This window comes from Chryseobacterium sp. MYb264, assembly GCF_035974275.1.
Lineage (GTDB): Bacteria > Bacteroidota > Bacteroidia > Flavobacteriales > Weeksellaceae > Chryseobacterium.
In genome coordinates, this window is sequence record NZ_CP142422.1 from 692,056 (window position 1) to 1,153,428 (window position 461,373).

General features: G+C 35.4%; 410 protein-coding genes, 4 tRNA genes, 1 other RNA gene and 1 riboswitch (1 of these 416 only partly in view). Of the genes, 157 read left to right on the forward strand and 258 right to left on the reverse strand.

Features of this window, described 5'->3' with window-relative positions; genetic code table 11:
- The 5 genes from VUJ46_RS03040 to VUJ46_RS03060 form a co-directional block, all read left to right on the forward strand.
- Positions 1 to 504 carry the final stretch of an MFS transporter gene (locus tag VUJ46_RS03040; protein WP_326983537.1) on the forward strand. It extends 663 nt beyond the left edge of the window, so only the last 504 of its 1,167 coding nucleotides appear in the window; its start codon lies off the left edge, out of view; it ends in the stop codon at positions 502 to 504.
- A gap of 74 nt (positions 505 to 578) precedes the next feature.
- Complete coding sequence (locus VUJ46_RS03045; RefSeq protein ID WP_326983538.1) at positions 579 to 1,160, forward strand: 5'-methylthioadenosine/S-adenosylhomocysteine nucleosidase family protein; 582 nt, start codon at positions 579 to 581, stop codon at positions 1,158 to 1,160.
- Between the two features lie 89 nt (positions 1,161 to 1,249).
- The gene (locus tag VUJ46_RS03050) at positions 1,250 to 2,041 is read left to right on the forward strand and encodes a helix-turn-helix domain-containing protein (RefSeq protein WP_326983539.1); all 792 of its coding nucleotides are present in this window, start codon (positions 1,250 to 1,252) and stop codon (positions 2,039 to 2,041) included.
- 273 nt (positions 2,042 to 2,314) lie between these two features.
- Positions 2,315 to 3,322, forward strand: coding sequence for a S41 family peptidase (locus tag VUJ46_RS03055; RefSeq protein ID WP_326983540.1), 1,008 nt, complete (start codon positions 2,315 to 2,317; stop codon positions 3,320 to 3,322).
- Between the two features lie 11 nt (positions 3,323 to 3,333).
- Entirely contained in the window at positions 3,334 to 3,855 is a 522-nt protein-coding gene (locus tag VUJ46_RS03060) for a GNAT family N-acetyltransferase (RefSeq protein WP_326983541.1), read from the forward strand.
- Positions 3,856 to 3,858: 3 nt separating this feature from the next.
- On the opposite strand, the gene pdeM is transcribed toward VUJ46_RS03060, so the two are convergent.
- The 4 genes from pdeM to VUJ46_RS03080 form a co-directional block, all read right to left on the reverse strand.
- Entirely contained in the window at positions 3,859 to 4,503 is a 645-nt protein-coding gene (gene pdeM, locus VUJ46_RS03065) for a ligase-associated DNA damage response endonuclease PdeM (protein WP_326983542.1), read from the reverse strand.
- Positions 4,504 to 4,562: 59 nt separating this feature from the next.
- Positions 4,563 to 7,010 carry a ligase-associated DNA damage response DEXH box helicase gene (locus tag VUJ46_RS03070; protein ID WP_326983543.1) on the reverse strand — a complete coding sequence of 816 codons (2,448 nt, stop codon included), beginning with the start codon at positions 7,008 to 7,010 and terminating at the stop codon, positions 4,563 to 4,565.
- A gap of 109 nt (positions 7,011 to 7,119) precedes the next feature.
- Positions 7,120 to 8,700 (reverse strand): ATP-dependent DNA ligase, encoded by a 1,581-nt coding sequence (locus VUJ46_RS03075; RefSeq protein ID WP_326983544.1) that lies wholly within the window; start codon positions 8,698 to 8,700, stop codon positions 7,120 to 7,122.
- Positions 8,701 to 8,779: 79 nt separating this feature from the next.
- Positions 8,780 to 9,805 carry a ligase-associated DNA damage response exonuclease gene (locus tag VUJ46_RS03080; RefSeq protein ID WP_326983545.1) on the reverse strand — a complete coding sequence of 342 codons (1,026 nt, stop codon included), beginning with the start codon at positions 9,803 to 9,805 and terminating at the stop codon, positions 8,780 to 8,782.
- A gap of 98 nt (positions 9,806 to 9,903) precedes the next feature.
- Here VUJ46_RS03080 and VUJ46_RS03085 point away from each other — a divergent pair, with 98 nt between their 5' ends.
- From VUJ46_RS03085 to VUJ46_RS03095, 3 genes are all read left to right on the forward strand, one after another.
- Positions 9,904 to 10,500, forward strand: coding sequence for a Crp/Fnr family transcriptional regulator (locus tag VUJ46_RS03085; RefSeq protein WP_326983546.1), 597 nt, complete (start codon positions 9,904 to 9,906; stop codon positions 10,498 to 10,500).
- Between the two features lie 90 nt (positions 10,501 to 10,590).
- On the forward strand, positions 10,591 to 11,235 hold the full coding sequence (locus VUJ46_RS03090; protein ID WP_326983547.1) for an NADPH-dependent F420 reductase: 645 nt from the start codon (positions 10,591 to 10,593) through the stop codon (positions 11,233 to 11,235).
- A gap of 1 nt (position 11,236) precedes the next feature.
- Complete coding sequence (locus tag VUJ46_RS03095) at positions 11,237 to 11,938, forward strand: family 16 glycoside hydrolase (protein WP_326983548.1); 702 nt, start codon at positions 11,237 to 11,239, stop codon at positions 11,936 to 11,938.
- 60 nt (positions 11,939 to 11,998) lie between these two features.
- On the opposite strand, the gene VUJ46_RS03100 is transcribed toward VUJ46_RS03095, so the two are convergent.
- The 16 genes from VUJ46_RS03100 to VUJ46_RS03175 form a co-directional block, all read right to left on the reverse strand.
- Positions 11,999 to 12,358, reverse strand: a complete 360-nt coding sequence (locus VUJ46_RS03100; RefSeq protein ID WP_326983549.1) for a rhodanese-like domain-containing protein — start codon at positions 12,356 to 12,358, stop codon at positions 11,999 to 12,001.
- Entirely contained in the window at positions 12,355 to 12,657 is a 303-nt protein-coding gene (locus VUJ46_RS03105) for a DUF3817 domain-containing protein (protein WP_326983550.1), read from the reverse strand. The genes VUJ46_RS03100 and VUJ46_RS03105 overlap by 4 nt, the downstream gene beginning before the upstream one ends.
- A 2-nt stretch (positions 12,658 to 12,659) precedes the next feature.
- Positions 12,660 to 13,121 carry a hypothetical protein gene (locus VUJ46_RS03110; protein ID WP_326983551.1) on the reverse strand — a complete coding sequence of 154 codons (462 nt, stop codon included), beginning with the start codon at positions 13,119 to 13,121 and terminating at the stop codon, positions 12,660 to 12,662.
- A 67-nt stretch (positions 13,122 to 13,188) separates the two neighbouring features.
- Positions 13,189 to 13,779 (reverse strand): TetR/AcrR family transcriptional regulator, encoded by a 591-nt coding sequence (locus VUJ46_RS03115; protein WP_326983552.1) that lies wholly within the window; start codon positions 13,777 to 13,779, stop codon positions 13,189 to 13,191.
- A 90-nt stretch (positions 13,780 to 13,869) separates the two neighbouring features.
- On the reverse strand, positions 13,870 to 14,943 hold the full coding sequence (locus VUJ46_RS03120; protein ID WP_326983553.1) for an SDR family oxidoreductase: 1,074 nt from the start codon (positions 14,941 to 14,943) through the stop codon (positions 13,870 to 13,872).
- An 88-nt stretch (positions 14,944 to 15,031) separates the two neighbouring features.
- Positions 15,032 to 15,610 carry a Crp/Fnr family transcriptional regulator gene (locus VUJ46_RS03125; RefSeq protein WP_326983554.1) on the reverse strand — a complete coding sequence of 193 codons (579 nt, stop codon included), beginning with the start codon at positions 15,608 to 15,610 and terminating at the stop codon, positions 15,032 to 15,034.
- Positions 15,611 to 15,730: 120 nt separating this feature from the next.
- Entirely contained in the window at positions 15,731 to 16,114 is a 384-nt protein-coding gene (locus VUJ46_RS03130) for a DoxX family protein (protein WP_326983555.1), read from the reverse strand.
- 12 nt (positions 16,115 to 16,126) lie between these two features.
- Positions 16,127 to 16,714 carry a cupin domain-containing protein gene (locus tag VUJ46_RS03135; RefSeq protein ID WP_326983556.1) on the reverse strand — a complete coding sequence of 196 codons (588 nt, stop codon included), beginning with the start codon at positions 16,712 to 16,714 and terminating at the stop codon, positions 16,127 to 16,129.
- 1 nt (position 16,715) lies between these two features.
- Complete coding sequence (locus tag VUJ46_RS03140) at positions 16,716 to 17,474, reverse strand: alpha/beta hydrolase (RefSeq protein WP_326983557.1); 759 nt, start codon at positions 17,472 to 17,474, stop codon at positions 16,716 to 16,718.
- Between the two features lies 1 nt (position 17,475).
- On the reverse strand, positions 17,476 to 17,760 hold the full coding sequence (locus tag VUJ46_RS03145) for a putative quinol monooxygenase (protein WP_326983558.1): 285 nt from the start codon (positions 17,758 to 17,760) through the stop codon (positions 17,476 to 17,478).
- Between the two features lie 4 nt (positions 17,761 to 17,764).
- A complete protein-coding gene (locus tag VUJ46_RS03150; RefSeq protein WP_326983559.1) occupies positions 17,765 to 18,628 on the reverse strand; it encodes an NAD(P)-dependent oxidoreductase in 864 nt (287 codons plus the stop codon).
- Positions 18,629 to 18,842: 214 nt separating this feature from the next.
- A complete protein-coding gene (locus VUJ46_RS03155) occupies positions 18,843 to 19,895 on the reverse strand; it encodes an aldo/keto reductase (RefSeq protein ID WP_326983560.1) in 1,053 nt (350 codons plus the stop codon).
- 54 nt (positions 19,896 to 19,949) lie between these two features.
- Positions 19,950 to 20,240 carry a DUF3861 domain-containing protein gene (locus VUJ46_RS03160; RefSeq protein WP_326983561.1) on the reverse strand — a complete coding sequence of 97 codons (291 nt, stop codon included), beginning with the start codon at positions 20,238 to 20,240 and terminating at the stop codon, positions 19,950 to 19,952.
- Positions 20,241 to 20,255: 15 nt separating this feature from the next.
- Complete coding sequence (locus VUJ46_RS03165; RefSeq protein WP_326983562.1) at positions 20,256 to 21,242, reverse strand: aldo/keto reductase; 987 nt, start codon at positions 21,240 to 21,242, stop codon at positions 20,256 to 20,258.
- 22 nt (positions 21,243 to 21,264) lie between these two features.
- Positions 21,265 to 22,371 carry an L-dopachrome tautomerase-related protein gene (locus tag VUJ46_RS03170; protein WP_326983563.1) on the reverse strand — a complete coding sequence of 369 codons (1,107 nt, stop codon included), beginning with the start codon at positions 22,369 to 22,371 and terminating at the stop codon, positions 21,265 to 21,267.
- 3 nt (positions 22,372 to 22,374) lie between these two features.
- Positions 22,375 to 23,751: an amidohydrolase family protein gene (locus tag VUJ46_RS03175; RefSeq protein ID WP_326983564.1), complete on the reverse strand. Its 1,377-nt coding sequence runs from the start codon at positions 23,749 to 23,751 to the stop codon at positions 22,375 to 22,377.
- A 157-nt stretch (positions 23,752 to 23,908) separates the two neighbouring features.
- On the opposite strand from VUJ46_RS03175, the gene VUJ46_RS03180 reads away from it, so the two are divergent.
- From VUJ46_RS03180 to VUJ46_RS03200, 5 genes are all read left to right on the forward strand, one after another.
- Complete coding sequence (locus tag VUJ46_RS03180; protein ID WP_326983565.1) at positions 23,909 to 24,751, forward strand: AraC family transcriptional regulator; 843 nt, start codon at positions 23,909 to 23,911, stop codon at positions 24,749 to 24,751.
- Between the two features lie 94 nt (positions 24,752 to 24,845).
- Positions 24,846 to 25,472, forward strand: coding sequence for a chloramphenicol acetyltransferase (locus tag VUJ46_RS03185; RefSeq protein ID WP_326983566.1), 627 nt, complete (start codon positions 24,846 to 24,848; stop codon positions 25,470 to 25,472).
- Between the two features lie 129 nt (positions 25,473 to 25,601).
- On the forward strand, positions 25,602 to 28,022 hold the full coding sequence (locus VUJ46_RS03190; RefSeq protein WP_326983567.1) for a tellurite resistance TerB C-terminal domain-containing protein: 2,421 nt from the start codon (positions 25,602 to 25,604) through the stop codon (positions 28,020 to 28,022).
- Positions 28,015 to 29,331 carry an ATP-binding protein gene (locus VUJ46_RS03195; protein ID WP_326983568.1) on the forward strand — a complete coding sequence of 439 codons (1,317 nt, stop codon included), beginning with the start codon at positions 28,015 to 28,017 and terminating at the stop codon, positions 29,329 to 29,331. Before VUJ46_RS03190 ends, VUJ46_RS03195 begins: the two co-directional genes overlap by 8 nt.
- Entirely contained in the window at positions 29,328 to 31,469 is a 2,142-nt protein-coding gene (locus VUJ46_RS03200) for a DEAD/DEAH box helicase (protein WP_326983569.1), read from the forward strand. The genes VUJ46_RS03195 and VUJ46_RS03200 overlap by 4 nt, the downstream gene beginning before the upstream one ends.
- A 54-nt stretch (positions 31,470 to 31,523) precedes the next feature.
- Here VUJ46_RS03200 and VUJ46_RS03205 read toward each other — a convergent pair whose 3' ends face one another.
- Complete coding sequence (locus tag VUJ46_RS03205; protein ID WP_326983570.1) at positions 31,524 to 32,273, reverse strand: NUDIX hydrolase; 750 nt, start codon at positions 32,271 to 32,273, stop codon at positions 31,524 to 31,526.
- Between the two features lie 577 nt (positions 32,274 to 32,850).
- Between VUJ46_RS03205 and VUJ46_RS03210 the strand changes: the two genes are divergently transcribed.
- The 9 genes from VUJ46_RS03210 (at position 32,851) to VUJ46_RS03250 (ending at position 47,469) form a co-directional block, all read left to right on the forward strand.
- Positions 32,851 to 35,112, forward strand: a complete 2,262-nt coding sequence (locus VUJ46_RS03210) for a TonB-dependent receptor (RefSeq protein WP_326983571.1) — start codon at positions 32,851 to 32,853, stop codon at positions 35,110 to 35,112.
- Positions 35,113 to 35,122: 10 nt separating this feature from the next.
- Positions 35,123 to 37,414: a glycoside hydrolase family 3 protein gene (locus tag VUJ46_RS03215; protein ID WP_326983572.1), complete on the forward strand. Its 2,292-nt coding sequence runs from the start codon at positions 35,123 to 35,125 to the stop codon at positions 37,412 to 37,414.
- 308 nt (positions 37,415 to 37,722) lie between these two features.
- Complete coding sequence (locus VUJ46_RS03220) at positions 37,723 to 39,321, forward strand: DUF1593 domain-containing protein (protein ID WP_326983573.1); 1,599 nt, start codon at positions 37,723 to 37,725, stop codon at positions 39,319 to 39,321.
- Positions 39,322 to 39,420: 99 nt separating this feature from the next.
- Positions 39,421 to 40,587, forward strand: coding sequence for an esterase (locus tag VUJ46_RS03225; protein ID WP_326983574.1), 1,167 nt, complete (start codon positions 39,421 to 39,423; stop codon positions 40,585 to 40,587).
- 13 nt (positions 40,588 to 40,600) lie between these two features.
- Positions 40,601 to 42,073: a glycoside hydrolase family 30 protein gene (locus VUJ46_RS03230; protein ID WP_326983575.1), complete on the forward strand. Its 1,473-nt coding sequence runs from the start codon at positions 40,601 to 40,603 to the stop codon at positions 42,071 to 42,073.
- A gap of 2 nt (positions 42,074 to 42,075) precedes the next feature.
- Positions 42,076 to 42,954: an alpha/beta hydrolase gene (locus tag VUJ46_RS03235; protein WP_326983576.1), complete on the forward strand. Its 879-nt coding sequence runs from the start codon at positions 42,076 to 42,078 to the stop codon at positions 42,952 to 42,954.
- A gap of 344 nt (positions 42,955 to 43,298) precedes the next feature.
- Positions 43,299 to 44,327: a nucleoside hydrolase gene (locus tag VUJ46_RS03240; RefSeq protein WP_326983577.1), complete on the forward strand. Its 1,029-nt coding sequence runs from the start codon at positions 43,299 to 43,301 to the stop codon at positions 44,325 to 44,327.
- Between the two features lie 3 nt (positions 44,328 to 44,330).
- Positions 44,331 to 46,787 carry a glycoside hydrolase family 3 N-terminal domain-containing protein gene (locus tag VUJ46_RS03245; protein WP_326983578.1) on the forward strand — a complete coding sequence of 819 codons (2,457 nt, stop codon included), beginning with the start codon at positions 44,331 to 44,333 and terminating at the stop codon, positions 46,785 to 46,787.
- A 124-nt stretch (positions 46,788 to 46,911) separates the two neighbouring features.
- Positions 46,912 to 47,469: a DsbA family oxidoreductase gene (locus tag VUJ46_RS03250; protein ID WP_326983579.1), complete on the forward strand. Its 558-nt coding sequence runs from the start codon at positions 46,912 to 46,914 to the stop codon at positions 47,467 to 47,469.
- Positions 47,470 to 47,608: 139 nt separating this feature from the next.
- On the opposite strand, the gene VUJ46_RS03255 is transcribed toward VUJ46_RS03250, so the two are convergent.
- A complete protein-coding gene (locus VUJ46_RS03255; protein ID WP_326983580.1) occupies positions 47,609 to 48,052 on the reverse strand; it encodes a PCC domain-containing protein in 444 nt (147 codons plus the stop codon).
- Between the two features lie 1,009 nt (positions 48,053 to 49,061).
- On the opposite strand from VUJ46_RS03255, the gene VUJ46_RS03260 reads away from it, so the two are divergent.
- On the forward strand, positions 49,062 to 49,403 hold the full coding sequence (locus VUJ46_RS03260; protein ID WP_326983581.1) for a helix-turn-helix transcriptional regulator: 342 nt from the start codon (positions 49,062 to 49,064) through the stop codon (positions 49,401 to 49,403).
- 3 nt (positions 49,404 to 49,406) lie between these two features.
- Here VUJ46_RS03260 and VUJ46_RS03265 read toward each other — a convergent pair whose 3' ends face one another.
- The 7 genes from VUJ46_RS03265 to VUJ46_RS03295 all read right to left on the reverse strand — a co-directional run bounded on the left by VUJ46_RS03265 (position 49,407) and on the right by VUJ46_RS03295 (position 61,576).
- Complete coding sequence (locus VUJ46_RS03265; RefSeq protein WP_326983582.1) at positions 49,407 to 50,138, reverse strand: MBL fold metallo-hydrolase; 732 nt, start codon at positions 50,136 to 50,138, stop codon at positions 49,407 to 49,409.
- A gap of 684 nt (positions 50,139 to 50,822) precedes the next feature.
- A complete protein-coding gene (locus tag VUJ46_RS03270) occupies positions 50,823 to 52,163 on the reverse strand; it encodes an MATE family efflux transporter (protein ID WP_326983583.1) in 1,341 nt (446 codons plus the stop codon).
- Entirely contained in the window at positions 52,139 to 53,452 is a 1,314-nt protein-coding gene (locus VUJ46_RS03275; protein WP_326983584.1) for a lysine N(6)-hydroxylase/L-ornithine N(5)-oxygenase family protein, read from the reverse strand. Before VUJ46_RS03275 ends, VUJ46_RS03270 begins: the two co-directional genes overlap by 25 nt.
- An 87-nt stretch (positions 53,453 to 53,539) precedes the next feature.
- A complete protein-coding gene (locus tag VUJ46_RS03280; RefSeq protein WP_326983585.1) occupies positions 53,540 to 55,975 on the reverse strand; it encodes a GNAT family N-acetyltransferase in 2,436 nt (811 codons plus the stop codon).
- On the reverse strand, positions 55,953 to 57,470 hold the full coding sequence (locus tag VUJ46_RS03285) for a pyridoxal phosphate-dependent decarboxylase family protein (RefSeq protein ID WP_326983586.1): 1,518 nt from the start codon (positions 57,468 to 57,470) through the stop codon (positions 55,953 to 55,955). The genes VUJ46_RS03280 and VUJ46_RS03285 overlap by 23 nt, the downstream gene beginning before the upstream one ends.
- 96 nt (positions 57,471 to 57,566) lie before the next feature.
- On the reverse strand, positions 57,567 to 59,801 hold the full coding sequence (locus VUJ46_RS03290; RefSeq protein WP_326983587.1) for a TonB-dependent receptor: 2,235 nt from the start codon (positions 59,799 to 59,801) through the stop codon (positions 57,567 to 57,569).
- Between the two features lie 293 nt (positions 59,802 to 60,094).
- On the reverse strand, positions 60,095 to 61,576 hold the full coding sequence (locus tag VUJ46_RS03295) for an aminotransferase-like domain-containing protein (protein WP_326983588.1): 1,482 nt from the start codon (positions 61,574 to 61,576) through the stop codon (positions 60,095 to 60,097).
- A gap of 65 nt (positions 61,577 to 61,641) precedes the next feature.
- On the opposite strand from VUJ46_RS03295, the gene VUJ46_RS03300 reads away from it, so the two are divergent.
- The 5 genes from VUJ46_RS03300 to bioA are packed head-to-tail and all read left to right on the forward strand — an operon-like array spanning position 61,642 to position 66,368.
- On the forward strand, positions 61,642 to 62,265 hold the full coding sequence (locus VUJ46_RS03300) for a hypothetical protein (protein ID WP_326983589.1): 624 nt from the start codon (positions 61,642 to 61,644) through the stop codon (positions 62,263 to 62,265).
- A complete protein-coding gene (locus VUJ46_RS03305) occupies positions 62,258 to 63,367 on the forward strand; it encodes an aminotransferase class I/II-fold pyridoxal phosphate-dependent enzyme (RefSeq protein ID WP_326983590.1) in 1,110 nt (369 codons plus the stop codon). The genes VUJ46_RS03300 and VUJ46_RS03305 overlap by 8 nt, the downstream gene beginning before the upstream one ends.
- Before the next feature lie 60 nt (positions 63,368 to 63,427).
- Positions 63,428 to 64,066 carry a dethiobiotin synthase gene (gene bioD, locus VUJ46_RS03310; protein WP_326983591.1) on the forward strand — a complete coding sequence of 213 codons (639 nt, stop codon included), beginning with the start codon at positions 63,428 to 63,430 and terminating at the stop codon, positions 64,064 to 64,066.
- A complete protein-coding gene (bioB, locus tag VUJ46_RS03315; RefSeq protein ID WP_326983592.1) occupies positions 64,063 to 65,079 on the forward strand; it encodes a biotin synthase BioB in 1,017 nt (338 codons plus the stop codon). The genes bioD and bioB overlap by 4 nt, the downstream gene beginning before the upstream one ends.
- 11 nt (positions 65,080 to 65,090) lie before the next feature.
- Entirely contained in the window at positions 65,091 to 66,368 is a 1,278-nt protein-coding gene (gene bioA / locus VUJ46_RS03320; RefSeq protein ID WP_326983593.1) for an adenosylmethionine--8-amino-7-oxononanoate transaminase, read from the forward strand.
- 160 nt (positions 66,369 to 66,528) lie between these two features.
- Here bioA and VUJ46_RS03325 read toward each other — a convergent pair whose 3' ends face one another.
- Positions 66,529 to 67,734, reverse strand: a complete 1,206-nt coding sequence (locus VUJ46_RS03325; protein WP_326983594.1) for a CynX/NimT family MFS transporter — start codon at positions 67,732 to 67,734, stop codon at positions 66,529 to 66,531.
- Positions 67,735 to 67,812: 78 nt separating this feature from the next.
- Between VUJ46_RS03325 and VUJ46_RS03330 the strand changes: the two genes are divergently transcribed.
- The 6 genes from VUJ46_RS03330 to VUJ46_RS03355 all read left to right on the forward strand — a co-directional run bounded on the left by VUJ46_RS03330 (position 67,813) and on the right by VUJ46_RS03355 (position 75,311).
- A complete protein-coding gene (locus VUJ46_RS03330; protein WP_326983595.1) occupies positions 67,813 to 68,589 on the forward strand; it encodes an AraC family transcriptional regulator in 777 nt (258 codons plus the stop codon).
- A 134-nt stretch (positions 68,590 to 68,723) separates the two neighbouring features.
- A complete protein-coding gene (locus VUJ46_RS03335) occupies positions 68,724 to 69,197 on the forward strand; it encodes a TlpA family protein disulfide reductase (RefSeq protein ID WP_326983596.1) in 474 nt (157 codons plus the stop codon).
- A gap of 100 nt (positions 69,198 to 69,297) precedes the next feature.
- Entirely contained in the window at positions 69,298 to 69,630 is a 333-nt protein-coding gene (locus VUJ46_RS03340; RefSeq protein ID WP_326983597.1) for a hypothetical protein, read from the forward strand.
- A gap of 81 nt (positions 69,631 to 69,711) precedes the next feature.
- Positions 69,712 to 72,852 (forward strand): efflux RND transporter permease subunit, encoded by a 3,141-nt coding sequence (locus tag VUJ46_RS03345; RefSeq protein ID WP_326983598.1) that lies wholly within the window; start codon positions 69,712 to 69,714, stop codon positions 72,850 to 72,852.
- Between the two features lie 91 nt (positions 72,853 to 72,943).
- Positions 72,944 to 74,152 carry a TolC family protein gene (locus tag VUJ46_RS03350; RefSeq protein WP_326983599.1) on the forward strand — a complete coding sequence of 403 codons (1,209 nt, stop codon included), beginning with the start codon at positions 72,944 to 72,946 and terminating at the stop codon, positions 74,150 to 74,152.
- A gap of 7 nt (positions 74,153 to 74,159) precedes the next feature.
- Positions 74,160 to 75,311, forward strand: coding sequence for an efflux RND transporter periplasmic adaptor subunit (locus VUJ46_RS03355; RefSeq protein WP_326983600.1), 1,152 nt, complete (start codon positions 74,160 to 74,162; stop codon positions 75,309 to 75,311).
- A 580-nt stretch (positions 75,312 to 75,891) separates the two neighbouring features.
- Here the strand turns inward: VUJ46_RS03355 and VUJ46_RS03360 are convergent.
- A complete protein-coding gene (locus tag VUJ46_RS03360; RefSeq protein WP_326983601.1) occupies positions 75,892 to 76,143 on the reverse strand; it encodes a hypothetical protein in 252 nt (83 codons plus the stop codon).
- A gap of 660 nt (positions 76,144 to 76,803) precedes the next feature.
- Between VUJ46_RS03360 and VUJ46_RS03365 the strand changes: the two genes are divergently transcribed.
- Positions 76,804 to 77,259: a GNAT family N-acetyltransferase gene (locus tag VUJ46_RS03365; protein ID WP_326983602.1), complete on the forward strand. Its 456-nt coding sequence runs from the start codon at positions 76,804 to 76,806 to the stop codon at positions 77,257 to 77,259.
- Here VUJ46_RS03365 and VUJ46_RS03370 read toward each other — a convergent pair.
- Complete coding sequence (locus VUJ46_RS03370; RefSeq protein ID WP_326983603.1) at positions 77,251 to 78,108, reverse strand: LysR family transcriptional regulator; 858 nt, start codon at positions 78,106 to 78,108, stop codon at positions 77,251 to 77,253. The two genes, VUJ46_RS03365 and VUJ46_RS03370, sit on opposite strands and share 9 nt — an antisense overlap.
- A gap of 527 nt (positions 78,109 to 78,635) precedes the next feature.
- Between VUJ46_RS03370 and VUJ46_RS03375 the strand changes: the two genes are divergently transcribed.
- Positions 78,636 to 79,343, forward strand: a complete 708-nt coding sequence (locus tag VUJ46_RS03375; RefSeq protein ID WP_326983604.1) for a hypothetical protein — start codon at positions 78,636 to 78,638, stop codon at positions 79,341 to 79,343.
- A 256-nt stretch (positions 79,344 to 79,599) separates the two neighbouring features.
- Here the strand turns inward: VUJ46_RS03375 and VUJ46_RS03380 are convergent, their stop codons facing one another.
- The 7 genes from VUJ46_RS03380 to VUJ46_RS03410 form a co-directional block, all read right to left on the reverse strand.
- A complete protein-coding gene (locus VUJ46_RS03380) occupies positions 79,600 to 81,039 on the reverse strand; it encodes a glycoside hydrolase family 30 protein (protein ID WP_326983605.1) in 1,440 nt (479 codons plus the stop codon).
- A 63-nt stretch (positions 81,040 to 81,102) separates the two neighbouring features.
- Complete coding sequence (locus tag VUJ46_RS03385; RefSeq protein WP_326983606.1) at positions 81,103 to 81,906, reverse strand: glycoside hydrolase family 16 protein; 804 nt, start codon at positions 81,904 to 81,906, stop codon at positions 81,103 to 81,105.
- A gap of 352 nt (positions 81,907 to 82,258) precedes the next feature.
- Positions 82,259 to 84,481 carry a beta-glucosidase BglX gene (gene bglX / locus VUJ46_RS03390; protein ID WP_326983607.1) on the reverse strand — a complete coding sequence of 741 codons (2,223 nt, stop codon included), beginning with the start codon at positions 84,479 to 84,481 and terminating at the stop codon, positions 82,259 to 82,261.
- A gap of 157 nt (positions 84,482 to 84,638) precedes the next feature.
- Positions 84,639 to 86,093, reverse strand: a complete 1,455-nt coding sequence (locus VUJ46_RS03395) for a glycoside hydrolase family 30 protein (protein ID WP_326983608.1) — start codon at positions 86,091 to 86,093, stop codon at positions 84,639 to 84,641.
- 20 nt (positions 86,094 to 86,113) lie between these two features.
- Positions 86,114 to 86,980 (reverse strand): hypothetical protein, encoded by an 867-nt coding sequence (locus VUJ46_RS03400; protein WP_326983609.1) that lies wholly within the window; start codon positions 86,978 to 86,980, stop codon positions 86,114 to 86,116.
- Between the two features lie 17 nt (positions 86,981 to 86,997).
- On the reverse strand, positions 86,998 to 88,548 hold the full coding sequence (locus VUJ46_RS03405) for a RagB/SusD family nutrient uptake outer membrane protein (protein WP_326983610.1): 1,551 nt from the start codon (positions 88,546 to 88,548) through the stop codon (positions 86,998 to 87,000).
- An 11-nt stretch (positions 88,549 to 88,559) separates the two neighbouring features.
- Entirely contained in the window at positions 88,560 to 91,469 is a 2,910-nt protein-coding gene (locus VUJ46_RS03410; protein WP_326983611.1) for a SusC/RagA family TonB-linked outer membrane protein, read from the reverse strand.
- A gap of 177 nt (positions 91,470 to 91,646) precedes the next feature.
- Between VUJ46_RS03410 and VUJ46_RS03415 the strand changes: the two genes are divergently transcribed.
- From VUJ46_RS03415 to VUJ46_RS03425, 3 genes are all read left to right on the forward strand, one after another.
- Complete coding sequence (locus VUJ46_RS03415) at positions 91,647 to 92,834, forward strand: MFS transporter (protein WP_326983612.1); 1,188 nt, start codon at positions 91,647 to 91,649, stop codon at positions 92,832 to 92,834.
- A 23-nt stretch (positions 92,835 to 92,857) separates the two neighbouring features.
- Entirely contained in the window at positions 92,858 to 93,649 is a 792-nt protein-coding gene (locus VUJ46_RS03420; protein ID WP_326983613.1) for an NUDIX hydrolase, read from the forward strand.
- A gap of 117 nt (positions 93,650 to 93,766) precedes the next feature.
- On the forward strand, positions 93,767 to 94,945 hold the full coding sequence (locus tag VUJ46_RS03425) for an acyl-CoA dehydrogenase family protein (protein WP_326983614.1): 1,179 nt from the start codon (positions 93,767 to 93,769) through the stop codon (positions 94,943 to 94,945).
- A 164-nt stretch (positions 94,946 to 95,109) separates the two neighbouring features.
- Here the strand turns inward: VUJ46_RS03425 and VUJ46_RS03430 are convergent, their stop codons facing one another.
- The 5 genes from VUJ46_RS03430 to VUJ46_RS03450 form a co-directional block, all read right to left on the reverse strand.
- The gene (locus VUJ46_RS03430; protein WP_326983615.1) at positions 95,110 to 97,809 is read right to left on the reverse strand and encodes a PD-(D/E)XK nuclease family protein; all 2,700 of its coding nucleotides are present in this window, start codon (positions 97,807 to 97,809) and stop codon (positions 95,110 to 95,112) included.
- The gene (locus tag VUJ46_RS03435) at positions 97,806 to 98,336 is read right to left on the reverse strand and encodes a DUF922 domain-containing protein (protein ID WP_326983616.1); all 531 of its coding nucleotides are present in this window, start codon (positions 98,334 to 98,336) and stop codon (positions 97,806 to 97,808) included. The genes VUJ46_RS03430 and VUJ46_RS03435 overlap by 4 nt, the downstream gene beginning before the upstream one ends.
- 2 nt (positions 98,337 to 98,338) lie before the next feature.
- Positions 98,339 to 98,755, reverse strand: coding sequence for a hypothetical protein (locus tag VUJ46_RS03440; RefSeq protein ID WP_326983617.1), 417 nt, complete (start codon positions 98,753 to 98,755; stop codon positions 98,339 to 98,341).
- Positions 98,756 to 98,819: 64 nt separating this feature from the next.
- Positions 98,820 to 99,455 carry a 16S rRNA (guanine(527)-N(7))-methyltransferase RsmG gene (gene rsmG, locus VUJ46_RS03445; RefSeq protein ID WP_326983618.1) on the reverse strand — a complete coding sequence of 212 codons (636 nt, stop codon included), beginning with the start codon at positions 99,453 to 99,455 and terminating at the stop codon, positions 98,820 to 98,822.
- A gap of 96 nt (positions 99,456 to 99,551) precedes the next feature.
- A complete protein-coding gene (locus VUJ46_RS03450; RefSeq protein ID WP_326983619.1) occupies positions 99,552 to 100,382 on the reverse strand; it encodes a GLPGLI family protein in 831 nt (276 codons plus the stop codon).
- Between the two features lie 139 nt (positions 100,383 to 100,521).
- Between VUJ46_RS03450 and VUJ46_RS03455 the strand changes: the two genes are divergently transcribed.
- Together VUJ46_RS03455 and VUJ46_RS03460 are read left to right on the forward strand one after the other, a co-directional pair.
- The gene (locus tag VUJ46_RS03455; RefSeq protein ID WP_326983620.1) at positions 100,522 to 101,715 is read left to right on the forward strand and encodes a pyridoxal phosphate-dependent aminotransferase; all 1,194 of its coding nucleotides are present in this window, start codon (positions 100,522 to 100,524) and stop codon (positions 101,713 to 101,715) included.
- A gap of 33 nt (positions 101,716 to 101,748) precedes the next feature.
- Complete coding sequence (locus VUJ46_RS03460; RefSeq protein WP_326983621.1) at positions 101,749 to 104,688, forward strand: M16 family metallopeptidase; 2,940 nt, start codon at positions 101,749 to 101,751, stop codon at positions 104,686 to 104,688.
- Positions 104,689 to 104,919: 231 nt separating this feature from the next.
- Here VUJ46_RS03460 and VUJ46_RS03465 read toward each other — a convergent pair whose 3' ends face one another.
- Positions 104,920 to 106,368, reverse strand: coding sequence for an IS1182 family transposase (locus VUJ46_RS03465; RefSeq protein ID WP_326980898.1), 1,449 nt, complete (start codon positions 106,366 to 106,368; stop codon positions 104,920 to 104,922).
- A 550-nt stretch (positions 106,369 to 106,918) separates the two neighbouring features.
- On the opposite strand from VUJ46_RS03465, the gene VUJ46_RS03470 reads away from it, so the two are divergent.
- From VUJ46_RS03470 to VUJ46_RS03480, 3 genes are all read left to right on the forward strand, one after another.
- Positions 106,919 to 107,551 carry a peroxiredoxin gene (locus VUJ46_RS03470; protein ID WP_225686235.1) on the forward strand — a complete coding sequence of 211 codons (633 nt, stop codon included), beginning with the start codon at positions 106,919 to 106,921 and terminating at the stop codon, positions 107,549 to 107,551.
- 122 nt (positions 107,552 to 107,673) lie between these two features.
- On the forward strand, positions 107,674 to 107,979 hold the full coding sequence (locus tag VUJ46_RS03475) for a thioredoxin family protein (RefSeq protein WP_047402181.1): 306 nt from the start codon (positions 107,674 to 107,676) through the stop codon (positions 107,977 to 107,979).
- Between the two features lies 1 nt (position 107,980).
- Positions 107,981 to 108,229, forward strand: coding sequence for a DUF6952 family protein (locus VUJ46_RS03480; protein ID WP_072959348.1), 249 nt, complete (start codon positions 107,981 to 107,983; stop codon positions 108,227 to 108,229).
- A 155-nt stretch (positions 108,230 to 108,384) separates the two neighbouring features.
- Here VUJ46_RS03480 and VUJ46_RS03485 read toward each other — a convergent pair whose 3' ends face one another.
- From VUJ46_RS03485 to VUJ46_RS03495, 3 genes are read right to left on the reverse strand one after another with little or no spacing between them, the layout of a single operon-like run.
- The gene (locus tag VUJ46_RS03485; RefSeq protein ID WP_326983622.1) at positions 108,385 to 109,071 is read right to left on the reverse strand and encodes a Bax inhibitor-1/YccA family protein; all 687 of its coding nucleotides are present in this window, start codon (positions 109,069 to 109,071) and stop codon (positions 108,385 to 108,387) included.
- Between the two features lie 17 nt (positions 109,072 to 109,088).
- Entirely contained in the window at positions 109,089 to 109,550 is a 462-nt protein-coding gene (locus tag VUJ46_RS03490) for a peptidylprolyl isomerase (protein WP_326983623.1), read from the reverse strand.
- A gap of 46 nt (positions 109,551 to 109,596) precedes the next feature.
- Positions 109,597 to 110,631, reverse strand: coding sequence for an acyl-CoA reductase (locus tag VUJ46_RS03495; protein WP_326983624.1), 1,035 nt, complete (start codon positions 110,629 to 110,631; stop codon positions 109,597 to 109,599).
- Positions 110,632 to 110,690: 59 nt separating this feature from the next.
- Here VUJ46_RS03495 and VUJ46_RS03500 point away from each other — a divergent pair, with 59 nt between their 5' ends.
- From VUJ46_RS03500 to VUJ46_RS03525, 6 genes are all read left to right on the forward strand, one after another.
- Positions 110,691 to 111,041: a 4Fe-4S binding protein gene (locus VUJ46_RS03500; RefSeq protein WP_074228974.1), complete on the forward strand. Its 351-nt coding sequence runs from the start codon at positions 110,691 to 110,693 to the stop codon at positions 111,039 to 111,041.
- A gap of 126 nt (positions 111,042 to 111,167) precedes the next feature.
- The gene (gene serC / locus VUJ46_RS03505) at positions 111,168 to 112,232 is read left to right on the forward strand and encodes a 3-phosphoserine/phosphohydroxythreonine transaminase (RefSeq protein WP_326983625.1); all 1,065 of its coding nucleotides are present in this window, start codon (positions 111,168 to 111,170) and stop codon (positions 112,230 to 112,232) included.
- A gap of 124 nt (positions 112,233 to 112,356) precedes the next feature.
- The gene (locus VUJ46_RS03510; RefSeq protein ID WP_326983626.1) at positions 112,357 to 113,319 is read left to right on the forward strand and encodes a D-2-hydroxyacid dehydrogenase; all 963 of its coding nucleotides are present in this window, start codon (positions 112,357 to 112,359) and stop codon (positions 113,317 to 113,319) included.
- 3 nt (positions 113,320 to 113,322) lie between these two features.
- On the forward strand, positions 113,323 to 114,567 hold the full coding sequence (locus tag VUJ46_RS03515) for a DUF1015 domain-containing protein (RefSeq protein WP_326983627.1): 1,245 nt from the start codon (positions 113,323 to 113,325) through the stop codon (positions 114,565 to 114,567).
- Between the two features lie 55 nt (positions 114,568 to 114,622).
- On the forward strand, positions 114,623 to 116,029 hold the full coding sequence (locus VUJ46_RS03520; protein ID WP_326983628.1) for a M28 family peptidase: 1,407 nt from the start codon (positions 114,623 to 114,625) through the stop codon (positions 116,027 to 116,029).
- 1 nt (position 116,030) lies between these two features.
- Complete coding sequence (locus tag VUJ46_RS03525) at positions 116,031 to 117,389, forward strand: M28 family peptidase (protein ID WP_326983629.1); 1,359 nt, start codon at positions 116,031 to 116,033, stop codon at positions 117,387 to 117,389.
- Between the two features lie 38 nt (positions 117,390 to 117,427).
- Here VUJ46_RS03525 and VUJ46_RS03530 read toward each other — a convergent pair whose 3' ends face one another.
- Positions 117,428 to 117,934 (reverse strand): hypothetical protein, encoded by a 507-nt coding sequence (locus VUJ46_RS03530; RefSeq protein ID WP_326983630.1) that lies wholly within the window; start codon positions 117,932 to 117,934, stop codon positions 117,428 to 117,430.
- A 371-nt stretch (positions 117,935 to 118,305) separates the two neighbouring features.
- On the opposite strand from VUJ46_RS03530, the gene VUJ46_RS03535 reads away from it, so the two are divergent.
- The 3 genes from VUJ46_RS03535 to VUJ46_RS03545 all read left to right on the forward strand — a co-directional run bounded on the left by VUJ46_RS03535 (position 118,306) and on the right by VUJ46_RS03545 (position 122,440).
- Positions 118,306 to 118,986: a LexA family transcriptional regulator gene (locus tag VUJ46_RS03535; RefSeq protein WP_326983631.1), complete on the forward strand. Its 681-nt coding sequence runs from the start codon at positions 118,306 to 118,308 to the stop codon at positions 118,984 to 118,986.
- A 262-nt stretch (positions 118,987 to 119,248) separates the two neighbouring features.
- Positions 119,249 to 120,508, forward strand: coding sequence for an NAD(P)/FAD-dependent oxidoreductase (locus tag VUJ46_RS03540; RefSeq protein WP_326983632.1), 1,260 nt, complete (start codon positions 119,249 to 119,251; stop codon positions 120,506 to 120,508).
- Positions 120,509 to 120,595: 87 nt separating this feature from the next.
- On the forward strand, positions 120,596 to 122,440 hold the full coding sequence (locus VUJ46_RS03545) for a chloride channel protein (RefSeq protein WP_326983633.1): 1,845 nt from the start codon (positions 120,596 to 120,598) through the stop codon (positions 122,438 to 122,440).
- Between the two features lie 294 nt (positions 122,441 to 122,734).
- Here VUJ46_RS03545 and VUJ46_RS03550 read toward each other — a convergent pair whose 3' ends face one another.
- From VUJ46_RS03550 to VUJ46_RS03590, 9 genes are all read right to left on the reverse strand, one after another.
- Positions 122,735 to 123,679 (reverse strand): aldo/keto reductase, encoded by a 945-nt coding sequence (locus VUJ46_RS03550; protein ID WP_326983634.1) that lies wholly within the window; start codon positions 123,677 to 123,679, stop codon positions 122,735 to 122,737.
- Between the two features lie 161 nt (positions 123,680 to 123,840).
- Entirely contained in the window at positions 123,841 to 124,290 is a 450-nt protein-coding gene (locus VUJ46_RS03555) for an anti-sigma factor (protein WP_326983635.1), read from the reverse strand.
- 123 nt (positions 124,291 to 124,413) lie between these two features.
- Complete coding sequence (locus VUJ46_RS03560) at positions 124,414 to 125,451, reverse strand: peptidylprolyl isomerase (RefSeq protein ID WP_326983636.1); 1,038 nt, start codon at positions 125,449 to 125,451, stop codon at positions 124,414 to 124,416.
- A gap of 82 nt (positions 125,452 to 125,533) precedes the next feature.
- Entirely contained in the window at positions 125,534 to 126,046 is a 513-nt protein-coding gene (locus VUJ46_RS03565; RefSeq protein ID WP_326983637.1) for an FKBP-type peptidyl-prolyl cis-trans isomerase, read from the reverse strand.
- 253 nt (positions 126,047 to 126,299) lie between these two features.
- On the reverse strand, positions 126,300 to 127,136 hold the full coding sequence (locus VUJ46_RS03570) for a sugar phosphate isomerase/epimerase family protein (RefSeq protein ID WP_326983638.1): 837 nt from the start codon (positions 127,134 to 127,136) through the stop codon (positions 126,300 to 126,302).
- 25 nt (positions 127,137 to 127,161) lie between these two features.
- Positions 127,162 to 128,565: a carbohydrate porin gene (locus VUJ46_RS03575; RefSeq protein WP_326983639.1), complete on the reverse strand. Its 1,404-nt coding sequence runs from the start codon at positions 128,563 to 128,565 to the stop codon at positions 127,162 to 127,164.
- Between the two features lie 3 nt (positions 128,566 to 128,568).
- On the reverse strand, positions 128,569 to 129,813 hold the full coding sequence (locus tag VUJ46_RS03580; RefSeq protein ID WP_326983640.1) for a sugar MFS transporter: 1,245 nt from the start codon (positions 129,811 to 129,813) through the stop codon (positions 128,569 to 128,571).
- Between the two features lie 26 nt (positions 129,814 to 129,839).
- Positions 129,840 to 130,742, reverse strand: coding sequence for a carbohydrate kinase family protein (locus VUJ46_RS03585; RefSeq protein WP_326983641.1), 903 nt, complete (start codon positions 130,740 to 130,742; stop codon positions 129,840 to 129,842).
- A gap of 32 nt (positions 130,743 to 130,774) precedes the next feature.
- Positions 130,775 to 131,776 carry a LacI family DNA-binding transcriptional regulator gene (locus VUJ46_RS03590; RefSeq protein ID WP_326983642.1) on the reverse strand — a complete coding sequence of 334 codons (1,002 nt, stop codon included), beginning with the start codon at positions 131,774 to 131,776 and terminating at the stop codon, positions 130,775 to 130,777.
- 1,012 nt (positions 131,777 to 132,788) lie between these two features.
- On the opposite strand from VUJ46_RS03590, the gene VUJ46_RS03595 reads away from it, so the two are divergent.
- From VUJ46_RS03595 to VUJ46_RS03605, 3 genes are all read left to right on the forward strand, one after another.
- Positions 132,789 to 133,352, forward strand: a complete 564-nt coding sequence (locus tag VUJ46_RS03595) for a Crp/Fnr family transcriptional regulator (RefSeq protein WP_326983643.1) — start codon at positions 132,789 to 132,791, stop codon at positions 133,350 to 133,352.
- 200 nt (positions 133,353 to 133,552) lie between these two features.
- Positions 133,553 to 133,879, forward strand: a complete 327-nt coding sequence (locus VUJ46_RS03600; protein ID WP_326983644.1) for a DMT family transporter — start codon at positions 133,553 to 133,555, stop codon at positions 133,877 to 133,879.
- Between the two features lie 46 nt (positions 133,880 to 133,925).
- A complete protein-coding gene (locus VUJ46_RS03605; RefSeq protein ID WP_326983645.1) occupies positions 133,926 to 134,642 on the forward strand; it encodes a T9SS type A sorting domain-containing protein in 717 nt (238 codons plus the stop codon).
- A 57-nt stretch (positions 134,643 to 134,699) separates the two neighbouring features.
- Here VUJ46_RS03605 and VUJ46_RS03610 read toward each other — a convergent pair whose 3' ends face one another.
- The 5 genes from VUJ46_RS03610 to gpmI all read right to left on the reverse strand — a co-directional run bounded on the left by VUJ46_RS03610 (position 134,700) and on the right by gpmI (position 139,570).
- Positions 134,700 to 135,467 (reverse strand): class I SAM-dependent methyltransferase, encoded by a 768-nt coding sequence (locus VUJ46_RS03610; RefSeq protein WP_326983646.1) that lies wholly within the window; start codon positions 135,465 to 135,467, stop codon positions 134,700 to 134,702.
- Positions 135,467 to 136,276: a type I methionyl aminopeptidase gene (map, locus tag VUJ46_RS03615; protein ID WP_326983647.1), complete on the reverse strand. Its 810-nt coding sequence runs from the start codon at positions 136,274 to 136,276 to the stop codon at positions 135,467 to 135,469. The genes VUJ46_RS03610 and map overlap by 1 nt, the downstream gene beginning before the upstream one ends.
- 103 nt (positions 136,277 to 136,379) lie before the next feature.
- Positions 136,380 to 136,811, reverse strand: a complete 432-nt coding sequence (locus tag VUJ46_RS03620) for a BT0820 family HAD-type phosphatase (protein WP_326983648.1) — start codon at positions 136,809 to 136,811, stop codon at positions 136,380 to 136,382.
- Between the two features lie 91 nt (positions 136,812 to 136,902).
- Positions 136,903 to 137,883 (reverse strand): acyl-ACP desaturase, encoded by a 981-nt coding sequence (locus tag VUJ46_RS03625; protein ID WP_326983649.1) that lies wholly within the window; start codon positions 137,881 to 137,883, stop codon positions 136,903 to 136,905.
- Positions 137,884 to 138,028: 145 nt separating this feature from the next.
- On the reverse strand, positions 138,029 to 139,570 hold the full coding sequence (gene gpmI, locus VUJ46_RS03630; protein WP_326983650.1) for a 2,3-bisphosphoglycerate-independent phosphoglycerate mutase: 1,542 nt from the start codon (positions 139,568 to 139,570) through the stop codon (positions 138,029 to 138,031).
- Positions 139,571 to 140,126: 556 nt separating this feature from the next.
- Between gpmI and VUJ46_RS03635 the strand changes: the two genes are divergently transcribed.
- The gene (locus tag VUJ46_RS03635) at positions 140,127 to 140,450 is read left to right on the forward strand and encodes a translation initiation factor (RefSeq protein ID WP_267403179.1); all 324 of its coding nucleotides are present in this window, start codon (positions 140,127 to 140,129) and stop codon (positions 140,448 to 140,450) included.
- Between the two features lie 112 nt (positions 140,451 to 140,562).
- Here the strand turns inward: VUJ46_RS03635 and VUJ46_RS03640 are convergent, their stop codons facing one another.
- From VUJ46_RS03640 to VUJ46_RS03650, 3 genes are all read right to left on the reverse strand, one after another.
- On the reverse strand, positions 140,563 to 141,462 hold the full coding sequence (locus VUJ46_RS03640) for a leucine-rich repeat domain-containing protein (protein WP_326983651.1): 900 nt from the start codon (positions 141,460 to 141,462) through the stop codon (positions 140,563 to 140,565).
- Between the two features lie 57 nt (positions 141,463 to 141,519).
- The gene (locus VUJ46_RS03645; protein ID WP_326983652.1) at positions 141,520 to 143,676 is read right to left on the reverse strand and encodes an alkaline phosphatase PhoX; all 2,157 of its coding nucleotides are present in this window, start codon (positions 143,674 to 143,676) and stop codon (positions 141,520 to 141,522) included.
- 237 nt (positions 143,677 to 143,913) lie between these two features.
- A complete protein-coding gene (locus tag VUJ46_RS03650) occupies positions 143,914 to 145,740 on the reverse strand; it encodes a cytochrome-c peroxidase (protein WP_326983653.1) in 1,827 nt (608 codons plus the stop codon).
- 74 nt (positions 145,741 to 145,814) lie between these two features.
- Here VUJ46_RS03650 and VUJ46_RS03655 point away from each other — a divergent pair, with 74 nt between their 5' ends.
- The 3 genes from VUJ46_RS03655 to VUJ46_RS03665 all read left to right on the forward strand — a co-directional run bounded on the left by VUJ46_RS03655 (position 145,815) and on the right by VUJ46_RS03665 (position 147,888).
- Positions 145,815 to 146,336: a DUF3592 domain-containing protein gene (locus tag VUJ46_RS03655; protein ID WP_326983654.1), complete on the forward strand. Its 522-nt coding sequence runs from the start codon at positions 145,815 to 145,817 to the stop codon at positions 146,334 to 146,336.
- A 215-nt stretch (positions 146,337 to 146,551) separates the two neighbouring features.
- Positions 146,552 to 147,010, forward strand: coding sequence for a hypothetical protein (locus tag VUJ46_RS03660; RefSeq protein WP_326983655.1), 459 nt, complete (start codon positions 146,552 to 146,554; stop codon positions 147,008 to 147,010).
- 23 nt (positions 147,011 to 147,033) lie between these two features.
- A complete protein-coding gene (locus tag VUJ46_RS03665; RefSeq protein WP_326983656.1) occupies positions 147,034 to 147,888 on the forward strand; it encodes a nucleoside phosphorylase in 855 nt (284 codons plus the stop codon).
- 364 nt (positions 147,889 to 148,252) lie between these two features.
- On the opposite strand, the gene VUJ46_RS03670 is transcribed toward VUJ46_RS03665, so the two are convergent.
- The gene (locus tag VUJ46_RS03670) at positions 148,253 to 148,822 is read right to left on the reverse strand and encodes a hypothetical protein (RefSeq protein WP_442784950.1); all 570 of its coding nucleotides are present in this window, start codon (positions 148,820 to 148,822) and stop codon (positions 148,253 to 148,255) included.
- Positions 148,813 to 149,628, reverse strand: a complete 816-nt coding sequence (locus tag VUJ46_RS03675) for a hypothetical protein (protein ID WP_326983658.1) — start codon at positions 149,626 to 149,628, stop codon at positions 148,813 to 148,815. Before VUJ46_RS03675 ends, VUJ46_RS03670 begins: the two co-directional genes overlap by 10 nt.
- A gap of 567 nt (positions 149,629 to 150,195) precedes the next feature.
- On the opposite strand from VUJ46_RS03675, the gene VUJ46_RS03680 reads away from it, so the two are divergent.
- From VUJ46_RS03680 to VUJ46_RS03695, 4 genes are all read left to right on the forward strand, one after another.
- A complete protein-coding gene (locus VUJ46_RS03680) occupies positions 150,196 to 150,495 on the forward strand; it encodes a hypothetical protein (protein ID WP_326983659.1) in 300 nt (99 codons plus the stop codon).
- 121 nt (positions 150,496 to 150,616) lie between these two features.
- Positions 150,617 to 151,426, forward strand: a complete 810-nt coding sequence (locus VUJ46_RS03685; RefSeq protein ID WP_265427764.1) for an enoyl-ACP reductase FabI — start codon at positions 150,617 to 150,619, stop codon at positions 151,424 to 151,426.
- A 1,141-nt stretch (positions 151,427 to 152,567) separates the two neighbouring features.
- Positions 152,568 to 153,434 carry a DMT family transporter gene (locus VUJ46_RS03690; protein ID WP_326983660.1) on the forward strand — a complete coding sequence of 289 codons (867 nt, stop codon included), beginning with the start codon at positions 152,568 to 152,570 and terminating at the stop codon, positions 153,432 to 153,434.
- Positions 153,435 to 153,529: 95 nt separating this feature from the next.
- Positions 153,530 to 154,084: a DUF4256 domain-containing protein gene (locus VUJ46_RS03695; RefSeq protein ID WP_326985071.1), complete on the forward strand. Its 555-nt coding sequence runs from the start codon at positions 153,530 to 153,532 to the stop codon at positions 154,082 to 154,084.
- Between the two features lie 354 nt (positions 154,085 to 154,438).
- Here VUJ46_RS03695 and VUJ46_RS03700 read toward each other — a convergent pair whose 3' ends face one another.
- Positions 154,439 to 155,401, reverse strand: a complete 963-nt coding sequence (locus VUJ46_RS03700) for a hypothetical protein (RefSeq protein WP_326983661.1) — start codon at positions 155,399 to 155,401, stop codon at positions 154,439 to 154,441.
- A gap of 261 nt (positions 155,402 to 155,662) precedes the next feature.
- Between VUJ46_RS03700 and VUJ46_RS03705 the strand changes: the two genes are divergently transcribed.
- Entirely contained in the window at positions 155,663 to 156,166 is a 504-nt protein-coding gene (locus VUJ46_RS03705) for a hypothetical protein (protein ID WP_326983662.1), read from the forward strand.
- 93 nt (positions 156,167 to 156,259) lie between these two features.
- Complete coding sequence (locus VUJ46_RS03710) at positions 156,260 to 156,580, forward strand: hypothetical protein (protein WP_326983663.1); 321 nt, start codon at positions 156,260 to 156,262, stop codon at positions 156,578 to 156,580.
- Between the two features lie 48 nt (positions 156,581 to 156,628).
- Here the strand turns inward: VUJ46_RS03710 and VUJ46_RS03715 are convergent, their stop codons facing one another.
- Complete coding sequence (locus tag VUJ46_RS03715; protein WP_326983664.1) at positions 156,629 to 157,660, reverse strand: threonine aldolase family protein; 1,032 nt, start codon at positions 157,658 to 157,660, stop codon at positions 156,629 to 156,631.
- A gap of 85 nt (positions 157,661 to 157,745) precedes the next feature.
- Between VUJ46_RS03715 and VUJ46_RS03720 the strand changes: the two genes are divergently transcribed.
- On the forward strand, positions 157,746 to 158,399 hold the full coding sequence (locus tag VUJ46_RS03720; RefSeq protein ID WP_326983665.1) for a metal-dependent transcriptional regulator: 654 nt from the start codon (positions 157,746 to 157,748) through the stop codon (positions 158,397 to 158,399).
- 6 nt (positions 158,400 to 158,405) lie between these two features.
- Here VUJ46_RS03720 and VUJ46_RS03725 read toward each other — a convergent pair whose 3' ends face one another.
- Entirely contained in the window at positions 158,406 to 159,323 is a 918-nt protein-coding gene (locus VUJ46_RS03725) for a DMT family transporter (protein ID WP_326983666.1), read from the reverse strand.
- Between the two features lie 104 nt (positions 159,324 to 159,427).
- Between VUJ46_RS03725 and VUJ46_RS03730 the strand changes: the two genes are divergently transcribed.
- Positions 159,428 to 159,910 carry an Lrp/AsnC family transcriptional regulator gene (locus VUJ46_RS03730; protein ID WP_326983667.1) on the forward strand — a complete coding sequence of 161 codons (483 nt, stop codon included), beginning with the start codon at positions 159,428 to 159,430 and terminating at the stop codon, positions 159,908 to 159,910.
- A gap of 46 nt (positions 159,911 to 159,956) precedes the next feature.
- Here the strand turns inward: VUJ46_RS03730 and VUJ46_RS03735 are convergent, their stop codons facing one another.
- From VUJ46_RS03735 to VUJ46_RS03750, 4 genes are all read right to left on the reverse strand, one after another.
- Positions 159,957 to 161,135, reverse strand: coding sequence for an aminotransferase class V-fold PLP-dependent enzyme (locus tag VUJ46_RS03735; protein WP_326983668.1), 1,179 nt, complete (start codon positions 161,133 to 161,135; stop codon positions 159,957 to 159,959).
- A gap of 87 nt (positions 161,136 to 161,222) precedes the next feature.
- Complete coding sequence (locus VUJ46_RS03740) at positions 161,223 to 162,362, reverse strand: hypothetical protein (RefSeq protein ID WP_326983669.1); 1,140 nt, start codon at positions 162,360 to 162,362, stop codon at positions 161,223 to 161,225.
- A gap of 24 nt (positions 162,363 to 162,386) precedes the next feature.
- Positions 162,387 to 163,286 carry a TssN family type VI secretion system protein gene (locus VUJ46_RS03745; protein WP_326983670.1) on the reverse strand — a complete coding sequence of 300 codons (900 nt, stop codon included), beginning with the start codon at positions 163,284 to 163,286 and terminating at the stop codon, positions 162,387 to 162,389.
- A 54-nt stretch (positions 163,287 to 163,340) separates the two neighbouring features.
- Positions 163,341 to 164,282 carry a type VI secretion system baseplate subunit TssG gene (locus VUJ46_RS03750; RefSeq protein ID WP_326983671.1) on the reverse strand — a complete coding sequence of 314 codons (942 nt, stop codon included), beginning with the start codon at positions 164,280 to 164,282 and terminating at the stop codon, positions 163,341 to 163,343.
- A 282-nt stretch (positions 164,283 to 164,564) separates the two neighbouring features.
- Here VUJ46_RS03750 and VUJ46_RS03755 point away from each other — a divergent pair, with 282 nt between their 5' ends.
- From VUJ46_RS03755 to VUJ46_RS03770, 4 genes are all read left to right on the forward strand, one after another.
- Positions 164,565 to 165,356 carry a S1/P1 nuclease gene (locus VUJ46_RS03755; RefSeq protein ID WP_326983672.1) on the forward strand — a complete coding sequence of 264 codons (792 nt, stop codon included), beginning with the start codon at positions 164,565 to 164,567 and terminating at the stop codon, positions 165,354 to 165,356.
- A gap of 522 nt (positions 165,357 to 165,878) precedes the next feature.
- Positions 165,879 to 166,745, forward strand: coding sequence for a sigma-70 family RNA polymerase sigma factor (locus VUJ46_RS03760; RefSeq protein ID WP_027385416.1), 867 nt, complete (start codon positions 165,879 to 165,881; stop codon positions 166,743 to 166,745).
- Between the two features lie 736 nt (positions 166,746 to 167,481).
- Entirely contained in the window at positions 167,482 to 168,078 is a 597-nt protein-coding gene (locus tag VUJ46_RS03765; protein ID WP_326983673.1) for a hypothetical protein, read from the forward strand.
- Positions 168,079 to 168,154: 76 nt separating this feature from the next.
- On the forward strand, positions 168,155 to 169,273 hold the full coding sequence (locus VUJ46_RS03770) for an FAD-dependent monooxygenase (RefSeq protein WP_326983674.1): 1,119 nt from the start codon (positions 168,155 to 168,157) through the stop codon (positions 169,271 to 169,273).
- A gap of 148 nt (positions 169,274 to 169,421) precedes the next feature.
- On the opposite strand, the gene VUJ46_RS03775 is transcribed toward VUJ46_RS03770, so the two are convergent.
- The 9 genes from VUJ46_RS03775 to VUJ46_RS03815 form a co-directional block, all read right to left on the reverse strand.
- A complete protein-coding gene (locus VUJ46_RS03775) occupies positions 169,422 to 172,175 on the reverse strand; it encodes a multicopper oxidase domain-containing protein (protein ID WP_326983675.1) in 2,754 nt (917 codons plus the stop codon).
- Positions 172,176 to 172,395: 220 nt separating this feature from the next.
- A complete protein-coding gene (locus VUJ46_RS03780) occupies positions 172,396 to 172,869 on the reverse strand; it encodes a DUF3347 domain-containing protein (RefSeq protein WP_326983676.1) in 474 nt (157 codons plus the stop codon).
- Positions 172,870 to 172,978: 109 nt separating this feature from the next.
- Positions 172,979 to 173,356, reverse strand: coding sequence for an HYC_CC_PP family protein (locus VUJ46_RS03785; protein ID WP_326983677.1), 378 nt, complete (start codon positions 173,354 to 173,356; stop codon positions 172,979 to 172,981).
- 200 nt (positions 173,357 to 173,556) lie between these two features.
- Positions 173,557 to 175,779 (reverse strand): TonB-dependent receptor plug domain-containing protein, encoded by a 2,223-nt coding sequence (locus VUJ46_RS03790; RefSeq protein ID WP_326983678.1) that lies wholly within the window; start codon positions 175,777 to 175,779, stop codon positions 173,557 to 173,559.
- Between the two features lie 272 nt (positions 175,780 to 176,051).
- A complete protein-coding gene (gene kdsA, locus VUJ46_RS03795) occupies positions 176,052 to 176,861 on the reverse strand; it encodes a 3-deoxy-8-phosphooctulonate synthase (protein ID WP_267402983.1) in 810 nt (269 codons plus the stop codon).
- An 839-nt stretch (positions 176,862 to 177,700) separates the two neighbouring features.
- Positions 177,701 to 178,114 carry an acyl-CoA thioesterase gene (locus VUJ46_RS03800; protein WP_326983679.1) on the reverse strand — a complete coding sequence of 138 codons (414 nt, stop codon included), beginning with the start codon at positions 178,112 to 178,114 and terminating at the stop codon, positions 177,701 to 177,703.
- 91 nt (positions 178,115 to 178,205) lie between these two features.
- Positions 178,206 to 178,733, reverse strand: coding sequence for a DUF1697 domain-containing protein (locus VUJ46_RS03805; RefSeq protein WP_326983680.1), 528 nt, complete (start codon positions 178,731 to 178,733; stop codon positions 178,206 to 178,208).
- Positions 178,734 to 178,744: 11 nt separating this feature from the next.
- Positions 178,745 to 180,094, reverse strand: coding sequence for a hypothetical protein (locus VUJ46_RS03810; RefSeq protein ID WP_326983681.1), 1,350 nt, complete (start codon positions 180,092 to 180,094; stop codon positions 178,745 to 178,747).
- 18 nt (positions 180,095 to 180,112) lie between these two features.
- Positions 180,113 to 183,598 carry a glycosyltransferase family 117 protein gene (locus VUJ46_RS03815; protein ID WP_326983682.1) on the reverse strand — a complete coding sequence of 1,162 codons (3,486 nt, stop codon included), beginning with the start codon at positions 183,596 to 183,598 and terminating at the stop codon, positions 180,113 to 180,115.
- A 222-nt stretch (positions 183,599 to 183,820) separates the two neighbouring features.
- Here VUJ46_RS03815 and VUJ46_RS03820 point away from each other — a divergent pair, with 222 nt between their 5' ends.
- The 4 genes from VUJ46_RS03820 (at position 183,821) to VUJ46_RS03835 (ending at position 189,655) form a co-directional block, all read left to right on the forward strand.
- On the forward strand, positions 183,821 to 184,858 hold the full coding sequence (locus VUJ46_RS03820) for a PLP-dependent cysteine synthase family protein (protein WP_326983683.1): 1,038 nt from the start codon (positions 183,821 to 183,823) through the stop codon (positions 184,856 to 184,858).
- 80 nt (positions 184,859 to 184,938) lie between these two features.
- The gene (locus VUJ46_RS03825; protein ID WP_267403253.1) at positions 184,939 to 186,210 is read left to right on the forward strand and encodes an aminotransferase class I/II-fold pyridoxal phosphate-dependent enzyme; all 1,272 of its coding nucleotides are present in this window, start codon (positions 184,939 to 184,941) and stop codon (positions 186,208 to 186,210) included.
- 81 nt (positions 186,211 to 186,291) lie between these two features.
- A complete protein-coding gene (locus VUJ46_RS03830; protein ID WP_326983684.1) occupies positions 186,292 to 187,179 on the forward strand; it encodes a DMT family transporter in 888 nt (295 codons plus the stop codon).
- Positions 187,180 to 187,459: 280 nt separating this feature from the next.
- Complete coding sequence (locus VUJ46_RS03835; protein WP_326983685.1) at positions 187,460 to 189,655, forward strand: B12-binding domain-containing radical SAM protein; 2,196 nt, start codon at positions 187,460 to 187,462, stop codon at positions 189,653 to 189,655.
- Positions 189,656 to 189,831: 176 nt separating this feature from the next.
- On the opposite strand, the gene VUJ46_RS03840 is transcribed toward VUJ46_RS03835, so the two are convergent.
- From VUJ46_RS03840 to atpD, 3 genes are all read right to left on the reverse strand, one after another.
- Positions 189,832 to 190,653, reverse strand: coding sequence for a hypothetical protein (locus tag VUJ46_RS03840; protein ID WP_326983686.1), 822 nt, complete (start codon positions 190,651 to 190,653; stop codon positions 189,832 to 189,834).
- An 80-nt stretch (positions 190,654 to 190,733) separates the two neighbouring features.
- On the reverse strand, positions 190,734 to 191,021 hold the full coding sequence (locus VUJ46_RS03845; protein ID WP_267402971.1) for a FoF1 ATP synthase subunit delta/epsilon: 288 nt from the start codon (positions 191,019 to 191,021) through the stop codon (positions 190,734 to 190,736).
- Positions 191,022 to 191,077: 56 nt separating this feature from the next.
- The gene (gene atpD / locus VUJ46_RS03850) at positions 191,078 to 192,586 is read right to left on the reverse strand and encodes a F0F1 ATP synthase subunit beta (RefSeq protein ID WP_326983687.1); all 1,509 of its coding nucleotides are present in this window, start codon (positions 192,584 to 192,586) and stop codon (positions 191,078 to 191,080) included.
- 516 nt (positions 192,587 to 193,102) lie between these two features.
- On the opposite strand from atpD, the gene VUJ46_RS03855 reads away from it, so the two are divergent.
- Positions 193,103 to 194,023 carry a bifunctional riboflavin kinase/FAD synthetase gene (locus VUJ46_RS03855; protein WP_326983688.1) on the forward strand — a complete coding sequence of 307 codons (921 nt, stop codon included), beginning with the start codon at positions 193,103 to 193,105 and terminating at the stop codon, positions 194,021 to 194,023.
- Between the two features lie 73 nt (positions 194,024 to 194,096).
- Here the strand turns inward: VUJ46_RS03855 and VUJ46_RS03860 are convergent, their stop codons facing one another.
- The gene (locus VUJ46_RS03860) at positions 194,097 to 194,600 is read right to left on the reverse strand and encodes a hypothetical protein (RefSeq protein WP_326983689.1); all 504 of its coding nucleotides are present in this window, start codon (positions 194,598 to 194,600) and stop codon (positions 194,097 to 194,099) included.
- A 62-nt stretch (positions 194,601 to 194,662) separates the two neighbouring features.
- Complete coding sequence (locus tag VUJ46_RS03865; protein WP_326983690.1) at positions 194,663 to 195,019, reverse strand: MmcQ/YjbR family DNA-binding protein; 357 nt, start codon at positions 195,017 to 195,019, stop codon at positions 194,663 to 194,665.
- Between the two features lie 105 nt (positions 195,020 to 195,124).
- Here VUJ46_RS03865 and VUJ46_RS03870 point away from each other — a divergent pair, with 105 nt between their 5' ends.
- Positions 195,125 to 195,787, forward strand: a complete 663-nt coding sequence (locus tag VUJ46_RS03870; RefSeq protein ID WP_326983691.1) for an NAD(P)H-binding protein — start codon at positions 195,125 to 195,127, stop codon at positions 195,785 to 195,787.
- Between the two features lie 101 nt (positions 195,788 to 195,888).
- Here VUJ46_RS03870 and VUJ46_RS03875 read toward each other — a convergent pair whose 3' ends face one another.
- The 14 genes from VUJ46_RS03875 to VUJ46_RS03940 all read right to left on the reverse strand — a co-directional run bounded on the left by VUJ46_RS03875 (position 195,889) and on the right by VUJ46_RS03940 (position 211,913).
- Entirely contained in the window at positions 195,889 to 196,464 is a 576-nt protein-coding gene (locus VUJ46_RS03875; RefSeq protein ID WP_326983692.1) for a glutathione peroxidase, read from the reverse strand.
- A 42-nt stretch (positions 196,465 to 196,506) separates the two neighbouring features.
- Entirely contained in the window at positions 196,507 to 197,169 is a 663-nt protein-coding gene (locus VUJ46_RS03880) for a histidine kinase (protein WP_326983693.1), read from the reverse strand.
- Between the two features lie 127 nt (positions 197,170 to 197,296).
- A complete protein-coding gene (gene kdsB, locus VUJ46_RS03885) occupies positions 197,297 to 198,019 on the reverse strand; it encodes a 3-deoxy-manno-octulosonate cytidylyltransferase (protein WP_326983694.1) in 723 nt (240 codons plus the stop codon).
- A 450-nt stretch (positions 198,020 to 198,469) separates the two neighbouring features.
- Positions 198,470 to 199,918: an IS1182 family transposase gene (locus tag VUJ46_RS03890; protein ID WP_326980898.1), complete on the reverse strand. Its 1,449-nt coding sequence runs from the start codon at positions 199,916 to 199,918 to the stop codon at positions 198,470 to 198,472.
- A gap of 128 nt (positions 199,919 to 200,046) precedes the next feature.
- The gene (locus tag VUJ46_RS03895) at positions 200,047 to 202,881 is read right to left on the reverse strand and encodes a VIT domain-containing protein (RefSeq protein ID WP_326983695.1); all 2,835 of its coding nucleotides are present in this window, start codon (positions 202,879 to 202,881) and stop codon (positions 200,047 to 200,049) included.
- A gap of 305 nt (positions 202,882 to 203,186) precedes the next feature.
- Entirely contained in the window at positions 203,187 to 204,467 is a 1,281-nt protein-coding gene (locus VUJ46_RS03900; RefSeq protein ID WP_326983696.1) for a S1 family peptidase, read from the reverse strand.
- A gap of 98 nt (positions 204,468 to 204,565) precedes the next feature.
- On the reverse strand, positions 204,566 to 205,819 hold the full coding sequence (locus VUJ46_RS03905; RefSeq protein ID WP_326983697.1) for a pyridoxal phosphate-dependent aminotransferase: 1,254 nt from the start codon (positions 205,817 to 205,819) through the stop codon (positions 204,566 to 204,568).
- A 206-nt stretch (positions 205,820 to 206,025) separates the two neighbouring features.
- Positions 206,026 to 207,741, reverse strand: coding sequence for a phospho-sugar mutase (locus VUJ46_RS03910; RefSeq protein ID WP_326983698.1), 1,716 nt, complete (start codon positions 207,739 to 207,741; stop codon positions 206,026 to 206,028).
- Between the two features lie 132 nt (positions 207,742 to 207,873).
- Positions 207,874 to 208,485, reverse strand: a complete 612-nt coding sequence (locus tag VUJ46_RS03915) for a hypothetical protein (RefSeq protein WP_326983699.1) — start codon at positions 208,483 to 208,485, stop codon at positions 207,874 to 207,876.
- A 3-nt stretch (positions 208,486 to 208,488) separates the two neighbouring features.
- Complete coding sequence (locus tag VUJ46_RS03920) at positions 208,489 to 209,193, reverse strand: GIN domain-containing protein (RefSeq protein ID WP_326983700.1); 705 nt, start codon at positions 209,191 to 209,193, stop codon at positions 208,489 to 208,491.
- 7 nt (positions 209,194 to 209,200) lie between these two features.
- Complete coding sequence (locus VUJ46_RS03925) at positions 209,201 to 209,932, reverse strand: DUF3667 domain-containing protein (RefSeq protein ID WP_326983701.1); 732 nt, start codon at positions 209,930 to 209,932, stop codon at positions 209,201 to 209,203.
- 22 nt (positions 209,933 to 209,954) lie between these two features.
- Positions 209,955 to 210,347 carry a rhomboid family intramembrane serine protease gene (locus VUJ46_RS03930; RefSeq protein ID WP_326983702.1) on the reverse strand — a complete coding sequence of 131 codons (393 nt, stop codon included), beginning with the start codon at positions 210,345 to 210,347 and terminating at the stop codon, positions 209,955 to 209,957.
- Between the two features lies 1 nt (position 210,348).
- Positions 210,349 to 211,299, reverse strand: a complete 951-nt coding sequence (locus VUJ46_RS03935; protein ID WP_326983703.1) for a glycosyltransferase family 2 protein — start codon at positions 211,297 to 211,299, stop codon at positions 210,349 to 210,351.
- A 17-nt stretch (positions 211,300 to 211,316) separates the two neighbouring features.
- Complete coding sequence (locus tag VUJ46_RS03940; protein ID WP_326983704.1) at positions 211,317 to 211,913, reverse strand: DUF4199 domain-containing protein; 597 nt, start codon at positions 211,911 to 211,913, stop codon at positions 211,317 to 211,319.
- Positions 211,914 to 212,044: 131 nt separating this feature from the next.
- Between VUJ46_RS03940 and ffs the strand changes: the two genes are divergently transcribed.
- Positions 212,045 to 212,142, forward strand: an RNA gene (ffs, locus tag VUJ46_RS03945) — signal recognition particle sRNA small type.
- 105 nt (positions 212,143 to 212,247) lie between these two features.
- On the opposite strand, the gene VUJ46_RS03950 is transcribed toward ffs, so the two are convergent.
- The 5 genes from VUJ46_RS03950 to gyrA all read right to left on the reverse strand — a co-directional run bounded on the left by VUJ46_RS03950 (position 212,248) and on the right by gyrA (position 219,173).
- Entirely contained in the window at positions 212,248 to 212,934 is a 687-nt protein-coding gene (locus tag VUJ46_RS03950) for a metal-dependent hydrolase (RefSeq protein ID WP_326983705.1), read from the reverse strand.
- A 347-nt stretch (positions 212,935 to 213,281) separates the two neighbouring features.
- A complete protein-coding gene (menA, locus tag VUJ46_RS03955) occupies positions 213,282 to 214,211 on the reverse strand; it encodes a 1,4-dihydroxy-2-naphthoate octaprenyltransferase (protein ID WP_326983706.1) in 930 nt (309 codons plus the stop codon).
- Between the two features lie 75 nt (positions 214,212 to 214,286).
- Positions 214,287 to 215,123, reverse strand: a complete 837-nt coding sequence (locus tag VUJ46_RS03960) for a 1,4-dihydroxy-2-naphthoyl-CoA synthase (protein ID WP_326983707.1) — start codon at positions 215,121 to 215,123, stop codon at positions 214,287 to 214,289.
- Positions 215,124 to 215,508: 385 nt separating this feature from the next.
- Positions 215,509 to 216,543 carry a tetratricopeptide repeat protein gene (locus tag VUJ46_RS03965; RefSeq protein WP_326983708.1) on the reverse strand — a complete coding sequence of 345 codons (1,035 nt, stop codon included), beginning with the start codon at positions 216,541 to 216,543 and terminating at the stop codon, positions 215,509 to 215,511.
- 29 nt (positions 216,544 to 216,572) lie between these two features.
- Positions 216,573 to 219,173: a DNA gyrase subunit A gene (gene gyrA, locus VUJ46_RS03970; RefSeq protein ID WP_326983709.1), complete on the reverse strand. Its 2,601-nt coding sequence runs from the start codon at positions 219,171 to 219,173 to the stop codon at positions 216,573 to 216,575.
- Positions 219,174 to 219,321: 148 nt separating this feature from the next.
- Between gyrA and VUJ46_RS03975 the strand changes: the two genes are divergently transcribed.
- Entirely contained in the window at positions 219,322 to 219,636 is a 315-nt protein-coding gene (locus tag VUJ46_RS03975; RefSeq protein WP_326983710.1) for a DUF4286 family protein, read from the forward strand.
- 88 nt (positions 219,637 to 219,724) lie between these two features.
- Here VUJ46_RS03975 and VUJ46_RS03980 read toward each other — a convergent pair whose 3' ends face one another.
- The 3 genes from VUJ46_RS03980 to VUJ46_RS03990 all read right to left on the reverse strand — a co-directional run bounded on the left by VUJ46_RS03980 (position 219,725) and on the right by VUJ46_RS03990 (position 221,262).
- The gene (locus VUJ46_RS03980) at positions 219,725 to 219,916 is read right to left on the reverse strand and encodes a hypothetical protein (RefSeq protein ID WP_326983711.1); all 192 of its coding nucleotides are present in this window, start codon (positions 219,914 to 219,916) and stop codon (positions 219,725 to 219,727) included.
- A gap of 332 nt (positions 219,917 to 220,248) precedes the next feature.
- Positions 220,249 to 220,743: a GNAT family N-acetyltransferase gene (locus VUJ46_RS03985; RefSeq protein WP_326983712.1), complete on the reverse strand. Its 495-nt coding sequence runs from the start codon at positions 220,741 to 220,743 to the stop codon at positions 220,249 to 220,251.
- 3 nt (positions 220,744 to 220,746) lie between these two features.
- A complete protein-coding gene (locus VUJ46_RS03990) occupies positions 220,747 to 221,262 on the reverse strand; it encodes a DUF421 domain-containing protein (protein ID WP_326983713.1) in 516 nt (171 codons plus the stop codon).
- Between the two features lie 129 nt (positions 221,263 to 221,391).
- On the opposite strand from VUJ46_RS03990, the gene VUJ46_RS03995 reads away from it, so the two are divergent.
- Positions 221,392 to 221,952 (forward strand): hypothetical protein, encoded by a 561-nt coding sequence (locus tag VUJ46_RS03995; RefSeq protein WP_326983714.1) that lies wholly within the window; start codon positions 221,392 to 221,394, stop codon positions 221,950 to 221,952.
- 35 nt (positions 221,953 to 221,987) lie between these two features.
- Here VUJ46_RS03995 and VUJ46_RS22965 read toward each other — a convergent pair whose 3' ends face one another.
- From VUJ46_RS22965 to VUJ46_RS04030, 8 genes are all read right to left on the reverse strand, one after another.
- Positions 221,988 to 222,122 (reverse strand): bacteriocin-like protein, encoded by a 135-nt coding sequence (locus VUJ46_RS22965; protein ID WP_267402945.1) that lies wholly within the window; start codon positions 222,120 to 222,122, stop codon positions 221,988 to 221,990.
- 197 nt (positions 222,123 to 222,319) lie between these two features.
- Entirely contained in the window at positions 222,320 to 222,724 is a 405-nt protein-coding gene (locus VUJ46_RS04000; RefSeq protein ID WP_326983715.1) for a hypothetical protein, read from the reverse strand.
- Positions 222,725 to 222,990: 266 nt separating this feature from the next.
- A complete protein-coding gene (locus VUJ46_RS04005) occupies positions 222,991 to 223,590 on the reverse strand; it encodes a hypothetical protein (protein ID WP_326983716.1) in 600 nt (199 codons plus the stop codon).
- 12 nt (positions 223,591 to 223,602) lie between these two features.
- The gene (uvrA, locus tag VUJ46_RS04010) at positions 223,603 to 226,434 is read right to left on the reverse strand and encodes an excinuclease ABC subunit UvrA (RefSeq protein ID WP_326983717.1); all 2,832 of its coding nucleotides are present in this window, start codon (positions 226,432 to 226,434) and stop codon (positions 223,603 to 223,605) included.
- A 358-nt stretch (positions 226,435 to 226,792) separates the two neighbouring features.
- Positions 226,793 to 227,719, reverse strand: a complete 927-nt coding sequence (locus VUJ46_RS04015) for a DUF3829 domain-containing protein (RefSeq protein WP_326983718.1) — start codon at positions 227,717 to 227,719, stop codon at positions 226,793 to 226,795.
- 32 nt (positions 227,720 to 227,751) lie between these two features.
- Positions 227,752 to 229,626, reverse strand: a complete 1,875-nt coding sequence (locus VUJ46_RS04020; RefSeq protein ID WP_326983719.1) for a type VI secretion system baseplate subunit TssF — start codon at positions 229,624 to 229,626, stop codon at positions 227,752 to 227,754.
- 24 nt (positions 229,627 to 229,650) lie between these two features.
- Entirely contained in the window at positions 229,651 to 230,091 is a 441-nt protein-coding gene (locus tag VUJ46_RS04025; RefSeq protein WP_326983720.1) for a GPW/gp25 family protein, read from the reverse strand.
- A 431-nt stretch (positions 230,092 to 230,522) separates the two neighbouring features.
- Positions 230,523 to 231,938 carry an APC family permease gene (locus tag VUJ46_RS04030; protein WP_326983721.1) on the reverse strand — a complete coding sequence of 472 codons (1,416 nt, stop codon included), beginning with the start codon at positions 231,936 to 231,938 and terminating at the stop codon, positions 230,523 to 230,525.
- Positions 231,939 to 232,461: 523 nt separating this feature from the next.
- Here VUJ46_RS04030 and VUJ46_RS04035 point away from each other — a divergent pair.
- Complete coding sequence (locus VUJ46_RS04035) at positions 232,462 to 232,971, forward strand: DUF4920 domain-containing protein (RefSeq protein WP_326983722.1); 510 nt, start codon at positions 232,462 to 232,464, stop codon at positions 232,969 to 232,971.
- Positions 232,972 to 233,025: 54 nt separating this feature from the next.
- On the opposite strand, the gene VUJ46_RS04040 is transcribed toward VUJ46_RS04035, so the two are convergent.
- The gene (locus VUJ46_RS04040; RefSeq protein ID WP_326983723.1) at positions 233,026 to 234,135 is read right to left on the reverse strand and encodes a M14 family zinc carboxypeptidase; all 1,110 of its coding nucleotides are present in this window, start codon (positions 234,133 to 234,135) and stop codon (positions 233,026 to 233,028) included.
- 804 nt (positions 234,136 to 234,939) lie between these two features.
- Between VUJ46_RS04040 and VUJ46_RS04045 the strand changes: the two genes are divergently transcribed.
- Positions 234,940 to 235,488, forward strand: coding sequence for a helix-turn-helix transcriptional regulator (locus VUJ46_RS04045; RefSeq protein ID WP_326983724.1), 549 nt, complete (start codon positions 234,940 to 234,942; stop codon positions 235,486 to 235,488).
- 1,808 nt (positions 235,489 to 237,296) lie between these two features.
- Here the strand turns inward: VUJ46_RS04045 and VUJ46_RS04050 are convergent.
- The 30 genes from VUJ46_RS04050 to atpB form a co-directional block, all read right to left on the reverse strand.
- Positions 237,297 to 238,469, reverse strand: coding sequence for a proline dehydrogenase family protein (locus VUJ46_RS04050; RefSeq protein ID WP_326983725.1), 1,173 nt, complete (start codon positions 238,467 to 238,469; stop codon positions 237,297 to 237,299).
- Between the two features lie 65 nt (positions 238,470 to 238,534).
- Complete coding sequence (locus VUJ46_RS04055) at positions 238,535 to 239,464, reverse strand: UbiA family prenyltransferase (RefSeq protein WP_326983726.1); 930 nt, start codon at positions 239,462 to 239,464, stop codon at positions 238,535 to 238,537.
- Between the two features lie 10 nt (positions 239,465 to 239,474).
- Complete coding sequence (locus tag VUJ46_RS04060; protein ID WP_326983727.1) at positions 239,475 to 240,401, reverse strand: mevalonate kinase family protein; 927 nt, start codon at positions 240,399 to 240,401, stop codon at positions 239,475 to 239,477.
- Between the two features lie 169 nt (positions 240,402 to 240,570).
- The gene (locus tag VUJ46_RS04065) at positions 240,571 to 242,061 is read right to left on the reverse strand and encodes an MFS transporter (protein WP_326983728.1); all 1,491 of its coding nucleotides are present in this window, start codon (positions 242,059 to 242,061) and stop codon (positions 240,571 to 240,573) included.
- Between the two features lie 1,030 nt (positions 242,062 to 243,091).
- Positions 243,092 to 244,270 (reverse strand): acetyl-CoA C-acyltransferase, encoded by a 1,179-nt coding sequence (locus VUJ46_RS04070; RefSeq protein WP_326983729.1) that lies wholly within the window; start codon positions 244,268 to 244,270, stop codon positions 243,092 to 243,094.
- A 56-nt stretch (positions 244,271 to 244,326) separates the two neighbouring features.
- Entirely contained in the window at positions 244,327 to 244,782 is a 456-nt protein-coding gene (locus VUJ46_RS04075; RefSeq protein ID WP_326983730.1) for a hypothetical protein, read from the reverse strand.
- A gap of 12 nt (positions 244,783 to 244,794) precedes the next feature.
- On the reverse strand, positions 244,795 to 245,178 hold the full coding sequence (locus VUJ46_RS04080) for a hypothetical protein (protein WP_326983731.1): 384 nt from the start codon (positions 245,176 to 245,178) through the stop codon (positions 244,795 to 244,797).
- A 301-nt stretch (positions 245,179 to 245,479) separates the two neighbouring features.
- On the reverse strand, positions 245,480 to 246,760 hold the full coding sequence (locus tag VUJ46_RS04085) for an MFS transporter (RefSeq protein WP_326983732.1): 1,281 nt from the start codon (positions 246,758 to 246,760) through the stop codon (positions 245,480 to 245,482).
- Between the two features lie 21 nt (positions 246,761 to 246,781).
- Positions 246,782 to 247,381 (reverse strand): bifunctional nuclease family protein, encoded by a 600-nt coding sequence (locus VUJ46_RS04090; RefSeq protein WP_326983733.1) that lies wholly within the window; start codon positions 247,379 to 247,381, stop codon positions 246,782 to 246,784.
- Positions 247,382 to 247,569: 188 nt separating this feature from the next.
- Positions 247,570 to 248,517: an electron transfer flavoprotein subunit alpha/FixB family protein gene (locus tag VUJ46_RS04095; protein WP_326983734.1), complete on the reverse strand. Its 948-nt coding sequence runs from the start codon at positions 248,515 to 248,517 to the stop codon at positions 247,570 to 247,572.
- Positions 248,518 to 248,639: 122 nt separating this feature from the next.
- Complete coding sequence (locus tag VUJ46_RS04100; RefSeq protein WP_326983735.1) at positions 248,640 to 249,386, reverse strand: electron transfer flavoprotein subunit beta/FixA family protein; 747 nt, start codon at positions 249,384 to 249,386, stop codon at positions 248,640 to 248,642.
- A gap of 189 nt (positions 249,387 to 249,575) precedes the next feature.
- On the reverse strand, positions 249,576 to 250,283 hold the full coding sequence (locus VUJ46_RS04105) for an SDR family oxidoreductase (protein ID WP_326983736.1): 708 nt from the start codon (positions 250,281 to 250,283) through the stop codon (positions 249,576 to 249,578).
- A gap of 99 nt (positions 250,284 to 250,382) precedes the next feature.
- The gene (locus VUJ46_RS04110) at positions 250,383 to 250,613 is read right to left on the reverse strand and encodes a T9SS type A sorting domain-containing protein (protein ID WP_326985072.1); all 231 of its coding nucleotides are present in this window, start codon (positions 250,611 to 250,613) and stop codon (positions 250,383 to 250,385) included.
- 643 nt (positions 250,614 to 251,256) lie between these two features.
- A complete protein-coding gene (locus VUJ46_RS04115; protein ID WP_326983737.1) occupies positions 251,257 to 251,454 on the reverse strand; it encodes a T9SS type A sorting domain-containing protein in 198 nt (65 codons plus the stop codon).
- 137 nt (positions 251,455 to 251,591) lie between these two features.
- On the reverse strand, positions 251,592 to 252,971 hold the full coding sequence (locus tag VUJ46_RS04120) for a dipeptidase (protein WP_326983738.1): 1,380 nt from the start codon (positions 252,969 to 252,971) through the stop codon (positions 251,592 to 251,594).
- Positions 252,972 to 253,587: 616 nt separating this feature from the next.
- The gene (locus VUJ46_RS04125; protein WP_326983739.1) at positions 253,588 to 253,716 is read right to left on the reverse strand and encodes a hypothetical protein; all 129 of its coding nucleotides are present in this window, start codon (positions 253,714 to 253,716) and stop codon (positions 253,588 to 253,590) included.
- A gap of 256 nt (positions 253,717 to 253,972) precedes the next feature.
- Positions 253,973 to 254,251, reverse strand: a complete 279-nt coding sequence (locus VUJ46_RS04130) for a hypothetical protein (protein WP_326983740.1) — start codon at positions 254,249 to 254,251, stop codon at positions 253,973 to 253,975.
- 129 nt (positions 254,252 to 254,380) lie between these two features.
- Positions 254,381 to 255,529: a class I SAM-dependent methyltransferase gene (locus VUJ46_RS04135; protein WP_326983741.1), complete on the reverse strand. Its 1,149-nt coding sequence runs from the start codon at positions 255,527 to 255,529 to the stop codon at positions 254,381 to 254,383.
- A 53-nt stretch (positions 255,530 to 255,582) separates the two neighbouring features.
- Positions 255,583 to 255,966 carry a GxxExxY protein gene (locus tag VUJ46_RS04140; protein WP_326983742.1) on the reverse strand — a complete coding sequence of 128 codons (384 nt, stop codon included), beginning with the start codon at positions 255,964 to 255,966 and terminating at the stop codon, positions 255,583 to 255,585.
- A gap of 90 nt (positions 255,967 to 256,056) precedes the next feature.
- The gene (locus VUJ46_RS04145; protein WP_326983743.1) at positions 256,057 to 257,208 is read right to left on the reverse strand and encodes a methylmalonyl-CoA mutase family protein; all 1,152 of its coding nucleotides are present in this window, start codon (positions 257,206 to 257,208) and stop codon (positions 256,057 to 256,059) included.
- Positions 257,209 to 257,306: 98 nt separating this feature from the next.
- Positions 257,307 to 257,663, reverse strand: a complete 357-nt coding sequence (locus tag VUJ46_RS04150) for an FtsB family cell division protein (protein ID WP_326983744.1) — start codon at positions 257,661 to 257,663, stop codon at positions 257,307 to 257,309.
- Position 257,664: 1 nt separating this feature from the next.
- Positions 257,665 to 258,279: a uridine kinase gene (gene udk / locus VUJ46_RS04155; protein WP_326983745.1), complete on the reverse strand. Its 615-nt coding sequence runs from the start codon at positions 258,277 to 258,279 to the stop codon at positions 257,665 to 257,667.
- A gap of 507 nt (positions 258,280 to 258,786) precedes the next feature.
- Entirely contained in the window at positions 258,787 to 259,092 is a 306-nt protein-coding gene (locus VUJ46_RS04160) for an ATP-dependent Clp protease adaptor ClpS (RefSeq protein ID WP_326983746.1), read from the reverse strand.
- A gap of 14 nt (positions 259,093 to 259,106) precedes the next feature.
- Complete coding sequence (locus tag VUJ46_RS04165; RefSeq protein ID WP_326983747.1) at positions 259,107 to 260,465, reverse strand: hemolysin family protein; 1,359 nt, start codon at positions 260,463 to 260,465, stop codon at positions 259,107 to 259,109.
- Between the two features lie 105 nt (positions 260,466 to 260,570).
- Positions 260,571 to 261,440, reverse strand: coding sequence for an ATP synthase F1 subunit gamma (gene atpG / locus VUJ46_RS04170; protein ID WP_326983748.1), 870 nt, complete (start codon positions 261,438 to 261,440; stop codon positions 260,571 to 260,573).
- Positions 261,441 to 261,516: 76 nt separating this feature from the next.
- Positions 261,517 to 263,094, reverse strand: coding sequence for a F0F1 ATP synthase subunit alpha (gene atpA / locus VUJ46_RS04175; RefSeq protein WP_326983749.1), 1,578 nt, complete (start codon positions 263,092 to 263,094; stop codon positions 261,517 to 261,519).
- Between the two features lie 18 nt (positions 263,095 to 263,112).
- The gene (gene atpH, locus VUJ46_RS04180; RefSeq protein WP_267402907.1) at positions 263,113 to 263,652 is read right to left on the reverse strand and encodes an ATP synthase F1 subunit delta; all 540 of its coding nucleotides are present in this window, start codon (positions 263,650 to 263,652) and stop codon (positions 263,113 to 263,115) included.
- A gap of 2 nt (positions 263,653 to 263,654) precedes the next feature.
- Positions 263,655 to 264,149: a F0F1 ATP synthase subunit B gene (locus VUJ46_RS04185; RefSeq protein ID WP_267402906.1), complete on the reverse strand. Its 495-nt coding sequence runs from the start codon at positions 264,147 to 264,149 to the stop codon at positions 263,655 to 263,657.
- An 86-nt stretch (positions 264,150 to 264,235) separates the two neighbouring features.
- The gene (atpE, locus tag VUJ46_RS04190) at positions 264,236 to 264,445 is read right to left on the reverse strand and encodes an ATP synthase F0 subunit C (RefSeq protein ID WP_034675836.1); all 210 of its coding nucleotides are present in this window, start codon (positions 264,443 to 264,445) and stop codon (positions 264,236 to 264,238) included.
- A 55-nt stretch (positions 264,446 to 264,500) separates the two neighbouring features.
- Positions 264,501 to 265,580 carry a F0F1 ATP synthase subunit A gene (atpB, locus tag VUJ46_RS04195; protein ID WP_326983750.1) on the reverse strand — a complete coding sequence of 360 codons (1,080 nt, stop codon included), beginning with the start codon at positions 265,578 to 265,580 and terminating at the stop codon, positions 264,501 to 264,503.
- Positions 265,581 to 266,300: 720 nt separating this feature from the next.
- Here atpB and VUJ46_RS04200 point away from each other — a divergent pair.
- From VUJ46_RS04200 to VUJ46_RS04210, 3 genes are all read left to right on the forward strand, one after another.
- Positions 266,301 to 268,130, forward strand: a complete 1,830-nt coding sequence (locus VUJ46_RS04200) for a hypothetical protein (protein ID WP_326983751.1) — start codon at positions 266,301 to 266,303, stop codon at positions 268,128 to 268,130.
- Positions 268,131 to 268,215: 85 nt separating this feature from the next.
- The gene (gene ffh, locus VUJ46_RS04205) at positions 268,216 to 269,577 is read left to right on the forward strand and encodes a signal recognition particle protein (protein WP_326983752.1); all 1,362 of its coding nucleotides are present in this window, start codon (positions 268,216 to 268,218) and stop codon (positions 269,575 to 269,577) included.
- Positions 269,578 to 269,625: 48 nt separating this feature from the next.
- Positions 269,626 to 269,895, forward strand: a complete 270-nt coding sequence (locus VUJ46_RS04210) for a TM2 domain-containing protein (RefSeq protein WP_326983753.1) — start codon at positions 269,626 to 269,628, stop codon at positions 269,893 to 269,895.
- 83 nt (positions 269,896 to 269,978) lie between these two features.
- Here VUJ46_RS04210 and VUJ46_RS04215 read toward each other — a convergent pair whose 3' ends face one another.
- From VUJ46_RS04215 to VUJ46_RS04235, 5 genes are all read right to left on the reverse strand, one after another.
- A complete protein-coding gene (locus VUJ46_RS04215; RefSeq protein ID WP_326983754.1) occupies positions 269,979 to 270,611 on the reverse strand; it encodes an OmpW family outer membrane protein in 633 nt (210 codons plus the stop codon).
- Positions 270,612 to 270,647: 36 nt separating this feature from the next.
- Positions 270,648 to 271,328, reverse strand: a complete 681-nt coding sequence (locus VUJ46_RS04220) for an outer membrane beta-barrel protein (RefSeq protein WP_326983755.1) — start codon at positions 271,326 to 271,328, stop codon at positions 270,648 to 270,650.
- A gap of 281 nt (positions 271,329 to 271,609) precedes the next feature.
- Positions 271,610 to 272,218: an outer membrane protein gene (locus VUJ46_RS04225; protein ID WP_326983756.1), complete on the reverse strand. Its 609-nt coding sequence runs from the start codon at positions 272,216 to 272,218 to the stop codon at positions 271,610 to 271,612.
- A 373-nt stretch (positions 272,219 to 272,591) separates the two neighbouring features.
- Complete coding sequence (locus tag VUJ46_RS04230; protein WP_326983757.1) at positions 272,592 to 272,759, reverse strand: hypothetical protein; 168 nt, start codon at positions 272,757 to 272,759, stop codon at positions 272,592 to 272,594.
- Between the two features lie 186 nt (positions 272,760 to 272,945).
- Complete coding sequence (locus VUJ46_RS04235; protein WP_326983758.1) at positions 272,946 to 273,905, reverse strand: PhoH family protein; 960 nt, start codon at positions 273,903 to 273,905, stop codon at positions 272,946 to 272,948.
- A 132-nt stretch (positions 273,906 to 274,037) separates the two neighbouring features.
- Here VUJ46_RS04235 and VUJ46_RS04240 point away from each other — a divergent pair, with 132 nt between their 5' ends.
- The 7 genes from VUJ46_RS04240 (at position 274,038) to rplI (ending at position 280,054) form a co-directional block, all read left to right on the forward strand.
- Positions 274,038 to 274,865: an SAM hydrolase/SAM-dependent halogenase family protein gene (locus VUJ46_RS04240; protein ID WP_326983759.1), complete on the forward strand. Its 828-nt coding sequence runs from the start codon at positions 274,038 to 274,040 to the stop codon at positions 274,863 to 274,865.
- 63 nt (positions 274,866 to 274,928) lie between these two features.
- On the forward strand, positions 274,929 to 276,218 hold the full coding sequence (locus tag VUJ46_RS04245) for a dihydrolipoamide acetyltransferase family protein (RefSeq protein WP_326983760.1): 1,290 nt from the start codon (positions 274,929 to 274,931) through the stop codon (positions 276,216 to 276,218).
- A gap of 248 nt (positions 276,219 to 276,466) precedes the next feature.
- Positions 276,467 to 276,721: a serine hydrolase domain-containing protein gene (locus VUJ46_RS04250; protein WP_326983761.1), complete on the forward strand. Its 255-nt coding sequence runs from the start codon at positions 276,467 to 276,469 to the stop codon at positions 276,719 to 276,721.
- 453 nt (positions 276,722 to 277,174) lie between these two features.
- Positions 277,175 to 278,533 carry a chloride channel protein gene (locus VUJ46_RS04255; protein ID WP_326983762.1) on the forward strand — a complete coding sequence of 453 codons (1,359 nt, stop codon included), beginning with the start codon at positions 277,175 to 277,177 and terminating at the stop codon, positions 278,531 to 278,533.
- A 160-nt stretch (positions 278,534 to 278,693) separates the two neighbouring features.
- Entirely contained in the window at positions 278,694 to 279,035 is a 342-nt protein-coding gene (gene rpsF, locus VUJ46_RS04260) for a 30S ribosomal protein S6 (protein ID WP_267402893.1), read from the forward strand.
- 32 nt (positions 279,036 to 279,067) lie between these two features.
- Positions 279,068 to 279,370: a 30S ribosomal protein S18 gene (gene rpsR, locus VUJ46_RS04265; RefSeq protein WP_027385529.1), complete on the forward strand. Its 303-nt coding sequence runs from the start codon at positions 279,068 to 279,070 to the stop codon at positions 279,368 to 279,370.
- Between the two features lie 165 nt (positions 279,371 to 279,535).
- The gene (gene rplI, locus VUJ46_RS04270; protein WP_326983763.1) at positions 279,536 to 280,054 is read left to right on the forward strand and encodes a 50S ribosomal protein L9; all 519 of its coding nucleotides are present in this window, start codon (positions 279,536 to 279,538) and stop codon (positions 280,052 to 280,054) included.
- Between the two features lie 848 nt (positions 280,055 to 280,902).
- Here rplI and VUJ46_RS04275 read toward each other — a convergent pair.
- On the reverse strand, positions 280,903 to 281,703 hold the full coding sequence (locus VUJ46_RS04275; protein ID WP_326983764.1) for an AraC family transcriptional regulator: 801 nt from the start codon (positions 281,701 to 281,703) through the stop codon (positions 280,903 to 280,905).
- Between the two features lie 138 nt (positions 281,704 to 281,841).
- Here VUJ46_RS04275 and VUJ46_RS04280 point away from each other — a divergent pair, with 138 nt between their 5' ends.
- The 3 genes from VUJ46_RS04280 to VUJ46_RS04290 all read left to right on the forward strand — a co-directional run bounded on the left by VUJ46_RS04280 (position 281,842) and on the right by VUJ46_RS04290 (position 286,331).
- Positions 281,842 to 283,179 carry a TolC family protein gene (locus VUJ46_RS04280; protein ID WP_326983765.1) on the forward strand — a complete coding sequence of 446 codons (1,338 nt, stop codon included), beginning with the start codon at positions 281,842 to 281,844 and terminating at the stop codon, positions 283,177 to 283,179.
- A 5-nt stretch (positions 283,180 to 283,184) separates the two neighbouring features.
- Positions 283,185 to 284,231: an HlyD family secretion protein gene (locus VUJ46_RS04285; RefSeq protein WP_326983766.1), complete on the forward strand. Its 1,047-nt coding sequence runs from the start codon at positions 283,185 to 283,187 to the stop codon at positions 284,229 to 284,231.
- A 537-nt stretch (positions 284,232 to 284,768) separates the two neighbouring features.
- Positions 284,769 to 286,331, forward strand: a complete 1,563-nt coding sequence (locus VUJ46_RS04290) for a hypothetical protein (protein ID WP_326983767.1) — start codon at positions 284,769 to 284,771, stop codon at positions 286,329 to 286,331.
- 425 nt (positions 286,332 to 286,756) lie between these two features.
- Here the strand turns inward: VUJ46_RS04290 and VUJ46_RS04295 are convergent, their stop codons facing one another.
- From VUJ46_RS04295 to VUJ46_RS04305, 3 genes are read right to left on the reverse strand one after another with little or no spacing between them, the layout of a single operon-like run.
- The gene (locus tag VUJ46_RS04295) at positions 286,757 to 287,212 is read right to left on the reverse strand and encodes a hypothetical protein (RefSeq protein ID WP_326983768.1); all 456 of its coding nucleotides are present in this window, start codon (positions 287,210 to 287,212) and stop codon (positions 286,757 to 286,759) included.
- Positions 287,213 to 287,225: 13 nt separating this feature from the next.
- Positions 287,226 to 290,630, reverse strand: coding sequence for a DUF6443 domain-containing protein (locus VUJ46_RS04300; protein ID WP_326983769.1), 3,405 nt, complete (start codon positions 290,628 to 290,630; stop codon positions 287,226 to 287,228).
- Positions 290,631 to 290,636: 6 nt separating this feature from the next.
- Positions 290,637 to 290,960 carry a hypothetical protein gene (locus tag VUJ46_RS04305; protein WP_326983770.1) on the reverse strand — a complete coding sequence of 108 codons (324 nt, stop codon included), beginning with the start codon at positions 290,958 to 290,960 and terminating at the stop codon, positions 290,637 to 290,639.
- Between the two features lie 644 nt (positions 290,961 to 291,604).
- Between VUJ46_RS04305 and VUJ46_RS04310 the strand changes: the two genes are divergently transcribed.
- Both VUJ46_RS04310 and VUJ46_RS22970 read left to right on the forward strand, forming a co-directional pair.
- Positions 291,605 to 292,984, forward strand: coding sequence for an aldehyde dehydrogenase (locus tag VUJ46_RS04310; protein WP_326985073.1), 1,380 nt, complete (start codon positions 291,605 to 291,607; stop codon positions 292,982 to 292,984).
- Positions 292,985 to 293,057: 73 nt separating this feature from the next.
- The gene (locus VUJ46_RS22970; protein WP_442784942.1) at positions 293,058 to 293,243 is read left to right on the forward strand and encodes a bacteriocin-like protein; all 186 of its coding nucleotides are present in this window, start codon (positions 293,058 to 293,060) and stop codon (positions 293,241 to 293,243) included.
- Positions 293,244 to 293,282: 39 nt separating this feature from the next.
- Here VUJ46_RS22970 and VUJ46_RS04315 read toward each other — a convergent pair whose 3' ends face one another.
- Positions 293,283 to 293,852, reverse strand: coding sequence for a thioredoxin family protein (locus VUJ46_RS04315; protein WP_326983771.1), 570 nt, complete (start codon positions 293,850 to 293,852; stop codon positions 293,283 to 293,285).
- 79 nt (positions 293,853 to 293,931) lie between these two features.
- Between VUJ46_RS04315 and VUJ46_RS04320 the strand changes: the two genes are divergently transcribed.
- The 3 genes from VUJ46_RS04320 (at position 293,932) to VUJ46_RS04330 (ending at position 296,436) form a co-directional block, all read left to right on the forward strand.
- Positions 293,932 to 294,816: a lysophospholipid acyltransferase family protein gene (locus tag VUJ46_RS04320; RefSeq protein ID WP_326983772.1), complete on the forward strand. Its 885-nt coding sequence runs from the start codon at positions 293,932 to 293,934 to the stop codon at positions 294,814 to 294,816.
- A gap of 7 nt (positions 294,817 to 294,823) precedes the next feature.
- Entirely contained in the window at positions 294,824 to 295,801 is a 978-nt protein-coding gene (locus VUJ46_RS04325) for a glycosyltransferase family 2 protein (protein ID WP_326983773.1), read from the forward strand.
- 80 nt (positions 295,802 to 295,881) lie between these two features.
- Positions 295,882 to 296,436, forward strand: a complete 555-nt coding sequence (locus tag VUJ46_RS04330) for a 3'-5' exonuclease (protein ID WP_326983774.1) — start codon at positions 295,882 to 295,884, stop codon at positions 296,434 to 296,436.
- 48 nt (positions 296,437 to 296,484) lie between these two features.
- Here VUJ46_RS04330 and apaG read toward each other — a convergent pair whose 3' ends face one another.
- The 8 genes from apaG to glgB all read right to left on the reverse strand — a co-directional run bounded on the left by apaG (position 296,485) and on the right by glgB (position 307,553).
- Complete coding sequence (apaG, locus tag VUJ46_RS04335) at positions 296,485 to 296,874, reverse strand: Co2+/Mg2+ efflux protein ApaG (protein ID WP_326983775.1); 390 nt, start codon at positions 296,872 to 296,874, stop codon at positions 296,485 to 296,487.
- 82 nt (positions 296,875 to 296,956) lie between these two features.
- The gene (gene odhB / locus VUJ46_RS04340; RefSeq protein ID WP_326983776.1) at positions 296,957 to 298,204 is read right to left on the reverse strand and encodes a 2-oxoglutarate dehydrogenase complex dihydrolipoyllysine-residue succinyltransferase; all 1,248 of its coding nucleotides are present in this window, start codon (positions 298,202 to 298,204) and stop codon (positions 296,957 to 296,959) included.
- 36 nt (positions 298,205 to 298,240) lie between these two features.
- Complete coding sequence (locus tag VUJ46_RS04345; RefSeq protein WP_326983777.1) at positions 298,241 to 301,051, reverse strand: 2-oxoglutarate dehydrogenase E1 component; 2,811 nt, start codon at positions 301,049 to 301,051, stop codon at positions 298,241 to 298,243.
- 124 nt (positions 301,052 to 301,175) lie between these two features.
- A complete protein-coding gene (locus tag VUJ46_RS04350; RefSeq protein ID WP_326983778.1) occupies positions 301,176 to 302,216 on the reverse strand; it encodes an SRPBCC domain-containing protein in 1,041 nt (346 codons plus the stop codon).
- 159 nt (positions 302,217 to 302,375) lie between these two features.
- Complete coding sequence (locus VUJ46_RS04355; RefSeq protein WP_326983779.1) at positions 302,376 to 303,644, reverse strand: glucose-1-phosphate adenylyltransferase; 1,269 nt, start codon at positions 303,642 to 303,644, stop codon at positions 302,376 to 302,378.
- A gap of 14 nt (positions 303,645 to 303,658) precedes the next feature.
- The gene (locus tag VUJ46_RS04360) at positions 303,659 to 304,186 is read right to left on the reverse strand and encodes an FEKKY domain-containing protein (RefSeq protein WP_326983780.1); all 528 of its coding nucleotides are present in this window, start codon (positions 304,184 to 304,186) and stop codon (positions 303,659 to 303,661) included.
- A gap of 4 nt (positions 304,187 to 304,190) precedes the next feature.
- Positions 304,191 to 305,597: a glycogen synthase gene (locus VUJ46_RS04365; RefSeq protein ID WP_326983781.1), complete on the reverse strand. Its 1,407-nt coding sequence runs from the start codon at positions 305,595 to 305,597 to the stop codon at positions 304,191 to 304,193.
- Between the two features lie 9 nt (positions 305,598 to 305,606).
- Complete coding sequence (gene glgB / locus VUJ46_RS04370; protein WP_326983782.1) at positions 305,607 to 307,553, reverse strand: 1,4-alpha-glucan branching protein GlgB; 1,947 nt, start codon at positions 307,551 to 307,553, stop codon at positions 305,607 to 305,609.
- Positions 307,554 to 307,770: 217 nt separating this feature from the next.
- Here glgB and VUJ46_RS04375 point away from each other — a divergent pair, with 217 nt between their 5' ends.
- The 10 genes from VUJ46_RS04375 (at position 307,771) to VUJ46_RS04420 (ending at position 317,871) form a co-directional block, all read left to right on the forward strand.
- Entirely contained in the window at positions 307,771 to 308,892 is a 1,122-nt protein-coding gene (locus VUJ46_RS04375) for an alpha/beta hydrolase (RefSeq protein WP_326983783.1), read from the forward strand.
- A 4-nt stretch (positions 308,893 to 308,896) separates the two neighbouring features.
- On the forward strand, positions 308,897 to 310,312 hold the full coding sequence (locus VUJ46_RS04380; RefSeq protein WP_326983784.1) for a M17 family metallopeptidase: 1,416 nt from the start codon (positions 308,897 to 308,899) through the stop codon (positions 310,310 to 310,312).
- 141 nt (positions 310,313 to 310,453) lie between these two features.
- Entirely contained in the window at positions 310,454 to 311,665 is a 1,212-nt protein-coding gene (locus VUJ46_RS04385; RefSeq protein ID WP_326983785.1) for an ATP-grasp domain-containing protein, read from the forward strand.
- Between the two features lie 33 nt (positions 311,666 to 311,698).
- Entirely contained in the window at positions 311,699 to 312,412 is a 714-nt protein-coding gene (locus VUJ46_RS04390; RefSeq protein WP_326983786.1) for an alpha/beta hydrolase-fold protein, read from the forward strand.
- Positions 312,413 to 312,463: 51 nt separating this feature from the next.
- On the forward strand, positions 312,464 to 313,417 hold the full coding sequence (locus VUJ46_RS04395; protein ID WP_326983787.1) for an ATP-grasp domain-containing protein: 954 nt from the start codon (positions 312,464 to 312,466) through the stop codon (positions 313,415 to 313,417).
- A 176-nt stretch (positions 313,418 to 313,593) separates the two neighbouring features.
- Positions 313,594 to 314,712, forward strand: a complete 1,119-nt coding sequence (locus tag VUJ46_RS04400) for a carboxylate-amine ligase (protein ID WP_326983788.1) — start codon at positions 313,594 to 313,596, stop codon at positions 314,710 to 314,712.
- Positions 314,713 to 314,746: 34 nt separating this feature from the next.
- Positions 314,747 to 315,580 (forward strand): type 1 glutamine amidotransferase, encoded by an 834-nt coding sequence (locus VUJ46_RS04405; RefSeq protein ID WP_326983789.1) that lies wholly within the window; start codon positions 314,747 to 314,749, stop codon positions 315,578 to 315,580.
- A 136-nt stretch (positions 315,581 to 315,716) separates the two neighbouring features.
- Positions 315,717 to 316,898: a hypothetical protein gene (locus tag VUJ46_RS04410; RefSeq protein ID WP_326983790.1), complete on the forward strand. Its 1,182-nt coding sequence runs from the start codon at positions 315,717 to 315,719 to the stop codon at positions 316,896 to 316,898.
- Positions 316,899 to 317,180: 282 nt separating this feature from the next.
- On the forward strand, positions 317,181 to 317,492 hold the full coding sequence (locus tag VUJ46_RS04415; RefSeq protein ID WP_326983791.1) for a hypothetical protein: 312 nt from the start codon (positions 317,181 to 317,183) through the stop codon (positions 317,490 to 317,492).
- Positions 317,493 to 317,634: 142 nt separating this feature from the next.
- Entirely contained in the window at positions 317,635 to 317,871 is a 237-nt protein-coding gene (locus tag VUJ46_RS04420; protein ID WP_326983792.1) for a YtxH domain-containing protein, read from the forward strand.
- A gap of 55 nt (positions 317,872 to 317,926) precedes the next feature.
- Here VUJ46_RS04420 and VUJ46_RS04425 read toward each other — a convergent pair whose 3' ends face one another.
- The 6 genes from VUJ46_RS04425 to pnuC all read right to left on the reverse strand — a co-directional run bounded on the left by VUJ46_RS04425 (position 317,927) and on the right by pnuC (position 323,234).
- On the reverse strand, positions 317,927 to 318,724 hold the full coding sequence (locus VUJ46_RS04425; RefSeq protein ID WP_326983793.1) for a class I SAM-dependent methyltransferase: 798 nt from the start codon (positions 318,722 to 318,724) through the stop codon (positions 317,927 to 317,929).
- Between the two features lie 96 nt (positions 318,725 to 318,820).
- A complete protein-coding gene (gene hisS / locus VUJ46_RS04430) occupies positions 318,821 to 320,188 on the reverse strand; it encodes a histidine--tRNA ligase (protein WP_326983794.1) in 1,368 nt (455 codons plus the stop codon).
- A 181-nt stretch (positions 320,189 to 320,369) separates the two neighbouring features.
- Positions 320,370 to 320,822, reverse strand: coding sequence for an HRDC domain-containing protein (locus VUJ46_RS04435; RefSeq protein ID WP_326983795.1), 453 nt, complete (start codon positions 320,820 to 320,822; stop codon positions 320,370 to 320,372).
- 23 nt (positions 320,823 to 320,845) lie between these two features.
- Entirely contained in the window at positions 320,846 to 321,178 is a 333-nt protein-coding gene (locus tag VUJ46_RS04440; RefSeq protein WP_326983796.1) for a single-stranded DNA-binding protein, read from the reverse strand.
- A gap of 414 nt (positions 321,179 to 321,592) precedes the next feature.
- Entirely contained in the window at positions 321,593 to 322,648 is a 1,056-nt protein-coding gene (locus VUJ46_RS04445) for a hypothetical protein (protein ID WP_326983797.1), read from the reverse strand.
- The gene (gene pnuC, locus VUJ46_RS04450) at positions 322,635 to 323,234 is read right to left on the reverse strand and encodes a nicotinamide riboside transporter PnuC (protein WP_326983798.1); all 600 of its coding nucleotides are present in this window, start codon (positions 323,232 to 323,234) and stop codon (positions 322,635 to 322,637) included. The genes VUJ46_RS04445 and pnuC overlap by 14 nt, the downstream gene beginning before the upstream one ends.
- Before the next feature lie 481 nt (positions 323,235 to 323,715).
- Here pnuC and VUJ46_RS04455 point away from each other — a divergent pair, with 481 nt between their 5' ends.
- From VUJ46_RS04455 to VUJ46_RS04495, 9 genes are all read left to right on the forward strand, one after another.
- A complete protein-coding gene (locus tag VUJ46_RS04455; RefSeq protein WP_326983799.1) occupies positions 323,716 to 324,318 on the forward strand; it encodes an HPP family protein in 603 nt (200 codons plus the stop codon).
- A 6-nt stretch (positions 324,319 to 324,324) separates the two neighbouring features.
- Positions 324,325 to 324,669: a hypothetical protein gene (locus VUJ46_RS04460; protein ID WP_326983800.1), complete on the forward strand. Its 345-nt coding sequence runs from the start codon at positions 324,325 to 324,327 to the stop codon at positions 324,667 to 324,669.
- A 26-nt stretch (positions 324,670 to 324,695) separates the two neighbouring features.
- Positions 324,696 to 325,607 (forward strand): TIGR01777 family oxidoreductase, encoded by a 912-nt coding sequence (locus VUJ46_RS04465; protein WP_326983801.1) that lies wholly within the window; start codon positions 324,696 to 324,698, stop codon positions 325,605 to 325,607.
- Positions 325,608 to 325,630: 23 nt separating this feature from the next.
- Positions 325,631 to 326,212: a GDP-mannose pyrophosphatase NudK gene (gene nudK, locus VUJ46_RS04470; RefSeq protein WP_326983802.1), complete on the forward strand. Its 582-nt coding sequence runs from the start codon at positions 325,631 to 325,633 to the stop codon at positions 326,210 to 326,212.
- A gap of 105 nt (positions 326,213 to 326,317) precedes the next feature.
- Complete coding sequence (locus VUJ46_RS04475) at positions 326,318 to 326,902, forward strand: hypothetical protein (protein WP_326983803.1); 585 nt, start codon at positions 326,318 to 326,320, stop codon at positions 326,900 to 326,902.
- A gap of 75 nt (positions 326,903 to 326,977) precedes the next feature.
- The gene (locus VUJ46_RS04480; protein WP_326983804.1) at positions 326,978 to 327,544 is read left to right on the forward strand and encodes a hypothetical protein; all 567 of its coding nucleotides are present in this window, start codon (positions 326,978 to 326,980) and stop codon (positions 327,542 to 327,544) included.
- 31 nt (positions 327,545 to 327,575) lie between these two features.
- Positions 327,576 to 328,262, forward strand: coding sequence for a hypothetical protein (locus tag VUJ46_RS04485; protein ID WP_326983805.1), 687 nt, complete (start codon positions 327,576 to 327,578; stop codon positions 328,260 to 328,262).
- Positions 328,263 to 328,264: 2 nt separating this feature from the next.
- On the forward strand, positions 328,265 to 329,323 hold the full coding sequence (locus VUJ46_RS04490) for an ATP-grasp domain-containing protein (protein WP_326983806.1): 1,059 nt from the start codon (positions 328,265 to 328,267) through the stop codon (positions 329,321 to 329,323).
- A 115-nt stretch (positions 329,324 to 329,438) separates the two neighbouring features.
- Entirely contained in the window at positions 329,439 to 329,819 is a 381-nt protein-coding gene (locus VUJ46_RS04495; protein WP_326983807.1) for a VOC family protein, read from the forward strand.
- A gap of 123 nt (positions 329,820 to 329,942) precedes the next feature.
- Here VUJ46_RS04495 and VUJ46_RS04500 read toward each other — a convergent pair whose 3' ends face one another.
- Positions 329,943 to 330,404, reverse strand: a complete 462-nt coding sequence (locus VUJ46_RS04500) for an Lrp/AsnC family transcriptional regulator (protein WP_326983808.1) — start codon at positions 330,402 to 330,404, stop codon at positions 329,943 to 329,945.
- Between the two features lie 153 nt (positions 330,405 to 330,557).
- Positions 330,558 to 330,743: riboswitch (cobalamin riboswitch) on the forward strand.
- Between the two features lie 340 nt (positions 330,744 to 331,083).
- Here VUJ46_RS04500 and metE point away from each other — a divergent pair.
- Complete coding sequence (gene metE / locus VUJ46_RS04505; RefSeq protein WP_326983809.1) at positions 331,084 to 333,399, forward strand: 5-methyltetrahydropteroyltriglutamate--homocysteine S-methyltransferase; 2,316 nt, start codon at positions 331,084 to 331,086, stop codon at positions 333,397 to 333,399.
- A 60-nt stretch (positions 333,400 to 333,459) separates the two neighbouring features.
- Here metE and VUJ46_RS04510 read toward each other — a convergent pair whose 3' ends face one another.
- The 4 genes from VUJ46_RS04510 to VUJ46_RS04525 form a co-directional block, all read right to left on the reverse strand.
- Positions 333,460 to 334,509, reverse strand: coding sequence for an HpaII family restriction endonuclease (locus VUJ46_RS04510; protein ID WP_326985074.1), 1,050 nt, complete (start codon positions 334,507 to 334,509; stop codon positions 333,460 to 333,462).
- Between the two features lie 29 nt (positions 334,510 to 334,538).
- Positions 334,539 to 335,309, reverse strand: a complete 771-nt coding sequence (locus tag VUJ46_RS04515; RefSeq protein WP_326983810.1) for an HNH endonuclease — start codon at positions 335,307 to 335,309, stop codon at positions 334,539 to 334,541.
- A complete protein-coding gene (locus VUJ46_RS04520; RefSeq protein WP_326983811.1) occupies positions 335,296 to 335,511 on the reverse strand; it encodes a hypothetical protein in 216 nt (71 codons plus the stop codon). The genes VUJ46_RS04515 and VUJ46_RS04520 overlap by 14 nt, the downstream gene beginning before the upstream one ends.
- A gap of 86 nt (positions 335,512 to 335,597) precedes the next feature.
- Positions 335,598 to 335,981, reverse strand: coding sequence for a very short patch repair endonuclease (locus tag VUJ46_RS04525; protein WP_326983812.1), 384 nt, complete (start codon positions 335,979 to 335,981; stop codon positions 335,598 to 335,600).
- 258 nt (positions 335,982 to 336,239) lie between these two features.
- Between VUJ46_RS04525 and VUJ46_RS04530 the strand changes: the two genes are divergently transcribed.
- A complete protein-coding gene (locus tag VUJ46_RS04530; protein WP_326983813.1) occupies positions 336,240 to 336,686 on the forward strand; it encodes a KTSC domain-containing protein in 447 nt (148 codons plus the stop codon).
- A gap of 391 nt (positions 336,687 to 337,077) precedes the next feature.
- On the opposite strand, the gene VUJ46_RS04535 is transcribed toward VUJ46_RS04530, so the two are convergent.
- The 4 genes from VUJ46_RS04535 to VUJ46_RS04550 form a co-directional block, all read right to left on the reverse strand.
- Positions 337,078 to 340,266: an efflux RND transporter permease subunit gene (locus VUJ46_RS04535; RefSeq protein WP_326983814.1), complete on the reverse strand. Its 3,189-nt coding sequence runs from the start codon at positions 340,264 to 340,266 to the stop codon at positions 337,078 to 337,080.
- A 6-nt stretch (positions 340,267 to 340,272) separates the two neighbouring features.
- Complete coding sequence (locus VUJ46_RS04540; RefSeq protein WP_326983815.1) at positions 340,273 to 341,334, reverse strand: efflux RND transporter periplasmic adaptor subunit; 1,062 nt, start codon at positions 341,332 to 341,334, stop codon at positions 340,273 to 340,275.
- Between the two features lie 9 nt (positions 341,335 to 341,343).
- Positions 341,344 to 342,696, reverse strand: a complete 1,353-nt coding sequence (locus VUJ46_RS04545) for a TolC family protein (protein WP_326983816.1) — start codon at positions 342,694 to 342,696, stop codon at positions 341,344 to 341,346.
- 100 nt (positions 342,697 to 342,796) lie between these two features.
- Positions 342,797 to 343,390 (reverse strand): TetR/AcrR family transcriptional regulator, encoded by a 594-nt coding sequence (locus tag VUJ46_RS04550; RefSeq protein ID WP_326983817.1) that lies wholly within the window; start codon positions 343,388 to 343,390, stop codon positions 342,797 to 342,799.
- Between the two features lie 182 nt (positions 343,391 to 343,572).
- Here VUJ46_RS04550 and VUJ46_RS04555 point away from each other — a divergent pair, with 182 nt between their 5' ends.
- Positions 343,573 to 347,490 carry a DUF7948 domain-containing protein gene (locus VUJ46_RS04555; RefSeq protein ID WP_326983818.1) on the forward strand — a complete coding sequence of 1,306 codons (3,918 nt, stop codon included), beginning with the start codon at positions 343,573 to 343,575 and terminating at the stop codon, positions 347,488 to 347,490.
- A gap of 36 nt (positions 347,491 to 347,526) precedes the next feature.
- On the opposite strand, the gene VUJ46_RS04560 is transcribed toward VUJ46_RS04555, so the two are convergent.
- The 12 genes from VUJ46_RS04560 to recQ form a co-directional block, all read right to left on the reverse strand.
- Complete coding sequence (locus VUJ46_RS04560; RefSeq protein WP_326983819.1) at positions 347,527 to 348,351, reverse strand: CvfB family protein; 825 nt, start codon at positions 348,349 to 348,351, stop codon at positions 347,527 to 347,529.
- 47 nt (positions 348,352 to 348,398) lie between these two features.
- The gene (locus VUJ46_RS04565; protein WP_326983820.1) at positions 348,399 to 348,884 is read right to left on the reverse strand and encodes a hypothetical protein; all 486 of its coding nucleotides are present in this window, start codon (positions 348,882 to 348,884) and stop codon (positions 348,399 to 348,401) included.
- A 48-nt stretch (positions 348,885 to 348,932) separates the two neighbouring features.
- Positions 348,933 to 350,060: a cytochrome-c peroxidase gene (locus VUJ46_RS04570; protein WP_326983821.1), complete on the reverse strand. Its 1,128-nt coding sequence runs from the start codon at positions 350,058 to 350,060 to the stop codon at positions 348,933 to 348,935.
- Positions 350,061 to 350,066: 6 nt separating this feature from the next.
- Positions 350,067 to 351,620, reverse strand: coding sequence for a DUF6850 family outer membrane beta-barrel protein (locus VUJ46_RS04575; RefSeq protein WP_326983822.1), 1,554 nt, complete (start codon positions 351,618 to 351,620; stop codon positions 350,067 to 350,069).
- A gap of 6 nt (positions 351,621 to 351,626) precedes the next feature.
- A complete protein-coding gene (locus tag VUJ46_RS04580; protein ID WP_326983823.1) occupies positions 351,627 to 352,994 on the reverse strand; it encodes a DUF4876 domain-containing protein in 1,368 nt (455 codons plus the stop codon).
- A gap of 23 nt (positions 352,995 to 353,017) precedes the next feature.
- Complete coding sequence (locus VUJ46_RS04585) at positions 353,018 to 355,744, reverse strand: TonB-dependent receptor (protein WP_326983824.1); 2,727 nt, start codon at positions 355,742 to 355,744, stop codon at positions 353,018 to 353,020.
- A gap of 813 nt (positions 355,745 to 356,557) precedes the next feature.
- Positions 356,558 to 357,961, reverse strand: coding sequence for a dihydrolipoyl dehydrogenase (gene lpdA, locus VUJ46_RS04590; protein ID WP_326983825.1), 1,404 nt, complete (start codon positions 357,959 to 357,961; stop codon positions 356,558 to 356,560).
- 132 nt (positions 357,962 to 358,093) lie between these two features.
- Positions 358,094 to 358,777 (reverse strand): hypothetical protein, encoded by a 684-nt coding sequence (locus tag VUJ46_RS04595; RefSeq protein ID WP_326983826.1) that lies wholly within the window; start codon positions 358,775 to 358,777, stop codon positions 358,094 to 358,096.
- The gene (locus VUJ46_RS04600) at positions 358,722 to 359,078 is read right to left on the reverse strand and encodes a hypothetical protein (RefSeq protein WP_326983827.1); all 357 of its coding nucleotides are present in this window, start codon (positions 359,076 to 359,078) and stop codon (positions 358,722 to 358,724) included. The genes VUJ46_RS04595 and VUJ46_RS04600 overlap by 56 nt, the downstream gene beginning before the upstream one ends.
- A gap of 21 nt (positions 359,079 to 359,099) precedes the next feature.
- The gene (locus VUJ46_RS04605; RefSeq protein WP_326983828.1) at positions 359,100 to 359,450 is read right to left on the reverse strand and encodes a hypothetical protein; all 351 of its coding nucleotides are present in this window, start codon (positions 359,448 to 359,450) and stop codon (positions 359,100 to 359,102) included.
- Positions 359,451 to 359,513: 63 nt separating this feature from the next.
- The gene (locus VUJ46_RS04610; protein WP_326983829.1) at positions 359,514 to 360,596 is read right to left on the reverse strand and encodes a glycosyltransferase; all 1,083 of its coding nucleotides are present in this window, start codon (positions 360,594 to 360,596) and stop codon (positions 359,514 to 359,516) included.
- Positions 360,597 to 360,781: 185 nt separating this feature from the next.
- Entirely contained in the window at positions 360,782 to 362,986 is a 2,205-nt protein-coding gene (gene recQ, locus VUJ46_RS04615; RefSeq protein WP_326983830.1) for a DNA helicase RecQ, read from the reverse strand.
- Positions 362,987 to 363,143: 157 nt separating this feature from the next.
- Between recQ and VUJ46_RS04620 the strand changes: the two genes are divergently transcribed.
- The 4 genes from VUJ46_RS04620 (at position 363,144) to VUJ46_RS04635 (ending at position 369,245) form a co-directional block, all read left to right on the forward strand.
- Positions 363,144 to 364,103: a KpsF/GutQ family sugar-phosphate isomerase gene (locus tag VUJ46_RS04620; protein ID WP_326983831.1), complete on the forward strand. Its 960-nt coding sequence runs from the start codon at positions 363,144 to 363,146 to the stop codon at positions 364,101 to 364,103.
- Positions 364,104 to 364,316: 213 nt separating this feature from the next.
- Positions 364,317 to 365,144 (forward strand): twin-arginine translocase subunit TatC, encoded by an 828-nt coding sequence (gene tatC / locus VUJ46_RS04625; protein WP_326983832.1) that lies wholly within the window; start codon positions 364,317 to 364,319, stop codon positions 365,142 to 365,144.
- A gap of 312 nt (positions 365,145 to 365,456) precedes the next feature.
- Positions 365,457 to 367,085, forward strand: a complete 1,629-nt coding sequence (locus VUJ46_RS04630) for a M1 family metallopeptidase (protein ID WP_326983833.1) — start codon at positions 365,457 to 365,459, stop codon at positions 367,083 to 367,085.
- Between the two features lie 303 nt (positions 367,086 to 367,388).
- Entirely contained in the window at positions 367,389 to 369,245 is a 1,857-nt protein-coding gene (locus VUJ46_RS04635) for a M61 family metallopeptidase (RefSeq protein WP_326983834.1), read from the forward strand.
- A 171-nt stretch (positions 369,246 to 369,416) separates the two neighbouring features.
- Here the strand turns inward: VUJ46_RS04635 and VUJ46_RS04640 are convergent, their stop codons facing one another.
- The 3 genes from VUJ46_RS04640 to pepE all read right to left on the reverse strand — a co-directional run bounded on the left by VUJ46_RS04640 (position 369,417) and on the right by pepE (position 372,830).
- Positions 369,417 to 370,583, reverse strand: coding sequence for a sensor histidine kinase (locus VUJ46_RS04640; protein ID WP_326983835.1), 1,167 nt, complete (start codon positions 370,581 to 370,583; stop codon positions 369,417 to 369,419).
- Between the two features lie 6 nt (positions 370,584 to 370,589).
- Positions 370,590 to 371,963 carry a D-alanyl-D-alanine carboxypeptidase/D-alanyl-D-alanine endopeptidase gene (dacB, locus tag VUJ46_RS04645; protein ID WP_326983836.1) on the reverse strand — a complete coding sequence of 458 codons (1,374 nt, stop codon included), beginning with the start codon at positions 371,961 to 371,963 and terminating at the stop codon, positions 370,590 to 370,592.
- Positions 371,964 to 372,137: 174 nt separating this feature from the next.
- Positions 372,138 to 372,830: a dipeptidase PepE gene (gene pepE, locus VUJ46_RS04650; RefSeq protein WP_326983837.1), complete on the reverse strand. Its 693-nt coding sequence runs from the start codon at positions 372,828 to 372,830 to the stop codon at positions 372,138 to 372,140.
- Positions 372,831 to 373,028: 198 nt separating this feature from the next.
- On the opposite strand from pepE, the gene VUJ46_RS04655 reads away from it, so the two are divergent.
- On the forward strand, positions 373,029 to 373,562 hold the full coding sequence (locus tag VUJ46_RS04655) for a tetratricopeptide repeat protein (protein WP_326983838.1): 534 nt from the start codon (positions 373,029 to 373,031) through the stop codon (positions 373,560 to 373,562).
- Between the two features lie 35 nt (positions 373,563 to 373,597).
- Here VUJ46_RS04655 and VUJ46_RS04660 read toward each other — a convergent pair whose 3' ends face one another.
- Positions 373,598 to 374,098 (reverse strand): YdeI/OmpD-associated family protein, encoded by a 501-nt coding sequence (locus VUJ46_RS04660; RefSeq protein WP_326983839.1) that lies wholly within the window; start codon positions 374,096 to 374,098, stop codon positions 373,598 to 373,600.
- Positions 374,099 to 374,349: 251 nt separating this feature from the next.
- Here VUJ46_RS04660 and fsa point away from each other — a divergent pair, with 251 nt between their 5' ends.
- The gene (gene fsa / locus VUJ46_RS04665) at positions 374,350 to 375,003 is read left to right on the forward strand and encodes a fructose-6-phosphate aldolase (RefSeq protein WP_326983840.1); all 654 of its coding nucleotides are present in this window, start codon (positions 374,350 to 374,352) and stop codon (positions 375,001 to 375,003) included.
- A gap of 201 nt (positions 375,004 to 375,204) precedes the next feature.
- Here the strand turns inward: fsa and VUJ46_RS04670 are convergent, their stop codons facing one another.
- The 10 genes from VUJ46_RS04670 to VUJ46_RS04715 form a co-directional block, all read right to left on the reverse strand.
- Complete coding sequence (locus VUJ46_RS04670) at positions 375,205 to 376,071, reverse strand: GLPGLI family protein (RefSeq protein WP_326983841.1); 867 nt, start codon at positions 376,069 to 376,071, stop codon at positions 375,205 to 375,207.
- A 23-nt stretch (positions 376,072 to 376,094) separates the two neighbouring features.
- Positions 376,095 to 376,652, reverse strand: a complete 558-nt coding sequence (locus VUJ46_RS04675; protein ID WP_326983842.1) for a sugar O-acetyltransferase — start codon at positions 376,650 to 376,652, stop codon at positions 376,095 to 376,097.
- 109 nt (positions 376,653 to 376,761) lie between these two features.
- A complete protein-coding gene (locus tag VUJ46_RS04680) occupies positions 376,762 to 377,661 on the reverse strand; it encodes a GLPGLI family protein (RefSeq protein ID WP_326983843.1) in 900 nt (299 codons plus the stop codon).
- Positions 377,662 to 377,742: 81 nt separating this feature from the next.
- Positions 377,743 to 379,563 carry a M56 family metallopeptidase gene (locus VUJ46_RS04685; RefSeq protein ID WP_326983844.1) on the reverse strand — a complete coding sequence of 607 codons (1,821 nt, stop codon included), beginning with the start codon at positions 379,561 to 379,563 and terminating at the stop codon, positions 377,743 to 377,745.
- Between the two features lie 3 nt (positions 379,564 to 379,566).
- Complete coding sequence (locus VUJ46_RS04690) at positions 379,567 to 379,932, reverse strand: BlaI/MecI/CopY family transcriptional regulator (protein WP_326983845.1); 366 nt, start codon at positions 379,930 to 379,932, stop codon at positions 379,567 to 379,569.
- A gap of 438 nt (positions 379,933 to 380,370) precedes the next feature.
- Entirely contained in the window at positions 380,371 to 381,291 is a 921-nt protein-coding gene (locus tag VUJ46_RS04695) for a helix-turn-helix domain-containing protein (protein ID WP_326983846.1), read from the reverse strand.
- A gap of 66 nt (positions 381,292 to 381,357) precedes the next feature.
- Complete coding sequence (locus VUJ46_RS04700) at positions 381,358 to 382,185, reverse strand: SDR family NAD(P)-dependent oxidoreductase (RefSeq protein WP_326983847.1); 828 nt, start codon at positions 382,183 to 382,185, stop codon at positions 381,358 to 381,360.
- Between the two features lie 263 nt (positions 382,186 to 382,448).
- A complete protein-coding gene (locus VUJ46_RS04705) occupies positions 382,449 to 383,042 on the reverse strand; it encodes an HD domain-containing protein (RefSeq protein WP_326983848.1) in 594 nt (197 codons plus the stop codon).
- 45 nt (positions 383,043 to 383,087) lie between these two features.
- Positions 383,088 to 383,477 (reverse strand): RidA family protein, encoded by a 390-nt coding sequence (locus VUJ46_RS04710; protein WP_326983849.1) that lies wholly within the window; start codon positions 383,475 to 383,477, stop codon positions 383,088 to 383,090.
- 75 nt (positions 383,478 to 383,552) lie between these two features.
- Positions 383,553 to 384,125, reverse strand: a complete 573-nt coding sequence (locus VUJ46_RS04715) for a Crp/Fnr family transcriptional regulator (protein ID WP_326983850.1) — start codon at positions 384,123 to 384,125, stop codon at positions 383,553 to 383,555.
- A gap of 170 nt (positions 384,126 to 384,295) precedes the next feature.
- On the opposite strand from VUJ46_RS04715, the gene VUJ46_RS04720 reads away from it, so the two are divergent.
- Positions 384,296 to 385,381, forward strand: coding sequence for an NADH:flavin oxidoreductase (locus VUJ46_RS04720; RefSeq protein ID WP_326983851.1), 1,086 nt, complete (start codon positions 384,296 to 384,298; stop codon positions 385,379 to 385,381).
- Between the two features lie 347 nt (positions 385,382 to 385,728).
- Here the strand turns inward: VUJ46_RS04720 and VUJ46_RS04725 are convergent, their stop codons facing one another.
- Positions 385,729 to 387,177: an IS1182 family transposase gene (locus VUJ46_RS04725; protein ID WP_326980898.1), complete on the reverse strand. Its 1,449-nt coding sequence runs from the start codon at positions 387,175 to 387,177 to the stop codon at positions 385,729 to 385,731.
- A gap of 382 nt (positions 387,178 to 387,559) precedes the next feature.
- On the opposite strand from VUJ46_RS04725, the gene VUJ46_RS04730 reads away from it, so the two are divergent.
- From VUJ46_RS04730 to VUJ46_RS04750, 5 genes are all read left to right on the forward strand, one after another.
- Positions 387,560 to 387,925, forward strand: coding sequence for a DsrE family protein (locus VUJ46_RS04730; RefSeq protein ID WP_326983852.1), 366 nt, complete (start codon positions 387,560 to 387,562; stop codon positions 387,923 to 387,925).
- Positions 387,926 to 388,011: 86 nt separating this feature from the next.
- On the forward strand, positions 388,012 to 388,899 hold the full coding sequence (locus VUJ46_RS04735) for a helix-turn-helix domain-containing protein (RefSeq protein WP_326983853.1): 888 nt from the start codon (positions 388,012 to 388,014) through the stop codon (positions 388,897 to 388,899).
- A 39-nt stretch (positions 388,900 to 388,938) separates the two neighbouring features.
- Positions 388,939 to 389,409, forward strand: a complete 471-nt coding sequence (locus tag VUJ46_RS04740; RefSeq protein ID WP_326983854.1) for a nucleoside deaminase — start codon at positions 388,939 to 388,941, stop codon at positions 389,407 to 389,409.
- Positions 389,410 to 389,623: 214 nt separating this feature from the next.
- Positions 389,624 to 390,202 (forward strand): hypothetical protein, encoded by a 579-nt coding sequence (locus tag VUJ46_RS04745; protein WP_326983855.1) that lies wholly within the window; start codon positions 389,624 to 389,626, stop codon positions 390,200 to 390,202.
- Positions 390,203 to 390,313: 111 nt separating this feature from the next.
- Positions 390,314 to 390,514, forward strand: a complete 201-nt coding sequence (locus tag VUJ46_RS04750; protein WP_326983856.1) for a DUF2945 domain-containing protein — start codon at positions 390,314 to 390,316, stop codon at positions 390,512 to 390,514.
- Positions 390,515 to 390,563: 49 nt separating this feature from the next.
- On the opposite strand, the gene VUJ46_RS04755 is transcribed toward VUJ46_RS04750, so the two are convergent.
- Positions 390,564 to 390,974 (reverse strand): hypothetical protein, encoded by a 411-nt coding sequence (locus VUJ46_RS04755; RefSeq protein ID WP_326983857.1) that lies wholly within the window; start codon positions 390,972 to 390,974, stop codon positions 390,564 to 390,566.
- Between the two features lie 204 nt (positions 390,975 to 391,178).
- Here VUJ46_RS04755 and VUJ46_RS04760 point away from each other — a divergent pair, with 204 nt between their 5' ends.
- Both VUJ46_RS04760 and VUJ46_RS04765 read left to right on the forward strand, forming a co-directional pair.
- Positions 391,179 to 391,445, forward strand: a complete 267-nt coding sequence (locus tag VUJ46_RS04760; protein WP_326983858.1) for a hypothetical protein — start codon at positions 391,179 to 391,181, stop codon at positions 391,443 to 391,445.
- Positions 391,446 to 391,456: 11 nt separating this feature from the next.
- A complete protein-coding gene (locus tag VUJ46_RS04765) occupies positions 391,457 to 392,260 on the forward strand; it encodes a GLPGLI family protein (RefSeq protein WP_326983859.1) in 804 nt (267 codons plus the stop codon).
- A 77-nt stretch (positions 392,261 to 392,337) separates the two neighbouring features.
- Here the strand turns inward: VUJ46_RS04765 and VUJ46_RS04770 are convergent.
- The 4 genes from VUJ46_RS04770 to VUJ46_RS04785 all read right to left on the reverse strand — a co-directional run bounded on the left by VUJ46_RS04770 (position 392,338) and on the right by VUJ46_RS04785 (position 392,744).
- A tRNA-Met gene (locus tag VUJ46_RS04770) sits at positions 392,338 to 392,410 on the reverse strand.
- A gap of 38 nt (positions 392,411 to 392,448) precedes the next feature.
- Positions 392,449 to 392,521 (reverse strand) — tRNA-Met (locus VUJ46_RS04775).
- A gap of 39 nt (positions 392,522 to 392,560) precedes the next feature.
- A tRNA-Met gene (locus tag VUJ46_RS04780) sits at positions 392,561 to 392,633 on the reverse strand.
- 38 nt (positions 392,634 to 392,671) lie between these two features.
- Positions 392,672 to 392,744: transfer RNA gene (locus VUJ46_RS04785), tRNA-Met, on the reverse strand.
- A gap of 101 nt (positions 392,745 to 392,845) precedes the next feature.
- Here VUJ46_RS04785 and VUJ46_RS04790 point away from each other — a divergent pair.
- From VUJ46_RS04790 to prmC, 3 genes are all read left to right on the forward strand, one after another.
- Entirely contained in the window at positions 392,846 to 393,457 is a 612-nt protein-coding gene (locus VUJ46_RS04790) for an L-threonylcarbamoyladenylate synthase (protein ID WP_326983860.1), read from the forward strand.
- A 103-nt stretch (positions 393,458 to 393,560) separates the two neighbouring features.
- Positions 393,561 to 394,319, forward strand: a complete 759-nt coding sequence (yaaA, locus tag VUJ46_RS04795) for a peroxide stress protein YaaA (RefSeq protein ID WP_326983861.1) — start codon at positions 393,561 to 393,563, stop codon at positions 394,317 to 394,319.
- Complete coding sequence (gene prmC / locus VUJ46_RS04800; protein ID WP_326983862.1) at positions 394,319 to 395,167, forward strand: peptide chain release factor N(5)-glutamine methyltransferase; 849 nt, start codon at positions 394,319 to 394,321, stop codon at positions 395,165 to 395,167. Before yaaA ends, prmC begins: the two co-directional genes overlap by 1 nt.
- A gap of 164 nt (positions 395,168 to 395,331) precedes the next feature.
- On the opposite strand, the gene rhaM is transcribed toward prmC, so the two are convergent.
- Positions 395,332 to 395,649: an L-rhamnose mutarotase gene (gene rhaM, locus VUJ46_RS04805; protein WP_326983863.1), complete on the reverse strand. Its 318-nt coding sequence runs from the start codon at positions 395,647 to 395,649 to the stop codon at positions 395,332 to 395,334.
- A gap of 316 nt (positions 395,650 to 395,965) precedes the next feature.
- On the opposite strand from rhaM, the gene VUJ46_RS04810 reads away from it, so the two are divergent.
- Complete coding sequence (locus tag VUJ46_RS04810) at positions 395,966 to 398,467, forward strand: pectate lyase family protein (protein WP_326983864.1); 2,502 nt, start codon at positions 395,966 to 395,968, stop codon at positions 398,465 to 398,467.
- Between the two features lie 123 nt (positions 398,468 to 398,590).
- On the opposite strand, the gene VUJ46_RS04815 is transcribed toward VUJ46_RS04810, so the two are convergent.
- From VUJ46_RS04815 to VUJ46_RS04830, 4 genes are all read right to left on the reverse strand, one after another.
- Entirely contained in the window at positions 398,591 to 399,244 is a 654-nt protein-coding gene (locus VUJ46_RS04815; RefSeq protein ID WP_326983865.1) for a rhomboid family intramembrane serine protease, read from the reverse strand.
- An 8-nt stretch (positions 399,245 to 399,252) separates the two neighbouring features.
- On the reverse strand, positions 399,253 to 401,835 hold the full coding sequence (locus tag VUJ46_RS04820) for a DNA gyrase/topoisomerase IV subunit A (RefSeq protein ID WP_326983866.1): 2,583 nt from the start codon (positions 401,833 to 401,835) through the stop codon (positions 399,253 to 399,255).
- Between the two features lie 10 nt (positions 401,836 to 401,845).
- A complete protein-coding gene (locus tag VUJ46_RS04825; protein WP_326983867.1) occupies positions 401,846 to 402,322 on the reverse strand; it encodes a hypothetical protein in 477 nt (158 codons plus the stop codon).
- 91 nt (positions 402,323 to 402,413) lie between these two features.
- Positions 402,414 to 404,297: a DNA topoisomerase IV subunit B gene (locus VUJ46_RS04830; RefSeq protein WP_326983868.1), complete on the reverse strand. Its 1,884-nt coding sequence runs from the start codon at positions 404,295 to 404,297 to the stop codon at positions 402,414 to 402,416.
- Positions 404,298 to 404,576: 279 nt separating this feature from the next.
- Between VUJ46_RS04830 and VUJ46_RS04835 the strand changes: the two genes are divergently transcribed.
- Positions 404,577 to 405,725, forward strand: coding sequence for a methionine aminotransferase (locus tag VUJ46_RS04835; protein ID WP_326983869.1), 1,149 nt, complete (start codon positions 404,577 to 404,579; stop codon positions 405,723 to 405,725).
- Positions 405,726 to 405,775: 50 nt separating this feature from the next.
- On the opposite strand, the gene VUJ46_RS04840 is transcribed toward VUJ46_RS04835, so the two are convergent.
- Positions 405,776 to 406,540 (reverse strand): SDR family NAD(P)-dependent oxidoreductase, encoded by a 765-nt coding sequence (locus VUJ46_RS04840; RefSeq protein ID WP_326983870.1) that lies wholly within the window; start codon positions 406,538 to 406,540, stop codon positions 405,776 to 405,778.
- Positions 406,541 to 406,627: 87 nt separating this feature from the next.
- A complete protein-coding gene (locus VUJ46_RS04845) occupies positions 406,628 to 407,566 on the reverse strand; it encodes a helix-turn-helix domain-containing protein (RefSeq protein WP_326983871.1) in 939 nt (312 codons plus the stop codon).
- Positions 407,567 to 407,724: 158 nt separating this feature from the next.
- Here VUJ46_RS04845 and VUJ46_RS04850 point away from each other — a divergent pair, with 158 nt between their 5' ends.
- Positions 407,725 to 407,919 (forward strand): hypothetical protein, encoded by a 195-nt coding sequence (locus VUJ46_RS04850; RefSeq protein ID WP_326983872.1) that lies wholly within the window; start codon positions 407,725 to 407,727, stop codon positions 407,917 to 407,919.
- Between the two features lie 226 nt (positions 407,920 to 408,145).
- Entirely contained in the window at positions 408,146 to 408,292 is a 147-nt protein-coding gene (locus tag VUJ46_RS04855) for a hypothetical protein (protein WP_326983873.1), read from the forward strand.
- 7 nt (positions 408,293 to 408,299) lie between these two features.
- Here VUJ46_RS04855 and VUJ46_RS04860 read toward each other — a convergent pair whose 3' ends face one another.
- A complete protein-coding gene (locus VUJ46_RS04860; protein ID WP_326981209.1) occupies positions 408,300 to 409,640 on the reverse strand; it encodes an IS5 family transposase in 1,341 nt (446 codons plus the stop codon).
- A gap of 195 nt (positions 409,641 to 409,835) precedes the next feature.
- Between VUJ46_RS04860 and VUJ46_RS04865 the strand changes: the two genes are divergently transcribed.
- Entirely contained in the window at positions 409,836 to 410,003 is a 168-nt protein-coding gene (locus VUJ46_RS04865; protein WP_326983874.1) for a hypothetical protein, read from the forward strand.
- 119 nt (positions 410,004 to 410,122) lie between these two features.
- Here the strand turns inward: VUJ46_RS04865 and ychF are convergent, their stop codons facing one another.
- From ychF to VUJ46_RS04880, 3 genes are all read right to left on the reverse strand, one after another.
- A complete protein-coding gene (gene ychF, locus VUJ46_RS04870; RefSeq protein ID WP_326983875.1) occupies positions 410,123 to 411,214 on the reverse strand; it encodes a redox-regulated ATPase YchF in 1,092 nt (363 codons plus the stop codon).
- Positions 411,215 to 411,431: 217 nt separating this feature from the next.
- Positions 411,432 to 411,968: a hypothetical protein gene (locus VUJ46_RS04875; RefSeq protein ID WP_326983876.1), complete on the reverse strand. Its 537-nt coding sequence runs from the start codon at positions 411,966 to 411,968 to the stop codon at positions 411,432 to 411,434.
- Positions 411,969 to 412,104: 136 nt separating this feature from the next.
- Entirely contained in the window at positions 412,105 to 412,656 is a 552-nt protein-coding gene (locus tag VUJ46_RS04880) for a ferritin (protein WP_326983877.1), read from the reverse strand.
- Between the two features lie 557 nt (positions 412,657 to 413,213).
- Here VUJ46_RS04880 and VUJ46_RS04885 point away from each other — a divergent pair.
- Positions 413,214 to 413,384 (forward strand): bacteriocin-like protein, encoded by a 171-nt coding sequence (locus tag VUJ46_RS04885; RefSeq protein ID WP_326983878.1) that lies wholly within the window; start codon positions 413,214 to 413,216, stop codon positions 413,382 to 413,384.
- A gap of 128 nt (positions 413,385 to 413,512) precedes the next feature.
- Here VUJ46_RS04885 and VUJ46_RS04890 read toward each other — a convergent pair whose 3' ends face one another.
- The 11 genes from VUJ46_RS04890 to VUJ46_RS04940 form a co-directional block, all read right to left on the reverse strand.
- On the reverse strand, positions 413,513 to 415,123 hold the full coding sequence (locus VUJ46_RS04890) for a glycoside hydrolase family 10 protein (protein ID WP_326983879.1): 1,611 nt from the start codon (positions 415,121 to 415,123) through the stop codon (positions 413,513 to 413,515).
- Positions 415,124 to 416,310: 1,187 nt separating this feature from the next.
- The gene (locus VUJ46_RS04895) at positions 416,311 to 416,595 is read right to left on the reverse strand and encodes a bacteriocin-like protein (RefSeq protein ID WP_326983880.1); all 285 of its coding nucleotides are present in this window, start codon (positions 416,593 to 416,595) and stop codon (positions 416,311 to 416,313) included.
- A gap of 203 nt (positions 416,596 to 416,798) precedes the next feature.
- On the reverse strand, positions 416,799 to 417,083 hold the full coding sequence (locus VUJ46_RS04900; protein ID WP_326983881.1) for a bacteriocin-like protein: 285 nt from the start codon (positions 417,081 to 417,083) through the stop codon (positions 416,799 to 416,801).
- Positions 417,084 to 417,386: 303 nt separating this feature from the next.
- Complete coding sequence (locus VUJ46_RS04905) at positions 417,387 to 418,802, reverse strand: TolC family protein (RefSeq protein ID WP_326983882.1); 1,416 nt, start codon at positions 418,800 to 418,802, stop codon at positions 417,387 to 417,389.
- A gap of 33 nt (positions 418,803 to 418,835) precedes the next feature.
- On the reverse strand, positions 418,836 to 421,946 hold the full coding sequence (locus VUJ46_RS04910) for an efflux RND transporter permease subunit (RefSeq protein ID WP_326983883.1): 3,111 nt from the start codon (positions 421,944 to 421,946) through the stop codon (positions 418,836 to 418,838).
- A gap of 29 nt (positions 421,947 to 421,975) precedes the next feature.
- The gene (locus VUJ46_RS04915) at positions 421,976 to 423,088 is read right to left on the reverse strand and encodes an efflux RND transporter periplasmic adaptor subunit (RefSeq protein WP_326983884.1); all 1,113 of its coding nucleotides are present in this window, start codon (positions 423,086 to 423,088) and stop codon (positions 421,976 to 421,978) included.
- Positions 423,089 to 423,521: 433 nt separating this feature from the next.
- Complete coding sequence (locus VUJ46_RS04920; protein WP_326983885.1) at positions 423,522 to 423,854, reverse strand: DMT family transporter; 333 nt, start codon at positions 423,852 to 423,854, stop codon at positions 423,522 to 423,524.
- Positions 423,855 to 423,864: 10 nt separating this feature from the next.
- Positions 423,865 to 424,629 (reverse strand): LytR/AlgR family response regulator transcription factor, encoded by a 765-nt coding sequence (locus VUJ46_RS04925; RefSeq protein ID WP_326983886.1) that lies wholly within the window; start codon positions 424,627 to 424,629, stop codon positions 423,865 to 423,867.
- Positions 424,616 to 425,710: a sensor histidine kinase gene (locus tag VUJ46_RS04930; protein WP_326983887.1), complete on the reverse strand. Its 1,095-nt coding sequence runs from the start codon at positions 425,708 to 425,710 to the stop codon at positions 424,616 to 424,618. The genes VUJ46_RS04925 and VUJ46_RS04930 overlap by 14 nt, the downstream gene beginning before the upstream one ends.
- A 946-nt stretch (positions 425,711 to 426,656) precedes the next feature.
- The gene (locus VUJ46_RS04935) at positions 426,657 to 427,406 is read right to left on the reverse strand and encodes a DeoR/GlpR family DNA-binding transcription regulator (protein WP_326983888.1); all 750 of its coding nucleotides are present in this window, start codon (positions 427,404 to 427,406) and stop codon (positions 426,657 to 426,659) included.
- A complete protein-coding gene (locus tag VUJ46_RS04940) occupies positions 427,400 to 428,584 on the reverse strand; it encodes an MFS transporter (protein ID WP_326983889.1) in 1,185 nt (394 codons plus the stop codon). Before VUJ46_RS04940 ends, VUJ46_RS04935 begins: the two co-directional genes overlap by 7 nt.
- 79 nt (positions 428,585 to 428,663) lie before the next feature.
- On the opposite strand from VUJ46_RS04940, the gene VUJ46_RS04945 reads away from it, so the two are divergent.
- A complete protein-coding gene (locus VUJ46_RS04945) occupies positions 428,664 to 429,062 on the forward strand; it encodes a VOC family protein (RefSeq protein ID WP_326983890.1) in 399 nt (132 codons plus the stop codon).
- Between the two features lie 41 nt (positions 429,063 to 429,103).
- On the opposite strand, the gene VUJ46_RS04950 is transcribed toward VUJ46_RS04945, so the two are convergent.
- From VUJ46_RS04950 to VUJ46_RS04970, 5 genes are all read right to left on the reverse strand, one after another.
- A complete protein-coding gene (locus VUJ46_RS04950) occupies positions 429,104 to 429,580 on the reverse strand; it encodes a PA2169 family four-helix-bundle protein (protein ID WP_326983891.1) in 477 nt (158 codons plus the stop codon).
- Positions 429,581 to 429,625: 45 nt separating this feature from the next.
- On the reverse strand, positions 429,626 to 430,750 hold the full coding sequence (locus tag VUJ46_RS04955; RefSeq protein WP_326983892.1) for an FAD-dependent oxidoreductase: 1,125 nt from the start codon (positions 430,748 to 430,750) through the stop codon (positions 429,626 to 429,628).
- A gap of 43 nt (positions 430,751 to 430,793) precedes the next feature.
- Positions 430,794 to 431,600, reverse strand: coding sequence for an AraC family transcriptional regulator (locus VUJ46_RS04960; protein ID WP_326983893.1), 807 nt, complete (start codon positions 431,598 to 431,600; stop codon positions 430,794 to 430,796).
- 120 nt (positions 431,601 to 431,720) lie between these two features.
- A complete protein-coding gene (locus tag VUJ46_RS04965; protein ID WP_326983894.1) occupies positions 431,721 to 432,533 on the reverse strand; it encodes an alpha/beta hydrolase in 813 nt (270 codons plus the stop codon).
- Between the two features lie 107 nt (positions 432,534 to 432,640).
- A complete protein-coding gene (locus VUJ46_RS04970; protein WP_326983895.1) occupies positions 432,641 to 433,213 on the reverse strand; it encodes a Crp/Fnr family transcriptional regulator in 573 nt (190 codons plus the stop codon).
- A gap of 120 nt (positions 433,214 to 433,333) precedes the next feature.
- On the opposite strand from VUJ46_RS04970, the gene VUJ46_RS04975 reads away from it, so the two are divergent.
- Together VUJ46_RS04975 and VUJ46_RS04980 are read left to right on the forward strand one after the other, a co-directional pair.
- Positions 433,334 to 434,131, forward strand: coding sequence for a Cof-type HAD-IIB family hydrolase (locus VUJ46_RS04975; RefSeq protein WP_326983896.1), 798 nt, complete (start codon positions 433,334 to 433,336; stop codon positions 434,129 to 434,131).
- 127 nt (positions 434,132 to 434,258) lie between these two features.
- Positions 434,259 to 434,429 carry a lmo0937 family membrane protein gene (locus VUJ46_RS04980; RefSeq protein WP_267403083.1) on the forward strand — a complete coding sequence of 57 codons (171 nt, stop codon included), beginning with the start codon at positions 434,259 to 434,261 and terminating at the stop codon, positions 434,427 to 434,429.
- Between the two features lie 108 nt (positions 434,430 to 434,537).
- Here the strand turns inward: VUJ46_RS04980 and VUJ46_RS04985 are convergent, their stop codons facing one another.
- Entirely contained in the window at positions 434,538 to 435,110 is a 573-nt protein-coding gene (locus VUJ46_RS04985; RefSeq protein ID WP_326983897.1) for an OmpH family outer membrane protein, read from the reverse strand.
- A gap of 160 nt (positions 435,111 to 435,270) precedes the next feature.
- Complete coding sequence (locus tag VUJ46_RS04990) at positions 435,271 to 438,459, reverse strand: TonB-dependent receptor (protein WP_326983898.1); 3,189 nt, start codon at positions 438,457 to 438,459, stop codon at positions 435,271 to 435,273.
- Positions 438,460 to 439,110: 651 nt separating this feature from the next.
- Between VUJ46_RS04990 and VUJ46_RS04995 the strand changes: the two genes are divergently transcribed.
- Positions 439,111 to 439,497: a hypothetical protein gene (locus VUJ46_RS04995; RefSeq protein ID WP_326983899.1), complete on the forward strand. Its 387-nt coding sequence runs from the start codon at positions 439,111 to 439,113 to the stop codon at positions 439,495 to 439,497.
- A gap of 16 nt (positions 439,498 to 439,513) precedes the next feature.
- Here the strand turns inward: VUJ46_RS04995 and VUJ46_RS05000 are convergent, their stop codons facing one another.
- Entirely contained in the window at positions 439,514 to 440,323 is an 810-nt protein-coding gene (locus VUJ46_RS05000) for an anti-sigma factor (protein ID WP_326983900.1), read from the reverse strand.
- A 1-nt stretch (position 440,324) separates the two neighbouring features.
- On the reverse strand, positions 440,325 to 440,894 hold the full coding sequence (locus VUJ46_RS05005) for an RNA polymerase sigma factor (protein ID WP_326983901.1): 570 nt from the start codon (positions 440,892 to 440,894) through the stop codon (positions 440,325 to 440,327).
- Positions 440,895 to 441,171: 277 nt separating this feature from the next.
- Between VUJ46_RS05005 and VUJ46_RS05010 the strand changes: the two genes are divergently transcribed.
- The 3 genes from VUJ46_RS05010 to VUJ46_RS05020 all read left to right on the forward strand — a co-directional run bounded on the left by VUJ46_RS05010 (position 441,172) and on the right by VUJ46_RS05020 (position 443,373).
- Positions 441,172 to 441,741 (forward strand): fasciclin domain-containing protein, encoded by a 570-nt coding sequence (locus VUJ46_RS05010; protein ID WP_326983902.1) that lies wholly within the window; start codon positions 441,172 to 441,174, stop codon positions 441,739 to 441,741.
- 80 nt (positions 441,742 to 441,821) lie between these two features.
- Positions 441,822 to 442,535, forward strand: coding sequence for a ferritin-like domain-containing protein (locus VUJ46_RS05015; protein WP_326983903.1), 714 nt, complete (start codon positions 441,822 to 441,824; stop codon positions 442,533 to 442,535).
- A gap of 25 nt (positions 442,536 to 442,560) precedes the next feature.
- Positions 442,561 to 443,373 (forward strand): ferritin-like domain-containing protein, encoded by an 813-nt coding sequence (locus tag VUJ46_RS05020; RefSeq protein ID WP_326983904.1) that lies wholly within the window; start codon positions 442,561 to 442,563, stop codon positions 443,371 to 443,373.
- A 448-nt stretch (positions 443,374 to 443,821) separates the two neighbouring features.
- Here VUJ46_RS05020 and VUJ46_RS05025 read toward each other — a convergent pair whose 3' ends face one another.
- Positions 443,822 to 444,811, reverse strand: a complete 990-nt coding sequence (locus tag VUJ46_RS05025) for an aldo/keto reductase (RefSeq protein ID WP_326983905.1) — start codon at positions 444,809 to 444,811, stop codon at positions 443,822 to 443,824.
- Between the two features lie 559 nt (positions 444,812 to 445,370).
- Here VUJ46_RS05025 and VUJ46_RS05030 point away from each other — a divergent pair.
- The 3 genes from VUJ46_RS05030 (at position 445,371) to VUJ46_RS05040 (ending at position 450,133) form a co-directional block, all read left to right on the forward strand.
- Positions 445,371 to 446,024 carry a porin family protein gene (locus VUJ46_RS05030; protein WP_326983906.1) on the forward strand — a complete coding sequence of 218 codons (654 nt, stop codon included), beginning with the start codon at positions 445,371 to 445,373 and terminating at the stop codon, positions 446,022 to 446,024.
- A 1,043-nt stretch (positions 446,025 to 447,067) separates the two neighbouring features.
- Complete coding sequence (locus VUJ46_RS05035) at positions 447,068 to 447,625, forward strand: porin family protein (protein ID WP_326983907.1); 558 nt, start codon at positions 447,068 to 447,070, stop codon at positions 447,623 to 447,625.
- Between the two features lie 1,779 nt (positions 447,626 to 449,404).
- Positions 449,405 to 450,133 carry a porin family protein gene (locus VUJ46_RS05040; protein WP_326983908.1) on the forward strand — a complete coding sequence of 243 codons (729 nt, stop codon included), beginning with the start codon at positions 449,405 to 449,407 and terminating at the stop codon, positions 450,131 to 450,133.
- A 236-nt stretch (positions 450,134 to 450,369) separates the two neighbouring features.
- Here the strand turns inward: VUJ46_RS05040 and purF are convergent, their stop codons facing one another.
- The 5 genes from purF to VUJ46_RS05065 form a co-directional block, all read right to left on the reverse strand.
- Positions 450,370 to 451,869: an amidophosphoribosyltransferase gene (gene purF / locus VUJ46_RS05045; RefSeq protein WP_326983909.1), complete on the reverse strand. Its 1,500-nt coding sequence runs from the start codon at positions 451,867 to 451,869 to the stop codon at positions 450,370 to 450,372.
- Between the two features lie 134 nt (positions 451,870 to 452,003).
- A complete protein-coding gene (purC, locus tag VUJ46_RS05050; RefSeq protein WP_326983910.1) occupies positions 452,004 to 452,723 on the reverse strand; it encodes a phosphoribosylaminoimidazolesuccinocarboxamide synthase in 720 nt (239 codons plus the stop codon).
- Between the two features lie 51 nt (positions 452,724 to 452,774).
- The gene (locus VUJ46_RS05055) at positions 452,775 to 453,047 is read right to left on the reverse strand and encodes a DUF3307 domain-containing protein (protein WP_326983911.1); all 273 of its coding nucleotides are present in this window, start codon (positions 453,045 to 453,047) and stop codon (positions 452,775 to 452,777) included.
- A gap of 2 nt (positions 453,048 to 453,049) precedes the next feature.
- Positions 453,050 to 453,655: a SatD family protein gene (locus VUJ46_RS05060; RefSeq protein ID WP_326983912.1), complete on the reverse strand. Its 606-nt coding sequence runs from the start codon at positions 453,653 to 453,655 to the stop codon at positions 453,050 to 453,052.
- A gap of 298 nt (positions 453,656 to 453,953) precedes the next feature.
- Positions 453,954 to 454,487, reverse strand: coding sequence for a type 1 glutamine amidotransferase domain-containing protein (locus VUJ46_RS05065; RefSeq protein ID WP_326983913.1), 534 nt, complete (start codon positions 454,485 to 454,487; stop codon positions 453,954 to 453,956).
- A gap of 389 nt (positions 454,488 to 454,876) precedes the next feature.
- Here VUJ46_RS05065 and VUJ46_RS05070 point away from each other — a divergent pair, with 389 nt between their 5' ends.
- Positions 454,877 to 455,767 carry a cyclin family protein gene (locus tag VUJ46_RS05070; protein WP_326983914.1) on the forward strand — a complete coding sequence of 297 codons (891 nt, stop codon included), beginning with the start codon at positions 454,877 to 454,879 and terminating at the stop codon, positions 455,765 to 455,767.
- 319 nt (positions 455,768 to 456,086) lie between these two features.
- On the opposite strand, the gene VUJ46_RS05075 is transcribed toward VUJ46_RS05070, so the two are convergent.
- From VUJ46_RS05075 to VUJ46_RS05100, 6 genes are all read right to left on the reverse strand, one after another.
- The gene (locus VUJ46_RS05075; RefSeq protein WP_326983915.1) at positions 456,087 to 456,551 is read right to left on the reverse strand and encodes a hypothetical protein; all 465 of its coding nucleotides are present in this window, start codon (positions 456,549 to 456,551) and stop codon (positions 456,087 to 456,089) included.
- 278 nt (positions 456,552 to 456,829) lie between these two features.
- A complete protein-coding gene (locus VUJ46_RS05080) occupies positions 456,830 to 457,312 on the reverse strand; it encodes a hypothetical protein (RefSeq protein WP_326983916.1) in 483 nt (160 codons plus the stop codon).
- Positions 457,313 to 457,680: 368 nt separating this feature from the next.
- A complete protein-coding gene (locus tag VUJ46_RS05085) occupies positions 457,681 to 458,118 on the reverse strand; it encodes a hypothetical protein (RefSeq protein WP_326983917.1) in 438 nt (145 codons plus the stop codon).
- Entirely contained in the window at positions 458,108 to 459,985 is a 1,878-nt protein-coding gene (locus VUJ46_RS05090; RefSeq protein WP_326983918.1) for an RHS repeat-associated core domain-containing protein, read from the reverse strand. The genes VUJ46_RS05085 and VUJ46_RS05090 overlap by 11 nt, the downstream gene beginning before the upstream one ends.
- Positions 459,986 to 460,295: 310 nt before the next feature.
- Positions 460,296 to 460,997, reverse strand: a complete 702-nt coding sequence (locus VUJ46_RS05095) for a hypothetical protein (protein ID WP_326983919.1) — start codon at positions 460,995 to 460,997, stop codon at positions 460,296 to 460,298.
- 152 nt (positions 460,998 to 461,149) lie between these two features.
- Entirely contained in the window at positions 461,150 to 461,368 is a 219-nt protein-coding gene (locus VUJ46_RS05100) for a hypothetical protein (protein WP_326983920.1), read from the reverse strand.
- Between the last annotated feature and the right edge of the window lie 5 nt (positions 461,369 to 461,373).

Genomic DNA, 461,373 nt, shown 5'->3' on the forward strand with positions numbered 1-461,373 from the left:
TTTGCTGATTATCTGAATAAAGCAAAAGGAATGAATGAAACTATGGTAAGTTATATGTTGTTCGTATTCGGGATTATCGGTGTTTTATCAACCTGGATGGCCGGAAAAATGCTTAATAAAAATGTAACGAAAACAACTGCATTTTTTCTTTCCGGAACATTGATAATTCCTGTTTTATTGTACTTTTCAAATGGAAATTTATTGTCAACTATTGTGGTGATAGGGATTTGGGGCTTCATGTACTCGCCAAGTTTTCTGAATGCTTCAACCTATATGATCTCATCAGCTCCCGATTCTTTAGAATTTGCGAACAGTTTAGCAACCTCATTCGGGAATCTTGGGGTAACGCTCGGAACGACTTTGGGCGGTTGGATGATCGTAACGAAAGGAGTGGAATATAATCCGTGGATTGGTTTTGTATTTGGTATAATGGCTTTTCTGATGATGATTTTAAGGAGTTTTTACGAGAAAAAAGACAGCAGATTATTGATTTGCAAAGAATAAAATTGATGATGAAATGATTATCTTTGAAAGCAAATATCAGCAGCCATGTTGATGAGAAATGTAATGTTAATCATATGATAATTATAAACGAAGGACAACAGTTTGAAATTTCAGAAACACTTTTTGTTTTTGCCCTGGATTCAGAAGCCGGAAAGGTTTTTAATGATAAAAATAAATTAATTACAGGCATCGGAAAAGTAAATGCCGCGATGGAATTAACGAAAGAAATTCATCGAAAAAAGCCAAAATTAATTATTAATCTGGGGTCGGCAGGAAGTAAAAATTTTCATAAAGGAGACGTAGTTTGCTGTACAAAATTCATTCAGCGGGATATGGATGTAAGAGGTTTGGGATTCAGTTTATATGAAACTCCGCTTTCAGGAATTCCTCCCGTTTTAGAATATGGTTTGCAAAAAGAAAACCTGCCCGAAGGTATTTGTGGAAGTGGTGACAGTTTTGAAATGAATCATTCGGAAACGGCTTATAATATTGTTGATATGGAAGCTTATCCATTGGCTTTAATTGCGATGAAAGAAGAGATTCCGTTTCTGTGCCTGAAATACATTTCGGATGATGCAGGAAGTGATGCAGCGGACGATTGGGCGGTTCAGGTTCATCTTGCTTCGGAAGCTTTTAATAAAATTTTATTTTCATAAACTTATAAAATCTGGAGAATTTTCTTCAGATTTTGTTTTTATTATTGTTTTCCCGCGATTTAAACATTTAGCAAAATTTAATTTTTAAAATGAAAGTCAATTTCTACAAGCCTCACAATCATATCCTTGCAAAATATATTGAAGGATATTATTTTATGCTTAAGGATGATACCGATAGCTTGGATTATCTTACTTTTCCGGATAATTATTTCATCATTTCTGCTTGTCAGAATGTGTCTTTTTCTCGTGAAAATAATAGAATAGGAATTGACCGGTCAAAAGAAGAAAATGTTGTAATTGACTTTGTTTCGCGTTGCAATTCACCTGTGGAAGTTCATTATACGAAATCGATTAATGAAGTCACAATTTACTTTAAACCATTAGGAATTTATCATTTTTTTAATTCCTATGAATGTAAGCTCTTACAAAACGAAATTATTTCCTCTGAATTTAAAGATTTCATGAAAATTATTTTAAGCGAAACAGATCAGAACATTCAAATTGAAGAACTGGAAAATTATTGGCTTTCAAAATTCAATGAAAAAGATTTAAATAAAATTGAAGAAATTTTTCAGGATTTTGATTCTGATTTAAAAATTGAAGAAATAGCAGAAAAACATTTGATTTCAAGACAATATTTAAATAAAATTTGTACAAAATATTTGGGAAAACCAGCTTCAGAGTTTAGAAAAATACAGCGTTTCAGAAATTCTGTAATTCAGAATAAAAACGTGAAAAATTTAACTGAGCTTTCTTATGAAAATTTGTTCTATGATCAATCCCATTTCATTAAAGATTTTAAGGATTTAACAAAAATTCAACCTAAAAAATTTTTCGAAAATGTAAATACTGAACAGAAAAACATTTGGTTTTTTATATAAAATTTGTTTTACATTTTTATGACGCAAAGTTTTACTTTATAGATGTAAATATTTGAGTGAGCAAAGAGTAATCAACAAATTGATTTATTGAAGCGTTTTTTTAAGCTTCGCGAAGCAAATTTTATTTGCCTTTGCCATTTGAAAATAAGCTGTATCTAACAAAATCTTTGCGTTAAATAATATACATATCAAGAAAAAAAACTTGAGTTTCCATTTTTACAATTTTAACGATTTCATTTGAAATAATTTTGCTTAAAAATAAATGTCATTTCAATGAAAAAAATAAGCTTTCTGATTCTGATAGTTTTCTATTCATCAACATTTGCGCAAACGGATCGAACAGAAGTATTAACAGAAATTTCAGCAAAAATCAAACAAAATTATATTAATGAAGATGTTTTACAAAGTGTAGATTCATTATTTCAAAGTGAAATTAAATCTAAAGATTTCAATGCTTTACATGAAAAGGAATTTACAATAACACTGACTCAAAAATTAAGAACGGTAGCGAAAGACAAACATTTTTTCATTAAATATTTAGAAAAATATACACCTCAAAAAAAGATCAACGAAAAAGAGCAACAAAAACAAGATAACTTCCATAACAGCCTTGAAAATTTCGGTTTTGAAAAAGCAGAACGACTGGAAGGAAACATCGGATACATTAATTATAAAGGATTTGCAGAATTAAATTCAAGCAAAAAAGCTGCAGAAGCTGCTATGAATTTTGTGTCAAATACCAATTCGTTAATCATCGATTTAAGAGAAAATGGAGGCGGAGATAATGACATGTTGGTTTATTTCTGTAGTTATTTTTTTAAAGATAAAACCAATTTATATCAAACCTTTTTCCGAAATTCAGGGAAAACAGTTAACAATAAAATACAATCAAAAGTTTTAGGTAAAAAGTATCTTGATAAAAATATTTACTTCTTAACAAGCGAAAAAACATTCTCTGCTGGGGAAGCTTTGGCGTATTTTTTACAGGAAAGAAAAATGGCAAAAGTGATTGGCGAAAAAACGGGTGGAGCGGCAAATCCTGTTGATCCCTTTTTTATACAAAATAAATATCTTTTGTTGGTTCCGACAGGGAAAATTACTTCCATTTACTCAGGGAAAAACTGGGAGCATATCGGGGTTATTCCTGATCAAGAAGTAAAAGTTGAAAATGCTCTGAAAGTCGCTTACACATTAGCTTTAAAGGAAATTTTAAAAAATAAAACAAAAACAGAACTTTCTGAAACAGAAATAAAAAATCTTATCACTAAATTAGAAGAATAATTCAAGAAATAATGACGTCGATTACAATAAAAAAAGCTTCCATAGAAGATTTGGAAACCATTCAAAATATAGGAAGAGAGACCTTTTACGAGACTTTTGCGGAACATAATTCCGAAGAACAAATTCAACAATACCTTACCGAAAGTTTTGCTTCGGAAAAAGTTATTAATGAGTTAAACGATCCTGATTCTCAATTTTTTATTGCGTATGAAGCAGAAGATCCGATAGGATATTTAAAAGTTAATTCGGGAAAAGCACAAACCGAACTTCAGGATGAAACTTCTTTAGAAATTGAAAGAATTTATGTAAAAAGCTCACATCACGGAAAAAAAATTGGTCAGCTTTTATACGATAAAGCTTTAGAAATTGCTTTGCAGGAAAAGAAAAAATATCTTTGGTTAGGTGTTTGGGAAGAAAATTTGAGAGCGGTTAATTTTTATAAAAAGAACGGATTTATAGAATTTGCTCAACATATTTTCAGACTTGGAAATGATGAACAAACTGATCTGATGATGAAAAAAGTCTTAGCATAAATCTCAAATTTCATAAATCTCAGCATCGGTAAAAACATAAAATCTTCCTTTTTTAGGGAGATTTTTCGTATCCAATCCGGTAAATTCACTGAAAGCAGGAAGTAATAACTGGTCATCTGTAATAACAAAACAAGGTAATTTTATTTTTTTAACGGGAGAATTAATAACAAATCCAGGATGAATATGACCCGTAATTTGAAATTTTGGTTGATTTTTTTCAAAATCATGGATGAAAATAAAATCATCTATTTCTAGCGTTTCATCTTTAAAATTTAAACATAATTTTGATTCTAATTTTTTGGAAATTTTATCATGATTTCCTTCAATTAAATAAAATCGTAAATCAGGATATTGATTTCTCCAAATACAAAAATCATCAACATCTGAATTGTCACCGGCATGAAGTAGATCGCCGACAACAATAAATTTTTCAGGTTGAAAGTATTCTATTAAAATAGATAATCGTTCCAAATCATTTTTCATAATTTGATTGGCTAAAGCGATTCCGTTTTTACGAAAATGAGCTGTCTTGCCAATGTGTAAATCAGACAAAATCAATGCTTTTTCTTTTTTCCAAAAAACTGCACGCTGATTGGTTAATGTGAAAATTTCGTTTTGGATTTTTATATTTTTCGTTGATATATTCATTTAACTTAAAAACATTTAGATTTTAAAATTGACAATTAATTTATTGACCATTCATAAGCTTATTTCACTTTTTTCGCTTGCTGAATGAGTTTCTGGATTCTCGCGTCCAATCCTTCACTGGAAAGCGTTTGCCGCAAACTATCCACTTTAATAGGAAAGCTTAACGGGGTGAAAGTATTGGCAAATTTCAAAATAATTTTTGATTTTTCGATTCGCTTAAAGGCTTCAACTAAACGTTGCTCCTGCAATTGTGCATTGAAAACCTCAGTGTAAGACTGCCGAACAAGAAAATGATTAGGATCGTAATCCTCCAAAACTTTAAAAATCAATCCTGCAGAACTTTGCAGAGATTTATTCGAACGTTGTTTTCCTGCATAATTCTGAATCACCATTCCAGAAATTACCGCAATGTCGCGGAATTTTCGGCGAGCCATTTCCGCAGAATTAATACTCGAAATAACATCGGTCATCAGATTTTCTCTGGTTAAAATTTTATGCAGATTTTCTTCATTTAACGGAATTTCTTTATCGCTGAATAATTCAAAACCATAGTCATTCATCGCCATAGAAAAGGAAATAGGAGCCAGTTTTGAAATTCGGTAAGCAATTAAAGCGGACATTACTTCATGCACTAATCGACCTTCAAACGGATACATAAATAAATGATACCCTTCGCGGTTTTTAATCAGTTCCACCAAAAATTCATCTTCTTTTGGAATATGTGAACGTTCTTCTTGATTTATCAGTAATGGATGTAAGAATTTCAGTTCCTTTTCCGAAGCTTTTGGATTTAAGGCTCCTGATAATTTTTCTCTTAAAAAATGTCCCAAATTGGAACTCAATGGTAATCTTCCACCAAGATAGCTTGGTGCAAATGCTTTTCCTTTTGCCGCGCGAACATACACCGTCATATCTTTGATCATGGCGACTTCCAATACTCTTCCGGCTAATATAAATTTTTCTTCTTTTTTTAATTTTGAAATAAAATATTCCTCAACCATTCCGATATAGCCTCCTGAAATAAATTTCACTTTCAGCATCGCATCACTTACAATGACACCCATATTCATGCGGTGAAGCATGGCAATTTTTCTTGAAGTAACTTTATACAAACCGTCTTCCATAATGACGATTTTATGGAATTCTTCATAACTTTTTAGAACACTTCCACCAATGGTAAGAAAATCGAGAATATTTTTCCATTCTTGATCGGTCATTTCCTGAAAAGCATATACTTTTTTAATTCTTTCATGCAATTCATCAGGATAAAATCCATCACCAATCGCTAAAGTCATTAAAAATTGAACCAAAACATCAAAACACAAAACTTGTGGCTCGCGCGGTTCTATTACTTTTTGTTTTACCGCTTCCTTCAGAGCTGCTACTTCAATAAGTTCCAGAGAATGAGTGGGAACGCAATAGATTTTCGAAGTTTCAAAAGGGGAGTGACCACTTCTTCCGGCACGTTGCAAAAATCTCGCAACACCTTTTGCAGAACCGATTTGAATAATCGTATCCACAGGTTTAAAATCAATTCCCAAATCCAGAGACGAAGTAGAAACTACCGCTTTTAATTTTCCAGAACTTAAATTTTCTTCAATCCAGATTCGTAAATGAGCATCGATCGAACTGTGATGAATAGCGATTTGTCCCGCAAAATCAGGGTAAGCATTCAACAATAATTGATACCACATCTCGCTCTGACTACGGGTATTTGTAAAAACAATCGTAGATTTAGACTCTAAAATAATTGGAACTACTTTATCTGCTAACTTTTGTCCAAGATGCCCAGCCCACGGTAAAATTTCAACTTCATCTGGAAAAACAGGAAGAATTTCTATCTTTTTCTGTTCTTTGGCTGTAATTTTTGTTTTCTTAATGTCATAAGGGATTAAAACTTCCATAGCTTCATCAAGATTTCCAATGGTTGCTGTAATTCCCCAGATCTTAAGTTTAGGAACATATTTCGTCAGTTGAGAAATTCCCAATTCTACCATGACACCGCGTTTTGAGCCTAATAATTCATGCCATTCGTCTACCGCAATGCATTTCATTTCTTTGAAAAAACGTTCATGATTTTTTTGTCCCAAAAGCAAATGCAGACTTTCAGGAGTAACCACCAAAATTTCGGGCATATTTCTAACCTGTTGCTGACGAACTTTCGGGTCGGTATCGCCATTTCGAACTCCAACCATCCAATCCAGACCAATTTCATCAATGGCTTCCTGCATCGCTTTTGCAATATCTTTTGAAAGGGAACGAAGCGGAGTAATCCAAATCATTTTCAAGCCCTTTTTATACTTTTCGGGATTGTTTAAAAAATTCGTTAATAAAGCTAAAAAAACGGAAAATGTTTTTCCAAAACCTGTCGGTGCAACGACCATTCCACTGTAGCCATTTTCAAATTTTTGCCAGGTATCCAACTGGAATTTAAAAGGAGAATTACCTTTATCAGCCATCCATTGTTGAATGACCTTGAATCCGTTGGTATTTTCAAAATTGCTCAAATAATTGGTTTTATAATTTAAGAGTCTTCGACTTCGCTCAGACTGACATCTCTAAAAATTAATCATTTAGTATTAGAATTGTTACATTGGGCGCAGTCCAAACGTATATTTATTTTATCAATTTCTTAATCTCTTCAATATCATCAATTTCATCCACTGTTTTGTCTTTTCGCCATCGTTCAATCCTTGGAAAACGTAGTGCCACACCGCTTTTATGTCGGTTACTGAAACCAATTCCTTCAAATGCAATTTCAAAAACAAGTTCGGCTTTTACAGTTCGAACGGGACCGAATTTTTCGATCGCATTTTTATTGACAAACTTGCTGACTTCCATAATTTCTTTATCCGTTAATCCGGAATATGCCTTCGCAATCGTGACTAATTTATCTTCACTTTTCACAGCAAAAGTGTAATCGGTATAATATGCACTTCTTCTTCCGCTTCCTTTCTGAGCGTAAATAAGAACGGCATCAATGGTTAACGGATTGATTTTCCATTTCCACCAATCGCCTTTTTTTCTTCCGGAATGATAAGGAGAATTTTTCTGTTTTAGCATCAAACCTTCACTGTTGATCTCTCTTGAATTTTCTCGGATTGGGTTTAATTTTTCCCATTGATCAAACTCGATGGCTTGAGAAATTTTTATGTTTTCTGGATTTTCATTTAACAATAATTCTTCCAACATCGCTCGTCTTGCAGAAATCGGTTTGTCGCGTAAATCGTTGTTTTCAAGTTCCAATAAATCATAAGCAAACACTTCAATCGGAATTTCGGAAAGCATTTTTTTAGTTAAAGTTTTCCTGTTTAACCTTTTTTGTAATTCGTTAAAATTTAAAACTTTACCATCCTTTACCGCAAGTATTTCTCCATCTAAAACAAAGTTACCTTTCATGTGCTGTACCACTTCTTTAATCTCAGGAAATTGTTCTGTAATGAGTTCTTCACCTCTCGACCAAATGAAAACTTCATCGTTTCTGCGAATAATCTGTCCGCGAATGCCATCCCATTTATATTCAATCAGCCATTCCTCAGGACTTCCAAGTTCCTGCAATTCTTTTTCTAAAGGATAGGCTAAACAGAAAGGATAAGGTTTTGAATTGTCGGGGTTAATTTTTTCAGCCGAAATCAACTCTTTGAATGAAATTTCATCAGGCTGCCATTTTCCCATTAAACTGTGTGTTAAAGCACTTGATTCTTGTTCTGAGAACTTAGTTAAAGCATTAATCAATGTTTTATCGGAAACTCCAATCCTGAAGCTTCCGCCTAATAATTTGTTGAAAATCAGTCGTTCTGTATAATCTAAACCATTCCAGGAATTCAGAACAAATTCTTTTTTCTCAATATCTGTTTTATTTTTTAAATCAATAATAGCATTCATCCATTCGGATAAGGATTGCTCAATTTTTTTCGTCGGAGTAGGCAAAATCAACGAAAGAGTTTCACCGAGATCTCCAACCGAAGAATAGCTTTCCTGAAACAGCCAAAACGGTAAATGCGTAATTTCCAAAGCCCATTCTTTCATATAATTTGTATTTACGTTTCGTTTCGGTCTTTTTCCCGTAAACAAAGCGATAAACCATACTTTATCTTCATCTGGTGCACGTTCCAGATAATCAATAATCGCATCAATTTTGGCATTGGTTTTATTGGTGCTTTCCAAAGCGTTGATTAAATCTGCAAAATGTTTCATCTGGAAATTTTTATATTTTCCAGGGTCAGCTGCAACGCCACAAATATTTTTGTGATAAAGTGTATTTTGTATAAGCGTTTCATACCTCTGGATTTTCTATGGTTTCTTTTTCCGTTACTTCCTCGTCATCATCGCCATAAAGCGTTTCTACCACATCAGATTTTATTCCGATTTCGTTTAAATATTTAGAAAAAACTTCTGTTTGTCCGTGCGTTACATGAACAATTTCAGCTTCAGTGGCTTTTATGGCTTGTAATAATCCTTTCCAGTCGGCATGATCACTCATCGGAAAACCCGCGTCGGCACTTCGCCATCTTCTGGCACCGCGAACCTGCATCCAGCCTGAGCAAAGGGCAGTTGCCGCGTTGGGAATTTTTTTAATTACATTAGAATCCAGCAAAGAAGGGGGAATAATCACGATTTCATCTTGTAAATGTTTTACACTTTCTCTAAAATCAGGAATTTCATAATCGGGAAGTTTAATTCCAACGTTTTCAAACGCTTCATTCAGTTTTCCGATGGAGTAGTGAACATGAATTTTTCCTAACCCTTCAACGGCTTTCATAATTCTTTGAGCCTTTCCTAAAGAGTAGCCGATAAACACAGACGTTTTTTGATTTTCTTTATTTCTTAAAACCCAGTTTTGAAGTCTTTTATTAAGATCATCCACTTCCAGCCAATTGTAAATCGGAAGTCCGAAAGTACTTTCCGTGACAAATTCATTGCATTTCACCAATTCAAAAGGGGTACTTAAGCCGTCGTTCTGAACTTTATAATCTCCGGAAACAACGCTCACATATCCTTTATATTCCATTCGAATTTGCGCAGAACCAATGATATGACCTGCAGGATGAAGCGAAACTTTTACGCCATTAATATTGATAACTTCACCATATTCCACGCTTTGACATTCAATATCTTCACTGATTCTTTTATGCAAAATAGGTTTGGTAAAATGGTGACAGAGGTATTTTTTCATTCCCCAGCGTGCGTGATCGGCGTGACCATGCGTGATCACCGCCAAATCAACAGGCCGCCAGGGATCGATGTAGAATTTCCCTTGCGGACAATAGATACCTTTGTTTGTAAATGTAATAAGTTTCAAGTGATGTGGTGTTATAGATACTTTTATTATTCAAAAACCTAACCAATTCTATAACTTATAGTAAATTTGTTCATTCAACATCAGAAATAATAGAAAAAATGTCGCAATCTTCCGCAGAACCTTTGCTTACTTACTTTAATGAGCTTATTCCTTTGAAAAGTGAAGAAAAAAAGCTGGTGTCTGAACTTTTTAAACCAAGATTATACAGAAAAAGACAATATGTTTTGCAGGAAGGAGATGTTTGTCATCATTTTAACTTTGTGGTAAGTAGCTGTTTACGAATGTATAAAGTGGATGAAAAGGGAAATACTCATATTATTCAGTTTGCTTCTGAAAATTGGTGGATGATCGATATCGGAAGCTTTCATCATAAAAAACCTTCGGCGCTTAATATCGATGCGTTAGAAAATACGACCGTTTTACAGATCAGTTATGAAGATTTAATTTCATTGTATATTAATTATCCAAAATTTGATAAAATTTTCAGAGTGCTGATTGAGAATAGCTTTGTAACGCTTCAAAACCGCCTGCTTCAGAATATCAGTTCTACGGCGGAAGAGCGCTATCTTTCTTTTCTTGAAACCTATCCGCATCTTTCCAATCGATTGCCGCAGACTCAAATTGCTTCATTTTTAGGGTTGACTCCTGAGTTTTTGAGTAAGCTTAAAAGCAAGCTTCTCCGATCAAAATCTTAATCTGGATTAAGACTATTTCTTAATGTAGTTCATTGTTATCAAGCCGCTTTTCTTCTGAAATTTGCCTTATAATTTTAAAAGAAAAATAAAATGACAACATTAAAAACAGCCGTTATCGGTTTAGGAAATATCGGGCAGGCTATCGCAGGAAATTTAGCAAAATCAACAAGAGATTTTATTGTCGCCGACAGAAATTTTGATAGAGCAAAAGAACTTTCTGAAAAATGGGGAAATCATGTTCAAGCTGATGATATTGCTCATGCCGTGAAAAACGCAGATCTTATTATTCCGGCGATTCCGTTTGGAGCTATCGAAGAATTTTTAAAGCAATATGCTTCCGATCTTGAAGGGAAAATCATCATCGATCCGTCCAACGCCATTGCTCCGGATGAAAACGGAGGTTTTAAAAAGATCATCGGAGCAGAAGAATCTGCGGGCGAAATCAATGCTCAGTTTTTACCTGAAAATGCAAAATTGGTAAAAGCTTTGGGAACTTTAGGAGTTGCTTCTTTGGCTGAAAAAGCCTATCAAAATCCGAAGCAGACCCTTTTTTATGCTTCTGATGATGCAGATATTGATGGTGAAATCGAAGAATTGATCCGTGATAATGGGTTTGATGCTCTGAAAATTGGTGGTTTAAATGAATCAGCTAGAATTGAAGTGTTTGGAGATATCCACGAATTCGGAGCATTGGGAAAAACGGTAACCTTGGATGAAGCTCAGCAAAAACTGTAAGATGTTGAAAAGAATTTTAATTTTATTGGCAGTCTCTTTTTCTATTGCGAATTTATCTTCACAAACCATTCGTTTTGATAATCAGGAATTTGAAACGGTAAATGTAAACGCGTCTATTGTTAATTTCAATGGAGAAAAAGTATTAAAAGCTGAAAGAGATTTGGATAAAGTTCCGTTTGACATCAATCGATTAGAAGAAACTGTAGACGAACCTACATTTCTGAAGCTGAAAAATGTAAATCTTAAAAACGGAATCATTGAAATGAAAGTGTTGGCTCAAATACAAAATCCTTCGCCATTCGAGGCTTCGCGCGGATTTATAGGAATTGCTTACAGAATTAATGAAGATAATTCGCAATTTAAATCCATTTATCTTCGTCCCAAAAACGGGCGTTCAGACAATCAGATCCAAAGAAATCATTCGATTCAATATTTCTCTTATCCGAATTTTAAGTTTGAAAAATTACGTGATCCAAAATATTCCGGGCAGTATGAAACGTATGCAGATATGGGTTTGAATGAATGGATTACGATGAAAATTGAAGTCAAAGATCAACGGGCAACGCTGTATCTGAATGACCAAAAATATCCGTCTTTTATCGTAGACCGAATGTTGGGAACTCTTAAAAACGGAAGCATTGGTTTGAGAGTTGACATTGGAACGATTGGCTATTTTAAGGACATAAAAATTACAAAGTATTGAAAAATAGTTTGTATAATTTCTAATTTGTTGTTATTCCGAAAGAAAAGTCTTTCGGAATTTTTATTTTAAATCTAAACTCTTCTGCAAATCGCTCCATGCTCCACCATTATGAACATGCTTAAAGCCTTTTTCCTTTAAAATATGCTCAACTTTTACACTTCGAAGACCGTGGGAACAAACGGTAATATAGGTTTTGTTTCGGTCAAGTTCCGTATATCGCTCACGAATGGTTCCCAAAGAAATATTGATGGAACCATTGATATGATCCGTTTCATACTCTTTTTCCGTTCGCACATCTAGAATAACAGCTCCTTTTTTTATCAAAGTATCTAAACCTTCATCAAGCGTTTGGTATCTGTATATTCTGTAAATGATATAGATGGTAAGTACAATTCCGCAAAAAATCAATGTATTTTTCATAATTTGCTTAAAATTTTTTTGTCAATATAAAAAGTTCCAAACGGAATAATACACGCCAAAAGTACTTTCCAGGTCGTTTCTTTAAACTTCCATTGTTGCTCGATCCCAACACTTAATGTATTGAATAAAAAAAGCAGAAATAAGGTTCCGTGGATCGGCCCCATCATTTTAACGAGCGAAGGATTTTCGAATCCATATTTCAACGGAACTGCGATGAATACTAAGGTTAATAATGAAATTCCTTCCAGAATGGCAATTATTCTTAATCTTCCGATTTTTGTTTTAAATAAATCTGTCATAATTATCTGAAATAAGGTCTGTTAGCAAGAGGTGAAAAAGGCCACGGAATAGCCATGAAAATAATGATGAGTGCTATTGTAAAATAAATCAGCATTATTTTAAACTTCTCTTTATCAGTTGATTTTCTTTTGGAAATTGCCGATCCGATGGTGATTAAAACAATAGAAAAAAGCATGAAGAAAATATGAATCAATCCGAAAAACAACAGATCTAAAGATTGTTTTGCTTCACCGAAATTCTTCCAAAAATATTTAATGATCGGACTTTGAGAATATAAGAGTATTCCCAAAACGAGTTGGATGTGAGCAATAGTTGCCGTCCAATGTCTTACGGAATCATCAGTTTCTGAAAACTCCTTGTCTGCAAAATATCCTTTACACGCTCTAAAAATAGCATATAAAATACTCAGCAACACGAGCCAGCGAAAAGTAGAATGAAGAAAAGTAATGCTTTGGTACATCATCAAATTTTTAAGATATAGCAAAGGTAAAGTAAAAACATACTAATTAGTATGTTTTTTGATAAAAAAATTATTGCAAAGTTTTAAAATAAGATTTAAGTTGCTGTAAATAAATTAGATAAATTGATTTGTTGCTTTCTAATTTTCCTAAATTTCGTATTCCCCAATAACCCGAAAGTACAAATACAGCAATTCCTTTTGCATTTAAGCCTTCTTTTATTTTACCATTTTCCATTCCTTTTTCAATCGATTGAATCATTGTATTTTCCCATTGCTGAGACAATTCATTCAATGCTTTTGTAAACTCAACATTCCAAGGAGCCATTTCCTGAGTAAAATTAGAAGCCGGACAACCGTATTCAACTTTTAAAAATTCATTATCAATCAGCAAATGATACATCATCTGATAAATGTTTTCTAAAGGATTTTCGTCATTTTGTAAAGGTTGAATAAAATTATTCGTAAAATTGGGAATCATCAGCTCGTTAATAATCGCCAGACCCATGTCATCTTTCGTTTTGAAATGATAATAAAAAGCTCCTTTTGTCACCTGAGTGGTCGCAATAATCTCATCGACACTGGTCGTCTGATAACCTTTGGTATAGATCAGTTCAAATGCTTTCTGAAGAATATTGAGTCGGGTAGCTTCGGACTTTTTCATGATGATATTAATAGGTATTTTTTACAAAGGAACGATATTTTAGATAAAGAAAAAAGGAGCTGTGTCAACAACTCCTTTATGGTGAAAATTCTACGGAATTAGCTTTTCCACTTTTAATTTTTCAAACAGATCGATGAAAGATCTTGCTGTATTTTGATATTCTGTAAAGCCTAAAGTTCTGCTGTTTGCCATATCAGTCATTACTTCTAAAGGTCTTCCCAAATCAAGATCGGTATGCCATGCCGAAGATAATTTATTTAGGTTTTCTTCTTTTAAATGATGTTTTTTCGCTATTTCCTTCCAAATTTCAGCATAATTTTCCATTTCTTTTTCTAAAGGTTTAATAGAATCTTCAAAACCTACTGCTTCAATTTCAAACCAGTCTGCCAATCTTTTCCAAAGCCATTTCCAACGGAAAACATCACCATTTGCAATATTAAAAGCCTGATTTTTTGCTGAATCAGTTGATGAAGCCCAAACTAATTGTTTAGCTAAAATGCGTGCATCCGTCACATCTGAAATTCCGTTCCATTGTTCGGAAGATCCGGGCCAGATGAATTTTTTTCCGGTTTCTTTACAGATGCTTGCATACACTGCTAAAGTCGTTCCCATGTTCATCAGATTTCCGACTGCATACCCGATTACGGTGTGCGGTCTGTGGATGCTCCATGTAAATCCGTCTCTTTCTGAGGCTTTATACACTTCATCTTCCTGAGCGTAATAGAAATTGGGAAGTGGCAAGCGTGGATGCTCTTCTCTCACAGGAGTTTCCGGCAAAGTTCCTTCTTTTGCATAGGCTTCAAACGGTCCTAAATAATGTTTTAAACCCGTCACCAATGCGACATGCTGTACAGATTTTTTTGATGAAAGAACATCTAATAAATTTCTTACCAAAGCACTGTTTATACGAATATTTTCCTCTTCCGTATCATTACGCATCCAAGTAGTGAAGTAAATATGGGTAGGCGAGATATTTTCCAATGCTTTTTCAAGACTTTCAACATTCAGAAGATCGGCTTGTATGGGAATCAAACCTTCAGTAGAATGATTGGTATTTCTTGATAATCCGTAGGTTGTCCAACCTTGAGCGATCAGTTCCTGAGCGAGATTACTCCCTGTAATTCCTGTAGCACCCACCACAAGTGCACTATTTTTATTTTCCATAACTGTAAAATTATTTCACAAAATTATGGGAGATAAAGATCAAAAAAATTGATCTGTGTCAGAGGTTTTTATTGATCCAGATCAAGTATTATTTAAAAGAAATCTTTTTGCGAATTCGGCTTACCGTTTCGGGAGCCAAACCAAGATAGGACGCAATAAGATTATGAGGAATTCTTTGAATGATATCAGCATTTTTCTGTGCAAACTGCGTATATTTTTCTTCTGCAGTAAATGAATTGGAAACAATTAACCGATAGTCTTTTGTAACAAGACTGTTTTGGTATAAAATTCTAAAATAACGATCCATTAAAGGAATTTTTACCATCAGATTTTCATAATCTTCACGAGTGATCATCAGTAATTCTGTTTCTTCAATCGCATCGATGTTCAGGACTGCTTTTTCCTGATTAATAAAACTGTTAAAATCTGAGATCCACCAACCTTCAAAAGCAAACATATTGATATGTTCGCTTCCTTTTTCGTCCAAAATATAAGATTTTAACAATCCTTTACTGACAAAAGAAAGGTATTTGCAAACTTCACCTTCCTGAAGTAAATATTGTTTTTTGCGAAGCTTTTTATAAGTGAAAAATTGCTGGAGTTCACTTTTATCCTTTTCAGTGATCTCAATTTTATTTTTAATATGGGAAAGAAGAATCTCTAGCATGGGAATGATTTTATCAATCTGAAAGTCTTTTCAATAGTAAACACCTTCTAAAGTACAAATATCTTTTATAAATAAATGAAAAAAAAGAAAACCAGGTTTTCCATTTACGTGGAACCTGATTTACGGTTCTTCCGTTCTGAATTTTTCATAAAATATAAACAACGCGAAAAAATAGAATGCATGGAGCAGCTGAGCTTCTATGGCAGCCCAGTTTTCAATGGTACAGCTTCCGAATATTAAAATACTCATAAGGATCAGTGAGGCATATATACTGTTTCTGAATTGCCACCCAATGAGTAAAATAATTCCCAAAGCGATTTCAATAAATGGCAGAGCATAGCTGAACGGGATAATAATAAGCTGTGGAATCATTGACTTCCCCATAGTGGTTACCATCCAGTCGCTGAAAACAGAAAGCTTGGGTATTCTTACCAGGCCATGTCCCAATAGTGAAATAGCTATAGGAAGTCTCAGCAGGAAAAATGCGGTTTTAAAATCTTTCATAGTATTTCGTTTTTATTTCCAAATTTGGATTAAGCCTTTTTTTGTACCTAAGAGAGGATCTGATGAAGGAATTTTTACTTTTTCAATGGTGTGCACGGAGGTTGTGTATTTTGACTTGTCCTCACGTACCAGGTCTGGTTCCATACCATCAGGATAGGCGCCAACCACGGTAAAGTCATCTGAATGGGAGAGGCATTGATGCCCCACACCGGCAGGAATAATTATAATATCCCCTGCTGAAATTTTCATTTTTTTTCCTTTCGGACCACCGGTCATGATCTCGGCAGAACCTTGAAAAATACCCAAAACTTCATGTGTATTGCTATGGTAATGGTGAAAAGGATAAATTCCGTATCGCCATGAATTGTACCAGTTATTGGCTTTAAATTTACTTTCAAGCCATTCCGCTCCAGAATTTCCTCTTTCTGAAAAAGCATTTCTATACACCAAAAGAGGATATTTGCTGTTCGGAATGACTCCGTCGTTCTCAAAAAAATAAGTTTCGGGGATAAGATCTGAAATCAGCATTGCATTTATTTTTGTGAACGGAAAAAATGCCAAAGCCCATGCTGAAGTTTTTACAAATGTTTTCCTGTTCATATTACAAATTTTTTATCGTAAAACTGATGAAATCCTGAACTTCTTCCGGAGAAATAGAATGGGACATTCCTGTATACGTATGCAGTTCAGATTCAAAATGATGTTGGTCAAGCCAATTTTTGGAGTGTACTGCTTCGGTATATGGAATTCGGTCATCTAAATTTCCATGTCCTATAAAGATTTTAAGTGAGGATGCTTTGTCCTTTTCATGCTCTTTCTGCAGTGAGCTGAAGATTGTTCCGCTCAACACGCCGATGCCTTTACATAAAGAAGGATCCTTTAGCCCCAGATGATAACTCATATTTGCCCCCTGACTAAAACCTCCGATAAAAGTCCTTGAAGCTGAAACTTTATATTGGTTCTGAAGATCTTTCACCAAAGTTTCCACTTTTTGAATACTTGAGCTCAGTTCATCTGTTTTTGCACCAAAACCACCATCCTTATCCTTTTCACCAGTATACCACTGATAATTCTGCTGCCCGATTTTATAAGGAGCCTGCGGTGTAACCACAATATAATTTTCTGGGAAATATTGGGCTATGGGCTGCAAATCATCTTCATTGGCACCGTAGCCATGCAGTAAAATAACCAAGACAGGTTTCTCACCGCCTTGGGCTTCACGGACTTTGTAAAGTAAAGTTTCAGACTGAGAATTTCGTGCATGCTCTGTAGTTGGGTTCAAATTTTTATCAGTTTCCTTTGCTTCACAGGAAGTTAAAAAGGATAAACAAAATCCAATGTTGACAATTTTTCTGATCATCTTATACTTTTTTCAATAAAGAGACTTCCATAGGGCTATCAAGTAAATCATCAGATTTTCCTTTCCAGTTGATGAAATGATCTGTGGCAAGATGAGCATCTAAATGCGCATTGCTTTCCCAGATTTCCGTGAAAAAGAATAATGCCGGATTGGAATGATCCTGCAAAAGATCATACTGGATGCACCCATTTTCCTTACGGGTTGGTTCAATTAAAGCTTCCAAAGCATTTTTTGTTTCTTCAATTTTATCTTTTTTAGCAATACTTTTCGCGATTACGTGTAGCATTTTTTTATTTTTTTAGATAATTAATAATTCCGATCACGTCGTCTTTTCCAAATCCCTCGTTATGAGCGGACTGATACGTTTCAATTAAAGTTTGAGACAAAGGATAATCTGCACCTGCATCTTTAGCCAGTAAGATATCTTTCAGCATCAGATCTAGGGCAAAAGCGGGTTCGTAATTATTTTCCACTAACAAAGGGGTTTTTACCTTCGTGGCACCGCTTCCGCTGGCACTTTCATTGATGATTTCAAGCATATCCTGACGCTCAATGCCTAGTTTGTCTGAAAACAGAATGGTTTCCGCCAAACCCTGATAAAGAGTTGAAATGAAATAATTAACCGATAGTTTGGCGGCAATTCCTTTTCCGTTTTCACCTAAATGTTTAATGTTTTTTCCCAGTTTCTGAAGGAACGGTTCGGCGCGCTGAACATCTTTTTCTTCGCCACCAACCATAATAATTAACGTTCCATCTGCTGCAGGCTTTGTGCTTCCAGCAACTGGTGCATCAATGAATGAACCTTCTTTTATTTTTATTGCCGACGAAATTTCGTTACTTTTTTCGGGGGAAATCGTACTCATGTCGATGAATAGTTTTCCGGTGATATCCAAGGCTAGAACCTCTTCATACACTGCTTTTACGGCTGCATCGTTTGTAAGCATCGTGAAAATGATATCATTGTTTTTTACCAGCTCCGAAACATTCTCAAAGACTGTTGACTTTTCTTTAAATTCTTCAGCTTTTTCAATTGTTCTATTGTAAACGGATAATGAAAATCCGGCTTTTTCTAAATTTTTTGCCATCGGATGTCCCATATTTCCGAGACCGATGAATCCTATTTTTTCTGTACTCATTGTTTTTATTTTGTTCATTAAAATTCGTGAAAGAATATTTAAATATCAAATTAATGACCAATATTTTTATGTTTGACTGATTTGCAGCCCGGCTTGAACGGAGCTCTTTTTGTGTAGCGAAGCGGAACAAAAAAGCGGGAGTGGAAGACGGATAAAGCTGCCCTAAAGTATATTAACTACAAAAGAGACGAAAAAAACGTTAGAAATTTTTGTCTCTTTTGCGGTTAGAAAATTATTTCAGATGACTGTAAAAATCCGGTGTCGGATTCAGACTTTTATTCTGCCACTGATGCCAATACGGATAAATAGGAGGGACTTCACTGGCTTTATCCAGTTTTTCAACCTGCTCTCGCGTAAGATTCCAGCCTACTGATTCCAGATTTTGCTTTAACTGCTCCTCATTTCTCGCTCCGATAATGATACTGGAAACGGTAGGACGCTGCAACAGCCAGTTCAAAGCCACCTGAGCAACATTTTTACCGACTTCGGCTGCCACTTCTTCCAATGCATCGATGGTGTTGTAGAAAATCTCTTCCTGAACCACGGCTTCAGGAACAGGGCTGCCGCCTTGCGCGATTCTGCCTTCCTGAGGAATTGGTTTATTCCTGCCGTATTTACCGCTCAAACGCCCTGAAGAAAGGGGAGACCACACGATAGCTCCAACGTTTTGATCTAATCCTAAAGGCATCAGTTCCCATTCATACTCGCGGTTGGCTAAGGAATAATAAACTTGATGCGCAATGTATTTGCTCCAGCCATATTTTTCTGAAATCCCGATCGATTTCATTAAATTCCAGCCTGAAAAATTGGATGCGGCAATATAGCGTACTTTCCCGCTGGTAACGAGTTCGTCCAAAACTTTCAAGGTTTCATCAACAGGCGTGTTGCCATCGAAGCCGTGCATATGATAAATATCGATATAATCGGTACCCAGACGTTTTAAACTTCCTTCTACCTGCTTTAAGATATGAAGCCGGGAAGAACCCTGATTGTTGGCGCCGTCACCAAAAGTAAACGTTGATTTAGTCGATAAAAGCAGCTGATCGCGGGAAATTCCTTCAATAGCCTTTCCTAAGACTTCCTCCGATTTGCCATCTGAATAAATATCGGCAGTATCAAACAGATTGACGCCTGCTTCCAGGCAGATATTCACGAGCTTCTTAGCTTCTTCCACCTGAGTATTTCCCCAAGCTTTAAAGAAATCGCCTTCCCCGCCGAATGTGGCAGTTCCAAAGCTTAATACAGGAACTTTTAATCCTGATTTTCCTAAAAATCTATATTCCATTTCTTATTTTTTTTAATTGAATTGTTTTCAGTATGAACTCTTGTTTAGTTGAGTTTACTGACTTTTAAGCTTTTTCATGAATTCCATAATGGCCGGACGAAGCTCCTCAAACAAAGGATGCTGCTTATTCTTCAGCATCACTTCGGTGAACAGTTTTAAACCTAAAGCAAATTCCTGTGCTGTTTGCTCGTCTTCAAATATCTTTTTCGAGTTGATGAGCTCGAAGATCTGGAAGAGATTATCATGATTGTCGAAATCAAATTCTACTATTTTATCACCTTCAGACCCATCTTTTAGGGTTAACTCTTTAAGTGTAAGCTGGTAAGTATTGTTTCTTTTTTCCATTATTTTCAAATGAGATTATTTAAACTGATTGACCAACTCATTAATTGCCGTTAATTCCTCTTTGCTTAAATCGATATCAATGGCTTTCGCATTCTGAACGGCCTGTTCTGCATTTCTTGCTCCTGCTAAAGCGATGGTAATTCCTGCTCTTTCGATCGTCCAACGAATAACCAATTGTCCTAAACTCGCGTTATGTTCTTCAGCAATAGGTTTAATTTTATCTAAAAGCTGATTGGTTTTTTCAATGAATTCCGGTTGGAAATGCTTGTGTCCGGCTCTGTGATCACCTTCCTGAAATTGGTAGCCGCTATGAATTTTACCTGTAAGCAAACCTCTTTCCAACGGACTGTAGGCTAAAATAGATTTTCCGTTTTCAATACAATAAGGTACGGTTTCCTCTTCAATTCCGCGATTGACCATACTGAACGGAATCTGATTGGATACCAAATTCAGCGTTTTTTCAGCTTCGGCCATTTGCTGGGCATTATAATTACAAACCCCTGCATGACGGACTTTCCCCTGCTCAATTAATCTTGAAACCGCTTCAAAAGTTTCATCAATAGGCGTTGTGGAATCCGGCCAGTGAATCTGGTATAAATCGATATAATCTGTTCCCAGTCTCTTCAGACTCTGTTCGCATTCGTAGATAATGCTGTCTTTTCCTGCAAATTTATAGACATCGATCGCATTTCCGCTGTTGTCTTTGCTGTGCATGGCAAAATCTCCTTTTGCCAGATCCCAACGCATTCCAAACTTTGTTAAGATCTGAACTTTATCACGGGAAATCCCTTTAATGCCTTCTCCAACGATCTCTTCACTGGTTCCCTGTCCATAAATAGGAGCGGTATCGATAGAAGTTACGCCGACATCATAAGATGCTTTGATGGCCTCGATGGCCTCATTTCGGTCTGTGCTTCCCCACATCCATCCTCCGGCAGCCCAGGCTCCAAAAGTGATCGCAGAAACTTTTAATTCGCTATTTCCTAATTTTCTGTATTCCATTTTTATAATTTAAATATCTGTTTTATTCGCTTTTTATTTTCACCACTAAATAGGGTGGCTTTCTAAGATCTTTTCCGTTGTTAAACCCCGGGAGACGATTCCATTGACCTAATGTGACATAAACGTACCCGTTTCTGTAGGCCAACCCGTCCGGCCACACATAATTTTCCTGATCATGAGAGAGTAATTCATATTTTCCGTCTGCTTTTCTTTTGACAATCGACTGTTGCTCAAATGCTCCGAAATAAATACTCCCGTTTTCATCTTCAGCCAATCCATCGCAGGCAGGCCTTTCGCCTTCGAACTTTACCGCCTTTTCAATCTCCTGTTCAGAAGTATTAAAGTTACTGATAACTTCGGTAGAAATGCTGTATAATTTTCTTCCTGTAATGGCAGTCCAGTATAATTTTTTCTGATCCGGACTTAACGCAATTCCATCTGCGCCACCACTGGGAAAAGTTTGTTTTTTAAAATCATAAACGAGGGGTTTTCCTTCAAGAAATCCCATAAATCCGGGCTCGGGAGAAGTTGTAGGATGATTTAACAAGATTTCTCTCGATTTTCCGGTAGCTACATCCAATATCACCAGAGAATAGCGCTCTCCAAATCCGGAATTGGCAATATATACTGTTCCCTTCTCACCATGAGAAAGATCCACACGAAGATCGTTATAATGAGAGTCATCCGATAAAACAGGCTTCGGAATAATGACCGAATGCAGAATTTTTTTAGTCTTGATGTCAATGGCGACAACTTTAGCAGCCCCCAAAGGAATTTCTTTAATTCCCGATCTTTTACCATCGTCCAAAACCCATAGAATATCATTTTTATCCATATAGATTCCATGTGGAGAAACCAGCCAATCCTGATAAGGTTTTGTACTTGGATACACAAAATCTTTATTGGGGAAAGGAATTAACTTGTTATCCACTAATTCTGCTAACGCAAATTCTTTGTGATTGTCTGCGTGGCGGGGAAATCCTAAGAAAACTCTGTTTTTTGAACTCACAGCGATTCCGGAAGGATCGGGATTGGGAGGGTATATTTTAGAGATCACTTCAGCCTTAGACTGTGCATATACACTCATGAAGCTGGCTACAAAAACTAAACTGACAAGAATTTTCTTCATGATTTACTTATTTAAGACGCTTTTGGAAACTTCTTTTCCGGCTTTATACACTGAAACTATTTTTCGGGTGTCCTGAATATTTTTCGCAGGATTTCCTTCAACAATCATAAAATCTGCTGTTTTTCCTTGTTCAATAGTTCCAAAATTGTTATCTATTTTTAATGCTTTTGCTGAATTTTTTGTCGCAACCGTTAATGCCTGTAAGGGAGTCAATCCCGCTTCAGTCATCAGCTGTAATTCTAAATGTTCTGAAAAACCCTGTGCACGAAGTGGCATGGCTCCGCTGTCTGTACCCATTGCCACTAAAATTCCGGCATCGTAAACTTTTTTAAGATTTTGTTTTGCCGTTTCAAACGCTTTCCTATTTGTTGTATAGGAAGGTGAATTTTTTAAATCATTTTTATATTTTTCAGAAGTTATCATTTCATAAACTCCCGGTTCCAGTGATTTTTTGAAAAATTCTTCATCAATCCATTCCGGTTTTTCAGCATAGGCAAATGAGTACTTATCCAAAGAAAGTGTAGGAATATATACGACGCCTTTAGCTTTCATTTGTGCTAAAGTTGTCGGATCAATCACTTCACTTCTGATGCTGTGACCAATTATATCAATCCCGTCAGCAAGCAGTTTCTTAAGGTCTGCAAGATAATACACGTGAGCCGCCACTCTCAAATTTCTTTTGTGAGCCTCTGTAATAATCGCTTTGTAAATCTCAGGACTTACTTTTGCTTTAAATTTTCCGTTAAAATCATCAACCCAAATTTTAACTAATTCAGCATTGATTTTTTTCAGACTGTCTAACTCTGCTGGAATTTCTTTTACTGAAGTTGGACGATAGACTTTATCCATTGCAAAATCAAGCGGTGGTGCACCATTGGGAGCACCAAAACCATATCCGGCAGAATGTATTCTCGCACCGTCAATTTCGCCATTCACTGATTTATCTCTCAAACCGCTTTCGAACAGAAAAGGGCGATCAGTTCCCATCGACATCACATTCAGTATTCCATAATCCTGATATTTTTTAAGTTGGGAAAGAATATTTTCTTCGGTATAATTTTCAGGTTTTGTGGTAGTTCCTTTCAATGTTCCGATATGAGAATGTGCAGAAATAAGCGCAGGAATAATTGTTTTTCCTTTCAAGTCAATAACCTGAGCTTCTTTATCGGAAATATCATTACCAATTTGAGCAATTTTTCCGTCTTTAATCAAAACTTTTGTGTTTTCAACAGGATTTCCGCCGTTTCCGTCGATTAAGCGAACATTTTCAAGTAGCAATGTTTCGTTTGAAGCTGTAGAATTTTCTTTATTTTTTTGATTACACGATAGAAGCAAAAGACTTCCCAATACAATTCCTGAAATTTTTTTTAGAACCTTCATAGTTAAAATTTTGTCGATTAATTTAAAATGCAAGAGGAATAAGGATAAAACGACCTTGAAGATCATTTCCCCAAATTCTTCAAGATCTATACAAATTTTGTTAAAAAAAATGATTTTTAGGTTGTAAAAATCGTTTAACAAATTGTAATTTTAAGACATGAAAAGAAAACAGTTTGAACCTTTAGAAATTGATACATTTGAAGTTGCTGTTTATCCGTTTCCCAAACACAGCCATACCTATTATGAAATGATATATATTTTCAAAGGTTGTGGCGATCACCATATTAACGGAATTATCATTCCCTATAAAGCAGGAGATTTTTATCTTATTTCTCCAGATGATGAACATTTTTTTTGCATCAAAAAACTGACCAGGTTTTGTTTTATAAAATTTAATGACAGTTATTTTGATCAGAATAAACATCTTTCACCGGATAATCTTGCGACGGCTTCTCCCACAGATATTATGCGAAATCCTTTGTTGAAAGAAGAAAAACTCATCTTTGATGAACCTTGTAAAACCATTTTAAAAAAGACAATTGAAAATATTATTGATTACAATACATTCAATAAAGTTTCCGATTCGCCGATTATGTTTTTTCAGGTTTTGTCGTTATTTGGTTTAATTCGTGAAGCTTCTGCGAAATTTTTACATGTTAAAGTTGATCACGGAGCACCTAAAAAAGATGATTTGATTTCCTATATTCATCAAAATATTTATAAACCTGAACTTATCAGAATTTCTGCAATTGCCAAGCATTTTAATATTTCTGACACCTATTTCGGAGCCTATTTTAAACGAAATTTTGAAATTTCTTACCGAAAATATATCACAGATTATAAGTTAAAATTAATTGAAAGAAGAATCCAATCCGGTCAAATGACGATGAAGCAAATCGCTTTTGAGTTTGGTTTTACTGATGAAAGTCATTTAACCAACTATTTTAAAAAATTAATGAAAGTAAATCCTTCTGATTATAAATTTCAACAGGCATTATAGTTTTGATTAAAATTAAAACCTTACGTTTAAATTTCATATTCCAAAAGTTTTTAAAACGGTAAATCTTACGGAAATTTGCAAAAAATTAAATTTAATGAAGGTAATAGATTTAGAAAACTGGAACAGAAAGGAGCATTTTGAATTTTTCTCTAAAATGAAAAGTCCTTATTTCGGTTTTACAACGGAGGTGGACTGCACAATAGCGTATGAAAAAGCAAAAGAAAGCGGTAAGTCGTTTTTTGCCTATTATCTTCACAAATCAATGATCGCGATAAATTCTGTGGAAGAATTGAGATTGAGAATGGTTGACGATCAAATTATTTTGTTTGATGAAGTGCATTGCGGAAGTACGATTGGAAGGGAAGACGGCACTTTTGGCTTTTCTTTTTTTCATTATTCGGAAAATTTTGAAACTTTTAATGAAGGATTACAAAATCAGATAAAAATTGTGCAAAATTCAACAGGTTTGGGAATTAGCAATGATGTTTTACCTATTAATCATATCAGACACACGACCATTCCCTGGAGTTCGTTTACCACAGTTTTACATCCAACTAATTTTGATCCTAAAGAATGTATTCCGAAAATTGCATTTGGGAAATTCACGGTTAAAGATGGTAAAAAGATGATGCCGGTTTCCATTGAAGCACATCACGGTTTGGCAGATGGATTACATTTGGCGAAATATTTTGAAGCTTTTCAGAGAGAATTAGATAAATAATTCAATTTACGGGAAGCCGTAACGAATATTTTTTGTTAATGAATAAATTTGAGTAATTATATTGTTATATTAGATCTTTGAATTGATTTCAAATAGAACTAATAACCCATTACTCAATTTTATTTTAAGATGACTACTTTCGAAAATTCGGATTTACAGATCGTTACTACTAAAGCAAGGGCAGATAAGGCCATTAATTCTTTAAAAGGTCTTTTGTTAGGGATTATTTCAGATGATATTATTGATGCTAAAGAAATGCGTGAGCTCAGATTATGGGCTCAGGAGCATTATGATCTGGTCAATAGAAATCCGTTTCGTGAATTTATGCTTTTAATCGAAAATACGGCTTCAAATGAAATCCCTACAAAAGAAGCGGTAGAAGATTTATATTGGCTTTGTCAGAAATATGAGCATGATAGCATTTATTATAACGGGATTACCTCTGATTTACAACTTTTACAGGGTATTTTCCATGGAATTCTGGCGGACGGTATTTTAAGTGACGAAGAAATTTTTAAACTTGATGCGTGGCTTTCTGAGAATAAACATCTAAGTTCATATTATCCCTACGATGAAATACGAAGCTTGGTTTCGTCCGTTGTAGAAGACGGAATTATTACAGAAGAAGAAAGGGCAGTTCTCACTGCTTTTATTAAACAGTTTGTTGAAATAAAGAACAAGGAAGTTGCCGATAAAATTGAAAGAGATACAATTAATATCAATATTTCAGGTATTTGTGCTCAAAATCGAGAAATTATTTTTACAAATAAAACGTTCTGTATCACTGGTATTTTAAACAGAGGTTCACGAACAGAACTTCAGAAAGCCATACAGGATCAGGGAGGAATTTCTGTAAATTCTATTTCAAAAAAGACCGATTATTTGATCATAGGCTCGACTAATAATGCTTGTTGGACCTATTCCTGTTATGGGAGAAAAGTTGAAAAAGCTTTAGAATTAAGAAAATCGGGACACACGATTATCTTGATCCATGAGTCTGATATTTTTAATAATCTTGACGGAAATCATGATATAAAAAATTCATTTCAACAGAAAAATGACATTCCGGTACAGAGCAGCTTGTCCGTAACGATGCATAATGATTCAGTTACTGATGTATCAGGTCATGAAGATATTGCCATTAATTTTTGTTCTGATTTTTCAAAAAATGAATCTGTTTCAGCAGATAATAAGGAGAGTAATATAGTACCTCTCCAAGAGGCTAAAATCGGAAAGAGATATTCCCGGAAATTAAATCTCAATGAAAATCAGGAGGAGCTTCTGAACCAACTTTCGTTTGATAATAATGCCTTTAATGAAATTGATTATTGTAAAGTTCAAATTTTAAAGCAATTTTTAAGGTCTATAGAATTTCTGAATACTCATTGTATTCCGGTCAATAAATCGTATTCTTCGGTTATTGATGAATTATCTGAAATTATTATCTATCTGCAGTACAATTATAAACCGGAAAGTCTTAATTATAAATATACTTACGATTCTATTCGGGCTGAAATTTTAAATCATATCATAAAATTATGCGAAAATAACGTCCGCGAATTTTATGGCATTAAAAGAAAAATCAGCGAAGATTTCACATATAGTCATCCCGATATTCTTATTAAATACAATAAAAAAATAATTTCAAAACTTCAGGATTTTTTAGTAGACCATCAACATCAGATTTTAGATGCAGATTACAAAACAAATATTATTCTGAATGAAAACAATACCAATCGCTGGAAAACGAAATTTGAAATCATTAAAGAAGATTATTCCAATTCTTTAGCTTTTGAACGTGAAATTTTCAGGCTAACGGATGTGAATATTAAAAATCCTTCTGTTGATAATATCTTTTTTGAAGCATCAAAATTTATTGCTGGATATGATAAAACCTGTGCATTGCGACTTTATATTCATTATTTGGATAAAGATTTAAATTCTCAAACATTTGATAAAAAACAGCTTACTAAAACGATTCAGAAAAGTTTGTTTTCAACCTCTGAGCAATTTAATGATTTCGAAAAAATAGTAAGTGATTTTGTTGTTAGTAGAGATATCGAAACAGCCATCGGGAAAGTTAATTTATTATATACGCCCAAAAGAAAAAAAATATTTATTGACACAAACGCCGTTGAAAATGTTCAGCGGCTGGATTCAGAAATTGCTAAGAAACTAGGAGATATTCTTAATGAAGAGTATGAAGACGAAAATACTTCTGCTAAGACAGAAGAAGCTTTACATAAAGAAGAGTTAACCATTAGCATAACAAATAAAGATTCTGAACCCGAAATTTCAAAATATCTTGAAGAATTAAATTTTACAGAAATTCAATGTGAAATTTTAACGAGGTTCGAAAAACACAGTTTTACCATTTTTCAAAATGATCTTAAAGATTTTATTCAATCTAAAAATCTTTTCATGGGTTCAGCAATAGATTCAATAAACGAGGTTTGTTACGAAATTCTTGACGATGTTTTGATTGAAGAAGAAGATGAATATTTTACCATTAATACAGATTATTATAAAAAACTTTTAAACAATGATTGACAATATTAAACCTAAGGAAGCCACATCTATTATCAATTCTCTTGTGAGCGGAGTTGTTCCTAAAATTGGTGTTCAGCATATCACCGTAGGCCGGTCGGAAGAAGTAAATGCTTCTATTTCAGCTTTGGAAGATGTGAAAAACGGGCATAGTTTAGTGAAATTCTGGATCGGAGATTTCGGAAGCGGAAAATCATTTATGCTTCATTTATTAAATACGGTGGCTTTAAAACAAAAATTTGTTGTTGCGAACGCAGATTTCACACCGGACAACAGATTGTATTCAAACGACGGAAAGGCGGTGATTCTGTATACTGCAATCATGGATAATATCGCAATCCAGACCAAACCGGAAGGTGGTGCTTTGCAGACTTTGCTCGAAAAATGGATTGAACAGGTGATTGCAAAAACTGCAGAAGCGAATACTATTTCGCTGGCTGATATCAGGAATGAACAGTATTTGGAAATTATTCAAAACTCAATCATGAAAACAGTTAATGAAATCACAGAAGTTGGCGGATTTGACTTTGGTTCTGTGATTGTAAAATATTATGAGGGATATATTAAAAATGATGAGTTATTACGGAGAAATGCTCTGAAATGGCTAAAAGGAGAATATACTACAAAAACAGAAGCAAGGCAGGATCTGGGAGTTCGTGAGATCATTAACGATTCAAATTATTATGATATGCTGAAGAATTTCTGTAAGTTTTTCGTGAGTATGGGATATAGCGGTTTCATGATCAATCTGGATGAAGCAATCAATCTTTATAAGATTTCAACGGCTGCGGCACGCGAAAAAAACTATGAAAAAATACTTTCTATTTATAATGACTGTTTTCAGGGGAAAATTTCAAATCTCTTTATCAATTTTGCAGGAACAGAAGAGTTTTTAGAGAACGAAAGAAGAGGATTATTCAGTTATCAGGCTCTAAAATCGAGATTGGAAACAAATAAATTTGAAACACTTGAAATCAGAGATTTTGCCCAACCGGTCATCAAATTAACGCCTTTAAATCATAATGAGATCTTTGTCTTACTTAAAAAACTGAAATTTATTTTTGATTGTAATTATAAAACGGATCTTGATATTTCAGATGAAGAAATCTCGTCTTTCATGGAGGAAATCTTTAATAAACCGGGAGCTTCAGAGTTTTTAACTCCTAGGGAAGTGATTCGTGACTTCCTGAATATTCTAAATATTATCAGACAGAATCCGGATGTTGATAAAAAAAGACTGTTCGGCGAAATTGAAATTGAGGATGAAAGACCGAATGATGCTGCCTTCATTAATACGATTGAAGAAATATGATACAGCAGTCATTTGATATGCTCTCACCACCGATCAGGAAATATATTTATGAGAAGGGTTGGGGGAGTTTAAGACCCATTCAGGATGCGGCGATAAAAAGAATTATCCCCACAGACAATAACTACGTTTTAATATCAAGAACAGCTTCAGGCAAAACTGAGGCTGCTTTCTTGCCTATTTTATCAAAAGTGAATTTTAAAGAGCAAGGGGTAAAAGTTCTTTATATTTCACCTTTAATTGCATTGATTAATGATCAGTTTTTAAGGGTTGAAAAGCTTTGTGAATATTTAGATGTTCCGGTTACCAAATGGCACGGAGAAGCTTCGAAAGGAGCAAAAGACAGACTAGTAAAAAATCCTGAAGGCATTGTTCTCATTACTCCCGAATCCATAGAGGCGATGTTCGTGAACAAACCCTATTATATTCGCCATCTGTTCTCAAATTTAGAATATATTGTTATTGACGAAATTCATTCTTTTTTAGGTTCGGATCGTGGAATTCAATTACAATCTTTATTAAACCGTTTACAGAGAATCAATAATAAAAAATTCAGTATTGTGGGTTTATCTGCTACAGTAAGTGATGTAAACCAATATGTTGAGCTAAAAGAGTTTTTAGGGAATTCTGAAAATACTAAAATTATTCGTGATACTACACCCAAGCCAATCAATGCTGTTTTTAAGTATTTCGAGACGAGTACAAGTGAATTACCTTCTCTGTTATTAGACGATATATACAGCCGAACTAGAGACCGTAAAACCTTAATTTTTCCTAATGCCAGAGGTCGCGTGGAAGAAGTTGCTGTAAAGCTTAAAAAAACAGCGAATAGACTGGGCGGGCATACGAATTATTTTTCGCATCATTCGTCCGTTGATAAGGAAGTTCGCGAATATGTGGAACTTTTTGCTAAAAACAGTACTGGTCAAAACTTCTGCATTTCCTGTACTTCCACTTTAGAGCTGGGAATTGATATAGGAAACGTAGACGAAGTAGTTCAGATTGATGCAACGCACAGTATTGCTTCGTTAATTCAAAGAGTGGGGCGAAGTGGTCGGCGTGAGGGGAAATCCAGCAATCTTTTTCTGTATGCAACAGATCCTTGGAGTCTGCTACAATCGTTGGCATGCTGGCTATTATATAAAGAGCAATATATTGAGCCTATTTCTGTGAATAAAAAACCATATGATATTTTGGTTCATCAGATTTTATCAGTTGTTAAAGGGAGTTCCGGTATATCATTGAGTGAGCTTACAGAGCAATTTACTTCAAATTCTACATTTTCAGATATTGAATATGAAGTGATAATTGAAATTATCAACCATCTGACTGCAATTGATTTCTTAGAAAAACTAGGAAATGAATATATTGTTGGAATTGAAGGCGAAAAACTGGTAAATACCAAAGATTTTTATATTCTTTTCAAAACAGAAATACTATTTAAAGTTTCTAATCAAGGGGTGAAAATAGGCGAGTTGCCTTTGTCTCCTAAAATTGATATTGATGAAAATATTTACCTTTCTGCTAAAATATGGAAAATTAAAAATATTGACTTTGATACAAAAAAGATTGAAGTAATTCCTGCTTATGATGGGGATAAGCCTCTTTTTGATAGTGAGGGTGGTTTAGTTTCTTCTAAAATAAAAGAGAAGATGCTTGAGATTCTGACTTCTGATGAAAAATATGATTTATTGGACAGCAATGGACAATTATGTATTTCTGATTTACAAAGTGATTTCGTTGGTTTCAGTATAGTAGATAGTATGACAGACAGGCCTTTACGGTCAAGTAATGAGAATCTATTTTTTTATCCTTTTATCGGTTCTAAAATTGTTGAGACATTAAAATTTGTATTTGAGAAAGCAAATATCTCTTTTGATTATTATCCACTTAATGATGAATTTAAAATGAAAATGTTGAGTTCTGAATTTATTGCACGAGTTAAAAATATTGATTTTAAAATCCTAGATACTAATGAATATTTGCATCAGTTAATAAAAACGAGTCCTGAAATTCTTGATTTTTCAAAATGGGGGAAATTCCTTCCCATACAATATCAGATAGAACTACTCAAAAACAATTATTACGATTTTGAAGGCTGTCAGCATTTTCTTCAAAATTTAAATTTTATTGAAAATTAATTATAATTAGAAGATTGCTTTATCGGCTGGGATAAAGCAATTTTTATATTTAAACTACCAGTTGCTCAATCCGTTCTCAAGTGCTTTAGCATAATTATCTTCATCAAATGAATACAGATCCGGAGCTTTATGCGCGCCACCGGTTCTTCTTTCATCCAGCTTTTTTAAAATTCCTAGATTTTTAATTTTTCTATAAAAATTTCCTCTGTTAAGCTCTTTTCCGAGAATAACTTCGTATAATTTTTGCAGCTCAGAAAGGGTAAATTTTTCGGGTAATAAATTAAATCCGATAGGTTTATGCGAGATTTTCTCTCTTAAAGTTAATAGAGCTTTTTCGATGATTTCACGGTGATCCATTGCCAATTCGATGTTGGGCAACTCACTTAAATAGATCCATTCACAGCTTTCACTGAATTCATCACGAATCAGATTAAAGCGATCAGGATTGTAAAGAGCATAAAATCCAATGGTTACAAATCTTTGTTTATGGAAAAGAGTTTCATCAAAATCTTCGAAATAAAATTCACTTCTATTTTTCTTCCCGAACACCGCAAATTGCTCAAGATATACTTCCGTCACTCCGGCGCGGTCTTTTAGAATTCTCATAACGGCATCATCGAGGTCTTCATCCTTTCTGACATATCCGCCAGGCAGAAACCACTGCTTTCTGTAATTCATTTTCAGCAGTAAAACTTTTAGTTCGTTTTGATCAAAACCAAAAATAACAGGATCGGCTGACAGGTGAGGAATAAAAATTTCCTTTGCCTCAATTGATTTTTTTAAAAATTGCTCTTTAGAATCCATTATTAGAAATCAAAAATGTGTATTTACAAATTTAGTGATAAAAAAATGGAGTAAAGACGAAAAAGAAGGTCTTGAGGTACTTTTTGGGGAAATTTTAACGTGATATTAATCATTGTTTCAATAAGAATCAATGGTTATTTTTTTTAATTTGCAAAAAATATAAATCTGTAATACAGTTTGTTATATTAAATATTAAGAAAATTTAATATTTTTTTTGGTGAATTCATTGAAACAATGTAGTATTGTATTGCTTCGCATGGAAGCAATGAAAACGAACACTTTTTTGAACGAAATTTATTCGAAATGACTCTTTCCAAAGAGTAGGTTTTAGTTGAAAATGGAGATGAACCATTTAATTAAAATAAAAAATAGGGTTTGAAAATGAGATGAAACGTTTCGCCCATTTAAACCTCGTTCCGATATGCTGATGAATAGCCGGTTTTGGAAAGCAACCCAATCCGGTGTTGATGAAAAATAAAGTCCATCCAATATGTTTTGGATGCAGGATATTCCTGTGTCTTTATGTAAAAATTGCTAAACAACAACGTAAGAAGAAATTATACTAACTAACTGTACGATGAGAAAATCAACTTTAAAAATTTCAGCATTGGGGCTGATGTTTTCCTTTGCCGTAGCTTTTGGGCAGGAGACGGACAGCCTTGCGGTGAAAAGCGCTTTGAAAGAGGCTTCTAAAACCGAAGAAGGCGTAAAGACCGTTACCACTTCCTCCAAAGAAGATAACAACAGGAATGTGATGCTTAATGCGGCTAACAACACCAGCCCAAGGGACGTAAACATCGGTTTACCGGCAACGGTTGGAGGAATTACCATCCTTGAAAATGATTTGCCTGCCGTTTACTTTTTCTGGCCGGAACTTCCCAACAAAACATGGAGACAAAGTGTAGGTTTAGAGAGAACCGGACTTTTAAAAATGGATCAATTGGCCAATACCATGGGGGATCTTGGTTTCGCGGTGAATTCTTATTCTCAAACGGGAACGAAAGAACTTAAAGTAAAAGGAAAGTTTACGACGAGTACTTTTGGATGGCTACAGGGTGATGTGAATGTTTCAGGACCGATTTCTAAAAACGGATGGACATATACTGCCGGAGCTTTTGTTAACTATGATCCGAGTACTTTCAAACTAGGTTTTGCCAGAAATGTGGATGAAACAAAGATCTTCAGAGTGGGTGCTACGAAATATTTTAAAGATAATAAAGGTCAGATCTCATTTTTGTACAAATATTCAGATTCTTATAACGTAGGAAATTACGCGGTTTTCCAATATGGTGAAAACGGTAAAGTGACGGAGCTTGATAATTTTAAGATTGGTAGAGATTCTTACGTGGTGAATGACGGACAGATCAGAATGAAAGATATTCTGACCGGACGTGACTTCTGGGCAAGCATGAGCGGCAGTGATAACAGTTCAAAGGCTCATAATATTGATATTTTAGGTAATTATCTGTTGAATAACGGCTGGAATTTCAAATTCTCCACAAGAGCTCACTTTGCGGATGTGAAGATGGCGAATATTATCCCTTTGAGTATTTTCAATGCAGATTCTTCGGCGGGTTATACGCTGGCTTCTAATGGCCAGGCTTACTCTGGTCCTGTGGGAACGCAATTGGCGATGTATACTCCTAAAACACCGATTACGAATATTGCAGGGCGTTTCTCTTTAAACAAGCAAATCGGAGATCACAATGTGACCGTTGGGATCTTGGAACAGTATTATAATATTGATAAATTCACGTCCAACAGATCGTTCTTCTTCCAGACGGTGGGGGCACAGCCGGAAAGATTAATCGGTCCTTCAACCGATTCCAATGGTTTCTACAATTATAATGTTGGCGGAGAATTCCACAGCGGAACTGAAAATAAATTATCAGTATATGCTGCAGATGACTGGAAAGTATCTGATAATTTTAACCTAAGCTATGGGCTTCATTTAAGAAATCATATGATCGATGGTGAATTTTCTATGACGCCGAGATCGCCTAATTTTGTTTTTGCAGCGAATGATTTCCAAAACATTAAAGAAAGTTGGTTTCATGTGGGAGGAAGTGTAAATGCTACTTATAATATCAGCAAAAATTTCGGTGTTTTGGCAAATTTCCTTTATACAGAAGAAAACAGAAGATTAGAGAGTTATTCTCAGCCATTTACTCCTGATATGAAGAAAATCAGAAGTCCTTTGGGAGCGATCGGAGTTTTCTGGAATACAGATTATATCCAATTGATTTCTCAGGCTACCTGGTTAACGAAAAACGGATATTTAGGAAGATACAACCTTGTAAACCCGAACAACAGCACTCAGGTTGAAGTGGCGAGTGTAGATTACAGCATCCAGACTTTGGGCTGGACAACCGATTTCGTTTTGAAGCCTTTCAAAGGATTTAACTTCCATTATTTAATTACATTCCAAAATCCGGTGTATAAAGATTTCGCATTCAGTGCTTTTGGCGAAAATTATAATTATGCTGATAAAAATGTATTGGGTGTTTCTAAAGTTTTAATGGAAATCGATCCTAGTTATACCATTGATAAATGGAGATTCTGGGCAAGTTTCAGATATTTCTCAAAACAATACGCGAATCTTACCAACGCCTTGTATTTCGCACCAAGATGGGAAACTTTTGGTGGGGTAAGCTATACAGTTAATAAAAATATCAATGTGGGAGCAACTGTAATTAACTTCTTAAACCAAAGAGGAGCCAGCGGAACCATCAACGGTGCTGAATTGATTACTGATGCAACGCCTTTCTATGGGAAGTTGTTGACGGGAACGTACATTATGCCATTGACAGGTCAGTTCTCAGTAAGCTTTAATTTCTAAAATATAAACAATGAAAAGAACAGTTTTAAATGTAGCCGCTTTATTTTTTGGAATAACAGCATTTTCGCAAAACATTCAGACGGTAACCAATTCAAAAGGTCCTGCATTGGGATATTCCGCAGAGTCTGGGGTAAAAATCCTTACGGTTGGCGGAAATAAGTTTAAAGATCTCAACAGAAACGGAAAGCTTGATAAGTATGAAGACTGGAGACTTCCGGTTGATGAAAGAGCGAAAGATTTAGCTTCAAAAATGAGCATTGAACAGATCGCAGGTTTGATGCTGTATAGTGGCCATCAATCGGTTCCTGCTCCTGCAGATGGTTTCAGAGCAGGAAAATATAACGGAATGTTATACAAAGAAAGCGGTGCAAAAGCTTCTGATTTAACAGATCAGCAAAAGAAATTTCTAAAAGACGATAATCTTCGCCACGTTTTGGTAACAACGGTTGAATCTCCGGAAGTTGCAGCACAGTGGAGCAATAATATTCAGGCATATATCGAAGGCTTAGGATTGGGAATCCCCGCCAATAACAGTACAGACCCGAGACATTCGGCAACGGTGACTGCAGAATTCAATGAAGGCGCGGGTGGACAAATTTCTCTTTGGCCAGATGGTTTGGCAATGGGTGCCACTTTCGACCCCGAATTGGTTAGAAAATTCGGAAATATCGCAGCTCAGGAATATCGTGCGTTAGGAATTTCAACAGCTTTATCGCCTCAAATCGATTTAGGAACAGAACCTCGTTGGTACAGAATTGCTTATGTTTTCTCTGAAAGTCCGGAATTGACGGCTGATTTAGGAAGAGGATATATTGACGGATTCCAAACAACAGTTGGCAATAAAAACGGTTGGGGAAACAAAAGTGTAAATGCTATGGTAAAACACTGGCCTGGAGGCGGACCTGAAGAAGGCGGTCGCGACGGTCACTGGGCGATGGGGAAATATGCGGTTTATCCTGGAAATAACTTCCAGAATCACGTGAAACCTTTTACAGAAGGCGCTTTCAAATTAGCTGGAGGAACCAAAGAAGCTTCTGCGGTAATGCCTTACTATACGATCAGCTTTAATCAGGACACGAAAAACGGAGAAAATGTTGGAAATGGATATAGTAAATATTTAATAACTGATTTACTTCGTGGAAAATATAAATACGACGGGGTCGTTTGTACTGATTGGCTAATTACTGCTGATGAACCAAAATCTCCTGGCGGATTTGCCGGAAAACCTTGGGGCGCAGAAAAATTATCCATCGCTGAACGTCATTACAAAGTTTTGGAAGCTGGCGTTGACCAGTTCGGAGGAAATAATGATAAAGGACCCGTTTTGGAAGCCTATCAGATGGGGGTAAAAGAGCATGGAGAAAAAGCATACCGCGCCAAATTTGAGCAGTCTGCTGTTCGTTTGTTAAGAAATTTCTTCAGAACCGGATTGTTTGAAAATCCTTATGTAAATGTTGAAGAAACCAAGAAAATCGTCGGAAATCCTGAATTCATGAAAGCAGGTTACGAAGCTCAGGTAAAATCTATCGTGATGCTGAAAAACAAAGCGAATGTTCTTCCGATTAAAGAAAGAAAAACGGTGTATATTCCAAAGAGATATTCTCCCGCAACATTCAACTGGTGGGGAATTTACACGGCTCCGTCTCTGGAATACCCAGTTGATATTGAGAAAATTAAAAAACATTATAACGTAACAGAAGATCCTGCAAAAGCTGATTTTGCATTGGTTTTTGTAAAAAGTCCGCACAGTGAGGAAGGCGGTTACAGCGATATCGATGCTAAAGAAGGCGGAAATGGGTATTTGCCAATTTCTCTTCAGTACCAGACATACACAGCGACAGAAGCTCGTGACAAAAGTATTGCAGCGGGCGACCCGGTTGTTGCGCCAAATGTACACGACAGAACATTCAAAAATAAAACGTCAACGGTTACCAATTTCACAGATTTGTTGACGATTGAAAATACGTACAAAGCAATGAACGGAAAACCTGTCATTGTTTCTATAACAGCCTCAAAACCGATGATTTTTAACGAATTTGAAGGTCATGCAGATGCAATTTTGATGAATTTCAATGTATCCAATCAGGCGGTGGTAGACATCGTAACCGGAAAATATGAGCCTTCAGGTTTGCTTCCTTTACAAATGCCTGCGAATATGGTAACGGTTGAAAAACAGAAAGAAGACGTGCCTTACGATATGGAAACGCACAAAGATTCCGAAGGTCACAACTACGATTTCGGATACGGAATGAACTGGTCTGGTGTAATCAAAGATGCAAGAACAGAGAAATATAAAAAGTAATTGAAAAGATTCTGAGTCTGTAGTTTACGGGCTCAGAATTTTATTTTTTGAATTAAAACTGATTTTTAACCACAAAAGTTACAAAAGCTTTAAGTCTAAAATAATAATTCTAAAAGTTCACAAAATCGAAAATCAAAGATTGTCAAAACTAATGTATTCTAAGATTTTCAGCTTTTTAAACTTAAAGCGTGTGTCAAAACAAAAACTTTTGTGCCTTTTGACTACGTTGAAATATCATTCATCGCCTGAAAGGAGATAATCTTCGATTTGTGGTTAAGATTTACAGTTGTCAAACTAAAAGAAAAACAATGAAAATTAATTTCAAACCTTATAAAAAAGTTCAGAAGTTAGCTGTTGGTTTCCTGATAATGGGTTCTTTTTTTGGACAGGCTCAAACGGCTTCTCATCCTGAAAGACCGAGAATTATCATCACAGCCGACCCGGAATTGGATGATAGCAATTCGATGATTCGTTTTTTGTTGTACAGTTCAGATTTGGATATTGATGGATTGATTTATGCAAGCAGCGCATTTCACTGGAAAGGCGATGGAAAAGGTACAAAATGGTTTGTTCCGAGCAGAGAATATTCAAGATTTGGAACCGGAATTTGCCCTTGTGAATCATGGCGTTGGGGCGAAGATGAAAAATTCATTCACGATGCGGTAGATGCTTATGCTAAATCGTATTCCAATTTAAAAGTTCACAATCCGAATTATCCTTCTCCTGAAGTTTTACAATCAAAAATAAAATATGGAAATATTGAATTTGATGGTGATATTTCTAAAGATTCAGAAGGTTCAAATTTAATTAAAGCTGCGATTCTCGATAACAAGCCAGGAAAATTATACGTCACAGCCTGGGGCGGATTAAGTACAATTGCAAGAGCTTTAAAATCGATTCAGGAAGAGTTTGAAAATACGACAGATTGGGAGAAAATTCAAACTAAAGTGGCCAGAAAACTAGTCATTTTACCTTCAGGTGACCAAGACGATACGTATGCCTCTTACATCAAACCGAATTGGCCAAAACTGGATTACAGAGAATTTGTAGACGGTCCAAATTATGGCTACACGGCTCCTCTGAAAGCAAGTCCGGAAAATGTAAAATACTTCTCCGCCGATTGGATGAAAAAAAATATCTCCAATAAAGGTGCTTTTGGCGAATTGTACAGAGTTTGGGGCGACGGAAAGCAGATGGTGAAAAATGACATTGTAGATTTCTTCGGATTTTCAGGTGTAACCGCCGAAGAACTGAAAAAGCAAGGTTACAAAGTCTGGATGCCATTACAGCCAAAAGGTTCTTTCTTAAGCGAAGGCGACAATTTTACCTTTATGAATATGCTCGGAAACGGATTGCGTTCTTACGAATCTGGTTCTTACGGAGGTTGGGGCGGAATTGAACCTGCTTCTAAAGCCAATTCCAATATGTTTTTCGATAATGCAGCCGACGGAAATAACAGTGCAGAAGCAATGGCAAATTCGATGGCTTCAAAAGAAAAATCGGATAAAGAATTGGCTTTCCCTAACTTTTTATCACAGGCTATGAATGATTTTGCGGCAAGATTAACTTGGTCTATTACACCTACTTTTTCCAAAGTGAATCACGAACCGGTTGTGAAAATTTCAGGTCCGATAAACATTCGTTCTTCCGCAGGTGAAAAAGTTCCTTTATATGGTTCTGTAATCGACCCAGACGGAAATAAAGTTACTGTAAAATGGTGGCAATTCAAACAAGCCGGAACGTATAATGGCGACATTGAGATTTCAAAATCTGACAGCTTAAATCCTGAAATTTTGGTTCCTAAAACAGCAAAAAGTGGACAAACTATGCATTTGATTTTAGAAGCGACAGACAACGGAACTCCTGCATTGACGAGATATCAGCGTGTTATCATCACAGTCAGATAATTTAAAATGATTCATAATTGATAGTAATGAATGTCTTAAAACAGGACATTTTTCGTCTGGTTTTTTAAGATTAAAAATAATCACAGAAAAAGATTAAGAATGAAAATCAAATACACAATCTATTCATTAATGCTTGGTCCATTAATGTTTGCTCAGGAAAGTCTTGATTTCAGCGGAAAGAAAAATTTAATATCTCCGGAAATCAATGGAAAAAAGATTACATTTCGTTTGCTGGCACCGAATGCGAACAGCGTAAAACTTCAGGGAAACTGGTTTCCGTCACAGGGAATGGAAGCGGGTTCTGCTGATTTGCAGAAAGATAAAGACGGTGTTTGGTCGTTTACCAAAAATGATTTCAACCCAGATTTATATACTTATTCATTCATCGTTGATGGTGTAAAAGCCAACGACCCGAACAATTCTTATCAGGTTCGAGATGTTTCGTCGGTGATGAGTATGTTTTTGGTAGACGGAAAGCAGTCGGAAAATTATAAAGTTCAGAATGTTCCCCACGGAACAGTTTCCAAAAGATGGTATAAGTCAATCGGAATGCAGGAAGACCGAAGGATAACAGTTTACACTCCTCCTGGTTATGAAAATTCCAAAGAGAAATTTCCGGTTTTGTACCTATTGCACGGAATGGGTGGCGACGAAGATGCATGGATGACTTTAGGAAGAGCATCGCAGATTTTGGACAACCTGATTGCTCAGGGAAAGGCAAAACCGATGATTGTCGTAATGCCAAACGGTCACACCAGTAATTCCGCGGCTCCGGGTGAATCTTCGAAAGGTTTTTATAAAATCGATATGAGAACGCCGGATATTTTCTCAGGCGATATGGAAACGTATTTCAAAGAAATTATGGATTTCACAGAGTCCAATTACCGAACAAAAGCCGATGCCAAAAACCGTGCGGTTGCCGGACTTTCAATGGGCGGTTTCCATTCGTTGTACATCTCTGCCAATCAGCCGAAAACCTTCGATTATGTTGGCCTTTTTTCTCCCGCAATTCTCCCGCCAGATGAAAAGAAAAGTCCGATTTACCAAAATTTAGATTCAAAACTGAAAACTCAGCAGACCAATAGCTATAAATTATATTGGATTGCCATAGGAAAGACCGATTTTTTATATAAAAATGTAACAGAATACCGTCAGAAACTCGATAAAATGAATTTCAAGTATCAGTATATAGAATCTGAAGGCGGGCATACCTGGAGCAACTGGAGAACGTATTTAAATGATTTTGTACCGCAATTATTCAAATAAAATTTAAATCAAAATGAAAAAATTACTATTTGGAATCCTAACCACGGTAAGTCTTACTGCAACAGCACAAAATATGCAGGTTTCAGAATGGATAAGTTCTACAGAAACAAAACCTTGGCAGACAAAAAAACTGAATAAAGAGAAATCTTCTCAAAAAGCAGTCGAAGTTTTTACCAACAAATCTTTACAGAAAATAGAAGGTTTCGGTTCTTGTTTCAATGAGTTGGGGTGGACTTCATTAAATCAACTCAATTCTGTTGATAAAGAAACAATTTTCAAAGAGCTTTTCACAAAGGAAGGAGCGAACTTTACCATTTCCAGAATGCCGATTGGAGCAAATGATTTCTCAAGAGATTGGTATTCCTACGATGAAACAGATGGAGATTTTGAAATGAAAAATTTCTCTATTAAAAACGATTATGAAACGCTAATTCCTTTCATTAAATCTGCTCAGAAATATAATTCTTCATTGAAATTATGGGCTTCACCTTGGAGTCCGCCAACTTGGATGAAGTATAATAAGCATTATGCACTCAACAAAGCGCCATCTGTCATGCAGCAGGTTGATAACGGAATTAATGATAATCAACTCGTAAAAGAAGGAACGGACAATTTTATTCAGGAAGACCGATATTTTAAGGCATATGCTTTATACTTTAAAAAGTTTGTAGAGGCCTATAAAAAGGAAAATATTAAGATTTCTATGGTTATGCCTCAGAATGAATTCAATTCTGCTCAATGGTATCCGAGTAATACCTGGACGCCAAAGGGATTATCAAAATTCATCTCGTTTTTAGGTCCTGAAATGAAAAAATCCGGAGTGGATATTTTCTTCGGAACTTTAGAAAGAGGAAATCCTGCGTTATTTTCTGAAGTTTATAAAAACCCTGAATCCGGAAAATATATTAAAGGACTAGGTGTACAATGGGCAGGGAAAGAAGCAGTATCACAGATTCATAAAGAATATCCAAACCTTACGATTTATCAAAGCGAACACGAATGTGGAAATGGTAAAAACGACTGGGCGTATGCAGAATACAGCTGGGATCTGATGAAACACTATTTCCTTAACGGCACTTCTTCTTATTTATACTGGAATACTTCGCTTCTGAAAGGTGGGGTTAGCCGTTGGGGATGGACACAGAATTCTTTGGTAACGGTTGATTCTCAAAACAAAACCTATCACTGGAATCCTGAGTTTTATCTGATGAAGCATTTCAGCCATTATGTTCAGCCGGGAGCTGTTTTGCTGGAAACTTCAAGTGCTTCTGTTGAAAAACACAGAAATGATGTTTTAGGTTGGTGGGAAGGAAATTTGAGCAGTAACGCAGATAATATTTTAGCCTTTAAAAATCCGGATAATTCTATTGCCATTATTACTTACAATGATGAAGCCATCTCAAAACAGCTTCATCTGAAAGTCAACAATCTGGATTTAAATCCTATTCTGGAAGCTAAATCATTCAATACAATTTTAATTAAATAAAAATGAAAAAAGTCATCATAGCAGGTTTATTCCTTTTTGGTTTAAACAGCATCAACGCTCAGAAATCAATTCCATTATATCAGGGAAAAGCGCCTGGAACAGAAAACTGGACACAGAAAGAAGCACAGCAATTTAATGAACTGTTCAAAACAGAGGTTGTTTTCAATGTCGCTCAGCCTTCTATGTTGTTATTTGAAGCTGATAAAAAGAAAGCCAACGGAACGGTAATCGTTGTGGCTCCCGGCGGTGGTTTTCAAAGCTTATCCATCAACCGTGAAGGAATTGATATGGCGAAAAAACTGGCAGAAAACGGAATTACAGCAGTTGTTTTAAAATATAGATTATTGGAAACACAATCGAATGACCCGGCTAAGGAAATGATGGAAAACCTTAAAGACAGAAAAGCTTTTGATGCGAAAACAGCACCGATAAAAGTAATGGCGGGTGACGATATTAAAACGGCAATTTCTTACATCAGAACCCACGCCAAAGAATTGAATATCAATCCTGAAAAATTAGGAGTGATCGGATTTTCTGCGGGAGCAAGTGTAATCCTTGAAAGTGTTCTTCACAGCAAAGATGCGTCTACATTACCCAATTTTGCAGCATCCATTTACGGCGGACCAAGTCAGGAAATTTTAGATACCGAAATTCCGAAATCTCCGCTTCCGTTATTTATTTGCGCGGCAAGTGACGACCAATTGAAATTGGCTCCAAAATCAGTTCTACTGTACAACAAATGGTTGGAAGCAGGACAGCCAACCGAGCTTCATATCTATGAAAAAGGGGGGCACGGTTTCGGAATGGGAAAACAGAATCTTCCTGTTGACAAGTGGTCGGATGTCTATCTGGATTGGTTAAGATTCCACAAATTTTTATAAATATTTAAATCAAAAATATTAACCACAAATCGAAGATTCGAGGAAGTCAAAAGTCACAAAAGCGTCTAGTTTTTAAAAAGATTAATAAAATCAATTGTATAGGTTAAATCAACAGGTCGCTCCGATAGAGCTTTGCTTTGGTGCTAGATTTTTCTATTAACAGTAAGCCCTGATGGGGCTAAATGTAACTCCATTAGGAGTCAACAGATAATAGAAAGTAATTTTTATTTGTAATTAAAGCTCCAGAGGAGCGATCTGTTAATTGTATTTTAATTTTTATCGGACAACTATTTAAAATTAATGTGACAAAAACTTTTGTGCCTTTTGTGGTTAAAAAATAAACAATGAAATCAATTTTTAATATAGTTTCTTTTTTTACGGCAATGGCTGTGTCCGCACAGTCTACTGCCGTGATTTCGGAAATGGATAAATATGTAAAACCACGTTATCGCGTCATCGTCGACAATGATTTCGGTGGCGATCCGGATGGACTTTTTCAGTTGGTTCATCAGATCTTATCACCTTCCACGGAAATTCGTGGGATTATCGGTTCGCATTTAAAGCCCGGAGATCCGTTTGATTCATCAAAAATTACCGCTGAAAATGCAGTGAAAAAAGTGAACGAAACATTGGAAGTGATGAATCTTAAAAATAAGTTTAATGTTTTTCAAGGTTCAAATGATCAGTTGAAAGATCTCAAAACTCCAAATATTTCCGAAGGTGCAAAAGCAATCGTTGCCGAAGCAATGAAAGCTGATGAAAAAAATCCTCTGTTTATAGTTTGTGGTGCCAGTTTAACAGAAGTGGCAAGCGCTTATATGATGGAACCCAAAATTGCCGACAAAATCGTTGTGGTTTGGATTGGCGGTCCCGAATATTCAGATTTAGCAACACCGCCGCCTGGTTATACGCCTTTGGAATATAATTTAGGAATCGATATAAAAGCAGCTCAGGTGGTTTTTAATCAATCTAATTTAAATATTTGGCAGGTTCCGAGAAATGCGTATCGACAGACTTTGATGTCTTATGCTGAATTACTGAGTAAAGTGAAACCTGAAGGAAAAACGGGAGCTTATTTAACGCAAAAAATTGAAGATTTGATGCTTAAAACGCAAAAATTCAATTTACTGGTGGGCGAAACCTATATTATGGGCGACAGTCCGTTGGTTTTATTAACGGCGCTTCAGTCTTCTTTTGAAGCAGACCCATCATCAAGCAGTTATGTCTTAAAAAATGCTCCGAAAATTAATGATAATGGAGCTTACGAATACAATTCCAACGGTAGAAATATAAGAGTGTACACCCATCTTGATACCAGATTGATGTTCGAAGATTTCTATGCCAAATTAAAAATGTTTAATTCTAAAAAATAAAATATGAAGAAGAATGTATCCACATTAATCAAGCTTTCTCAGAAGGCAAAATATTCAGGTTTATTCTTGGCTTTGTTGGCGGCATCGCCATTGGCAAAAGCTCAGAATACACCCACGCTGAATGTTGACGGAAAAACGTTTAAAGATTTAAACAAAAACGGAAAATTAGACACTTGGGAAGATACGCGTCTTTCGGTTGATAAAAGAATTGATGCGATCATCAAGCAAATGACCAACGCTGAAAAGGTTGATTTACTGATCGGAACAGGGATGCCGGGAATCGAAGTCCTGACAGGACCTGTTGGTGATTCAAAACAAGGATTGGTTCCGGGAGCAGCTGGAGGAACGGCCAATTTTGAGCGATTCGGAATTCCTGCGACAGTCGTGGCGGATGGGCCTGCAGGTCTGAGAATTGCACCAACGAGAGAAAATGATACCAAAACGTATTATGCAACGGCATTTCCGGTAGGAACAGCTTTGGCTTCAACTTGGAACAAAACATTGTTAGAACAGGTTGGAAAAGCCATGGGAAATGAGGTGAAAGAATATGGAGTAGACGTTTTATTGGCTCCTGCTTTGAACATCAATAGAAATCCTTTAAACGGAAGAAATTTTGAATATTATTCGGAAGATCCTTTAATCTCAGGAAAAACTGCTGCGGCAATTGTGAACGGAATCCAGTCGCAGGGTGTGGGAACTTCAATCAAGCATTTTGCTGCGAATAATGAAGAAACCAATCGTCTGACGATCAATGCGCATGTTTCTGAGCGGGCAATGAGAGAATTGTATTTGAGAAATTTTGAAATTACAGTAAAAGAATCCCAGCCTTGGACGGTGATGTCTTCTTACAATAAATTAAATGGCGTTTATACTTCAGATTCTAAAGATCTGTTAACTCAGGTTTTAAGAAAAGAATGGGGGTTCAAAGGAATTGTAATGACCGACTGGTTCGGAGGTTTTCCTGGATTTGAATCAATCAGAGACGGTGGAATTTCCGATGTTGTAAAACAGATGAATGCCGGAAATGATCTTTTGATGCCGGGAATTCCTGCTCAGAAAAAAGTGTTGTTAGCAGCATTAGATTCAGGGAAATTATCTCAGGAAGTGGCTAATTTGAATGTAAAGAGAATTTTAGAATATATCTTCAAAACACCGACTTTTGCCCAATATAAATACAGCGATCAGCCTGATTTGGCCCAACACGCGCAGGTAACGAGAAATGCAGCGGCTGAAGGGATGATTTTGCTTAAAAATGATGGGAATGCATTGCCTTTTGCAAACAAACAAAAAGAAGTTTCGCTATTTGGGGTAACATCTTATGCATGGATCACAGGAGGGACTGGAAGCGGAAGTGTGAACAATAAGCACACTGTATCTCTTTTAGAAGGTCTGAATGCGGCCGGATACAAGCTGGACAAAGAACTGGTGGATCTTTATAAACCTCACGCCGAAAAAGAAGCTGCTGCAGAATTAGTTGAAAGAAAGAAAAAAGGAATTTTAGGGCTGCCGGGAAGATTATCCGAAATGAAAATGGATGACGCCTTCTATGCTAAAAAGGCTGAAACTTCTGAAATAGCCTTTGTGACATTAGGAAGAAATTCCGGAGAAGGAGGAGATAGAGTAGTGAATGAAGATTTTGATCTGGCCGCGGAAGAAATCGAAATGCTGGATAAGATCTCGAAAGCTTTCCACACGAAAGGTAAAAAAGTGGTGGTGATTCTGAACATCGGTGGTGTTATTGAAACCGCATCATGGAAAGATAAAGTGGATGCTGTTTTACTAGCTTGGCAACCGGGACAGGAAGGCGGGCACTCCGTTGCAGACGTGGTTTCAGGAAAGATCAATCCTTCAGGAAAACTGACGATGACTTTCCCGGTGAAATATTCAGATACACCTTCAGCAAAGAATTTCCCAGGAGTTCCTGTGGAAAATCCAAAAGAGGTAACGTATGAAGAAGGAGTTTATGTGGGATACCGTTATTTTGATACATTTAATGTAAAACCATCTTATGAATTCGGTTTTGGTAAATCCTACACGAATTTTGATTATTCCAATATAAAGATCAGTTCACCAACATTCAATAACAAAATTGAGGTAAGCATTGATGTGAAAAATACAGGAAAAGTAGCCGGAAAGGAAGTTGTTCAGCTGTATTTATCGGCTCCTCATGAGTCTATTGACAAACCAAATGCTGAATTGAAAGCCTACGCCAAAACAAAAGAATTGCATCCAAACGAAAGTCAGACGATTACTTTAAGTTTAAGTCCGAAAGATCTCGCTTCATTTGTTACCGCAAAATCTGCGTGGATCGCTGAGTCCGGGAAATATAAAGTTTCAGTCGGAGCATCTTCACAGGATATTAAACAAACCACATCCTTTGCTCTTCCAAAAGAGCTGGTAGTGGAAAAAGTACAGCATGTTTTTCCTGCGGATAAACAGTTTACAGATTTAAAACCGTAAATAATTGAATCATGAGAGGTTGCTTAGGCAGCCTCTTTTTTTATGATACAGATAGTTTTCACCTATCATTTTATGTTCATTATATAAAGAGAAAGGATTAATTTTGAATCGTAAAATTTAAACAATGAAAATAGAAATTTGGTCGGATGTGATGTGTCCGTTTTGCTATATCGGGAAACATAATTTTGAACAGGCGCTTGAAAAACTACCTTTTAAAGATAAGGTTGAAGTAGAGTGGAAGAGCTTTCAGCTGGATCCTACATTGGAATCGGGGAAGGCCATCAGTACAGCCCAGTATTTTAAAGAAAAAAAAGGCTTTCAGGAATCTCAGTCGCAACAGATGATGAGTCATGTCGCAGAAGCCGGAAGGGCGGCGGGATTGGAGTTTAACTTTGCTAAGGCGTTAATCACCAACACCTTTTCTGCACATAAAATTCTTCATTTAGCTAAGAAATACGGTAAAGGCAATGAAATGGAAGAACTTTTGTTCAAAGCGCACTTTACAGATGGCAAAGATGTTTCGGATGCCGGTGTTTTAGCTTCTTTAGCTTCAGAATTGGGAGTAAATGAGGAAGAAACCCAAAAAGTACTGAACTCAGATGAATTTGATTATGAGGTGAGTCAGGATATTGTAGAAGCCAAAAACAATGGAATCAGCAGTGTGTTCCTTTCTTTGTATTGAACGGAAAATATGCCGTTTCAGGCGCACAACCCGTGAATGTTTTTGAAGATGCCCTGACACAAACCTACAAGGAAACTGTATCTCCTTTCACGAATTTATCAGAGGGAGGTAACTCTTGCGATGAAAATGGCTGTGAGATTTAAGAAAGGAAAAAATCATCTTCTTTTCTTCTGAAGTAAAGGATTCTGGATGATAAAGGGTGAAGAAGAAATTCACCCTTATTTATGACTTCAGCATCGTTAAGGTGCCCTGTCCATGATGAATTGTTTTCATCTTCAATAATTACATTCAAATCGAAAACGGGTCCGGCTAAAGTACTTTGAATATTTCCCGAAATGCTGGCCTCGGATTTTTGAGTGTCCATTTTTATATTAAAGTATTTTTGTGAGCCTGGAGTTTTAAAACGTATGAGAGGTCCTTTAATCATCACCACACCAAATATTTGTGCCGTTTCTATTTGCTGGCTGACTACAAAATCGGTTAATGCTTCCCTAAGGTTGGCGTGATCTTTAATGCTGATCAGGTAACTGCTTTCAATTTTTCTCGCTGACCAAAAATTACCGCTAAGGTACTCTGTATCCATTCTTAAAAAAATTTATTATACAAGTACAAGTGGCATCAATAAAGCCTGCCGCTATACAGCATTCTTTGTGCCATCTCGTTCGGATTATGATGGATAAAGTCCAAAACCTGGGGATTTGGCAAAAAGTGTAGATCGTTTGAAAATTAAAATAGGAGTTTGATTTTTATTTCCCAGAGGATAATGTTGATTTAATGTCAGGTATTTAAAGGGGGCGTTATTGTAAAAACCTTGGTAAAGTATTCTGAGTTTAATCTCAAATTAATGGTCTTAGATTACTGCCAGAACGACAAAAGGGAAAGTAAACAGAATTTGAAAATTCAGCAAAATTAATCCCTATCTGGTAATTCGTGACTCTAAGAAAGTATTTCATCGGTGAAAATCTATGCGATCTGCGTGAAAATAATATATTTTAAATCTCGAAATGTCACCCCGGCTTTTGTATCTGATCCATTATGAGTAATTGCTGATATTAATAACCAAGCCTAAAAGATGTAATGCAACACTTGTCTGTTATTATATTGTTAGGATTTTAGTCTTTTAAAAGCGATAGAAAAATATACCACAAATGTATCATGTTGTGAAATATTTTACGTCATTAATGCCTTTTTGTGGTTAAGTTTTAACAATTGTTGAAAGCTTGATTGTAATCATGAAAAGGGTAGATTCTAAACCTCTACATTTGAAAAATCAATCAGAATAAATAAGCTGTGGTAAAAAGCGAGGAAAAAATGAAAAATAATACCCTAATAGCACAAAACGTGGTATGTATGTGGTATTTTAATTTTGTGAAATTTTAATCATTTTTTCTTTCTTTGCTCTTACCAAAAAATTATGACATGAAGGTTATGTTTATAATTTTAATCAAAATTAGTGTTTTAATGAAAAATATACATTAATATACAATGGACAGGTTGTTTTTTTGAAAGTTAAAGTTTTAATAAAAAAAGAGTGGATTAATACCGGTGCTTGTTAAGAGTATCGGAAATGAATAGAGATGAGAAAAAATAATATGAAAAACGAAAAATCTGAAACAAATTTTGAAGATCTAAATCAAAAAATTTTGGCACAGGACGAAATTACAGTATTGGCCAAGGAAAATTCGCCACGTCTTTTGAATAAGTTTAGGTTAGTTTATCCTGATTTTTTTAACAAAATATTCGCTATACAGCCAAATCTGAAGAATTCTGAGCTAATTTTTTGTATTTATCTTAAACTCAATTTATCAACAAAAGAGATTGCCACCTATACTTTTGTAACCCCGAAGGCGATCCAGAATCGAAAAAACCGTCTCCGGAAGAAACTGAATATTGCTTCTGACACCGATATCTATAAGTGGTTCAATCAACTTTAAATACTACAATTGTATCACGGTCTTCTCAAGGTCGTGATACAAAAGTACTTTCCAGTGCTCCTTCTGCCCTTGAGCCTGCCATTGTTGTCTCAAACGCATTGCTTTTTTTCCGTCGAAATCGCTTTTATAGGCAACATGATACTTAAGATAGGATTCCTGTGGAAGATTGTCTGCCCCATAAAATACGGTATAATTATTTTCTTTAATCCAGAATACCTGCATAAAAGGCGTATGCCCTCCGACTACCTGATAGGAAACAGCCCTGCTGATATTCCCATCATCGCTATGCATCCAGACGATATTGGGCAACTGAACCATTTTTTCCAATGTATCAAAATCAAATGAATAATTTCCTGGATTTGATCTGGCAAAATCAAGCTCTCTTTTTTGAATGAAAATTTCGGCGTTGGGGAAATTAGGCTCGAAGCCTGATTCCGTTTTGTTGATAATGCCCTCAATATGATCTTTGTGCAAATGAGAAAGTAAGATCTTAGTGATCTGATGCGGATAAATATTTTCTTTTTCAAGAGTCTGAAGAATGATGGGTTGCCCCTTTTCATTTTTCCAGCCAATGCCTCCGTCCAAAAGGATATAATCTTCTTCTGTAATAATTAAGAAAGGTTGTACAGACATTTTAATTCCGCTTAGCTGATTCCAATTTTCATTGGTAAGCAATGTAAATTCTTTAGTATTATTGGTGAAAAAATCACCTTCTTTTAATGGAATTACTTTCATAGTATACTCTGAAATACTTTATAACAGCAAAGGTCTTTAATTTTTTTATATTTAAAAAACGCTTTTTTTCGATACTAATTATCGCTGAAACCGATTGAAATTAACAGATGAACGCTATCTCATATTCCCATAGCGCTTCATACAAATGCTTCTTCATAATAGATTGGCAGTTACAAAAGTTGGAGAGAAATGGTTCCAGGCATATTTCTGGCAACGGATGAAAGAATATGTCTACGTCCCGTCGATCGTATTTCACAGATCACATTCATCTTTAGATACTGAGTAATACTGTTTTCTTTTTGAATTTACCTTAAGAGGTTAAATATGAGTAGCGTCGGGTAAAACCCGATGAATACGTATTCAATGATGTTATAACCCCGCAGGGGTTGATTAATGTAAAGGAAATTTCAAAGATAAAATGGTATAAACAGGTTTGAAATGTAAAAATAAAAAAGCCCCTATAAAGATAGAGGCCTAAAAAAACACAAATGATGAAAAAAAATTATTTCGTGCTTCAAATATAATGAATTTATCATTATTCTAATAATTTTTTTATAAAAAATATATTTTAACTAAAAAAATATTCACTTCCTGTGAAATATTCTGATGTTTTTCCTATTGCCTTTGCTTTGGCAGGAATGGGTTTTTTATTGCAGAATTCTGCTTAATATATCACTGCAGAGGTCAGGTAACAGATAGCTTTTTAAAATAGGGCTTTATGAGCAAAATAAGAGTGGCTAAAGCGGCTGTAATCTCAATTAATGCACTTCCCCAGTAGATGCTTTTAACTCCAAAATAATAGGGGAGGATTATCATTAAAGGAATATACAGGACGAATTGCCTCAGAATCACTAAAAAACCTGCTTTTTTAGCGTGGTTTATCGCTGGATAATAGGAGAGAGCCAAAACGGTGACCGGCAATACAGGAAGCACTGAGAAGAATAATCTGAAATCATGGATTTGTCCGGATCCGGCAATATGACCAGGCAGCATTATTCCCAGTAATTCTTTGGGAAATAATAAGGTAACAAAGAAAAAAGGAAATAAAACCGCAATACCCGCCAGGATATATGTCCTTAGAAATGCTTTGGCTCTTACTCGATTTCCGGCTCCGAAATTAATTCCTACAACAGGTTGTAAACCCCGCATAAGCCCAAAAAGAGGAGTCAAAAGAAATAAAAAAAACCGATTTAAAACGGTGAAAAATGACAGGTCACTTTCTGTTCCGTATCGAACAATAGCATTAAGGATGATGATGCTCTGGACTACTCCTATTACGGATAATATCATTTCGGGAAGTCCCAAGCCAATCATTTTTTTTCCGATCTCAGTATGATACATCATGGATCTCCAGTTTGTTTTAAATGAACTTTTTCCTCTTGCGTAATACAAGAGACCGAGGAGTGAATAGATTATCATCCCGCAATTGGTTGCCCAGGCTGCCCCTGCAACCCCCATGTCTAAAGTCGAAATAAAAACAGGCTTCAGGATGATGTCAATAATAAGACCTGCAGCGATCATTGCAGCGGCAGTTTTCATTTTTCCTTCTGCACGAATCAGCATATTAATTGCCAAACCGTAAATCCAGAATATTGTTCCTACTAGTGTTGCTCGGAAATACGCAACGGCTATGGTTTGCAGATCTCCCTTGCCACCCATCACGGCCAGAAGCTGATGAGCGAAAATATAGGCCGGAACGGCACAAATTAGAGAGAACAAAATACATAGAATATTAAAACTACCGAATAACCGGTAGAGTTTGGCCTTTTCGTTTTTTCCGATCCACAGGCTGACAGCTGCTCCGGCTCCCGTACCTACCAACCTTCCGAAGCCCAATATAATCTGAGAGAGAGGATATGCCATTCCCACTGCTGCCAGAGCTTTTGTATTGATCAGATAGCCCACAAAAATAGCATCCAAAAAATTATTGATGCCATAGAGAACAATCGCTGCGACCGCAGGCCACGAAGTTTCCCACATGACCTTTGTCAAACCACCGGTTAAGATGAATGTTTTGCGGTCCATACTTTTGATGTATTAAATTGCTGAAAGGCTATTCGTTTTTCTACTTTATAAATTTCTCTTCCGGCGATGGAGTTGATAATTACCGAATTCCGATAAGCCCCCATACCAAGGTCTGGCGTTACAAAGCCATGGGTATGAAGTTCGGCATTCTGAACAAAAACAGTAGCCCGCAGGTCAATGGTATAATTACGACTGACATTCAACTGGCCTTCCTCCGTTCTTTGAATTAAATTTTCAATGCCTTTCAGGAATTCGGGTTCTTTATATTGATAACCCGTGGCCAAAATAATAAAGTCTGAGATATGTGAAAATGATGCCCCGTCCTGAACATGAGTGAAGTTAAGCAGATGGGTATTTCCCTCGGGATGTATGCTGTCGAGCTGAGAACTGGGTCTTAGTTCTGCGTATAGGGATTTATTTCCTACACTCATTTCATACAGCATATCAAAAATTTCATTAATGAGATCAAAATTAATCCCTTTATAAAGAGGCGGCTGTCTTGAGAGAATATTTTTACGCATTTCCGGAGGCATCTGATAAAAATGATCAACGTATTCTGGGGAGGTTAATTCCAATGTTAACTTGGAATACTCCATCGGAAAAAAACGATCCGGTCTGGTAAACCAATGCATCTTAAATGAAGGGTCTGTTTCCGGGAGTAGATCCCTGAAGATTTCTGCAGCGCTTTGCCCTGAGCCGATAATCGAGACCGAGTCGGATTCCAAAATATCCTTTTTACGATCAAGGTACTCCGAGGTATGAAGAACATTAGCGTAATTTTTTCCTTGCATAAATTGGGGGAGATTGGGCTGAGTTCCTGTACCCAAAGCCAGTTTTCGGGTATGGTATTTCGTTACATCATTATTTCTTAAATCTAAAACGTGAACGATATAGATTTCCCGGATTTCATCATATATGATATTTTCTACTTTCTTTTCGAAAAGGCAGTTGGTGAGTTGATGGCAAACCCATTGACAATACAGGTTATATTCTTTTCTTAAAATGTAAAAACTTTCCCGGATATAAAATTTGTATAAACGGTCTGTCTCCTTTAAAAAATGAAGAAAACTGAATGGACTGGCCGGGTTTGCCATGGTGACTAAATCTGCCATAAAAGGGACCTGAAGAGTCGCTTGGTCAAGCATGAGCCCCGGATGCCAGTCGAAACCTTCGGCCTGATCCAGAAAAAGAGAGTTGATAGATGCTACAGGCTGCAGAAGGGCTGCCAAGCCAAGGTTGAAAGGGCCGATTCCTATCCCGATGATATCGTATACTTTGTTATTTTTCACTGTTTTTATTTTAGACTGTTTTTATTATTCAAACCTTATAGAATGTTAAGGCCTATAAGGTTTAGGAAGTTGATGCCATGTCGCAGGCTAAAATTCCGTTATCTGCTTTTTCGCATTCAATCGGCTTGCAGGGCATTTTTCCCAGTATGCTTCGCGGGTACAGAAAGTAAGATAAGCCGTCTTGTGAGGCATCTCAATTATTCCCTCACGGATATATCCTAGCTTTGTGATGATTCTGTCGGTGGGCACCGCATCTACGGATGCCTCACCAATGCATTTTCCCACTTCAGGAAGCATAAAAATATAGTCCAGAGCCACCTGAAAAGACTGGAAAGAAAATTTCCTGTCTTTTTGTGTCTCAGCCACAAAAAAATGAGTGCCATAGTCGGTGGGAACTGCGTTGTAATATCCTCCCACAACATCTCTTACAGGCCAGTAAGGTTCAAAGCTGAATTGTGGAATATCATTAACATATCCGATAAAACTATGCTGTTCATCGCTCGGAAGAATTGTTCTGAACCAGAGTTCAAGATCTTTTCTAGGACCATCCATTTTCCAATAAGGCTTTGCATGCTCTCTATTGAACCATTCATGAACCATTTCGAAATCTTTTTCGATGTCAAAAGGCCGGATGCTGATGTTGATATCGTCTTCTTCAAAGTATCTTGAGTAAACAATTTCTTTAGTTTCAGGTTTAATTAATGGGTTTGAAAAGAAATATTTATGTAAAGGATTGGGGGTCTCCAGAAAAACTGCGGGATATTCTAAATCTTCATCTGTTTCATTGATGTTTTGAAGGCTGGTGATTAAATTTCCTTTTGTAGACCAGCTTTTTTTATTGATGATATAGTTTATCCATCCCGTTTCGTCCTCGTGTTCAAGTGCCTTAAATGCTTTGTAAACGAGATTAATTAATTTTCTTTCGTTCGCCAGTTGATGACACCCTAGGGCATTGACGATCCCCAGGATATTATTGGTCAACAGATAGTAGGTGTATTTCGGAGCCAGCGATTCTTCATCGATAATAGAACCGCTTTCATCTGCAATCCCCGGAAGCGCATCAGAAATCATTTCCTTTCGGGCTTCTCTGAAGAAGAATCCCTGATTATCCCTGAAATAGATTTTCGCGGGAAAGCCTTTGCTGTCAAGTTCCAGCATAACGTTTTGCTGATGAAATTCACAGGCCAGTCCGTAGGTATTTAAAATTCCGACCATAGGTCTTATGCAAATATGAAGATATTGTTTAAACCAATCTAGAGCGACCTGTTCAACAGATAAATCCTGACTTCTTGCTGCACTGGCAATGATGTTCTGAAGTCTTGAAGGCTGTCCTAAAATCCCGTCCTGACAAAGGGCGGCGAGAAGTGTAACATTTTTATGCTTATTATCACCATAGAAAGGATTTCTTCGGATGCTGATATTGAACCCGTTAATAATTTTATCGTTGAATTTTACTGCTATAAAAGCAGGATCTACCATAAAATCAATCTCCGGGAAATCATTTTGTACATTTTTTCCCCAGTCTGTTTTCAATAACCGGCTGATGTCATACCCACGGTGCAATTCAGGATACAAATTGATTCTCTCTGAATTTGTGATTTTTACATGCAGGGAAAATTTAAACATCCATTTATTTTCCTCATTATAAACTGTTCTTACCGAAGAAGTAGGAGTGAAATATTCTCCGTAATGTCCTAAAGCAAAGAGAATTCCCATTTCCTGCATAATCTGAACTTCTTCCTGAGTCAACAAATATTCTGCTTCCCAGGGATGCATCGGAACGATCTGATAATCTGGAAATTCATCCCACAATTTCTTATGTTCAGCATCTAATAATGGATAGATTTTTTCTCCCAATTTCTTAGAAACAGCTTCTCCGTCTGCATTTTTTTCAATAATATTTTCAGGATTAATCAAGAAATAAAACAATTGAAACTGTCCTGAAGTTTCGGGAGAATACGTGATTAAATCTTCTTTATTAAAACCTTGTTTCGACTTCGGAACCGGATGTAAAATGTGTCCTAAAATCAACGATTGTTCAGCTTCAATGAATGACATTTCCAAATCATTGACAGACTTATTATTTTCAACCAAATAGTTAAGATATGTAGAAAGATTTTCAATGCTGTTATTCAGCCTTTTCATCATGGTCGAAACATCAATTCCGCCATAGATACTTTTGGAATATTCTGCTGTTAAAGCCATAAATCCGTAAATATCAACCTCGGAAACTTCATCTGTTTCTAAAATTCTTCTTAAAACCGGAAAATCAAAAAGATGTCTTCCGCTTTCAGAAAAATAGCTGACAGGAACATAAACGTCACAACCAATCGAAGAAAAATCAATTCTAATATGAAGATCAGTTGGTGTTTTTCTTAAATTTTTAGCAATAGCAATATCATATTTTGGAATTCCAAGATAACGGCTCCAGTTGGTAAATTCCTTCATATAGCAGTTGATCACTGCGGTGAAATTTACTTTTTCTGCATATTGTCTTGTATTAATTGATGTCAATGTATTCATTTCCGTAATGTTTAATGGTGTTTAAAATAGTTTGGATATCTTCGATGGTCGTTAAAGGATTCAAAATCGTGAACTTCAGATAAAACTGTCCGTTCAGCTTTGTGCCTGCAACCAAGGCATTTCCTTGTCTATAAAGTTGAGCCCGGATATATGTGTTGATTCCGTTTAAATCAAAAGTCCTGAATGGATCTGCTGAATATCTGAATACTAAAGCCGAAATATCAGAACGGTTCAAAATTTCAAAATGAGGGTCATTTTCAAGCAGAAAAGCAGCTTCACGAGCGGTTTTAATGATTCTTTCAATATAACTTCCCAAACCTTTTTTTCCGATAATTCTTAAAGTAAACCAAAGTTTTAAGGCATCAAATCTTCTTGTCGTCTGAATTGATTTATTTACCTGATTCGGAATTTCATTTTCATTATGATCTTTTGGGTTTAAATAATCCGCATAATGCGTAATTAAAGTGAAATAGTTTCTGTCTTTCACCAAAAATCCGCTACTGCTTACAGGCTGAAAAAAAGATTTATGATAATCAACCGTCACAGAATCTGCATCTTCAATTCCATTAATTAAATGGCGATATTTTTCTGTTAAAAGCAATGCGCAACCATAGGCTGCATCAACGTGAAACCACATTTTATATTTCTTCGCAATCGTTGAAATATTGGTTAAAGGATCGATATTTCCAAAATCCGTTGTTCCGGCTGTCGCAACCACTGCAATCGGAATATTTCCGTTTTCGATTTCTTTTTGAATGGCGTCTTCCAATAAAATGCTGTTCATTTTGAAAGAATGATCGGTTTTCACTTTCACGACTGCCTGCTCTCCCAGCCCTAAAATTGAAGCACTTTTCTGAATGCTGAAATGCGCTGCTTCAGAAGCAAAAATCCTGAAACGATGAGCATTTTCCGGCAAACCATTTTTTTTGATATGATGATTAAAATGTTTAATAGAATAATGATCTCTCGCCAAAAGCATTCCCATTAAGTTGCTCTGAGAACCACCACTCGTAAAAATTCCGTCTGAATTTTTTCCGTAGCCTATTTCGTTGCAAGTCCATTCAATTAGTTTTTGCTCCATCAAAGTTCCACCTGTGCTTTGATCCCAAGTGTCTAATGATGAATTAATTGAGCTAATTAACATTTCTGCTGCAACTGCCGGAATGACAACCGGACAATTGAGATGGGCTACATATTTAGGATGATGGAAAGCGACGGCGTGCTGGGTATAAAGAGTTCTGACTTCTTCGAAAACGTCGGCGTAATTTTTCGGCGCATCATTAAGGTCAATATTTTCAAACTGTTTTCTCAGCGTTTCCGGAGTGATTCCACTGAAAGGCTTGTTATTTTCTTCCAGAAATGCAACTACTGTTTCCTTTGCTTTCTGCATGACATTCAGATATTCGTGAATAGTGAGTTCACAGAATAAATTCTCTGGATTTGGGAAAAGCGGTTCCCTTTCCGAAAAGGTGTGTTTGGTAATATTCGATTTCATAAAATACCGGGGGGAGTGTGTTTTTAAATTTTTACTTAGAATGAGAAGCCTGGTAAGGCAAAGACGAATATCTGCTTTACCTGTACTCTCAGGCTGTTAATAATTTATTGTGTATCCTACGGAAAATGTACTGCCTCGCCCCTGGTAGGCAAAGGCTTTTTGAGGGGCTCCGTAGAAAAATTCGGAACGCTGTCCCCAAATGGTCGTGTACTGTCTGTTAAAGATATTTTGAATACCAAAATTAAGGGTACCTCTATTTAATTTGACATCTCCAACGATATCGAATAGAGTATACCCTGAAATTTTCATACCTACTAAATCGGTATAATTTAGTGAGTTTTGCATTTGGAGTCTTAATGAAAACTGTTTGGCGTTCCATCCGGTGTAGATCATGAATTTAGACGGATTGGTGGTATAAACCGATTGGTTCTGCCACCCTTTGTCAATGGTTTTCGTTTCAGATTTCATCAACAATACATTTCCCCCAAATTCCAGTCCCTGAGAAAATCGATAACCTAAAGCTCCTTCAAAACCGAAGTTTCTCAGTTTTTGATCGAGCAGAGAGATGGTAAAGGCGGCATTGTCGATTTTTAATGTTTTATTGGATACAGCATAAAAAACTGATCCCTGTGCAAAAAGTCCTGCTTCAGAAGTTCTGTTATGTCTGAAACCCAATTCCATTTGATCGGTTTTGATTCCGCTTAAAGGCTGTTCAGCAATATTCATACTGTTCAATAAATTCCAGTGATTATTTTCCAGCTGATATTTTCCGAAACCATATGATTTTGCGGCATCAGGGACGGCAAATCCCTGGGAAAAATTTAACCATGTTTGCCAAGATGGGTTTAATTTATATAATAAACTCGAATTCAGTAAGGTAACATCGTAATTGTTTTTGCCACCTTTAACAGCATCTGCAGAATTTCCATAACCAAAATTCATGTAAACTTGTTCTTTAAATCCAACAAAATCATCCAATTTTACATTGATAAACTGTTGGCGAACACCTCCCGAAAGTGTCAATTGATCTGTAATATTCCAATCTGCCTGAATAAATCCGGACAATGTAGAAATTTTTGTATCAGGATATCTTCCCACAAAAGTATCTGTACGATTAACCAAACCTCCCGACTGAGCACTTATTTGAGGATTAAAAATCGCCTGATCCCCGGTAAAACTTTCGTAATCACCATCGACTCCGTAAGTGAAATTAAAGGATTTCCATTTTTTATTTAAAACCAATTTTACCCCATAAACATTAGTGTTTCCTCGTGCTGAAGAAAGAAAAACCGGAAGCGTAATTCCCGCCGGAGGTTTCGGAACTTCCGCAAACGAAGCCCCAAAATCGACTTCTTCACGACGTCCGTAAGCCTGCAGAATTAAGTTTTGTCCGCCCCAAATATTTCTTGCATTGTACTGTAAATTCGCCATAAAACGCTCGGTTCTCGGAACAATATCAGAATCTGCGCCGTCCGAAACATTGATTAAATCCGGATTTTTCGTTGTAAATCCAACAAAATTTTCTCCGAAAGACAGCCATCTTTTATTTCTGACTTTTGAATTATAATATTGTAAATCAACATTTAAATCTTGGTTTGGAGCTATTTTTGCACTGATTCCACCTAATAAATCAATTGATCTATTGTATTGAAAATCTGCCTGCTTCACATCGGTGATGATCTGGTTTCCTTTGGCATCAAATGCTCCTTCATTTTGTGTGAACGCCGCTCCCAGTCTGAATTTAACTCTATCTGTTCCGCCTTCGATGGATTGGGCAATTCTTTTGTCCAGATCATCTTTATGAAATCCTGATTTTAACCCTACGGAGGTTTCAAAAGCTAATTGATCTCTAACAGGCTTTTTAGTGATTATATTAATTATTCCTCCTGTGGAATCTCCACCGTAAATGGAAGAAGCACCGGAAAGAACCTCTATAACTTCTATATTGAAAGGATCAATCGCATCAAATTGCCTGCTTGTTGCTCTGGTACTGTTCAGGGAAATCCCGTTAATCATCACCAGAACATTTCTTCCCCGCATATTTTGAGCATAATTCGTACGCCCCTGATTGCCAAAATCAAATCCGGGGATCATATTTCCCAGTACTTCTTTTAGTCCGGCACCGCCTCTGATCTGTGCCTGAAGCTCTTTATCGCTGATCACCCATACGGTTCCGGGAATATCACTGATTTGTTTTGGAGATCGTGAAGATACCATAATCACCTCATGAATGTTATGAGTTATTATGCTGTCCATCTTTCCTGTCTGTCCGGAAACCTTTGTGGTTATAACAGTCAGCAGAAGAATTGAAAATGAATATCGCTTTTTCATCTATTTGGAATAATTAAAAATAACGATGTAAATATATAGTAATATCCAAACAAAATGCCTCCTGATTTTTGTCATACAATTCAATCCGATGTGAAAATATAGTAAGTAAACCTAGTATTTACCGCTGTGTGCAAACGATTGATTAATCTTGTGTGATGAATTGAGACCGTCTCGGATTGAGAAAATACGCTTAGCAGAATGGACGTATTTTTAACAAAAATTTAATTTTTTTTATGCGTTTTTAGTGTTAAAATACTCTGATATTTTCAAAATAAAATCCCCAAAAACTTCCCTTAAGTTATTTTTTTTGCAGTATCTGAAAAAATAGTGACTGATTTTTCCATTTCTTCAAAATTTAAGTTTCCAAATCCCAAGCGCATGGCTGTAAGATCCTTATTTTGATAGAGTAGGGTTTTAGGAATGAATAGGTTGTTTTTAGCGCACTCACGGCTTAGCTGCATGAGATTAATGTTGATTTTCCACTCCGTCCATATGGCCAGTCCTCCGGAAGGTTTCTGAAAGGTAAGCAATTGGCCTAAACTTTCTTGGAGTAAATCAGCAAAATGATCCCGGCGTTCCCGGTAAATTTTCAGCGATTTTTTTAAATAACGGTTTATTTCTCCTTCGGAAATCATTTCACCCAAAACATGTTCCATTAAAATATCTCCTTGTCGATCAATGATTCCAAGGTATTTTCGCATTTCAATCATGAGGTTTTCGGGAGCTACAATAAAGCCTGTCCGGAAGCCAGGAGCCAGAGATTTTCCGAAAGATCCTATATAAATTACCATTCCGTTGGTATCTGCACTGGCTAAAGGAAGAATGGGGCTTTTATCATAATGGAAATCATAGTCATAATCATCTTCTAGAATGATAAATCCGAATTCACTGGCGAGATTTAATAATTCCAGCCGACGTTGGGCGCTTAAGGTTACCGTAGTGGGGTAATGATGATGTGGCGTTAGGTAGAGCATCCTGATTTTCTTTTTCTGGCAGATTTTTCTAACCTCATCTACATTAATTCCCTCATGATCAATTGCAATAGGAACTACCTGTACTCCTGTTTTTAGAAAAATCATATTTACAGAAAAATAACTTAAGGAGCCCACTAAAACAGTGTCACCTGCTGAAAGTAAAATTTCTGAAACAATGTAAATGCTCATTTCCGTACTTCTTGTAATGAGTACATTATCATTTGAAATCGGTAATCCTCGTGATGAATTTAAATATTGAGAAAGATTCTTCTTGAAAAATTCACTCCCATCCTGATTATAATGACCGATTTTATGCCCTCTTCTTTTTAATGTTGAACTGTAAATCCTGGACTGTTGGTCTATTTGTGTTAACCGGATATCCGGAGAACCGTCATCAAAAACAAATTCACAACTGGAATGCTCAAATGGATTATCCAGAATGTGGGACATTTTAAAACTGAAACCCGTGGTTTTTGGATAATTTTTTAGGTTTATTCTGCTAATTCCATGAGAATTGCTTGGTTTTTCTTGATTTTTTCCAATAATGAAGGTTCCTTTATTAGGTAGGCTTTCTACCCAGCCTTGAGCAAAAAGTTCGTCATAAACGGAAACAACCGTATTTCTGTGAACTCCTAAAATAAGACTTAAAGCTCTGGTTCCGGGCAGTTTGGTTCCAAATGCTAAAAAGCCTCTTTGAATGGCATTAATCAGCTGATTCGTGATCTGCATATAAATGCTAATCTCAGAATTTCTGTCGATTTTGATAAAACTTGTATAGGGAATTTTAACCGGACTATTCATAATATAAAAACTGGTACCATAGAACCATCCGGCAATATACTACTTTTGAACCAAAACAAAAGAAAATGGAATTTTACAATCTTTTAGACAAAATAGTTCAGCACGATGAGACTCATGCAAAATGGCTGAACACACTTTCATTCATGGAAAATGCGGGAGCAAGAAAAATTTCCGCTTGCGAACATTCAACAAAAGTAGATTTAATTCAATTAAAGCATGCGGCAGAAGAGCATCGTCATGCTTATTATTTGAAAAAACAAATTCTGAAAATTAATCCGAATTTTTGTAAAACCTACGAAAAAAATGAAGTTTTAGCATCGATTGCAACTAAACAATATCTTCATTCTTTAGACATCAAAGCGTGTAAATATCTTCAACAAGTTTTCAAACTATCAAAAGAAGAATTGAAATATGCTGCTTATCTATTTGTTACTTATGCCATTGAAGTTCGTGCCGATGAATTATATCCGGTTTATCAGGAAATTCTGACAAAAACTTCGTCAAAAATTATGGTTAAGTCTATCATTTTGGAAGAAGAAGGACATTTGGAGGAAATGATCAATCAGCTTAATAAATTCTCAGACGATTGGAAGACGCATGCAGAAGTGATTTTAAAAATTGAAAAAGCGCTTTACGAAGAATGGATTCATGCAATCTCTAGCGACATTTTAGGCAGGAAGTATGCGTAATCATTTTGATTATTTTGAAGAAACCTTAATTCAAAGAAAAGAAAGCGGGACCTTGAGGGTTTTAAAAGAAAAACCGGAAGGGATCGATTTTTATTCTAATGATTATTTAGGGCTGGCAAGAAATTATGAATTTAACCAATTATTGTTAAAAACGGTAGCTGAAAATCCGGAACTGCTTTGCGGAAGCTCCGGTTCAAGATTAATAAGCGGAAACAGTTTTGTCGTTACAGAAGTCGAAGACTATATTGCTCATGAACACCAGTATGAATCGGCTTTAGTTTTTCCCTCCGGATATAATGCCAATCTGGCTCTGTTTTCAACGCTTCCGACCCGCCATGATACAATTATCTTAGATGAGCAGATTCACCGTTCGGTTCATGATGCGTGCAGAATGTCGTATGCTAAAAAACTGAAGTTTAAACACAATGATCCCGAGCATTTAGAAAATATTCTGAAAAGAAACAACGAAGGCTGCTATGTCGCTATAGAAAGTCTGTATTCGATGGATGGAGATATTGCCCCGATTCAGGAAATTTTTGAAATCACAGAAAAATATAAAGCTTATTTGATCGTGGATGAAGCGCATGCTTTTGGTGTTTTTGGCTATGGTTTGATTGATCAATTTAACTTGCAGGAAAAAGTTTCAGCCACGGTCATTACTTATGGAAAAGCTTTGGGAACGCACGGCGCCGCTATCTTAACGAAAGATCTGCTTAAATCTTATCTCATCAATTTCGCATCACCTTTTATCTACACCACTTCGGCGCATGATTTTCTATGGATGAGCATTTTGAAAGGATATGAGTTTATAAAAGCAAACAGTCAATTATCAATTGATTTACAAAAAAATATTAAAATTTTTCGTGAACAAAATTTAGAAAGTCCATCTTCTGAAAACAGCCCAATTCAGGCAATTATAATTCCGGACAATCATCAATTGAGAAGTCTAAAAGAAACTTTATTGGAGAATGGATTCTTAACGTATGCAGTTTTTAGTCCTACGGTGAAAGAAGGAGCGGAAAGGTTGAGAATCTGTCCGCATAGTTTTAATACAGAGGAAGAAATAGTGGAATTAACAAGAATTATTAAAGAGTTTATTTAAACGTAAAATAATCACATCATTTGTCATTCCGCAGGAATGACAAACTGGATGGATAAAAATATGAAAATAGAAATACAAAGTAAAAAACAAAAAATCCTATTCGTCACAGGCATCGGAACCGAAGTAGGAAAAACCGTCTGTTCGGCAGTTTTAACGAAATGTTTTAATGCAGATTATTGGAAACCAGTACAATCAGGAGATTTAGATTGTTCGGACAGTATGAAAATTAAGAATTGGGTTGGAGAAAATACAATTTGTCATCCCGAAACTTATCGCTTTCAATTGGCTGCGTCACCACATCAATCGGCTAAGGAAGAGAGAATTATGATTGATTTAGATGAATTTAAACTTCCTGACACTCAAAATAATTTAATTATAGAAGGAGCAGGAGGATTGATGGTTCCTTTAAATAATAGAGATTTTATGATTGATTTAATTGAGAAATTAAACATTCCTGTCGTTTTGGTTGTCCGAAATTATTTAGGATGCATCAATCACACTTTACTATCCATTTTAGTTTTAAAACAAAAAAATATAAAACTGGAATATATCATTATTAACGGAAATTTTCCTTTTGAAACCGAAAGAATTATCTGTGAAAATATTAACCCTGAAACGAAAATTATAAGAATTCCAGACATCGAAAATTTAACAAAAGAAAACATAGAAAGTATTACAAAACAATTAGAAAATAGATGAGAGATAAAACAAAATTGAGAAATGATTGGACAAAGCAAGAAATCGAGGGAATTTACAATCTTCCGCTCCTCGAATTGATCTATAAAGCAGCAACCGTTCACCGTGAATGGCACAATCCTGAAGAGGTTCAGATGTCGACTTTGCTTTCTATAAAGACGGGTGGCTGTCCTGAAGACTGTTCCTATTGCGGACAAGCGGCTCGTTATCATACGAATATAAAGGTTCAGGCGTTACTTCCGACGGAGCAGGTTATTGCACATGCTCAAAAGGCAAAAGATAATGGTTCGTCCCGTTTTTGCATGGCTGCAGCATGGCGTGAAGTTCGTAACAACCGGGATTTTGACCGAGTTATCGATATGGTAAAAGGGGTGAATGAATTAGGCATGGAAGTTTGCTGTACCCTGGGAATGTTAACAGAAGAACAGGCAATTCGCCTTCAGGAAGCTGGTTTGTATGCTTATAACCATAATCTTGATACTTCGGAACAATATTATGAAGAAATTATTTCGACAAGAACTTTTGACAATAGAATTAATACCATTAATAATGTAAGAAAAGCGGGAATTACTGTTTGTTCAGGCGGAATTATCGGCCTTGGAGAAACAAATGCAGACCGAATTTCAATGCTTTTAACATTATCAACCATGCCAAAACATCCCGAATCTGTTCCGATTAATGCATTGGCGAGAGTAGAAGGAACTCCGTTGCAGGACAACGAAAAAACGAACACGTGGGAAATGGTGAGAATGATTGCTACGGCGAGGATTATCATGCCTTCATCGATGGTTCGATTGAGCGCCGGAAGAATTGAAATGACAGAATTTGAGCAAGGTTGGTGTTTTATGGCAGGCGCAAATTCCATCTTCACGGGAGAAAGGGAAACACTTTTGGTAACACCCAATCCCGGAGTTTCTGAAGATATGCAAATGTTACAAACTTTAGGATTGAAACCGATGAAACGAGCGTCAGAAAAAATAATGGAGCAGTTTGAAACCTGGAGTGCTAACGTTTAATATAATAACATATGAATTTACAGGAACGTGACAGAGCCGTCAACTGGCATCCCTATACGCAAATGAAAACTGCCGGAAATGCGATTCCCATTGTGAAAGGGAAGGGTGTTTATCTTTTTGATGAAAAAGGAAAACCGTTTATTGATGCCGTTTCTTCGTGGTGGGTGACGTTGCATGGTCATGCAAATCCGTATATTGCGCAACGGGTTTTTGAACAATTAAATACTTTAGAGCAAGTTATTTTTGCAGGATTTACCCATGAACCTGCCATTCAGCTTTCTGAAAATCTGTTGAAATTGTTGCCTGAAAATCAGGAAAAAGTTTTCTATTCGGATAACGGATCGACAGCGGTGGAAGTAGCTTTGAAGATGTGTATTCAGTATTCTCATAATCAAGGAAAGGAGAAAAAGAAAATTCTGGCTTTTAAAAATGCGTATCACGGCGATACTTTCGGGGCAATGTCTGTGAGCGGAAGAAGTGTCTGGACAAAGCCTTTCGGAGAGATGCTTTTTGAAGTTATTTTTATTGATACGCCGACTTCTGAAAATTTGAAAAGTTTAAAAAATCAAGTTGAAAATGTAGCTGATGAAGTTGCCTGTTTTATCTACGAGCCTTTAATTCAGGGCGCTGCGGGAATGTTGATGCATAATCAGGAAGACTTATCAGAATTAATGAAATTTTGCAAAGAGCAGGATATTCTCCTGATTCAGGATGAAGTTTTTACAGGATTCGGAAGAACAGGAAAATGGTTTGCCGCCAATTATCTTACAGAACAACCTGATATTATGTGTTTTTCAAAAGGGTTGACAGGAGGAACGATGCCTATGGGAATCACGACTTCTTCCAATGAAATCTTCAATGCTTTTTTGTCTGATGATAAATATAAAACCTTATTTCACGGGCATTCTTTTACAGCAAATCCGTTGGCTTGTACGGCGGCTTTGGCGAGTATGGAACTTTTATTGAAAGAAGAAACGTTGACTCAAATTAATCTAATTAGTGAAAAACATTTACAATTTTCCAAGATTCTAAAACAACAGCAAATGGTTGAAAATGTTCGCCAAATCGGGACAATTTTAGCATGGGACTTCAAAACAGAAACAGGAACTTCTTATTTTAATGATATAGGAAAACGTCTTTATGAAGAATTTTTAGAGCGTGGAATTATCATGCGACCTTTGGGAAATGTGATGTATCTCGTTCCACCTTACTGCATTACTTCAGATGAACTGGATTTTATTTATCGAAATATTTTGAAAGTTCTTGCGAATTTAAAGTTTGATGAATAATCATATTTTTATTTTGAATTAAATTAAAATTATGCAGCTTTAAAAAGAAAAAGATTTCAAGGAAAGTCTCTTTTGGGTTGATAATTTAATTTATACTGTATTTCAATAAGAATTGATAAAAAAATAAACCGTCTCGTGTGAGACGGTTTTTCTCTATTTTTTAGTCTTCTACGAATTTATTTCCGGCGGCTTTTATTCCAAAATAAAACATGACGATTACGGCAAATAATAGAAAGTAAAAGGAACTTTTCCACGATAGATCCCAATCGTGAAGTTTTCCGAAAATAGGCGGTCCGCATGCGGCGATTAAATAACCGACCGACTGCGCCATCCCTGAAATTTTGATAGCATTGGCACCGGATCGGGTTCTTAACGAGAAAAATAAAATAGCCAGACTGAAAGATAATCCGTTGGAAAGTCCCATTAAAGCGGCACAAAAGAAGATCCATTGTGATTCTAAAAAAGCAAGCATTAAGGTACTTATTAACATCAGGACACAAATAAAAATGATCATTACTTTCTGGTTTTTCATTTTATTGGCAATGATAGGAGCTCCAAAAGTCACGGGCAACATCGTAATCTGGATCACGAATAATACCCATCCCGTATCTTCCGAATTCATGTGATGATCGGTAAGAAATGCCGGCAGCCAAGCCATAATACAGTAATAAAATAAAGACTGCAACCCCATGAAAATACTGATATTCCACGCTTGGGAAGATTTAAACATATTAAAATCTGAATGGCTGACCGATGATTTTGCTTGTTGAGTTTTGTTTTTATTAAAAATCATTTCAATACTTATCACGACAATCGCCAAAAGAGAAATAATCAGCCAAATTCCCAACGAGCCACGCCATCCGAAGCCAGTCCATTTTCCGATATTGACACTGAAGCCTGACGCCAATGCCGCACTGATATTCATGGAAACTGCAAAAATTCCTGTCATTAATCCAATCTGTTTCGGGAAGTTATTTTTAACATAACCTGGTGTTACCACATTTCCAATGCAAATTCCCAGTCCGATAAAAACAGAACCCAAAAATAAAGCCCAAAGTGAGCCTGTCACCCTTAAGAATAATCCAAAGCTTAAAATGAGTAATGAATAAAGCAAAAATCGATTAATACTGAATTTATGAGAAAATCTGCTCACCAAAACCGAACAGGTCGCGAACATAAAAAGTGGAATAGAGGTGAGCATACTGATCTGGAAACTATCAAGTTGAAGAGCTGATTTTACATCACCCAAAACAGGAGATACCGAAATAATTGGCGAACGTAAGTTGCTGGAGACGAGCACTACAACCAAAACATTTACTAAAAGCAAAAAGTAGGATACTGTATTTTTTGTTTCGTTCTTTATCATAATTAAAATTTCTATCACAAAATTACTTGTGTTATTTTATTTAATTTTGTCAAAATATTAACCTAAAACGACATGGTTATGAATAACGATAATATTATTGATGACTTAAAAAAGCCTTATTTTGTTTGGTTTGAAGATAATTGGAAACATGACGATGTTCTTCATTCTCACAAAAAAGGTCAGCTGGTGTATGTGGAAAGCGGATTTCAATATCTGACGATTGAAGAGAAAATTTATCTGCTTCCACAGAATCATGCCGCGTGGATTCCGCCTAATGCAGTGCATAAAACGAATTCTCATTCGGAAAAAATAAAATTAATGATCATGTTTTCGGATATCGACAGCCATGAAGATTTTTATCATCAGGAAAAAGTATTCTCTGTACCGCCCGTCTTGAAAGAGATGATCAGGTATTCTGAAAAGTGGTCTAAAAATTTAGAAAATAATCCTGCTGAATCTATTTTCTTGAAAGCTCTTTTTAGTGAATTACCTCATTTTGTGGTCGATTCCTTACAACTTCATCTTACTTTGCCAAAGGACAAGCGGTTGTCTAAAGTCATGGAATATCTTCACAATCATTATAACCAAGATTTTAAAATTGAAGAACTTAGCGACCTGGCAATGCTCTCATTGAGAACATTAGAACGTATTTTTAAAGCAGAAACCGGAATTACACTGAATAAATACCAACAAATTCTACGAATTATCAAAAGTTTAGAATTATTAAGCTCCATTGATCTTACAGTTTCTCAGGTTGCCTTTGAAGTGGGCTATAAAAGTCTACAGGCCTATACCAGAAGTTTTCTATCGGTAATGCATTGCAGACCGAGTGATTTTGCGAAAATTATTCACTAAACTTCAATTGAAAAAATAATTATCTTTAAAGTATGGAAAAATTGTGGTTTTGGATAAGAAAAAATGCTTTAAATATCATTTTATTTCTCTTTTTTATCCTATTTCTCGTAAACAAGGATGTTAAAACATGGGTAATGAAACAGATTGTTTCAACAGGATTATTGAATTCAAAAATTGAAGATAAAGGAGAGTCAGCTGCTGCTAACTTTATTGTTAGTGACATACAAGGAAAAAGTATTTCTACAAAGGATCTGAGAGGTAAAGTAGTCTTTATTAATTTTTGGGCATCATGGTGTCCGCCATGCAGAGCGGAATTTCCGTCTATTCAGAAAATGTATGAAAAATATAAAGATAACCAGAATGTAGAATTCTTAACTATAAATCTTGATGATGACATAAATGCCGGAAAAAAATTCTTAGAAAAGAATAATTATACCATTCCTTTTTTGGTTTCGAATGGAAATATTCCTCAAGAAATTTACAACGGTTCGCTTCCAACGACTGTGGTTCTTGATAAAAATGGTAAAATTAGACTGAAACATACCGGAATGGCAGATTATAGCAAAGACTCTTTTTATCAGCAACTTGAAGAATTAATTAAGGAATAAAATCATATTTAATGGCAATTTAACAATAGATTTTTCTTTCAAAAAAAATTTAAGCCCTATCTTTGCGGCCATGTTGAGATGGTTTTCCATAGTATGTTCGATGATTTATGTGCTTGCAACAACCAATGTTGGTGAAGTGTTGAAAGTGCCTTTATTTGTAGAACATTTAATGGAATATCAAGGAAGTGTCTCCGAATTTTTGGTTGAACATTACGATAATCACAAGAAAGATGCAGATTGGGATACCGATCAAAAGCTTCCTTTTATCAATCCGCCGGTTGTCTTGATGGTTCACGCTCAGCTTCCTGAATCTATTTTCCACATCGAAAAAATAAAAGAGATCATTATCTCTCAAAAACCAACTGTTTATCAGGAAAAAGACTTTTCCAGCAGTTATCTTTCCCGTATTTTTCAGCCGCCGCGCTTTTGTTAATTGATTTTTAATTTAAATATCAATGTTTTAGATTTTTATCTGAAGCAGTTGATTTCTATTTAATTCAATTAATACATTTTTATGTTAAATAAAATTATTGAGTTTTCTGTAAAGAATAAACTCATTGTCGGTCTTTTTACCATAGGGCTGATTCTTTTTGGAATTTATGAAACCACCAAACTTCCCATCGATGCACAGCCGGATATCACGAGTACTCAGGTTCAGGTCATTACGGTTGCGCCTTCGTACGGAGCTGCAGATATCGAACGTCTGGTAACTTTTCCTATCGAGCAGGCAACCAGCAACGTCAGCGGAATTACTCAAATCCGTAGTTTTTCACGTTTTGGTTTGTCTTTGATTACGATTGTTTTTGATGATGATACAGATGTGTATTGGGCGCGTCAACAAGTTCAGGAACGTTTACAATTGGTTCAGGAAAATATTCCTGTAGGCATCGGAAAACCTGAATTAGGACCGATTTCATCAGGTTTGGGTGAAATTTTTCAATATGTAGTAAGACCCAAAAAAGGTTATGAACACGTTTATGACGAAACCGAACTAAGAACCATTCAGGACTGGGTGATTCGCCGTCAGTTATTGGGAACGAAAGGTATTGCTGATGTCAGCAGTTTCGGAGGTAAATTAAAACAATACGAAATTGCCATCAACCCTAATCAATTACAGGCATTTAACATCAATATTAATGATGTTTTTGATGCGTTGGAGAACAACAATCAAAATACCGGAGGTGCTTATATCGAAAAAAGAGAAACCGTTTTATTTATTCGTAGTGAAGGGCTTTTAGGAAGCCTTGAAGACATCGGAAATATTCAGGTTTCAAATACAAAAGAAGGCATTCCGGTTCATATTAAAGATGTTGCGCAGGTCAAATTTGGTTCTGCAACACGATATGGAGCCATGACGTATAACGATAAAGGCGAAGTTTCCGGAGCAATTGTAATGATGCTGAAAGATGAAAATGCCAATGAAGTCGTCGGAAATATCAAGAAAACTTTAGACAAAATTCAGGAATCTTTACCGGAAGGCGTTGTGATTGAACCGTTTTTGGACAGGGCTAAAATGGTTAATAATACGATCAGCACGGTAAAAACAAATTTAATGGAAGGTGCATTAATCGTCGTCTTCATCCTGGTTTTATTCCTCGGGAATTTCAGAGCCGGATTATTGGTGGCTTCTGTAATTCCTTTGGCAATGCTTTTTGCCATTATTATGATGAATATTTTCGGAGTCGGAGGAAACTTAATGAGTCTCGGCGCATTAGACTTCGGATTGATTGTCGATGGTGCTGTTATTATCGTGGAAGCCGTTCTGCATCAATTAGCTCATAAAAAACATTTCGGAAAAAACAATATGCTTTCCAAAGCTGAAATGGATGGACAGGTTTCCAGTTCAGCAACGAAAATGGTAAACAGTGCCGTTTTCGGGCAGATTATTATTTTAATTGTTTACTTACCGATTTTTACACTTCAGGGAATTGAAGGAAAAATGTTCAAACCAATGGCACAAACCGTTGCTTTTGCTTTGGTGGGTGCCTTTTTATTGTCATTAACTTATATTCCGATGATGAGTTCTTTGGTGTTGAGTCGAAAGAAAAAAACGAAAGACAATGTTTCTGACAAGGTGATGTCAAAAATGGAAATAGGTCATCAGAAACTATTGATTAAAGCTTTAAAATTCAGAAAAACAATTATTGCAACGGTTATCATTTTGTTTGCAGGAGCGGTTTTCGTGCTTTCAAAAATGGGTGGAGAATTTATTCCGTCTCTGGAAGAAGGCGATTTTGCGGTGGAAATGAGAATTCTTCAGGGAAGCAATATCGAGGAAACTAAAAAAGCGACAACTCAGGCTGCTAAAATTTTGCTAAAACAATTTCCGGAAGTTCAGAAAGTCGTGATGAAAATCGGAAGTGGAGAAATCCCGACCGACCCGATGCCGATGGACGGAGGCGATATGATTGTCGTTTTAAAACCGAAAAAAGAATGGACTTCAGCACATTCATTTCCTGAACTTTCAGATAAAATGAATAAAGCATTGGAAGTAATTCCTGGGCTTACCGCAAGTTTTCAGTTTCCGGTTCAGATGCGTTTTAATGAACTGATGACGGGAGCAAAACAGGATGTGGTTTGTAAAATTTATGGCGAAGATTTAGACAGTTTGGCAACGTATGCTAAAAAATTAGGTGGAATTATTTCAACCGTTAATGGAGCTCAGGATTTGTATTTAGAGCCTGTTGTCGGAGCTCCGCAGGTTGTGATTGATTATAATCGGGCTGAACTTTCACGCTACAATATTTCCGTTGCCGAAATCAACAGAGTCATCAATATGGCTTTTGCAGGGCAAACTGCGGGTGCTTTGTATGAAGGCGAAAGAAAATTCGATGTGGTGGTAAGAATGGATCAAGAGCATAAAAAAGACATTTCAAGCATTCAAAATCTATTGGTTCCTACTCCGAATGGCGAACAAATTCCGTTGTCTCAATTGGCAAAAGTGGAATTGAAAAATAGCCCTAATCAGATTCAGAGAGAAAATACAAAACGTAGAATTGTCATTGGTTTCAACGTTCGTGGAAGAGACGTTCAAAGTATCGTGGAAGAGCTTCAGCAGAAGGTTAACAAAGATTTGAAATTATCTGCAGGCTATGCGATTTCGTACGGCGGTGCTTTTGAAAATTTAAATGAAGCCAAAGCCAGATTAGGAATTGCCGTTCCAATTTCTTTGGTAATGATTTTCTTATTGCTGTTCTTCGCTTTCGGTTCTGTAAAACATAGTTTATTGATTTACACAGCGATTCCGTTATCTGCAATCGGTGGGATTTACTTTTTAGCATTGCGAGGAATGCCTTTCAGCATTAGTGCGGGAGTTGGCTTTATAGCTCTTTTCGGTGTTGCAGTTCTAAACGGAATTGTATTAATTTCAGAATTCAACCGACTGAAAAAAGATGGTGTTACCAATTTAAGCCGAATTGTTTTAATGGGAACAAGAATCCGTCTTCGTCCGGTTTTGATGACGGCTTTTGTGGCTTCATTAGGATTTTTACCAATGGCCATCAGCAACGGAGCCGGCGCGGAAGTTCAGCGACCTTTGGCAACCGTTGTTATCGGAGGTTTGATGCTGGCAACGCTTTTAACCTTGTTTGTTTTGCCGATTCTTTACGTCCTATTTGAACGAATCAGTAAAAAGAAAAAGTTTAATAGAAACTAGATCTTAGCTTAGTGTAACGCCTTTGCGAACGAAAAAATCAAAAGTCTCAATTAAAAAAATCTTAGCGCTCATTGCGTTAAAAATAAATACAATGAAATTTTCAAACAATCATAAAAAAATGACTGCATTATTATTTCTGATTTCTTTCGGAATGATGAATGCGCAGGAAAATATTACCTACGAACAAGCCTTAGAAAAAGCTTTTCAGCAAAACGGAACTTTAAAAAACTCAAGATTAATTTCTGAATATCAGGAGAAATTAAAAGCAAGTTATCTCGATATTCCGCAAACGGAAGTCAGTGCACAGATCGGACAAATCAATGGGATTGAAACCGATAATTCTTTCTCGATTTCTCAGCGTTTCAGCTTTCCGACGGTTTATACCAAAAGAAAACAGATGCTGGATGCGGAATGGAATGCGAGTGTCATCAATCAAAATCTGACGAAAGCACAATTAACAAAAGAAGTTTCCGATGTTTTTTACAGGATTCTGACGCTTCAGGAAAAGAAAAAAGTGATTGAATATATCAGCGGATTGTACAGCATTTTTGCAGATAAAGCAAGTCTGAGACTGAAAAAAGGAGAAGCCAATATTATGGAAGAATCCACGGCGGAAATTCAGAAAGAGCAGGCAAAAACGCAACTGAATATGCTTGAAAATGATTTGAATATTGCCAAACTTCAGCTTCAGTTATTGCTTCAGTCAGATTCACAATATCAACCGATTTCTGACAAACCGACGATGAATATTAACCTTCAGGTTTCAGAAGAAATGATTCAACAACATCCCGAATTACAATATTTAAATCAGCAAATAAAAGTCAATGAAGCAGAAGCTCAGCTTGAAAAATCGAAGTTATTGCCGGATTTATTGATTGGCTACACGAATCAAAGTATGAAAAACCTGAATAACAATCGTTTTAATGCCGTTCAAGTTGGTGTCGGAATTCCTTTGTTTACGAAAGGTCAGCGACAATTGGCAAAAGCAACGAAAGCGAAAGTGGCGATTTCTGAAAATCAATATCAGTTAAAAGAAATTGAATTAAAAAACAGGTTTGGGCAACAAGTCAATAATTATACGAATCAATTAAAAATCGTTGAAAATTATGAACAAAAACAGCTTCCTAAGTCTGAAACGATTTTAAAAACAGCTCAAAAACAAATGGAAGTTGGTGAAATCGATTATCTAAACTGGGTCATTCTGACGAATCAGGCAGTGAAAACGAAGGTTGATTACATCGACAATCTCGAAAGGCTCAACCAAATCGGTGCGGAACTTAATTTCTTACTATCAAAATAACAGCGAAATGTATCTTAAAAATATATCAATCTTCAGTTTAAGTTTAATCTTGGTTTTAGCTTCCTGTTCAGAAAAAAAAGAGGAAGAAAAAACAGTGTACGAAAACACAAAATTCAAGGAAAAAGATCAGAATACAGTTCAATTAACTGATAAACAAATGCAATCGGTTGGTTTAACGACAACAACGGTTCAGGAAAAAACGATGCAAAAATTGATTCGTCTGAATGGTAAAGTTGAAATTGCGCCGTCTCATATCAGTTCGATTTCCAGTATTATGGGCGGTCATATCAAGTCGATAAATGTGATGAACGGAAGTCATTTCAGTAAAGGACAGGTTTTGGCTGTGGTGGAAGACCCGCAGTTTATCCAGTTGCAACAGGATTATCTGGTAACCAAAGCACAATTGGAATCGGCAAGGTTGAATTTAACCCGTCAAAAAGATTTAAATATAACCAAAGCAACCAGCGATAAAACTTTACAAACGGCTCAGGCAGATTATTCTACATTGAATGCAACGTTGAGAGGTTTGGAGGAAAAGTTAAGAATCATCGGAATTAATGCTAAAGGTTTAAATTCATCAAATATCAGAAGCAGAATTAATGTTTATGCGCCTTTCAGTGGTTTTGTAAGCAAAATTCTGGTAAATAACGGACAGTATATTAACCCTTCGGATACTTTATTTGAATTGATAAATCCTACCGGTTTATTGCTTGAATTAAAAGTATTTGAAAATGATGTGAACGACGTAAAAATTGGACAGGAAATTTTAGTTTATAACAATCAAAGTCCTGATAAAAAATCGAGCGCAAAAATTGTAAGCATTGTTCCAAGTATTGAAAATGGCGGATCATCAATTGCAGTGGCGAAACTTTCAAGTCCGAATCCTGAATTCATCAGAGGAATGTATATCAACGGCGAAGTTTCGATTAATAGCCGTTTTACAATTGGTTTACCGAATGAATCGGTAGTTTCTTTTGAAAATAAAAATTATATTTTTGAAGATTCAGGAAATAAAAAATACAAGATGATTCCTGTAAATACGGGGATTTCGGATGAAAATTTTACAGAAATTTTGAAAGCAGACAATTTAAAGGATAAAAAAATCGTTCAGAAAGGAGCGTACAGTGTTTTAATGCTACTGAAGAATAAGGCCGATTAAGGCTGTCTTTGTTGGTTTTTCGCAAAGCCGCAAAGATTTTTTTAATACTTTATGTTTTTAAGGCGCAAGGATTTTATCTTTGATAAAATTGAGGGCTGCATATTGTGGCCACGAATGCACGAATTTTATTTCCCGCAGATCGCAGATAGTTTCTGTTGGTTTTTCGCGAAGCCGCAAAGATTTTTTTAATACTTTATGTTTTTAAGGCGCAAGGATTTTATCAAAGATAAAATTGAGGGCTGTATATTTTGGCCACGAATGCACGAATTTTATTTCCCGCAGATCGCAGATAGTTTCTGTTGGTTTTTCGCAAAGCCCGCAAAGATTTTTTAATACTTTATGTTTTTAAGGCGCAAAGATTTTATCGAAGATAAAATGGAGGGATGCATATTATGGCCACGAATGCACGAATTTTATTTCCCGCAGATCGCCTTTAGATTTTCCAGATGATATCGTTGATTTTCTTTGCGTACTTCTCAAGTTTTGTATCGGATCCGTGACTTACCGGTTCAGCGACCAGATATCCTATTAGAAAAACCCGTTTTCTGAAAAACGGGTTTTTTAGTAAAATTAAATAGACTTAGGAGTGCCTGTCAAGTCTCTTTTTTATCTGCATCGGATGATTAGTTTCTCTAAGAGAGCTTACGAAGAGAAGGCTAAAGCCTATATATGCTCCGAAAGCAATTAAATATATAATCAGATTGCTGACATTTATTTTCGATAGATACACCATAACAGAAAGCAGGGCAAAGCCTACTAAAAGGATGATGCTCCATATAAACATCGTTGCGGAAACTTCATGAGTTTTCAGTCTTTCAAAATACTTCATCATAATTAAACTTTTTTAAGGTTGTTAAACATTTTTGTTTCCGGAAATTCCGGAGAGAATAACAGTAAGTAATTTGCTCTTCTATTATTCATTGTGGTGACTACATCATGGTAAAAAGTATACTCTTTTACAGGGCTAAGATCAGGATGTAGCCTACGGAAGATATATTAAATGTGATATTCCTTCCCTAAAGAATATCATAGGTAACGGTCGTATAGCTGAAAAATCAAGTATTCTTATGAATTCCTGTTGATCTGTATCTACTGAAAAAAAATCTCAGTACTACCTAAACACGATAATAGCTAAATTAAGCGCAGTAAAATCCCGTGAATCCGGAAGATCTTTCTTTTCATCAGACTCAATGTGTTTTTAATTTTTTCTGTCATCTTAACAGCTATTATCATGCCAAACTAATCTTTTTAATGTTAATTATGAAACAGTTATGTAGAGACCTGGTAAGATTGTCTCGGTCTATTTGTATTAAAATCACACTTCAGTCTGGCTTCTTTATAAAGTCTTTCAGGCATTTCTCACAATCTTTTCCTTATCTGGCGGACGGAAACTTGATTTTTTGTTAAAAAAAAGATCACTGATGCGTAAAATGAATTAATTTATTAAAAAATAGCATTTTTCTGCATTAGTATTCCTTCTAATTTTGCTATCATGAAAAAGAAATATTTATTAAAATCGTTTGAAGAATTGCTTAACAATGAACTTTATGAGATTTTAAAGCTGAGAAATGAGGTTTTTATTGTCGAGCAAAACTGTATTTATCAGGATATTGACGATAAAGATGAGCACAGCCTTCATTTAACAGTTTGGATTGACGGAAATTTAGCGGGGTATACGCGGTTACTTCCTTCGGGGCTTTCTTATGATGATATTTCTATAGGAAGAGTCATTACTTCTCCAAAATACCGGGGTGTAGGTCTAGGAAAAGAATTAATTGACAAATCCATCGGCTACTGCCGAAGCCGATGGGGAAATGCGTTGATCAGAATCAGTGCTCAATCGTATTTGCTGAAGTTCTACGAATCATCAGGTTTTAGAGCAATAGGGGAAGAATATGAAGAAGACGGTATCCCTCACATTGAAATGATAAAACCTCCGTCAGATTAATTTCAGCAGGTTATTTACAATAGGATTGGGGTCATTTTTGCGCCAAATGACAAATAAATTGGTTTCAAACGGTAAATCGATAAATTTAACACCCGTATTTCCATTTTTAGCGTAGGATTTGGGTAAGATCGAAATTCCGAGTCCTTTTTTTACCAAAGAGATTATTGTAGAGCCAAATTCACTCATTATATAAGATTTCTGTGAAATATTATAAAAAGAAAAAACTTCACGGATATGCCTATTATAACTGCTTTCATAATCATTTACCGTTAAAATAAATCTTTCATTTTCAATGCTTTGGCTACTAATGTCTTCAGGGGAGCTCAAGGGATGATCCCAGGGAACCACAAGCGTAAGCTTTTCGGAAGAAATTAACCTGCTGTTAATTGAAAGTGAATGATTTATATCTCTTGTAAATGCGAAATCAATCTTATAATTTAAGAGGTATTCATCCTGATTTTCATAGGGGAGTTGTATAAGTTCAAGCTCCAGGTGAGGATAGTGATCTAAAACTTTCTCAAGAAAGTCGGGTAGGATAGAAGACGAGATCGAGTCGGGGTGTGCCATTCTAATTTTACCATATGCTCCCAGATGAATTTGTTTCGCCATCTGGTGAACTGATTCCAGCTGATTAATCTCTAAAGCCCATTGCTCCTGTAAGAATTTGCCTGCAGGAGTTAGTTTAACGTTCCTTTTATCACGATAAAACAATTGTACATCCAATTCATTCTCCAATGCTTGTATCTGCCTGCTAAGAGCCGATTGCGTGATATTCATTTTAGCAGCCGTATTCCAAAAGTGCAGTTCTTTGGCTAAAGCGAGAAAATATTTTAACTGATGTAAATCCATACATACAAAAATATAAGAAAAATGCGAAAGAAAACGGTTTATTTATCCATGTTAATTCTTGGGACAGCATGTTGGGGCATCTCTTTAGAATTGACCAGAAATATTATTACAGTTACCGGATTGATAGTTTTATTCGATATTATTTGTAAGCGACTCTTTTCATTAAAAAAAGATTCAGAACATTCCGCAACGTCAGCACTACTGTGTTGTTGCGGGTTATTAATTCTATCTATATATGAACCCCATACAACTGGATTAAGGGTACAGATCGTGACATCTGAACTTTTTATGATGTCTTCTGTATTATTTCCCACTCGTCTGCCGACCCAAAAATCTATACGCTTTAATGATTACAGCGAATTTGACTGAACCGGTATGAATGCATGTGTATATTTTTTCTGATCATGAAATTCAGTAAAACTACGGATTATAAATTTTATAAAGATCTGTAATTTTAACATTTACATATTTTAGATATTGTAAAAAGAAATGAAACTCATCATTGAAATATTTAAAACGATAAAACCATGTATTCAACTATTAAAAAAATTGACAATGAGTCCACCACAATAAGAATCAGAAAACTTATTGGGTTTTTAGCATTTTTCTTACCTACAATATTACTGATTTTACCGTTATTCGGCTCGCCCTCTTGTTGGCAAACTTCTATCAGTCATAATTACTACACTTCATATAGGGAGATTTTTACGGGAATTTTAATGGGAATAGGGCTGTTTATGATCTGTTATAAAACGATAAAAGATGATGGAGAAGATGATAAAAAAAACAATCTTAAATTCTATGTGGAAAAATATGGATCCGTGCTTTCGGGAATCATGGCTATACTTGTTGCAATATTTCCTACGGCTCCGGCTAAAGCTAAGCAGGCCAGCGCTTGTTTTACAAAATATAAAGAGGAGATTGATCTTCTGCAATATACATTGAATGAAAATCCGAATGATATCAATCGCATAGTACATACGGGCTCTGCAATGATACTTTTCATAATGCTCTCAGTTTTTTCTCTTTACGTTTTTCCTTCCAAGAAATATGAATTTAAAAGTAATTTATTATTTAAATCGATGGGAGTCATTATAATTTTCGGTATTTTAATTTGTGTTATAACAAATTCGATACTAAGTTTTCCTTATGGAACATTTTTCGGAGAAGCCATTGCATTATATGCATTTGGTATTTCATGGCTTTATAAAGGATATATAGAATCTGCTAATTAACTCACCGAAAAAAAACTGAGAGCATTAAAGTAAAAATAATTGTTTCATTGATCCGTGCAAAATATGAGATATCAATGAAACAATTTTATGCTTAAAATAATCTCAGTTTCTGTACATTGTAATTGTTTGGCAAATCTTAAAACATACTCTATTTAACATAATATAAATTATAAGACTTTTTATAACCCGTGAATATCAAAAAATCGACTGTATCAAAATACAGCCGATTACGAATAAAATAATGTTAATATGAAGTTTATAAAATTACGGTCTGTATAGAATGTGCCGGAGTCGATAGTTTGGCAGACATACCTTCGATCCAAAGATTGGTTTCAATATCATTTTCAGTATCGTTCATGATAACGGTTACCAATTGTCCGTTTTCGTTCATGAAAGTTGTGGATGTTAAAGCCGCTCTGTTAGACGAACTTCCGATTCTTTGCGCGTTAGGCTTAATAAATTTGGATACGTGACCTACATAATAATATTCATAAGTGTAATAAACTTCTCCGGTTTTTGTATCCGCAATGATGGGTGCAAAGCAAAAATTCCCTACGTGATTTGGTCCACCTGTTTCGTCAAGAAGTACATTCCAGTCTGTCCATAATGCGGTTCCTTTATTGAAGTCATTGATCATGTTTCTTCCATACAATTCGCCCAAGCTTACATCGTAGATTTTAGACATATCAAACTGCTCTTTACAGCCTTCTGTAAAAGCCAGAAATTTATCAGGAAAAGCTCTTTGTGTCTCAATTAAATTATCAAAAAGCTGAGTTTTATTATTCCACGTTTCATACCAGTGATAGCCAATTCCTGAGGCATATTTTGAAGTTTCAGGATCGCTCAGAGTTGTTGTGGCTCTTTGATAAATTAAATCACGGTTATGATCCCAAATCATCACTTTTTTATCCTTAAATCCGTTTTTCCATAACGTCGGTCCCAAGTTATTTTTAAGGAACTCACCTTCTTCCTCAGCTGTATATATGCAGGATTCCCAGGTCTGTGTCGCCATCGGCTCGTTCTGAACCGTCAGCCCCCAAATATTAATCCCTCTTTTTTCGTATTCTCTAATGAATTTAACATAATAATCTGCCCATGTCTGGTAGAAAGCATTTTCAAGCCTCCCTCCTTTCAGCATACTTTTATTAGACTTCATCCAGGCAGGCGGACTCCATGGTGAAAAATAAAAGGTAAATTCTTTCCCTATCGCTTTCTGCGCAGCCTTAATCATAGGAATTTTATACTTTTCGTCATGGGCTACATTAAAAGATTTCAGCGCATTATCATTTTCCTGAACGTATGTATAAGAATCACTGGAAAAGTCACACGAATTCATATTGGTACGAACCACCGTGTACCCTAATCCATTTTTACCATAATACGCTTCAAGAATTTCCTGCTGCTTATTTTTAGGTAATTTATAAAAAGTTTCGGCAGCGGCATCTGTAATCGCACCCCCGATTCCGATCAACTTTTGATATTTAAAATCCGGATCTACAAAAATACAGGCATCTGTTTCCTTAGGCTGTCCGAATTTTTCAAATTTTACAGAACCCTTATCCATCATTTTCTCATTGGTTTTGGAATTGGTAAGAAAAACTTTTGCGGTTTTTCCTGCATTTTTTTTCCAGTAATTCTGTGCATGGGCATTAAAAGCCATCCCCATCACCAAACAGCTTACTACTAATTTCTTCATTTCTTTCTATTTTTTAATATTGAAACCTTCATTCATAAATTCCTGCGAATTTAAGGAAGTACTTTATTTATTTTTATACACCCTTACATAATCTATCTCATATTTTTGAGGAAAAATACTGTCATCAATTCCTTCTTTTCCGCCCCAAAATCCGCCAACGGCCAAATTTAAAATGATAAAGTAAGGCTGGTCAAAAGGCCAGGATTCGTACGTTTTTTCTTTGTTTTCATAAGTGAAAAACTTTTGGTCATCAATATAAACATCAATTTTCTCCGGTGTCCAGTCTGCTTTATACACATGGAATTTCTCACTCAAGTCTTTTACCATCAGTGTATCCGTTTTCTGAGTTCCGATTTTGTGATTGTATTTTTTGGTATGCACCGAAGCATGAACATATCCCTGATTAAATCCAACGTGTTCCATGATATCCAACTCCCCGTCATCCGGCCACTTTTTCATATTTTCGCTCATCATCCAGATCGCAGGCCAGGTTCCCCGACCTTTCGGAAGTTTTGCCCGGACTTCTACCGTTCCGTATTGAAATGAGAATTTTCCTTTTGTTAAAAGCCTTGCAGAGGTATATTTATTCTTTTCCCAATTTTCTTTTCTGGCTTCAATTACCAAATTTCCATTTTCAATTCTTGCATTTTCCAAACGGTTTTTAGTATAAAACTGAGCTTCCTCATTGCCATAACCACCACCTCCGACATCATAATTCCATTTTGAGGAATCGGGTAATCCTTTCTCATTAAATTCATCATTCCAGATTAATTTTCTACTTGAATCGGGCTTGTTTGAAGCGCAATTTGAGACAGAGAAAAGTAATGCTCCGCTGGCTAAAATGGGGATGATACTGGTGATTTTCATGTTTGGAGTTTTTGAGCTTGATGATTTTTTTAAAGCAAAGTTTTATTTAAAATTTCTGTTGATTTTTAAGGAGCAAAGAGTTGCGACAAGTCGCTTATTAAGCTAGCTTCATCAAATCAATTGTATTGATTCATTCTTTGCTCCTTAAAATTTTGAGTTATAATATTTAAATCTTTGCGTTAAAAAATTTAGATTAAGATTATTTCTAAAGTTTGTCATACTGGAAGCATCTCTACAAAGATTATTTAGATTCTTTCAGAATGACAAATGCGACGTTTAAATTCATTAAAACGTTTAGTCTTCTACCACCAAAAGCGGGTATTATCCCGCTCGTAGTTATAAAAACTTATATTTATTTTGACCAATTAATCCGTTTTGTCTGTACATTCTGAGAATCGGTTCCGACCATGATGTCGAATTCTCCCGCTTCCCAATCGAAGTTCAATTGATCGTCGTAAAATTTCAGATTTTCCGGAGTTAAAGTGAAATTGATCGTTTTACTTTCTCCTTTTTTAATGAAAACTTTTTGGAAGCCTTTTAATTCTTTTACAGGTCTTACCACTTTTCCGAAAAGATCTCTGATGTACAGCTGCACCACTTCTTCCCCATCGTAATTTCCGGTATTAGAAACATTTACACTAATATTTAAATTTTGATTTCCTTTAAGATTTGTTGAACTTAAATTCATATCAGAATATTTAAACTGAGTATAACTTAAACCAAAACCAAACGGGAATTTCGGGTCGTTATCCAAATCGATATACGCTGAAACATAATTTCTGTCGGTGTTATTTTTCGCTGGTCTTCCCGTGTTGTAATGATTATAATAAACAGGAATTTGTCCTTCCGTTCTTGGGAAAGTCATCGGAAGTTTTCCGGCAGGATTTACCTTTCCGAAAAGAACGTCTGCAATAGAATTTCCAGCTTCTGTTCCCAACCACCAAGTGTACATGATCGTCGGAATATTGTCTGCTGACCAATCAAAAACCAAAGGTCTTCCTGCATTAATCATTAAGACAATCGGTTTTCCCGTTTTAGCAATTTCTTTCAAAAGATCTTCCTGAACACCAGTAAAATGCAGATTACTTCTACTTTTCGCTTCACCGCTCATCGCTGCACCTTCACCTAAAGTCATAATCACAACGTCTGCTTTTTTCGCTGTTTCAACGGCCTCTGCAAACATCGATTTGTCCTGATCATCAACATTAGCGCCTTTTGCATACAATAATGTTGAGTTTTTATCTAATTGATTTTTAATTCCGTCAAATTGAGTGATGATTCTTTGGTTATCATCTTTAAATGCAATCGACCAAAATCCGTGATTTGCCGAAGTTTCTTTTCCGAAAGGTCCAATTAAAGCAACCGTTTTTGTTGATTTTGAAAGTGGTAAAATATTCTTCTGATTTTTAAGCAAAACAATACTTTTTGAACCAAATTCTCTTCCGAATTTTCTGTTTTCCTGATTATTTAATTGCTCTTTTTGTCTTTTTTCATTGCTGAATCGGTAAGGATCATCGAATAATCCCATTTCAAATTTTTTAACTAAAATTCTTCTTGCCGCATCATCAATAAACTTAGGGTCAACTTTTCCTTCCTGAACCAATTTTGGAAGTTCAGCCATATAAGCTCGGCTTTCCATATCCATATCGCTTCCTGCAAGAATCGCTTTTTCCGCAGCTTCCTTATTGTCTTTTGCATAGCCGTGAGGAACCATTTCGCCAATACTTCCCCAATCAGAAACTACAAAACCCTGGTAGTTCCATTTTCCTTTTAATAAATCTCTTAAAATGTATTTGTTTGCCGTCGCCGGAATCCCATTAATATCGTTAAAAGAGTTCATAAAAGTCGCAACTCCAGCTTCTGCAGCCGCTTTGAAAGGAGGAAGATAGGTTTCGTTCAATTGTCTTAAACTCATGTCAACGGAATTATAATCTCTTCCGCCAACTGCCGCTCCGTACGCTGCAAAATGCTTTGCACAAGCCATAATCGCATCCAGATTTCCAAGACCTTTTCCCTGAAAACCTTTGATTCTTGCCAAACCAATCTGCGTTCCCAAGTACGTATCTTCACCCGAACCTTCCATTACTCTTCCCCATCTCGGATCTCTTGCAACATCGACCATCGGCGCAAAAGTCCAGTGAATTCCGTAAGCTGAAGCTTCTGTTGCGGCAATTCTTTCGGATTTTTCAATGAGTTTTAAATCCCAGCTTGCGGCCTGACCCAAATTCACAGGAAATGTTGTTCTGTACCCATGAATCACGTCCTGACCGAACAATAATGGAATTCTCAATCTTGATTTTAAAGCTAATTCCTGAAATTTTCTCGTTTCTTCTGCTCCCGCTACATTCAGCATGGAACCGACTTTGCCTTGTTTTATTTCATTTAAAACCGTTGCAGAGTTGGAATTCTGAGGACCTGTTGCATATTCAAATCCTGAATACTGAACCAACTGCCCTACTTTTTCTTCTAACGTCATTTTCGACAACAATTCAGAAACTCTCTGATCGATTGTCTTTTGTCCGAATGCATTCATCCCAAATGCTGTTATGGCTAGTAAGAAATAAACTCTTTTCATTTTTACTTTAATAATTTGTTTAGCTAATTAATTTTAACGCAAAGTCCACAAAGTTTTTTTAAAATATTTTGTTGATTTTAAGTTCGCAAAGGCGTTTCACTTAACAAAGAACACAATGCTTTTAATGTTTACAAATTTTAGATAATTCATTATAAAATTAAAATACGTATGTCGCAGTAGAACTTCCTGAAATTGTCACAGGAGCCGTTTTTTGATTATATTTAATATTAAATGACTTGTCTGTAGTATTGCTGTTCTGAACGATTAAAACCGTTTTTCCTTCGGGAGTTTTGAAAGCTACTGTTGAAAGGTTACCGCCTTGTGTAGAAGCAATTCTCAGAGAATTTACAGGAACGAATTTTGAAGCATGAGCGATAATATAATACGCAACATTTTTGTCATAACCCGAAACTCCGTTCACAGTGATTGCACCTTTACATTGTGTACAACCGCCTGGTGTGTGGGGTCCGAAGGATGCGTTGTTTGCAACATTCCATTCTAATGCTGTTTTGCTCCAGTTTCTCATAGATCCGATGATAACATTTTTAACATGCCAATCTAAATCTCCGGAGAAACCACCTGTAGAGCTTGTCCACTGTTCTGTAAAGTATACATTTTTAGATGGAAATAAATTATGAACCGTACTTAAGGCCGAAATATCTCCCGCGTATAAGTGGAAAGCCGATCCGTCAACATAAGGATTTGCCGCAGGATCATTTAAAATAGCCAAAGGATACGCCGGATCATCACAATTGTGATCGTAAGCAATAATTTTAGCGGTGATATTTGCTGCCTGAAAAGCGGGACCCAAATTATTCTTAATAAAAGTCGCCTGATTGCCGGAAGTCATATACATACTTGGATTATTTCCGGGATGTAAGGGCTCATTTTGTGGTGTAATGGCATCAATTTTAATCCCTTGTGCTTTCATCGCCTGAATATATTTTACGAAATACTGAGCGTACACTCCATAATATTCAGGTTTCAGGCTTCCTCCTTTCGTATTTCCGTTGTCTTTCATCCAAACCGGTGCAGACCAAGGGGTTGCTAAGATTTTAATATTAGGATTAATTACTAAAATATCCTTTAACATTTGAATCAGAGCCTGATCTTTAGTTAAACTAAATTGTGCAAGCGTAGGATCTGTTTGCCCCGTCGGAATATCATCATAAGAAAAAACTTCGCTGTTTAAATCTGAGGCACCAATGCTTATTCTTATATAATTAACTCCGATTCCTGAACTGCTAAACAGATCATTCAGTAATTCCTGTTTTTTGGCAGCACTTAATTGGTTGATCACTTCCACGCTGCCGCCCGTTAAGGTATATCCGAAACCATCGATTGTTTGGAAAACCTGTGAAGGATCAATTTCGATAGTTGAATAATTATTGACAGCCGATGAAAAATAGACTGTATTCTGTTGTTGTAGTTTTATCGACTGATCTCCTTTTGTAAGCCAGACAAGTACCGGATCGCCTGTAGAATTTCCGTTTCCGGAATTATCATTATTGGCAAGATCTGAAGACGTACTGCTGCAGTTTAAAAAAGAAAGAAGCGCTACACCGCAAAGTGCAGCACTTCTAAGTACGAAACTATATGAATGTGAAATCATATCATTTTGTTTGTAGAGGATTAGGTAGTTTTTCTTAGTTCAACTTTGTCTACGCTAAGGCTGTTCACCTTTTTTCCTCCACATTTAATAGCTAAATAAACAGTGCCTGTTGCTGTTGCAGTGTAAACTCCTCCATTTTTAGCACCGTTACAACCTATCGTAGAAACTTTACCTCCGAAAGCTGTTTTACCACAACCATCCCAAGTATTGATATTTCTATAAACAGTACCAGTAATATCACCTCCTGGTGCTGGTAAACTGTTTAGCATATATACTTCAAACCAGGTATCTTCCAAAGCAGTTTCTGAAGAAACAACCATGTCTATTGCATATTTTTGTCCTGCTTCTACTTGTACCGCCTGATAAAAAGCCTGCTGATTGCTGTTTGACGCAACAATTGTCGCTTTTCCGTTTGCGAAAACCCATTGTGCACCACTGGCACTGATCGGAAAGATAGTCCATTTTGCTACTTCTTCAGGAGTATCAAATCTTCCGCCCTGAATCATATTTCCGGCGACAGGATCTGAAGTTGGAACAACAATTGTCTCACTGGCGGTACCGGCTACCTGTCCTCCAATACCTACCGTATTACGCTGAATAACATATGTACCTGCGTCCGGAAGGAAAATATCTATTTCATTTTTACCGTTATTGAAACCATCATAATCGATGTTCCACTGAGAATTGATATAGTTGATATTATTAGTGGTTACAGCCTTTAGGTGATACCTGTTTTCACTCGTCTTTGCTACCGTAAAAGAAGCATCTGCGGCAACCGTCTGATTCAGACCGTGTCCTTCATCATCCACTGTATCCGGAGAACAGCTTGCAAGAAAAAACACTGCAGCACTTAATAATAAGCTCTTGTTTATATATTTAGTTATCATGTTAAAATTTTAATTGATTAGTAATTAGGATTTTGTTTAAGCGCTGTATTTGTTAACTCATTAAAAGGAATTGGTAAAATTTCATTTTTACCGGATGTAAATCCTCTTGACCCTAATTTAGCCGGAGCATCCCCCCATCTTACCAAGTCGAACCATCTGTGACCTTCGCCTGCCAATTCTCTTCTTCTTTCGTCTTTAATTGCCTGCATAGAAACCGTAACTGAAGCCAATCCTACTCTAGCTCTTACTGCATCTAACAATGCCTGAGCTCTTGCACCTGAACCTCCCAATGCTTCTGCTTCCATTAAATAGGTATCAGCCAATCTGATCGCAATATAATTTTGACGGAAATTTAATTCTACCGCTCCCGGTAAAGTCGTTTCGTCTGTAGTTAGTGGTAAATACTTATTTAAGAAATATCCGGTATCTCTGAATCCAGGAGAATACGTCACTTTTCCTTCCTGAACCAATGCTTTAGCATTGAAAATCGTTGCATTTAAACGGGGATCTCCCTGCATAAAATTAAATAAATCGTTGGTTACAGGATTGAATCCCCAACCTTTATGGATACTGGGTGCATCATTAACCACATTATTTGGCAGGGTTACTTTACCATAAGAAATAATAGCGACCATTTGGTTAATAGAGTTTCCTTCATCTTTTCCTGTTCCCCAGAAGCCCCAATCAGCATTACTAGCGTTGGTATGCATTACTTCCAATATAGATTCTGCACTGAACTTTGTATCTACTTTCCACAGATCTGCAAAATTATCCAATAAATGATATCCGTACTGGCTGGTTCCTCCCGGAGTTCCGTTAACCATCTGTAACTGCTCTGCTGCCTGGCTGTATTTTTTATCATATAAATAAATTTTACCTAAAATGGCTCTTGCCGAACCTTGGGTAAGTCTTCCGATCTGCGCTTTATTGCCTGCATCAATTGTCAGCGGAAGATCGGCAATAGAAGCAAGGATGTCACCTTCTATCTGAGTGTACACATCTTCAGGTTTAGCCTGTGGAATATTATAATAGTCATCATTATATTTAATAGGCTTTAAAATTAAAGGTATATTTCTGAAAACCCTTAACAATTCAAAATAATACAATGCTCTTAGAACTTTAGCTTCAGCGATGAACCTGTTTCTCGTTTGATCGTTCATCGTAGCAGCAGGAATTTTTTCAAGTAAAATATTCGCTTTGGCGATTCCCTGATAATAATCTTTCCAGTAGCTCGCCGGCATAATCACCGGATTGATGCTGTAGTTTGAAAATCCCTGAATTCCTGCACCATCAGAAGAGTTTCCGCCTCCTGAATAGAAATCATCAGAAGCTCCGTTGAAAAAAGTCACCATATTTTCGAAACCTCCGGAATATTTTCTTAACATATCATACGTCGCTACCAAACCTGAAAATGACTGCTCTTCATTCTGAAAATACGTACTTTCGTCAAACGTTCCCGTATTCTGAACATCTTCAAGGTTACTGTTGCTACAAGAAACTGCCCCAAAACCAACTCCGGCAAGCATTAAAACAGCAACACTTTTATATATAAATCTATTATTTTTCATTTTTCTTTTAATTAAAATTGAACATTAGCACCAAAAAGGAAAGTTCTTGCCTGAGGATAGAAAGCTCTGTCGATACCAAAAGTATCAGATCCTGCAATTTCAGGATCATATCCTGTATATTTGGTAAATGTGAAAAGGTTTTCTCCTGTAACATAGAATCTGATCTTAGAAGCTCCGATTGTCTTCGCTACATCCTTAGAAAGTGTATATCCCACCTGAACTAACTTAATACGTAAGTAATCTCCTTTCTGAAGATAATAATCAGACATTCTTGTGTAGTTCTGATTTGGATCGTCCTTTGTTACTCTTGCCATTGTGTTGGTACTTCCTTCTCCTGTCCAACGGTTAAGGATGGCTGTCTGATAGTTGGCTTCAGGAATATCCAGTCTTCTTAACCCCTGGAAAATTTTGTTTCCGGCCTGCCCTTGAGCAAATACCATCAAATCAAAATTCTTATAATTCATGTTTAGAGTAAATCCGAATGTATATTTCGGTACAGAATTACCTAAATTGATATAATCGTTCTCATCAATTTTGCCATCTCCGTTCGCATCAAGACGTTTGAAATCTCCTGGCTTTGCATTCGGTTGAATTAAAGCCCCGTTTGAATTTTTATACGCATCGATTTCCGCCTGATTCTGGAATACGCCTAAATTCTGGAAACCGTAGAATGAACCGTAAGACTGGCCAACCTGTAATCTTGAAACCGTACCTAAAGTCTGGAATGAAGCAAAGTTTACATATTCTTTATCTGCTTCCAGACGGGTGATCTCATTTTTCAGATATCCGAAGTTTCCGTTTGCAGAGATCCCAAAATCTCCCCAGTTCTTTTTGTATCCAAGACTTACTTCAATACCGTCGTTATTCATATCTCCGATATTTCTCCAAGGATCATTAATTAACCCTAAGTAACCAGGCAATGCAATTCTTCTGAGGATGTCAGTACTTTTCTTTCTGTACACATCCACGCTCAGATCAAAATTTTTGAAGATTTTCAAATCTGCCGCAATGTTCAGCTGTGAAGTTCTTTCCCATTTAAGATCCGGATTTTCCAATGTACTTGGGGCATATCCTACTCTTACGATATTATCTGCGAACGTATAGTTGCTACCTGCAACAAAGAAATTCGCGTACTGGAAATCATCAATAGCATCATTCCCTAAAACACCATATCCTCCTCTTAGCTTAAAGCTGTTAACGACATTATTTTCCGGCCAGAAGCTTTCATTGGATACATTCCATCCCAATGACATCGCCGGGAACGTTCCCCAATGGTTTGCCGGAGCAAATTTTGAAGTTCCGTCTCTACGAACTGTCCCTGTGAAAAGGTATCTGTTGTCATAATCATACACCACTCTCCCAAAGTAAGAGGCCTTATGAGTCTCCTTTCCGTCCCAAGCATTGGAAGATTTATCCGTTGCTGCGATGTCAAAGTTGAATGAAGCATCTCTCCAGTCGTTGGTAGGAAGGTTTTTATATGTAGTATTTTGTCCGTAAGAGATATTATACTCGTAATACCCCTGACCTAATAAAACACTTAAATTATGTTTACCAAATCTGTTCTGGTACGTAAGCGTATTTTCTGTATTCCATTCAAACTTTCTCTGGATTTCACGAAATAAACTGTTGATATTGTTGGAGTTTGCGGAACTTAAATAAGACTGGGGCGTAAATGCCTGATTTCCCCAATAAGACAATTTACCGTTTACTGTTGATTTAAAATTTAAATGTTTATTGATTTTTAAATCACCAAAAACATTGGCAACAATATCATCAGACCATCTGTATCTTCCTCTTTGTGTTTCCTGAAAAGCCAGAGGGTTGCTCATTTCTTTACTTACCCAGTGAGAAATTCCGTAAGGGTTTCCGTTAGGATCTCTGATAATATTAGCATTGTTCGTATAATCACTCGGAAAAGGCTGGCTTGCAATATCCGTTACTCTCAAAGGTGTTGTCGGATCCAGGTTAATGGCAGAACTTAAAGGTCCTCCAAATTCATTATTGTCATTAATTCCCTGTGCCTTTACGTGCGTGTAGGCAAAAGTTTGCCCGATTGTTAAAAAGTCAAAAACTTTATGGGTTGAATTAAGTCTTGCATTAATTCTCTTATAATTTGAAATATCTCTCAGTACGATACCCTGCTGATCGTAATAACCGAATGAAGAATAGAAGGTAGATTTATCATTTCCTCCATTGATGCTGAATTCATGAGATTCACGCTGTGCACTGTTGAAGATCTGATCTTGCCAGTTGGTACCCGTTCCTAAAGAAGCCGGATTAGCAAACGTTGGAGCATGACCGTCATTGATATTGGCTTCATTCATGATCGTTGCATACTGCGTTGCGTTCAGAAGATCAAGTTTTTTAGAAGCATTTCCTACTCCGAAAAATCCGTTGTATGAAATGTTCATTCTTCCTTTTGCTCCTTTTTTGGTTGTGATCAGGATTACCCCTTTTGCAGCAGAGACCCCGTAAATAGCAGCAGAAGCACCATCTTTAAGAATTTCCATTCCTTCGATGTCCGATTGGTTCAGCCATCCGATGTTATCCACCACAATTCCGTCTACTACCCAAAGCGGATCATTACTTCCGGCACCAAAACTGGTAATACCACGAACACGTACTGTCGGCGCAGCTCCCGGCTGCCCTGAGTTGGAAACTACGGAGACACCGGCAGCCCTTCCCTGAAGAACCTGTTCCGGTCTACCCGCCACAGGAGAGTTTTCAATATCGGAAGCTTTCACACTCGAAATAGCTCCGGTTACATTACTCTTCTTTTGGGTACCGTAACCAATCATTACTACTTCCTCAATTTTTTGTTCTTTCGGAAGCGTGTCATTGGCAGTTTTCTGGGCATTGAAATTGGCTGTAAAATAGAGCACAGCAACAAGCCCCAAACTTCTAGATATTCTTACATTCATATACAGTTAGTTTTTTAATTCTCAAATTGAGACAATAAAAATATATTTTTTTTCAAATAATTAACATTATATTAATAAATATTTTACTTTTTCGTTTATTTTTGGGGGTTTAAAGGCATAAATTTGTTGCCATAATTCGTTAAAAAACGTAAAAATCCAATAAAATATTCCCCCAAAATGAAGAGCAAGCTGACCAAAATATCCCTTCCGCTTAAGTTAACCTTCCTGATTTTCTCGATGGTGCTAAACTGCATGGGCATTATCATTCTTCAACTTTCAGAGGCAAAAATCACCTATGAAAAGTTGGGTTTTTTGGAATCTTTTAAAGACTTACCGATTGCATTTATTTCACTTTTTGCAGTTAATTTTATCAGCAAAATCGGGACAAAAAAAGCATTGATTTTAGCTTTAACAGTTGTTGGGATTTGTTCATGTATTTTACCTTTTGTGGAAGTTTTTTGGTTTTACAAATTATGGTTTGCGATTATCGGGACGTGTTTCGCTCTTGGAAAAATTTGTGTTTTCGGAATCATCAGAAACAATATTTTAGACGAAAAATCTTTGGCAAAAACGATGAATAATGTGGAAGCTTCCTTTATGATCGGGATTTTTGTGGTTAATACAGGATTTGGCTGGCTAATTTCCAGTCAATATTCAGAATACTGGAAGTTTGGGTTTTTAGCCATTTCAGTTATTTCCTTCATTACCATTATTTTATTTTCACGATTACCGATTTCGGAACCTCAAAAAACAGAAAATCAAGGAATTATTTCAGATTTATTAAAAGTGGTTAACAAAACGGTTCTGTTATTTCTAGCAGTTATATTTTGTATTGTTTTTGTTGAACAAAGTTTCAATTCATGGTTGCCGTCATTTTATAAAAATCACTTAAAGGTTAATTCTTTCTTTGCACTTCAGGCTACCTCATTTTTAGCGTTATTTTCTTATACCGGAAGAACAATCACAGCAAATATCATTCATAAATTTTCCTTATCAAGATATTATAAGATCTGTTTATCATTGATTTTCATTATTCTTGCGGTGATTTTAGGAATACAGTTCTTGCACTCAAAAGATTCGGGAATCTTACTATTTTTATTTCCAATTATCGGTTTATTTTTATCACCACTCTATCCAGTGGTCAATTCAAAAATGATTGCTGTCGTAGATAAGGAGAAAATCAATATTTTCACTTCTCTGATTGTTATTTTTTCTTCACTGGGCAGTTCTGTCAGTTCAATTATTATGTCTCTTTTATTCGGAAAAGGGCTTCTGGACTACTATTCACTGTACATCTTCATCGCTGTCACTCTGCTTTTTACAATTAGTTTGATATATTTTAACACTGTTAAGAAAAATATATAGAAAATAATTTTATTTTTACTCCCATGAAAATCAAGAACGAAAAAAACAAAGAAACACTTCAGGAACTTATTGATACAAAAGATTTTGTAGCACATGTATCTGTGGACTGCACCATATTTGGTTTTCATGATAATATTTTAAAGATTTTATTGCTGAAATATCATGATCTCAACCTATGGTCGCTTCCGGGAGGCTTTGTATTTAATGATGAAGATTTGAGAGAAGCTGCTGAACGTGTTTTGTATGAAAGAACTCATTTGAAGGATATTTTCCTGAAACAGTTCCATACTTTCGGAAGAATTGACAGAACGGAGAATAATGTGCATCAGATCTTATTAAACAACAAAGGAATTGAAGTTCCTAAAGATCACTGGATCTTCCAGAGATTTATTACCGTTGGCTATTGCAGTCTAATCGACTTCTCTTTGACCAACACCTTTCCCGATGATTTCAACGAAACTTGCGACTGGTTTGAAGTAGATAATCTCCCCCAAATGGCTTTCGATCATGACCGAATTATCAAAGATGGTCTTGAATACCTCAGAATGAACATTAATACGGAGGTTGCCGCGAGTAATCTTCTTCCAGAAAAGTTTACCATGAAAGATCTTCAATGCCTGTACGAAACCATTTTAGGGCAGAAATTCAGAAGAAACAATTTCCAGCGAAAAATTTTAAGCTTAAATATTTTGGACCGATTGGAAAAACTATACGATGGTTCCGCCAACAAAGCACCTTATCTGTATAAGTTTAAAAATAAAGTGCATAATTCCACAAGTCAGTACCCGATCTCGAATGATGAGGAAGCGTCTTAGCTGTTCTTAGATGATAATTAACTTTAAAATAATCTGACTATCAACAGACAAAATCATTTCAAAAAAAAATTCGAAAACATCGCGAAAAGTAGTACTTTTAGTCAAATCAAAAAAATCATGTCATATTATCCTCTTACAAGCATCCCCGATTATTACGGAATTGATGCTTTACTTACAGAAGAACACAAGCTTATCCGCCAATCGATCAGAGAATGGGTAGAAAGTTTTGTCATGCCACAGATTGATCAGGCCGCGCAAGATCATACTGATATTCCAAATTTGATGAGAGAATTGGGGAAAGCTGGAGCGCTTGGTCCTTACATTCCGGTAGAGTACGGAGGTTCCGGGCTGGATCAGATCTCTTACGGTTTGATCATGCAGGAGCTGGAAAGAGGTGATTCTGCGGTACGTTCTGCAGCTTCTGTACAGAGTTCTTTGGTGATGTTTCCTATTAATGAATTCGGTTCTGAGGAACAGAAGAAAAAATATTTACCACAATTGGCTTCCGGTGAGATGATTGGTTCATTCGGATTAACAGAGCCTAATCACGGTTCAGATCCGGGATCTATGGAAACCTATTTCAAAGATATGGGCGATCATTATCTATTGAATGGTGCTAAAATGTGGATCACCAATTCGCCGCTTTGCCACATTGCGGTAGTTTGGGCTAAAAATGAGGAAGGAAAAGTTCAGGGATTAATCGTTGAAAGAGGAATGGAAGGCTTCACAACACCTGAAACACATAATAAATGGAGTTTAAGAGCTTCAAAAACAGGAGAATTGGTGTTTAATGACGTAAAAGTTCCCAAAGAAAACCTTCTTCCGGGTGTTACGGGATTAAAAGGGCCTTTATCTTGTTTAAATTCAGCCCGATATGGAATTTCCTGGGGTGTTATTGGAGCTGCTATTGATTGTTACTGTACTGCTGTTCAGTATTCTAAAGAGAGAAAACAGTTTGGAAAACCTATCGGTTCTTATCAGTTGCAACAGAAAAAATTAGCAGAATTTTTAACTGAAATTACTAAAGCTCAGCTTCTTTGCTTACAGTTAGGAAATCTTAAAAATGCTCATACCGCAACGCCTGCACAAATTTCTATGGCGAAAAGAAACAACGTAAAAATGGCGATCGATATCGCAAGAGAATCACGCCAAATTCTTGGAGGAATGGGTATTATGGGAGAATTCCCGATGATGCGTCATGCAGCCAATCTAGAATCTGTAATCACTTACGAAGGAACGCACGATGTACATTTATTGATCACAGGAATGGATATTACAGGCATCAACGCTTTTTAATTTTAAAACGAAAATATTTATATAGAAGAAAGTCTGGTCGTATTGATCAGGCTTTTTTTACGAGCATAAATTGCATGAAAAATTTAAGTTCTTATTGAAAATAATTAAATTAAAGTTGGAATTCAATCACTTGGCTCTTTTTACCTTCAACTTTTTACTTTAACTTAATGAGAAAAAGTTTTCATATTTTCTATAAAATTCATCTCTGGGTTCAAAATTTCCAAAATGAGATTTTTAACAGACTCCATTGCATTATCAATGGTTCCTTTTTCGAATTGCAGAGAGACTACCCCTTTTCGGGCTTCGGCAAAACTCCAGATTCCTGTTTCTACAGGCAATCCCCAAAATTCAGGTAAGCTTTGAATGACATATTGGTAAATGCACAACTGTAAAGCCTGCTTTCTGTCCCCATTGTGAAAATAGTCTGCTTCGTTTTCCGCATCGATTTTAACGATTAGATTTTTAATTTTCGCTGTTTTGTAGTCGATAATTCTGACGGTTCCGTTAAGCTTATCAATTCTGTCTATATATCCTAAAAAGGAAACTTTGTCTTTCGTTGCTTCATCCAAGTAAAAATCTACATTTTCAAACTTTCTTTCAATATCAACAATCTCTAATTTATTACCGCTTTTCACCAGTTCAAGATCATGATTAAGAATGTTTTCTATCACCTTTTTGGCGATGGCCTTATGAATGAAATTCATTCCTTTTTCATAGAATTCTGGCTGATGTTTCAACTTTTCTATCGCAATATCAATGTACTTGTCAATGGCTTTAATTGATTCTTTTAAATCACTTTCTTTTAAAACCTTACCTTTTAAAGCATCATAGATTTCCTGAAGTGAGTAATGAACGAGGTTTCCATAGTTCCTTACCGATAATTCTTCTTCGATTTCATCGGTTTCTGAAGTTTTTAGGATCTTGGAAAGATAAAAATCTATCGGATTATAAAGATAACTTGTAAGATGGGATGCCGACACCTTTTCTTTCCATCGGATTAACTGCTGAAGAACGATATCAGTCTTCGAAATCTCAATAGGTTCTGTAATAATAGGCTCTGAAGAATTTTCAATGATTAAATGTTCAATCTTATGAGCGCTTTCCATCTCAATCTGGGTGATAAATCTGCTTCTCTCCCCTGTATTTACTCCGGAACTTAAAGCATTGAACAGGAGATGAACATTCTCCGCATCCTGAATCAACCGATAAAAATGGTAGGCATAAATCCCGTCATTTTCCAAAAATGTATGAAGGTTAAAAAACCTGCGGATATCAAAGGGAATATAGGTATTCTGTGAATTTCCCAAAGGCAGTTTACCCTCATTAACAGAAAGTAAAATTACATTTTCAAAATTCAGAAGACGGGTCTCCAGCAGCCCCATAATTTGAAGACCTCTGAGGGGCTCTCCCTGAAAATCAATACTCTCAGAATTGATATGTTGGTTGATCAGAACTTCCAGTGTTTCCATCTTTATCTCAAAACGATAGGGCGAAAGCTGATTTTTAATGATTCTGAAAGCATTCTCGAAATGCGAAATATTTTCATACTGAATATCATCGATATCAAACCATTTGATCTTTTGACAGTAATCGATCAGCTGATCCAGATATTCACTTACAGAAAAAGCATTTTGTAATAATCCGTAATATGACAATTCTCCCAATAGCTCCTGCAGGAGTTTTCTGGAAATGTAGACGATATTTCTTTCCTCAATTTTTGTTTTGAAACCTGCAATAATGATTTCATCTTCAGCAGACTTTGGCAGCTCCTCAAGAATCGGAAACAAATCTCTGTAATAGTAAGACGATTTATTTTTCTCTAACTGCTTCTGAAGATAAAACAGTTGCTTTACCGCATTGGAGAAAGAAAGGTTTTTCAATGGAAAACCCATGGTAATATTCAAATTTTCGACCGCATGCATCACATCAAGACTTGCGGGAAGTAAATTTTCATCCAGTAAAACCAGCGCTGTATTCGAAAAAGTTTTATTTTCTATTTGTTTAAATATTTCCGGTAAAATTTTAGTTTGCGTGATATTTCCGGAAACTTCATATATCTTGATATTTTTAGGTTGATTGAAATCATCTTCAATCCAGTTAAATTCACGGTCTTCGGTAAATTCTTTCCATGTTTTATGATTTCTCAAAAACTTACCGGCTTCCTGTCTTTCGTCATCAAAATAATAACGGTCCGCCTGAAAAAAACACTGCCCTTTATTATACTGCAGGAGGCTTCTTACCAGCTTTTCCTCAACAGGAGTAAATGCATTAAATCCACAGAAAACAAATTGCTCAGACGTATTTTTAGCAAAAAGATCAATACCGGCCTTTGCCGTTTCATGAATCATTCCTGAAGTCGCCCAGTTCTTTTCACTCAGCTTCTGTTTTAAAGTAGGCAGGAAAATGTTCATGTTTTTCCAGAAATTAAGAAATTTTTTTCTCGGCAATTCATCGTCATCACCTAAATCCTGAGCCCATTCTTTAATACGTTCCTCATCAAACATATATTGAAGAACTGCCTGGTCGCTGTCTGAAAATTTTAAAATATCATCCCAGTCCTTTTGTAAAGTAGGGAACCATTTTAGAAAATCGGCAAAATCATCATTCGGAATAAGGTTAAGACTTCTGTAAACGTCAAAGGCAAAAAGCCACAAAGAAATTCCCTGAATAGGCTGTTTATCAGCTATTTTATCAATCAGTTCCTCTACAGTGACAAAGTTAGGCAAAAAGCCGGAATACTTATTTTCTTCCAGAATCTGACGAATAAAAACAATGGGTCTTTTTCCGGGTAAAACGATGTTGAACGCGGAGAGATCTGTATTTTGTGCGAGTAATTCGCGGATGATTTTATTGAGGAATTTCAAGAGGTTTTAAAGCTGTTTAAATTTTCTAATTCGTCTGAAATGATTTGGTTGTATTGAGCCTGTTTTTCTTTATTTACTCCGTGTTGGGTTTCCTTATCGTAAAGAATCTGAAAATTCTGGTAATCTTTTAATGTTTTGATATAAATTGCCTGAAAATATTTATTGAATTCTCCAGAGGTTCTCACCTTTTCCGAAACTTGTTTTCTTAATTTTCTGGCAAAAATTTCAGCGATATCAAAGTGTTTTTGTTCATGAACCAAAACATAATCTGTAATACGCTTCGTATCTTTCCACGATTTATCTTCATTAAAAACAGATTGTATCGTTAATTTTACAGGCACTTTGGGATCTGAAGACTTTACAACTTCGTATTGAATTCCACAGTTGGTATAGGCAACCACATTTGCTCCGCCACGACGGTTAACCGTACTTTTAAAATTATCCCAAACCAGTTTTTTATTTTCATTCCAGGGGATCTTCTGACAAAAAAGAGAAGTTGAGAGAAGTAAAAATGCTAAAAACTTCAATATTAAAGAGGTTTAACGATAATCGTTCTCGTAATCCAGTTATCTCCACCTGCCCAAAACTTGAACGTATACGTTCCCGCTTCCTGAGGACTGAAATTAATCTGCCCCGATGCAGCATGGTTATTTGTCCCGCAGATTCCGGTGGTAATATATTTATAAGAAGTTACCGTTCTCGTTAAATTTTCACCATTTACATAATCGTATCCGTAAAATCCCTCACACATGGAACCGTAGGTTGAAAAGGTCTTGATAGCCTGAACCCCCAGAACATCCATGGTATCTTTAGGAATATTCACACTGTCAATTTTTATTTTTTCCACTGCTTTCACCGTTTCATAATTTTCATCATCATCATTACAGGATGCAGCTATAAAACCTAAAATCAGCGCAGAAAATCCAATATTGAGAAACTTTTTCATAATACAAATATTTTAAATCTCTTATACTTATTTTTAACAAAACTAATTCTTAATTTATGCTAAATTAAGAATTAAAATTGCCTTTTGATAAATAAACCACTTTTTTGGTGTCATAAAATTCTTCATCAAAATAGCTTTTCAGGTTAAAGATTTCACATTTCAGTCCGGCAAGCTCTTCAGCTAAATCTCCGCCTTTTAAGTATAAAATACCATTGTGCTTCGGGTTAAACTGCTCTTTTTCAAACTTGCCTTTTAGCCATCTTAAAAATTCCGGCATCTGCGTTACGGCACGGCTTACTACAAAATGGAATTTTTCCTTTAATTTTTCCGCTCTTCCGTGAATGGCCGTTACGTTTGTTAATCCCACTCCTTCGGCCACTGCATTCACAACTGTAATTTTCTTTCCAATAGAATCAATTAAAGTAAATTGTACTTCCGGAAATAAAATCGCCAAAGGAATTCCCGGAAATCCACCGCCCGTTCCAATGTCCAATACTTTTGTTCCCGGCGCAAATTCCATCACTTTTGCAACTCCAAGAGAATGCAAAATATGTTTTTCGTACAGAGATTCCATATCTTTTCTGGAAATCACATTAATCTTTTCATTCCATTCATTGTATAAAGTTTCCAGTTTTGAAAACTGTTCAAGCTGGTTTTCGGTAAGATTCGGAAAGTATTTTAATAGTAACGTTGTAGACATCTGAATTATTATAAAACGCAAAAATAAGTTTTTATTCGCTTTATTCAAACTGGAAAGCCGTAAATAAAAAAGACTGTCCGAAGACAGCCGTATGATTTATTGAATATCCTTCTCAATCGGATTGTTTGTTCTCTGTAATTTTTTGGACAGTGCTGCATCGAAATCTTTCGATTTTTTTAATTCATTCATGTTGAACGTCCCGATAAATCCGTCTTTCAGATGAATTCCAATCGTGTCGTCCTTCGAATTCATATTCAGAGATTCTATATCGTCATTGATATTTCCCGAATCGTTGGCAAGATATTTTTTATAATCTTTATAAGTCAGCAACTTGGTATTTTTAGGTACGAAAGAAAATATATTTTTCACTTTTTTAATCTGAATCAAATTAAATTCATGATCAGAATTTGTATCTTTCATTTTAACAATCAGCCCCGGAAGGCCTGTAAACTTATAAGGTCCGTCACTAATCGGATAGTCTTTGCTAAACCATGCTTCCCAGTTTCTTCCTTTATAAAAAGTGGTTGCTTTTTGGCAATTTAGAGTATTTATGGTAGAAAATTCCTTTTTTATTTCCCATTTCGGAATATCAGAATCAGGAATCATAAGTTGGACATTTTTATATTTATCATAAAAATTCATCCTCTTTTTAGCATAATCTTTCTCAATAATATAGCCCAGATTCCTGTCATATTTTTTCGACGTTAATAACTGACCGTAATTCTGATCTGCACGATACGTAGAATCCCGCTCATATTTCACTGCATTATAAAAAAACGATTGTTTTCCGTCTGAATCAAGATTCATAAAGTCGGTAATCAGAGAATCATTTTTACTGATATCAGGTTTCATTTTGTATTCGTAGACAAAGCGATAATTCTGAGCAGAGAAAAAAGAGGCCAAAAGAAAGAATAAAAGTCTGTACATGTTTTTTAGTCATTATTAGTTCTTTTCAAAAATAACAATAAGATATTTCTCAGCAATACAGAATTAAGCTTTAGATTATATTAAAATTGATATTTTTTTATTATATATTTGTTCGAAAAGCAAAAAAAGACGATATATAATGAATAAACTTTCAGACAGAGTCAACAGACTGGGGTACTCTCAAACTTTCGTGATGTCTAACAAAGCCAGAGAAATGAAGGCTAACGGAATCAATGTCATCAGCTTAACACTTGGAGAACCTGATTTTGACGTTCCCGATAATATTAAAAAGGCCGCCTTTGATGCCATTAACGAAAACTACAGTCACTACTCTCCTGTTCCGGGATTTTTAGAACTTCGCCAGGCAATTGTCAACAAACTTAAAAGAGATAATAATTTAGAATACAAGCCTTCTCAAATCTGTGTTGCGAACGGTGCTAAACAGTCTATTATTAATGTCTTGGCAGCCCTTGTGAATGATGGTGATGAAGTCATTCTTCCAAATCCTTATTGGGTAAGTTACGATGAAATGGTGAAAATGATGGGTGGAAATTCTGTAATGCTTCCTACATCTTACGTCACTGATTTTAAAATAACAGCGGAACAGCTGGAAGAAGCTATTACCGATAAAACAAAAGCGGTCCTTTTCAGCTCGCCATGCAATCCTTCAGGCGGATATTATACCTATGATGAGTTGCAGTCAATCGCTAAAGTAGTGGCGAAGTATCCTCACGTAACAATAATTTCAGACGAGATCTACGAGTATATTAACTACGAGACCAAAACAACTTCTATTGCGCAATTTCCTGAAGTATACGAGCAAACTGCGGTCATCAACGGAATGTCTAAAGCATTTGCCATGACAGGATGGAGAATTGGATATTCAGCATGCCCGCAGTGGTTGGCTGAAGCGTGTGAAAAAGTTCAGGGACAAATGACCAGCGGCGCAAATACCGTTGCACAAAGAGCTTCTATTGTTGCTTTAAATACAGATCCTTCAGAGTATAAATACATGATCGACGCTTTCAAAGTAAGAAGAGATCTTGTGTATGATCTGATGAAAGAAATTCCGGGGTTTAAAGTGCTTTTACCAAAAGCTGCTTTCTATTTCTTCCCTGATATTTCTCATTATATCGGTAAAACATTAGACGGAACAGAAATTAAAGATTCTGATGATTTCGCGATGTTCCTTCTTGAGCATGCTCATGTAGGCTGCGTAGGAGGTGTCTCTTTCGGAAGCCCGGAATGTATCCGATTTTCCTATGCAGCTTCAGAAGAGGAATTGAGAGAAGCGATGAGAAGAATTAAAGAGTTATTGGATAAATTTAACTAGACGAAACAATCAAAACTTAACATGAATTAAAGAATGAACTTTTTAAAGAAACTCACCATTGCTACAAGCATTGCTGCAGCAAGCTATTGCGGATATGCTTACGGGCAGGATTTCCAGTGGAAAGAAGCACAATCCAACGGTTATACTTATAAATATGTTACCAATGACCCCACTTCAGCGAGATATTATACACTGAAAAACGGTTTAACGGTTATTTTAAGTCCGACAAAAAAAGAACCTAGGATTCAGACTTTTATTGCTACAAAAGCAGGAAGTAAGACCGATCCGGCAGATCACACCGGTTTGGCGCATTATCTTGAGCATATGCTCTTCAAAGGGACTGATAAATTCGGTTCCAAGGACTGGTCTAAAGAAAAGCCTCTTTTAGATAAGATCGATGGTCTTTACGAGAAATATAACTCCACCAAAGACGAAGCGAAAAGAAAGGAAATCTATAAGGAAATCGATAAAGTTTCAGGAGAAGCTGCAAAATATGCCATCGCCAATGAGTACGACAAAATGCTGACAGGAATGGGGGCAGACGGCACGAATGCTTTTACTTCATTCGAACAGACCGTTTATACCGAAGATATCCCGGCAAATGCTACCGATAAGTTTTTAGCTGTTCAGGCAGAAAGATTCAGACAGCCGATTTTAAGACTTTTCCATACCGAACTGGAAGCTGTTTATGAAGAAAAAAACAGAGGTCTGGATAACGATGGAAGCAAAGTAATAGAATCTATGTTTGCCGCGATGTTCCCTAATAACAATTATGGAAAGCAGACGACCATCGGGACGATTGAACATTTAAAAAATCCTTCGTTAAAGGCAATCAGAGAATATTTTAATAATTATTATGTTCCCAACAACATGGGAATTATTATGTCGGGAGATTTTAATCCTGATGAAATGATTGCAAAAATCGACAAGGATTTTGCTTACATGAAAAGTAAACCTGTCCCTGAATACAGGCCGGGTCAGGAAAGTGCGATCTCCTCTCCTATTATAAGAGAAGTTTCGGGGCCAACTCCTGAAAACATCATGATTGGCTTCAGATTTCCGGGAGCCTCCACAAAAGATGCAAGATTGCTGAACTTTGTTGGAAGCATGCTTACGAACGGACAGGCCGGATTAATTGATCTTGATCTGGTTAAAAAGCAAAAATTACTAAGTGCCTATGCGTTCCCCTACGCCTTGAAGGACTACTCGGTACTTTTATTACAGGGTAATCCTACGGAAGGGCAATCTCTGGATGAAGTAAAAACATTATTGCTTCAGGAAATCGATAAATTAAGAAAAGGTGAATTTTCAGATGAGTTGATTCAGTCGATTGTTAATAACGAAAAGAAAAACGTCATTCAGAAGTATGAAAAATATACTTCCAGAGCCGAATCTTTAATGGATGAATTTACTTCTGAAGTCGATCACAAGACCCAGCTGGAATACATTGAGGAAATTTCAAAATTGACCAAGAAAGATATTATAGATTTTGCTTCAAAATATCTTAAAGACAACAATTATGTAGCTGTTTACAAGAGAAAGGGAGAAGATAAAAATATTGTTAAAGTAGACAAACCAGCCATCACACCAGTTTCTGTAAACAGAGACGACCAGTCTCCTTTCCTGAAAAAAATCGATGCTATGCCTGAAGCTCCTAATGCTCCGGTTTGGCTGAATTACGATCAGGATATTGCTAAAAATAAATTATCCGGTGTAGACGTTCTTTCTGTAAAAAATACAGACAATGAACTTTTCAGAATGTATTATCATTTTGATTCCGGAAAATGGAATAATAAAATACTTCCTTTAGCTGCAGAATATTTACAATATTTAGGAACAAAGAGTAAATCCTCAGAAGACATCAGTAAAGAGTTTTACAAACTGGCTTCAAGCTTTAATGTAAGTGCTGGCAATGAAGAAACCTATGTAAGCATAGAAGGACTGAATGAAAACTTCGATAAAACGGCGGCACTGTTTGAAGATTTAATTAAAAACTGTGTTGCAGATCAAAATGCTTTAGATTCTTACAAAGCAAGATTAAAAAAAGCAAGAGCTAACGCAAAACAGAATAAAAGCGCAATCATGAGCGGATTGAGAAGTTATGCACAGTATGGCCCTCAAAACCCATTTAATAATGTTTTAAGCGACGCTGAACTGGATGCGTTGAAAGCTGAAGATTTAATTAATGTACTTCATGATTTGTTTAATTTTAAACATAAAGTCCTTTACTACGGTCCAAAATCAGGAAATGAACTTACAGCGGCACTAACACCAATTCATAAGGTTTCAAATTCACTGAAAGAAATGCCGAAGTCTAAAACCTTTGCACAGATTCCAACGGACAAGAATAAGGTTTTGTTTGCGCATTATGACATGGTACAGGCCGAGGTATTCTGGGTAAGAAACAGTGATCCTTATAATGCGAGCATAACGCCTACGGTTAATTTGTTCAATAATTATTTCGGTGGCGGAATGGGTTCTGTTGTTTTCCAGACGATCAGGGAATCGAAAGCTTTAGCCTATTCTACATATTCTTATTTTTCACTTCCAAGCAAAAAAGATGATAAGGATATGATTACAGCGTACGTTGGAACTCAGGCTGATAAATTCAATGAGTCTACAACGGCAATGAACGAGCTATTAACAACCCTTCCAAAGTCTGATCAGCTGTTTGCAACTGCGAAAAGCGGGTTGAGAAAATCAATTGCAGCGGAAAGAATTACTCAGGACGGTATCATCTTTAGCTATTTAAGAGCTCAAAAGCTTGGAAATAATTATGACATCAGAAAAAACACCTATGAGCAGGCTCCGAAATTAACATTTACAGACATTAATAACTTCCATGATAAAGAGATGAAAGGTAAAAATTACACCTATTGTCTAGTAGCCTCTCAAGATAAGGTAGAAGAAGCCGATATGCAGAAGCTTGGAGAAGTAAAAAAACTTAATTTATCCGAAATTTTCGGGTATTAACATGAAGATCAATTTCTAAAGACTGTCCTAAAAAGACGAGGGCACTGAAAAACCCCGTTCATATAGAATTACCAATTGATTTGGATTTAGAATTAAGAGTTTATTACGAAAATTAAACCTTCGTAATAAGCTTTTTTTCTTTTTTTCAGTATCAAATTTTTGAGGTTTAACGGGATTGATATTGCGCCACGCCTGCGATGTTTATAAAAGACGGAGTATAGATCGATTTCTCTATATTAATTTCAGGATTCTCTTCAAATTGACAGTGAAAATAGCCATTGCACCCTGCATTTGCATATTTTCAATACCATTTGCAATCGCCCTGTCGTAGCCGTGTACGTTTTTAAGCTCGCTGTTTTTGGCTTCGATTTTATAGCGGTGTTTCGATTTTTCTTTGTAATAATCGCTTTCCTGAAAAATCATTTGCTCCTTATGTAAGTCTGATTTTATGGAAACCGAATAAGTTTTAGATTTTGCTCCTTCTTTATAACATCCTTCTTTTAATGGGCAAACCTTGCATTTTTCAATATCAAAATAATAGGTATCCACTTGATTTCCGCCTACGTGTTTCTTCCCGCCACGAGCTTTGCGAATCGCCAAATGCCCTGCAGGACACACAAAACGGTCGGCATCTTTATTGTAATCAAAACGGTCTTCATCTTTTCGAAAACCCTGGGTGATGGAAGGATTAAGTCTGGCTACTATTTTAATATTTTGTTCGCCCGCAATTTTCAGATTTTCTTTTCCGCTGTAAGCAGCGTCACCAATGATGGCATCTACCTCCATCCCGTTGTCCTGGCTCATCTGCAGTAATTTTGGCAGTTCCGGGCCGTCGCCTTTTTCTCCCGAAGTTACCACGGCCGCCGTAATAATCCGCTCTTCGCTCATCGCCAAGTGCGTTTTGTATCCGAAAAAAGAACTGTCAGCCGATTTGTGACCCGTTTTAGCGTCGGCATCTTTTGAAAAAACCATCTGCTCCCCGGTGTCTCTCACTGTTTCCTTCAAAAGATTCAGCTTCTCCTTTACAGCAGGAATCTCCCTGATAGAAGCTTCGTTTTCAATGCGTTTTTCGAGTTCTCTGCAATAATCCAATTCTTTGTTTAAATCATTTTCAATATTTTTTGAGGGCATTTTAGTTTTAAATTCTTCATCAAACTGATAAACGGTCTTGCGAAGCAGTTTTGAGCGCTCCCGCAATACTTCTATCGTTGAAAAAGGATTGCTCATCGACAAGGTGTGAGTGGCATCTACAATGATGGATCTGGATTTGATGATGCCTTTTTCAATCGCAATACTCACGGTTTTACCAATGAGCAAGCTTAAAAGATCACTATCTTTCAAACGCAGTTTTCTGAATTTTGTAAGGGAACTGGGATTGATTACATCTTCTTCCGGAGTCATATCCAAGAAATATTTAAAGGACATATCATACCGGGAACGCTCTACCACATCTACATCAGAAACTGTATAAATACTTTTTAAAAGCAGGTATTTAAACATCCGTACCGGACTTTCAGCATTGCGACCATTGTTTAAGCAGTATTTGCTCAAAAGCTCATCATAGATGAAAGAAAAATCAATCAGCTCATTAATTTTTCTAAGAAGGTTTTCCTTCGGTACAATTAAATCATACAAACCGGAATAGGCACTCAACGGAAGTTTTTCTTGCTGTATTAACATTTGCTTTGCTATTGAAATTTACATTGAAGATAAAAAAATAAGCAAAACTTTTAAAGTTTTGCTTATTTTTTTTAATGAAGTTTACTTTTTCAGTGCCCTCAAAAAGACAGTCTTTTTTTTTAGTAGATCTGAGCCCAACTCTATACCTGTATTGAGATTTAATAAAAACTTCTGAAAAAATGAAAAATAAAAACAAATGAAAGGTGAAAAAAAATTACTTACAGTTCCTTACCGTTTATTTCAGAAAACATATTTTTAAATGATCATCGCGTATAAAATCCTTTTACCGAAGGTCAATACTTTATTTTAGAAGGATTAAAATAAAGCCTAAATTTTAATTGAGGCTTTCTTATTTTAACATCATAGATATAAACTTAAATATTAAAATAAGAATGACCTGTTAATATAAAGAAAAGCACCATTTTAAAGACATCTTATTCCATTTTTAATCAAAAACAATTATAGATTTTATTAATCAAAATTCATTTGTTTGATAGATAAAATGTTTCTATATTTGTATCAGAAATTTAAATATAAAAACGAGAAAATTATGTCTTTAGTAGGAAAAAAATTCCCGAATGTAACGGTAGACGCAATGTCTGAAATGGGTGACGATTTAAGAATCAACATCTTTGAAGAAGCAACAACCAACCAGCAAAAGGTTATTTTGTTCTGGTATCCAAAAGACTTTACTTTTGTATGCCCGACTGAGCTTCATGCTTTTCAAGAAGCTTTAGGTGAATTCGAAAAAAGAAACACGAAAGTAATCGGTGCTTCTTGCGATACGAACGAAGTGCACTTCGCATGGTTGAACGTTTCAAAAGATAACGGAGGTATTGAAGGAGTTACTTACCCACTTTTAGCTGATACACACAGACAATTAGCTAACCTTTTAGGAATTGTAGATCAGGATTTCGAATACAACGAAGAAGGTGAAGAAGTTTTCACTGGTTCTAACGTAACATACAGAGCAACCTATCTGATCGACGAAACGGGGAAAATCTTCCACGAATCTGTAAACGATATGCCTCTTGGTAGAAACGTAAAAGAATATTTAAGATTAATCGATGCTTATACGCACGTTCAGAAGCATGGTGAAGTTTGCCCTGCAAACTGGGAAGAAGGTAAAGAAGCAATGAAAGCTGACAGAACTTCTACTGCTGAGTATTTAGCAAAAAATTAATCAAATTAATATAACAATGTAACAATCTAGCAATGTAACAATAATGTAGCAGGAAATGATATTGGTAAACTGTTGCATTGTTATATTGGTACATTGTTAAATTTTATTCTAAAATTTAACTTATGTATACAGAATTAACAGAAGATACTCTTCAAAATATAGTAAGCGATAACGAAAAAGTAGTTGTACAATACGGTGCTACATGGTGCGGAAACTGCAGAATCATGAAGCCTAAATTCAAAAAATTAGCATCTGAAAACGACAGTATTCCTTTCCTTTATGTGGATGCAGAAAAATTACCGGAAAGCAGAAAACTGGCTAAAGTGGACAACTTACCTACTTTTGCGATCTTTAAAAATGGTGAATTGGTGAATCAGGTTCAGTCTAACCAGGCGGAAAGTTTAATTAATTTATTTAACGAATTATAAGATGAAGTTACCCGTAATCAGACAGTTTTTCCAGAACCAGACTCCTGAAAACCTTGAAAAGACGTTAGAAGTTTTGGAAAGCTTTACAGAGTTCAGAGGAACAACAGAAGAGGATATGAATGTGGCCGGAGAGTTAATCACCAATATCTGCGGAGCTCTTGAAGTTCATGCCAACGTACAAAACGGAATGAGCGAGAAGGATGCTTTAAACTCATTTGCTCAAAAGGTTCTTGGATCAATTGATAAATAAATTTTTGATTAAAAAATTAAAAGATTTAATAATTAAAAATTTTTTACCCCATATAAAAAATAAAATCCCGATGAAAAGACATCAGGATTTTTTGGGTTTATAAAAATGAATGATAAAATTCTTCATTTTTCATTATTAATTCTTCATTAATAAAATTAGCTTCTTCTGCTCATTAAAATTCTTAAAATATACCAGAACAGCAACATAATAGAGGCAAAAAGTTGTAAAGAAGCTCCAACATACTGATCTGTTGTATAAGCATCTTTCAATTTGCTTGTTTGATATAAAATGGTTGCAGACGCTAAAATGACCATTCCTACAGAAAACCAAAGTCCAAGGTTGAATCCAAAGATTGCTCCTCCCACAATTAATCCCAACGCAATAAAACCGCCAATTACGATGATATTTCTAAGGAATGAAAAATCTTTTTTAGAGGTAAAAGCTACCACAGAAATCCCAGCAAACATTGCAATCGTTAACATAGCCGCCTGATAGATCACTACTCCGCCAGCTTGTGCAATAGCAATATAAATCAGAGGAAGGAAAATAATAGCTTCAATGAAAACATAGGCTCCTAACCCTAAATACTGAGTCGATCTACTTTGTGATAAAGACCATTTATTTGCCAGAATAGACGCCAGCCAAAAAGCCCCGATGATCAATAACCAAGTGTATTTTTGAGCAAACATCAATCCTATAATTTCAGCGGGTACAGTATTTATTAAAACTGTTTCCACCGCAATAAATGCAAGAATTGCTAAAGCAACATGCAAATAGGTTTTCTTGTAAAAATCCGCCTTTTCAACATCTTTGGCGTGCGCGACCAAAATATTTGTCATCATAGTTTATTGTTTTTTAATTATTTTACTTTATTCGTTTTTGCAGGTTTTATTCCTAATATTTTTCCGTCTTCTTCAAAAACTGCCGTAACAATTTCACTCGGTGTTTCCTCTTTATCATCAGCATATTTATACTGAATCATTGGATAGGTGCTTCCGTCTTTTAAAATCTTATAGCCTGACTTATAAATTTCAAGCTTTTTGTTAAATTTTATATCTGCCAAAAGCTTTTTATAGACGTTATCTGTCACAACCATTCTTGCTTTTTCAGATAATAATGCATCAGAAGCTTTTCTGTCTGCAACTTTTAAAGCTGTGATAAATTTTGAAAAATTAGCATCAAAAGAAGCGATTTTCTCTTTGCTTAATGCGTCAAATTTCATTTCTTTAGTTTCTCCGCTTTCAATTTTAATGCTTTTCACAGTTTGTGAGAATGCCCATTCAGCAATGAAAACGCTTAGAATCAGAAATAATTTTTTCATATGATTTTAGTGATTTGGTGAAATATTTTGTTGAAGATACAAAGAATTAAATAATTGCTAAAAATTTCATGGTATCGACATTGTCTGCATAAGTATCCAATCCCGGATTTTGTGCTTCGCCTAATTCGACAGACTTCAGACCTAATTCATTTTTAGCCACAATACACTGAATATTTTCTTCATTTTCGATAATAAAACTCTTCACTTCATCCAAAGAAGAATATCTGCTGAAATTAATTACCGAAAGCGGACTGAAAAGTTTATCATCTTCCTTCAGCATAACAAAATTATTATCCCAGAATTTTTCCTGATTTAAAAGGTAAACGGCTCGGTTATAATCATAATTGTTAGCATATTTATTATGATTGATGATCTCCTTAAAATCTAAAAAGTTTTCAAACAACCTGTCAATTACAAAATCTTCAGGAATAAATAATCTGGTTACATTTCTGCAACCCAGACCATAATACAGGAAAATATCTTTTGCTAACAATCTTAATTCTTCATCAGATTCATCACCTTTTAAAACGGCAACAGAAGTTCTGTTTTTTCTGATGATATTTAAACGGTCTTTAAAATAATATTCAAGGTAACGTGCTGTATTATTGCTGCCTGTAGCGATTACGGCATCAAAGTTTTCCAGTTTTTCAACAAATTCAAACTTAACATTTCCTTCAGAAAATTCGTTCCATTTTCTCAATAAAAACGGAATCATATAGCGATCTTTTGAGGACGACTTAATAACCGGAATATGATTGCTCAATACCACAGAAATAACGTCATGAAGACCTACCAGCGGAATATTTCCCGCCAAAATCAACCCTACTCTTTTAGAAATTTTAGAGATTGAGTAATTCGAGATCCAGTTTTTAATACGTTCTTCTGTTAAAAGATCTGCCCACTGCTGTAAAGCAAATCTTTGACTTTCAATAGTAAACCATTGATTTTCCACTTTAGACTTTTGTAAAAGAAGTTCAAAATCAACATCATCCTGATTATAATCGGCTTCATTTTTCGCTAAAAAGTCCTTGATATAATTGCTAAGCCTTGTAAGTCCTAAAACTTGATTTTCAATATTCATAATTACTTTTAAATTGGGGAATATTTTGTAATTTTGTGCAAATTTAAAAAAAATTAGCGATGGCTATTAAAATAACTGATGAATGCATTAATTGCGGAGCCTGTGAACCGGAATGCCCAAACAATGCAATTTATGAAGGAGCGGTAGATTGGAAAGCTTCAGAAGGTACCGAACTTTCAGGTACTGTAACATTGCCTTCAGGCCTTACAGTGGATGCGGATGCACCACAGGAGCCGGTGAGTGATGATGTTTATTTTATTGTAACAGATAAATGTACAGAATGTAAAGGCTTTCATGAAGAGCCACAGTGTGCGGCCGTTTGCCCGGTAGACTGCTGTGTTCCGGATGAAGACCATGTAGAATCTGATGAAGCGCTGCTAAATAAAAAAGCATTCTTGCACGGAGAATAAAAAACTGCCGTCTCATACATTATGAGGCGGTTTTTTGTATATAAAAAGTCATAAATTTCAAATAAGAATCTAAAAATGAAGCTGTAAGGGCAAAATGTTTTTACAGAAAATCCAAAAATTAAAAATATGAGCAAAAAGCACAACTTTAGCGCGGGACCATGTATTTTACCTCAGGAAGTATTCGAAAAATCGGCTGAGGCGATCTTAAATTTCAACGGAATCGGTTTATCTCTTCTTGAAATTTCCCACAGAAGCAAGGATTTTGTAGCAGTAATGGACGAAGCACGCGCGATTGTGAAAAGATTGATGAATCTGGGCGATGATTACGAAGTTTTATATTTAGGAGGTGGTGCTAGCCTGCAGTTTGCGATGGTTCCTTACAATTTGATGAAAGTTGGTGGGAAAGCAGCTTATCTTGATACAGGAACCTGGGCTGCCGGAGCGATTAAAGAAGCTAAAAAAGTAGGAACGGTAGATGTTGTAGGCTCTTCAAAAGAAGAAAATTATTCTTTTGTTCCAAAGGATTATACGGTAGGTGCAGAATACGATTATTTCCACTGTACGTCAAATAATACGATCTACGGAACTCAAATGAAATCTTTCCCAGAAGTTGATACTTTGATGGTTTGTGACATGAGTTCTGATATTTTCTCAAGACAATTGGATTTCTCTAAATTTGATCTAATCTACGCCGGAGCTCAGAAAAACATGGGGCCTGCAGGGGTGACTTTAGTCGTTATCAAAAAAGAAATTCTAGGTAAAACAGGAAGAGAAAATATGTTCTCAATCTTAGATTATTCTCAGCATATTGCTAAAGAATCGATGTACAATACGCCACCGGTTTTCCCTGTTTATGCGTCTTTACTGACTCTTCAAAACTTAGAGAACAACGGGGGAATTGCTGCTGCTGAAGCCAGAAATGAAGCAAAAGCAAAACTTTTATACGATGAGATTGACAGCAATCCTTTATTTGAAACATTCTGTGTTGAAGAAGATCGTTCGTTAATGAATGTTTCTTTCAAATTGACTGACGAAAGTAAAAAAGAGGCTTTCGACAATGCGTGGAAAGCTGCTAATATAAGTGGTTTGAACGGCCACAGAAGTTTAGGAGGATATAGAGCGAGCTTATATAACGCGCTGCCTATCGAAAGCGTACAGGTTTTGGTGGATGTAATGAAATCAATAAAATAATTAAATATATAATAATCAATTGTTTAACTATTATTGAGTATTAGTTTAATTTTTCTTAATTTGCGCAACTATTTAATTTTTTAATCAATTCACTTTTTAAAAAATTTAAATTAAATAAAAAACGATGAAAGTTTTAGCTAACGACGGAATTTCTAAAGCAGGAGAACAGGCATTAAAAGATGCGGGAATTGAAGTTCTGGACAACAGGGTTGCTCAGGATCATGTCATCAATTTCATCAACGAAAACAATGTAGATGTTCTTTTGGTAAGAAGTGCTACGAAAGTAAAGCAAAACCTGATTGATGCCTGCCCCGGTCTTAAAATCATAGGAAGAGGCGGTATCGGAATGGATAATATAGACGTTGAATATGCTATTGATAAAGGAAAATATGTAATCAATACGCCGACTGCTTCCTCAAAATCGGTTGCAGAATTGGTTTTCGGACATTTCTTTTCTCTGGCTAGATTTCTTCACGAATCAAACAGATTAATGCCTTTGGAAGGGGAAACTCATTTCAATGCCATGAAGAAATCGTTCAGCAACGCGTATGAACTTTCAGGGAAAACCTTAGGAGTTATTGGCTTTGGAAGTATTGGGCAGGAGGTAATCAAAATAGGAATTTCTTTGGGAATGAAGGTTAAGGTATTAACCAGAAAACCCAGAACAGAAGTCCTTACACTAAGTTTCTTCGACGGACAGTCGCTGAACTTTGAAATTACTTCTACCAACGATACCGATGCATTTTTAAAAGATGTAGATTTTATAAGCATTAATACTCCTGAGACGAATGAATATGTAATAGACACGCCCCAGTTTGAAAAAATGAAAGACGGAGTCTACCTCGTAAATACTGCAAGAGGCGGTGTGATGAACGAAGTTGCTCTGATTGATTTTATTGAGTCAGGAAAAGTAGCGGGAGCCGCTCTGGATGTTTTTGAAAACGAGCCGAATCCGGAGCTTCCATTGCTAATGAACCCTGCGCTGTCGCTTTCTCCGCACATTGGAGGAAATACAGTAGATGCTCAGGACAAAATCGGAGTTGAACTTGCAGAACAAATTATTAAGTTAAAAGAAACTATAAACTAAAATATGCCTGTTTTTAAACCTTTTCGTGGAATAAGACCTCATAAAGATCATGAGAGCACCTTCCCTACTCACCCTTTGGATAATTTTACCCAAGAGCAGATAGCGGAGAAAGCTCAAGTGGAAAATACTTACATCAATATGATAAAGCCTTATGTTGTAAGTAAATCTAAAGATATTGATAGGAATTTAAGAAAAATCCGTTCTACATTTGAAGAATTAATGGAAGAGAAAAAACTCGTCCAGGACAGTTCTGCCTATTATCTATATGAGCAAATATACCCGAACAAACAGGTTTTCAGAGGGCTTCTTGGGTTAGCAAGCATTGAAGATTTCTGGAATGGGAAGATCAAGAGACACGAAAGTACCATTCCTCAGAAAAAGGAAAAACTGGCACATTATCTTGAAAAGGTAAACCTTCAGGCAGATCCTGTGTTACTTACCTACCCTTCCAATTCTAAGATCGAATTGCTGATGAACCATGAGGAGAAAAACGTTCCTATTTTCAATCATGTAGACAGCATCGGAATCAGACATAAAATCTGGAGAATTGATAACCGTCTGAAACTTCAGCAGTTTAAGGAAGTGATAGACCAGATCGATTCTTTCTACATTGCCGATGGACACCACAGAATTGGTTCTACCGCATTGAATGCCAAACATCAGAAAGACAAAAATAAGAGACATAACGGAACGGAACTTTACAATTTTGTATATAGTTTTATCGTTTCCAACCAATCGATTAAAATTCACGATTATAACAGAATTGTGAGTGATATCAACGGGTTGTCGACTGAAGAATTTTTGAAGGAATTGGAACAGTATTTCCTAATTCACGAAAAAGATCAGAGCGCTTATTATCCATCTCAGAAGTTTCACATTTCGATGTATCTGGATGGGAAATTCTACTCGCTTCACGTGAAGCACGACCTTCGTTCGGCGGAAATGTCTTTGGATAATGTAGATCATCACCTTTTGGATAAATATATCTTTAAGAATATTTTAAAAATTGAAGATTCCGACAGTTCAGATAAAATTTCTTATGTAAAAGGAACTTCAAATATTGAAGGGATCAACATTTTGAAAGAAAAAGTAGACGCAGGAGAAGGAAAAGTAGGATTCGGAATTTATCCGGTAAGTTTTAACGATATGATTAAAATTTCAGATCTAAAACTAAGCATGCCTCCAAAATGCACATTCATTGAGCCTAAATTGGTTACAGCATTGTTAATGTACGATATGAAACCTTAAAATATTCCTTTATTTTCGCTATTTTTATCAGCGAAAAAAGAAAAGGTTATAAAAAATGAAAAAAGTCTTCATTATAATTCCACTCTTTTTGGGTGGAATTTTATTTTCTCAAAAAAAACCTCAGAAAAAAAATCCTATCAGAAAAACGACCGTTGTAAAATTCAACTATCATGATGAGTTTAAAAAAATCTCAGACGAGATCATGACCAACGGAATAGCATACGATAATTTGGGAGAACTCACAAAAGGCGTGGGTCCACGTTTCAGCGGAACTTCCGGATACGAAAAAGCGGCACAATGGGCAGAAAAAAAGCTGAAAGATATTGGTATTGAAATGATCTGGAGACAGGAAGCCAGAGTTCCTGTTTGGGTACGTGGACGAGAATCTTTACAGATAAAAACTGCCAATGGAGACTGGAAAAATATAAAAATGCTCTCTTTCGGAAATTCTGAAGGAACCGGCGGAAAAGATCTTACCGGAGAAATTGTTCTTATTAATTCAACCGCTGAGCTTAATGCACTATCGATTGGAAAGTTGAAAGACAAAATTGTTTTTGTGAATGTTCCTATGGATCCGAAAATAATTAATACGAGTGATTCTTATTTAAGTACGGCAAAATCAAAATTAATTTCAGCTTCTGTCATTGCCAAAACGGGAGCAAAAGCTTTAATTATAAGATCATTAACAACCGCTAATGACGACATTCCTCATGCTAAAATGATTTATTATGAGGCAGATGATAAAGTGAAAATTCCAGCTTTATCTATTGGTGTCCGTTCAGCAGATGAGCTTGAAAATTTATTAAAAAAGCAAAAAGTAACGGCTAAGATTAGTATGTCTGCCGAATCTAAAGGCGAAACCACAAACCCGAATATCATCGCTGAAATTGGCGGTAAAAAAGATTCTAAAGTTATTGTTTTAGGCGCTCAGCTGGATTCCTGGGATTTTGCTGAAGGCGCACATGATGACGGAACCGGAGTGGTACAGTGCATTGAAGTATTAAGAACTTTGAAAGCACTTGGCTTTGAAAATAATCATACGATAAGAGTGGTATTGTACGCCAACAGTGAAAATGGCGGACAAGGAAGAGAAACCTATGCCGCTTATGTGAAAAAGAAAGAAGAAAAACACGTTTTTGCATTAGGAACCGATGCCGGAGGATATTCCCCGAGAGGATTTTCTTTAGATATGCCACCGCAAAGAAGAAGACAGGTTTTTGAATGGAAAAATTATTTCCTTCCGTATGGTGTGTATGATTTTGATCAAACAGATGCCATTCAGGATATTTCTCCGCTGAAAAAACTGGATATTCCGTTGGCAGAATTGGTGGTAGATACCCAACGATATTTTGATTATCACCATTCCGAGCAAGATACTTTTGATAAAGTAAATAAAAGGGAACTTCTTCTGGGAGCAGTTGCCATGACACAAATGATCCTTATGATTGATAAAAATTGGTAAAATGAAAAAGATATTAGGAACTTCATTATTGCTTCTCAGCTTAGCCGTTTTCGGGCAGGCGAAAGAAGATTCAATACAGTTCAGCAAAATTTCAATTGAAATATTAAATAAAGGAAAAGCATACACCGAATTAAGAGATTTAACGAAAAACATTGGTCACCGTTTGAGCGGTTCTGCGGCTTATGAAAAATCGGTGCAATGGGCCGCTCAGAAACTTCGTGACGCGGGAGCAGATAAGGTTTGGCTTCAGGAAGTAATGATTCCGGTTTGGGAAAGAGGAAGAGAATCCTTAGAGATAAAAACGGCCAACGGAAAATGGAAAAGCCTGAAAATGCTTTCTCTAGGAAACTCTGAAGGAACTGGCGGTAAAGATGTTTCCGGAGAGATCATCATGGTAAAATCGATGGAAGAATACGAAAAACTTCCTGCCGAAAAAGTAAAAGGCAAAATTGTTTTCTTCAACTACCCTTTCAGTCAGTCTTTTGTTCAGACTTTTAACGGATATGGCGATGCGGCAAAATACAGAGTAAATGCTGCGGCATTAACGGCTAAAAAAGGCGGGAAATTCGCGATTATCCGCTCGCTTTCTTCGGCTTTTGATGATGTACCACACACGGGTGGCATGCGTTATGAAGAAAAAGTAGATAAAATTCCTGCCGTTGCCATCGGAAATACCACTGCTGATGATTTGGAAAATGCTTTACAGAAGCAAACGATCACGGCTAAATTAAATTCTAACTGCGGCATGAAGGGTGAGAAACTCTCCCACTCCGTAATTGGTGAACTGACAGGTAAAAAAGATCAAAGCGTCATCGTTGTTGGCGGACATTTGGATTCCTGGGATGTTGGTGAAGGTGCACATGATGACGGAGCCGGAATTGTGCAGAGCATTGAGGTTTTGAGAACATTTAAAAACTTAGGTATTCCGAATAATCATACGATACGTGTTGTTTGTTTTGCGAATGAGGAAAACGGCGTGAAAGGTGGTATCGAGTACGGAAAAGTAGCCAAAGAAAATAAAGAAAGACATCTTTTTGCGATAGAATCTGATGCCGGAGGTTTTTCTCCGCGAGGTGTTGCATTGAATATGGAAGATTTAAGAAGAAAGGAAATCCAAAGTTGGAAGCATCTTTTTATTCCGTATGGAGCATATGATTTTGATGAAAAATATTCGGGAACAGATATTTATCCGCTTCATGATATGGGCGTTCCGACTGCCGAACTGATGCCGGATTCTCAGCGATATTTTGATATTCATCACACCGAAGAAGATACTTTTGAAAAGGTGAACCGAAGAGAATTATTGCTCGGTGCAACTGTAATGACCCAGCTTATTTATATGATTGATAAGAATTGGTAAGCCATAAAGAAACCGCCTTTGTAAGGGCGGTTTTTTGTTTATCTTTTAAACTTATTTCTATTTTTAAAGTTATGAATCAATTCTTTTAAATAATGATCTAAACTTCCTGATTCCCAATTCACATTGATCTTTTTAAAATCATTCCGATAGATTGGCAGAGGTAATTTGGAATGCAACATCGGAGAATTATCTTTTACCGTTTGTAAAAAATCGACATCGAGATTTGATTTTTTAAAATACCGAATGTCTACAATCGTACTTTTCTTTTTAGATTTAAAAATATATAAATTAACATCATATAAATCGGAAAATTCATCTCTTAAAAACTTAATCGCTTTTTCAAAGTCAATGGGAATCTTTTTGCTATTAATTCGATTTTGTAATCTTCTTTTTTCACTTCCTGAAAGCTCTTCTTTCATTTCACTACTATCTGAAAGAATATACTGAATATTGAGAGAAACTTTATTCCAGCAGTAAAGTTCTGCCAATCGGAGCAGATTTAAAATTGCCTCTCGGAATTTCAATGGTATTTCTTCTCTTTCCATAATCGATCTAAAATAGCATGTCTAGATCTTCAATTCTCAATAAGTAAAAGAGGGTAAGAAGATAAAACTAAGTTATTATTCATAAAAAGCAAAAGTAAAATTTTATGCTGAGTTTCATATAAAAAACTTACCGGTGTCTGATATTTTTAAAGGCAGAGACTGGAAATAGAAACATATTATAATCCTGCTTATCCTTTTTTCAAAATAGATATAATGATCCTATTTACTTATAACGCGTTTCAATTTTAAACATTTTATGTTAACCTCCGAATTTTACGACTTAAAAATCTTCTTTATTTAGGATAGTTTATGACTGAAGATGGGGCGAATATTTTAAACAATTCGTATTTTAGCGTTTCTAATTTTTACGAATGTCAATTTTTTCAGATAATATAAGGTTGCTGCGGGCTAAACAAGGGAAAACTCAACGCGAAACTGCCGATCATTTAGAAATTTCCCGCTCAAGATATATTTCCTACGAAAATGCAAGATCCAAACCCCCAATTGATGTAATGGTCAGAATGTCAAAACATTTTCATGTGAGCATTGATCTTTTATTATCTGTAGATATAACGAAATATCCCCTTGAGGATATGCTTAAGCTTCCTGATAACAGAATTGTCTTACCTGTAGTAGTGGATCATGCAGGAAATGAGACCATTGAAATTGTTCCTCAGAAGGCATCTATGGGATATTTAAGCGGTTACAGCGATCCAGGGTATATAGAAAGTTTACAGAGAATTTCTCTTCCTTTTCTGAATAACGGAAAATTCAGAGCTTTTCCGGCCGATGGAGATTCGATGCCTCCGTTTAAAGACGGTTCTTTCATCGTGGGCAAATATGTGGAAAGTCTTACCGAACTGAAAGAAAATAAAACATATATATTTGTGACGGCTAATGACGGGATTACCTACAAGAGATGTAAGGCCAAAAACAGTAATTCTATTACAGTCGCTGCGGACAATTCGTTCTATGATCCGTATGATATCGCCTTTGAAGATATTCTGGAGGTATGGCAATATGCTTCCGGCATCTTTCCTGAGGACTTCTGACAGAGCATTCAGCAAGAAACCGCCCACAGGTAGAGACAGATTCCTGACATAACACATTAAAATGGAACCAAGATCAAATCAGTCTAAGGATCTATTGGTAAATAATTGATAAGAAGGATTTATTATCTAATTTGCATGTGCTTTGTAAGGTCTTTTTCTGCCTGTTTCTAATTTCAGGACAATAATTGTTTTTTAGTGATGATTTTAGCGTTATTTGGCTTTATTATTGAAGCATCAACCCCACACTCTAATATCATTCAATATGAAAAAACATATCGTGATCGTAGGCGGCGGTTTTGCAGGAATTAATCTCATAAAATCTCTCGTAAACGATAAAAGATTCAAAATAACACTTGTTGATAAGAATAACTATCATTTTTTCCCGCCTCTGATCTATCAGGTGGCTACCTCTTTTATTGAGGCATCCAATATCAGTTATCCTTTCAGAAAATTTCTGTCACCTTATAAGCATGTGAAGTTTCATATGGGTGGGCTTACGAATGTTTTGCCTGAATCTAAAACCATTCAAACGGAAACGGGAGAAATCGCCTATGATTATCTTGTGTTGGCATTGGGTACAGAATCTAATTTTTTTGGAATGCAAAATGTCCAAAAATATGCATTACCGATGAAAACAATTGATGAAGCATTATATTTACGAAATTATATGCTTTTAACCCTCGAAGAAGCCGCCCGAAATAAAGACCTTAAAGAAGCACAAAAATTACAAAATATCGTAATTGCAGGCGGCGGACCAACAGGTGTGGAATTAGCTGGGATGATTGCCGAAATGGGAAGTTATATTGCTAAAAAAGAATACCCCGAAATAAAATCTTCATTATCTAATATTTATTTGATAGATGCACTGCCTTCTCTCCTTTCGCCCATGAGTAAAATGGCTCAGCAGGCAGCTTATGATAAACTTACCCGTTTGGGGGTTAAAATTATCCTTAATACGGCAGTTAAAGATTATGCGGATGGTAAAGTCATTCTCGCAGACGGAAAATCTATCGAAACCGAAACCCTGATCTGGACATCAGGAGTGATTGGGCGTGAAGTAAAAGGTCTCCCTGACGAAAGTATCGGCAAAGGACGAAGAATTCTCGTGGATGCCTATAATAAAGTAAACGGAACCGAAAATATTTATGCGTTGGGAGATATTTGTCTTCAATTTTCTGATGAAAAATTTCCGAAAGGTCATCCACAATTAGCACAGGTTGCGATTCAACAAGGTAAGAATCTTGGACAAAATTTCAAAAGAATTGAAGACGAAAAAGTGCTTCATACTTTTGAATATAATGATAAAGGAAGCATGGCGATCATTTCAAAATTCAATGCAGTGGTCGATTTGCCAAAGTTTTCTTTTAAAGGTTTTACAGCATGGCTTACCTGGCTTTTTATCCATATTATTCCTTTGGTTAGTTTTGGAAGCAAAGTCCGTCTGGCCATGGACTGGCTGAGATTATTCATCACCAATAATCCTTCCATCAGATTGATTCTTCGCCCAAAACGAAGCACCTGAAAAGAATCTGAGTTTGAGTATTCCTGATATATTATGTAAATTTACAGATCTATAACAATTCGGTTATGAAATAAAATCTTTATTTACGTGAAAATTCATAATAGAAGAAAATTTCTCAGCTTTCTGAAGTTTAAGAGAGATTTTCAAAAATATGGGCTTGAAAAAGCAAGAAGTTACGAGCTCATCATTCATTGGCTCAACAACAGGTTGAGCAGGAATCAGTTTTTAGTACTTTCGGGAATTATCGTAGGATGTTCTGCTGGTTTGGCAGGTGTTATTTTAAAAACACTGGTTCACTCCATCCATCATTTTATCACCACGAAAGTTCATTTTGAATATCAAATTCTCTTTTATGTAATTTTTCCGTTTTTAGGAATTGTTTTAACGACGAGTATTGTTTTAACGATTTTTAAAGGACAAGACAGAAAAGGAATTGGTGCCATTTTATACGAAATTGCACAGAATTCCAGTATAGTTTCTTCTGTTAAAATGTACTCTCAGATCGTTCAGAGTGCCGTGACTGTAGGGCTTGGTGGTTCCGCAGGCCTGGAAAGTCCGATTGCGGTAACGGGTTCTGCCATTGGTTCTAATTTTGCCCAAACCTATCGATTGAGTTATAAAGAACGTACACTTTTACTGGCTGCGGGTGCCACGGCGGGGATTGCTTCCGCTTTTAACGCTCCGATTGCCGGAATTATGTTTGCCTTTGAAATTTTATTAACGGGAGTTGTCTTTACAGATTTCATTCCTTTAGTCGTAGCAGCAGTTTGCGGAAGTTTACTTTCAAGAGTTTTATTACAGGAAGATGTACTTTTCAGATTTTATACAAGAGAAGCTTTTAATTATAGAAATCTTCCTTATTATCTGATTTTAGGAATTGTAACAGGCTTATACGCAAGATATTTCGTGGTAATTTCTCAAAAAGTAGAACATTTTATCAAAGGGCTGAAAATGTCGCGTTTAAGAAAAGCAATGTTTGGTGGCGCTGTTTTATCTTTGTTATGCGTTCTCTTTCCGCCTTTATTCGGTGAAGGTTATGAAACCGTGAAAGCATTTACCAACGGAGATACCCATTTAATTATAGAAAACAGCCTTTTTAGGTATTTTGAAATTAAAGAGATTACGATCATTATTTTCCTGATTCTGGTTTTATTATTAAAGGCTTTTGCCACTTCTTTTACTATTTTTAGCGGCGGAAACGGCGGTAATTTTGCACCTTCACTTTTTGCCGGAGGAACTGTTGGTTATCTATTCGCTATTGTTTGTCAACAAATTGGTTTTACGGAAGTTCCTGTTACGAATTTAGTTTTGGTAGGAATGGCAGGAGCAATGAGTGGTGTTATGTATGCCCCATTAACAGCTATTTTCCTGATTGCAGAGTCAAGTTTTGGATATGATCTTTTTATTCCTTTAATGATTGTTTCCATTATGTCTTATTTAATTGCAAAATGGTTCTCTCCTATTTCTCCTGAACTTAAATCATTGGCAGATCAGGGAAAAATTTTCACTAATAAGCACGATAAGAATTTATTGTTTTCATTAAAAACTGAAGATTTCATTGACAGCTATTCTCAGGCAGTTAACGAAAATGCTCCGATTACAGAATTATTTGAATTAATTAAAAACGGAAATAAAAATATTTTCGCTGTAATTGATGAAAATAAATCATTAAAAGGAATTGTAACCATAGATGATATAAGACCTTATCTTTTTTCAAATGAGGAAATTTCAACAACGATTACTAAAATTATGAAAGTTCCGCCAGCTATTATTCATCCTGAAGATCAGCCGCTCGATATTCTTCAGACCTTTGATGATACCGGAGTTTGGAATTTGCCAGTTGTAAATAAAGAAAATCAGTTTATCGGTTTTATTTCTAAATCAAAAATTTTAACGAGTTACAGACAATTGTTAAAAGAATATTCAGATTAAAATCAATTTTATAAAAAATCAGTTTAAAGTAATTTTAAATTTAACCGCAAAAGAAACAATAGACTTTATCGGAGTAATTTAAAGTATTTCAAAAGTTTGCAAAAAGAAAAAAATCTTTGATTTTTTTGACTTATGTACTCTTTTTTGCATTTAACTATTAAACTTAAAGTAATTAAAGTATAAAAATCTTTTGCCTCTTTTGTGGTAAAAAAGTTAAACAAGTTTAAAATCAAAAAGCCGTTCAATATTGTATTGAGCGGCTTTTATCTATCTAAAAAAATAATTAAGTCAATTTTAAAGGCTTACTTTGTTTAAAAGTTCCACATCATCACTGCTTAATTGGATATTGGGGGCAGCAAACAAGGTTTCCAACTGCGATTTACTTGTTGCACTTACAATTGGTGCAGTAATTAAAGGATTTGCCAATAACCAAGCCAATGCTACGGCGCCTTGTGTTGTTTCATGTTTAGAACTGATTTCATCCAATGCTTTCAAAACTTCCAAACCTTTAGGATTTAGATATTTTCTTACGCCCTCACCTCTTGGACTTTTTGATAAATCGGCTTCATCACGGTATTTTCCAGTTAAAAATCCTGCAGCTAAAGACCAATAAGGAAATACGCTTAAACCAAATTGCTCAACCAAAGGAGCATAATTAGATTCAAAACCTTCTCTTTCCAGTAAATTATAATGAGGCTGCAGCGCAACATATTTCGGGAAATTATTTTTCTCGGCCACTTCAAAAGATTCTTTCAGCCTTTCCGGAGAAACATTAGAAGCTGCAATATAGCGCACTTTTCCTGCTTTTACAATTTCATCATATGCCGACAAAGTTTCTTCTACCGGTGTTTTATTGTCGTCAAAATGCGTGTAATAAATATCGATATAATCGGTCTGAAGTCTTTGCAAGGATTCATCCACAGATTTTAAAATATGTTTTTTACTGATATCGAAGCCGTGTTCTTTTGTTTCAGAACCTACTTTTGTAGCGATCACCAAGCCGTGTCTGTTGGCGCGTTCTTTCATCCATTTTCCGATGATTTCTTCGGATTGACCACCTTTTCCGTTCACCCACCAAGAGTACGTATCTGCTGTGTCTATAAAATTGAAACCTCCCGCAATGAACTGATCTAAAATATCAAAAGACTGTTTTTCATCGAGCGTCCATCCGAAAACATTTCCTCCAAAATTAATTGGCGCGATTGACAGATCGGTATTTTTTATTTTTCTTTTTTCCATGAGAATGATTAAGATTAAAGAATTATTTATTGAATAGCTTAAAGATAGCGAATAATATTTTTGATTAATGGTTTAATCTCTCTATACAACTCATTTTTTTTGTCAATGAAAAAAGACCAACTTTTTTAGCTTGTCTTTATATTCTATAAAAGATTTTATGATTAAATCTCTCCCATCACGTACATATTTTTCATGGTTGGGATCGTACTTCCGCCTTGCTTTTCTAAAGTAATTGCAAAGGCCTGAGCATTAGAAATATTCGCTAAAGCAATTTCGCTGTCTTTTTCAAGCGTGTACATTCCTGCATTTACAGGTTTGCCATCTTCAATGGCCCAAAGCTGATAGTGTATACCATCAGGTGCTTTTGGAAGACTTTCGGCGGTAAGATAAACATCTTTCGTATTTTTATTCCAGAAAACCATGGCTTTGGAATCGGTATGCTTTTCAACACCTTTTAGCATCACCACTTCCATATTCGGATCGGTTGTCATATCCATCTTAGGGTTCATTTTCTGCATCGCAAGATCCTGATATTTTTTATGATTGTTCATATCCGCAATCTCGGTCTTCAATTGATTATAAATTTCGGCTAAAGCCTTTAGAAGTCTCATCTTTTTGTCCTATTGATCTGGTAGAATATCTTATAGATCGAACTCACGTTAGGAATAAAATGACAAAAAAAGAGGCTGCCAACTATTGGGACAACCTCTTATTATCTTTTCTTTTCAGATTGATTATTTCACTTTTACCAGCTCAACATCAAAGATTAACCATGCATTTGGCGGGATCACTCCTCCGGCTCCTCTTTCTCCATAACCCATCGCTGGCGGAATCAGTAAGGTCGCAGTTTCACCTTCTTTCAGCAAAACAATTCCTTCGTCCCAACCTTTGATTACCCTTCCCATTCCAATTGGGATCTCAATAGGCTCATTTCTGTCGAATGACGAGTCGAATTTCGTCCCGTCAACTAATTTTCCTGCATAATGAACAGATACATTATCTCCTGCCTTTGCAGCTTTCCCATCCGTTGTTTTAGTGATTTTATAGTAAAGACCGGATTCTGTTACCTGCATCCCCGCTTTCAGGTCTTCCACCATTTTCAACTGGTTCGCTTTGAATTCTTCTTCTTTTTTCTTCTTTTCAGCCTCTTCTTTAGCAATAAAAGCTTTATTATTTTCAGCTATTTTAGCTTTTCCTTCATTAAAGGTTTTTGCCGCATCGTAGTTTTTATACTCATCACCTTTGCTGAAAATTCCTACTTTTTCAAGAACAATATCCGTTTTAGGCTTGTCCTGAGCTCCTTTTTCAACATTGGCAATGGCATCGATCACATCCTCTCCCTTTACTACTTTTCCGAAGATGGTATGTCTTCCGTCCAACCAAGGGGTAGCTACTTCGGTGATGAAAAACTGAGAACCATTAGTATTCGGTCCTGAATTAGCCATCGAAAGTATACCTTTCCCTGTGTGTTTTAGATCATTTTTCTCGTCTTCGAACTTATATCCGGGATCTCCCATTCCTGTTCCCTGGGGATCTCCTCCCTGGATCATAAAATCTTTGATCACTCTGTGGAAGATGGTTCCGTCGTAATAAGGAACTCCTTTTGCTTTTGCTTTGTTATCAATTTTACCTTCAGCAAGACCAATAAAATTAGCCACTGTTACTGGTGCCTTTTTGTCTTCAAACTGTACAATTAAGTTCCCTTTTGTCGTCTGAATATTAGCGTAAAGTCCGTCTTTAAGCCCTTCGTAAGTTTCTTTGTCTACGTTCATTTTTTTATAAATTGGTGTACAACTCATCAGCGAAACACTTGCCGCTGCCAGAATTATATTCTTGTTAAACAATCTCATTGGGTTATAATGCTTTTAATTTTATGATTAATGGTACATCGTTATCGATCTTCTTTTCATCTCCATAGGTCCCGTAGGCCAGAGAAGATGGAACAAGAAGTGTAACTTTTTCACCCTCACGTATAAAACGTAAGGCATCCTCTACCGCATTTATTTCATCAAAATGGCCGAATTTGGCATCTCTTCTTTCAGTCGGGTGATCATAAATTTTAGTTTGATCAAAATCATAGATATCATAAGAATAGGAAATCAGGGTGTTGTCCTGCCTTTTTTCTCTCTGACTATAGTTTTCTATGCTGACCCAATAGTTCAACGGCATCTGATAATACCTGACAGATTGCCCTTCGATCCAGTGTGCTATGTGAATTCTTTCAACATCATTGAGATTCCTCATTCTCTGTTTCGAAACATCCAGATCTTTTTGACTTAAGACACCCCCCACCGGAGGATGCGCAGTTTGAGTATTTCTATTGCAGCCCAGCAACCCCAATACCGATATGAAGAGTATTTTTTTCATAAACTTTTGCGAAAATACGGATTTCAGGAATTACTTACAAACTTGAAGGACTAATTAAGGAGCACAGTTCATTGTTTGAAACAAAAGTGCCCTATATCATCATAAGACAAAAGAAGCAGCATTCGGTTGGCCTCTCATTATAAAAAAGAGGTAAACAATTATCTGTTTGAGAATGAGGGGAATGATATACATAACAAAAAAACCGGGATTATTGTATAATCATAAACAATAATCCCGGTTTCCGAAATATTCTTTATAGCGATTTACGCATGAAATCCAAACTTCGTTTTGCCAGTTCTTCAGCTTCATAAGGTGATTTTTGCCATAGTGAAACCATCTGCTGCATTCCGGGAATGGAGGAAGAAAAATTTTCCAGAACGAGATTTCCTTCAAAATCTATTTCTTTTAATGCCCTAAATAATTCGTCCCAGCAGACAGTTCCTTCTCCCAGCATTCCCCGGTGCGACTCTGTCATGTGAAGATGCTTTAATTTTTTGCCTGCAAAAATAATAGGATCATAAAAATTACGCTCTTCAATATTCATATGGAAGGTATCTAAATGGACAAAAAGGCTATCTTTCTCTGTTTTTGAAATGAGCTCTAATACATTCTGAGCGGTATTGCAGACATAGCTTTCATATCGGTTAATGGGTTCAATGGCGATATTTACTCCTTTTTCTTTTGCATAATCTGCCACAGTACTCCAGACATCGACAATAATTTCCGCTTCCGTTTCCGTTAAAGGATTTCCTGAAAAAGCACCTATTCCTCCGTGAAGTACTCCTCCAAGAAGATCTGTTTCAAGTTCTGCTGTTTTATCAATTGCCTTTTTGATCAATTCTTCGGCCACCTTCGGATAAAAAGCAATATGCGCGTCTTTTGGTAAGTTTAAAGAACAAACGACCCCTAAATCATGAGTTTTCAATTGTTTTTTAACTTCACGCGAATTAACTTCCATGGATGGCGGAAGGAGAATTTCAATAAGATCAAATCCTGACTGTGCTGTTTTTTCAATAGCATATTTTCCGGCTTCAGGTGTCCAGACAGGTGTAATCCATGAAAGAAGGGATGCCCCAAATTTTATATTCATTGTAAATTTTATCTGTTGTATTAAATTAAAATATCCACCATTCCGTTCTAACTCCCAAATAGGTTCCGAATCGTTTAGCACCGGACTGTTGGAGAAATGGAGAATAAAGTAAATTCATTGCCTGGTCATTATATCTTGAAACTTCGGCAATCAATCTGATATGCGGTCTTGCCCAAACGCTTCTTTCGGCTGTAGGAACAATTGTAGGGGCTAATACCAGTTTCATCATAGATGCAGGATTTTGTGTTCCGTCTTTTCGTACTGCATAATGCAGTTCAGATAAAATATGAAACCAGTTATTGAAATAATACGTTGCTCTAACCCCTGTATTAAACTCTGATTTTTTGTTAAATATATCTCTTTTATAATAATCCACGGCCTTATTATTACTGTCGGAACCTCCTTTACTTTGGGTATAAACAGCATACGCGTTCAATGACCATCGGTTTGAAAGATTTAACAAAATATGCTCCACAGCGGTTAGGGAATACGCTCCGTTATATTTTCCTGTCTGTTCATCAGGTGCTCCATAGGTTCTCCAGGTCTGGGTATTTCCTGCATCTCCGCCATTGGCGATACCAGTTCCATAACGCAGTGAAATCTGATTGAAAGAACCCGGAAGCTTTGTTTTAAGATCTGTATTCAATTTTACACCCAATACCCAACCATGATCGGAAGGATATTGTTCTACCGAATTTTTGCCTGATCGGTCAACGTTATGAAACTCGGCCAGAAATTTCAGATTATTATTTTTAAAAGGCAGGATATGCTCCAGAATGAAGACTTCCCGTTGTCTGTAAATTAAATTCTTGGTCCCGCTGATGATGTTGGTATAGGAATAAGGTGTAGAGTTGCTGGCTGCAGTATCAATAACCGCAGGAAAAAACATAGAAAATCTTGTATTTTTATGCCTGATTCCCCAGCCTGTTGCTGAATGATCATCAAAATAAAAATAGTCCGCGATATGCACATCATCATATCTCAACCATCGTGATCCTGCCCATACATCCCAATCGCTTCCCATGATATTTCTGGCTTCCACAAATGCTTCCGGCAAAGCGATAATCATTCCTCTGTTAGATTTTGTATCTACATTTCCCAAAAATGTGCCTCCCGAATAAAAGCTTAGTCTGGTCTGGAGATCTATTTTTGTAGCTTTTGTACTGTCACCCCCGACAACCGGCGTAAAATGAAAGGTTGGTAAGAAGTCCACGTAATCCCCCTGATCCATCCTTCCACCCAACGAACCCTGGTTATCAAGGTTCAGTTGCCTACCTGTACGCCCGTCTGCGTTGGGTGAATACCCAACACCAATTCTCCCGGTGGTCCCAAATGAAAACTTCTTATTCGTAATTTGAATCTGGGCATAGTTTAACTGGCTGATCAGAAATATGATTAGAAAATAGCTTTTCAAAAGTTTCTTTTTCATCGCTTAACGGGAAGTTTTAGGTTTATAAAACTTTAAAGCAAATAAAACAATGATAACATAACATATAATAGGCAAAAGAAAAGAATGGGCTACATCTTTTTCAGCAATGATTCCCATGATGGGCGTGAAAAATGCTCCTCCGAACATCGCCATAACTAAAAATGAAGAAGCCTGCGCTACTTTTCCGCCTAATTTTTTCAATCCTAAACTGAAAATGGTGGGATACATTACACTTAAGAAAAAGTTTAACAGAATTAAACTAATGAAGGAAACCCATCCGAAGCTTTGAGAAATTATTAAACAAAGTACAATATTGCAGGACGTAAAAATGGCCAATACTTTGTTGGGTGCAATATATTTCATTAAGAAGGTCCCGATAAATCGTCCAATCATCATCATCGCCATACTTAAGGAGAAGTAATATGAAGCCTCTGTTTCCTGAAGATGCATTTTCTCTACTCCATAGTTAATGAAGAATGCCCATGTGCCGCCTTGTGCTGCGACATTAAAAAACTGAGCGACCACAGCCCATAAAAAATGTTTCTGCTTCCAAAGCGGAGCACCGGAATCAACCGCGGCTTCTTCATTTTCACCGGCGGCATGCTCTGCCAGTTCAATCTCTTCAGCATGAGGATCCTTAAGTTCCGGAACTTTAATAAAGAAAAAAATGATGGCCAAAACCAATACAATAATTCCAATCCATGTGTATAGACTTTTAACCGAGTCCAGCGAATGGTCGTCTCCCGAACCTCCGAAAATAAAGATTCCGCCAAGTAGAGGCCCCATAATAGCTCCCAGCCCGTTGAATGACTGGGCGAAATTGACTCTCTGATCGCTCGTGCGTTCATCACCCAAAGCTGCCACAAAAGGGTGCGCTACTGTTTCTAGTGTTGCCATTCCCAGTGCCAGAATAAAAAGGGCAATTCTGAAAAATGTGAAAGAGGAATTATCCGCGGCCGGCACAAATAAAAAAGCTCCGCCGGCAAATAATGTCAGCCCTAAAATAACTCCTTTTTTATACCCGAATTTTTTCATGAATAATCCGGCAGGAATTCCCATCAGTGCGTAAGCTCCGAAAATAGAAAGCTGTACCAGTCCGGATTTGGCTTTTGAGATATGTAAAACATTCTGAAAATGCTTATTAAGTACATCCCCCATTGTTAAAGCAACCGCCCAGAAAAAGAACAGAGAGGTAACGAAAGAAAGTATGATCACATACTTTCTTTCAGTGAATTTTACTGACTTCATAGGTGTTTTTTTTAAATTTTATATAATTAAATTTCATTGTTAACTTTAAATTTTTGAAATTCCTCCTTAGTATAATCGGGGCATGCTCCGGCTTTTGAAGTAATAAATGCTCCCAGAGAAATAGCTTCTGTCATAATCTCTTCAGGACTTTTATTCTGAATTCTTTTGGAAATAAACCCTGCAAGAAAAGAATCTCCACTGCCCACCGTATCCACAATGGTAATAGGTACTGCCGTGAAGCCGTAATTATGATTCTCCACAAAATACCTCGCTCCCTTGCTTCCTTTTGTGAGAACAATCTCCTTAATATTAAAGTGGTTCTGAATATAGGCTGCACTTTCGTCCTCACTTTTATATTCTTCGCTTAAAAATTGCATAATCTGCTTCATCTCTGCTTTGTTCATTTTTACAATGTCGGCTTTATGAAGAAGCTCTTTAATTAAATTAATATCAATAAATGGCGGACGGAAATTCACATCAAATATTTTAAGTCTGGCCAATTCAAGCAATTTGAAAAGGGTTTCTCTCGTTTTTTCGTTTCTGGCCGACAAACTTCCGAATACAAAAGCTTCTGCATTAGAGATTAATGATTCGTGCTCAGGTAAAAACTCTATATAATCCCAGGCGACATGATTAATGATGTCGTAGGTTGCTTCGTTATGCTCATCAATTTTTGCAACCACAGTGCTAGTCGGTTTTTCCTCATCAATCTGGATATATTCTGTTGTAAGCCCCCACCCTTCTATCTGCTTCAATAATTTACTTCCGAGTTCGTCGTTTCCGACTCTGCTCAACATTTTTACATCGGTTCCGGATTTGTAAATATTATAGGCAGCATTGAAAGGCGCCCCTCCTGCTTTTGAACCCTGAGGGAAAATATCCCAAAGAACTTCCCCAAAACATACTACATATGGATTTTCATTTATCATAGGTTAAACGTTTAAATAATTAACTAAATTTTTTATTTTACTGAATTTTTTCTTATTAATTTCGCTGAAAAAGAAACTTTTTTTCCATTAGGGATATATTTATTAATCTGAGCGTCAAGTAGTTTTACAGATTCCTGAGCCATTTCTGCCAAAGGCTGCTGAACATAATCAATTTCTGTGGGAAAAAGTTTGTAGGCTTCTGTTTCATCAAATGCAATCACCGATATGTCCTGAGGAACGCGGATGTTATTTTTGTTCAAATAGCTAAGTCCTGCCACGGCAAGCTTGTTACTGGAAAAATAAATCGCGGTGCTGCGGGAGATTTTTTTAAGACTTTTTGCAAGCTCTGTGTCAATATCTTTAGCGATATTATGGATACCTATTAAAACTTTTTTATGATGAATCGTGGAGGATGCAATCTGCCGGTCAAATCCTTCCTGTCTGTCTAATAAGTGTTGAAGTTTAGTATCATAGCCGACATAGATAATTTCTTCAAAATTTTTCTCAATTAAAAACTCGCAAATGTATTCTGAAATCTCAGCATTATTGATCATAACCCCGGGGATGGCCACATTTTTCAAATACCGGTCAACGGTGATAATCGGGTATTCTTCCTTAATCAGTTTTCTGATGGCATCATCAGAATCTACCACAGGAGCCACTATCATTCCGTCTACCTGCTGTTCCGAAAAAAGTTCGGTTAGTTTTCTAAATTTTTCCGGATTCTCATCTGAACTTCCTATCAGAAGCGTATAGCCCAGTTTCATTGCTTCATCTTCTATATTTCTTGCGATATGAGAATAAAAGTCGTTGGAGATATCTGCAACAATAAGCCCGATCAGTTTACTTTTATTGGTCTTAAGACTTTTGGCGATCTTATTGGGGATATAGTTAATCGTTTCAGCCACGTCCAGTATTTTTTTCTTGGTGGCTTCACTGATGCGGCTTCCTTCTTTTCTGTTGAGCACATAAGAAACCGTTGCTACGGATACTCCGGCAATTTTTGCGATATCTTTAATGGAAGCTCTTTTCATAGAAAATGATTTACTGTACAAAAGTATTTCATAAAATAGGTACAATACAATACCCTATTTTTTTTGGCTATTTAAAAAAATATTGTACTTTCGCGGATTTTTGAATTGAAACTCTTTTTATATTTAATTTGCTGTTTACTAATTTGTTATAGTGGTGACTGATTCTTTTGTATTAATTTTATGTTAAATAAATATGAACCATAGCGATGATTTATGCTAAATTAGGTTAAACGTTTATCCTTATAAAAAGTAAAAAATAGTAAAATTTATCCTTATTTTACGCTTTAAAGTCTCTGAAAACTATTAATTGCCTGAGGTCAATCAATAAAATGTTCCACTGGATCAACAGGGACGCTCTTCAGTCCGTCTAAAAAAGATGAAACTCCTAGAGGTTTTAACCAACATGGATGATCAATTTCGGCTAAGGCCTCCATTCGATGTGAAATTTTTTCATCCGGCTGAAGCCTAACGTTATTGATGCACATATTAATAATCATAAAATCAATATTCTAAATTGTTATTGTTGCTTTTAATCGGAATCATATTATTTATAATTAAAAGTTGGATTAAGAGTCTGTTTATATTTTATTTATATTGCATTTATTGATTGAGCGAAGGTTTTTACCTAATGCTTTTTTTTGACGCAAAGTTTTAGCTGAAAAGCACAGTTATATTTTAGTGAGCAAAGCAGAATCAACAAGTCGATTTGATGAAGCTGTATTTTCAAGCTTCGCGAAGCAAATTCATTTGTCTTTGCCTTCTAAAAAAAGCAGAAAGCCATAAAATCTTTGCGTTTTAAAAAAACGCATTAATCAAAATTTTAAACGGGCTCTAAGTCTTATCGAAATATTTATTGTAGATTTTACTTTATCTTTGGTTTCTCTTTTAAGCGTATTTTTCACTTCCTGTTCTCGTTTTGGCTCGCCAGGTCTTCACATATACGAAGTAAAAAATACATCATAAAATAATATATAATAGAAAGCTAGTACAATTTAACCACGCTATAAAATTAATGGACATAAACGAAATTCTTGATTCGATTTATAAACTGCCGGAGTCTTCAAAGGAAAATTTGCAACAGTATATTACCGAAGTTTCCTTCCCTAAGTCCTTTGGTCTCATGGAAGCGGATAAAGTGATTCCTTATATTTATTTTATTAAAAAAGGAATGGTACGTGCCTATGCTTCAAGGGAAGGAAATGATATCACTTTCTGGTTTGGACATGAGGGCGAAACAGTTGTTTCGATGAAAAGTTATGTGGAAGACAAACCCGGTTACGAAAATATCGAACTTCTTGAAGATTGTGAACTTTATAAGCTGGAAACTCAAACTTTAAGAAAATTATTCAATGAAGATATTCATATTGCCAATTGGGGAAGAAAATTTGCGGAACGTGAACTGGTAAAAACAGAAGAGCTTATCATCTCAAGACAATTCAAAACCTCTTTGGAACGGTACAAAGATCTGATGCGCGATAAACCAAGTCTTTTAAGGAGAGTTCAGCTGGGACATATTGCCTCTTATTTAGGAATTACGCAGGTGAGTTTGAGTAGAATTCGGGCGGAGATTAAGTGAGGGGTTGGGTTATAGTGTTGGAGAGTTTGAGGGTCTTAGAGTTTGAGGGTCTTAGAGTTTGGGAGTCTGAGTGTAAAGAGGTTTAGAGTATATATTGCTTTTTGATGTTTTTGCATTACTAAAAATAAATTCATTTTTTAACAATTGTAAAATTTTCTACGCTTCTAAATTCGGAACTTTGCGCGAGAAAATTATAAAAAATGAATTGGATTATCTTAATTATCGCAGGATTATTTGAAGTCGCATTTGCGTCATGTTTGGGAAAAGTAAAGGAAACTTCCGGAAACATCATGTATTTATGGTTTGCGGGATTTCTTATTTCTTTAACGGTAAGTATGCTTTTACTCATTAAAGCGACTCAAACTTTACCCATTGGAACCGCATATGCAGTCTGGACGGGTATTGGAGCGATAGGAACCGTCTTAATGGGCATTTTTTTCTTTAAAGATCCTGTTAGTTTCTGGAGAATATTTTTCATCATAACATTGGTGGGGTCTGTGATCGGATTAAAATTTGTTTCTCACTAAGTAAAGAATTATATTTTTTTCATATCTTAGTGAAAATTTTTAAGTTATGAAAAAAGCTTTATTCTTATTATTAGCAGGCGGTTTGTTATCTGCACAAACCTCGGAGTTGATCTCTTACGACTGGTACATGACTAAAATGGTGACCAACAGCGGACAAACGACAGATGTTCCAACAAAAGACGGTGGCATTCAGGCATCCAATTTTGTAGCAAACGGTGGCACGAGTTTCACTTTTAGTTCAAAGTACTTTAACACCGCTACATTAGGATTCAATACCATGCCGGGAAGTACGTACATCACTAAATCTTCAGGAAGCTGTACCTCAGCGGTCTATAATGGAACTAATGCAACAGCAGTAGCAGATTATGATCAGAAAAACTGTAATCTTTACACAAATTCAACTCCACAATCATTCTATCATTATGAAATTCAAACAAGTGGTAACACAAAAACATTGATTATGACGGCTCCGCTTGGAGATAAGTTCTATTATAATGGTGTGCCATCGGCTGTATTGGGAACGAGTGAAACCGGAGTGAAGAGCAAAACATTCTCTGCTTATCCAAATCCAGTAAGAGAAACATTAACGATTGACCATGTGGCTAAAAATGTTCCTGTAAAAATCTATGATCTGTCAGGAAAACTATTGATTGAAACAAAAACAACGGATAGTAAAACAACGATCAATACTAATGATTTACCGAAAGGACAATATATTTTGTCTGTAGAAAATTATAAAGGTCAGGCCTTTATCAAAAACTAAAACTTCAATCAAATTAATAAAAAAAACACGTCTTCTAATCGGAGACGTGTTTTTGTTTTATTTCTTAAAAACTACAGGAAGAATCTCATTCGTTCTTAACCCATATTTTTTGATTTCCTCTGCTGAGAATTTTTGTGAATAGAAATTAGGTTCTGTTTCAAAACCAACCTTTCTTAAGCGGTCGAAATAATCCATTCCGTACCAGCGAACGTGGTCATATTGTCCAAAATGCTTCTGTCTTTCTTTCGGATCTTTTATGGTAAAATCTTCATAGGTCTTCTCCAATGAATTTTTCATCGGAACCTGAAGAATTCCCCATCCTCCCGGACGTAAGACACGATAAAGCTCACTCATTGCTTTTGCATCGTCTTCAATATGCTCCAATACGTGGTTGCAGAAAATAATATCAAAACTTTCATCTGCAAACGGGAGATCCAGAATATCTGCTTTTACATCAACAATCGGAGAGAATAAATCCGCGGAAATATAATCCAGATTTTTCATCCGTTTAAACTTTCTCAAAAACTCCTGTTCGGGAGCAATGTGAAGAACTTTATAGTTTTTAATGAAAAAATCGGTTTCGTTTTGAAGATACAGCCACATCTGGCGGTGTCTTTCCAAACTCAACGTTCCCGGGGAAAGTGCATTTTCACGCTGTTTTCCGTATCCATACGGAAGGAATTTACGATAATATCTTCCGTCTATAGGATCCTGAAACTGATCACCTTTAAAAAACTGATAAATAAGAGGTCGCGCCCAGATACTCATCTTAATAAGCATCGGACGTGGAATTTTATTTAATAAAAGTTTAGTGACTTTTTTCATTAAAAATCCAATTGGAAAGCTTTTTCTTCATCACTTACGATTCCCAACGCTTCGTATACATAGTCGAATGTAGAAAGCAATACCGGCTTACCGTTGATTACCGCTACATCATGTTCGAAGTGTGCAGAAGGCTTATTGTCTAAAGTAGTGACCGTCCAGCCATCTTCATGGAATTTCACTTTTTCAGTTCCAAGGTTGATCATAGGTTCGATTGCAATAGCTAAACCGTCTTTGATCACCTTACCACTTCCCTGTTTTCCATAGTTCGGAACTTGGGGATCTTCATGCATTTTTTTACCTAAACCATGTCCCACCAGTTCTCTTACAACACCGTAACCTTCTTTTTCGCAATGTGCCTGAATAGCATGAGAAATATCTCCTATCCTTTTGCCTCTAATACATTGTTCAATCCCTTTGTAAAGAGATTCTTTGGCAACCTTCAGTAATTTTTTAGTTTCTGGAGTCACTTCACCAATTTCAAAAGTGTATGCGTGATCTCCTACGTATCCGTTTAAGATAACTCCACAATCCACAGAAAGTACATCACCTTCCTTCACGATATCCTTATTCGGAAAACCATGAACCACCTGGTCATTTGGAGAAATACATAAGGAATTAGGGAAACCTCCATATCCTAAAAATGCAGGTTCGGCGCCGTGATCTTTAATGAAATCGTATGCTAATTTATCTAAATATAAAGTGGTAATTCCCGGTTTGATCTCTTTTGCCAACATTCCTAATGTTTTTGAAACCAAACGGGCACTTTCCTTCATAAGACGTAATTCGTCTATTGTTTTTAATTGAATCATGCTCTAATTTATAAATGTAACAGTATAACAGTGTATCAGTGTAACAACAATTGCCTTCCTGATTAGTAAATGGTTATATTGGTAAATTGCTACATAGGATATTCTACCAGAATAGTCCTTTTTTCTTTTCTTTTTTAAGCTTCGAATATGCCAAAACTTCTTTACCCTCTACACGGAATTCTATTCTTTCCTGAATGATATTGTAGATTTCACCCCAACCTGGGAACCCTCCCAAATTTCTATCATCAATAAACCAATCTGCATCTAATTTTCTTGATTGATTGGCCGAATCAAAAACTTCCCCCTCAAAGCTTGAATTCACTGCATAGAATTCAATTCCGTTTTGTTTGCAGAATTCTACTGCTTCGTCTAATGTTTTTCCATGTCTGTAGGTCCAGAGAATTAATCTGAAGCCCTCCGCCTGAAGTCTTCTTAATGTTTCGAAGGCAAAAATTTTCGCTTTGCCAATTGCCGGATAAGCATCATCTACAATTGTTCCGTCAAAATCAACAGCAATTTTCTTGTTATTTAACATTTTGTCTTTTTTTAGCTTTGCAAAGATAAGAAATAAAAAGAGTGCCAAAAAACTCCAGCACTCCTCTTTTATAATTTAATGATAATATGGATTAACTTTTCACCCAATTGAACTGGAACTGAAGATCCGGTGTGGAAATTCTGTCTGTGATTTTTTGTAATCGTCCGGGTAGTTTCATAAGATATTCCTGCGCTTTTTCAGCCTTTTCTGTAAGACCTTTCACATGTTCAATTTTCCATTCGTCTAACAGATCTTTTAAAATATTGATATAATCCTGACCGGTGTACACCATACATCTTTGTGCTGCATCTGAGAAATGCCCCCAAAGTTCACCTGCTGCCTGACCGGACTGTCTCATCATGTGAGCCGGCATTACAATCTTTTTACGCATCATGTCCTCGAATGCCAGGATCATTTCTGAAGGATCTATTTCTAAAATTTTTGCTACGAAATATTTGTATGCTTTGGCGTGTCTTGCCTCGTCTGCTGCAATTACCCCACACATTTTAGCCAGTTTTGTATTTCCTGATTGTTTTGCCAGGGTTCCTACTCTTCTGTGAGAGATATTGGTTGCTGTCTCCTGAAAACTTGTATAAACAAAATTTCGGTAAGGATCCATACTTGTTCCCAGGTCGAATCCGTCATTGATTAAATATTGAGTTGTAATTTCAACTTCTCTCATATTTACTCTTCCACACAGATAAAGATACTTATTCAAAAGATCTCCGTGTCTGTTTTCTTCAGCTGTCCAGGCTCTTACCCAGTTTGCCCAGCCAATTTCAGGTTTTTCCTGATCTACGCCTTCAACTCCCATCAGCCATGATTCGTATGATGGCAATGCTTCTTCCGTAATACAGTCTCCGATTAAGGTCACAAATAAATCGTAAGGCATTTCACGGGCAAAGGTCTGAATTTCTTCAAGATCGTGCTTAAATTCTGTGCTTGATGGATCAGGAAGATAATCTGAAGGCTGCCAGATCTTCTCGATTGGCGTTAAAAATTTATCCAGAAAAGAACCTACCTCCTTTTCCAATATTCCCATTACTTCTTTCCTAACAAGCTTCTGATACATCGTATAATTTTGATTTCAATTTGCAAATTTAAAATTTTATTTATTATTTATGCCATAATATTATGTTAATTCTTTCTGATATTAATCATAAAAAAATGCCGCTATATAAATTATAACGGCAAATTTTCTTTAATATTATTCAATTTTAGCTAACTAAAATATCTCCAGTCATTATTTCCGGAATTTCTACTCCCATCACATTTAGAATGGTTGGAGCAACGTCTCCTAATTTTCCAGGTTTCAGATTCCAGGTGTGCTCTTTATCCATCACAATAAAAGGAACCAAATTGGTTGAATGCTGGGTGTTTGGTGTTCCGTCAGGATTAATCATTACGTCTGAGTTTCCGTGGTCTGCCAAGATGAAAACCGCATACCCATTTTCATAAGCTGCTGTTGCTACTTTTTCGATGCAACTGTCAACAACTTCTGCCGCTTTTACTGCTGCTGAAAAAACACCTGTGTGCCCAACCATATCGGTATTGGCGAAATTTAAACATACAAAATCTGCCGTTCCGTTTTCCAGTTCAGGAACGATAGCGTTGGTGATATCGTAAGCTGACATTTCAGGCTTCAGATCGTAAGTCGGAACGTCTTTCGGGCTCGGACAAAGCAATCTTTTCTCTCCATTAAATTCTTCTTCTCTACCTCCGGAAAAGAAAAACGTTACGTGAGGATATTTTTCTGTTTCAGCAATTCTGATTTGAGTTTTGTTGTGTCTTTCCAACACCTCTCCCATTGTTTCTTCCAATACATTTTCGTCAAAAACAACGTGTACATTCTGGAATGTTTTATCGTAATTCGTTAATGTAATATAATAAAGGTTAAGTTTTCTCATGAAATAATCAGGGAAATCCTGCTGAGAAAGTACTTCTGTAATTTCACGACCTCTGTCTGTACGGAAATTGAAGCTTATTACCACGTCATTATCAACAATTTTAGCCACAGGAACCACGTTTCCTGTTTCTGTTGTGTTCACTAAAATGATTGGTTTTAAGAACTCATCTGTCACATTTTGATCGTAAGACGATTTAATAGCAGCCAACGCATCTGTAGTTTCAGCACCAACGCCTTCTACCATCGCATCATACGCCAATTTTACACGCTCCCATCTCTTGTCTCTGTCCATCGCGTAGTAGCGACCAATAACGGTAGCTAGTTTTCCGACAGATTTTTCCATGTGGTTCTGAAGATCTTCGATGAAACCTAATCCTGAGTGCGGATCACAGTCGCGGCCGTCTGTAAAAGCATGAACGAAAACATTTTCATCCAAGCCAGACTCGTGAGCAGCCGTTAAAAGACCTTTTAAATGGTTGATATGTGAATGCACTCCTCCGTTTGAAACCAAACCGATAAAGTGTACTTTTTTGTTTTCTCTTTTAGCATATTCAAAGGCATCCTGGATAACTTTTTCCTGCCCCAGAGTTCCGTTATCTACGGCCATATTCAATTTTACCAGGTTTTGGTAAACCACTCTTCCAGCGCCAAGATTCATGTGTCCCACTTCAGAATTTCCCATTTGTCCGGCAGGAAGACCTACCGCCAAACCACTTGCTTCAAGCGTTGTGTGCGGAAAATTTTTAAGACAGCTATCTATAAAAGGTGTGTTTGCTTTATCTAGTGCAGAAACGTCCGGATTCATACCCAATCCCCATCCGTCAAGGATCGCTAATATTGCTTTTTTCGACATTATATAAACTTTTGTACTACAAATTTATTTAATTTATTATGAAATTAGTAATCTGAAACGTTTAAATTTTTATTAACAGCGGATATTGCAGTGATTTTATATTTTTGATTTAATCGTTTATGGAGTTTATCATTTCCTAAGAAATTTATATGTCGCATTAAAAAAATTCTTACTTGGATCTTTACAGGATGACAAGCTTTGAGCATATTTTTAAATATAAAATGTATTTAAACCTCACAGGTTTTTAAAAACCTGTGAGGTTTAAAGTTTGTATTTTGAAAAGAAGATAGCTTTTGAATATTTGTAATTACTTGAATTACAAACTGCATTCCTAGCCGCGATTGAGCGGCATGTTTGAGCTCTTTTCTAGTTTCGGCTCGGCGGAGCCGAAACTAGAAAAAGCGAGTAGCGAAAGCGGGAAATAGCTCCTGATAAGTTTGAGAATGCTCATGTGTTTTGAGTTTGATAGTTTTATCAGGTATTTCATTAAGGCTGACGTCAAAAATTCAATATTCTTTTGCTTTTTTACCAGCCAAATAATTATTATTTTTGCTTTATGGATTTAAGAGACCAACTAAAAAACCTTTTTCCTGAGCATGAAGAGCAGGATTTTGAGATGCCTGAAGAGCAATTCAAGCAGAAAGAGCCTTTGGTATGCAAGTTTGAGAAAAAAGGAAGAAACGGAAAGCCTGTAACGATTGTTGAAGGTTGGGAAGGAAGTGAGGAAGAACTGAAAAATATCTCAAAAAAAATAAAAACCACCTTAGGAATCGGCGGTTCTGAAAAGGATGGAACGATTATTATTCAAGGGGATAATCGTGATAAAATAATGAATATCCTTAAGGAAATGGGGTATAAAACGAAGAGAGTCGGAGGATAAGAGAGTACGACCTCAACGTATTTGTTTTATTTTTAGAAGTAAAAGGGCAAAAGTAAAAAGAGCCAAGTGGTGGAAGTTCAATTTAATTTAGATCCATCAAATATAGGTTGATTTAGAAATAAATTTTCGTGTCGGGCATCATTGCTTTTAATTTTTCAATAGTGGATTTAGCCATTGGATTTCCCGTTAATATTAATGTTTTAAGATTTTTCAATTGTGAAAATTCGGTTGGAAGATCTTTTAAATCATTATTTGCTAGATTCATACTTACAACTCCTTTCAAGCCTTTTATTTTTGTTGAAATCTTTTTGATGTTGTTATTACTTACATTTAAATATTCAAGATTTTTAACATCGAAAAGACCGTCTGGAAGTTTAGCAATTGAATTTTGTTGTAATTCCAGATATTTTATTTGTTTAGGAAAAGATAAATCGCCCAAATCATTGATCTGATTGGCCGAAAGATTTAATGATTTCAGATTTTTAATATCATCTAAATGATTTGAAATAAAACTGATCTGATTTCCCTGAAGATTAATTTCTTCCAAAGATGAAATTTTTGTAAGCGCTTCCGGAAAAACATTCAGATTATTGGCATCCAGATGAATGAATTTTAATTTTTGAAGTTTAGCAAGATTAGAGTTGATGCTCGTTAAGCTATTCAAACTCATCGAAAAACTTTCCAGTTTTTGAAGTTCGCCAATTTCATCAGGAATAAATTTAATGCTGTTTTCACTTAAATTTAAAATCGTCAGTTCTTTAAGATCAAATACTTCCTGATCTATTTTTTCGAACTTGTTTGCCATTAAATTCAGGAAAAAGATAGAATTAAGCTGCTTGATCTGCGGTGGAATATTAAACAACCCTTTTTCTCTGAAACTCATACTGTAAATGGTTTGATTACTTTTTAAAGCATCCTCGATATTGGTGTAGGTTGGATATTTTACAGGATCAATCTGTGCTTTTGCTGAGAAAAGTGATAAAACGGCTGCGAATACTAAAAGTTTTTTCATAAAAAAGAAAAATTGACCACCGATAACAATTACCGGCAGCCAAAAAATTATTAATAACTATTTCTTTACAAGTTTTACGGTTTTCTGGAAACCTCCTTCTGCTTCGATACTTAATACTAAAATACGAGAAGCTTCTAGCTGAGATGTGAAATCCAGATCTAAAACTTTATTTGTTCCTGAGAATTTTTTCGTGAAGACAATTTTACCGTCCATGCTGTAAGCAGTTACCGAAATGTCCTTCAATCCTTTTGCAGAATTGATTTTCACCAATCCAGAAGTTGGATTCGGAGCAACTGTTACTGTATTTTCAGTAGCGTGGCTATCAATTGTTCCTAATGCTCCTTCAGTTCCTAAATTATTTTTCAGAGCAATTACCATTGTTGCAGATTTTCCTTTGTAATCAATGGTATTTCCTGTAGCGTCAATATCTGTAGAGATCGTCGAGTTTGGATGCTGAACAGAGAAGAATCCGAATTTATGATCTGGCGTGAACGTTAAACCTGTTGGCTCAGAACCTGCTGGCATAGAAGCGAACAATTTCACTTTAGGATTTGCCGCTGTATGATCGGGAGCAATTACCCAGATGTAGTTTTTACCGCCATCCTGTAATACCCAAAGGTTTCCAAGCTCATCAAATGTAAGGTTATCGTTTCCGTCGCCCCAAGCTTCCGTTTTTACTCCCTGAGCGGTGTCGAAAGAATACGTTGTAGAAGCTCCTCCTACGAAAGTTTCAACCTGAGAAGCAGTAGCTCCGTTGTCTTGTAAACGATAAACTCTGTCTAAACCTTTTGCTGTGAAATAAATCTTCCCGTCGATCGGGCTGATATCAACATCTTCTACTCCATTAAATCTTGTTCCGCCTACCGTTTGAGCTGCTGAAGCTGTATTATTTTGATCGGCTTTAAGTTTATTAGGAACCTGAACCCAAGTTGCCGTAGTTCCCACAGGATCTCCCGCAGTTGTTAATCCCTGATCTAATTTTAATACATAAAGATCTCCTGAGGAAAGGTCATTAGGTGTATCTGCAACAAATTTATAAATCATGTGCGTTCCACCGTCTTCACCATAATAAGCAGTTGTTCCTGCATTATTGATTACCACATTTTCGTGGTTCATGATTCCCATTTGCCAAAGTTTACCTTTAGTTCCGTCTGCATTTTTAGAAATAACCTGAGCTGTGGCAGGATCAATTTCTACCAACCAACCGTAATCTTTCATTCCATCTCCGTTTACATCGGCTGAAGTTGTTTGTTCTTCAGCTGTAATGATTGTTCCCCAAGGTGTAATACCTCCTGAACAGTTTCTGATGGTTTGAACCAAACTAGGATCTGAGAAACTTACCGCTCTCGATCTCGATAATTGCCAAAATTTTGAAGTAGGATTATAATTAATCTCAGCCATTGTTACACCACCAGGGTTGGTTTCATGGTTTACAGAAAGATAACCGTTGGTACTGCTTCCGTTTTTAGCAACATATGCTGTAAAGTCGTTTTGTCCGCCTACTAAACCTCCGCCTTCTGTATAATTATCACCTTCTTTCAGGATCATCTGATACTTGTGTTCAGCAGGAATAATTAATTTTCCGGTTTGCGTTGTTGGAACGATGGAGGTAAAACAGCTGATGTGAGCCGCATTACACGTTGAAGGATTTACAACAACAGGTCCCGTTGTTTTAAGATAAGCATCGATTCTTAAATCCGAACTTCCTGCTCCTCTGTTGTGTAATTCGATAGAAATTCTGTTGGTTCCGTTTACAAATTTAGCCTTTGGAATGGTAAAAAGATTGTATGCGTTTTCTGCAGCACCATCTATTGTTGTGCTAGACCAGGTATTGAAATCGATAACTCCCGTCGGCATATTATCTCTGATGATTTCTTCACCGTTAAGATAAACCACGATACCATCATCTCTCATGATACCCATTTCCATATTATCGCTAAGATCAGCAAGATTTACCGTAATATCTTTTGCAAAATAAGCTGTGATAAGTCCCGTTGCAGTTTGTGTAGTCACAGGATCGCCGTATCCTAACGGTCCGTTTCCTGAAGACCAAGTAGAAATATCATACGTTTTGTCTTTCCACTGAGAAGGCTGTGCCTGATTGTTGTCTTTGTAGCTCCAGTTAGAATTTTTGTTGAAGATGAAAGTCTGCGCCTGAAACACAGAGCTCGTCATCACAGCCAGCGCTGCAATCGTCAATAGTTTTCTGTTCATTTTTTACTTAATTTTATTAGACGATGCAAAACTATTTTTTTAGTCTGAGCCCTCTATTAATAGGATTTTAAATAAAATATCGGAAATATTAATTAATCAATAAGCCAATGTTAAGGGAGTTAAATAATTGTTAAGGATTTTATTAGTGATAAATTATAAGTTTTCAAATAGAACACTTTTGGGTATGTAAAATTGATTCCATATCACCACTCACCTGGCTCTTTTTACTTTTGCCTTCTATTTTCTACTAACATCCGTCAGAGAATTCAGGAAAGCGATAATCTGTTTCATTTCTGTTTCATTTAAATCTAATTTATCCGGCGGCAACGTTTGATTTTTCATTTGTAAGCCTAAACCTTCTCCTCCACCTTCATTATAGAAATCCAAAACTTCTTCCAGCGTGTTGAATGCTCCGTTGTGGAAATACGGTTTCGTTAAAGCAATATTTCTTACCGTTACTGTTTTAAAAGAATTTTCATAGATCCAAGAATTCTCTTTTTTCACCGGACTTTTAAATCTTCCTTTATCATCATCCAGCTCAATCGGCAATTGCTTGATTGGTTTTTTCGTTACGCCCAACACTTCAGATTCATTTTCATTAAAAAACGGCGGAACCAATCCTGAAAAATGTGGTGCAAAATGGCAAGTCGCACAATTCGCTTTTCCCATAAATAAATTGAATCCTTTTTTTGCATCATCAGAAATTTCCTTTTCATTTCTCATGAATTTATCAAAATCACTTTCAAAAGAATACAATGACGCAACATAAGAACTCAACGCCTTTGAGAAATTCTCTTTACTTACTTTTCCGTCTTTGAAGGCTTTGGCAAATGCTTTTTTATATTCAGGTTTTGTTTTTAATTTTTTGATGATGCTTTCGTAGCTTGTATTAAACTCATCTTCGTTATAAATTACGTGTTCTGCCTGTTGTTCCAGATAAAAAGCTCTCAAATCATAGAAGAATCTCTTGGCAAAAACTGCATTATACAACGATGGAGAATTTCTAAGAACAGTTTTTCCTTCGACATTGCTTTGAGATTTCGTTTTCAAATCTGTAAAAGCATTTTCAGGTAAATGGCAGGTTGCACAGCTCATTTTTCCGTTGTCACTTAACTTTTGATCGTAGAAAATATCTTTTCCTAAATTTCTCAAATCAACATTATCTTCCGAAGATTTCAGTAAAGTATAAAAATAGGGATCCAGAAAATCGCTTCCGAAAAAGTTTTTGCTGTTGACATTCCAACCTGAAAATTCTTTCAGATCATCTGTTCTTCCGTCCCATTTTCCAAATTCTTCGTATAAAGGCTGAATACATTTTTTGTAGAATTCAATTCTATCAAACTTTTCAAAATCTGTATTTTTTGAAAGATAATCGACAGCACCAGTTAAAATCGTATTCGCCCGCTGAACATTATAATTTTTAAAATAAGGATCGTCATTAATGTATTTTTTGATTCCCAACATCGCGTGAGAAGCTTCTTCAGAAATATTTAAAGATCCTGGTGTGTCAAAACCTGTTACACCTAACGTATAAATTCTGATTAGTTCAATTCTAAGCGGAAGCGTTTTATTATTTCCTTTGCTTAAACCATTTTTCGCCGAACTTAAATAAAAACTGACATAACTGTTATACAAAAAATCGGTAATCGTTTTAATTTCTTCTTTATTCTCCGCTGCTTCATCAGAAAAAATCAATTCGTCTAAAACCTGAAGACCTTCCGGAGGCAACGTATAAGCTGAAGTTCCCGCTGCTTCAATATGAAATAACGGCGCGGCGTTCAAATGTGTTTTTGTGAATTCAGGATAATGATAAGCGATGTAGAATTCTATTTCTTTGAACGAATTTCTCGTATTTCTCAATGATTCCTGAAGTTTTTCTAATGAAATTTTATCTTCAGAAAAATCATAAGCATCTGATTTTAAATGGTTCAACTTAGTTTTAAAATCATTTAATCCTTTATTAACTACGGTATTTTCACTTTCGACTCCTTTGTACGTCGGATTAAAAGACATTACGGCAAAGCCGATCAGCAGGGCAATAATAGCTAAAGGATAGGATCTCATTAATTTTTTTGCGCAAAACTATTGTTTGAAGCCGATGAACACTTTAACTGTACATTAAATAATGATTACATTTTATGGAAGAAAATAATTATTTTTACAGGAAACATCAAGACTATTTTAATCACGAAAATGTATTCTCAATGAAAACGACCTCCTCATTTTTTACTTTGCTGATGATAGGCATGATGTCTGTTGCAGTCCTTATCTCCGGATTCGGTGTGGTGTACAGTATCGTTAAATGTGTAAAAAGTATTCAACTGACCACTTCAGGACTTCAGAAACAGGGAAAAATTGTGGATTATGCAGTAAGCATTTCCAAAGATTCTGACTCAGGAGAATCTAAAGAGATGTATACGCCCATTATTGAATTTAATGATAACTTTGGAAAAAAGCATATCATTCGCGGCAACTACAGCAGTGGCGGCAAGGAGTCTTCCGATAGGATTACCGTATATTATACGAAAGATCATCCCGAAGATGCCGTCATCGGAAACTTTTTCAGTCTTTGGGGAATTCCATTAATTACCTTCCTGTTTTCATCGGTTTGTCTGCTGGTTGCTTTAAAACCATTATGCAGCAACATAAAAAAGCTTTAAAATCAAAATTTAATATCATTAGTATCAATAAAAATTTAATGATTAATGCATATTAATCAGGTTTACGATTGAGGTAAAGGAATTTTTATTAATTTTAAACCCCGAAACTAATTCATTAAAAAGGCAAAGAATTCTAGCAATGCCTGTTTTAAAATAATGATGAAGAACTATTGGGGAGGATTTTAAAATTGAACTAATCAAACTAAAATATTGGTATGAAAACAAAACTATTACTGGCTTTTGTAGGAAGTCTTTTTTCCGTTTTTTCATTGGCACAAGGCAAAAAAGAAATGGCGGTATACGCTGAAAAAAGAGGCGATGATTATTATCTGCTGCGACTTCCGAAGGGCAAAGACATTCCTAATGTATATGTGTATTCAAAAGGAGTTACAAAACCCTACAAAAACTACAGCTCACTGCTTCAGGTAGCCACGGATTTCCCTAAAATGATGGAAGCCAACACCACTTCTACTAAAGAAGAACTGGTTTCTGTATTGAAAAAAGACGATCATTTTTTTGAAATAACCCAACAGAGAAAAAATCCCAAAAACTTCGAGAAAACAACCTTTACCGTGTATGAAGTGTATAACGGACAAAAAAGAATTGTAGAAGAATATGGCTCTATTCTTGAGTTTTTACCGACTCCCTATAAAGCAGCCATCTTTATCGATTAATAATTAAAACTAAAAATATAAGTATGCTAAACAAACTTGCAGCTTCAGAGCTGGTGCTGAACAATGACGGAAGTGTATATCACTTGAACCTTTTGCCCGAAGATATTGCCGAAAAGATTATCCTTGTGGGAGATCCTGACCGTGTGGCGAAGGTTTCCGCCTATTTTGACAAAGTAGAGATCAAAAAAAATAAAAGAGAATTTTACACGCATACCGGAACGCTTCGTGGTGAAAGAATTACCGTAATGTCTACCGGAATTGGTACCGAAAACATCGATATCGTAATGAACGAATTGGATGCTTTGGTAAATATCGATCTTAAAAATAAAGAATTTAAGACAGAACATAAAGCGTTAGAACTTTTCAGAATGGGAACTTGCGGAAGTGTAAATCCTGATGTTCAGGTTGATAATATGTTGGTGACTCAAAATGTTGTTGGTCTTGACGGATTGATGCATTTCTACCAGGATTACAGCTTTGAGAATGAGTTTTCTAAGAACTTTTTAGAAAAATTCCCTTATGCAAATATCAAACCGATGCTTTATTTCGCAGATTGGGCTGAAGAAATGGCTGATTATTACAAAGATGCAAAATACCACGGAAACACGGCGACATTCCCGGGATTCTATGCTCCACAGGGAAGACAGCTTCGTCTAAAGGCTTTGGATGATAAATTCCTTGAAACATTGAACGAACTTGGCGTGACGAATTTCGAAATGGAAACTTCTGCTATTTATGCTCTTTCAAAACTATTAGGTCACAAAGCAATTACCGTAAATAATGTGATCGCCAACAGAAGACGTGGAGAATTCTCTGCAGATCACCATGCTTCTGAGAAAAACCTGATTAATTGGGTGCTGGATAGAATTATTAAATAAGAAATGCCTCAGGAAATTCTTAGTATCATAATTCCGCAGGAAATTAAGCTTGATAAAAGTATTGTTCATTTTTATGAAAATGGACTTACTTTTATTCCAATTGATTTTTGCTATTTAAATCCATTTGTTAAAGGAGCCCACGATTTTGAACTTTTGTCTGAATATTTTGAACATATAAGAACAGAAGCGATTCTATTCTTATGAAGATTCAAAAAAAGAATATCTAAAATAATAAAAAGCCCGAATTTCAATGTTGAAACTCGGGCTTTTTTTGAAGATTATTTAACACAATTAAAACAAAAAGGATCTCAGGAATTCTGAAATCCTTCTAACCAAATTAAATCAATATATATAAATTCTATATTTAAAATTCATTCACTGTTACATAAAAATGACTTGCATAGAGGCTTGCTGCACTTTCTGAAATATTACTTAAATTAATGGTAATATTCGAATTGGAAATCATTCTCGGGTTGGAGATGGCAAAAGTTGTATTTCCTTCAAAATCACTTGCCGGAGTCACGGTGATGGTAGCTCTTGTAGAAGCTGTCTGTAATGCCGCAGGGATAGCAATATTCAACGTTGTTGATTTTCCTGTTGGCAGATTATTGATGGAAACGCTTGGCCAAACTTCAAAACTTACCTGGTTTTTCTGAATCGTTCCTTTATCTCCTAGTTTATACTGTCCGTTCACGTCTAATTTCGCAGAAGTATTCGGTGTAGAGGTTCCAATGCCGACATTAGCATTGTTATCACCAATCACAATAGCATTGGCCTGTGCTGTTGAAGCATTATACCCTACTGCTGTTGAAAAATGACCTGTCGCTGAAGCACCTGATCCTAACGCAGTAGAATTTTCATTATTCGTCACAGAGTTATATCCTAAAGCCGTTTCACTGTTGTTATTGGTTTTAGCATTAAAACCTAGTGCAATCGATTGAAATCCCCTGCCTGAGAGTTATTACCGATAGCTGTTGACTCATTCTTTGTTGTTTTAGAATTGAAACCGATTGCTGTAGACTGAAATCCTGAAGCAGTAGCATTATTCCCAACAGCTGTTGCTTCGTTAACCGTTACACTCGCATTATATCCAACCGCTGTCGCTTTGAAACCTGAAATATTCGTATTTTCACCCACAGCAACCGACTGATTTTGCGTCACCTTTGCATTTGTTCCGATCGCAATCCCCTGATAAGAACTGCTAGAATTTCCCAGTGCAATTCCGTTTTGTGAAGCATTGGCTCCATTACCAAAACTCACGGAGTTATAAACTCCTAATCTTCCCATTACCGTAGAGTTCACTTTAAAAACAAGATCATCCAAAGTATTGGTTCCCAACGATAATGTGGTATTCTCTCCCGCGTAGCTACCACTGTTATTGCCCGCTGTACTCCATCCGGAACCTCCTGAACCACCGTTATTGATCCCATTACCACTTCCTCCTGTATTTACTGAAAGCATATTCCACTTCGCCTGACTCCAGTAATAAAAACCTGTTTGTGTAAGGCCTCCTGTTCCGTTATTCCAAACCATCAAACCTTCTGTAGGTGTTGGAACTGTCGTATTATCTGTTAATGAAGTTAGAGAAATGCTTGGTAAAAGTACTCCTTTATTTTTTGAACTGATTTGCAACATTGCAGAAGCATCAGGATTGGGTATACCTATCCCTATTTGTGCGTATGAAAAAGTATTATACAAAAAAATGATAAGAGCAGATTGAAGGATTGATTTTTTTTTCATTATTAAATTCCTAATTGTTTATTACTTGACGGTGCAAATATAGTAATTTTCAATAAAATAGGTAGTTTTTTGAATATCTTTCAATAAAAACACTTTTTAGTGACAAAAGCGTTGTTTAATAACTGTTTAAGGAATGTAATTGCTATGTGAACGGTATGTTAAATAGGCCTTGCATGCACTTTTAAGCTTGTTTTTAATTCTTTGTAAAGTGGAATACTATTGATAAATAATTAAAAAAGGTCACAAAAATTTGAATAAAATTAAATTTATCACTTTATATTGATCTCATTTATGCCAAATTTCTTTTTCATTTTGGCCAGTAAAAATTCCTATCATGACTTTTATTTTTTAAAAAAGTGGAATTATTATAAAAACTGAACATATAGAGTGTTGATAACGAATATTTAATAGAGTGGTCTTACAGGGTATGAAGTTGAATGGTATTTAGACTTAATTTGAATCGTTCGGTCGAGTTGGCCGAATAAGAGCTGGTCATAAATGGATAGATTGAATTTTTTGGAATGGTTCTTGTTTTATACTGGACATCACAATAAAATATTTAATATTATGAACAATTCTGAATACAACAAAGCAGAAAATGCAGTGGACAACACGAAAAACTCTTTAAAAGATGCAGCCAACAATGCCAAGTGGAAAATTGAAGAACTTGCTGATAAAGCAAAGGACTATATCAATGAAAAAAGAGCCAATGATGAGGAAGCCCAGCAGGAAGATTGGTTTGACAGAGTGAAAAATAATGCTTCAGATGCATGGGACGATATTAAGGATAAAGCGAACGATGCATGGGAGAAAACCAAAGATGCAGCAGAAGATGTAAAGGCTGAATGGAACAAAAAAACAAATTAAAATTTCAGTTACATAAATATTTTCAAAAAAACGGAGTCTTTTTACAGAAGGCTCCGTTTTTTATTATGCTCTAAACACAAATTATTCCTACATTTGTACTATTAATAAACATTAAAAAATTATGTCATACGGTTTACTTAAAGGCAAAAAGGGAATTATTTTTGGTGCCCTTAATGAACAATCAATCGCGTGGAAGGTTGCGGAAAGATGTCATGAGGAAGGTGCAGAATTTATTTTGTCTAATGCTCCTATCGCTTTAAGAATGGGAGAACTTAATGGTTTAGCCGAAAAAACAGGTTCAGAGGTTATTGGTGCAGACGCTACTTCCATTGAAGATCTGGAAAAGCTTTTTGATGCGGCTGTTGCCAAATTTGGAAAAATTGATTTCATCCTTCACTCGATCGGGATGTCTATCAACGTAAGAAAGGGAAAACATTATACAGAAATGAATTACGACTGGTTGGAAAAAGGCTGGGATATTTCTGCAGTTTCTTTCCACAAGGTAATGCGTGTGGCGTATGAAAAAGACTGTATGAATGAATGGGGAAGCATTTTGGCGCTTACTTATATTGCCGCTCAGAGAACATTCCCAGATTATAATGATATGTCTGATAACAAAGCTTATCTGGAAAGTATCGCAAGAACTTTTGGGAATTACTGGGGAGAGAGAAAAGTACGTGTTAATACGGTATCCCAATCTCCAACACCTACAACAGCCGGTAGTGGCGTAAAAGGTTTCGGAGGTTTCCTGGGCTATGCTGAAGATATGTCACCTCTAGGTAATGCAACTGCTCTTGAATGTGCTGACTATTGCGTTACTTTATTCTCAGATCTTACTAAAAAAGTTACCATGCAGAACCTTTTCCACGATGGAGGATTCAGCAGTTCTGGTGTAACTCAGAAGGTTATTAGTAAATATGATGCTGAGTAATCATTAAATTATTCTCACAAATAATAAAAAAGCCGAAACTATTTTTTAGTTTCGGCTTTTACTATTGTAGGCAAAGCTTGGGGCAATCGAATTTCAGTATCAAAACTTGGGGACTGAGTTAAAAGGTTAAAGAATCCGAGCTGAAATTTCAATGTTATTTTTTTGCTCTCGCAGATTTTGCGGATGACGCAGATTGATTTTTCTTAAGCTGAAAATGTTGAACACTAAGAGCCTGTTTAAAATTTTACCGTTTTATTTATTATCATTAATGAAGTTGATCTTTGCTCAATTTTGATGCTCTTTTGAGCGTATTTTTCACTTCCTATTTTTGATTTAGCCCGCTAAATCTGCAAACACGAAGCAAAAAATCCATCTCAAAATACCTATAAAAATTTTTGGCAATAAAATTTAAACAGCCTCTAAGTCCGCTAAGTTTTTTTGACAACTATTTGCTAAAAATCTCACCAAGCCGTTCTATTGATAAAAAGATTACGAAGATTAAGCAAAAAAATACCAGCATCACCATCTCTGGCGATCTGTGGGAAATAAAAATATTCGTGCATTTGTGGCTAAAATTTAACCACAAATCTTTCAGTCGATGAATGATATTTCGACGTAGTCAAAAGTTACAAAAGCTTTTTAACACTTTAGTTATTTAAGCTTAATGTTAAGCTGCATAGAAGTACACCTAAGTTTTTGAAAATCTTTGATTTTCTAATGATGGGCTCTAAATATGAGAAACCTACGGGAAATAAAATTAGTGCATTCGTGGCGATATTAAGACCCCTCCATTTTATCTTTGATAAAATCCTTGCGGCTTAAAAAATATTTTTGCGGCTTTGCGTAAAACCAACAGAAACAGCAGCATCTGTGAAAATATGCGATCTGTGGGAAATCAATACAATTAAAACAGACTCCGGAAAATACCGACAAACCACTTTTTTTATCAAAATTAATTCCATATTTTAGCCTCTAATTAAATAAATATGAACCACGTAAGCTGTTTGCCTCCTCCGGTACTTTAATATTTTCAGATGCAATTTGAAACAGATTTCGTTGATAAAAAATTATCAGCTTGTTTCGTAATGCTTTACATTAAAATATTTAATTACTTAATTTTTCAAACAGTTCTTTTTTTCAAATGAAAAAATCATATTTATTATTACATCTGGCTGTAATTTTGGCCGGATTTACAGGTGTTTTCGGAAAACTTATTTCTCTTAATGAAGGTCTTTTAGTCTGGTACCGACTTTTATTTTCATCAATTATCTTATTCGTTATTTTAAAACTGCTAAGAATTTCATCAAAGATTCCAACTCAGGAAAAAATCCGTATTTCAAAAGTGGGATTATTAATTACAATGCATTGGATCTTTTTTTATGCCAGCATCAAGTATTCAAATATTTCTATCGGTGTTGTTTGTTATTGTCTAACCAGTTTTTTCACAGCAATATTTAAACCTTTAATTGATAAAGAAAAATTTAAAATTTCAGAATTATTTCTCAGCACTTTGACGCTTTTAGGAATCAGCCTGATTTTCCATTTTGATACATCTTATCAATTAGGAATTGGCTTAGGCGTCATTTCATCGGCATTGGGAGCTCTTTATACAATTTATAATAACCGTCTTGTTCAGCATTTTGACTCTAAGGTCATTAATTATTATCAAATGATAGCCGGAACAGTCGTTCTTGGGCTTTTCATGCCGGTTTATCTGTACTTCTTCCCTGTTCCGACTCTTATTCCAAGCTTAAAAGATATTGGATATCTGGTTTTTCTGTCATCATTTTGCACCGTTGGTTTATATGTTGCTTTCGCTGAAGTTTTGAAAAAAATTCCAGCTTTTACCGTGAATTTAACTTTCAATCTAGAGCCAATTTACGCGATCATTATGGCTTTTTTATTCTTTGATGAAAGCAAACAAGTAAACATTTCATTTTATGCAGGTCTATCATTTATAATTACTTCTGTTATTTTACAGACTTTGATTTCAATTAGAAAGAAATAAAAAATTCCACAGATTCTTACAAATTTTGAATCTGTGGAAACTTTTATATGATGAAAATTATTAAATTTACTCCTAAGCATAATGCACAAACTTATATGAAAAATAAACTGACTTCAGAACAAGCCGAAGAACTTTTAAAAGTTTTAAAAACCCGTTTTGAGAAAAACATGAATCGTCACAAAGACTTAAACTGGGAAAAAATTCAAATAAAATTAGAGAAAAGTCCTGAAAAACTTTGGACCTTAAATGAAATGGAAATAACTGAAGGTGAACCAGATGTGATTAGCTATGATCAAAAAAAAGATGAGTATTTCTTCTTCGACTGTTCTCCGGAAAGTCCGAAACGCAGAAGTTTATGTTACGACTACCCTGCCTGGAATGCCCGAAAAGCCAATAAACCGGAAAGCAATGCCATCGATAAAGCTTCAGAAATGGGCATCGAATTATTGACAGAACAACAATATCGACAACTTCAGGAATTAGGAAAATTTGATTTAAAAACGTCTAGTTGGATAAAAACTCCCACTAATATTAGAGAATTGGGCGGTGCTATTTTCTGCGATCGTCGTTACAATACCGTTTTCACTTACCACAACGGCGCTGATTCTTATTACGCAGCGAGAGGTTTTCGTGGGTGTTTGAAAGTTTAATTTTTATCGCAGATTTAACGGATTACACCTATTTCTTTAGAACTTTTTTAAACTTTTTTAGAAGCTTAATCCCGCTTTCCGCTATATCTTTTTCATTACGGCTTCCGCTTTGCTCCAGCCGCAACAAAAAAGGATGCCGCTGCAATCGGGGCTATCATTGTTGTCGCCTAAGTATCGGGAAATATTTACATAGTTTGTCATTCCGTAGGTAGGAATCTAAGCAAAGTATTAGAAAAGATTCGAGTCTAAATTCCTAAGAAATGACAAACTTTGAAATTAAAAAGTTTAAAGAGATTTGTGAAAGAATCTATAAACCGTTAAATCAGAGATATATAATTTATTTAAAGCCTTACATTATTTAGTGTTTTTCAACCAAGGCGATTCCACACTCCAAAATATGATATTAACTCCAAGATAGTTTTCAGCATAATTCACAAATTCCTCTTTTGTGAAAGGCTTTTTCGTTTTCGGATTTTTATAAGTTAATGTAGGTTCCTGAACGGCCATTGCCACCAAAGATAGTTTTCCTTTGTATTGATTAAAGAACGGATAAGAATTTTTCATCTGTGCATTTTTATTTGGAACAATATCGGGTCCTCCTAATCCAATATTATTTTTATTCGCAAAATCAAATAATCTCGACATATATTTATGGTCATTTTCCCATTCACACGGAAAAAAATTCACATATTGTAAAACATAAGATTTTTTAAAAGCATTTCTTGCGAACTTCAAATTATCAAGTTCCGCCTGAAAATATTTATCACAGCTAAAACCTGTTTTATCTCGCTTCATATCAATATCAATCGCAGTTTCCGGTAAATTAATTCCCTGGATTTTTCCGTCAAACTTTTTTGCCAACTCTCCTATTAACTTTTGATATCTCTGTTGTACAGCAGGATTCCATTGCTGTGTTACCCAGCCATTTCCAATAGGTTTATTTTCTCCGGGATTATCATATTGCGCAACCAGTCCTCCTCCATACTCTTTGTCATTTAATATATAATCAGGAACATACCTTGCTTTGGGTTCAAAAAAGCGATCCTGAAGCTGAATGAATAATTTTTTATTAAGCTTTGTTAAATATTCCAGATCTTTTTCAATTCTGGAAAAATCATATACATCTTTCGCTGTTTCCAATGCTCGCCAATTGTAAACGATTTGAACTCCACCTATATCTTTTCTGGTAATCAGTTTTTCAATTTTTTGCAAATCTCCGGATGAAGTATAAATGTAATTTTGTGGAGTTTGTGCTTTAGAAAAATTTAATCCTAAAATTAGAAGGATGAAAACACAAATTTTCAATACTCTTTTCATAATTGATCTTTTTACTACTTAACATCATTTTTCATGCCCATTTTATTTTTCTGCTGTACGGGAAAATATTCGGAATAATTTTTTTTAAGCGATTCTCAGCGATTAGAATATTTTTTAAAAAAACAAGCTTTTTCTTTAAAATTTAAAGTCATAATTTATTTTAATTTAAAGATTATTTTTTATTTGCATTAATTTATTTTCTGATCTCGATACAATTGCTATTTTAGCAGATGAAATATGATGTAACATAATAATTAGAATATGAAAAAATTAGTCTTATTAAGTTCTTTTTCAGTTTTATTGCTTAATTGCAACAAAAAGCCTGAAGCTCCTGTCCCTGAAACAGTATCAGAAGACACTGTTGCCACGACAGAAAAAGTAGTCGATACCTTAGGTGCTAAATCTTTCTGTTATATGGGAATAACAGGAAAAGACACTGTTTTTGTGAGTATTGACGATAATTTGGGGACTATTACCGGTAAAATGGCGACAAAAAACAGCGAAAAAGACAGTAATAAAGGGGAATTATCCGGATTTAAATCGGGTGATACGCTTAAATTGATTTACGAATTTGCCGCAGAAGGAACTACAGGAAATAAAAATGATATTTATTTTCTTCAGACAAAAGATGGCTTAGTCGAAGGAATCGGACAAAGAGATGCTGAAACCGGAACGAAATATATAAATGAGAAAAAGATAAGATATGCCGGAGGAAACAATTTAAAATCAGCTGATTGTAAAATAGTTGCAAAATCACTGAAATAAAATTAAAATTATTCTCTAAATATAGATATATTTTGCACGATATTTGCAGAAATAGGTTTCCACACTTATCAATAACAAATAGTATTAATAACGATGCAAACTTTAAATTTTAAACCATTTTCAAAGAATGAGTTTATCGAAGAACTAAGGAAAACATTTCCACAGTATAAAATTCAAACAAGCTTTGGCGCGCTTCAGGTTCGTACTAGCGGATTTACACTGACTGGAAATGTAAAATTAAATACCGTTCCCGAAATTGGCAACGTGAGCACAGAGACCGCTCTGAACTCTGCCATGCTTTATCTCATCTTTTGTTTTCCCGTTGGACTTTATATGTATATGAAGAAGGAAAAAATAAAGAAATTTGAAAATGAAGTGATTGAAGGAATTAAGAAAATTCTTCAGGAAAATTAAAATATTTAAAAAGAAAAACAGCCTAAAAGTAGGCTGTTTTTTGATTTATTATAATTCTTTTTTAATAATTTCAATAAAATCATTAACAGGTTCATCCCCTGTATTCCAAGAAGTTATTAAACGAATTGACGAAAATTTCGTATCTATCTTTTTCCAAACATAAAATTCAAATTTTTCGGATAATTTTTGAATTAAATCATTACTTAAAATCGGAAAAATCTGATTGGTATAAGTATCAGAAAGGAATTGAATTCCTTTTTCCTTCATTGCATTTTTAATTTTCATGGCCTGCTGATTCGCATGTTTTGCCAAATCAAAGTAAAGATCATTTTTCATCAATTCTAAAAATTGAATTCCTAACAACCTTCCTTTTGCTAAAAGTGCTCCCTTCTGTTTGATATTAAAAGCAAAATCCTGCTGAAGTTCCTGATTATTAATGATAATAGCTTCCCCGATCAAGGCTCCGTTTTTAGTTCCGCCCAAATAGAAAACATCCGTAAGTTTAGCTACTTTTTCTAAAGTAAGGTCGCTGATTTCTGCAGTTAAACCATGCCCTAATCTCGCGCCATCCATGAATAAATACAACTTATTTTCCTTACAAAAAGCAGAAAGTTCTTCTAATTCTTTCAAAGTATAAATCGTTCCCAACTCCGTAGAATTAGAAATATAAACCAATTTAGGCATTACCTGATGAGGAACATTTCGATGATTTTCCAAGACGGGAATAATATCTGCAGGAGCTAGCTTTCCGTCTTCCTTATCTATACCTAAAATTTTATGTCCGGTTGCTTCAATGGCTCCGGTCTCATTATTCAAAATATGTCCGGTAGCCGCAGAAACTGCACATTGATAAGGTCTTAATATCGAAGAAATTACAATTAAATTAGCCTGAGTTCCGCCTGAAACAAAATAAATTTCAGAATGAGGATTTTTCATTTTTTCTCTGATCAAATCTTTAGCCTTTAGAGAATATTCATCTTCTCCGTAACCTGCCTGCTGATGAAGATTATACTGTAAAAGTGCCTGTAAAATATAAGGATGGCAACCTTCTGAATAGTCGTTTTTGAATGAAAATTTCATAATGTAAAATTAAAAAAACTTAAAATAACAAGTGCAGATTATTCATATTATTTTGTTAGATTTGTAATGAAAATCATCTAACATTTTGAAAACAACATTAACAGAAGAAAACTATCTTAAGGCTCTGTTTCATTTGGTAGACAATGAAAGTAAGGTAACGATTAATGAACTCAGCAAATTTTTATCCGTAAAAATGCCGAGCGTTAATAATATGATGAAGAAATTTGCAGACAAAGGCTGGGTGGTTTACGAGACGTACAAGCCACTGATTGTTACCGAAAAAGGAAGAAGGGAAGCCGCTCTTGTCGTAAGAAAACACCGGTTAACCGAAATGTTTTTGGTAAAAAAAATGAATTTCGGCTGGGAAAATGTACATGAAATTGCGGAACAACTGGAACACGTACACTCCACTATTTTCTTTGATAAGATGGATGAAATTCTTGATCATCCGAAATTTGACCCTCATGGCGAACCTATTCCTGATAAAGATGGAAATATTATCGCCCAGGATCTTCAAAAATTGAGTGCTTGTGAGTTGAATGAAACCGTTATCTTTGCTTCTGTTACGCTTTCTGACGATGCTTTTTTAAATTATTTAACAGAAAGAAATTTACTGTTGAATAAGAAAATTACAATCGTTAAAATAGAAAACTTTGACAAATCCATTACGGTGGAAGTTGATGGAAAACAGGAAGTTTTGAGCAAAAAAGCGACAGAAAAAATATTAGTTAAAAAATAAATTTCACTAAATTTCTTCAACAACTTCTTTTACTTTCTTTGCTTTTTTACTCAATAAAAATACGGTCGAAATAATGAAAATACTTCCGATCCAATCGATTGTTGTGAAAGAAACATTGAGCCAAAGAACCGCCAAAATCGTTGCAGATAAAGGTTCTAACGAAGCCAAAAGACTTGTTTTTTGTCCGCCAATGATCTGAACTGCCTGAAGGTAAGCATAAAAAGGCACGAGAGTTCCAAAGATCACAATAAATATGGTGTACCAATAGGTTTGCACGTCCCAAATTCCATCAACAACCCATGGAGCTTTCACAAAACTGAAGGCAAAACCGCCGCAGAACATTCCCCATCCTATAATGAGTGAAGGTTTGTATTTTGATAATAATTTCACGGGTTGTAAAGTATAAATTGCCAATGCCACCGCTGAAGCAATCCCAAATAATAATGCGGTAAGTGAGATTGAAAGACTGCTAAGATTTCCGTGGGTAACCAATAAAACTGTACCTGCAACGGCTAAAATTATGGCAATCATTTCTAAAAATACGGGCAATTTTTTATTTTTAAAAGCTAAATAAATAGCAATTATCACCGGTCCTGAGTATTGCAAAACCGTTGCTGTAGCGGCATTTGAATGTTTTATTGCTGCAAAATACGTATACTGAACCGCAAGCATTCCCGCGATACTGAAAATAATTAACTGCATTGCATTTTTTTTATTTTTCCAGATTTCAAATAAATTTTGCTTTTCACCAAATTTCGCAAATAGTAATAAGCAAAATCCAGAAATCAGCATTCGCATGGTGATCAGCCATTCAATATTTATTCCCCTCTGTTGAAATAAAAACTGTCCGAATGTTCCGGAAACTCCCCAAAGTAAAGCGGCTAAAACAGCCAATAAGAAACCTTTTAAAATATTCGTCTGCATAAACTTGATAATTATTTTGCAAAAATGCATCAAAAATAGGTTGCTTTTTAATGAAATTTGGGTAATAATTTGCAATTTTGTTTCATTATTAAACATAATTGCGAATGAAAAATGTAGATCACTTTGATGTTTTGATTCTTGAAATCCTTCAGAAAGACAATATGACTCCGCAAAGAGATATTGGAGACAAGATCGGATTATCTGCTGCTGCTGTTCAAAGACGAATTAAAAAAATGCGGGAAACCGGAATTATTAAAGCCGATGTTTCAGTTGTTGATACCGAAAAAATTAAATATTCTGTAACCCTTTTGGTTGAAATTTTTCTTGATAGTGATAAGATTGATCTGATTGACCAGGCAAGACAGGTTTTCAATGCTACACCTGAAGTTCAGCAATGTTATTACGTAACAGGAGAATCTGATTTTATGTTGGTGATTATTGTTCCTTCAATGAAAGATTATGAGCAGCTCACCCGCAAAATATTTTACAGCAATGAAAATATTAAGCATTTCAGGACATTGGTTTCTATGGATACGATAAAATCAAATTTAGAAATTCCGTTGCATATTCTATCTCAGTTAGAATAAATCAAACCATTAAGATAAAATTACATTAATGGTTTGATTCAAAAAATTATTTTAAACTGTTTTTCAAAACTTCGGAAACTTTTTCAATCTCTTCTGATGTATTGAAATAATGTGGCGATAATCTTACAATTCCATTGATATTTTTATTTGTAAAATCAATTAACGCTGAATTTTTATAAGTTACTGAAAAGAATATATTATTTTCTTTCAACACCTTTTGTATGTTTTCTAAATCTCCATCAGGACCAGAAAAAGTGATAATACTGCTTAAATGATTACCCTGATCCCAAATCTGGAAACCGCTTTCCTGAAGGTTACTTCTTAATGTTTCCGACAGATTTTTATTATAATTTTCAATTTGATCTAAACCAACTTGGTTTGCATACTTTATTGCCTGTGTAAAACCGAATAAGGAAGCATAAGAAATTTCCCAATGTTCAAATCTTTTGGCTGTTTTAAACAATTCATAATCATCAAATTCTGACCAATGAGCACCCCTCATATCCAATAATAAAGGGGCATAATTCTGTTCTAATACTTTGTCTGAAACATATAAAAATCCGGTTCCTCGGGGACCTCGCATGAACTTTCTGCCAGTTGCCGTAAGGAAATCACAACCTATCTTTTCGACATCAACCACCATCTGACCAACAGATTGACAGGCATCAACCAAATATAAAATATCATATTGCTTACAGATTTTTCCGACCGCTTCCACATTCTGAATCAATCCGGAATTGGTAGGAATATGAGTAACAGCAACCAATTTCGGCTGATGTTTTTTAATTAAATTTTCAAGATCTTCCAAATCCAGTTCGTTATCTGAAAGATTTTTCGTTCTGATAATTTTTACATTTAATTTTTTCTGAAGCGAAATAAATGTAATCTGGTTAGAAATATAATCGTCAACCGTCGTGATAATGACGTCTCCTTCTTTAAAAATAATACTCGACAAAGCCTTTGCATATGCTTCTGTGGCACTTGTTGCAAAAGCAATATTAGACGATTTAGCATTAATCAGTCTGGCAGTTTCCTCATAAAATTCTTCTAAAAATGCTTCATTTTTTGCGGCAACAATATATCCTCCCGTTTGCTCTTCCTGCTGTACATATTCAATCATTGAATCAACAACAACTTTCGGCATTAATGAAGACCCCGCATTGTTTAGAAATATTTTCCCATCTTTCAAACCTCTGATGTCCTGTCTTATTTTATCTATGTTCATTTTTATTTTAAAATTTAATCAAACAATTTTATACAAAAAATCCCGAATATCAGGTATCGGGATTTATATTTTTCAAAAGTTATTTTTTTAGTCTAAAACACTCCAACCTCTTTTTGGATTGTTATTGTTAGATACTTCCTGTTCATTAACGATAATATTTTCTTTTCGCTGACCGATATAATCCAGTTCACTCAGTTTAGAGAAAATGATTTCCAAACTTCGCAGCATTTGCTGAATGTATAGAAGTGGTTCTCCACAGTTATGATGGTCATAGTTGGTCTCAGCAACAATAGAAAGCTGGTTTAATAAAGTATGCGGCGCAATTTCACTCCATTCGAGGCTGTAATTCAACATTTCTTCCAGTTCTGCAGGAACCAGCACCTGGGTGGCATTATATAATCGGAGTGCCAGTTTGGCAAAAGATTCTATCAAAAATACCGGTGGCTGATAAGGGGTAATATTTCTAAACTGGAAATACATATCTCCAAAAGTATTCACTAAGGTACTGCATAAAAATTTTACATTTTGTGCCAGCGCTGTATTTTGATTTTTATGAGATGCCTTTTGGATGATCTTAAAGGCGTATTGCTGAAGATTTCCGATCGATTTAGCAAAACTATTGTAATAGTCGAGCAATGCAGGGTGACTTTGAATCGAGGTGCACGGAGGAATAAAATTGGAATCCACCTGAGCGATATTCCCTTTCAGGTCCACCTTTCCGATAATCAGGTAATTACCCCCGGAATAACTACTGTTCAGAGATGTTACAGGAAGCAGTTCAATATGATGATTGGGCTGGGCATTCGGATGACGTGGCGGGATTTCTTCGGGATCGATATCTCCGAAAGGGACTTTGTCAAACGGATTGACTGAGATTAAAATATAATACTCTCCGTCGGCCTGCTCTTCATGCATTGATTTTGCCAGGGACTTGACGCTCACTCTCCTATCATTCAGTTCAATTCTGTAGCCTGCCAGGGTAACTGCACTGCAATGTTTAATAACTAACTGAACATCATTGGTAGCTGTGTTGTGAACATCAAATATAGTCCGATCCGTAAATTCTTTGGAGATCGGCAAAAGTCCGTAATTGTATATATTGATTCCCAAAGAGTTAGAATCTCTAATGGTGTCAATTAAAAAATTATCCTGATCATTGAGGTGTCGCTGGGAAACCTTCATCCCGTCTACCCAATTGATGGCGAAATGTTTAATGGGCTGTATCATAGTAAATATCTTTTTGGTGTGATGTTAGGGTTTTCTGAGTCCTTCTTCTTCGTGACGGATCACTCTTTTACAAATTACCACTTCATTTTCCGAAATGCTGTTTGTTGAAATGTCCTGGTCAAAATCTATATATTTTCTGAAGCTGAAAAATGATTTTTTAGTATAAAAAATCCAGTAATAAGGTTCTTTTTCCTGATCTGACAAATGAATTACAGAATTAGGATTTTTATGATTATAATCGTCTACTACCCTGTAGAACCAATCTCCAAACGTAATTCCTGTGGGTAATGTTTTGGCTTTAATTCTGAATCGGTTGGAATCTTCAAGGTTTTTGCTCAATTCAACATTTAAAACCATTAAACGGTCGAAATCCGCGCCTTCAAAATCAGGTAATTTCTGATCCGGAGAATATCTCCATGTTTTATAAATATCAAAAGGGATACTGATAAACTGGATATAGCAATAATAAAAAAACATGGGAACAAGGAAAATAATCAAACTTGTTGCAGCCATCAGCGGATTGCCCATTCCTCTGCTCATCCATTCAAAAATAAGATAAAAAAGATAGCCTCCGAAAGCAATACAGGTAATGGAAAGGATAGATTCGAACAAGATACTCATTGCCTGGGAATCGATATGTTTTCTGAAAAACCGATGTAATAAATTTACATGAATAATTCCCAAAATAAGATAAATAATCTGCGAAATCAGATACCAGTAAGGATTGAAAAGGTTACCGGCAAACCCAAAGATTCCCGGAATGGCCAAACACAAGCTGCAAAGCAGAAAATATATAATAATGGTCTTGATCTTAATGGCAGGTTTATTCCGTCTGATGACTCCTAAGATAACCATCATGATCACTGCAAATAAAGGCATTAAAATATACCTAAAAAAGATTCCTTTTACTGAAGAAATTTCCATTTGTTTTTATTCAAATTAATATTTTGTTGGTAATTGTAAATATAGTAAAATATTTTACAGAAATGTAGAGTATCCAAGGCGGTTTGCATTTCTATCGTCATCTTGTAAGGCGAATGAATATTCTTGTTTTTCGGTGATAAAATTCTCTTTAATATCAATATTAACCGGCAAAAAATAATCATACAATGTTTGCAAAACCTTTCTAAAGGGATTTCCGTGAATGTATTTTTTCATTTCCTGATATGGAATAGGACCGATATTTACCACCCAGTTTCTCTGTCCGTCCATATGTCTTCCGCTTGGAATATACGTTACTCCCAATCTTGAATTCCCCAGTAGCATGGAGTCATCTTCCTCTTCCATATTATCAATCACGTTCGGTGCAAAAGTAATTTCTACGGGAACCTGCAAAAAAGCGGTCATACATCTTTCAAACCATTTTTTATCCCCTCTTATCTGATGAAAGAAGGGTAAGATATGAATAAAAATATACGCATTCTGTTTATCCAGCATATCAACCAGAGGCCAAAGTTCGCTAACGGTATCTAATAAAGCGTCGGTATCGCTTGATACATCAAAATCAAATTCTTTGAGTAACGCACTGATCTCGGTAAAAAATACCTCAAGTTCAAAAGGTTTGAAAAATTTTCTTGCGTCTTCTTCTACTCTTTTTTGCTTACGGATTTCGCGGACAACGGTTTCCACATTTTTTCTGGACGTTCCTAAAGAAGGCGGATGAAAAAGACCTTCCGGGAGATAATCATAAATCCCCTCCCTATAGGTTTCTATGATAAAGACCTCTTCTTCAAACCCCAGATAATTACTGGAAATACTTTTTATATCTTTTAAATAAGCACGGTCATTAATACCGATTCTTTCAATGAATATATTGCTTACTGCGCGATGGTACTTTAAAAGGTTTACGGCTACAGATTCCGCTTTGAAGTCGGTCTGCAGCTTATTGTAATGCATGTCTACAATATTATTCTCATACATAGTGTCTGCTGTGATTTTGGGCTTGTAAAAATAATATATCTCAACTGATTGAAAAAATATTTTTTCAATTAATTTTATTCTAAAAATACTAATTTATCAGCAATAAAAATAATAATCATCATCAATATACGGAAAAATGGGTAGAAATTTCGGGTTAAAATACATGAAATGATTTGTTTAAATCTAATTTTAAGAATTAGTTAAATTTATAAATCGTTATTTTGATATGAATCTAAACTTTAAATTAACCGTATCTTTGCAACCAGAAAATGTTATTTTAAAATGAAAAGTATTTATTCTAAAATTCTGGTTTTAGCATTTATGGCATCTTCGCTTTATTCTTATGCGTGGGGATTAACGGGGCACAGAGTTATTGCAGAAATTGCAGAAAATCATCTTTCCGGAAAGGCAAGAAGAGAGATCAAGAAAATTATGGGGAAAGAGCGTCTTGCTTATTGGGCAAACTGGCCAGATTTCATTAAGTCTGATACCACGGGCGTTTGGAAGCAGGCTTCCGCCTGGCATTATGTAAATATTGATCCTCAGACAGATTTCAAAGCTTTTGAGAAAAATTTGGAAGCTCAGGCTGGTCCGAGTTTGTATACCCAGGTTAAGACTTTGTCTAGCCAGATTAAAGATCCTAAGACGTCTGAAAAGGACAGAAAAATCGCGTTGATTTTCCTTATTCACATTATGGGAGATTTGTCTCAGCCTTTACATGTTGGAAGATCTGAAGATTTAGGCGGAAACAAAATCAATGTTACTTATTTTGGAGATAAGACCAATTTACACTCAGTTTGGGATGGGAAATTGGTAGATTCTCAAAAATACAGCTATACAGAATATGCTAAATTACTGGATATTAAATCTGATCATGAAGTAAAACAGATTCAGACAGGAACTGTTGAGGATTGGTTATATGATTCTCATAAAATCGCCAATAAAATCTATGCACAGACTCCTGACGGATCTAAATTATCTTATGATTATCAATACAAATTCAATGATACCGTTGAAAGACAGCTTCTTTACGGAGGTTTGAGACTGGCGAAATTATTGAATGATTTGTTTTAGAATGGTTGATGGTTGACAGTTTTTAGTTGATTGTTAATTATATCTTATAATACAAGCGGAGCCTTTGGGTTTCGCTTTTTTTGTTTCTGAAACTTAAATTGTTTTTAATATTGTAATGGTACAAACCTCATAGGTTTCAAAAACCTATGAGGTTTATTTTTTAAACAGTCGCAAATTATTAGCCCCGATTGCAACGGCATCCTTTTGGGTTGCGGCTGGAGCGAAGCGGAAGCCGTAACCCAAAAGATATAGTGAAAAGCGGGAAAAAGCTCCTAAAAAATAAAATATAGGTTAGAAATATCTGATAAAATTTTCAACGAAAAGACTTTTTAAATAGGATTTTTTATAAAATCTTATAAATTAATGAAAACAAAAAATCCCCCTCTATGTCGTAGGAGCCATAATTTACAACTAATTTTTCAATTTTAATTTAAATAAATAAAAATTAATTGCAATATGTGTAACCTTTTTAGTTCGTCATACGTATATATAGATGTAAACTCTTTTTTGAGGAAAAAATAGATGAGACAATTAAAAATCACTAAGCAGGTAACCAACAGGGAAACTGCATCATTAGACAAGTATTTGCAGGAAATTGGTAAAGTTGAACTAATTACGGCAGACGAAGAAGTAGATTTGGCACAGAGAATACGTGCGGGCGACAGAGCAGCACTGGAGAAATTAATAAAAGCCAACCTTCGTTTCGTAGTTTCAGTATCTAAACAATACCAAAATCAGGGTCTTTCTTTACCGGATTTAATTAATGAAGGGAATTTAGGACTGATGAAAGCGGCAAAAAGGTATGATGAAACAAGAGGTTTCAAATTTATCTCTTACGCGGTATGGTGGATTCGTCAATCAATTTTACAGGCTTTGGCAGAACAGTCAAGAATTGTAAGATTACCATTGAACAAAATTGGTTCCATCAACAAAATCAACAAAGCTTATGCTCACCTTGAGCAGGAAAATGAAAGACCACCTTCTCCTGAAGAATTGGCTGAAGTTCTTGACATGAGCGAGGAAGATATTAAGGAATCAATGAAAAACTCCGGTAGACACCTGTCTATGGATGCACCTTTGGTAGAAGGTGAAGATTCTAATCTTTATGACGTATTGCGTTCCGGAGAATCTCCAAGCCCGGATAAAGATTTGATGCTTGAATCTCTTCAGATTGAGATTGAAAGAGCATTGAATACTTTAACTCCAAGAGAGGCGGATTTGGTAAGATTATACTTCGGGTTAAACGGAAAACATCCGATGACTTTGGAAGAAATCGGTGAAACTTTTGATCTTACAAGAGAAAGAGTTCGTCAGATCAAAGAAAAAGCGATCAAGAGATTGAAGCACAATACCAGAAGTAAGATTTTGAAATCGTATTTGGGTAAATAATTTTAACGATACAAACAACACGCGGAGCTTGATTTTCAGGTTCCGCTTTTTTTATCCCGGATTTTGAATTATCTTCAACTCATTAATAGGATCAGGCGCAAAAGTTGGGGGCTAAGCAAAAAGTTTGGTTAATCTGAATATAAAGAAGTTTCTATCTTTAACTCCTCTGAGTTGCATTCTGAAGTTTTTTGGATCAAATACAAAAGTTGGGGACTAGGCAAAAAAGTTTAGATTATGTAAGGTGAAATTTTTTGCTCTCGCAGATTTTGCAAATGATGCAGATTCTTTTCCTTACACTTTAAATATTCAACACCAAAGTTTAAGCAATAAAAAATCGGCATCATCATCTGTTAAAATCTGGCGATCTGCGGGAAATAAAAAATTCGTGCATTCGTGGCCATAATATGCATCCCTCCATTTTATCAAAGATAAAATCCTTGCGCCTTAAAAACATAAAGCATTAAAAAATATCTTTGCGACTTTGCGAAAAACCAACAGAAACAGCCCCACCCACGAAAACCCTATCAATCTATGGGAAATAAAAAATTCGTGCATCCGTGGCAAAAAATACACCTGAACAGTTTCTCCCCAAGTTTTGAAACTGATCCCATTAATAATATATTGACGATTCCATATGTCATTCAGAACTATGCGACAGTATAGTGAGAAATCTAAAAATTAGGTGTAAATTTCTCCTGTCGCCGAAAGGATAATAGTACTTAATTTAATGTAAACCATGAAAAAAATACTTTTTACATCTGCTCTGTTTTTATTAATCGTTTCCTGTGGAGAAAGCAGCCCGGAAAATAACCCCCTTGTAGAAAATGCCGTTGATAACACGGATTCTTCTTTAAAAGGTTCTTTTGAAAGTGATCGTTATGATGATAATATGATTGATAAAATTTATTCGGAACTCATTAAAAATGATAAAAAATTATCTGCCCTCGATGATAGGCTGGAAAAAACGTATAAACATTCGATAAAGGTGATTGATCAATATGGTAAGGTTTTGAATAAATCCGAAGCTTTCTATAGAGATGCTAATTTTTCGGCAGAAAGCATTCATGATTCAATTCTAAAACATAAGCTAAAAAGTGAAGTCAAAGCAAGTACTGAAAAATATCAGGAAAAAACTAAAAATGTAAGAAGTTTAATTTCGCAACTCAATGAGAATACTGAAAATATGACTGATTTGTATAAGGCTTTCAAAATCAGAAAAACCCTTCCTGAAATCGGAAAATATCAAAATGCACATCCTTTGAAAATGGATAGTCTTGAACATTTCATCAGCAAGCAGAATCAATTGCTGAACGAATTGAAAAATTTAAAATAAATTTCTGCTACTAATTTTTACGAATGTCTTCAAAAATAAATAAACTCATGTTCTTGAGACTTTTAAATAATTATTTATGAATCAAATTTCAATCATCGGAGCTGGAATCGGCGGTTTGACGCTTGGAAATATTTTAAAACAACATAATTTAGATTTTACCATATACGAATCTGCACCGGAAATCAAACCTATCGGTTCCGGAATTATGATGGCCATTAATGCGATGCAGATTTTTGATCAATTAGGATTAAAAGAGAAAATCGAAAATGCAGGAAATAAAATTCACGGAATTTCCATAACTGATGAAAATTTAAAACTCATTTCAAAAACCAATGTTCTTGCGCTTGAAAAGAAGTATAATTCCTTCAATGTAGCCATTCACAGAGCAGATCTACAAAGGATTTTAGCTGAAAATATAGGTTTTGAAAATATTCAATTGAATCATGCTTTGCATTCAGTTCAAAAGAAACAAAACTATAGTCTCAGCTTTGAAAACGGAAATGAAATAGAAAGTAAAATCGTTTTTGGAGCTGATGGAATTCATTCTAAAATAAGAAATCAGGTTTTTAAAAAAGGAACTATTAGAAATACAAAACAAATTTGCTGGCGTGGTTTGGCAGAATTTGATTTGCCTGAAGAATTTCAACAGGAAGCCATTGAAGCCTGGGGAAAAGGCAAACGTTTTGGCTTTGTAAAAATGTCTGAGAAAAAAATCTATTGGTATGCTGTAATTAATCAAAGCAAACATAACAGATATCACAGCTTAGAAGAAAGTTTTAATGGCTTTCATCCTTTAATTTTAAAAATTATTGAAGCAACATCTCAAGAAAACATTATTCAAAATGATATTATCGACTTATCTCCTATTCCAAAATGGCATGTGGAAAACCTTTGCCTAATCGGTGATGCCGCTCATGCAACTACTCCGAATTTGGGACAAGGTGCTTGTCAGGCCATTGAAGATTCTTATGTCATTGGAAAACTGTTGGAAAACAGTAAAAATTTCAATCAAATTTTTGAAGAATTTCAGAAAATAAGGAGAAAAAAAGTTAATTATGTTGTGAATACAAGCTGGAAAATCGGACAAATTTCTCAATGGGAAAAAGGAACTTTATTACGAAATTTTATGTTTAGGTTGGTTCCTGAAAGTTTTAATCAAAAATTAGTTGAAAAAACTATTCGATTGGAAATTTAATTTTTTTATTTCCCCGCAGATTTTCACAGATGATTGAGCCTATTTTTTGCGGCAAAAGCAAGAAATTAAAGCATAAACATCTGCAAAATCTGTCGGAAAACAAAAATCCTCCAAAATGAAGGATTTAATATTAAGATTTATAATAACTTTAATAAGTCAAAGTAATTCCAGCTCCCCAGCCCATTTCGTTATCATAATTTCCGGATACAGAAATGTATTGTTGTACAATATACCGCAATCCGGTGCTGAATTCACCATCAGAATTAACGGTAAAATTTCCTCTCAATCTTCTCGAAAGCGGAATGTCTTCCCGACTTAATTCCAATAAAATTTTTCCGTTTTGGTCAATGCTTACATCACCAATCACCAGCATTGGAAGTACATATTGCATACCGACCACGAAAGCAGCTTTTGTTTTTGACGCTTTTTGCTGTCCAAACCAGGTTTTCCTTCCGTGGAAGTTCATTCCCATATCTTCAGCCATTTGTCTTTCCATAATTTCATGATTTTTCTGAATTCTGAAACCTGCATACGGCAATGCCCACTGAAATTTCCCCAAAAATCTTCCCACTTTAAAATTGCCGTCAAAATGGTTAAAATCCCAATTTGAATGAAATTCATTTAGATTAGCCCATCTCGGACCGAACATCGTCATCGTTTCTGCATGCAATTTATTACTCTGAAGATCAAGCATCGCCATTGAACTAACCATTCTATTGTCTTTCAAAAAGTCCTTCCAGGCTAATTTTCGATTTGGAAGCTGAGGGTTGGGTCTTGAATTTTCGTAGCTGAAGATCCTTCCCATTCCCGCCATCATGTGGTATAAAATATGACAGTGAAAAAACCAGTCACCATCCTGATTGGCAGCAAATTCTATAGTATTGGTTTCCATGGGCATAATATCGACTACATTTTTCATGGGCGAATATTCTCCTTTTGAGTTAATTAATCTGAAATCATGACCGTGAAGGTGCATTGGATGGCGCATCATTGAATTATTATACATTGTAATTCTCAGCACTTCTCCCTTTTTTACCAGAATCTTATCCGTTTCGGTCACCGTCTTATTATCCAAAGTCCACAGATAATGATTCATATTTCCTTCCAGATTAAACTTCAATTCACGTACATTTTCTGTTGGAAGAATGGTTTTTTCCGGAGATTTCAAGATATTGTAAGACAATCTTTTAATCGGTTTTTCCTCCCCCATATTCATCCCCGAATGTTGTGAATGATCCTCTTCTTTTTCATTTGTCTTGATTCCCATCATCTCATTCATATGCTTCATCGTCATTTTTCTTTGGCTTTCAGAAAGTTCGGGATACATTACCTCGTTCATATCCATCATCTGATTGCTCATCGTCATGTTCATAGGCTTCATATTTCCGCTCATTTCCATCATTCCGTTCATCATCTTCATACCTTCAAAGAGCTTTAATCTGGGTAAATCCGGGGCTTCCACTTTCTGCCCTGATCCAAGCCAAAGCGAAGCATGACCAATTCTGTCTTCAGAAGTGGCCCGAAATTCAAAGCTTTTATTTTCGGGAATTGTGACTTCAATATCATACGTTTCAGAAACTCCGACAATCAAACGATCTACTTCTACAGGAACAACATCGTTTCCGTCATTTCCGATCACTTTTATTTTTCCACCTCCGAAATTCAACCAGAAATAAGTGGACGAACCACCATTTGCGATTCTTAGCCGAACTTTATCTCCAACTTTTAAATTAGAATATTCAGAACTTGGCTGCCCGTTAATGAGAAATTTATCGTAAAAAACATCACTCACGTCCATCGCTTCCATTCTTTTCCATTCATTCAGTGCTTTTGTTCCGAAATTTCCAGATTTTATTGCTTCCCAATAACTTTGAACTGCATTTTTCTTGATCGCATACCAATCCGTATTCGCCATGTGAAGTCTTCTTGCAATCTGCATCGGATCATCGTCGCTCCAATCTCCTAATAATACAGGAATTTCTTTGGTGTAATTCACCTTTGGATCACCTTCTCTTTTGTTGAAAACCAGAATTCCGTTCATTCCGATCTGCTCCTGTAAGCCTTCATGAGAATGATACCAATAGGTTCCGTTCTGGGAGACTTTAAACTTGTATAAATGCGTCTCGCCAGGTTTTACAGGTTTTGTCGTTAAATACGGAACTCCGTCATGTTTGTTGGGCAAAATAACGCCATGCCAATGAAAACCAGTGTTTTCTTTAAGCATATTATGAAGGTAAATTTCCGCGGTATCCCCTTCCGTAAAATATAAGGTCGGAGCCTGTAATTTCCCGTTAACCGCAATCGCACGACGGTTTTTTCCTGTAAAATTGACGATCGTATCTTTTACATATAAATCATAACGGACTGTTTTCCCTCCAAAACTTATTTTTCCGTTTTCTGAATCTCTTTTTAAAACAGAATTCTGAGCTTCAGGTTCTGCTTTTGGCTGAGACCTATTTTCTACTTCAACGAGATCCATTCCACATTTGGGGCACTTTCCGGGTTGATTAGATATCAGTTCAGGATGCATCGGACAAGTGTATTTTTGAGATATAGTGGGAGGTTGTGATTGAGACTTTGATTCTGTACTATTTTTATTATAATTTTGAATAACTTTATTTGTAACATTCGTTTTCAGTACTTTTTTAGCATCAACCTTCTTCTCAATCTTTGCCTTCGTCTTATTTTCTGATTTTATTTCCGTTTCTGTGAATGGTTTTGCAACAACTTTCGGTTTTAAAACGACTGTTTTTTTCCTCAAAGTCATTCCGCATTTGGGGCAGTCTCCGGGTTTTTGGGAGACAACTTCAGGATCCATCGGACAGACATAAAATGTTTTTGTTGTTTGTGCAAATGAGAAAACGGAAAATAAAAGCATGAGAAATAGTATCAACTTTTTCATGATATTTTGAGCTTTTATTAAAGGTGTATGGCTTGAACTGGATTTTTTTTGCTTAAGTTTTTAACGCAAAGAGCGCAAAGATTTTTTTACTACTATGCTTTTCTAACTTCACAAAGGCGTTTCACTTAACGAAGACCGCAGAGATTTTAATCAGTAAATTAGCTAAAGTAAATTCTAATCCAAGCTATACAGCTTATTAATTTAAAATAAAATAGGATTATTATTTAATCGTTGACTTTACATTTCCGCAAGAAAGCATTGATTTTCCGTAATAAGGATTTACGATTTTAGATTCATCGCTCAACCAGCTTCCGTCAGCCATTGGGCAATACTGAACGTAAACCGGATTTTCCGAAACTTTAAATTCCTTTGCTAAAGCGATCATATTGTCCGAAAGATTCATAAAAGTTTCTCTCTGCGTGTTGATGGTTCTTGCTTCCGATATTTTGGATGCATCTTTTTTCAGAATACTTAAATTACCTTCTGATACTGTTTTTACATCCATCGCTGAAGCTGTTTTAATGAATTCTGTAGCTGCTTTTGATGTTTTATCCGCATCATCTGAAGCTAGAGCAGACTTTATTGCAATATAATTCTGATACAGCTTGGTTACCTGTGCATCTTTTTTAGATTGTGCTGAAATTGAAATAATTGAGAATAAAGAGAATACTGCGGTGATGATATATTTTTTCATTGTTTTAAATTTTAGAATTAATTTTTTAAGATAGAACTGTTAAATACATCGCATAAAGCGACAAGCCATGTCGTTAATAATCATTTAAAAACCAAACGACTGATGCATTCTAAATTCTAAAATTACAATGATAAATGAAGATGGGAGCCGACCGGTTTTCAGGCGGCGCATTAATTTGAATCTGAGTAAATTTCGTAGCTGAAAAAGAGTGGTCTATAAAGAAAAAATCATGACTTTGAACTTCTGAAATTTGTTTTAAAAAGTCAATTTTTAAAAAATCTGATTTCTGAGAATCATCAACCTTTACCAGTTTGATCTCTGTTTTACAACAGTCTTTTTTTGTTTTAACACCGCATTTACTGCAAATATCCTCTACTTTCTGACTGACTGAGGCGAATTCATTCATGCAATAGTGAACACTGAAAACCGCTCCGGAAGAAAATCCGAAGTAGAAAACAGAGAATAATATCGCAAGAATCTTTTTCATTGACACAAAGTTAAAAATATCTTTGATACGGATGTTATAGAATTCTGTATTGTTGTTATAAAATTTGGGAAAAGAAAAACCTCCTGAAATTTTCAGAAGGTTTTATTCTATTTTTATTTCCCGCAGATTTCACAGATTTTCGCAGATGATTGAGAATATTTTTAAACTATAACCCTTTATCCTGCTACCTGTAACCTACTTTATTTAATTCTAAATTCGAGCTTCACATTGAAGAAACGCCCTGTCAGACGAACGGGAACTGGATAGGCCATATTCGTAGACGAATCGGAAATCCATTGGTTAGCAACGGTATTTCTGATATTAAAGGCATTGAAAACCTGTACACCTAAGGTTAATTCCTCAAAATTCCCCCAAAAGCCATAGGCTGACTTCTTTTCTTTAGGCTCGATAAAAGCGTAAGAAAGCCCTAAATCTACTCTTTTATAAGCAGGTAAAGTTTTTTGATACATGTAAGGATCTGTAAGAACAGGTGCTCCCGTTGGCAGTCCCATGGCGTAAGTCAATGTTAAATTGACTTTCATTTTCGGAAACTGGGGCATATAGTCCTGATAGAACATGGCAAATCTGAATCTCTGATCGGTTGGTCTCGGGATATCTCCCCTTCCGTCAATATTTTCGTATACCCGTGCGTAACTTGCCGACAACCAGGAATCTACCCCGGGAACGAATTCTCCGTACAAACGGGTATCAATCCCGTAAGCATACCCTTTTGCATTATTCTGTCCTGAATAACGGATTCTCACATTATCCATATAATATGGAATCAGGTTATCCATTTTTTTATAATAAGCCTCAGTAGTTAGTTTGAAAGGTCTGTCATACATATAAAACTCATAATCGTTGGCCAAAATAGCCTGAATAGATCTTTGAGACTTTATATTGCTGTTAAAATTGCCATCCAGGTCTTTAATTTCCTTATAAAAAGGAGACTGATAGTAAACTCCTCCCGAAAGTTTAAACAACATATCTGAATCCCAATCCGGCTTGATAGCAAACTGAACCCTTGGCGAGAAAATAGTTTCTTTATTAAAGCTCCAGTTAGAAACTCTTGCCCCCGCATTAACAAAAACCTTACTCGCCCCCCAGAAAAACTTCTGAGAATATTGTACATAGGCAGACATTCTGGTAGGTTCAATATGGTTATTTCCGGCAATTCTGTAAGCCAGTTCAAGATCAGAGTAATCACCAATTCTAGGATCATCAATAGGTCTTGGCATGCTGTACCCTGCGGAGTCTATCAGTTTCCATTCGTTAGTAAGATCTTTAAGATTTTCTTTTTCATATTTAAATCCAACCTCGAAATCGGTATTTACATTCGGTGAAAAACGGGCTCTGAATTGTGTTCCGTAGGTTCTTACAAACAAATCATTTCTGGCATGCTCAATCTGTCCACCGGCATCATACGAAGTAACAGGATCCCCAGTCACCGGATCGAATGTCTGTAAGATATAAGAAGAGCCAATAGAGTAATACTCTCTTTCTCTGTTTTGATAGGAAAATGCATCTAAGGTAAATTTCCACTTATCCGACGGCTTATAGTTGGCTGAAACCGTACCCATCATATTTTTATACTTATCGTCTTCCCTTCCGTTGTAGAAGACCGTAAGATTCATTGGTCGCTGTAAACTTCCGAAATCTACACTTCTTTCTCTGGGAATCATTTCATAATCATTTTTTGAATAATATCCTATAAATGATAATGATAATTTAGGAGTGATATGATAGTTCATATACGTCTGAAAATCCATATAAACAGGATTGAAATCTGTATCTTCCTTTAATGTATTAAGGATAAGATTCATATTTCGGTATCTTCCTGAAAACAAAGCGGTAAATTTTTTATTTCCGTCCTCATCCTTTTTCCCGGAAGCAAAACCGGCAGTTAATCTCCCCCCCATTAAACTTCCCTCACCGGACAATTCAAACTTTTGAGGTTCACGATAATAAATGTTTAAGGCAGAAGACATTTTATCTCCATATCTTGCTTCAAAACCACCTGCCGAAAAGTTGACCGTAGAGACCATATCGGGATTGATCATACTTAAACCTTCCTGTTGAGAATTCCTGATCAGAAAAGGTCTGTAGATCTCAATATCATTAATATAAATAAGGTTTTCGTCATAGTTTCCTCCACGAACCATATACTGTGAAGAAAGCTCTGTATTGGAATTTACAGAAGGTAATGTTTTGATAATCCCTTCAATACCTCCCGAAATACTGGCTACATTTTTGGCATCTTTTGCCGAAATTTTCACATTGGTAATATCTTTCGTACTTCCTGCTACTTTTTTCTGGAAAACAACTTCCTCAATATCTGTGGTTTTCATCGTATCCTTCTTCTTGGTCTGCGAGAATACTAAGACAGGAACCATAAGGCTCAGCGGTAAAACTAGTTTTTTCAAAAGAAATGTTTTAAAATTTCAAACGTGAATATATACATTTTATTTTAACTTATTTAAACTTTTCTTAACATTTATTAAAATCATCCCAGTAATCTCGGCCTGATTTTATATCATTACTATGTAAATGGCTTAAAGCTTCAACAAGCTCAAACTAATAATACTTATGAACAAAATATATCATAAAATTATCAGACCGAGCTTGCTGAAATATTTTCCGTATCACAAATAATTGGGATGAATAAGTTCAAACAGGTATTATTTGTATTAAATGATTATAAAATAGCCTCTCTTACTCTTGTCAGTTTCTGTAAAAGATCTTCCAGTAAATCCAGCCTTAACATATTTGCGCCGTCCGATAAAGCTGTTTCAGGAGTAGGGTGCGTTTCAATGAAAATACCATCTGCGCCTACTGCAATTCCTGCTTTTGCGACCGTTTCGATAAGATCCGGTCTTCCTCCTGTCACGCCCGAACTTTGGTTAGGCTGCTGTAAAGAATGGGTAACATCCAGAATTACAGGTGCATATTGCTGCATCGTAGGGATTCCTCTGTAATCAACAATTAAATCTGTATATCCGAAAGAATTACCTCTTTCGATAATGGCTACTTTTTCATTTTTAGAATCAGTGATTTTCTGAACGGCAAATTTCATCGATTCAGGAGAAAGGAACTGTCCTTTTTTCAAAGTCACACATTTTCCCGTTTCAGCCGCAGCTACTAAAAGATCAGTCTGACGCACCAGAAATGCTGGAATCTGAAGAACATCAACATATTGAGCTGCCAAAGCTGCATGTTCGTTCTCGTGAATATCGGTTGTTGTCGGAATGTTGAATGTTTCTCCTACTTTTTTAAGAATTTCAAGAGACTTTTCCTCACCAATTGTCGTGAAAGAGTCTACCCTGCTTCTGTTCGCTTTTTTAAAGCTTCCTTTAAAGATGTAAGGAATATTATATTTATTGGTAAGTTCAATTACTTTTTCAGCAATTCTCAGTGCCATATCTTCACCTTCAATGATGCATGGGCCTGCAATTAGGAAAAAGTTTTTGGAATCTTTGTGCTGGATATTATCTAAATACTGAATCATTTTATTTTAATTAAAAAGTTCTGTAAAAATAACGATAAAGTTCGGGAATCGGAAATTATTTAATGTGAACTCGAAGCATGGGCCGGGACAATGTAGGATCAGGCCTAAAACTTGGGGAGAAATTGTTTAGATTTTTTTTGCCACGAGTACACGAATTTTTTATTTCCAAAAGATCGTGCAGATTTTTACAGATGCTGCTCTCTTTGTTGGTTTTTCGCAAAGTCGCAAAGATATTTTTTAATATTTTATGTTTTTAAGTCGCAAGGATTTTATCAAAGATAAAATTGAGGGCTGCATATTATCGCCGCGAATGCACGATTTTTTTTATTTCCCACAGATCGCAAAGATTTTCACAGATGATGCTGCTGGTATTTTTTTGCTTAATCTTCGTGATCTTTTTATCAGTAGAACGGCTTGGTGAGACTTAAAACGGGAGTTTTCAAAAAACTTGGTAGGGCTTCGTGTTCAATATGTAAAGTGTAAGGAAAAGAACCCGCTTCATTTGCAAAATCTGCGAGAGCAAAAAATTTCATCCTACATGATCTAAACTTTTTTGCCTTGCCCCAACTTTTGATACTGGTCGACAATGTCTGGATATGAGTTATCTTGCTAATGCAATTCGATGAATGACTGTCCCCCATATCAAATGATAGTCTTTTTGTTTGTTGATAAGCGTGCCCCTCGTTTATTTGGCTATTTTTACATTAAAGATTATCTTGTTAATGTAAAGATAATCTTTAATGATTGATTATTTTGAGTAAGCAAGGAGGAATCAGCGATTTGATTGGATGAAGCTTTATATACGCTTAAAGCCTATCTTCCACTTCTTTTATTTATGTTTATTCTAAAGCGGGAGCATTTTCTATGATGGTCTGCAGGGATTCGGGAATGTAAGGCCTTCCTCCCGTAGCAGGAACACAGGTGCCTGTAAAAACCCCCTTGGTTACCACTTTCTTATTGAGAATAATAGATTGTTTAAAATGAAGCCTTGGCAATCCCTCCTTATCACGGTATAATTCACAGGTAACGCTAATATGGTCGTCTTTCTTCAAAGATCTTAAAAAGTTAATTTTATACTCGGATAAAACCATGTTGACACCTTTATGAGCTTCCTCTTCAAGATTGAAGCCCAAAACTTCATCAATAAAAGTATGCCTGCAATATTCCATGTAAAACGGATAGTAAAGTCCGTCCATAATGCCCTGAACATCGATATGTTCATCTTTTACCGTATATTCTTTTGAATAGATCATTAATAATAATTTTTATAACAGAAAGCGAATTTAAAAAGAAAAAAGCTGTTACTGCGATAATTTTTATAAAAAAAAGCCCTTAAAAAAGGGCTTAGTTCATTTTCTTTACAATTTTTTCAAATGTATTGATGTTTCGGCTGGTGAATTGATCTTTCAGACTTTTCTTTCCCAACACCTTACCAAATGAGGAATCTAAGGTATTTCCTTTCGAAACCTGCCAGTAGAGAATACGATTCACAATTTTTGCGTCTTCGTATTCTGTTTTTGCAGCAGATTCGAATTCACTCATTAAAACATTCTCAATTCCGTCGATTCCTACGAAAGCATATGTATGAAAAGCCTCATTCTTTTGAAACGGATTTCCGTTCCAGAAATGTTCTGTTTCTTCATGAGATTTAATGAATAAAAAAGCTTCGTAAGAGAAACGTTCAGACATGGCTTTTTCAAGGATGATCTTTAAGTCTCCTGCTTTTTTGTCTGACGAAAAAATAATATTTCCGGAAGCTAAAATAGAAATAACATCGTTCATTCCGGCTTCTTTAAAAACCTGACAAACATCTGCCATTTTCATATTCGTTCCTTTTACATTGACACCACGAAGAAAAGCACAATATTTCATAATTTCAGTTTTTACCAGTAATAATTTCCTATTAATTGCATTCCGAACGTTTGCAATAAGCATAATACATAAAGAATGTTTAGTTTTTCCTGTCTCAAATCTTTTAAGAATAAAACAAAAAATGGCACCATATACAGGCATGCTCTTGCCGTTTCACCTGTACCGTAAGCTCCTGTTAAAAGCATTAATCCCAAGGCAATTAAACCTGAAAAAGAAAAAGTATTAACCTGTCTGTCTTTGAAAAGGTAAAAATTTCTGTTTTTAAAGCTAAAAAAATAGGCAACATAAGCGAACGAAAGGAAAATAAGAACCTCTGCAATATCTTCAAGTCTTGTGAAGAAATAAATAACCGGAGAATGCAACAGCATGAATCCTTTTGGATTTTCAGAATGACTTGCCTCAAAAAAAGTTGTCAAATGATTGCTACCGGTATATTCAAAGCTCAGATAAAAAAATACAATAGTGATCACGAAGCTGATGGTGGCGGCAAAGAAAACGGCAAAGTTCTTTTTATACAGAGTGATCAAAGATAAAATACCCACAAAGGCGATCAAAAATAACCCTGAGAATGTAAGCATATTCGTAATGATCAATCCGGCAGAAGCCATTAAAACGCCTGCAAAACTTAGTTTATTATGAACATAAATATGCGAAATTCCGCAAAGGAAAAGTAATGTTGATGTAAGGATGACCGCATCTATAGAGACTAAAAGATAGATATTAACCGAAGGAATTACTGCAAAAAATAACAACAATACTTTTCTTCTTCGGGCATCAATATTAAAGTTTTTCATTAATAAATTCATTAAAGGAAAACTAAAAATTGAAATGGCAAAAAAACCTAAGCTCATCCCTAAAATGCTTCCATTGAAAAGCTGCATGAACGCATAATGCAGTAAAGTTGCGTACGGTGGATGTGTTTTGGTGTGAAGCTGGAAAGCCTCGAGATTATGATTAAAATTCTGGATCCATAATCTCCAATCGGTAATATTTAAAGCATCGGTATGGTATTGTCTGCCTTTATAGTAAAAAGGCCGGAGAAAAGCGATATCTACATTCCCCTGCCCCATGTTTCCTAAAATAATTAACAAAATACAGATCAGGATGATCCAAAGGAAATTCAGTTTTTCAAAATAGTTATACGCCAATAGGCCTGTGCCTAAAAAAAGTAGGCAGAATAAACTGCCTACTATTAGAAATGAGGATGGATAGATAACCGAGAATGGAAATAAAAGACTATTCCCGGTAAATACCACATATTTATTAAGTAAAAAAATACTTACTGCTAAAAATATCCATATACCTATGGCTATTGAAAAAACTTTTAAAGGGAAATTAGTTTTTCCTATATATTTCATCATTTTAAAAAAGATTTTTGGTTATTGAGTAGCTTTAATGATTGATGTTGTGATCTGTTCTTCTTTTTCCTTAGAATAGGTAGAATCAAACGGCTCCATCACATCAAATAAATACTGATAAAACGGTGTTATTTTCTGTACGTTTTCAGATTCTTTTATTGCTTTTTCTTTACCCATTTCTTTAAGGTTTCCAACGAAAGTATTGAATTTTTTATCAATAGGCTCAATAGATCTTACTAAATAATCATAAGCTTTGTTCTTCTGACCGGTTTGAGTATAAGCATCCGTTACCGCTTTTACGACCATAGAATATTCCATAGGTTTAACTCCCATCGCTCTTCTTAAATATCGTTGCTCAGAAGGCGTAAGACTCGCATAATAGTCATATTCCTCGAAGATTCCTTTTTTAAGAACTTCCGCAAGTTCCAACCCTTTTTTCTCCTGTCCCGCTACGATGTATCCGTAAACCATTGAACTTAAAGAACGAGGATCGTTGTATTTCTGAGCCGGAATTTCTTTTGATGCCAAATCTAACAATTCTGCAGCTTTTGCTTTTTGTCCACTCAATGCTAATGCAGCCGCTGCTCTGCTCGCTGAACTTCTATAGCTGATAATGTTTGAGGTTGCAGTTTCATCAAAGTGATTGTTCAGATTTTTGAAATTCCCCCATCTGAAGTTTTTTACGGTATTGTAAAGAGAATTTGCATCTACTCTTCCCATTTCGCCATCAGGAGTCTGCGGCGTGTGAATAGGAATTAACCTGTAACTGAACCCGTCATACTGAAGATATTCATCCATATAGAAGATATTTTCACTGTCGTATACCCCACCTGAAGAGAAGTTAATCGGTCTTTTCCAGTCGAAGTTGGCAAGAATATCGAACATCATCAGGTTATTTTTATATAATGTATTCGATTTATATTTAATCATAATCTGATTTACCGTATTCGGAAGATCAGCCTGATTAATAATTCCCGCTTTTAAAGCATTATCTTTATTTACGGGTAAAATAAATTTGTTTACCGGTAAGAAGTTATACTTTTCATATTTTTCCTCTCCAAAAATCATTTTAAGGATTTCATCTTTTTCAGGAGACTTTTGCTTGATGAAGTTGACAGCTTCTTTCAAGGTCATTGAATCCTGAACCAAATATTTCCTGAATGTCTGAAGTTCTGTTTCGGGAGCGCCTTGTTCTTTTAAAGAAGCAAAAATTCCCTCCCAGTCATTTTTCTTCATCAGGTAGATCTGGTCGTTAGACCCGTCTCTGTAATCATCGTGTGTCAGGACGCTAGGAATGGCATCCGCATTATATGTTTTTCTTCTTACCTGGTCTATATTCCATGGAGTTGAAAGAAGTGTGAAATTGACTACTTTCACATCATCTCTGAACTGCTCAGTTTCCTGAATAGCCCAAACCGGATACGTATCATTATCCCCATAAACAAATAAGATGTCGTTTTTAGGTAGAGTTTTCAGGATAGAATATCCGTAGTCGTACGCTGTAAAACGATCACTTCTGTTGTGAACATTATAGTTCTGGAAGCCCATCATAAAAGGAACTCCCAATAAAACAACACCTAAACCAATATTGGCAGCATTTGATTTTACTTTTGACTGTAAAAACCAAAGAATAGCTCCTGCTCCAAGCCCTATCCAGATGGCAAAGGCGTAGAACGAACCTACCATGGCATAGTCTCTTTCTCTAGGTTCGAAAGGTTTTACTCCTGTGTAGAAAATAATTCCGACACTGGTAATGATGAACAAAGAAAGAATTGCATAGAATCTGCCAAAATCTTTGTTCATCTGGAAGAAAAATCCTATTAACCCCAGTAACAGAGGTAAGAAAAAGAATTTTACTGTACTTTCATTTTTGAATTTTGAAGGCATTTTATCAGCATTCCCCCATAATGCATTGTCAATGAAAGGAATTCCGGAAATCCAGTTCCCTTTTGTGCTTTCCATGTTCCCTTCAAGGTCGTTCTGTCTTCCTACAAAGTTCCACATCAGGTATCTTACAAAGTAATATCCGTTCTGGAAAGTAAAGAAATAATCTAAATTCTGTCCGAAACTCGGTCTCTGAACATTAATAAGGTTATAAGGTTTTACTTTTAAATAATCTGAAACGGTGATGGATTTATCTTCGTATTTTTTTCTCAATTCGTCAAAAACCTGTTTAGCTTCCGGGTTGTCGGCTACATCTTCATTGGCATAATTAAAGGTAAAGTCCGGCGCTCCGTACATCGAAATGTAGTTGGCCATCACATCTTTATCTTCATTGAACATTCTTGGCATAAAACTCACCTGAGACTTGTTGAATACGTAATTGAAGCGGTCTCCTGTTTTTCTGTATGTTCCCGTCTTCTCGTCCTTTTCGTAGATCTCTCCGGTTTTTTGGGTTTTAAAACTTCCGTCTTCGTTTTTCTCGATACCGTTAGCATCAAGAAATGCCGTATAGTTTTGACCATAAGACGTTGGCCAGTCGCCATACTGTACCCTGTTGTAATAATCTAGCATACCGATCGCGTTATCCGGATCGTTAAGATTCATCGGAGGATTGGCGTTGGCTCTGATAGGAATTACCATCCAGCAAGAAAATCCAATCATCATATAAACCACTGATAAAGCAATGGTCTGAAAAATATTTTTCTTTGTTCTCCTCGCATATTTGATGATGAAATAGCAAATGGCAACCGTCAACACAAACCCGGCAATTGTCCCTGAGTGGTAAGGAAGTCCCAAACCGTTCACAAAGAAGATTTCAAGTTTTCCGAACATCGTCATGATGAAAGGGAAAATTCCTTTAAATACAATAGCTAAAATAATCAGTGTAATAAAGTTTGCCCACACGAAGTTCTTCCATGTAAACTTATAATTTCTTGCATAATAAACAAAACAAACCGCAGGAATGGCCAGCATACACATCATGTGAACCCCTACTGAAAGTCCTAAGATGAAGAAAATAAGGATGATCCATCTGTCACTGTCCGCTGCCTGATATTCGTTTTCCCATTTGGTGATCAACCAGACTAAAAGCGCGATAAACATAGAAGCCATCGAGTATACTTCTCCTTCTACAGCAGAAAACCAGAAGGTATCTGAAAAGGTAAAGCATAAGGCGCCCACTAATCCTGCAAAAAGGATAGAAATTTCCTGATGTTTCGTTACTTCCTCAAAGTCTTTGTTGAGAAGCCTTCTTACGAAATGCGTAATGGTCCAGAAAAGGAACAAAATCGTAAAAGCACTAAACAATGCCGACATCGCGTTGATCACGATAGAATAATTCTCGCCCTTCCCTAAAGCAAAAATGGCTGCCACGGCACCCACAATCTGGAATAAAGCAGCCCCCGGGGCGTGCGTTACTTCTAGTTTTACTGCTGAGGAAATGTACTCTCCACAATCCCAGAAACTGAAATTGGGCTCTATGGTGGACAAGTACGTGAAAAATGCAATGACGAAAACCACCCATCCGAGGACGGTGTTCCATTGCCTAAAAGTCCAATTTTTCATAGTATTAAATCAATTACGCGAAAATAAGGCTTTTATATGATTTAAGACTGTTTTTAACAAAATTTAAAGATTTTGGCGCGTTTTTTGAAAACTTTCATCGTCGGATTGCAGAAAAAAAAATAAATTTTAGCGTTGTGTCGCTCAGAAATCAAACAAAAGTTTAGTAATTATTTATTTTTTTGTATTTTTGCGGTCAGATTTTTATTGAAAAATAACGAACTAATGAGTAATGTTTACGATAATATACTTGGCCTTATAGGAAATACTCCTATGGTGAAACTAAATACTGTTACAAAAGATATTCCTGCCACCGTTTATGCTAAGTTAGAGTCATATAATCCTGGACATTCCACTAAAGATAGAATTGCACTTCATATTATAGAAAACGCTGAAGAAAAAGGTTTATTAAAGGAAGACTCTGTAGTTGTAGAAACTACATCCGGGAACACCGGATTCTCTATTGCAATGGTTTGCATCATTAAGGGATATAAATGTATTCTTGCCGTGAGTGACAAGACGAAACCGGAAAAGATAGCTTACCTTAAAGCTTTGGGGGCTACCGTGTATATTTGCCCCGCCAATGTACCTGCTGATGATCCAAGATCTTATTATGAGGTCGCAAAAAGAATTGCTGCGGAAACGCCCAATTCAATCTACATCAATCAATATTTCAACGAATTGAATATTGATGCCCACTACAAAACGACAGGCCCTGAAATTTGGGAGCAGACGGAGGGAAAGATCACTCACCTTTTTGCATGTACCGGAACAGGCGGAACTTTATCCGGATCAGCAAAATTTTTAAAGGAAAAGAATCCGGATATCAAGATTATTGGTGTAGATGCTGATGGGTCTATCCTTAAAAGTTTCCACGAAACAGGGGAAATTCACAAAGAAGATGTACATCCTTATCAGATCGAGGGAATGGGGAAAAATTTAATCCCTGCTGCTCTTCTTTTTGACAAAGTAGATGAATTTGTAAGAGTTAACGACGAGATGTCTGCCTACAGAACCCGCGAGATCGCTTTGAAAGAAGCCATTATGGGTGGCTACACAACAGGAGCTGTTACTCAGGGATTGATGCAGTATGCTCAGTCTCACGAATTAACAGAAGATGATGTGATTGTTTTAATTTATCCTGATCACGGCTCAAGATATATCACCAAAGTATACAGTGATAAATGGATGGCAGAGCAAGGATTTGTAAACAACTGCGTTCATAACTATGATGAAGTTTTCAAAACGGAATTCATTAAATAGAATAAAAAAAATAACGATACAAATAAAGCCTTTTTTATAGACTACAAAAGGCTTTTTTCTTAAAAGTACTATATAAAATGTTGGATATTTTTGAAAGAATAAAAGAAAATCCAGGACCTCTTGGACAATTTGCAGATTACGGTGAAGGTTATTTTATTTTTCCGAGATTGGAAGGCCCTATTGGTCCGAGAATGCAATTTCAGGGAAGAGAAGTAATTTTCTGGAGTGCTAACGATTATTTGGGAATGTGTAACCATCCTGAAGTAATAGAAGCAGATGCAAAAGCTGCTGCCGAATTCGGAATGTTTTATCCGATGGGAGCAAGAGCAATGTCTGGAGAAACGGAACAGCACCTGCAGTTGGAAAGAGAATTGGCTGATTTTGTTCAGAAAGAATCTGCATATTTATTAAATTTCGGTTATCAGGGGATGGTTTCTACCATTGATGCCCTGGTAGGAAGAAATGACGTAATTGTTTATGATATGGATTCTCATGCCTGTATCGTAGACGGAGTGAGACTTCACGCAGGGAAAAGATTTACCTACAAACATAATAATATTGAAAGCCTTGAAAAAAATCTTCAGAGAGCAACAAAAGTAGCTGAAGAAACAGGAGGCGGTATTTTAGTAATTACTGAAGGGGTTTTCGGAATGAGAGGACAACAAGGTAAACTGAAAGAAATTTGCGAATTAAAATCTAAATATCAGTTCAGATTATTAGTAGATGACGCTCACGGGTTCGGAACACTTGGTGAAACAGGTGCCGGAGCTGGTGAAGAGCAGGGATGTCAGGATCAGATCGATGTTTATTTCTCAACTTTCGCGAAATCGATGGCCGGTTTTGGAGCTTTCATCGCTGGAGATAAAGAAATTATCAGATATCTGAAATTCAACTTAAGATCTCAAATCTTTGCAAAATCTTTAACAATGCCAATGGTAATCGGAGGTTTAAAAAGATTGGAGTTGTTGAGAACAAAACCTGAGATCAAAGCTAAACTTTGGGAAAACACTCACAAACTGCAAAACGGTCTTAAAGAAAGAGGGTTCAACATTGGAGATACCAATACTTGTGTAACCCCTGTAATGATGCAGGGAACTCCGGTAGAAGCCACTCTTTTGGTAAAAGACCTAAGAGAGATCTACGGAATCTTCACTTCGGTTGTTGTTTATCCGGTAATTCCAAAGGGAATGATTCTATTAAGATTAATTCCGACAGCATCTCACACGGATGCGGAAATTACAGAAACTCTTGCCGCGTTTGAAGCTATTCACGACAAATTAGTAAGTGGTTACTATAAAGAACAGGAGCAAAAATTATTACAGGAACAAGGTTTAAGTTTTAAACCAATTTAATAATACAACTTGAAAAACCACTGAAACTGATTCAGTGGTTTTTTATGAATTGTCTATAAAAATTTTAGTTTCAAAGAAAAGATGAAATTTAAAGGTTATGCGTTGGGCATTACATCAGCCGTATCTTACGGATTACTGCCCATTTTTATTTTGCCTATTAAGCACGCGCATTTCTCACTGGATGTTACTTTATTTTATAGGTTTCTATTTTCTGCCTTAATGGTTGGAGGATATCTACTCTATTCTAAAGAAAGTTTTTCTATCAACAGAAAAGAATTATTACTATTTGCAATACTCGGAATGTGCTATGCACTCTCCTCAGAATTTTTATTTTTAGGCTACGATTATCTCACGCCCGGTATTGCTTCCACGGTTTTATTCATCTACCCCGTTATTGTGGCGTTAGTTATGTTTTTCTTTTTTAAAGAGAAACTGACAAAGCTTTCCGTTTCATCCTTGCTTTTGGCTTTTGCAGGCGTTATCATCCTTTGTTTAAAAGGAAACAGCTTACAAATTAATTATAGTGGATTAGGAATTGTTATGCTCAGCTCGCTGTTTTATGCACTTTATATCATCATTGTTAATAAAGCCAATTTAAAAGTTTCAGGATTCAAGCTTTCCTTTTATTCAATGCTTTTTACGGCAGGATTTTTTATGATCAAAGCGATGGTTGGGCATCATTCATTTGCCATCCCTTCCACTTCTACTTTCTTTAATTTTTTAATATTTGCTTTTCTTACAACAGTCATTTCCAGCTTATGTTTAGTGTATGCCATTAAAGAGATTGGATCTACAGCTGCAGCAATTTTAGGTGCTTTAAAACCCGTAATTGCCGTAATGATCAGTGTTTTAATTTTTCATGAAAAGTTTACGCTAAATCTCTTCTGGGGAATTACATTAATTTTGATCGGTGTCATTTTAAATGTTATTGCCGACAGTAGAAAATTAAGACAAATCCAAAGTTTATAGCATAAATTTGTTTAAACTAATTTTAAATTTAACAGCAAAAGAAGCAAAAGACCTTATTGGATTTATTTAAAGTATTTCAAAAGTCTATAAAGAGAAAAAATAAAAGATTTTTTAAACTTATGTGATCTTTTTTTATTTAAGTATTAAACTTAAAATAACTAAAGTGTTAATATCTTTTGTTTCTTTTGTGGTAAAAAAAGTTTAAACAAGTTTCATATTATAAAAATACCAATTCACAAAAATTTAAATTATTTAAAATAAATTTGTAAAAATTTTTCTATTGAAAGATCTGCTTCTTATCACACCGCCTTTTACCCAGCTGAATACTCCTTATCCCGCAACAGCTTATATTAAAGGATTTTTAAATACCAAAAATATTTCAAGCTATCAAATCGATTTAGGAATTGAAGTAATTTTAGAATTATTTTCAAAAAACGGACTTCAAAAGGTCTTTGATAAAGAAATTGATCTTCCTGCTATTTCAGAAAATTCACAAAGAATTTTTGCCTTGCGTGAAGAATATCTGAAGACCATTGATCAGGTTATTTCTTTTCTTCAGGGTAAAAATCCTACACTGGCAAGACAGATTTGCTCTATGAATTTTCTTCCGGAAGCTTCCCGATTCAACCAGTTGGATGATATGGAATTTGCGTTCGGTAACATGGGATTGCAGGATAAAGCGAAACACTTGGCGACTTTATACTTAGAAGATCTTTCAGATTATATCGTTGAAAATGTAGATTCTGATTTCGGATTCAGCAGATATGCGGAGCGATTGGGAAAAAGTGCCAATTCATTTGACGAATTACACACAAAATTATCCGATGAACAGACTTTTATTGATGATTTTACCTTAAAAATTCTTCAAGAAACTCTAGAAAAAGTTCAGCCGAAGCTGGTTTGCTTTTCCGTTCCTTTTCCCGGAAATTTATATTCGGGATTTCGCTGTGCGCAATTCATTAAAGAACATTATCCGCACATTAAAACTGCGATGGGCGGAGGATTTCCTAATACGGAACTTCGTTCTATAAAAGACAAAAGAGTTTTTGATTTTTTTGATTTTATCACGTTAGACGACGGAGAAGTTCCTCTTGAACTGTTGTGTGAGAATGTCTGCAACCCCAATTCTGCTGAAGAACTTCAATTTAAAAGGACATTCCTTGTTGAAAATCAAGAAGTTGTTTATAAAAACAATGCTAAAAAGCACGATTATAAGCAAGCCGATATCGGAACTCCCGATTATACGGATTTACAGCTTGACAAATATGTATCCGTGATTGAAATTGCCAATCCGATGCATAGTTTGTGGAGCGACGGAAGGTGGAATAAACTGACCATGGCGCACGGCTGCTACTGGGGAAAATGTACTTTTTGCGATATTTCTTTAGACTATATTAAAATTTATGAACCCGTTTCAGCCAGAATTCTGGTAGACCGAATGGAAGAATTGATCCAAACAACGGGAGAAACGGGTTTCCATTTTGTGGATGAAGCAGCACCACCTGCTTTGATGAGGGAAGTTGCATTAGAGATTTTAAGAAGAAACCTAGTTGTAACCTGGTGGACGAATATTCGTTTTGAAAAAAGTTTTACGCGAGATCTTTGTTTTTTATTAAAACTTTCAGGCTGTGTCGCAGTTTCCGGAGGATTAGAAGTTGCAAGCGACCGATTATTAAAACTTATCGACAAAGGCGTTTCTGTAGATCAGGTGGCGAAAGTAACCCGAAATTTTACAGAAGCTGGAATTATGGTTCACGCCTATTTGATGTACGGCTACCCTACTCAAACCGTTCAGGAAACGGTGGATTCCTTGGAAATGGTTCGTCAATTATTTGAAATGGGAATTCTGCAAAGTGGTTTCTGGCATCAGTTTGCCATGACTGCTCATTCGCCTGTGGGGATGGCGCCTGAAGAATTTGGCGTAACGCCCGTTAAACAAGATATTTTATTCGCCAATAACGATATTGATTTTACGGACAGAACAGGGATTGATCATGGAAAATTCAGCTTTGGATTAAAAAAATCCTTGTTCAATTATATGCACGGAATTAATTTTGAACTTCCGCTTCAGGAATGGTTTGATTTTAAAGTTCCGAGAACAACTATCCATCCTGATTATATTCATGACTGTTTATTGGATGACGATAATTTTACGTTTAAGGGCAATTCCAAGATTGTATTTTTAACTAAAAATGTAATCGCTGAGAATCGTGTAAAAACTAAGAAGAAAGCAACTTATCCGTATACCCGACTTACTTTTCATTTAAAGACCAATATTGTTTCTATAGATTTAGATCAGGAACAAGCAGAATGGTTGGTTAAAATGCTGGAAGAGAATTCAACAGAAAATGCTAAAAAAATTACACTTCAACAGTTGAAAACCAGTTTTGAAGAACATTTTGATAATTTTGAATTATTCTGGTTTTCAAAACCGATGCAGCAGCTTAAAGAAAATGGCGTGATCTTGAGTTTGTAATTTTAATGAAGCAGTGTTTAGAGACAAACTAAGTGAAGAATTTATATTGAAATAAAAATAACAAAAAATCTCCTGAAAATAATTTCAGGAGATTTTTTGATTACAAGCTTTGGCTAAAGCCAATTAAATATCTTTATTCTTTGTAAACGGTCTAAAGCCTGTTTCTATTGATCGTTTTATTTTTGAACACCATCTTTTACCACTTCTCCAACAATAACTTTTTCCTGGATTTTAATAAAATTAGGATCCATAATTGCCATTCTTTCTGCAATGGCTTTATACGTTGGAAACTTTAAAATAGAAGCTCTTCCCGACATTTCCCTGAATAGCGTAAAAGACTTTCCTCCGGCTGTTTTTATCTGTTTGGTTGTTGTTATATATTTTCCGATAAATTTGCTTTTAGCATCGTAAATTTCAATGTCTACAAAGGTTTTATCACTCACTGTATCTTCAGATCCGAAGCTTACCGGTAAATTAGTAAAATATCCAACAGGAATACCATTGCTTAATATTTCGCCGACATTATTGACGGTAATATTCAGTTTATCAATTTTAGTTTTTGTGGTATACGCTTCTTTGGTTTTGGTATCCAATTTTCGTTTAGGTATATCTTTAAAAAGATCATCTAAATTTTTAACATTAATTCCTCTTTCATCAATGATCTTTAAACCTTTGATACAGGTATAAACCGCCGATTTTTCATCTCCCGAAAATGCTGACGGAGAGATATAATCCAAATCAAGTGTTTTCTCCTGATTATAGATCCTGTTGAGTTTTATATAGCTGTCTCTTACCGAATCTACCACGCTTTTATCAATAAATTCGATGGTATAAATGGGCGTTTCTTTCAAATCCATAAAGGTATAAATACTACCTTTATTAGAGACTTTTGCCACATGAATTCCTTCAAGACTTACAATTCCTCTTTTGGTTTTGATGAGCTGAGCGTTGAAGATAACTCCTAAAATTGTAAATAAAATGATTAAACTTTTCTTCATAAAATCAGATTTCTACATTGCATAAAAAAAGTGTAACCAAAGTTACACTTTCTTGAAAATATATTTAGCTTTTCATTTAATTATTCACAAAGGATGATTCCTTTATTATTATTAAATTCTACAACACCGCTTTTGATAATATATGAAAAAATAGAATCCTGGTTGTTTTCGCCTTCTTTAGTAAGGTTTTTAGCATACGCCTCACCTACAGACTGAGCAAATAATTTTACTTTACCGCCTACCAAAGAAGAAACAATTCCTGCGTGGTTTTTCATGATGTGAAATTCACCATTTTTTCCAGGCAAAAGAACAGAGTCTACCTCTCCTTCAAAAACTACGTATTCTGGTGTTAAAATTTTTATATTCATTTTAATTGCTTTTGGCTTTTTGGCTAATAGCTATTGGCTATCAGCAATTAGCATTATTATGCGTTATCAGCTAACATTTTTTGTCCAGCTTCGATAGCCTCCTCGATGGTTCCTTTCAAGTTGAAAGCAGCTTCTGGTAAGTGATCTAATTCACCATCCATAATCATTGTAAATCCTTTGATAGTATCTTTGATATCTACCAAAGATCCCGGGATACCTGTAAACTGTTCTGCAACGTGGAAAGGCTGAGAAAGGAATCTCTGAACTTTTCTAGCACGGTAAACTACTGATTTATCTTCTTCAGAAAGTTCTTCCATACCTAAGATTGCGATGATATCCTGAAGCGCTTTGTATCTCTGAAGAATTTCTTTTACTCTCTGAGCACAGTTATAATGTTCTTCACCGATAATTTCCGGAGCCAAGATTCTTGACGTAGAAGCCAATGGATCTACCGCTGGATAGATACCTAATGAAGCAATCTTTCTGTCTAGTACCGTAGTTGCATCCAAGTGAGCAAACGTAGTTGCAGGAGCTGGGTCAGTTAAGTCATCCGCAGGTACGTAAACCGCCTGTACTGATGTAATTGAACCATTTTTAGTTGAAGTAATTCTTTCCTGCATCGCACCCATTTCAGAAGCAAGCGTCGGTTGGTAACCTACAGCAGAAGGCATACGACCCAAAAGTGCAGATACCTCAGAACCAGCCTGTGTAAAACGGAAGATGTTGTCTACGAAGAAAAGTACGTCTCTACCTTGTCCGCTTTCACCTCCATCTCTGTAATACTCAGCTAATGTAAGACCAGAAAGTGCTACTCTCGCTCTTGCACCAGGAGGCTCATTCATCTGTCCGAAAACGAATGCAGCTTTAGATTCTTTCATAGCCTCTAGGTCTACTTTAGAAAGATCCCAACCTCCGTTTTCCATAGAGTGCATAAAATCATCACCATACTTGATGATACCTGATTCTAGCATCTCTCTCAAAAGGTCATTTCCTTCTCTCGTTCTTTCACCTACTCCGGCAAAAACTGAAAGACCTCCGTGTCCTTTTGCAATATTGTTAATCAACTCCTGAATCAATACTGTTTTACCTACACCGGCACCACCGAACAAACCAATTTTACCTCCTTTTGCGTAAGGCTCAACTAAGTCGATTACTTTAATACCTGTAAATAAAACTTCTGCAGAAGTTGAAAGTTGATCAAATTTTGGAGCTGGTCTGTGAATTGGAAGACCACCTTCCTTAGAAATTTCCTGAATTCCGTCGATAGCATCCCCAACAACGTTGAAAAGTCTTCCGTTTACAGCTTCACCAATCGGCATTACAATAGGATTTCCGTATCCGATTACATCCTGACCTCTTTTAAGACCATCAGTTGCATCCATTGCGATACATCTTACAGTATCTTCACCAATATGTTGTTCTACCTCTAAGACTACTTTTTCACCGTTTTCTTTCGTAATCTCCAACGCGTCATAAATGCTTGGAACTGCCTCCACATCATTAAAAACTACGTCGATTACCGGACCAATAATTTGAGAAATTTTTCCTTTAATTTGGTTTGCCATTGCTAAATTTTTTCTTGGTGCAAATATAATGATTCTTCATAAACCCGCAATTGGTAAAAAAAAGATTTTTATCATGCTTTTTTTTCTTACAAAAGGATTATGAATTTAAATGTAATCAAAATAATAAAATAAAGATAATTTACATTCTGATTTAAATATGTGATAATTTACCGCTCAATTAAAATATTTAATGATTAAAATTTAATTTAAATATTTTTTAGTTAAGATAAAAATTCATGAAAATCCTGTTAAATTTCGCAAAAATGTGTTTTTAAATCGAGAAGCAGACAGCAATATTACATGTTGAAATTGGAGAAACAATCATTTTTTTAAACAATTAAAATTTTCCTTTATAACAGGCAATTTTCACTTACTTTAGTATGAAAATATTCTTCAAATTTTATTGATTACTTAAAATCAAAAACAAATTGAATCAATCCTATTGAAAATAACTCTTATTATATAATACCAGATAATTTTAAAGGCTTTATATTTGCAATCAAATTTTTTTCCGTTTTGAAAGCTTTCAGGAATTTTACAGATTACTCTTCTCAGAAGCCTTTAGCATTGTCTTTAGGAATGTTCGACGGGGTGCATCTTGGGCATAAAAGTATTATAGATGAATTATTAAACATTGGTTCTGAAAACCATTTGGAGACTGCTGTGCTTACTTTTTGGCCACATCCGAGATTTGTTTTCAATCCCAATGAAAATCTGAAACTTCTTAATACGCTGGAAGAGAAGAAATTCCTGATGGAAAAATATGGCATCGACAATTTGTTCTTAAAAGAGTTTGATGAAGAATTCAGAAATCTTACCGGAGAAGAATTTGTTCGCCAGATTTTAATTGATAAGCTAAATGTTAAATATTTAATTATCGGTTATGACCATTCTTTCGGAAAAAACAAAAGCGGAAACTTTGAATTGCTTCAAAAACTTTCAAAAGAATTAGATTTTGAAGTTGAACAAATGGAAGCCATCAATATTCATGAAAATAATATCAGTTCTACCAAAGTTCGTAATGCCCTTTTAGCGGGAAATATTAAAGAGGCCAACGAAATGCTGGGCTACTCCTACTCTGTTTCCGGAACGGTTGTTCACGGCAAAAAAATCGGACGAACAATTGGTTATCCTACCGCCAATATCGAAACAGAATCAATTAAACTTTTACCTAAAAAAGGTGCTTATATTGTTGAAGTTTTCGTTAAAGATCAGCAATATAAAGGAATGTTAAGCGTCGGTACAAACCCAACGGTAAACGGAGAAAAACTAACTGTCGAAGTATATATCCTGGATTTTAACGGAGATATTTACGATGAAAACATTACCGTAAAATTCAGAGATTTCCTTCATGACGAAATAAAATTCGAAGGGCTGGAAAAATTAATCGAAAGACTGGATGAAGATAAAAGATTAACTGAAGAGTTTCAGTTCTAAGATGGTTCAAGGCTGGAAGATGGATGTTATAACAGAACCTATTAAAAACACCCATCTTCCAGCCAAGTATAACTTATTTCAATATTTTTAAATAAATTTTCTGAGATTCTCCGTTTAATTTCACATTAGGAAATTCTTTGTCGTGGTCGATATAAATATCCCTTTTTTCACCCGCTTTTCCATTGCCATCTGAATCCCATTCAATTGAAACATAATATTTTATCCTATCTTTAATTTTAGGATCTATTTTACTGTCAGCATCCTTAGGTACAGGCATATTAATGGTAAACGGAATTGAAGTTTCTTCATATTCCTGCTCAGTGATCAAAGTAGCCGGAGCATCTGCTAAAAGCGGATCATGAGCATATAAACTTACTTTAAGCTTAGGATTTTTAATGCTAAATTTTTCCGAACCTGTAAATTCCAGTTTTAAGTTTTCAGAATTGTTGGCACTATCTGTAGAAATTGGCTTTTCTGTGTTCGCCTGAGTATTTTCAGCCGCAGCTTTTTTATCGTGTGTATTACAGCTCAATAATATCACACCTGAGGTCATCAGTAATAAAAGATTCTTTTTCATTTGTTTTTGAATTTATATTAAAATTATTTTTGAGAATCAATTAACAAAATTAATGCCTAAGATTATACAGCATCATTAATTTCACTTTGTGCTTTTTTCGTTAATGACTTAAAAACCAATTCATACGACTGATCTATTAATTTAAATATCAAATCTCTTTTTAAACCGTCTGCCATTACCGAATTCCAGTGTGTTTTATTCATGTGGAAAGCACCTGTAATTTGCGGATATTGCTCACGAAGCTCTGCACTCCATTCAGGATCAGTCTTTACATTAATTGATAAAGGCTGTTTTTCCAGAGCCATTAATAAAAACATTTTCGTTCCGACTTTCATCACAAGCGTTTCGTTATCAAAAGGAAAACTTTCTGTAACTCCTTTTTTTGAAAGACAATAATCTAAAATTTCGTTGGCATCCATATCTTAAATAGGTCTGAGTAATTGGTAATACGTAATATTTTTTACTTTACTTCAAATTTAGTAAATTTAAGAAGGAAAATACCATCACCATAAATTAATAAAAGTATGAAAGCTCTCGTCATCGGTGCTACAGGCGCTACAGGAAAAGATTTGGTCAATCAGTTACTTCACGATAAAGATTTTGAAGAAGTTCATATTTTTGTGCGAAAACCTGTTGATATTCAAAATGATAAATTGAAAACTCATATCGTAAGTTTTGAAAATCCTGACGAGTGGAAAAATAAAGTAAAAGGTGATGTCGCTTTTTCATGCCTCGGAACAACATTAAAAACTGCAGGAAGTAAGGAAGCTCAAAGAAAGGTTGATTACGATTATCAATACGAATTTGCAAAAGCTGCCAAAGCAAATGAAGTGGAAGATTATATTTTGGTCTCTGCTTATGGAGCAGATCCGAAGTCAAGAATTTTTTATTCTAAAATGAAAGGTGAGCTGGAAGAGGCTGTAAAACAGTTACATTTTAACAAAATTACCATTTTTAAACCTGGAATGCTGGAAAGAAAAGACTCTGACAGAACCGGAGAAGTTTTAGGAAGCCGAATTATAAAATTCGCGAATAAATTAGGCTTACTGGAAAGTCAAAAGCCTTTACCAACCGATGTTTTAGCCAAAGCAATGATTAATTCTTCAAAAATTAAAAGTAATGGATATTCCAGTATTAAGTTGGGAAATATTTTTTGTTTTGCAGAGAAAAGCAGTGAGTTAATGTAATAATGTAGCAATGTAATAATGTAGCAATGTAACAATGTAGCAATCGAACAATTATTAGACTGGTAAATTGTTACACTGATACATTATTACATTATTAGTTATTATTTAAAGTACTTAGTGATAGAGTCGCTCGTAGGCTTCGTTGTGCTTACAAAAGAATCGATTAATTTTCCGTTTTCATCAACTAAGAATTTTGTAAAATTCCATAGAATGGTTGTATTTTTTACTCCATTTAGATCTTTTTCAGTTAAATATTTAAAGATTGGGGCAGTATCATCGCCTTTCACGGAAACTTTAGCCGCTAAAGGGAAAGTTACTCCATAATTTTTTTGGCAAAAAGCACCGATTTCAGTATTTGTTCCCGGCTCCTGTCCGCCAAAATTATTGGCAGGAAAACCTACGACAACCACTTTATCTTTATATTCTTCAGAAACCTTTTCAAGATCAGCATATTGCGGAGTAAATCCACATTCTGAAGCCGTGTTTACAATAAGGATTTTCTTTCCTTTAAAATCTGCAAAGTCAATTTCCTTTCCGTCAAGGCTTTCCACTTTGAAATCGTATATTGATTTTCCCATAAGTTCGTTGGTTTTAGCTTTAGAAACTTCACTTTTCTGATTCATGCAACTTTGTAAAAATGCTACAAAAGAAAGCATCAGTAAAAAAATCTTTTTCATTTTTTAAGATTATTTAGAAGCAGATTTTCTGCAATTATTTAATTAAAATTTAAAAATATTCGTTGGAAAAACTTTGTTGATATCTACTTTATTCAAAAGCATAACGTAATCTCCGTCTTTTTTAGGATTTGAAGATTCGATTCTGAAAGGCATCAGTAAATTTCCTACTTTTTTATAATCGTAATATACTAAGGTTTCATCTTTTTTAACTTCCTTCAAAAGCATATACGTTTTTGTATCAAAATAGTACATGTTTTTGTTTACATTTTTCGTTAATTCAACTTTATGACAGTAAATATCTCCTACCTTCTCTTTCCCTAAATACTGGGCATCAAAACCTTTATTTTCCCAATCGATAAAATCATTATCAAAACTTTCCGGTATATATTCAGCATATTCCTGAAGTTTATTGGTTGCATAATTCATGGCATATCCTTTCGTACCATCATACCCTTCAATAGCCGTATCTTTTCCGCTGATGGTAATAACAGTTTTTGTAAGATTCGGGCGCTGCTGATAGATTTTAATAGGATATTCATCTTTAACTCCCAAAATAACTTTTCCCTGCAGCAATACTGAATTCAACAACTTCCAATTGGTTAATCCTCCTGATAATTCGATGTTTTTATCTATGATTTCTTTTGCTGTCTGCGCAAAAATTGTTTGTGAAAATATCAGGACGAAAACTAAAAGTAACTTCTTCATTAATTTTATTTATAAATTCAAATATAAGGCTTTATTTATATACCAATGTACCAGTTTACTAATGTATCAATGGAACAATAACCAAATTCTCATTATTAGTACATTGTTAGATTGATATATTGGTAGACTAAATTAATTTCCTTGCTTTTTCTAAATCTTCAGGCGTATCAATTCCTACTCCGATGAAATTGGTTTCTATGAGCTTGATTTTCATACCATATTCCAGATAACGGATGCACTCAATTTTTTCTGAAATTTCCAAAGGTTTCATTTCCAATTTAGAAAACTGAATTAAAGCATGTTTTCTGAAAGCGTATACACCAATGTGCTTAAAATATTCGACATCAAAAGAAATTTCTCTGTGAAAAGGAATTACAGAACGGCTGAAATACAAGGCAAAACCGTTGTTATCCGTGATTACTTTTACATTGTTTGGATTTTCAATCTGCTCTTTTTCAGTCAGTTTTATTTTTAATGAAGCTAAAGAAATTTCCTGATTTTCATCGTTATGGAAAACTTCAATAAGCTGTTTTAAAGGTTCTAATTTTAGAAAAGGTTCGTCACCCTGAACGTTTATAACAATGTCACAGTCAATATTTTGTACCGCTTCTGCAATTCTGTCACTTCCTGTTTCGTGTTGACCCGTCATCACTGCTTTTCCGCCGTTTCGAACAATTTCATCGAAAATAATTCCTGAATCAGTTGCTACAAACACTTCATCGAATAAACCTGTTTCCAAAACATTCTGATAGGTCGTTGTAATAACGGTTTTTTCGCCTAACATCTGCATTAATTTTGCAGGAAAGCGGCTTGCTTCGTAACGTGCGGGAATAACTGCGATAATTTTCATTGAAAAATAATAATTATAGTTTTTTATACTTCACGTAAGAAAACATGAAGTTATTTAAGTAAATCAAAAGTAATAAAAAGGTTTCTAAACATCACTATTGATAATTTTAAATTCGTTTTTATTTCCTAATCGTCTTAAAAAATATGAACCGTTTACAGCCCGACTTGAACGGAGCTCTTTTTGTCGTAACGTAGTGTAGACAAAAAAGCGGGAGTGGAAGGCGGAAATAGCTGCAAAAAAATAACCGAGATAAATCGAGGGCACTGAAAAACCCCGTTCATATAGAATTACCAATTGATTTGGAGTTAGAATTAAGAGTTTATTACGAAAATTAAACCTTCGTAATAAGCTTTTTTTCTTTTTTTCAGTATCAAATTTTTGAGGTTTAACGGGATTGATATTGCGCCACGCCTGCGATGTTTATAAAAGACGGAGTATAGATCGATTTCTCTATATTAATTTCAGGATTCTCTTCAAATTGACAGTGAAAATAGCCATTGCACCCTGCATTTGCATATTTTCAATACCATTTGCAATCGCCCTGTCGTAGCCGTGTACGTTTTTAAGCTCGCTGTTTTTGGCTTCGATTTTATAGCGGTGTTTCGATTTTTCTTTGTAATAATCGCTTTCCTGAAAAATCATTTGCTCCTTATGTAAGTCTGATTTTATGGAAACCGAATAAGTTTTAGATTTTGCTCCTTCTTTATAACATCCTTCTTTTAATGGGCAAACCTTGCATTTTTCAATATCAAAATAATAGGTATCCACTTGATTTCCGCCTACGTGTTTCTTCCCGCCACGAGCTTTGCGAATCGCCAAATGCCCTGCAGGACACACAAAACGGTCGGCATCTTTATTGTAATCAAAACGGTCTTCATCTTTTCGAAAACCCTGGGTGATGGAAGGATTAAGTCTGGCTACTATTTTAATATTTTGTTCGCCCGCAATTTTCAGATTTTCTTTTCCGCTGTAAGCAGCGTCACCAATGATGGCATCTACCTCCATCCCGTTGTCCTGGCTCATCTGCAGTAATTTTGGCAGTTCCGGGCCGTCGCCTTTTTCTCCCGAAGTTACCACGGCCGCCGTAATAATCCGCTCTTCGCTCATCGCCAAGTGCGTTTTGTATCCGAAAAAAGAACTGTCAGCCGATTTGTGACCCGTTTTAGCGTCGGCATCTTTTGAAAAAACCATCTGCTCCCCGGTGTCTCTCACTGTTTCCTTCAAAAGATTCAGCTTCTCCTTTACAGCAGGAATCTCCCTGATAGAAGCTTCGTTTTCAATGCGTTTTTCGAGTTCTCTGCAATAATCCAATTCTTTGTTTAAATCATTTTCAATATTTTTTGAGGGCATTTTAGTTTTAAATTCTTCATCAAACTGATAAACGGTCTTGCGAAGCAGTTTTGAGCGCTCCCGCAATACTTCTATCGTTGAAAAAGGATTGCTCATCGACAAGGTGTGAGTGGCATCTACAATGATGGATCTGGATTTGATGATGCCTTTTTCAATCGCAATACTCACGGTTTTACCAATGAGCAAGCTTAAAAGATCACTATCTTTCAAACGCAGTTTTCTGAATTTTGTAAGGGAACTGGGATTGATTACATCTTCTTCCGGAGTCATATCCAAGAAATATTTAAAGGACATATCATACCGGGAACGCTCTACCACATCTACATCAGAAACTGTATAAATACTTTTTAAAAGCAGGTATTTAAACATCCGTACCGGACTTTCAGCATTGCGACCATTGTTTAAGCAGTATTTGCTCAAAAGCTCATCATAGATGAAAGAAAAATCAATCAGCTCATTAATTTTTCTAAGAAGGTTTTCCTTCGGTACAATTAAATCATACAAACCGGAATAGGCACTCAACGGAAGTTTTTCTTGCTGTATTAACATTTGCTTTGCTATTGAAATTTACATTGAAGATAAAAAAATAAGCAAAACTTTTAAAGTTTTGCTTATTTTTTTTAATGAAGTTTACTTTTTCAGTGCCCTCGATAAATCCCGGCTATTAATATTGTATTCTAAAAATCAAATTCTCCGATGAGAATTTTGCTGTCACTTTCTCCCTTATTTTCTTTTTGACTTTGAAAAACAGCAATCTTTCGCTCTTGTCTACCACTTGAATAATAAAGATAAACTTCTGCCATAATAGTGGTTGGCCCCGAAAGAATATTCTGCCTTTCTCCAAAGAAATTGGTTTTAATCTTATATTTTCCTTTTACCGCCTTTTTCAATAAAAATTGCTCAGGTCCAAAACCTTGAGTAAAATCATTACTAATTCTTCCTCCTATCTGGGTAGATCTGTGAGAATACGAACAATCTTCACCCGTAGGATCTGTTACCCAAAGATCGATATCTGTATTATCTTTGTTCCAATTGATGACTACACGAATATCAACCGGAAGCTCAGTCTTTAAACGATCATCGATTTTAGTAGCATCAACATTTTTACTAAGTGTTAAAATATTATTGATCTCCATGATTAAAATTTCTTCAATTCCGTTATCACGAACCGAAATTTCATCTGTGAATTCCTGATAAAGCAAAGATTTATATATATTTAATGCTTCCTGAGGTCTTTTATTGTCCAGTAATGCTAATGCATAATCTCTATGACTTTGTGCATCGAAAGGTCTCCATTCAAGAATTTTCTGCGTGATCCAAAGTTCTTTATCATAATGACCTCTTTGTTTCAGAAGATACATGATTGTTTTATACAATTCTTCATTTTCCAGATCGAGTTCTGCCAATGTGCTTAATACCTTTAAAGAAAGCATCTTATCTCCCTTTTTGAACAGCAGTTTTGAAATATCAAAGTAATAAGAAGGCAATTTTTCGTACTTGGAACGATTTTGAAGATACTTTGAATAGACTTGATCTGCCGATTGTAAATTTTGAAAGTCTTTCATGTATTCTGCATTACTTTCCACATCTACCAAAGTTATTTTCCCGTTGGGAGTAGAATGCTTCATATCGATATAAGATTCTTCAGCATAAGCCATCTTGGCTTTAGTTGGGCTATACTCTTCAGACGCCGGTGATTGTGTATTTCTAATCATTTCCGTTGCCGATTGGTTGCTTATTGTAGGATATTGTTTTTTTTCTGAAGGCTTAAATTCTGTATTCCACCAGTTTTTCAATTCCTTAGTTTTATCAAAAGCCTTTGATAATAGATTTCTACGTTGCTCAAGAACATTTCTCTTATTTGCAGAAATAATTTTATTATAATCTGCCTGTAATTCTTGCGGAGGATTGATATGATAACGTACATAATCATCTACATCTTCTAAAACAATCAAACTTGTGTTTTTACTTACAACGCCAAATTGTTCACTAATATTTCGGATTTCATCTCTGTTTTGGGTAGAATTCAATTCTAACTCATCAATTTTTCTTTGCGCCCAAAACTGAGCAATTTGCCAATTTTCAGCTGATGAGCCAGTACTAAAATCTACAGGAACTTCATATTTTTGATTTCCTACGGTAAAAACGGCAGTCAGTTTTCCTACATTTCCCGAAGAAATTCCGAAAATATTAATTGGCTCATTTACCACAGATCCAATGCTTGGAAACATCTCCTGTATATTTGGATTTTCTTTAAATCCTAAAAATTTGACAACCTGTTTTTTATATGTTTTTAAGGCTGCTGCTGCATCAAGCTCATTAAGGTTAATAAAATTTCCTCCCGATTGCCCTGATAAAAGCTTCAGTAAAGTAAAATCTGAAGTTGGCGTACTCGAAACACTGTTTACAGGTTTCTTAAATTTTGTTTTCAAATCTCCAAAATTCGAAATGCCATCTGAAAAAAGAAGATATTCCTCCACATTATTGAGATCTTTTAACACCCCAAAGTCGGTTCCTCCGTCATACTTTAAGCTTACAATTTTATTTTTCAAGGCAGACCAATCTCCTTCACTTATTGTAAAGTCCTCTGATTTTTCTAATGTATTATTTAATGCCACGAGAGTTACCGAAACATTCTTATTATCAGCAAAATAAGCGTTAAGAAATTCTATCTCTTTATTGATGTTTCTTTTTGATCCACTGAATGAATTGTCCCAAATAATCGCAATCTTCTGAGAATTAGGTTTGTCTGCCACAGGAAAATCAGAGGGAATATTTGCAGCAAAATAGGCTTTTCCATCTGAAGCTTTTTGAAATAAGACATTCGAAGTCGCTTTATTTTTTGGAATATCGATTTTTAAATTTTCATTTGGAGAAAAATTATCTTTCGATATTTCAGCTACCCATTGATTTCCCGATTTTTGGAATGAAAAACTACCATCCGGATTTTCAATGATCTTAGGAACCGAAGTGTTATCATTTATTAAAACCTTCAATTCAAACTTTGGAATTTTAGTAGCATTTGCAAAACTTAAGAAGTATTGATACTCCGATTTTAAATTTTTAAGTTCCTGATGATAAGTAATTTCTATTGTTCGGCTTCCTTTTACCGGCAGAGGATAAATTCTTGTTCTGAAATTATTTCCCTGTATTTTTTCTATAATTCCGGGATCAATATTTCTTTTTTCTACACTTTCAAAAACTTCCTTTGCTCTTTCTTTAGGAACAGGAACTGCTTTTCGCATTTTACCATTAATATCTAAAGCATAGCCACTTACACTTACTCCATCAGGAAGCGGAAAAGTAAGCGTTCCTTCCAAAATCCTATCACTGGGGTTATAAAAAGTATAGGTTGCGGTAGTTGTTGCAAGATTTCCAAGAATTTTGGTTTCAAATTTTGCATTTTGTAAAATAACAGGATGAGTTCTCTGGTTTACAATTTCTAATGTAGGAATCTGAGCAAATGCAGCACTAAAAATCAGCGTTGCAAGCATCGTTACAATTTTTCTCATATTATGTTTGTTTGAATGATATTTTTTAAGAATAAGTTTGTTTAAACTAATTTTAAATTTAACCGCAAAAGAAGCAAAAGACCTTATTGGATTTATTTAAAGTATTTCAAAAGTCTATAAAGAGAAAAAATCAAAGATTTTTTTTAACTTATGTGATCTTTTTTATTTAAATATTAAACTTAAAATAACTAAAGTGTTAAAATTTTTTGTTTCTTTTGTGGTAAAAAAAGTTTAAACAACTTTAATAATTAATTCTATACTTTTTGATTACGAAGTATAGAATTAATAAAAAAGGAAAAATACATTTAGTAAGAATAAACGGATTTAATTTGTTTAGCAACCATCCCAAAGTTAAAACCTTGAACCTGATCTAATCCACTGAAATTAACAGCAATTAACTGTCCACAATTATTAAAAACGGGAGCACCACTTGCACCATGCGTAGAAGTTACGCTGTATTGAATTTTATTACCATCAGTCTCCTTACTGATTTGCCCATCATAAAGCTGCACCTTAACTCCAGAGTTTGTTTGTGCCAAATTTTCACCCAACGGATAGCCGATCATTACAGCTTTTTCTCCAGGATGTAAAGATTTATCGTCTGTAATAGAATTATTTAAATCGATAATATTCGTAACAGTATTCGGAGTTTCTTTGTCCGAAAGTTGTAAAACACCTAAATCAACCGATGCATCGTCGGATATTTTTACGATATCACATATCAACCACTCATCATTAGAATCGTGAAGAGCTACTGAAATATCAATAGTTTTTACATATACTTCGATATCATCTTCTGAGACATAGTCTTTATGAGGAATAGATGCCGCAAGATCTGCCACTGCTGTTGCAGAATCAATTGCTCCAGATTCGGAATTTATAAATTCTTCTCCGCCAGATTCATTTTCATATCCACCTTCATCACCTTCACGATAATCTGCAGAAGCACTATTCCAATTGCTTAAAATAAATGTTTCAAAGCCATCTGCTGAAATATCATTTGTAAGAATAGAAGCAATTTTTCGTTTAAAATTTCCTGAATTAGTCGCTATTTGTTCCGATACATCATCAGATTTCCAAGGTTCCAAAACATGACTGTTGGAAATCATATTTCCTTTCTTATCTACGAAAAACGCCGTTCCATAGACTATTTCTACAGTTGCCTCAGGAACGTTCAGCTGAATTTCTTTTCCTTTGATTTTTGCAAAATAGCCATATGTATGCTTTACCATTACCACAGCATCTTTGTAAGCATCATAAATTTTTGTATCAGTATCTAAGCAGGCATTTTCTACCACTGGTACAGATTGATGATCTTTATAATACTTATATCCAAAAATAGAAGCCGCTCCCAATATGATTACACTTCCTAAGCTAAAGAAAGCAATTTTATAAGGATTCTTCTTCTTTTTATCTGCTGAAGGCGAAGTTGTTTCAGGAATTGAAGATGACACAGGCTGTGCTTGTTGTGGAGAATCCAGTGTTTCAGAACTTTCCACAAATTCATCGGTAATTGAATTATCTTGCGATTCTACTTGTTCTTTTTTCCCCAATCCTGGGTCGAATTCATTTTCTTCGTTAATCATTTGTGTTATTATTAATTGTTATTAATTTTTATAGATAATAAAAAGCGTTGATTCCTATACTAAGAATCAACGCGTTAAAGTTAAAATATTTTTTTTAATTATTTTAAATTATTTAATGCCTTTTCCAATTTCGGCATCATTCCAGCGATTTCTTCCGTCGCCAAGCCTCCTACAGAAGCTCTGAACCAAGGCTCAGATTTTTCTTCTCCGAAAGCTGAGAAAGGAACCAAAGCAACACCTGCTTCGTTGATTAAATAGAATACCAAATCAGAAGAATTTTCGATAACTGCTCCGTCGGGTTTTGTTGTTCCGATATAATCTAATTTAATTGTCAGGTAAAGTGCTCCCATTGGTTCAATGCTGTCAACCGCAAGACCTTTTCCTTTCAAATCCTGAATTCCTCCGTGAAGAACTTTTAAGCTCGCTTCTAATTTATTTTTGAAATCATCAACGAAAGCATTTACTTCCTCAGGATTTTCGTAATATTTTGCAGTAGCTTCCTGTTCTGGTTTTGGAGCCCAAGCTCCAACGTGCGTTAAAAGAGCCTTCATTTTATCTAAAATATGAGCCGGACCAAATCCCCAACCTACTCTAACTCCCGTTGCTGCAAGGCATTTCGAGATACCGTCGATGTAAATTGTATATGCTCTCATTTCAGGGAAAAGAGAAACCGGGTCTACGTGCTCTGCTCCGAAAGTAAGGTTAGAATAGATTTGATCGTACATTAAGTACAATGGCTTTTCGTCTTCGCCTCTTTTTTTATTTTCTTCTAAAATCAATTCGCAGATTTCGGAAAGCTGTTCTTTTGTGAACATAGTCCCCGTTGGGTTCAATGGCGAACAAAGCGCTACCAAAACAGCTCCTGACAAATGAGGTCTTAAATCATCAGCAGTCGGAAGGAAGTTGTTTTCCGGAGTTGTTTTTACTTCAATAGCATCCGCTGAAGTAAGGTAAGCGTAATGGTTGTTATTCCATGACGGTGTAGGATATACTACTTTATCACCTTCGTCAACAATTGTTTTGTAAACAGCATAAATTAATGGTCTTGAACCTGCTGTGATTAAAATATCGTTTGGAGAATAATCTAAATTCCATCTTGTTTTCAAGTCTTTAGAAACTTCCTTTCTTAAAGATAAAAGCCCGTTAGCAGGCGGATAATTTGTCAGATTATTCTGATAAGCCTTTTGAATTTCCTCCTTCAATTTTGCAGGAATCGGATAAATATTAGAATTTAAATCACCAATCGTAAGATTTGCGATCTCCGCTCCTTTTGCCTTTAAATCATTTACTTCATTACCAATTTTTACAATTTCAGAACCAATCAGGTTCGCCGCTAATTTTGAAACTTTCACTTTATTTTTATTTAATTATTTTAATGTAATAACCTAACCTAACAATGTACTAATGTAACAATGTACTAATGTAACAATGTACTAATGTAAAAATGTACTAATGTAAAAATGTACTAATGTAACAATGTAATAATGTAACAATGTAATAATGTAACAATTTAGCAATAATTTGTACATTACTAGACTGCTGCATTGTTGCATTTAATTTAAGTCAATTGTAAGTCTGTTTTAACCTGATTCATCTTCTCCTCCAGAGATTTCAATTTATCTCTGAAATCTGCTTCAGAAGTAATTGCATCTTTTACAGAAATATAAAATTTAATCTTAGGTTCTGTTCCAGAGGGTCTTACACAAACTTTTGTTCCGTCCTGAGTATAATAAATCAGAACATTCGATTTTGGAATGTCATTCATCACTTCTTTTTCTCCTCTTGAAACGATGAAATTAGTCTGTTCTTTGAAGTCCTTCACTTCTTCAACCAATGAACCAGCCAATTCTTTCGGAGGATTTTCACGGAAATTCTTCATCATATTCTGAATTTCTTCTGCCCCGTCTCTCCCTTTTCTTACTAAATTCACCAAACCTTCGTAATACATTCCGGTTTCCTGATAAATTTCAATCAGATATTGGTACATTGTTCTTCCGTTAGCCTTACACCATGCAGCGATTTCACAAGCTAAAAGAATACTTCCGCAAGAATCTTTATCACGAACGAAATCTCCCGTCATAAATCCGAAGCTTTCTTCGCCTCCACAAACGAATTTTTCTCTTCCTTCAAAATCGCGGATCATTTTTCCGATCCATTTGAAACCCGTTAACCCTACTTTACAGTCAACCCCGAATTTCTGAGCGATATCAAAGAAAATATCTGAAGTCACGATGGTAGAACCGATGAATTCTTTTCCTGTAATTTTATCAAGCTTTCTCCATTCATTTAAAATATAATAGGTCAGAATGGTATTTGTCTGGTTTCCATTCAATAACTGAATTTCTCCATCTAAATTTCTTACTGCAATTCCTAACCTATCACCATCCGGATCGGTTCCGATAACGATGTCGGCATTGGTAATTTTTGCTAAATCCATCGCCATTTCCAACGCTGCCGGCTCTTCCGGGTTCGGAGAATCAACGGTTGGGAAATTTCCGCTAGGAATCATTTGTTCCGTAACCAAATCAATTTTCTTGAAACCAGCTTTTTTCAGCGCTTGAGGAACTGTTGTATACGTTGTTCCGTGAATCGATGTGAAAACGATATTTAAATTTTCTTTTCCAACATTCTGATACGTAGAATTCTCGATACAGGCATCGATGTACACTTCATCCTGCTCCTCTCCGATCCATTCGATTAAATCATCATTTCCGTCAAATTTAATATCTTCAAATTTCGTAGAATATACTTCGTTAATGATCGCTTCATCATGTGGCGGAACAATTTGCGCTCCGTCATTCCAATATACTTTGTAACCGTTGTATTCAGGCGGATTGTGAGAAGCTGTCAACACAATTCCTCCATTACATTTTTTATCACGAACGGTGAAAGACAATTCCGGAGTCGGTCTGTGATCCTTGAAAAGCAATACTTTAATCCCGTTTGCTGTTAAAACATCAGCCACCAATTTTCCGAATTCTCTTGAATTATTTCTAACATCATAAGCAATTGCCACACTGATTTCCTCTCCTTGAAACTGCTTTAACATATAATTCGCAAGTCCCTGTGTAGCTTGACCTAACGTATACTTATTTAAACGATTGGTACCTACACCCATAATTCCTCTCATCCCTCCTGTTCCGAATTCAAGCTCTCTGTAAAAAGAGTCTTCCAAATCAGGAGAATTGCTGTCAATTAATGACTGAACAGCATCTCTTGTTTCCTTATCGAATGTATCGCTTAACCAAAGCTTCGCTTTTTCTAATGTTGACATATTTTTATTTTGTTCTATAGTTTGTAAAGTTCCAGTTTTAATTTATTTGTTTTATCATTTCCATGAATAAAGAATCATTACTTAAGAGATTCTTCATTATACTTTGCTTGATTCAGAATGATAATTGTTTAATTATAATCTACTAAGTTCAATTTTTAAATTGGGTAATTTTTCTTTTAATGAATTTATTTTCAATTGCAAATCATTTAATTCAAAAACAGAATTCCCAAAAATTTCTTTGTTAATTTCAAAGCTAATCATTGTACATTCTTCTGAAATATCAGTTGTAGAAGTTTCTTTAAAAACGGTTTTTCCTTTTTCAAAAATAAAATGACCTCTTTGTTTCTTCCAACTTGTTTCTAATTCACATTTATCTGAAACTGCATTAATTGTTGCCATTCCAACTCGACAGAATTCATCACCAACTTCCAAATGCTTTTTTTCGTTGCTACAAGCTCCGATTTTTGTCATAATACATTCGGCTTTAGTTAAATCCCAAAAATTTTCCAAAGACATTCCTGCATTATATTTTATTTTCAATGAATTTCCACTCGCATAAACGAAAATTTCATCACAATTATTATCAAAACATTCGTCAATTGCATGACATAAAGATCCAAATACAAGAGAGTTTAAATTGTTTTCTTTAAAACAATCTTCAAAATATAGTTGAGGACGAAGTCTTACATGCTCCATTCCTTCCAAAGTTTGAATACTACTCGCCGTATATTTTTTCTCTTCCAATTATTAATCTAATTTCTTATTCTCTACCCTCGTATCTTTATCTATCTTAAAAGCACGAATTGGGTCATTATAATAAACAAATTTCGCGGTATTCTGAATATGTCCTTTTAATGAATCTTTTACGTTTACTTCTGCGTAATTTCCATTTTTAGAATCGATTTTCAGCTTTTCAATTTTCCAATAAGGAGAGATCAAACTTGCTGTATCAGAGATCTTTATCACGGCTTCTTTTGTTTGACCTAAAAAGTTAGCTCTGCTTCGGTTCAGCATTTCAACTTCTGCTCTTCTTGTGTTTACCGAACCCATAAATGTAGCGTTATTTTTTAAATTAAGCCTAAAATTATCGGTCTTAATTTCGCTCGAAATATTCATTTCTACAGAATCAGAAATCGCTACTTTCTCAAGATTATATTTTGAATAAATCGTTACATTATAAAAATCAACGCCTTTTGTTCCGCGTTTTTCTTTGATGGAAAGCGTTTTATCTTTTACGTCAACATCAAGATTATCAGCAATATTCGGATACGTTTCTATCTGAACAAAGTTTTTCGGACCTCTTGCATAAAATACTCTGAATTTTCCATTCAGATCAAGATTCACAAATTCGGAAACATCAACATCTTTCGTTTCGATCTCTTTCCCTTCCGGAGAGATTTTTCCGCACGAAACAACTGCCACCAACATGAATGTGTAAAATATATTTTTCATATTTAATTTAAAATATTTCATATAAAATTAAACTTATGATCATAATTTCTATTCCTATTAATCCATAAAAAACCAATACTCGCCATAGTAAACCTGGTTTTGAGTATGAATTTTTAAAAGCATTCCAATAAGTAATTGCCGGGAAAAGAATAGAAAGACCGAATATAATTTTGTCGATGAAATCGAAAATCTTTGAAACCGGTTTCCACAAACCGATAAGACTAACAATATCATCCAACAAAAATAAGATTAAAATTCCTAAAAGACTCACTGTTCCGATGATAAAATGCTCGGCTATATTCAATTTTATTCTTTTAAATAAAAAATAAGCATTGACCGCAAGTATCGGAATGATTACAAATAAAATGGTTTTTGAATATCGTGAGAAAAAATCTTTCATCTCCACAACATCATCGGTAAGAATCTGCGCAGGTGAATATTTTTCGTAGAAATGATACGTAATTAGATTAAAACTAAAAAGAATCAGTAACAACGATATAAAATTGTTGTATCTGATTCTTTTTCCTGAAATATAATCCATTGCCGTTTTTCCGGGCCTGAATAAAATATCGTTTAAAGTTTGGAAAAATTTGGTTTCTACATGCCAAATCGATCCGAGAATATCATTTTTGATCAATGAATGTGGAGTTATTCTTGCTGTGTCCGATTTCTGTCCGCAATGAGAGCAATACTCATCGGAAATTGAATGACCGCAGTTCAAACAACTTTTTTTATTCATTTAAATGATTTAATACATTTCTTTAACTATTTTCAAGTGATAAAGCCGATATCATAAGAACGACAAAAACTAATGTTATTGCTATTCCGATAATCAAAGGAATCCAAATAGGTTTCTTTTCATATTGTTCTTCATTGGGAAAGTATTTTGGAAAAAAATAATAGGCAAGAATACATCCTCCAATCAAACCACATAAATATGCATAAGAGCTTTTAGGATTTTCCTGAATTGCTCCGAGAATTATTGCAATGATTGTCAACAGAATAGAAACACCTAAAACCGTATATGCTTCGGTCTTTCTTTTCGCTTCAATTAAATTTTTGTATAATAAAACTCCTCCAAAAAGAGTTGAGAAAAATATAGAAAAACCTAAAATTGCCTGTTTCGAATATATTTTCGGTAATTTTTGTTCCATATTAAATTACTTCATCAATATTATAATTCTTATGCTCTCTATTTGTTCTAATGATCATTTCTCCTAAAAATCCTGCCACAAATAGCAAAGTTCCCATAATCATCATTGTTAAAGCAATATAAAACCATGGATTATTAGTAATTAAATGCCCATAAATTCCTCTTGCAACATCAATTAATTTTGAAATTCCTAACCAAAGTGCAGAAAGGAAACCTACGATAAACATTAAAGTTCCCACAGCTCCGAAGAAATGCATTGGTCTTCCGCCAAAACGACTTACAAACCAAAGCGTTACCAAATCCAGAAAACCTCTGATAAATCTTTCGGTTCCGAATTTTGAAGTTCCGTAAGGTCTCGCCTGATGCTTAACTTCTTTTTCCGTAATTCTTCTGAAACCTGCATTAGCCGCCAAAACAGGAATATATCGGTGCATATCTCCATATACGTCAATAGATTTTACAACCTGTTTTTTGTACGCTTTTAATCCGCAATTGAAATCATTCAACTCTACTCCAGACACTTTTCTTGCTGCCGCATTGAATAATTTTGAAGGAATATTTTTCGTCATGACATTATCAAAACGCTTCTTTTTCCAACCGGAAACGATGTCGTAATTTTCATTCACAACCATTGCATATAATTCCGGAATTTCTTCTGGAAAATCCTGTAAATCAGCATCCATTGTAATGATAACATCGCCGTTTGTTCTTTCAAAAGCTGCATGAAGCGCCTGAGATTTCCCGTAATTTTTTGAGAATTTAATCGCATGAATCTGAGGGTGCTGAACCTTCAGATTTTCAATGATGCTCCACGATAAATCTGTACTTCCGTCATCTACAAACCAGATTTCATAGGATAAACTGTTTGATTTACAAACATTATCAATCCTTGAAAAAAGCTCTTCCAAAGAGGCTTCTTCGTTCAATAACGGAATAACTATAGATAAATTCATTTAATTTTTAATAAAAATTATTCTTGATTTGTTAATTCGGGATGAATGGTTTTCGTTCTGAAAAACGCTCCGAAAAACACCGACAAAACTACGTAAAATATAAGAATTGCTGCAAAATATCCTGAAAAATGACTTGCCGTAAGCATATCTTTTCCTTTAATTGCTTCAGGATTAAATCTCTGAAGACCTTCTTTATATTTCTGCTCCAGCTCATCAATATCTTTCTGATGTTTTAAAATTTTCTTTGCCGAAGTATATTCAGCATCCAATTCTGCTTTTTGTCTTGTCACATATTGATAATTTAAAAGCTTTTTAGCATCTGTATCTACAAAATTTAAAAATAAATAAATACTGAAAACTGAAAGTATTCCCCCAATGAACATCGGAACGAAAGCTCTTTTAAAAGCTTCTCTAAAATTCATTTTATGGTTGTTCCAATACGATTTTACTGACCAAAATGCGGTAATCGCATATAAAATCGGCAATACAAAAGCGTTGGCTTTCAATGAAATATCAAAATAGTTGATACCCGAGAAAAAAGTGTACACTACAAAAAAGACAATCATTGTAGCGATAAAAAGTATAATTCCTAATGTTGATGGACTTTTCGTCATATTTAAATTTTAATAAAAAAAATGAAAAATTATTGGTCTAAATTTCAGCAATTTAGCTTCAATAAAGGATTTTTAGAGTAATTTTTCTATAATTTTATTTTGAAGTTTATAATTATTTCCTACCTTTGCAACGGCAAGTCCTAAACAACCAGCTCCTGAGAATCCTCCAGGGTGGGAACGCAGCAAAGGTAATCGGTCGTAGCGGTGTGATTTAGGTAGCTTGCCATTTTTTTTTGGTTTTAAGTGAAGTAAGGTAATTTGAAGATTATCTTTTTTTATGTCTAAACTTTCCAACATTTCTATTTTAATTTTCAAATTACCTTTCCAAACTTTATTAAAATTCGAACGTCTCGCCTAATTTTGGTAAAACAAGTTCTACATTTTTGTCTTCAAAATGCTTCAATGCACTTTCGTGGTTGATTTCAATTGCCGGGAAAGTATCAAAATGACATCCGATTACTTTTGGAGTCTTCAATAATTCCGCAGATGCAAAAGCCGCTTTTCTAGGACACATTGTATAATGGCTACCGATCGGAAGGATAGAAAGGTCTAAATGCCCGTATAACCTTGGAAACAGCTCCATATCGGCCATCACACCGGTATCTCCAGCCATGTATAGGTTTTTACCTTCAGGAAGTCTGAAAATATATCCTACAGGAACGCCTCCATAGCTTCCATCTGGGAATGAACTCGTGTGGTGAGCCGGAACCATTGAAATCTTAAGATCGTCGATTTTTGCCGATCCTCCTAAGTTCACATCGTCTCTGTTTTTAGCTGTTTTGAAATATCCACAAACCTCAGGAACCGCAATAATTGTAGCTTCCGGATGAAACTGTAATACTTCTTCTACATCTGCAATGTGATCTCCGTGAGCGTGAGTCAGCAAGATATAATGGATTTTCTGAGCCGAAATATCAAACCCTGACTCTGCCTTTTTGTAATTGTAAAAAGGATCACTTAAAATCGTTTTGTCTTTGTACGTGAACAAAAAACAGTTTTGTCCTAAATATTGTATTTTCATAATTTTTATATTAATAAAACTAAAAGCAAGAATGTATAAATAGAACCAATATTATTTATTATAAAATAAAATTTACTGGTTTTGTTATTTTTAAATAAAGAAATTATTAAATACCTAAACCCCATCGGATCTGCATCCTCTAAAAGAATAATTGAAGTAAAATAAATAAAAATCGGACTAGAAATCAATATAAAAATTGATAATATCCGATTAATATTTTTTATTTTCTTATTATCCATTTATTTCTGTGGAAATTTACCTTCAATTAATTTCAAATTTATCTCATGTTAGAGATAAGCTTTGCAACAGACCTCAATATAAATATTCGATTTAATTAACAGAATATTTTAATTAAAAAAATTAAGTCCAAAAGCAGTAAGAACCGCCATTAGAAAAGTAATGATCCCTACTTGCTTTAAGAATGGATCTAATTCTTTCGGCTGCTTAACAGACATGATCTTTCTTCTCAGTTTAGATAATGGAAATAAAAGAATCATCACAATAAAAACATAATAGTTTTGGGTCTGAATAAAACCGTTAATTCCCAAAAATATTAAAATTAAGATCAGAGGTAACTGCAAAAGGATCATTTCGTAGATCATTGCATTTTTGAATCCGATTCTTAATGCGAAACTGTTCTTTCCGGATAATTTATCACTTTCGATATCTCTCATGTTATTAAGGTTCAGTACCGCCATACTCATCATCCCAATTGCTGTTCCAGGTAATAAAATATCCCAGCTGAACGATTTGGTAAACAGAAAATAGCTTCCGCAAACAGAAACCAATCCAAAAAAAATGAATACGAAAACATCTCCCAATCCCATGTATCCGTATGGTTTTTTACCTACCGTATACCCGATAGCCGCTAAAATACTTGCTACGCCTAACCCGATGAAAATATAAAATTCATTCATGTGTTCAGGAATAAAAGCAACATACAAAAGCGCTACGGTCGCTAAGAGGGATAAAGCAGAGAAAAGAACCACGGCGTTTTTCATTTGTTTTGCCGTAATTTTTCCGGATGCCACTGCCCTCGCTTCAGCTTCTGTTGCTCTCTTTGCATCCGTTCCTTTTATGCCGTCTCCGTAATCGTTGGCATAGTTTGATAAAACCTGATACAGCAGAGTTACAACCAATGCCAATGCAAAGATCTTCCAGTCCCAGGTTCCACCTTCTCCCCAAAGCCTCCATTTTGCAATGAATGCTCCCATTATAATTCCGCTTAGGGAAAGCGGTAACGTTCTCAGCCTTGCGGCTTTTATCCAATCTTTCATAAATATTTGTTGAGGGTTGTTAGTTTATAGTTGCCGGTAAATTCTATCAACCAGCAACCATAAACTAACAACTAATTATGATATCCACTGATCTTTTCCGAAATCAGGTTTTCTTTTTTCAAGGAATGCGTTTCTTCCTTCTTTTGCTTCTTCGGTCATATACGCCAAACGAGTAGCTTCCCCTGCAAAAACCTGCTGCCCTACCATTCCGTCGTCTGTAAGATTCATGGCGAATTTCAGCATTCTGATAGAAGTGGGAGATTTTGCTAAAATTTCCTGAGCCCACTCATAGGCTGTATCTTCCAGTTCGTCGTGAGGAATTACAGCATTCACCATTCCCATTTCGAAAGCTTCCTGAGCCGAATAATTTCTTCCTAAAAAGAAAATTTCACGTGCTTTTTTCTGTCCCACCATTTTAGCTAAATAAGCCGATCCGTAACCTCCGTCGAAACTTGTCACGTCTGCATCCGTTTGCTTGAAAATGGCGTGCTCTTTGCTGGCTAATGTTAAATCACAAACGACATGAAGAGAATGCCCCCCACCAACAGCCCACCCCGGAACAACCGCGATCACAGCTTTTGGCATGAAACGAATCAAACGCTGAACTTCCAGAATGTTCAGACGGTGTCTACCATCTTCCCCTACATATCCCTGATGTCCTCTCGCTTTTTGGTCTCCACCGCTGCAGAAAGCCCAGCCTCCGTCTTTCGGACTTGGCCCTTCTCCTGAAAGCAAAACAACCCCGATAGAAGGATCTTCTGAGGCATCATAAAAAGCATCATATAATTCTGAAGTCGTCTTTGGTCTGAAAGCGTTACGAATTTCCGGTCTGTTGAAAGCAATTCTTGCAACACCATTACATTTTTTATAAGTAATATCGTCGTATTCTTTGGCGGTTTTCCACTCAATCATTTTGTAAAAATTTTTCCCAAAGATACGGAATTAGAGAGAATTTTAACGGAGATTTTTGAGGATAATCATTGGTAATTTTAAGGTAAATATTGACTGTTTTTGATGTGTAAATTATTTTAACGCAAAGTTCTCAAAGTTTTTTGACTACTACTTATTTTAAAGTTATACAAAGGTGTTTCACTTAAATATTTGAAAATTTTTTTTGACTAAAGTCGAATTAGATCCTAGAAATTTGAAAACGGGCTAAAGCCCGTCCCTATGGAATAAAAATGCTTACATAAGCTCAGCAAGACATTGCTAATAACTCCTATTTAAAGAAAGAAAAGATTAAAAAAAACCGAAACAAAAATGTTCCGGTTTTATATTTAATCCTAAATAGTTAAAATTATTTAGCTGGCTGTTTTGCTTCAAGTTCAGCTTCTTTCGCTTTCATTTCGGCCATTTTTGCTTGATTTTTAGTAATGCTGTAAATATCTTTTAATGTAGAAACAGCATCTATACTTGTAGGAATAGCCTTATACCAGCTTTCAGCATATGGTAAGGCTTTTTCAAATTTTGCCTTTCTCGCCTCAATAAGCTTAGTGGCATCGTCCGGTTTTGCCTTTCTTAAAGAATTAATCTCTTCAACAGCTTTAGCATCATCACCGATCGTCGTATACACTAAATTTTGATAAGCATTTTCAAAGTCAGGTTTCAGTTGAACCGCTTTTTTAAAAGATTCAATAGCAGCATCTGCCGTTGCAGGATCTTTAGCCTGTAAAACTCCTAAATTATACCAGTTGGTAGGATCATTAGGATTTTTAGCCAACTGCTCTTTTAAGTTCTGCATAAATTTATCGGTATTACCAGATGCATACAATGCGGAACCTTGAACCTCTTTAAGCTTTGTGCTATTAGGGAATTTAGCCAAACCTTTTTCAACCAATGCTATCGCTTCATCATTCTTTTTAGCATTGAGCAATAATGTCGATAAAGTTTCATATAAATCTACTTCAACACTTGGCGTTTGCTCAGTTTTAAAATCCGTAAAGTCTTTAGAAGAATTTTTTTTCAACAAATCCCAAGTTTTTTTATCATAAGCAGAAACATTTCCAGCTTTATCCTTTGCTGTATAAGTTGTCTGTACACCTGTGTATCCTGAATTGATTAAATCCTGATAGATTTTGATGGCAGCATCGCTGTTGTTAGCTAATGCATAACTCAATCCAGCGTAGTACATATACGTCTTATCATCCTGGCCGTTTGCTTTAAGCAAATCGTAAACCTCCATAAATTTAGGAGCTGATGCCGCGTAGTTTTTAGCATTGTATGCATCCATTGCTGCTTTGTTAGCGCTCGTTAGTTTAGCGTTCACATCTTCTTTTTGTCCGAAAGCGAAAGCTGATGCTACGATTGCTAAACTTAAAATTAGCTTTTTCATAATCACTATTTTATATTAATTGTACAATATTATTCTTCTGAATCAGAATTCTCAGTCTCCTCTGCCGGATTTTCGTTTTCCGCCTGAGGTGTCTCGTCGTTGTCTTCCTGGTTATCAAATAGTGTTCCTATAACTCCTTCTTCTGTTTCTCCATTTTCGTCAGAATCTTCTTCTACATCTTTATCCATTTCTACTTTTGCAATAGCTGCAATTTCGTCATTCTTTTTAAGGTTGATCATTTTTACCCCTTGGGTATTTCTACCCATTACTCTCATCTCATCCATATTCATACGAATTGCTACCCCCGATTTATTGATGATCATTAAACCATCTTCGTCTGTAACATTCTGGATTGCGATAAGATTTCCGGTTTTTTCGGTAATGTTCAGGGTGATCACCCCTTTTCCACCTCGGTTGGTAATTCTGTAGTCCTCTACGGCTGTTCTCTTACCATATCCTTTTTCAGATACCACAAGAACGGTTTCATTTTCCACATCGTTCACCACGATCATACCGATAGCCTCGTCATTATCTTCCATCGCTATACCACGAACCCCTATAGATCCTCTACCTACTTCTCTTACTTTTTCTTCAGGGAAACGAATACATTTACCGTTTTTCGTAGCAATCATAATCTGTGAGCTTCCGTTTGTTAAGTAAGCACCTAGCAATTGGTCATTATCTCTGATTTCAATTGCATTTACCCCATTTACTCTCGGTCTTGAATAGGCTTCCAATGATGTTTTCTTAATCGTACCGTTTTTAGTAACCATTACCACACTCATTTGATTCACGTATTCAGCATCCTTTAAATTATTGGTTCTGATGTATGCTTTGATCTTATCATCCGGCTCAATATTAATCAAGTTCTGTACCGCTCTTCCTTTAGCCGTTTTAGACCCTTCAGGAATTTCAAATACTCTTAACCAGTAACATCTGCCTTTTTCCGTAAAGAACAACATATACTGGTGATTGGTCGCAGAAACGATATACTCCAGGAAATCGGAATCTCTTGTTGTCGCCGCTTTATTCCCTACACCACCTCTACTTTGGATTTTGTATTCTGAAAGCAACGTTCTCTTCACGTATCCGGCATGCGAAATCGTAAGAACTACAGATTCATTCGGGATAATATCTTCAATAGACATTTCACCTCCGGAATAGTCGATTTCAGTTCTTCTTTCGTCGCCGTATTTTTCTCTTACTTCAATTAATTCATCCTTAATGATCTGGAATCTTCTTGGTTCGTTTGCCAAAATATCTTCCAAGTCAGCAATTTCTTTCATAATTGCATCGTACTCATCACGGATCTTATCAAGCTCCATGCCCGTTAAACGAGCAAGACGAAGATCCAGAATCGCCTGAGCCTGAATTTCAGAAAGCTCGAAAGCTTCAATTAATCCTTCCTTCGCAGCCTGTGGATTTGAAGAGTGGCGGATAATTGAAATCGCTTTATCCAACGCATCCTGCGTACCGATCACTTTCATGAAACCTTCTAAGATATGAGCTCTTTCTTTCGCTTTTCTAAGCTCGTACTGAGTTCTTCTTACAATGACTTCATGTCTGTGTTCCACAAAATGATGTATGATGTCTTTTAGGTTCAATTGCTCCGGTCTACCATGAACCAACGCAATATTATTAACACTGAAAGAGGTCTGAAGCGACGTATATTTATATAATAAGTTTAAAACAACATTAGGAATCGCATCGTTCTTTAATTCATAAACAATACGAAGACCTCTTCTGTCGGATTCGTCTCTGATTTCGTAAATTCCAGGGATTTTATCATCTTTAACAAGCTCGGCAGTTCTTGCGATCATCTCCGCTTTGTTTACCTGATAAGGAATTTCGTTAACAATGATTGCATTTCTGTTTCCGATTTCCTCGAAAGCTACTTTTGCTCTCAGAACTACTCTACCTCTACCTGTGTGGAAAGCATCTCTTACCCCATCATAACCATAAATAATACCTCCTGTAGGGAAATCCGGCGCGATGATGTGCTGCATTAGCTCATCAATCGTAATATCTTTATTATCGATATAAGCACAGATAGCATTTACCGCTTCCGTTAAGTTATGCGGAGCCATATTGGTTGCCATACCTACTGCAATACCCGAAGTTCCGTTTACCAAAAGGTTAGGAATTTTTGAAGGCATTACTGTTGGTTCTGTCAAACTATCATCAAAGTTATTCTGGAAATCTACCGTTTCTTTGTCTAAGTCTGAAAGTACCTCATCTGAGATCTTTTTCAATCTAGCTTCGGTATAACGCATTGCTGCAGGCGGGTCGCCATCCATAGAACCGAAGTTCCCCTGCCCGTCTACCTGAGGATAACGCAAGCTCCAGTCCTGAGCCATTCTCACCATTGCATCATATACAGAGGAGTCTCCGTGCGGGTGATATTTACCCAAAACATCCCCAACAATTCTCGCAGATTTTAAATATTTTCTATTAGAAAAAACCCCTAATCCATACATACCGTAAAGTACTCTTCTATGAACGGGTTTCAAGCCATCTCTTACGTCTGGTAGCGCTCTTGACACGATAACCGACATCGAATAATCGATATAAGACGACTTCATTTCATCAACAATGTTGATAGGAATCAGTCTTTCTCCTTCTTTTTGCATAAACAAATTTTATTATAATGATTTTCAAAGCTTTAGCTGAGAGCCCGAAAATTATTTATTTTGTATTTTTATTAACGGGCTAATTTACGAAAAATTTGCCGATTTTTGCGGTAGAATTTATCCAAAAAATCTTAAAAATTCATAAAATATGAGCGTATTGAGTATAACTTTCCACTGCACGAAAAATAATCTTGAAGAATGGGAAAATTATATTGATGAAACATTGGTTTTAATGACAGAAAATTTAATGGATGTCAATAAATATATTCTTTCAGAAGTACACAGTGATTATATCGACGAAGGAAAAAACTATAATCTTCTTTTGATTTTTGATAATGATGAACTGAGGGAAGATTTTGTAAAGAGCGAACTGGAAAACATCGCGGAAAGAGTGGAAAAACAATTTGGTCAGGAGGTCATGATCTTCAATACTTTTCTGAATCCTAAGAAATCAAGAATGTAATTCAACTAGAGCAGGATGAAATTTTCTGTTTTTTTATAAAAGTAAAAGCACTGAGTATTTCAGTGCTTTTGTATTTTTTCTCAATGGATCATCTGTGGTGTCTGTGTCCTCGTCCCCTATGGTGCCCATGACCGTGACCAGGTCCTTTCTTTTCGTAGATATACACTTTCCTCGCATGCCCCGGAGGTCTTCCTCTTCTTCCGTGATGTTCATGAACAACGCATGAAATTAGCATCAATATAATGGTAGAAATTCCTAACATTTTAATCAAACCTTTCATTTTTTTCTATTTTTTCAAATTTCGTCTTGAAAAATATCAATGTTAATGCCAAAATGGGTTTTAGAGTTTTAGAGTTTTAGAGTTTTAGAGTTTTAGAGTTTTAGAGTTTTAGAGTTTTAGAGTTTTAGAGTTTTAGAGTTTTAGAGTTTTAGAGTTTTAGAGTTTTAGAGTTTTAGAGTTTTAGAGAAAATTAAATTTTAAATTTCGCACATCCTAATTTTTTTTGAAAAATTTCTGATCTCAAATCCAGCATCTGGCATCTGGCATCTGGCATCTAGCATCTAGCATCTAGCATCTAGCATCTAGCATCTAGCATCTAGCATCTAGCAAAATTAATCAATCGCCTCGCTTCTCTTTTCCAGCATCACGACATCTTTCCATTCTCCGTTGAGTTTTGCTAATTTTTTTCTAACGCCAACCGTTCGGAAACCATTTTTCTGATGAAATTTCAAAGCACTCACATTTTCGGGGAAGAGATTGGTCTGTAAAGTCCAGAATCCGTGGTTCTCGCTATCCAAAATCAGCTTTTTAAGCAAAATAGAACCTAGACCTAACCCCTGATGATTATTGTCCAGATAAATGCTCACTTCGGCAACTCCTTTGAAACTCTCTCTTTTACTGATCGGTTTCAAAGCACACCAGCCAATAACCTCATTGGTTTCATTCTCCAAAACCCAGCGGCAATCGTTGTAATATTCCATATTCCAGGCTTCTGCGGTAGGAACTGTTGTTTCGAAACTCGAAATTCCGCCTTCAATTCCCTGTTTAAAAATTTCCAAAACTCTTGCTTCGTCACTGGGAAGCATTTCTCGCAATTCGTAATTCATGATCTATCTAAGGTATTTTCGTTTATTTTTTCTTTTAATTCTGGAATAATGGGTTTGCTTACTTTTCTCATCTTCGGAAATTACGCTTATATTTCCGTCAACTTCCAAAATCGAAAGCTTTACATTTTCTATTCCATCTACTCCATGTTCGCGAATCGCTTCCTCCAGTTCATCTCTCGTAATTTTTACTTTGTTTAAAGCTTTTTCATCAATTTTTCCGTCTCGTACTAAAATTACAGGATCTTCTTCCATAAAACTTTCGAATTTCCGATTGGAAAACATGAGCCTTTTCAAAATAAAATTAGCTGCAAAAAGAACCAATGCAGCCACCAATCCACCCTGAAGAGAAGTATCCGGTCCTACCATCGCATTCTGAACCGCGTTTGAAATCAATAATAATAAAACGACATCTCCTGCGTTTAACTGAGAAAGCTGATTTTTCCCAAACAAACGAATAGCAATGACCATGAAAAGGTACACGCAAAGGGAACGGACAACAACGTCGAGGATTGGATTCACAAGAATTTATTTATACTCAAATGTATACATTTTTATGATTCGTAAAGACAATTTTTGATGAGAAATAATATTCTGAAATTGGCATATATTTTGAAAATCAAAACTTTAATAATGAAAAAACACACTTTTATGAAAAAATTATTTTTCTTTTTAAGCATTTTCCTCTTGTTTACAAGCTGTCTGAAAAGTGAAAAGAAGCCTAAAGCAAGCAACAATGCGGAAATTACCAAAAAAATAGAGCAGCTCTACTCCAGTTACGGAAAATCCAGTGATGTACTTTATGATAAACCTTTTGATGGTAATCTTTTTTCTCCAACCTTAAAGCAAAAATTGGAAGAAGCACTTAATGCGTCAAAAGCAGATATTGAAAAAGTGAAAAAGAGTGCCCATCCTGATGAAAAACCAATGGTGATAGAAGGTTCTTTGTTTACGAGTTTGTATGAAGGTTATACTTCTTATAAAATTCAAAATATCATGGAGCAAAATCATCCTAAAGAATCGATGGCAACGGTAAAAGTTCAATTAGAAAATTCATCGGTTTCGCCAAAAGAAGTTTGGACTGATACCATTCACCTCATCAATAATTCCAATAACGGATGGCGAATTGATAATATCAATTTTGATACTAAAGCCAATTCTAAGGATTTGAAGACCGACCTGGATCAGTTTATTTCAGCAACTAAGCAATAAAAATAAAAGCCACTCGATTTTGAGTGGCTTATTTTTTAAGGACATTGTGCAATGGGAACTGTACTGCAAACTGTTTTGTTCAATCTTTCACAATACACACAATATTGCTTTGGTTGCCCTCCGTACACTGACTTTAAGTCTGATTTTGTTAGTTTCTTTAAATTTTTCATATCGTTTTAATGTTGTGGATTAAATATAAAACGAAAATTATCCTTAAATATTACAGTTTTACAATCAAATGTTCTACGATTTACATATTAACTTTTTATATTTATTAAAGGTTTCGACAAGCTTAGCCGGACAATGGTATAAAAAAATAAAACCACGCAGAATTGCATGGTTTTATTTTAAAAAAAATTTTATGAAATTATCTGTTGTTGATCTCTACTGTCACAGGCATTACATAAGTGTAGGCAACTAAATTTTCATTCATTTTTTTGCGGTCTACTTTGTAATCTAATTCGCTTAAAACCATTTCAATTTCCTTGCTTACGCTTTTGCAATCTCCGTTAGAATGTACATTTACAATCTTTCCGTTTTTTGCAATATCAAACTTCACCACAGAATTTACGGTTCCCTGTTTATAATCGGTATTGGTAAAATCAAAGTTATCCATCAGTTTATGCCTGATATCGTTGAATGCTTCACTTTTACTCAACTGAATCTCTTCAATCATATTATCATTGGCTGTTTGTGCTTTTACATTATTCATTACCACTGAAAAACCACAAATAAAAAGTAAAGCAACAAATATTTGAATTTTATTTTTCATAACTAACTGGTTTAAAATATTATACTAAATTCTTTTTGTATCTCTTAACCAAAGTTATTAAAAATAATTCATATTAAATTTACATTGAGTTAACATTGAGTTAACATTAAAATTTAAATAATTGATTTTCAGCAGAATAAATTTTTAAAATAATTGAAAATTTAATATTGGGAGTTGAATTTTAGGTAAATTAAGGATTGGATCTTATTGAAAATAAAAAAAGAATCTGCTTTCGCAAATTCTTTTATATAGTCAATTTAATGTTTTTAAAGTCCTTCAATAATTCTTTTACTTTCTAATTCATCAATAATAAATTTTGCATCACTCTCGTTAATGTATCTATTATCATATAACCAATGAATTCTACCCATCTGAACCTGATAAGGAAGTATGCTATCAACCTTATAATACTCTTTTAAAAAATACTGTTTTTTAGCATCTTTTATTTTTGAAATAAAAAGATCTACTTCTTGAATATCTTTCTTTCTATATAAAAATGATAAAGGTTTGGTGGCACCAATATTTTTTACATTTTCCCTTCTGAATTCAGTATTACATATACTTGCTACAATTAAAGAAGGTAACATTGCTACACCAAAAACAATCATACCAGAAGGATAAGTATATCCGTAATGATCATTAATTATAATGGTTAATAATATTGAATTAAATACCATAATCAAAACGATTGCAATAAGCACTAAATCTTTCGACTTTCTAAATACCGTTTCATCCTCATTAATATCTCCAAAATAAACTTTATATTCATTGACTTCCTTTGCAAAGTTATTCTTTACAAACACTCCATCTTCCTGAATTTCAAGATATTTTGAATTCCGTCCATCTTTTTGTGTTAATGTTTTCATCTGACGCTATTTTTACTCCAATTCCCTCTTCAAAAACTTCCCCGTCAAACTCTTCTTCGACTTCACAATTTCCTCAGGCGTTCCTTGCGCAACAATTTGTCCGCCGTATTTACCACCTTCTGGTCCAACGTCGATAATATGATCGGCCAGTTTTATTACATCCATATTATGTTCAATAATGATGAACGAATTTCCTAATTCTACCAGCTGATTAATAGCATCCATCAGTATTTTTACGTCTTCAAAATGAAGTCCGGTGGTTGGTTCATCAAGAATGTATAAAGTATTTCCGGTTTGTCTTTTCGATAATTCCGTTGCCAACTTGATACGTTGCGCTTCTCCTCCCGAAAGTGTGGTAGACTGCTGTCCCAACGTAATATATCCCAAACCAACATCCTGTAAAGTTTTCACTTTCGCAAAAATCTTAGGAATTGGCTGGAAAAATTCTACCGCTTCATCAATCGTCATATCCAACACATCAGAAATTGATTTTCCTTTGTAGCGAACTTCTAATGTTTCTCGGTTGAAACGTTTTCCGTTACAAGTTTCACAATGCACATAAACATCCGGCAAGAAATTCATTTCAATAACCTTCAAACCGCCACCTTGACAAGTTTCACATCTTCCACCTTTTACATTGAAAGAAAATCTTCCCGGCTTATAACCACGAATTTTACTTTCAGGCAATTCTGAGAAAAGATTTCTGATGTCCGTAAACATCGCTGTGTAGGTTGCAGGATTCGAACGTGGTGTTCTTCCGATTGGCGTTTGGTCTACATCTACAATTTTATCGATATGCTCAAGACCTTCGATTTTTTTATAAGGCAAAGGCTCCTGAACGGCTCTGTAAAAATGTTTATTCAGGATTGGGTACAAAGTTCCGTTGATCAAAGAAGATTTTCCGCTTCCTGAAATTCCTGAAACCACGACCAATTTTCCTAAAGGAACATCAAGTGTTACATTTTTAAGATTATTTCCTGTCGCGCCTTTTAATATAATATGTTTACCGTTTCCTTCCCTTCTTTTTTCAGGAATGGCAATTTTTCTTTTTCCGTTAATATATTGAGCGGTAATCGTATCAGCTTTCAACAAATCTTTTGGCTTTCCCTGCCAAAGAATTTCTCCACCGAATTTTCCGGCTCTCGGACCAATATCCAGTACCTCATCGGCTTCTAAAATCATGTCTTTATCGTGTTCTACAACCAAAACCGAGTTTCCGATATCACGAAGATTTTTTAATGAATTAATCAACCTTTCATTATCTCTTTGGTGCAATCCGATACTTGGTTCGTCTAAAATATATAGAACATTCACCAATTGAGAACCAATTTGTGTTGCCAGACGAATCCTTTGAGATTCCCCTCCGGAAAGCGTTTTCGAACTTCTGCTTAAACTTAAATAATCTAAACCAACATCCAGTAAAAACTGAAGTCTGGTTTCGATTTCCTTTAAAATTTCGTGAGCAATGATTGATTTTTTCTCAGAAAATTTATCTTTAACATCGTGAAGCCAATCTTTTAAATCAATTAAACTTAATCCGTTAACCTCAGCAATATTTTTCCCGTCGATTTTAAAGCTTAAACTTGAAGGCTGAAGACGTGTTCCTTTACATTCAGGGCACGTTTCTTCTGTGGTGAAATGTCTTTCCAGCAAAATCGCTTCGTAAGATTCTCGTTCTTCGATAATTTCTTCCATAAAAGGAATTAAACCATCAAAACTGATTTTGATCTTTTTGGTAATTCCCGCGTATTTAAGATCTTTATTAAACTCTTTATGACAACCGTTGTAGATATAATCCAACGCTTCTTCCGGAATATCCTGAAAAGAAGTTGACAGTCCCAAACCGAAAATTTCCAAAATATTTTTGATCTGAGAAAGCACCCATTTATTAGATTTGATATCTTCCAAAGGCAACAAACCTCCCTGATTGATAGATAATTTCGGATTTTCAACAAAATAATCGGTGTTGATCTTTTTGATCATTCCCAACCCTTTACAATTGGGGCAGCTTCCTTTTGGTGAATTGAAAGAAAACGTGTTAGGTTCCGGTAAAGCTAATGAATGACCGGTTTCAGCATCCATCAAATTTTTAGAGAAATATTCAATCTCCGTGCTTCCTAACTTTTGAATTCCGATAATTCCCTCGCCCATTTCCATCGCAGTACGCAACGATTTTTCCATTCTGGATTCGGAAGCGGTTTCGCCAATAATCCAACGGTCGATTACAATATCGATATCGTGGGTTTTGTAACGGTCTAGTTTCAGATCATATTCAATATCCTGCAGTTCGCCATCAATTCTTGCCTGACCGTAACCCTTTTTAGCCATCTGCACAAAAAGTTCGTGATAATGCCCTTTTCTGGAACGTACCACAGGTGCCATCAACATAATTTTTTCACCTTTATAATTTTCTTTGATGGTTTCAAGAATCTGCTCTTCGGTGTAACTTACCAATTTCTTCCCTGTAGTCTGCGAATAGGCATCAGAAACCCTTGCATACAAAAGACGAAGAAAATCGTACAATTCTGTAACGGTTCCAACCGTTGAACGTGGGTTTTTATTGGTTGTTTTCTGTTCAATGGCAATTACGGGTGACAATCCTTCAATTTTATCAACATCAGGACGTTCCAAACCACCTAAAAACTGTCTCGCATACGCTGAAAACGTTTCGATATAACGACGCTGACCTTCAGCAAAAATAGTATCAAAAGCCAATGACGATTTTCCGCTTCCCGAAAGCCCCGTAATTACGACCAATTCGTTGCGTGGAATTTTTACATTGATGTTTTTAAGATTGTGCTCACGTGCGCCGTAAACTTCTATATATTCTGTTGATTTACTCATAATTTGGGGTGACTTTACCTGAAAATCACGATGTGCAAAATTACGGATTTTTTAGGAATTTTCGGTGTTAAAAAATGTTAGAAATTATTGATTGAATCAATGATAAACCTTCTGACTTTTTCGGATAAAAAAACAGCACTATTCTTTTTCAGCCTTCTAAGACTTCAATTTCTTTAAATATCCTTGAAATTTAACATTATGATTGTCATTCCGAAGGAATCTCGGTTAGCATCTTTCCATTAGAATATCTTATACGATGTCTAGATTCCTACGGAATGACAAATTGAGAGAAAATCATTTAACAAAAAAACCGACGAAAAAAATTTCATCGGCTATCTTTATAGTTGTTTTTAATTGTTTATTTCACAAACGTATTATACGAATTCAGTATCGAATCATAAGCAGAATCGATTTGCTGAATATCGCTGTCTGAAATTTGTCCTGTTGATTTTGAATCTCTGATTAGTTTTCTGAAAACATCCAGGAAGGTGCTCGCGTTCTTATTTACCGCTTCAAACTGAGATTTTTTGTAAGAATACTGCGTATCTTTTACATTAAACACCATCTTTGAATTGGTTTCAACCGCTTTGGCAAATTCATCATATTTTTTCTGCGCTTCTGCCTCATTGAATTTTCCGTCATATTGCTTTCCTATAACTCCATAAGCAGAATCTAAAGAATTCATCATGTTCTTGGAAGAAATAATAAACTCCTTCATTGGATGATCTTTCAAAATAATATCTTCGGCTTTATCTGTGGCAGGTTTTATTTTATCTAAAATACCTTCTCCTGCGATAAAAAATGCCTGAGCATCTGTTTCTATCTCTTTTCTGATGGCTTCAGCTTTTACACCTTTATCATCTTTGAAATCTTCCGCCTGCATATACGATTTAAGCTCCTCCAGCTTCTTTTCTATATTTTCTTTTTTTGCTTTATAAGTCTGAAAATCGGTTTCAATGGCTTTCTGGTCTTTATCAAAACCACTCGGCACCCCTTTTATTTTAGAAAAAGAATAATCTGTACCTCCAATCACAGAAGGAATATAACTTACGTTCTCACCTTTCGCCTTTGAAACTGCTGCATCCGCATATTTCAGGATATTATCGATACGGTCTGAAGTTCTTTTATAGGAATCTAAGAAATCATTATTAAAATCAATGATTGCATTTGCATCATTCTGGCCGCCTTTTGCGATTGCATTTCCAATCTTCTCCATTCCTTTTTTGCAGCTTACAGTGACGACGCTTAACGACAGCGCCATAGCCAGCACAATAATTTTCTTCATAATTTTAATATTTAAGTTGTAGTTTATTTTAATTAAAAATCGGTGTCGTCGTTGGTTACTTTCACCTGATACTCAATACCGTCGATTGCTTTAGAAACAATTTGATTCCGAAGAATGTTAGCCATATTTTCCCAATATGCCCTTCCATAAAAAGCATAATTTTGCGGAATAATTTCTATCTCAACCGTTCTTACGAAACCTTCTTTCGGTCTGTTGCTGATCATGGTTCCACGAGTTACCCTTACATCCTTCAATTCATCTTTAAGCACCATTCGGCAATAATTTTTAACATCTTCCAGAGAAATAATTTTGTCTCTTGTTGTTAAAGCATATTTATACGCCTGAATACTGTCGGTTCCCTTCTGTTCTTCTGCACCCCCGATCGTTTCTGTTAAAAGCACCAAAGTCTGAGATTTTAACTGATTGGAAAGTTCCGTCCCAGGACGCATGTGGTTGGCCAAAGTGCAATAGGTAACCCAAAAAGAGGCATACGTATGATCTGTTTTTTCCACAGGTTCCATGATCACGTAGTTCAGTTCCTGCTTGATATTTCTTTTGGCATTATTAACTTTCTGCACCATCGACTTCATTTTATCAGACATTTCGCTCAGTACGCCTTTTACATTATCTCTGTTTAATAAAGAGAAAGCTGCAATTTCATCTCTCGTAAGCTCCAGAACGCTGGCGATCATATCTACTGCGTTACGGTTGTTGAAGCGTTCCATACCTCCTTTTCGTACGGTGTAGAGTCCTTTTTTAAGATCATCATTCGGGGTGAAAGGTATTTCCGTGTATCTTCTGCCTTCCCCATCCTGAACCTCATCAACATATAAAAAATGTTCGCCATCATCTGTTACGAGCGGAATATTATTCCCCATAATATCTAAACTGTATTCCGTTTTTTTCCAACCTCGGTTATAAATAGGAAATGCATTGAGTACAAAAGAGAAATTATCTAAAATTTCTGCGGTAAACTGTGGCGGAAATTCCAATGTCAGCCATAAATAACGTTTGCCGTCAGTATATTTTTCGATTTCTTCACGTCCTTCAAGAAAATCAAGATTTTGAGGAAGCTTTCCTTCTTCAGAAAATAAACTTCGTGAAAGCCCTGATATTTCAATGAATTTATGATGATAAATACTTTTTACATCTTCAATGATCTTATTCTGAATCGATTGCTCATGAAATATCTGCTCATATCCTTCCGGCTGGCTATTTTTGAGGTAAGAAATACCTTCTTTTACAAATAAAGGATTTCCGTTGCTGGAAACGGTGATGTAAGGCAATAATTTATAGACATAATCTAAATGCTCAAACGCCGGATTTGAACAGAAAATGCTTATATATTTCGGAAAATTCTCGTGAGTATATTTCGTAACATCAATGCCGATCGTTACTTTTCTGTAGTCTTCAGGTTTCCCTGGAAATCTCGCAATAGGAATTTTGTTCAGTCGCTCATCAATTCCGTAGCAGGTATTTCCTACAAACATAATGGAGGTCTGCGCTTTATTGATTCTTACATTCCCGATAGGCGTAAAAGGAATATTGAGTTGCTTATCGGACTCTGATTTGATGGTGGAGGTCATTTGTTTTCTAAAGAAAAACTCGGTATGCTCCAACAAAATCTCCGAAGCTTCATAAGGCTGCGTAAAGGCAATCGCATGAGACGGAATCGGATGGGTGTAAATAGACGGAGTGAGAAGTTTTGCCAGTCTTTCTAAAATTCTGGCGTTTACTGTTTGTATTTCGTTGTTGGCTTTAAAGACTTCGGTGCTGAAGGCATCAATCAAGAGTTTAACGAAAGGATCCAAAGATTGCGGACTTTTCAATCCCCACACTTTTGTGGCATTCTGAAGCATTCTCGCTTTTACCGATTCTTTGGAATATATATTCTGATCTAGGTTCATAAATTCTGGTTACAATTAATAGATTTAATCAATAGACATCGGACTCAGGAAAAGTTCCGTAGAAAAGCTGAAGCGCTCTCCTGTTTCTTCCATTTTTGCATTAATGGCAATCTTTACCTTTTTTTTGATTTCCGTATGTTCTTTGGTATCGTAGCTGTGTTCTACGATGAGGATGTGTGCATCTACCTGTGGCTGCACGATTCGGGGTTCATAATCCTGTATCTGTTTTTTTAAACTTTTAATGAAAACGTTTTCCCAGACGGCACTTGTAACTCCATTGTCGAATTCTAGATTCCAAACGTCGTTTCCGTAATTTTCATCATATCTGTTTTCGCCTTTTTTGGTGGTTATCAGCAACATAATATTGTGGGCAATGCTTTCACCCATGTCGCAGGTGTCTATGCTTCCCCCTTCCGTCATTAATGTTGATGGAACAAAAGGCATTCTGTAATTTGGTGTGTCCATGATTCTACTTCGTTAATTTTTTACTTCATAATTATCGTTTACTTGAAAAGGAATACCAAATTAAACATTTTCTACGAAATATTGCATTGTATAAACTGAATTTATAATTAAAAAATTTCTGTATTCACTTTATATACCTGAATTGTGTTTACTGAGCTTCTTATCCTGAGCGCGAAGCAGTCGAAGGATCTCTTATTATTAGGAATTTAGATTTCACGCCATGACAAAATATGAGAATTATTATACTTAAGAGAATTTCGATATCATTTAGAAAATTTGAAGATGCAAGCAAAACTCCTAGCCCCGATTGTAATGACATCCTTTTTGGTTGCGGCTGGAGAGAAGCGAAAGCCGTAACCAAAAAGATATAATGGAAAGCGGGATAAAGCTTCAAAAAAAGCTGCCTGAAAAGATCAGACAGCTTTTGAAATTTATTCTTGATTTTTTTTATTTCGGTTAATAAAGTAATACACCGGAAGTCCGAGAAGTACCATGACAAATCCCGGCCATGTATACTGCTGTTTGTAGATCAGTAACAAGATACAAAAAACCGTTCCGATGATTAGGTAAATAATCGGCGTTACCGGATACAGCCATGTTTTGTAAGGTCTTTCCAGATTCGGCTGTTTGAATCTTAAATAAATAACTCCAAAAACGGTAATCATATAAAATAATACGATCACGAAAGAAATCATATCCAGAAGGTTTCCGTACTGCCCGCTCAAGCATAATAAAGACGCCCAAACGCCCTGCATCCAAAGTGCATTGGCGGGAACTTCGTTTTTATTATTTTTTTCTGCCTGCTTGAAAAACATTCCGTCTTTTGCCATGGTCTGAAAAACTCTGGCGCCCGCAAGAATTAACCCGTTATTACAACCAAATGTCGAAATCATAACCAAAACAGCAATAATCACCGTTCCTGCACTTCCGAAAATAAAATGAGAAGCTGCTACCGCTACCCTGTCGTTTTCTGCAAAAGCAATCGCATCTCTGTCCAACGCATTTAAGTAAACGTAATTGACAGCAATATATAAGATCATTACGGCAGAAGTTCCGTAGATCATCGATTTTACAACATTTTTTTTAGGATTTTCAATTTCTCCCGAAACGAAAGTTACACTTTCCCATGCTACAGAACTGAATACAGAACCAACCATGGCTGCTGCAATTCCACCCATTAAAGTCATTCCACCAATAGGTTGCCAACTTTCTTTTAAGAAATTACCTAAAGTATCTTTTTTAAGATTGTTGAAAGAATCATATCCGAAATTAAAATTTTCCGCCAAATGTGAGAAATCTACTAAAATAAATCCCGCAGCAATTAATCCTAATAAAGCAATAATCTTTGATCCTGTAAAAATATTTTGTAAGAATTTTCCACTTTCAACTCCTCTTGTGTTAATATAAGTAAGCAAAACAATAACTGCAATTGCCAGAATCTGAATCCACGTAATTTTAAATTCTCCACTTTGGATAATGGGTGCAGCATTATTTAAAGCAGGAACTAAATATGCGGTAAATTTTCCAAAAGCCATCGCCACTGCGGCAATCGTTCCTGTCTGAATGACCGTAAACAATCCCCAACCATAAAGAAAACCCATTTTTTTGCCAAAGATTTCTTTCAGGTACGTGTACTGTCCGCCCGCTTTTGGATACAACGCCGAGAGCTCACCATAGCTGATAGCTGCGGCTACCGTCATAATTCCAGTGATTACCCAAACGACGATCAACCAGAAGCCTGAGCCCAGATTCCGCATCATATCGGCGCTTACAATAAAGATTCCGCTACCAATCATAGAACCCATTACGAGCATAATGGCGTCCCAAAGTTTCAGTTTTTTATGCATATTAAAATATAGGCTTCAAATATAAATAAATATAGGTTTTGTTTTTTATTTTGTTTGAAATTAAATTCAAAAGTATATTTGATACTTTTTATATAACGATTGTAAGGTTTTATTGTTATAAATGATTTTTTGTTTTTCGCTGAATTTTTTACATAAATTTTGTCACCCTGAAAGGATCTGCGCATAGTATTAGGGAATAATATGGAAAGATTCGTGTGCAGATTCTGTCGGGATGACTCAAACCTCATAGGTTTTCAAAAACCTATGAGGTTTAATAATCTACAACGATCGCAAGTTTCTAGCCCCGATTGTAATGACATCCTTTTTGGTTGCGGCTGGAGCGAAGCGGAAGCCGTAACCAAAAAGATACAATGGAAAGCGGGATAAAGCTTCAAATAAAAAATATTGAAATAGTTTTTATTTAAAATGAATGTAAATACAGGAAGAGATGACCTGTTTTTTATCAAGTTTTTGAGGATTTATGATTAAATTTTTATTAGTACTTTTGAAAAAAATATTAAAAATGAAATTCAAAGCAATATTATTCGCAGCAGCGGTAAGTTTTTCGACCTTAGCTTTTGCACAGGAATCAAAGAAATTTGGACCTCCGGCAGGAAATGCAGTGGTGGGTGACATCTACGGAGGCGGCGTGGCTTCTAATGTAGAATCGAAAGCAATATCTGTAGATAAATTGAGCAAAAAGCTTAAAAAAGATAATAAAAAAGTAGAAAACGTAGCTGTAAAAGGTAAAGTAACAGACGTTTGTGAGAAAAAAGGATGTTGGTTAACGATTCAGACTGAAGATAATTCTCAGTTTTTCGTGAAAATGAAGGATTATGCATTTTTCGTTCCGACTGCTTTGAAAGGTAAAAACGTAGTTTTGGATGGAACTGCCGAAAGAAAAGTAACTTCTATCGACGAGCAAAAGCACTATGCTGAAGATGCTAAAAAACCTCAAGCGGAAATCGATGCGATTACAACTCCGAAAGAAGAGATCAGATTTGTAGCAAACGGAATTAAAGTGATTAATTAAATTGCAAATACAATTCTTATAAAATAGAAAAGCGGAACAAATTGTTCCGCTTTTTTAGTCTTCTATCGTAAAACTTACTTCTGCATCCAGTTTCGGATATTTAGTGGCAGAGATAAATTTCTTTCCGCTGCAATCGATCTCAATCCAGCCTTTTCTCTGTTTCACATCTCCCACTTCCATCACAAAAGGAATAAAAGAAATTTCGTCTTTTCCTTCTTCTTTTATTTCGCGATACTGAACGGCAATATCCAAAATGCATTCATGATCGGTATTCAGTTTTACATTTCGGTATACAATATCATAATGCGTTTCCTGATTTTCGGGAATATCATAATAAGTTTCCCAACCGTCGATATTTGAATTTAATTCAGAAATTGCTTTCAAAGCATAATACAATGCAATCGTATAATATTTTCTTGTGCTTTGTCTCGTGTAGTCATCTACAAAATGTCCACCTTCAAATAAAATTGTCGGCATTCCGGCTTTGATAAAATTATCTCCTGTGGAAGTCGGATAAAATTCATCAGAATATCTTCCAATCTGATTCGGAATTAAGTCTTTTAAATGATGATAAATATTTCCTATAACTGCCATACATTTTTTACGGTTTTCAGTTACCGTTCTCTCTACATTTTCAGAAGGTGCCAAAAATGATAAAGTAGCGGGATGAATTCCGTCTGTCGTAAAAATCGTTCTTTGCTCGTGAAGGTTCAGAGCATAATCATATTTTTTAGAAGCGACTATATTTTTAAGAAATTTAATCTCCTTACTGGCTTCATTATGAAAATCTCTGTTCAGATCAATATCGGAAGCATTCAGCCTCGTCCATCTTTCTGAACCATCCGGATTAAGCATAAAAATAAAATCAAGTTTAATTTTGCTGAATAACCCTTCCTTCAATTCCGGAGATTTATCTAAAGTCATTAACAAGTCGAGCATCGCATGAGTTGCATTCGATTCGTTGCCGTGCATTTGCGACCAAGCTAAAACTTGTATTGCTCCGGTTCCAACTGTTAATTTATAAATAGGTTTTTCTAAATACGATTTTCCGATCTCTTGAATGTGATCGCTGAGATTGTTCTGTAGATAAGAAAATAATTTTTCAGGAGAAATATAGCGATTTGGGAAATCTGGATTTTGCTGATAAAGCTGTTCAAAATTCATTCTGTAATAGTTTACAAGAGTCAAATTTAACTATTTTTCATCAAAAATTAAAATTAACATTTGTAACTTACATAAACAGTATGAACTGCCAAAATGTCTGTTGATAAAATTGTTAATTGAAAATAATTTATTTTATATTAAATAACCAGTTTAAAATCAGTTATTTATTAAATTCATCTAAACAGATATTATAAGATTACTTTAAGTAGTAAATGTCCTGTTTTAAGAAATTTAAGCATAAAAGTATTAAACACTTTGAATGTGGAAAACTATCGCAAAAACAATAATATACAATTGTAAATTAGCTTCAACTACTATTATTGTATTCTTAAAAATTTGTCGTTTATCCCAAATATTTAGATTTGTAAACAAGTTAATTATCATTGCATGCCAGCATTAACCTTATTTAACCAAAATAAGTTGTATATCTTCTTAAATAACTATTCAAGAGGTTATTTACAAACGTAAATCTTCTCAAACACTCATAAATAGAGGTTTATCAGCTATAATTCCCGCTATTTATAACTTTATGGAATTAACAAAACAAATATAAATCTATTATTTAATTAGTAATGTAGATTAGTAAGAAACTTATCCATAATTTATATACTTTTTAATGATTTTAGCAGTAAAATTTGGATTTTAGAGGATTAACAATTGTTTATTATTATATAATTAGTTGTTTATCAGTAACATATATAGTTTACATTTGTATTTAATATTAATTCACAATTGTTCACTGTGGTAATTTGCATTTGTAAATTATATTATTTACATTTGTAACAAGATTTAAAACCTATAAAGATGAGTTTAAACGAGAGAATTTCAAAAGTAATAGAGTATTCTAATCTCACCCCTTCTGAATTTGCAGATGAGATCGATGTACAACGATCTTCTATTTCTCATATTACCTCCGGAAGAAACAAACCGTCTTTGGAATTTATAATCAAAATAAAATCTCGCTTTCCTGAGTTACTTTGGGATTGGTTGGTTACCGGCGAAGGTGAAATGTTAAAATCTGAACTTCCCGAAACCACTCCGATGAAAGAAGATACTGAAGAAGTTTTGGAAACAGAAAAAACGAAGACCACTTCTCTACCCGACCTTTTTACGATGATGAACAGCGATCTTGATTTTGGAACAGAAGAACCGGAAATAGAAGCGCCAAAATCGAGTCTTGGAGAATCGTTTATACCGCATCAAAGTACAGCATCGGAAAAAATACCGGATTCTCAGCGATTAGAAAAAACTAATGATCAAATAATTAACCAAGTAGTTGAAAATCAACAAAATAAAATAAAACGTATTGTTATCTTTTACGAAAATGGAAAATTCGAGAGTTTTGAGCCATAAAAGGATAGGCACTGCACTTTTAAACCTCCCTGGTTTTTGACCATAGCTGTTAAATACAATTTTGTGATTTCAACTTTCAGGATATTTTTTTTGCTTGTATTGCGTTGCGTATACACAAATATCCAATCATAAAACTTGGGGAGAAATTGTTTAGATGTATTTTTTGCCACGAATGCACGAACATTTTTATTTCCCACAGATCGCAGATAGTGCTGTTTCTGTTGGCTTTTCGCAAAGATGCAAAGATTTTTTTGTAATACTTCATGCTTTTAAGGCGCAAGGATTTTATCAAAGATAAAATTGAGGGGTACAGATTATGGCCACGAATGCACGAATATTTTTATCTCCCACAGATCGCAGATAGCGCTGTTTCTGTTGGCTTTTCGCAAAGATGCAAAGATTTTTTTGTAATACTTCATGCTTTTAAGGCGCAAGGATTTTATCAAAGATAAAATTGAGGGGTACAGATTATGGCCACGAATGCACGAATATTTTTATCTCCCACAGATCGCAGATAGCGCTGTTTCTGTTGGCTTTTCGCAAAGATGCAAAGATTTTTTTGTAATACTTCATGCTTTTAAGGCGCAAGGATTTTATCAAAGATAAAATTGAGGGGTACAGATTATGGCCACGAATGCACGAATATTTTTATCTCCCACAGATCGCAGATAGCGCTGTTTCTGTTGGCTTTTCGCAAAGATGCAAAGATTTTTTTGTAATACTTCATGCTTTTAAGGCGCAAGGATTTTATCAAAGATAAAATTGAGGGGTACAGATTATGGCCACGAATGCACGAATATTTTTATCTCCCACAGATCGCAGATAGCGCTGTTTCTGTTGGCTTTTCGCAAAGATGCAAAGATTTTTTTGTAATACTTCATGCTTTTAAGGCGCAAGGATTTTATCAAAGATAAAATTGCGGGGTACAGATTATGGCCACAAATGCACGAATTTTTTATACCCACAGATCGCCTTTAGATGATATCGTTGATTTTCTATGTTTAACCTTTGCGGTCTTTTATAGGTAGAACGGTTTGGGAGACTTAAAACGGGAGTTGTCAACAAACTTGGGGTGGCTTTGTGTTCAATATGTAAAGTGTAAGGAAAAGAATCTGCATCATTTGTAAAATCTGCGGAGCAAAAAATTTTATCTTATACCATTTTATCTTCGAAATTTCCTTTAAATTATTCAACCCTAAGGGGTTATAACATCATTAAATACTTGTTCGTCGGGCTGCACCCGACGCTACTGATAGGTAACCCCTTCAGGGTTTATTAAGGTAAATTCAAAAAGAAAATAATATTACATTATCTAAACTTTTTTGCCTACTCCCCAACTTTTGAGAATGATCCATCCTTTTCCGGTATGCGTTAGAGAAAACAAAAAACCTGATCAGGTCGCTGATCAGGTCAAAATATTTGAGAAGAAAACTAAAGCTATTGCTTTATTATTTTCAAGCTATCTACGTATAAAATGAATATTCATTTTATTGCTTTCATGGTTTTGAACTAATTTACGAAATTAACATTAATTATGCAACAAAAAACAGTTAATTTTTAATAATTAATATGGGATAGTCAACTATTATGAAGTAAAATATAATCTGGATTTTTATTAATATACCATTTTATTTTTGCAATTTTCTTTACATTATTCAACCCCTTCGGAGTTATAACATCATTGAATACGTATCCATCGACGCTACTGATATTTTTTATTAAGGTAAATTCAAAAAGAAAGCAGAATTATTTTACCAATAAAAAACCTTGCTGTTATTAGCAAGGTTTCTATCTATTAATTGTGAAAATTATCTGCTGCTTTTTCTTCTTTCCAGCTCTTTTTTAATAAGTCCCAGCTCTCGACCCGTTTGTCCTGCCACAGAAGTGTTTTCCTGTGCTCTTCTGGTAAGATAAGGCACAACATCTTTTACAGGTCCGTAAGGAAGATATTTAGCTACATTATACCCTTTATCGGACAAGTAGAAGGTGATATTATCACTCATTCCATATAGTTGCCCGAAGTAGACATGAGGATTACCCGTTTCCAGGTTTTTACCTTTCATTTTATCCATCACGAGCTCAGAAGAGATCTCATTATGGGTTCCGAAGAACGCAGAAACCTTATCGAGATGATTCATCACGAAATCAATTCCCGCATTATAATTCTGATCTGAAGCATCTTTGGTAGGCTGGATGGGATCTGCATATCCTTTTTCTGCAGCTCTGGCTCTTTCTTTTTCCATATAAGCGCCGCGAACAATTTTATAGCCGATAAAATATCCTTTTTCCCTGGCTCTTTGCAAATGGGATTCCATATACTGCAAACGTCCGGTTCTGTACATCTGAATGGTATTCCAGACAATCGGTTTTTCCTGATTATACTTTTCCATCATCTCTTCACACAGATGGTCTGCTGCATCCTGCATCCATGTTTCTTCAGCATCTACCATTACTTTTTTATCATGTTCATAACAAAGCTGGCATACTTCATCAAATCTCTTAACGACTCTCTCCCATTCTTCTTTTTGACTTGAAGTAAGTTCAGCATTCTTTCCGACTGCTTCATACAAATCAATTCTACCAAAAGCTGTAGGTTTAAAAACGATAAACGGAATAGCAGGATTTCCAACAGAAAATCTTACAATATCTTTGATCTCTTTGCAAACAGCATCAAAAGTTGCCTCATCTTCCTTTCCTTCAATTGAATAGTCGAAAATGCTGCCAACTCCTCTTTTGAAAAGCTGCTTAACAACTTTCATACTTTCTTCCCGGGTTTCGCCACCGCAAAACTGCTCAAACAAAGTATTTTTTACAATTCCGGTAACGAAAGGAAAATCATTATGAACGGTGAAATTAAGAACAGAAGTTCCGATTTTCGTAAGTGAGGGCTGTTCTATCATTTTGAACATCCAATACGCTTTCTTTAACTGGGCATCAGATTTATCTGCGAATGCAACTTTAGTATCGTTAAAAATGGGCATTACTTTTATATAAATTTAGGTTTCGCAAATGTAAGAATAACCTCAGTGTTTTTAAAGGATTTTTTTTACAAATTACCTTCGATTCCACTTAAAAGCATGGCGATAATCCCGGCAAAAACCCAAAACCTTAAAATACTGAGTGCCAAAACTTTGCTCTTCCTTGAGTAATTAAGAAGGAGATAAATGCAAAGAACCATTACGAAAAGACCTCCCGAAAAGTAATAAGACATAAATCCCAGAATACCCGTTTTGAGAATGAGCTTCATCGAGACGCCCATTGTAAAGATCAGTAGAGAAATAATAACCGTCTTTGTTGTCTTTTTACTAAAAAAGTTAGGGATTGTTGTATATCCAAATGTTTCATCTACTTTTCGTGTTAAAGTATCTTTTACCAAATCAATACATAAAAGAATTAAGAAAAGAAAAATAGCCATCAGAAAGAGCTTCATTGAAAAAGTTTCATAATAAACCATCATTCCAAAGAACGGATACAGTGTAAGACAGACAAAAGTAAAGTTATTCAGAATTAAAATACGGCTCAGTTTATGGCTGTAAAACCACATAAAAAACTGATATACCACAAAAAAAACAAAGACTTTATGCGAAATAAACCACGCTACCCCCAATGAGAGTACACTTAGAGTAACATAGGCATAGAGGAAATATTTCTGCTTGATAAAACTTTGAATTCTTGTTCTGAAAGGCTTTATGAGATGATCTTTTTCAAAATCATAGAACTGGTTGATAATTCCTCCGGCCAAAATCGTTAACACTGTACAGAAAATAATGCCGTGAACTTTAAAATCGAATACGAATTTTCTTAAGCTCTCCTCCTGATTAAACAGGAAAAAAGTAGAAACATACAGAGCGAAAGTTAGAAGTGCCGCTACGAAAAAGCGAGCTCCCAAAAGAAAGCCCACGAATTGTGAAAATCTGTAAAATAGAGATTTTTTAGCAATATTTTTATGTTGGAAAGTTTCTTTTTCAGAATTCATTCCAGCTTGTTTAGAATCTATAGATCACCTCTTTTTGGAAACCGTCCAGCATTTTTTCTGCTTTTTCATAATCTTTAGTAAAGCCTAAAATATAGCCACCACCTCCGCTTCCGCAAAGTTTTAAATAATAAGCATTAGAATCCAACCCTTTTTTCCAGATGTTAAAAATACTTTCCGGGATCATCGGACTGAAATGTTCGTATGCCCAATGTGAAAGTTTTTTTAGATTTCTGAAGAAAGGATTCATATCTTTTTTAAGGAAAGCATCGATACATGCGTTGTTATAACGGATAAATTCCTCTTTTAATGTTTTTCTGAAACCTTCTGTTTTCATTTTTTCAAAGAAAATCTGAATCATCGGGCCTGTTTCCCCGGTAATTCCGGAATCGATCAAGAAAATTGCTCCTTTTCCCTGCTCACCGTCAGGAATTGAAACTTTATCTAAATTCTCTCTATTTTCGATAAGAATCGGCAGGTTCATATAGCAGATTAAAGGATCCATTCCTGAGCTTTTTCCATGGAAATAGCTTTCCATTTCGCCAAAAACAGCCTTTAAATTCTTTAAATTATCTTTAGAAATTGCTTCAGGATTATGCTTTTTTAATGAATATTTTTCAAAAATGGCAGCTACCAAAGCTCCAGAACTTCCAACTCCATATCCTTGCGGAATGTTGGAGTCAAAGAAAAGTCCGTCTGAAATATCCTGTTTGAACTTTTGTACATCTAATATAAAATCTTCCGGCAACTGCAAATTTGCCAGGAAGTCTGAATATTTTTGCAAATGCCCGTTAGATTTTTTCTCGAATTCTGACCCGGAATCGGAAAACTTTAAAGTTCCCTTATAAAAGCTGTAGGGAACTACAAGCCCCTGAGAATCTTCTATCATCCCGTATTCTCCGAACAGAATTATTTTAGCATAAAATAGAGGGTTTGTCATCTGACTAATAAATCTTTTTGCAAAGTTAAAAATTATTCCGCTGAATATAAGCAAAATTTAAGCCGAAATTATAACAAATTTTAACAATTTATAATTACTGCATGATTAACTGTTTATAACGTAAAAAAAGAGACTCACCTTTCGGCCAGTCTCTATTTATTTTATAAAATTATAATGTATCTCTGTCTTTCATCATTTTGACTTTAAGAAAGCGGATGAGCACCAGTCCTACTGCGAAGAAAATGGTCATCGACAATGCGGCATAGCGCATGTTATTAAAATGTTCAATCAGAGTTGCAAAGATGAATGTTCCCACAATAATGGCAATCTTTTCCAACACATCATAGAAACTGAAGAACGTTGTGTTTTCCATTGAGTCTTCGGGAAGAAGCTTGGAATAGGTAGATCTTGACATGGCCTGAAGCCCTCCCATTACCAGTCCGACAACCGCTGCAACTCCATAAAATTGGTACTCTACCGTCGGATTTTCTTTGTTAAGGAAATAGGCCCATAAACAGGCTATAATCCATAAAAAAATAGCAATAGAGATCACGTTTTTATTTCCTATTTTTCTTGAAAGTCTTGAGAAAATTACAGCTCCGATAATAGCTTCGATCTGAATAACCAGTAAAGTACCTATCAATTTATCCTGAGCCAGATTGATCTCGCTCTTTCCAAATAAGGTTGCCATGAGGAAAATAGTCTGCATTCCTACACTATAAAAGAAGAAACTTGAAAGAAAAAATTTTAGATTCCGATCTTTAAACAGTAAATTTCCCGCTCTGAAAAGTTCATGAAAACTTTCTTTCGCAATGTCTTTATAAAAGCTTAGATTATCTTTTAATACCTCGAAAAAACCGCCCTGCTCCTCGTGTTTTTTAAAGATATTTTTATAATTTAACAATACCAGATCTTTCGGTAATTTTTCTTTCACATCCCCAAACTGAGGAAGATGTTTAAAGGTATACTGAGAAAACCCGAACCACCAGGCTCCAGTAAGCAAAAAGCTGATTCTTGTAAACAATAACTGCTGTGCCGCCCCTTTTGCAAAAACCTGGATTAGAAGTAAACAGATCACCACTAAAACAACGGAGCCTATATATCCGTAAACATATCCTTTTGCAGAAAGTGCATCCTGCTTATCTCTCGTAGCGATATCGGGTAAAAAAGAATTATAAAATACCAGACTTCCCCAGAACCCGACACTCGCCGTTATGCTGAACAGCAATCCTAAAAAGACGTTATGCATTCCGGTAAACATCGCTAATCCCATACATGATGTTGCTCCCAAATAGCAGAAGAACTGGAGGAAAGATTTTTTATTCCCTATGGTATCTGCCAAAGACGATAGAAAAGGAGAAAGTAAAACAACGATAAAGAAAGAGATCGTTAGTGAATACCCATACACTGCGTCCGGCTGATATTCTTTTCCGAAGATCTTAATCAGATGTCTTACCGGTACATCGATCCAGGATTTTGTTTCTTCCACATATTCCTTTTTTTCATACGCTGTGGTAAGAATGGAATAGTAAATCGGGAAAATAGTAGAAGTAATGACCAAAGAGTACACGGAGTTGGCCCAGTCGTAAACCGCCCACGCCTTCATGATCTTTGGATTATTCTTTATGTGTTGAGTTTGTTGATTCTCAATTTCAGACATTTTAAATAAATATTAGATACACAAAAATATAAAAACCATTGAATATACGGTGGTTTTTATTTTCTTTAGTCGAAATTTTATTGTTTGGTTAAAGTTTGGATCTTAGTTTTACTTTATTTAGATGATTGTGTACGCTTCTTTTTTTTATTTGAATCTTTTATTTTGAATGCTGATCCTCAATTCGAGTGATTTTCTGTGAAAAATTGTATTGAGACGTTTGGGATAGAAAGACAGATATTATGCTTAGATTCACGGGTTCTCAATACATTTCTCTTCGCTACGCTACGAAAAACACTCGAACTGACGGGAGATGTTTTTTTTGTACCTAATATCATTTTGTCTTTGAAATTTCCATTAAATTATTTAATCCTTTCAGGGTTATATCATCATGGAATATGTATTCATCGGATTTTACCCGACGCTATTCATAGTAAACCACTTCGTGTTTTTATTAAGGTAAAGGCTGGAGAATAGAGGTCTTAACTCTTCAAAATTACGCTGTTCAATGTAGTTCTATTTTACATTTTAACGTTTCCAACTTCGCTCTCGTTACTTTCACTTATTTACTTTGATGGTTTAGATATATTATACTGAGCGCGCATTTATCACCTGAGATCGATCAATAACATATACTACCAGATCAATAGGAACGGGCTTAAGTTCGTCTAAAAAGATGAGACTTCTAGAAAATTTATCATCGATTTCGACTAAAATCCCATCCGATTTGAAATTTTATGATTGGACGGAAACCCAATGCTATTGATGTGTACCATAGCCGTTATAAAATCGGACTCAGGTTGATAGGAAATTATTTGATGAGAGGAACAATATTGAAATGAATGACGACTTCCCTAGCCGTGATTGGAGTGGCATCCTTTTGGGTTGCGGGCGGAGCAAAGCGGAGCCCGTAACCCAAAAGATATAACGGAAAGCGCGATAAAGCTCCTAAAAAACAATCATATTTTAATCTAAAAACGAAAAAATCCGGAAGCATGCACATCCGGATTTTCATATTATTTGGAAATAATGATTATATATTTTCAATCACGATCGCAGAAGCACCTCCACCTCCGTTACAGATAGCTGCGGCACCGTATTTACCACCGTTTTGCTTCAATACATTGATCAAAGTCACGATAATTCTTGAACCTGAACTTCCCAGTGGGTGACCAAGAGCCACTGCTCCACCGTTCACGTTTACTTTAGAAGCATCCAGTTTCAGGATCTGATTATTGGCAAGACCTACCACTGAAAAAGCTTCATTGAATTCAAAGAAATCGATGTCCGTCAGTTCTAAGTTTGCTTTTTTAAGGGCGATAGGCAAAGCTTTTGCCGGTGCTGTTGTGAAGTTTTCAGGCTCCTGAGCCGCATCAGCATAAGAAATGATCTTTGCTAAAGGCTTTAATCCTAATTCTTCCATTTTTTCTTTAGAAACAAGGATCAACGCAGAAGCTCCGTCATTTAATGTAGAAGCATTGGCAGCGGTTACCGTTCCGTCTTCTTTTTTGAAAACTGTTGGTAATGTTGGTAATCTGTCGAAGTTTACCGCTTTATATTCTTCATCTTCAGCGAAAATGATTGGTTCTCCTTTTCTCTGAGGAATAGACACAGGAACTACCTCATCGGCAAATTTCCCTTCGCTCCATGCTTTTGCTGATCTTTTGTAAGATTCAATGGCAAAATTGTCCTGATCTTCTCTTGTAATATTATAATCTGTCGCACATTTTTCTGCGCAAACGCCCATGTGAACTTTGTTGTAAACGTCTGTAAGACCGTCAAGAACCATTCCGTCAAGCATTTTCACATCGCCCAATTTCGTTGCGTTTCTTGCCTTATAATAATGAGGAACTGAAGACATATTTTCCATACCTCCGGCTACAATTACCTCTGCATCACCAGCTTTGATAGCCTGTGCCGCCATCGTAACGGCTTTCATTCCTGAAGCACAAACTTTATTTACCGTAGTAGAAGGCGTTTCAATAGAAAGTCCGGCCCCTAAAGCAACCTGACGAGCTGGAGCTTGTCCTTCGCCCGCCTGCAATACATTGCCCATATAGATTTCCTGAACATTTTTAGGGTCTAAACCAATCTTGTCTAATGCTCCTTTTACTGCAACGGAACCTAACTTTGTAGCCGGAACGGTTGATAAGCTTCCCAGAAAACTTCCCATAGGAGTTCTTATTGCGGAAACGATGAATACTTCTTTCATTTTTATAATTCTATTTGATTTTATTTGTATCAAGCCTTTGGGGCTTCTTTTTCTTTCTATTTTATGGCTTCCGGTACCTTCATAATAACCAAATCAAAGGATTCTCCATTCAACTGGGAATTGATTTTAATAAGATTATCCTGGGTAGCCACCACTTTATTACTCACCACATCTCCTACTTTAATTGGATTATCTTTCTCTGTTTTTTCAAGAACAATGACTTTGTAATTACATTCGTCCACGAAAACCACGCTTGATTTAATAAAATCTTTTCCATCATTATAATATTCCGTGTGAACATTATCTTTGATCGTCATGTACCAAAGGTTTTTCGGATAATTTGTTCTTAAGAATGTACCTTCCTTGATGTTGCTGCATTTGGTGGGATTATCTACCGGTTTTTGTTGGGCAACTTCTTTTTTAGCGGCAGTTTCTTTATTTTTTTTCTGAGCATTCATTTGTGAGGTTCCTGCAACCAATGCTGCCACTGCGACTATTTTTAATAGATTCATATCTGTGTTCGTTTATTTATTTTTATTTGTGACTAAAAGCATGATCAAAGCCCCTGAAAACTCGGCGATCCATCCCCATCTTAGTTTTACCACGCCGGCAAAGGTTTCCTGCCAGGATTTGAAGGGTAAAAAGCTGAAATACTGCATCGACTGCATTTTAACAGCAGCCAGTGTGAAAATGAATAATAAGATCAATAAAGCAGCAAAAATGCGGACGCTATTTTTTCCGTTATTCACAATACTGAACAGGGCGCCTGCAGATAAAATCCAACAAGCCATTGCTAAATAATGGTCGAGTTTCCAGTAATTCCAATTCCCGATAACAGGAACATGAACTAAGGGCAGAAAACTACCTACAATGACCAATACTAAACCTAATAACTGAATATTTTTCATATTTCTTAAAGAGCCAAAATACAAAAAAAATTACATTTCGGATATGTGTATTTCAAAATCAGTAGAAATGCTTTCAAAGACAAAACTATTTCAAAACAATTCGTATAATTTTAATGATTTATTAATAAAAATTACACTTTATTAATTATTTAATATTTAATTATCTAAAGATTACGCTTATATAAAAATCCATTTCATTAAGTTTGATTCTTTATTTTAAAATTCCCTGGGCTTTTGTAAAAAAAAAGTTGCAATTTCTTTCGAAAATGCAACTGTCCATTTTATTAATGAATGAAGCTAATTAATGCTTTATGGCAGAAACTTCTTCGGGATTATGCTTGTGTTTGAAAATGAAAGCAAACAGAATGGTGACAATGAGAGCATACCCTGCAAAAATATACCAAGAGGTTTGCCAGCCCTGAAGCTGTAAAGTGGGATCCGTCTGCGAAAATACATAGTGATTAACAACTTCCTGAGCACCCAGCATACCGATAGTGGCCCCAAAACCGTTCGTCATCATCATAAAAACACCCTGTGCACTTGAACGGATGCTTTTATCTGTTTCTTTATCTACAAATAATGATCCTGAAACATTGAAAAAGTCAAATGCAATTCCATATACGATCATTGATAAAATAAACATCCATACTCCCCCCCCTGGATTTCCAAGACCGAAGAGTCCAAATCTAAGCACCCATGCAAACATAGCCATCAGCATTACTTTTTTAATACCGAACCTTTTTAAGAAAAAAGGAATTAAAAGAATGCAGACCGTTTCAGAAACCTGAGAAAGGGAAATCAGTGCATTGGCATGGTTAGCCCCCCATGAATTATTAAAGGAAGGAATATCTTTAAAACTTGTGATAAATGGATTAGCATACCCGTTTGTGATCTGCAGAGACACTCCGAGTAACATTGAAAAGATAAAGAAAACAGCCATCTTTTTATCTTTGAATAAACTGAAAGCCTTTAATCCTAAAGCATCATAAAGACTCTTCTTTTCATTGCTTTTATTGGTAGGACATTCAGGAAGGGTAAAGGAATACAGAAATAATGCAACTCCCAGTACGCCGGAAACAAAAAACTGAGAATAGTTATTTTGATATCCTGTAAAATCTACAAATAGCATTGCACAAATGAAACCTACAGTTCCAAAGGTACGAATTGGCGGAAATGCTTTAATGGTGTCAAAATTATTATTAACAAGCACCGTATAAGCAACTGAGTTTGAAAGCGCTATCGTTGGCATATAGAACATCACACTTAAACTATACAGAAGAAATAGTTTAGAAAATTCTACATGAGCTCCCGCGGCCATTCCGTAATACCCGGCGGCGGACAGGAAACCGGCTGCCAGAAGATGACAGATCCCCAGTAATCTCTGAGCCTGTATCCATCTATCTGCAATAATCCCCATTAAGGCAGGCATAAAAATAGAAACAATCCCCTGCATGGCATAGAAAAGTCCAATTTTAGACCCTAATCCCACTGAGCCTAAATAATTCCCCATAGAGGTTAAATATGCTCCCCAAACCGCAAACTGAAGAAAGCTCAGGATGGTAAGTCGTAGTTTTAAATTCATAGTTCGTAAAAAATATCTCTTTTAATCAATTTTCTTTTTTCTCCTTTTTATTTCTTCCTGAATTTCTAAAGCGGTATCATAGTCTTCCTCCTTTACAGCTTCATCGAGTAATTTCTGAAGTTCTTCCATAGAAATGGATGTTAAACTGTCCTCGGCCTGTACGGTTTCTGAAAAAGACTGCTCTTCTTTTGCGACGTCCTCCAGTTCCAAAAGAATACCTGCCTCATTCAGCACCTGCTGAGTGGTAAAAATAGGAGCATCAAATCTCACGGCCATGGCCACAGCATCTGAAGTTCTCGCATCAAGAATCAATTCTTCCTCATTGGCTTTATTCTTAAAATTGATGTTGGAAAAGAAAACGCCATCAACAATCTGATAAATGATAACTGAAACCAATTCAAAATTGGTAGAGGTAATAAATTTTGTAAATAAGTCGTGCGTAAGTGGTCGCGGCGGATGAATATCCTTCTCCAGACCAAGAGAAATGGATTGAGCTTCGAAATTTCCTATAACAACAGGTAATTTTATATGAGTTTCTTCATGTTCCAATAACAATGCGTACGCCCCTGATTGGGTCTGGCTGTACGATATTCCGCGAATAATTAACTGTTTATAATCCATAGCTACAAAGATAAATTAATTTTTCAAAGTAATTTTCACTTTTTTAGACAAAAATAAAAGCCCGGAAGGGGCTTTTATATGTGAATTGTGAATTAACTTCGTTGTCAATTTTGCTTCGCAAGTGAATTTTCTAAAGTGCTTTAAAAATCAACAAATGAAACGAATTGACTATTATCAATTGACATTTTTTATCCTTTAAGTGCTTTGATTTTTTCCGTTAATGCAGGAATGATCTGGAAAGCATCTCCCACAACTCCGTAATCTGCCGATTTGAAGAACGGTGCTTCTGCATCACTGTTGATAACTACGATAGTTTTAGAAGAGTTGACCCCAGCCAAATGCTGGATAGCTCCTGAAATACCAACCGCAATGTAAAGGTTTGGAGAAATGGCTTTACCCGTTTGTCCCACGTGCTCATTGTGAGGTCTCCAACCGATGTCTGAAACTGGCTTAGAACAAGCAGTAGCAGCACCTAACACGTTTGCTAATTCTTCGATCATTCCCCAGTTTTCAGGACCCTTTAATCCTCTACCTGCAGAAACTACAATCTCAGCTTCTTTTAAATCTAATTTTCCGGAACTCTGCTCGTGAGAAATCACTTTTGTGTCTTCATTAGCAACGGATAGGTTTTTTACCTCTTCAGAACCTGAAACTGTATTTTCTTTAACACCAAAAGCATTTTGAGATACGGTTAAGATAACTGCAGCTCCTTCAGATTTTGCATGCATGAAACCTTTTCCTGAGAAAGCTTTTCTTTTCACCTGGAACGGAGAAAGACTTTCCGGAGCTTCCAGAACATTTGTAATTAAAGAAGATCCGTTCATGATTGCCAGCATAGGAGCAATTGAAGAGGCATCTGTGGTGTGAGGGAAAACGATGACATTGCCGTTTGCCACTTCACTTACAGCCTGGGCATAAGCCTTAGCCGAGAAATTTTTAAGACCTTCATCTTTGATATTGATTACGTTAGACGCTCCATATTTGTATAATAAATCTGAAGAATCTGTAGGGTTTACGGTAATTGCCGTAACGGTATCACCTGCCTGATCTGCCACCGCTTTAGCATAAGAAACTGCCTCAAAAGCTGCTTTTTTGTAAACTCCGTTTATATTTTCTGCGTATACGAATACTGCCATGATTTTTTTTATTTAAAGTTTAAGGTTGAATATTCAAGGTCAATAGGATATTGTTAATGAAAAAAATTTTTCTTACAACAGCCATTTTACCTTAATTCTTTTTACTTTTTACTTGGTTCTTATTAAATTACTTTTGCCTCTTCGTGAAGTAATCTTACCAATTCATCCAAGTTATCTGCAGCAACCAATTTCACAGCAGCTCTTGGCGGTACACTGTCATAAGAAACACCCTGAACTTTTACTTCAGAGGAAGTAGGCTCTACTACCTGCAAAGGTTTTGTTCTTGCAGACATAATCCCTCTCATGTTCGGAATAATCAAATCTTTTTCGTCTACCAATCCTTTCTGACCAGCAATTACAGCCGGTAATTTCACTGAAATAGTTTCTTTTCCGCCTTCAATTTCTCTTACTGCAGTGGCTTCATTTCCGTTTACGTCAAGACCAACAGACGCATTGACAAAAGGTTGGTTTAACAGCTGAGCAACCATCCCCGGAACAGAACCACCGTTATAATCGATCGATTCTTTACCACAAAGAATTAAGTCATATCCGCCATTTTGAGCAACAGCAGCGATTTCTTTTGCGGTAGAATAGCTGTCTTTAGGATCAAGATTTACTCTTACTCCATCGTTAGCACCGATTGCCAATGCCTTTCTGATAACGGGCTCTGTAGCAGTATCTCCTACATTGATAACGGTAACGGTAGCTCCCTGTGATTCCTGAAGTTTGATTGCTTTTGTTAAAGCAAACTCATCTAAAGGATTGATTACCCACTGGATTCCATTTTTGTCGAATGCAGACTTATCTGCAGTAAAGTTGATTTTGGAAGTAGTATCCGGAACACTACTGATACAAACTAATATTTTCATATGTTGTTCTTATTTTAGTTGTCAGACTCCACCTATGGGTTTTATCTGTACTACTTAGTTATTGATTTTACTTCCGCTTTGGTATTTCGGAAGCGATTTTAGTTTTAATTAATTTTTGCTAATATAAATAAAAAATATATTATGCATGCATAATACTTATTTTTTTATTATTCAGCGCATTAAAAGTAGTTATTTACCTGGTTGCGTGGCTCTAAACTCAATTTTACTAGGCAGAACTCTCGGATTCATTTTTAAAATATCCAATACCAGATTCCCCATATCTTCGGGCTGAATCTTCCAGGCATCTTTTTCTGAAGGAATATTTCCGTTGAAATTGGTTGCCACCGAACCGGGCATAATCACAGTAGATTTAATATTATATTTTCTAAGATCGATCATTGCCGCCTGTGTAAAGCCTACGACTCCGAATTTTGAAGCATTATAGCCTGTTCCGTTTTCAAAGAAATTAGCACCTGCGAGACTGGAAATGGTGATATAATACCCTTCTGTCTTTTTTAATTCTTCCACGGAGGCTTTTAAAGTATAGAAAACACCTGTTAAATTGGTTTCGATCATATCATTCCATTCTTCCGCAGAAAGTTGATCCACAGGCTTGAAAATTCCCAATCCGGCATTGGCAATTACAAAATCCAGTCTTCCGAATTTTTCTGTAATGTATTGTACCGCTTCTCCTTCACTTTCCAGGCTTCTGACATCAGACACAATCCCTAAAACATTTTCAGAATATTGTTTTAAATCCTGTTCAGCTTTCTCTACATCCTCTCTTTTTCTCCCGGAAAATGCGACTGAAACACCGTTTTCCAATAAAATCTTCGCAATACCGAAACCAACACCCTTAGTTCCTCCTGTTATATAGGCAACTTTATTTTCTATCATAGTTTAAAAGATTAATTTTCCTAAAATAGCAAAAACGCCCCAATTGGAGCGTTTTTTTAACCTAACATTTGTCAGTTTAATTATTTTTTAATGAATTTTTTAGAAGTCATACCCTCTTTTTTTTTCAAGTTCTAGGATATAATTTCCGGGTTGAAGATAGGTTACATTGATTTGATCTTTAGCAGAAATCGCATCTACTTTTCTTCCCAGCATATCGAAAATGCGCGTTTTAGTTACTTTTGAATCCGATTTGATGTGTAAATAATCTGATACCGGATTTGAATAAATCGACAGTGACTTTTTTTTGCAGAAGTCTCGGAAGTTGCCAATATACCTTGAGTAATTTTAACGGTATCTATGATAATTGATCTTCCACTGCTGTTGAATTCTCTGAAGTATATCTTCACATTTTGGCCAGCGTAAGCTGACACATCTATTGTTTTTGTAATAGCAACTTCATCTAATATAGGTGTATCTGATGCAGTAAGAACTGCCGATGTAGATAAAATGTAAACAACATAATTAGTATCTGCCGGTAATTGCCGTCGGCATCAAGATCCTGGCTTACCCAACCCGCTGGAAGCACAAAATATGTTCCAGATTCAAAAGTCTCTTCAAAAATAATTGTTTGTGCATTTATCATGGACATTGAAAAGTCTGCAACTAAAAGTGGTAATAATCGTTTCATAATAAAGTATGTTGGATCAGTTTCAAAACTTGAGGGAGAAATTGTTAGATGTATTTTTTGCCACGAATGCACGAATTTTTTATTTCCCACGGATCGCACAGATTTTCAGATGCTGTTGGTATTTTTTTGCTTATCTTTTCCGGTCTTTTATCAATAGATTAGTTTTTAGAAATTTGATATATCTCTTCATACTGATTTTTAAATATTTGATAGAAATTTTGCATTAAAAAAAAAAAAAAACGCCTCTTTAGAGACGTTTTTAATCAACCTTATGCTTGATAGGTTTTATTCTTTAATAATTTTTTTGCTAAACTTACCCTTTTCCGTGTTGATAATTAAAATGTAACTACCTGTTGGCAATTCGGAAAAGTTGATAGATATTTTATCTTTTTTATCTTGAGGTAAAACTGTTTTTGCAGCTTTTCCAGATATATCAATAATACTTACAGACTGTATTTTAATAAGTAGTGGTTGCTTGGCCAAAAGACATTGCACTTAATGCCATTAGACCCGTAAGGAAAATTTTCTTCATAGTTATTATTATTTATAAGTTTTCCCCAAAAATAATAAATATTTCTAATAAAAAGCCTTAAAAAAATAAATTTTAAGGCTTTTAGATCTTATTTAGAATAATTATCGAAAAACAGCGGGATACTTTCAATTCCCTTATAGAAATTAAAGAGACCGTAATGTTCATTTGGAGAGTGGATGGCATCAGAATCTAGACCGAAGCCCATCAACACTGATTTAGCTCCTAAAACCTGTTCAAACATTGAAGTAATAGGAATACTTCCTCCTCCTCTGAATGGTAGAACTTCTTTTCCGAATGATGCTTCCATCGCTTTTTTAGCAGCCTGGAATTCTTTTGTGTCCGTTGGTAAAACATAAGGCATCCCTCCGTGGTGTGCTGTAATTTTCACTTTTACATTGTCCGGAGCGATTTTGTGGAAATATTTTGTGAATTTTTCCGTAATCTCTTCAGGAGTCTGATAAGGAACCAAACGCATAGAAATTTTAGCAGAAGCCTTAGAAGGAATCACCGTTTTAGCACCTTCTCCTGTGTAACCGCCCCAAATTCCGTTGCAATCTAAAGTCGGACGGATAGACGTTCTTTCAAGCGTTGTATAGCCTGCTTCGCCTTCTACTCCGCTCAATCCGATTGATTTTTTGAACTCTTCAGGATTGTCTTTCAACTTATTCATTTCAGCTCTTTCTTCGTCTGAAACATCTTCTACATTATCGTAGAACCCGTCAATAGTGATTTGTCCGTCTTCATCGATCAATTTTGCAATCATTCTTGAAAGCACATGAATCGGGTTTGGAACTGCTCCTCCGTAAAGTCCTGAGTGCAAATCTCTGTTTGGACCTTCGATTTCAACTTCTACATAGCTCAAACCTCTTAAACCAGTGGTAACCGTTGGTTGCTCGTTGCTATAGATATGTGTATCAGAAATTAAGATACAGTCGCACGCTAATTTCTCTTTGTTTTCATTGACAAAATCGCCTAAGCTTACAGACCCTACTTCTTCTTCACCTTCTAAAATGAATTTAACATTGCAAGGAAGTGCGTTCGTTTTCATCATCGCTTCAAAAGCCTTTAGATGCATAAAAAATTGACCCTTATCATCCGCAGAACCTCTTGCGAAGATTGCGCCGTCAGGGTGAAGCTCTGTTTTTTCGATATAGGGTTCAAAAGGAGGTTTTGTCCATAATTCCAAAGGATCAGCTGGCTGAACATCGTAATGTCCGTAAACCAAAACCGTCGGCAAGTCTTTATTTAAAATTTTTTCTCCGAAAACGATAGGATATCCCTTGGTCTGGCAAACTTCCACATTATCTGCTCCTGCATTTTTAAGGTATTCTGCCACCACGTCTGCACACTTCAATACATCATTTTTATACGCGGGATCTGCAGAAATAGAAGGAATTCTCAGTAACTCAAATAATTCATCCACGAAACGCTGTTTGTTTTCGTTGATGTAATTTAATGTCTCTTGCATTGTAAAATTTTGTTTTGCTAAAAGTAAAAAATTTGCCCCGCAGGAACAAACAAAAACGTATAATTTTCCTCAGGTTTTGAGTTATAACGAGGATGGAAGCTAGAAGTTGGAGGATTGAATGCTTGTTAAATCTTACAATTTTTATTTCTTTTTGTCTGATTTTCATGGATCAGTGTCAAAACTTGGGGAGAAATTGTTTAGATGTATTTTTTGCCACGAATGCACGAATTTTTTATTTCCTACAGATCGCAGATAGTGCTATTTCTGTTGGTTTTTCGCAAAGTCGCAAAGATATTTTTTAATATTTTATGTTTTTAAGGCGCAAGGATTTTAGCAAAGATAAAATTGGAGGCTGCATATTATCGCCACGAATGCACGAATTTTTTATTTCCTACAGATCGCAGATAGTGCTGTTTCTGTTGGTTTTTCGCAAAGGCGCAAAGATATTTTTTAATACTTTATGTTTTTAAGGCGCAAGGATTTTATCAAAGATAAAATTGAGGGCTGCATATTATCGCCACGAATGCACAAATACTTTTTATTTCCCACAGAATACACGGATTTTCACAGATACTGCTGTTAATTTTTGTGGCTTCAACTTTATGGTCTTTTGTAATTAGAACGGCTTGATGAGCCTTAAAGCGGGAGTTGCCAAAAAACTTGGCGGTGCTTCGTGTTCAATATGTAAAGTGTAAGGAAAAGAATCTGCATCAATTGCAAAATCTGCGAGAGCAAAAAATTTCACCTTATATTATCTAAGCTTTTTTGCCTAGTCCCCAACTTTTGTACTTGATCTATTTTCATTATGAAAGACTTCACTCCTTAGCCCCATTGCAGCGGATACCCCTCAACTGGGTGGCAGCGTTTTAACGAGGGAGGGTTTTAGGGGTGGCGCGCGCCGGAGAGATTAGGGGTGAGGAGTATGAGCGGAAAGCGGGAATAAGCTTCAAAAAAAATGTCCTACAATCTTGCAGGACATTCTTTATATTGTTTACTAATAATTAGTGTTCAGCTTTTGGAGCTTCTGCCTCAGCAGGTTTTGCAGCCGTTGCGCTGTCTGCTTTTGGAGCCACAGTCTCATGTTTCTCTGCAGTTGTCTCTTCTTTGTGAGCAGCAGCTCCATGACCGTGACCTTCTCCGCCACCTTGTACGTCCTCAGAATATCTGTCCGCTCCGGCACTTTCTTCAAGCTTAATGATGTTTTTATTTCCTCCAGCCTGAATTTTCTTGCAGCTAACAGCAACCGTAGCGATGGCTAAACATAGAACTAATTTTTTCATATGTAAAATTTATTTTTTTAAAGGTCTTTACGGAATCGCACGGATTGGCATAACTTCACCACAGGCAATTTCCCATTTCAATTTTTGATTGCCCAAAATTAAGAAATCCTACATTTTTCGGCAACATTTTTATACTGATTTTATGATTATTTTTCCTTTTTTGGATTGTGTAAAAATAAGGTAATTTTCACCACCATCTTTTAATCCGTATTTTTTCTTGATTTCTTCAGGTTTTAAAGGATAATTTTTTGAAATAATATTAAACTGACTTTTCTTTTTAATCTGCTTAGCGTCAATAACTTCAATTTCCAAAATTCTTCCGGGAAAGTCTTTTATTTTTTCATTGGAAGTGTAAATATGAGTATTCGGATGAAGTTTTTTCAAGCCAAATTTTTCTGAAATTAAATTGAAAACTCCAGCTTTTAGCATTGAATTATTAGGAATATAGATGAAATTTTCAGGTTCATCGTATGTTGCATGAACATTTTCCTCTTCTCCAAACTTATAGGTAAAAGTAGATTCATCACTTTCCAGATTCACGCAATTGCAGGTAATTTCTCCTGTATTTTCCTTTGACAGAAAGACAACAACTTCTTTTACATCGTTCTTCAACGCAATAATATCAATCCTGAAAATGCTTGGTAAAACAGACACCAAATATTTTAAATCAATTAAAGGCGACAGTTTTATCACTACTTCATTAGAAATCGACAATAATTTTTCCTGAATTTCAAGAATATTGGGTGACAAATCTTCCAATAGAAAGACCTTATTTTTATTATTATCTCTTCGCGCCGGATCGAGATAAATTACATCAAAAGCTTCTTTATTTTGATTCAGAAAATTTTCCAGTTTTTGATTAATAAACTTTGCTTTTTTTTCTAAAACCGTCCAATTATGCTCAACAATTTCTAACAGTTCAGGATTTTGTTCAACTAAAGTTATTTCGCTGAAATTTTTGGATAAATAATAGGCATCAATTCCAAAACCGCTGGTTAAATCAATGAATTTTGTTCCTTCTAAAAGTTCTGATTTATATAAAGCTGTTTTTTCGGAGGAAGATTGTTCTAAACTTAATTGTGGCGGGAAAATTATACCCTCTTTTAATAAAAACGGAAATTTCTTTTGTGCAACCTGTCTTCCCTTAATCTGCTGAACAATTTCCTGCATAGAAACTTCAGGAAACGGGGATTTTTTTAACAATAATGAGTGCAAGTCTGTGTTTAGATTTGCATTGATGTATTTTTGGACTTCTTGATTTAATATTGTTTTTCCCACGGATTACACAGATTTTCACAGATGATTATGGATATCACTCTGCTGAGATTTTATTAATCTAAATTTCCATTTATTTTTCGGAAGATATTTTTAGCAATATAATCTGTATTGAAATTGACTAATATTCCCAACTTCATATCAGATAGTTTAAGATAAGTCAGCAATTGTTTATGATGAACTTCGCTAATTTCTTGGATTGATTTAATTTCTATAATTACCTTGTTTTCAACAATAATGTCTGCAACAAAACTTGAATCAATAATAATATCTCTAAATTTTATAGACATTGGAACTTGATTCCGGACTTCTAATCCATGACTTTCCAGTTCAAGCATTAAAACTTTTTCATAAACTTTCTCTAATAAACCAGGTCCTAATTCATTATAAATAGAAAATATCGATTTTCTGATATAAAAACTTATCTCATTTTCTTTCACCGTAATGTGTTTTTTGTGTTTATAAAATTTTCAAAGAATAATATTCATAATCATTTGTGAAAATCTGTGTAATCCGTGGGAAGCAAAAAGTTATTCAAACATTTCCGCCCAACGAACCGGTTTAATTTCCTTTTCGTTGTATAATTCTTCTACGGACTTTTTAACGTCTAATTTCGGATATAAATTCACTCCGATCAGCTTTATTTTGCCTTCTTCAACCCATTTTTGCTCTTCAACAGCATGATCGTAGATTTTCTTCTGGATAATTCCTTGCTTTAAAAGTTCAAGGTAACCTCCTGCTTCTTCAATTTCTACGAACAAAGCCCAAGATTTTTCTGCAATCTGCTGCGTAATATCTTCTATATAATAACTTCCGTTTGAAGCATCTTCAAAGACATTAATAATACTTTCATAAGCCAAAACAATCTGCTGTTTGAAAGAAATTTCTTCCGAATTATCTGTAGATCTGTCAACTAAATAATTATTACTGAAAACTGCATCTGCGCCGCCAATCATAGCAGAGGCCAGCTCTAAAGTCGAACGGATCAGGTTGTTTTCATTATCAGCAACCGCTTTATTTCGCAACGAAGTTTCTGCAAAAATGTATGGAATTTCGTCTAAGTTATATTCTTTTGAGAGTTGATTGAAAACCATTTTAAATGCTCTCAGTTTTGCCATTTCGAAGAAATAATTTCCTCCGACAGCAATTCTGAAAATCAGTTTATATAAAATTTCCGAGCCATATACTTCAACCAGTTCTTTTGTTTTTGCCAAAGCAATTCCTAATTGCTGGTAAATGGCTGCTCCGGCATTTTGATGAAGAGAAATATCTACGCAAACGTTTCTTCTAAACTGTTTTGCCAATAATTCTTTCACTAACTGATCATTAATCGTAGCTTCTTTTTCCTCAAAAACATCAATTAACGAAAAATACTGATCTTCTTCTTTCGGACTGATGTGTCCCGCCAGATCAATATTATTCACGAAAATAGTTTTCTGTTCAAGGTTTTCTACATTCTGATCCAAAATAAAGGCAAATACATCCTCTTCTAAACTTTCGTGATATCTTGACACCAAATGCGTGCTTTCTTCGATTTTTGGAAGGTTTACCAAAGACTTTTCTACCGAATCATAAAAAGGTTTCACTACAATTCCTTCCAGATTTTCTTTTGAAAGAATTGAGTAAATATCATCAGTTTTAAGTTGTTTTTTAACTAGATCTTCCCAGGCTGTATTTGACATTGATTTTTTTTTGGAGTTGTGAATTGTCAATCCGCTTTGTTTGTCAATTTAAAAATTCACTTGCGAAGCAAAATTCACTATTGACAATTGATAAAAATTTATTTTTTCGCCACCTTCGTACTGTCCACTACCAGAATAAAGATTTCTTCATCCGGCTTTTTCATGAAATAATTTTCTCTTGCGTATTTTTCTTTTTCAGATTTATTGTTCATCAATTTTTTATAAAACGCGTCATTTTTTTCGTATTCGGTTTTATAATATTGAAGTTGTTCTTCGTATTTGTTAATCTCGCCATTCAGCTCATTGATTACCAAAAACGAAGTTTTATCAAAGAAAATCATCCAGACCAGAAACATACCAATAGTAATGGTATACTTATTCAGAACATATTTCTGAATAATTTTGAAAGTCTCAGACTTTGGCTGAATGTCTTTAATAAGTTTGTTTTCTTTCATTTTAATGTTTTCTCAACGAATTTTTAATAACAGTTGTTAAAAAATCAATCGCTACGGAATTTTGTCGCATGTTGGGAATAATTAAATCGGCTTCGTTTTTAGACGGTTCGATAAATTCCTGATGCATGGGTTTCAATGTGGTCTGATAACGGTGTAAAACTTCACTTAAATCACGTCCCCTATCTTGTGTATCCCTCCTAATCCTTCGAATTAACCTCTCATCAGAATCGGCATGCACGAATACTTTTAAATCAAATTCCTTTAGCAATTCTTTGTTGGTAAGAACCAAAATTCCTTCTACCACCAATACATTTCTAGGCTCTACAGTAACGTGATCTCCTGTTCTGCCATGGGTTACAAAGCTGTAAATAGGCTGTTCAATGGGTTCGTTGCTTTTCAACGCTTTTACATGCTGTATCAACAAATCAAAATCGATGGATTTTGGGTGATCATAATTTAAAGCTTCTCTTTCTGTAAGCGTAAGATTATGATTATCATGATAATAATTATCCTGAGAAAGGATATTCATTCCTTCGATATCAAGCTGTTGAAGTATCTTGTCAACAACCGTAGTTTTGCCGGATCCTGTACCTCCTGCAATTCCTATTACAAGCATTCTTATTTGTTTCTTTATAGTTTTTACAAATATACTATTTTATTTAAAAGGTGGAAAAAGGATGCGAGAAGATGCATGCTTTTTTAAACAAAATTTTCATATGTTAGGCCTTCTGTATTTTTCTTTTTAACGCTGAGATCGCTAAGAAAATCATTTAGCACAGTGAATATTTTTAGCTCGCAAGGGCGCTTTGCTCAACAAATGATAGCGACGTTTTAATTATACCATTTTGTCTTTAAGATTTTCTTTAAATTATTTAACTCTTTCAGGGTTACATAATTATAAAACATGCGTATTCATCGGGTTTCACCTGACGCTATTCATATTAAACCACTTCGTGGTTTTTTGGTAAATTTATAACAAAAAGAATATTAATAGTCATTAAGTCGTTTGACTCCGTCGAAATATTATTCATCGACTCAAAGGAAATACTTCACGATTTCATTTGTAAAAATCAACGGAGATTTCAATTTTAACAAAAAAATCCGACATTACTGCCGGATTCTGTTATACTATTTCGCTTGTTAATTCTCTTGAAATAAGTCTTTCATGCATAGGTTTTAAAACATCTAAAGAGCCTGTTTTTACTGTGCATTTGCCTTTGTAATGCACCAACATGGTACATTGCTCGGCCTGTTCTAAGGTATGCTTGCAAATTTCGATCAAACAATCGATTACAAAATCAAAAGTATGAATATCGTCATTATGCAACACCAATTTATACACTTCATCCGTATCGTCCAGCACCAGCACTTCTTCTTCATACTGACGTTTCGGATTGTCGTAATCTTTTATACTGTTATAAAAAAACATTTTTCTTAATTCTTTTAAACTTCGCCTATTTTTTCGGCTAAATCATTGATATTATTTGGCGCTTCATACACCAATTCCACAAGCTCAACGCTTTTATTATTCATTTTCAAGATCTTGAAATGATAATTTTCCATGTCAAACTCCTGATTTTCTTCAGGAATATCTTCCAATGCGTGAAGAATAAATCCGGCTAATGAATTGTACTCACTTTCCTCTGAAAGCGGTAGTTTTTTAGGTAAAAATTCATTGATCTCATCCAAAGGCTGAGTGGCCTGTACCCAATAGGTATTTTCGGCAATTTTATCAACAATTTTCTCTTCATCGTCTTCTTCATCCTGAATTTCACCCACCAATTCCTCTAAAATATCTTCAAGAGTAATGATACCTTCCGTTCCACCAAACTCATCGATAACAATCGCTAAATGCTGTTTCTTCTGCTGGAAAATCTTCAATAGATCCGAGATCTTTTTGCTTCCAACTACGAAAAAAGCATCACGCATCAGTTCTTTAAGATCTTCGTGATTCAGCTCACCTTTTCTCTTTACAAATTCTCTAATGATCTCTTTCGTGTATAAAATACCGATCACATTATCGATAGAATCAACATACACCGGAATTCTGGAATATCCGCTTTCCATGATTTTGTTGATGATCTCATTGATATCTTCTTCAAAATCGATCGATGTAATATTCTGACGAGGAACCATGATCTGTTTTGCCGAGTGATCTGTAAAATCAAAGGCATTTTTAATGATCTCATAGTTTTCCTCCTCAATTTCGCCGCTGTCTGCACTTTGTTTTACCAACAACTGCAATTCTTCAGTAGAGTGAATCTCCTGTTCGGAAGCCGGGTGAATTTTAATTAATCTTAAAAATCCGTTCGACATCAAATTCATCAACCAGATAAATGGTTTGAAAACAGTATAGAAAACTCTCAACGGCACTGCTGTAGCCATTGTAGTAGCTTCTGATTTTCTGATCGCGATTGATTTCGGAATTAATTCCCCAAAAACAATATGCATTACTGTAATTAATACAAAACTTACAACAACTGAAATTGTTGTGATCGTTGTTTGAGCCATTTCTACATTCAGAGACTGAAAAATGCTTTCCACAACGTGGTGTAAGGCGCTTTCTCCCACCCAACCTAAGGCTAGTGAAGCCAATGTAATCCCCAGCTGCGTTGCCGACAGGTATTCATCAAGATGCTTAATGATATGCTCTGCCTGCTTCGCCATAGAGTTACCTTCGGCTGCTTTTAATTGGATTTGAGAATAACGAACTTTAACAATTGAAAATTCTGCGGCTACGAAAAAGCCATTAAGTAAAACAAGTAATAAGGCTAGCAAAAGCCTGACTATGTCCGAGTCCATTTAGAAATTATATAATTTATTCTTACAAAGATATACAAAATAAAAATAACAAAAAAAGCATTGAGATACCCAATGCTTTTAATATTTTGTTAAAAATGTAATTTCTTACGAATTTTTCAAGGCTTCTGCTCCGGAAACGATCTCTAAGATTTCGTTTGTAATAGCAGCCTGTCTTGCTTTGTTGTAGAAGATCACAAGATCATTTTTCAAGGCCTGCGCGTTGTCTGTTGCTTTGTGCATTGCAGTCATTCTCGCTCCGTGTTCAGATGCAACTGAATCTAAGATTGCTTTGAAAACCTGAGTTTTAATAGATTTCGGAATCAAATTATCTAAGATTTCCGCTTTATTTGGCTCAAAAATATAATCTGTCTCTACTTGAGATTCTGTAGTATCTACCTCTTCCATAGAAATAGGAAGAAGTTTTTCTGTAGTTACTTCCTGAGTAGCAGCATTGACGAATTTATTGTAAATAACATATACTTCATCAAATTTACCTTCAGTAAAGCTTTTCATAACACCTTCTGTAACATGTGCTACTGTATCAAAGTTCAAATTATCAAAAACTGAACTTGCGTTAGCATATACTGTACGTGTTTTTCTTACCGCATCGTACGCTTTTTTACCAATAGAAAGAACTTCTACCTCGTATTGAGAATTGTTCTGAAACTGGGCATTAAGCTCTTTTACGATAGATGAGTTGAAAGCTCCCGCCAAACCTCTGTTTGAAGTAACAGCGATGAAAAGTACTCTTTTAACCTCTCTTTTTTGAGCATAAACAGAAACCTGATCAGGATCTGAGCTAGAATTTACATTCTCGATCAATTCCTGCAATTTTTCAGAATAAGGTCTCAACATTACGATGGCATCCTGTGCTTTTTTAAGTTTCGCAGCGGAAACCATTTTCATAGCACGTGTAATCTGCATCGTAGATGAAATTGACGATATTCTACCTCGTATTTCTTTTAAGTTTGCCATTAATTTTGGTTCAAGGTTTAAGGTCTAAAGTTTAAGGTTTAAAACATTTAATTCTAAACCTTAAACATTGAATTTTTTAGTTATATTTAGAAGCTAAATCGTTAGCAGCCTGCTTAAGAACGCTAGTAATATCGTTATCGATTTTTCCAGCTTTAATAGCAGCCATTGTTTCTGGGTGCTTAGATCTTAGGAACTCGATATATTCTACCTGGAATTCTTTTACTTTTTTGATAGGAACGTTTCTCATTAAGTTTTCTGTTCCGGCATATACCATTGCTACCTGACTATCTACAGGAAGTGGTGCATTTACCGGCTGCTTAAGGATTTCTACGTTTCTTTCTCCTTTAGAGATTACTGCTAAAGTAGAAGCATCAAGGTCTGAACCGAATTTCGCGAACGCTTCCAGTTCTTTATACTGAGCCTGATCTAACTTAAGAGTACCAGACACTTTTTTCATTGATTTGATCTGAGCATTACCTCCTACTCTCGATACAGAGATACCTACGTTGATCGCAGGACGAACCCCTGAGTTGAACAAGTCAGACTCCAAGAAGATCTGTCCGTCTGTAATAGAGATTACGTTTGTTGGGATATACGCAGAAACGTCACCCGCCTGAGTTTCAATGATTGGAAGTGCCGTTAATGAACCGCCACCTTTTACGATTGGCTTTAAAGATTCTGGTAAATCGTTCATTTGGCTAGCAATTTTATCATCAGCGATTACTTTTGCCGCTCTTTCCAATAATCTTGAGTGAAGATAGAAAACGTCTCCAGGATAAGCCTCACGTCCCGGTGGTCTTCTCAATAGTAGAGAAAGCTCACGGTAAGCTACCGCTTGTTTAGATAAATCATCATAAACGATCAAAGCTGGTCTACCAGTATCTCTGAAGAACTCACCGATAGAAGCACCTGCCATTGCAGAATATACCTGCATTGGAACTGGATCTGATGCGTTAGCTGCAACGATTACAGTATATGCCAAAGCTCCTTTATCAGAAAGCGTTTTAACGATTTGTGCTACAGTAGAAGCCTTCTGACCGATAGCAACATATATACAATATACAGGCTTACCTGCATCAAAGAATTCTTTTTGGTTGATGATCGTATCGATCGCAACAGTAGTTTTACCTGTCTGTCTGTCACCAATGATAAGCTCTCTCTGACCTCTTCCTACAGGAATCATCGCATCAATTGCAACAATACCAGTTTGTAAAGGCTCAGTTACCGGCTGTCTGAAGATAACTCCGGGAGCTTTTCTTTCTAATGGCATTTCATATAAATCCCCAGTAATAGGACCTTTACCATCGATAGGGTTACCAAGAGTATCTACTACTCTACCTAACATTCCTTCTCCTACTTTAATAGAAGAGATTCTGTTTGTTCTTCTTACTGTATCTCCTTCTTTTACTAATTTACTTTCACCTAATAAAGCAACACCTACGTTGTCTTCTTCAAGGTTTAGTACAATACCTTCTACATCGCTAGCAAACTTCACCAACTCACCGTATTGTACATTTTCTAACCCGTATACACGAGCAATACCATCACCGATGGTTAAAACTGTACCTACTTCCTCAACGTTTGATTGAGTATCGAAGTTGGCCAATTGCTGTTTTAAGATCGCAGATACTTCTGCCGGATTTATTTCTGCCATTGTATGGTTGTTTTTTTCTTAATTTAATTGAAAATCTTTTTTCACTTGGTTTAATTTCGCTTTCACAGAAGCATCTACCTGCTGGTCTCCTACTCTTAAAATGTATCCTCCTAAAATCGAAGGGTTTACATTTACTGTAAGATCAAAATTAGCATCTGCTTTTACTAAGCTTGTAGATTTTAAAATCTGCTCGATATTCTCCTTTGTCAATTCAGTCGCAGTTGTTAAAGTAATTCTCTTAACACCATTGATGTCTTCCACTTTATTGATGAATTCCTGAGCAATGTTCTTCAGTTGATTTTCACGACCTTGCTTAATAACAAGTGTGATTAAATTCTGAGAAGAAACAGATAAACCTTTAAATATTTCGTTTGCTACTTCTACTTTCTTTTTAGAATCGATGTAAGGCGTAAGAAAAAATCTGTTCAAATCTTTAGATTCGTTCATGATCTTCACCACATCTTTCATTTCAGAAAATACAGTAGCCGTTTGCCCTGATTCGTTTGTAAAATCAAGTAAACCTTGTGCGTATCTTTTAGCTACTTTAGATGTAAGCATTCTTAGTTAAGGTTAGATTTGTTTATATAATTTTGAACTAATTCGTTTTGAGCCTCGCTGTTATCAAGCTTTTGCTTCAAGATAGATTCTGCGATGTTTACAGATAAAGTACCAATTGTAGTTTTGATGTCTGCCATAGCAGCATTTTTCTCAGCATTGATAGATTGTCTTGCCGCTTCGATCAATTTTTCTCCTTCAGCTTTTGCAGCATCTTTAGCTTCACCTACGATTCTGTCTTTGATCTCTCTAGCTTCTTTTAGGATAGCATCTCTTTCGATCTTAGCCTCACGCATAATTCTTTCGTTGTCAGCTTTAAGATCTTCCATTTCTTTTTTAGCCAATTTAGCCTGGTTAAGAGCATCCTGAATATTGTCTTCTCTTGTTTTTACAGCGCTAAGAATAGGCTTCCATGCTAAAGATTTAAGAAGAACCACTAGTAATAAAAATACTACAGCTGTCCAGAAAATATTACCAATTGAAGGAGTTAATAAGTCCATTTTATATTCAATTATTATTTTTAATTTGTTTTAACTTTTTTAAAAGAATTCTACAAACCAACCGTTTGTAGAATTCTGTTTGTTTACTATCCGTTTCCTAGTAATGCTACTACGATACCGAATAGACCAGCACCCTCGATAAGAGCCGCTGCGATAATCATTGCAGTTTGGATTTTTCCTGATTGCTCTGGTTGTCTTGCAATACCTTCCATTGCGCTACCACCAATTTTACCAATTCCCAATCCTACACCAAGAACTGCTAAACCAGCTCCGATTGCTGCGATACTACCTGTCATAATATTATATATTTAAAAAGTTATTTTATTTCTTAATTTGTTTTTTGTCACTTTTTTAGTGGTGATCGTGGTGAGGCTCCTCAACCGCAGATCCGATAAACAATGCTGTTAACATTGTAAAGATATAAGCCTGTAATGCTGCTACCAATACTTCCAACACATAGATAAATAATGATAAACCTAATGATACCGGAGTAATAGCATACGTTTGCATGATGAAGATCAACGCGATCAAACTCATGATGATGATGTGTCCTGCCGTCATGTTAGCAAAAAGACGAATCATCAATGCGAAAGGCTTAGTAATAATTCCTAATAATTCTACAGGAACCAAGATAATGTAAACCAAGATCTTTCCTGCGAAAGGCATGTTGCTTCCTAGTGGATCGAACATGTGCATCCAATATGTTTTTCTACCGCTTAAGTTCACAATTAGTAAAGTGAATACCGCTAAAACCATTGTGAAAGCAATGTTACCAGTTGTATTTGCTGCTCCCGGAAGTAATCCTAAGATGTTAAGAACCCAGATGAACAAGAATAAAGTAACCAAATAAGGTACATATTTCTGATATCTTACAGATCCAATATTTTGAAGAGCGATTTCGTCTCTTACGAAAACTACGATCGGCTCGATAAACTTAGCAATTCCTGAAGGAACCTGAGATTTTTTATAACTTGAAGCTGAAGCAAGACCAATAATTAATAAGATCACTGCAGCTAATAACATTTGTGCAACAACTTTAGTAATAGAGAAGTCTAAAGGAACATCATTTGTTGGGTGACCTTCGTGCATATCCAACGTTCCGTTTGCATCTGTTGCGTAGATTTTATTGTGGAATACTTTGTAAAATTTACCATCCACTTCTGCAACATTCTCCTCCTCGTGTCCGAATTTTTCTGAACTGAAAACTTTCAACCCATTATCCCATAAAATTACAGGCAAAGAAATTCCTACAGAATTGTGACCTTCACCCCAAAGATGCCAATTGTGAGCATCTGCAATATGGTGCATAATAAATGGAACAGGATTGTACTTTTCCTCTTTTACGGTTTCCGTACTTCCTTCATGTGTTTCTGCAAAGCCGAAGCAGAAAACAATTAGATGCAGGACGATTAACAGTTTTTTAAAACTCATAACTAGATTCTATTTCTAAAATTTTTGCAAAAATATAAAATTATATTCTATTTTTAGTAATTCTTTAATTTATTATGACATGATATTAGTCTTGTTTTTTCACCAGCCTAAGAACAAAAAAAACTTCTATTATAAGGTAAATCCAGTATATAATGAAGTAGGGCACGATATTTAGCCTAAAATCCTTCTGGAAAAGTGCAATGTATCCCATCGCAAAAAATTTAAAAACTACAAATCCAAGAAAAATAAATCCTATAATATTCTTTTTTTCTAAGGCAAAAACGATTAAAATCGTTAATAAACCGATGAACGTAATAAAAAACATCAGAAAATGAATTTTGAAATTAAGATTTAAAATCCCATTCTCCATTAACAGATATTGCGAAGCAAATAATACCGCGGACAACAATAAAAATAATCCCAGTCCTTTAAAAACAATTGTAGCCTTTTCCATTGGCTGCAAAACTACCAAAATTTATTAATATCCTTATATATATGGTAGGAAATAAAAAAGGGAAACCTTTTTAAGTTAAAAGTAGAAAGTAAAAAGAGCCAAGTGTGTGAGGTGATTGGAAGCGGGAGGATGGAAGATTGGGGTTACGCATAGTCAAAAAAACAAAACTTTCTCTTTTTCGTTGAGTTTTTGGCTTTCAGAAGATTTCTTATCTCAAACTAAGGTTATTTAATTTATCTTTGAGAGATGCACCTTCTATCCTATTTATGATGAAAATATTTTTACAATTAACTCTATTCTTAGTAAGCACCACGATGTGCTCTCAACAAAATATTACCAGTAAGCAAATCAATGAAAATCTCGATATTGAAGCATTTTCACAATCTTCTGAAGATAAAAATATATTGAAAGGAAATGTTTTTTCTGTAAAAAATTATACTTCTGACAGCAATCAGAAAAAATCAAAAGATGATAAGATACTTGAAGGAAAAACGTTGCACTTGGTAAATCACACTATTTACAGAAAGGATGGCAGAAGAAGTTTCCGAAAAGAAATTTCAGGAAGCAGTCTTTCAACTTCAACCTATTATTATAATGAATCTTCCGAAAATTTAGTTTTAAAAGAAGATGAATATGATAGCGAATATGGGAAATCTCAATATTCAAATTGGTTTTTCTACGATAAAAACCAAATCGTTTCTGAGGAAATTAGACTAGAAAAAAATGGAACAAAAACATCTTTAAGTAATTATACAAGGTACAAAATACAAGATTCTGCAAGTCAGAAAACAATAACCGTTTCTCAGATTGGTTCAGACAGTCTTTCGAGTCCTGACAAAATCTATATTTTCGATCAAAAAAATTTAACAAAGATAAATCCGCTTTACCAGTCTAAAGTTCAAAAATTATCCTTACTGAACGATGTTTATAAACTTTATGAAATTGAAAATTATGTTGTTGAAGGCAGAAAAGTTTATTTTAAATATGATAAAAAAGGTCATATGATATCAGAGATTTGGTACAATGAAAAAGGATTAGAAAATAAAACTGAATTCACTTATAATACTGATTATACAGAAACTATAGAATCTGATTATCATCTTTTGGGAACTGAAATCTCTTCAAAAAACTATAAAAAGTACGATCAATACGCTAATCTGACTTTTAGCCAAACCAAATATTATGATGGTTCAATAGGAAGTGTCGAGGAATTTGAATATCAATATGACAAAGAAGGAAACTGGATTGTAAAAAAGAAATTTTACAGCGAAGCAAATAAAGGAATTATCGGAAAGAAAAATCTGACTTCTATTGAAATCCGGGAAATTGAATATTACACAAAAGATCAGCAACAAAAGAATAATAAACTTCCGCAAATACCGGAAATCATTAATAAAATAAGAGAAACACTCCCTGAAATTACACAGGAAAAAGATTCTTATCTGAATGAGAAAAAACGTGCCATCGAAAATAATTCTTACGATTCGGAAATCACTGTAAAAGAATCTGATGATATTAAGAGTTTCACGCCAAAATATTGGGAATTAAAAGAAATTGCTTATGGAAATTTAGATGATGATGAAAACGACGAAGCTGCCGCAGTTTACGAAATGCCAAATACAGATCGTGAAGATGCAGAACAAGTACTTGCCATTTATAAAAAACAAGATGGAAAGTGGAAAATCATTTATCAGACTTCTGCCCCACTACTTTCGTCACAAAGCGGTGGAATGATGGGAAATCCCTTCAACGGAATTTCTATTGCTAAAAAATGCATCGTCATCAATCATTTTGGAGGAAGCAGAGATAAATGGGAATATACGCATCGTTATCGTTTTCAGCACAGCGATTGGTATCTCATCGGTGCATCGGCAAGTTTTGGTGCCCCGTGTGATAAGATGGTAAAATTCGACTATAATATTAGCACTGGCGATGCTACTTATCAGAAAACAGTTGAAAATTGCGACAATGGAGAGAAAAAAATACTACAATCTCAAAAACTAAATAAAAAAATAGCACCTCCTAAAATGAACGACGTGATTCCCGGAGATTCTACTTTTAAATTCCCGAATGTGAAAAATGAAATTTATTATTAATTCAAAACTTTTTAAATATCAATCATCTCAAGGTTATTAAAGAGAAAATTGTTACTTTTGCAAACCATATAATATATATAATAGTATGTTTAATAGTTTACAGGATAAATTAGACAAAGCACTTCATAATATTTCCGGGCGTGGAAAAATCACCGAGATCAACGTTGCGGAAACCGTAAAAGAAATTCGTAGAGCATTGGTAGACGCCGATGTTAACTATAAAGTTGCCAAAGATCTTACTAAAAGAGTTCAGGATAAAGCACTAGGACAAGACGTTCTTACATCGCTTACACCGGGACAGTTGATGACGAAAATCGTTCACGACGAATTGGTAGATTTAATGGGTGGTTCTCAGGAAGGAATCAACCTTTCAGGAAAACCTTCTGTGATTTTAATTGCAGGTCTTCAGGGTTCTGGTAAGACTACTTTCTCAGGAAAATTAGCAAATTATCTAAAGACAAAAAGAAATAAAAAACCTCTTTTGGTAGCATGTGACGTTTATCGTCCGGCTGCGATCGACCAGCTAAAAGTTTTGGGTGGGCAAATCGGGGTTCCCGTTTTCACAGAAGAAGGTTCTATGGATCCTTCAAGCATCTCTCAAAATGCAATTAATTTTGCTAAAGCTAATGGTCACGACGTAGTAATCGTAGATACCGCAGGTCGTTTAGCGATCGATGAGCAGATGATGAAGGAAATTAAAACCGTTCACTCTGTTATTGCGCCTAATGAAACTCTTTTCGTTGTAGATTCAATGACGGGACAGGATGCGGTGAATACTGCAAAAGCGTTCAACGATACATTGAATTTTGACGGGGTTGTTTTAACGAAATTAGACGGTGATACTCGTGGTGGAGCTGCTTTAACGATTCGTTCTGTGGTTGAAAAACCAATCAAATTCATCTCTACAGGTGAGAAAATGGAAGCTTTAGACCTTTTCTACCCTGAAAGAATGGCAGACAGAATCTTGGGAATGGGAGACGTTGTTTCCTTGGTAGAAAGAGCTCAGGAGCAGTTTGACGAAGAGGAAGCAAAAAAACTTCACAAGAAAATCGCTAAAAACGAGTTTGGTTTTGATGATTTCTTAAAACAAATCAATCAAATCAAAAAAATGGGGAATATGAAGGATTTGATGGGAATGATTCCTGGTGTTGGAAAAGCCATTAAAGATGTTGAAATCAGCGATGACGCATTCAAACACATTGAAGCGATCATCCATTCTATGACTCCGGACGAAAGAAGAAGACCTTCTATTATCAATACGCAAAGAAAAAACAGAATTGCTAAAGGTGCGGGAAGAAAAATTGAAGACGTAAACCAATTGATGAAGCAATTCGACCAGATGGGTAAAATGATGAAGATGATGCAAGGCCCTCAAGGTAAGCAAATGATGCAAATGATGAGCAAAATGCCAAATATGCCTGGAATGGGCGGAATGTTCGGCAAATAAGCAACCCAAACACAACACACCAAATAAACATTTTTAAAATATTACACTATGGAAACTTATGAAAAGCAAGGAAATTACGTTCCTCAACCTTACAAGTCTGAAAAGAAAATAACAGCGGGAATTTTGGGAATTCTACTAGGCGGATTTGGAGTGCATAAATTTTATTTAGGCTACACCAAAGCGGGTATTATTCAATTATTATTAAGCTTGTTATGTATTGGCGGACTTATCGGTTTAATTGAGGGAATTATTTACCTTACAAAATCTGATGAGGAATTTGACAGAACCTACGTTCAGAACCAAAAAGAATGGTTTTAAGCTAATTGAATTGTCATTTCAAAATAATAAAACCGACTCAAAAATGAGTCGGTTTTTTCGTTTTTAGCTTTAAAATAACCAGATTATTTATCAGATTTCTGAGCTTTAGCTTTGATGAAGTAAGAGAAACCTACGTTTACACCGAAGTTATTTCTTGTTGTTTTAACCTCTGTATTAAGAACGGTATTCTTAGTGTAGAACTGATCAAAACCAAGTCCTAAATTGATTCCTAAAGACGGTGTAGCCATATACGTTACACCAGCTTTAGCCTTCCACGTTAAACCATCATTTTTAGCATCTGCATTAAAAGCAGCCCCAGAAGAAAGACTGTATTTTTCTTTATAAGTAGCATACCCGATACCCGCTCCTACGAATGGGAAAAATTTACTTCCTGTATTGAAATAATACGTTGCAGTTGGCATTACAGAAAATGTAGTATTTGTTAATTTATCTCCGTCAAACTTGTTTGTATTGCTGTTGAATCCTAAATCAATTCCTACAGCCAAACCGTCGATTACGAAATATCCTACAGAAGGAGTAATAGAAAAGTTAGAGATTTTAGGCCCGTCGTTAGACTCTCCATTAGCTTTCACAGTAGAGCTTTGAGCGTTGAATCCTAACCCTGTGTTTCCGCTGATTACCCAGTCTCCTTTTGTCATTTGTGCATTTGACAATCCGAAAAGTGCCACAGCACCCGCTAATAATAATTTTTTCATAGTTTTAATAATTTAAAGTATTAATTTGTTTATATCTTATTGTTGATTATCTTTTTTATTGATCACATATTTTACCCCAAAGCTTACTGAAGAGAGATTCAACCCAAATTTTGAGTTATTCGCAGCTTTATCAAGATCTTTATACTTAAATCTGTCATATCCAAGCTCTCCTATTGTCGCTTCAACAGACCAATTTTTATTGATAAAATAATCCAATCCCGGCTTGATGTTTACCCCAACAGAAGCAAACTTATATTCCGCAGATTGTGTATCCTCATACACGCTACCCGACATAAAATCTGTAGTCTGAGCTTTTATTTCAGTCTCGGTCTTACCTACACGAACCGGAACTTCCAACTGTCCGAAGAAATACAATTTGTCAGATAAAGTCCAGTATTTCCTTACAAACGGAGCGATAACAAAACTTGGTTCTTTCGTTATAAATTCAACATTCATCGTATAGCTCCCTCCGTTAAAAGTTTGATTTGATATTCTTTTAGTATGCGAAAATCCCCAGCTTGCCCCTACCGCTAAATTAGGCGCTACAAAAACACCTACACTTGGTAAAATTTTAAATTCCTTCTTGCTATCGTTGGTATTTTTATCTTCGTTTTTAGAATAATTTACCTGTCCTGAAATATAAACAGCTCCTCTGTTGATCTGAGCATTTGATAACCCAAAAAGTGTAATAGCAACTGCTAATATTAGTTTTTTCATGAATTAGTTTTAAATATTTAAAGCTTAAAAATTTAGTATAAAAGCTTTCTTTTTATGTTGATTTTATTTATTGAGAACGTACTCTATCGCTTGGAATAGACGTCTACGGTATGGAAATATAGACTGTTTCACCATAGACCTGAGCATTCGAACGCCCGAAAAGTGTGATAACACCTGTAAGAAATGTTTTATTCATGGTTTAAGTTTAGTTTTTATATGGAGAAAAAGTCCCAAGAAAAATCTCAGGACTTTTAGCTTTTTCAGCTTATATGTTTTGTTTATTATTTAGCAAAAACATATTTAACACCGATTCCTACTGACGCTAAGTCAAGACCGAAGTTATAGTTGTTTATACTTTTAGCATCTTTATATTTGAAGTTGCTATATCCAAACTCTCCGATTGTAGCCTCGATAGTCCAGTTTTTGTTCAAGAAATAATCTAAACCTGGCTTAACAGCAACACCGAATGAGTTAAATTTATCTTTTGATGAAGTAGAAACGTTTGCTACAGTAGCTTCGTTTTTATCGCTTCCAAACTCCATAGGAACTGAAAGTTGTCCGAAGATGTATAATTTCTCACCTAAAGTCCAGTATTTTCTTACGAAAGGCTCAACAACAAAAGCTGATTTAGTAAATTTTGTATTTGTCACATCATTTTCTACTTTATTTGTAGACTGAGTGTAACCTACACCAACCCCAACTGCTAAGTTAGTACCAACGAAATAACCCACTGTAGGAACTAATGTTAGTTTGTCGATTTTTCTGTCTGTATTATTATCCTCGTTTGAAGAAAAATTTACAGTTCCAGACAAATATGTAGTTCCTTTAGCGATTTGAGCGTTTGATAAACCGAAAAGTGCAATAGCACCTGCTAATAATACTTTTTTCATTTTTAAAAAATTTTAATACTTTCTGAGGGCAAAATTACAGTGGTACCCGCTAATATTAAAATTTGTTAATGTGATTAATATCATTGATGAATATTGGTAATTTTCGATAATAAACCGTATTAATTAAAGCACTTTGATTTTTTCTCAATATTTTGAATGAAAAGACAACAATTTTTCAACTGTAGTTGAAAAACGTTTACTTTATTAAATCTTAATATAACGATAAATTCAAGTTAAAATCAAGGTTTTTGGCCTTTAAAATTAAGCTTAATATGTTAAAATTAATTCTTCTTAACATAAAATTTCATGCCAATTCAATAAAAAAAGCGGAACAAATCTTGTCCCGCCTTGTATTTTTAAGATTTTAATGCTCTTAGTTTCCTCCAAATTTGAAACCTACACCGATTTGTGCAAAGCTATTCGTTACTTTTCCATCTCCAGCATCTTTCGCAAGATTAGAAATACCATAATTGTATCTAGCATCGAAGATTAATCCGTTTTCCAGCCTATATTCTGCACCAATAAAAGGAGTAATATTCAATTTCTTATAAATACCTGATCATTCTCAATCCAGGAATGTTCAGGCCTCCGTCATATAGTTTTTGCTTTAGCAGAGAACAGCTATTCCAAAGTCAGCCGATCCTTTTTTGCTCAGAAAGACAAAAGCGAAGTTAACCCGTAATGGACTTCGCTTTATTTATTTTAAAAGGTATACTTTATTAACGCCCTAATCATTTCGCTGTCTCTTGTCTTCAGCGTTATAAGCCAGAATAATTTTCTTTACAACAGGGTGTCTTACCACATCTTCTTCTGTTAAATGCACAAAACCGATCTCCTTAACATCCTTCAGGATTCTCATTGCTTCTTTTAATCCGGATTGTTGCTTTGGCGGCAAATCTACCTGACTAGGATCCCCCGTAATAATAAATTTCGCATTCATACCCATTCTTGTTAAAAACATTTTCATCTGAGAATGCGTGGTATTTTGGGCTTCATCCAAAATTACAAAAGCATCATCCAGCGTCCTACCTCTCATAAAAGCCAATGGTGCCACCTCAATCACTTTTTTCTCGATAAAACCTTCCAGTTTTTCATGAGGAATCATATCACGAAGCGCATCATACAAAGGCTGTAAATAAGGATCCAATTTCTCCTTTAAATCACCCGGCAAAAACCCTAAACTCTCCCCCGCTTCCACTGCCGGTCTGGTTAGAACAATCCTTTTGACCGACTTATCCCGCAGGGCTTTTGCGGCCAAAGCCACACTGGTATATGTTTTTCCGGTTCCCGCAGGTCCTATGGCAAAAACCATATCTTTTTTCTCAGTTTCTTTTACTAATTTTTTAAGATTGGTGGTTTTAGCCTTAATAACTTTACCGTTTACCCCTTTTACGATAATATCCTGGTCAAAAACCAATTGTTTTTCGTTTTCGTCTTTCAGATTGAGAATATTTTCAACGTCTTTAAGATCAATCGAATTATTTTTTGAAATAAATTTTACGATATCATCCAGTTTTTGTTTAAATATATCTAAAGCCTCCTGATTACCCATCGCAAAGATATAATGATCTCTCCCTGTAATTTTAAGCGTCGGAAAGCTTGATTTTATCAAATTGAAATATTGGTTATTAACTCCATAGAAGATTTTCGCATCGATATCTTCCAAATCATATGTTAATTCAAACATGCAGTATTTTTATTTTTAGATTTTAAATTTAAAGCTTTTTTTGAAATTTATATCAAATTCTTTTCCATATTATTTCGGGCTTTCTTTTTATTTTAGATAAATTTGCAGTATTCGATTATTTCACTTCTATACATGTCAATAATAACCCTAACTTCAGATTTCGGAAATTTGGATTACAGAGTAGCCGCTCTGAAAGGCAGTATCCTGTCTCTAAACCAGAAGGTTAATATTGTTGATATTACTCACGATATTCAGGCTTTCAACCTTGTACAGACTTCGTACATTGTAAGAAATGCCTACAAACACTTTCCGAAAGGTACCATTCACATTCTTTCCGTTGACAGTTTTCAGCATAAATCACGGAAAAATATTGTCTATAAATCCGCCGGCCATTATTTTATCGCTGCAGATAACGGACTTTTAAGTTTAATTTTTTTTGATATTAAACCCGAAGCCATGTATGAAATCACCCTCAACAATAGGTTTGACGATGTCGTCAGCTTTACCTCGATGGATGTTTTTGTACCGGCAGCCGTACATTTGGCCAATGGAGGACTTCCTGAAGTTATCGGCAGGAAGATTGAGCATGCCAAGCAGCTTTTGTTTCCTAAACCCGTGTATAATGAATCCGAAAAAATGATTATTGGAGAGGTTACCTATATTGATAATTTCGGAAATATAATATCAAATATCGGTAAAGAATTTTTTGAAGGAATTGGAAAAGGATATGAAAATTTCAGGATAAAATTCAGAAATCTGGCGCTTTCAAAAGTGTTTTCCAGTCATACGGAAGTCGTTTCAGATTGGGATCGGGAAACTGAATTTCACGGACAGTCGGCAGCCATTTTCAATGACAGTCAGCTTTTAGAGTTAACGATCTATAAAGGAAGTAAAAAAAACGGAGCCAAGTCTCTGTTTGGAATGAATGTAGGAGAAAAAATTTACATTGAATTTTCCTAAAATTTAATATTTCATAAAAAAATCGATTTTTTTTATATATTTGTCAAAATCTAAAAATTAAAAATGGCAGAATACAAATTATTGCTTCCTTCCATGGGAGAAGGGGTTATGGAAGCGACAATTATCACTTGGTTGTTCAACGAAGGCGATAGTGTAAAGGAAGATGATTCCGTAGTAGAAATTGCAACAGATAAGGTAGATTCAGACGTTCCGACACCCGTTTCGGGGAAAATTGTAAAGATTTTAAAACAGAAGGACGAGGTTGCAAAAGTAGGTGAAGCCATTGCTATTTTAGAAATTGAAGGTGAAGGTGAAAATACGGTAAAAGCGGAAACTCCGGTGGCTGCACCAGATGCTGAAACCTTAAAAACCATCGAACAGCCGCTACAGGTTGCTGCTTCTACAGAGTTTTCGGGAGATCTTTATCTCTCTCCTCTTGTAAAATCAATCGCACAACAGGAAAATATTTCTGAAACTGAACTTAAATCTATCAAAGGAAGCGGTTTAGAAGGAAGAATTACCAAAGAAGATATTTTAGCTTACGTAAGCAACAGAGGAAACCAGCCTGCTCCACAGGTGGGGGCTACGGTAGCTTCTCAACCCGTTGCAACTTCAGCTCCGGCGGCTACCATTACTGCTGCTGCAGGTGATGAGATCATTCCGATGGACAGAATGAGAAAGATCATCGCTGAAAACATGGTGAAAGCCAAACAAATTGCTCCTCACGTTACTTCTTTCATTGAAACAGACGTAACCAACGTTGTAAAATGGAGAGCTAAAAACAAAGATATGTTTGAAAAGCGTGAAGGTGAAAAACTGACGTTCATGCCTATCTTCGTAAAAGCGATCGTAAAAGCAATTCAGGATTTCCCAATGATCAATGTTTCTATCAGCGGAGATAATATTATTAAAAAGAAAAATATCAATATCGGTATGGCAACCGCCTTACCAGACGGTAATTTAATTGTTCCTGTTATTAAAAATGCAGATCAGTTATCACTTTCAGGTCTTGCAAAAGCCATCAATGATTTAGCTTACAGAGCGAGAAATAAGAAATTAAGACCTGAAGATACTCAGGGAGCGACCTATACGATCTCTAACGTAGGAAGCTTTGGAAACCTAATGGGAACCCCTATTATTCCTCAGCCTCAGGTAGCCATTATGGCAATCGGAGCCATCGTAAAAAAACCGGCTGTTCTTGAAACGAAAGATGGAGATGTGATTGCAATTCGTCAGTTGATGTTCATGTCTCACTCCTATGACCACAGAGTGGTAGACGGATCTCTTGGCGGAATGATGCTGAAGCATGTTCACGATTACCTTGAAAACTGGGATCTGAACACCGAAATATAAGTAATGAATAATTGGTAATGAGTAATTTTCACTTGCTGCTGATTGATTATAAATGATTAATGATAAGCGATAAATGATACAACTATCATGTTGAGCTTCTCGAAATCTGCAAAATAAAACCTTCGAATTTTTTCGGAGGTTTTTTATTTGATAAGAGTGAAAAAATTTATATCTATTCCGGCAGGCGATGTAATATAATATGATCATCAACTATCTTACAATAAAATAACAACCAATAGCCTCAAAACATGAAACACATTCATCTGACCGCTTTCACTTTAAATATATCGGCAATCGCTTTTTCGCAGCAAAACAATCAGTTTAAATTGATTGACAACTATGCTAAAGAAGCTATTAAAGCCAATCAGATTCCCGGTCTGGCCATTGGTGTGATAAAAGACGGGAAAGTGATTTTTGAGCAATATTACGAAACAGAAAATCTGGAAGATGCTAAAAAAGTGAGCGCAAATTCAATGTTTAGAATCGGCAGGGATGATTGCTGAAATAGAGGATTTGATGAAAAATAATTAAAGCTTTGTTGGTTGATAACAAAGACGTAACGTTTTTTAATATTAAAATTGTTCTAAGGCACAAAGCACTTCGACAGGCTCACTGTGACATTTCTAATACTAAATTTTTATTACAAAAAATATGCAGTTTTAAATTTTATCGAAGATAAAATCTTTGTGCCTTAAAATACGTTCAACACGAATTCAATCTTGCGCCTTCGCGATTAACCAACAACATTTAAACAATTCTATAAAATCAATCTCAACAAAAGTTGGGATTTTTTTATTTGCAAATTTTAATTAAATAATTTTATCTTTAGAACAAAACTGATCAATGTTTAAAGTTGAATTTTAAACTAATTATAAATCAGTTTAATGAATGATACATCAGAACACAGATTAGAAGATTGATAATTTAACCGTATTTTTGCCCCTCAAAATTAGCAAATGTTGAAAATTTTCACCCTCATCCGACGAAGTCTTAAAAAATCCTTCGACAACATCCGCAACGAACAACTGAAACTGAATATGCTTCAGGCAATCCCTTTTTGGATAGGCTCAGTCATTACCGGCTTTATTGCCGTGATGTATGCTCAGTTATTTGCGTGGGGGGAAAACTTGCTTCATTTTATACTGAATTGGCATGCCTGGATGATCTTCATTATTGCCCCGATTGGCTTTGTACTTTCGTGGTGGCTGGTGAAAGAATTTGCACCCAACGCCAAAGGAAGCGGAATTCCTCAGGTAATGGCAGCTGTAGAATTGGCAAATCCGAAGGAGCATAGAAAAATCCGAAGTTTATTAAGCTTAAAAATCATTGTCTTAAAAATCATTTCTTCCGTTGTTTTAGTTATTGGCGGTGGCGCGGTGGGTCGTGAAGGCCCGACCATTCAGATTGCGGGTTCTGTTTTCAGAAAAGTAAACGAATACCTTCCGGAATGGTGGCCGAAAATATCAAAGAAAAACATGATTATGACGGGCGCGGCAGCCGGATTGGCAGCAGCATTTAACACTCCTCTGGGCGGAATTGTTTTTGCCGTTGAAGAGCTTTCAAAGACCCACATCAATTATTTTAAAACAGCTTTATTTACCGCAGTTATCATCGCAGGGCTAACAGCTCAGACGTTGGCAGGCTCCTATTTATATTTAGGATACCCCAAAACACATGATGTCTCTCTCATGGTCATGTTTCCTATTATTTTAGTTGCGGGCATCGCAGGTATCTTGGCCAGCCAGCTTTCTGTAACCATGTTAAAAATGAACGACTGGAAAAAAAGAAAATTAAAAACGGACAGAGCCAATGTTTTATTTCTGGTAGCTTGTGCTTTAATCATAGCTTCTATTGCTTATTTTATCAATCAGGAAATTCTGGGCTCCGGAAAGGAAATTATGGAACGGGTGCTCTTCACAAAAAATAAACATGAAGAATGGTATGTCCCTATTTTAAGAATGCTGGGTCCTGCCCTATCCTTTACCTCCGGAGGGGCAGGCGGAATTTTTGCACCGGCTTTAACGGCCGGAGCAAGCATTGGATCTGTAATTTCAGGAGCAATTCATTTAACTCCCAACGAAACAAATGTGGTGGTGCTGGCGGGAATGGTGGCCTTTTTAACAGGCATTACCCGTGCGCCATTTACCTCTGCGATCATTGTGCTGGAAATGACGGACAGGCATTCTTTAATCTTTCATTTAATGCTTGGAGGCATGGTTTCTTCCATTGCTTCGATTCTGGTAAGCAGACATTCTCTGTATGATATCATTAAAGTGAATTTTCTGACAGAAATAAGAGAGGAAAAAGATAAATAAAGGACACGATTTTTATTTTAAGGTGATTCGTAGGATTCTGATATGCAACGACTCTCAATCTGAGAACGGCAACCCGTACAAATATTGTCCGATCTATTGCATATTACAAATAAATTCTCTACTTTTGCACCTCGAAATAATTAACAAATTTTTTAACATTATGAACAATTACGAAACTGTTTTCATTTTAACTCCCGTTCTATCTGAAGCTCAGGTGGAGGAAGCAGTGAACAAGTATGTAGATCTTATCAAAGAAAAGAACTGCGAAATCGTTGCTAAAGAAAACTGGGGATTAAAAAAATTAGCGTACCCAATCCAATTGAAAAAGAATGGGTTCTATACTTTAATCGAATTTAAAGGTGAAGGTTCTGTAGTTGCTGATTTAGAATTAGCATTCAAACGTGACGAGAGAGTAATCCGTTACCTTACTACAAAACTAGACAAGCATGCTGTAGAGTACGCTGTAACAAGAAGAGCTAAAGTAAAAGCAGCTAAAGCTTAATTAATTAACCCAATTTTTAAAAAAGACAAGACATGGCAATAGATGATATGGCTAAACAAGCCTCAGCTGGAGGAGAATCAGAAGTAAAATTCCTTACTCCACTTGATATCAATACAAAATCTGAAAAGAAATATTGTAGATTCAAAAAATTCGGAATTAAGCACGTTGATTACAAAGATGCTGATTTCTTATTACAGTTCGTAAACGAGCAAGGTAAAATCTTACCAAGAAGATACACTGGAACTTCTTTAAAATACCAAAGAAAAGTTTCTGCTGCGATCAAAAGAGCAAGACACCTTTCTTTACTACCTTACGTAGCTGACTTATTGAAATAAGACAAAATAAATAAAAGAAGAGCGCAATCTCTTCTTTTGTTGCTGAATAAATAATTAATTCTAACTTAATTTAGATTGATAGATTTCAGATTTTAGATTTCAGACTTAATGTCTAATATCTAGCATCTAATATCTAACATCTAGATCCTAAAAAAGGACAACAACATGAAAATTATCCTAAAACAAGACGTAGAAAACTTAGGTCTTGAATTCGATACCGTAAATGTAAAAAACGGTTATGCCAGAAACTTCCTAATCCCTCAAGGATTCGCACTTTTAGCTACTCCTAAGAACATTGCAGCTCTTGAAGCTACTTTGGAGGCTAGAAAAGAAGAAGAAGCTAAATTAATCGCTGCTGCTAACGCTGTCGTTGATCAATTGAAGAAAACTTCTATTACTATCCCTGCAAAAGTAGGATCTGGTGATAAATTATTCGGATCTATCAACAATGCAGATCTTTCTGCTGCTCTTGCTAAAGCTGGAGTTTCTGTAGAGAAGAAATATATCAGAATCCCTGGGAACACTATCAAGAGAACTGGTAAAGTAACTGCTAACATCAGATTACACAGAAACGTTGAGTACAACTTCGAATTCGATATCGTATCTGACGCTCCAGTTGAAGCTCCTAAACCAGCTGCTCCTAAAGCTAAAGTTGAAGAAACTCCTTCTACTGAAGAAGCTTAATCAAAAAGAGATTTTTCTCAAATATACAGAACCACTTCTTTTGAAGTGGTTTTTTTATGTAATTGCGAGGAGCCAAGTGACGAAGCAATCTCTATCTTTATAATCTTTTAGGGATCCGTATTAAAACTTGGAGAGTAAACAGAAAGTTTGTCACCCCCGTAGGGATCTTAGAAAATAGGGCTAGAACAATTCTTACTTTTCTCTTTAACGCTATCGATCGCTAAAGCTTTACCTCTCATTTTGAATATTTCCTTTCGCAACGGCGTTTTACTCAGCAAATGATAGCCCTGCTGTATGCTTTTATTATTTGAACACAAAGTTCTCAAAAGTTATTTACTACTACTCGTTTTAAGGCTCACCAAGCCGTTCTATTGATAAAAGATCGAGAAGGTTAAGCAATAAAAATCAACAGCAGAATCTGTGAAAATCCGTGTATTCTGTGGGAAATAAAAAGTATTTTTGCATTCGTGGCGATAATATGCAGCCCTCAATTTTATCTTTGATAAAATCCTTGCGCCTTAAAAACATAAAGTATTAAAAATATCTTTGCGGCTTCGCAAAAAACCAACAGAGGAAGCAATGGTTCGATCTGTGCCAAATAAAATATTGGTGCATTCGTGGCAAAAGGAAAATATCTAAACAATTTCTCTCCAAATTGATCATTTTTAGAAGCTATTTCCCGCTTTCCATTACAATCTTTTTTTTCAAAAAAGGATTTTCATTGCAATCGGGGCTAGAATTTCAGTCATTAAATCAAATGACAGCCAAATATTTTGCTCGATTGAAGATCATATTTTTGTCATAATTTTTGAAGATCCTCAAACACAAAAACTCTCCCACTCTCAAACTTAATCGCCTCTCAGCTTTTGCAGATACTCCGTCGGCGGAATTCCGATTACCTTCTTAAAAATATTACTGAAGGACGATAAGCTGTTATACCCTACCATCATTGAAATTTCGTACATATTATACTTATCTTCGAGCATAAGCTCCAATGAACGGGTAATGCGTAATGCACGCAGGAAACGAACGTAATTCATGCCCAGAATCTCTTTAAACTTTCTAGATAGAGTTCTTGTACTCATTCCGAATTCTTTCGCGGTAGATTCTATCGTTAAGGGTTTTTCAAGGTTCGCATGAATATACTTCGCAATTTTCAGCAGCGTTTCATCCTGCGGAAAAGGATGCTGAACAGGAAATGCCATTTTTTTTTCTCTTTTTTGTGGCAAAATACCTTTTAATGCTTTAAGGAAATAGTATTTATTTACATCTTTCTTTGTGATTTTACCATCCCAACCTTTTGTGTGTAAAATCATTTCCCTTAACAGGTGACTTACCGAATAAATATTAATTTCATCAAAAAAGCCATCTTCAGTTTCTTCTTTTTTGAAATAAAAATTAAAAAGATCAACACTGTGGCTGGTGGAAAAAATATAGTGCGGAGTACCTGCCGGAATCCACATAAAACATCTCGCCGGAAGATACCAGTGTTTCTGATCCGTAAAAATATGTACAATACCGCCTTCTGCGTACACCATCTGTGCAGAACTGTGATGATGGATCTCTGTTTTTATCCCTCCTGAGAGAACATTATACACATAAAATTCGGCGTCATCTTCTTCGACGGCTCCAAAATGACTGTTATTCATGAAATAAAGGTAAGAAGAAAATTTTCAATTTGGCGTAAATGATAAAATCTTTTTCTGTTTTCACAAATCAAGGGCAGGCGTATGCATTGTAAATTTGCAGTATCAAAATCATTCCTTCAAAAAATCTTTAATTTAATTATGAATATGATATTTAACGCATGCAGATATCAGTGCATGGCGTTGTGCTTATTACTGATAAGCTATAATGTACAATCACAAGTGATCGATTTCCAGCATCTTGCTTTACAGGAAGCTATAGAGATTGGCTTAAAGAATAACAAGAATATTAAAATAAGCCATTTAAAAAACGAAATGTCCGAGACCAAAGAGAAGGATCTTAAGATGGAAAAACTACCGGACATTGAATTTCACACAAGCTATAATCAGGTGACCAATCTTTTCCAGCATGAAGGAGGCGTTTTTTCAAAAGCGACAAAATACAATATCATCAACGGGATGTATGATTTTACGCTTTCTGCTTCCATTCCGGTGTATATGGGTGGAAAAATCAAAAATACAGAGAAAAAAGCGGCTATTGACACCGAAATTTCTTCATTAAAAACCCATTTGGACGAAAGACAGCTGAAAATGGAAATTATTACAGCTTTCCTTCAGATCCATCATTTAAAAGAGCAACAAAGCCTTATTAATGATAAAATGAAAGAAGATTCTGTGAACATCAGACAGGTAAAATCATTGAAAGCAAACGGCGTGGTGACCGTGAATGAAGTGCTGAGAACCTCTTTACAACTTTCTAATCACAAAATGAGCTGGACGGAGCTGGACAACGATATTCAGATTGCAGAACATAAATTGAAAACGATCCTTTCTCTTCCCGAAACTCAGGAAATGCACGTAGACACTGAAGATTTGATTTCAGAAAATACAGAAATCCCTTATGTGGATGAACTCACGGAAACTGCTTTACATAAAAATGAATCAGTCGAAATGGCGAGTAAAAATCTTTCGCTTAAACAGTTGGATCAAAAAATTACAAAAGCGAATTATTTACCGAAAATTACCGCAGGTGGAGAATATTTTTTAAAGTATCCGAATATGATGTTCTTTCCTCCCGAGCCTTACGCTTATCGCTTAGGAATGTTGGGAGTCAACCTTACCTACCCTATCGAAAGTTTGTATAAAAATAAATACAAAATGCAGGAATCAAGGGAAAATATAAGCCTCGCCAAACTTCAGATTGAAGAAAATGAGGAAAATATAAGACATAAGGTATATGAAGCGTATAAAAAATTCGAAGAGACCGATCAAAAGGTAAAAATTTCAGAAGAAGCGATTACTCAGGCAAAAGAAAACTACAGAATTGTAAGAACGAAATATGCCAACAAACTAAGCTTAATCACCGAACTGATCGATGCCGACAACGCTTATCTTGAAGCACAGTCGAACCTTATTTCCGTAAAAATCAACAGACAACTTAAATATTATCAACTCCAATACACGATTGGAAACTTATAAAAACTATGGCACAGAAGCAATTAACACGAAAAGAAAAAAGAATTAACAAAACGATTACTTTACTGGCGTGGATCCTTATTATCAGTGGGATTACAGGGATGGTGAGCTTTTATCTTTTTTCGAGAAAAAACGTGACCACCAACGATGCGCAGATCGAACAATATATCACCCCTGTTTCAAGCAAAGTTTCGGGTTTCATTAAAATCATTAAGTTTAACGAAAATCAGTTTGTTCATAAAGGGGATACTTTGATTGTGATTGATAATCGTGAATTCGTTAATCAGGTGAAAATGGCAGAAGCTAATCTTCATGCCAATTCAGAAAATATCAGCACCATTGAAAGCGGTGTGAGCACGAAAGCAAGTGACACGAAAATCATTGACGCTAAAATAGCCTCGGCAAAGATCGATATCTGGAGAACGGAACAGGATTTTAAGAGATACAGAAACCTCGTAGACGAAGATGCGGCAACCGAGCAGCAATTTGAAAATGTAAAAGCTTCTTATGAACAGGCAAAAGCGAACCTTTTAGCACTTGACCAGCAAAAAAATGCCGTGAGAGCCAGTGTTAATGAGCAGGAAACGAAAGTGGCTCCCGTAAAAAGTCAGATTCAGCAAAGCTCTGCCAGTCTGAATAATGCTAAACTTTTCCTTTCTTACACCGTGGTTACTGCACCTTACGATGGATGGGTGGGTAAAAAGACCATTCAGGAAGGGCAATTAATCAAAGAAGGTCAGGCTTTGGTGCAAATTGTAAGCAAAGAAAAATGGATCATCGCGAATTATAAAGAAACGCAGTTGGGACAGATTGACCAAAATAAAGAAGTTATCATTACTGCGGATGCCTATCCTGATGTTGAATTCAAAGGAAAAATACTTTCGGTGTCTCCGGCTTCAGGTTCGCAGTTTTCATTGGTAAAACCGGATAATGCAACAGGAAATTTCGTAAAAATCGAACAACGATTTCCAGTGAAAATTATTCTCGATAAAAATCAGAATAACGAAAAACTACTTTCCGGAATGAATGTTCTGGTGAGTGCGAAGAAGATATAGAGTTTGAGGGTTTTAGGGTTTTAGAGTTTTAGAGTTTTAGAGTTTTAGAGTTTTAGAGTTTTAGAGTTTTAGAGTTTTAGAGTTTTAGAGTTTTAGAGTTTTAGCAAAAATAATAGATACGACAATCTTTCACATGATCTCATCTTCAAATTTTAAAATTAAATTATTTTTTTAGCGAAAGGGCAAAACGCAAATTGCAAATCTGCGAATTTTTTCTTGAGCATATTTGTTATTTACCTTTTACTTTTTTTTACACCCTGCTTTTTGTCTTTTCGCTTTTTTTATTCATAATAATTTAGTTTAAACTTAAAAAAATGATGTCCGAAAATTCCTGTTTAATAATGAATAGTTGAGGGAGAGTACACAGCCCTAGCCCCGATTGCAACGGCATCCTTTTTTGTTGCGGGCGGAGCGAAGCGGAGCCCATAACAAAAAAGATATAGTGGAAAGCGGGAAAAAGCTCCTAAAAAAGTTTTAAAAAATTCAATATAAAAACACATTAGGTAATCTTCACGGATTCACCTTTTAAAGAAAATCATGCAACACAATACAGTTTATCATCAATGGGTACCACAATGGCTGAAACTGCCGCTTCTGATTTTGGCGCTGTTTCCCCACCTGATGTTGTTGTCGCTTTTGCACTCCAATAGCGCCTTCACATCTTCTTTTATGGATGTAGATTCAGACGACATCCAATACTTAATGATTTTGATGTACGGGACATTTGTGGTTACCCTTTTAGTTATACAGCGGTTTATGGCGTATTTCAGCGTAAAATATTATACGTTGCTCATGTCTTCCGTTTCTATTCTTATCCTTTACGGGCTTTCAGTAACGAGCGATTACCATATTATTCTGGTGATCCGCTTTCTGGAAGGGGTTTTCGGAGTAATGGAAGGTGCCATTTTCCTGCCGCTGATTGTCGCCGAGCTCAAAACGAGACATGCCAAGGAGATCGCCTACACTTTTATGTATACGATTATACTTACAGGCGGAACCTTGACGACCTCACTCATGAAATCCAGCATTGAAGATTATGACTTTAAGCATATGATCCTTATGATGGTTTATTTCCATGTTTTTGTGTTGATTATTGCTTTTGCGATCTTCAATAAAAACAGATTTTTTCCTAAAAAACCTTTGTATCAGTTAGATATTACAAGTTGGTTCCTACTTTGGGGATGCCTGCAAGCGGGTGGCTATGCTTTAATTTACGGGAAAAGATTAATGTGGTTTGAATCTGATATTATCATTCTTTGCTTTCTCATTTTTTTGCTATTCGGAGGATTATTTATGTTAAAACAGAGAAATCAGCCGCGTCCTTTCTTTCATTTTGAAGTATTCAGTTCAAAAAATCTGATTGCCGGAGTGATTCTGTTTTTTATCTTTTACATTCTCCGAGCTTCTGTCAATAATGTGTACAGCATCATGGCAACGGTCTGGAAATGGCCGTGGGACTATATTGTAGAAATCCAGTATTGGAATGTGGCAGGAAGTCTTTTGGGTGTGTTTGCATCGGCTTTATGTATTACGAAAGGCGCTTCATCACGTTTGGTTTTCTTTACAGGATTTATGATTCTTGCGATTGATTGTGCGTGGTTTACCTATACTTTTTATCCCGATACGACCCTGCCAACGATTTGTCCGCCACTTTTTCTTCAGGGTGTAGGTCAGGGACTTCTTTTCACGCCTTTGGTTTTCTTTTTAATTGCCGGAATGCCCGAAAAATACGTTTCTAACGCAACCGCGGTGGGAACGGCAACAAGGTTCTGGACAACTGCCATTGGATATGCGTTGATGCAGAATTTGATGTTATTTTTAACATTAAAACATTCCGATTCGCTGAGTTCAGACTTTACAGATACCAATCCTCTGTTTTATTCCCAGTGGAATCAGGTTTTTGGAGCTCAGATTGCTAAACTTCCTGTTAATGAATCCATATCGATGACGGCAGGAGCTTTTAAGGCTAAAATTAACGCCCAGGCCATTCTGCTTTCCAATATGGAAATATTCACAGGATTGTTTTGGCTTGCTTTAATCACTGCATTTGTGATTTTATTGTATCATCCGGTGAAAATTGCGGTGAGGAATATAATGTGATTTTTAAATTTATCGGATTTACTTGCAACTATTGATGCTTTTATAAAAGTTGCTAAACTTAAAGATATTTCGGCACTATAAGATAGAAATCCCCATCGTAAATTACGATGGGGATTCTTATTATCTAATCACGGATTGTAAATCCGTGATATTGGGGAACTTGCAGAAAAGTCTCAAGTGAGTAATAAAAGCCTTTCTCGCTATGAGTTGGGAAGCAGTATTCCCCTCGCTACCGCACGATTGCATCGTGTGGTTTAATAACCAAAATCTTTTTAAATATTTAGCAAAACTTATGAAATATACCCCCAGGATTCTAGAACTTATAATGAGGACTCATCATTATATTTTTATAAAGATAAAAACTTTTAAAAAATTATTGGATAATAAAAATGCCACACGAAAGGATTCGTGCGGCAGCGGGGGAGTTATTTGTATAACAGTAGATTATATTTGATTATATCATCTTTTAATTTATTATATAGAATATTTTCATATTTATTACTAATAAAACATTTTGTGTTCACAGGATATTCTTTTGATTTTATAACTTCATTTTGCTTTATTTGATATCCCAAAAGATCACCATCTAACTCCATGCATTTATCCATCTCATAATTATCATTTAAATTGATACTAGAGATATCCACTGGTTTTTCAACCAATTCTTCCTTTTTATCTAAGATCTTGTTTTTAGAAGTGAGAGTATAAATAATAACCTTATCATTTGAATAAGACCATACAATCTTTCGATTTATGTAAGTAGAGGTTATATAAAAAACATTGCCATTATTCATGTACAAATCACTGATAATATCTTTCTTTTTGCTTATAGCACATGATGTTATCATAAAAAATAATGTCAATAACAATAGAAATTTCATTCTATAATTTGAACTATTTGCCCAAAACCTTTTTAAATGTTGCATATGGTATTGTTAATATTGATTTCTGTCTATTATAAAAAGTAACTTTTTGATCTCTAGCTCCAACCACAAAAGTGTTACCTCTAAATCCTCTTGACATTAATGTGCCTTGAAAAGCTTTATCTGATGGAGAAGGCGTAGATGCCCCTAGTTGTAAATCTCCAACTTTTTTATCAGGATGAACATGCCACCAATATTCTAAATTCGAAGCGTTTAAAGGAATGTTTTGAGATCCATTAATTTTAAATGGTGATATCGTAGCTCTAGCCCCAATCGTTTCACCATCATCATTTTTTATTTCTTCAGCTCCAGCTCCAGCATCCCATCTAGTTGCATTAGTATCTTTTTTATTTGCATGCCCTCCATGTTCAAGCTTTTCTGAAACAGTATCATTTACAGAATCTACAATATCACCTGCAACTCCATCTGTTGGAAGTTTAATGACTTTTTCATTTTCTGCAAGAGATCCTGTATAATTCTCTCCTTTTTTGGTAGCTTTTTTGACCTCACTCTCTACCTTTCCTTGTACAATGTAAGCTTTGTTATCTGTTTTTCCGTCATCACCAATTTTTTCACCTTTTTTATTATAAATAGGATCATCAAATTCCATAGACATTCTTCCATCCGGATCAATAAACCTAATAGGATTATTAAATGCATAATTATAAGGACTATGACGAGTCATTTGTTCCGCGAACGGATCCACTACTCCCCATCTCCCTAAATCTGGCATATAGAACCTTGCTCCATAATCGTACATTCCCGTCTCCCGTTGCAGCTCCTTCCCATTATAGCGATAAGTATAGCTCAACATTCCTGATGAAAAACTTGATCTTATATGCATTAATCCAAAAGGATAATAGTTACTTTCATCAAGAACTTCTATGCCGCTGCCATTGTTAAGATAGCTCATTCTCACATTTCCTAAATGATCGGTATAGTTGTAAATATACTTATTTTTTACAAAATCGAAATACCCTTCAGAATTAGGAACAAACTGAAGCACATATCCGGAATCACTTCCCTGCTGTGCGGTATTGGACTTATTGTATTTTCGTTCATATTGAAAGCCATCCAAATACTCTACATAGGTTAAATCGGCAGTGTAAGGATTGACAAAACTAACGGTCTTCTCCAATTTTACTCCATCTGATCGATATTTATGAGTGATCATATTTCCCTCAAAACTGCCCAAGCCTTTTCTTTGAAGCATATTGATGCTGGATGGTAAATTTAAATAGTTGTAGACAATTTCATTTATCATTTTATCTTTATGAACCTTGATATTCCCATTATCATCATACTCAATTTGATTTGGGGTGGCTAAATAAGGATACCCGAGAGAATTTTGTGAAATATCTTTTACAGAAATCAAACGGTTTCCAACATAGCTGTAATCAAGGTTATCAATCAGCATAGCAACTCCATTGGTCGTATGTTTTGTATTCCTATTCAAATGGACGATGTTTCCATTGAGATCATATTGCGGGGCCTCACTATAAAATTCATTCACTGGCGTTGCTGCCAATGGTTCAATATAAGCTCCGTAAATAAGTCGGTTAAGCCCATCATATTGATAAGAATAATTTTTTAGAACTCCATCGCTTGCCGCTTTCCAGTTCACTTGCGATATATTTCCGTTAAACCTGGCGAATGAATATCCTGCAATAGGATCAGGGTCTGCATATTTTATTTCGTACCCAAACAATTTCCCGTTCAGATTCTTAGGATCATTAATCCTGGTCATCCATCCCCGGATATTATAGGCGTAATCAATACTTTGAAGCGGCGAGGCAGCATTCGTTCCGCCCACTTTCTTATTTTCAAGCTGCGAAAGCTCGTTGTATTTATTTTGGGCTAAAATCTCCTCAGGCTGGCTATCCACCTTGTGTTTATGAACCAATAAACGATTCTGATGGTCATACTCAAAACTTTCGATAATTAACTTTTCCGCATCGGTGGCCAGTCTTTTATGCTGAGTAGAAACAATCTGTATATTCCCCGAAAAATCAAGCTGTCTTTCTACATTGGTATATCCTCCCAGGTGATTAAAAATGTATTCCCTGATAGGCCGTCCTTTCAGGTCATAGTAGAAATAGGTTTTTGTCCAGCCGTCATCCTCAATATTTTTCACCAGTTTAATCACCGGGAGACCTTTCGTGCTTCTGTCATATTGCTGAGGGCTGGAGGGTAAAACATCCTGATTCCATACTTTCGACGGAAAAGGGTCGCCTGTAAAATAAGCATCATAATAATTAACCGTCAAAATAGTAAAATTAGACTGATTGGGATAGGCACCACTTTTAGTGTAATACACATCTATTCCGTTACTGTTCCAGCTTGCAGATGTTCTTGACTCGTTCGCAGAGCCAAAGCTTTCAACAGCCGCGACATGCTGAATTCTTCCTGAAGCACTATATGATATTCCCGTATAAACAGGTCTTGAAAACTGATCATATTTGGTAAAAAGCCATTGATTTTTTTCTCTTAAATTGGCATCCTGTGTTAAGACCAACCGATCCTGTTTATCATACACCATATACTCCCAGCCTTTACCGGGAAGCTTCTTTTCTACCAAACGGTTTCTGCCATCGTATTTATATTGGTAGCAAAGGTTATTGAGGGTAGCTTCATCAGTAGCTCCTGAAACAGCCGCTAGAGGTGAAATTACATACGCCAGCTGGTTATAGTCATTGTACACATAATACGTGTCGACATTTTCAGTTCCATTTATTTTTCTTACCAGTAAAGTCTGTCCCTGACCGTTTTTAAACTCAATCGTTTTGTTTCCATCTTCATCCGTCACCGTGTTTTTGTACAACTGTGCAGCACCATAAGATCCTGACAAAGTAATGCTTGAAGTAAAAGTTGTATAATTAAAGGTGGCCACATATTTTTTCACTTCTCCGGCAGTATTTGCTTCATAGCTTAATTTCACGGGCTTATTATTCCAGTCATTTCCGACGGCTCTCTGCTCAAGAAGCCTGTCCAATGGAGAGTCTTCCAGCGTTTTCTCCGAGAAGATCTTTTCTCCTCCATACGCTGAAACGGCATTTCCCAACGGATTGGGGACAATAGCACCATTCAGGGTATTTCCCTGAGGAATGGGAAGATAATCTTTCACCTGCCTGCCAAAACCATCATACTCAATAGGCGTCACAACATCTCTGCCCAATGGAGAAGCTTTGACGTTTACCACCTGCTTGGGTCTTCCCAAACCGTCAAAATACTGAACCGTTTCTGATGTTTTTGTAGCTGTTGTTCCGTTATAATCCAGATAGGTTTTGGTGTATACGTAATTTTCTGTGGTACTCAGCTGGGCTTCGGCAAAGCCTGAAAGCAGCAAAGCACCTATGGGGATTAAGAATTTTTTCATCGAATATTAGTTTTTATAGTTGTATTTGAATTCTTTTAATAATTTACCGGTCTGGTTCTGTTCTCTGATTTCCATTAAACGGTTCGCAGAATCATATACATAGACTTCACGGACTCCCGATGGAGGGGTGATGCTGCGGACACCAATTAAAGGATCGTAGGTGTACGTCGTGATTTGAGTGTCAATTAACCTTAAACTTTTACGAAGTGTATCTAGTTTGCTGATTAAATCTGCTTCTGTAATTTCTGGCTGAAGATTATAGGCTGATGGATTGGCATCTTTCTCAGAAGCCAAAACAATATCTGAAACCAAAGACGGAACCACTGTCATGAGCTGAGTATAAGTAATCCCATTAATTTTAGCTACGGGCTGAGTACTGTTGTACCCCCAGATAATAGATACCGGAATCCCATCTTTTGTCGTGTACTGCTGTAAATTACCCTTAGAATCCTTTAGATGATATCGTTGATTTTCTATGTTTAACCTTTGCGGTCTTTTATAGGTAGAACGGTTTGGTGAGACTTAAAACGAGTAGTAGTAAATAACCTTTGAGGACTTTGTGTTCAAATAATAAAAGCATACAGCAGGGCTATCATTTGCTGAGTAGAACGCCGTTGCGAACGGAAAATCAGCAGTATCATTTAAAAATATCGTGGCGAACTTGGTGTTAGAAATAATGATTTGCCACGAATGCACGAATATTTTACATCCCACATATTACTCAGATTTCGCAGATTTAGAACCCATTAGTAGAAAACAGAAACTTACGTGTGCTTCTATGTAGCTTGACTTTAAACGTTAGTAACTAAAGTGTTAAAAAACTTTTGTTACTTTTGACTACGTCGAAATATCATTCATCGAATGAAAGGAGCTAATCTTCTAACATTATATCAAGTAAAAAATCTGGCCTCCGTTAGGAAGCATCGTTCATAAATAAACTTTCATTCTCAATTTTAGGCAGAAAATTTGCTATAATTCCTGAAATTTGCTTTATGGAAATTCAGGAGGTCATATCAAAACAAAAAGAATTTTTTAATACGAACCAGACGAAAAATATCCGTTTCAGAAAAATGTATCTTGAAAAACTTCGGGATGTCATTATACAAAACGAAAATCTTTTATATGAAGCCATCTACAAAGATTTTGGAAAGTCTACGTTTGATACATTCACTACTGAAATTTCTTTTATTTTAAATGATATCAACTATTATCTCAAAAATTTAAAATCGCTTTCAAAACCTAAAAAAGTTAGGACTAATCTGGTAAATCAGCTCGGAAAAAGTAGAATTTATTGCGAGCCATTAGGGAATATTCTGGTCATCGGAGCTTGGAATTATCCATATCAATTATCCCTCTCTCCTATCATTGCCGCATTGGCAGCCGGAAATTGTTGTATTTTAAAGCCTAGTGAAATTGCAGAAAATACGATGAAAGCAATGGTAAAAATCATTAATGAAAATTTTCCAGCTGAATATCTATACGCTTTTGAAGGAGGAATTGATGAAACCACAGAATTGTTACAACTGAAATTTGATAAAATATTTTTTACAGGTAGTACTAAAGTTGGAAAAATTGTTTACGAAGCTGCTGCAAAAAATCTAACTCCTGTTACGCTGGAATTAGGCGGGAAATCTCCCACTATCATTAGTAAAGAAGCCAATCTTGAAGTAGCTGCCAAAAGAATTGTCTGGGGAAAATTTTTAAATGCCGGACAAACCTGTGTTGCTCCGGATTATTTGTTAGTCGAAGAATCCGTTAAGGAGCAGTTTTTGGAAATGCTTCGAAAATATATTCAGGAATTTAAATATAAACCAAATTCAGAACATTACACCAGAATTATTAACCAAAGGAATTTTGAAAGATTGATCAAGCTTATCAATAAGGATAAAATTTACTTCGGAGGAAATTTCGATAAAGAAAAATTATTTATAGAACCTACGCTTTTAACGGACGTTAACTGGAACGATGATGTAATGCAGGAAGAGATTTTCGGACCTATTCTACCCGTCATTTCTTTTACCAATTTCAATATCGTATTGAATGAAATAATAGAATTAGAAAAGCCTCTGGCTGCGTATTTATTCACTAATAATTCAGAAGAAAAAGAAATTTTTAAGCAGAAATTTTCCTTTGGCGGAGGCTGTATCAATGATGTCATGATGCATTTAGGAAATGAAAATCTTCCGTTTGGAGGCGTTGGAAATTCAGGAATTGGAAATTATCACGGTAAATTCGGTTTTGAAACCTTTTCACATCAAAAAGCTATTCTTGAAAGAGCAACTTGGGGCGAACCGAATATTAAATATCCACCTTATTCTGAGAAAAAATTAAGCTGGATTAAAAAATTAATGTAATTAATCCCGAAATAGGGATTTGTAATAATAATGTTGTATTTTTATTCTTGTTAAATCAAATAAGCATAACATTATGAAAAAATTAAAAAAATTATCACGAGAGCAGTTAAAAAATGTCTCAGGTGGGGGATCTTGTACAGGAACCTGTTCAGACGGATCTTTTGTTTATGTAAGCTCATGTACATCATGCATTAGCTATTCTGGGGGAGCTGCTTGCTATAATTCTCACGAAGAAAGCATCTATGTTGAAACTTGCTAAAAAAAAGGCTGCCCTTTATTGGACAGCCTTACATTTTTATTAAATTTTTCCCGTTTTAAAAAAAGTTTCTACTTTTTCTTTATCATATCCATTTTCTTTTTCTAAAACTCTACTATCTTTAAGAATATGAATCATTTTTCCATTATCATCTAAAATAATAAAAAATGGATAACCTTGTTTTTCTTTTATATTAATATATTGAGCAAAAGTCTTTTCATTTTTATTGTCCGGAGAATAATTTAAATGATAATATAGATAATTTTTATCTACAATTTCTTTTAATTCTGGTGTAGACTGAACAAAATTATTAAATCTCAAGCACCAAATACACCAGTTTCCACCTGCTTGAATTAAAATTTTCTTATTTTCTTTTTGAGCCTGCGCCACAAGCTTTTTAATATCTGCCTGTGCATCTGCTTTCGGATCATAAGGTTTTGGTAATTTCGCCTTCTCTTCTGCTGATTTTTTCTTTGCTTCTAATTCTGCTGCATCCGATTTTACCAATAATGCTTTGTCCGCAGAATTTTTGCTTTCTGCAGGTTTATTTGTAGTCTGAGCCCAAGCCATTGTGCTTAGAGCCAAAACAGCTACCAACGACAATTTTTTCATAACATAAAAGTAAAAAAATAATACTTATTATCAGCAAAAATAGAACCATAATTTTATTATCACTAAATTTGCCTGTTTTATGAATTTCCTAATCAAAATACTATATCTAATCTCCAAGATGCCGTTAAAAATATTATATATTTTTTCGGATATTATGTTTTTTTTAAATTACTACTTTGTTGGATATAGAAAAAATGTAATCACGCAAAATTTAAAAAATTCGTTTCCTCATAAATCGGACGAGGAAATTGAAGAAATCAAGAAAAAATTCTATCGTAATTTTTCGGATTATCTCGTGGAAACTGTTAAATCTTTCAGTATTTCAGAGACCGAATCACGTGTACGAATGCAGCACATCAATCAGGAACTTTTTCAGGAAGCCAAAGAAGAAGGCAAAAATGTCATTATGCTGGCTGGGCATGTCTTTAACTGGGAATGGATCAACGCTTTTGCAAAAGTCATTCCTCAGGACCATTGTCATCCTGTTTACAGAAAAGTAAACAGCGATTTTTGGGAAAATCAGATGAAGAAGGTCCGAAATAAGTTCGGAAATGAAGCACTGGAAGCAAATGAGGTCATTCGAAATATCTTAAGGAATAAAAACAACGGAAGTTCTGCTTATATGTTTGTGGCAGATCAGACTCCCCATTTTGCGAGTGTCACTTATGGTTTGGAATTTTTAAACCAGAGAACCCCTGTATTTTTAGGCTATGATAAATTAGCTACCCGATTGGATCTTGCTTTTATTTATTGTGAAATGAAAAAAGTAAAGCGTGGTTTTTATCAGGTAAACTATCACAGAATTTATCCTGATGGTGAAAAATTCGAAGAATATGAAGTGGTAAAAAAATTCCACAAATTACTGGAGAATACACTTAATAAACGTCCCGACAATTACTTATGGTCCCACAGAAAGTGGAAATATCAGGATTCGATCAAAACCTACGGGTCAGAAAAAAATTAAATTGAAAATGTCAAAAAAAATTGCTGTTGTCATATTAAACTGGAATGGAAAAAGCTGGCTTGAAAAATTTGTCCCAGACGTTATTCTTCATTCTGAGAATGCAGATGTTTATGTAATTGATAATTTTTCAACGGATGATTCGATTGATTTTTTACAGACCAACTTTCAGTCAGTAAATATTATTCAGAATGATAAGAATTATGGTTTTGCAGGAGGTTATAATGAAGGTTTAAAGCATATTGAAGCTGAATATTATTGCCTGCTTAATTCCGATGTAGAAGTTACCGAAAACTGGATTGAACCTGCTTTAAATTTATTTGAAAAAGATTCATCGATTTCTGCAATTCAGCCTAAAATTTTATCATTCAACAATAAAAATTATTTTGAGTTTGCCGGAGCTGCTGGTGGTTTAATTGATAATCTAGGCTATCCTTACTGCCGCGGAAGAGTTTTTGATGATGTGGAAGAAGATAAGGGGCAATATAATGACGAAACAGAAATTTTCTGGGCTTCAGGGTGTTGCTTTTTTATCCGTTCTAAAGATTTTTGGGAACAGAAAGGTTTTGATGAGAGATTTTTTGCCCATCAGGAAGAAATTGATCTTTGCTGGAGATTGATCAATTCAGGAAAGAAAATTTTTTACACCGGAAAATCTACCGTTTATCATGTAGGAGGTGGGACATTGAACAAACAAAGCGCTCAGAAAACGTACTTAAACATCAGAAATAACCTTTCCATGATGTTGAAAAATTTACCGTTCCCAAAGTTGATTTGGCTAATATTTTTCAGATTATGTTTAGATGGTATTGCTTCTATTTATTTTGCTTTCAAAAACGGATTTTCTCATCTTTGGGCAGTGGCAAGGGCTCATTTTGCATTCTACGGTCAGGCTTCAGGAACTTGGAAACGTCGACAAAAGCATCAGAAAGAAAACTTTTATCAAACAAAATGGTTAATATTTAAACATTTTTTAGGAGGAAAGTAAAAATTTAATATTAAAGATTTAATGCTATGACTTATAACATTAACTATAAAACAATACACCTTAAACTCTAAATAAATAATATGGATTTTTGTGCAATAGATTTCGAAACTGCGACTCATGACAGAAGTTCTGCGTGTGAAATTGGCGTTTGTATTGTGCAAGACTCAAAGATTGTGGAAACCAAAACATGGCTGATAAAACCGCCTAGTTTTCCTTATTTCAATCCGTTTAATATTCAAGTTCATGGTATTCGTCCGGAAGATGTAAAAGACGCTCCAACGTTCGATGAAGTTTGGTATGAAGTTCAGGAAATGGTGTACGGAACATTGATGATTGCTCACAATGCTGGTTTCGATGCCGGGGTTTTACGTGGTTGCCTGCAGCATTATGGCATGTTTACCCCTAATATTAATTACCTGTGTAGCATTCAGTTGGCAAAAAAATCGTGGAATTATTTGCCTAAATATGGTTTAAAACAATTGGCAGATTACCACCAAATCAAATTCAATCACCACAGGGCGGGTGATGATGCTGAAGTTTGTGCCAAAATATCTCTTTTAGCCTTTGAAAAGCTTTTTCTTACAAGCAATGAAGAGGTTTCAGAATACATGAAACTGAAGATTAAAAAGCTTTAATTTTCTTGATCAATACTACACTTGCCTCTTTTAACTTTTTCCTTTAAATTAATTACTCAAAACCTCGGACAGCAAGTTGAATTTCGGAATATCTATTTCAAAATTCTCCTGTGTTTCCGTATTAATGACAAGGTATTTTCCGCTCATATTTCCTACACCGGAGCGGAGCATCACATTGGAAAAGTAGGCAAAATTTTCACCGGATTGTATCTCGGGAGTTAATCCTATTACTCCGTCGCCGATGATCTCTGTATACCCGAAACCTACATCAAAAATAAGCCATTTTCTTTTCAATACTTTAATAGGAAAATCTCCTTCATTTTCAATGGTTATATTGTATTTGAAAACATAACGGTTTTCAGACGGGTAACTGTTCTTGCTATCATATTCAGGAATTACTGAAACTTTGATATTTGAAGTTATCTTTTGAAACATCATCTTTAGTATTTTCTTAATATATACAAAAATCTCGCCTTTTTTAAGGCGAGATTGTAAAGATATATTATAATTTTATTAAAATCTATAATCCAAGGCCTTTTCTTTCGTCTCCACCCAATAGAGTTTCAACAGGATTGTCAATACCTTCTTTTACCGCAACAAGGAATCCTACAGACTCTTTACCGTCGATAATTCTGTGGTCATAAGACATCGCAACATACATCATTGGACGAATTACAACTTGCCCATCAACAGCAACCGGTCTCTGGATAATGTTGTGCATACCAAGGATTGCAGATTGAGGAGGGTTAATGATCGGCGTAGAAAGCATAGATCCGAAAGTACCACCATTCGTAATTGTGAAAGTACCACCAGTCATTTCGTCAACCGTGATTTTTCCGTCTCTAACTTTGATCGCAAGATCTTTGATATTTCCTTCAACGTTAGCGAAAGACATGTTTTCTGCATTTCTCAATACAGGAACCATTAATCCTTTAGGACCAGAAACTGCAATTGAAATATCACAGAAATCATAGTTTACTTTGAAATCTCCGTCGATAGATGCATTTACATCCGGATACATCTGTAATGCTCTTGTAACCGCTTTAGTGAAGAAAGACATGAAACCAAGACCTACTCCGTGTTTTTGACCGAATTCTTCTTTATATAATTTTCTTAGTCTAAAGATCTCAGACATGTCAACCTCGTTAAAAGTCGTTAACATTGCTGTTTCATTCTTTACAGAAACCAATCTCTGAGCGATTTTTCTTCTAAGAACTGAAAGTTTAGTAGTTGTTGTAGATCTAGAACCTGTAGCTGTCATCGGGCTTCCTCCTAATGCAGGAACAGCCGCCAATTCAGCATCAGATTTAGAGATTCTTCCGTCTCTTCCAGAACCTGAAACCTGAGAAGCATCGATGCCTTTTTCGTCAAGAATTTTCTTAGCCGCAGGAGATGGAGCTCCCGTTGCATACGTTTGAGGTGCAGCAGCAGGTTTTGGAGCTTCTTGCTTAGCCGGTTCAGCTGCTTTAGGAGCCTCCTCTTGTTTTGGAGCTTCAGCAGCAGGAGCAGCGCTACCCGCAGGTTTAGCAGCATCCATATCGATTAAACAAACCACTTGTCCTACTTGTACCACGTCACCTTCTTCAGCTTTCAAAGTAATAATACCGCTTTGCTCAGCAGGCAATTCAAGAGTCGCTTTGTCTGAATCTACTTCAGCGATGGGTTGATCTTTTTCTACATAATCACCATCTTTCACAAGCCAAGTTGCAATTTCAACTTCTGTTATTGATTCGCCCGGTGAAGGAACTTTCATTTCTAAAACTGACATATCGTATTTTATTTTTTTATTAATTATTAATTTTTATTAAGCTGTTACAGGTCTTTTTACAGGAGCATCATTCGTATCAAATACTCTGTTGATTACTGCATTTTGATTTTTTTCAAACATTTTGTGACTTCCCGGAGCCGGAGCACCACTTGGAACAGGAGCAATAACGTTGATTCCCGTTTCTCTGAAGTTTCTTAAGATATAAGACCAAGCGCCCATATTTTCAGGTTCTTCCTGAGCCCATACCAATTCTTTTCTGCTTGAATATTTTTCGAAGATCGCATCGATCGCATCAACTTGAAGCGGATACAACTGTTCGAATCTTATCAATGCGATATTTTCAGCATTTAATTCTTCTTTCTTAGCCAATAATTCGAAGTATAATTTACCTGAACAAAGTACTAATTTTTCAACTTTTTTAGGATCAGCAGTTGGATCATCTAAGATTGGCTGGAATCCTTTGTTTGAGAAATCTTCAAGCGGAGAAACCACTTTTGGATGTCTTAACAATGATTTCGGACTCATCACGATTAACGGCTTTCTGAATGACCATTTCAACTGTCTTCTCAACAAGTGGAAATAGTTGGCAGGCGAAGTGATGTTCGCTACCACCATATTTTCGTTAGCACAAAGTGTTAAGAATCTTTCCAGTCTTGCAGAAGAGTGTTCTGCACCCTGCCCTTCCGAACCGTGAGGCAATAACATTACCAAACCGTCCTGAATTTTCCATTTTTCTTCTGCAGCAGCTAAATATTGGTCAACGATAATTTGCGCACCGTTCACGAAATCTCCGAACTGAGCTTCCCAAATCGTTAAAGTATTAGGAGATGCCATTGCATAACCATAATCGAAACCAAGAACTCCATACTCAGAAAGGTGAGAGTTGAAAACATCAAATCTGCTTTCAGAAACTTCTCTTAATGGTACATATTCTTCTTCCGTATCTTCAGTTTTTACCACTGCATGTCTGTGAGAGAAAGTACCTCTTTCCACATCTTCACCGGAAATTCTTACGTTGTGACCTTCCACCAAAAGTGTAGCATACGCCAACCACTCACCAAGAGCCCAATCTAAATTGTTACCCTCGATTGCTTTAATTCTGTTTTCGAAAAGTCTTGTAATTTTATTTAAGAACTTTTTATCAGCCGGAAGTGTTGACATTTTAAGAGCCAGTTCTTTCAGCTTAGCTAAGTCATATGTTGTATCTACAGGCTGTTGAACGGCACCTCTTTTTCCAATTGGATAGTTTGTCCAGTCTTCTGCCATGAAAACGTCCATTACGTTTTTCTCAATTTCTTTAGAAGCATCAAAATCTTTATCTAAAAGACCTTTGAAATCTGCCTCCATTTTAGCAATTACGTCATTTGAAGTAATGCTGTCCTTAAGCAATTTATCTTTATAAATCTCTCTTGGGTTTGGATGCTTAGAAATTAATTTATATAAGTTAGGTTGAGTAAATCTTGGTTCATCACCTTCGTTGTGACCATATTTTCTATATCCTAATAGATCGATGTAAACATCTTTTCCGAATTTAGCTCTGAAATCAGCAGCAAAGTGAATTGCATGAACTACCGCCTCTGCATCGTCTGCATTTACGTGCATTACAGGAGATTCTGTAACTTTTGCAATGTCTGTACAGTACGTAGAAGATCTTGCATCCATATAGTTCGTTGTAAACGAAACCTGGTTGTTAACCACGATATGAACTGTACCTCCCGTTCTGTAACCTTCCAAAGTCATCATCTGAGCAACTTCGTAAGCGATCCCCTGCCCAGCGATTGCACCATCACCATGAATGATGATCGGTAAAACTTTAGCATAATCTTTATACTTATCATCCACTTTTGCACGGCAAATTCCTTCTACAAGAGCTGCTACCGTTTCAAGGTGAGATGGGTTCGGAGTCAAGTTAATAGACACCTCTTCTCCTGAAGCTGTTTTGATTTTTTTAGATGAACCCAAGTGATATTTAACATCTCCAGAGAATACATCTTCTTCAAATTCTTTTCCTTCAAATTCTGAGAAAATCTGCTTGTAAGATTTACCGAAAATGTTGGTCAACACGTTCAATCTACCTCTGTGAGCCATTCCCAACACCACTTCGTCTACTCCCAATTGAGAAGATCTTGAGATCAACTGATCTAAAGCTGGAATTAAAGTTTCACCACCTTCCAGTGAGAATCTTTTTTGTCCTACGAATTTTGTGTGAAGGTAGTTTTCAAAAGCAACAGCCTGATTTAATTTTAATAAAATCTCTGTTTTTTCGTTTGCTGAAAGATTCGGATGGTTTTCGTTTACCTGCAACCATCTTTTGATAAAATCTTTCTCCTCAACATTGTTGATATGCATGTATTCAACCCCGATAGAATCACAGTAAATAGTCTCTAAACGAGTTACGATTTCCTGTAAAGTAGCAGGCTCTTTGAACCCGATTTCTACAGCACCGTTGAATTTTGTATTTAAATCTGAGCTACTAAGACCGAAATTTTCGATATCTAAAGTAGGAGTATAATGTCTTCTTTCTCTAACTGGGTTTGTTTTTGTGAACAAATGCCCTCTTGTCCTGTACGCCTCAATAAGGTTGACTACCTTAAACTCTTTCTTGATGTGCTCAGGAACTTCTCCGTTTGCTGCTGCCTGAGTTGCCTGCTTTACAGGAGCTGAAGCGGCCGAGGCCTGAACGTATTGGATGTTTTCGTCGTCACCATAGGTCTCCAAAGCAAAATCAAAGCCTTGAAAGAAGGCTTTCCATGATGGTTCTAAAGAGTCCGGGTATTTTAAGTACTGTTGGTATAAATCCTCAATTAACTGAGAATGAGCTGCGTTTAGGAATGAAAATCTGTCCATTATTACAGTTTATCTGTTATTAAAATTTGTTTGTCGAATTAAGCTTCAAATTTAATAAAAAAAACCGAGTTAAAACAGCCTTTAAAGTATTAAAAAAACTATAAAAAAAATAAATTCAGAAATCTTACTTAAACACTGATAATGAGAGCTTCATATTGACCTCCTGCCCCTCCATTGGGCGTTCTACAAAAGTCTGATATATATCACCAAAACGCATCTCTTCTTTTTTGGCTTTCTGAATTAATTGTTGTATAGCTTTCACTCTTCCTTCATACGTTCCTTTGTAATACATCACGTAATTCTCTGTCGCATTTATCGTTCTGAAACTAAAGTTATTATCCGTAAGGCCGAATTTTTTAGATAAAGGAATGGCGATATAGTAAGAAACTTCTTTGTCTTTATAATTATCAGCATCCGTAATCATCAGCGGGTACCCGAATTCGTCGTCTTTTTTACCAAGATCCATCGTTACATAATTATAAACTTTATTATAATTAATCACAATATTCTTATATAAAGCATCTTTTTTATTGGATGTACTCACGTTAATTCCTAATAATAGTTGTGAATCTTCTTTTTCCACCATCAGGCTGTCATATTTTATGGCAGCCATTTTATTATCCTTTTCTACTTTATTGCCTAAAACGTTTTTAAGATTCGTCATGCTTTTATCAATATTTTCAGCAAAACGGTCTTCCGTCCAAAAATTTTCAACTCTTCGGAAGACGGATAATTTCGGAGTACTTACGTACCATATAATCTGTGTCTTTTCGGGAGCAATCGGTTTAAATTTAACATCAACTAAAGTGGGGTTTTCGTTTTCGTCCTCAAAAAGCTGATATCTTAACGTTTTATTTACATTCTGATATCTGATGAACATTTCACCATCCGTATCATTTTTCTTATCCACGTAGCTCATTGCGCTTCCCTGTCCTTCATAAGGTCTGTAATAATCAATATCTATAGAGGGTGAACTCGTAAAAAAATTATTCCAACGGGTAAACTGCTGCAAATTATTAAACTGTGAAAAAACCTTATCCACAGGATAATCGATCTCTTTTACAATTTTAAAATTCTTGCTTTCATCCACGAAATAATACATGGAAGCTGCATAAGCACCTCCCAGCAAAACTATAAGTACCGCTATAACTTTGAAAAAACGCATATCACAAAAGTAATACAAATAAAAAAAGTGACCAATATCTTGATCACTCTTGTTTTTTTATTTTGGATGGAAGCTCGAAGAATGGATGACAGAAGTTAATATGTGAAATTAAATACTTCTTCTTTTTTTTCAAAGTATAAAGCTTCCAGCATCCTGCTTTTACCCAATATGAGTTCCCGGAGGTAAAACGGCTCCTTTTTTCACGACCACAATGCCGTCCTGTACTGAATGGGTTCCAAAATCACCATCTTTCAAATGTTTTCCGCCGATAATTCTTACATTGTCTCCAATGTAACAGTTTTTATCAAGAATTGCCTGTTCTATATAGCAGTATTTTCCGATTCCCATATTGGGTGTGCCTTTCCTGTCATTCATTACAATTTCAGTGGTATTTTGGTAGAAATCTGCACCCATTACATAAGAGTTAACAATCGTACTTCCTTTATCAATTCTGGTCCTGTTTCCAATCACCGAATTTTCAATTTTATCAGCCATAATGATACATCCGTCTCCAAAAACCGCTTTGCTTACGTAAGAGCCGTTAATTTTCGATGGAGGAAGCATTCTCGCTCTTGTATAAATTGGCGATGATGAGAACAGATTAAACTGAGGAAAATCCTGACAAAGATCTAAGTTGGCTTCGTAGAAAGACTCGATGGTTCCAATGTCTGTCCAATATCCTTCATACTGATAGCTCAGTGTAGTATATTTTCCGATGGAATTTGGAATGATATCTTTCCCGAAATCATCTCCTGCTCCTTCATCAAACATTTTTTTAAGAATAGTCTTAGTGAAAATATAGATACCCATCGATGCCAGATACTCTTTACCAGCATGTTTATTTTCTTCAGAAACTTCAGACTTTAAGCCATCAAGAAGATCATTGGTCGGTTTTTCAACAAAAGAAGTGATATTTCCCCCATCATCTGAGCTTAAAATACCGAAGCCTGTTGCGTCCTTCGCATTCACAGGAATTGTGGCGATTGTAACATCCCCACCTTTTTCAATATGGAAATCCAGCATTTCGCCAAAATCCATCTGATAGAGCTGATCGCCCGAAAGAATCAAGATATACTCATAATCGTACTTTTCTAAATGTTTCATCGATTGGCGAACTGCATCCGCAGTACCCTGATACCAACTTTCGTTTTCTACATTCTGTTCTGCCGCTAAAATATCAACAAAACCTTTGCTGAAAATATCAAAATGATAAGAGTTTTTAATATGAGAATTCAAAGAAGCAGAATTAAACTGAGTCAACACAAGAATTTTATTCAATCCGGAGTTTAAACAATTTGAAATAGGAATATCTACCAATCTGTATTTTCCCGCGATGGGTACGGCCGGTTTTGATCTTGTATACGTTAAAGGGAAAAGCCTTGTTCCTCTTCCTCCGCCTAAAACAATGGAAATTACATTGTGATTCATAAATTATCTGCGTTTTATTTTATTAAGTTTACTGTTCTATCCTTGGTGTTTACGTTTACTGAAAAACATTCTTTATTTTCAGCTTTTAATTTTTGATTATAAACTACAACTTTATATAAATTATCTCCCAACTCTTTTACATCTTTGTCTACGTCGTAAATTTCTATATAATATTTCTTTAGTTCATCTCTGAATAATTTATTGGTGATTAAAACATCCATAACATCAACTTTCTTCATCATAAAGTCATCAATGTCTTTGTCATATTTTTGCCTCCAATCTTTTCCGTATCTTCTTTCAATGGCAGCGTAGGTCTTTTTATTTTCAGCATCAACACTGTCCATTACTTTTTTATCAATCATACATCCGGACACTGAATGATATTTAATTTTCCATTTATCTGAAATCCCATCTGCTGCTTCGTGAAAATCCATTCTCGGATAACCGTAGGTATAAATCCAATAGTACCCTCCGCGATAACTCCCTTCTTCCTTACAAGAAAACATCAATATCAACAGGAATAAAAAAGACAGCTTTTTCAATATTTTAGTTTTTATATAAAGCTATGTATTTTTCTGCCGACTTCTCCCATGAAAAATCAAAATTCATATTGGCATTGATAAGATTTTTCATCACATCCTTTTCATTATAAATGCCTAACGCCCTGTTCATCGCATGAATAATATCGTCTACGCCAGGAAATGTAAAATTAATTCCCGCTCCGCCTGTCGAAATATCTTCCACCGTATCCCTTAAACCACCTGTATATCTTACAATAGGAATTGTTCCGTATCGCATGGAATACATTTGATTCAAACCGCAAGGTTCTACTCTCGAAGGCATCAGTAAAAAATCTGCCGAAGCATATATTTTATGTGAAAGATGTTCTTTATACCCTAAATCTAAAGCGAAATTGGTATACGTATAATCGTATTCTTTCAGTTTATTTTCAATATAAGAATTTCCGGAGCCTAAAATCATAATATTTAAAGCACCATAACTTTGTTTAATGCTTCTCCAAACTACATCCGGAAGAAAATCCGCCCCTTTTTCTGTAGCAAATCTTCCGATAAAGGCAAACAATGGAAGTTCTGGTTTTAAACCATATTCTTTACAAAGCTTTTCTTTATTTTTCCTCTTTTGACCGATGGCATTTTTAATATTAAAATTAAAATCAAGCATCGGATCGGTCTCAGGATTCCAAACATCAGAATCGATTCCGTTGATAATTCCGTACGCTTTACCAAACTCATCGCGAACCAGGCTTTCCAAGCCTCTGAAACTTACAAAAAGTTCTTCAAGATACCCTTGAGAAACTGTTGTAAAAGCCGTCGCACATTTAATCATGCTTGCCAAAGGATTAATAAAACCGTTCCAGTCCATCAATCCCCATTTATAAGAGTCAAAAGAAGGCATATAGTTTGCCATTTCCCAGCTCATCATTCCCTGATATTCGCCATTGTGAATGGTTCCTATGGTCTTTACACCTCTCAAAAACGAAAATTCATGGCAATGTTCGATCATAAAAGGAACCAAGCCTGTATGATAATCGTGGCAATGCAGAATATCGGGACGAATTTCCATCGCGCTCAACCAATGCAAAACTCCATGCTGAAAGGCCAAAAACTGAAAACTTTCATCCTGATAACCGTAAGGATTATCGCGGTCTAAAAGTCCGGGAATTCTAACCATAAAAAGTTCAAATCCCAAAACATCGGTTTTCTCTTTCAAAACCTGAACCTGAAGCATATTTGGCCCTTGGTGAATGAAACCATCAAAAACTATGTCAAACTCATGTTCGTGAACGAAACTTTTGTTGTACCAAGGCATAACTACTTTCGCATCAACACCTTTTATTTTGTTCTGATATTTCGGTAAAGCGCCTACTACATCTGCCAAACCTCCTACTTTCGCTATCGGATAACACTCCGTACTGAGATGATAAACTACCATTTTTATTTTTTATCTTTTGTGTTGTTTGATTCTATTTTGTTTGTACTTTTTGTCTTTTCTTTTCAGTACAATTCCTGCAAGCGGCGGCAATTGTATACTGATTGATTTCTGATGCCTCATATAATCTTCAAATTGCTCGCTGAAAATTTCAGGCTGAACTCCGCTTCCCGCATATCTTTCATCATCAGAATTAAAAATAATTTCCCAATGACTGCCTGCATTCACTCCTATTTTATAATCGATCACTCGGGGAGTAAGATTTAAAACAACCATAAAAACATCTTCTTTCTTCTTCCCTTTTCTAAGATACACATAAACCGAATTTTCAAGATCATCTGCTTCTACCCATTCAAAACCATCTTTATTGAATTGATTTTCGTAAAAAGCAGGTTCATATCGATAGAGATGATTTAGATCTTTCACTAAAGTCTGTAAACCTTTATGAACAGGATACTGCAATAAATGCCAATCCAGGCTTTGTTTAAAATTCCATTCGCCTGTTTGTCCGAATTCATCACCCATGAAAAGCAATTTTGCCCCCGGATGGGTAAACATATAGACATACAACGCACGAAGATTTGCAAATTTCTGCCATTCGTCGCCCGGCATTTTATAAATTAAACTCGCTTTTCCATGCACCACTTCATCGTGTGACAAAGGCATCATATAATTTTCATTATACATATACATAGAAGCAAACGTGAGCTTATGATGAAAAAACTTCCTGTTGAGAGGATCTTCTTTAAAATAATCCAACGTATCATGCATCCAGCCCATCATCCATTTCATACCAAATCCCACGCCACCGTCGTGCACAGGCTTCGTTAACATTGGAAAATCTGAACTTTCTTCCGCAATTGTTATAATATTATCTCCAAATTCTTTGTAAACCGCTGTATTAAAATCCTGTAAAAAAGCTTTGGCTTCCAGGTTTACATTTTCTCCGTAAATATTCGGTTCCCACTCGCCTTCATTTCTCGAATAATCAAGATGAAGCATGGAAGTTACCGCGTCAACACGCAATCCATCAGCATGATACCTTTCCAGCCAAAACATAGCGTTTGAAATAAGGAAAGATTGCACTTCGTTTCTTCCGTAATTGAAAATATGAGACTTCCAATCGGGATGAAAACCTTTTCGGGGATCTTCATGTTCATACAAATAAGAACCATCAAATCGATGTAAACCATTAGCATCACCCGGAAAATGGGAAGGAACCCAATCGAGAATAACTCCAATTTCATTCTTATGAAGTTCATCAATCAGAAACATCAAATCCTGTGGTGATCCAAAACGTGAATTTGCCGCAAAAAAACCTGTGATCTGATATCCCCAACTCGGATCATACGGATATTCCATCAAAGGCATAAATTCTACGTGCGTAAAACCCATCTCTTTGATGTAGGGAACCAGTTTTTTTGCAACATCACGATAATTCAGAAAACGTTCAGGTTCACTTTCATTTCTAAGCCAAGAACCTAAATGCATTTCGTACACCGAAATCGGAGCATTTAAACTGTTTATTTTCCAACGGTTTTCAAGCCATTCTTTATCGTTCCATTCATACCAATTGGTCGAAACCATCGATGCTGCCTGAATATTCTGTTCCCAGCTTAAGGCATAAGGGTCACTTTTCTCCAAAATTTCTCCACGGGGAGTTTCAATGGCATATTTATACAAAGTTCCCCACGTTAAATCTGCAATAAATCCTTCCCAAATTCCGGATTCATCCCAGCGCGGGAATAAAATATGATCATTATGATTCCAGTTGTTAAAGTTTCCTATTACAGAAACTTTTTTGGCGTTGGGCGCCCAAACTGAGAAATAAATACCTTTTACACCATCTTTTTCGGCAGAATGGGCACCGAATTTCTCATACAACTTATAATGTTTACCTTCTTTAAAAAGGTAAATATCCTGCTCTGTAAAAAGTGTATACGTTTTAACCGAATTCATCACGGTTTTAATTTAATTTATTATTTTCTCTGAAACTACGAAAAAATAGCCATAAGAAGGGTTAATTATTATTAAATAATTACTACGCCTATGTCTGTATAATACTTGTTCTTTTCAAATATAGAACAATTTTCATTCTTAAATTTATGATTTTAAACGATTAAGATAAAAGTTTTTTTTATAAATTTATAAGTCTGAAAATCATTAAGAAAACACGATGAGGTTTGAACTTTATACCGAAGAAAGTGACGATAGAATCATCTATATCACAGGAAATTTTAATCAATGGAATCCCAGAGACCGTAAGTTTCAGCTTAAACAAAGGGATCACAATCAATACTGTATAGAAATAGCAGATGATCTCCTGCCCCAAACTATTGAATATAAATTTACTAAAGGAGGCTGGGAAAATGTTGAACTTGATCAGTACGGAAATATCACGCCTAATAAAAAAGCTACAAAATCACAGGGAGTCACTTCTGACGTTGTTGTGAAATGGAGATTTAACTGGGGGCCTTTTAAAGAGGAATATTTTCCTATTGCAGAAATTATATCGGAAGAATTTTACATTCCACAGCTGGAACGGTACCGTAAGGTGTGGGCGGTCTTACCGTATGATTATTATGTTTCTAATAAAGACTATCCTGTCCTTTACCTCCAGGATGCCCAGAATTTATTCAACGAAGGAAGTGGCTACGGAAATTGGGAAATCGACAAAAAATTGTCTATTCTTTCCGAATACGGTCGTGGCGATGTGATCATTATCGCGATTGAACATGGAAGTGAAGAACGAATTAAAGAATATATATTTGATAATGATAATGTCGCGAACGGTTCTGAAGGGAAAAAATACATCCGGTTTATCACAGACACGTTGAAACCTTATGTAGATCAGAACTATCGCACAAAAAGGGATAGAGATAATACCGGAATTGGCGGAAGTTCATTGGGAGCTTTAATAAGTATTTACAGCGGATTTTTGTATCCTGAAGTCTATTCGAAACTTCTTATTTTTTCACCGTCACTTTGGGTAGAACCGAATAATAATTTCCCGATGATGAATTTCAGAGTTCCGTTCAAAACAAAAATCTATCTTTACGGCGGAGGTCAGGAAGGATCAAAAATGGTCAAAAGAATCCATATTTTTGAAGACTATTTAAAACGCTGGGAGAAGAAAAACCTTTTTGATTTTGAGTTTAAAACAAGCATCAATCCGGAAGGAACACACAATGAGTTCTACTGGTCTCAGGAGTTTCCCCGAGCGATTGAATGGCTGTATTATAACAACACTGAAAACCCTGTGGAAGTAAAACCGCACCAACAAAGCATTAAAAATTAAAATTATGAATTTAATTAATACAAAAAATAAAAGCTACACTCAGGTATTCCATCTTTTTACTGAAGAAGAATGGATAAAAACGGGCAAAAATTTCAATAAAAACATTGCTAATTTCTTTACCGGAAAAAAGCATGAAGTTTTTATAAACGCCCATGAAGAAGGAATTACCTATTTTATAGGTTTAGGAAAATCTACTTTACAAAATTTCGAAATTCAGCAGGTTGCCGTAAAATTTTCTCAAACACAAAAGGAAAAAATCCACGCGGTTCCGACTTTGTTTTTTGCTGATTTTATGAATGAAAGACAATTTGAAGAATTTGCAAAAGGTCTGTTAATCGGAACTTACCACTACCCTTTTGAAAAAGATCATCCTGTCTGGGATTCTAAATTCGAGCTTCATTTTGAAAATTTAAGTCAGAAAAAATTAGATACGATCAGCCAACGAGTGGAAGCGTTGAGTAACGGACAAATCGCCTGTCAGGAATGGCTGAACAAGCCCGCTAATCTTAAAAAGCCTGATACTTTAAGTTTATATTTAAAAAACTTAGCGAAGAAACACGACTTAAAGTATACTGCTTTCAATAGAAAAAAATGTGAAGAGTTGGGATTGGGGGCTTACCTCTCTGTCAACCAAGGAAGTGCTTATGATGCCGCTTTTACGATTTTGGAATATAAAACCACTGTAAAAAATGCTAAAACTTTTGGTTTGGTAGGAAAATGTGTTCTATTTGACACAGGAGGAATCTCGTTAAAAAATCCGGATAACATGCACTATATGAAATCGGATATGGGTGGCGCAACGGCTGTTTTGGGAGCTTTAATTTACGCTGTGGAAATGCAGCTTCCTGTGAATATCGTTGCTATTTTACCAATCACCGACAACGCAATTTCTGAAAATGCTTTTCTTCCAAGCGACGTAATCACAGCATACAATGGAAAAACCATTGAGGTGCTAAATACCGACGCGGAAGGCAGAATGATCCTCGCAGACGGACTTTCCTATATGGCCAAAAACTTCAAGACAGATTTCATGATCGATCTTGCTACTTTAACTGGAAGCTCGGTGAGAATGTTTGGTGATACTTGCGGTGCGATGTTTTCGAATGACGAAGAATTCAAAAATCTATTAATAAAAACCGGTGATAAAACCAATCAGAGACTTTGGAACCTTCCTCTTTGGGATGTTTGGAAAGACGATATCCAATCTGATGTGGCAGATCTGAAGAATATTTCCATGAAACCTATCGGAGACTGTATTATTGCGGCAAAATTTTTAGAACAATTTATTGAAGATCATCCCAAATGGGCACATTTAGATATTGCAGGAGTTGCTTTTGGAAGCGTTGGATATGCTAAAGAAAAGGCAGCAACCGGCTTTGGAGTGCAGTTATTGGCAGATTTAATTGAAAATTATCACTAAAAATTAGTTTATATCAAAAATTCTCTGTATAATTGGTAGAGTAATTTTCAAAAACATATCATAATTCAGTTTTTACCATTAACTAATTAACAAAGATTTAATTTTATTTTTGAAAATTTACAAAAACATTAAAAACATTATATGGAGAAGAAAACAATAGTATGTATTTCGTGCTATTATAAGGGCTATGACTTCATGGATGAAATGAAGCAGCTCGGTAATAAAATAATCTTAGTAACATCCGAAAATCTTAAAGAAAAAGACTGGCCGTGGCATGCCATTGATGAGGTATTTTATATGCCTGAGGTAAAGCCTTCCGTGTGGAATCTTGAACATCTCGTTCAGGGATTTTCCCATCTGATGCAAACCAGAAAAGTGGATGCTGTCATTGCTTTAGACGATTATGACGTGGAAAAAGCTGCCCTGATTCGGGAATCTTTCAGAATTCCGGGCATGGGACAGACAACACACCGTTACTTCCGAGATAAGCTGGCCATGCGACAAAAAGCAAAAAGTTCAGGAATCAATGTGCCTGAATTTACCGCTGTGTTCAATAATGATGAAGTCAATGATTTCGTAGACAAAGTCCCTGCTCCATGGGTTTTAAAACCCCGTTCGGAAGCGTCTGCATCAGGAATTAAAAAACTCACATCCAAAGATGATCTTTGGGAAGCATTGAATACACTGGGAGAAGAACGCCATTTGTTCCTTTTGGAAAGCTTTAAGCCTGGAGATGTTTATCATGTTGACAGCTTGACATTTAATAAAGAAATTGTTTTCACTTCTGCTTCAAAATATTTGGCTCCCCCGATGCAGGTTTCTCATGAAGGCGGTGTTTTCAGAACAAAAACATTAGGAAGATATTCTGATGAATTTAAAGCTTTGGAAGAAGCCAATGAAAAAGTTCTTTCTAATTTCGGATTGATGAACGGCGCGACTCACACGGAGTTTATCCGCAGCAAAGAAGATGGAAAATATTATTTTCTGGAAACATCATCGCGAGTTGGAGGTGCTCATATTCCTGATTTGGTGGAAGCTTCAAGCAATATTAATATCTGGAGAGAATGGGCAAAAATTGAAGATGCTTTGCTGAGAGGAAATAATTATAAAATTTCTAAACCAACAGGTTATTATTCAGGATTGATCATTGCTTTAATTAAAGATAAAGAACCAAATTATACCGAATTTGAAAGTGAGGAAGTCGTAAAATTTTTACCAATTGATTACCATGTTGGAATTGTTTACAAATCGAATGATTCTAAAATAGTTCAGGAAAAATTGGATAAGGCAGCAGAGAAAATTCATGCCGAAATGCTGAATATTCTTCCTCCGAAAAGCAAACCGACGAGTTAAAAATATCAATTAAAAAACCAAATAAGAAAAAAAATGCCGCACATAGAGCATACGGATTATTATTCACATATTTTAGGAACAAGCCTTAAAGTAGAGGTTACGGGACATTATGGCTATCCAATCGTTATGTTTCCGACTTCGCAAGGTCAATATACCCAAAACAATGATTTTCATTTAAATGGAAGCATCAATTGGTTTGTTGAACAAGGAAAAGTTAAATTATATAATATCCAAACGATTGACGGATGGAGTTTTTATGATGACAATATTTCTCCACAGCAAAGAATCAGAAATTATGAAAGATATGTTCAGTTTTTGATCAAAGAGTTTATTCCTTACATTCAGAAAATTCATAAAGTTCATCGTGTTGCGGTGGCTGGAGCTAGTTTTGGCGGTTATCATGCAGCAAATTTTGCTTTTAGATTTCCCGATTTAGTTTCGCATTTATTCTGTCTTTCCGGAGCTTTTAGCATAAGGAATTTTATGGATGGGTATTCTGACGAACTGGTTTATTACAACTGCCCAAGAGAGTTTGTGAAAAATGATGAAGCCTGGAAATACAAACATATGCACATTGTTTTAAGCACTTCAGATCAGGATATTTGTAAAGATAAAAATATTGAAATGGCAGAAATTTTAAGCTCAAAAGGAATCGATTTCTGGTATGATGAAAGAAAGTGGATTAATCATGACTGGCCACTCTGGAGAATGGTTTTCCCTACCTTTATCGGCACATTCTTCTCTTAAAAAATCTAATTAAAATCAAATATTAATATAAAAACGTTAAAAAATACAATTATGGCAAAAAAAGTTGGAATTCTATTCGGTATGGAAGATACCTTTCCTTGGGCATTTATCGATAAAGTGAACGAATTGGGAGGTGGAGAAATCGTGGCAGAAGCAGTACATATCGATAAGCTTGAGCAAGGTGCAGACTACGGATATGCAGTAATTATCGACAGAATTTCGCAGGACGTTCCCTTCTACAGAGCTTATCTTAAAAACGCTGCATTAAACGGAACTTACGTTATCAATAACCCATTTTGGTGGAGTGCAGACGAAAAGTTTTTTAATAATGCATTGATGTCTAAACTTGGGATCCCTCTTCCAAAGACGGTTTTACTTCCTTCTCACGAAAGACCTACGGATACTTCAGAAACCTCTTTCAGAAATTTAAAATTCCCTCATGACTGGGATTATATTTTCGATTATGTTGGTTTTCCGGCTTATATGAAACCTCACGATGGTGGCGGCTGGAAAAACGTTTACAGAGTAGAAAGTCCGGATGATCTTTGGAATAAATTAAGCGAAACAGGACAATTGGTCATGATGGTTCAGGAAGAAATTATTTTTGATGACTATTATAGAGTATATTGTTTAGGTCAGAAATACGTTCACATTATGCCTTACGAGCCGAGAAATGCGCATCATTTACGATATGCAACAACGCATCAGACACAAGGCGAAGAATTGGAAAAATTATTGAAGACCATTCATGATTATACGATTAAAATGAATAAGGCGCTTGGTTATGATTTTAATACAGTAGAATTTGCCATAAGAGACGGAATTCCTTATGCGATTGACTTCTGCAATCCTGCTCCGGATGCCGACAGAAACTCGGTCGGAGAAGAAAATTTTGCGTGGATCGTAGAGCATGCTGCAAAATTAGCCATTGAAAAAGCTAAAGAATATGTTCCGGGAAAACCAAATATCTCTTGGGGAACATTTGTGAAAGATTCAGTAAAATAAAATGAATGAGTTTAAACTTTTAGATCCCATTTAAAAATATTCCCATTGGAAAAAGCAGAGGGATAAGAATTTTTTGAAAGTAGAATGAAAAAAATCCTTACAGACAACATTTTTAGGCCTTTGCTACATCCAACTATTAAAGTTTAACATCAAAAAAAATAAAAGCACGAAAAAAAATGCATCAATTTACCATTGGAATCGAAGAAGAATATCAAATTATTGATGTTGAAAGCAGAGACCTGATCTCTCACGTTTCTAAAATCATTGAAGGTGGAAAGGCTGTTTTAAGTGAAAATTTAAAACACGAAATGCACGAATCCATGATTGAAATGGAAACAGGTATTTGTCAGAATATTCAGGAAGCAAGAGCCGAGCTGACGAATTTAAGAAGACATTTAATTAAAACCGCTCACGAACAGGGTCTTCGTGTGTCCGGCGGAGGAACACATCCGTTTTCAAACTGGGAGCACAATACCATCACCAACGGTGAACGTTACAATAAAATTGTAGACGATATGGGTGACGTGGCGCGTGGAAACCTTATTTTTGGACTTCACGTTCACATAGGGATTCCCAATCGTGAGGAAGGGGTAAGAATTCAAAATGTGATGAGGTATTTCCTGCCACACGTTTATGCGCTCTCTACCAACTCTCCTTTTTGGATCGGCAGAAATACAGGTTTTAAATCATACAGACAGGAAATTTTTGTAAAGTTTCCAAGAACAGGAATTCCGAGTTTCTTCAATTCGTTGGCAGAATTCGACAGCTATGTTGATCTTTTGGTGAAAACCGGAACGATTGATAATGCGAAGAAAATCTGGTGGGACTTACGCGTTCACCCTTTCTATCCTACTATCGAATTCAGGATTTGCGATATGCCGCTGAGAATCGATGAAACGGTTTGTTTGGCTGCTATTATGCAGGCTTTGGTAGCTAAAATCTATAAACTTCATCAGCAGAATTTAAGTTTCAGAAGCTACCGAAGATTATTATTAAATGAAAATAAATGGCGCGCCTCCAAAAGCGGAATCGAAGCACATTTGATTGATTTTGGCAAAGAAGAATCTGTTCCTTATCCTGATTTATTAAAAGAACTTTTAGAATTTATTGATGATGTGGTGGATGACCTGGGATGTCGTTCAGAAGTGGAATATGCCTGGAAAATTCTGGAAAACGGAACGGGGGCAGACCGGCAGCTTACTATTTTCAAAGAAACGGGAGATCTTACCAAAGTGGTTGATTATATGATCTCTGAGACAGAATATGGCATTACCCATGGAGAAACCGCTTCGTAATTTTTTGGTAACTTTGTGGAAAATATGAAGCAGTATGAATGATATTAGAATTGCTTTGCTGGATATGAATAACAATCATGTCAATCAAGGTTTTAAGAATATAAAAGAAATTTCTGAGGCTTTCCAAAAGAATACTGAGGAAACCGTGACCATCAGTACTTTTGATGTAAGGTTTAAAAATGAAATCCCGGATATTGAGGATTTTGATATTTTTATTTCATCGGGCGGTCCGGGAGATCCACATCGGGAGGGACTGGAATGGGAAGATAAATTTGCAGTTTTTTTAGATTCGGTAGTTGAGCATAATAAAACTCACAAAAATAGGAAATACCTGTTTTTGATCTGTCATTCTTTTCAATTGGCGAGCATTCACTGGAAATTAGGAAATATCTGCAAGAGAAAATCTTATTCATTCGGTGTAATGCCGATTCATAAAACCGAAGAAGGCGAACATGAATTTTTATTTGAAAATCTTCCCGATCCATTTTATGCAGTTGACTCCAGAGCGTATCAGTTTATAGAACCGGATCATGAGCGTTTGGATGAATTGGGAATGAAAATCGTTGCTATTGAGAAAGAGCGTCCTCACATTAACCTTGAAAGAGCGATTATGGCGGTCCGTTTTTCTGATGAGATTTTCGGAACACAATTTCACCCGGAAGCTAACCCTGAAGGGATGATTGAAAACCTCAAAGACGAGAAAAATAAAGAAGCTATGATTGAGAATTTCGGAATGGAAAAATATCTTGAAACCGTTGACAGAATGGATGATGAGGATAAAATTATGCTGACTCAGGCAGAAATTCTTCCGAGATTTTTAGAATCCATCAAAAAGGATATTCTGAAACAGGCAAAAATAATGGTTTAATTCTATCAGAAAAACTCCGAGAGCCTTACTTTAGGTTTAATAAGGTTCTCAAAAATGGGTATTCAGCAATAAAAAAATAATAAATATAAATCGGGCAACAACTGTCCGATTTTTTAAAATCACAAAGAAAAAGAATATGATCTCAAAATACAGAAAACAGTTTAACGAAGAATTTTCACAGAAAAAATATGAACAGTTTAAGGAAATTTTAAATCAAAAGAGTGGAATTCCGCCCGGTTTCAGAATTTCAGAAAGCCCGATGATTCTTTCAAATAACTTTAAAAGTAAACTGATCGAAGCCAGTGAAAGTATTATCGATCAAATTAAAGCTTTGCCGGAAGAAACCCTTCAGAAGGCAATTCCTGAAAACTGTAATGTTCCCAATGACACAAAACAACCTCACTTTTTCACCATCGATTTCGGAATTTGTAAAAATGAAGAAGGAGAAATCGTTCCTCAACTGATCGAGCTACAGGCTTTTCCTTCTCTTTATGCCTTTCAAAAAGTTTTAGAAGAAACCTTTTGTGAAGTGTATCCTTTTCTGTCTGAAATCAGAAATAAAATGCCTCCCGAAGAATTTAAAAACTATCTGAAAGAGGTTCTTATCGGTGATGATAATACAGAAAATGTAATTCTTCTTGAGATTTATCCTGAAAGACAAAAAACAGCCATTGATTTTGCTTTAACTGAAAAACTATTGGGCATCAAAACTGTTTGTCTAACCAAAGTAAAAAAAGAAGGAAGAAAATTATTCTATGAAAACAGAGGAAAGCTGATAGAAATTAAGCGAATCTATAATCGCGTTATTTTTGATGAGCTGGATCGGATTCCCGATTTAAAATTAGAGTTTGATTTCCGCGAAGATGTTGATGTAAAATGGATCACCCATCCTAATTGGTTCTTTAAAATCTCAAAATATCTTTTGCCTTTATTGAATCATCAATACGTTCCAAAAAGTTATTTTCTGAATGAGTTTCCGGAAACTGAAAGTCTCGAAAATTTTGTATTAAAACCTTTATTTTCATTTGCGGGAAGTGGTGTTAATCTCAATCCAACGAAAGACATTACGGATGCGATTCAAGATAAAGGAAATTATATATTACAGAGAAAAGTAAACTACGAACCGTTATTTGAAGATATGAACGGTGAATTTTCAAAAGCAGAAGTACGTTTGTTGTATATTTGGCGGGAAAATGATGAACGCCCTATCCTATTGGAAAATCTTGCAAGAATGACGAAAGCTGCTATGGTAAACGTAGATTTCAACAAGAAAGATGCAATATGGATTGGTAGTTCCAATGCTTTCTTTGCCGAATAATAACTTATGACCAAAATTTTCAGTTTTTATCTACTGCTCCTCACTACCTCGCTTTTTTCTCAGCAAGTTCAAATTAAATTTGTAATGGGAAGAGGGAAATTTATTTTTGATAGGGAATCTTATTTGATACAGAAAAAAAATGCCCTCGACGCTCAAAGATCTCAAAGGAAAAGCGACAGTATCAATAATTTAAAAAATGGGAGCTATTCCTCCTTTATCTATTGTGGAATGGCAGAGTTTCCCCTATTTGAGGATGCCACCTCAAAATTTAGGAACAAATTATTGAAAGACATAAAAATTGATTCCAACACAAAATTCGGAGAGAATATTTTCTGCTTGGTTTTAGATAAGAAGGGAAAAATTCTGGAATTTTATCCTGAGAAAATTGCAGATCAAAAGATTTTTAAGCAGGTCAGGAAAATGGTATTGAGTGATGATTATAACAAATGGCAGCCCGCTAATTTTTATGTTGTAAAAGTGGGTTATATTTTTAAGTTTAAACTGATCATCGACAAAAGCTTCGAAAATTATCATCTGAAAAATGAGTGGGCAATGCCAAATGACAGTAATTTTGGCGAATTTAAGAATATGTAATTTTCATATTATTAAATCGTGAAATTTTGCATCATTCGATAAATTTTAACATTTTTTTATAATTTGATTTAATTTTTTGGCACACATTTTACATGATTACTAATAACAAATTTTATTATTAATCATTAAAAAAATAGAAATCATGGGAAATAAGACAAAAGGTTTATTAGCGTTAGTAGGTTTAGGAGCATTGGCATATTGGAAGTATAAAAATTCTTCCGCTGAAGAAAAGCAAGCAGTAAAAGACAAAATAAATACGGCAAAAGACAACCTGAACAAATGGGGAAATGATATAAAAGATAAGGCTAACAATGTTGCTTCTCAGGTACAGGACAAAGTAGACGATGTGAAAAACAAAGCACAGGAAACCATTAGTTAATTCGACTAGTTTATTTTAACATTCATATATTTAAAAGTCATCCTAATTTTTATAATTACGATGACTTTTTTTGTGCTTTTATCGCATAAACCAATGGGATTTTATTTCCAAACTGAGGAATGCGCCACTTACCTTTCTCGAATTCATCAACATGCTTAAAACATGGATATGGTGACCAGTCAAATTCTTTAAATTTTTCTATCTGAATATTATTCTGGAGAAGATTATCAAGCACTTCTGCCATAGAGTGATTCCACATCACATAATCCTGAACAATATCAGCATTCTGATCTGCGTAAGTTCCTTCGTAGGTTTCAGCAATAGGCTTTTCATTAAAGTAATTATATTTTATCCCCTCAAAATCATCATCAAACATCCAAACGACAGGATGGAATTCTGCCATTACAAATTTTCCCTCAGGTTTTAAAAAATGATTGATAATTTTTGCCCATTTTTCTAAGTCCGGAAGCCAACCGATCGTTCCATAACTCGTAAATACCAAGTCAAACTTCTGATCCAGAACGTTCGGGAGATTATATACATCTGAGCATAAAAATTCGGTATCCGTACCTGCTTTTTGTGCTAAATCTTTTGCTGTCTCAATAGCTTTGTCGGATAAATCAATTCCTGTAACCTTTGCGCCCATTCGGGAAAGAGAGATGGAATCCTGACCAAAATGACATTGCAAATGGAGAATAGTTTTGCCTTTTACATCTCCTAAAAGCTCCAGTTCAATGGAATTAAGAGAAGTTCTTCCTTCTAAAAACTCATTGACAAAATAAAAATCAGACTTTAAATGCGGTTCTACTTTGGCATTCCAAGAATTTTTATTGATTTCGAGATAATTTTCCATAAGTTTTAGTTTTTTTGATAGTACTTTCAAACGAATAGATACTAAAAAAGCATCACCGTGAAGATAATGCTTTTCTAATTATATTTTGGTAAAGAATTATTTTAGAAATTCTTCCAAAGAAACTGTTTTCTGCTCACCCGCTTCTAAATTCTTAAAAGTAACAGTTTGATTTTTTAACTCTTCTTCACCTAGGAAAATCAAATTTTTAATTCCTTTCTTTTCAGCATACGTAAACTGTTTTCCTAATTTCGTATTCTCAGGATAAAGCTCTGCAGAAATACCTTTTTCTCTTAATTGTAAGATCAATTTTAAAGCTTCTGTTGTGCCTTCTCCACCAAAATTAGCAAATAAATACTCAACTTTTGAGGTTGCCTCTTCAGGGAAAAGTCCAAGTTCTTCAACAACAAGATAAATTCTGTCAAGACCGAACGAAATACCAATTCCAGGGATATTTTTCACTCCGAAAACTTCCGTTAAATTATCATATCTTCCACCGCCGCCGATAGATCCCATCTGAACTTCATCTGCTTTCACTTCGAAAATGGCGCCTGTATAATAATCTAAACCTCTGGCTAAGGTAATATCAAAAACAAGATTGCTCATATCAACTCCAAGGTTGAGAGATTGGGTAAGAACAAATTCCAGTTCTTCAACACCTTTTAATCCAATTTCATTACCTGCAAATTTTTCTTTTAACTGAAGAAGGTTTTCTAAGGCATCATCAGACTGGGTAAATAAGAAATCCAATTTGTCAATCGATTCCTGAGAAATTCCTCTTTCCAGTAATTCTTTTACTACGCCTTCTTTACCAATTTTATCCAACTTATCCAGCGCAACGGTAAAATCAATTAGTTTGTCTGTAATTCCGGCATACTCAGCTAAGCCTGAAAGGATTTTTCTGTTGTTTACGTGGATCGTAACCGATACTTTTAAATCTGAAAAAGATTTTAAATATAACTGAATTAAATCCACTTCCTGAAAAAGGCTTTCACTTCCTACAACATCCGCATCACACTGATAAAATTCTCTGTATCTCCCTTTCTGAGGACGATCTGCCCGCCAAACTGGCTGAATCTGATAACGCTTATAAGGGAAAGTCAACTGCCCATGATTCATTGCTACAAATCTTGCAAAAGGTACGGTAAGATCGTAGCGAAGGGCTTTATCCGTCAAATTATCTGAACTGAACGGTTTATCCAATGCTTTTTGGAAATCCTGAAGCATCTGTTCTTTTTTCCCTTCCTTCGCTTCATTAATGCTTGAATTTAAAATCTTAAAGATCAAACGATCTCCCTCTTCACCATACTTTCCTGTTAAAGTAGAAAGATTTTCAAAACTTGGCGTTTCCAGAGGCTGAAATCCGAATAATTCAAAATTTTTCTGTAAAATATTGATAATAAATCTCCTTCTTGAAACTTCCAGTGCTGTAAAATCTCTCGTTCCTTTTGCTAAACTTGGCTTCATTATATTGTTATAAATGATAATTAATAATTGATAAGACTGCAAAAATAGTGAATTGAAAGGACTTTTAATCTAAATAAAAGCCACAGAATTTATTTCTATGGCTTCCCTGTATTATTTCAGCACTTGTGTCCTTGGTCTGTTTTGTAAATATTTACGAATATAGTTAATATTTGTTAAATACTCAAGCATTTTCTAATATATCTATTATTTCCATACCATAATTTTCAATTTTATGTTTACCAAATCCTTTAATCTCCAACAGTTCTTCCTTTTTGGCAGGTTTATACTTTGCCACAGAAACCAATTCTTTATTGGTAGCCACAAAATAAATCGGCAAATTCTGTTCTTTTGCTCGCTCCGACCTCCATTGCTTTAATGCTTCCAGAATCTTCAAATCGTCATGAGAAAGTTCATCATTTTCTGCAGAATATTTCAAAATCCGAGGCTCTTTTACTATTGTTTTTTCAGTGTTCAATTCCTGAAAGTAAAGCACTACCGACCAGTAATTTTCATTATTCACAAAAGCGGTCTCTACATTGAGTATTTCATTTTTACCCAGAAAATCATCTAATGAATGCTGATCTTGATAGAGAAACTCCTCTGACAGTCTAATTTTAAAAATTTTTATTTTCATCTTAGAGTGATTTTACATGTTTATTATTTTCCTCCCAATAATACAAGCTCCTCCACTCGAATTTCCGTGATATACCGTTTCACTCCATCCTTGTCTTCATAAGATCTGTAGGTTAGCTTGCCATTAATAGCAATTTCTTTCCCCTTTATCACATATTTTTGGAATATTTCGGCCGTTTTACCGAATGCAACTAAAGAATGCCATTGTGTTTCTTCAATTTTTTCACCTTTTGCGTTGGTGTAATGATCATGGGTTGCTAAAGACACAGTGGCCTTCAATCCTCCGTTTTCGAAATTTACAATTTCAACTTCTTTGCCTGTGTACCCAAGTAAGGATACTGAATTTCTTAGTGACATAATTATTTTTGTTTTTGGATTAGTACTCAGATAAAAGACGCTCAATGCTTTCTCAAATCTCTGAAGCAAAGGTTGTTGATTATTGAAACCATAGTCGGTTGCAAACTATTTAAATCCGTTTGTAGTCGTTTGTAAACGGATTTAAAATAAAAAAGAAACACAAAAAGCCATCTGATAGAAGGCTTTAATAAAAATTATGCGAAAAATATTTTTTTTTGACTAAGAGCCTGTTTAAAATTTTACCGTTTTATTTATTGTCCTTAATGAAGTTGATCTTTGCTCCATTTTGATGCTCTTTTGAGCGTATTTTTCACTTCCTATTTTTGATTTAGCCCGCTAAATCTGCAAACACGAAGCAAAAAATCCATCTCAAAATAGCTATAAAAATTTTTAGCAATAAAATTTAAACAGCCTCTAAATCATAAATAATCGGTCATGTAAATCTGGAAGCTCACCATCGGTCAGGGCGGGTCTGAAATTAGAATGCATGGTAGCCGTAAAAAAATCACTAAAAATCCGACAGATGACAGAATCTGTATGCGTAGCCTGAATTCCTAATTGAATATAAACCTGAAGAACTTTATGAGACAAGTTTTCAACAAGAGAAATTCCAAATTCGTGAATTTCAGATTGTTTTTCTGAAGAAACTAATTCCGAGTTATTTAAAATACATTCTATTTCATCTGCGAAATGTAAAGTCACTTCAAGATTACTTTCAATCCAATTATGAAGCGGATCCACCTTAAGATAGGATCTAATAATAACAGCTTCTTCCAGAAAATGGGCAGCCATTCCCAAATAATTAACCAGCAAAGTAAGATCTGCAAAAACCCTGAACGGAATCCTGTCTAATGCGTCATCAGTAAAAAACTGATCATACACAAAGCTGTAATCTTCAGAAATTTCTGCATTATTCACCTTAAAAGAATGGGTTCCGGTTGCTTTCATTCCCATCGATTTCCAATTGGGAATAATTTCCGCCTGATCTTTAGGAATAATAAATGATCTTATTATTTCATTCCCATTTTCATCTATAATAGGTGTACCGTTCTTTGTAAGTTTTGCATTTAAAGTAAAATGGCTCAAATGGGGTGCTCCCGTGGCAAAATGCCAAAGTCCATTTATCAGGTAGTTTCCATCATGCAATTGCTCTGCTGTTCCGCCAATCATTCCGCTTCCTCCGAAACAGGTTTTAGAATCACTAAAAAGTTCCTTGCCAATATTCGGTTTTAAATTTCTTGAGAAAAAATTAGCCCCCGCACATAAGGTAAGCATCCAGCCTAAGCTTCCATCGGTTTTTGCCCATTCAAATAATGAAGATAGACCTTCGCCAAAACGATAGCCTAAACCTCCATATATTTTAGGAACCCAAACCTGAAGCCATCGTTGTTCGTGGATATCATTTATAATCACATCCGGAACTTTTGAAGCACCCAGCATTTCTGTCCTAATCTCGTTACGTGTAAGCATCTGTCTCTTTATGATTTAAAATCTTTCTCCATTTAATATAAGCTGAAACAGCAACGATGAATAGAAAAGCCGTCAAAACCGCGTAGAGATACAACTCTTTGTGAATCATCAACGGAATTGAGATGATGTTACTGATATTCAGAAGAATCCAGTTTTCAATTTTCCGTCTCGCCATCAGCCACATTCCTGCCCATGCAAAGGCACTCACCAAGGAGTCCCAAACCGGCACATCGGAGTCGGTGTAATGCGTGAGGAAAAGCCAAAAAATCATGAAAGTCAACACAACAATTCCTGCAGAAACCAGTTTTTCTGCTCGTGTTGTTGAAGAAATCACGGTTTCCTTTTTTTGTTTTCCGAATTTCCAATACAGCCATCCGTATACGCTCATCGCCAGATAATACAGATTTAGGGTAAATTCGGCGTATAGCCTAGACGTAATCATGACGTACAGCGTCAAAATAATTCCTGCGATCCCAAAAAGATAATTATTGGAGTTGTTTTTTCGGGCCAGTAAAACCTGAACTACCGAAAATAAAACCCCGAACCATTCTGCCCAGGTTGTTTGTTGTAAAATGTCCTGCATCAAATTAACTTACATAAATTAAATGATGAGATGATAAGTAAAAATCCCTACGCCGGCATTATCCGGATCAGGTGTGGAAGCTCGTCCCCGGGTATCATCTCAGCCGCCAATACAGACAGCACCCCATTGAGGATCCAAATTTGATGTTTTTTTTCGAGAATAAAAAATAATAGGGAATGATTATTAAGAGTCTGTGAAAATTTATTCCTCTATCTTGGGCTCATTTTTAAGCCCACCTCTGATCTTTAATTTTTAATGACATTCCTGAACGCATTTTTCTCTTTCTATTTTTGATTTATCACGCAAAATTTTCTAATAAGAGATAAAAAACGTCTCAAAACAATAAGACTCAGAAAACTGAGCAGACTCCTATTACAACAATTATTTTTCACAGAAATTAAGATGATTTTACCTGATTTATTTGTTGTAAAAGCCCATTTGAAAACGGATAATTATGTACCTTTAACACTCAATAAAAGTTAGTATGAAGAAGACAATAAAAAGGACATTCAGAGTTTCCAGATATGTAATTTATAAAGAAACGCTCGTAGATTATAAAGAGCATTTTTGGTCATTTCTAGGGGCCTTTTTTGGAATCGGAATCATTGCTTTTATACAGTCTCATACTTTATCGGCAACAGAAAATATTTTTTTGATCGGATCATTCGGAGCTTCAAGCGTTTTGATTTACGGAGCCATCCAAAGTCCTTTGGCACAACCCAGAAACTTCGTCGGAGGGCATCTTATTTCGGCATTAATTGGAGTCACAGTTTACAAAATCGTTCCTGATATTATCTGGCTTTCAGCGCCTTTAGCTGTTGCTTTTTCTATTATTTTGATGCAATACACGAAAACTTTACATCCCCCCGGCGGTGCAACTGCTCTTATTGCCGTGAGCTCTACCGGAAAAATTCCTGAATTGGGTTACTGGTATGTGTTTTCCCCCGTACTTACAGGCTGCATTATTCTATTATTGGTCGCACTATTCTTTAATAATATCACTCCAAACAGAAGCTACCCTACCCATAGCAGATTTAAGAAATTATTACAAAAGAAACATGCACATCCACACAAAATGAAAAAGTAAAAAATTATGAATTGTCTCGAATGTGAAGAAAAAATTATTGGTCGTTCAGATAAAAAATTCTGTAATGATGCCTGCCGAAATGCTTATAACAATAAACAAAATAAGGATTCCGGCAATCTGATGCGGAATATTAATAATAAACTTCGTAAAAATTACAGAATTCTAAAGGAAGTGAATATAGACGGAAAGACAAAAGTTCTTCGGTCAAGACTGGACGGCCTGGGTTTTGATTTCGAATATTTCACCAATATAAAAGTATATAAAAATGGCTCTGAATATAAGTTTGTTTACGATTACGGATATAAACTTTTAGAGGACGACTTTGTTTTGATTGTAAAAAAACAAGAATAAACCACCAATACATTTAAATAAGCATTATGAAAGAAGTTGTTTTGATTACCGGAGCCGGAGGCATGATAGCCCGTGAACTCGCAAAAAAAATTGAAAAGGACTACGAAGTCCGGTTTTTAACCCGAAAAAAGAAGCAAAATAAAGATTTTGAATGGGACATCAGGCAAGGAACGATAGATGAATCTGCTTTCGATGATATTTCACACATCATTCATCTTGCCGGAGCCAATATTTCTGAAAAACGCTGGACTGATGAGCGTAAAAAAGAGCTGATTTCCAGCCGTATTGACTCTGCTGGTCTTCTTTTAAACACTTTGCAGAAAAAGAAAATCAAATTAAAATCTTTCATTTCTGCATCCGGAATCAATTATTACGGGACAACTACAACGGAAAAAACATATACAGAAGAAGATGATCCGGGAAAGGATTTTCTGAGTGAAGTGGTCGTACTCTGGGAAAGAGCTGCCGATGATTTTAAGGAAAAGAATGTAGCCGAAAGAGTAGTGAAAGTCCGCACCGCTGTTGTGCTTTCTGAGCAGGATGGCGCCCTGAAAAAGATGGTTCCTACGATTAAAAATTATATCGGATCGCCTTTGGGAACCGGGAAACAATATATGCCCTGGATTCATGTGGATGATATTTGCTCGATTTACGAATTTGCTTTAAAAAATTCAGAGATAAATGGAGCGTATAATGCCACTTCCCCACAACATACAACCAATGAAAATCTAACAAAAAAAATAGCCGAAGTTTTACACAAACCTTTGTTCATGCCCAATGTTCCGAGCTTTGTTTTAAAACTTATTTTTGGAGAACTCGCGGATGCTTTACTTGAAGGTTCAAGAGCTTCATCCCAAAAAATTCAGGATGAGGGATTTCAATTTGAATTTCCCGATCTAAAAAAAGCCCTGGAAAATTTACTTAAAAAAAATCAATAGAAACTCTTTAAACATACAAACACATGCAAAACCCGAAAATACATATTGTAAAAACTGAAATTTTATCAGACAACTGGTATACATTACATAAAATCACTTTTAATATTGAAAAAAAAGACGGAACGACTGAAACCCAAAGCAGAGAAGCTTATGACAGAGGAAACGGAGCCGTTATTTTACTTTATAACACCGATTCCAAGCAGGTGATTTTAACCAGACAGTTCCGATTGCCCACCTATATTAACGGAAATACATCCGGAATGCTGATCGAAGCCTGTGCCGGATTATTGGACAATGACAATCCCGAAGATTGCATTAAAAGAGAAACCGAGGAGGAAACCGGTTATAAGATTTCTAAGGTTGAAAAAATATTTGAAGCCTATATGTCGCCGGGGTCTGTAACTGAAATTCTCCATTTTTTTATCGCTGAATATTCCAATGATATGAAAATAGCCGATGGTGGCGGACTGGAAGATGAAGGCGAGAATATTGAGGTACTGGAATTATCTTTTGAAGAAGCTTTAAAAATGATCGATTCCGGAGAAATTAAAGATGCCAAAACAATCATGCTGATTCAACATCTTCGTATTAAAGGTATTTTATAGTAAAATTTTCATCCATTTTTAATTAGTTTTGTTAAAAACATCCGTTATATAAGAGTTGGCAAGTGCTTTGCTGCAAAAGAAAATAAAGAGTTAAATAAAAATCTCATGAAACTAGTATATACGTTCGGTCTTTCTCTGCTATTAGCGAGTTCTGCTTTTGGTCAAAAAACTGAAAAACTGAATCCGAAAGAAAAAGCGCTCATTGAACAGTACAAAAGTCAGTATAAAAAGAAAAATTATAAAAAATTTGAGGGAAAGATCACGGTAACCGACCACCATGTTCAGTTTGACGATAAAATTTTCTTTTATGACAAATCAGACAAGATAACAACGCAGTTATTAAAGGACGGTTTACTGTATCCGCAACTTTTAACGGATTACCAAATGCAGAAATTTCTTGATGAAACGACAGATAAAACGCAAAAAAGATTTCTTAAACTACAGAAAGATCCGCGTGCCGGTTTTGACGTCAATAACGTAACAATCAGCAGCATCACAGAATTACCGTCACCAGCTTCAAATCCTAAAACAAGAGTTTTCAAATTTCTTTATAAGGACAGTAAACTAGGGAATAATTCTATTCTCTATTTAATTGAACTTACCAATAAATCGGCTACAAAAGATACTTCCATGGAGGAATTTATTAATGGAGCAAGCTTGACGTATTTGCAGCAAGAGCGATTAGATTAAAATCATTGGTAAAGTTTTTTATAGCCTGACCAAATAATTATGAAGTGAAAATTTCACTAGCATCAAAACTAATCCATGAAAAATATCTTTACACTGAGAGCCTTAATTTCATTAAGCTTTTTGCTGTTCTTTTTGCCATTTTTGAGAACCTGTTCTAATGCATCGATACAGAGACAAAATCCTATTCCAAATGCAGTTTTTAATAAAAATGGAAGTTCTGCAGATTCAACACTTTTACAAAAAGCACTAGATGAGAGAAATAAAAACATTGAGCAATACGAAGAAAATTACACTTTCAGTTTTTATAAATTATTAGACAAAACGTTTATAAATAATAGTAAAGAATTAAATTCTTCAGTATTTTCCGACTCTACATTTTATCCTTTACTCTGTTTATTGCTCGTATTTGTCTCAACATTTTTCATGCTAATCTTATCATTTTTAAAAAGAATTAATTTCATTAAAATATTAGGAATAATTAATATTTCACTTTTAGTAATTTGTTTAATCATCTTTTATGCAATAGATACAATTGATAGTTTTAGCCAGATTAAAATTGGATTTTATTTAGTATTTATTAATTTTTGTTTAATTATAATGATCTCTCATAAAATTCAAAAACTAACACAATCAAGGTTGTAAAATGTATAAGAGCAGAACTAAAAAAAATTAAATGAAAAAGCATTTTGTCCTTTCACTTAGCTTACTTAGCTTGATTTATTGTAAAAAGGAACATAAAAACGAGAGTTTTCTTAGTTCTAAGGTTGAAAAAATAGGGAAAGATAGCCTTATATCTCATAATAGTATTAAATATTTTAGGTTTCAACCTGATACGATTAGTAATATAAATATCGATGGATTTGAAACTAGCGATTCTTTTTCTTATCAGGGAAATAAATTTATCACTGGTTATTATAGACCTATTGAGGGAGAAATTGCGAATCCAGATACTGAAAATGACTACGGAAAAAGACTGTTGGTTATGAATGATAAAAATGAAATTATATTTAAAGGAATCGGCTCTGGGGATACTTTTCAGTATCAACCGAAATTTTACAGGAATGACTCAAATAATAAAGTGGTCATTATTTGTCAAATGGCTTTTGAATATTTCTTTGGTGGAGAAGCTTTTTTATTAGAAAACAATAAAATTAAACACATCGGAAATTTAGATATTGAATCAGACAAAATGGAAAAAAAATTAACTGATATTATTAAAATTGACGAATTAAAAAATGATATTATTTTCAGTTTTAAATCCGATTCTTTGTTATTGAGCCCCGGAAGCGACGATATTTTAATTCCCAATCATAATGTAAGATATATTTACAGCCATTCTAAACTTAGCCTAAAAAGATAATTATGCAAAAAGTCGCCATCATCTATCAGTCACGCACACCGCCACCAATCAACGGAATTATAAAGCCTATGAAGCCCGGCGGCTATTCGGATAGCGGCGCAGATATTGCCTATTCTCTGAAAAAGCAGAATATTGAAGTCATTACCCCAACAATAAATCCGCAAATTGATCATGATTTGGACTGGGTATTTCCTGATACCAAAGAAGGAATTCAGCTGGCGACTGCTAAAGGTGCGAATATTATTTGGCTGAATACGGTTTTATACAAAAATCATCCTATTGAAGAGTTTATACATCTGGGAATTTCAGTCGTTGGGCAGATTCCTGAAAATGTAGATCTTTACGATGATAAATGGATCACCAACGAACTTTTAAAATCCAATGGTCTACCGATTCCAAAATCTGTGATGATGGATCAGAAAAACAAGAATGATTTCGATCTTAATTTTTCTTTTCCCGTCGTGGCAAAGCCAATTCGCGGGCGCGGAAGTCAGGGAGTTTCTCTTGTTCAAAATGAGTATGAATTAAGAGACGTTCTGAATGAGATGTTTCATTCCAATACCTACGGTGAATCATTGTATGTAGAAGAATTTTTATCCGGGCAGGAAGTAACGGTTACCATAATGCCGCCGGGAAAATATTTCATTAATAAAGAAAATATCATTAAAAATAATTACTGGTCTTTGCCTGCTGTCAAACGCTTCAATCATGAAAATGGAATTGCCCCTTACAATGGAAAAGTAGCCATCACTAACAATAGCGAAGTATTACAGGATTCGGAATTACAGTCTCTGACTATTCAGCAATTGAATACCGCCTGTGAAAAAGCGGCAAGACTGGTAGAATCCAAAGCACCGATTCGTATCGATTGCAGAGCCAATTTTGTAGGAAAATATTTTCTTTTCGATCTTAATATGAAACCGAATATGACGGGAGCCTCAAGACCTCATCGGACAGATCAGGATAGTCTGACCGCATTGGCAGCAAGAAAAATAGGCTGGAATTTTGATGACCTGATTCTGAATATGCTGAATAATAGCTGGTGCTTGAATAATGATTAATTTTCTTTCCAGGTTAATACAACATTCTATAACATCAACCGATCAATATCATCGAAAAAAAATGTTTTATCGAATGAAAACTTCTTCCGAAATTTGATCCGTTAATAAATAAATTATGGAAATTCAAAATATTGATCATCTTGTTTTAACCGTTGCAAATATTGATAAAACAGTCGAGTTTTACACCTCTATTCTAGGTTTTGAAGTGGTCATTTTCGGTGAAAACAGAAAAGCGTTGACTTTCGGAAATCAAAAGATCAATCTTCATCAAAAAGGAAAAGAATTTGAACCTAAAGCTGAGCATCCGACTACCGGATCAGCTGATGTATGCTTTATTGTTAAAACGGATATTCATGAAGTTTTGGAGGAATTAAAGCAGAAAAATATAGAAATCATCGAAGGCATTGTTGAAAGAACTGGCGCTTTGGGAAAAATACAATCCGTATATTTCAGAGATCCGGATTTGAATTTGATTGAGGTGAGTAATTATCTTTAAGTCATTTCAGATAAAAAAATTCCGTATGTCTATTTCCAAGTTCAGAGTAAATTAATGAATAAGACTAAGAAAGTACCATTGGCAACATCAACTTCTCTCCTCCAGCTTCCCTCTCCCAGCCTTTTAAATACTCACCCCATGCGTATTCTTAACCTCCGCCATCACAAAAGTGCTGTGTGTACTTCCGATAGAATCTACGGAGCCTAATTTATTAAACACAAAATCCTGATAATGCTTCATATCTCTTACCTGAACTTTCAATAAGAAATCAAAATCGCCGGAAATATTATAACATTCCGCTACTTCATCGATCTGTAGAATATCTTTTACAAATGCATTTCCGACCGCCCGGTCGTGAATTTTCAGTCGGACCTGACAAAAAACAGTAAATCCACGGTTTAATTTTTCGGCTTCCAGAACAGCGGCATAATGCTTAATATACCCTTCCTGCTCCAGTCTTTTCATTCGTTCAAAAACGGGAGAAGCCGAAAGGTTAACTTCTTTCGCAAGCTCCTTTACGGTCAGTTTAGCATTTTTCTGAAGAATTCTTAACAGCTGAAGATCCTTTTCATCCAGTTTTTCCACGGAATATTATTCTTTTTTTTATTTTCTACTTCAAAAATACAGAATAAAAATCTTTTTTAATGAAACAAAACCAAATTTTATGCTTAATTTCAGGAATTAAACCAATGAATATACTTTATTAATTACCTTTGATTAAGATTTTGTTCTTTAACATACTTCATCAGAAGGAAAGGTTTTACATAAGGTAAATTAATAGGGAATCGTGTGAAAATCACGAGCTGTCGCGCAACTGTAAGTAATAACCCAAAGGTTTTTGTCCTTGTATATCCACTGTAATAACGGGAAGGATGACAAAAGCTGTTACAAGTCAGGAGACCTGCCTGTTCCGAATGATCAATGCTCTCGCGATTTGGAGTTTTTGGATCAGAAAGATGATACTTTGAGCGTATTTTTGTTTAAGATTTTATTTTTTTTAAACGCAAAGATTTTATTATTGAAGCTTCTTATTTTTAAGGAGCAAAGAATGACTAATTTTTCGCTGATGAAGCTGGTGTTTATGCATTTGCTTATTAAAATCAATGAAATTTATTTTCCTTTACCAACAACTTATTCTTTTCATTTAAAGGAAAAATTACATCCTCACTGTATCTAGTCGATTCATCAAAACCATTTTAAGAAAGCATTTCGAAGCAACTTAAAGAACTTTTAAAAGAAAATTTAATTTAAAAGTTTAAAAGAAATGCAAACACACATCCTTGGCTACCCGCGAATTGGCAGCAACAGAGAATTAAAAAAAGCCTGTGAATACTATTGGGCAGAAAAAATAACTTCAGACGAACTGCTGGAAGTCGGAAAAACCATTACCCAAAACAACTGGAAACTGCAGCAGGAAGCGGGAATCGACTGGATTCCATGCAATGATTTCTCTTATTACGATCAGGTTTTGGATATGACTTTAGCGGTTGGAGCCATTCCGGAACGTTATCAGGAGATTGCCTTCAAAAAATCTGAACTAGATCTTTACTTTGCGATGGCCAGAGGTTTTCAGAAAGACGGTTTAGACATCACAGCGATGGAAATGACGAAGTGGTTTGATACCAATTATCATTATATCGTTCCAGAATTTCATAAAAATCAGGAGTTTAAATTATTTTCAAATAAAATTATCCAGGAATTTATTGCAGCAAAGCAGGCTGGAATTAATGCAAAACCCGTAATTATCGGTTTACTGACCTATTTATTATTAGGAAAAGAGAAAGAAGAAGGTTTTTATAAATTAGATTTAGCGCAAAATTTACTTCCCGTTTATATTCAAATTTTAAAAGAGCTGGAAAATCATGGCGCAGAGTATATTCAGTTTGACGAGCCATTTTTAGCATTAGATTTAACTGAAAAAGCCAAAGAAACCTATCAATTGATCTATGCGGAACTCAGAAAACAGTTTCCGAAGCTTAAATTTATTGTAGCGACTTATTTTGAAGGATTAAAAGACAATCTTTCATTGGCCAATGCCCTTCCGATTGATGTTTTACATATCGATCTGGTTCGTTCTCCTGAACAATTGGATGAAGTTTTAACTCTAATTCCAGACAGTTTAAGCCTTTCTTTAGGAATTGTTGATGGAAGAAATATCTGGAAAAATGATTTCCAACACTCTTTACAGTTTATTAAAAAGGCAGTAGAAAAAATAGGTTCGGAGAGGTTATTTATTGCGCCTTCATGTTCATTGCTCCACTCTCCTTTCGATCTTGATTCTGAGAAAAACGAGAATACTTTATCTCCCGAAATCAAGCAATGGATGGCTTTTGCAAAACAAAAAGTAGATGAAATTGTAAGTTTAAAAAAATTAGCCTCAGAAAATCCAGATTATCATGCGTTGCAGGAATTAGCTGAAAATAGAAAAGCGATTGAAAACCGTAAAGTTTCTGCCTTAATTCACAATCAAAATGTAAAAGACCGTGTGGATGTAACAACGGAAGACGATGCACAAAGACATCATCCGTTTGCAATAAGAAAAGAAACGCAGCAAAAAGTGTTGAATCTTCCTTTATTTCCAACGACTACGATTGGTTCTTTTCCACAGACCAAAGAAGTGCGAAACTGGAGGGCAAAATTCAAAAAAGGCGAACTGAATGCTCAGGAATACGATACTTTGCTTAAACAGGAAACCGAAAGAACCATCCGTTGGCAGGAAGAAATCGGGATCGACGTGTTGGTGCACGGAGAATTTGAAAGAAATGACATGGTGGAATATTTCGGGGAACAGTTGTCTGGATTTGCGTTTACTCAAAACGGTTGGGTTCAAAGTTATGGAAGCCGTTGTGTGAAACCTCCGGTGATTTTTGGAGACGTTCACAGACCTAGCCCGATGACGGTTTATTGGTCAGAATATGCGCAATCTTTAACTCAAAAATGGGTAAAAGGAATGCTGACGGGACCTGTAACGATTCTTCAATGGTCTTTTGTACGTGATGACCAACCTCGTTCAAACACTTGTAAACAGATTGCATTGGCGATTCGTGATGAGGTGAATGATCTTGAAAAGGCAGGAATCAGAATTATCCAAATCGATGAACCTGCAATTCGTGAGGGACTTCCTTTAAGAAAATCTGACTGGCAAAATTATCTAAAATGGGCGGTTGAAGCCTTTAGAATTTCGGCAAGCGGTGTGGAAGATGCGACACAAATTCATACGCATATGTGTTATTCTGAATTTAATGACATCATCCAGAATATCGCTGATATGGACGCTGATGTGATCACAATAGAATGCTCCAGAAGCCAGATGGAACTGTTGAATGCATTTGCTGATTTCAAATATCCGAACGAGATCGGACCGGGAGTTTATGATATTCACTCACCGAGAGTTCCTTCCAAACAGGAAATGGTGGAATTACTGAAAAAAGCACAAGCCGTTATTCCGGCACAGCAACTTTGGGTAAATCCTGATTGTGGCCTGAAAACCCGTCATTGGGATGAAACGGAAAAGGCGTTGATTGCAATGGTTGAGGCTTCGAGGGAAGCGAGTAAGGAGTTTGCCGTACAAGCACTTTAGATATTATTAATATTTGTTTTTTCAGGAGCCTTTTGAGGCTCCTGTTTTTATTTGGTTATATTAAATAAATCTAATTTGTAAATTTAAATTAATAAACATCTTATTATTTTCTAAATAAATTCGGCCAAAGTCATGTCTCGTACTACTTGCAGTTTCTAATTTAGTATTCTTAAAAAGATAATCTTCAAATTCATTTCTATTATAAATATGATAACATAAAATATCACCATCTTCTTTCACTATCAAATAACCACCTGTAGCATCAAGTAAACCAGACCATACTTTTGAGGGCATCATTCCTAAAGCAATATCTGTTAATAAACGTTTAATTTTGTAACTGTAAAATTGATGTCCATTTTCCAGATCAAAATTCAAAGGATTTTTAGACGAAATTTCAGATACTAAAGAGGAAATTAGAGAGTTACCAGACTCAAAATATTTTAATAATATTTCAGAAAGAATATAAGGAAGTGCTGTATCAATTAATATTAAATTATTTCCAAAGACTGAACTTTCATTTTTAATAAACTTTAAATTTCCATAAAAGTGTTTGATTTCTTTTATTCTGTCTCGTATTTTACTTTTTGTTTCTAAATTATTTATAAATTCTATTTGTTGATTATCTAGAATTGAATTGTCTATTTCGTAAACAAAATTTGTTGTTTTACCAGCATTTAATAATGTAGAGGCCCCTCCTAACTTTGACTTTATACTAAATCCCAATTCAGGGGTTATTCCTGTTCGATGGTCATGAATTACAATTCTAATATCACTTTTAATCGAAGATTTTGCTTTTAAAGAATGACTATTATAAGAATTCAAAAAAGTTTCTATTTCAGGAATTGAGAATGCAGCTTTAGTTTTTTCTTTAAGCTTGTTTAAAAGTAAATTTGCATTTTCCTTAAATTTAATAATTGGAATTCTAAATTCTTCAATATTATTTTTAATAACTACTAAATCATTTTCGTATCCAAACTCGAAAGTTCCATTCGATTCGTCACGAAGAACTCTAATAATAGGAAATATTAAAGTTTCTATTTTATTCAGATTGCTGTCTCCAGCAAAAAGCTTTTTATCACTTATTATTTTTAAAAGTGTATAAACTTCGATGTAATATTGACTTCAAAAATAATTAAATCTTATTTTTTAAATAGATTTGTATAATGCCAATCTAAAAATTCTTTTGAAGGAAGAAATCTATCTGGTAAAATAATAGATTGATTGTCATATTTTGAAAAGAAATCATGATAGATAATTTCGTTCTCTTTTAATGTGTCAAAATAGTTTGAAACTTTAATTTTATAATCTGGTGTAATTGTAATATAACCTTTATCAAATGCTTTATCATGAATTGAATTTAAACATAAACCATTATGCGGATTTAAACGATTTTTTTCATCATCTTTCCAAGGTTTTATATGACTGGCAACTAAAAACTCAGAAATAGATAGTCCAGTAATACAACATTTTAAATTATAAGATGAAAGTATTGTTGAACGAAAAAAATTTTGATTTACTCTTTGTTTTATAATTGATTCTCTTTCGAGACCAATTGGGAATTCAAAAACTTCAACATCAATTATTTCCTCAACATTTTTATTTTGAAATTCAGCAATTAATAACTCACTTTCATAAGCTAGCTTTTCCCAATTACCATTAAACTCATTCCAAACAGTTTCATCAAGTTTACTTCCATTTCCCAATCCAACAATTCCTTGCTTTTTTAATTCGGGATCAAGCCTTCCAAAATTTCCAATTTTCATATTTAAAGCAGAAGGACTTCTACCAATAATGCTAGCATATTTAATAATTAAAGGATTGGTTTTGCTACTGCTTTTAAAAGGAATCTTACAATAAACATTAAAAGCTACAATCGTCTCTTCTTTTGTCCAGTTATTACTTTTTTTCATTGTTGCTTTCCGTTACATTTAGATTATCAACACAATAATCTTTTAAAATTCCGTCTAATAAATCTTTAGAAAAATCAGAATTCCCCAATAAAATCATTCTAAAAATTTCAATTCTATCATCTGGTGTTAATTCCATTAATTTTTCTTCATCACGGAAGAATTTCATAAAATCTTCTCGTGATATTTTTTGATAACTTTCCATTTTTATCTCATTTATGTTTATGACTTATAGCAAGTTTTTAATTAAAAAAAAGAATTGCTACAATTTCTACTCTAACATTTAATTTACTACACACAATTTAATAAATTTTTCTCGACTTCCTTACTCCAAAATCTTAAAACAGTCCACCCATTTTTTACAAGTTCCTCATTAACTTCAACATCACGTTGAATATTTCTTTCAATTTTCTTTTCCCAAAAATCTTTGTTTGTTTTATGGTCATGCTTTCTTATCACCCAATCTTTTCCATGCCAAAATTCTCCATCGACAAAAATTGCCAATTTTATCTTTTTAAAAGTTAAATCTGGCTTTCCAAAAACTGTTTTATTATTTTTTCGATATCTATGACCTCTGCCAAAAAGAGTTCTAGCTAATAGTAATTCAGGTCTTGTTCCTGATGATTTATTAGCTTGCATATTTTTCTTTCTTTGTTCTTTGGTCAGCTTGTCCATATAACAAATTTAAAACATTTATATTAGCAAAAAAGCCTGCAAAAGCAGACTGTATATCCTATACTTAATTACATGTCTAAAGAAAGAAGCTTGATTAAGCATTACTTTATAAATCTAAGAATTATAAGTTAATCAATAGATACAAATTGCCAATAGAATATAAAATTATTTTTAAATCTAAATAAATAGCAATCAAAAACTTACAATATCCCAAAATAAAACCTTAATTTTGCACCCCGAAAATAAGGGTTAGAACATATGAAAAAAATAGGCGATTACAGAAAGCTTCTTGAAGTAGATAAAAACGTTACGTTGAAGGAATTAAAAACAATTTACAGAAATGTGATGAAAGACACGCATCCTGATAAATTCATTAATGATGAAGCAGGAAAGCTGGAAGCGGAAGAAAAAAGTAAGACGGTGATTGAAGCCTATCATTTTTTGGTAAGCATTAATCCGGAAACGCAGGAAAAATATAAAGAAGAATATACGGAAACGATTACCAAATCTAATATTCAGGATTTTTATCTGGAAAAATCGGTTCTTACGGTTCAGCACCTGAACGGAAATATGTACGAATATATCGGAGTTCCGAAAAATACGTATATTAAAATGGTGAATGCAGATTCTCCCAGCCGTTTTGCAAGAAGACATATCTATGGAAGTTTTGTTTACAGAAAGTCCGGAGAGGCAATGGCAGACTAATTTTTCATCTATAAAAATATTGAAAGCTTTCAGATAATTCTGGAAGCTTTTTTTATTGTTTCATAAATTATGTTTCCACAACCAAAACTTCTCGATACAATTTTTTTTGTAAAAAATCACTCGAAGTGACGATTGGTTTACCTCAACAAAGTTCGCCCGTCAGATCGAGTATTTTTCGAAGCGGAGCGTAGAAAAATGTATCGAGAACCCCATGAACCAAAGCACAAAATTAGTCTTCAAAACAAAAATTTCTCGATACAATTTTTTTGCAAAAAATCATTAGAAGTCATGATTGGTTTACCTCAACAAAAGAATACCTTCGCTCGCGGCAATGACATAAAAAAACCGCATCATTTCTGACACGGTTTTCGGTTAATTAAAGGTTGTTATATTAGTCTACGTGTTTCGGAGTAAATCCGTCTTCACTTAGTTCTCTGTGATCGTAATCGGCTTTCATTTCAGCTTCATAATCTACTTTCTCACCTTTACCCATTCTTCTTAAAATTGAATCGAATAAAGAGTACACTACCGGTACGATAATCAAGGTAAGGAATAACGACGATGTTAAACCACCGATGATTACCCAAGCCAATCCGTTGTTCATTTCGGCTCCTGCTCCTTTTGCAATCGCAATCGGGATCATACCGAAGATCATCGCAATTGTGGTCATCAAGATCGGACGAAGACGCGCGTGGTTGGCCTGAATCAAAGCATCGTGCGTTGTTGCTCCCGCTGCTTTTCTCATGTTGGCAAAATCGACGATCATAATCGCGTTTTTCGCTACCAAACCAATCAACATGATCATCCCCAGCATCGTAAAGATGTTCAGTGAATTTCCGGTGATGGCCAAAATAACCATTACCCCGATCAATGCCAACGGAATTGAGAATAATACCACAAACGGATAAACAAACGAGTCGTATAATGAAACCATTACCAGGTAAACCAGTACGATAGCTGCCAATAAAGCAATTCCTAATGTACCGAAACCTTCAGTCTGGTTTTCCATATCACCACTCCAGATGTAGCTTACACCTGCTGGTTTTGTTTTTTCGTTATCCATGAACATTGCTGCCCATTCGTTGGCCACGTCACCTACCGGACGACCTACTACTTTAGATTTTACCTTTACCGAAGGTGCTTTATCTCTACGTTCAAGCAAACTTGGCCCTGAACCCATTTTTACATCTGCAAACTGGCTCAATCTTACCTGCTCTCCTTTAGTATTCGTAAACATCAGATTTCTTACATCATCAATATTCTGTCTGTTGGCATCACCAAAACGGATGTTGATGTCGTATTCGTATTCTCCGGCTCTGAATTTTCCGTCTGTATTTCCACTGAATGCAGTCTGCATTGTTTGTCCTACGCTGGAAAGATTTAAACCTAAAGCAGCCATCTTATCTCTGTCGATATTCACCTGAACTTCCGGGTTACCAGAATCGGTTGATAATTCAGCATCTACTGATCCAGGAACTTTTTTAAGCAATTCAAGAATTCTGTTCGCTTCCTTATTTGCCGTTTCATTATCCTGAGCTGTTACTACCATTTCGATTGGCGCGTTATCTGCTCCCATTAATCCGATTGGTGCGGTTTTAAACTCAACTCCGGTGAATTTCTCTTCTAAAGCTCTCTTGATTTTAGCAGATTTGATATCTGTACTTTCGTTACGTTCAGATTTATCAACCAAGATTACCTGAATTTCTGATTGATACAACGTTGCCTGTGCACCACCAAAACCTGATGACTGCTGACCAACCGTTGTAATCATATCTACAACATCTTTATCGTTTCTAAGGTATTTTTCAACCGCTAAAGTTACCTGATTCGTTTTTTCTACTGAAGCATCTTTTGGTAATTCCATCTGAACAAGGAACTGACCTCTGTCCATTTTAGGGAAGAATTCACCTCCGATAAATCCGAATGCCACCAACATAAATGAAGAGATCAAAATAATGAAAGTAATCACTACCGTCATGATTCTTCTTAATGTCGTTTTCAAAGCCCATTCTAAGATTCCTGTAATCCAGTGTGTGAATTTTTCCAATTGTTTTTCAAACCAAAGGATGAATCTTTCGAAAACATTTTTTCCTGTAAGGTGCACCAATTTACCATATCTTGAAGATAACCAAGGAATAATGGTAAATGAAGCCAATAATGACAACATTGTCGCGATAACCACCGTTACACAGAACTGCGCCAGGATATCAGACACCAAACCGGAACTCATTGCAATCGGTAAGAATACCACCACGATTACCAAGGTAATAGCCGTTACCGTAAACCCGATTTCTGAAGCTCCATCGTATGCTGCACGAATTCTGCTTTTTCCCATCTCCATGTGACGGTATACGTTTTCCAGTACAACGATCGCGTCATCCACAAGGATACCTACTACCAATGAAAGTCCCAGTAAACTCATTAGGTTTAGGGTATATCCCATCAGATACATTCCGATTACTGTTGCAATCAAAGACATCGGAATAGAAACCATTACGATAAATGCATTTCTGATGTTGTGAAGGAATAATAACATGACCACTGCCACCAAAATAATCGCCAGGAATAAATCGAAGATTACGTGGTCCGCCGCTTCAAGCGTAAAATCTGTTGTATCATCTACAATATTGATTTTGATCGCCTGTGTTTTATAATTACTCTGAACATCAGCAATCGTTTTCTGAACCAATTCTGAAACCGCTACCGCATTCGCATCAGATTGTTTTTTTACCTGAAGTAAAATGGTTGCATTCTGATTGTATCTTGCAATTTTTTCAACATCTTTCTGAGAGTCAAAAACCGTTGCAACATCAGATAAACGAACCTGTGCCCCGTTTTTATCGGAAACCACAAGATTATTCATTTCAGCAACATCTTTATATTTTCCTGAAAGTCTGATCGTAGATCTTGAAGTTCTCGTTTTCAAAGCTCCCGTCGGGAAATCTAAATTAGAAGAAAGAATTGCCTGCTGTACATCTCCGATTGAAAGACCGTAACCCTGCAATTTCTTTTCATCTAAATTCACCTGAATTTCTCTCTCCTGTCCACCAACAAGGTCAACCTGAGCAACACCGTTTACACGGGAAAATACAGGCTCAATTTTCTTATCTAAAAGATCGTAAAGCTCTTTATTATTTAATTTATCACTTGAAATACTCAGCGTCATGATCGGTAAATCATCCAATGAGAATTTCTGTAGTGATGGCGGATCTGCATCGTCCGGAAGGTCTGCCAAAACAGCGTTTACCTTTCTCTGAGCATCATTCAGCGCATAGTTTACATCAGCACCCGTGTTCAACTGAACCATGATTACCGATAAACTTTCGTAAGATGAAGATTCTACTTTTTTTACGTTTTCCAAAGAACCTACGGCATCCTCGATCTTTCGGGTAACCGATGTTTCCACCTCAGAAGGCGAAGCACCAGGATATACCGTAGAAATGGTTACCATATTGGTTTCAAACTTCGGAATCAACTCGTACCCCATCATGGAGTAACTTAATAAACCACCCAGCGTAAGTATCGTAAATAATACGATAACCAGGGACGGTCTTTTAATGGATATTTCTGCTAACTTCATCTTCTCTTACTTTACGATATTGATTTTTGAACCGTTATCAAGGTTGATCTGTCCGCTGGTAATTACCTGTTCGCCACCGTTCAGTCCGCTTAAGATCTGAACTTTATCGCCGTATACTTTTCCGGTCTGAACTTTAATTAATTTAGCCGTTCCGTTGCTTACCACGAATAATTGCCCTGAGCTTACACCGTTTACGAAAGCTTCTGCAGGAACCGTAATCATATTCATTGTTTCTGCACCGTGGTTTGTTTTAAATGTAGCCGTTGCATACATACCTGCCTTTAGGTTTCCTCTGTTCTGAACTTCAACCTCAACCGGGAAATTTAAAGAAGCATCACTTTTAGGAGCGATAAATGTAATTCTTCCGCTGAAAGATTCTTCCGGTAAAACGTTAACATTAATTGCCACTTCCTGACCTAACTGAATTCTTCCGATCTGGCTTTCATCCACCAAAACAGAAAGTTTTAACGAATTGATATTTACGATTTCGAAAAGTGCATTTCCCGGAGCAACCACCATTCCCGGTTCAACCATTTTTTTATTGATGGTACCGCTGATTCCCGCTCTGATGCTTGTATCATTAATTTTAACTCCCTGAGCTTTTACTGCCGCCTGAGCATTTTTCAACTGTAATCTTGAATTATCAACCTGCTGCTTCGTAACACCTCCCGTTTTGAAAGCATTTTCGTAACGTTGGTTATCTATAATTGCATTTTGCAAATTGTTCTGAGCCTGAGAAATATCAACTTCGATGGCATCTTTTTTTATCGTTGCCAAAACCTGACCAGCGCCTACTTTCGAGCCTTCTTTCACCAAAACATTTACGATACGTCCTGAAATTTCAGAGGACTGATTAGATTCCTGTTTCGGGATAAAAGTTCCGTTGGCCGAGTAATCTGTATTGATGTTTTCTCTTGCAACTGTAATCACATTTACATTGATCTTATCTACCTGCTTGGCAACTTCTCTTACTTCTGTCTCCTGCTTCTCTTTGTTACCGGCAATCTTGTAAGCTGCTAAACCTATAAGTACAGCCGCTACGATGATATATATTAAAGTTTTTTTCATTATAGTTTATTATGGGTTTTGTAAAGTATTTAGTTCTCCTTTCGCTTTGATTAATTTTATTTCAGCCTGCTTATAATCCAATAGAGCGTTAGCATAGTTCTGTTTAGCCTGAGTCTGTGCATTTTCCGCATCTAAAACTTCAGTTAATGTTGCCAAACCGTACTGATAATTAGCCTGTGTATTTTTCTGAACTCTTTCCGCCAAATCTACATTGTCTTTCATGCTTTCAATATTGATCAATGCATTTTCCATATTGGTAATGGCATTTTTATAATCTAAACTTAAGCTTAACTGCGTATTTTCAAGATCTACATCGAGATCCTGAATATCAATTTCAGCCTGATTAATCTTGGCCTTGGTAGCTCCTCCCGTGAAAATAGGAATGTTCACATTCAGGCCGATTGCAGAATAATCACTCCACAGTACTCCGTTCTTAATTCCATTGGTTAAAGGAAACTTTGCTCCCGTTGCCCCCCATCCATAATTGGCGACCAGGTTTACCGTCGGATACAAATATGCCTCTGTTGCTTTTTTATTGTACACCAAAAGCTCTCTGTTTTTATTCAGCACTTTAATTTCGGTACGATCATTAAGGTTTACGGTACTGGCAATCAGCTCCGGTTTAGGCTCAATCGTTTTTTCTTCCAGTTCAATATCCGAAGAGATCGGCACTCCCATATAAAATTTCAGTGCATTTTTTGAAAGCTGTACGGAATTGATCAAGGTCTGTCTGTTGGAGCCGATATTCGTTAACTGAACATTTGTTCTGTCTAAATCGATCGCTTTTGCCAGGCCGTTATCGACCAGACTTTTGATCACATTTCTCGTTTTTTCTGTATTAGCATAGCTCGCTTCCACAGTTTTCAGATTTTCTTCCTGAACAAATACCTGATAATAAGCGGTTGCTACATTTTCAATGATCTGTTCGTTGGTCAGCTGAGCGTTCAGAACATAAAATTCTCTTGTAGATTTCGCTGCCTTAAGCCCGGTGAATACTCTTTGATCAAAAATTGCCTGCTGAAGCTGCACAGAAGCTGTTGAACTCCAAGGCTGACCTAACTGAGCTCTGATCTTCTCTCCTCCAAATTCAAGCAAAGACTCCTGAATAATTGGGTTATAGGTTAAGCCAGTTGTTGCCGTTACCTGTGGTAATGCCCCAGCTTTCGCTTCATCAATTTTATATTCGGCTTTTTTAATCTGTAAAGCAGCTTTTTTGGCTTCTGCTTTATTCTGAAGTGCCTGTTTTATGGCTTCCTGTAGAGAAACCTGCTGCTGAGCAGACACGGATGAAAAACCGAAAATCATAAATGCTGCAGCTATCCCAATTTTTAGCTTTTTTGCAGTTATACGTTTTCTTTTCATAATCTTATACTTCGTTTATTTTTTTAATGTAATTTAATTTCCTTCTTGAATACTTTTATTTTTAAAGGACGGATCATTTCTTAAAATACTTTAATATTTGTTAATTTTTAAAAAGCATATTTAAAATAATATCCTTTCTTGCTGCAATGATCTGATCGAATTTCTTTTCACTAATCATTAAATTTTCCATCAATAATGGTCTTATTGCACTTGGGAAAACCAATAAAGAAACCATATTTAATACGAACTGGATAGGTTCCATTGTTTCGATGTTCCCTAATGCCATTTCTTTTTTGATGTCTTTGTACAATTTTTTCAGTTCATCTTCCTCGATATCTTTTTTATGACAGTTTCCTTTATTGATCTGTGAAACAATATAGGTTTCCAGATAAGGATATTTAAGGCTGGTTGATAAACTATGCTCAATAAACTGCCCCATCTTTTCTTTAAAAGGAAGATCAGAGTTCTGAATAACCTTCGATTTTTCCTGTTCTACTTTCTGTGCTTCATCAAAAATAATCTGAATCAGATTGTCTCTGGAACGAAAATAATAATTGATCAGGGTTCTGTTTACTCCTGCTGCATCAGCAATTTCTTGCGTTGTAGCATCAAATTTCCCTTTCACAAAGAATAAATTCTTTGCTGTCTCTTTGATTAATTCCTGTGTTTGGTCTTTTTTTGCTTGATTTGACATTTTTGTTAAACAAATTTGTGCAAATTTAAATCATTTTTAGTTTTTGACAAAATTGTTAAACAAAATAATTAAACAATAGGGTATGAAATGTATCAGTTTTAACACCATTATACACAGATTAATAACAGTTAATCTTTTTTTAGCAGGGCATTTTTATATATTTGCCGAAAAATTAATAACTGATGCGAAAAATATTATTTCTGTTCGCAGCTTTTTGCTGTAGTCATTTGTCTTCACAGAATAAAACATTCAAAGACAATGAATATTATTTCTATGAAAACAAAGGGCAAATCATTGATCAGGACGGAAAAGAAAATGCAGATGTAAAATATCTCTTCCCCTCTGTGGGATTAAATGTACAACTGCGATCTAATGGATTTTCTTATGATGTATATGAAACAAAAAAAACAGTAAATCCCAATTCCTCAAAATTCAGAAAAGACCAATCTATTGATGCAAAAACGTATCATTATGATGAATTTAATTATGAAAATCAGTTTCATAGAATTGATATTGAATTATTAAATTCAAATAAAAAAGCAGCAATTATTGCAGAAGGAAAATCTTCCGATTATTCTAATTATTACAACCTTCCGAACAATCCAAAAGGAGTAACGAATGTTCATCGTTTTCAAAAAGTTTTGTATAAAAATATTTATCCGAATATTGACATTGTATTTTTTAAACCAAAAGATACTTTAAAACCCATTGAATATAATTTCATCATTAATCCCGGTGGAAAAATTTCAGATATTAAGATGAAATTCAACGGTGCTCCAACTTCTATTAAAGACAATAAGCTTTTGATGAAAGTTCGTTTTGGAGAAATGTATGAAAACATCCCGAACAGCTGGATTTCAGGCAATAAAAAAGAAAATATTGAAATTTCTTTTAAGGATCTGGGAGATCAGACTTTTGGTTTTAATTCACCTATAAATACTTCCAATAAGACGATTGTTATTGACCCTGTTCCTACAAGAGTCTGGGGAAGTCATGTGGGCGGGACAGGTGATGATTACGGAAGAATAAGAACTGATCTTCAAAATAAAGGCTATCTCATCGGATCTACAACGAGTTATAATAATTTTGCCAGCTCAGGCACATATCAACAAAATGTTGCCGGAGGGATAGATGCTTTTCTGATAAAAATAACTAAAGACGGGCAAAAACTTTGGGGAACTTATTATGGCTTCGGAATGACAGACTATTTTATGGATGCCGATTTTGATGCCGATTTTAATATTTATGCAGGAGGTGTAGTTCAAAGGGCTGCCTTTAATGAAAATATTGTTTTAGTGAAGTTTAACAGTAATGGAAGTTTAATTTTTCAAAAAGAATTTGTTTCAAACAGACAAGATAAGCTTTATACAGTTTCTTATAATCAGAATCAGGTATTTATTGGCGGAGAAGCTTTCAGTACAGATTTTCCCACAGTAAATGCAATGCAACCAACAAAATCTACTCCCTCTGGTTATACTGATGGTATTTTGGCAGCTATCAACGCGACAACAGGGAATACAGATTGGGCAACCTATGTTGGGCAAAGTGATGGCTCAACTTCTATTTTTCAAATCATGTCTTCCGTGGATAATCTTGAAATACTAGCGGCGACGCAATCTTCAAATATCCCTATGGTCAATGCTTTTCAACCTATAAAAGCAGGCGGAACAGACGGACTTTATATAAGACTTTCAAAATCAGGAAATAACATTCTTAAATCTAGTTATTTTGGGAACTCAGGATATGAGGTTGTATTCAAAGGAAGAATAGTGAATGACATTTTGGTACTTCCGGGAAAATACTCTACAACAGACGTACCTGTAGGACAACCTGGAATTTGGAGAGTAAATTTGACAAATAATACAATCACAAAAAGTTATTTTAACTTTATTGGAGATCCTCAATTGTTGGCTTATCCTGATAAATATGGAAATGTTTTCTTCACAGGATTACATTCCAATGGTTTGGGTTTACCAGATATTTCTACTCCCGGAGCTTATATGGGAATGCCTGCTACATATATTTCCACTTTTATGATTAAATATAATCAGAGTGACAGTAAAGAATGGGGAACTTATTACACAGGAAATGGCGCAACACAACAAGGAGAAGTTATTACAGACAATGAGGATGCTATTTATTTAACGGGAATGTCTGGCGGAAATACTTCAGGAATAGCCACTCCGGGAACCTTTCAACAAATGCCTGGTGGCGGAAATGATATGTTTGTAGCTAAATTTAGAGATTGTACAGCAAGTGCTACTGTGACATCCAACTCACCAGTATGTATTAATTCAACATTACAGTTAAATGCAAGTGGTGGAACAACATATCAGTGGACAGGACCCAACGGTTTCACCTCAAATCTTCAAAACCCAACAATTCCTAATGCAACAGCAGCTCATTCAGGAACATATACTTGTCAGGTAACTGGTTCTGGAGCTTGTGACGGAAGCTTTACCGTAAATGTAACAGTAGGTGATAATATTGCGCCAATTCCCGACATAGCTACTTTAGTGGATATCACAGGAGATTGTCATACAACCATAACAAATATACCTACTGCAACAGATAACTGTGCGGGAGTAATTACAGCCTCTACTTCAGATCCACTGTCTTATTCGCTTCCCGGAAATTATATCATTCACTGGACTTATAATGACGGAAATGGAAATACCTTTACACAAAATCAAAATGTAATCATCTCCTCGCCTGCATTACCAACTTCCACTAACCTTCAGCAAGGTTTCTGCGCCACTAATCTTCCTAAAGTTTCAGACATTCAAATTACTGGCCAGAATATAACGTGGTACAATGCCGGAGGAAGTATTTTAGCACCTTCTACTCCATTGGTTACAGGAACTTATTATGCTTCACAAACCATCAACGGATGCGAAAGTGATAAAGTAGAATTTCAAATTACCGTAAACAGCACGCCAAGACCTTCAGCCAATTCTATGCAGGATTTTTGTGAATCGGCACATCCAAAGATTTCAAACTTGATTGTTACAGGTACAGATTTAAAATTCTATGATGCAGCGGGCAATCTTTTACCATTAAGTACCCTTTTAGCAAACGGACAAATGTATTACGTTACCCAAACATTGAATGGTTGTGAATCAGCTAAATTCTCCATTGCGGTAACGCTTTCACTCAATAATGTTCCGGCTAATAATTACAGTGAGACTTTCTGTAATAATTCTGTTGCCAATACAATGGTTATTAATTTAACTTCGTTTGAAAATAATATAATCGCGAATCCGGGAAATTACGTTTTCACTTATACTGATAATCTGGGAAATCCAATCGGAAATCCATCAAATTATGCTTTGAATATAGGTTTGAATATTATTAATGTGAAAGTCGCAACTCCTGACGGATGTTTTAAAATTGCACAACTGAATTTAACCGTAAATCCTAAACCTAATATTACACTTCCCGAAAAACTGGATTTCTGCGAAGGTAAAAATATCACATTAGACGCAGGAGCCGGATTTACATCTTATCTATGGAACACGGGAGCAACTGCACAAACCATCACTATTTCAACGCCAGGTACTTATACGGTGACGGTTAAAAACAGTTTTGGTTGTGAAAGTACAGCGACTGTTGTCGTGAGTTATTCTGTTTTAGCTCAGATTGTTTCGGTAAATATCAGCAATAATTCAGCAACTGTAATTTTATCTGCAACAGGAAGTTATGAATATTCTCTGGATAATCTTATCTGGCAGGATTCAAACATTTTCAGCAATCTTTCAATGGGAGAATATACGGTGTTTGTGAGAACGAAAGGAGGTTGTATTATCGGGCAGAAGCCGTTTTCAATCTTTAATATTCCGAATGCCATTACACCAAACGGAGATGGGATCAATGATTTATGGAAAATCAACGGATTAGAAAATTATCCGGGAACAGAAGTCAGTTTATACGACAGAACCGGAATCGCCATTTTTAAAGAAGTGATTAAAAATAAAAAGCCTTTTGAATGGGAAGCCAAACTTAGCGGAAGACCATTACCAACGGGAAGTTACTGGTACACGATAAAAGTTTCCGACGGCAGAATTTACTCCGGTTGGCTACTGATTAAAAATAGAGAATAAAAGAAAACGAGCAGAAAATTCTGCTCGTTTTTATTTTTATAATAATTTGATTTTATCGTCTGAAATATCAATAATTTTATCCTTATAAAGTCCTCCGATCGCCTTCTTGAAGTTCTTCTTACTCATTTGGATCTCCTCTTTAATTTCCTCAGGAGTAGATTTGTCTGAAAGATAAAGCAAACCGTAATTTTCTTCCAGCTTGTCTAAAATTTTCTTTTTAAACTCATCAATATTTTCAAAACCTTGTGGCTGCAGAGAAACATCAATCTTTCCATCTTCACGAATTTCTTTGATATAACCGCCTTCCTCAGACAAAGGATATAGTTTTTTGAAAACATCAGAAGCATAGATTAAGCCGATGTATTTTTTATTGATTACGACGTTCCAGCCCAATTCGCTTTCATTCATCATAATTAAATCTACCTTATCTCCTTTTTGGAAAGGCAGATCCTGATATTGAGGATTTCTTTTGAATTTAGTCGTTCCGGTAATTAACCCCAATTCATCATCTACATACAAATGAACCAGATATCTTTTACCTTCAACAATTTTAGACTTTTGCTGCTTGTAAGGAATAAATAAATCTTTTATAATTCCCCAATCCATAAAAGCACCGCTGGGAAGGCTTTGAACACAGCTCATCACGGCAAATTCATCAACTTCAGCCAATGGAATTTCTGTAGTCGCTTTTAATTTATTATCATCCTGATACACAAAAACATCCACCTCTTCGTCGATTTCTTTTTCATCCTGAATGAAGATTTTTGGCAAAAAAGCTTTTTCACCGGATTCGTCTGTTAAAATCCATCCTGAACTGATTTTTTCTGAAATTTTTAAAGTTTGAGTTTTTCCGAGTAACATGTATGATAAAATTAGTCTGCAAAGGTAAGGAAATTGAAGTCTTGAACCTATTTATATTCATTTAAATCTTTTTTCAGCTCTTGAAACGTACGCAGATAATCGGCATCTTCAATTTGATTCTCAGGCATTTTTACTGTCTCAATCAGCTTCCCCTTTGCATAGTAATTCCTGATTTCGGATATTTTTATAGGATTTTTTAAATATCCGTTCTCATCAACGGTCTGATATTTTTTTGAATAAACGAATATTAACTGTCCGTTTTTATCAAGAAAGTACTCCGTAGAAATATACCATGCAGAAAGCCCTATAAAATGGTCTATTTTTCTAAGTTTTCCGCTTTTATAATAGCCTTTTAATTCAATTCCGTTGTCCGTTACTTGATGTTTATCCATAAAATAGGAATAGGGAACAACTTTTATACTGTAATTTTTTATTTGATTAATTTCTGCCACTTCTTTTTTAATCAACATGATATCCTGGCTCAAGACCAATCCGGAAAATAGCAATAATGAAAATAGAATTAAATTCTTCATCAGAAAATTTTACTCCAATATACAAAAAAGAGAAGCAAAAGCTTCTCTCTATTGAGGTAATTCGGGTGACCTCATTTTGTATTTGTAACTATGTAAGGTATTCAGAAAATTTTCAAGATCTGTTAACTCCTCATCTGAAAGATTTAATTTTTCCAGCATTTTAGACTTATGAGGAGCAAGCGGGCTGTCTCTGTTTCTTTTTTCATTAGGCATTCCGGCATTATACATATTCAGCACTCCTCTAATATTAGGAAACAAACCATTATGCATATAAGGAGCTGTCTTAGTAACTTCCCTCAACGTAGGAGTCTTAAACTTACCTACATCTTCATTTTTTTTTGAAATATTATATAATCCGAGATCTTCATATTCGCGTCCAAAATAAGTGAGTCCAACATTATGAAATTTCTGATCCGAGAAATAAGAAGAGTTATGACAATTAATACAATTAGCCTTTGTTCTGAATAAATGCAGACCATTGATTTCTGAATCAGTAAGTATTTTCTTTTCTCCTGAAACAAAGCGATCAAACTTTGATTTCGGACTTACAATTGTTCTCTCAAAGGTAGCAATCGCTTTTGTTATTCTTTCTTCTGTTACCTTTTCATCGCCAAAAGCTTTTAGAAAATAACTTCTGTATCCTTTTATCTTAGCTATTTTTTTCACAGCCAGTCTTGAATGAAAATTCATTTCTAGAGGATTTTCAATCGGTGCTTTCGCCTGATCTTCCAGAGTAGCCGCTCTCCCATCCCAGAAATATTCTTTAGCATAAACAATATTCAGAATGGTAGGCGCATTTCTTGTTCCCAGTTGTCTGTCATGACCATAAGCCACTCTTCGTCCATCTGCCCAGGCCAGCTCAGGATCGTGACAGTTTGCACAGGAAATCTGTCCAGATTTTGAAAGCCTCGGATCAAAAAACAAAACCTTACCGAGTTCTTCTTTTGCTTCAGAATAGGGATTATCTTTTGGAAACTCCGGTTTTGATAAAGGTCCGATATCTTTAAATCCTTCTTTAGCTTCATCAAAAAGGTGAGGCTTGGGCCAAAGATTCTGGTTTCCGCTTCCGTATAGTTCTCTTAATTCGCTGCTCGTATATCCTTTTTGGATCACATTAAAATCGGAAAAAGAATAGGTTAAAAACAACACTGCTGAGAGCGATAAAAAATACTTCATAACTTTCTAATAAAACAATGATATTCCCGCATTGAAGTATAGATTAGGATTTCCGTTGTAATCGGTGTTTTGCTTCAATTCTTTACTCAATGGGAAAAGTGTTGCAAAATTAGTAAATATTTTCAGGCTTGTCTTGGGACTTACCTTCTGATAAAACTGCAATCCCAGCTGAGGACCCATTTTTGAAGTTCTGTCGAACTCATAATCATTTTTAATAACATGATCATACAGTAAAGTATTGGATGAAGCAGGGGTATATTGCAGGCTTTCATTTACAGGAAAATAAGACATGGCTCCCACTTCGAGATTTATTTTTTGAGTATCCCTGTAAAAAATATCTTTGTTAACTTTTATATTTACATTCAGGCTTTTAACATACTTATAAGTAATTCCTAATAAATCAATCGCTGAAAAATCATTATAAACTCCTTCTAAGGTCGCTCCAAACTTAATCTTCTTTCCTTCTCTCAAAAGGAAATTCTGAGTAAAAGCTATTTTATCTAAAGTCATTCTATAGTTTTGCCCAAACTCTTCATTATTATAATTATCTCCAGTAATACTTTGGAAATTGACATTGGTCATGAAATCCATTTCGTTTCCTTTATACCAGTAATTAGCGTCGGTTTTATAGTTAACAAGACGATATTTCATTTTTCCCAGACTTTCTTCAAAATAGGTATTGCTGCTTTGATCTTTTTCAAACAGCTCCTGCATTTTTTTGCTGTAACTAAAGCTAATATTAAAGAAATTTTTCTGATTTTCAAATGAATATCCGGCTCCGAAATTTTTATCTATTGTTCTGTAACTGTAATCGGAATATGAAGGAAAATAAATCAATCTGCCATAACCATTTGAAAATCTAACGAAATAATCAGGATTTGCAGGAGCATTAACCGCTTCGTTCACAGCGATCAGATCATAAGTTTCAGATTTTCTGCCTAATCCTCCGAAAACAGATACATGATGATTTCTGTAACGGTAACCTCCAAAAATCTTACCGGAATAATCTGCTGTAGAAATATCAGGTCTCGGATCCGACTTTCTGTAGGAACTTTGATTTCTGTAATCCACCGTTGCGCCCAATTCCAGCCCTCTCCATATCTTATAGGACAAACCTCCCTTAACGCGGTAATTTTGGGTTTCCCAATTCGCTTTTTTAGGTACAAAAAGATAATTAGGATATAATACAAACTGATCTTCTGTTCGCTCATTCGTTAAATTATACCCCATTCCTTTTTCAGTGATGAACTGATAATCAAAACTTCCCATTAATCTTAATTTATCAGAAATATTGAAAATACCCTGCGTGGTAAAGCCAAATTCATTGATTTCTTCTGCAGTCTGGGCTCTTTTCATATTCAAATTTTTTACGGAAGCGTTAAGATTTGTTTCTGTAAAATCTGAAAATTTTTGGTTAGAAAACTGAATAGGATTTTCCCATATCTTGTTTAACTGTTGATAATAAACCTGATTAGTCGGGATAAAAATACTATCATTCAGCTGTGCCGAAACATAGCCAAATGATAGAGAAGAAATTATATATAAACTTTTAAATTTCATTGTCAATTATAATTGAAATCCTCTCGGATTCGCCTGTTGTTTTACAAAATCGTTTGCTGAATTGTTTGAATCCTCTAAAATTTTTCGCTTGCTGCCATCGGACATCGTAACCTCAGATTTTGTTTTTCTGATAACTGCCTGAGAATTAAACGAAGCGTCGCACGAAATGAAAGTTGCATCCACAGAAGCATTCAACATTTTTGGTCGCTGAGAGTTCGGATTATAATGCTGAAGATCTACCCCATCAATAATTACACTATTCGGAATTTGCTTGTAATATCTTGTACTTGTTGTAACGGTCGATACAGAAGGGTCTGCATATTGAGGAAAATCAGCAAAATTATTAGCTTTGAAAATCGCGAAGCTGTCTCTTCCCAAATTATCTATAATAAAATCGTTATTAGGACTCCAGCTTCCGGTTCTTCCCCAATAGGCAATATCCATATCTTTTACAGCAGGATTCTGTATATCAAACTTATAAACGGACTCACCAATTGATAGATTAAAATCTCCCAAATACACCTCGAAATCTGCCGTACTTAAGTCAACAGTTAAAGAAGGATTCTGAATACTGATCGGAGCTCCCGTATTATCTACCAGGGGAATTTTATGATTCATCCCATTTTGGGCAATTACAATACTTTTTCCCGGAAAAATAGGATATTGCGTTCCGTTACCCGGAATTTTTAATACATAATCTGCATACACATAGTCGGTATTTGCTGAAGTCCCGCCAATCATTCCGACAGATTTGCTCCAGTCGAATTGTCCGTTTGCCTGAGAATAATTATTATTTGACGTATTTGTATTGGTCTTGCCATAAAGCTGCGCGATATACAAACCATCTGCATAAATGGTTTCATTCGAGTTGTTGTAAATTTCTATAAACTGATCTCTGAAATTAGCCCCTTGTGTAGGGTGAGATCCTGCATAATAGATTTGTTTAATCAGTAAATCTCCAACTCTTGCTCCTTTTAGTTCTATAAATGTAGTCTGAATATTTGCATTGATAATTGCATTTTCCTGAACTCCGTTAAAAGTAATTTCTGAACCAGAAGAAGCATATCCAAATGTTGAATTAAACTCATCAGCAAGCATTTTTTTGGAAACTGTAACTTTATAAGTTCCTGGAATTACACTGGCAAAATTGGCAAATCCATTTGCGTCTGTAGTTTCGGTATATGTATCTCCTGAATTATTATTAACTAAAACTACGGTTGCATTTTTTGAATGCAATGTGTTATAGGCGGCATCATATTTCACTTCTACTCTAAAAGTTGTCGGCTGAAGATTATTCCCTTGATTCCCGAAATCATCGTCTCTGCAGGAAACCAACAGCAGCATTATTGTTAATAAACTCAATAACTGTTTCATAATGTTTATTTATAAGGTAATTTTTAAAATTGATATTCTATTTTTGCTCCGAAAGAAAGCTTTAGTAAGTCGGATTTAAGGGTCTCTGTATATTTTCCCTCGGTTGTTTTTCCCTGAACCTGTTTTAAATCCAGAAAATTGTTGGCATAAAATGAAAACTTAAATCCGTTCTGAAAATCTTTAGAAATTTTAAGGTTGAAATTATGAAAGACCTTTCCCAGTTTCTCACTGTTATCATCAATTCCTGTTTCTTTAATGCTTGAAAACAGTTTAGGATCATTAATCTCATCCTGGGTAAGCATCACCTTTTCAAGATCTCTGTTGATATAGGCATAAAGTAGTTTAGGGTTAAAGATCACTTTATCATCTATAAAGAAATGTTGGGATCTTAAAGAAATGACCAAGCCTGCTTTCGGTAAATGATAATTTAGAGAAATACCCATATTCATTTGTTTATATTTTGACTCAAAAGGCCTGTAGATTCCGTAAACAGCACCGTCTTTATAGCTTGGTGGAAGAAAATATTTATCCGTATTCGAGTTGTTTCGGGTCTCCACGTAAGCGCCGTTAATGTCTAAACTTATATTTTTAACAGGAAGTTTAAAAAGACTCATCATTAATTCTAATCCTTTATCTTTCGACTTCAGATTATTTACAATTTTATTCTGCAAATAATATAAATTGCTATAATTAACAATTTCATAGGTAGGCGTATTTGTTCCGTCGTAAGTGAATTTAAGATTAGCCTGCTGTCTCTTTGAAGCAAAATATTCATTGGTAAAGCCGTCATACAGATTATTATAGTATGCTGTTAAACCTACATTTCCGAATGGAAATTTATAATCTACTCCAATTTCTGACCTGATACTTTTTGAGGGTTTCAGACCTAAATTATCAGCATAGTCCACAAAAGTCTGAACAACTCCAATATTATAATATCCAGGAAGACGAATATCTGCCAAAATCTGATCATAATAACGAGCTCCCGTATAGATCATATTAATAGAAGGAGCCTTGGAGGCGATCCCGAATCCTCCTCTAAACTTGAAATTTTTATAAATAAGATAGGTGTTAACCCTTGGCTGCAAGACAGATGCTCCAAACTGATTATCATAACGTAAACCTGCATTTAAATTGAAGGTGGAATGACCAATTTTCTTGAAAATATTATCTTCTGCATACAGGGAAAACTGATATTCAGCCTTCACATTCTGTCCAAAATTATAAGGTCTGAACCCCTGCCCTCCACTAGCAAATACCTTATTGAGGGTTTCAGGACTTCCTAAGCGGCCCGCTCCTTTATTATCACTACTCCTGAAGGATGTCCCAATCAGGAAATTATGAACCCATCCGGTCTCTGTTTTTAAATTTTTCTTCAGATCAGCAGAAACAAAAACTGAAATAGGTTTTCCTTCCACTTCCTGTGCCTGTCTGTAATTTATGGGGGTATAAGCCCCTACATAAACTCCTTCTGTGGTACTGGTTCCCACAACATCACCTCCACTGCTTACAATTTTCGATTCATAAGAGTTTTGGTAAGCCTGAGTATAATTTGCGTTAACAGCCAAATTATCAAAGAACCAGTTTCTGAATCTCCAGTTAAAACGGTTGGATATTTTAAAGTCTCTTTTTTTGTTTTTAGTAATTGTTTGTCTGATGTCCTCCTCTTCAAAGTTGGCATTATCAAAATTACGTCCATACTCTACAGATAAAGAGTTGCTTACGTTTTTATTTTTGTTATAAACCGTCCACATTAAACTTGTATTGATCCTTTGATAATTATTAAACTTTGTTCGCGGATCAGAATTAGAGCTCAGGTAGTTGAGATTAACATTTAAAAATCCCATTTTACTTACCTGTAAACCTTTATTTAGATTATATTCCTGTGTGCCCTCTCTTAACGCCACATAAGCTCTGTAGGGAGTTTTACCGCTTTTTTGCTGAATATTGACCAACCCTGAAGTTAAATCACCATATTTAGCAGAAGGAATACCTTGTACCACTTCTACACTTTCGATATTTTCAACAGGTATTTCTCGGAGGTCAACTCCAAAATTAGCATTAGAAAAGTACCCTCCCTGTGCTCCAAAACCTATCGTGTTTGGCATAAATAAAGTACCTTCATTGCTAACGCTTCTGGATATAGGAGAATAATTTCCGGCGTACCCCTGCATATTTTCATTGTTTGAAAGTGGTATTCCGTCTACGACGATTGAAGTTCCGAAAGATTTGTTTCCAAAACCTTCATTTCCGTTTCCTGAAAAACTATTGGGTGTTACCGAACGGAAAACAATAGGTTTGAATTCATTTAAGTTAAGGTTATGCTGCTTTTGCCCCGGAATCTGCTCCAAAACCTCATTTAAAGAGAATGCCTGTATATTTTTCAAAGCCTCTTCTTTAATTTCAATTTCAGAATAATTTTTCTTTTTTGCGGAAAGCATTACTTCTTTGATACGAATCGAAGCAATCTGCATATCGACAGTAATTCTGTTGGCAGGAATCGTGATATACGTTCTTTTCTCTTCCAGCAAACCGGCCCTTGAAAAAACCAATGTTTCGCTCGCATTATAATTAATTTGGAATGCCCCGGAATTATCTGTCACGGTCCAGATTCCTGTATTTTCGATCCCAACTTTCACGCCAGAAATAGGCTTCTTGTTATCAGCTTCTACAACAATCCCTGTCAACGTCTGACCACTTACAGAAAGTATGACAAACTGAAAAGCAAGGAATAAAACTCTTTTCTTCAATTTTAACAATTTTTGGCAAAATTATTTATATTTTTTCTAAATAAAAATAAAATTAAATATTTTACGACTTGATAAATTTCATGAAGGTTTTTTTGCGTATTAAATAAAAAATAATTGGTTAAAAATTAAAATGATTAAATACGTTTAATTTCAATACAAATAAATTTTAACTAAAAACCAGAATTTGAAGTAAAAAGGATCAGTTTCAAAACTTGGGGAGAAATTGTTTAGATGTATTTTTTTGCCACGAATGCACGAATATTTTTATTTCCTACAGATATGACGGATTTTCACAGATGCTGCTGTCTCTGTTAGCTTTTCGCAAAGACGCAAAGATATTTTTTAATACTCTGTGTTTTTAAGGCGCAAGGATTTTATCGAAGATAAAATGGAGGGCTGATAAATAATCGCCACGAATGTGCGAATATTTTTATTTCCCACGGATCGCAAAGATTTTCACAGATGATATCGTTGATTTTCTTTGCTTCACCCTTCCGGTCTTTTATAGGTAGAAAGGTTTGGTGAGACTTAAAAACGGGAGTTGTCAAAAAACTTGGTGGGGCTTCGTGTTCAATATCTAAAGTGCAAGGAAAAGAATCTGCATCATTTGCAAAATCTGCGAGAGAAAAAAATTTCATCTTACATGATCTAAACTTTTTTGCCTAGTCCCCAACTTTTGTATTTGATCCAGTAAAAAAGAGAAAGCGGATTAAAATCCGTTCTTATTGATAATTAAGTATTTCAAAACAAAAAAAGAGAGACAAAAGCCTCTCTTTTTTAAATATTTAAATGATTAAATCTTTTAATCAAGTATTACATATGAATCGGTCTTTTCGCCGTAGCATCCAACGCCGCTTCTTTAATAGCTTCTGCATACGTCGGGTGAGCGTGAGAACTTCTTGCGATATCTTCAGCACTTGCACGGAATTCCATTGCAATTACCCCTTCTGCAATAAGGTCAGCAGCTCTTGCTCCTACGATGTGCATTCCTAAAACTTCGTCCGTTTTTTCGTCTGCAATGATTTTTACCAAACCATCAACATCACCACTTGCACGGCTTCTTCCTAACGCTCTCATTGGGAAAGATCCTACCTTGTAAGCTACACCTTCTTCCTTCAATTGTTCTTCAGTTTTACCAACTCCGGCAACTTCTGGCCAAGTGTAAACAACACCAGGAATTAAGTTATAATTAACGTGAGGTTTTTGTCCAGCCAATGTTTCAGCAACGAAAACTCCTTCTTCTTCAGCTTTGTGAGCTAACATTGCTCCTTTGATAACATCGCCGATAGCATAAATATTAGCAACGTTAGTCTGAAGGTGATCGTTTGTTTTTACTCTTCCTCTTTCGTCAAGTTCAACACCCGCTTTCTCCAATCCAAGACCTTCTGTAAAAGGTTTTCTACCTACAGAAACCAAACAGTAATCTCCTTCTACAACTACCTCTTCTCCTTTTTTATCTTTAGCTGTAATTTTTACAGTATCTCCATTTCTTTCAACCGCAGAAACCGCTGTAGAAAGCATGAACTTCATTCCTTGTTTTTTAAGAACTTTAGTTAATTCTTTACTTAAAGCTCCGTCCATTCCAGGGATGATTTTATCCATAAACTCAACTACAGTTACCTGAGCACCTAATCTCAAATAAACAGAACCTAATTCAAGGCCGATAACTCCACCACCGATAACTACCAAATGCTTAGGAATTTCCTTAAGATTTAAAGCTTCTGTAGATGTAATCACTCTTTCTTTATCTAAAGTAATGAAAGGCAAAGAAGTTGGTTTAGAACCCGTTGCAATGATTGTATATTTAGAATCGATCGTTTCTGTAGAACCGTCGTTTTTCGTTACTTTGATCTGAGTAGCAGATTCGAAGCTTCCAACACCTTCAAAAACAGTGATTTTGTTTTTGTTCATCAGATAGCTGATTCCGTCTGTATTTTGTTTGATGACCTCATTCTTACGCTCGATCATTCTTGCGATATCTGCCTGAGGCTCGTTGATAATGATTCCGTGACCTGCAAAATTGTGTTTTGCGTTCTCAAAATGCTCAGAGCTGTCTAAAAGCGCTTTTGACGGAATACATCCCACGTTAAGACAAGTTCCTCCTAAAGTTGGATATTTTTCAATAATGGCTACTGTGAAACCTAATTGTGCAGCACGAATTGCAGCAACATAACCACCAGGACCAGAACCGATTACGGTAACATCGAATTGACTCATGTTATTATATGAATTTGTTTATTATTATCTATCTTAATTCTTACAAATTTAACGATTAATTACCACGTGAGAAAGTGAGATTTGTCAAATTTTTGAGATACATATGGGATTAATTTTTACCCATTGAAAATATTATTGATTTGAGAAACAATCATTAGCAAACTTTATTATCCTTTTCTCATCTCTTTCATTGCAATCAGCACAATTTTCGGACATGACTTTAATTAATTTAGTTTTAACCATTTCCGGTTCGTCAAAATTTTCAGAATTATAAAAACCACTGTATCCAATTGAGCTACACCAATCTGAATACTTTTTACCAGACATATCAGAATCCATATATTCAAAAAATTCTTTCGGAAATTTTTCTGCATACATTCTTGCCGGAGTTCCTGTATATTCTCCCAAAGCACCATCTTGAATAATAATAGTTTTATCTAAAATCCAACGGTAAAAAGGTCGTAAACTATCATTTTTAGTTGTAACTAAATTTAATAACCTTTCAGTTTCCGGTTCGTCTGTAGGTTTGTAAACTCCTAAATAAAACTTTAAAGCTGTAGAATCACAATTTTTATTTGACACATAATATCTTACTGGTTTTTTCCAGATTGAATCGATATCTATAACATGAGTTAAGCCAAAACCATCCTGCCAAGTTTTAACTTCTTGCCTAATCGTTTCTTTTTTATGATTTGATAAAGCTTTATCTTCTTTACAAGCAAAAATAAATAAAAAGATGAAAGAGAAAACAAGAAATCTTTCAACAAAAATCTTGGATATCTTTAAATATTTCAATGATTTCCTTACATTTTTCATCAAGTAAATCTTTATATTTTTCGTCTATAAATTTTAATTTTGAATCTAGCTTTGCGAGATATTCCTTATTGTAAAGTTTTCTTTCTTTACCAATAGGATGAAATTTAATTTCGTTATAATATTTCTTAAATATAGCTAAATCAATATTACCTAAAGGCTTAATATCATTTATTCTTCCAATCAGATAATCCATTTTAAAATATCCTGAATGAATTTGGATTTGATTTGAAGTAATAGCAATTGCATTAGAACGTAGCTTTTTAATAAATCTATTACGCTTTAGCTCATCAAATTTATTCATTTGATTAAAAAATGTTAAATATTAGAGATCCAAATTCAATTTTCCCTCACCAAATTCCACAGCATTTCCAAAATAAGAACCTCCATACACATACCATTCAAGGCTTTCCATAAATTCTAGGGCATTTTCGGGAGTAATTTGTGGTCGGTCTTTTTTAGAAACAATTCCTTTATACCATTTTTCGGTTTCCGGTAAATTTTCGGATTTGATAGAATAATGAATCCAAATTCTTTGGCATAATTTACACTGCTGAATGCTTACTTCTGCATTTCTTCCATAAGTATGGTCTATTCCCAACTCAGAAGTTCTGTATTCAGTATAATTTGAAGTAGGTTTTTCACACGCGCAGCCTAATTTCTGGACTTTATTCATTGATGAAATCTTGATTTTAAATAAAATTAATAGCCGCAAATGTACGGAAAGTATCTATAAATATTATTTGGTCATGAGATCGATCAAAACCTGTTCGTATTTATCTAAAATAATATTCTTTGAAAATCTGGATCTTATAGAATTTTTTATCGCATCTTTATCATGATCTCTGTGAAGAATTTGGAGTATTTTTCTGGAAAAATCCTCATGATTTTCAATATCTGCAATTTCACCATTGGTATTATCCTGAATAATTTCGTTGATTCCTCCCGGACAATTATTCGCTAAAGAATAGGTTCCACAAGCTCCGGCTTCCAATAAAACATTGGGAAAACCTTCATATCTTGATGAAAGAATAAACAAATCGGCATATTTCAGAAACTGATACGGATTTTCCTGTCGACCATGAAAAATAACCTGTTTTAATCCAAGAAAATCTTTCATCTGATGAAGAATATCTCTATCGTGACCATCACCTAAAATATGAAGAATAATATTTTCATTTTTTAACCTTGAAAATACTTTCAGCAAATTATCAAACCCTTTTCTGGCAGATAAATTACCGATGGCCACCACATTTTTATAATTATATTTAAAGCTTTCAGGCTTTGTGGAAACTGCCAGTTTAGCATTAATAAAATCAAAATCAACAGGGTTATTGATCTTCACAATTTTCCCTTGCTTGATATTAAAATTATCGATCAGATCTTTCCGCATATCATCACTTTGTGCAATGATTCTTTGGTAGTTATTATAAAAGTTGTAGAAAAATTTAATTTCTTTACGCGTCACATGTTGCGTCACCACATTAGTTTCTCTCGCAATAAACTTCGTTCTCGGAAAAAGCTTAATAAACAAAGACAAATAAGCATTTACTTCACCAAAACCTGAAAATACAATATCCGGTTTTCTTCTGTAAATTTCCCTTAAAATCGGTTTTAAAGAATGTCGAATTCGTTCGGTATTAATATCAATAATATCTACATCATCCTTTAAAAAATTCAGATAACCTCCCTGCTTGCGTAAAAGCATAATCTTAGGTTCAAATCGATCTCGGGAAAGATGATTCGCAATAGTGGTAACGATTCTTTCTGCGCCTCCGGTTTCAAGGTCCGGCAGAATAAATATGACAGAAATCTTTTTCATCAGTGTAAAATTAGTAAAAAGTTTTGGGAACTGTCAATCCCAATACGTAATTAATGATTTTTAACTTAAAATTAAATATGAGTTAAAATTTTCCAGTTTCCTTTTAAACACAACATCTATCAAATAAAAAAGAAACCCTTCGTTTTGAAAGGTTTCTTTTTCTATTTTTTATGATTTAAATACAATTAGTTCGCGACGTCGCTAATGAATTTTATCCTCAACATTCTCACTTCTTCATCAGACAATTCATCCCCGAATTCATCCAATAAAACTTTCATACTGTCGCTTTCAGATTCATTCATAAATTCCATGAAACCGTCTACAATATCTTCATCAAAATTATCTTCGATATAATAATCAATATTTAATTTTGTACCTTGATAAACAATACGTTCCATCTCCTTCAACAATTCGTCCATCGAAAGATTTTTCGCTCTTGCAATGTCTTCAAGATCAATCTTTTTATCCGTACTTTGAATGATAAAAACTTTATGGCTGGATTTATTCGCCACCTGTTTCAACACCATATCCTGAGTACGTTCAATATTGTTTTCCTCTACATATTGACTGATAAAATCTGCAAATTCTTTACCGTATTTTTTAGCTTTTCCTTCTCCAACACCATAAATTTTTGCAATTTCTTCAACAGAAATTGGATATTGAACCGTCATATCTTCCAAACTCGGATCCATGAAAACCGTGTACGGCGGAATTCCATATTTTTTGGCAACTTTCTTTCTTAACTCCTTTAATAAAGCGAATAAATTTTGGTCTAATCCACCTGCAGACTGCTGCTGGATCTGATCACTTTCTGCCTTACTTTGTGTTAAATCAAACTCTCTGTCTTCTGCAATCAGGAAAGAATGTTCAAGCTTGCCTTCAAGAACCAACCTTCCTCTTTCAGTAATCTTTAAAACACCATACGTTTCAATATCTTTTTGAAGAAAATTCTGAACCGTCGCCTGTCTTAAAATCGTTTTCCAGTGATTGTCTTTTTCATTTTTTCCAAAACCGAAATAAGAAGCCTGCTCCAATTTATACGATTTTGTCACTGCATTTTCTTTTCCAACAATAACGGAAATCAGATCTTTTGATTTAAATTTTTCACCAGTATCGCGAATCAGCTCTAAAGCTTTCTTCAAATCATCAGTTGCATCCTTCAGTTTTGGAGGATTCGATGAATTATCACACATTTTGGCGCCGTCACCATGAATTGGATCGAAATTTTCACCAAAATAATACAATATATACTGTCTTCTGCTCATTGAAGTTTCGGCGTAGCCTACCACTTCATTCAATAACTGTAAGCCGATTTCTCTCTCGGAAACAGGTTTTTGAGCCAAGAATTTCTCTAATTTTTCAATGTCTTTAGGATCATAGAATGCCAAACAGTGACCTTCACCACCATCTCGCCCTGCACGGCCGGTTTCCTGATAATAGCTCTCCAAAGATTTTGGAAAATCATAGTGAATCACAAAACGGACATCAGGCTTATCAATTCCCATCCCGAATGCAATCGTGGCTACAATCACATCCACCTCTTCCATCAAGAATTTATCCTGATTCGCCACTCTTACTTTTTGATCAAGACCTGCGTGGTAAGGTAATGCATTCACACCGTTTACCTGTAAAAGCTGGGCAAATTCTTCAACTTTCCTTCGGCTTAAACAGTAAACAATTCCCGATTTTCCCTTATGTTGATTGATAAATTTCACAATTTCACGATCTACATTTACTTTTGGCTGTACCTCATAATATAGATTAGGTCTGTTGAAACTTTCCTTGAAAACCAATGCATTGATCATTCCTAGCGTCTTCTGAATATCGTCCTGAACCTTAGGCGTAGCTGTAGCCGTTAATGCAATCACAGGGACATCTGCAATTTTGTCGATAATGGATTTTAAATTCCTGTATTCAGGTCTGAAATCGTGTCCCCATTCTGAAATACAGTGTGCTTCGTCAATAGCAAAGAAGGATATCTTTACCTCTTTTAAAAACTCTAAATAATCTTCTTTAATCAGTGATTCAGGAGCTACATATAACAGTTTTGTTCTGCCACTTTTAATATCATCAAAAACCTGTTTGGTCTGAGTTTTGTTTAGTGAAGAATTCAAAACATGGGCTACCCCGTCTTCGGATGAAAGACCGTTGACTGCGTCTACCTGGTTCTTCATTAAGGCAATTAAAGGAGACACTACTATTGCCGTGCCTTCGGAAATAAGTGCCGGAAGCTGATAGCATAAAGATTTACCACCTCCGGTCGGCATCAAGACAAATATATCCTTCCCTTCTAACAGATTTTCTATGATTTGCTCTTGCTGACCTTTAAATGTAGAAAACCCGAAATATTTTTTCAATTCGCCTGATAAATTGGCTTTTTTTGCACTCATCTAATTTTCTATTGCTAAATTTGCATGTATCCCAAAGTTATAAAAATTTTGCTTAAAATAAAAGCGAACGAATTTATAAAAAATAAAATTTATATTAAATATTCTTTTTAAAATATAACGGTTATAAAGAATTTTATTGTATACCCAGAAAAGTAAAATGGAAAAAAACAACATCATTTCAATCGCGAAAAACACTTTAGAAATAGAGATTGCGGAACTTGAAAAACTTAAAAACAGACTTGATGATGATTTTGTAAAAGCTGTGGAAGCCATACATTCGGCAAAAGGAAAACTGATTGTCGTAGGAATCGGAAAATCGGCACATGTGGGAAATAAAATTGTTGCCACGCTGAATTCTACCGGAACTCCTTCTCAGTTTTTGCACGCTTCGGAAGCAATTCACGGTGATTTGGGGGTGATTCAGAAGCAGGATGTTGTTTTATGCATTTCTCTTTCAGGAAATTCACCTGAAATTGTCAACCTTCTTCCTTATTTAAAAGATTATTCTTCATCATTAATAGGAATGACAGGAAATAAATCAAGCAGATTGGCTGAATATTCTGATATTATTCTGGATACTCATGTGGATAAAGAAGCTTGCCCAAACAAACTGGCTCCTACAAGTTCTACGACCTTACAAATGGCGCTTGGTGATGCTTTAGCGATTTCTTTAATGGAACTGAATGATTTTAAAGCTAATGATTTCGCCAAATTTCATCCTGGTGGAAGTTTAGGCAAAAATTTAATCTCAAAAGTTGATGATTTCCTTTCTTCTCAAAAACCTCAGGTCACAGAGAATGATACGGTAAAAGATGTTATTATTTCGATAAGCAGTTCACGACACGGGATTACGGTGGTTACAGAAAACAACAATATTATTGGTGTTATTACTGATGGAGATTTGAGAAGAATGCTACTAAAAGGCGACGATATTGCTCAGGTTTTAGCAAAAGATATTATGTCTGCCAATCCTAAAACAATAGAAAGAACTGCTTTAGCTAAGGAAGCCATGAAAATTTTAAAAGATAACAATATAGGGCAGCTCATTGTTACCGAAGAGGGAAAATACTATGGAATTATAGATCTGCATAAGTTACTGGATGAAGGAATAAATTAAGCTGAAAGGCCTGAAGCTGGAGGCTGGAAGATTAACAATATAAACATAACAGCACTACAAATTTACTGTTAAATAACACAATTGGTAGTCGAATGATCATGTGGAACTAGTGGAAGCATCTTAAATTAAAATTAAACTTCTATCTTCCCGCGACCATCTTCCTGCTTTACTGAAACTTTTTTCATAAATTTGGAGCCTTAAAAATTTTATTCTGTGAGTGAAGGTAAAGACATGTCCTTTCTTGGACATATTGGAGAACTAAGAGGTCACCTCATCCGCTCGATTCTTGCGATTGTAGTCGCTGCATTCATTGTCGGCTTTAATATCAACTGGATTATGGACCATATCTTTTTTGGTCCTACGAGAAATGATTTTCCGACTTTTGAATTGGTCAACCACTTTTCAAAAATGGTATTGGGCGAAGAAAGTATTCACCTTCCGAAAGATTTTCCGGTGCGTGCAAGTAAATTGTACCAACAATTTAATGTGATGATGGCCGTTTCGATCTTTGGCGGAATGGTTGCCGCATTTCCTTATATCGTTTGGGAACTTTGGAGATTTATCAGCCCGGCATTGCATCCGAAAGAAAGAAAAAATTCAATCTTTATCATCAATGCAGTCTGGATGTTGTTTATGATCGGAGTTTTATGCGGATATTTTTTAATTCTACCTTTCGCAGTTAATTTCGGAGTGATCTTTAAAATTTCAGATATTATCGTTCCGTTATATGATCTGAGCGATTATACGACATTATTTTTACAGGTTGTTTTAGGAATGGGAGTAATTTTCCTTTTCCCTGTACTCATCTATTTCCTTACGAGCATCGGAATTTTAACACCAATGTTCATGAGAACGTACCGTCGCCACGCGATTGTTTTAATTATGGTAGTTGCCGCAATTATTACTCCGGCAGACGTTTTAAGTATGTTGATGGCCGCATTTCCATTATTATTACTTTATGAATTCAGTATTCTAATGTGTGGTTACACTTACAAGAAAGTGCAGAAAGCCAACGGAAATTTACCTGCCGTTCAGAAGTAATCAATAGCAAAAGCTTTTAAAATACAGTCCCGAGGATTTTTTTCTTCGGGATTTTTTTTGAAGCTATTCTCGCTTTCCGCACTCGCTATTTACTAAGTTTCGGCGGCGGCAAAGCCGCCGCCGAAACTTAGTAAATGAGCTCAAACAATTGCTGCAATCGAGGCTAGGGATGTTGTCATTCAATCAAAAATTCGTCATTCCAAAAAACGAAACAAGCTTAGCACAATTCAACATTAATTCCATTTTATACTTTTTACTACCACAATTGGCATTAAATTTTCTAATTTTGGAAGGATTTAATTTAATTTCAAAATGAAAAAGCTGTCGTATACCCTTTTATTTGCTTCAGGATTGGCTTTCGGGCAATTCTTCGAAACAGATAAAACGTTCACCAAACAAGACACATTAAAAGGTTCCAATACAGAATTCCGAAACTTTTGGGATGTAAAAAAATATGATCTTTCTGTAGAGCCCGATTTTGCAAAAAAAAGTATTAAAGGAAATAACAAGATCAGTTTTGAGATCGTAAAAGATGTCACAAATCCCACTTTTCAGATTGATCTTCAACAGCCAATGAAAGCTGATAAAGTAGAAGGAAATTTCCCTATTGCGGAATACAAGCAAGAGGGTGATTTCATTTGGGTCAAAACTAAAAAGAGCTTCAAAAAAGGCGAAAAATATACCCTAGACATTACCTATTCCGGAAATCCTACGATTGCTAAAAATGCGCCTTGGGACGGTGGTTGGGTTTTTACTGAAGACGAAAAAGGAAATCCGTGGATGAGCGTTGCCGATGAAGGCATCGGAGCTTCAATCTGGCTTCCGACCAAAGATATCTGGAGTGATGAACCCGACAACGGAATCATCATGAAAATTATTACGCCAAAAGACCTTGTAGGGGTCGGAAACGGAAAACTGATCGATAAAAAAACAAATGGCGACAAAATAACCTACACTTGGGAAGTTAAAAACCCGATCAATGCCTACTCTATTATCCCGAATATTGGTAAATATGTGAATTTTAAAGATACCTTTAACGGAGAAAAAGGAAAACTGGATCTTGATTATTGGGTAATTGATTATAATTTAGATAAGGCAAAAAAACAATTTCAGCAGGTAAAACCCATGCTTTCCGCCTTTGAATACTGGTTCGGACCATATCCTTTTTATGAAGATTCTTACAAATTGGTAGATTCTCCCTATTTAGGAATGGAACATCAAAGTAATGTGGCTTACGGAAACGGATATCAGAACGGATACCGAGGAAGAGATCTTTCAGGAACAGGCGTTGGGCTCAACTGGGATTTTATTATCATTCACGAAAGCGGTCATGAATGGTTTGCGAACAATATCACAGCAAAAGATCAGGCGGATATGTGGATTCATGAAAGTTTTACCAACTATTCTGAGGTCTTGTTTACCGAAAAATATATGGATAAGAAATCTGCCGATACCTATGCCTTAGGAATCAGAAATATTATCAGAAATGATGTGCCGATTATCGGTAAATATGGTGTAAGAAATGAAGGCAGCGGCGATATGTATCCAAAGGGAGCCAGTATGCTTCACACGATTCGCCAGGTGATTAATAATGATGAAAAATTCCGACAGATTTTAAGAGGAATCAATAAAGATTTTTATCACCAGACGGTAACCACGGAACAGATTGAAAATTATATCTCGAAAAAATCCGGAATTGATTTTTCAACAGTGTTTAATCAATACCTGAGAACCATACAGGTTCCGGCACTGGAATACACGCAAAATGGTGATTCATTGAAATTCAGATATACGAATGTGGTGAAAAACTTCAGATTACCGATCAGAATAAACGGCAATCAAACCATTAACCCAACCGAGGAATGGCAAACCGTAAAGCTGAAAACAGCCACTCCGGTGGTATTGGATCCGGCTTATTACATCGATTATCAAAAGATTTAATCATCAAAACGCAAAATCGTGACATCGCGGTTTTGCTTTTTTATTTTCAACTATTTTTAAAATTAATGGCTACCTCCTAGCCCCGATTGCAGCGGATACCCCGCAACTGGGCTGGAGAGTTTGGAAGAGTGAGGGCTTTATGGTTGGCGCGCATGGGAGAGGTTCGGGGTGAGGAGTATGAGCGGAAAGCGGGATTAAGCTCCAAAAAAAAATCAAAGAATAAGTTTTTAAGAAAACTTTAATACCTACCTGCGTAACAAAATGATTTTTAAAGCAACTACTTAATTATAAAATATAAATTCAATGAAGAAATTAGCACTAAGTTTAGGTGTTTTAACTGCTTTTTTGGTTAATGCACAATCTATAAAGACCACGATTGACCTTGTAAATGTAAAGGACGATAAAGTGGCGGTAACGATGGAATTTCCGAAAATGAAATCCGGAGACGTGAAGTTTCATTTTCCGAAAACGGTTCCGGGAACCTATTCCGAGGACGATTACGGAAGATTTGTGGAAGGCATTAAATTTTATGATAATAAAGGCAAAGAGCTGACCTTCACCAAAGTGGATGATAATACGTATTCCTTAAAAAATGCTCAGAATTTAACGAAAGTAACCTACCTCGTGAACGACAGTTTTGACGATGAGATGGATACTTCAAAGCATAAAGCGGTGTTTTCCCCTTCAGGAACAGACATTGAGGAAGGAAAAGTGTACCTGATCAATACCCACGGTTTCGTAGGATATATCGATAATATGCAGGATGTTCCTTATCAGCTGGTGATCCAGAAGCCTAATGATTTTTATGGGACAACGGCTTTGGTAGATCAGGATAAATCTGAAGCTACCGATACTTTTACGCTGGCCAATTATGCAAAAGTTACCGATTCTCCGCTGATGTATACGAAACCGGATTATATCACATTCAACGCTGGTGGAATGGATTTGGTTTTAGGCGTTTATTCTCCGACAGGAAAATATAAAGCGGCAGATTTTAAAGATAATTTAGAAAAAATGGTGGTTGCTCAAAAGAAATTTCTGGGTGATATGAATACCAATAAAAAGTATGCAATCATGCTTTATCTTTCGGGTGGTGACGGGCCTCAAATTAAAGGTTTCGGAGCATTGGAACATCATGAATCGACAAGTGTTGTTCTCCCTGAAATGATGCCTAAAGATGCTATTGATAAAACGCTTACCGATGTGGTTTCTCATGAATTTTTCCATACGGTGAATCCTTTGAAAACACATTCTGAAGAGATTCATTATTTCGATTATGCAGATCCTAAAATGTCTCAACATCTTTGGATGTATGAGGGCGGAACGGAATATTTTGCGAATTTATTCCAGATTCAGGAAGGATTGATTGATAAAGCAGAGTTTTTGAGAAGAATGACTGAAAAAATCACGAATTCTAAGAACTATGATGACACCATGCCTTTCACAGTAATGAGTAAGAATGTACTGAAAGAGCCTTACAAGGATCAGTACAGAAATGTGTATGAAAAAGGAACTTTACTGGCCATGTGCCTTGACATTGAATTAAGGAAATTGTCCAACGGTGAAATGGGTTATCGTGATATGATCCGTAAACTGTCTCAGCGATTTGGTGAAAACAAACCATTCAAAGATGATAAACTGATTGACGAATTGGTAACCATCACAGGCTATCCTCAAGTAAAAGATTTTTACAACAAATATATCGCTGGAAACCAGCCGACACCTTACGAGCAATACCTGAACATGGTAGGTGTGGAAGTACAGAAACAGGAAACGCCTCCAATTTTCTGGTTTGTGAAAGATCCTCAGCAAACGGGTTATAACGAGAAAAATAAAACGTTTGTGTTTGATGAAAACTCCCCGTTATCACCTTTTGCAAAAAGCATTGGTTTTAAAATTACCGATGAAGTGCTTGCTTTGGACGGAAAATCGATCAACATTCAAAATGTACAGGAATTTATCGGTTATACGAGAACCATTAAAGAAGGACAAAATGTAACTGTAACGGTTTTAAGAAAGAATGGAGATAAGCTGGAAAAAATTAATCTTACAGGAAAAGCGATTTTAGATAAAATGACCGTGGAAACGCTTCAGTTTAAACCCAATCCGACACCGGCAGAACAAAAGCTGCAGGATCAGTGGCTGACAGGAAAAAAATAATTTTTTACAATAAATAATAATGAAGCGGGGAATTATTCTCCGCTTTTTTGTTTAAACACAAATTTCACGACTATTTCCACAAATAATCACTAATGCGATTTGGTAATAAGAAGGATGTAGTGCCATTTGTGAAAAACATTTGTGCCTATTAGTGTTTAAGAACTTTTGAAATCAGGCTTTTTTAATCGTAATTCTAAAAGTTGTTCCTTTCCCAACTTCCGTCTGAGAAATTCGGATATCACCATTATGATATTCCTGAACCACTCTTTTAGCTAGTGAAAGTCCTAATCCCCAACCTCTTTTTTTCGTGGAATACCCCGGTTTGAAAGCATTTCTGGCTTGCTGTTTTGTCATCCCGCTTCCCGTATCCTGAATTTCCACAACGATATTTTTATTTTTTTCAAAGACAGACATTGCAATAGAACCTTCGCCTTTCATCGCATCTACCGCATTTTTCACAAGGTTCTCAATGACCCAGCTCATCAGAATCTTATTGTGAGGAACTGAAATTTCTTCCGGTGGCAAATGCAATCCGAAGTTTATTTTTCGTGAAATTCTTCTTTTCAAATAATCATAGTTTTCCTGAATACTTTCATTGAAATTAGTATCATTCAATTCCGGAATAGAACCTATTTTTGAAAATCGTTCGGAAATCGTTCTCAGTCTTTCAATATCTTTTTCTATTTCATAAACCCCTTCGGAATCGGGAGTTTCCAGTTTCATAATCTCCATCCAACCGATCATGGAAGATAAAGGCGTACCGATCTGATGCGCAGTTTCCTTTGCCAGACCGGCCCAAAGATAACCTTCATCCGTTTTTTTGATGGTTTTGAAAAACCAGAAAGAAAATCCGAAGTACAGAAGAATAAAAAGTCCTAAAATATAGGGTGAATACCGTAAATTATTAAGTAAATGTGAGTTATCATAATACACAAACTGGTTATTTCCATCAGGAACCTTGATTTCTATAGGATCATAGTTTTTCTCCATAGATTCCACCAATTTGCTCAGTTTTACAGGATCTTTAATGGTATTTTCAGGAATATTTCTGTAAAATCCAAGATCCAGAATTGGCTTTTTATCTTTATCTGTAACAATGAAGGGAATATTGTTATTAATATTCAGAATTTCAGGCAATAGATCCAGAACATCTGTATCGGGAGACTTTACTTCCTGCTGAATCCTGATGGCTTTAGAAAGCAAATTAATTCTTTTAATTTCTTCTTTTCTAAGATAATTGATCAATGAAGTGGAGGCAATGACAATCGTAGTAACAACCGCGGTCATCACGACAAAAATAATCCAATTGTTCAGTCTTGCAAGTATGGTTCTTCTCAAAGTAAATTATTTTAAAACATTCAGAATTTTCTGCAGCTCATGGCTTCCGATTCCCTGATAATTATTGATGATAATTGAAAAAACATAATTTTTACCGTCTTTTGAAGTGTGATAGCCCGCAAAAGATTTGGTGTCTCTCATCGTTCCGCTTTTCATTTTCATTCCGTTTTCCTGCGTCGGAAAACCATCGTAATACGCTTCAAACCAAGGTTGCTTTTTAGCATACAATAACGCCTGAACTTCAGCTTTTGCCGCCACATAATTTTGTGGTGAAAGTCCGCTTCCGTCGGCAAAATTGATCATACTTCCGTTAACCCCTTTTGATTTCCAGAACTCTTTAATATAGGCCACTCCACTTTTAAAATTAGAATTTCCTTTCTTTTCCTTGCCCAGTGTTTTAATTAAAGTTTCCCCGTATAAATTGATGCTTTTTCTTAAAAACCAATAGACGATTTTATCCAAAGTCGGAGATTCGTAGGTAAGAATTGTGTGGTTTTTAGGGAAATCCAGCGTTTGTTTTCCTTCGATCTGAAGTTGCGAATTGGTAATGACTTTCCCCGAAACATCAATGCCTGAATCTTTCAGCCATTTCCTCACTTCTATTCCCAATTGTAAAGGAGGATTGGGAGTCGCACCGGAAACCGTCACCGTTTTTCCGCCAGGCAAGGTTCCGTTGATGAGTGCCACATCGGAATGTGGAGCGGTAAAAATCAAACTCTGATCCGAAGATCCCCCGGTTTTTAGCTCATTAATCCATTGTACGCCTTCCAAAGGATAGGAAAAACTTTTAAAATCTGTTCCGTTGATGTTGATATCAAACTGATTTTCGCGCCAGTTAACGCCCCAAACGCCTGCGCCGTAATAATTTCCTAAATCATCCCAAGGCCAGCCTCCGGGAATGGTTTGAGCATCAAAATAAGAATCATCAATAATCAGATCACCCGATATTTTTGCGATTCCTAAAGTTTTTACAGCTTCCATCAACTTCTTTTTAAAGTTTTCGGGCTTGTAATTATCGTACCTCCAGCTTCCCAAAGTGGGATCGCCGTTTGACGAAATAAATAAATTTCCGTTAAGTGTTGATCCTGAAATCGTTCCTGAATATCCTGATGTTGTTTTATAGGTATAATTTTTACCTAAAGTTTCCAAAGCGGCACCCGCTGTAAATATTTTTTGCGTAGAAGCCGTGGAAAGTCCTTTATTTCCCTGATAATCGTAAATAAAATTCCCATTTTCATCAGAAACATAAAATGATAAATTGGAAGCGATTGCCCCCGAAGATTCCATAAGATCTTTGGTGGCTTTTTCCAGTTTCTGAGCTATATTCTGAGCAAAAATCACCTGTGTGGAAAGGATGAAAACGGCTAATGTTTTTTTCATTGCATTTTTTATTAATAGTACTTCTACAAACTCAGCATGACATTTCTTATACTAATATTTTATAAAACAGTAAATTTTTAGCGATGTCATGCTGAGCCTGTCGAAGCGACTTTATATTTTAATTTTAAATATGACCAAAAATCACATTCTTATTCAAATATATAAAAAGAAAATTTAGAGTTTTGAACCCGCCTCGATCTCGTAAGGTTCTTTATCTTTTTCAAAAATTCTCGTTAACTCGCTTCCTTCAACGGTAATATTATCGCCAATTCTTCTGATCCAGTTACCTTCACGAAGTCCGACAACTTTTGTTTCATTCTGCGTTAAAAATTCTTTAATTCGCGTTTCTCTCGTTTCTCCATTATGTTTCAATTCAGGATTTGGATCAAGATAATGAGGATTCAAATTAAAAGGAACCAATCCCATACAATCAAAACTTGGCGGATAAACGATGGGCATATCGTTCGTAGTTTTCATATTCTGTCCACCGATATTGCTTCCTGCGCTACATCCTAAATATGGTTTTCCACTTTCTACATTTTTTTTCAAAACAGACATCAAACCTTCTTCGTGTAACGTTTTAACCAACAGAAAAGTATTACCGCCTCCTGTAAAAAAACCTTTGGAATTATTTACGGCTTCAATTTTATCTTCAAATTCGTGAAGACCTTTCACTTTAATATTGATGGTTTCGAAAAAAGATTTTGCCTTTGCCGTATAATCATCATGAGAAATTCCGCCCGGTCTTGCGAATGGAATGAAAATAATCTCTTCAACTCCTTTATAAAGCTGAATTAATTCCTCTCTCAGATATTCTAAATAGTCCCCCCCGAAAAGTGTGGAAGTAGAAGCCAATATAATGTTCATAAAATCGTATTGATAAAAAATTTTTATTTACAAAGATAGCCCAAACACGGACGAATCAAAAATTTAGATAAAAAATTAGCCTAAGCTCTTAATATTTTCTAAAAAAGCCTAAATACTCTAAAATTTAAATAATTTTGGAATTATTATTGAATTTTATTCATCACAATTCGAAAATGTAAGATTATGAAAATGATTAAAATGAACACGAAAAACCTTTTCTTAGGTTTATTATTGACAGGAAGTGTAGGTTTTGTAAATGCACAAACGACAACAGATAGCACAAATAATACAGCTGCAGTAAGCCAGGCAGGAAATCCTACGATTGAAGGTCTTAAAAAACAGATTGAAACCAATCCTAAAGATACGGAAGCGTTGGCTAAATTAGCAGCAGCTTATCAAGAGTCTTCAGACTGGACAAATGCAGTAGATACATGGAAAAAAATATCAGTTTTATTACCAGATTGGGCTCCGTCATATTATAGCCAGGCCTACGCTTATCAATCTGCAAAAGATGATGCAAACGCGAAAATAGCGTATGAGAAATATATTGCGACCGTAAAACCTGAAGAAGTTGAGCAAAATAAGAAGAATCTGGCGTATGCCTATTTCTATCTAGCTTTCTCTGAACAGAAAAGCGATCCGAACAAAGCGAAAGAGCATATTGCAAAATCAATACAATATGACCCAAGCAATCAGGACGCAGTAAAACTTAATCAGGTTTTAAATTCGTAGTAACAAAAGATCCGGAAATTCCGGATCTTTTTTGTTTATGATGGTTTTGAATTAATTGTTTTTCCAAAGAAATCAGCTTCACCATGAAGGTGTTTGATAATTTTTTCGATATTTCGTTGAACGCTCGCTTCGGTTTTTAGATTATTGATATAACGAATTAACTCTAATTTTCTAGAGGGAATTAAATTTTCAAAATTGGCCAAGGCAACAGGGTGATTTTTTATCGCCTGATCCAGCTTCGGATGAATAGAAATCGTTCGGTCAGCATCGTCAAATTCTACAAAAATTTCAATGGTTTCGCCAATTCTTTTTGGGGAGTCCTTTAGCATCGTCAGATTAATATACAACCTCCATTCGCCTAAATATTTCATTAAATTTTGCCTGAATTCTTTCCCGTTTACACTTCCTTTTACAGGAATCGGACTTTTAGTCCTTCCTGAGGTTTCGAAAATTTGGTTTAAAATTTCTTCGGGAATGAATACAAAAGGATTGATGCCGATGAGTTGGAGCTGGGTAGTGAAGTGGTTATTTTTCATTTGGCGATAAGCAATAGGCTAAGTTAGTATTATTTTTACTACCCCGTCTTTTTGCTTCCGCAAAAATCCACCCCTTCAGGGAAGGGGAATGTAAAATTTCTAATACTACACGCAACTAACAACTAACAACTAACAACTAACAACTAACAACTAACAACTAACAACAAGTTAAACCTTAAACCATCATCGAAATTAATTTCCCACTCGAAAAGGATTCATTATATTTGTATATAATTAAATCTGTATATCAAATGAAATTTTTTATTGACACAGCCAACTTAGAGCAAATCAAAGAAGCAAAAGACCTTGGAATTCTTGATGGAGTAACAACCAACCCGTCATTAATGGCAAAAGAAGGTATTCAGGGAGCTGAAGCGATCAAAAATCACTATAAAGCTATTTGCGAAATTGTAGACGGAGATATTTCTGCGGAAGTACTTTCAACAACTTACGAAGAAATGATTAAAGAAGGGGAAGAATTGGCAGCGATCCACCCGAATATCGTGGTTAAAATCCCAATGATCAAGGATGGAATCAAAGCATTAAAATATTTTTCTGATAAAGGAATCAGAACCAACTGCACATTGATCTTCTCCCCGGGACAGGCTCTTTTAGCAGCTAAAGCAGGTGCAACTTATGTTTCTCCATTCCTGGGAAGACTGGATGATATTACAACAGACGGATTAAACCTGATCCAGGAAATCAGACTGATCTTTGATAATTATATGTATGAAACTGAAATTTTAGCGGCTTCTATCCGTCATTCAATGCATATCATTGATTGTGCTAAAATCGGAGCAGACGTGATCACTTCACCACTGCCTCCCATCTTAAGCTTGCTAAAACACCCGTTAACAGACAGCGGATTAGCTCAGTTTATCTCTGATTCTCAGAAACTGGCTTAATAAATCACTGTAAAGATAAAAAAACAATCCCGAAGAATATTTCGGGATTGTTTTTTTTGTCAATTTGGAACTTAAATTTAATATTTTTTTGCTCACGCAGATTTTACAGATAGCGCAGATTTTAAATTTTTCATATAAAAAAGTATTATTATTGGTGCATTCGTGGATCAAAAGCTTCAATTTTCATCATACGCTTACAAGTTATTTCAACAAATCGAGTTCTAAAATATTATTCTCTTTTTTCAGCTTTTCTTTGGCTCTTTTTTCATCATCACGAAGCATTTTGTTGGTATCCATTACCTTTCCGTTATCGTCCCTCATTTCAACGATCGTACCGTTGTTAAGCATCTGCCGTAGCCCTTTCATTGGATCTTTAGTGTATTCGCTATATACTTTTTTAAATTTGTTTTCATCAACGTTAATAAGAGGGTTATATCTTTTTTTATCCTTTCCGCTTATCCACTCCTGTGCGGTATCAAGCTTTTTTACTCCTTTCAGTTCAAAAGTATGAGAATGGCTTTGATCTTCTATTTTCACAATCATTCCCGGCAGACCATGAAATTTATAGGGGCCATCCTGAATAGGTAATTCCGTTGTAAACCACGCTGTCCAACGTCTCCCTAAAAAATCACAGACTGCCTTCTGAACAGAAAAATTTCCTATTTTATCTTTATCTGAAAGAATTTTCCACTGAGGTACTCTGGAATCCTGTACCAAATACTCTTCATTACCAATTGAATTAATAAAGCTTACGGCATAATCGGGATAACTTTTTTCGACAGAATATCTCAATTTACCTTTATATCCTACTCCTTTCAAACTAAAATCATTGTTTCCTGATTTTACCTGTTTTTCGATAAATGCATGCATCAGAGAGTCGGCTTCTTGGTAATCCTTACTGTAAAACTTTGATCCCTTAGGCGCAATATCCAGATTCATCAACTCTGTTTCCACCTTATCTTTCGCTGTGGAATCTATTGCAAATTTATATTCATAAACAAAACGCTGATACTGAGCATTGGAAAATATCCCCAGAAACAAGAAGAGGACTAAAACTGTTTTTTTCATGATATTAGTTTACTTTTTTTATTTTAATTTTCAATTTTTTTAATCACTTTACATGGGCTTCCGACTGCTAATACATTATCCGGAATATCCTTCGTCACCACACTTCCTGCTCCGATCACTGAATTATTTCCAATTCTTACTCCCGGAATAACAACCACATTTCCTCCAAACCAAACGTTATCTCCAACGGTTATAGGATGAGCAGTTTCTAAACCTGCATTTCTCTGTTTTACGTCCAAAGGATGATTGGCTGTATAAAAACTGCAGTTCGGACCGATAAAGACGTTATCTCCAAAAGTCACTTTTGCACAGTCTAAAATCACCAGATTATGATTGGCGTAAAAGTTCTCACCCACTTCAATATTATAGCCGTAGTCACACCAGAAGTTGGGTTCAATACAGATATTTTCTTTTGTTTTACCCAGGATTTTTTTGATTAATTGAGTTCTGTTTTCGGTATCAGAATTCTTCAGTTGATTGTATTCCTGACATAAATCTTTGATGGCAATTCTTTCATTAGTCAATTGTTCATCATTTGCATTATACATTAACTCCTGTTTACATTTTTCTTTCTCCGTCATTATTTTGGTTTAAAATTTTAAGTATCCCTTTGAGACCTTAAATATAAAAAAAGAAAACAGGATGACTAATGATAATCATCCTGTTTTAAGATTAAAAAATTATGTATTTTTATTTGAACAAATCTGGTTCTATCTGATTGTTGTTCTTTTTTAAATTTTCCTTTGTTTTTTTCTCCATATCTCTGAAGACTTCGTTTGGATCGGTAATTTCTCTTCCGTCAGGATTTTTCACTTTGAAAGAAACATTGGTTCCGTTTCCGTTTTTCATCATCATTTCTCTCATATTTTTTGTCGGATCGTTTACATAGGCTTTCCAAACTTTTCTGAACTGATCTTTCGTTACTTCAATATCTTTTCCGCCCATCCCGATTAGTCTTACATTTCCCGGAAGTTCAAGTTCTTTTTCCGTCGAAGAATTTACTTTTTTATTTCCAACCAAAGTCATACTGTGAGAACCTGTAGAATCTTCTAATTTCACAATTAAACCTGGTAAACCATAGAATTTATACGGTCCGTCCTGAAAAAGAAGGTCTGTTGTAAACCAAGCCGTCCAGGTTCTTCCTCCAAAATTTGTCGTTGCCTTTTGTGCATTATATTCACCAATTTTCTGTTTTTCAGGAAGAATTTTCCATTCAGGTTTTTTATCTTCTTTTACCTTATAAGCGTCTGTTGAAACTCTTGTGAAATAATAGGTTGTAAAATCCGGATACTGTTTGGTCACGTTATAAGAAACCTGCCCGGATTTTTCTCTCTTAGTAATATTAATACTTCCCGCTCCCGCTTTTAACTGCTTTTCTAAATCTGCTTTTTGAGTAGAATCTGCAACAAATTTATCATGGCTGTAATATTTAGAACCTGTTTTATCAATATCTAAAAGCATCATTTCTTTTTTTACGTCTGCCTTATTTGTAGAATCGGGAATAAATTTATATTCATAAAAAAATCTATTGGTTTGAGCAGTTGTAAAAATGCTTACTAGCAATAAAAAAAGTAGATTAATATTTTTCATAATTCGTATCTATTTTCATTAAAAAAAGCTTTGCTAACGATAGTTGTGATTTTCATTAACAAAGCTTTATCGGAACTTTAGTTATTTTGTTTCAACTCTTATTTCTCCGGATTTTTTTCCGTTTGTATGATTTTTATTCACCGTAACACTTTTTATGTTTTGCGGATCCAACACTTTAAATTCAGATTCAGAAGCTTCTCTTCCATTGATGAAATATTTTATTCCTTCCATATCACCATCAATGCTTTTCACACCATTAGCGATCATAGACTGCCCTCTATGAATAACAATATTATCAGCATTTATTTTCATGGTTTTAGGAAATGTATGTACCGAATTACTATAAATATACATTTTTCTGTTTCCGTCTAATGCTCTTCTTTCAGCTTCCAACTTCGCTCTTTCACCCTCCAGTTTTGCTCTTTTCTCGTCTAATTTTGCTCGTTCTTTTTCAAGTTTAGCTCTTTTTTTTGCAGTGGATGCCGATTCTTCTCTTCTTTCTTCAGACTTAAAAATCATATCTTGGCTAGGAGACCATTTTGTATCATTAAAGCTATAGACTTTTACTTTAGGCGCATTCGGAGCTTTTGGAGCATTCGGCGGTGAAGGCGGAGCATCAGGAAAATCAAAATTCATTTCCGGAATTTCTGGAATTTCAAAATTCATATTTTTCAATTCTGAAACTTTGTTCTTCCATTCATCAGATTTAAAAAATTCATTGATTTTTTTCACATCGTCATTATTCATGCTATATGCTACTTTAAAATCCTGAGAGCTTGCAATTTTTCCGATCTCAGCTGATAAAGCACCAAGTTCATCAACATTTTTCTTAAACTCCTTACTTTCAGGTTTTAAGTTTTTTAAAGCCACACTTTTTTCTTCAAGCTTTTTACTCAGATCATTCAGCTTTTGTTGAGTTTCTGCTCTTTTAGCTAATTTTGGAGCAATAACTTCCACTTCTTTCGCTTTTTTAGGCGTAATGGTATCTTTTTTGATCTGAGAAACCGCTTTCTCTATTTCTATATTGGTTGCTTTAATTTCTTGATTTTTAGCATTTACCAAATAAGCAAAGGCTACAGAAAATACTACCGGTAATGCAAAAATTCTACGCGCATACCCGAATTTGGTTTGAGGTTTTTGTAACATTTTGAGTCGTTTTTTTAGATTTGAACTTAAAAACGGACTGGTCGCAGGCAACTGGTTTCCGGAAAAGTGGCTTGCTAAAAGCATCTGCGCAAATGCTTTCGTGTCCGATTGTTTTACAGCCTTTTTATCGGCCAGATATTCGTGAATTAAACTGATTTCTTTTTTAATGATATGAAAAAACGGATTGAACCAGAAAACAGCAGTAATAATCTCCATAAAAATTTTATCGAAGGAGTGTTTCTGTTCAATATGAACCATTTCGTGCTTCAAAATCTGCTTCCCGACATCGGAATTCAAAGTAATAGAAGTCTTCCAGAACAGGTTTCTGAAATACGAAAACGGTGCTTCTGTAAGATCTGTATGATAGAAATTAATCCCATCAAAGCTTTCTTTTTTAAACTGATTTTTAAGCTGTTGAATCCTGAAGATCCCAAATAGTAATTTCCCTAAAAAATAGAGAGAAACCAATCCCAAAGCTGAAAAAATAATTCTAAAATAAATGTGGTCATTGCTTATGTTTTTAGTTGAGTTAAAATTCTGTACCCTATCTATTAACGCATACCAATCATTGCTTACCTCAATCGTAAAATCCTCGATGGTTATTAAAGGAAGCAATAACGATATCAACATCGCAGCCAAGAGATAAAATCTGTTGTAGTGATGAAAGGTCTTGTCTTTTAAAGACAACTGATAATACAAAAACATTACACCGGAGCATAAAATAACTTTGCCGAAGTATAGAAGTACAGTTTCCATGGTTTAGTTTTTTTCTTTGAGTTCGTTTAGAAGCATTTCAAGATCTTCTACCGTCATTTCGTTCTTCTCAACAAGGAAAGAGACGGCACTTTTGTAAGAACCTTTAAAATAGTTTTTCACAAGACTTTTCATTGTCTTTCCCGAATATTGTTCTTGAGTAATCATCGGAAAATATTCGTGCTGTCTACCATAGACACTGTAATCTACAAACTCTTTGTCTTTCAATACTTTTAAAATGGTAGAAACCGTATTGGTGTGCGGTTTTGGCTCAGGAAAAAGATCAAGAATATCTTTGAGAAATCCTTTCTCCAATTTCCATAAATACTGCATCACCTGTTCTTCTGCTTTTGTTAAAGTCTGAATTTTCATATCCCGTTTATTTAATCATTAAATTGATATAAAATTATCATTAAATCTCATATCACTAAGAAAATAGTTATACAAATGTAGAAATAAAATCTATTCAAACAACTATTTTTTTAGTGATAAAGAAACACAGTGTTTAAATTACTGAAAATCAATTAAATAAATTTTATTAAAATATGTTAATTTTTTAATTGATAGGAAAATTGGTGATTATTCCAGGAGAAAACCGAAAAATTGAAACTTCGAATTTTGAACACAAAGTTCTCCAAGTTTTTGAATTACTGATTGTTTTGAGTTTCACAGAGCCGCTTTGCTTATAAGAGGGTTTGAAAAATGATAAGAGAATTTTATGTTGATTTTATTCTCGCTGATTTTGCTGATTATGCAGATATTTTTTAATAGAAGACTTTAAACATTAAATTTTAAACTTTGAATCCCAAATCAATTAAAAGATTTTCTGAATTCCAAAGGAGAAAGGTTGGTTTTTGTTTTGAACAAATTACTGAACGATTGTGAATGTTCAAAACCTAATGCATAAGCCACTTCCCCAACAGATAAACGCGTCGTGGAAAGCATTTCTTTTGCTTTATTAATCAGTCGTTCATGAATATGCTGTTGAGTACTTTGTCCCGTTAATGAACGCAACATATCGCTTAAATAACTCGGAGAAAGATTCAGATTTTCTGCGAGATAACTTACCGTTGGAATTCCTTTAGTTAATGATGTTTCATCTTCAAAATAAGCATCCAACAATATTTCAAACTTTTGCAACAGATCACTGCTTGTTGCTTTTCGGGTAATAAACTGGCGTTTATAAAAACGATTGGCATAATTAAGCAATAATTCAATCTGAGAAATCATCACATCATGACTGAAATCGTCTATTCTGGCATTTAATTCAGATTCAATAAAACTGAAAATAGAGAGAATTGTTTTCTTTTCATCCTCCGAAAGATGCAGAGTTTCTTTAATTGAATAAGAGAAAAAACCATACTGTTTGATTTTTTTAGCCAAAGGATAGCTCAGAAAGAAATCAGGATGAATCAGCAGCGAATATTGAGAACAGGCCGTATCTCCAGAGCCGGTGCCGCCCATAATCTGTCCCGGTGCCGCGAATAACAAACCGCCCTGATCAAAGTCGTAATAATCCTGCCCATACTCTACTTTTCCGCCTAATCTTGGTTTATACGAAATTTTATAAAAACCTAAAACATGACGATGAGCTATTTTCTCAGGTGGCAAAAAATTATGCGTTTCATTGATCAGACTGATCAACGGATGCTTGGGTTTGGGCAAATCAAAGAAAAGATGTGCCTCGGTAAGTGACTTAAATTTGGTGAGTGTATGATCGTCTTTTTTCATAATTCTTATATAAAGATAGGAAAAACCGATTATAAAAATAACCGGTTTTGTTTCAATTTGTTTCGTTTATCCCTGAGCCGATCTGGAAATCTCATCCCATTCTTCCCAAAGCGCAATTCGGTCTGCATAAATACCTTTTATCAACGGAAGATTATTGCTTCCCAAGTTAAAACGTAATGGCGGATTTTCAGAATCGATCATTTTGAAAAGAGCTTGCGGCGTTGCTTTTGGATCTCCTTGCTCGAAAGTTGATAGGCTTTTGATAAATTCAGCTTTAAAATCATCGTAAGCTTCAATATTTCCTGAAAACTTCAATGATTCCTGACTTCTAAATTCTGTAGCATACGCTCCGGGCTCTATGATTGTGACTTTAATTCCGAACTGTTTCACTTCTTCGGCAAGACTTTCGTGGATAGCTTCAAATGCCCATTTCGAAGAACTGTAATATCCGATCACCGGCAATGTGAAATGCCCGATATTGCTTGAAGTTCCTAAGATATGTCCGTAACCCTGTGCTCTTAAAATCGGCAATGCAGCCTGAATGACACTTACCGGACCCATAATATTCGTTTCATACAAATCACGGATTTCGTCTGCACTGGCTTCTTCAATAGTTCCAACCAACGAATATCCCGCGTTGTTCAGAACAATATCTAATTTTCCAAAATGCTCATGCGCTTGTTTTACGGCTTCTCTTACCTGCTCCGGTTTTGTAACGTCTAATGCTAACGTCAACACCTGATCTCCATATTTTTCATTAAAATCAGAAATACTTTCAACCTTTCTTGCTGTAGCAACGACTTTATCACCACGTTCCAAAGCTGCTTCCGTCCAAATTCTTCCGAAACCACGGGAAGCTCCCGTAATAAACCATACTCTATTTTGCTGTGTCATACTATTAAATTTTATTTTTACTAAGCAAAATTAGCAAGCTTCAGAAGGATTTTTGTAGGCAAATCGCAGAGGTTTGTAGGCTAAATGAGGAAATTGAAATAAGACTGGAAGTTGAAAGCGAGAAGATTACTAAGTCCTTCATTTTGATTTGATGATAAAAATTAAAAAAAAAGAAAGATTTTGATCTTTATGAACTTACATGACCTCCATCTTCCAGCATCCAACATCCAACATCCAACATCCAACATCCAACCTAACAAGCCTTACTCTTTTCTAAGAATACCTTTTTCTGCACTTTCGTTCAATAAATTTTCAGCATAATTCCAAATCGACGAAGAACCGTTGGCAATCGCTTTTTTCTTGTTGTACACCGTTTGATATTCCACATCGAACTCTTTCCAGGTTCCGCCATTATTGCTGGTATTTTGAAGTAAAGGTTCGAATCTATCCATCGTACGGGCGAATTTCGCTTCATTGGTAATACCTTCTTCAAATTCCTCCCAAACCGCTAAGAATTCTTTAGCCTGAGCCTCTGGCAATAATCCAAAAATTCTTTTGGCAGCCAGAAGTTCTTCTTCGGTATTGGTATGATTTTTTGTGGTATCATATATAAAAGTATCGCCGGCATCGATTTCTACCAAATCATGAATTAAAACCATTTTTACCACTTTTAAAACATCGATCGGCTGATCTGAATGTTCCGCCAGAACCAAAGTCATCATCGCCAGATGCCAGCTATGTTCCGCATCATTTTCATTTCTATCGCTGTTGAATAATTTTGTTCTGCGCTGAATATACTTTAATTTGTCGATCTCTTTGATGAAATCAATCTGTTTTAATAAATTTTCGGTCTTCATTTTACTTTACATTCGATTGAGTCTCAAAGATAATACAAACAGAATTTACTTCACCACCGTAGCTTCAAACTCTACTTTTAGCGTTTCAAATAACATTTTTACTTCCATTACGGTAGTTGCCTGCTGAACTTCATGTTTCTTAATCCAGTTTTGTAAGACGTCGAAATTTTTAAACAGTTCTTCGTGTTCCGTGGTGTATACATTCAGCCGAACGATATTTTTAACTTCAAAATCTGCCTGAATGATTACTTTTTTCAAATTTTCCAGCGCTTCTGTGATTTGAGTTCTCATATCGGCATCGCTTGAAATTCCATCATCATTAATCGCAGTTTGCCCCGAAATATAAAGCGTACTCTGAACATTTTTTACTTCTACGGCCTGTGCATAATTTCTCGCATCCTGCCATTTCCAAGGGTTGATGATTGTTTTTTCCATGTTGAATATTTTTTAATTAAATAGAACAACAAAGTTCAGCATCACTCTTCCTTTTCTGTGTGATCTGCATCACAATTATTTTGATTCTTTAAAAAGTCGGCTTAGTGTTTCGCGTGATAATCCAAAATAAGCCGCCAAAGTAATTTTAGGAATTCTCTGAACTAAAGAAGGATAATATTTTAGAAATTGCTCGTATCGTTCTTTAGCACTCAAAGTCATCAAAGACAAAATTCTCCGTTGGTTTGAAATATGCCCATTGACCGCTTTGGAAAGGAAAAATTCGGTCATTCTAGGAACTTTCTTTAACAATTGATGATAATTGTTATAAGAAAGTTTTAAAACTTCCGTATCCTCAAGGCATTGCAAAGTCTGGGTCGCTTTTGTTTGAGTATAAAATGCCATAAAATCGGTTTCCCACCAATCTTCCATCGCAAAAGAAATAATATGTTCCTTTCCTTCCTGATCACTGCAAGAAAGCTTAATTAATCCTGAAACAATAAAGTAAATAGACTCTACCTTATCATTTTCCTGAATGATGAAATCTTTTTTATTAAAATGTTCTTCCTCGAAAAAAGCACTCACTTTTTCCCATTCATGATCGGAAAGATGTATTGTTTTTTGAATATGATTTCGGAGAATAAGGTTCATTTATATCGTTGAAAATTGATTCTTTACCACAAAAATAATAAAACCGCAGGTGGTTATTTAAAAATCATCCATCATATATTAGAAATCCTCCATTTTATGAGAGTTTATATCAACCCACCTTTGCAACAGATTAAAATTCATATCAGTAAAATCTTAAAAATTGAAATATAATGTCTGTTTCTGATCTATTTAAACCTCTCACTCTCCTGCATGGTCCGGCGATGAAAAACCGTTTTATGATGGCTCCATTAACCAGTCAGCAAAGTGAGCACGACGGCTCCGCCTCCAAATACGACCAATATTGGATCGAACAACTCTCTGAAAGCGGTTACGGATTAATTCAAACCGGAGCTGCAACTGTAGAAGCCGGAGGAATTGCTTTTGAAAGACAATTGGGTATTCACAGCGATAAACATTTACCCGGATTAACAAAAATGGCGACCGCCATCCGGGAAGGAGGTGCATTATCTGCCGTACAGCTTCATCACGCGGGACATCGCGCCGTGCCTTCATTGGGAGGAATCGTTTCTCCAGCTTCAGGTAAAACAGTTTCTCATGTAAAAGCTTTGACGACAGAAGAAGTGGAACGAATTCGTGACAGTTTTATTGAAGCTGCCAAAAGAGCCCAGTTAGCCGGATATAACGGAGTTTCTGTTCATGGTGCCTTTGGCTGGATCTTATCGGAATTTTTATCGCCAAACCTTAATGATCGCACCGATAAATATGGCGGCAGTATTAAAAACCGTGCCCGATTCACCCTTGAAGTGATTGAAGGAATTCGAAAAGCCTGTGGTCCGGATTTTCAGATTGGCTGGCGACTGTCGATTGAACGGTATGGACTTCGTCTGGAAGAATTACGCGAAATTACCGCAGAAATTTTTGATAAAGAATTGATTGATTATCTGGATCTTGCTTTGTGGGATTCTGCTCAGCTTGTACGAGAAGGTACTTTTCAGGGAAAAACAATGCTCAGCGTTTTTACCGAACTTCCCCGTAAAGGCGTGCGTTTGGGTGCTGCAGGAAAAATTATGAGTGCTCACCGCGCCGCAGAATTATTAGATGAAGGTTGTGATTTTGTACTGATCGCAAGAGCCGGAATTCTTCAACGGGATTTTCCGCTTCAGGTAAAGGCAAACCCTTTTTATGACAGTCGGGATCTTCCTGTAACGGCAGATTATCTTCGTGAGGGTGGATTGAGTGAACGTTTTATTGAAACCATGCGGGGTTGGCAAACTTTCGTGAAATTTGGATCATAAATTATACCAATTTGTCGTTGAAATTTCTTTTAAATTGTTTAACCCTTTCAGGGTTATATCATCATGGAATATATATTCATCGGGTTTCACCCGACGCTATTCATATTAAACCACTTCGTGGTTTTTTAAGGTAAAAAAAACATAAATGATATCGAGGGCACTGAAAAACCCCGTTCATATAGAATTACCAATTGATTTGGAGTTAGAATTAAGAGTTTATTACGAAAATTAAACCTTCGTAATAAGCTTTTTTTCTTTTTTTCAGTATCAAATTTTTGAGGTTTAACGGGATTGATATTGCGCCACGCCTGCGATGTTTATAAAAGACGGAGTATAGATCGATTTCTCTATATTAATTTCAGGATTCTCTTCAAATTGACAGTGAAAATAGCCATTGCACCCTGCATTTGCATATTTTCAATACCATTTGCAATCGCCCTGTCGTAGCCGTGTACGTTTTTAAGCTCGCTGTTTTTGGCTTCGATTTTATAGCGGTGTTTCGATTTTTCTTTGTAATAATCGCTTTCCTGAAAAATCATTTGCTCCTTATGTAAGTCTGATTTTATGGAAACCGAATAAGTTTTAGATTTTGCTCCTTCTTTATAACATCCTTCTTTTAATGGGCAAACCTTGCATTTTTCAATATCAAAATAATAGGTATCCACTTGATTTCCGCCTACGTGTTTCTTCCCGCCACGAGCTTTGCGAATCGCCAAATGCCCTGCAGGACACACAAAACGGTCGGCATCTTTATTGTAATCAAAACGGTCTTCATCTTTTCGAAAACCCTGGGTGATGGAAGGATTAAGTCTGGCTACTATTTTAATATTTTGTTCGCCCGCAATTTTCAGATTTTCTTTTCCGCTGTAAGCAGCGTCACCAATGATGGCATCTACCTCCATCCCGTTGTCCTGGCTCATCTGCAGTAATTTTGGCAGTTCCGGGCCGTCGCCTTTTTCTCCCGAAGTTACCACGGCCGCCGTAATAATCCGCTCTTCGCTCATCGCCAAGTGCGTTTTGTATCCGAAAAAAGAACTGTCAGCCGATTTGTGACCCGTTTTAGCGTCGGCATCTTTTGAAAAAACCATCTGCTCCCCGGTGTCTCTCACTGTTTCCTTCAAAAGATTCAGCTTCTCCTTTACAGCAGGAATCTCCCTGATAGAAGCTTCGTTTTCAATGCGTTTTTCGAGTTCTCTGCAATAATCCAATTCTTTGTTTAAATCATTTTCAATATTTTTTGAGGGCATTTTAGTTTTAAATTCTTCATCAAACTGATAAACGGTCTTGCGAAGCAGTTTTGAGCGCTCCCGCAATACTTCTATCGTTGAAAAAGGATTGCTCATCGACAAGGTGTGAGTGGCATCTACAATGATGGATCTGGATTTGATGATGCCTTTTTCAATCGCAATACTCACGGTTTTACCAATGAGCAAGCTTAAAAGATCACTATCTTTCAAACGCAGTTTTCTGAATTTTGTAAGGGAACTGGGATTGATTACATCTTCTTCCGGAGTCATATCCAAGAAATATTTAAAGGACATATCATACCGGGAACGCTCTACCACATCTACATCAGAAACTGTATAAATACTTTTTAAAAGCAGGTATTTAAACATCCGTACCGGACTTTCAGCATTGCGACCATTGTTTAAGCAGTATTTGCTCAAAAGCTCATCATAGATGAAAGAAAAATCAATCAGCTCATTAATTTTTCTAAGAAGGTTTTCCTTCGGTACAATTAAATCATACAAACCGGAATAGGCACTCAACGGAAGTTTTTCTTGCTGTATTAACATTTGCTTTGCTATTGAAATTTACATTGAAGATAAAAAAATAAGCAAAACTTTTAAAGTTTTGCTTATTTTTTTTAATGAAGTTTACTTTTTCAGTGCCCTCATGATATCACCTATTTTTTTTTAATCCTAAACTAAAGCGGACTTTTATAAAGTTCGCTTCTTTTTTTATTGATAAACAAATATTTAAATTACCAACTACAACCCTAGCCCCGATAGAAATGGCATCCTTTTTTGTTGCGGCGGAGCGAAGCGGAGCCGTAACAAAAAAGATAAAATGGATAGCGGGAAAAAGCTCCTAAAAAAAATCTCCATGACAAAGTAAAAATCATCCATTCTTTGGCGGTTGTTATTACCACATCTTTGCAGTGTAAATAAATTTTTTATGAAAAAGACAGCAATTATTATCCTTTCTGATCCAAAATCGGGTTCAGAAGAAGCAATGGGAAGAGTGTTCAACGCGTTGGCATCAGCCTACGAGTTTAAACATGCAGGAGAAGAGGTAAAAATCATTTTCCAGGGAACGGGAATCAGATGGCCTGAGCAACTTGAAAAGGCAGACCATCCTATCAACGGGCTTTACAGCGAGGTAAGAAATCATGTTCAGGGTCTTTCAAAAGGTTGTGTAGCGGTTTTCGGAACAGAGGTTTCCGGCTATGATCTTTTGAACGAAAATGAAGTGCCGGGAACTCCGGGATTGCCAAGCTTGCTCAACCTTAGAAATGAAGGTTTCGATATTTTGATTTTCTAACAAAGCTCTCAACTGCTCTCCATATTTTTCGGAGGGCAGTTTTTAATGAAGAACAGTTTAAAAATATTAATTAAATTGCAGGCATCATGTTGTCACAATCTGTATATACGCTTATTAATCAACAAAATGGAAATCTTGCTTTCAAACTGTTTGAGTTTGATAACAATAGCTATTTTGATCATATTCAGCGTAATAATTATTTCACTTTAATATTAATTACTTCCGGTGAAGGAACTGCAACCGTTGATCTTTGCGATTATCAGTTTCAGGAAAATACAATGTTTGCGTTTTATCCTTATCAGCCATTTATGCTGTGTTCTCAAAAACCAATTATGGGAATTTCTATACAGTTTCATCATGATTTTTTCTGCATTTATCGCCATCATAAGGAAATTGCATCAAACGGTATTTTGTTTAATAATGTTTACCAGCAACCTTTTATTTGCCTGAATGAATTCAGCAAAAGTTCTATTTTGAATCTCATCAACGGAATTGCAAGTGAATTAAAAGCAGACGGTTTCCGAAAAGATGAAGTCTTGGTTTCTTATCTGAAAATTTTGCTCGTAACGGCAACGAGGATAAAACTTGAACAACAATCGCTTCAGGACTCACAATCAACGAATATCAAGCAACAGTTTATTATTCAGAATCTTAAAAACGCTATTGAAGATAATTTCAGGATAAAACATTCGGCAAGTGATTATGCCGATCTTTTGAATCAAACTCCGGCTTCGCTGGCGAGAATTACGAAGAATCATTTTAATAAAACCCTTTCTGACCTGATTACCGAACGGATTATTATTGAAGCGAAAAGAGAATTGTACCTTACCGATAAGACGATTAAAGAGATTGCCTATGAACTGGGATATGATGACGAATATTATTTCAGCAGGCTTTTTAAAAACAAGACCGATATTTCACCTCAAATTTATAGAAATACGATTGGTTTCAACAGAGGAAATGTCAATAATTAATATCAACCTATTTTCTTTATGATCTGTAAAACAGTAACAATGAATGAGTACAATAATTATATGCTTGAATGTATTGAATTAGGCAAACAGGCATTAGAAAACGGAAACCCGCCCGTTGGTTCTTTATTGGTTTTTGAAGATAAAATTATCGGCAGAGGCGTTGAATCCGGCAAATCATCCGGAGATATTACGCAGCATGCAGAAATTTTAGCAGTGAAAGATGCTTTGACAAATGGTTACCGAGACGTTTTAAATCAAGCCACACTTTTCTCAACTCATGAGCCCTGCATTATGTGTTCTTACCTGATCAGGCATCATCAAATTAAAAAAATTATATTCGGTGCTTCTGTTCCTCTCGTTGGAGGACAAACGTCTGAATTCAAGATACTGGAAACGGAAACGATTCCTAAATGGGGTAAAAAACCTGAAATAGAATCAGGAATTCTTCAGCATGAATGTGAAGTGCTGAATGACCAATTTCAACAATATCTTGCTACTCAAAATAAATAAAATTTAAAATATTAACTTTTTAGATTAAGCTGAAGATTTTTATTCAGTAACAATTTATTTAGGCATAAATTACACAAATCATGACTTTGAAATCATCATTTTTATAACAACAGCCAATTAATGTTATCGAATTGTTAATTTTTATTAAATAAAATTAAAATGTATTGGTTTAAACTGAGAAAATATATTTATTTTAGTGCCTTAAAAATTTCTCATGAAAAGATATAATTTATTTATTGTACTATTACTCCTTATTTTTAACGTTACGACGGCTCAAAAAAAGTCTCCTGCTGCAGATCTGAGCATTTTGGGAGAAACAAAATCTAAAATAGAAAAGACGGTTCCACTGGTTATTCAACATTTGCAGACGATTGCTACGAAAGAAGGTGATAACAATATCGTTGTCAACGGAAAAGCAGCTTTGGCAAGAGAATACGGAGTAATGGAATCTGAGTGGTTTTTGTACAGAAATAATATGAAAAACTGCATCCTGAACAACTCATCCAAAAAGGCTAAAAAATGCATGGAATACCATAATAATATGTTCAGAGGAACAATGATCAATTATAATAATTATATCACCAACCTTACTAAAAAGAACGGATATTTAGGAGTAGAGGGCGATACAAAGTTTGAATTTAAGCCAACTGAGATCTCTACCAAGCTAAGTGAAGCTTACTTCAACGCTAGCGATGCGGCAGGAAGAATGAAAGGGCAACAAAAGGTAGAATTTATGGATCAGTCGATGGCGGATGGTAATAAACTGACACCTTTCAGTCAATTAGCACAATAATTTAAGTAAATACAACATAGGATCCTGCTTTTCTAAAGCGGGATTTTTTTTGAAAAATCAACGGCTTTGTTTTTGATTAAAATTAAATATTCCTAACAAAAGACTATAATTATGCTGAAAAAGGGAGATCATGTACAATGGAAATTCAGATATGGACAAACTCACGGAATCATTATAAAAATTCATACACAGGATTTTATCTTTATGAATCGACAAAGAAGAGCATATAAAACAGAACCTCAATATGAAGTAATGAGCGAGAAAACAGGAAAAACCGCTGTTCATAAAGCTTCTGCCTTAAAAAAGAGATAAAAAAAGCCACAAATCTGTGGCTTTTAGTTTTAATATTGATAAGGTATTTCTATTTTATTTTATCGTAAATTAATTTTGTGACAATGGCTCCAAAAAGATAATAGGCAACCGTCATCGCTTTTTTCTGATTATTTTCTGCGACAGGCGCATCATCTAGTCCCATTTTCTGTGGCAATAATACTGCTCCCAAACCGGCAGCAACTCCTGAAGCCATATTAAAACTACTTGTCGCCGTGGTTGCGTAATAAATTCCGTTGCTGACAATATCTCCCGCTAACGTCGCAGCATACAACTGATCTTTATCAGTGATTTTCATATCTACTTTGTCAAGCGCTTTATTTAAAGCTTCCTCGCCTACTTTATTAACTTCAGGAACATTGTCGAAGTTTTTTCTAATGGTTTCGTGTAAAAGGTTCAAGGCAATTGCGCCGCCTAATCCTGCAAGAATTTTCTTATACATATTTTTTGATTTTTGGTGTGGTAAAAGACGTGCATAAATTGAGCCAGTAATTGAACTATAATTTAATATGTATACTTTAACTAGCTATTTAACATAAAAAATAAATCATAAATTAATTATAATCCCGAAGCAGTGATAAAAATATATTTTGTATTATTACAATCGATTGCAATCAAAATCGAAAATTTAACAAACTAATCAATTATGAAAAAAATGATTTTATTAGCTGCTTTTGCAGTTGCAGGCACAATTAGTGCAAAAGGGAATGTTGAAAATAACATAGTCGACGAATCAAAAAAAACACAAACAGAACAAAGTGAAACCTCGGAAAAAAATCAATTAGAAGCTCAAAAGCAATTTAATTGTATCTCTTATACTTTATCTTGTGGATGGCCAAGTTTTGCATGTGGATACAGCACAGCAGAAATACTAATAGCTGTTTGGGAAAATGATGCAAATGTTTGTGGATAATTATTAATGATATGCGATTACTCTTTTTTTTAATTTTCTTTTTAAGCTTTACATCTTTTAAAGCACAAAATCTTAAAAGTGAAAATATGAAAATTTTCACTTATCGGTTAACTTATTTTTCAGATTCGACGAACACGGAAAGTAGTAAACAAGAAGATTTTGATTTGCAAATTTTAGGAAATAAATCCTGCTTTGTCAGTACTAATTATAAATTTGGTTATCAAAATATCAGAATGATGGCAGCTAGTGGTCAGGGATTGGCAGTTGCTGCGGGAAACCTTATGAAACTACCTAAAAGTGCTTTCAGATATTCTATTTATAAAGAAAATAATGATATTGCTTTTTATGAAAAAGTATATTCATTTGGACTGAAATATAATGAAAAAGCATCTTTTGATTGGAAACTTTCTAAAGAAAAAAAGAAGATTGATACTTATAATTGTAATAAAGCCACTCTTACTTATGGTGGCAGAGAATGGATCGCTTGGTATACAACCGAAATTCCAATCTCGGAAGGTCCTTATAAATTTAAAGGATTACCAGGAATGATTATACAATTATATGATGCTAAAAATCAATACAACTTTTCTTTAATAGAAGTTCAAGCGAATAAAGACTATCCTATTTTCTATGATGAATCTTTTAATAATTATAAAGAAATTTCGAGGAAAGAATATTTTGCGACGAGGGACAATCTAAAAAATAATTATGTGAATAATGTAGAAAGTCAAGGAATAACATTTCAAGCAAAAGATAAAGCTGATATTCAACGAAACATTAATAAAAAAGGAAATAATCCAATAGAATTAAAATAGACTCAGGCTCACCTTCGGTGAGCCTGAGCTTTTAAACAATAAAAAAGAGAACCATAACTATGATTCTCTTAATGTAGTAGCGGGAACCGGACTCGAACCGATGACCTTCGGGTTATGAGCCCGACGAGCTACCTACTGCTCCATCCCGCGGTGTATTTTTAGAGTGCTTACCGAAAGCACTTGCTTAGTAGCGGGAACCGGACTCGAACCGATGACCTTCGGGTTATGAGCCCGACGAGCTACCTACTGCTCCATCCCGCGGTGTATTTTTAGAGTGCTTACCGAAAGCACTTAACTTAGTAGCGGGAACCGGACTCGAACCGATGACCTTTGGGTTATGAGCCCAACGAGCTACCTACTGCTCCATCCCGCGGTGTATTTTTAGAGTGCTTACCGAAAGCACTTACTTAGTAGCGGGAACCGGACTCGAACCGATGACCTTCGGGTTATGAGCCCGACGAGCTACCTACTGCTCCATCCCGCGTTATTGGATTGCAAAAGTACGACTTTTTTTTATAAATCCTAATTTTTCTTTTAAATAAAGGACTTTTATGAAAACTATTTTAATATTCGTATCTTTGTGATATGGCAAAAATACTCAGAATTTATCCTGACAACCCACAGGAAAACCTTATCAATGAGGTTATTAAAACTTTAAATAATGGTGGATTAATTATTTATCCGTCAGACACAGTTTATGCATTAGGGTGTAACATTTTTGATATAAAAGCCATGGAAAAACTGGCACAGATCAAAAAAATCAAGTTGGAAAAAGCTCAATTTTCTATTATTTGTAACGATTTGAGTCACCTTTCGGATTTTACAAGACCTATCGACACCTCTATTTTCAGGTTTTTGAAAAGTCATCTTCCCGGTCCGTTTACCTTTATTCTGGAAGCCAATAAAAGTTTACCTTTAGCGTATAAAGGCCATAAAACAATTGGTATCCGTGTTCCGGAACATCCGATTCCTCAGCTTATTGTTGAAAAATTAGGTCATCCTATTGCATCAACATCGATTAAAGACGACGATGAGGTATTAGAATATTCTACAGATCCCGAATTGATTGCTGAAAAATACGATCATCTGGTTGATATCGTGATCGATTCAGGATATGGAGACAATATGGCTTCCACCATTGTAGATCTTACTTCGGGCGAGCCTGAAATTATTCGACAAGGAAAAGGGATTATTTAAATCAAATATCAATATTGACAAGTGAATGACCGACGATATGAAGGATTCACTATTGATCATTCACCATTCCCACTCAATTATTTTAAAATTTTTTATTTTTTTCATGAAAATAGTAACATCTCCTGCGAAATTAATGAATGTCGAGAATTCAACAGACCTGTTGAAAACAACAACTCCTAAATTCATTGAGCAAGCAGAATTCATACAATCTTATTTAAAAGAAAAATCGCCCAAATATCTTTCTGAGCTCATGGAAATTTCGCCAAAACTGGCGGATGAAAACTGGGAAAGAAATCAAAACTGGAAATCCAAACCTACCGCAAAAGAGTCAGCTCCTGCGCTATTTGCCTTTACGGGAGAGGTTTACAGAGGTTTGAATGCAAAAACATTAGATCAAAATGCAGTAGATTACCTTCAAAAAAATTACAGAATGTTGTCAGGATTATACGGTTTGCTGAAACCGTCCGACAAAGTAATGCTTTACCGACTTGAAATGGGAAGACCTTTCGAGTTCGATGAGTACAAAAACTTATATGAATTCTGGAGAGAAAGAATTACAGAACAGCTGAATTCTGACATGAAGAAAAATGAAATTCTTCTTAACTTGGGAAGTAATGAATATTTTAAAGTAATCGATCGTAAAAAACTGAATCACACGGTTATTGATTTTGATTTTTATGAATTAAGAGAAGGAAAACTGAAAACCATCGTTGTGTACACAAAACATGCCCGAGGCCTGGTCGTAAGATTCTGTGCAGAGAGCAATGCTCAGACTTTAGACGATGTAAAAGCCTTCAACTACGAAGGATACAGAATTGACGAGGCAAAATCTACCGACACTAAACTGGTTTTTACAAGATAATGACATTTTCAGAACTTCATAATTACTTTTCAAAACAGCTTTCCGAAATCTATACAGAATCTGAAAGTGCATTTATCTTTCAGATTTTTGCAGAAAATATATTGGCATTAACTACTTTTCAGTTACGACAAATGGCCGATCTGGAAATATCTCCTGAAAATGAAGGAAAATTTCATCATATTATTGCTGAATTACAAACGGGGAAACCTTATTTGCAAATTTTAGGTGAAACAGAATTTTACGGAATGAAATTTTTTGTGGATGAACATGTATTGATTCCGCGTCCTGAAACAGAGGAATTGTTAGAATTGGCAATACAGAAAATAAAAGCTCTGAAGCCGCCAAGTTCTCCCCTTAAAATTCTTGATATCGGAACAGGAAGCGGCGTTATTCCTTTAGTTTTAAAAAAATATTTCCCTAACTCCGAAGTAACTTCTATCGACTTTTCAGAAAAAGCATTGGAAACCGCTAAAAGAAATGCATCATTTCATCAGTTGGAAATTAATTTTATCCATGCGGATTATCTGAATTATGATTTGAATGAAAACTTTGATATCATTATTTCAAATCCTCCTTATATCGGAATTGAGGAAGAACATGAAATAGCTGATTCTGTCAAGGAATTTGAGCCCAAAATGGCGCTCTTCTCTCCTACTTCTGACACATTGATCTTTTATAGAAAAATTGCCGAAGATTCCGCAAAACATCTGAATAAAAACGGATTATTATTCTTGGAAATCAATCAGAAATTAGGTACGGAAACATTAACGTTATATCACGATTTTTCAGAAGCTGCTTTAATAAAAGATTTGTCTGAAAATGACAGATTTGTTTTTGGAAGAAAATAGATCTGTCAGTCTAGAGGTCGGAAGGAGGATGCTGGAAGTTTGTTTTGTCAGTATTATCGCGAATGGTTTACATGTTGAATGATTCTGCTTACAAAATTTTTATTTAAATTTTGGATTTCAGCCAATTGAACCATTTTACCTTTTACTTTTTCCTTTCCGCACCTTTACTCTAAATGAAAAACTTCCTGCAGAGGAATACTTACGGGAGAATGATCCGGATTGGTTTCCATGAGATCCGCCATGTAATTCCACCACTTTTTTACAATTTCAGACTCTCCCAAATCCTGAGATCCGGCACCTTCCGAAATAACCTGATGGGCAAATAAGGTATTGGTATCTTTATCCCAATAGATCGTATAATCCGCGACTCCTGAATCTTTGAGCAATTCTTTTAACTCAGGCCAGATTTCATGGTGTCTTTTTTCATATTCTTTTTCACAACCCGGTTTTAGAAACATTTTAAAGGATATTCTTTTTTTCATTTTTTTTAATTGAAAAGTTAAGTTTTTAAAATTAATAAAAATTCATTTTGATTTTGTCAACTTTTTATAATAAAATTTATCAAATCGATGAATTGACATTCATAATGGTAAGGGCTAATGACATAAAAAATCATAGGTTATACGATTAACAAATTTATGCTAAAGAACTGCAAATTCTTTCATATAAGCAATTTAGACAGAAATTTAACACAAATTTCACATCAAAATGATCTATATTAATTATTTATATATATTTGTGTGTAATCGATTACATTTTATCAAATTAATTTAAAAACTAAACTAATTTTATCTAATCATGAAAAGAATACTATCCTTTTTCGTGCTTTTATTCGGTATTCTACTACTGAAGGCGCAGGTTACGATTACGCAGGCAACAGGCTGGCTTGAAACAGCTTATGTAAAATGGACTCCCGTGAGCGGAGCCGATAGCTATAGAGTTTATTATACCGGCGGCGGCGTTACCAACAAACTTATTGACACCCAATTGATAAGAAGCTACGGTTCTTATTTCAGAGCCGATATTTTAGGATTAACTCCAGGAAATTATACCATAAAAGTGGTTCCTGTAACCAATAATGTGGAAGGAACAGCAGCTTTCTCCAACTCTGTTACTGTTCTACCACAGGACAGAACAGGATTTGCCCACAGCAATGGCAGGACTCCCGGAGCGTATAATAATGACGGAACCTTAAAGGCAAATGCAGTCGTTATTTACATCACCCAAAATACAAAAAATACGGTTTCTCTGAATGTCACGGGAGCCAATTCAAATCCTTGTGTAGGTCTGCAAACTATTCTTGACGGATTCAAAAAAGGAAATGATACCCGCCCTCTAGCCGTAAGATTTATAGGAAATATTACAGATCCCAATTACTTATTAAATGGTGACATTGTGGTAGAAAATAAGAATATTGCCGCAAGTTCGATTACTTTGGAAGGTGTAGGATCTGATGCCGTTGCCAACGGATGGGGAATCAGGATTAAAAATGCCACTAATATTGAAGTGAGAAACCTTGGTTTTATGCTTACTGATGCGGCAGAAGGTGATAACCTGAGCCTACAGCAAAACAACAGCTATATCTGGGCACATAACTGTGATCTTTTCTATGGAAAACCAGGTAGTGATGCCGATCAGGTAAAAGGAGACGGAGCTTTGGATGCCAAAAAATCTACGTATGTTACATTTTCATACAATCACTTTTGGGATAATGGAAAAAGCTGTCTTTTAGGATTAAGCGAAGGAACGACTTCCGGACTGTACATTACGTATCATCACAATTGGTTTGATCATTCCGATTCCAGGCATCCGAGAGTAAGGTATTATTCAGCACACGTCTACAATAATTATTATGACGGAAATTCAAAATATGGCGTGGGTTCCACTATGGGTTCATCCGTTTTTGTGGAAGGAAATTATTTCAGAAACTGTAAGTATCCGATGTTAACCTCAAAACAGGGAACCGATATCGCCAATGGTTCAACAGGAACTTTTTCTGGGGAAAATGGCGGTGTTGTAAAAGCTTTCAACAATTATATGATGGGTCAGAATGCTTTTGTTCCTTACAATTCAAGTTCCGCGGCAAGTCATTTTGATGCGTATGTAGCTACCTCGAGAAATGAGATGCTGGGAACCAATATTAAAGCGTTTCAGGGCAATGGAAACTATAATAATTTCGATACTGATGCTTCTCTGTATGTAAATTCTTTGGTTCCGGACTCCCCTACCGCTGCAAAAGATAAAGTGACCCAATACTCAGGACGAGTTTCCGGAGGTGATATCAGCTGGAATTTCAGCAATGCAAATGATGATACTTCGGACGCCGTAAATACAGGTTTAATGGCTGTTTTACAAGGTTACACCTCTTCTCTTGTATCGGTTCAAGGCGAGACATCAGCTCCGGTAAGCTCTCAAACATTAACGATTGCTTCCAACAACGAGCAAAATGTAAGTTCAGGAAGCTCTATTTCTCCAATGATCTTTACCTGGGGAGGAACAGCGACTGATGCTAATGTGACAGGACTTCCGGCTTCGGGAATCAGTTTCGTGAAAAATTCAACTAACAAAACCATTACTGTTTCAGGAATTCCGACGGCTGATATTGATTTTACCATTACAACAACTGGAAGTTCAGGAAATCCGGTTTCGGCAACGGGAAGTATTTCTGTGACGCCTACAGGTTCTAACCCTCAGGGAAATGAAGTCCATAACTTCACAACTTCCAATCTCAGCAGTTCGTTCTACAGCTTTACCTCTGCCAATATGAATTCAACGGACGGTTCTGCAAGTTATGATGGATTGACTTTAACCAAAAGATTAAAAATAGAGTCATCAACAGCGATTAATTTTACAACTACAGCTTCTTCAGCTTTGACTTTGGTTTTTGACCCAACATTTAGCGGAACCATTAAAGTAAATAATGTATCTTACACGGCTTCATCGGGAGTCGTAAATATTCCGAGTTTAGCAGCAGGTTCGCATTCGATCACGAAAGGAAGCGTTGCCAATCTGTTCTATATTAAAACCGAATATGCGTCATCTATGGTTTTAGCAACCAAAGAAACTTCTATGGAAAAGGTTAGAATCCATCCCAATCCTGTAGAAACATTCTTTACAATTTTTACTTCGGGGAAAGAAGATATTGAGCAAATTATTATCACCAATTCGATGGGAGAAATGGTGAAAAACATCAAAGGAAATGCAAAAACCATCAGTATGGAAGGAATGATGAGCGGAATTTATTTCCTACAGATAAAAACCAATAAAGGAATTATTCAACAAAAAATTATAAAAAAATAATCTTCTTCATTTAATTTAAAATTCGTTACCGCCTCAGATTTTGGGGCGGTTTTTTATTTAAATTAAAACACAAAAAAACCAATGCCTAGGACATTGGTTAGTATTTTTTCTATTAAGTATTTATTATCTAATTTTTTTCTTAACGAAAATCTGGTAGCCTAAATAAATTAAAGGCAACGCCATAATTCCTATATAAATTGAATTTTCTATTGCTGCTGCAGGTTGATTAGCAACCGCATAAACTAAACCGAAAAATGCGCCTCCCAAATGAGCTGCATGCCCGATATTGTCATGTTGATTAGGGTTTAGCATCATATAAACCGAGTAGCTAAAGTACAACAGGCCAAATACAAATCCAGGTATACCAATAGGAATAAAAAACATATAAATTTCCAAATTAGGGATCATTGCAATTGAAGCAAATAAAATCCCGGAAACACCTCCACTTGCACCAATTGCAGAGTACCAAGGCTGTCTCTGATAAAGAAATAATGAAAATATATTCCCTAATAAAATGGAACCGAAATAAACAATCAAAAATCCTAAATTTCCAAATCCCTGAATAACAACTGGTCCAAAGAAATAAAGAGTAAGCATATTAAACACCAAGTGCATAATATCCGCATGAAGAAATCCTGCAGAAAGCAAACGAATGTATTCCTTTCTGTTCATGATCGCTCCAACGCTGAACTTATATTTTTCAAAATTGCTGCTGCCATTGGGAGCTATAAAGCTTATAACAGCTGTAATTGCTATAATTAATATTAAAACATTCATAATATTATTTAATTTTCAGGTGTTTCATCACTTTGAAATAAATCCCCAATCGTTCCGCCATCTTCTTCACCTTCAATACGTTCCGGTTCTTCGTAAACTTCAGGTTCTTCTTCTTCAGGTTCAGGAATTGTAATATTAATTGACTTTACCTTAAACTTGGTAAACTGATTTCCAATGGCTTTAATGCCTTTTACGGTAATAAACTCGTCAATATCCACCGTTTCAGGATCGCGGTCTTTTCCTTTATCTTTAGCGAAAATAATTTCTGCAGAAGCACCATTTGCTACAATAACATTTTCTATAAATGACTTGGAATGTTCTGACGGCATAAAGGTCTGTACATTCGGCGTATTTTCGAATAAGAATCTCTTAATGAAATAAATATCTTTTTCTCCATCATAATAAATACAAGTCACCGCCTGATCCGGGCGCCATTTTTCAAGTACCAAATACTCATCATCAAAACGGTTTCCAAGATCGAAAGAAACCAGTTTAGCTTCACCGTTAGTATTGATTGTCAATATTTTATCATCTCCTTTGAAGCTTCCCAGTAAAGTTCCTCTTGCATCTGCATTCAGTCTTCTCACGGTATCATCAAACCAGATTCTTCTCGGTGCCAAAGTAGAAACACCCTCTTCTTTCATGTCTACTTTTTTCACCGCATATTTTGTCACCAGATTTCCTTTAGAATCACGGCCTTTGATGGCCAGTTCAGAGAAATCGATGTCCATTTTATTTTTTCTGATGCGTGGATTAGGTTTTAGCAAAACACTCACTGTTTCTGCCTCACCATTCGGATTTGCTGAAAAATAAAGTGTTTCCGAACCTTTTTTATCGGAAGCCAAAGGATAATCCGTATTTCTGGTAACCCCCGTCACCGAAAAACGTTTCATATAGTAAGGACCGTTTGTTCCTTCACGATAGATCATGTTGTAGACGGTTCTTTTGTCATTTTTCTTCCAAATGGCAACGTGAAGAATATCTTTTCCGATGAACGTTTTCGCTTCTACTTTTACCACCTTCATGCTTCCGTCTTTTCTGAAGGTAATAATATCATCAATATCCGAACAATCGAATAAATACTGATCTTTTTTCAAAGAAGTTCCAATAAAACCTTCTTCAAAATTGGCGTAGAATTTCTCGTTAGCCACCGCAACTTTCGTCGCATCAATCGTATCAAAAATTCTAAGTTCGGTTTTTCTTTGTCTGTCTTTTCCGTATTTTTTCTGAATATTTAAATAATAATCAATCGCATACTGAATAAGATTCGCCAAATGATGTTTTACCTGCTCGATTTTACCTTCAAGCGCAGCAATATTTTCTTTAAATTTATCTAAATCGAATCTCGAAATTCTCTTAATTCTGATTTCCGTCAATTTTAAAATATCTTCTTCCGTAACCGCTCTTAAAAGATGTTTCGTATGAGGTTTTAATCCAGAATCAATGGTCTTCAGAACCTCTTCCCAGCTTTTAACCTCTTCAATATCGTGGTAAATTCTGTTTTCAATGAAAATTCTTTCCAATGAAGAGAAATGCCAGCTTTCCTGTAACTCGTGAAGTTCAATTTCAAGCTCTTTTTTAAGCAAAGAAACGGTATGATCTGTATTTCTTCTCAGAATTTCAGAAACATTCAGGAACATAGGCTTATCACCGACAATTACGCAGGCATTCGGTGAAATCGTAACCTGACAATCGGTAAATGCGTATAGCGCATCAATGGTTTTATCAGGTGAAGAATCATTGGGAAGATGGATTAAAATTTCGACTTTATCCGAAGTATTATCTTCAATTTTCTTAATTTTAATTTTTCCTTTTTCATTGGCTTTCAACACAGAATCAATTAAATCTCCTGTATTCTTTGAAAAAGGAAGTTCTGTGATCATCAAAGTATGTTTATCAACCTGCGTGATTCTCGCTCTTGCTCTTACTTTTCCACCTCTGTGACCGTCATTATATTCGGAAACATCAAGGAAACCTGCCGTAAGGAAATCTGGATATAAATCAAACTTTTTGCCCTTTAAATGAGCAACAGAAGCATTAATTAATTCATTAAAATTATGCGGAAGAATTTTGGTGGAAAGTCCAACCCCGATTCCTTCAACTCCCTGAGCCAAAAGCAACGGGAACTTTACCGGAAGATCGATCGGCTCGTTATTTCTGCCATCATAAGACTTTGCCCAGTCTGTTGTTTTCGGGTTGAAAACCACTTCCAGCGCAAAAGAAGTCAGTCTTGCTTCTATATATCTCGCTGCAGCTGCAGAGTCACCGGTATAAATATTACCCCAATTTCCCTGAGTATCAATCAGCAACTCTTTTTGCCCGATTCCCACCATGGCATCTGTAATAGAAGCATCACCGTGGGGGTGATATTTCATGGTATTTCCTACGATATTGGCCACCTTATTGTAACGTCCGTCTTCCAGCTCACGCATCGAATGCATAATTCTCCGCTGAACGGGTTTAAAACCATCATAAACAGACGGTATAGCCCTGTCTAATATTACATAAGAGGCATAATCAAGGAACCAGTCTTTATAAAGACCGGACACTTTTTTCAGGCTCTCACCTTCATGCGAGTATTCTTCTGTCATCACTTAATTTTTAACCCTTTCTCTCGTTGTTCGTTTTTATTACTTTACTTAAAGAGAGTTTTAAATCGTTTACTTCTTTTTTTGTCAAATAGGAAATCTGATACTTCAGTATGGTAGATCCGCTGTTTTTACTTGAGATGGTAATATACAGACGCTTTACAAAAAAAACATTGATAATATCATAACTTATCAGCTTATATTTTGGAAATTCATCATGCAGAGGTTTATCCAAAAAAGGAATTACATTTCTGTTTTTAAAATTGAGTGCTTCGCCATCGCTGTCGTATTCAAAGATCTGCCTGCCGTTAAAATAAAAGAACAGAATCAGAACTATGGGAATAATAAGGAAAAAATAACTTTCCTTACCCAGAATATTAAATCTGAATTCTTCAAGCAAAAATACTGCGATCCCCCCGAGGAGCATCATCAGTAATATGGTGTTTAAAAAATTGTAAACCGAAGCTTTGTTACGGTTACTGAGTCTCATAGTTTTGGTGTTTAAATTATAAATTTTTTATTTCTACCCTGTTGTGTTTATGTTTTTGTCCTGCCATCTATTTGTACATATTCTTCGGCTCTTATTCCGAAAATTCTGCTGCCAGTTCCTTATTATCAATATCAGTATCTTCCACTACCAGATTTTCAAGAATAAACGTTTGCCTGTCCGGTGTATTCTTCCCCATATAAAACTCCAGTAACTGATCAATAGTCTGATCTTTCCCCACCACTACAGGTTCAAGGCGGATATCTTTTCCAATGAAATGTTTGAACTCATCAGGCGAAATTTCTCCCAATCCTTTAAATCGGGTGATTTCAGGATTTTTTCCCAATTCGTTCAGCGCCTTTACTCTTTCCATTTCTGAGTAGCAATATCTCGTTTCCTTCTTATTTCTCACCCTGAATAAGGGGGTCTGAAGGATATAAAGATGGCCGTTTTTAATTAAATCCGGAAAAAACTGCAGAAAGAACGTAATCATCAACAGACGAATATGCATTCCGTCGACGTCCGCATCAGTCGCGATAATTACCTGATTGTACCTTAAATCCTCTAAGCTTTCTTCAATATTTAAAGCAGCCTGCAGCAAGTTGAATTCTTCATTTTCATAGACCACTTTCTTGGTTAACCCATAACAGTTCAATGGCTTACCTTTCAATGAAAACACCGCCTGGGTTTCAACATCTCTGGATTTTGTGATAGATCCGGATGCAGAATCTCCCTCAGTAATGAAGATTTGGGTTTCCCCTTTTCTCTCATTTTTCTGGTCGTTGTAATGCTGTCTGCAATCACGAAGTTTTTTGTTGTGAAGAGACACTTTTTTTGCTCTTTCTCTCGCCAGTTTCTGAATTCCTGAAAGCTCTTTTCTTTCTCTTTCCGAGATTAAAATTTTACGCTGAATCGCTTCTGCAATTTCAGGATTCTTATGTAAAAAGTTGTCTAATTTACTTTTAAGGAAATCAATAATAAAAGTTCTTACCGTTGGTCCGTTTGGTCCTACGTCATTGGAACCTAACTTGGTCTTCGTCTGAGATTCGAAAACAGGTTCTTCCACATTAATGGAAACCGCTGCTACAATCGATTTTCTAACATCGGAAGCATCGAAACTTTTATTAAAAAACTCGCGGATTGTTTTTACATACGCTTCACGGAAAGCATTCAAATGTGTCCCTCCCTGTGTTGTATTCTGTCCGTTTACGAAAGAAAAATAGGTTTCAGTCTGTGATTTATCGGTGTGGGTAATTGCTACTTCTATATCACTGTCTTTCAGGTGAATGATTGGATAAAGCGTTTCACTTTCCAATTCTTCTTCCAACAGATCTTTAAGACCGTTTTCAGAATAAAAAGTTTCCCCGTTGAAAAGAATTTTCAAGCCCGGATTCAGATAAGAATAATTACGGAGCATTCTCTCGATATACTCTTTTCTGAATTTAAAATGAAGAAAAATCTCCCCATCCGGAATAAATGAAATCTCAGTACCATTACGGTCTGAAGTCTCTTTTTCCTCAAAATCTTCAGTGATAATACCTCGCGAAAACTCTGCCACTTTCAGTCTTCCATCACGGAAAGAACGCACACGGAAATAATCAGAAAGGGCATTTACCGCTTTCGTACCGACCCCGTTCAAACCTACTGATTTTTTGAAGGCTTTACTGTCATACTTACCCCCAGTATTCATTTTGGAAACAGCATCAACCACCTTTCCTAAAGGAATTCCACGACCAAAGTCTCGAATAGTAACTTTACCTTCGTCCAGTTTTATTTCGATTCTTTTCCCGGATCTCATTCTAAACTCATCAATTGAGTTGTCCAGAATTTCCTTTAGCAAAATATAGATTCCGTCATCTGCAGACGAGCCATCGCCAAGCTTTCCGATATACATACCGGGACGCAGACGAATGTGCTCCTGCCAATCGAGGGTTCTTATATTATCTTCTGAATAGGTTGGATTTATTTCTTGTGACATATGTATTTTCAGCAAACATACAAAAATACGAAAATGAATAAAATTATCCGAATTTTAACCCCTCTTTTTCTCATTTTTATTATCTTATGAGTATAATCAATCGTCAGGTGAAGAAGACTTTATTTCATTACCTCAAATTATCATTTAATAAATTTCTTTTTAAGATTTTGTTTCATTTCCATTGAGTTAACACTTTACTTTCCGATTTAATTTAAATTTAGCACTAAACACTTTAATTTTTTCAGTAAATTCGAGGATGTTTTAAAAAATTTCAGTTACATGATACAACTTCCTTTATCCAAACTTTCCAATGTGGGTACCACTATTTTCAGCCAGATGACACAACTTGCCAATGAAAATGAGGCCATCAATCTATCGCAAGGGTTCCCCGATTTTATGCCGGATTCTGAGCTGTTGAACCATGTTGATCATTTCATCAAAAAAGGCTTCAATCAATATGCTCCAATGGGTGGAATGATTGGTTTAAAAGAAGAAATTGCCCGAAAGATTGAAAATTCGCATCAGGCAATATATCATCCGGATTCTGAAATTACGGTGACAGCCGGCGGAACTCAGGCCATCTTTACAGCCATTGCCACTTTTGTAAAAAAAGATGATGAAGTGATTATTTTTGAACCCGCTTATGACTGCTACGAACCGACCGTGGAACTTTTCGGAGGAATTATAAAACGTTTTGAAATGAAAGCGCCCGATTATGAAATAGATTGGAATCTGGTTAAAAGCTTGGTGACTGAAAAAACCAAAATGATTATTCTGAACAATCCGAATAATCCTTCAGGAAGAATTTTAAAGGAGAATGATATTCAGGAATTGATCAATATTGTAAAGGGAACTTCAATTCTGATTTTAAGTGATGAAGTCTACGAAAATATTGTTTTTGACGGAAAGCAACATTTAAGCATCTGTAAATATCCGGAATTAAAGGAAAGAAGTCTTTTAGTGGCATCTTTTGGAAAATTATTTCACGTGACGGGCTGGAAGGTCGGATATTGCGCAGCACCAAAAGTTTTAACCGATGAATTCCGGAAAATCCATCAGTTCAATGTTTTTTCGGTGAACACGCCTATTCAGCTGGCTTTGGCAGAATACATGAAAAATGATGAACATTATAATCAGTTGAATCAATTTTTTCAGGAAAAAAGAGATTTTTTAAGAAAAGGACTTGCTAATACTTCGTTTGAATTGCTGGATTGCGAAGGAACTTATTTTCAGGCTTTGAAATATGATAAAATTTCAGATAAAAATGATTTTGATTTTGCCAGCGACCTGACCATCAACCACAAAGTGGCAAGCGTACCTTTTTCATCGTTTTATAAAAATAAACTGAATGAAAATGTGATTCGTTTATGTTTTGCGAAGAAGCAGGAAACACTGGAAAAAGCCATTGAAAATTTATCTAAATTATAGAATAAAAGCAGTAGAATTTCTACTGCTTTTTATTTATAGCGTGAATATTTTTATAAAAACATTCCGCCAGAAGCTTCAATTCTCTGTCCGTTGATCCAACGTGCATCTTCTGTACAAAGGAAAGCTACCACTCCACCGATGTCATCAGGAACGCCCACTCTTCCTAAAGCCGTATTTCCTGCAACCATCGCATTTACATGCTCATCATCTCTTGTTCTTCCGCCCCCGAAATCGGTTTCAATTGCTCCCGGCGCCACCACATTTGACTTGATTTTTCTCGCTCCCAATTCTTTTGCCTGATATTTCGTCAGCATGTCGATCGCCGCTTTCATAGAACCGTAAACCGAAGATCCCGGAACTGCAAATCTTGCCAACCCTGAAGAAATGTTGATAATTCCTCCGTCGCTGTTGATGAAAGGTAAAAACTTCTGCGTTAAGAAAAATACCCCTTTGAAATGAATATCTACCATATCATCCAACTGTTCTTCCGTAACATCAGGAATTGGCGAATACAAAGCCGTTCCCGCGTTATTTACCAAGAAATCGATATTTCTGCTTCCCGTATTTTCTTCCAGATGATCTCCTACTGTTTTCACAAAAGCATCAAAACTTTTAAGATCTTTAGTATCTAACTGATATGCAATTGCTTTTTGTCCCAAAGCCTGAATTTCTTTTACCACTGCCTCAGCTTCTTCTTTATTGCTTCTGTAGGTGATGATAATATCAAGCCCTTTTTGTGCCGTTTTAATAGCTGAATTTTTTCCTAAACCACGGCTTCCACCGGTTATTAATGCGATTTTTGTTCTTGTGCTCATTTTATTATGTTATTTAATGATACAAAGTTGGCGTATTTTTGAAAGCAGATGTTTGCTTGAATCAATCTGAAATTTGCAAAATTCAAATCAGGTGCGAAATTCTAAAGGCGTAATCGTTGTTTTCTTTTTAAAAAAGTTAGAAAAGTGCGCAATTTCTTCAAAACCTAGGGCGTAAGAAATCTCAGAAACCGTCCATTTTGTTTGTTTTAATAATATTTTTGCTTCCTGAATTAATCGATCAGCAATGAATTCGGTTGTGGTTTTTCCAGTGCTTTCTTTTAGTTTTTTATTTAAATAATTAACGTGAACAGCCAATCGATCGGCGTAATCCTTTGCTGTTTTCAATTGCAATCTCTGTTCTGAAGATTCTATAGGAAACTGCCTTTCCAATAATTCGATGAACAAAGAAACAACACGCAGCGAAGCGTCATTCGAGGTCGATAATTTCGAGGCAGGCTGTAATTTCTGACCATAATGAATAAGTTCAAGCACATAATTCCGAATCAAATCGTATTTAAAAATATAATCCGATTCTATTTCTTTTTTCATTTTAAAATACAACTGCTCGATCTCATCTGCCAGCTCATCATCAATTTCAAAAATCGGAACATTTCCCGGTTGAAAAATAGGTAAACTTTCGAGTGTGCTGTGAGACTTATCTTTAATGAAAAAATCTTCTGTAAACACGCAAAAACTCCCCGACTGATTAGGATCTTCCGGAACCCAGTGATAAGGAACTTTCGGAGTCGCAAAAAGAAGGGCATTTTTCGTTATTGAAATCACTTTATCTGCATATTCTGCTCTGTTTCTGCCTCTTATTAAGCTTATCTTAAAATATCTTCTTCTGTTATAAGGCATTTCGGAAGTCATTCGTATTTTCTCAATCGTTTGAGCAATATCGAAAACATTAAAATGCCCAATATCTTTATGAAGCCCTTTCGGAAAAATACTCTCCAGATCTTTTCCCAGCTTCGCCGTCATTTCCCGATAAAAATCTTCCAAAGAAGTATGAGCTATCTTTTCCATAATTGAACATTTGTAAAATTCAAATATACAAACTTATAGACACATGATAATAAATACATTATTTATTCTGACTATTGAAAATTTTTCTATAATTAGTGATTTACCATTAATATTTTTCTTATCTTAGTTTTAAGCTAAAATACTAAAAATCAAATACTATGAAAGATTTACTTTTAACAAAAGGAAAGAAACTTAACAAAAAGCAATTGAAAACAATCGCTGGCGGATTATTAGACTGCATGCAGTCTGTAATCTGTACCGATCCACCATGTGAATTCTATCCGCCAGATGATTACAGAGCCTGTACACAAATCTCAATAAGCTGTGCACAAAAGGTATGCAGACCACTTTAGCAATTAAGATCAAACTAAATCATTAAAAATCAACAGTTATGAAAAACCAAAATTTACAAAAAGGTAAAAAATTAAACAAAAAACAATTAAGAGTAATCTCAGGTGGACTTCAAATGTGCTACGACAAAGATTCAGGCGAATGTATCGCGTATGGAAAACGATGTGCAGAATTCCAATGTGTATACCCTATTTTACCATAATTTAAATAAATCATAAAATTACAACTATGAAAAATCAAAATTTACAAAAAGACAAAAAGCTTAACAAAAAAGAATTAAAAACCATCAAAGGCAGACTTCAGATGTGTTGGGATGCTTTTACAGGAGAATGTACCTCTTATGGCAGACAATGTGCCGAGGCTCAATGTAAATAGTCGCTCCTTAAAAAGCTGTTTTTTGACTTTGAAAATTATATTTGCCTAAAAAGATTCGGAGAACAAGTTCGAGCCAAAGAAGAATTTGTTGTTTGATTTGATTCAATCTCATCTTCAAATTGTATCCAATCCCTGCTAATAATGCATTATTAATATCTCCAGCCACTCCTTTCAGGAAGTTTAATCCTAAGGAGTGGTTTCTTTTTAAATGAGAGATACAAGGTTCTATGGCTGCTCTTGCCCGGAATCTTAATCTGGCTACTTGTTGCCCATATTTTGTTTTTTCTTTTTTTGCGGGAAGCAAAATTGCTGTTCCTTCCACTTCTTTGATTCCTTTAAATCCTCTGTCTGTAGTGGCTTTCGTAGGTCTTGTTCCGCCAACGGATTTTCTTACCCTCTCACTCTGTGCCAATGATTCTTCAAGAGTTTTACTATCGTGAGGATTGCCAGAAAATCTCTTTACCGAGCTGATGATCCCTGTTTTCCGACCTCTTACTACTGCTACTTTTGTCCCAAACTCGTATGCTTTTCCCGATTTTCCTTTCGCAATACACGCAACTTGTGGCTCGTGAAGACTGTAAATTTTATCTTTCGTGGTACGTTCTTGGGTGAGTGCTTTAAGGTAAATTTTAAAAACGTCTTCGTAGCCTTTCAAAACATCTTTAGGAAGTTTTCTTTCCAATTCCCGAAGAACTCTTTTACCAATCGTCCTGAGCTTTTTCCTCGCCATTTTTGCCTTCTTCTGTCTTCTGGGATGATGTCCAAAAAAAGCGTCCCGCAATAATTGTTTGCTCACTCTTCTGTAGCTTTGTCTTTGTACAACGCTCTCTTTTTCTGCTATTTTTCTACAATTGTCGATTACTTTTTTTGCTAATTTGGCATCGGTAGGAAAGGTAATGTTCTTCTCCTGAACCGTCGTATCTACCTGAACTTCATCTTCTGTTTTGGCTTTGGGATGGAGAGAAACGCTTTGTCCCAAAAGAAATTCCAAACCCTTATCTCCAATTCTTTTTCTGAAGTGTACAAAATTGCTCGGATCGAAAGGCTGCTCTGTCTGGAAAAAGGTTTCTCCGGTAAAATATTGCCAATACGCATTCTCAATCCATCTCTCTATTACACTTTCATCACTTTCTTTAAACATTTCCTTGAGCAAAAGCATTCCTGCTATTTTACGGATAGCAATAGAAGGTCTTCCGTTTTCTGAAAATAATTTCTCAAACTCTGACTCCATTTTATCCCAGGAAATCTCCCCAGCTAATTTTACCACCGGATGCTCCATATTAATAAGCTCCGTAAGCCTGGTCTTGAATAAATTCTGCTGTAAATCCTCTCTTATTTTGCCTAACATTTTGCCACTTTTTATATCCTAAAAATACAATTTATTGCAATTTTTTACAACGATTTTTTACGAAATATAAGTGCATAAAACTGATAATCAAAATATTACTTGGTTTTTAAGGAATGACTAAATATTCTGATCCAGTTTTTCCTTAATAACTCGGATTTTAAACAACAAAATTAATAATTCACAAAATCAAAAAACATGAAAAATCACAACTTACCACAAGGCAAAAAGCTTAACAAAAAAGAATTAAGAGTTATTACCGGAGGCTTGAGAGACTGTATCGATCCTCAAACCGGCGGATGTAAAATTATCTCGATCGGATGCGCACAATTGGAATGCAGGCCACAAATAAACCCTATCGAGTAATAATATTAAAAAAAAAAAAAAAGAATACCATTCATTAACCCTAATGGTATTTTTTAAGCAAAAAACGCTCCCAAAATACATCGGAAGCGTTTTTCATTTATAACTAACTTTAATATTTCTTATACGTTGAATCTAAAGTGCATGATGTCGCCATCTTTCACGATATATTCTTTACCTTCTACAGAAAGTTTTCCTGCTTCTTTGATCTTTACTTCAGAACCATACGTCATATAATCATCAAACTTGATAACTTCTGCACGAATGAACCCTTTTTCAAAATCTGTGTGGATTACTCCAGCAGCCTGAGGCGCCGTCCAACCTTGTCCGATTGTCCAAGCTCTCACTTCTTTAACACCAGCTGTAAAATACGTCTGAAGCTTCAATAAATCGTAAGCCTTTCTGATCAAACGGTTTACACCCGGCTCCGTAAGACCAAGCTCTTCAAGGAAAATTTCTCTTTCTTCGAAAGTTTCAAGTTCGTTGATATCGGCTTCAATCTGAGCAGCTAAAACGACCACTTCAGCGCCTTCACCTTTTGCCATTTCCTCGATCTTCCCGATCCATTCGTTTCCGTTTTTAATTGAATTTTCATCCACATTACAAACGTAAAGAACAGGCTTATTTGTCAGCAACTGAACTTCTCCTATTACAGATTTAGCAAAATCATCCGTTGCGAATTCTCTAGCATTTTTACCATCTTCTAAGAATTTCTGAAGATTCTGAAGCGTTTCATACGTCAAAATATCTTCTTTTTTTCCGGATTTGATGAACTTTTTCGCTTTCTCCACTGCTTTTCCAACAGTTTCCAAATCTTTTAATTGAAGTTCAATATCAATAATTTCTTTATCTCTTAAAGGATCTACCGAACCTTCTACGTGAATGATATTTCCGTTATCAAAACATCTCAAAACATGGATAATAGCCTCACACTCACGGATGTTAGCAAGAAACTGATTTCCTAAACCTTCTCCTTTGCTCGCTCCTTTTACAAGACCCGCAATATCTACGATCTCTACAACCGCCGGCAAAACTCTCTCCGGTTTTACTAATTTTTCCAGTTCAAACAATCTGTGATCCGGTACAGAAACTGTTCCCAAATTCGGCTCGATTGTACAGAAAGGATAATTGGCTGACTGAGCTTTTGCGTTGCTCAAACAGTTAAAAAGAGTTGATTTACCTACATTTGGTAAGCCTACGATTCCACATTTCATATTGTAAAATTCTAAGTTTTATGTTTAATGTTCTCAGTTTAATAAAATTCAACTTTACATTTTGAATTCTTAAACCTTAAACTTTCAGCGTGCAAAGATAGTGATTTTAAAGGGAGATTCATAATAAAAAAATCTGCCAGTATTCTGACAGATTTTCAATTCGTTAATTTAAAAATCGTTTATATACTTTCATTATAAAGTAAATACAATATCCACATTACCAATCATTATTTTTATTTTCAACCAAATCTTTTTTGAAATTTTTTATAAAAGTATTTGTAAATGCTTCCGCAAACATGACAGCATTTTGAAATCGAACAATCCCTCTACTATTAAAAAAATTTCCAATTGTTGCCACATTATTGTTATCTGTATTTCTTAAATTTACAAAACTAGGCCTGATCATAATTTTACCATCTTTAAAATTGATCTCATATCTGTTTACAACCCTCCAAACATTAGGACCTTCTCTATTAATAAAAATAGTTCTAGATGTTTGGCTCATAATATTTAAAACAATTTGCTCATTTTCTAACTCTACATATTGCTCATTCAACAACTCTTTATATAGCTTATTAACATTCTCTTTTACAATTTTAAAAAGATACTCTTTTTTATGTCCCTGAAAATCAATCACAACATAATTCTTAGTATTATCTTCCTTTAATTTATAATTTGCCTCTGTTAATATAAATTCTTGCGAAAAAGCAAAATTAGCTAATAGCAATACAATCAGTAAAAATATTTTTCTCATAGTTATTATTTTTACAAATATAGCCAATCTACACCATCAGACTTTATGGGAAACAGTAATCAAGACTATTAAAAATCAAAAAAATCTGCCAGTATTCTGACAGATTTTCAATAATTTAAATTTCACCAAACGGTTTTTATGGATTATCTCCTGTAGCTTCCTGAGCCAAAGGAACACCATTCGGTGCGCTTTGTAAAGTTTTATCTAAAGTAAACAGAGATTCGTCCGTAGCTCTGTCTCCACCTGCTATTTTCAATTTATCGATCAGGTTCTGAGCCAGTGTTTCCTCTTCAATTTGTTCCTGAACAAACCACTGCATGAAATTCCATGTTGCCCAGTCTTTTTCCTCTAATGAAAGATCTACAATTCTATAAATTGCCGTTGTGTTATCTACTTCATGTTTAAAAACGCCATCGAAACACTCCGTTAAATTTTTAGGATCTGCAGGCGGCGCGGGAATCGTATCAACTTTAGGCTTTCCACCGCGGTTTAACACATATTCCATAAACTTAATTGAATGATTTCTTTCCTCCTGAGCATGTCTATACAAAAAATTAGCAATTCCCTGATATCCTTTATCATCCGCCCAGATTCCGTACGATAAAAAAACGTGTGAAGCATGAATTTCTTTGTTCATTTGGTCGCTCAATGCTTTTTCGATAGTCTCGGAAAGTCTTTTAGTATTCATAATGTATATTTTTAGTTGTGATTAATGAATACGATACAAAAATGGTTCCGAGAAGTTTTCAATTTAAATCAAATCAGAGAATATAAATTTATAATTTATTGAATTACTTTATTTTAAGTTAATAATTTATAGTTATTCTAAACTTCTTTTGCTATTCTGAATGCTTTTTTTTTATTCATTGACTTGTTTAAATTTTTTATGAGTTTAATCCCGCTTTCCGCTATATCTTTTTCATTACGGCTTCCGCTTTGCTCCAGCCGCAACAAAAAAGGATGCCGCTGCAATCGGGGCTAGCAATGTTGTCGTTTAAGTATTGGGAAATATTTTCAGAGTTTGAAATTAAAAAGTTTAATTATGAAGTACATTTGACTAATTACCATTGATTATTTATCATTTATCTACATGAACCACCCCGACAAAAATTCTTGCAAATTTTTGCCACCCCTCCTCTGGAGGAGAATTTTTTGTGAGCGGTTTTAAATCCATAAACAACTGGTTTACTTTAAATTAATTATTGTTATTTTTAAACAGTATTAATCAAGTCAAAAATAATAATCATGAAAAATGTAAAAAAACTCAACAGAAACGAAATGAAAACAGTTTCAGGAAACGGATTATTAGATCCTGTCTGCAAACTTCTTTGCTCTTTGGCAGATTCCGGGCTGCTGAATCTCACCGATATTCAGTCATTTTTATGTCCGGATTTAGATTGTGCAAACGCTAATTAAAGGAAGTAAAAAGTAAAAAGATTCAAGTAGTGAAGTTGAAATTTTCACATTACTACAACAATCAATTCATTAAAAAAAACAAACCGGCTCTTATGAACCGGTTTTTATATTGAATAAAATTCTAAATTTTACTTAATTTTTTTCGCAAGATAATCACTTTCGTTTCCTAATCTGTCGACTGCTTTAATGGCTACCCCATTCAGTTTTTTGCCATCTTTAGATTTTGGAACTTCTTTTGAAAGCGTATCTAAAGTTAAAATTTCGGTTTCCCAAACGCCGTTATATTGTGTGAAAAGCACCCATTGGAAAACATCTTTTATATTTTTGTTGCTCCAGCTTACCTGTACAAAATTTCCGTTATCATTGGTAAAAACTGTCGGAGTCTGCAAAGGTGTTGCTTTCAGCCAAGAAGTTTTCGGAACCAACGCTTTTTCTTTGTACGGACCGTTTTTCAAGGTAGGAAGCATATTTGCATTTTTCGTTAAACCAGCAATACTCCAATGTACTTCACCTGCATCTTTTCCTAGCACCTGCCTTGAAATTTCAATCTGATTCTTAATTTCTGTTGGGCGGTCAGACGTTTTAATCTCAACCGTATTTAATCCTGGCCAAAGGTGACGGTTCATTGTGTTTTCAGATTTCCACCAGCTCAATAATCCTTCAAAAGGTTGTCCCTTAGACTCTATCGGCCAGTATAATTGAGGTGAGAAATAATCCACCCAACCTTTATTCAGCCATAATTTGGCATCTGCATACAATTCGTCATATTGAGAAGATCCCACAACACCAGCCGGATAACCCGGTTTCCAGATTCCAAAGGGACTGATCCCGAATCTCACATAGCTTTTCTCTGCATGAATTTCTTTATATATTCTTTCAACAAATTTATTTACGTTTTCTCTTCTCCAGTCTGCTCTTGTTAAAGTTCCGCCATTTCTTACATATTCATTCCAGGTGGCATTATCCGGGAAATCTGCCCCTTTATTATACGTCGCATAAGGATAAAAATAATCATCAAAATGCACCGCATCAATATCATATCTCTTCACAATATCCTTCACGACATTCGAAACGTGACCTTGTGTTTTAGGATTGGCAGGATCAAACCAATACATTCCGTTCTTTAGCCTTACCACGATATCCGATAGCTTATTCGCCATCGATAAACTGTTGGGGGAGCCACCGTTGGTATGATGGGCACGGTAAGGATTTAACCAGACGTGAAGTTCCAGTCCTCTCTTGTGAGCCTCTTCGATCCAAAACTGCAGCGGATCGTAATTTGGATAGGGAGCTCTTCCCGTTTCGCCGGTCAAAAAGTAAGACCAAGGCTCAATATTACTGGTATATAAAGCATCTGCCGATGGTCTCACCTGAAAAATAACCGCGTTGAAATTATTATCTCTCAACATATCCAACATAGAAATTGCCTCCGCTTTTTGCTGATCAACCGTCAAATTATTTCTTGACGGCCAATTGATATTGGCCACACTGGCGATCCATGCGCCGCGAAACTCTCTCCTGATCTCCGGAAGATGGGTTCTGAAAACTTCTTCTTCCTTTGGCGGAACATTAGGTTTTATGGTAGCAACGGGAGGTTTTGGCGCTGAATTGCGAACCGGTACCGTTTTATTTTTGTCCGGTGTTGATCCTTTTACCGCATTATTTTGTACGGAGCATGAGTTTCCGACTACTGCAAAAGAACTGAGCAGGAACAATAATTTTATCGTATTGATTTTCATATATAGCAAAAATGAAAGATAATCATTTATTAAGAAAAAGCAAATTTATAAACTTAGAATCAAAAAACAATAAAACTGTTAGTAGCAGAATATAAGAAACAATTGCTTTCTTATCTTAGCAAAAATGACATAATTACACTCTGAAAACTGTTTGTATTTCTGTGGAGGAGCTCCAAAATCCTGAAAAATAATCCCCGGATTATGTGACAGCACTTATTTTAAAATGAATTCAAAAGATAGATTTTTACACATTATTAACCATCAGGTTTTGTTCTCGATATACCTCATCTAAAAATAGATAATCATGGGTCAGGTCTACCATTTGGGGAGAAATCGTTTAGGTATATTTTTTACCAAAGATGCACCAATATTTCTATCTCCACAAAGGTCACCGATTTTGACAACTGCTGCTGATATTTTTCTTCATAATCTTTGTGTTCTCTCATAAGTACCAAGGCTTGGTAAGACTTAAGACGGTTAATTATCAGAAAACTTGACATTTCGTGTTCAATGTTTAAATCTTGAGGGAAAATCTTCATCATATGCAAAATCCTGGATAGCAAAAAATAAAAATTTCGACTCAAATCCTCCGATCTTTTACTGTGTTCCCACTTTTTAAACTGATCCATAATCAGGATCGGTTTAAAAACTTGGGGAGAAATTCTTTAGATATTTTTTTGCCACGAATGCACGAATATTTTTATTCCCCACAGATCCTTCTCTATTTGTTGGTTTTTCGCAAAGCCGCAAAGATATTTTTTAATACTTTATGTTTTTAAGACGCAAGGATTTTATCAAAGATAAAATTGAGGGCTGCATATTATCGCCACGGATACTCGAATATTTTTATTTCCTACAGATCGCATAGATTTTCCACAGATGGTATCGTTGATTTTCTTTGTTTAACCTTTGCGGTCTTTTATAGGTAGAAAGGTTTGGTGAGAATTAAAAATGGGGAGTTGTCAAAAAACTTGTAGAGCCCTGGTGTTCAATATGTAAAGTGTAAGGAAAAAATCTGCATCATTTGCAAAATCTGCGAGAGTAACAAAAAACGTTCTGATGAGTTAACCTTTTTGCTTAGTCCCCAAGTTTTGCGCTTGATCACATAATCATGTAAAAAATTTTATTATGCCAAACATAAAAAAACCGCTCTAAAAGAACGGCTGTTATTTACTATGTCTGCTGGATTAGCAAGAAGCGTTACAATTCAAAAGCTTGATTTGGATGACTCCGTTTACGACACACTGTACATTACACAATGTTCCTTCCAATACGCCGCCAACACCCGTTACAACACCGCCTACAGTACCTACAACACCTCCTACAAGGTCGCCAACAACACCACCAACTCCTCCGATAGCGCCGCCCACGGCACCACCGATACCGCCTATAAGCCCTCCAAGACCGTCAAGCAGACCATCTCCAGTAATTGTTTTTAGCTCATTTCTGTCTAGTTTTTTGAAATTTTTCATGACTTTTTTTTTAATGATTAATACATCACTAAGATATGAATAATTATATTATTTTGAAATATTTTTCTTTAAAAATTGTATTAAATCTTTATAGATTTACAATTCATAAACATCCGATATTCAAAGTACAGGCACCGTTCCTTAGTTGATAAAAAAACCGCTCTTTTCAGAGCGGTTACACCTTTACTTTACTTGTTATTTAATTAGCAAGCAGAGCCGCAAGAAAGAAGTTTAATTTGAACTACTCCTCCTACAACGCACTGTACCTGGCAAAGTGTACCTTCTACTACTGTACCTACCCCTCCAACGGCACCACCTACAGCACCTACTACACCGCCGACAGCACCGCCAACTACACCTACTACTCCACCTACGGCACCGCCGATAGCCCCTACAAGACCACCAACTAAACCACCGATTGGATCAAGTAATCCGTTTCCTGAAATAGTTTTCAACTCATTTCTGTCTAATTTTTTGAAGTTTTTCATGACTTTTTTTTATGTGATTAATACATCACTAAGATAGGAATAATTATTTTATTTCAAATTAATTTTCAAAAAAATATTAAAATAAAAATATAATTTAATATTTCATTAATATAAACGGAATTTATTGAATAAATCATTCCCTAGCTTATTTATTTGATTTTGTTAGGATTAAAAATAATAATTCTAATTTAATTGAATTATTTATAATTTTAATTTTTATTAAAAAATAAAGTTCGTTTTATTAATAAAACGAACTTTTCAGATTAAAAATGATGAAAAATATAATGAGTTTTCTTTAATTTTTTATTGAATTCCTCCGCCCAACGCCCGATAGAGTTCAACTTCCGCATTTAATTTTTCCAAAATGACGCTGTTTTGTTCCAAATCATTTTGAAGCTTATTGTTCTGTGCAGTGATGACTTCTAGATAAGTTGCCATCCCACTTTTATATAATTTTAAAGCATCTGTTATTCCTTTTTCGAGAATTTGTGTCCGTTCATGTAACAAAGCTAATCTCTCTGTACTTCCTTTGGATTTGGCCATTGCATCAGAAACTTCCCCCACAGCGGTCATCATCGTCTGCTTAAAAGTAATCACGGCCTTTTCCTGTTCAATAATCGCTGTCTGATACGCTGTTTTCAATTGTCTTTTCTGTAAAATCGGCATCGCCAAATTGGCCGCAAGCGTTTTGGTAAGAGAACCGGGAAGGTCGAACCATGTATTGACCTTAAATGAATTGACTCCAATTTGTGGTGACAGGCTGATACTCGGATACATCGCTGCTTTTGCGAGTCCAGTTTTCGCATTCAGACTAATAACATTCAATTCTGCAGCTTTCAGATCCGGTCTCCGGCTAAGTAATTTTGCAGGAACTTCCGCTGTCAGAGAATTTTCGGAGATCCTACGGGTGATGCCTTCTGATCTTTCAACATACGCAGGATACTCTCCGCAAAGAATACTCAGCGCATTTTCCTGCACGGAAATATTTTGCTGCGCCAGAGGAACGAGAAGTTCTGCCGTTTTCTTTTGCGCTTCCGATTGCTGAATCGCTAATGAATTAATCTGTCCTGCCGTATACTGAAGCTTCATCATCTGCAGTGTTTTGTCACTAAGCTCAATATTCTGCCTGGCAATTCTTAACTGTTCATCAAGGCTCATGAGATTATAGTAAGCCTGTGCGACCTGAACAATAATCCTGCTTTGGATGGCGTTTACATTTTCTTTTTGAGCAAAATAGTCTGCAGCAGCAGATTCTTTCTGCTTTTTAGCTTTGCCCCAAATATCTACTTCCCAGGAAAGCCTCAGACCTGCACTGAAATCATCCAGATATTTATTCCCGGTAAACTGCTCATTCAAAGAACCGTTTAAACTGTTTTTGGAAGCCCAACTTCTGTTAGCGCCCGCGCTGAAATCTACGGTGGGCATCAACGTGTTCTTCGCCTGCTTATATGCCAGATCCAATTGCTCAATATTTTTCAATGCCATGTGGATCTCATTATTTCTGGTTAAAGCTTTTTCAATTAAACCAATCAGTTTTGGATCTTTAAAAAATGTTTTCCAAGGTAAGATGATGCTGTCACCCGTTACTTTTACCTGTTGATTATAATTTTCAGGAATTTCAAGATCTGGTTGGGTATAGGTTTTTCCCACCGAGCATGACATCATAAAAGAGACGGTAGCTCCTGCAAGGAAAATTGATTTAATATTAGATATTTTCATTTGAAAGTTGATTTTGTGATACAGAAGCTTTTTTTAAGAAATTTTTTCATCAAGAAACTGAAACAACATATATAATATAGGAATCACAAAAATTCCTAACACTACTCCGCTAAACATTCCCATCGCCGCACTTACGCTGATAGACTTATTTCCTGAAGCCATCCCTCCTGCTGAAAGCATCAGCGGAACCATTCCCACAATGAAAGCCAATGAGGTCATGATAATGGGTCTCAATCTCGCTTTTGCACCTTCCAATGCAGATTCAACAATCGACAATCCTGATTTTCTTCTTTGAACAGCAAATTCTACAATCAGAATGGCATTTTTGGCTAAGAGCCCGATCAGCATGATCAAACCGACCTGCACATATATATTATTATCAAATCCAATCGCTTTTATACCTAAAAATGCACCGACAACTCCTGTTGGAATGGAAAGCATTACCGCTAAAGGCAGAATATAACTTTCATATTGTCCCGCCAATAAAAGATAAACGAACAATAAACAAAGTCCGAAAATAGCAATCGTCTGTCCGCTAGATGATTTTTCTTCTAAGCTTAAACCGGTCCATTCATAACTGTAGTCGGAAGGAAGTTTGTCTAAAGTATTTTCAAGCTTAGTAATCAACTCTCCGTTACTTACACCCGGTTTTGGAGTCACATTGATATTTAAAGAGTTGTATAAATTGTACCGTTGCACCGATTCCGGGCCGTATACTTTATTTAAGGTAATCAAGGTATTGGCTGGCACCATTTCTCCTTTATTATTTTTCACGAAAATATCGTTGAAAGCAGTTTCATCCATTCTGAAAATTCCGTCAGCTTTAATATTCACACGGTAAAATTTCCCGAATCTTGAAAAGTTCTGCGACTGATCTCCTGAAAAATAAGTCTGAATGGTTCCTAATAAGCTGGAAATACTTACGCCCAACTGTTTTGCCTTGTCTTCATTAACCTCTAATTCCAGTTGAGGATAATCGGCACGGAACATGGTGTACGCAAAACCAACCTCAGGGATCTTCATCAGCTGGCTGATTACCTCATCGGCCTTGGCTTTCAGTACCTGCGGATCTCTTCCCATACGGTCCTGCAAAACAATTTCTGCATCATTGGTTACTCCGTAGCCTTCTACCGGTGGCATTCTGAAAGTCATCACACTTCCTTCTTTAATAACAGAAAGTTTTTCATTGATTATATTCATTATGGCATCAATATCATGAATTTCTCCTCTTTCTTTTTTAGGTTTTAATTTCACAAATCCCATCGCATACGCCGGTCCGGCACTATTGCTTAGCAGATTAAATCCTGTAATGGATGTATTGGTCTCCACAGCCGGAATAGATTTGAAAATCGTATTTACCCTTTCGGTTACTTCTGTTGTTTTTGTTAAACCTGTTCCGGGAGGCATGCTTAAGGTGTACATCATTAGTCCGTCATCTTCCATCGGAACAAAACTTCGTGGTGTGCTCGTCATTAACCAAGCAGCTAAAGCAATAATTCCGACCACGAAACCTCCTGCAAGCCATTTGCGTTTAACTAAAAATCTTAATCCCTTTACATAACGGTTCGTCATATTATTAAAACCGGCATTGAAAGCCATTGAAAATCTTTTGGTAAAACTTTTTGTCTCTTCATACTGATTTCCGGAATGGTTATTTTTAAGAAAAACGGCACATAAAGCAGGTGTTAACGTTAAAGCATTCACCGCCGAAATGATAATCGCAATCGCTAAAGTATATGCAAACCGCTTATAGAACAGTCCCGCAGAACCCGACATAAATCCGATAGGAATAAATACTGCAGACATGACCAAAGTGATTGAAACCACGGCTCCCGTAATCTCATGCATCGCTTTATGCGTAGCTTCTTTTCCCGAAAGATTCGTTCCTTCCATATTACTGTGAACAGCTTCTACTACAACAATTGCATCATCTACTACGATACCGATGGCTAAAACCAATGCGAAAAGAGTCAACACATTAATGGTAAATCCTAAAATCAGAAGGAAAAAGAATGTTCCAACAATTGCGACAGGAACTGCCACCGCTGGAATGATGGTAGATCTGAAATCCTGAAGGAAAAGCAAAACCACTATAAATACCAGAATAAAAGCCTCAATTAAAGTCGATTTTACCTGTCCAGTCGCTTCATCCAGCTTATCTTTGGTACTCATGACCTTAGTCACTTTTACATCGGGAGGAAATGATTTTTCCAGTTTTTCTAGGGTTTTATTAATTCCAACTTCAATATCATTGGCATTAGAACCCGTGGTCTGCATAATAGCGATGGTTACCGCATTTTTCCCATTCGAAAGGTTGTCGCCGCTGTAAGAAATAGCCCCAAATTCCACTCTTGCCACGTCTTTTAACCTGATGAGCTGAGTGCCGTCATTTTTCACCACGATATTTTCATATTGATCGGGTTTGTTTTTCTTTCCTTTATATCGGATGACGTATTCCAGAGCAGCATTGGACTCCTCACCCAATTTTCCGGGTGCCGATTCCAGACTATGATCGGCAATGGCATTCGAAATATCCGAAGGCTCCAAGCTATACGAAGACATTTTCTGAGGATTCAGCCAAATTCGCATGGAATAATCTTTAAGTCCGAAAACCTGCGCCTGCCCGACTCCTTTTACTCTTTTCACCTGCGGAATCAGGTTGATATTGGCATAATTCTGCAAAAATCTCTCGTCATATTTTTTATTGTCTTCCGTATAAATATTGAAGATCATCACCATACTGTTCTGCTGTTTGGAAGTCGTTAAACCCATTCGGATCACTTCCTGAGGCAAAATTGGCGTTGCCTGCTGTACTCTGTTCTGCACATTTACCGCCGCCTGATCTGCATTGACTCCCTGTTTAAATATAATGGAGATCGAGAAAGAACCGTCATTACTGGCGTTAGACTTAATATATTCCATATCTTCCACCCCGTTGATCTGTTCTTCAAGCGGAGTTACTACCGAACGGATCACGGTCTCACTATTTCCTCCCGGATAAGAGCCCGAAACAGTAATGGTGGGCGGTGAAATATCAGGAAAACGCGTTACCGCCAGCTGATTCAGCCCGATAATTCCCAGAATCACAATGATAAGGGAGATCACGGTTGCCAAAACAGGGCGATCTATTATTTTTTTTAACATGTTAATTTTTTCTTGATTGAATGATTAAATTATTTGGCAGAAATCACGTTCGGAACCACATCCGCACCATCGGTAAGCGCATCGATTCTATTAACGGCAATTTTATCACCTGCTTTTATCCCCTCTGAAACAAAATAATCCTGAGGTGTTCCTTCCGAAACTTCAACGGGAATCATTTTTACTTTCGTTCCATTTAATTGATACACAAAAAATTTATCCTGAATATCTTTTACGGCCGTTTTTGGAATTTTAACAACATCATTTACATATTTATGAATCATCAACCTTGCTGTTCCGCCTGATCGTAACAACTTTTCAGGGTTTTGAAAAATAGCTTTCATTTGAATACTTCCTGTATTTCTGTCGAAATTTCCACTGGCATTTTCCAGTTTCCCTTGATAGTTGTATTTTGAACCATCAGCAAGAATTAATTCTACGTTTCCTGTATTATTTTCAGAAGAAGATTTATTGTATTTAATATAATCCGCTTCATTCATCGAAAAATAGACATTCACTGTATTGATATTTGAAAGGGTCGTTAACGGCGCAGAATCTGAAGAAGAGATCAAATTTCCGATTCGGTTTGGGATTCTTCCGATATATCCGCTCACAGGCGCTTTGATGTAAGTGAAATTCGCATTTATTTTTGAAGAACCTAAAGCCGCCTTTGCCTGAGCAACCTGAGCTGAAGCCGCCTGATAATTGGCCTGTGCTGTTTTAAGCTGCATTTCGGAAACTACATTGCCATCCACTAAAGGTTTTAATTTATCAACTTCAAGTTTAGCACTAGCCTGACTTGCCAGTGCAGATTTCACTGCGGCTTCGCTGTTATTTACCTGCTCATTATAAACTGAAGGATTTATTTTAAATAAAGTCTGTCCTTTGTTCACATATTGTCCTTCCTTTACATACACCGCCTCAAGATAACCTGTAACCTGAGCTTTAATATCTACATTATCCTGCCCTTCGATACTTCCGGGATACCCTGTAGAAACATCTGCATTTCCAGATTGCAGCTGAATAAAATCTGTCGGCATGGCAGTTGTCTGCTCCGCGGGTTCCTGGCTTTTCCCGGAGTTGCAGGAATACATGATTGCAGCCATCGAAAGAGAGAGTGCCCAATATACTTTTTTATACTTCATGTGATGATTTGTTTTGTAATCTTCTGCAAAATAACCGCATAGAAAAGTTTTTCAGACGGATAAATAAAGTGAAGCGGAATTAATGACCGTTGAAGTGCATCATATTTAAAATGAAAGGATTTGACTGTTTTTCAGCTTAGAAAGAGATTAAAACACCTTATATCCATTTCATTTTTATTAAATGCTGCTTGAACATTCATTTTCTCCGTTTCACTGTAAAATTTGCAAAAATGAGTCTGCTTTACTATTATCTTTAAGAAGTTATGAAAGTTTGGGTTTCATCAGGCTTTTTGTTTCTTTATATCATATTATTAAAAATGCCTCAGAAATTTTCCGAGGCATTTATTTTATTATTGAAGAGACAAGTAAAGTCAGGACTTTTTATTTTCACTTCATCCACTTGGTTCTTTATACTTTTCCCTTTTTACTTCATCTAGTGCGTTGCCGATTTTGAAAAAACATTAATAACCACAACTCCCATAACGATCAGAAGAATTCCGATGATGGCAGGAACATCCAGGGTCTGTTTATACACAAAATACCCGATTAGGGAGATGAGAACAATCCCGACCGCCGACCAGATTGCGTAGGCAATTCCTATGGGAATTACTTTAATGGCATGAGTTAACAGATAAAATGATGCTGACATCGCCACAACAAAAATGGCTGTCTGCAAGGGCTTGGTAAAATTTTCCGAAGCCTTCAAAAATGAAGTAGCTAGTGATTCCAGAAGAATGGCACAGGCCAGAAATATATAGTTTTTCATAATTTAAAATTTAATAGTCCATCCAGGATTTGAGAGCAGAAGCCTTTTCACGGCTTACAATAACTTCCATTTCAGGATTTTTGATCAGTTCGAGTTTCAGTTTTCCGTTAAAATGATTAAAAACCTGCTTTACAGAATCGATATGAATGATAAACTGCCGGTTAGCCCTGAAAAATGATTTAGGATCCAGCTGCTTGTCCAGTTCTTCCAGCGTCTGGGGAACAGTCTCTATAGTTCCTGTATTTAACATCGCTTTGCTGATGCCGTGTTCGGTATAAAAATACAGGATATCTTCTGCCAAAACAGTTTTATAACCATCCCGATGTGCCAACAAAAAGCGTTTTCTGTAATCTTTAGGCTGAATATAGTTGAGTAATCCTTCAATCGCATTTCCCAGATAAGGGATGTTTTCCATGAAATTTTCATACGTCCGAAGAGCTGCATCCAGTTCTTCTTCCTCGATAGGTTTCAATAAATAATCGACACTGTTATATTTAAAAGCTTTTACGGCGTATTCATCATATGCCGTAGTAAAAATAACAGGGCTTTTCACGTCAAACTCATTGAAAATTTCAAAGCTCAACCCGTCTGCCAGGCGAACATCGAGCATGATCATATCAGGCGTACCGTTATTATTGAGCCATTCTACGGTGGACGAAATGGAATCTTCTACAGAGAGAATTTCAAGATTCGGCCTAAGCTTCAGCAATAATCTTTTTAACCGATCTGCGTTCGGTTTTTCATCTTCAACGATTAAAATTTTATTTATCTTCATATAGAGGAATTTTAGCGATGAAATCTTTATCAGTTTTTAAAATAATAGGTCTTTTATTGCCTAAAAATTCAAACCGATTGATGATATTTTTAATGCCCATCCCGGCAGATTCTGTTTTATTAATTAATGGTGATAAAGAATTATGAACTACCAGATACTGATCGCTTGTGGTATAAATTCTGATCTGGAGAGGATTGGATTTTGAAGTCTGATTATGTTTTAATGCATTTTCAACCAAAAACTGAAGCGCCAAAGGAGGCAGTAAAAACTGTTTCAGCTCATTATTTACCGAAATATGAAAATGTACCCCATCCCCGATTCTTTTTGTTGTTAAATACATATAGGAATTTAAAAATTTCAACTCTTCTTCTAAAGTGATGGTATCTTTTTTAGAATTAACCAATAAATAACGATAAACTTTTGCAAAGCTTTCAGAGTATTCATAACCAAGTTGTTGATCTTCGAGAATAAGTTCAGACAAAACACTTAAATTATTGAATATGAAATGTGGATCAATCTGCAATTTCAAAGCCTGAAGTTCGGCCGCCATCGCCGCTCTTTTATGTTCGGAAGCTTTTAATTTATGTTGAGTTGCTTCCAAAGCTGTTTTTTTCCAATTTTCCAAAAGGAAAGTTCCTGTATTTATGGCACTTATCAATAAAGAAACAATAATATTGGTCGCGATCCATTGAGACATTAACGTAATTTCCTTCCTGTAATCTATATTTCCAAGGTTATCGCAACCTTCAAAAAATATAAAATTAATGATGATAACAATCACGATACTTCCGATGATCTGAAGTAATGTCTGTGTAATCAGCCTCTTACTGCTCTTTGTATGCCAGGAAATTTTCTTATCTAAATAATAATCTATAAAAAGGCTGACTTCCGCAATAATGATTGAGAATAAAAAGATCCAAAAAATATCTTCAATGATATATGAAAAAGGTTTGTGAAGAAGCTCTTTATACGAAAAAGGATCAATAAGATAGATGAATATGTAGGAAAATAAAAAGGCAATGATCCAAATGACTATCCTTTTTTTGAATCCGTCTAAAAAGTTTTTCTTTTTACTGTTCATACAATTACGCAGTGGTTTTATGAATGTAAAGATAAATATTGATTTAAAGAAAAAAACGGTTTTAAAAGTCAGACGGTGAAAAAAGCAGTTGAAACGTTGATTGATAAGGTTAGAATGATTGCCTTAATCAGATTCTCACATTTGATACAAAGACATTTCAACCCACAAAAACCACACTTCATCCGTATTTTTATCCAGGTCGCCCTATTTTTTCAATAAAAAACCTCGATTTAATACTATTTTTATAATTGTAAATATTGCAGAAGGGTATATTAAAGTTTTCATTTTTATGAATAACATGGATTAAGAATCAATAAAAATCTTTTGTACATTAAAAATTCCTTGTTCGGCCTGTAAAGGCGTCATTTAACTTAATCATGTTGGGGTAGGATTGGTGTTACCAGTCCTATTTTTTGTTTCAGAAAGTATTATTTTTCAATGCTAAAAGATCTTATCATCTGAGTTGAAATTTTAATGTTAATTTTTTGCTCTCGCTCGTTTTGCAGATGACACAGATTGATTTTTTTTACACTTGAAATGTTGAACACTAAGTCCGCCAAGGTTTTCGATAACTAACCGCTTTAAGGCTCACCAAGCCGTTCTATTGATAAAAGACCAGAAAGATAAAGCAATAAAAAATCAACAGCAGCATCCTTGGTAAATAAAATATTCGTGCATTCGTGGCGATTATTTTTCAGCCTTCCATTTTATCTTTGATAAAATCCTTGCGCCTTAAAAACATAGAGTATTAAAAAATATCTTTGCGTCTTTGCGAAAAGCCAACAGAGACAGCGGCATCTGAAAATCTGTGCGATCCGTGGGAAATAAAATGAGTGCATTCGTGGCATAGAATTAGCCAACAACCGATCACCTGGCCTATTCGACAGGATTTTATCCTATCTAGATTTAATTCACTCTTTCAGAGCTCTTTGTTTACTTTTTTCTCCTAAATAATCTGGATATTTAAATTTCTGAATGAATCTAATTCAGGATGATTAGCATCTAAATCTGTGATCAAACTATCTATATTATTGATAGAACATACTTTAAAAGCTTCTGCCCTTCCCAATTTATTCTGGCTTGCGACAGCAACGATCTTTTTTGAAGATTCTACCATTGCTTTTTTTGTTTCGCCATCCGTCAAGGAAACTGCTGAAACACCAAAACCCGCATCAATCGCGCAGGTTCCCATGATAAAAAGATCAGCAATATATTTTGAAACTTCGTTGCAGGTTGTAATCCCTGAGGTAACTGCCAAATCGGCTTCGTAATTACCGCCAAGCATTATTAATTCTACATTTTTGAATTTTTCCAATATCGGAATAACCGAATAATTATTGGTGATAATCCTTAATTTAATATCTAAAGGCATATAATTTACCACGGCGCAAATCGTGGTTCCGCCATCCATAAAAACCGTCATTCCATCTATTAAAAACGGTTGGGCTTTTAAGGCGATGATGTCTTTTTCCTTGGTGAGAAAAGATTGTCGGTCATGAAAAGTCAGCGGATCTTTTTCGCGAAGAATAGCGCCGCCTCTGGCTTTGGATAGCAATCCGTTGCGATGCAGAATATCGATATCTCGTCGAACCGTGTCTTCAGAAACCTTTAAAAGCAAAGCGAGATCTTCAAATTTTACTTTTTTATTTTCTTGCAACTGACTGATAATGATTTCAAAACGCTCCTCTTTTAGCATGATGATGAGTTTTTTCGGAATTTATAAATTAAAGCTACCACAATAAACAGCAAAGCTATACTTTCAAAGGCAATCGTCAAAGAAAAATGATGTGCAATAAATCCTAATAAAGCAGGCCCCGCCAACTGTCCGGCATAACCCATGGTCGTAATAACGGGGATACTTACCGTTGGTGACAGTCCTGAAATTTTTCCGCCTTCGCTGAAGAAAACCGGGACAATATTTGCCGCACCAATGCCAAGGAGAATAAATCCGAGTAAAGATAAAATAATCCACGGACTGAAAATTAGGATTAAAATTCCTGATGAAGCGATGATACTTCCTCCAATGACTACAATTTTACTGTTTAATTTACTGATTAAAGCATCTCCGGTTAGTCTCATTACTGCCATTGCCACTGAGAATGCGGCATATCCTATTCCCGCAAATTCCGCCGCCACCCCTTTGTTATCTCTTAAAAAGATAGCACTCCAATCCAACATAGCTCCTTCGGATAAGAAAACGATGAAGCACATTAATCCTAATAATAGAACAGTTGAATTAAACCACTGAAAACGGCTTGTAACAGCTTTTTCTTCATCAATATTTGAAAATTGCAGAATAATTCCCTTTTCTGTTTGATAATTAAATAAATATCTAAACTGAATGCTCAACAAAAATATCAGCAAAGCTGAAATTGTGATCGCTGCATAGATGGGATTCAATCTTAATTTAATTAAAAATCCCAACCCTAAAGAACCGAACAAGCCTCCTACGCTAAATAAGCCATGTAACGAAGACATAATAGGCTTCCCATAAATATTCTGAACCTGAATTCCATGTGCATTCATGGCTACATCTACGGTTCCGATGCTGCATCCGAAAGTAAAGAGTGCCAATCCCATCAGATAAATGTTTGAAATAACCAATAAACACGGCAATATAAAAGCGGCGGCTAATACACTTCCTAAAATAACTTTTCGTGAACCTATTTTACTGATCAAAACTCCGGAAACCGGCATCATGACTAATGCGCCGCATCCCAATAACAGCAATAATAATCCTAAATCTGCCTCATTCAATCCTAATCTGTCTTTTGCTAATGGAACCATGGGAGCCCAGCTTGCAATTCCCAATCCGCATACCAAAAAGATAAACTGGGTGGCTCTTTTCGCATTAATTATTTGATTGTCTTTCATTCTTCATAATTTTAATATTGCAAATTAATGCAAAATTGCATTAATTTGCAATATATTTATTTTAAATAAAACTTAATTTATGAATATAAAAATTGAACATATTGCTATTTGGTGTAAAGATCTGGAGGTAATGAAAGCGTTTTACATGAAGTATTTCAGGATGACAAGCAATGAAAAATACATCAATCCTGTAAGAAACTTTGAATCTTATTTTTTAAGTTTTAATGAAAATGAATCAACAAAACTGGAATTGATGAAACGTCCGGATATTATTGAGAATCTTTCTGTGAGAGGTCATTTAATGGGATTTTGTCATCTCGCAATATCCGTTGGAAATAGAAATTCAGTAGATATTTTAACCGATACTTTAAGAAGTGACGGCTATACAATTATGGGCGAACCTCGTGTGACCGGTGATGGATTTTACGAAAGTATTGTCGAAGATCCTGAAGGAAATTGGGTGGAGATTACGGAGTAAATAAAAAAAATCCCAGACAATTCTTAATGTCCGGGACATTTTTAAACGAAAGGTTCTTCGTCATTATTTTTATACTGAATCATACCTTTGAACTGATGATAAGAGTCTTTAATGTTTTTCAACTGTTCAGAAACAATCGGTAAACTTTTTTCGCTAAGATCGCCACTATCAATAGATTTTTGATATGCATCAATGGCTGCTTTTTCTCCGAAAACTACATTTTCAAGCGTCGATTCTTCTGTGTTTCCGATGGTAAATGAATTTTTAATATCGATCCAGGTTCTGTGCAAAGCTCCTGCAACGGAGGATGAGTCATTGGCTTCGTCGCCATTTTCGGTAATCAGATTGATCAATTCATTTTTCATAACAGTGGCAAGGGAATTCATTTTTGCATATTCAGGTTTTACATCGGGATAATTTTCCCAAATTTTCTCTTCCACTTTTGCAAATCCCTGAATTCGGTCATTGGTAATATGCAGCAAATCATTGAGCACTGCATTTTCTTGATGATTTTTCATAATAAATTGTTTTGGTGTATGAAAAAACTTGCAATAACTGTACCTCTAATATTCCATCAATTTCATAAAAGAAAAATCTGATTTATGCATTTCTGTTTCGTTTTCACTGGAGGCCCGCTGAGCTTCAGAAACATAGACAAACATTTGTTTTTCATAATCTTGAATAGCTTCTTCAATGTTTTTAAACTGTCCGTTTGTTAAATTTTCGGAAAGGACTAAAGCATCCATTAATCCCGTATTCACTCCCTGTCCGGCAAATGGCGGCATTAGATGGGCAGCGTCACCAATTAACGTAATAGGTAAAGGACGATTTTGTTTCCATAAATTTTTGAGAGGAAGTTTTCTGGTGGGCAATCCAACAAAAAAGTGGGTGGAAAGGATCAGATCTTTATATATTTTATCCCAATCTGAAAATTGATTCAATAAAAAGGTTCTGATTTCTTTCTGATTTTGGAAATTAATTTCAGTTTCAGGTTTTTTGAAAATGACACCGTAGGTTAAAGATTCTTTATTAAAAGGATTCGCGACAATTAATGTTCCTTTATGAGCAGTCATTAATCGTTTGCCATCACATAATTTAAAAAATTCAGGACAATTAATTTCCGGCTGCTCCACATCTCCCTGTATAATAATGGTTCCCGTTTCCTCAACCAGCGTTTCGGTAACATAATTTCTGGCTTTCGACATGCCGCCGTTGGCAATAATTACAAAATCGGCAATTTCATGTTGATGATTTTCAAATTCCAGTTGCCATTGATTATTAACGGGTTGAAGATCAATTGATTTTCTATTCCAGATAACTGTTTCTTGATTTAAACTTTTTAATAAAATGGTTCTCAGGTCATTTCTGTTGATTTCGGGATTATCAAACTGATGTTCTGGAGCGACTTCAATAGTTGACAAGATATTCCCTTTTTCATCTGCCATGTTAATGCCCATAGGCAAAGCTGCTTTATAATATTGCTCTAAAAGACCTGCTTTTTTCATCGCAATTTGTCCAGAATCTTTATGAAGATCTAATGTTCCTCCCCAAATTCGGGTTTCGGCATCTTGATCTCGTTCAAAGACATTTACGTTTGCGCCATTTTGTTGCAGTAATCTCGCCATTGTCAATCCCACAGGTCCGGCTCCGATGATCGCTACTTTTTTATCTTTCAGAATATTTTTCATATGTTTATTTTAATTTGAAGCAAAATTCTGAAATGTCCGGATTTTACGATTGTATAAATGCGACAAATTCACGGTTGGGAATTCGTTCCTTCTTTGCTTTTCGGGCAAATGTTCCCGGAGTAACGCCACTGTAGCGCTTGAATTCCCTACTTAAATGTGCCTGATCGGTATATCCCAATTCCAAAGCCAATTCCGCGAGAACAAAATCGGGCTGGCTCCATAAGGTATTTCGGGCCTGCTCAAAACGAATTAATCCCGTAACATCTTTCACGGTATGCCCGGAAGACTGTTTGAATTTTCTTTCCAAAGTACGCACCGTTGCATGGGCTGCATCCGCAATTTCGCTGACTGGAATACTTCCGTTGGCTTTTCGCATGGCAATTCCGGCTTTATAAAGAGTGCTGTCGGTTGATATTTCAAGATTCAAAAAATATTCTTTAATGAGATCAATCGCTTCTTGAATCTGATTTTCATTAATGAAATGCTGTAGCTTAGCTTGGAGTTGTGCCATCGGATGGTCAAAAGTATCCACTCCTTTTTTGGTGGAATCTAAATTAAGCAAATCAAAAACTGTCCAGGGAAAACATCGTATCGCAAGAATCTGTAATCGGTTTTTTGTATAAAAATGAGCAGGATGATTAAGCAAACCAACCAAGAAAGGTGACGGTAAAGATTGTAAATTTCCTTGCTGAAGAATTTGAAGCCCTTCACCAAAATGAAAAATAATCTCTGCAAAACCATCAGGAATCACTTCAAAATTCGTTTCCTGATCTCCAAAATCAGTATCATTATACCAAAAACATTTGATGGTATCCTGTAATTCCAAAGGAGGTTCAAATTCTGTGTGCATTGTAAATAAGATGAATGAAAAATTAAATTTACTAAAAATAAACAGCTCTTCAATTTAATTAAAATCAAAGAGCTGGTAACAAGGCAAAAATATGAATGAGTAGTTTAAAAATGATTGATTTTATTTTCCAAAATATTTTTCAAATAAAACCAGTTGATTGCTTAAAGATTTACTCCAATATGGAGTATTGTGTTCCCCTAAAGACTCGATGTATAAATGTTCGATTTTATTTTCGGTTAAAGTCTGATGAAATTTTCTGTTTTGTCCGATCATCTGCTCATCTTCTGTTCCGCAATCGAAAATATAATGTTGCTGAGCTTTTTTCATCAAATCAATTTTACTGTCGGTCAGGTAATTATTTTTTAACAAATCAAATGGTCCCAGCACTTTATCTACATTATATTGATTGTAAGCGGCACCAAAAACTTTGAAATCCAGCGCGCCACAAGAGCTTCCAACGATTCCGAATGTATTGTGATACGTTACGCCGATATTGGTGGCTCCATAACCGCCCATACTCCATCCTAAAATTCCTCTTTGGGATTTTTCTTTTTTGACAGGATAATTCTTATCAATGAATTCAACCAGTTCTTTTCCTATAAAAGTCTGATATTGGGAATCTTTCAAAATCGGACTATCGACATACCAACTGTTAAAATTCCCGTCAGGCAGGACATAGATCGTCCCGTATTTCTGTGATTTTTCAGCCAGTCCCGGAATGTCTTCTTTCAACGTCCTTTCAGGATTTCCACTGTAACCATGAAGAATGTACACCGAATTATACGTTTTATGAACTTCTGCATTCGGCGTAATAATGATTACTTTAATCTTTTTATTCATTTTAGGACTGAAAACTTCCTGACGAATTATTTTCTGTGAATACAACTGGCTTCCAGCAATGAAAACCAATAACAGAGGAATGAACTTTTTCATAATGTAAAATTTTAATAACGAATTGCTTTATGATGAAATAAAGCTTGTTTTAACAATACAAAAATGCTCATGAAAAAATGAAAAAACATCAATATATGTTGACGTTTCTATGGATTTAATTCTTTTCTTATTCTGCTTAGCTGCGTTGGAGTTATTCCTAAATAAGAGGCGATATGATGCTGTTTCAGCCTTTGAAATAAAGATCTGTTTTGCATTAAGGCTAAATATCTCGTTTTTGCCGTTTCATACTTTAAAGAAATTTCCAAAGGTTCTTTTTTTACCACCCAATTTTTTTCGAGATAATGAATCTGAAATAAAGCCAAATCGAGATGTTTGTGAAAAAGCTCTCTGTAAACATGCACAGGATATTTTATCACTTCACAGTCTTCTAAAGCGATAATGCTGAATTTGCTTGGTTCATTCTTGATAATCGCTGATGTGGAAGCCACAAAACTGTTTTCTTCAAAGAATATTTTATACACTGTATTTCCGTTTTCATCCAAATTATAATAACCCATTAAGCCGGATTTTATAAAATAATAATATCTCGCCATTTGCCCTTCCTCAAGCAGTAAAGTGTTTTTTTCAAACTTTTCATGTGAGCAAATGTGTAGTAATAGCGAAATACTTTCCTCAGAAAGTGGATAATAGCTGTTAATTTGTTTAATAAATTCTTCCAAACCGATCAGTTTAAGGACATCAAATTTAACGATTATATAAAAAGCTTAAACCATTAATCATAAGATTATTGTTCGTATTTTTGTAATATACGTTAAACTATTTTTCACAATAAATTTACTATGAATTCTATTCAAAATCCAAATATTAAAGCCGTATTTTTTGATGTAGACGGTACTTTGATCAGTTTCAAAACCAATAAAATTCCCGAATCCACAGTTAACGCAATAAAAGAACTTCGTAAAAAAGGCATTAAAGTAATCGTGGCAACCGGGCGTTCTATTAATTCTTTGGATCATATCAAGCATATTGATTTCGATGGTTTTATTACCTTCAACGGGGGATATTGTATGACAACTGACGGAAATATTATGTTTAAACAAGCCATTGATTCCGAAGATATAAAGAAACTGATTAGCTATTCTGAAAAATCTCCTCTAAGTTTTTCATTAATGTATGAAAATAAGGTGGAAATTAATGATGTAAATCCTGAAGTTGCGGGAATGTATGCCCATCTGAATCTTCCCGTTCCTCCTTTGCACGATAAAAATAATGTAGATATCGACAATGTTCTTCAGGCAAATATCTTTTTAGGTCCTGAAGATGAAGAAGTTTTTATGCAAAATGTAATGCCGAATTCGGTGGCGTCGAGATGGACTCCCCTTTTTGCCGATGTAAATCCCGGTGGAATCAGTAAAAGAAACGGAATTGAAAATTTCTGTCAGCATTTTGGAATTGATGTTTCTGAAACCATGGCTTTTGGAGACGGCGGAAACGATATTTCGATGCTAAAATTTGTAAAAATTGGTGTTGCTATGGGAAATGCTAATGAAAACGTGAAAGAAATTGCAGATTTTACCACCGAAGAAGTTGACAATCATGGAATTGAATTAGCTTTGAAGCATTTTGGAGTGCTGTAGTTTTATTCTTTTAGAACCAAATATTTTTCATCATAATTAAATTTGTGGTATCTGTTTTAGGATCGATTTTATAAGAAAGGCATAGTATGTGTATACATTTAATCAAATCACTTAAAAATATTTAGTTATGAGAAGTTTATTATGGCTAGTCGCAGTCATTTGCATTGTCGTTTGGCTACTAGGAATGTTAGGAGTTGTGCCAGGTATGAGCACCGGTTATTTAGTTCACGTTTTATTGGTAATCGCCATTATTGTAGTTTTATATAATATTATTACAGGCCGAAAACCTCTCGATTAATAGATTTTTACAAATTTGAACTATTCTATTAATTTACTAAACTTTAAAAATATAAATCCTTGACAGAAACTGTCAAGGATTTTTCATCTACAAATAGTTGATAATCAATTATTTTTTTCCTTTTGCAGGAGCTGCTGCCGTAGCACCCAACTTAGATTTTACATCTGGAGTAATATCTTCACCACCGTCTAAATAAGCAATCTGACTGTTTCCCTGTGAAGTTGCCACATCAAAAACATATGCCAATCCTTTTTCTTTAGCTACCGTTGAAATCATACCTGCCACTTTTTTCTGAATCGGAGCAAATAATTCGTTTTGCTTTTGAGAAATATCCTGAGCCGCTTTTGTACGAGTACTTTCAATGGATTTCCCTAATTCCTGAAGTTCTGTCTGTGCCGCTGTAAGTTCTTTAATTACCGCTTCTTTATTAGCCTCGCTGATTGTTTTTTCTTTATCCTGAGCCGCTTTCAATTTAGTCTGATAGCTCGTGATCAGCTTTTCGATCTCCGATTGTTTTGTTTTAGTATACGTATCAAGGCTCGCTTCAGCAGTTTTTGCCTCAGGAAGATTATTGAATACATCATCAGAATTTACATGACCGATTTTTTGTTGCGCATTCGCAAGGTTTGATGTAAGAAATAATCCCGCTGCTACAGAAAATACCGTGATTAACTTTTTCATTGTATGGTTGATTTTTAAAATTATTTAATGTTTGTTTTTTAAGTGGACAAATATAATAAATATACCTAGATATCTAGTGATAATATACAGAAAAGAAGCCCGAAATAAATCCGGACTTCACGTCTTGAAAGAATATATTAAGTAAAAAATAAAAGTCTGTTTAAAAATTATATCGAACTCCCAACTGCGCCTGGAATCTTGAGGCAAACTGATCGATCGTATAAGGCGAACCCGGAGTGGTAAAATTGTAGGTTGGATCTCCCGCTGAAGGCTGTCCCGCCGCAACATTTCCAACTTTCGTTAATCCCACACTCGCCGTAGAATTGAAAGTATTAGGTACAAAATATACTTTCCCCCAGTTCTTGTTTAGTAAATTGGTCACATTAATGATGCTTAAAGAGATCTGAAGCGTATTTTTAGATTTCTCACTTAATCTGATCTCATCCATGATTCTGAAATCTGCCTGAATATTCCAAGGCGTTGTATCACCGTTTCTCTCAGTGAATTTCCCTCTTCTGCTGCTCAGATATTCATTATTATTCACGAATTTTTCATATTCCGCAACCTGTTGAGCAGTCGTAACCGTAATATTTCCTGAAGCATCTTTTATCGGTGCCAGATATTTTGTGGCTTCAGCAGCATCTTTAAAGACATACGCTAAACCAGCAGCCTGTCCCGTATTAGCAATGGTGCTGTTGATGAATCCCCATGAAAATGGATTTCCGGACTGGGCATTAAAATAGACATTAGCGGATAATCTGTTTGACTGAGAAAGCGGCAGCGAGTAGCCCAAATTGGCAACTACTCTGTTTTTAATAGCAAAGTTGGAAGTTGATAATTTAGGATCATTCGGTGTTAAAGATTGGTTCATCTGCCAGTTACTTTCCATGGAATTTCTGATTCCATTAGTGATATCTTTGGCATCACCATAGGTATAGGCCACGAAGAAATTTAACCCAAAATTATACGCCTTAGAAAGTTGTGCTGTTACATTGTATCTGTACCCTTCTTTCGTGTTGGAAAGCATATAGGCATTCGAAAAATTACTGTTGATATTGGTCGTGTAGATCGGCATTTCATGGTTGGTATCATAGCTGAAATACGTTACATTATCTGTTTTATTCACCTGCTGGAATTTCAGATCATACAAAACTTTTGTATAAATTCCTTCTAAGGTCAACTTGTATCCTGAAACGGTGTAATCCACTGCTAATGAACTTCTCCAGACTTTAGGCATTTTAAAATTATTATCCACCAAATCTACCTGAACTTTTGATGAATTTTGCCATTTCGGGAAATTTCCACTTACCAGAGGATCTCCGTTTGCGGCCAATTGTGCAGCCGTCGGAGCGTTATAATCATAACTTCCGAAACCAACCCCGTCATTATAATACGCATAACCCAGCCATGCAAAAGGTATTCTTCCGACAAAAATTCCTGACCCTCCTCTTAGAACTACCGATCTGTCTTCTGTTACATCATAGGTAAACCCTAATCTCGGAGATATGGTAGGTTTGTTGAGGTATTTATTCGTTAACTGATTTAATGGTGTATAGCTATACGTATTTCCTAAATTTGGATCTGTCGGCGACCCTGTAACCTGTTGACTTAAAAGCGGTTTGTTTGGTAAATCGGTATAATCTACCCTCACACCGGGTGTTACCCTTAATCTTCCCCAATTGATCTCATCCTGAAGATAAGCCGAAAGCAAATTCACTTTATAATGAGCATAAGGATTATCGAATAAGCTTTGTCTGTCGGCTCCGTCAAAGGGATACGTTCCTCTTATTCTTGCCGGATTTGAATTATAAAAATCGTTTAAACTTTTATAGGAAATCCTTCCGTTAAGTGCATTGACAAAGCCATAATCAATATTGTAGAGTTCGTTGTGGGTTCCTAACAAAAAGGTATGATGCCCTGTTTTATAAGTTAAATTATCAGTAATTTCAAAAGTTTTCTGTCTCATATTGAAAACGGTTGCCTCACGGTCGTTTCCAAGCAAAATAGTACCTCCGTTATACGCAATTTCAACCTGTGGGAACATTGCATTTTCCGAAGTCGGATCTCTGTAATCATGAATCGATGAATAACCAACGATCAAATTATTATTCCATTGAGAATTGAATCGGCTTTTCAACTCTAAAGTTGTTGTGGAAGCATTGTTTTTTTGAACAAAATCCATGCTTGAGAAGCGGAAGTTAGCGCCGTCTCTTTCAAGATTGGAAGCCTGAGAAAATACCGTATTATTTTTGATTGATAAGGTATGTTTATCATTAATTTTCCAGTCTAATTTATTAAAAAGTTTAGCACTTTCGGAAAAATTGCTATACTGGTTGAAGCTTCCCACATTAAATCCATATTTATTTCTCACAAAATCTGAGATTTGCTGCGCCGTATTTTCATTAAGCAAAGCATTCGGATCATTGGCATTATAAAAAACAGGATCTGTTCGTTTGGTGTATTCAAGATTGGTAAATAGGAATAATTTATCTTTTATCACCGGCAATCCTACCCTTCCACCATAAATGAAATCTTCAAAAGAGTTCGGCATTTTAGAGTTATCGCCAATTCGGTTTCTTCCGGTAATCGAGGCATTTCTTCCATAAACATACATTGATCCTTCCACATTATTGCTTCCGCTTCTGGTTACCGCGTTAATGCTTCCTCCTAAAAAGTTCCCCAATTTTACATCATAAGGCGCAATATACACCTGCACGTCCTGAATAGCATCTAAACTGATTGAATTTGAACGCGTACTGCTTCCCGGCATTCCCGAAGTTCCTGTCTGGCCGCCTAAAGAAGGGCTAAAACCAATGGCATCGTTGTTAATAGAACCGTCAATGGTTACGTTATTATATCTGAAATTGGTTCCGTTGAAAGAGTTATTCGCACTTTGCGGAACCAGCTTGGTCACATCCTGGATTCCTCTGTTGATATTCGGAAGTCCTGAAATCTGTGCCTGACTGATTCCCACCCCAAATTTTGCAGGAGTAGATCTTTTTGAAGTCAGTTTTACTTCATCAATTACCTTTTCTTTGCTGCCTCCGATTTCTACGACAGGAAGATCATTATTTCCCAGTGAAAGCTGAACATTCGGATTAGCGTATACCACCTTAGAACCATCTATAACTTCAATAGAATAAGGACCTCCGGGTTGTAGATTGTCTAAACTGAACTGTCCGTTTTTGCTGCTTTTGGTTTCAAAAACACTGTTTGTCGGTACGTGAACCACCTTAATGGTCATTTCAGAAGACGTTCCCCTTAGTCTTCCGAAAATTTTAGAACTTGTTTCCTGAGCGAAAGCAAGGCTGAAAGATAATAATGCAATAGCACAGATTATTTTTTTCATTTTTTTATACTTCAAATTTGTATGGCAAAATTATTCCCGTAAAATTTGATCTGCGTTAACGTACAGATAACATTATATCACATAAAGCTTAACATTTCCTTAAAAAAAAATTAAAGAATTTTATTTGTAGCGAATTAATTTTTCAATTTAAAATTTTCAGAATAACCCCAGAGACGTTCAATTTAGCTGGATTAACTCACCTTAAAACTTTTTTTAATTGAAGCTCCTGATATGATCGTCTGGTGATGAAGAAAGTAGGCGTAAAATCGATGAGTGCCCTAAAAAGCTTATGGTACTTCCTCTTCCTACGATGATAAAAAAATCAACACAGGTAAAAAATATTGACTTTTCTAACGAGGGTAATTTAATTTTTCAGAACCAAGCTCCAGTCAGAAAAATACATATCCAGAATGTAAGAGCCTGTTTAAAATTTTACCGTTTTATTTATTATTCTTATTGAAGTTGATCTTTGCTCCATTTTGATGCTCTTTTGAGCGTATTTCTCACTTCTTATTTTTGATTTAGCCCGCTAAATCTGCAAACACGAAGCAAAAAATCCATCTCAAAATACCTATAAAAATTTTTGGCAATAAAATTTAAACAGCCTCTAAGTTCAATAATCTTTCTTACCTTTAATTTAAATTATTCATCATGAAATTAACTATAGCGAAAACTGCCCTTTTCTGCTTTTCTCTATTTATGACCCGTACTATTTCGGCTCAGGAAAAGAAATCCGACTCCCTTATGATCACTGTTTTTCTGAAACATCAGCAGGATAAAAATTTAGCTGAAAATCAGGAAATTTTAAAGGCTAATAAATTTTATGAAACATTTCCTCCCGCATCGGCAAAAGTAGTATCATGGTATGTGATGATGGGAATCGGGCAGGTTGTAACTGTAAAAATTCCGGCTTCGGAATTAAGAACTTTTAATCTGTCTATAGAAAAATCTGCGTGGAAAGCTTTTAATACGGAATTTTATCCTACCTATGATTATAAACCAATTTGGGAGGATTTAAAAAAGAAAAATGTAAAATAAGATCTTTAACTTAAAACTAAATCTCTCCCATCACGTACATATTTTCCATGGTTGGGATCGTACTTCCGCCTTGTTTTTCTAAAGTAATTGCAAAGGCCTGAGCATTAGAAATATTCGCTAAAGCAATTTCGCTGTCTTTTTCAAGCGTGTACATTCCTGCATTTACAGGTTTGCCGTCTTCAATGGCCCAAAGCTGATATTGCATACCATCAGGTGCTTTTGGAAGACTTTCGGCGGTAAGATAAACATCTTTCGTCTTTCTATTCCAGAAAACCATGGCTTTGGAATCGGTATGCTTTTCAACACCGTTCAACATCACCATTTCCATATTCGGATCGGTTGCCATATCCATCTTACGGTTCATTTTCTGCATCGCAAGATCCTGAGATTTTTTATGATTGTTCATATCCGCAATCTCGGTCTTCATTTTAGACTGATTGCTCATCCAAAACATATTCCCTCCCACGCTTACTAAAAATAGTACAGAAGCAGCAATAGCAAAGGCTTTCCAATTATTATTGCTTTGTATTCTAATCTCTTCTTGTGGTTTTGCAGCCGGAATATCTACCGAAACTGCAGGTTTAACTTCTTCAACAATCTGTTCCTGCTGAATTTTATTCCAAATCTTTGATTTTAAATCGTCCGGAGGCGTTACGCTCTGTGCTGTAGCCAAATTTTCCAATGTCTGCTGCGCTTCTTCTACCGCAGCTTTTACTTCAGCATTGTTTTTCATCACACACTCCAAAATCCCCGCCTCTTCAATTGAAGCGTGACCTAGAACATAAGATTCTATAATTCCGGATGATATGTATTCTTTAGTGTTCAATTTATTGATAGTCTTTTAACAAATCCTTTAATTTCATCAGTGCGTTTCTCATTTTGGTTTTCACTGTTCCCAGCGGTATCTTCAGTTTTTCGGATATCTCGTGTTGGGTATATCCCTGATAATAAGCCAAATCAATCAACTCCTGTTTATCGACTTCCAGCCCTTCAATTACTTTATTAAATCCAATAAAATCGGATGAATTATTTGTCGTTGAAAGTTCTGCAGAGTTATATACGAAATCCGGAAGCGATTGGTTTTTAAGTTCATTCTGAAAACCTTTAGATTTTAAATAATCAATCGCAGTGTTTCTTGCAATATTGATCATCCAGGTGTAAAATCTTCCCTTGGAAGAGTCGTATTGATGAATAGAATTCCAGATTTTAACGAAAACATCCTGAATAATTTCTTCCGTATATTCTTTAGACTGAACAATTCGGAGAATTACGCCATACAGCGCACCAGAATAATGGTCATACAAATAATGAAAACCAGATTCGTTTTTTTCTTTCAGTAAAACGATGAGCTCTTCTTCCGAATAGTTTGTTTTAATAGTGAATGTTTTTCGTCTCAAATGTAATGAAATAAAACAAATAACAAACAATACTTCAATCAATTTTGAATTTTTTAATAAAATTAAACAAGCGTTTGTAATTTCTCTGATTTAGGATTTATTTTTTAACAATTCATTAATATTTAAATAAAATTTCATCGAAAAATAAAATTTATTTATCTGATTATTAATTAGTTGAAAAATAATTCAATCTTTTTTAAATCTGAATTAAAACCAGCCTCGTAAATGAATTTAACAAGGAAAAATTTAAACAATACAACACTTAAAATTTAATACAATGAACACAAGAACAAAAATCGCAGTTGCAGGAATGGTTGTTTTATCATTCGCTTTCAGTGGAAATTTAACTGCACAGATGACGAAAGAGAAAACAGTAATGGTTGGCGGAGCAGCGATGTATCCTTCAAAAAATATTATCGAAAATGCTGTTAATTCAAAAGACCACAAAACATTGGTTACAGCGGTAAAAGCAGCCGGTTTGGTTGAAACTTTACAGGGAAAAGGTCCTTTTACGGTATTGGCTCCTACAGATGCGGCTTTTGCTAAATTACCAAAAGGGACTGTGGAAAGTCTGGTAAAACCTGAAAATAAAGCTACGCTTACAAAAATCCTTACTTATCATGTGCTTCCGGGAAAATTCAATGCTAAAGAAATTTGGGCGGCAGTGAAAGCCGGGAATGGAAAAAGTATGATGAAAACAGCAGAAGGCGAAGAATTAACATTCTGGACCAAAGGCAAAGATCTTTATGTGAGAGACGCAAAAGGAAATGATGCTAAAGTTACTATTGCGGACGTCAATCAATCAAACGGTGTTATTCACGTGATCGACACTGTTTTAATGCCTTAGGGCTTTATTAGTTGTTTGAACAGCATAAAATTATGCTGTTCTTTTTCTCAATTATTAATCAAACACTTAAAAATAATATTATGAAAAGAACAACAATTCATGTTTCTAATCAGGGGGCAACTCTTGATACAGGCAGAAGAAACTTTCTGAAACTGAGCGGCGTTGGATTAGCCATTGCCGGGCTTACGTTTATCGGTTGTGATGATAATGACGATTTTAACTTTATGGACGATAAAGTTTTTGATCTGGGCTCAGGAGATGTAGGCGTATTAAACTATGCTTATGCGTTAGAACAGCTGGAAGCCGATTTTTACACTAAAGTGGTTAATAATTTTTATGCAGGAATTTCCAGTATTGAAAAAGAATTATTCACAGATTTGTATCATCATGAAGTGATTCACAGAGATTTTTTCAAGGCAGCTATTAGCGGTGTAACATCTAATGTTTTACCAAAACTTGAATTTCAGTATCCGAATGTAAATTTTAATGATAGAAATTCGGTTTTAGCCACTGCAAAAGCCCTTGAAGACACAGGTGTTGCAGCGTATAACGGAGCCGGAAAATATATTACAAATGGAGATTATCTGGTGATCGCAGGTAAAATAGTTTCTGTAGAAGCAAGACATGCGTCTGCCATCAGAAATTTAATCAATCCCGGAACAGCAGCCTTTTCCGGAGATGATGTGATCGATGGAAACGGATTGGATCTGGCCAAGGAACCAAAAGATATTGTAGCCGCTGCAGGAGGATTTATCAAAACTTCTTTTACGTGGAAAGAACAGGGAATCGGATAATTATTTCACCATTAAATCTATTATTATGAATATTCTAAAATTACTTGATAAACTTTCGAACGATAAATTCTTTACTAAAGAAACCTCACGTTTAGAAACGATTACAAATATGTCAGCCTTTGGAAAACAAGCCGCTGTGGCTGCCGTTCCATTTGGATTAGGAGCATTAATGACCACTTCTGTAAAGGCAGAAACCGTAAGTACAACAAATTCAGATACCTTTAAAAATACTTTAACTGATGCTCTTCAGCTCGCTTTGGTTCTGGAATATCTTGAGAATGAATACTATGCTATGGGATTGGCTGCCGGAACTTTAATTCCCAATGCAGACCGCGCCGTTTTTATGCAGATTGCTAAGCATGAATCTGCTCACGTTACTTTCCTTAAAAGTACGTTAACCTCTCTAGGAGTTACTCCCGGTGCAAAACCGACCTTTGATTTTACCGTAAACGGAAGCTTCTCTCCTTTTACAGATTATAGTCAATTTTTAATTCTGGCACAGGCTTTTGAAGATACCGGCGTAAGAGCGTATAAAGGGCAGGCCGGAAATGTAATGTCTAATAAAGCCATTTTACAGGCTGCGTTGCAAATTCACTCGGTGGAAGCAAGACATGCCTCTCAGGTAAGAAGAATGCGCGCTAATAAAGGCTGGATAGAGCTTTCCGACGGAGGAAATATGCCGTCTGCAACCAATGCGGTGTATGCCGGTGAAAATGTGACCAATCAGGCCGGATTTAATACTGCGACAGCTTTTGGAGCCGCTGCAGGTTCGGCGGCTTATGATGAAATTTTAACAGGAAGTGATGCCCAGACAATTGCGTCCTTATTTATTGTATGACATAATTTTTCATATAGTTTGGTGTAGATCCTTTCTCTTTTCGGGAAAGGATTTTTAGGAATTAAGTACAAAAGTTGGGGACTAGGCAAAAAAGTTTAGATCATATAATATGAAATTTTTTGCTCTCGCAGATTTTGCGAATGATACAGATTCTTTTCCTTACACTTTACATCGTGAACACAAAGCCTCACCAATTTTTTGACAACTCCCGTTTTAAGTATCACAAAGCCGTTTTACTTATAAAAGATCACGAAGATTAAGCAAAAATAGATCAGCAGCATCATCTGTGAAAATCCGTGTATCTGTGGGAAATAAAAATATTGGTGCATTTGTGGCAAAAAATACATCCAAACAATTTCTCCCTAAGTTTTGAAACTGATCCATTTTTAGTTTAAATAAAAAATGCCGATAAAATTTACCGACACTTTTATGATATTATTTTTAAAATTTAAGCAGGAAGTTGAGCCTTTTCATAAATTAATCCTTCAGATTTCAGTTCTTTCCAGAATTCTGTCGGGATTTTTGTTTCTAAAGCATTTACATTTCCCTGTACCTGCTCCGGTTTACTTGCTCCTGGAATAATCGCTGCAAATTCATCCGCCGCCAAAACAAAGTGAAGTGCCGCATCAACAATACTGATGTGATATCTTTTGGCGATTTCGCTAATTTTATCCCTCTTCTCCCTCATCCCTTTTGGAATTACATCGGAATAATTATATCTCGGTCTTCCGTTGATAAAACCCGAATTATATCCCGCACCGGAAACCAATTTTACGCCTGCTTTTTTCACCGCAGGTAACAAACGATCCACCGCGTCTTCATGCTCTAAAATTGAATATTGCGTGGCGGACAGACAAATATCCGGATCAGCAGATTCAAGACAGTCCAATATGGGTTCTATTTTATTAACCCCCATTCCCCAAGCTTTTATAATACCCTGATCCCGCAGATTAGATAATACTTTAAAAGCTCCTTCCTTTGCCTGTTTTAGAAAATAGGGATAGCGATCGCCTACCTGGTCTTCCGAAAGGTCGTGAACATATACGATGTCGATATGAGATACCCCCGTTCTTTTCAGACTTTCTTCAATACTTTTTTTGATGGCGTCTGCTGTATAATCGTGTTTAAAATCAAAAGGTAAAGGCGCTTTCCACATCGTTGGCGGAACTTCATTTTCTGGAACTTCCGTAAACAGGCGACCTACTTTTGTGGAAAAAACAAATTCATCTCTATTTTGATTTTGTAAAAAATCCCCGAATCGTCTTTCACTTTTTGTTAATCCGTACCAAGGTGAAGTATCAAAATATCGAATTCCTAAATCCCAGGCTTTCTTTAAAACATCATAAGACTCTTGGTCTGTTAAAGGTTCAAATGCTGTTCCTATGGCAACTCCACCGAGTCCTAACCTGTGTTTTTCCTTTAAAATGTCTGCTTTCATATGATCGTATTTAAGTATTTTGGTAACTCTATGTGATACAAACATTGTGCAGACTTATCCTTTTTAATGATTTATACCATTTTATCTTTGAAATTCCCTTTCAATTATTTACCCTTTTCAGCGTTATAATAGCATTGAATTCATATACATCGGGTTTCACCCGACGTTACTGATATTCACTCCCTTCGCGGTTTTTAAAGTAATTCAAAAAGAAAACAGTATTCAAAGGAATTTAAAGTTCAAAAGGCATCTTTCTGCTTATAAAATCCAGGTGATTTCCAACCATGATCTGAACGAATCGACAATTTCATCATTCGCGTCCAAGCCTCAAATGCTCGCTCAGTTATTGATTATGCATGGAATAAACAGCTATTTAACACACAGAACAAAAGATTGAAATTCAATATATTAAAAACAAAAACAAAGCTTACCGGTTATCATTTTAAGCTTCATTTTATTTTTGGCAAGCAATTTGAAAGATACTCAGCGTTCCGCAGAATAGTGCAGGACAGTAGTAAAATTTAAAATTAGAAATAGTAAATATTAAAAAATTAAAGTTATGAAAAAGTTAATTTTAGGATTAGCAGTAACAGCAAGTTCATTTGCATTCGCGCAACAGACAACCACAACATCTTCAAGCCCGGTAACATTCGGTATAAAAGGAGGAATGAACGTTTCTTCATTAAGCAAAGGTGCTGATCTTGACGATTCAAAATCTAAAATAGGTTTTAACGCGGGGGTTTTTGCCAATATTCCGGTAGCCACAAATTTCAGTATTCAGCCGGAGGTGATCTATAATGACCTAGGCTCTAAAGTAACATATAAAAATAATCTTCCAGTTGTTGGCGAGTACAAAACTGAGTATTCTAGAAATCTTGGATATGTTGCCGTTCCTGTGATGTTCCAGTATAATGTGATTCCAAACCTGTATTTAGAAGCGGGTCCAGAATTTGGTTTCCTTGTAAGTGCAAATGATAAATTGAAAAGCTCAACGAACGGAAATTCCAACGGATCTACCACCACATCTTTAAATAAAGATGATTTTCAGACTTTCAATTTTGGAATCGGGATCGGTGCAGGATATTATTTCACAGATAATTTAGGACTTACAGCGAGATATACCGCTGGTGTAACAGATATTTTCAAAAATAACTCGGGAGATGCCGTAAGAAATAACGTTTTCCAGGTAGGTTTAGCCTTCAAATTCAAATAATACAAAGTTTCTTCATATAACAAATTTTAAAAGCTGTCCATTTCGGGCAGCTTTTTTTTGCGGCTAGATCCTTTCTGAAAAATAAAGACCTGTCAATCAACATCTGCGAAATCTGCGATCCGGGGGAAATTGGAAGTTAGTGCATCAAGTATAAAAGTTGGGGACTAGGCAAAAAAGTTTAGATCACGTAAGATGAAATTTTTTGCTCTCGCAGATTTTGCAAATGATGGAGATTCTTTTCCTTACACTTTAAATATTGAACACAGAGCCCCCAAGTTTTTTGACAACTCCCGTTTTAAGTCTCACCCAACCGTTCTACCTGTAAAAGACCGCAAAGGTTAAACAAAGGAAATCAACGATATCATCTGCGAAAATCTGGCAATCTGCGGGAAATAAAATATTCGTACATTCGTAGCAAATCATTATTTTTAACGCTAAGTTCGTCATGATATTTTTAAATAATATTGTTGATTTTGCATTCGCAAGGGCGTTCTACTCAGCAAATGATAGCCCTGTCATAGCTCTTATTATTTGAACACCAAGTTCTCTAAGGGTCTTTACTAGTAATCGATTTAAGACCCACCAAGCCGTTTTACTGATAAAAGACCGAAAAGTTGAAGCAATAAAAAATCAACAGCAGCATCTGAAAATCTTCCATCTGTGGGAAATTAAAATATTCGTGCATTTGTTGCTAATCATTATTCTTAACGCCAAGTTCGCTAGGATATTTTTTAATGACACTGCTTATTTTCCTTTCGTAACGGCGTTCCATTCAGCAAGTGATAACCCTGTCGTATACTTTTATTATTTTGAATACAAAGTTCTCTGAGTTTCTTTACTTCTACCTGTTTTAAGGCTTACAAAACAAAGTTGCGCTAATTCAAATTAAATTAATTTTATAATTGAGGCAATGCCGTTTTACTGACAATAGTCCCCAGAAACACTCATCTTTAAGCTTATCTTAACATAACCTTATATTTCATTTAACAGTTTGGCAAGAAATTTGATAAGTTGAAGATACATAAAAAAAACATTAAACAGTTATGAAAAAATTATTATTAAGTGCGGCATTACTTGCATGTACCCTTTCATTTGCGCAAACTTTAGGTTTAAAAGCAGGTTTAAATGTCTCCAACATTTCAGGAGGTGACACTAATTCCAAAGCAGGATTTTATGGTGGAGCTTTTCTGAATGTTCCTGTAGCGAAAAACTTCAGTGTTCAGCCGGAAATATTATTCAATGGAGTTGGAGCGGTTTCTGACATTGACTCTAATATGAAGATAAATCTAAGCTATATCTCTGTGCCTATTATGTTTCAGTATAATGCGCTTCCGAATCTTTATCTTGAAGCAGGCCCTCAATTCAGCTTCCTAGCTGGCTCGAAGTTAAAATACAATAATTACTCAGAAAGCGCAAATGATCTGGTGAAAGGTTTTGATTTTGGCATTGGTTTAGGAGCAGGTTATTACATTACTAAAAACATCGGGATTAATGCCAGATATGTTGCAGGTGTAACAGATATTACGAAAAAAATCGAAGGAGAACAAATTGAAGGGAAAAACAATGTATTCCAGGTTGGATTATCTTATAAATTCAAGTAACAAATTTTGATTTCAATAGAAAAGGCCTGGCTTATTTACAGTCAGGTCTTTTCATTTACCATGTCATCCCAATGACCAGGGAGTTGGGTATCATCACCGAAGACTAAGCCATAAAAACATCAACAGCATCATAGCAGACCAAGTACGAAACTGGGGTACCGATCAGAACGTTTTGATTACCTGGATTGAAATTTTCATTTTATTTTTTGCTCTTGCAGATTCTTTTCCTTACACTTTATATATTGAACACGAAGCCCCACCAAGTTTTTTGACAACTCCCGTTTTAAGTCTCACCTAGCCGTTCTATTGATAAAAGTCCACAAAGTTGAAGCAATAAAAAATCAACGATTTCATCTGGAAAATCTGTGCGATCCGTGGGAAATAAAATGAGCGCATTCGTGGCGATTATTTTTTAGCCCTCCATTTTATCTTCGATAAAATCCTTGCGGCTTAAAAACATAGAGTATTAAAAAATATCTTTGCGGCTTTGCGAAAAGCCAACAGCAGCATCTGTAAAATTTGAGGAATCCGAGCCAGCTGCGGGAAATAAAAATATTCGCGCATTCGTGGCTAATAAGTATTTTTAACACTAAGTTCGCAAAGATTTAATTATTTTAATACTGCTGATTTTCCGTTCGCAACGGCGTTCTACTCAGCAAATGATAGCCTTGCTGTATGCTTTTATTATTTGAACACAAAGTCCTCAAAGGTTATTTACTACTACTCGTTTTAAGTCTCACCAAGCCGTTCCATTGATAAAAGTCCACAAAGTTGAAGCAATAAAAAATCAACGATATCATCTGTGGAAAACCTGTGTAATCCATGGGAAATAAAATTCGTGCATTCGTGGCGATTATTTTTCAGCCCTCAATTTTATCTTCGATAAAATCCTTGCGCCTTAAAAGCATAGAGTATAAAAAAATATCTTTGCGGCTTTGCGAAAAAGCCAACAGCAGCATCTGTAAAATTTGAGGAATCCGAGCCATCTGCGGGAAATAAAAATATTCGTGCATTCGTGGCTAATAAGTATTTTTAACACTAAGTTCGCAAAGATTTAATTATTTTAATACTGCTGATTTTCCGTTCGCAACGGCGTTCTACTCAGCAAATGATAGCCTTGCTGTATGCTTTTATTATTTGAACACAAAGTCCTCAAAGGTTATTTACTACTACTCGTTTTAAGTCTCACCAAGCCGTTCCATTGATAAAAGTCCACAAAGTTGAAGCAATAAAAAATCAACGATATCATCTGTGGAAAACCTGTGTAATCCATGGGAAATAAAATTCGTGCATTCGTGGCGATTATTTTTCAGCCCTCAATTTTATCTTCGATAAAATCCTTGCGCCTTAAAAGCATAGAGTATAAAAAAATATCTTTGCGGCTTTGCGAAAAAGCCAACAGCAGCATCTGTAAAATTTGTGGAATCCGAGCCATCTGCGGGAAATAAAAATATTCGTGCATTCGTGGCTAATACATATGCTATTTTTAACGATTTCATTTCATCATCTGATCTCAGCTTCCTTTTTCTACTCTTTTAAATATATCTCCCCATATCGTTATTTTTCACATTTTAATTAAAATTAATTCACAAAAAACAAATTAAACAGGATAATTTATTTATTAAAATATGAAAAAAAGACTATTTTAAACTGTTAAAAAACGCCCGTATCCACATAACAAACAACACATTAACAGTTTGGCAAGCATTTTGCAAAATAACAGCATGTCTGATTAAACGATTAGACAGCATTTAAATAGTAAAATTAAAAAACAAAATTATGAATAAGTTATTTTTAGGAATGGCAATGGTTGCGGGTACCTTAACTTTTGCACAGGAGACACAGGAAGTTAGAACAACAGCATCAGCAGTGAATGTTAATAAGCCTAAAGAGCCTGTACGTTTTGGTATTAAAGGAGGGGGAAATGCAAGTCAGTTCAGCGAGCAGCAGTTAAGTGCCAAGAATCAAAAAATAGGATTTAACGCAGGGGTTTTTGTAAATATTCCTTTATCTGAGAAATTTGCTGTTCAGCCCGAAGTTTTATACAACCAGCTGGGAGCCAAAAGTGTTGTTTCAGACACTGAGTTCACTACAGGGAATACAAAGGTAAGAACACAAAAGGATTTTACCACTTCACTGAATTATATTTCAGTACCTCTGATGATGCAATTTAAGCCGGCAGATAATTTCTATGTGGAAGCCGGACCTGAGTTCAGCTATTTCCTGGATGGAAAAAACAAAGGTGAGACCAGAGTAACAACTACAACGGGTAGTAATACCGCTACTCAGACACAATCCAATTCTGAGAGTATAGATAAGGATTTGATGAAGAAATTTAATGTAGGGATGGGACTGGGTCTTGGATATTACTTTACAAAGAATCTTGGTATTAATGCGAGATATGTGAACAGTTTCACTCACTTCGCAAATAATTCAGGCGTTCCTGAAGGTGAGAAAAATGTTAATACCAACAGAGTTTTCCAGCTTGGACTGAATTATAAATTTTAAGCATTTTTTAACATTCATATATAACCAATTTTAATTTCAAATGAAAAGGTCAGACTGCTAGTCTGACCTTTCGTTTATTTGAGAACCTGTATATTTTATATTGCATTAAAGATTATTTCTATCATAAGACTGGGAATTCCAGATCTAAAAACAGGAAATAAAAACCATATAAAAAACCAAAGATAAGCAGGCTATCTAAAGATAAAACTGCAAAACAGGTTTTATGATTCAAAAAATTAATTAAACAGTTCTACTTCTTCACCTTTGCCTACAGGATATTCTTCTGTAAAACATCCGAAGCAGTGATTAGCAGAGCCTAAAATTACTTTCAGGTTATCGGTACTTAAAAACTCAAGAGAATCTACGCCCAGATAGTCTCTCAACTGCTCAGTCGTCATATTGGCTGAAATAAGGTCATCTTTTGAAGGGGTATCAATTCCCAAATAACAAGGGGCAATAATTGGTGGAGAAACACTTCTGAAGTGGATTTCTTTTACACCAGCCTCTTTAAGGATTTTCACCAATCTTTTAGATGTCGTCCCACGAACGATAGAATCATCAATAATCACCACCCTTTTATCTTTGATCTCAGAAATAATCGGATTCAGTTTCAGGTTGACAATTCTTTCTCTCATTTCCTGAGTCGGGACGATGAAGCTTCTTCCAATATATCTGTTTTTAATTAAAACAGGACGGAAAGGAATTCCTGAAGCCTTAGAAAAACCAATAGCCGCAGGCACTCCGGAATCAGGCACTCCAATTACCACGTCGGCATCCACAGGAGCCTGTTCCCAGATTTTCTCCCCGGATTTTTCTCTGATTTCATATACGTTGATATTTTCTAAAGACGAGTCGGGTCTCGCAAAATAAATGTATTCGAAAGAACAGATTCTCTGTTTTGCTTTCTTTTCATCTACCATGATCGAGTGAAGTTTTCCAGGCTCATTTTCATTAGTATAAATAATCTCTCCCGGTAAAATATCTCGTACATACTGTGCTCCCACAGCATCTAAAGCCACAGATTCTGAAGCTACAACATAAGAATTTTCGTTGATTGCTCCCAACACCAAAGGTCTGATTCCGTTGAAATCTCTGAATGCAAAGAATTTATTTCTCGTCATTCCCACCACAGAATAGGCTCCTTCAATCTTCTCCATCGTTGCTTTAATAGCCCCACGAAGTCCTAAATCAAGATTTTTCTGGATCAATCTTAAGATAACCTCAGAATCAGAAGTTGCTCTGAAAACCACGCCTTCCGCTTCCAACTGAGCCTTTAGCTCTTTCGCATTGGTTAAATTACCATTATGTGCGATAGAAAGTATAATCTGGTCATATTCGTTTTTTGCGAAAAATGGCTGGAAATTATATTTCTTCTTGTCTCCCGCAGTCGTATAACGCGTATGTCCGATTGCCGAATTTCCCATAAAAGTCTCAGGATCCGGGATCTCTTTATAAACATCCAAAACTAATCCTTCATCTTTCATATTGGTGATTTTTCCGTCTTTAAGAACAGAAATACCACAAGCTTCCTGACCTCTGTGCTGAAGTGCAAAAAGCCCGAACTGAGAAAGCGAAAACGTATCCAGATCGTTATCAGAATACATTCCGAAGATCCCACACTCTTCATTCGGAGCGTCCAACCTTTCTTCTTCCTGCGTTCTGAAGAGATTTCTTCCGTAGGTTTGGGTTTCAAACTGTTTTAAATATTCACTTTTATGAATGTCTAAACTTTTCATTTCTATTTTTTCTATTATAGATATTAGAAGTCAGATATCAGATTTTAGACTAAACTAACTTCAATTTAATTTTGTTAAATAACAAATCATTTTCAGAGCCAAAATCTAGCATCTGATGTCTAACATCTGAAATCTTACTTATTAAGTACAGTTTTCAATCTGTTGTAGATCTCCACGTAAGCTTCAGTAACTTCACCAAGATCTCTTCTGAATCTGTCTTTATCCAGTTTCTTCATCGTATCTTTATCCCAAAGTCTGCAGGTATCAGGTGAAATCTCATCTGCCAGGATAATTTCTCCGTCAGCCGTTTTTCCTAATTCAATTTTAAAGTCTACCAGGATGATGTTCATTTTGTCGAAAAGATCGATTAAGATGTCGTTGATGTCTGAAGTTAATTCATACATTTCGTCAAGCTCTTCATACGTTGCAGCGCCTAAGAAAACGGCGTGGTGATCATTGATAAGCGGATCTCCCAATTCATCCTTTTTATAGCAGATATCGAAGATGGTTACCGGAGATTTAATTCCTTCTTCCACGCCCAATCTCTGAGCCATGCTTCCCGCAGAATAGTTTCTCACCACCATTTCCAAAGGAATAATGGATACTTTTTTCACCAATTGCTCTCTCTCGTCTAATTGTTTAATGAAATGAGTTTTAATCCCTTTTTCATTTAAATATTCGAAGATCAATGTAGTGATGGCATTATTCATCTCCCCTTTCAGATCTACAGAACCTCTTTTCTGAGCGTTAAATGCTGTAGCATCGTCTTTAAAACGAACAACTACTTCATTAGGATTATCGGTAGCAAATACCTGTTTTGCTTTACCTTCGTACAACATTTCTAACTTTTCCATTTTCAAAAATTACTTTTTATTAGATTTATATTATTTTAATTAAAATTCCCGTTAAAACACTGATCTCATTTCCCTATTCACAGCTGTCACTGAGATTTCCCGGGCATCCGGTTCTTTCAGGCCGTCTCCCATCATGAAGACTGCTGCAACAGGGAGCTGTTTCAGATTCCAAAGGAAAATAAAACTTACAACCATCTCCATCAATATTTTAAGGTATAAAAAAACACTCACCGGTTTAAGAACATTCTTCTCTGTAACCCATGAATTTGGCTGAAGAACTAAGTCTCCGAGTACAGGTACCAATATGAGTTTAATAAAAACCATGCTTACAGTTCTGAAATTTTCTTTCTAAAATATTGATTGGTTTCCACGATAAGTTCGTAGTTGGCGCGTTTCAGTCTCTGGCTCACGGAAGATTGAGAAATATTAAATTTTCTGGCCAAATCTTCCTGTGTACTATCTCTGTTCATGATCATTTCATGAATAATTTCGGAAGTAGCCATGGTCCAGTTGTCAAAATCCTTGGAAGACCATTTCAGCAATATATTGAGATCACGGTCTACAGAATTGCTGGAGGTCTTGATGGAAACTGTAGGCCCGTCATTTTTAAGGTCGTTCAGCAACCTTCCGGAATTCACATAAGCAGTCCCGTTGGATTCGGTGATTTTTTCAGATGAAAAATTTTCATCCCCAATTCCAATCGCTATTCTTACATCTAAGTTTTCCTGACTTTTTATTAATGATTTTATGGCTAAGAAGTGCCAAAAAACGTCGTCTATATTGCATTTAAACTGAAATTCATCTCCTCTGTAGATTTCCCATATCTGTGGAGTGCTTCCCCATTTTTCGAGAAGATTTTTGAGTTTGGTGATCCAAACTTCAGTGTCTGCATGCTGTGAATTTATAATATCTCCGGTAATGACCGCTATCATTTTGCAAATATAAGCATTATTACTTATAAATAAAAAATATAAGCAGAAAGACTTATAGATATCAATTATTAGTCAATCTGCTTATATCAATAATTTAATAATCATAAGGTTTTTACATGTGAATTTGCTCTGAAAATCTTGTTTCAGAGCAACCCGTCCTGTGCATTGCTCTCATTCCTAAAAAATTAGAAAATGTATATCTTCTATCCCATTATATGCTGATTCGTTTCTTACAGAATGAACAGACTACTTCCCAGTTTTTCGGGATAAACTCCGGTGAATAACGATCTACCGCAGGTTAATGCCTTCCTTCCCTGATTTCTTCAACCATTTTTGCATTGAAAGCCGGCAGATCATCCGGAGTTCTGCTGGTCACTAAACCATTATCAACAACTACCTCACGATCTTCCCAATTCGCTCCTGCATTTTTTAAATCTTTACTGATGGAATCTACCGAAGTTAGATTTCTTCCTTCCACGACCTCAGCGCTGATTAAAATTTGTGGTCCGTGGCAAATGGCCGCTACCGGTTTATGCTGCTGGAAAAAGTCTTTCACAAAGCTTAAAGCCTTGTCATTGGTTCTCAACTGATCGGGATTGATAACTCCACCCGGTAATACCAACGCATCGTAATCCGAAGCACTGGCTTCATCTAAGGTTTTATCGACATTATACTCTTTTCCCCAGTCTTTTTCAGCCCAGGCTTTAATCCTCCCCGATTCAGGGCTGATGATGTGTGCTGTCCAGCCCTGCTGTTCCAAATGCTCTTTTGGGGATGATAATTCACTTTCCTCAAATCCGTGGGTTGCCAGAATGGCGATTTTCTTTGACATAATTTTATATTTTGGTGTTTACAAGTATTGTGAAAAGAAAATATGATGCCGCGGTGAGTGGATATGGTATTTAAAGTTTTGTTAAATGATCTGATCTATTAGTACCGGAGAAAGAAATGCCTGATTAATGCTCACCAAAAAAATCATACCCTCCGTCTGTTACAATTCCTTGCCATTTTCTTGTATTCCACTAAATCTCGTCAGTTCACTTACTCCTAAACTACTACTTCAAGTCAGTAATTTGTACGCCGGAGATGATTTGTTATTGCTTACAAACTACGAATATATGAGTTCAAAGACCTAAATATACCTGCTATTACCGTAAAAATATCAAAAAATAATCCCTACTTTTAAATTTTAACTTTTAATCATTAACTACAACTTAATTCATGAATTTAAAAATAAAGATACTGGGTTTATTCATAACGATAATGGCAATTAATGTGATCTATTCTCAACAATCTGAATTTAAGATCATTGATTTAGCTCAATTGGAAATTAAAACACTTCATCATATATCTAAAAACAGTGATTCGACACAGAATGATCATTTAATTAGTAAAATAGTATTCAAACCTTATCAAAATTTTTGGAGGGGTTATATGGGCGACGAGAAAGAATTTATTAAATGGTATAGAAATAATATGTTTGAATATGAAAACAAAAATATTAATATTCCTCACTTAAGCGATGAATTAAAAAAGATCCAAAAAGAAATTTCCAATATTACCCGTTACGAGCCTAAGGGAACTTGGTATATTGTCTATGGAGCAGCCTGGACGGATATGGGAGGATTTTCAGACGGAACAATGTTAATTGATTTAGCCCATAAAAATAATTCTTCTATAAAAAATATAATTAAAAACTTTCCACATGAACTGTCTCATCAAATTTATTCCAATAATAATATGTTTAATGATACAACTGCTTTAAAGAGTATTATAGATGAGGGATTAGCTGTATACGTTAATGAGCTTTACTGGAAAAATAAATACTCACTTGCCGAACATTTAGGATATTCTGAGAACGAGCTTTTAGAATGCATGGCCAACGAAAAATTAATTGCAGATTTTTTTAATAAAAATAAATTTTCCACAGATCAAAAAATTATTAACCAATTTAGAAGTAGGTCATTTTCAATTTCTCCAGAATTACCGGGGGCTATCGGATATTTTATTGGTTACCATATTATTAAAAACTACGTCAAAAAAAATGGAAAGCAATCATGGAAAAACGTGTATACAGAATCTCCCATTTCAGTTTATAAATCCAGCTTATAAATGATGATTTGTAATTCTACCTTTTTAATCGCAGCCAGCTATCAAACTATATTTTTATTTTTTTACTCAATCTAAATAGTATCATATTTACTATATGAACTCTGCCCAAACCCCTCGCTGCCGCACGATTGCATCGTGTGGTTTAATAACCAAAATCATTTAAAATATTTAGCAAAACTTATGAAATATACCCCAAGGATTGTAGAACTTATAATGATGACTCATCATTATATTTTTATAAAGATAAAAACTTTTAAGAAATTATTGGATAATAAAAATGCCACACGAAAGGATTCGTGCGGCAGCGGGGGGGGAGTTTTTATTTACACTGAACAATATCTTGATAATATCTTCGGTTTTTAAACTCTACAACATAATCATCTTTAAATTTACAATATCTTTTTTTATATCGCTTTATATCTAAATTGTAAATCTTAACAATTAGGTAATTTGTATCATAAAATAAACCTTTAACAAGAGGAATATTATAATTATATGATTTGATTTTTCGATTTTCATCAAAACCTTGATAATTAAATTTTAAAAAAACATCTTCTTTAAAAATATCATTATTGACAGTTTCAATTTCTTTTCCAGGGTAGTAACTAACTTTATACTCTCTTTGAGATATATTGTTGTTAAATGTTAAGCCTAAAGAACTTGTAACAATTTCATCATTTATAAATATAATTAAATTTACATTATTTTGACCATAAGCATAAAAAGATATAGTGGTAGTCAAAATAAATACTAATAAATTAAGGTTTAATCTGACCATGTTCATAATTAGATAGTATTTTATTAACTGTTGACGATTTGCAGCTCCTTCCCATTATAGCGATAAGTATAGCTCAATATTCCTGATGAAAAACTTGATCTTATATGCATTAATCCAAAAGGATAATAATTATTTTCTTCAAGAACTTCTACGCTGTTATTTTTATATAAATAACTCAGCCTCAGATTCCCCCAGGTGATCGGTGTATTTTTTTTAAGTTACTTACAGCTCTTCGAGTAGATAACTAAAAACCAACAACTTACACCTCTTTGAATCTTAAAAAACTATTTTGAAAGATATTCATGAATATCAAATAAAATAAATTTTATTTTTGAAACTGGAATTCTTTTTGTTCTTATTGAATTAGGATTTGCTAAATCTGAAAATTTTTGCACTATTTGATTTAGATAGAAATCACCATTTACATATTCAAAATATACTTCATATTCATAATGATACCTATTACCATACTCAAAGGAATAATAGAATCCATTCTTCGTTCTTTTAATAAAATTTGTTGCATAATTTTCAATTTCATTAGTAGAAAGTAAAGAATTTTTATTAATAAAACAGTTATTAGAGTTTTTATTAATCAGGATAAATCTATCTTCTGATTTTTTATTTACATATTCATACATACTAAATTCACTATTATATTTCAAAGAATTCCTTATAAAATAATTATCTTTATCAGGACAACTATTTTTTCTCTCTTGACATTGATATAAAGTTGTCAAGAATATAAAAACTAAAAATATTTTTCTCATTATTTTACTTTTTTCCAAAATATACTATTTCCAGCAACAGCCGTTGCTTGTATTCCATAGGTTGTTTTTACACCAGTATTAAATATAAAATTACCATTTGCCCAATTTTGCTTATTTGTAAAAACTGATTGAGGTAAATTGTAGTATTTCCCCCTCGCTGCCGCACGATTGCATCGTGTGGTTTAATAACCAAAATCATTTAAAATATTTAGCAAAACTTATGAAATATACCCCAAGGATTGTAAAACTTATAATGATGACTCATCATTATATTTTTATAAAGATAAAAACTTTTAAGAAATTATTGGATAATAAAAATGCCACACGAAAGGATTCGTGCGGCAGCGGGGGGAACTACTCTGTTTACGTTATGGGGTATAATCTATATTTACAATTTTCCATTTTCCATTTTTTAAATTCAATGTGTATATGATTGACTTTGAACCCTTTTTGTGTGGAATAAAGCTTATTAAGCATTCATTCTCATTTCTTTTTTTAGTTATTATATTATAGTCATAATACTTAAAAACATTTGTAAATTTTTTATCTCTACTAAATTGATAAGAGGCATTAACTACCTCTTTCCAATACTCTTCAGGAGTCATTCCAACAGGTTTAGAATATTTAGAATAAACCTTATCAACGTCTAAATAATTAAGTGCCTCTTTGAAGTTTTTGATTTCTTCTGCTGAATTTAATTTTATCACTGCAATAAGAGGTTCATTATTACTATTATTATTCTCTTTTTTTTGGCAAGACATATTTAATAATAAAAACAAAAAACTGATTAATATTCTATTTTCCAAAATATTGTAAGTATGGTTTAGCGGTTACTGAAGAAGGTCCTTTGATATTTGTTGCACCTTTAATTTTCAAAGCAGAATTATAAAGATTATTTGGAGCCACAACACTAGTTGGCTTATAACTTAAAGGCCATCTAGCCAACATTCCTGTAGGAGTTACTGTCTGTGAAGCATTAATGCCTGGATTAATAGCAGAGTTAATAACTCTTTGAGAAAAAGTAGAACAGTTATTCGTGCAAGCATTATAATCTTTATTGGCATTAATTTCTGCTTTTGCCGTACTTTTAGCTATTGCATCTTGTTGAGGAGTTGTCGGGATTTTAACAATTCCATCAGCTGACCTTCCTTCGGCATCGACGTTTCCACTTCTATGAGTTGTAGGATCTTTACTCATTAAATCACTTAAGCTATTGATTTTAATACCTTTACTATAGTCAGCATCTACATTACTTTGCATCTCTGTCTTTCCAACGGGATCATTTGGCCATAAATCATAATAAGTAAATGTCCCATCTTTAACTTGTTCTGTCACTGGTTTTCCATTTTTATCTAAAATAGCATTCCCATTCTTATCTTTCTTCGCAACAGTTTTATAGTTATCGATTGCGACTCCTGCGTGTCCAGTTTCACCTCCATTTTTATCAGTAGAAAACCAAGTGAGTAAATAAATATCATTACCATCTGGGTCAATTACATTGATTGGATTATTAATAGCATAGTTATAAGGAGACATAGGATTATATTTTTCGGACATATTATCCACAACGCCCCATCTTCCCAAGTCCGGCATATAAAATCTTGCGCCATAATCATACATGCCCGTCTCCCGTTGCAGCTCCTTCCCATTATAGCGATAAGTATAGCTCAACATTCCTGATGAAAAACTTGATCTTATATGCATTAATCCAAAAGGATAATAGTTACTTTCATCAAGAACTTCTATGCCGCTGCCATTGTTAAGATAGCTCATTCTCACATTTCCTAAATGATCGGTATAGTTGTAAATATACTTATTTTTTACAAAATCGAAATACCCTTCAGAATTAGGAACAAACTGAAGCACATATCCGGAATCACTTCCCTGCTGTGCGGTATTGGACTTATTGTATTTTCGTTCATATTGAAAGCCATCCAAATACTCTACATAGGTTAAATCGGCAGTGTAAGGATTGACAAAACTAACGGTCTTCTCCAATTTTACTCCATCTGATCGATATTTATGAGTGATCATATTTCCCTCAAAACTGCCCAAGCCTTTTCTTTGAAGCATATTGATGCTGGATGGTAAATTTAAATAGTTGTAGACAATTTCATTTATCATTTTATCTTTATGAACCTTGATATTCCCATTATCATCATACTCAATTTGATTTGGGGTGGCTAAATAAGGATACCCGAGAGAATTTTGTGAAATATCTTTTACAGAAATCAAACGGTTTCCAACATAGCTGTAATCAAGGTTATCAATCAGCATAGCAACTCCATTGGTCGTATGTTTTGTATTCCTATTCAAATGGACGATGTTTCCATTGAGATCATATTGCGGGGCCTCACTATAAAATTCATTCACTGGCGTTGCTGCCAATGGTTCAATATAAGCTCCGTAAATAAGTCGGTTAAGCCCATCATATTGATAAGAATAATTTTTTAGAACTCCATCGCTTGCCGCTTTCCAGTTCACTTGCGATATATTTCCGTTAAACCTGGCGAATGAATATCCTGCAATAGGATCAGGGTCTGCATATTTTATTTCGTACCCAAACAATTTCCCGTTCAGATTCTTAGGATCATTAATCCTGGTCATCCATCCCCGGATATTATAGGCGTAATCAATACTTTGAAGCGGCGAGGCAGCATTCGTTCCGCCCACTTTCTTATTTTCAAGCTGCGAAAGCTCGTTGTATTTATTTTGGGCTAAAATCTCCTCAGGCTGGCTATCCCTCGCTGCCGCACGATTGCATCGTGTGGTTTAATAACCAAAATCATTTAAAATATTTAGCAAAACTTATGAAATATACCCCAAGGATTGTAAAACTTATAATGATGACTCATCATTATATTTTTATAAAGATAAAAACTTTTAAGAAATTATTGGATAATAAAAATGCCACACGAAAGGATTCGTGCGGCAGCGGGGGTTTTTATTTAAAGTAATACACATCCGCGATATGAGGTTATTACTATTTTGATTGACTATTTATTTTCAATATATCTAACTTATTTATGCATTCTATAAATTCTTTTTTCTTATCTTCCTTAAAATAAGGTAATCCTTCAATACCATTTTTAATATCACTATACTTAATTGGCAATTTATAATCTTTAACTCCTTTTCCTGAGAAGTAATAATTTCGAGCATACACAATTGACTTTGGTGTATATTGATCGATTGCCAAGCATTTTTCAAATGCATTAACTTTCTCTTGAGTGATTAATTTATATCTAAAATATTCATCTGAATAAATGTTTTTAAAGTCTTCCATAGAAAGTTTTTTTGTATAGAAAATAATTTCATTTTTCTCTTTTACTTTGGTATATGAAAGACTGTCTTGGTGTAATTTATAAGGACTTGTTGTAATCTCACAAATATCTTTATTATCTATAATAATAATCCCATTATAAAAGCCCTCTTCATCATGAAAGCCGTCTTCTATATAAATTTGCGAATATTTTTTGTCAGGATTTATATTGAGGGACTTTGCTCCCAGCAACCTAAAAATCTTATATCCTTCTGTAAGTATTTTTGTTGTGGCTGAATCACTATATGTAAAATAATTTTTATCGCTTAATAAACTCTCATTCATCTGTCGAAGAGACATTTTCTTCTGAGAATGGCAAGAATAAAACAACATAATACTTATTAATAAAATAATTTTTTTCATACTATAATTTAAACTTATTATTGACCTCTAGTTTTAAGTCTTTTTATGACTTTACAAAATTGAATAGTAAATTATTTAATATTAATGATAAAAATTTAACCTTTATTACTCCTAGTTTTATTTTATAGATTCATAAGGAAACTTTTATAACTCTACCATTTCACCTGAGCAAATTCGATATTTTTTTTTAGTTTTTGATTAACAATTAATGACACATAAGTAATATCTTGCAACGGATTGTATTTAGCCTGTGTAAAACTTTTAGCTTGTAGTTTTTTTTCATTTTTTAGCTGTAAAATATATCTATAGGTATATCCATTATTCTGTTTATTATTTAAAATATAATTTGAGTCTATAATTAAAGAATCCATTCCAT

What these genes read in the sequence shown, in the direction of transcription:
- VUJ46_RS04275 (WP_326983764.1), bottom strand. Translation starts at nt 281,703, where the DNA reads ATGAATAACAGTCATTTTGGAGCCGTCGAAGAAGATGACGCCGAATTT.
- VUJ46_RS03895 (WP_326983695.1), bottom strand. Translation starts at nt 202,881, where the DNA reads ATGAGAAAAATTGTAACGATGCTTGCAACGCTGATTTTTAGTGCTGCA.
- VUJ46_RS03920 (WP_326983700.1), bottom strand. Translation starts at nt 209,193, where the DNA reads ATGAAAAATATATTTTACACATTCATGTTGGTGGCAGTTGTTTCGTGC.
- VUJ46_RS22970 (WP_442784942.1), top strand. Translation starts at nt 293,058, where the DNA reads ATGAAAAAATTAAAAAAATTATCACGAGAGCAGTTAAAAAATGTCTCA.
- VUJ46_RS04055 (WP_326983726.1), bottom strand. Translation starts at nt 239,464, where the DNA reads ATGAATTCTGAAAAAGAAACTTTCCAACATAAAAATATTGCTAAAAAA.
- VUJ46_RS03700 (WP_326983661.1), bottom strand. Translation starts at nt 155,401, where the DNA reads ATGAAAAGAGTATTGAAAATTTGTGTTTTCATCCTTCTAATTTTAGGA.
- VUJ46_RS03260 (WP_326983581.1), top strand. Translation starts at nt 49,062, where the DNA reads ATGAAAAACGAAAAATCTGAAACAAATTTTGAAGATCTAAATCAAAAA.
- VUJ46_RS04005 (WP_326983716.1), bottom strand. Translation starts at nt 223,590, where the DNA reads ATGAAAACATTAACACAAAAAGATGGACGGAATTCAAAATATCTTGAA.
- VUJ46_RS04675 (WP_326983842.1), bottom strand. Translation starts at nt 376,652, where the DNA reads ATGACGGAGAAAGAAAAATGTAAACAGGAGTTAATGTATAATGCAAAT.
- VUJ46_RS03735 (WP_326983668.1), bottom strand. Translation starts at nt 161,135, where the DNA reads ATGAACATAGATAAAATAAGACAGGACATCAGAGGTTTGAAAGATGGG.
- VUJ46_RS03340 (WP_326983597.1), top strand. Translation starts at nt 69,298, where the DNA reads ATGATTTATGTGCTTGCAACAACCAATGTTGGTGAAGTGTTGAAAGTG.
- VUJ46_RS03400 (WP_326983609.1), bottom strand. Translation starts at nt 86,980, where the DNA reads ATGATAACTAAATATATAAACAAGAGCTTATTATTAAGTGCTGCAGTG.
- VUJ46_RS04835 (WP_326983869.1), top strand. Translation starts at nt 404,577, where the DNA reads ATGATACAACTTCCTTTATCCAAACTTTCCAATGTGGGTACCACTATT.
- VUJ46_RS03095 (WP_326983548.1), top strand. Translation starts at nt 11,237, where the DNA reads ATGTTGAAAAGAATTTTAATTTTATTGGCAGTCTCTTTTTCTATTGCG.
- VUJ46_RS03350 (WP_326983599.1), top strand. Translation starts at nt 72,944, where the DNA reads ATGAAATTTTCAAACAATCATAAAAAAATGACTGCATTATTATTTCTG.
- VUJ46_RS03240 (WP_326983577.1), top strand. Translation starts at nt 43,299, where the DNA reads ATGAAATCAATTTTTAATATAGTTTCTTTTTTTACGGCAATGGCTGTG.
- VUJ46_RS22965 (WP_267402945.1), bottom strand. Translation starts at nt 222,122, where the DNA reads ATGAAAAATTTAAAGAAACTAACAAAATCAGACTTAAAGTCAGTGTAC.
- VUJ46_RS04895 (WP_326983880.1), bottom strand. Translation starts at nt 416,595, where the DNA reads ATGAAAAATTTCAAAAAACTAGACAGAAATGAGCTAAAAACAATTACT.
- VUJ46_RS04905 (WP_326983882.1), bottom strand. Translation starts at nt 418,802, where the DNA reads ATGAAAATATCTAATATTAAATCAATTTTCCTTGCAGGAGCTACCGTC.
- VUJ46_RS03865 (WP_326983690.1), bottom strand. Translation starts at nt 195,019, where the DNA reads ATGGATGCCAACGAAATTTTAGATTATTGTCTTTCAAAAAAAGGAGTT.
- VUJ46_RS04120 (WP_326983738.1), bottom strand. Translation starts at nt 252,971, where the DNA reads ATGCAAGAGACATTAAATTACATCAACGAAAACAAACAGCGTTTCGTG.
- VUJ46_RS03880 (WP_326983693.1), bottom strand. Translation starts at nt 197,169, where the DNA reads ATGAAGAAGTTACTTTTAGTTTTCGTCCTGATATTTTCACAAACAATT.
- recQ (WP_326983830.1), bottom strand. Translation starts at nt 362,986, where the DNA reads ATGAGTGCAAAAAAAGCCAATTTATCAGGCGAATTGAAAAAATATTTC.
- VUJ46_RS03645 (WP_326983652.1), bottom strand. Translation starts at nt 143,676, where the DNA reads ATGAACAGAAAACTATTGACGATTGCAGCGCTGGCTGTGATGACGAGC.
- VUJ46_RS04580 (WP_326983823.1), bottom strand. Translation starts at nt 352,994, where the DNA reads ATGAAACAGTTATTGAGTTTATTAACAATAATGCTGCTGTTGGTTTCC.
- VUJ46_RS03105 (WP_326983550.1), bottom strand. Translation starts at nt 12,657, where the DNA reads ATGACAGATTTATTTAAAACAAAAATCGGAAGATTAAGAATAATTGCC.
- VUJ46_RS04240 (WP_326983759.1), top strand. Translation starts at nt 274,038, where the DNA reads ATGTCAATAATAACCCTAACTTCAGATTTCGGAAATTTGGATTACAGA.
- VUJ46_RS04255 (WP_326983762.1), top strand. Translation starts at nt 277,175, where the DNA reads ATGTTGAAAATTTTCACCCTCATCCGACGAAGTCTTAAAAAATCCTTC.
- VUJ46_RS03220 (WP_326983573.1), top strand. Translation starts at nt 37,723, where the DNA reads ATGAAAATTAATTTCAAACCTTATAAAAAAGTTCAGAAGTTAGCTGTT.
- VUJ46_RS03200 (WP_326983569.1), top strand. Translation starts at nt 29,328, where the DNA reads ATGATACAGCAGTCATTTGATATGCTCTCACCACCGATCAGGAAATAT.
- pepE (WP_326983837.1), bottom strand. Translation starts at nt 372,830, where the DNA reads ATGAACATTATATTGGCTTCTACTTCCACACTTTTCGGGGGGGACTAT.
- kdsB (WP_326983694.1), bottom strand. Translation starts at nt 198,019, where the DNA reads ATGAAAATTATCGCAGTTATTCCCGCACGTTACGAAGCAAGCCGCTTT.
- VUJ46_RS03900 (WP_326983696.1), bottom strand. Translation starts at nt 204,467, where the DNA reads ATGATTAACGAAGAAAATGAATTCGACCCAGGATTGGGGAAAAAAGAA.
- VUJ46_RS03450 (WP_326983619.1), bottom strand. Translation starts at nt 100,382, where the DNA reads ATGTACAGACTTTTATTCTTTCTTTTGGCCTCTTTTTTCTCTGCTCAG.
- VUJ46_RS03045 (WP_326983538.1), top strand. Translation starts at nt 579, where the DNA reads ATGATAATTATAAACGAAGGACAACAGTTTGAAATTTCAGAAACACTT.
- VUJ46_RS03055 (WP_326983540.1), top strand. Translation starts at nt 2,315, where the DNA reads ATGAAAAAAATAAGCTTTCTGATTCTGATAGTTTTCTATTCATCAACA.
- VUJ46_RS03235 (WP_326983576.1), top strand. Translation starts at nt 42,076, where the DNA reads ATGAAAAAAGTCATCATAGCAGGTTTATTCCTTTTTGGTTTAAACAGC.
- VUJ46_RS03510 (WP_326983626.1), top strand. Translation starts at nt 112,357, where the DNA reads ATGAAAGTTTTAGCTAACGACGGAATTTCTAAAGCAGGAGAACAGGCA.
- VUJ46_RS03225 (WP_326983574.1), top strand. Translation starts at nt 39,421, where the DNA reads ATGAAAATCAAATACACAATCTATTCATTAATGCTTGGTCCATTAATG.
- VUJ46_RS04955 (WP_326983892.1), bottom strand. Translation starts at nt 430,750, where the DNA reads ATGAAAAATATTCTGAAAGATAAAAAAGTAGCGATCATCGGAGCCGGA.
- VUJ46_RS03950 (WP_326983705.1), bottom strand. Translation starts at nt 212,934, where the DNA reads ATGAAAATACAATATTTAGGACAAAACTGTTTTTTGTTCACGTACAAA.
- VUJ46_RS03330 (WP_326983595.1), top strand. Translation starts at nt 67,813, where the DNA reads ATGAATAACGATAATATTATTGATGACTTAAAAAAGCCTTATTTTGTT.
- VUJ46_RS03595 (WP_326983643.1), top strand. Translation starts at nt 132,789, where the DNA reads ATGGACATAAACGAAATTCTTGATTCGATTTATAAACTGCCGGAGTCT.
- VUJ46_RS03585 (WP_326983641.1), bottom strand. Translation starts at nt 130,742, where the DNA reads ATGATAAATGAAAATCCATATGTAGTATGTTTTGGGGAAGTTCTTTGG.
- VUJ46_RS03590 (WP_326983642.1), bottom strand. Translation starts at nt 131,776, where the DNA reads ATGAAAAGAGCTTCCATTAAAGATATCGCAAAAATTGCCGGAGTATCC.
- VUJ46_RS03165 (WP_326983562.1), bottom strand. Translation starts at nt 21,242, where the DNA reads ATGGAATACAGAAAATTAGGAAATAGCGAATTAAAAGTTTCTGCGATC.
- VUJ46_RS03135 (WP_326983556.1), bottom strand. Translation starts at nt 16,714, where the DNA reads ATGAACAGGAAAACATTTGTAAAAACTTCAGCATGGGCTTTGGCATTT.
- atpE (WP_034675836.1), bottom strand. Translation starts at nt 264,445, where the DNA reads ATGACAGGTAGTATCGCAGCAATCGGAGCTGGTTTAGCAGTTCTTGGT.
- VUJ46_RS03110 (WP_326983551.1), bottom strand. Translation starts at nt 13,121, where the DNA reads ATGATGTACCAAAGCATTACTTTTCTTCATTCTACTTTTCGCTGGCTC.
- map (WP_326983647.1), bottom strand. Translation starts at nt 136,276, where the DNA reads ATGATTCAATTAAAAACAATAGACGAATTACGTCTTATGAAGGAAAGT.
- VUJ46_RS03760 (WP_027385416.1), top strand. Translation starts at nt 165,879, where the DNA reads ATGAGACAATTAAAAATCACTAAGCAGGTAACCAACAGGGAAACTGCA.
- VUJ46_RS04535 (WP_326983814.1), bottom strand. Translation starts at nt 340,266, where the DNA reads ATGAAGTTAGCAGAAATATCCATTAAAAGACCGTCCCTGGTTATCGTA.
- VUJ46_RS04215 (WP_326983754.1), bottom strand. Translation starts at nt 270,611, where the DNA reads ATGAAAAAATTATTATTAGCGGGTGCTGTGGCACTTTTCGGATTGTCA.
- VUJ46_RS03460 (WP_326983621.1), top strand. Translation starts at nt 101,749, where the DNA reads ATGAACTTTTTAAAGAAACTCACCATTGCTACAAGCATTGCTGCAGCA.
- VUJ46_RS04440 (WP_326983796.1), bottom strand. Translation starts at nt 321,178, where the DNA reads ATGTCACTAAGAAATTCAGTATCCTTACTTGGGTACACAGGCAAAGAA.
- rhaM (WP_326983863.1), bottom strand. Translation starts at nt 395,649, where the DNA reads ATGAAAAAAAGAATATCCTTTAAAATGTTTCTAAAACCGGGTTGTGAA.
- VUJ46_RS03710 (WP_326983663.1), top strand. Translation starts at nt 156,260, where the DNA reads ATGCAAACTTTAAATTTTAAACCATTTTCAAAGAATGAGTTTATCGAA.
- VUJ46_RS03495 (WP_326983624.1), bottom strand. Translation starts at nt 110,631, where the DNA reads ATGAATATTGAAAATCAAGTTTTAGGACTTACAAGGCTTAGCAATTAT.
- VUJ46_RS03555 (WP_326983635.1), bottom strand. Translation starts at nt 124,290, where the DNA reads ATGAGACTTCTAAAGGCTTTAGCCGAAATTTATAATCAATTGAAGACC.
- dacB (WP_326983836.1), bottom strand. Translation starts at nt 371,963, where the DNA reads ATGAAAAAAACATTAGCCGTTTTCATCCTTTCCACACAGGTGATTTTT.
- VUJ46_RS03150 (WP_326983559.1), bottom strand. Translation starts at nt 18,628, where the DNA reads ATGAACAAAATAAAAACAATGAGTACAGAAAAAATAGGATTCATCGGT.
- VUJ46_RS03345 (WP_326983598.1), top strand. Translation starts at nt 69,712, where the DNA reads ATGTTAAATAAAATTATTGAGTTTTCTGTAAAGAATAAACTCATTGTC.
- udk (WP_326983745.1), bottom strand. Translation starts at nt 258,279, where the DNA reads ATGCTTGTAATAGGAATTGCAGGAGGTACAGGATCCGGCAAAACTACG.
- VUJ46_RS03830 (WP_326983684.1), top strand. Translation starts at nt 186,292, where the DNA reads ATGAAATTTAAAGGTTATGCGTTGGGCATTACATCAGCCGTATCTTAC.
- VUJ46_RS04965 (WP_326983894.1), bottom strand. Translation starts at nt 432,533, where the DNA reads ATGAAAAAGTTCATTCCTCTGTTATTGGTTTTCATTGCTGGAAGCCAG.
- VUJ46_RS03705 (WP_326983662.1), top strand. Translation starts at nt 155,663, where the DNA reads ATGAAAAAATTAGTCTTATTAAGTTCTTTTTCAGTTTTATTGCTTAAT.
- VUJ46_RS03540 (WP_326983632.1), top strand. Translation starts at nt 119,249, where the DNA reads ATGAAAAAACATATCGTGATCGTAGGCGGCGGTTTTGCAGGAATTAAT.
- VUJ46_RS03620 (WP_326983648.1), bottom strand. Translation starts at nt 136,811, where the DNA reads ATGTTAAATAACAAGAAAATTGCTGTTGATTTTGACGGAACAATTGTA.
- bioD (WP_326983591.1), top strand. Translation starts at nt 63,428, where the DNA reads ATGAAAATAGAAATACAAAGTAAAAAACAAAAAATCCTATTCGTCACA.
- VUJ46_RS03195 (WP_326983568.1), top strand. Translation starts at nt 28,015, where the DNA reads ATGATTGACAATATTAAACCTAAGGAAGCCACATCTATTATCAATTCT.
- VUJ46_RS04355 (WP_326983779.1), bottom strand. Translation starts at nt 303,644, where the DNA reads ATGAATCACAATGTAATTTCCATTGTTTTAGGCGGAGGAAGAGGAACA.
- VUJ46_RS03370 (WP_326983603.1), bottom strand. Translation starts at nt 78,108, where the DNA reads ATGGATTTACATCAGTTAAAATATTTTCTCGCTTTAGCCAAAGAACTG.
- VUJ46_RS03305 (WP_326983590.1), top strand. Translation starts at nt 62,258, where the DNA reads ATGCGTAATCATTTTGATTATTTTGAAGAAACCTTAATTCAAAGAAAA.
- VUJ46_RS04385 (WP_326983785.1), top strand. Translation starts at nt 310,454, where the DNA reads ATGGAGAAGAAAACAATAGTATGTATTTCGTGCTATTATAAGGGCTAT.
- VUJ46_RS04405 (WP_326983789.1), top strand. Translation starts at nt 314,747, where the DNA reads ATGAATGATATTAGAATTGCTTTGCTGGATATGAATAACAATCATGTC.
- VUJ46_RS04495 (WP_326983807.1), top strand. Translation starts at nt 329,439, where the DNA reads ATGGAAATTCAAAATATTGATCATCTTGTTTTAACCGTTGCAAATATT.
- ffh (WP_326983752.1), top strand. Translation starts at nt 268,216, where the DNA reads ATGTTTAATAGTTTACAGGATAAATTAGACAAAGCACTTCATAATATT.
- VUJ46_RS05100 (WP_326983920.1), bottom strand. Translation starts at nt 461,368, where the DNA reads ATGGATTCTTTAATTATAGACTCAAATTATATTTTAAATAATAAACAG.
- VUJ46_RS04145 (WP_326983743.1), bottom strand. Translation starts at nt 257,208, where the DNA reads ATGTCAAATACAGCCTGGGAAGATCTAGTTAAAAAACAACTTAAAACT.
- VUJ46_RS03170 (WP_326983563.1), bottom strand. Translation starts at nt 22,371, where the DNA reads ATGAAGAAAATTCTTGTCAGTTTAGTTTTTGTAGCCAGCTTCATGAGT.
- VUJ46_RS03685 (WP_265427764.1), top strand. Translation starts at nt 150,617, where the DNA reads ATGTCATACGGTTTACTTAAAGGCAAAAAGGGAATTATTTTTGGTGCC.
- VUJ46_RS04515 (WP_326983810.1), bottom strand. Translation starts at nt 335,309, where the DNA reads ATGAAAAAAAGTAATAACTGGACAAAAGAAGAGACGATTGTAGCTTTT.
- VUJ46_RS03285 (WP_326983586.1), bottom strand. Translation starts at nt 57,470, where the DNA reads ATGAAATCGAATATTACCAAACACACCTTTTCGGAAAGGGAACCGCTT.
- VUJ46_RS04040 (WP_326983723.1), bottom strand. Translation starts at nt 234,135, where the DNA reads ATGAATTTTGAACAGCTTTATCAGCAAAATCCAGATTTCCCAAATCGC.
- VUJ46_RS03385 (WP_326983606.1), bottom strand. Translation starts at nt 81,906, where the DNA reads ATGAAAATCACCAGTATCATCCCCATTTTAGCCAGCGGAGCATTACTT.
- VUJ46_RS03485 (WP_326983622.1), bottom strand. Translation starts at nt 109,071, where the DNA reads ATGATGACAAATATTTTGGTCGCGCACGCCAAAGATGTTGAAAAGGCG.
- VUJ46_RS03280 (WP_326983585.1), bottom strand. Translation starts at nt 55,975, where the DNA reads ATGAATACATTGACATCAATTAATACAAGACAATATGCAGAAAAAGTA.
- yaaA (WP_326983861.1), top strand. Translation starts at nt 393,561, where the DNA reads ATGAAAATAGTAACATCTCCTGCGAAATTAATGAATGTCGAGAATTCA.
- VUJ46_RS03075 (WP_326983544.1), bottom strand. Translation starts at nt 8,700, where the DNA reads ATGAAACATTTTGCAGATTTAATCAACGCTTTGGAAAGCACCAATAAA.
- pdeM (WP_326983542.1), bottom strand. Translation starts at nt 4,503, where the DNA reads ATGAATATATCAACGAAAAATATAAAAATCCAAAACGAAATTTTCACA.
- VUJ46_RS04560 (WP_326983819.1), bottom strand. Translation starts at nt 348,351, where the DNA reads ATGTTACTCGGAAAAACTCAAACTTTAAAAATTTCAGAAAAAATCAGT.
- VUJ46_RS05095 (WP_326983919.1), bottom strand. Translation starts at nt 460,997, where the DNA reads ATGAAAAAAATTATTTTATTAATAAGTATTATGTTGTTTTATTCTTGC.
- VUJ46_RS05070 (WP_326983914.1), top strand. Translation starts at nt 454,877, where the DNA reads ATGAATTTAAAAATAAAGATACTGGGTTTATTCATAACGATAATGGCA.
- VUJ46_RS04790 (WP_326983860.1), top strand. Translation starts at nt 392,846, where the DNA reads ATGGCAAAAATACTCAGAATTTATCCTGACAACCCACAGGAAAACCTT.
- bioA (WP_326983593.1), top strand. Translation starts at nt 65,091, where the DNA reads ATGAATTTACAGGAACGTGACAGAGCCGTCAACTGGCATCCCTATACG.
- VUJ46_RS05055 (WP_326983911.1), bottom strand. Translation starts at nt 453,047, where the DNA reads ATGGTTTTTATTAAACTCATATTGGTACCTGTACTCGGAGACTTAGTT.
- uvrA (WP_326983717.1), bottom strand. Translation starts at nt 226,434, where the DNA reads ATGAGTAAATCAACAGAATATATAGAAGTTTACGGCGCACGTGAGCAC.
- VUJ46_RS03210 (WP_326983571.1), top strand. Translation starts at nt 32,851, where the DNA reads ATGAGAAAATCAACTTTAAAAATTTCAGCATTGGGGCTGATGTTTTCC.
- VUJ46_RS04090 (WP_326983733.1), bottom strand. Translation starts at nt 247,381, where the DNA reads ATGGATTATAAACAGTTAATTATTCGCGGAATATCGTACAGCCAGACC.
- VUJ46_RS04550 (WP_326983817.1), bottom strand. Translation starts at nt 343,390, where the DNA reads ATGTCAAATCAAGCAAAAAAAGACCAAACACAGGAATTAATCAAAGAG.
- VUJ46_RS04445 (WP_326983797.1), bottom strand. Translation starts at nt 322,648, where the DNA reads ATGCTTACACGTAACGAGATTAGGACAGAAATGCTGGGTGCTTCAAAA.
- VUJ46_RS04150 (WP_326983744.1), bottom strand. Translation starts at nt 257,663, where the DNA reads ATGAAAGAAAACAAACTTATTAAAGACATTCAGCCAAAGTCTGAGACT.
- VUJ46_RS04935 (WP_326983888.1), bottom strand. Translation starts at nt 427,406, where the DNA reads ATGCTAAAAGAGGAGCGTTTTGAAATCATTATCAGTCAGTTGCAAGAA.
- VUJ46_RS03490 (WP_326983623.1), bottom strand. Translation starts at nt 109,550, where the DNA reads ATGAAAAAATTATTTCTGATTCTAAGCGTTTTCATTGCTGAATGGGCA.
- VUJ46_RS03640 (WP_326983651.1), bottom strand. Translation starts at nt 141,462, where the DNA reads ATGAAAAAACTTTTAGTATTCGCAGCCGTTTTATCACTTTTCTCAGCA.
- VUJ46_RS04525 (WP_326983812.1), bottom strand. Translation starts at nt 335,981, where the DNA reads ATGGACAAGCTGACCAAAGAACAAAGAAAGAAAAATATGCAAGCTAAT.
- VUJ46_RS04660 (WP_326983839.1), bottom strand. Translation starts at nt 374,098, where the DNA reads ATGAAAAATAACCACTTCACTACCCAGCTCCAACTCATCGGCATCAAT.
- VUJ46_RS03050 (WP_326983539.1), top strand. Translation starts at nt 1,250, where the DNA reads ATGAAAGTCAATTTCTACAAGCCTCACAATCATATCCTTGCAAAATAT.
- glgB (WP_326983782.1), bottom strand. Translation starts at nt 307,553, where the DNA reads ATGAATTCGGTTAAAACGTATACACTTTTTACAGAGCAGGATATTTAC.
- VUJ46_RS05015 (WP_326983903.1), top strand. Translation starts at nt 441,822, where the DNA reads ATGAAAAGAACAACAATTCATGTTTCTAATCAGGGGGCAACTCTTGAT.
- VUJ46_RS04945 (WP_326983890.1), top strand. Translation starts at nt 428,664, where the DNA reads ATGAATATAAAAATTGAACATATTGCTATTTGGTGTAAAGATCTGGAG.
- VUJ46_RS03295 (WP_326983588.1), bottom strand. Translation starts at nt 61,576, where the DNA reads ATGAATAGTCCGGTTAAAATTCCCTATACAAGTTTTATCAAAATCGAC.
- VUJ46_RS04960 (WP_326983893.1), bottom strand. Translation starts at nt 431,600, where the DNA reads ATGCACACAGAATTTGAACCTCCTTTGGAATTACAGGATACCATCAAA.
- VUJ46_RS03535 (WP_326983631.1), top strand. Translation starts at nt 118,306, where the DNA reads ATGTCAATTTTTTCAGATAATATAAGGTTGCTGCGGGCTAAACAAGGG.
- VUJ46_RS03940 (WP_326983704.1), bottom strand. Translation starts at nt 211,913, where the DNA reads ATGACGAAAAGTCCATCAACATTAGGAATTATACTTTTTATCGCTACA.
- bioB (WP_326983592.1), top strand. Translation starts at nt 64,063, where the DNA reads ATGAGAGATAAAACAAAATTGAGAAATGATTGGACAAAGCAAGAAATC.
- VUJ46_RS04045 (WP_326983724.1), top strand. Translation starts at nt 234,940, where the DNA reads ATGAGTTTAAACGAGAGAATTTCAAAAGTAATAGAGTATTCTAATCTC.
- VUJ46_RS04730 (WP_326983852.1), top strand. Translation starts at nt 387,560, where the DNA reads ATGAAAAAGACAGCAATTATTATCCTTTCTGATCCAAAATCGGGTTCA.
- VUJ46_RS04820 (WP_326983866.1), bottom strand. Translation starts at nt 401,835, where the DNA reads ATGACAGAAGAATACTCGCATGAAGGTGAGAGCCTGAAAAAAGTGTCC.
- lpdA (WP_326983825.1), bottom strand. Translation starts at nt 357,961, where the DNA reads ATGAGTCAATTCGATGTTACCGTAATCGGTTCTGGTCCTGGTGGTTAT.
- VUJ46_RS04085 (WP_326983732.1), bottom strand. Translation starts at nt 246,760, where the DNA reads ATGAATTTAAAACTACGACTTACCATCCTGAGCTTTCTTCAGTTTGCG.
- VUJ46_RS03145 (WP_326983558.1), bottom strand. Translation starts at nt 17,760, where the DNA reads ATGCTACACGTAATCGCGAAAAGTATTGCTAAAAAAGATAAAATTGAA.
- VUJ46_RS04435 (WP_326983795.1), bottom strand. Translation starts at nt 320,822, where the DNA reads ATGAAAATAAAAATTTTTAAAATTAGACTGTCAGAGGAGTTTCTCTAT.
- VUJ46_RS03800 (WP_326983679.1), bottom strand. Translation starts at nt 178,114, where the DNA reads ATGATCTATTCAAAAGAATATACGGTAAAAGATGAACATATCGATGTT.
- VUJ46_RS03480 (WP_072959348.1), top strand. Translation starts at nt 107,981, where the DNA reads ATGAAGTTACCCGTAATCAGACAGTTTTTCCAGAACCAGACTCCTGAA.
- VUJ46_RS04885 (WP_326983878.1), top strand. Translation starts at nt 413,214, where the DNA reads ATGAAAAATGTAAAAAAACTCAACAGAAACGAAATGAAAACAGTTTCA.
- VUJ46_RS03060 (WP_326983541.1), top strand. Translation starts at nt 3,334, where the DNA reads ATGACGTCGATTACAATAAAAAAAGCTTCCATAGAAGATTTGGAAACC.
- VUJ46_RS04330 (WP_326983774.1), top strand. Translation starts at nt 295,882, where the DNA reads ATGGATTTTTGTGCAATAGATTTCGAAACTGCGACTCATGACAGAAGT.
- VUJ46_RS04815 (WP_326983865.1), bottom strand. Translation starts at nt 399,244, where the DNA reads ATGAATGTTTTAATATTAATTATAGCAATTACAGCTGTTATAAGCTTT.
- VUJ46_RS04485 (WP_326983805.1), top strand. Translation starts at nt 327,576, where the DNA reads ATGAAAAAGCATTTTGTCCTTTCACTTAGCTTACTTAGCTTGATTTAT.
- VUJ46_RS03360 (WP_326983601.1), bottom strand. Translation starts at nt 76,143, where the DNA reads ATGATGAAGTATTTTGAAAGACTGAAAACTCATGAAGTTTCCGCAACG.
- VUJ46_RS04520 (WP_326983811.1), bottom strand. Translation starts at nt 335,511, where the DNA reads ATGGAAAGTTATCAAAAAATATCACGAGAAGATTTTATGAAATTCTTC.
- nudK (WP_326983802.1), top strand. Translation starts at nt 325,631, where the DNA reads ATGCAAAACCCGAAAATACATATTGTAAAAACTGAAATTTTATCAGAC.
- VUJ46_RS03325 (WP_326983594.1), bottom strand. Translation starts at nt 67,734, where the DNA reads ATGATAAAGAACGAAACAAAAAATACAGTATCCTACTTTTTGCTTTTA.
- VUJ46_RS04925 (WP_326983886.1), bottom strand. Translation starts at nt 424,629, where the DNA reads ATGAAGATAAATAAAATTTTAATCGTTGAAGATGAAAAACCGAACGCA.
- VUJ46_RS05060 (WP_326983912.1), bottom strand. Translation starts at nt 453,655, where the DNA reads ATGATAGCGGTCATTACCGGAGATATTATAAATTCACAGCATGCAGAC.
- VUJ46_RS03935 (WP_326983703.1), bottom strand. Translation starts at nt 211,299, where the DNA reads ATGAATTTATCTATAGTTATTCCGTTATTGAACGAAGAAGCCTCTTTG.
- VUJ46_RS04465 (WP_326983801.1), top strand. Translation starts at nt 324,696, where the DNA reads ATGAAAGAAGTTGTTTTGATTACCGGAGCCGGAGGCATGATAGCCCGT.
- VUJ46_RS03775 (WP_326983675.1), bottom strand. Translation starts at nt 172,175, where the DNA reads ATGAAAAAGTTGATACTATTTCTCATGCTTTTATTTTCCGTTTTCTCA.
- VUJ46_RS04700 (WP_326983847.1), bottom strand. Translation starts at nt 382,185, where the DNA reads ATGACACAGCAAAATAGAGTATGGTTTATTACGGGAGCTTCCCGTGGT.
- VUJ46_RS04030 (WP_326983721.1), bottom strand. Translation starts at nt 231,938, where the DNA reads ATGCATAAAAAACTGAAACTTTGGGACGCCATTATGCTCGTAATGGGT.
- VUJ46_RS04750 (WP_326983856.1), top strand. Translation starts at nt 390,314, where the DNA reads ATGCTGAAAAAGGGAGATCATGTACAATGGAAATTCAGATATGGACAA.
- VUJ46_RS04845 (WP_326983871.1), bottom strand. Translation starts at nt 407,566, where the DNA reads ATGGAAAAGATAGCTCATACTTCTTTGGAAGATTTTTATCGGGAAATG.
- VUJ46_RS03890 (WP_326980898.1), bottom strand. Translation starts at nt 199,918, where the DNA reads ATGTTAATACAGCAAGAAAAACTTCCGTTGAGTGCCTATTCCGGTTTG.
- VUJ46_RS03960 (WP_326983707.1), bottom strand. Translation starts at nt 215,123, where the DNA reads ATGATTGAGTGGAAAACCGCCAAAGAATACGACGATATTACTTATAAA.
- fsa (WP_326983840.1), top strand. Translation starts at nt 374,350, where the DNA reads ATGAAATTTTTTATTGACACAGCCAACTTAGAGCAAATCAAAGAAGCA.
- VUJ46_RS04185 (WP_267402906.1), bottom strand. Translation starts at nt 264,149, where the DNA reads ATGGACTTATTAACTCCTTCAATTGGTAATATTTTCTGGACAGCTGTA.
- VUJ46_RS04735 (WP_326983853.1), top strand. Translation starts at nt 388,012, where the DNA reads ATGTTGTCACAATCTGTATATACGCTTATTAATCAACAAAATGGAAAT.
- VUJ46_RS03985 (WP_326983712.1), bottom strand. Translation starts at nt 220,743, where the DNA reads ATGAATTACGAATTGCGAGAAATGCTTCCCAGTGACGAAGCAAGAGTT.
- VUJ46_RS03815 (WP_326983682.1), bottom strand. Translation starts at nt 183,598, where the DNA reads ATGAAAAATTGGACTTTTAGGCAATGGAACACCGTCCTCGGATGGGTG.
- VUJ46_RS03125 (WP_326983554.1), bottom strand. Translation starts at nt 15,610, where the DNA reads ATGCTAGAGATTCTTCTTTCCCATATTAAAAATAAAATTGAGATCACT.
- VUJ46_RS04605 (WP_326983828.1), bottom strand. Translation starts at nt 359,450, where the DNA reads ATGAATAAAGTCCAGAAATTAGGCTGCGCGTGTGAAAAACCTACTTCA.
- VUJ46_RS04910 (WP_326983883.1), bottom strand. Translation starts at nt 421,946, where the DNA reads ATGTTAAAAAAAATAATAGATCGCCCTGTTTTGGCAACCGTGATCTCC.
- VUJ46_RS03100 (WP_326983549.1), bottom strand. Translation starts at nt 12,358, where the DNA reads ATGAAAAATACATTGATTTTTTGCGGAATTGTACTTACCATCTATATC.
- VUJ46_RS04760 (WP_326983858.1), top strand. Translation starts at nt 391,179, where the DNA reads ATGAAAAAAATGATTTTATTAGCTGCTTTTGCAGTTGCAGGCACAATT.
- VUJ46_RS03470 (WP_225686235.1), top strand. Translation starts at nt 106,919, where the DNA reads ATGTCTTTAGTAGGAAAAAAATTCCCGAATGTAACGGTAGACGCAATG.
- VUJ46_RS03190 (WP_326983567.1), top strand. Translation starts at nt 25,602, where the DNA reads ATGACTACTTTCGAAAATTCGGATTTACAGATCGTTACTACTAAAGCA.
- VUJ46_RS04855 (WP_326983873.1), top strand. Translation starts at nt 408,146, where the DNA reads ATGAAAAATCAAAATTTACAAAAAGACAAAAAGCTTAACAAAAAAGAA.
- VUJ46_RS03130 (WP_326983555.1), bottom strand. Translation starts at nt 16,114, where the DNA reads ATGAAAGATTTTAAAACCGCATTTTTCCTGCTGAGACTTCCTATAGCT.
- VUJ46_RS03725 (WP_326983666.1), bottom strand. Translation starts at nt 159,323, where the DNA reads ATGCAGACGAATATTTTAAAAGGTTTCTTATTGGCTGTTTTAGCCGCT.
- VUJ46_RS03560 (WP_326983636.1), bottom strand. Translation starts at nt 125,451, where the DNA reads ATGAACGTAGACAAAGAAACTTACGAAGGGCTTAAAGACGGACTTTAC.
- VUJ46_RS03185 (WP_326983566.1), top strand. Translation starts at nt 24,846, where the DNA reads ATGAAGGTAATAGATTTAGAAAACTGGAACAGAAAGGAGCATTTTGAA.
- VUJ46_RS04305 (WP_326983770.1), bottom strand. Translation starts at nt 290,960, where the DNA reads ATGACAGTGGTTCCGTCTTTGGTTTCAGATATTGTTTTGGCTTCTGAG.
- VUJ46_RS04985 (WP_326983897.1), bottom strand. Translation starts at nt 435,110, where the DNA reads ATGAAAAAGTTAATCACGGTATTTTCTGTAGCAGCGGGATTATTTCTT.
- VUJ46_RS03655 (WP_326983654.1), top strand. Translation starts at nt 145,815, where the DNA reads ATGGAAGAAAATAATTATTTTTACAGGAAACATCAAGACTATTTTAAT.
- VUJ46_RS04600 (WP_326983827.1), bottom strand. Translation starts at nt 359,078, where the DNA reads ATGAATAAATTTGATGAGCTAAAGCGTAATAGATTTATTAAAAAGCTA.
- ychF (WP_326983875.1), bottom strand. Translation starts at nt 411,214, where the DNA reads ATGAAATGTGGAATCGTAGGCTTACCAAATGTAGGTAAATCAACTCTT.
- rpsF (WP_267402893.1), top strand. Translation starts at nt 278,694, where the DNA reads ATGAACAATTACGAAACTGTTTTCATTTTAACTCCCGTTCTATCTGAA.
- VUJ46_RS04300 (WP_326983769.1), bottom strand. Translation starts at nt 290,630, where the DNA reads ATGAAAAAATTCTTAATCCCCATAGGTGCTTTGCTGCTTTCAGGCTTT.
- VUJ46_RS03675 (WP_326983658.1), bottom strand. Translation starts at nt 149,628, where the DNA reads ATGAAAAAAAAATCAATCCTTCAATCTGCTCTTATCATTTTTTTGTAT.
- VUJ46_RS04860 (WP_326981209.1), bottom strand. Translation starts at nt 409,640, where the DNA reads ATGTTAGGCAAAATAAGAGAGGATTTACAGCAGAATTTATTCAAGACC.
- VUJ46_RS03475 (WP_047402181.1), top strand. Translation starts at nt 107,674, where the DNA reads ATGTATACAGAATTAACAGAAGATACTCTTCAAAATATAGTAAGCGAT.
- VUJ46_RS04690 (WP_326983845.1), bottom strand. Translation starts at nt 379,932, where the DNA reads ATGAAAATTCAGACTTTAACAAAAGCAGAAGAACAGGTGATGCAGTAT.
- VUJ46_RS04320 (WP_326983772.1), top strand. Translation starts at nt 293,932, where the DNA reads ATGAATTTCCTAATCAAAATACTATATCTAATCTCCAAGATGCCGTTA.
- purF (WP_326983909.1), bottom strand. Translation starts at nt 451,869, where the DNA reads ATGAAAAGTTTAGACATTCATAAAAGTGAATATTTAAAACAGTTTGAA.
- VUJ46_RS03575 (WP_326983639.1), bottom strand. Translation starts at nt 128,565, where the DNA reads ATGAAAAAGAAACTTTTGAAAAGCTATTTTCTAATCATATTTCTGATC.
- rplI (WP_326983763.1), top strand. Translation starts at nt 279,536, where the DNA reads ATGAAAATTATCCTAAAACAAGACGTAGAAAACTTAGGTCTTGAATTC.
- VUJ46_RS04575 (WP_326983822.1), bottom strand. Translation starts at nt 351,620, where the DNA reads ATGAAATTTAAAAGTTTATATATAATTTCTTCTCTATCATTTGGCTAT.
- VUJ46_RS04100 (WP_326983735.1), bottom strand. Translation starts at nt 249,386, where the DNA reads ATGAAAATATTAGTTTGTATCAGTAGTGTTCCGGATACTACTTCCAAA.
- VUJ46_RS03440 (WP_326983617.1), bottom strand. Translation starts at nt 98,755, where the DNA reads ATGAAAAAGTTTCTCAATATTGGATTTTCTGCGCTGATTTTAGGTTTT.
- VUJ46_RS05075 (WP_326983915.1), bottom strand. Translation starts at nt 456,551, where the DNA reads ATGAACATGGTCAGATTAAACCTTAATTTATTAGTATTTATTTTGACT.
- VUJ46_RS03600 (WP_326983644.1), top strand. Translation starts at nt 133,553, where the DNA reads ATGAATTGGATTATCTTAATTATCGCAGGATTATTTGAAGTCGCATTT.
- VUJ46_RS03650 (WP_326983653.1), bottom strand. Translation starts at nt 145,740, where the DNA reads ATGAGATCCTATCCTTTAGCTATTATTGCCCTGCTGATCGGCTTTGCC.
- VUJ46_RS04595 (WP_326983826.1), bottom strand. Translation starts at nt 358,777, where the DNA reads ATGAAAAATGTAAGGAAATCATTGAAATATTTAAAGATATCCAAGATT.
- VUJ46_RS03455 (WP_326983620.1), top strand. Translation starts at nt 100,522, where the DNA reads ATGAATAAACTTTCAGACAGAGTCAACAGACTGGGGTACTCTCAAACT.
- VUJ46_RS03465 (WP_326980898.1), bottom strand. Translation starts at nt 106,368, where the DNA reads ATGTTAATACAGCAAGAAAAACTTCCGTTGAGTGCCTATTCCGGTTTG.
- VUJ46_RS03745 (WP_326983670.1), bottom strand. Translation starts at nt 163,286, where the DNA reads ATGGAAATTTCTTCAGTAAAAGGAATCTTTTTTAGGTATATTTTAATG.
- VUJ46_RS04610 (WP_326983829.1), bottom strand. Translation starts at nt 360,596, where the DNA reads ATGAAAAAGATTTCTGTCATATTTATTCTGCCGGACCTTGAAACCGGA.
- VUJ46_RS04200 (WP_326983751.1), top strand. Translation starts at nt 266,301, where the DNA reads ATGATGAAAATATTTTTACAATTAACTCTATTCTTAGTAAGCACCACG.
- VUJ46_RS04765 (WP_326983859.1), top strand. Translation starts at nt 391,457, where the DNA reads ATGCGATTACTCTTTTTTTTAATTTTCTTTTTAAGCTTTACATCTTTT.
- VUJ46_RS03810 (WP_326983681.1), bottom strand. Translation starts at nt 180,094, where the DNA reads ATGATGAAATATATAGGAAAAACTAATTTCCCTTTAAAAGTTTTTTCA.
- VUJ46_RS04830 (WP_326983868.1), bottom strand. Translation starts at nt 404,297, where the DNA reads ATGTCACAAGAAATAAATCCAACCTATTCAGAAGATAATATAAGAACC.
- VUJ46_RS04400 (WP_326983788.1), top strand. Translation starts at nt 313,594, where the DNA reads ATGCATCAATTTACCATTGGAATCGAAGAAGAATATCAAATTATTGAT.
- VUJ46_RS04345 (WP_326983777.1), bottom strand. Translation starts at nt 301,051, where the DNA reads ATGGACAGATTTTCATTCCTAAACGCAGCTCATTCTCAGTTAATTGAG.
- VUJ46_RS03965 (WP_326983708.1), bottom strand. Translation starts at nt 216,543, where the DNA reads ATGAAAAAGCTAATTTTAAGTTTAGCAATCGTAGCATCAGCTTTCGCT.
- purC (WP_326983910.1), bottom strand. Translation starts at nt 452,723, where the DNA reads ATGGAAAAGTTAGAAATGTTGTACGAAGGTAAAGCAAAACAGGTATTT.
- VUJ46_RS04460 (WP_326983800.1), top strand. Translation starts at nt 324,325, where the DNA reads ATGAATTGTCTCGAATGTGAAGAAAAAATTATTGGTCGTTCAGATAAA.
- VUJ46_RS03230 (WP_326983575.1), top strand. Translation starts at nt 40,601, where the DNA reads ATGAAAAAATTACTATTTGGAATCCTAACCACGGTAAGTCTTACTGCA.
- VUJ46_RS03680 (WP_326983659.1), top strand. Translation starts at nt 150,196, where the DNA reads ATGAACAATTCTGAATACAACAAAGCAGAAAATGCAGTGGACAACACG.
- atpD (WP_326983687.1), bottom strand. Translation starts at nt 192,586, where the DNA reads ATGGCAAACCAAATTAAAGGAAAAATTTCTCAAATTATTGGTCCGGTA.
- VUJ46_RS04715 (WP_326983850.1), bottom strand. Translation starts at nt 384,125, where the DNA reads ATGAACCTTATTCTCCGAAATCATATTCAAAAAACAATACATCTTTCC.
- VUJ46_RS03265 (WP_326983582.1), bottom strand. Translation starts at nt 50,138, where the DNA reads ATGAAAGTAATTCCATTAAAAGAAGGTGATTTTTTCACCAATAATACT.
- VUJ46_RS03090 (WP_326983547.1), top strand. Translation starts at nt 10,591, where the DNA reads ATGACAACATTAAAAACAGCCGTTATCGGTTTAGGAAATATCGGGCAG.
- VUJ46_RS03120 (WP_326983553.1), bottom strand. Translation starts at nt 14,943, where the DNA reads ATGGAAAATAAAAATAGTGCACTTGTGGTGGGTGCTACAGGAATTACA.
- VUJ46_RS04545 (WP_326983816.1), bottom strand. Translation starts at nt 342,696, where the DNA reads ATGAAAAGAAAACGTATAACTGCAAAAAAGCTAAAAATTGGGATAGCT.
- VUJ46_RS04940 (WP_326983889.1), bottom strand. Translation starts at nt 428,584, where the DNA reads ATGAAAGACAATCAAATAATTAATGCGAAAAGAGCCACCCAGTTTATC.
- VUJ46_RS04390 (WP_326983786.1), top strand. Translation starts at nt 311,699, where the DNA reads ATGCCGCACATAGAGCATACGGATTATTATTCACATATTTTAGGAACA.
- VUJ46_RS04755 (WP_326983857.1), bottom strand. Translation starts at nt 390,974, where the DNA reads ATGTATAAGAAAATTCTTGCAGGATTAGGCGGCGCAATTGCCTTGAAC.
- VUJ46_RS05040 (WP_326983908.1), top strand. Translation starts at nt 449,405, where the DNA reads ATGAATAAGTTATTTTTAGGAATGGCAATGGTTGCGGGTACCTTAACT.
- VUJ46_RS04365 (WP_326983781.1), bottom strand. Translation starts at nt 305,597, where the DNA reads ATGGTAGTTTATCATCTCAGTACGGAGTGTTATCCGATAGCGAAAGTA.
- VUJ46_RS03525 (WP_326983629.1), top strand. Translation starts at nt 116,031, where the DNA reads ATGAAAAAGATATTAGGAACTTCATTATTGCTTCTCAGCTTAGCCGTT.
- VUJ46_RS04920 (WP_326983885.1), bottom strand. Translation starts at nt 423,854, where the DNA reads ATGAAAAACTATATATTTCTGGCCTGTGCCATTCTTCTGGAATCACTA.
- VUJ46_RS03870 (WP_326983691.1), top strand. Translation starts at nt 195,125, where the DNA reads ATGAAAGCTCTCGTCATCGGTGCTACAGGCGCTACAGGAAAAGATTTG.
- VUJ46_RS04825 (WP_326983867.1), bottom strand. Translation starts at nt 402,322, where the DNA reads ATGAGACTCAGTAACCGTAACAAAGCTTCGGTTTACAATTTTTTAAAC.
- VUJ46_RS03750 (WP_326983671.1), bottom strand. Translation starts at nt 164,282, where the DNA reads ATGTATGAGAATAATATTGTAGACATGCATTACAATAAGCTGCAGACC.
- VUJ46_RS03300 (WP_326983589.1), top strand. Translation starts at nt 61,642, where the DNA reads ATGGAATTTTACAATCTTTTAGACAAAATAGTTCAGCACGATGAGACT.
- VUJ46_RS03355 (WP_326983600.1), top strand. Translation starts at nt 74,160, where the DNA reads ATGTATCTTAAAAATATATCAATCTTCAGTTTAAGTTTAATCTTGGTT.
- VUJ46_RS04080 (WP_326983731.1), bottom strand. Translation starts at nt 245,178, where the DNA reads ATGAAAAATATTCAGTTATTAGGTTTAGTATTGGTCATTGTAGGTAGT.
- VUJ46_RS03335 (WP_326983596.1), top strand. Translation starts at nt 68,724, where the DNA reads ATGAAACAGATTGTTTCAACAGGATTATTGAATTCAAAAATTGAAGAT.
- VUJ46_RS04975 (WP_326983896.1), top strand. Translation starts at nt 433,334, where the DNA reads ATGAATTCTATTCAAAATCCAAATATTAAAGCCGTATTTTTTGATGTA.
- VUJ46_RS05080 (WP_326983916.1), bottom strand. Translation starts at nt 457,312, where the DNA reads ATGAGAAAAATATTTTTAGTTTTTATATTCTTGACAACTTTATATCAA.
- VUJ46_RS04900 (WP_326983881.1), bottom strand. Translation starts at nt 417,083, where the DNA reads ATGAAAAACTTCAAAAAATTAGACAGAAATGAGTTGAAAACTATTTCA.
- VUJ46_RS04915 (WP_326983884.1), bottom strand. Translation starts at nt 423,088, where the DNA reads ATGAAGTATAAAAAAGTATATTGGGCACTCTCTCTTTCGATGGCTGCA.
- VUJ46_RS03740 (WP_326983669.1), bottom strand. Translation starts at nt 162,362, where the DNA reads ATGATACAGCCCATTAAACATTTCGCCATCAATTGGGTAGACGGGATG.
- VUJ46_RS04670 (WP_326983841.1), bottom strand. Translation starts at nt 376,071, where the DNA reads ATGAAAAAAACAGTTTTAGTCCTCTTCTTGTTTCTGGGGATATTTTCC.
- VUJ46_RS03925 (WP_326983701.1), bottom strand. Translation starts at nt 209,932, where the DNA reads ATGAATAAAAAAAGTTGTTTGAACTGCGGTCATTCAATTTCCGATGAG.
- VUJ46_RS03405 (WP_326983610.1), bottom strand. Translation starts at nt 88,548, where the DNA reads ATGAAAAATAATAGATTTATATATAAAAGTGTTGCTGTTTTAATGCTT.
- VUJ46_RS04225 (WP_326983756.1), bottom strand. Translation starts at nt 272,218, where the DNA reads ATGAAAAAAGTATTATTAGCAGGTGCTATTGCACTTTTCGGTTTATCA.
- VUJ46_RS04000 (WP_326983715.1), bottom strand. Translation starts at nt 222,724, where the DNA reads ATGAAAAATAAAATTCAAATATTTGTTGCTTTACTTTTTATTTGTGGT.
- VUJ46_RS04455 (WP_326983799.1), top strand. Translation starts at nt 323,716, where the DNA reads ATGAAGAAGACAATAAAAAGGACATTCAGAGTTTCCAGATATGTAATT.
- VUJ46_RS05065 (WP_326983913.1), bottom strand. Translation starts at nt 454,487, where the DNA reads ATGTCAAAGAAAATCGCCATTCTGGCAACCCACGGATTTGAGGAAAGT.
- prmC (WP_326983862.1), top strand. Translation starts at nt 394,319, where the DNA reads ATGACATTTTCAGAACTTCATAATTACTTTTCAAAACAGCTTTCCGAA.
- VUJ46_RS04280 (WP_326983765.1), top strand. Translation starts at nt 281,842, where the DNA reads ATGAATATGATATTTAACGCATGCAGATATCAGTGCATGGCGTTGTGC.
- VUJ46_RS04290 (WP_326983767.1), top strand. Translation starts at nt 284,769, where the DNA reads ATGCAACACAATACAGTTTATCATCAATGGGTACCACAATGGCTGAAA.
- VUJ46_RS03425 (WP_326983614.1), top strand. Translation starts at nt 93,767, where the DNA reads ATGTCATATTATCCTCTTACAAGCATCCCCGATTATTACGGAATTGAT.
- VUJ46_RS04930 (WP_326983887.1), bottom strand. Translation starts at nt 425,710, where the DNA reads ATGAACAGTAAAAAGAAAAACTTTTTAGACGGATTCAAAAAAAGGATA.
- VUJ46_RS04990 (WP_326983898.1), bottom strand. Translation starts at nt 438,459, where the DNA reads ATGAAAAAAATAATCTGTGCTATTGCATTATTATCTTTCAGCCTTGCT.
- VUJ46_RS03660 (WP_326983655.1), top strand. Translation starts at nt 146,552, where the DNA reads ATGAAAACAAAACTATTACTGGCTTTTGTAGGAAGTCTTTTTTCCGTT.
- VUJ46_RS04070 (WP_326983729.1), bottom strand. Translation starts at nt 244,270, where the DNA reads ATGAAAGAAGTATTCATCGTTTCCGCAATAAGAACTCCTATGGGAAGT.
- VUJ46_RS04315 (WP_326983771.1), bottom strand. Translation starts at nt 293,852, where the DNA reads ATGAAAAAATTGTCGTTGGTAGCTGTTTTGGCTCTAAGCACAATGGCT.
- VUJ46_RS03580 (WP_326983640.1), bottom strand. Translation starts at nt 129,813, where the DNA reads ATGAAGTCAGTAAAATTCACTGAAAGAAAGTATGTGATCATACTTTCT.
- VUJ46_RS04680 (WP_326983843.1), bottom strand. Translation starts at nt 377,661, where the DNA reads ATGAAAAATATTAATCTACTTTTTTTATTGCTAGTAAGCATTTTTACA.
- VUJ46_RS03755 (WP_326983672.1), top strand. Translation starts at nt 164,565, where the DNA reads ATGAAAAGTATTTATTCTAAAATTCTGGTTTTAGCATTTATGGCATCT.
- VUJ46_RS03995 (WP_326983714.1), top strand. Translation starts at nt 221,392, where the DNA reads ATGAAAAAATTATTTTTCTTTTTAAGCATTTTCCTCTTGTTTACAAGC.
- VUJ46_RS04540 (WP_326983815.1), bottom strand. Translation starts at nt 341,334, where the DNA reads ATGAAAAAAACTTTAATATATATCATCGTAGCGGCTGTACTTATAGGT.
- atpB (WP_326983750.1), bottom strand. Translation starts at nt 265,580, where the DNA reads ATGAGTTTTAAAAAACTGTTAATCGTCCTGCATCTAATTGTTTTCTGC.
- VUJ46_RS04565 (WP_326983820.1), bottom strand. Translation starts at nt 348,884, where the DNA reads ATGAAGAATTTAATTCTATTTTCATTATTGCTATTTTCCGGATTGGTC.
- VUJ46_RS04420 (WP_326983792.1), top strand. Translation starts at nt 317,635, where the DNA reads ATGGGAAATAAGACAAAAGGTTTATTAGCGTTAGTAGGTTTAGGAGCA.
- VUJ46_RS04130 (WP_326983740.1), bottom strand. Translation starts at nt 254,251, where the DNA reads ATGAAAAAATTAGTTCTATGTTTAGCCATCGCTACGGTTGCTGTTAGC.
- VUJ46_RS03250 (WP_326983579.1), top strand. Translation starts at nt 46,912, where the DNA reads ATGAAAATAGAAATTTGGTCGGATGTGATGTGTCCGTTTTGCTATATC.
- VUJ46_RS04570 (WP_326983821.1), bottom strand. Translation starts at nt 350,060, where the DNA reads ATGAAGTATTTTTTATCGCTCTCAGCAGTGTTGTTTTTAACCTATTCT.
- VUJ46_RS04745 (WP_326983855.1), top strand. Translation starts at nt 389,624, where the DNA reads ATGAAAAGATATAATTTATTTATTGTACTATTACTCCTTATTTTTAAC.
- VUJ46_RS04075 (WP_326983730.1), bottom strand. Translation starts at nt 244,782, where the DNA reads ATGAATCTATTAAAAATAGTCGCAGTGGCAGCATTGGTTGCAGGAACC.
- atpH (WP_267402907.1), bottom strand. Translation starts at nt 263,652, where the DNA reads ATGCTTACATCTAAAGTAGCTAAAAGATACGCACAAGGTTTACTTGAT.
- VUJ46_RS04250 (WP_326983761.1), top strand. Translation starts at nt 276,467, where the DNA reads ATGAAACACATTCATCTGACCGCTTTCACTTTAAATATATCGGCAATC.
- VUJ46_RS04490 (WP_326983806.1), top strand. Translation starts at nt 328,265, where the DNA reads ATGCAAAAAGTCGCCATCATCTATCAGTCACGCACACCGCCACCAATC.
- VUJ46_RS04210 (WP_326983753.1), top strand. Translation starts at nt 269,626, where the DNA reads ATGGAAACTTATGAAAAGCAAGGAAATTACGTTCCTCAACCTTACAAG.
- VUJ46_RS03205 (WP_326983570.1), bottom strand. Translation starts at nt 32,273, where the DNA reads ATGGATTCTAAAGAGCAATTTTTAAAAAAATCAATTGAGGCAAAGGAA.
- VUJ46_RS03085 (WP_326983546.1), top strand. Translation starts at nt 9,904, where the DNA reads ATGTCGCAATCTTCCGCAGAACCTTTGCTTACTTACTTTAATGAGCTT.
- VUJ46_RS04890 (WP_326983879.1), bottom strand. Translation starts at nt 415,123, where the DNA reads ATGAAAATCAATACGATAAAATTATTGTTCCTGCTCAGTTCTTTTGCA.
- VUJ46_RS04530 (WP_326983813.1), top strand. Translation starts at nt 336,240, where the DNA reads ATGAAAAAAATAGGCGATTACAGAAAGCTTCTTGAAGTAGATAAAAAC.
- VUJ46_RS03930 (WP_326983702.1), bottom strand. Translation starts at nt 210,347, where the DNA reads ATGGAACAAAAATTACCGAAAATATATTCGAAACAGGCAATTTTAGGT.
- VUJ46_RS04065 (WP_326983728.1), bottom strand. Translation starts at nt 242,061, where the DNA reads ATGTCTGAAATTGAGAATCAACAAACTCAACACATAAAGAATAATCCA.
- VUJ46_RS03270 (WP_326983583.1), bottom strand. Translation starts at nt 52,163, where the DNA reads ATGGACCGCAAAACATTCATCTTAACCGGTGGTTTGACAAAGGTCATG.
- VUJ46_RS04025 (WP_326983720.1), bottom strand. Translation starts at nt 230,091, where the DNA reads ATGGACACACCAAATTACAGAATGCCTTTTGTTCCATCAACATTAATG.
- VUJ46_RS03565 (WP_326983637.1), bottom strand. Translation starts at nt 126,046, where the DNA reads ATGAAAAAAATACTCTTCATATCGGTATTGGGGTTGCTGGGCTGCAAT.
- VUJ46_RS03840 (WP_326983686.1), bottom strand. Translation starts at nt 190,653, where the DNA reads ATGAAGAAAAGTTTAATCATTTTATTTACAATTTTAGGAGTTATCTTC.
- VUJ46_RS04725 (WP_326980898.1), bottom strand. Translation starts at nt 387,177, where the DNA reads ATGTTAATACAGCAAGAAAAACTTCCGTTGAGTGCCTATTCCGGTTTG.
- VUJ46_RS04325 (WP_326983773.1), top strand. Translation starts at nt 294,824, where the DNA reads ATGTCAAAAAAAATTGCTGTTGTCATATTAAACTGGAATGGAAAAAGC.
- VUJ46_RS04020 (WP_326983719.1), bottom strand. Translation starts at nt 229,626, where the DNA reads ATGAACCTAGATCAGAATATATATTCCAAAGAATCGGTAAAAGCGAGA.
- VUJ46_RS04015 (WP_326983718.1), bottom strand. Translation starts at nt 227,719, where the DNA reads ATGAAGAAAATTATTGTGCTGGCTATGGCGCTGTCGTTAAGCGTCGTC.
- VUJ46_RS04425 (WP_326983793.1), bottom strand. Translation starts at nt 318,724, where the DNA reads ATGGAAAATTATCTCGAAATCAATAAAAATTCTTGGAATGCCAAAGTA.
- VUJ46_RS04380 (WP_326983784.1), top strand. Translation starts at nt 308,897, where the DNA reads ATGAATTTAATTAATACAAAAAATAAAAGCTACACTCAGGTATTCCAT.
- VUJ46_RS04105 (WP_326983736.1), bottom strand. Translation starts at nt 250,283, where the DNA reads ATGATAGAAAATAAAGTTGCCTATATAACAGGAGGAACTAAGGGTGTT.
- VUJ46_RS03140 (WP_326983557.1), bottom strand. Translation starts at nt 17,474, where the DNA reads ATGATCAGAAAAATTGTCAACATTGGATTTTGTTTATCCTTTTTAACT.
- VUJ46_RS03820 (WP_326983683.1), top strand. Translation starts at nt 183,821, where the DNA reads ATGAGTAATGTTTACGATAATATACTTGGCCTTATAGGAAATACTCCT.
- metE (WP_326983809.1), top strand. Translation starts at nt 331,084, where the DNA reads ATGCAAACACACATCCTTGGCTACCCGCGAATTGGCAGCAACAGAGAA.
- serC (WP_326983625.1), top strand. Translation starts at nt 111,168, where the DNA reads ATGAGCAAAAAGCACAACTTTAGCGCGGGACCATGTATTTTACCTCAG.
- VUJ46_RS03780 (WP_326983676.1), bottom strand. Translation starts at nt 172,869, where the DNA reads ATGAAAAAATATATCATCACCGCAGTATTCTCTTTATTCTCAATTATT.
- VUJ46_RS05030 (WP_326983906.1), top strand. Translation starts at nt 445,371, where the DNA reads ATGAAAAAGTTAATTTTAGGATTAGCAGTAACAGCAAGTTCATTTGCA.
- VUJ46_RS04295 (WP_326983768.1), bottom strand. Translation starts at nt 287,212, where the DNA reads ATGAAATTTCTATTGTTATTGACATTATTTTTTATGATAACATCATGT.
- atpG (WP_326983748.1), bottom strand. Translation starts at nt 261,440, where the DNA reads ATGGCAAACTTAAAAGAAATACGAGGTAGAATATCGTCAATTTCATCT.
- VUJ46_RS03765 (WP_326983673.1), top strand. Translation starts at nt 167,482, where the DNA reads ATGAAAAAAATACTTTTTACATCTGCTCTGTTTTTATTAATCGTTTCC.
- VUJ46_RS03665 (WP_326983656.1), top strand. Translation starts at nt 147,034, where the DNA reads ATGCTAAACAAACTTGCAGCTTCAGAGCTGGTGCTGAACAATGACGGA.
- VUJ46_RS04880 (WP_326983877.1), bottom strand. Translation starts at nt 412,656, where the DNA reads ATGAATACTAAAAGACTTTCCGAGACTATCGAAAAAGCATTGAGCGAC.
- VUJ46_RS04705 (WP_326983848.1), bottom strand. Translation starts at nt 383,042, where the DNA reads ATGAAGACCGAAAATTTATTAAAACAGATTGATTTCATCAAAGAGATC.
- VUJ46_RS04850 (WP_326983872.1), top strand. Translation starts at nt 407,725, where the DNA reads ATGAAAGATTTACTTTTAACAAAAGGAAAGAAACTTAACAAAAAGCAA.
- VUJ46_RS04160 (WP_326983746.1), bottom strand. Translation starts at nt 259,092, where the DNA reads ATGTTTTTTTATAACAGTATAAAAGATTACGACAATCCGAAACGTCAG.
- VUJ46_RS04165 (WP_326983747.1), bottom strand. Translation starts at nt 260,465, where the DNA reads ATGGACTCGGACATAGTCAGGCTTTTGCTAGCCTTATTACTTGTTTTA.
- VUJ46_RS04395 (WP_326983787.1), top strand. Translation starts at nt 312,464, where the DNA reads ATGGCAAAAAAAGTTGGAATTCTATTCGGTATGGAAGATACCTTTCCT.
- VUJ46_RS03255 (WP_326983580.1), bottom strand. Translation starts at nt 48,052, where the DNA reads ATGGATACAGAGTACCTTAGCGGTAATTTTTGGTCAGCGAGAAAAATT.
- VUJ46_RS04555 (WP_326983818.1), top strand. Translation starts at nt 343,573, where the DNA reads ATGCGAAAAATATTATTTCTGTTCGCAGCTTTTTGCTGTAGTCATTTG.
- VUJ46_RS04630 (WP_326983833.1), top strand. Translation starts at nt 365,457, where the DNA reads ATGAAAAAGCTGTCGTATACCCTTTTATTTGCTTCAGGATTGGCTTTC.
- VUJ46_RS03500 (WP_074228974.1), top strand. Translation starts at nt 110,691, where the DNA reads ATGGCTATTAAAATAACTGATGAATGCATTAATTGCGGAGCCTGTGAA.
- VUJ46_RS03245 (WP_326983578.1), top strand. Translation starts at nt 44,331, where the DNA reads ATGAAGAAGAATGTATCCACATTAATCAAGCTTTCTCAGAAGGCAAAA.
- VUJ46_RS04685 (WP_326983844.1), bottom strand. Translation starts at nt 379,563, where the DNA reads ATGGAAACTGTACTTCTATACTTCGGCAAAGTTATTTTATGCTCCGGT.
- VUJ46_RS03570 (WP_326983638.1), bottom strand. Translation starts at nt 127,136, where the DNA reads ATGAATATAAAATTTGGGGCATCCCTTCTTTCATGGATTACACCTGTC.
- VUJ46_RS04995 (WP_326983899.1), top strand. Translation starts at nt 439,111, where the DNA reads ATGAAATTAACTATAGCGAAAACTGCCCTTTTCTGCTTTTCTCTATTT.
- VUJ46_RS03215 (WP_326983572.1), top strand. Translation starts at nt 35,123, where the DNA reads ATGAAAAGAACAGTTTTAAATGTAGCCGCTTTATTTTTTGGAATAACA.
- VUJ46_RS04635 (WP_326983834.1), top strand. Translation starts at nt 367,389, where the DNA reads ATGAAGAAATTAGCACTAAGTTTAGGTGTTTTAACTGCTTTTTTGGTT.
- VUJ46_RS03175 (WP_326983564.1), bottom strand. Translation starts at nt 23,751, where the DNA reads ATGAAGGTTCTAAAAAAAATTTCAGGAATTGTATTGGGAAGTCTTTTG.
- VUJ46_RS04220 (WP_326983755.1), bottom strand. Translation starts at nt 271,328, where the DNA reads ATGAAAAAACTAATATTAGCAGTTGCTATTACACTTTTTGGGTTATCA.
- VUJ46_RS03845 (WP_267402971.1), bottom strand. Translation starts at nt 191,021, where the DNA reads ATGAATATAAAAATTTTAACACCAGAATACGTAGTTTTTGAAGGAGAG.
- VUJ46_RS03695 (WP_326985071.1), top strand. Translation starts at nt 153,530, where the DNA reads ATGAAAAATAAACTGACTTCAGAACAAGCCGAAGAACTTTTAAAAGTT.
- VUJ46_RS04050 (WP_326983725.1), bottom strand. Translation starts at nt 238,469, where the DNA reads ATGCCCATTTTTAACGATACTAAAGTTGCATTCGCAGATAAATCTGAT.
- VUJ46_RS03365 (WP_326983602.1), top strand. Translation starts at nt 76,804, where the DNA reads ATGAAAAAGAAATATTTATTAAAATCGTTTGAAGAATTGCTTAACAAT.
- VUJ46_RS03160 (WP_326983561.1), bottom strand. Translation starts at nt 20,240, where the DNA reads ATGGAAAAAAGAAACAATACTTACCAGCTTACACTTAAAGAGTTAACC.
- VUJ46_RS03290 (WP_326983587.1), bottom strand. Translation starts at nt 59,801, where the DNA reads ATGAAAAAGCGATATTCATTTTCAATTCTTCTGCTGACTGTTATAACC.
- VUJ46_RS04875 (WP_326983876.1), bottom strand. Translation starts at nt 411,968, where the DNA reads ATGAGAAAAATATTTTTACTGATTGTATTGCTATTAGCTAATTTTGCT.
- VUJ46_RS03115 (WP_326983552.1), bottom strand. Translation starts at nt 13,779, where the DNA reads ATGAAAAAGTCCGAAGCTACCCGACTCAATATTCTTCAGAAAGCATTT.
- VUJ46_RS03180 (WP_326983565.1), top strand. Translation starts at nt 23,909, where the DNA reads ATGAAAAGAAAACAGTTTGAACCTTTAGAAATTGATACATTTGAAGTT.
- VUJ46_RS03690 (WP_326983660.1), top strand. Translation starts at nt 152,568, where the DNA reads ATGAAAAAATCATATTTATTATTACATCTGGCTGTAATTTTGGCCGGA.
- VUJ46_RS04950 (WP_326983891.1), bottom strand. Translation starts at nt 429,580, where the DNA reads ATGAAAAATCATCAAGAAAATGCAGTGCTCAATGATTTGCTGCATATT.
- VUJ46_RS04475 (WP_326983803.1), top strand. Translation starts at nt 326,318, where the DNA reads ATGAAACTAGTATATACGTTCGGTCTTTCTCTGCTATTAGCGAGTTCT.
- VUJ46_RS04035 (WP_326983722.1), top strand. Translation starts at nt 232,462, where the DNA reads ATGAAATTCAAAGCAATATTATTCGCAGCAGCGGTAAGTTTTTCGACC.
- VUJ46_RS05035 (WP_326983907.1), top strand. Translation starts at nt 447,068, where the DNA reads ATGAAAAAATTATTATTAAGTGCGGCATTACTTGCATGTACCCTTTCA.
- VUJ46_RS04410 (WP_326983790.1), top strand. Translation starts at nt 315,717, where the DNA reads ATGATCTCAAAATACAGAAAACAGTTTAACGAAGAATTTTCACAGAAA.
- VUJ46_RS03395 (WP_326983608.1), bottom strand. Translation starts at nt 86,093, where the DNA reads ATGATTTCACATTCATATAGTTTCGTACTTAGAAGTGCTGCACTTTGC.
- VUJ46_RS03605 (WP_326983645.1), top strand. Translation starts at nt 133,926, where the DNA reads ATGAAAAAAGCTTTATTCTTATTATTAGCAGGCGGTTTGTTATCTGCA.
- VUJ46_RS05020 (WP_326983904.1), top strand. Translation starts at nt 442,561, where the DNA reads ATGAATATTCTAAAATTACTTGATAAACTTTCGAACGATAAATTCTTT.
- VUJ46_RS05010 (WP_326983902.1), top strand. Translation starts at nt 441,172, where the DNA reads ATGAACACAAGAACAAAAATCGCAGTTGCAGGAATGGTTGTTTTATCA.
- VUJ46_RS04980 (WP_267403083.1), top strand. Translation starts at nt 434,259, where the DNA reads ATGAGAAGTTTATTATGGCTAGTCGCAGTCATTTGCATTGTCGTTTGG.
- VUJ46_RS04095 (WP_326983734.1), bottom strand. Translation starts at nt 248,517, where the DNA reads ATGGCAGTATTCGTATACGCAGAAAATATAAACGGAGTTTACAAAAAA.
- VUJ46_RS04840 (WP_326983870.1), bottom strand. Translation starts at nt 406,540, where the DNA reads ATGAGCACAAGAACAAAAATCGCATTAATAACCGGTGGAAGCCGTGGT.
- VUJ46_RS03860 (WP_326983689.1), bottom strand. Translation starts at nt 194,600, where the DNA reads ATGAAAAAGAATCTTTTATTACTGATGACCTCAGGTGTGATATTATTG.
- VUJ46_RS03550 (WP_326983634.1), bottom strand. Translation starts at nt 123,679, where the DNA reads ATGGAAAAAAGAAAAATAAAAAATACCGATCTGTCAATCGCGCCAATT.
- VUJ46_RS04620 (WP_326983831.1), top strand. Translation starts at nt 363,144, where the DNA reads ATGGAAAAAAACAACATCATTTCAATCGCGAAAAACACTTTAGAAATA.
- VUJ46_RS04245 (WP_326983760.1), top strand. Translation starts at nt 274,929, where the DNA reads ATGGCAGAATACAAATTATTGCTTCCTTCCATGGGAGAAGGGGTTATG.
- rsmG (WP_326983618.1), bottom strand. Translation starts at nt 99,455, where the DNA reads ATGTCTACAACGTTACTATTAAAATACTTTCCGAATCTTACCGAAAAC.
- gpmI (WP_326983650.1), bottom strand. Translation starts at nt 139,570, where the DNA reads ATGTCGAAAAAAGCAATATTAGCGATCCTTGACGGATGGGGATTGGGT.
- VUJ46_RS03805 (WP_326983680.1), bottom strand. Translation starts at nt 178,733, where the DNA reads ATGAAATATTGTGCTTTTCTTCGTGGTGTCAATGTAAAAGGAACGAAT.
- VUJ46_RS03410 (WP_326983611.1), bottom strand. Translation starts at nt 91,469, where the DNA reads ATGAATGTAAGAATATCTAGAAGTTTGGGGCTTGTTGCTGTGCTCTAT.
- VUJ46_RS03875 (WP_326983692.1), bottom strand. Translation starts at nt 196,464, where the DNA reads ATGAAAAAGATTTTTTTACTGATGCTTTCTTTTGTAGCATTTTTACAA.
- VUJ46_RS03770 (WP_326983674.1), top strand. Translation starts at nt 168,155, where the DNA reads ATGAATCAAATTTCAATCATCGGAGCTGGAATCGGCGGTTTGACGCTT.
- VUJ46_RS04285 (WP_326983766.1), top strand. Translation starts at nt 283,185, where the DNA reads ATGGCACAGAAGCAATTAACACGAAAAGAAAAAAGAATTAACAAAACG.
- hisS (WP_326983794.1), bottom strand. Translation starts at nt 320,188, where the DNA reads ATGAAGCCAAGTTTAGCAAAAGGAACGAGAGATTTTACAGCACTGGAA.
- VUJ46_RS05025 (WP_326983905.1), bottom strand. Translation starts at nt 444,811, where the DNA reads ATGAAAGCAGACATTTTAAAGGAAAAACACAGGTTAGGACTCGGTGGA.
- VUJ46_RS03910 (WP_326983698.1), bottom strand. Translation starts at nt 207,741, where the DNA reads ATGTCAACATTAGAAAAAGCGAAGCTTTGGTTAAGCGATACATTCGAT.
- VUJ46_RS03375 (WP_326983604.1), top strand. Translation starts at nt 78,636, where the DNA reads ATGTATTCAACTATTAAAAAAATTGACAATGAGTCCACCACAATAAGA.
- VUJ46_RS03530 (WP_326983630.1), bottom strand. Translation starts at nt 117,934, where the DNA reads ATGGAAAGAGAAGAAATACCATTGAAATTCCGAGAGGCAATTTTAAAT.
- VUJ46_RS04060 (WP_326983727.1), bottom strand. Translation starts at nt 240,401, where the DNA reads ATGACAAACCCTCTATTTTATGCTAAAATAATTCTGTTCGGAGAATAC.
- VUJ46_RS04720 (WP_326983851.1), top strand. Translation starts at nt 384,296, where the DNA reads ATGTCTGTTTCTGATCTATTTAAACCTCTCACTCTCCTGCATGGTCCG.
- VUJ46_RS04655 (WP_326983838.1), top strand. Translation starts at nt 373,029, where the DNA reads ATGAACACGAAAAACCTTTTCTTAGGTTTATTATTGACAGGAAGTGTA.
- VUJ46_RS04375 (WP_326983783.1), top strand. Translation starts at nt 307,771, where the DNA reads ATGAGGTTTGAACTTTATACCGAAGAAAGTGACGATAGAATCATCTAT.
- menA (WP_326983706.1), bottom strand. Translation starts at nt 214,211, where the DNA reads ATGAAAGATTGGATAAAAGCCGCAAGGCTGAGAACGTTACCGCTTTCC.
- kdsA (WP_267402983.1), bottom strand. Translation starts at nt 176,861, where the DNA reads ATGATTCAGTATTTAGATAATATCCAGCACAAAGATTCCAAAAACTTT.
- gyrA (WP_326983709.1), bottom strand. Translation starts at nt 219,173, where the DNA reads ATGCAAAAAGAAGGAGAAAGACTGATTCCTATCAACATTGTTGATGAA.
- VUJ46_RS03380 (WP_326983605.1), bottom strand. Translation starts at nt 81,039, where the DNA reads ATGAAGAAATTAGTAGTAAGCTGTTTGGTGATGGGGATGGCTTTTAAT.
- VUJ46_RS03515 (WP_326983627.1), top strand. Translation starts at nt 113,323, where the DNA reads ATGCCTGTTTTTAAACCTTTTCGTGGAATAAGACCTCATAAAGATCAT.
- VUJ46_RS04480 (WP_326983804.1), top strand. Translation starts at nt 326,978, where the DNA reads ATGAAAAATATCTTTACACTGAGAGCCTTAATTTCATTAAGCTTTTTG.
- VUJ46_RS03980 (WP_326983711.1), bottom strand. Translation starts at nt 219,916, where the DNA reads ATGAAAGGTTTGATTAAAATGTTAGGAATTTCTACCATTATATTGATG.
- VUJ46_RS03635 (WP_267403179.1), top strand. Translation starts at nt 140,127, where the DNA reads ATGGATTTAAGAGACCAACTAAAAAACCTTTTTCCTGAGCATGAAGAG.
- VUJ46_RS03625 (WP_326983649.1), bottom strand. Translation starts at nt 137,883, where the DNA reads ATGTATCAGAAGCTTGTTAGGAAAGAAGTAATGGGAATATTGGAAAAG.
- VUJ46_RS04350 (WP_326983778.1), bottom strand. Translation starts at nt 302,216, where the DNA reads ATGCGTTTTTTCAAAGTTATAGCGGTACTTATAGTTTTGCTGGGAGGT.
- VUJ46_RS03730 (WP_326983667.1), top strand. Translation starts at nt 159,428, where the DNA reads ATGAAAAATGTAGATCACTTTGATGTTTTGATTCTTGAAATCCTTCAG.
- VUJ46_RS04740 (WP_326983854.1), top strand. Translation starts at nt 388,939, where the DNA reads ATGAATGAGTACAATAATTATATGCTTGAATGTATTGAATTAGGCAAA.
- VUJ46_RS03155 (WP_326983560.1), bottom strand. Translation starts at nt 19,895, where the DNA reads ATGGAATATAGATTTTTAGGAAAATCAGGATTAAAAGTTCCTGTATTA.
- VUJ46_RS04695 (WP_326983846.1), bottom strand. Translation starts at nt 381,291, where the DNA reads ATGAAAAAAGACGATCATACACTCACCAAATTTAAGTCACTTACCGAG.
- VUJ46_RS04810 (WP_326983864.1), top strand. Translation starts at nt 395,966, where the DNA reads ATGAAAAGAATACTATCCTTTTTCGTGCTTTTATTCGGTATTCTACTA.
- VUJ46_RS03715 (WP_326983664.1), bottom strand. Translation starts at nt 157,660, where the DNA reads ATGAAATTTTCATTCAAAAACGACTATTCAGAAGGTTGCCATCCTTAT.
- VUJ46_RS03785 (WP_326983677.1), bottom strand. Translation starts at nt 173,356, where the DNA reads ATGAAAAAGATTCTTGCGATATTATTCTCTGTTTTCTACTTCGGATTT.
- odhB (WP_326983776.1), bottom strand. Translation starts at nt 298,204, where the DNA reads ATGTCAGTTTTAGAAATGAAAGTTCCTTCACCGGGCGAATCAATAACA.
- VUJ46_RS04235 (WP_326983758.1), bottom strand. Translation starts at nt 273,905, where the DNA reads ATGTTTGAATTAACATATGATTTGGAAGATATCGATGCGAAAATCTTC.
- bglX (WP_326983607.1), bottom strand. Translation starts at nt 84,481, where the DNA reads ATGAAAAGAGTTTATTTCTTACTAGCCATAACAGCATTTGGGATGAAT.
- atpA (WP_326983749.1), bottom strand. Translation starts at nt 263,094, where the DNA reads ATGGCAGAAATAAATCCGGCAGAAGTATCTGCGATCTTAAAACAGCAA.
- VUJ46_RS03420 (WP_326983613.1), top strand. Translation starts at nt 92,858, where the DNA reads ATGAAAATCAAGAACGAAAAAAACAAAGAAACACTTCAGGAACTTATT.
- rpsR (WP_027385529.1), top strand. Translation starts at nt 279,068, where the DNA reads ATGGCAATAGATGATATGGCTAAACAAGCCTCAGCTGGAGGAGAATCA.
- apaG (WP_326983775.1), bottom strand. Translation starts at nt 296,874, where the DNA reads ATGATGTTTCAAAAGATAACTTCAAATATCAAAGTTTCAGTAATTCCT.
- VUJ46_RS03520 (WP_326983628.1), top strand. Translation starts at nt 114,623, where the DNA reads ATGAAAAAAGTCTTCATTATAATTCCACTCTTTTTGGGTGGAATTTTA.
- VUJ46_RS04865 (WP_326983874.1), top strand. Translation starts at nt 409,836, where the DNA reads ATGAAAAATCACAACTTACCACAAGGCAAAAAGCTTAACAAAAAAGAA.
- VUJ46_RS04710 (WP_326983849.1), bottom strand. Translation starts at nt 383,477, where the DNA reads ATGGAAAAAACAATCATCAACCCTTGGAAATGGCAGGATGCGAGAAAT.
- VUJ46_RS03975 (WP_326983710.1), top strand. Translation starts at nt 219,322, where the DNA reads ATGAGCGTATTGAGTATAACTTTCCACTGCACGAAAAATAATCTTGAA.
- VUJ46_RS03610 (WP_326983646.1), bottom strand. Translation starts at nt 135,467, where the DNA reads ATGAAAAAAGTCACTAAACTTTTATTAAATAAAATTCCACGTCCGATG.
- VUJ46_RS03415 (WP_326983612.1), top strand. Translation starts at nt 91,647, where the DNA reads ATGAAGAGCAAGCTGACCAAAATATCCCTTCCGCTTAAGTTAACCTTC.